We start from the raw sequence: 461373 nt of genomic DNA, 5'->3' as shown, positions 1-461373 counted from the left end.
GAAAATAATCTTCAAAAACTTCTAGAACAGCTTTATGCTTTACCAGTTAGTCAACGCTATAAAGAATCTGATGGTTTGGTATTTGACCCGGCTAAAATTACCAGTCGTACGCCTAATGGAGTTGCTATCCCTCATGGAAATCATTACCATTTCATCCCTTATAGTAGTTTATCTGCTTTGGAGCAAAAGATTGCACGCTTGATACCACTTTCAGGTCTAGTAACGCCATCAAATCCTGTAGAAACTCCAAGTAAACCAAACGAAGACCATGACCACAACCATGGCCACGAAGATGTTGATCATCATCACGAAGAAGGCCATGACCACGATCATGCTAATCATCATCACGATGAAGAAGAGCATGACCATGACTTCGCAGCTGATCGAGTAATTAGTGAAGACGACCAAGGTTTTGTAGTTTCACATGGAGACCACAATCATTATTTTTACAAGAAAGATTTGACGGCTCAACAAATCAAAGAAGCTCAAGAACACTTGAAATCTAAAACTGAAGTTAAACCTAATCCATCAGATGACCACCATGATGAAGACGGACATGATCACCACCATGGTAAAGACCATGATCACGGATTCGCTGCTGATCGCGTGATTAGTGAGGATGAGCAAGGTTTTGTAGTTTCACATGGAGACCATGCCCATTATTTCTTTAAGAAAGATTTATCAGCGGAGCAGATTAAAGCTGCACAAGACCATCTTCATAGCCATCAGCAGACAGAACCTGTTAAACCACTTGCAAAAGATGTAGATGCTTTTTCAAGAGACGCCAGTGATGAAGAAAAGATAGCTTACATCTCTAAAACTTATGGTGTTCCACTTGAAGCGATTCGTATTTCAAATGGATTCTTTGTATTTGGTAATCCAGACCAAGCTTATGACCCAACTCACATTCACCCTTATGCCGTTCGTAAGGAACACGTTCGTATTCCACTTCAGACTGGTGATGCGGAGCTTGATTTTCTAAATGAGCTCTATACAACCGCTCTACGTGATGGAGTCTCTCCATATAGTTTGCAAGTTGAAAATGGTAGTTTCGTCATTCCTCATGGAGACCATAACCACTACATCAAGGTTCAAACTAAAGGTTATGAAGTCGCTTTGAAAAACAAAATTCCAGCCTTACAGTCAACTTACCAACCTGGTGCTTTTGATGAAAAAGCAGTACAGTATAAGGTTGATCAACTTCTCGCAGAAAGTCGTGAACTTTACAAATATAAGCCAAGTCTGCAAAGACAGATTGAGCTTGCTTTGGGGCAATTTTCTGAAAATATGAAGAAACTCTCAACCAACTCAACTGCAGGATATTTGGCAGCTTTGGATTTGTTTGACAAGCAGTATATTCATATTGATTCTAGTGTCAAACCAACAGAAATTAGTCCTTTAGACAAGAAATATCAAGCTTTAGTAGATAAGATTAATACCTTGGATACAGATGCTTATGGACTTCCTAAAAAGGATCTCTTGACTCAGCTTCAAGAAAATAAACTGGCCCAAGATGAAGCAGGTTTAGATGCAGTTGAAGCTAAACTACAAGCTTTGCAGGACTTTAATGACCGTACTGGTGTTACGACAGTAGAATACATCAAGTATTTCTACCAACATCTATCTGATGGACGCTTAAATGACAATCTCCGCAGTAAAGTTGCCAACTTAACTTGGACACTATATCAGTCCCAGTCCTTCCTTAAGGCAACTGACTTGAACAAACTCTTCCCAGAAATCTACCAAACAAAATTGGAAGTTGAAGAAGCACTGAAAAATGAGCCGGTTGCAAGCAAGACTTCTGAAACAATCTTAGATACAGAAAAAGTTGATGGTCATAGTGCTAAAACTGCTGTTTATGAGTTCTTGAAAGGTTTGTATGACGATATCAAACCTGAGGAACAAAGTAATCATGTCTTAAAAGGGCAGGTAGAAGATCTTTTAACAAAAGCGGATGAATTAGTGGCTCAAGTCAAGGAAGAGGGTGTTAAAGCCTCACTCGCTGACGAAGTAAAAAATCTGAAAGCTGCTTTGGAGAAAGAAGACGCAGATCTTGATGAATTAAATACACAAGTCCAAGATCTTCTGAAACGCATTTCACAGACTATTCAGAATGAACGTGAAAATGCAAAACAAGATCCAGAGGTCGTGGCTCTCTATCAACAACTATACAACGGAGTCATTGCCCTTCATACTTATTTGGAATTGAAAAATGGTTCAGATGCTGATTTTGAAAAAGTCGATGCCTTGTTTGATAAACTAGCAGCGGCAAGTAAAGACAAGCAAGCTTTGCTGACGGTCGCTCAAGAAATCGTTTTGTTAAATCAAGAGTTCCAATCTAAAGGGAAGCCAGCTGAAACTAGCACTTCACAAACAAGTGAAGAGTCAAACTCACTTTTAAAAACGACATCTCCTGAAACAAGTGAGAAAGTAGTAAACTAAAAAAGAAGTAGCCTAGCTACTTCTTTTTTAGTCTTTGTAGGATACGATACCAATGATAGTATCAACTGCACGTTCCATGGTTTGAAGACTGACGTATTCAAAACGGCCGTGCATATTTTCTCCACCAGCGAAGATATTTGGCGTCGGAATTCCCATAAAGGAAATCTTAGAACCGTCTGTTCCACCACGGATTGGTTCGATGATAGGTGTGATACCAAGGTCCTCCATAACCGCTTTCGCAATGGTTACTGGTGTCATATCCTTTTCGATAACTTCCTTCATGTTGTAGTACTGGTCAGTTAATGTTAAAGTAACACGATTGCTACCCAGTTCTTGGTTCATCTTATCAGCAATAGCTCGCATAGCTTCCTTACGCGCTTCGAAAGTTTCTTTTTCAAAGTCACGAATGATGTAGCTAGCACGCGCTTCCTCGACCGTACCTGTCACATCCATGAGATGGTAGAAGCCTTGGTAACCCTCAGTCAGTTCAGGTCGGTCACCAGCAGGAAGTTGATTGTGGAAATCAATGGCTAACTGAAGGGCGTTAACCATTTGTCCCTTAGCTGTACCTGGGTGAACATTGCGACCTTGGAAATGGAGTTCAGCACCTGCAGCAGAGAAGGTTTCGTACTGAAGTTCACCAAGAGGACCGCCGTCAACTGTATAAGCAAAGTCGACATCGAAATCTTCTGCATCAAATTTGTTGGCGCCGACCCCAATTTCTTCATCAGGTCCAAAGCCGACACGGATTTCACAGTGTTTAATCTCAGGATGAGCAGTTAAGTATTCGATAGCTGTCATGATTTCTGCGATACCTGATTTATCGTCAGCACCGAGAAGGGTAGTCCCATCAGTCGTAATCAAAGTTTGTCCAGAGTACTTTTCAAGACTCTTGAAATCTGCCGGATCAAGCTTGAAACCAGAATTACCAAGCTCGATAACTCCGCCATTGTAGTTTTCAATAACTTGCGGGTTCACACCTTCCGCATTAAAATCTGCAGTATCCATGTGGGAGATAAAACCAATCTTACGAGTAAAACTAGGATCGTTAGCTGGAAGAGTACCGATAGCAAATCCATTTGGCAAATAATAGACATTTTGCAAACCGACACGTTTCATTTCTGGGATGAGAACATTAGTCGCAAAGTCTACTTGGCTTTGAGTGCTCGGTGTTGTAGTTGACTGCTCATCAGAACGTGTGTTAACTTTGACATACGTTAAAAAACGCTCTAGTAGTGTAGGGTATTTCATAAAAACTCCTTATTCATTTCTTTTTAAACCATTGTATCATAGAAAGATGATAAAAACAAAATTCGGAAAGTTGATAATAGCCTTATGTTAGCGTTTACTTATGAGTTGTTTAGTGATACAATAAAAAAGATAAAAACATCACAAGGATACAGAAAAAAGCAATTTTAATGATGACATTTGGTTCACCAGAAGAGATTACCTTTGAAGGTGTAGCTGATTTTTTCACAAATATTCGTCGTGGAGTGAGACCTCAAGACCACGAAATTCAAACACTCTATAACAATTATGTACGAATTGGAGGAACTCCTCTGCAAAAAATTACCTGTGAAGAGGTTGCCTTGGTAGAAGCTAGATTAGGACATGAATATAGTGTCTATTTTGCTAATAAATTTTCTAGACCCTTTATTCCAGATGTGATTGACCAGATGGAAGCAGATGGTATTGAGCAGTGTATTTGCTTGATTTTGGAGCCCCATTATTCTTTTTACTCTGTTATGGGCTATGAGAAATTTTTAGAAAGCAAACAAATTCAGTTTTTAGTTATTAAGGACTGGTATCAAGAAGCAGCGCTCTTAAACTATTGGGCGGATGAAATTACTAAGATTTTAAATGAAGAAGTAAAGCAGGATAGCTTTAAAGTCATCTTTTCTGCCCACAGTGTGCCCATTTTTGCCTTAGATTTTGGTGATCCCTATATCGATCAAATTTTTGAAAATAGCAAGTTAATTGCGAAGAAATTAGACTTGGATCCAGAGCAATATACCAACACTTGGCAGAGCGAAAGTGATATTGGTATTCCGTGGATTAAGCCAGATGTTTTGGAGTATCTCAGAGAACAGAAAGAACATCCAAATCATTATATTTTTGTACCTATTAGTTTTATCAGTGAGCACATTGAAGTCTTGTTTGACAACGATGTGGAATGTTATGAATTGTGTCAGGAATTGGGGGTGAACTACCATCGTCCACCAATGCCAAATACAGATTCTCGTTTAATTGATGCCTTGGTTAATACTGTCCGAGCTAACGAACATAAAGAATTTAGAGAATTCTTCCCAGAAGAAGAGACCTTTGATGAATTAGTTCCTTCGGAGGAAACTAAGAATATTCTAGATGAATCACAAGACTTACAAATGCCAGAATTTGTTAAAAAATTGATTGAGAAAAAAGGTCGTGAAAATGTCAAGATGCCTTATTTAATCAAAAAAATGCTTGAAAAAGCTGGGAAATTACCCAAAGACTAAGTGAAAATAGGAAAGAACTAGTAATACTCTTCGAAAATCAGATTCAAACCGCGTCAACGTCGCCTTTTCGTATATATGTTACTGACTTCGTCAGTTCTATCTACAACCTCAAAGCAGTGCTTTGAGCAACCTGCGGCTAGTTTCCTAGTTTGCTCTTTGATTTTCATTGAGTATAAGGTTTGTTTCAGCTATCTGCTAAGGTAGGATCTAATTTAGAAATTGTAAGAAAAATAGAGTGGGACAGAAATCGGTAATTCGTTAGAATTCGATTTCGTTGTCCCACCTCCGCACAGTTGAGTAGGGCTGTAAAAGCTGATGCAATCAGCGTAGTAGAGCCCACTCAACCACTGCGTCTTGCTCGACAATCCAAAGACAATTGGGAGGCTAGGACTTTTGTCCCAACCTCTTTTTAGGTGACTAGCATTTTTTGACCTAGTTTTTTCTTATTTACCTAAACAGAATTGACTAAACAACTGGGTAATCAGCTCATCTGGCGCTGCATCACCAGTAATTTCTCCAAGAATTTCCCAGGTACGGGTCAAATCAACCTGAAGAAGGTCAACTGGCATACCCAGTTCAAGACCTTCGTTAACTGCTTGTAAGCTTTCAACAGCCTTTTCGATTAATGAAATATGACGGGCGTTGGATAGATAGGTAGCATCTTGTTCGACCAAGCCAGCATTTTCAAAGAAGAGGTTATTGATGCGCTCTTCAATCTTATCAATGTTTTGATTTTTGAGGACTGAAATACGGATAATATCTTCTGGAAGTTCTTCAGTTTCGATGGCCTCTGGTAGGTCAGTTTTATTCAGTAGGATAATACGGTTGGTATCTTTGCTGATTTCAAGAAGTTGTCGGTCTTGAGTGGTCAGAGGTTCACTAGCATTTAACACCAGTAGAACCAAGTCAGCTTCCTTGAGGGCTTTCTTGGAGCGTTCAACACCGATCTGTTCTACTATATCATCCGTTTCACGTATACCTGCAGTATCAATCAATTTCAGTGGGACACCGTTGATATTGACGTATTCTTCAATGACGTCACGGGTAGTCCCAGCAATATCAGTTACAATGGCCTTATCTTCACGCAGGAGGTTGTTGAGCAGGCTTGATTTCCCAACGTTTGGGCGACCAATAATAGCCGTTGAAATCCCTTCACGCAGAATTTTACCACGACGGGCTGTCTTTAGAAGATTGGTCAAGAGTTGTTCGAATTCTAAGGTCTTTTCACGAACAACAGCAGTAGTGGCTTCCTCCACATCGTCATACTCAGGGTAATCGATATTCACCTCAACCTGAGCCAAGGTATTGAGGATTTCCTGGCGAGTATTGTTAATGAGGTCAGACAGGGAACCGTCTAGTTGTTTAACAGCAATGTTCATGGCCTTGTCTGTCTTAGCACGGATGATGTCCATAACAGCTTCAGCCTGAGTCAAGTCCACACGACCATTGAGGAAGGCACGTTTAGTAAACTCACCCGGCTCTGCCATACGTGCCCCTTCACGGATAGCTAGTTGGAGGATCTCATTGGTTACGGCAATCCCACCGTGGGTGTTAATCTCGATAATATCCTCACGAGTGAAGGTCTTAGGAGACCTCATAGCACCTACCATTACCTCGTCCATAACCTTACCAGTTATAGGGTCAACAATGTGGCCGTAGTTCAGTGTGTGGCTGGCGACCTGACTTAAGTCTTTGCCTTTAAAAATCTTTTGCGCAATAGCAAAACTGTCTGCTCCGCTTAGGCGGACAATACCTATAGCCCCTTCACCAAGCGGTGTCGAGATTGCGGCAATGGTATCAAATTCTCGAGTAATCATTTTATTTCCTTTAAATTTTATTCGTTTGTTTTTATAGACTAATATCTCTTTAAATTGTAACAAAATATAGTGTTTTATTCAATGAATGTCACTTATTAAGAAAAGCCTAAGCGTATTGCTTAAGCTTTATTTAGTGCGCATTTCACCTTGCGGGAAATAAGTTCCTTCTGGCATATCGTTGATGATGACATGAACGGCAGATTGTGGTGCGCCAGTGTTGCGAACCACAGCTTCAGTTACTTCCTTGGCTAGAGCTTTCTTTTGCTCTAGCGTACGTCCTTCAAATAAATCGATGCGTACAAATGGCATGATAATTTCCTCCACTCACTAAATGATTTCTTTTATTTTACCACATTTTGCCGTTTAAAGCTTTTGGAAAATATGGTATACTAGAATGTAGCAAAAAATTAGAAATGGACGTGAAATAGAAGCATGGCACAGTTGTATTATCGTTATGGGACTATGAACTCTGGAAAGACCATTGAGATTCTTAAGGTAGCCTATAACTATGAGGAGCAAGGAAAGGGAGTTGTTATCATGACTTCAGCTCTGGATACAAGAGATGGTGTAGGCTATGTTTCAAGTCGAATTGGTATGAAGCGACCAGCCCTTGCTATCGAAGATGATACAGATATTTATGGTTTGATTCGAGATTTGGAATTTAAACCCTACTGTGTTTTGGTCGATGAAGCCCAGTTTCTGAAGCGTCATCATGTTTATGATTTGGCTCGTATCGTCGATGAGTTAGACATACCTGTTATGGCATTTGGTCTGAAAAATGACTTTCGTAATGAACTTTTTGAAGGTTCAAAACATCTGTTGTTACTAGCAGACAAGATTGATGAGATTAAAACCATCTGTCAGTATTGTAAGAAAAAGGCGACCATGGTACTACGAACACTGGATGGGAAGCCTACTTATGAAGGTGATCAAATCCAGATAGGTGGTAATGAAACCTATATCTCGGTATGTCGTAAACATTATTTTGCCCCTGAAATCAATAAGGAGAATGAGTAAGAATGAATATCTATGATCAACTACAAGCTGTAGAAGACCGTTATGAAGAGTTGGGAGAATTGCTGAGCGACCCTGATGTGGTCTCTGATACCAAGCGTTTCATGGAGCTTTCAAAAGAAGAAGCTTCAACTCGTGATACCGTAACTGCCTACCGTGAATACAAACAAGTCCTCCAAAACATTGTTGATGCTGAAGAAATGATTAAAGAGTCTGGCGGAGATGCTGACTTGGAAGAAATGGCCAAGCAAGAACTCAAGGATGCTAAGGCTGAAAAAGAAGAGTATGAAGAAAAACTGAAAATCTTGCTCCTTCCTAAAGATCCAAACGATGACAAGAACATCATCCTTGAAATCCGTGGAGCAGCTGGTGGAGATGAGGCTGCACTTTTCGCTGGCGACCTTCTAACCATGTACCAAAAGTATGCTGAATCTCAAGGCTGGCGCTTTGAAGTCATGGAGGCTTCTATGAATGGTGTCGGTGGCTTCAAAGAAGTGGTTGCTATGGTGTCAGGTCAGTCTGTATTCTCAAAACTCAAGTATGAGTCAGGAGCCCACCGTGTGCAACGTGTCCCTGTGACAGAAAGCCAAGGCCGTGTGCATACCTCAACAGCGACAGTTCTTGTCATGCCTGAAGTAGAAGAAGTAGAATACGATATCGATCCAAAAGATCTTCGTGTTGATATCTATCACGCGTCTGGTGCTGGTGGACAGAACGTCAACAAGGTTGCGACTGCCGTTCGTATCGTTCACTTGCCAACCAATATCAAGGTTGAGATGCAGGAAGAACGTACCCAACAGAAAAACCGTGAGAAGGCTATGAAGATTATTCGTGCGCGTGTTGCTGACCACTTTGCACAGATTGCCCAAGATGAGCAAGACGCTGAGCGTAAGTCAACTATCGGTACAGGTGATCGTTCAGAACGTATCCGTACTTATAACTTCCCACAAAACCGTGTCACAGACCACCGTATTGGTTTGACTCTACAAAAGCTTGATACAATTCTAGCTGGTAAATTGGATGAAGTTGTAGATGCCTTGGTTCTTTATGACCAAACACAAAAATTGGAAGAATTAAATAAATAATGAAATTAGCTCAAATGTTTAAAGATTTTGAGGAAAAGTTAGTAGCAAAAGGAGAGGAAGCAGAAAGCCTCTCCTTTGTCTATCGTAGCCTAAAAAATCTATCTTTTACAGACTTCGTTTTTGCCCTCCAACAAGAAGTCACAGAGGAAGAAAAACAATTTGTGGAGGAAATTTACACGAAACTGGCAGCACATATACCTGCCCAGTACATCATTGGTTCTGCTGAATTCTTTGGGATGCAGTTAAAGGTGGATGAGCGAGTCTTGATTCCTCGCCCAGAGACAGAAGAGTTGGTAGAACTGATTTTGGCTGAAAATCCTGAGATGAATCTTTCAGTACTTGATATTGGGACAGGGAGCGGAGCGATTGCCCTTGCTCTAGCTAAAAATAGACCAGATTGGTTGGTTACAGCTGCAGATATTTCTCAGGATGCTTTAGAATTAGCAATGGAAAATGCTAAGGCTCAAAATCAAAATCTCTCTTTTATCAAATCAGACTGTTTCTCCGAAATTTCTTCAAAATATGATATAATTGTATCCAATCCACCATACATTTCTCGTGAAGCTCAAGAAGAAGTTGGCTTGAATGTGTTGCATTCAGAACCACACTTGGCACTTTTTGCTGACGAGGATGGCCTAGCTATCTACCGTAGAATCGCGGAAGACTCCAAGGACTATCTAAATGATGGTGGTAAGATTTATCTTGAAATTGGCTACAAACAAGGTCAAAGTGTGCCCGCTCTCTTTATGGAAAATCTTCCAGAGAAACGAGTTCGAACGCTCAAAGACCAATTTGGCCAAGATAGGATGGTAGTCATTGATGATGGAGAAAATTAAGCAAGAGTTGGAACTAGGTAGAGCTGTAGTTTTGCCGACTGAAACAGTTTATGGCCTCTTTGCAAAAGCGCTAGATAAAAAAGCTGTTGATCATGTCTACCAGCTTAAACGTCGTCCAAGAGATAAGGCACTCAATCTCAATGTCGCTAGTTTAGACGATATCTTGAACTTTTCTAAGAATCAGCCACCTTATTTACAAAAACTCGTTGAAAGTTTTTTGCCAGGCCCATTGACTATTATCCTAGAAGCTAATGACAAAGTTCCTGACTGGGTCAATTCAGGATTGATGACAGTGGGATTTCGGATGCCGAGTCATCCGGTAACTCTGGAGTTGATTCGTGAGTTTGGCCCCCTAATCGGACCTTCTGCCAATATCTCAGGCCAATCAAGTGGAGTTAGCTTTAAAGAAATTTTAAAAGACTTCGGACAAGAGGTTCTAGGAATAGAAGATGATGCTTTTTTAACAGGTCAAGATTCGACTATATTAGACCTATCTGGCGACGAGGCGAAGATTCTACGCCAAGGTTCAATTACTCGAGAAGATATTCTTGCCAAGATACCAGCATTTCCTTTTAAGGAGGTATAATATGTTACGTGCTTTGAAAGCAACAGATGTTTCATCTATTTATGAGATTAACAAAGATGCTTTAGGTTATGATTTTAGCCCTGAGGAAACGGCTAGTCAACTAGCCAAACTGTCTCAAGACTCCCATCACTTCCTACTTGGTTTTGAGGATTCAATTAGCCATGACTTACTTGGTTATGTTCATGCTGAGGTTTATGAATCCCTTTATTCAAAACCAGGTTTTAATATCCTGGCTTTAGCTGTTTTACCTCAAACACAAGGTAAAGGAATCGGTAAAACATTGCTTGAAGGATTAGAACAGGAAGCAGAAAAACGTGGCTACAAGTTTATACGTTTGAACTCTGCAGACCATCGTATAAGTGCGCATGCATTTTACGAAAAAGTTGGTTATACCTGTGATAAAATGCAGAAACGATTTATTAAATTACTAAAAGGAGAATACCTATGATTTTTGACAAAGATGATTTTAAAGCCTATGACGCGGATCTTTGGAATGCCATTGCCAAAGAAGAGGAACGCCAACAAAATAATATTGAATTAATCGCTTCAGAGAACGTAGTTTCTAAGGCTGTTATGGCTGCTCAAGGGTCTATCTTGACTAATAAATACGCCGAAGGTTACCCAGGACGTCGTTATTATGGTGGTACTGATGTAGTAGATATCGTTGAAAGTCTAGCTATTGAACGTGCAAAGGAAATCTTTGGTGCCAAGTTTGCCAATGTCCAACCTCACTCAGGAAGCCAAGCCAACTGTGCGGCTTACATGGCTTTGATTGAGCCAGGTGATACGGTCATGGGAATGGATTTGGCAGCAGGTGGACACTTGACTCACGGAGCTCCTGTAAGCTTCTCTGGTCAAACCTACAACTTTGTTTCTTATAGTGTTGATCCTGAGACTGAACTCTTGGACTTTGATGTCATCTTGAAACAAGCCCAAGAAGTAAAACCAAAACTAATTGTTGCTGGTGCTTCAGCCTATTCTCAAATTATTGATTTTTCAAAATTCCGTGAAATTGCTGATGCTGTTGGTGCTAAACTCATGGTAGATATGGCTCATATTGCCGGCTTGGTTGCTGCTGGTCTTCACCCAAGCCCGGTGCCATACGCACATATCACAACTACAACGACCCACAAAACCCTTCGTGGGCCACGCGGTGGTTTGATTTTGACCAATGATGAAGACTTAGCTAAGAAGATTAATTCTGCTATTTTCCCGGGTATCCAAGGTGGTCCTTTAGAGCATGTTGTTGCTGCTAAGGCTGTTGCCTTCAAAGAAGTCTTGGATCCAGCTTTCAAAGAATATGCTGCTAAGATCATCAAGAACAGTAAGGCTATGGCTGAAGTATTCCTGAAAGATCCTGATTTCCGTATTATCTCTGGTGGCACTGAAAACCACCTCTTCCTAGTGGATGTCACTAAGGTTGTAGAAAGTGGAAAAGTAGCTCAAAACTTGCTGGATGAAGTTAATATTACCCTAAATAAGAACTCTATCCCTTATGAAACCTTGTCACCATTTAAGACTAGTGGTATTCGTATTGGAGCGGCAGCAATTACTGCTCGTGGTTTTGGTGAAAAAGAAAGCCGTCAAGTTGCTGAACTTATTATTAAAGCCCTTAAGAATGCAGAAAACGAAGCTGTCTTAGAAGAAGTGAGAAGTGCAGTCAAATCCTTGACAGATGCCTTCCCATTATACGAGGACTAATATTTTATGGATATTTATATCAAGAAAGCCATCATCCATCAGTTCAGCCTTGATGACACAGAGTTGTTCCTAGCGGATAAGTTTCTCAATATCACTCCAAAAATAGAGGAATACTTGCGTAAAAAAGTGGAGCGTGTGTATTCGGACGATGCCAAAACTGGAATTTTTGAAGAAGATAATCCATTTTTCAACAATATCACAGAAGATCTAATGGCAACATCTGTGACAATAGCAAACCTTTGGAAAGAAGAATTTTCTGTATCTGAAAATCAAAAGACAAATGATTTAGTCTTTGTCCTGTTTTCAAAAGAAGGAGTCGAACATTTTGCTTTTCTTAGAATTGCATTGCGTGAGACCTTGACGCACTTAGGTGGCGAAGTTGATAATCCAATTAAGTTGACGCAGAATAACCTTCCGGGGTTTGGAACTGGAGCTGATGAAGCCCTAGTAGTTAACCTTCAAAACCGTAAATACCACTTGATTGAAAAACGGATCAAGTACAACGGAGCTTTTTTAAACTATTTTTCTGAGAATCTTATTCAAGCACAACCAAAGATTTCACCTAAGAAGTCAATCAAGGAACTGGAAAAAACTGCTCAGAAAATTGCGGAAACTTTTAATGCGGATGATTTTCAATTTCAATCAAAAGTAAAATCTGCGATTTTCAACAATCTTGAGGAAAACAATGAGCTCTCTCCAGAAAAATTAGCCAATGATCTCTTTGATAATAATCTAACAGCTCGTCTCAGTTTTATTGACCAGGTCAAAGAGTCGGTGCCAGAGCCAGTTCAGTTTGATGAGATTGATGCCAGTCGTCAGTTGAAGAGATTTGAAAATCAGAAACTTTCCTTGTCAAACGGAATTGAACTAATCGTACCAAACAATGTCTATCAAGATGCAGAATCCGTTGAGTTCATCCAAAACGATAATGGAACCTATTCTATCTTAATCAAAAACATCGAGGATATTCAAAATAAATAATGTTTAAACTTATACGAAGAGTGCTGGTGCTAGCAGTCTTCCTTTTCGCTGGATACAAAGCCTATCTCATTCGTCAGGATGTCAAACAAGTTATGACCTACCAACCCATGGTACGTGAAATCTTGAATGAAAGAGATACTCCAGCAAACGAAGAGCTTGTGCTCGCCATGATCTATACAGAAACCAAAGGTAAAGAAGGAGACGTGATGCAGTCTAGTGAGTCTGCTAGCGGTTCTACTGATACCATTAACGATAACGCTAGTAGTATTCGTCAAGGTGTTCAAACTTTGACAGATAATCTCTATCTAGCTCAAGAAAAAGGAGTGGATGTCTGGACAGCCATTCAAGCTTATAACTTTGGGCCTGCTTATATTGATTTTATCTCCCAAAATGGGAAGAAAAATACGATTGCTCTAGCTAAGCAATACTCAAGAGATACAGTTGCGCCGACCTTAGGGAATACAACAGGGAAAACCTATAGCTACATCAATCCCATTTCTATCTTTCAGGGCGGAGAACTCTATGTCGATGGGGGAAACTATTATTACTCTAGACAGGTTCAACTAAATCTCTATATTATGAAAATTTTTAATCTATTTTAAGCATCTAGAATTTCTAGATGCTTTTATAAGTTTTCTTTAAGGATACTTTAATATGCTAGAGTAGAAAAGGAGGAACGTCTCATGCGAAAGAAATTCTTTCTGACGAGTGCTGCAGTTCTTTTGGCGGTTGCAACACTGCAAAGTGCCCAGGCAGCTACTGATGTTCAAAAAGTAATTGATGAAACCTATGTTCAACCTGAGTATGTCTTGGGTTCTTCACTAACAGAAGATCAAAAAAATCAAACACTTAAAAAACTTGGCTATAATGCCTCTAAAGATACTAAAGACTTGAAGACCATGACACCCGATGTCTACTCAAAAATTATGAATGTGGCCAACGATTCTAGTCTTCAACTTTATTCATCAGCAAAAATTCAAAAATTAGGAGATAAATCTCCACTTGAAGTCAAGATTGAAACACCTGAAAATATCACAAAAGTGACCCAAGACATGTACCGTAATGCGGCTGTTACTTTGGGTGTCGAACACGCGCGAATCACAGTTGCAGCTCCAATTCCAGTTACTGGGGAAAGTGCCCTAGCAGGTATTTACTATTCCCTTGAGTCAAATGGTGTAAAATTACCTCAAGAGAATAAAGACTTAGCTCAAGAAGAGCTCAAGGCCTTGTCAGACATTAACGATGAAAACAAGGACAAATCAGGCTTCGATGCCAATAAGCTGAATGTAGCTCTTGCCGATATCAAGGCAGCAGTTGCTAAGGCTAAAGAGTCTAAAGGTGAACTTACAGAAGATGATGTTCGTAAAATTGTCGAAGATACTTTGAAGAACTACAAACTGGATCAAGTTGTTACAGGAAACCAGGTCAACGTCATCATCAACTTTGCCTTTAATCTTTCTAAAAGTGATATTCTTAACAACGAAGACTTTACAAAGACTTTAAAAGATTTGAAACAAAGTATCGTTGCGCAAGCTGGTGACAGTTTCAGCAATATCGACCTTAACTTTGACGCCAATAAAGCTATTCAAGATGGAGGAAACATCCTCAGCTCTATTTGGCAAGCCATTCTTGATTTCTTCAAGAGTTTTGGTGCTTAGGTTAATTCATGGTATAATAGATGGTAACAGGATTGTTGCCGTCTTTTTTTGTCGGCTCATAGAAAGTGAAGAATATGTTAAAGAAAAATGATATTGTAGAAGTTGAGATTGTGGATTTGACTCATGAAGGAGCAGGTGTTGCAAAGATTGATGGCTTGGTCTTTTTTGTAGAGAATGCTCTGCCGACTGAAAAAATCCTCATGCGTGTCCTTAAAGTTAATAAAAAGGTTGGTTTTGGTAAGGTCGAGGAATACCTTCTTCAATCTCCACATCGTAATCAAGACTTAGATTTGGCTTACTTACGTTCAGGGATTGCTGACTTGGGGCATCTAGCTTATCCAGAGCAACTCAAGTTTAAAACCAAGCAAGTGAAAGACAGTCTTTATAAGATTGCTGGTATCAGGGATGTAGAGGTTGCTGATACTCTTGGTATGGAAAATCCGATCAAGTATCGCAACAAGGCCCAGGTTCCTGTTCGCCGAGTAAATGGTGTTTTAGAAACTGGCTTTTTCCGTAAAAATTCTCATGACCTTATGCCCTTGGAAGATTTTTACATTCAGGATCCAGTTATTGACCAGGTCATACTTGCACTGCGTGATTTGCTTCGTCGTTATGACTTGAAGCCATTTGATGAGAAAGAACAGTCAGGCTTGATTCGTAACCTTGTTGTACGTCGCGGACATCATTCAGGTCAAATCATGGTTGTTTTGGTGACAACTCGTCCTAATATTTTCCGGGTTGAACAATTGATTGAACAACTGGTCAAGCAATTTCCAGAAATTGTGTCTGTCATGCAGAACATCAATGACCAAAACACCAATGCGATTTTCGGGAAAGAATGGCGTACACTTTATGGTCAAGATTACATTACTGATCAAATGTTGGGCAATGATTTCCAAATCTCTGGACCGGCATTTTACCAGGTCAATACAGAAATGGCGGAGAAACTCTATCAAACAGCCATTGACTTTGCGGAGTTAAAAGAAGATGATGTGGTGATCGATGCCTATTCAGGAATCGGAACCATTGGACTATCTGTCGCTAAACATGTCAAGGAAGTTTATGGCGTAGAAGTCATCCCCGAAGCAGTGGAGAATAGCCAGAAGAATGCTAGTATAAACGGCATCACCAATGCCCACTATGTCTGTGATACAGCAGAAAATGCTATGAAGAATTGGCTCAAGGAAGGTATCCAACCAACCGTTATTTTAGTCGATCCACCACGCAAGGGCTTAACCGAAAGCTTTATCAAAGCAAGCGCCCAAACAGGAGCTGACCGCATCGCCTATATCTCCTGTAACGTCGCCACCATGGCGCGTGATATCAAACTCTACCAAGAGTTGGGCTATGAATTGAAGAAAGTCCAGCCGGTTGACCTATTTCCGCAAACGCATCATGTTGAGGCGGTATCACTACTTGTACGAGCTACATAGTAGCGAAGTAGAAGTAGATGCTCCGCCCATGGGATAGGACTCGTAGAATGAGGAGGGGCACCGACGCGATGATACGGTAAGTCCGAACCGCTGAGTGCGTGGCTCTACTCTTCCGATCTGAGACAGTCGAAAAGTAGAAGGGGATGGTATTGGTATCAATCAATGAGTAACAAAGTAACAGCATGATTCGTAACATTTGCTTGTAATTCGCGGAGGAACATCAATATGGATGGAATAACAAAAGATTCTATAAAAACGGCTAAATTAATGAAACAATTATGGCCCCAATTGACCGATAAAGAAGCTATTGATGAAGTAAAGAGATATACGAATGGCAAAAATACTGCAATCTTTACTGAAGTTGAAGGTGACACAATTATAGGTCTAGCACTATGTTCACTCAGATTTGATTATGTTGAAGGTTGTAAATATAGTCCTGTTGGATTCTTAGAAGGGATTATTGTCGACGAGGAATATCGTTTAAAGGATATTGCTAAAAATCTCTGTACAAAATGTGAGGAATGGGCGAAAAATAAAGGATGTAAGGAATTTGCAAGTGACTGTACTTTAACGAATACCGATTCTATAAAATTTCATCTCAATATTGGATTTCAGGAGGCAAATAGAATTATCCATTTTAAGAAAGAATTATAATTTCAGAACGTGGTCAACACTTATGTATTTTTTAGAAAGTGTGAAAGATTGGACGAACAAATTTTTTTAATGGGTGGAAATCCGCCGATAAAGAACCATACGATTGTTAATAAAATTGTGTCATCAAGGAAGATTGGAAGAATTGTTATTTTAACAGTTTTTCGAGATAATTGGCAACCCTATATGAAAAAGTACACGGAAGTTTTCCAAAGTCAATTTCCTAATCTAAACACTGATTACTTACTTTTGGACTCTGAGCAGATTGATTTTGATAGCTATTTAGATGCTGATCTAATTATCATTGGTGGTGGAAATACGGAAAAATATATAGCTACTTACGTCAATCAGGAGTTCAAAAATTATATCGATCACATGATTAATAAAGGGGCGAAAGTTATAGGTTTTTCTGCAGGAGCCCTATTATTAGGAGAAAAAGTCTATGTCTCACCTAATGATAATTCAGATCATCAGATAAAGATAAAAAATGGATTAGGAATCTTTAGTCAGTTTTTAATTAGTGTCCATTATGATTCATGGAATGATAAAGCAAATAAGGATATAGCTGAAGGACTTGTTGATGTTCCCATAATTCCACTAAATGATCATTCATGTCTTATATTGAATAAACTTGGAAATATTATAGAGAAAATTGACTAGTTTTTATCATGCGAATCTGAATCTATGAAACTAAAGTATTGACGAAATGAATAATGAAAAGCCTTGAATGTAAGGCTTTTTTTGTGTTTTTATGATAGAATATAGGTAGTTATAATCAAGACCAACTAATAAGCAGTAACAAATATTACATTTAAAATAATCAAGATATGGAGATGGAATGACAGAAATTGATAAAAGGAATTTAAAAAATTATCTTTATATTACATTTGGAATTACTTATATAGCTTGGGGGCTTCTTACCATAATTACGCAATCTCATATTTTGGGATTAGAAACGATTATAGGGAGATCTTTACATATAGTAGGTGCACTCGGACCAGCTATTGCAAGTGTGTTTTATTTGAAAAGTAATAATATAAAATTTAAACATTTTTTATTTAATAAGAGAGAAAATAGTAGTATTTATTTCATAATTCATATGTTAGCAATTTCGATACTATTTTCTGTATCTTCCTTAGAATTAAATGGAGTATCCATTTATCTAATGCCACTATTCTTTATTCAATTAATTTTTTTCGGTGGTGGACATGAAGAACTAGGATGGAGAGGGATATTACAACCGTTACTTGATAAAAAATATACTTATTGGCAATCTAATTTGATTGTAGGAGCAATTTGGGGAATTTGGCATCTACCTTTATGGTTTATAGTTGGAGAAAGTCATCAAGGATTTCCTTATATTTTATTTTTTATATATACATTATTTTTAAGTTTTGTTTTAGGGCTTCTTTACCGTCAAACGAAATCTGTGGGGTACTGTATATTCTTTCATGCGTTCGCAAATTTGTTAAATCTCTATTTTGTGTTAAAAATTAATGTTATTTTTATTATCATTTTTATTGCTTATTTAATTTATACGATATTGGCTAGTAATAGAATTAGTAAGGAAAAGAATTTGTATCCAAAATAACTGGACATACTCTAGAAAATGAAAATGATTTTGTTTAAGGTAATAAAGTAGAAATAACGAACATTTATATGAAAGGTTTAGAGTAAACATGAGTCTCTTATTTGAAGAATTTAAAACCATTTGTTTCCATTTAAATCGAGTCGGAATTACACCGACACTGATGGGGTCTTTGGGATTGGAGTTTAGAACGAAAGAAAATTGGGGGCCGTCTGACATTGACATTCATGTGCCTGGTGACCCTAGAGGTTGGGAAGCACCTGATCATCTCAGAATTTATGACTGGGACAAGATAATGAAAGTGATGAAAGACTTAGGCTACGTCTTAATAGATATTCATGAGCATGAATTCCAAAAGGATGGTCTGAGCGTTGAATTCGGAAGTATTGATTCTTTACCTGATTTTGCAGGAGTTTCGGAATTGGATATAGAGCTGATTCATCTCGATGACATCACTTTTCGTCTTCCAAGCTTGGAACAGTTTTTAAGTATTTACAAGGCTTCTTCCCAAGATTCTTATCGAAATGAACAAAATAACAATAAGGATTTTAAAAAGATAGAGTGGCTGGAAAGACATTTGTAAATTATCATATGAAAAGTAGTAAGTTGTAAAACTGGCTGCTATGTTATTTTTATTATCATTTTTGTTGGTTATTTAATTTATACGATATTGGCTAGTAATAGAATTTGTAAGGAAAAGGATTTTAAATTATAGAATGGATGATGTTTCTTTTGGAAGAAGTGATCAACTTTCCGTTCCACAGTATCATTTTAAAATGTTTTTAATTGCCTTTTGTTTATTAGTATAAAAGCAGAATATTACCACATTGTGAGACAATTGTGTTTATGTCAAGTGTTGTACCTATTGCTTAATTAATGTATTGAAATGAAAGGATTTCTAGCAAGTAAATTGAAGTTACTAGGAGGGCAAAATGTGTAATGTTGATTTGGAAAAGCACCTTGATAGAATTGGGATAGCTTATGAAACGAGTGCCTTTACAGACGGTATTCGACCGGAGTCAGAGGAGGATATAAAAAAGTTTGAAGCAAATTATGCCTTCATACCAGCAGAGTACCGCTGGCTGCTACTTAACCTAGGTGGTTGCTATTTGGTAGAACCATGGATTTTTAACTTGAAGGAGTTGGAGGAAAATTATACATACTTTGAAAAGGCATACGAGGAGTATATGAGTGAATGTGAACACGGCCCGGTGTTTCCTATCGGAGGTTTAGGTGATGGAAGCATCGTATTTATAGACCTGAAAAGCGGTAAGGTTCGTGGATATAACAATGACTATGTTGACCTTGAGGAAATTGCGGAGAACTTTTCGGAACTTGTTTTAGATTTAGTAGAACAGGTAGAAAGCTTTTCTTGATACAATATATTCTATAGGGAGTATGTATTAAATGTTGCATCTACAATATGATTAAGATATGGAATATATTAAGAAGGTAATTGATCGAAAAGAGTAATATGAATGTAGGAATTAGTGACATTTATCATAAGTGTGATAAAACCAATATTTGGACTGAAGAAGCAAATGATAGAGTGAAAAACAGTATGGTGGCAGGATAGACTTAGTTTGATAGATTCTAGTTTAGCGTAAAATATGTACAACGGTCATTATATAGATTTGGATTTAATAAAGAGGTTCACAATGAGATTGTTTGATAAGTTAAAATTGAATTAAAATGCTATAGTATTAGTTGTTATATACAACTTAGAATTTGACGAGGTGTAGATTATGGCTTCAAGTAAAGAATATTTAGATTTCGTTTTAGAACAATTGTCCGAGTTGGAAGAAATATCATATAGAGCAATGATGGGTGAATATATAATTTATTATCGAGGGAAAATCATGGGTGGAATTTATGATGATAGATTTTTAGTGAAGCCTGTCAAATCTGCAATATCGTATATGCCGAATGTAGAATACGAATTGCCGTATGAAGGTGCAAAGGAAATGCTATTGGTAGATGATGTTGACAACAAAGAATATTTAACCGGCTTATTTAATTCAATGTATGATGAGTTACCTGCATCAAAACCAAAGAAAAAGAAATAATAAAATCTCAGTTTGTCGAGGTAATCCCTTTTTACGATAACCTTTGCTATTGTTAAAAGGGATGTGGATATGTTCTCTATGACTGAGGATGTTGAGCCGGTATTACTGCTTCTTCAAACTCATTGAACGAGGAAAAATAGCTAGTGAAAGTCCTACAGGAAGGAGTTGAAATATGAAATTCCATGAATTTGGGGATGAGAATTTACCTCCTATCATACTGATACACGGTGGTGGTAGTTCTTGGTGGAATTATCTTCGTCAAGCACGAATCTTGTCAAAAGAATACCGTATTATTCTACCCACTTTAAATGGCCACGGAGAGGAATATCAACTTGATTATGTTTCTACTGAAGATTCTGCTTTGGAGATTCTAGACTATATCAAAGCAAATTGTGGTGGAAAATTGTTTGCAATCGGTGGTGTTTCACTTGGTGGGCAAATTGCTATGGAGCTTTTGTCAATAGACAGCAATATAGCTGAGAAAGCCATCATAGACGGAAGCCTCTGTATTCCTCAACCAGGGTTGGCTAAAATCAGCATCTTTCTAATACGTTTATTTGGTAAACTGATGTTTAGTAAATTCTCTTGTAAACTCCAGTTAGGCATGATGAACAAAATTTATCCTAAACTCGCTTATCCAGAGGAAATAAAAGATTATTATTTAGAGGATCTACCAAGGACTCCTATCAAAACATTAGTGACCATTTACAAAACCTATATGGGGCGTTACAAACTGAAGGATACGATTTCTGATAGCAAGGCGCAGGTTCTGTATATTTATGGTGAAAAAGAATTGAACTGTGTGAAAGCATCAGCGAAATTATTTCAGCAGCTCCATCCAAACACGATCTTGTATGAAGCAAAGGGTTATAATCATGGCTATTTGTCAGCTTACCTGCCTCAAGAGTGGCTTGATTTGGTTGAGCCATTTTTAAAGTGCGAATCATTGGAAATGTGTATTGAATCTGATATGTAACAAGGAGGAATCTTATGCTAGGAGCAATAGTTGGAGATATTGTAGGTTCTGTTTATGAATGGGACAATATAAAAACGAAGGACTTTCCTTTATTTCGTGAGGACTGTTTTTTCACTGATGATACGGTTATGACCTGTGCTGTTGCTGAAGCCATTATGAATGGCGGTCAGAAGGATGACTTTATTGATGCCATGAAAAAATATGGTAGGATGTATCCCGATGCAGGTTACGGTGCTCGATTTGGTAATTGGATTGATGGCGACGATCGAGAACCTTATAATAGCTTCGGCAATGGCTCAGCTATGCGTGTTTCTCCCTGTGCTTGGGTCATGGATTGTAGTTTCTGTGCACGAACGGGAGCCTGGCCGTCCAGAAGAGCTCTTGCACAACTTTCTGCAGAGGTGACTCATAATCATCCCGAAGGGATTAAGGGAGCTATGGCGACGTCTGATGCTATCTTTATGTGTCGTTATTACTTTGGAGGTTATAGTGGCGACTATGGGGAACCAATCAATGATAACCCTACAGAATGTAAGAGACTCATCAAGGAACACATAGAGCAAGAGTATGGATATAACCTTTCTCAAACACTAGATGAAATTCGTCCTACTTATCGTTTTAATGAAACTTGCCAGAATACGGTACCTCAAGCTATCATTGCCTTTCTTGAAAGTACAGACTTCGAAGATGCTATCAGAAATGCAATCTCTCTCGGAGGTGATAGTGATACTCTCGCTGCGATAACAGGAAGTATAGCCGAAGCTGCTTATGGTATACCTGATTGGATTAAGGAAAAGGCTTGTTCCTACCTAGATGACCCTTTAAAGGATGTTCTCAGACGCTGGGAAGAGTACATTTCAGTAAACTAATAGTGCATAAAGAAAGGATTTCCCTATGGGATTTTTTGATAGATTTAAAAGGAGAAAAAATGGAAATCGGGAAAACCTATCTAGTAAAAAAAGATATTTTCAGTTTTAAAAAAGATGAACTCTGGTCCTTAGTTGACAAGGGTTATCAGGCTTATTTTGATGAACATAACTTCATATTTGTAAATGATGAGAAAGTGAAGGTATATGCTGTTTTACAAGATGGTTCAGAAGAAGATATGCATATTTACCATCATCTGGATGACTATTTTGAAGAAGTTGCTCATGAGAATTTTAAAGAAATGTAAGCTGAAAATTGAAAAAGCTTGTTTTTAATTAAACTTAGACCTAATCTATCAAATTTAAGTAAAGCAAGTTCATGTTGGGATAGACGTCTTTACAGTGGCTATTCCGATTATCAAAAAGATCTAGACTGAAACTAGGGTGAAAGCCGTCTAGTTCAGTCTTTTTTCTGTTAATGTAGTATAATAAAAGGTGTAGGGATTCAATTTTTTAATAAGATTATTCTAAGAACGAAAACATCTAGAAAGAGAAAAAATATGAAGCAATCACTTGAATTTTTAAGAGTAAGAATCACCGATAAGATGCCCTTAGAGGATATGGTAGCAATCTTTGAAGACTTGTGTCGTGAGCCTATTGAGGATGAGATGATTTTATTTGAAACAGGGACGTTTACAACTATATCTGATAAGCCAATGTTTCAACTATCCTTAGTAAGGCAAGCCCCAAATGAAGATGAAGAGTTTTATCAAGTTCACCTCGATGTTTTCTATGTGGCTAATCAAGACAATCAAATCTTCAGTGAATCGACCTGGGATGAAGATTTAGAGGAAAATATCTTTGATTACATTAGAGCTTCAGAGGTTTTTGCCTATGCTAAAGAACAGGAATATCAAGCGGTCAAAATTTATCTGGAAGAAACTTGACAAGGCTAGTTAAAGTACGGAAATCTAATGACAGGAGATTGATAGATGAATAAAATAATGGTTATTATTAATCCAACATCTGGTGGAGAAAAAGCCTTGGATTATAAGGTGAAACTAGAAAATAAAGCCTTAGATCATTTTGAGCATGTGGAAACCAGAATCACTGAGAAAGCTCTTGATGCAACAAACTTTGCTGCAGAAGCATCTAGAGAGCAGTATGATGCTGTCCTAGTTTTTGGTGGAGACGGGACTGTCAATGAAGTCATCTCTGGTATCGCGGAAAAAGACTACATTCCTAAACTCGCCATTATCCCTGGAGGAACTGGAAATCTCATCACGAAATTATTAGAAATCAATCAAGATATAGATGGAGCGATTGACGAGCTTGATTTTAGTTCTACGAATAAGATTGACATTGGCAAATCAAACGGAAATTATTTTGGTTATATCTTTAGCATTGGTTCAATACCAGAAGCCATTCATAACGTTGGGATAGAAGATAAAACAAAGTTTGGTATGCTAGCCTATGCGATTAATACCATGAACTCTGTCGTTACAGATCAAGCATTTAACATTAGAGTTGAAACAGAAAATGGAAATTACATTGGCCCGGCCAGTCATGTATTGGTTCTCCTTACCAATTATTTCGCTGATAAAAAAATCTTTGACGAAAACAAGGATGGCTATGCTAATATTCTGATCTTAAAAGATGCCTCAATTCTTACTAAATTGTCAGTTATCCCTGATTTATTAAAAGGGGATGTCGTCGTAAATGAGAATATCGAGTATATGAAAGCTTGTCACATCAAAATCTCTTCAGATAGTGAATTGGAAACGGATGTTGACGGTGACAAATCTGATGACCTACCAGTGGAAATCAAGGTACTAGGTCAGCATATCGAAGTCTATTCTCAACCGAAAGAATAATAAATTTTTGAAAAGAATAGTAGATAATATAGGAGGCAATGGTGATGAAGATTTTAGCAATTAATCCTATTTCGTTTAAAAAAAGAATGATTGAATTAATATTTGATTATCTTTTCATTCTAGCTTATTTAGTGCTTCTTTTTTTAGGTTCTATGTTTATTTACATTATTTTTTTTAATAGCATCCCAGAGTTTACAGAAATTCAGTCACAGTGTCTTGTATTTTTTACCTCTGTTTTGCCAATCACGCTCCTTTTCACATTCTTAGATTATACAAAAAATGGAAGTTTTGGAAAGGCGAAAGCAGGACTCCAATTGATCTACAAGAAAAAAACAGTGCAAGCTAGCTTGATTAGAAACACCATTAAATTTTTACCTTGGCAAATAGGTCATATGGGCACAATTCATGGTTTCTATAGTGAGTTTGATTTATTATCTATTATCCTCTCGTTTTTTGCTACTCTTCTCGCAGTTGCCTTACTAGCAATGATGGTTTTCAGGAAAGATAAGAGGCATCTAGGTGACCTGCTAGCCCATACGCAAGTCCAGCTAAAAGCTGACTAAAATTAAATATTTTGTATCTATTTCAGTTATTAGGGAGCTAGCTGTGTGCTAGCTTCCTTTTTTTGATTTAAAATCTTCTTTATTTGGCAAATTACTTGGACTTAAGATGAATTTGAACTATAATATAAGGGAAGCTAATCTACTTGAAAAATCTTAGTAAAAAGGAAACATTTTATGAAAGTATCTAAAAAAATTAGATTAATGAGCTGCTGTGGTTTAGCTATATTTACTTTAGCTGCTTGTAGTCAAACTCAAAAGACATCTGATGGTACTACTGAAACCTCATCCAGTCAATCACTGTCCAATCAGGTTTCCTGGGAAGCCACTTATAGCAATTTGAACAGTAAACCTAGTGAAGAAGAAGTTCGAAAAGCCTTGGTTGCACATTTGGATAAAGACAGTGTCGATGCATTTTTCAACCTAGTAAATGATTATAACGCTACTGTAGGTTCAGTTGGGCTCACTGGGGATTTTTCTACATTTACCAAAACAGACTATGATGTTGAAAAGATAAGCAATCTTTGGACACCTAAAAAGGGTGATTTTGTTGGGACCAACTGTCGCATTAACAGTTACTGTTTATTGAAAAATTCTATCGAAATTCCTAAGTTGGAAAAAGATGATTCCCTCTTGTTTGTCGATAATGATGCCATTGACAAAGGTAAGGTCTTTGGTGCAGAAGACAAGGATGCTTTTGATATTTTATTCTCAAGAGTCAAGACTGAAGCAACGACAGATGTCAAAGTTCATGCTGCTAAGATGGAACAATTCCTTTCTCAATTCAGGTTTAATGAAAATGCAAGAATGCTCTCTGTAGTAGTCCATGATGACTTGGATGGGCAATTCCTCTTTATTGGCCATGTCGGCATACTTGTACCAAGCGAGGATGGTTATCTCTTTGTCGAAAAGTTAACCTTTGAGGAACCTTATCAAGCCATCAAATTTGCGACCAAGGAAGATTGTTACAAATATCTAGATACAAAATACGAAAACTATACAGGAGAAGGTCTAGCGAAGCCATTTATTATGGATAATGATAAGTGGGTTCAACTCTAAAGGATGGTAATGAAATGGAAGTAGTACTGGCATTCATAATTTTTGTCTTAATCGGAGTATGGGCTGTTTGGGTTATCAAGGGAAACCAGCAGAGACCAAGAAGAAATGAACGATTTATTGGATATGTCAATAAATACGATAGTGATGGAGAACCTTACCAAGCTGAAGTTTGGGAAGTCACTGAAGATGAGGAGTAGACATATGGAATTACAAGATTTTACGAAACAAGAACAAGAAATAATTAAAAAGGGATTAACTTTCTCTAAACTGAGCGATAAGGAAACAGCTGATAAGATTATCGCCCTAATCCCTCAAGATATGATTAAACGGATTCCATTTTTTGTTAGAAAACATGCTATTACGCGGACTATTAAGAGAATCTCTCTTGAGTATCCGGAATTGTACGCTGTTGCTGAACAAGAAGGTCAACTTCCAGAAAAAGAAGCTCAAGAATTACGCCAAATTCTGACAACTATTTTCCAAGAGAAAATGACCAAGCATAAGATTAAATAGGAGTTGAGAATGGCTATTGATGGCGTTAAAATCATTGACTGTGATCAAGCTTATGACATTTACAATGAAGTAGTCGGTCGCTATAGAGATGGTGAACATGTAACGAATATTATCAAGGATATCCTTGATACGGAGAAAGATGACTGTCAAACAGACTTTTTTACAGAAATTTATTGGACTGCTCTTGCCTACTCACTGTGGAAGATTGGTCACCTGACAGACGATATCAGAGATAAAACCTTGGAGCTTATCAAAAAAGGGGCTGATCCATTTTGGTTGGAAATAGATTCAAAGGCTTTGAAGCAAAGGCAAAAGGTCTTGGATAAACTTGCTATCCAGTTGCAAACTGAAAATCCTAGACCTCTAAAGGTTCCTAAAGCAAAGGCTAAACGCAAACCTTACTTTGAAGAAGGAGATATCCTTGCTGTTAAGTTTGAAGATGAGTATGGTCTTGTATTTGTATCTATGATTGAGCAGAGTCCTAGAAAACTTGAGTACCATCTAGCTTGCACGCGCCTCTTACAAACAAAAAAGCCCACAATCGATGATTTTTTGACCAGTCAAATCTCCTGTAAGATGGACAATACCAAGTTTGCTCTGGTTACAGATTGCTGGTTCAATCACAAAGATTTAGGGCAATTATTAGAAAATATTGAAAAAATTGGACAGGTGAAACTTAGACCTTTTAGTCTTTGGATGTTGGCACCTGCCCAAAATTTAGAAGACATTTATGAAGAAATCACTAGAGATAAAGGTGCCTCTGGCCTTCGATTCATCGAAACCTATAAACTTGTCGACGATATTTTTCCAGTTTAATGCTCATCTGATAAAGGGGGAAATGGTGAATCATTCCCACATGCTATGTTGGGCTCTGACTCCATAGCTATCAAGCGAACCATCTGAATTGAACTTGGATTCAATACGGTATCTTTTCCAGAGGTCGTAATCTGCTGTTTGGATGGTTAGGATAAAGTTGTTATCCTTATCAGAGACGTTATAATCAGCTGGATTGACTTCAAAGATATCGATTAATTTTCGTGTTTGAAAATCTTGGAGCTTGAGATTTGCTAGCTTGACATGGTTGATGGAAATTTCTTCTAGTTGTTTGCTATTCTTAGGTGTTCTGTAATAGGTGATAACGCAGTTTTTAAGTTGATCAGTATCTCTTCCTGTAGGAGTAAGGCTCATAAAGCCAAAGGACTGATTATCCCGCTTGACTTCGAGAAGCTGACCGTAGTAGAAGTGGTCGTTTTTGGGATTGGTGATGGAGCTCTCTGCGCCTTTATCTCCAAAGGTATAGCCTTGGTCTAAAAGCTCGGAAGCCTTGGTTTCGCCTACAATTACTTCTGTATCTTGAATAGTGACTGGGACAGGTTGAGCTGGAAGACCACTCATCATCATGCAAAACATAAAAACATAACTCGTTAAAAAAGCTGTCCCGATAAAAGCGTTGGTTGATGCATAAGCATGACTGTTATGAAAGTTTTTTCTTATAGCAAGTACAACAAATTTTCCAATACTTTTTAAAACCATACTAACAAGTACGATGAAAAATTGTTTCTTCAAACATTCATAAATGGCTTGAGGAAAGCTATTACCATGATAGTAGAAGACAGCTAATACGAGTAGATTTACGATTAAATAGATTAGCAAGAACCAATGAATCTCTTTAAGGGCATTAGCATCAGTGATTTCTTCATAGTCAACGTGAATTCTTCCTTGAACAGCATGGCCAAGTTTATAGATCCATTTTGGGACATCTTTCCCTTGTCTGACCGCAACTACCAGTCTGATATAGAGATAAATGGTAAAGGATAAGGACAGAAAGAAAAGAGCATAAAACCCTAAAACAATACTAGTGAACATGACTGTTCCCCCTTATTTTAATCTGAATACAGAACAATTTTCTTAGCTCCATTATAGCATTTTCTAAGGAAATAGATTTAGAAAAATCAGTATTATCCTAAAAGATTCAAAGGAGAAAAATCATGGGAATGATTGCCAATTATCAATATTTACCAGACAATGAATTAGAACAAATAAAAGCTCTTTCTAACCAAGAAGATGAATTGTTAGATTTTGCTGAGGACTCCGCTGATACTCATGATATCTTAATAGATATCGATAAGATGTGGGATGCCCTAGTCTTTGTCATGACAGGATTTAGTAGTTCAGAATTTTTGGATGACAATCCCTTGAGAGAAGCTGTTTTAGGGGTGACTCCTCTAGAGGATGTATCTGAATATATCGCCTATACTGAAAAAACCAGAATTTCGGCTATCAGTCAAGCTTTAGAAGAATTTGATATGGACAAGGCTTTGAAAGACTTTAGTATGGAAGCATGTAAGAAGGCTGACTTGTATCCTAATATTTGGGATTATCTTGAGGAAGAGGAAGAAATCAAGGATGAAATCCGAATCAGCTTTGTAAATATGAAAGAGTTTTACAAAAAGATTCTGGAGCTCAATGGAAATGTCTTGGTCACTATTTGTTAGAAAGTTTATTAAACATTCCTAAAAGAATAAAACTGCTTGAGGTAATAAATGAACAAAGAAGATTTATTGGCATTATGGAAGGGAATAAACTGGGAAAAACATGATTCGGGGATCTATTTTCTAGGGCGATATCTAAATAAAGACATAAATATTTATTTTACAGGTTACTGTGAACAGGATTTAGTCTTATTATCAGATGATTTGATGACTAGTTTATATAGAAACTTGGAACACCTTGATAAAAAAGCTCAAAAAGTTATTCATGATAATTTGCCTGATCTAGCTGATTCAGTATTTGAATTAAGGGAGTTAATCTTGGATAAAAGTAGTTCTTATAGCGAATTTGCTCTAGGTTATGATGCCGGTGTCTCTCCAGCTGGATCCCTTTATCTTTTAGTGAAATTCGACAAATATTTTCAAGCTGACAGAGAGCTTGTCTATGAAATTTACTAACTGTACCATTTGTTAATCAGAACTTATCCATAAAAGAAAAAGGTAGCCAGATGAATCCATATTTACAAGAATATATCACCCTGACAAGGCAATACCATGCTCAAGATGGAAAGCCTTCAAGTGTCGCAGCACTTTATGATTTGGCTGATGAATTAGCTAAGTCTGATGATTTAGAAGCGAAGAAAGTCCTAGTTGATCTCTATGAGCAATTGGGGCTCTATGCTAGTGCCTATGATTTATTTACCAAAATAATCACTAAACCAGATCGTAAACAAATTAAAAAGTTAGCTCGCTTAGAAGAGATGAGTCAAAGCCATGGCGATCGTTTTGCCCTTCCTCGTCCTCTAAGAAAAGAAGAGAAGAAGCAAAGACAGAAGCTATTACAGTCTTTGCCGCATTTTATCTACCATCCAGATCCTTTAGCTACAGGTTCATTTGTTGAAGGAGAAGCCAAGGTTTGTCCATCTTGTGGGAAAGAAAGCAATATTTATTATGACTTGATTCCTTATTGTATTGACAACATAGAATACCTTTGTCCGTTTTGTATTGCAAATGGGCTAGCAGCCAAGAAATTTGATGCAGAATTTATCCAAGATGCCGAGTGGCAGGGTGAATTGGATCCAGAAAAGAATCAGCTGCTTTTTTGTCAGACCCCAGGCTACTCTAGTTGGCAGGGAGAATACTGGCTTTCTTGTTGCCAAGATTATTGTGCTTACTTGGGTACAGTTGGAACTCGAGAATTGAAGGATATGGGAATCGCTGAGCAAGTCTTGGCAGACTATGAAGCGAGTGAAGAATATCAAGACATTGAAGAATACCTGGTTAAGGATGGGCCTCTTTGTGGCTATCTATTTAGATGTCTCCACTGTCAAAAATACCAGATCTGGGTTGATGCAGATTAAATCGAAATGTGATTTGCTATGAAAAATAAAGAAAAGACTATGGAAAAACTAGAATTATTCGAAGCTGCCTCCAAAGATTTATTGGATACTATGCAGGGATTTAAAGACCATCTATCTGCTCAATTGACGCTATTAGATAGTGATAACTGGCAGTATGATAAGGGTTCGATAAAGGTTTGTAAGGCTGATGAGTCAGGATTCAAAAAAAGATGTAGGGTCGGAATCAGCTATAACTTGAAAGTCTCCCTATTAAACGAAGATGCCGAGCAAATCTGGTTACTGTTTAAAGACTGGTTCAATGCTAGCAGATTGGGTCAAGTTGAAAGAAATCCTAATAATGAGGATTTGGGAAGATATGTCTTTTCAGCAATTTCCCTTCTAGGTGATCAGGTAGATTGTTCGATTTATTTACCTAATGAGTGGAATATCCCTCAGATTAGTTTCTTAGGTTTCGTAGGCGCTCGATACAGGGCTTGTGATTGTGATAAATCTTAAGGACAATATGGAGGTTTTTAGAGATGAGAAAGATTGATTGGGACAAGATAAAGACTCGTTTAGATGCCTTGCTGGTCATTGACGAATATCTGACAGATCCGAGTGAGGATTGGCTCAGGCTCGTGATTAAGACTGAGGAAGACTATGGACTCCGCTACCTTATTGACAATGGATTTGGTGATTCTTTAGACGTGATTTTGACTGATAAAATGATCCTTATAAAAGGCTTTGATCATGAGAGTAGTTTAAGTCAGTTTGCTGCTGACGAGTGGAATCAAGACGTCATTGATGGTTTTTATAAAGGACTGGATGAAAAGTATCTCTCACTTTATTCAGAAGACCAAAAAGATGAAACAACCTTCTTTATCTGGTATGATGGTCACATGCATCAACAGACTTACCAAGATCAGGATGGCGGAGAATGGTTGCTATCTTACCTCTTTGATAGCTTTGAGAGATTTCATGAGTTTGTGACTGACTATTATGAAATTACCGTAGATAAAGATTTACTTAGGAAACTCTACATGGATGGACAACTTTCAGACATAGAAGTAAAGCAATTAATCCAGGAGAGTTAAGAGAGTAATCATGAGAGTGAACTATAAAAATACCCCTGAAAAATATCAAACTCTGGCAGAAATAATCATCCCACCCTTGCTTGATTTACTCAAAAGTTTAACCTTGTTAGAAGAGGAAATTTTTTAGCGTAACAGAGCACTGGATAAGGAAAAAGAAGGCCTTGGCATCCCAGCAAATCAAATTCATCCCAAGTGGAATGAACTTATGGATGACTATTTTCATAGGCAAATGCAACTTCTAACTGGACGAGTGACTCAAAATTACTTGGAAGGAGGAGTTCGGATTTCTTATGGCTCCCCAAGTGAGTATAACTATGTTCAAACGAAGGATTTTTCTGTAGATTTTATCATGACAAAAGCTGAAGAAGCAAGAGTCATCACTCATTATCAAGAAGCATTAGAAATGAAACATCTGTTTGTTCTTAGATTGGTGGATGGAAATTGGCTACTTGATGAGAAATTTTACGGTTTTGAGGATGAGGAAACTTGGTATGGCGACTTACTTTGAGTAAGAGATCTTTGCTTTCCAACTGATATTAGAAAAAGGAGAAGTCCTGTGAATTTTTTAAAAAATCTATTTACTAGTAAGAAAGAAAAGTCAGAGAAGAAAAAACAACTGAACTTGTCCATGCCTCTCTTCAAAGGCCAGCAAGCCTATTCTTTAGACCAGGTTGTTCAGGAATTGAAATCTCACTGGGGGTTTGAAATTTCTGAAGTTTCTGGGGATGATTCTAGTGCAACCTTTGTGATTGATGGTGCTCTTGTTGCGCTGGCTTTAATGGATTTACCTATCCCAAGCCAAGAATTTGAAAAATTGTATGCCTATTCTTACCTCTGGCAGGATGTTGAGAAGGAAATAAAGGAGCATTCACAACACGCTATTGTATCTATCTTGTCTGATAATCTTTCGTCAGTAGAAACCTATTCCCTATTGACTAAAGTTAATGCCTCTATCCTAAAAACTAGTCAATCAGCAATTGGCATTTATCAGGGTTCTGCTACCTTACTCTTACCCAAAGATCTTTATCTAGACCTGGCTGACCTTTTGAAAGAAGAAATGCTTCCCCTTCAACTCTGGATTTATATAGGAATTATCAATCAGGAAGATAAGACCAGTATTTACACTTATGGTTTAAAAGAGTTTGGAAAAACTGAGATTGAAATTATTGAGTCTCCTATGAATAGCGATGACTTATATTATTTTATCTTGTCTATTCTTCAGTATGTTTTAGGCAGTGATGTCACTTTAAATGACGGTGAAACCGTTGGATTTTCAGAAGATCAAAAGATTAAAATCACTGAATCAAAAGCAGTCTTTTTGGAAGGCAATTCCTTGAAATTAGATGTTTAGACCATGATTTACAAATGATTCGTCCTTCCTAGATTGAGGTTTTTATGAAGCGTGATATAAAAAAGTATTATCTCTACCGATTTCTGGTCTATAGATTTGAAAAACTCTCTTGTAAGAATGCAAGTCTAAAAAAAATAAAGCCAGAGAAGAGAGAAAAAATCGTTCTAGAGGCTACTCGAACTAGTCAAAAGATTATTCTAGTTCTTGGAATTCTCTACATCCTTTTAAATTCAGCCCTCTTCATTTACCTAAGGATAAGTGATCTTCACCCACCTTTATTTACTTGGTTTACTGACTACATCGACTATTTGGGACAACTGATAAACGGAGAATGGGGCGGTAGTTGGCGGCAAAAGAAAGCTAGTTTTTTGATGATTGCTCTATTGGCTTTGCCCATTGTGGTCATAGAAGGTGGCCCCTTCTTCTTGCTGGTCTTATTGATTGGGAATTGGGTACTAAATAGAAAGATAAGATTTGTGAGAAAACATAAAGGAGTAGAGAGTCATGGGTAGAACAGTGATTATAGGTACTTTAACAGTTTTTGCAATCTTTAATTTGCTACTCGGTCTGGGTTTTTATCTCTTTCTAAAAAAGAGGAAAGAGAATGGGCAGTCATTGTACGAAACCCCTGTAAATCAACAAACTCGAACAGAAAAACTGGGTATAGGCGAGATTTTGGTCTACCTGTCCCTGATTGCAATCGCAGGGATCTTTGCTTTTCAGACCTTAAATAGAGGTGGTGTTGGGAATTCTATTTTAGCCAAAATGATTCTCTTACCTGCAATAATAGCTCTTTTCAATGCAAGAAAAAGGACTGGAAAGTCTTTACTTGCCCTCCTTATAACCTTGATGGTCTTTCTAGTAGGAGTCACGTTTAATCTCACGATTGGTTTGCCACCTCAAGCACCGATTTTGCAAATTAATGAAAGTAAAATCATTTTAGCAGAAACCAAAGCAAGCGATCTGATGGAAGCTGGATTTGATATCTATGTAAGACAGGGTGATGGTGGTAGCGACTACGAAGAGCTCTTGACAGAGGGAAGTTTCCAAAAGTATCCTGGAGATAAAACAGTCGTCATCGAAAAAGGATTCAGACTTGATAGCAATGCTGTTCCTTACGCTCCATATCTAATAGCAAAAGATGGTATAGTGCTGGGAAGTATTTCCTTTTACGGGGCAGAAGATAAGGACGTGATTCTAGAAGATTCTAAGGTTATTCAGATTCGATTTAATAAGGACAGTATTGAAGAAGCTAAAAAACATTCTATCACTCTCAAATTAGACGAACTAGACTTAACTACGCGACTGGATGCTCCTCTTGTTCAAGAAACTTTTAATAAGCATCTATGGTCAATCCCCCCATCACATACAAGTGATGTCACTCAATTGTGGTATGGATTACAGTGGTCAAGTAACAGTGACTCTCTATTTTGGAATGAGTATTATAGTCTTATCCGTCTAGATGAAAATTATTTGATGACTGATTTTGAACTAGCTGCCAAAGTAGCGCGTGATGAGTAAATACGATTTTGAATAGTTGACTGTACTTATAACTACTTGAGGAACTGAGTATTTTAGTTCCTTTTTAATTTTTTTGAACTTATTTTAAAACGGTTTCTATTTTATTGTTCGTTAATTTTTACGAACAATAAAATGAAGTTATTTAAAAAAGTTTCTAAAAATACTTTACAAGTATCTGAAAACATGATATAGTAATGAAGCTTAGAAAATGAGATGATGTTTTCTAGCAAATATAAACCCGAGTAAAAAATGCCTACGGACAGGCAGGGTTGAATGCCGAAGCGTGGTTGAAAAGCCACATTATTGATAGGGTTAAAAGCCTACTTTTATAAGTTGATGTTAGGACATTAGTTCTAATTCGTATAGATTTGTTAGTGTGGTGAAAGCACACGTCATCTTGTGAAACGATCAATAAAGTACGTAATATTTGCTACTAGAGAGTTAGGAAACATCAGGAACAGACATACTCAAAAGAAACAAACATAAACACGTCAGTAGATTGTAGAGCAGGTGCCAACCTGCTCTTTTTTCATAAGTATCCTTTAGAGCCTTGCATGGTTAAGGTGTAAAAAATATGATAAAGGAGTATGTCTTTATAATGTTAAATCAAAACCAAGCTCCCATCTATGAGGGGTTGGTCAAGTTACGAAAGAAAAGAATTGTACCATTTGACGTACCTGGTCACAAGCGTGGCCGTGGTAACCCAGAGTTGGTTGAACTTTTAGGGGAAAAATGTGTAGGCATAGATGTCAACTCTATGAAGCCCTTGGATAATCTGGGGCATCCCATTTCGATTATCCGAGAAGCTGAGGAACTAGCTGCAGAAGCTTTTGGAGCGGCCCATGCCTTTTTAATGATTGGGGGCACAACCTCATCTGTTCAAACTATGATTCTCTCCACCTGTAAAGCTGGAGATAAGATCATCCTTCCTCGAAATGTTCATAAGTCAGCTATCAATGCGCTCGTTTTATGTGGCGCTATTCCCATTTATATTGAGATGAGTGTGGATCCAAAAATCGGTATTGCTTTGGGACTTGAAAATGATCGTGTGGCGCAAGCTATCAAGGACCATCCTGATGCCAAGGCTATTCTAATCAACAATCCCACCTATTATGGGATTTGTTCAGATCTCAAGGGACTAACAGAGATGGCTCATGCTGCTGGAATGAAAGTGTTAGTAGACGAGGCACACGGTGCACATCTACACTTTACAGATAAACTTCCTCTATCTGCTATGGACGCAGGAGCAGATATGTCAGCCGTATCTATGCATAAGTCTGGCGGTAGCTTGACTCAAAGTTCGTTGCTTTTAGTTGGGGATCAGATGAATCCTGAGTACGTACGTCAGATTATTAACCTGACACAGTCAACATCAGCATCTTACTTGCTAATGGCTAGTCTAGATGTTTCTCGTAGAAACCTAGCCCTTCGTGGCAAAGAGTCCTTTGAGAAAGTCATTGAGCTATCTGAGTACGCACGTCGTGAAATCAATGCCATCGGTGGCTACTATGCCTATTCAAAAGAATTAGTAGATGGTGTTAGCGTTTGTGATTTTGATGTGACCAAGTTATCCGTCTACACTCAGGGAATCGGTCTAACAGGTATTGAAGTTTATGATCTCTTACGAGACGAATATGACATTCAGATCGAGTTTGGTGATATCGGGAATATTTTGGCTTACATCTCGATTGGTGACCGTATCCAAGACATTGAACGCTTGGTCGGTGCATTAGCTGATATCAAGAGACTATACTCACGAGATGGGAAGGACTTGATCGCTGGAGAATATATCCAGCCTGAGTTGGTGCTATCTCCTCAGGAAGCCTTCTATGCAGAGAGAAGAAGCTTAACATTAGACGAGTCCGTTGGCCAGGTCTGTGGGGAATTTGTCATGTGCTATCCTCCAGGTATTCCAATTCTAGCGCCAGGTGAACGGATTACACGAGAAATTGTCGATTATATAAAATTCGCCAAAGAACGTGGTTGTTCTCTTCAAGGGACGGAAGATCCTGAGGTCAATCACATCAATGTTATTGAAAGAAAGGAGAACTAGATGGATTTATGGTTTTCTGAAGTTCATACTCCAGATGTCAAGTTAACAATGAGAACGGCCAAACAGCTTTATTCTGGTCAAAGTGAATGGCAGGATATCGAGGTTCTGGACACCCCAGCTTTTGGGAAAGTGTTAATTTTAAATGGGCACGTTTTGTTCTCAGATGCAGATGATTTTGTCTACAATGAAATGACGGTTCACGTTCCTATGGCTGTCCATCCCAATCCAAAGAAAGTTTTGGTTATTGGTGGTGGTGACGGAGGTGTTGCCCAAGTATTAACGCTATATCCTGAACTGGAGCAAATTGATATCGTGGAACCAGATGAGATGTTGGTTGAGGTTTGTCGTGAGTATTTCCCAGACTTTGCTGCAGGGCTTGATGATCCTCGTGTTACCATTTACTATCAAAACGGTCTTCGTTTTTTACGAAACTGTGAAGATGATTACGATATTATCATCAATGATGCGACGGATCCATTTGGACATACGGAAGGGCTCTTTACCAAGGAATTTTATGGTAACAGCTATAGAGCTCTCAAAGAAGACGGTATCATGATTTATCAGCATGGTAGTCCTTTCTTTGACGAAGATGAGTCGGCTTGTCGAAGCATGCATCGTAAGGTCAATCAAGCCTTTCCAATCAGCCGAGTTTATCAGGCACATATCCCTACTAGTCCTGCTGGCTATTGGTTATTTGGATTTGCATCAAAAAAATACCACCCTGTCAAAGATTTTGATAAAGAAGGTTGGAAAAAACGCCAGCTATTCACAGAATACTATACTGCAAACTTACACGTTGGTGCCTTTATGCTGCCAAAATACGTTGAAGACATTTTAGAAGAAGAGGAAGGAAAAAAATGAGTCGTTTATTAGTTATCGGATGTGGGGGAGTTGCCCAAGTTGCTATTTCAAAGATTTGCCAAGATAGCGAAACTTTTAAAGAAATTATGATTGCTAGCCGTACAAAGTCAAAATGTGATGACTTGAAGGCTAAATTAGAAGGTAAAACAAATACTAAGATTGAGACAGCTGCTCTTGATGCAGACAAGGTAGAAGAAGTGATTGCCTTGATTGAAAGCTACAAGCCAGAAGCTGTTTTGAACGTAGCTCTACCATACCAAGATTTGACCATTATGGACGCTTGCTTAGCAACGGGAGTTCACTATATCGACACAGCCAACTATGAGGCTGAAGACACAGAAGACCCAGAATGGCGTGCCATCTATGAGAAACGTTGTAAGGAGCTTGGTTTTACGGCTTACTTTGATTACTCATGGCAATGGGCTTATCAAGAAAAATTTAAGGAAGCAGGCTTGACAGCTCTTCTTGGTTCTGGTTTTGACCCAGGTGTAACCAGCGTCTTTTCAGCATACGCCCTCAAGCATTACTTTGATGAAATCCACTATATCGACATTTTAGACTGTAATGGTGGGGACCACGGATATCCTTTTGCGACCAACTTCAACCCAGAAATCAACCTCCGCGAGGTTTCTGCACCAGGTTCTTACTGGGAAGATGGAAAATGGGTTGAGGTCGAAGCTATGTCTATCAAACGTGAGTATGATTTCCCTCAAGTTGGTCAAAAAGACATGTATCTCCTCCACCATGAAGAAATCGAATCATTAGCAAAGAACATTCCAGGAGTTAAACGTATTCGTTTCTTCATGACTTTTGGTCAATCTTATCTAACGCACATGAAATGCTTGGAAAATGTTGGGCTCCTTCGTACAGATGCTATTAACTTTAACGGCCAAGAAATCGTGCCGATCCAATTCTTGAAAGCTTTGCTTCCGGATCCTGCAAGCCTTGGTCCACGTACAGTTGGGAAAACTAATATCGGATGTATCTTTACAGGTGTTAAAGATGGTGTTGAAAAGACCATCTACATCTACAATGTTTGCGACCACCAGGAATGCTATGCAGAAGTTGGTTCACAGGCAATTTCATACACAACAGGTGTTCCAGCCATGATTGGGACAAAATTAGTGATGGATGGTACTTGGAGACTACCAGGAGTGTATAATCTTGAAGAGTTGGATCCAGATCCATTCATGGAAGCTTTAAATAAATACGGTTTGCCATGGGTTGTGGTTGAAAATCCACAAATGGTGGACTAATGAAGTTAGAACAAGTACCAACGCCTTCTTACATCATTGATTTATCAAAACTAGAAGAAAATTGTAGCATTCTGCAAGAGGTTCAGGAAAAGGCAGGTTGTAAGGTTTTGCTAGCTCAAAAGGCTTATTCTCTCTATAAAACCTATCCTTTGATTAGCCAGTATCTATCAGGTACGACAGCTAGTGGACTCTATGAAGCGAAGCTGGCTAGAGAAGAATTCCCAGGGGAAGTCCATGTCTTTGCGCCTGCTTTCAAGGAATCAGACATGGAAGAGTTACTGCAAATATCTGATCACATTGTTTTTAATTCAGAGAGACAATTACGAAAATATGGTCAAACTTGTCGTGAAGCTGGTATTGGTGTAGGTCTACGCCTCAATCCTCAATGTTCGACCCAGGGAGATCACGCGCTCTATGATCCTTGTGCACCTGGCTCTCGTTTTGGAGTGACATCAGATAAGATACCAAGTGATTTGCTGGACTTGGTGGACGGGCTTCATTTTCATACTCTTTGTGAGCAGGGGGCAGATGATTTAGAGACAACTTTGAAAGCAGTAGAAGAGCAGTTTGGTGCCTATTTGCACCAAGTTAAATGGCTCAATATGGGTGGTGGTCATCATATTACGAGAGATGATTATGATGTGGACTTACTGATTTTTGAGATTAAACGAATTCGAGAAACTTACAATCTTGAAGTCTATATCGAACCAGGAGAAGCCATTGCACTAAATGCTGGTTATTTAGCGACTGAAGTCTTAGATATCGTTGAGAATGGAATTGAGACCTTAGTATTAGATGCTTCAGCAAGTTGTCATATGCCTGATGTTCTTGAGATGCCTTATCGTCCTCCATTGAGAGATGGGTTTGAAGCGCAAGAAAAACCTTATACTTATAGACTTTCTTCCAATACCTGTTTAACAGGTGATATCATTGGAGACTATAGCTTTGAAAATCCTGTTGAGATTGGAGATAGACTTTACTTTGAGGACATGGCTATCTACTCCTTTGTCAAAAATAATACCTTTAACGGCATTGGGCTTCCAAGTTTGTATCTCATGGATAAAGAGGGTAAGTGCAGTCTAGTCAAAGCTTTTGGTTACCAAGACTTTAAGGAGAGATTATCATGATGGACAGTCCAAAGAAATTAGGTTATCGTATGCCTGCCGAGTATGAACCCCATCATGGGACTCTCATGATATGGCCTACTCGACCAGGGTCTTGGCCTTTTGAAGGCAAGGCTGCTAAAGAAGCTTTTAGCCAGATTATCAAAACGATTGCTCAAGGGGAAACAGTCTACCTTTTGGTGGAGCAGGACTATCTATCTGAAGCAAAATCCTATCTTGGAGACAAGGTCCTATATCTAGATATTCAGACAAATGATGCCTGGGCACGTGATACTGGGCCGACAATTCTCCTCAATGATAAAAGGGAAAAGTTGGCAGTAGACTGGGCTTTCAATGCATGGGGTGGGGCTGTTGATGGTCTCTACCAAGACTATGAAGCAGATGATCAAGTAGCTAGCCGCTTTGCAGAAGTATTAGAGATACCTGTTTACGATGCCAAACCTTTTGTACTAGAAGGCGGAGCTATTCACAGTGACGGTCAGGGAACGATTCTTGTTACAGAAAGCTGCTTGCTCAGTCCGGGTCGCAATCCTCACCTGACTAAAGAAGAGATTGAAAAGACCTTACTAGAGACCCTTGGTGCCGACAAAGTTATCTGGTTGCCTTACGGTATTTATCAAGATGAGACAAATGAACACGTCGATAATGTTGCAGCCTTTGTAGGCCCTGCAGAAGTTGTTTTAGCTTGGACGGACGACCAAGAAGATCCTCAGTATGCCATGTCTGCAGCTGATTTAGCTCTCTTAGAAAAGGAAACTGATGCAAAAGGCCGGAGTTTCACTATTCATAAACTTCCAATCCCAGCTTTTCATCAAGTAGTTACAGAGGAGGATTTGCCGGGCTATACTTATGAAGAAGGCGAAGAGGAGCGTTATGCAGGTGAAAGACTAGCAGCATCCTATGTGAATTTTTACATCGCCAATAAGTCTGTCTTGGTGCCACAATTTCAGGATGTAAACGATCAAGTGGCCTTGGATATTCTCAGTCAGTGTTTTCCAGACCGTGAAGTCGTAGGAATCCCAGCTAGAGATATTCTTTTAGGTGGTGGAAATATCCACTGTATTACCCAACAAATTCCAGAATAGGAGAAAAAGATGAGAAATGTAACGGTTGCAGCTATTCAGATGCAATGCGCTAAGAATGTGGAAACCAATATACAAACAGCTGAACGTCTAGTTCGACAAGCTGCTGAGCAAGGAGCCCAAATTATTCTCTTGCCTGAATTATTTGAACGTCCCTATTTCTGTCAGGAGCGTCAGTATGACTACTACCAGTATGCCCAGTCGGTGACAGAAAATATAGCTATTCAGCATTTTAAAGGGATTGCCAAGGAGCTAAAGGTCGTTTTACCAATCAGTTTTTATGAAAAAGATGGGAATGTCTTATACAATTCGATAGCTGTCATCGATGCAGATGGAGAAGTGTTGGGAGTTTATCGCAAAACTCATATACCAGATGACCATTATTATCAAGAGAAATTCTTTTTCACTCCTGGAAATACTGGTTTCAAGGTCTGGGATACTCGCTATGCCAAGATTGGAATTGGCATCTGTTGGGATCAGTGGTTCCCTGAAACGGCCCGTTGCCTTGCCCTAAATGGTGCAGAATTGCTTTTTTATCCAACAGCTATTGGTTCGGAGCCGATTTTGGATACCGATAGTTGTGGTCATTGGCAACGTACCATGCAAGGACACGCAGCAGCAAATATTGTGCCAGTTATTGCTGCTAATCGTTATGGTTTGGAAGAAGTCACTCCTTGCGAGGAAAATGGAGGACAAACCTCCAGTCTAAACTTCTACGGTTCATCCTTCATGACCGATGAAACAGGAGCTATTTTAAGTCAAGCTGAACGACAAGATGAAGCAATCCTCTTAACCACTTATGACCTTGACAAGGGAGCAAGCGAGCGCCTGAACTGGGGTCTGTTTAGAGATAGAAGACCAGACATGTATAAAGATATTGTCAGATAAGAAAAGGCCTACTATAGGCTTTTTTCTATATATACTATAATAATTTTTGATAATGTCCTTGGATTCTGATAAAATGAGGTATAAGAAGTTAATAAGAAAGTTGACCATCATGCAAACACAAGAAGAAATGAATGTTCTGGTACCTGAAAAACTAGCAGAAATTGAGCGTGATTATGATGTTATAGTTTTGTGGGCAATTGAGTCTGGTAGTCGCGCTTGGGGCTTTGAGTCTCCTGATAGTGACTTTGATGTACGTTTCCTATACAAGCACAAGCAAGATTTTTATCTTAGCTTGAATGATCATCGTGATGTTATCGAACTTCCAATTGACGATACATGGGATGTGAGTGGCTGGGATTTGGACAAGGCTTTAAAGTTACTTTATAAATCAAATCCAACCCTCTTTGAGTGGTTACAGTCGCCAATCGTTTACCAGCAAGATCCAGATTTTATTGACCGTATCCGTCCGCTTGTCAGTCAGTATTTTTCCGAGAAAAAGATGCTCCACCATTACTTGAATACAGCTAGAACTCAAATGAATAAGTATCTTTCAGGAGATAAGGTCAAACCTAAAAAGTATTTCTATGCTTTGCGTCCTATTTTAGCTTGTCGTTGGATTGAAAAACATCACTCTGTTCCACCGATTTTGTTTGATGATTTGGTCAAAGAACTACTACCTGATGAAATGAAAGAGCATGTGTCTAGATTGCTTGATATAAAGGTAAAGGGACCCGAAGGTATGGAAATTAAGCCGATAAAGCCAATTCAGGACTACATCATCAAAAATATCCAAGAGCTGGATGAATACGTCCAAAGTGTTACAGAGGAAAAGAAAGACTGGAAAGCTCTCAATCAATTTTTCCTTGAAGAATTAAGTCGTGACTGAGGTTAATTATGGGAAAATGGACTTGTAGATGTGGTCAAGCAATGAACGACCACAAAGCGCCTGATCCAAATGCTTATTCGGTATACTCGGATGAGTTGCTTGAAGAAATTTTTAACAAGACTGATGAAGATAATAGAATTTCCTATGAAGACATTTCAGAAGCTTCCTTCTATATGTGGAAATGCCCAAATTGTGGTAGTTTTATTGTCTTTGGTGAAGAGGATAATAAAGATTATTTCACTTTTTATGAGCGCCAGACCAGTGCAAAAGCAGAACCACTTTTCGATCCTGATCAAGAGTTAAATATTGTAGTTGTTGAGTTTCAAGAAGGTGGAAATGGTTATACTTATATCTGTGACGACCCAACTATTCATGTTGGGCATGCTGTTATTGTCCCAGTAGGAAAGGAAAATACTGAAAAAACTGCTTTAGTTGTCCAGGAGTATCATGCCCTACCAAAGGATATCACTTTTCCCGTTGAAAAGTTAAAATGTGTCATCCGTAGGTATTCTATTTTTGATCCTGAGACTTCAAAAATAGTTTGTGCAAATATAGTTAAACATGGGAGAATTTTAGATGCTTGCTTGAAAAAAGTAAAAGTAGATTCTAAACAAATCTATAATGGAATTAAAACTCCCTTGGGACACTTTTGGTTAGAGTTAAATGGAGTTCCTATTCCAATGAAAATCTCACAAATACAAGCCAGAGATAAAAAGTATCAGGTGGATGGTGCCTTTTATATTAAGCCCGCCAAAGTAAACTATAGAAAATTCTTTACTCTAGAGTTATGTGCAGATTTTGATATTGACGCCTCTCGTTGGATTGATGTTCTATCAGACGAAAATGTTTGGGGAAATACTTGGGAACTAAATGGTCTTCAATTTGGAATTACTGCAGGAGAGTCTCCAGAATTTGAAGACGAAGTTGTTGCAAGAAAATATAGTCGTATCCCACTTTATTATGACTGGCATACTGAATTTGAAGATTATTATGGCTTCAGTTTAGCTTGGAAAAAATACGAGTCTGATAGCGATTTGTCAATTAATTTCTATACAACTTAAGATAAAGGAGTTTAAGCATGAATCAAGCCTGGGAATTATTGTTTGAGGGGAAGATTGAAGAGGCCAAGAAATTAGTCTCAGAAACTTTCTCGTTAGAAACTTGCAAGGATTACAGCCTTCTCAATTTAATGGGGTATATTAAGCTCTTTGAAAAAGATTACAAAGAAGCTTTGACAATTTATCAAAACTATCTTGAAATAGCAATATCAAGTCAAGATAAAGAAAATGAACATATAGGATATCACCAGTTAGCCATGGTTTATCGTGAAATGAATGACTATCAAACAGCTCTTAACTATATCGATAAAGAGCGAGAAATCATTGAAAAATCTTTTCCAGAGGATGCACTCAAATTTTCTGTCAATAATTATGAGCAAGGTTATTTACGATTAAAACTAGGGGAAATAGCAAAAGCAATCATTTATATGGAACGGTCCTTAAAGCAAGCATTACAAACAGATGATCTGATAGCTCAAGCCTGTTCCTATAGAGGTTTAGGTGAGATTTATTCTGCTGAAAATTCAGAAAAATCGCAAGAGAATTTTTTACAAGCTATCGAACTTTTTGAAAAAGCTGGCGATCAGATCGGAGCACAAGAAGTTAAAACCTTACTAAACAAGAAAAAGTAGCCCCCCTCAGGCTACTTTTTAAAATTCTTTGTAAACATAAGTATTTTCGGGTTTGTCTACTTTGATGAAAGACTGGACTTCGAGAGTTGGGAGGACTTGGTTTAGTTCTTTGTGATAGTGATTCCTAATCTTACCTTTGACTCTGACCCAGGTGTTATTTTCATACTGATTGCTATTTCCTGTAGTCAAGAGACCAAAAACACCCGAATCAGCAATACAGTGCATGATACCAAAACGAAAGACAAATTGACTATTGGCGTAATTGGGATCATTGTAGACAAAACCAGTAAACTCAATCTCCTTACCTTCAAATTCATTTGGAAAATCATAGATGACCTCCATGACTTCCAAGTAATTCTCATCCTTGATGACAATGCTTGATTGGCCTAAGTATTTATCAGCAGTCTTCCTAACAATATTTTCATAAGCAGTTTTTGAATAAAATCTGCTAGTATCCGGCTTGAGATACTGACTGCTGGTACCTTCACTTGCTTGGATTGCCTTGTCAGTTCCTTCCGACAAAGGAAAATAATATCCTTTTGCCGATACTGTTTGTGAATCCAGAGTGACTGTTGGGAAGGTAAATCCAACCAACAAGGGCAAACCTAAGAGGATAAAACTAGCAAGCTTGGCAGAAATACTGTGTAAGTGACTGTGTTTTTTATAGCGCTTGAAGCAAGTATAAGCTTGAACAATGGCTAGTAACAAAGATAAAAACATAGTGATATAAGCCAGATATGAGTAGTGGAGGTTTATATACTGATTGAGCTTTCCTGATAGGTGCAGATAAAGGCTTAAGATAAAGTAGCCAAATAAAATAAGAAATCGAATCATAACATCACCCCGACTAGATAAGAATATACAAGTACAACAAGAGTGACAATTGCCATGAACTGCCAAATAAAGCTCGTTTTGAGATAATTCTTCATCATGAGTAGGTTCTTGACATCCAGCATGGGGCCTATAACTAGAAAGGCTAATACTGGAGCGAGACCAAAACTTGATAGAAGAGAAGATCCGATAAAGGCATCCGCTTCACTACAGAGAGATAGTAGGAAAGATAAGACCATCAGAAGAATAATCGCAAGCAGTGGTGATGCACTGATAGATGTTAGGATTCGAGTTGGTACATAGACCTGAACGATGCTGGCAAAAAGACAGCCAAAGACCAAGTAACGCCCCATATCAAAGAATTCATCAATAGCTTGGATAAAGACTTGAAGGATTTTTTGACTTTTAGTCAAGTGAGAAAAATCATGCTCATGGCAAGCCAACCTATTTTCTTTTTGGATAGGTTTCTCCCAGAAAAATCCAAGAAAGATACCCAATATAGTAGCAACAAGAATCGCGCCCAAAGCGCGGAGTAAGACCATTTTAAATGAATTACCAAAGGCTGAATAAGTCGCAAAAAGTACGATGGGATTGATGATAGGAGCCGTTACTAGAAAAGGTACCGCTGTATAGCTAGGAACCTTTTTTTCTAAAAAGCGATTGATGATCGGAACGATTCCACACTCACAAGAAGGGAAGAGAAAACCGATGAAGCTACCAAAAAAGATTCTCCCCAAGCGATTTTTAGGGAGAAATTTATAAACTTTCTCAGGTGTGACATAGACTTCAATGGCACCAGAGATGATGCTACCGATTAAGACAAAGGGTAAAGCTTCAATGATAATTGAAAGAAAAATGGCGCCAGCTTGTAGCACACTAGAAGGTAAACTTTGAAAGAGTGTCATCTATTTTTTCTTTTCTGTCTTACCTTTCTTTTCTTTGTCGTCTGGGAAAGTCACTTGCTTCAAGTCAGGTAGTTTAGCGAATTCTTCGAACATCTTATCTAAGTCATCAGTTTTTGTAAATTTAACAGCCATAGGGTATACCTCAATTCTTTATGTTACCTCTATTATACTATTATTTCTAAGAAATAGTTGTTTTTTAAAACAAACATGGCTATTATCTTTATAAAGTTGAAATAAAGCAACAAATTAATGAAAACAAGCTTTCTTCCTTATGGTATAATAGTTTCATGGATAAAAAATATGAAAAAATTTCCCAAGATTTGGGTGTAACCTTAAAACAAATTGATACTGTCTTATCTTTGACAGCTGAAGGAGCAACTATTCCTTTTATCGCTCGTTATCGGAAAGACATGACTGGTAGCTTGGATGAAGTGGCCATTAAGGCTATTATAGACCTTGATAAAAGTCTAACTGCTCTTAATGATCGTAAAGAAGCTGTCTTAGCCAAAATCAAAGAACAAGGCAAGCTAACTAAGGAGTTAGAAGAAGCTATTTTAGCAGCTGAAAAACTAGCTGATGTAGAAGAACTCTATCTTCCTTATAAGGAAAAACGTCGCACTAAGGCAACGATTGCGCGTGAGGCAGGACTCTTCCCACTTGCTCGCTTAATCTTACAAAATGTTTCTGACCTAGAAAAAGAAGCAGAATCATTTGTCTGTGAAGGATTTGCTACGCCTCAAGAGGCTTTAGCAGGTGCAGTTGATATCTTGGTTGAAGCTCTATCTGAGGATGTTACTTTACGTTCAATGACTTATCAAGAGGTACTTAGACATTCTAAGATTACTTCCCAAGTCAAGGACGAAACTTTAGATGAAAAACAAGTCTTTCAGATTTATTATGACTTCTCAGAAACAGTTGCCAATATGCAGGGATATCGCACTCTTGCCCTTAATCGTGGGGAGAAGCTAGGCATTTTGAAAATTGGCTTTGAGCACGCGACTGATAGAATTGTATCTTTCTTTGCAGCTCGGTTCAAGGTTAAGAATGCTTATATTGACGAAGTTGTCCAGCAATCAGTTAAGAAAAAAGTATTACCAGCTATTGAGCGTCGTATTCGTACTGAACTAACAGAGAAGGCAGAGGAAGGAGCAATTCAACTCTTCTCAGAAAACCTCCGTAATCTTCTCCTTGTTGCACCTCTTAAAGGGCGCGTGGTGCTTGGATTTGACCCTGCCTTTCGTACGGGTGCCAAGCTTGCGGTCGTAGATGCGACTGGGAAAATGCTGACAACACAAGTTATTTATCCTGTCAAACCAGCTTCTGCTCGTCAGATCGAAGAAGCTAAGAGAGATTTGGCAGATTTGATTGGCCAATATGGTGTTGAAATCATTGCTATCGGAAATGGTACTGCTAGTCGGGAGAGCGAAGCCTTCGTCGCTGAAGTACTTAAAGATTTCCCTGAGGTTAGCTATGTTATTGTCAATGAGAGTGGAGCTTCCGTATACTCCGCTAGTGAACTTGCTCGACAAGAGTTTCCTGACTTAACCGTTGAAAAACGTTCTGCTATTTCTATTGCCCGTCGCTTGCAAGACCCCCTTGCTGAATTGGTTAAAATTGATCCAAAATCCATCGGTGTCGGTCAATATCAGCACGATGTTAGTCAAAAGAAACTGTCTGAAAGTCTTGACTTTGTTGTGGATACAGTCGTGAACCAAGTCGGTGTTAATATCAATACGGCTAGTCCAGCCTTACTTTCACACGTAGCTGGTCTTAACAAAACGATCTCTGAGAATATCGTTAAGTATCGCGAAGAAGAAGGTAAAATCACTTCACGCGCCCAAATTAAGAAAGTTCCTCGTTTAGGTGCTAAAGCTTTTGAGCAGGCTGCAGGTTTCCTCCGTATCCCTGAAAGTAGCAATATCCTTGATAACACGGGTGTTCACCCAGAAAACTATGTTGCTGTTAAAGAACTCTTCAAACGTTTGGACATTAAAGACCTAAATGAAGAAGCGCAAACCAAACTCAAATCTATTTCAATTAAGGAAATGTCACAAGAGCTAGACCTCGGTCAAGAAACTCTTAAAGATATTATTGCAGACCTTCTCAAACCAGGTCGAGATTTCCGTGATTCCTTTGATGCTCCAGTCCTTCGTCAGGATGTCTTGGATATCAAGGATTTAAAAGTTGGACAAAAGCTTGAGGGTGTTGTCCGTAATGTCGTTGACTTCGGTGCCTTTGTTGACATTGGTATTCACGAGGATGGCCTGATTCATATCTCTCACATGAGTAAGAAATTCATCAAGCATCCGAGTCAAGTCGTTTCAGTAGGTGATTTGGTAACCGTTTGGGTGAAGAAAATTGATGTCCAACGAGAAAAAGTAAATCTGTCGCTCCTTGCACCAGATGAATCTAACTGATTACGTTAAACAAATCTCTTTAGAAGACTTTGGGAAACCTTTCAAACACCAAGCTCAATGGAATACTCGCCTACGGTCGACAGGTGGACGATTCTTTCCAAAGGATGGGCATTTGGATTTTAATCCCAAAGTCTATCAAGAACTTGGTTTAGAGGTTTTTCGGAAAATTGTCCGTCACGAACTCTGTCATTATCATCTATACTATGAGGGTAAGGGATATAAACATAGAGATGTAGCCTTTAAAAATCTGCTAAAAGAAGTAGATGGACTCCGCTTTGTTCCTCCTTTATCAAGTGTCAGTCAAAAACCAGTTCTAGTCTATACTTGTCAAACTTGTAGTCAAACTTATCAACGAAAGCGACGAATGGATACCAAACGTTATCGATGTGGCCTTTGTCGCGGTAAACTCATTTTGCAAAATACGTCCAAGGACTGATGTAAACAGTTTTAATTCATGTTATACTGATTTCAAGAATACCGAAAGAGGTAGAAACTATGAATACAAAATTTTATAAAATGAGACGAAATCGTATGATATCAGGTGTACTTGCTGGACTATCTGATAAATGGGATCTTGATGTTACTCTTGTACGCTTCATTTTTGCTATCTTTACAATTGCAAACTTCGGACTTGGGATCATCATCTACATCATCCTAGCTTCTATCTTACCAACCAAGGAGGATATCGAAGCAGAAATGTACGGAACAGGACCACGTAAAATCAAAGAAGCTGAACCAATCGATGATGATAAAGGTTGGTTTTGGTAGTTTTACTTAATAGTTTATGTTTGGATAATAAAAAAGATACCGTAAGGTATCTTTTTTAAATACTAAACAACTGACCAAATAGATAGGTAACTCCCATGGTTAAAAGACCGATACAGAGGTTACGAATCATAGCTGTTTTGGTTGGGGCTTTTCCGAGTTTTGCACTGGTATAACCTGTGATCAATAGAGAAATCGCAACGATAAAAACAGTAGCAGGGATTCGAAAGTCACTTGGAAAGATGGTAATCGAAAGCATTGGTGGTAGACTACCAAGAACAAAAGCGATAAAGCTAGATGCCGCAGCATGCCAAGGATTTGTAAACTCTTCATACTCGATTCCGTATTTTTCTTCAACTAAAGCTTTCAGTGGATTTTTTAGAAAGGCTTTGTTGACTAATAGTTGAGCGGAAGTTTCACACTCACCATTTTGAAGATAGGCTGCGTAGAGGGATTTCTTGGCAGCTTCCATATCCTTATCCAAAAGTAATTGCTCACGAGCTACAGCGGCTTCTTCAGTGTCTTTTTGAGTGGATACTGAAACATATTCACCTCCAGCCATAGAGAAGGCACCCGCTAAGATGGCAGCCAAACCTGAGAGAAAGATAATCCAGATATTGCTGGTTGCACTGGCAACCCCGATAACAACTCCAGCGATGGAAATGATCCCGTCATTGGCTCCGAGCACACCAGCACGTAAAATATTTAAACGACCAGCGAAGTTTGAATCAATTTCATGTGTAATTTCTGACATAGTCTTCTCCTTTATATTCATTATAAAGTATAGGAGGAGTGAAAACAAACTTTTTAAACTATCTGAAAAAAGTTCTACAATTTTAATAATAGCCATAGCTATTGCTTATGCCTATATATAATAAAGTTGTATTTGTAACTGACTGTCATAGATGATACAATTAATTTAATGAAATCTTTGGAGGTCTGATGATGACTCGTGAATTTAAATTTGAAACTCTTCAATTGCATGCAGGACAAGTGGTAGATGATACTACCAAGTCTCGTGCTGTCCCTATTTATCAAACAACATCTTTTGTATTTGAAGATACACAGGAGGGTGCAGACCTTTTTGCCCTTCAAAAAGCTGGAAATATCTATACTCGTATTACCAATCCAACAACTTCAGCCTTTGAAGAGCGTATTGCAGCACTGGAAGGCGGAGTAGGTGCACTTGCCACAGCTTCTGGGATGGCAGCTCTTACTTATACTATCCTTGGACTTGCTCATGCAGGAGACCACGTGGTTGCAGCTTCAACTATCTACGGTGGTACCTTTAACCTTTTGAAAGAAACCCTTCCTCGATATGGAATTACCACAACATTTGTAGATATTGATAATCTAGAAGAAGTGGAAGCAGCGATTAAAGACAATACAAAACTTGTTTTGATTGAAACTTTGGGTAATCCAGTTATCAACATTCCTGATATCGAAAAAATTGCTGAAATTGCTCACAAACACCATATTCCTTTGGTTGCAGATAATACTTTTGCAACGCCTTATCTTATCAATGTCTTTTCCCATGGTGTAGACATCTCAGTTCACTCGGCAACTAAATTTATCGGTGGTCACGGTACAACTATTGGCGGTGTCATTGTTGATAGCGGTAAGTTTGATTGGGCAGCTTCAGGGAAATTCCCTCAATTCGTCAATGAAGATCCAAGCTACCATAATTTAAGCTATACTCGAGATGTAGGTGCTGCAGCCTTTATCGTTGCTGCTCGCGTGCAATTGCTTCGCGATATGGGAGCTGCCCTTTCACCATTTAACTCATTCTTGCTTCTACAAGGTCTTGAAACACTATCTCTCCGTGTTGAACGTCATGTTCAAAATGCTGAGAAAATCGTTGATTTCCTTGTGAACCATCCAAAAGTTGAAAAAGTTAATTATCCAAAATTAGCTGATAGCCCTTACCATGCCTTAGCGGAGAAATATCTACCAAAAGGTGTTGGTTCAATCTTTACCTTCCATGTTAAAGGCGGAGAAGCAGAAGCTCGTAAGGTGATTGATAGCTTAGAAATCTTTTCAAACCTAGCCAATGTAGCAGATGCAAAATCATTGGTCGTTCACCCGGCAACTACAACGCATGCTCAGTTGTCTGATTCAGATTTAGAAGCTGCAGGAGTAACTAAAAATCAAATCCGACTTTCAATCGGTCTTGAAAATGTCGATGATTTGATCGAAGATTTACGACTAGCACTTGAAAAAATCTAAAAATAACTTATTTTTATCAAATTAAGCATCCTTCTCACGAATAATAAAGTGAGGAGGATTTTTATGTATAGTATATCATTTCAAGAAGATTCACTCTTACCTAGAGAAAGATTGGTAAGGGAAGGAGTGGGAGCCCTCAGCAATCAGGAATTATTGGCTATATTATTAAGGACAGGGACAAAACAGGCCAATGTTTTTGAAATAGCACAGAAGGTCTTAAATCAGATGACATGTTTAACTGACCTCAAAAGAATGAGTCTACAGGAATTGCAGACTCTATCGGGTATTGGACGTGTTAAGGCTATCGAATTACAAGCCGTTATTGAATTAGGCTACCGTATCCATAAAAGGGAAACAGTGGAAATGGAGAGTATTCTTAGCAGTCGTAAATTAGCTAAAAAGATGCAGTCTGAGCTTGGAGATAAAAAACAAGAGCACCTAGTGGCGCTCTATCTGAATACTCAAAATCAAATCATTCACCAGCAGACCATTTTTATCGGGTCTGCCACGAGAAGCATTGCTGAACCGAGAGAAATTCTCCACTACGCTTTGAAGCATATGGCAACATCTGTGATTCTGGTTCATAACCATCCATCAGGAGCAGTAGTTCCTAGCCCCAATGATGACCATGTTACAAAGCTTGTTAAAGAAGCCTGCGAATTAATGGGATTGGTCTTATTGGACCATTTAATTGTCTCTCATTCTGATTATTTTAGTTATCGTGAGAAGACGGATATGATATAAAAAACCTGTATATGATACAGGTTTTACAATTTATTCACAACATAGTTAAAGAGTTCTTTATCCTTAGGACGATTTTCAAAAAGGAATTCTGGATGCCATTGAACACCAAGATAAGGGAAGCCGTCTGTAGTTGTAACAGCTTCGATAATACCATCTTTAGGATCGTGAGCTACAACCTTTAGATTCGGAGCTAGATCCTTAATACTTTGATGATGAAAAGAGTTGATATGAGAAATTTCCCCATATATTTCTCGGAGAATCGTATCCGGTTCAGTAACCAGTCTCTGAGTTGTATACTCAGCAGAAGTATCTTGCCAATGATCCTCAATCTCTTGATAGAGAGATCCCCCCATAGCTACATTAAAGAGTTGAGTGCCACGACAGACAGAGAAAATCGGTTTCTTTTGTTTGATGGCCTCTTTGATGAGTGCTAGTTCAAAAATGTCTCTTTGAAGATGGTAGTCATCACTATCGATAGATTTAGGTTCACCATAGAATTTTGGGTCAACATTTTGCCCACCTGTTAGTATGAGTTTATCAATTAGGCTGATGTAGTAACCAGCCATTTCTTCATCACCAATTGGTAGGATAATGGGGATACCTCCAGCTTCCTTAACTCCTTCAACAAAGCCTTTGGCAGCATAACTCATCATAAGATCATCATCTGGATGCGGGGTTTCATTTCCTGTAATCCCAATAACTGGTTTTTTCATAAATCAATTCGCTTTCTAATCCTCTTTTCGCATGAAATAGAGGAGGGTTTGAAGTTCGCTAGTAAGATCGACATACTGAACAACTACGTCTTTAGGAAGATGTAGGTGAACAGGAGAAAAACTGAGGATACCTTTGATACCAGCATTAACCAAAAGTTCCGCAACTTCTTGAGATTTAACACTAGGAACAGTAAGAATAGCAGTTTTAACATCACTATCCTTAATTTTGTCCTTTATTTGAGAGATTCCATAGATTGGAACACCGTCGGGTGTTTTGGTACCAACCTCTGGATGATCATCTAGGTCAAAAGCCATGATAATTTTCATTTTGTTGCGCTCATGAAAGCGGTAGTGGAGGAGGGCATGTCCCATATTTCCAATACCCACAAGCATAACATTGGTAATAGAATTATCATTTAAAAGATCAGCGAAAAAGTTCATGAGCTTTTTAACATCATAGCCAAATCCACGACGTCCAAGTTCGCCAAAGTAAGAGAAGTCACGACGAACAGTGGCAGAATCAATTCCAATCGCTTCTGCAATTTGTTTGGAATTAGCTCTTTCAATTTTCTCGGCATTAAATCTTTTAAAAATACGGTAATAGAGAGAAAGTCTCTTTGCTGTTGCTTTAGGAATAGCAGACTGTTTTTCTTTCACAAAATCACAACCTTTCTATCTACTATTTTATAGAAAGCTTGTGAAAATTGCAACAATAACGAAAAAAAACTAAGAAAAAATCTTAGTTTATCTTAGTTTCGTGGTAAGTTCTTAAAAAGCGGTAGAGGTTACCTAGAAGCCCTTGATAGATTTCAATTCTATCATGTGTTAAGGAAGTGATAAGAGTCGTATCTGGAAGAGTCACGCGACAACATAAGAGCATCGTAGTCTTCGTATTCTAGCACACGGTCTACTTGATAGCTATCTTTATAATTTAATTGATACATAATTGCTTTCTATTTTTCGCTTTTAGTAAAGACACCACGTTCCACAAGACTGTCCATCAAGAAGTAGAATTTTTCTTGGTGAATATGAGTTTCTTCTGATTTGAAGATATCAACTAGACGTAAGCCAAATTTATCAGTGATATTGATTTTTGCACCTGTCAAGTCTTTATTGATAATAATCTTGAGTTGAAAACCTTCTCCACTGTTTGGAACTTTTTCAAGAAGGCGTGTTAATTCATAGTTACCAACCTTTGTCTCAAAAAAAGTGTTATCTTTTAGTGTGAACTTTTTTACGGTTGGGCTAAGTGTATAATCATAACGACAATTTTTTAGTTTAATCGTTTGTTCAAATGCCATTGAGTTAACCTCCGATAATTTCTTTTAAAGTTTTGGCGAGAGTTATCATTTCTTGTTCTGTATTTTGAGGTGAAATGCTGACGCGAACAGATTCATGTAAGCGAGGAGAATCCTCTCCGTAGCAGGCTTGAAGAACATGACTGACCTGAACAATACCAGCTGTACAAGCGGATCCTGTTGAAATCGAAATACCTTCAAGATCCAGACGAAGGAGTAGCAGATCATTACGTTGACCTGGGAATCCGATATTGAGGACATAAGGGAGATTTTTCTTACCTTGATTTAGATAATAGTTTACTCCGCCCATCTCGGCCAGAAACATTTTCTGTAGCTTTTGAACTTTTTCAAAATTACTTTCTAAATGTTCAAGATCGTCCTTAAGAGCTGCAACCATACCTATAATTGCGGGAAGATTTTCTGTCCCTGCTCTTTTTTTCTGTTCTTGATCTCCACCATGTAGATAAGAATCAAAATCTGTAGAAGCAGCGTATAGGAAACCGATACCCTTGGGACCGTGAAATTTATGGGCGGAAGCACTGAGGAAATCTATTCCTAGTTCTTCAGGAAGAATCTCTAGCTTCCCGACAGCTTGAACAGCATCTACATGATAAGCTGTTGGATGTTCTCTTAGAACTTCACCAATCTCAGCTATTGGTAATAGAGTACCAGTTTCGTTGTTGACATACATAGTTGAAACTAGAATGGTATCTTCACGCAGTGCATGTTTTACCTGGTCTGCTGTAATTTCTTGATTTTCAGGTTTTAAAATCGTTACTTCAAATCCGAAATTTTCTACCAGATATTCGATTGGCTCAAGAACTGCATGATGCTCAATAGCAGTAGTAATAATGTGTTTCCCACGATTTTGATGACGGAGACAGTAACCAATAATAGCTGTATTATTGCTCTCGGTCCCACCAGAAGTAAAGAAAATGTGTTGGGGCTTTGTACCTAGTAACCCTGCTAATTCTTGACGTGCTTCACGTAAACATTTGCCTGCTTGACGCCCATGGCCATGAATACTAGAAGGGTTGCCATAAGTTTCTTGCATGACTTGAGTCATTGCTGAGATAGCTGCAGATGACATCGGTGTCGTAGCAGCATTATCTAAATAAATCAAAAACTCACCTAATTTCTATTTAAATTTAAATAGTGGACTAACTGGTTTTCTTTCGTGAATACGAACCATTGCATCACCAATCAATTCGCTTGCAGTGATGTATTGAACGTTTTGAGGTTTTTTACTTTCTGTTGATACAGAATCTGTAACCAGAATTTCCTTGATATTAGCAGCATCCAACAACTCCGCAGCACCGTTAACGAACAGTCCATGACTAGATACTGCGTAAATTTCTGTTGCTCCATCACGTTCTAAAATTTTAGCAGCTTCAGAGAAAGTGCGACCGGTGTTAAGAATGTCATCAATCAAGATTGCCTTCTTACCTTCAACATCACCGATAATGTAACCTTGGCTACGTTCAGAATCATCTTGAGCATAGTCGATGATAGCAATTGGTGCATCTAGGTATTCTGCAAGACTACGAGCCCGTTTTACACCAGAGTTTTTAGGACTAACAACAACCACATCTGAACCAGTCAACCCTTTATCGCAGTAGTGTTTTGCAAATAGTGGGATTGTATAGAGGTTATCTACAGGAATATCAAAGAAACCTTGAACCTGAACAGCATGAAGATCAAGAGTTAATACCCGACTAACTCCAGCTTTTACCAACATATTCGCAACAAGTTTAGCTGTAAGAGGCTCACGAGAAGAAGCAATACGGTCTTGACGTGCATAACCAAAATAAGGCATGACAACATTTATTGTATTTGCACTAGCTCGAACACAAGCATCGACTGTGATTAAAAGCTCCATTAAATGATTGCTAACGGGATAAGAAGTAGACTGAATAATGTAAACATCATATCCACGTACACTTTCTTCAATGTTTACTTGGATTTCGCCATCAGAGAATTGACGAGAAGATAATTTCCCAAGTGGAACACCTGCAGCATCTGCAATCTTTTGAGCAATTTCATGATTAGATGAAAGTGAAAAAAGCTTCATATTTTTTGTATCTGACATTGATAAACCGTCCTCTATAAACTATGGAAATCAGCGAAAAAAACTAATTTAAAAGAAGGTGTTTTCTTTCGCAGACTCAATTATTTTTTATCCCTTCTATTTTATCAAAAAAAGAAGATTATTTCAGTATTTTTTCATATTTTCTATAAATCGTACTAATTTTGAAGGAGCCTTCTTATATTGGATTTCATTTGCTCGTAAAAACTCTTGAAAATCAAGACTTCCTTGGTCACCATTCTCAACTTCTAGCTCTAGTTCATAATCTACAATATCGAAGTAAAGACTTTGATCAAGCGCCATGAGTCCAATAGCTGTTTCTTTTTCGTAACGAACAGTAGTTAGGCAACCTAAAACTACCCAACCATTTGGTGAAAGTCCTCGATTTTTTAGTTCGTCCATAATCATGCCCTGAGGGAGTTTACATTCTTCGAGACAATCGTTAGCTTCCTCAAGAGTAAGCGCTTGGTTGTATTCCATATTTCCAACCTCTTGAGGGATTTTAATGGTCAATTCAGCGCTTGTATCGAAGGTACGAATGCGCATAGCGATTTTATGTTGGCGAAGATAAAAATCAGGTGTGTCCAGGTAGTAATTTTTTTGTGTAATTGGTGTGACTTCTAAAAATTGAGCTTGCAATCGGTTATATTCTTCTTCACTGAGAAGTGTTTTCATTTCAATTTCTAAATGTTTCATTTTTTCAACCTTTTCTTTATATTTGAAAGCGATTTATGGTATAATAAGCATTGTATTTATTGTATATGATTTTCATGAGAAAATCAAAAACTAGATGAATGAAACTGCTTAAAGAATTGGATGTAATAGTTATATGATTACAGAATGGGAAGAATTTTTAGATCCTTACATTCAAGCTGTCGGAGAGCTAAAAATTAAACTCCGAGGAATCCGAAAACAATATAGAAAACAAAACCGCCATTCTCCAATCGAGTTTGTCACGGGTCGGGTTAAACCGATTGAAAGTATCAAAGAAAAAATGGCACGCCGAGGTATTGGCTACGACACACTCGAACAAGATTTGCAAGATATTGCAGGTTTACGTGTCATGGTTCAATTCGTAGACGACGTAAAAGAGGTTGTTTCTATCCTTCGTAAAAGACAGGATATGAGAGTTGTTCAAGAACGTGATTATATCACACACCGTAAGGCATCAGGTTATCGTTCTTACCATGTGATTATTGAGTATACGGTTGATACCATTTACGGTGCAAAAACCATTCTAGTTGAGATTCAAATTCGTACCTTGGCTATGAATTTTTGGGCTACAATCGAACATTCCCTCAACTATAAATATCAGGGAGACTTCCCTGAAGAAATCAAGGAACGACTTGAAATTACAGCCAGAATTTCACATCAGCTAGATGAAGAAATGAGTAAAATACGTGCTGATATTCAGGAAGCACAAGCGCTCTTTGATCCTTTGCACAGAAAATTAAATGACGGGGTAGGAAACAGTGACGATACCGATGAAGAATATAGGTAAACGAATTGACCTAATTGCCAACCGTAAGCCTCAGAGTCAGAAAGTTCTATTCGAATTAAAAGAACGATTAAAAAAGAATAATTTTATCCTAAATGATAAAAATCCAGATATCGTTGTCTCTATTGGTGGAGATGGGATGTTGTTGTCTGCTTTTCATAAGTATGAAAACCAACTGGATAAGGTTCGTTTTGTTGGGGTTCATACAGGACATTTAGGTTTTTATACGGATTATCGTGATTTTGAGTTGGACCAATTGGTTACAAATTTACAGTTGGATAATGGAGCTCAAGTTTCTTATCCACTCTTAAGTGTCAAAATATTTCTCGAAAATGGTGAAGTCAAGTCTTTCCGAGCATTAAATGAAGCTAGCATTCGTCGAGCGGATCGAACTATGGTTGCTGATGTCATTATTAACCATGTTCCCTTCGAACGCTTTCGTGGTGATGGCCTAACAGTTTCAACGCCGACTGGAAGTACTGCATATAATAAATCCCTCGGTGGAGCAGTCCTTCATCCGACTATAGAAGCCTTGCAATTAGCTGAAATTGCTAGTTTGAACAACCGAATCTACCGCACACTTGGTTCATCAATTATTGTTCCTAAAAAAGACAAGATTGAATTGATACCAACTCGAAATGACTATCACACAATCTCAATCGATAATAGTATTTATTCTTTCCGAAATATTGAGAAAATAGAGTATCAGATTGATCATCATAAGATTCATTTTGTAGCCACGCCAAGCCACACCAGTTTTTGGAATCGTGTTAAAGATGCCTTTATTGGTGAGGTAGACGAATGAGGTTTCAGTTTAATGCCGACGAACATGTCAAGGTAAAAACCTTTTTAAAAAAACATGAAGTTTCAAAAGGGTTACTTGCTAAGATAAAGTTTCGAGGCGGTGATATTCGAGTGAATGGACATCCGCAGAATGCAACCTATCTTTTAGATATTGGAGATGAAGTTGTCATTGACATTCCTCCAGAGGAAGGTTTTGAGACCCTGGAAGCAATTGATTATCCTCTAGATATTCTCTTTGAAGATGATCACTTCTTGGTTATAAACAAACCTTTTGGAGTTGCGTCAATACCTAGTGTTAATCACTCTAATACCATTGCAAACTTTATTAAGGGCTACTATGTAGACCAAAATTATGAGAATCAACAGGTTCACATTGTGACTCGACTTGATCGAGATACCTCTGGTTTGATGCTTTTTGCTAAACATGGCTACGCACACGCCAGACTAGACAAGCAATTGCAAAAAAAGGCAATTGAAAAGCGGTATTTCGCTCTTGTCAAGGGAAATGGGCATCTGGAACCTCAGGGAGAAATCATAGCACCAATAGCTCGAGATGAAGATTCCATCATTACTAGGCGAGTAGCAAAGGGTGGAAAATATGCTCACACTTCCTATCAAATCGTGGAATCTTATGGGGATATCCATCTAGTCGATATTCGTCTTCACACGGGTAGAACTCATCAGATTCGAGTACATTTCTCGCATATAGGGTTTCCATTGCTGGGAGATGACCTTTATGGGGGAAGCCTAGATCATGGCATAGAACGCCAAGCTCTTCATTGTCATTACTTATCGTTCTATCATCCTTTCTTAGAAGAGCAGTTAGAGCTGGAATGCCCACTGCCGGATGATTTCAACACACTTATAACACAGTTATCAAATAATAATTTATCTTAAAAGGAGTCAAAACTCATGGAAGTTTTTGAAAGTTTGAAAGCCAACCTAGTTGGTAAAAATGCACGCATCGTCTTACCTGAAGGTGAAGAACCACGTATTCTACAAGCAACCAAGCGTTTGGTAAAAGAAACAGAAGTTATCCCTGTACTATTAGGAAACCCTGAAAAGATTAAAATCTATCTTGAAATTGAAGGAATTACAGACGGCTACGAAGTTATTAATCCAGAAAATTACCCACAATTTGAAGAAATGGTAGCTTCTCTTGTTGAACGTCGTAAAGGAAAAATGACAGAAGAAGAAGCGAGAGAAGTGCTCATCAATGATGTGAACTACTTTGGTGTTATGTTAGTTTATATGGGCTTAGTAGATGGTATGGTTTCAGGTGCTATTCACTCAACAGCTTCAACTGTTCGTCCAGCTCTTCAAATTATCAAGACTCGTCCAAATGTTAGCCGTACATCAGGTGCCTTCCTCATGGTCCGTGGCACTGAGCGTTACTTGTTCGGTGACTGTGCGATCAACATCAACCCCGATGCTGATGCTCTAGCTGAAATTGCTATTAACTCAGCTATCACAGCTAAAATGTTTGGTATTGAACCTAAGATTGCTATGCTTAGCTACTCAACTAAAGGTTCAGGTTTTGGTGAAAGTGTTGATAAGGTTGTTGAAGCAACTAAAATCGCACACGAATTGCGTCCAGACCTTGAAATTGATGGTGAATTACAATTCGATGCTGCCTTCGTTCCGGAAACTGCAGCTCTTAAAGCTCCAGGAAGTAATGTAGCTGGACAAGCTAATGTCTTCATCTTCCCTGGTATTGAAGCAGGTAACATTGGTTACAAGATGGCAGAACGTCTTGGTGGATTTGCTGCAGTTGGACCTGTTTTGCAAGGACTTAACAAACCAGTAAATGACCTTTCACGTGGATGTAACTCTGATGATGTTTACAAACTAACTCTGATTACTGCAGCACAAGCTGTTCATCAATAAAAATTTTTCCCTCTTTTCCTCTTGGCAAAGGGGGATTTCCCTTTTTAAAGACACAATTCATCTGCAATAATAGCTAAAATATGGTAAAATAGTCAGTAATCATCTATATTTTATGAAATAAGTTTGTATGAAGAAAAGGAAATAAAATGGCGACTATTCAATGGTTTCCTGGCCATATGTCAAAAGCAAGACGTCAAGTCCAGGAAAATTTAAAATTTGTTGATTTTGTGACAGTTTTAGTGGATGCACGCTTGCCCTTGTCTAGCCAAAATCCAATGCTGACTAAAATCATCGGGGACAAACCAAGACTATTGATTCTGAACAAGGCAGACCTTGCAGACCCAGCATTAACAAAAGAGTGGCGTCAGCACTTTGAATCGCAAGGAATTCAAACGCTTGCTATCAACTCTAAAGAGCAAATTACGGTAAAAGTCGTGACCGATGCTGCAAAGAAACTCATGGCTGATAAGATTGCTCGTCAAAAAGAACGTGGTATTCAAATTGAGACCTTACGTACAATGATTATTGGGATTCCAAACGCAGGAAAGTCAACTCTGATGAACCGTTTGGCTGGTAAGAAAATTGCTGTAGTTGGAAACAAGCCTGGTGTGACAAAAGGCCAGCAATGGCTTAAAACCAATAAGGATTTAGAAATTTTGGATACCCCTGGGATTCTTTGGCCAAAATTTGAAGATGAAACTGTTGCTCTTAAACTTGCACTTACGGGAGCCATCAAGGATCAGTTACTTCCAATGGATGAGGTAACGATTTTCGGTCTCAATTACTTTAAAACACATTACCCCGAGAAGCTTCAAGAACGTTTTAAACAAATGAATCTGAACGATGAAGCTCCAGAAATCATTATGGATATGACTCGCATCCTAGGTTTTCGTGATGATTACGACCGTTTTTACAACCTTTTTGTCAAAGAAGTTCGTGATGGAAAACTTGGTAACTATACCTTAGATACATTGGATGATCTCAATGACAACGATTAAAGAAATCAAAGAAGAATTAGCAAAAATAAGAGAACTTGAAAGTCCCTTATTTAAGGAATTTGAAAAAGATTCTCGTTCAGGTGTCCAAAAGGAAATTGAAAAGCGTAAAAAGGCCATCCAAGCAGAAATGGATGAAAATCTCCGCTTAGAAGGCATGCTTCGCTATGAAAAAAATCTATATAGTAAAGGGACATCCCTAATTGCTGGTGTAGATGAGGTTGGACGTGGTCCTTTGGCCGGACCTGTTGTTGCTGCGGCAGTCATTCTTCCCAAAAATTGTAAAATAAAAGGTTTAAATGACAGCAAAAAAATTCCTAAGAAAAAACACGAGGAGATTTTTCAGGCTGTCAAAGAGAATGCCCTAACAATCGGTATTGGGATTATGGACAATCATGTCATTGACCAAGTCAATATCTATGAAGCGACAAAACTAGCTATGAAGGAAGCTGTTTCGCAACTTGAACCTCAGCCAGAACATCTTTTGATTGATGCTATGAAGTTGGATTTGCCGATTTCTCAGACATCCATCATTAAAGGAGATGCTAATTCGCTGTCTATTGCAGCGGCATCTATCGTTGCTAAGGTTACCAGAGATAAGATCATGGCTAACTATGACGAAGAATTTCCAGGCTATGATTTTGCTCAAAATGCTGGCTATGGAACTGCTAAGCATTTAGAAGGAATTGAAAAGCATGGTGTCACACATATTCATCGCACCAGTTTTGAACCGATTAAAACGATCGTTTCAGAAACTAGTAAAAGATAATTAAAGGAGAGAATTATGGAGGAACAATCGGAAATACTTAGTTCCAAGAAAGAATTTGCCTTCGCGTCCAGTACGATCTTAGCTCAAGTAGGGCGAGGTATTATTGTTGGATTAGTCGTAGGAATTATTGTGGGATCATTTCGATTTTTGATCGAAAAAGGCTTTCATATCGTTCAAGGATTTTATCAAGACCAAGAGAATCTGATACGGAATCTATTGATTGTTTTATTGTTTTATATCCTCATTTGCTTACTTAGTGCCAAATTAACACGTTCAGAAAAAGATATCAAAGGTTCTGGTATTCCTCAAGTTGAAGCGGAGTTAAAAGGTCTCATGTCTCTCAACTGGTGGAGTGTCCTCTGGAAGAAATACATTCTAGGTATCTTGGCCATTGCGAGTGGGCTCATGCTCGGTCGTGAAGGTCCCAGTATTCAGCTAGGTGCCGCTGGAGGAAAAGGAATTGCTAAATGGCTCAAGTCTAGCCCTGTTGAGGAGCGTTCTTTGATTGCAAGCGGAGCTGCTGCTGGACTTGCCGCTGCCTTTAACGCACCGATTGCGGGGTTATTATTTGTAGTAGAAGAAGTTTATCACCATTTTTCACGATTCTTCTGGGTTTCTACCTTGGCTGCTAGTCTAGTAGCAAACTTTGTTTCTCTTCTTATCTTTGGCTTGACACCCGTTCTGGATATGCCAGATAATATCCCTCTCATGAGTTTGAGTCAGTATTGGATTTATCTGCTTATGGGGATTTTTCTTGGTTTTTCAGGTTTTCTTTATGAGAAAGCGGTTCTGAATATCGGCAAAGTTTATGATTGGATTGGGAAAAAGGTTCACATTGACAAAGCTTATCATCCAATTTTTGCTTTTATCCTGATTATTCCTGTAGGAATATTCCTACCTCAAATACTTGGTGGGGGCAATCAGGTTGTCTTATCCTTAACAGAACAAGATTATAGTTTCCAAATTCTCTTAGTTTACTTCATCATTCGTTTTATCTGGAGTATGATTAGTTACGGAAGTGGACTACCAGGTGGTATTTTCTTACCAATTTTAGCTTTAGGGTCTTTACTTGGTGCTCTGGTCGGTGTTATTTGTGTCAATCTTGGACTCGTCACCCAGCAGCAATTTCCTATCTTTGTGATTCTTGGAATGAGTGGGTATTTTGGTGCTATCTCAAAAGCACCTTTGACAGCTATGATTCTTGTGACTGAGATGGTCGGAGATATCCGTAATCTCATGCCTTTAGGTATGGTGACACTAGTTGCCTATATTGTTATGGATCTGCTCAAAGGGGCACCTGTCTATGAAGCCATGCTGGAGAAAATGTTACCTGAAACCGCAAGTGACGATGGAGAAGTTACTCTTATTGAAATTCCTGTTTCTGATAAAATAGCAGGCAAGCAAGTACATGAACTTAATTTACCACATAACGTACTGATCACAACCCAAGTTCATAACGGAAAACGTAAGACGGTTAACGGTTCAACAAGAATGTATTTAGGAGATATGATCCATCTTGTTATTCCAAAAAGCGAGATTGGGAAAGTGAAAGATTTGTTACTATAAAAACATAAAAAAAGTTATGTATTTTTAAGAACAAAAAGATAAGAGAATATATTTGTTGCATAATATAATTTATGTAACAAATATATTTTTTAGGATATTTTTAAATAATTAAAGGGAGTTGCTATGAGTAGAAATAAGGCTCTTTCAGTTTATTTGGTAGGAACTTTTAGCCAATTGTTATTAGTTTGTTTAGTTGTATTTTTCTTTAATTATTTCGCTATTCGTTCTGATCTAGTAAATATTCTCGGTGTAATGATTGGTGGTATCTCTACAGCCTTATGGGGTAGCATTGTTGCCATTTTCTATTATAAGATTGACTTAAAGAAAATAATAAAAGATTTTTTTAATATTCAGACCAGTTACAAACATTATTTATTAGCATTTTTTCTTATTATTCTTGATTTCTCTTTTCTATTTTTTGGAGGGGAAATCGTACAATTTATCTGGTATATTCCTTTTCTGATGTTTTTCAAATTTATTGTATTTGGTGGATTGGAAGAAATCGGTTGGAGATACGTATTTCAGCAAATTTTACAAGAGAAGTTACACTATTTTCAAGCAACATTTTTAACATTTATCATTTGGTCAATTTGGCATTTATTGTTCTTCTATATAGATGGCTCCCTAATCAATCTTCAATTAGTACCTTTTTTATTTGGGTTGCTGACAAATTCCTTCATTCTTTCAGCTCTTTATTTAAAAACAAAAAATCTCTGGATTTGTGTGATGACACATTCAATAATTAATGTGTTCTCTCAATTAACTATTAGTGACGCTCATTACGAAATCTATCTAATCAAAATTATTGTTATTGTTGCATCGTGTTTTATAGCAAAGTCCAGCAAAGTTAAATATAAGACAAAACGTAGTAATTAGTAATTAGTATTTAGAATAATTTTAAATATCTATCAAATACTTAAAAAATCCAAATTAACAAAAAGATTTGGATTTTTTTGTTTTAAGGTTATGTAAAAGTTACTTAGTAAGTGTTGAATAAACATTGGTAGAAAACTAAAAGTTAATGTACATTTGAACAATTTCCAGTATTCACTTAAATAAAGTACATAATTGAGGATAATCAGCTCTAAAAAAATTTTTGGTTAATACTAAAAGTTTATGTACAATTGACTTAACGTGAGCTAAACTATTGATACAACTGAATTAGAAGCATAAAGTACATTCTTTAAAAAGTGTACTTTATTTTTATTTTGTATATTTTCTAGTTCATAGCATCATCTGATTTAAGGAACTGATTTGTACATTTTTACTCTAATAGGTGCAGAAGAAGTAGTGGTTCAATTGTTCATTTTTTGCTAATCATTTAAGGTCTTATTGATAGTAAGATATAGATTTTTACTCGTGGTGCTAGTTAATCTCAAAGTATCTCAGATTATTAGTCAGTAAAATTTGCTCCATTCTCAACTGCAATCCTGTTAAGCCTTCTAGCTGGTGTTTGTTCGACATCAAAAAAGCACAAAGTTCTGAAAATCGAGTTTCAATAGTCCGTCTCATAGCCATTAGTTTCCAATGATTATGTTGTTTAGCTCTTACCATATTTTGACGTAAAGGCGTCCAAAGATGGTAACCTTTCTGTTTCAACTGTTCTCTGAGTTCATAGCTAAAATAAGCTAAATCAGCTAAAACATAGGGTTGAGAACAATTTTTTAGTAAGTCATCAACTGCCCTAATATCATGTACTGAGGCAGGCGTTACAACATAATTCAGAATATAGCCTGATAGGGTGACCAGCATATGTACTTTGAATCCATAGAACCAAAGGTGCTTAGAGGAATTTTAACCAATGTCGGCTAGTTTATTAAAAACATGTGCTCTCATGTGCTCTATGGTTACGGACTGGTTGACAAAGTGATAAGAGGAAACTATCTATGATGACAATGTTATTGGGAGAAATTTGAGTATTTATGGCTTGCCGAATAATTTGGACTAACCAAATCAACTGCCTTGTCCGTTGATTAAACCGACTTCTTTCAAGGAAGACACCCACTAGGATTCTTGTTTAGAAGCACTGAATCAATCAAGAAGGATCACCCAGAGGTTCCAGCATTTGAAGAATATGACGAGCTACTTGAAGCAATCAAAAAATCCCTTTATAGGGATTTTTTTATACCTATAATACCTTGTGCAAAATAGTCGTATATATCAAAATCAGAGTCACGTTACCTACTATTAGACCAAAAGTCGCAAGCAAGGTCTTTGCTGTACCCGGCTTAAAATCTGCACTAATCAAATATGGCCAAAAGCATATCATTGGGAAAACGGCTATTAACACGCATACATAGGCAGGAAAGCTTGTCCAAAGAAAGCGTGTCGTCTCTAACCAGTGACCCCATGAAGGCATCACTATTTTGCTTATAGTGAAAAGTATGCATATAAGGTGGACCACTAGAAGATAAATAGCATACTTTGTCTTACTTAGTACTTTTTTCTTTTTCATTTTGCCTAATTATCCCTGCAAATTCTTCTATCGCTCTGCTGCAATATTAGAACTAAAATTAAAATTAACTATATCATTATTCGAATCAAGGTCTAAATTCATAAAATAATGATTCCAAAAGAATTCATTGTTACCTGCTCCCCACTGCACGCCATAATGACCCAAATATTCATCTCTTGGATCGCTTGGAGTCAGCCATATTTTTTTCCCAAATACTTTCGTGAACTTGTTTTCGTCAAGCTTCTTTAGCAAATCAATACCATCTATATTATATGAAATTCCATATTTTTTGGCAACAGCTGTGCACTCAGAATCGAAGCAAACCTGCGTAACCACACAGTCCTTCAGCTCCGTACTCTTCCTCTTATCTCCGTAAACACCTATACATCCGAGAACTACATTCTTCTTTACAAGAAGATAGGTAGATCGCGTAACTGCTGAGTCATATGACTTAAAGCCGTTTGGTACGCTAACCCCCGATCCTTGGTATGTAGAATAGCTTCCCGTTGTCATAAGCTCATTATAATTAGGATAATCATGTCTACCATTTGACACATAGATTTCAAACCCCTTGTCTATCAAATCCGAAATCTTAGTCTCTGTAAGATGAATTTCAGTTCCATCAATTTTAAGTGGAGGTGCGTTATCAGGTAGACCTATAATTATATATACAAACATCAAAAAAACGAATACCATAAGCACTGCAACGATACCTATCCAAGATTTCCCGGTTCTCCTTCGTGCATTGAAAAGCGCCATTATAGAAGGCGTGATTATAGCAGCACCAATTGGCGCCGCCCCACCATGACGAAACATGCCCATGACCTTAAAGGCAATTACAGCGCTAATTAGTATTAAAACTATGTGCACTGCATACTCTCCTACGCTTAGCTTACTCGTCCTAGTCTGATTATTTGCTGGGGCATCGTACACTGGAACACCGTTCTCAAAGGTGTTCTTCATTCTATAACGCAGCCAAAACAATATTCCAATAAACACAAATGCCAAGAAAACTAGCATTCCGATAAAAACTAATCTTTCCATCTGTAACCTTTTTTTTGACCTAATTATCGTCCATCAAAATTCATATCTAGTCTACCACATTTTGAAATTGTTTTACAATATTTACACACTTATGCACGAATCAAAAAGTTTTAAAAGGATTTAACGACTTAGCAACAACTCAACAAAGTCTAATGAACGAGTGGGATTATGTAAATAACTTCTTGATAGCAAGTCAAGTCCAACTGAAATTACCTAGTTAAGTAATATGTCTGTATGGTGGATATGTCAAGAAAACCTTAATCATCGTTATAAAATTCAAGTTAAAGAAAGAATGGCGTACAGAAAACGAAATAAAAAGGGGTGTTCGATTTGCAAAGGTTACAGAAGAAAGCAAGAACATTTTATAAAGTTTAAAAAAGATATAAAAAAATAAAAACACTTTAAGTAATATAAAGTGTTTTTATATTGTCAAATGTACAATTGAAAAATTATCAGTTTTCACTTAGATAAAGTACATATTACAGTAGATGGATAGCTTTTAAGATTTCCAGTGTTCACTTAAATAAAGTACATAATTGAATATAATTGGCTTAAAAAATTTTTGGTTATTTGTTTTTAAGTTATATATTCCTAAATCTCCCCTATAACATCTTTCCGAAAAACTATAATTTTCTTGAAAAAAATATAAGGCTATGCTATACTACTAGTATAGAAAGATTTGGAGAAAAACATGAAACGCGAGATCTTATTAGAACGTATTGATAAACTCAAACAAGTCATGCCTTGGTACGTATTGGAATACTACCAATCAAAACTGGCTGTTCCCTACAGTTTTACGACCTTGTATGAATACTTAAAAGAATACGATCGATTTTTCACCTGGGTTTTGGAATCTGGTATATCGAATGCTGACACTATGGCCAATATACCTTTAGATGTACTTGAGCACATGACCAAGAAAGACATGGAATCTTTTATTCTTTACTTACGTGAACGTCCTTTGCTCAATGCCAATACGACTAAGCAAGGTGTCTCCCAAACAACCATCAACCGTACTTTATCAGCGCTTTCTAGTCTTTATAAGTACTTGACTGAGGAAGTTGAAAACGAGCAAGGTGAACCTTATTTCTATCGCAATGTTATGAAGAAAGTTGCAACTAAGAAAAAGAAAGAAACCTTGGCTGCTCGAGCCGAAAATATCAAGCAAAAGCTCTTTTTAGGTGATGAAACAGAGGGATTTTTAAATTATATTGATGAGGAATATCCCAAAACTCTCTCAAATCGTGCCCTATCTTCCTTTAATAAGAATAAAGAGCGAGATTTAGCTATTATAGCACTGCTTCTTGCCTCTGGTGTCCGTCTCTCTGAAGCGGTTAACCTGGACCTTCGAGATCTCAACCTCAAGATGATGGTCATTGACGTCACTCGAAAAGGTGGAAAACGAGACTCAGTTAATGTTGCTGCCTTTGCTAAGCCTTATTTGGAGCAATATCTTGCTATAAGAGACAAACGTTACAAGACAGAAAAGACTGATACAGCCCTCTTTCTAACCTTGTATCGAGGTGTTCCAAACCGTATTGACGCTTCTAGTGTCGAAAAGATGGTAGCCAAGTATTCAGAAGACTTTAAAGTCCGCGTGACACCCCATAAACTTCGCCACACTCTTGCGACTCGTCTCTATGATGCAACCAAATCACAGGTTCTGGTCAGTCACCAGCTAGGACATGCAAGCACACAAGTTACCGACTTGTATACCCATATCGTTAATGATGAACAGAAAAATGCCTTGGATAGTTTGTGATGTTACATAATATAATTTATGTATAATTTAAAAAAGAGCGATAGATTTTTGATTATCTAACGCTCTTTTATTGTTCTATAAAAATTCAATCCAATAATTACGGTGTGGCTCAATAATGACTGGTTTTCCCCAGAATGATTTTAGATAGGCCAAGTTTGCAGGGGTAACAGGTTTCTTTTCACCGTTGTACTTCTCTGCACTCTCTTCCGTTAGAAAGCATTTAACTGCTTCATATGGTGTGCCATCGCTCGCCATTCGATCAATTCCTAAATAAGCAATTTCATCACCTTTTTGAGGACTGTCAGTAAGAAGTTTTCCAATAAAGTAGACCGTTTTATCTTTCATTAATTCATAAGCCTTACTATTTTCCAGTCTGTTATTCGCTGCAGCGTACATAATACAAAAACTGTCCACAATATCTTTCAAAGGCATTAATTCTTCTTTGCTGACTATAATTTCGTCAGAAGCAAGTCCACCAATGATTAAGCTTTTATAATGAGGTTGCTGGATGATATTATCTAAAGCCATTCCTAATGGTAGTTGGACACCCTGATAGCCTAATGGTTCTAGCTCTTGCTTTTTCTGGTCAAGGTGTTCTTGTGTAATACTAATATTCAAATCATATGGACTTGAAGGTTGTTGCTTGCTAAAAAAAGCCACTACTATACGATCTAACTGTTCAAATAGACCAAGTTTTTCCATTGGAATTTTCATCATCGAATATGATCCCCTTTTTTAGATTTCCTTTATATTCTACTCTCATTATTTTTGAATATCAAGTTTAAGATAAAAGATATCCATTTAACATGGATATCTTTTACTTTATTCCACAACTGCCTCAGCAATTTCTTCTGCTGTGATTCCTGCGAAATAACGACCTAGGTTAATAGTTTGAAGTGCTTTGAGGACGTCTTCGCGTTCGTATTTAACACCACGAAGGACATCTTCTACTGCTGCAACATCTTCAATACCAAAGAAGTCACCGTAAATCTTGATGTCTTGGATTTTTGATTCAATGACGTTTGCAAAGATTTCAACCTTACCACTTGGGAATTTAGTACCACGGCGAACGTTATATTCAGGTGATTTCCCATAGTTCCAGTCCCAAGTACCAAACTTAGTTTCTTTGATGCGATTGATTTCAGCCAATTCTTCATCTGAGAATACATACTCAGTCATCTCAGGGTATTCTTTTTTCATGTATTCCAAGAGTAAATCACGGAATTCTTCAACAGTGATCTTTTCTGGCAACTCATCGATAATATTAGTTACACGAGCACGAACTGATTTAACACCTTTAGACTCAAATTTGTCCTTAGATACTTTAAGTGCGTTAGCTAGGACAGACAAATCCACGTCAAAGAGAAGACAACCATGGTGCATGATACGGCCATTGATATAAGCCTGTGCATTTCCACAGAATTTCTTACCGTCGATTTCTAAGTCGTTACGGCCTGTAAATTCAGCTTTAACACCAAGTTCAGCCAAAGTATTGATAACTGGAGTAGAGAAGCTCTTGAAGTCAAAGGCCTTGTTTTCATCTTCTTTTGAAATGATGGTATAGTTAAGGTTGTTCAAATCATGGTAAACAGCTCCACCACCACTGATTCGACGGACTACTTCAATTCCATTTTCACGAACATAGTCACGGTTAATTTCCTCAATGGTATTTTGGTGACGACCTACAATGATAGATGGTTTGTTGATCCAAAGAAGGAAGATTTGATCTTCATCAAGAAGATGTTTAAAAGCGTACTCCTCTAAAGCAATATTAAAAACAGTGTCGTTTGAATGATTGATAATGTATTTCATAAGGTACCTTCTAATACGATAGAGACTGGAAAATAATTCCAGTCTAGTCTATCTATTTTTATTTTTTCTTAGGTGAATGGATAGCCATTCCAAGAACATCCGCAAATGCTTCGTACATAACTTCAGAATATGTTGGGTGTCCGTGGATTGTCTTCAGCATTTCTTCTACAGTGATTTCCATTTCGATGATACTTGACGCTTCGTTGATCAACTCTGCAGCTGCAGGGCCAATGATGTGAACACCGAGGATTTCACCATATTTCTTGTCTGCAATAACTTTAACAAATCCTTGAGCTGCATCTGATGCAATTGCACGTCCGTTTGCAGCAAAGTTGAATTTACCGATTTGGACATCGTATTTTTCACGAGCTTGTTCTTCTGTTAAACCAACTGCTGCTACTTCTGGAAGTGTATAGATCGCTGCAGGAGTCAAGTTCAATTTCGCAACAACGTGGTTTCCTTTAAGGGCATTTTCAGCTGCTACTTCACCCATACGGAAGGCAGCGTGAGCCAACATCTTAGTACCGTTGATATCACCTGGTGCATAGATACCTGGAACAGAAGTTTCCATGTATTCATTGACCTTAATACGACCACGGTCTAATTCAAACTCAACATCTCCGATACCTTCAAGATCTGGAACACGACCGATTGAAAGAAGGGCTTTATTCGCGATAATATCATCTTTTCCTTCAACTTTGATACGAAGTTTGCCATCTTCTTCAATGATTTCTTGAAGTTTAGTACCTGTCAAGATCGTCATACCTTTACGTTCAAGGATTAAACGAAGGTTCTTAGATACTTCAGCATCCATAGCTGGAACGATACGATCCATCATTTCGATAACAGTAACTTTTGAACCAAAGGTCATGAAGGCTTGTCCAAGTTCGATTCCGACGACACCACCACCGATGATAACGAGGCTTTCTGGAACTTCATTCATTTCAAGGATGTCATCACTAGTCATCACAAGAGATGATTCCATACCAGGAACGTTGATTTTGCTTACTTTTGAACCACCAGCAAGGATGATTTTCTTAGTTTCAAGCAATTCAGAACCATTTACCAAGACATTCTTATCTTTAGTAATAGTACCGATACCCTTATGAACGTCAACTCCATAGCTACGAAGGAGTCCTGCAACACCACCAACAAGAGTATTAACAACTTTAGATTTTGTTTCTAAAAGTTTGTCCATGTCAACAGTGAAGTTAGGATTTTCAATCACGATACCACGATTTGCTGCATGACCGATACTCTCGATAATTTCGGCGTTGTGAAGGTAAGTCTTAGTTGGGATACATCCACGGTTTAAGCAAGTTCCACCAAGTTCAGATTTCTCAACAAGAGCAACCTTACCACCTAATTGAGCTGCTTTAATAGCAGATACATAACCAGCAGGTCCGCCACCGATAACAACGATGTCGTAAGCATCATCACTCTTACCATCATCGTTTGAGGCACTTGCTGCAGGTGCTGGGCTAGCTTCTGGTGCAGTTGCTCCAGCTGTTGGGATATTTTCCCCTTCTTCACCAAGATAACCGATAACTTCAGTAACAGGAACAGTCTCTCCATCACCTTTTAGGATAGCGATTAAGTATCCATCTTCTTCTGCTTCCAATTCCATGCTGACTTTGTCAGTCATGATTTCCAAAAGGATTTCTCCTTCTTTTACAAATTCTCCGACTTTTTTATTCCATTGGACGATTTGTCCTTCTGTCATATCCACGCCGGCTTTTGGCATAATTACTTCTAAGGCCATATCTTACTTCCTCTATCTATATTTCTAAAACAAATATTTTAAACCAACATTGAGATTGGGTTTTCAATTAAAGCTTTCAAGTCTTTCATAAACTTAGCACCAGCCATACCATCTACGACACGGTGGTCAATTGTTAGACCAAGACTCATAATTGGACGAATCACGATTTCACCATTAACTACAACTGGTTTTTCAACTGTTGAGCTAACACCGAGGATTGCTGAGTTTGGTTGATTGATGATAGGACCAAATGATTGAACACCAAACATCCCCAAGTTACTAATTGTGAAGGTTGAATTTTGCAATTCGCTAGGAGCTAGTTTACCATCTAAGGTACGTCCAATAACGTCTTTAAATGCAACTACCAACTCAGACAAGCTCATTTTTTCTGCATTATAGACAACTGGTGTCATCAATCCATTATCCATACCAACTGCCATCGCAAGGTTGACATAATTGTGAGTGATGATTGTCTTACCATCTTCAGTCAAAGAAGCGTTAATGTATGGATGTTTCATCAGTGTCTTAACAACCGCAAGTGAAAGCAAATCTGTAACAGTGATTTTCTTACCAGTTGCTTCCATAATTGGTTCAAGGACTTTCTTACGAAGGGCAAGCATTTCAGACATATCGACATCGTAGTTAAGCGTGAAGGTTGGTGCAGTCAAGTAAGACTCAACCATACGTTGAGCAATAACCTTACGCATAGGAGTCATCGGAATACGCTCGATTTCTCCATAAGGTGTTACATTATCTGGAACTTCTTCCACTTTCTCAATTTGAGCAGGTGATTTAATCGTATCGTTTTCAATATTTTCAGGAAGGAAAGCTAAAACGTCCTTCTTCATGATTTTACCGCGATGACCAGTTCCTTGGATTTCTTGCCAAGCAATATTATGCTCTAGTGCAATTCGTTTTGCGAGTGGTGAAATGCGAACCACATTAGTGTCTTTAAATGTTTCCACGTCTTCTTTGTGGACACGACCGTTTGCGCCTGAACCAGAAATATCATAGAGGTTAATTCCTAAATCATCCGCTAATTTTCTAGCTGCAGGAGTCGCTCTTAGCTTATCATCAGCCATGACCTCTCCTATTCTATTTATGATGCAAAGGGCGTTTAAAAGCGACCGAAAAATAGGAAATCAACGCAGACTTCGATGAAGTCAAGGAGATTTATCTTTTTTCCGAGCTTTTAGCCCGTGCTCTAATCTAAGATATCAAGGACGCAGAGAACTCTGTACCTAAAAGATACAAAGCTTCTCGTCTGATTTATCATATATTACATAATTTATGTTATGTATTATTGTTTGTTGTGAGTTTTACGGATTGCATCTTTGATGCTTTCAACTGTTGGAATCATTGCATTTTCAAGATTTTGTGCGTAAGGCATTGGTACATCCTCACCTGCACAGCGACGGATTGGTGCATCCAAGTAATCAAATGCTTCTGATTCTGAGATAATAGCTGAGATTTCACCGATAAAACCACTTGTCTTGTGGGCATCGTTGACAAGAACTACTTTTCCAGTCTTCTTAACTGAATTAATGATGATGTCTTTATCAAGTGGAACCAAAGTACGTGGGTCTACTACTTCTACTGAGATGCCTTCTTCGGCCAATTCTTCAGCTGCTTGCATAACACGACGAAGCATTTTTCCGTATGTTACTACTGTTACATCAGTTCCTTCGCGTTTGATTTCTCCAACACCAAGTGGGATAGTATAGTCTGGATCAACAGGTACTTCACCTTTTTGGTTAAATTCTGATTTGTATTCAAGAATAATAACAGGATTGTTGTCTCGGATAGAAGACTTAAGAAGTCCCTTCATATCAGCTGGTGTACCTGGAGCTACAACCTTCAATCCCGGGATATGAGTAAACCAAGACTCCAATGATTGTGAGTGTTGAGCTGCAGAACCAACTCCGTTACCAGCTGCACAGCGGATTGTCATTGGTACTTGCCCTTTTCCACCAAACATGTAACGAGTTTTAGCTGCTTGGTTGACAATATTATCCATGGCAATAACAGAGAAATCCATGAAGGTCATATCAACGATTGGACGAAGTCCTGTCATAGCAGCACCTGCTGCTGCACCAGAAATTGCAGCTTCAGAGATTGGACAGTCCCGTACACGTTCTGGTCCAAATTCTTCAAGCATACCTACAGATGTACCAAAGTCTCCACCAAAGACACCGACATCTTCACCCATCAAGAGTACATTTTCATCACGACGCATTTCCTCAGACATTGCAAGGATAATGGTATCGCGGAAAGACATTAATTTTGTTTCCATATTTCTCTACTTCTCCTTAGTCTGCGTAAATATCTTCAAAAGCTGATTCTAGTGGAGGGAATGGACTTTCTTCTGCAAACTTAACAGATGCTTCCACTGCTTCCTTGACTTGAGCCTGAATTTCTTCGAGTTCTTCTGCACTAGCAATTTTATTTTCAAGGAGATACTTGCGGAGGTTTTCGATTGGATCTTTTTCCTTCCACTCTTCGACTTCTTCACGGGTCCGATATTTACCAGGGTCTGATGACGAGTGACCAAGCCAACGGTAGGTAACACTTTCGATTAAGACAGGACCTTTACCAGAACGAACGTGGTCAACAGCTTTTTTAAATCCTTCGTAGACATCGATAACATTGTTACCGTCTTCGATAAACATTCCAGGAATACCGTAAGCAGCACTTCGCTCATGGATATGCTTAACATTTGTCATTTTCTTGATGTCGGCAGAAATTCCATAACCGTTATTGATACAGTAGAAAATAACTGGTAGATTCCAAATCGAAGCCATATTAACAGCCTCGTGGAATACACCTTCATTTGTTGCGCCATCACCAAAGAAGCAGACAACAATCTTGCCAGTGTTTTTCATTTGTTGAGTAAGGGCTGCACCTACAGCGATTCCCATACCACCACCAACAATACCGTTGGCACCAAGGTTACCTGCATCTAGGTCGGCGATATGCATAGATCCACCTTTACCTTTACAAGTTCCTGTATATTTACCAAGGATTTCAGCCATCATTCCATTAAGGTCGATCCCTTTAGCGATAGCTTGACCATGACCACGGTGATTTGAGGTGATGAGGTCATCTTCGTTAAGAGCTAACATAGCCCCAACGTTTGCTGCTTCCTCACCAACAGAAAAGTGCGTCATACCGGGCACTTTACCTTTTTTTACTAATTGAGCAATTTTTAAGTCCATACGACGAATTTCTTCCATCTTACGGAACATCTCAAGCAAAAGATTTTTATCTAAAGTTGACATAATCTTGCCTTTCTAAGTTTAATTTCTTATACTTCTATTCTATCTTATAGGTCAACTAGAGTCAAAGATTTTGCTTGCTAGTTTTTCACAATATAAAAAAAGAAAAGTCAATGAAATCAAGACTTTTCTTTACATAAAACAACTATTTCACAAACTGATTTTCAAGGATATTTTCAACAAATTATTTGAATCTTTTCATAATAACTTGTAAACGCCACTGATAGAGTAGTCCGCTGACTACTAAACTTACGATAAGACCTATCCAGTAGGAATAAGCATCGAGATTTGTTGAATAATCTAGAAACAAACCAAGAGGTATAGCAATTCCCCAGTATCCCAAGAGTCCCAGATAGAAAGGTATGACTGTGTCTTTGTAACCACGTAATATTCCTTGTAATGGTGCCGCAAATGTATCAGCTAATTGGAAAAACAAGCTATAGGTCATAAAGCTAGCAGTTAATTGGATGAATTCCGGATCATGGCCATAAAGGCTAGCAACATTTTCTCTAAAAATATATAAAAATGAAAGTGTTAAAATCGCAAATACCATAGCGGATAGACGTCCGATTTTTATATATTTCTTAGCATCTTCTAGACGTTTAGCACCGACTTCGTAAGAAACAACGATAGCCATAGCGGTTGAAATGCTCATAGGAAAGGCGTACATGAGAGATGAAAAGTTCATGGCAGATTGATGGCTTGCTATTATCAAAGATGAAAACTTTGCCATAATCAATCCCACTGCTGAAAAAATAGCAACCTCTGCAAATACAGTTCCACCAATAGGTAACCCCAGTTTTATCGCTTCTTTTATTTTATTCTTGTTTAAAGGTGAACGGTTCTCTAAATGTAGTTCTTTCAGTTTTTCTTGTTTAAGAAGAACGAATATAGAAATTAGCAATAAAGCCCAATAAGCCAAAGATGTACCAAGACCTGCTCCTGCTCCTCCAAACTCAGGAAAACCAAAGACACCGTAAATTAATAAGTAGTTAAAACCGCTATTTAGAGGTAGCAAAAGAAGCATCAGATACATGGATATATTGGTCAATCCCAGTGCGTCCAGCAATGAACGAATGACACTAAAGAGTAAGAGGGGAATGATTCCAATCGACAAAAACCATAGATAACGAATAGCTATATCTGACACTGCCGATTCTAACTCCATATTGCTTAGAACTATCGGAGCAGCGATAAAGACTAAAACAAATAGAAAAATGGATAAAGCAAGGGAAAGATAAAGAAATTGATAAAAATCAGAACTCACTTCATCTTTTTTTCCTCTCCCTAAATGATGGCCAACAATAGGAACTAGAGCTGAAACAATCCCGGTTAAAAAGGTAAAAAAAGGATTCCACAAACTAGTCGCCATTGATACCCCAGCCAAATCTATGGTATTATACTGGCCAGTCATGGTCGTATCGACAAAAGAAGCGGAATAATTGGCAAATTGATAGACTAGAATTGGAAAGAAAATCTTAAGAAATAAGATAAATTTGTCTTTAAAATGATGGGTTGGGTACATATCGTCTCTCTCTAATTAATGATTCGAAAGAGCAGATTTCACCTAGTTCTTATAGACAATCTGTCCATTACAGATTGTGTATTTGACCTGCCCTTTCAAAGATTCACCGATAAATGGTGAATTCGCTGCTTTGGAAGCAAAATGACTATCCACGATTCGGTCCGCTTTATCATCAAAAATTGTAATATCCGCTGGACCGTTTTCTGATAGATAACCTGCTTCAAAGTTATAAAGTTTTGCTGGGTTGTAGGACATTTTTTCTAACAATTGCATTAAACTCAACTCGCCAGCTTCCACCAAATAGGTTAAACCTAGTGACAAAGAAGTTTCCAAGCCTGTCATACCTGATGGCGCTTTGGTAATATCCTCAACATTTTTCTCGTCAGCATGGTGAGGCGCGTGGTCAGTAGCAATGACAGAAATGACTCCAGATTTTAAACCTTCAATGACGGCGCGACGGTCTGATTCCAAACGAAGAGGTGGATTCATCTTAGCGTTACTTCCTTTAGTCAAAAGCAGAGCTTCAGTCTTCGAAAAATGCTGTGGAGCTACTTCTGCAGTTACGTTTGCTCCCATATTTTGAGCAAACTCCACAACCTTGACACTTTCTTCCTTAGACAAATGCTGAATATGAACATGAGCCTTGGTTGCATAGGCAATCATGACATCACGTGCTATCATTGCATACTCTGCAACTCCTGTTGCACCGCAGATATGAAAATGCTCTTTAGCGATATTTTCGTTAAAACCAAGCGTACCATTTAAACCAGGATCTTCTTCGTGCAGGCTGATAAAGGTGTTGAGTTTTTTAGCTTCTTCCATGGCTTCCTTGACAACTTTACTACTTTCAAGAGGAATTCCATCATCAGAAAAACCAACTGCCCCTGCTTCTAAAAGGGCTTTAAAGTCAGTTAGGTCTTGACCATTAAAATTTTTGGTAATCGTTGCTACAGACTTAACGTTAATTTTTTCCTTGGTTGCAGATTGAAGAACTTCCTGCAAAGTCTCAACATCTGAGATGGTTGGATTGGTATTAGCCATCATTACGACTGTCGTAAAACCACCTGCAGCTGCTGCTAGTGCTCCTGTATGAATGTCTTCTTTATGTGTTTGACCAGGTTCACGGAAATGAACATGGATATCCACCAAACCAGGCGCAACTACAAGACCAGTAGCATCTATTACTTGAGCACCTTCTTCCTGGATTTCAGGAGCAATTTGAACAATTTTTCCTTCATCAACCAAAACATCACAAACTTGATCCAAACCAGACTTTGGATCCATTACACGGCCATTTTTGATTAGTAACATATCTATACTCCTTTACTCATAGAAATCCACTTGTGTATCCAATAATTTATCACCATCATAGACAAACTTGGCTGAAAAGAAGGGTTTATCCTCTAAGAGCCACTCGACAAAGGTATGATCTCCTTCCCAGGTCGGCTTGCTGAGAACTTCATCATAAGGAACCCATTCTAGCGTCCCCTCATTACAGTCAATTAACTCACCCTCAAACTCAGTCACCTTAAATACATAGGTGTACCAGTCCAAGTCCGGAGTGAATTCAGGGAAAGTGATAACACCCTTTAAAACCGGCGTAGCCTTCAACCCTGTTTCTTCCAAAATCTCACGGGCAGCACATTCTTGTGGAGTTTCCCCGCGTTCTAACTTTCCACCTACACCGATCCATTTTCCTTCATGAACATCATTAGGCTTTTTATTGCGATGAAGCATGAGCAATTCTTTTCCATTATCAATGTAGCAAATCGTCGCTAACTGAGGCATATTCTCTCCTTATCTAAGCCAATCAATTGGCTCTTGTCCTGTTTCTTTTAAGAATGCATTGGCCTTAGAAAAAGGCTTAGAACCCCAAAATCCTCTGTAAACAGAAAGAGGACTTGGGTGGGCTGATTCGATAATCAAGTGCTGAGGATTGGTAACCAAGGACTTCTTCTTACGTGCATAAGCACCCCAGAGTATAAAAACCACTGGTCTATCTAAGTTATTGACGACCTTAATAACAGCATCTGTAAATGGTTCCCATATCTGAGCAGCATGACCATTTGCTTGACCAGCAGGGACAGTCAAACAAGCATTGAGAAGCAAAACACCCTGCTCCGCCCAAGAGGTCAAGTCATGAGACGGTTTTACCCCAATATCATCCGCAAGTTCTTTTAAAATATTTTGCAAGGATGGCGGAGCTGGAATAGCATCTGGAACCGAAAAACTTAAGCCCTGCGCCTGACCTGGTCCATGATAAGGATCTTGACCAAGAATAACCACCTTAACCTCTTCCAGAGGAGTTGTTATAAGAGCCTGAAAAACCTTTTCTTTAGGAGGATATACAGTTCCTTGAGCATAAACCTGTTCCATAAATTGATTGATTTTCCCAAAATAACCTTCAGGTAATTGCTCCTTAATCAAAGCATGCCAAGATGAGTGTTGCATCGCCAACTCCTTTATCGTATCCATCTAAAGGCACGTCTTAATTCATCCGTACCATTTTTAAAAAAGCATAAACCATGTGCAAGTATAATCTTATCCGGTTTCCAGCTCAACATACGGGAAAAAGAAACCTTTGCTTCCCTTTGTCTTCCTAAAAAAGTCATCCGATAATCGATAGGAGTTTGTCCATCAGGAGATATTACACGAGCTAAACGATAGAATCTTCTGCGGATTGGACTAGCTATCTTTTCTGGTTCAAAATTCTCTATGAGGTCTGTTACAATCAGTGTTTTAGTTGATTTATGAAAAAACACCACCTCTTCGATGACAGAACTTCCCTTAAAAATAAGCTGTTCAATCTCATCAGACCATAGGTCAGGAGCCATATCTGTTAAGGCAGCATTAAATTCCACCTTGATTTTCTGACTTTTCGCTCTCTCTTCAACTCCTGGACTAGACCACGCTTGCGCATGAGGATATCTTTTTCTCCAATCTGAAATATAGGCGTAGTGAATCTTATTTGGTGAAATCAGGTAAGCGACTTTGCCCAAAGCGTCCAGTTCAGTAAACAGTCCCTCATTTGGCGCAATCGGAGAGTGAATCCAAAGTTTGCCATCATTTAACTTAACCACCGTCATACGTGTCTGAAAAGGAAGCTTGAAGATCTTCATATCCATTTGAATCAAATCACCATCTACTATCCAGATATTTTGATCAACTTCCTTTAGTGTATACAATGGTTCATAAAGAAAAAGTTCTGGCCTTGACATCGTTAACTACTCCTTCGTCAATACTGCCTCTATTATAGCAAAAAGTGGCTATCTAAACCACTTTTAAAAGTATCTATTAAGATTTGAGAAGTTTTATAAATAATTTATACTAAAGTGCCTTTATTCAATCTCCTGTGCGGTATTAGAAAGGATAAATTCCTGGTCAATCTCATTGATAGTCATCTCAGTTCGGATATTTAGATTTTCATTAAATCTTTTATTCAATTCCCTTGTGACACTCGTCTTAAACTCATCACTCGATTTTTGTCTATAATAATCAAATCCTACAGAAGCCGCGCTACAGCAGCTACCCCAATCTGAAAGATAGCCTATTATTTCAAAAACACTATCATTGTATTTTTCAAATTTTTTAGTTGCTGTACTTTTTAAATAGCCTGAAATACAATTTACAAAAGAGTAGTAATACTTAGAGTCACGAAATGAATTGTATTCGTGACTATGAAAACTCGGATCGAGAATCCGTGCTGATCGTACATCTTCCATGGTGGGTTTTCTGGTCATTTTAATATCAGTCTGTAGATAAGCATAATAGGTTTCTTTATCATAGAAAGCTCCATCTACTGCTATCAATGTACCGTAGATACCATCCTCATACTGAAATACCATCACAGCACCGTTCCTATATTTGCTTTCTACAAGAACAGGCGGAGCAATTCTCTTTTTGGGCTTTTCTTTTTTTACACTTATCTTTTCTAAAAACTTTTCTAGATGTGCACTCCTCTGTTCTAAAAATTCACTATCTGCACCCAATTCTTCGGCAAGTTCTAAATCCTCTTTGTTGATAATGATTTCTTTAATTTCAAGCAAGAATTCATCATCTAATTGTCCAACTTCCCATAAACAGTGTGCTAAGGCGAACAAGACATCATACATATCGTCATCATATAAATCCGATGTCAGGTCATTTTTGATTGCATTTGCATCTTCTCCTTGATTGTATCTCTCGAAGAATTCTTCTTTAATATCTAAGGAAGTGTCATTTCCAAAGATGGTTGCATTCCATGTTCCCATAGTTTCGAGACTCCTCTATTCTTTTTTGAAATTTTTAAAGTAGCTCCAAGCAATCAAGCAGAGCCTGATAAGAGTCGACTTCGTAAGTCGGATGGGCTTGCGTCTTATTTTCTAGATGATGGGGATTGTACCAGATGGTATCTATGCCAGCATTATTCCCACCTTGGATATCAGCTGTAAGGGAGTCTCCAATCATCAGAACTTTTTCTTTGCTAAAACCAGGAATCTCCTGACCGATTTTTTCATAGAATAGTGCATCCGGTTTTTGAGTTTGCAATTGTTCAGAGATGAACACTTGGTTGAAATAGGGAGCTAGACCCGATTGAGCCAAACGACCTGTCTGAATGGCAGTTATCCCATTTGTCGCAGCGTAGAGTTCATAACCACGCTCAATGAGGTTATCTAAGAGTTCTATAGCACCAGAAAACACCTGTCCCTGTTGAGCTAAATAAAACTGATAGCGATTAGCTAAATAGGTACCATCTTTCTCGATCCCAAAATGCTCAAACAATTTTGAAAAACGAGTGTTAACCAAGTCTGATTTTGTAATCTTCTTCTGTTCTAAATCCTTCCAGAGAGCCTTATTCATAGGAACGTAATAATCTTTGTAGGCTTGAATATCCGCAACTCCTTCTTCTTTAAGGAGTTGTGTTAAGGCTACATCCTCAGCAGCATCAAAATCAAGCAAGGTGTGGTCTAGGTCGAAGAGTAAAAATTCATAAGTCATGTATTTGTTGCCCTACATTTAATAGTCTTTATATATTTTAAAGTATAGCACAAACAAATAAAATATAAAATTCCCACACGATGATTTATCAAATAAATGATTAGAGAAATATAATAAATAATTAAATTTAATATAAAATTACCAGTATAAAAAATATCTTTTCTTAAATTTTTTAGTAAATTGTTGCGACAGGTTTTTCAATCATTTCATAAATCACTTAAAATTCAAATCTGATAAAACAAAGAATGTAAGCGTTTTTATATTATTTTGATTCTTAAGAAACAGATAAATTCTAAAATTTTGTGAATTTTTTATTTTATAGTAAATTCCACATATATATTATTGATGTAGACATTATAATGTGATATAATTCACCTATAGGATAGTTTTAGTAATAGACTAGGAGGAGGGCCAGTACTAAAGGTGTCTATAAAATTATCCTATGTGACTTACTTGTTTTTTAGTAAATGACGTAATTTTAAATTATGTCTTGAAACTATCTAAAATTTATTAGAAGGAACTATAAAATGAACAAAAAGAAAAAGTTTAGTATTTTCTCATTTTTGATATGCGTATTGACGACTATTTTCGTATTTAGTTTGAATAAAACTTTTGCTGAAACTCCTGAGGTTTCAGTATCTGGAAAATTTGTAGATGCAATCACAAATGTTAAGGTAGCAAATGATCAAGGTGGAGATCTAACTTGGGATTTAAAACAATGGGCTACATTCCGTCTTAATGCAGATTTTGATTTAACCGGAAAAAATGTTAAGGCAGGAGATCAAACGATAATTACGGTGCCTGATGCTATAATTATTAACTCTGATAAAATTGAAATCAAGGATATCAATACAAACGAGGTGATTGCAAATGCAAAACTAAGTGCTGATAACAAGTCCATTACTTTAACTTATACGGATTATGTTGAAAGACACTCAGATACTCACGGATCTTTCTTCTTCTATGCTCGTGTCGATTTCAAAAAACACCCTCAACAAGGAGAAATTCCAGTTGAGATTACGATTAATAAAGAAACAAAACCTGCTGGTAAGGTAACATTTACTGGTATAGGTGATGGTGATCCTTCTCTTTTGTCAAAGACTAGCTGGGTTACCGAGGGTGATAAAAGAGAGATCCAATACACTATTTCAGTCAATCGTACAAAACAAAATATCAAAGGGGTGACGATTGAGGATCACTTGAAATTTACAAATGCTTCTTACGTAAAAGATAGCATTAAGGTTATCAAAGGTAAATTCTCTTACGATACCGGTGAATGGGTATTCTCAAACCGTGTTGATGTAACAGACCAACACAAGATTACAGTTAGTGAAGATGGACAATCTTTCGTTATTGAATTAGGGGACATTACAGAAGAAGACCAATATCGTATTTCTTATGACGTTCGTCTAAATTATGATCCTGTTGATGGTGAGGTATTGAGAAATGAAGCAACTCTTAAAGGTGTTGGTATTGAAAGTACCAGCATAACTAACGCTGCTCTCGTTCAAATTGCTGGTGGAGCTGGTCTTGGTTATGTTTACTCAATCAATATCCATAAAGTAGATGATGCGAATCAACCACTTAAGGGTGCTAAGTTTAAAGTAGTTCGTCAAGCTAATAATCAAGTAATCGGTGAATACGAAACTGACGAAAATGGTAATATCGCTGTTAACAAACTGTTAAAAGACAAATATATCATTACCGAGGTTGAAGCACCTTCCGGCTATGTCATCAAGGATGCAGATACAGAAGTTAACGTTGAAGATTTTGGAGCTGATTATTCAGTAACTAAGACAATTGTGAATCCAAAAGAAGAAACTACTACTACGACAACAACTACAACAACTACAACAACTACGACAACAACTACGACAACAACTACAACTACAACTACAACTACGACTACAACTGAAGAGCCTACAACTACTTCAACAACAACTACAACTGAAGAACCTACAACTACTTCAACAACAACTACAACTGAAGAACCTACAACTACTTCAACAACAACTACAACTGAAGAGCCTAAGACTACTTCAAGTACAACTACTACAACTGAAGAGCCTAAGACTACTTCAACTACAACAACTACAACTGAAGAGCCTAAGACTACTTCAAGCACAACTACTACTACAACTGAAGAGCCTAAGACTACTTCAAGTACAACTACTACAACTGAGGAGCCTAAGACTACTTCAACTACAACTACTACAACTGGTGAAGAGTCTAAGACTACTTCAAGTACAACTACTACAACAACTGGTGAAGAACCTAAATCTACAGTAACAACCACAAATGACAAACCAGGACTTCCAAATACCGGTGAAGGAAAAGGAACATTGGTTACTATCATTGGTTTTGTAACTCTAATTTCATCAATCGTTGCCATTGCATTCTTACGTAAAAATAAAAAAGAATAAGGTTAAAGATTGATTAACTATATAAAGGACTATTTCAAAATAGTCCTTTTTCATTTCCTCGACGAATGAAACATTGCATACAAACATTGTACAAAGTAAATGTTTAAATTTTTTCAGCGAATTTGATATAATTTTATACTTAAAATATTTAAATACTTGAAGTTTTATTTATTTGTGATATAATTCACCATATAGGATATTTTTTTGATAATTGACTAGTAGGAGGTGCATTTTTAGTAGTGTTGTCTTGAAAAAGTAACCTATATAATTATGCATATTTTTGTAAGTTTTAGTTTTAACATACAAATAAGTGTAAAAATTTGGAGACAAATAGGAGAAGAAAATGAAAAAAAATAATCTAAGTAAGTTTGCAAAATTCTTCTTACTTATATTTTTACCATTATTATTCATAGTATTTTCGCAATCTGATGTGGTAAAAGCTGGAGATGTCAGTAACAATATTAGCTCACTGACTGTTTCATCAAATGAAATTACAGATGGTGGACAAACAACCGTTAAGTTTACATTTGACGAACACGCACAAAAAATCCAACCAGGTGACACATTAAAAGTTAATTGGACTAGTTCTGGTACAGTCTATGGGGTAGGTTTTAAAAAGACTATTCCTCTAAACATCGACGGAACTTACGTTGGAGACATGGTCATTACTGATGGCTCTGCTACTGTTACTTTTAACGAAGCTATCAAAAACCTTCAAAACATCCGTGGTTGGGGTGAATTTGAGATTGAAGTTCATAACAATACAGCAACTGATAAAGAACATGTTGGTAAATTTACTATCATCAGTGGAGATAAGACAGTTGATTTAAGCGTTAAGAAAATGGCGACTGGTGTTAATAGCGCTCCATTCTATCTCAAAGCAGGTGATATGCACGCTAACGATCCTGAACACATTCTTTGGACTCTAACCATTAATGCTATGAACTTAGAGGTTGATGGTGACGTTCGTGTGGAAGATGAAATCCAAGGTGGACATTCCCTTGTAAAAGATAGCTTCAGTATTACTACAACAGGTAATAAACCAGGATACTACGGTGGTGCAACTGCTATCGACGATTTCTTAGCTGCCTTTCCTGGATCAACATTCACAATTGATGCTTCTGGAAAAATCACTGTTACAATTCCAAAAGACTTGATCAACAAGACTGGCGTTCTTATTTTCTATCGTACAAAAGTAGAAAACGAAAACCAAAAAGACTTCAAGAACAACACAAAAGTTTGGTACCAAGTCAAAGGTGAAACTGCGGTTGTGGCCAAAGAAGTAAACGCATCTGTGGCAAACATCAATGCAAACGGTGGTGTGGATGGCGATCAAACTTCAACTACCACAACCACAACTACAACCACAACAACAACAACTGAAGAGCCTACAACTACTTCAACTACAACAACTACAACTGAAGAGCCTAAGACTACTACAACTACAACAACTACAACTGAAGAGCCTAAGACTACTTCAACTACAACAACTACAACTGAAGAGCCTAAGACTACTTCAAGCACAACAACTACAACTGAAGAGCCTACAACTACTTCAACTACAACAACAACTGAAGAACCTACAACTACTTCAACTACAACAACTACAACTGAAGAACCTAAGACTACTTCAACTACAACAACTACAACTGAAGAACCTAAGACTACTTCAAGCACAACAACTACAACTGAAGAGCCTAAGACTACTTCAAGCACAACAACTACAACTGAAGAGCCTAAGACTACTTCAAGCACAACAACTACAACTGAAGAATCTAAGACTACTTCAAGCACAACAACTACAACTGAAGAGCCTAAGACTACTTCAAGCACAACAACTACAACTGAAGAGCCTAAGACTACTTCAAGCACAACAACTACAACTGAAGAGCCTAAGACTACTTCAAGTACAACAACTACAACTGAAGAACCTAAGACTACTTCAAGCACAACAACTACAACTGAAGAGCCTAAGACTACTTCAAGCACAACAACTACAACTGAAGAGCCTAAGACTACTTCAAGCACAACAACTACAACTGAAGAATCTAAGACTACTTCAAGCACAACAACTACAACTGAAGAATCTAAGACTACTTCAAGCACAACAACTACAACTGGTGAGTCTAAGACTACTTCATCTACAACAACTACAACTGAAGAGCCTGAATCTACAGTAACTACAACTAAGGATAAACCAGGGCTTCCAGAAACTGGTGAAAGAAAAGGAACATTTGTAACAATTCTTGGTACTATCATCCTTGTTTCATCAATTCTAGTTGTTAGAAATTCACTTAAATCTAAAAATAACTAATTTTAATGAACACAATTAAAGTGGTCTAATTTTAGATGATTTAAGTTCACAACCAAAAAAGGGTTTACTAAAAAAGTAAACCCTTTATTTTTTATGATTTATATTTATGATTTATAATAGAGAAAATCGATAACCATTTTAAAGTTATCGATTTTAAAATGTTTTAATCTTTTTCACCAAGTTTACTATTGATTGTCATCATAATGCTAGCAATCTTTTCACCCCAATATGGATCGGAAGCGTAAAGAACGTTCATACCAGATGATTTGTTACCAAGATAGGTTCTACCTTCATCAATATAATTCTCTCTGATCCATTTAGCTGCACCTAGGATTCCCTTATCAACATTGTCGAAACTCTTTGCAGAATCATATGGAGTGGTATCATAGGCAGCAATACCAAAGAAGTTATTCTTATCTTTAGCAATTTGACTACGTCCCCATGCACTTTCCAGAGCACTGTGGGCCATTAGATAGAGTGCGTTGACCTGATAACGTTTCTCCGCTTCTTTGAAGACCTCTCCTTTACCTGCAAGTCGGCTCCCCTGAATATTCATAAGAGAATACACTTTATCAAGTTCAGCTGCTGTGTAATTTGTTGGCTTTCTTAGGTCTCTATATAGGAATGGATTCTCAACTTTAAAGTTATTAAAGTTTATGCCATCTGCTGAATAGTATTTTGTACCAATAGCCATCGATGAACTGTGAGGTGCAACACGAATACTTGTATAAGGTGAAAGCTCATGATAGACATATCGACCATCACTTGTGTAATGAGGAATAAACTCATTATTAGTGTTAACAGCTACAAGATCACTCTTATTCATAAATCCTGAAAGTCCAGAAATTTGGACTGGAAGTCTGTCACCTTGAGACTCTGTGTCAGAAACAGCAACTATAGTACCTTGAGAAATATAGCTAAGTCTAGCTCCAGAAGCACTATAAACATAGGCTGTAATTGGTTTTACTTTATAATAACTAGATGGGTTAGAGATCCACTTCCCGTTATTTTCAAAGCTATAATTTTTACCATTGATTTTGAGTGTTCCAGTAGCATATAGTCCATCTTCTTTTAGATAATACCAAGCATTGTAACTCTTATCAAAGATCCACTCATTCTTGGCCATATAACCATATGATTTGAGATAGTAGGACCCTTGCCATTGATTTTCAGCATAAGAACCATCTGATTTTAAGTAGAACCAACTATTGTATTTTTTATCAAAGAACCATTCATTTTGAGCCATGGCGCCACTATCTTTTAGGTAGTATTTATCTTTCCATTGACTACTCAACATGACCCCGTCTTTATCAAATAAGTACCAAGAGCTATTAATCTTTTCCCATTTATTACGAACGACTTTTCCTGAATCAGTAGCATAGTACCACTTTTCATCCATTTTTACCCAGTTCTTTTCAGCCATAGCACCGCTAGTCTGAAGAAGATAGTCATTATAAATGGTTTTGCTTAACATGGCACCCGTTTCATCGAAACGATACCAAGAACCGTTGATCTTTTCCCATTTATTACGGATAATCTTTCCTGAGTCAGTTGCATAGTACCACTTCTCATCCATTTTTACCCAACCCTTTTCATGCATAGCTCCGCTAGTCTGAAGAAGGTAGTCATTATAAATGGTTTTGCTTAACATGGCACCAGTTTCATCAAAACGATACCAAGAACCGTTGATCTTTTCCCATTTATTGCGGATAATCTTTCCTGAGTCAGTTGCATAGTACCACTTCTCATCTATTTTCACCCAAGAAGTTTCAACCATAGCACCGCTTTTGTTAAAGAGGTAGTCATCATAGACTGTATTGATAAGCATGATACCATCCTGGTTAAAATAGTACCAGTGTCCAGCTATTTTTTTCCAATTTGTGACGGCCTTTTTATGTTCATAATAACGCCATTGTCCATTCTCTTTTTGCCAACCTTCTTTGTTGACCTCTTCAGTATTTTTTTCTGTTGAAGAATTATCCTTGGTCACGGCTGTTTCTTGCTTCTGTGTCGATTGAGAAGAATCTTTTTCTGTCTGATTGTGTCTTTCGTTTTGGTTCTCTTTCTTGCCTTGCTCTTGACCTTGAGATTGCTTTTTCTCTTTCGCTTCCTTATTCGTTTCATTTGCTACAGTTTTTTCTGAATTTTGTACTTTGTTTGTAGCATGGTTTTCTTCCGCTAATACTGTTGTTTTTGAAATCCCTGCCATGGAAAGAACAACTGTACTTGCTAGCAGTATTTTTTTCATTATTTTATCCTTTCAACTTTAATATCCCTATAGTTTATACTTTTTGGTTGTCGTTTCAAAGACGGTAATTATCCATTTTATTATACAATATAATTTCAAATATAAAAGTAAGATTTTTAAGAAGAAAGAAATTTGTAATATTGTTAAAACATTTTAGAAATAAAAGTCCTAAAAAATAGTCGAACAGTAACTGAACGACTACTTTTTATAATAGATCTAAACTTCCACTGATCTGACATTCTTCTTCATTCGAGTAGGGTTTATAACTATCGATAGAAGAGCTAGGATAACAAATCCGATACCGACATACCAGTAAGGGGCATCAAGTGTGGTTGAACGACCAGATAGATTGACTATGCCTCGGAAAAGTGTACCCGCTGTAATAATTGCTACTGCCGAATTCCATAGATTTAGACTGATACGAGAGAAATGTGGAAGAGCTTTGAGAAAGATTACTAGTATTATCCCACCGACCAGAGGTACGGCGAACAAGTAATGCATGTAAACTGATGTCTCTCCAAAACTAAATGCTTCATAAATTCTAGAAAAAGCAAAGAAGAAAATCGTAATTAGTGTATAAGATATGACTATTTTCTTAAGACGTTTTTTGCCAAGATTAGTAACCGATGTAGACAATATCACTCACCGCCCTTTCTGAAATTTTGTTTCCTCCAGTCGTTGGTTTATTGATAACCTGACCGTTGAAGTAAAGTGTAGAGGATCCCCCACCATCAAGATTGTAGGCAGTCTTTGCACCATAGGATTTCATAACCTCGGCTAGCTGGTACAAAGAGAGACCTTCACTTTCAGAAGTACGTCCGTCAGAAACTACAATAATGTAGTGGTTTTCGTCGATAATACCAATCGCTGTACGAGGATTTGAAGCCATAGCTTGTCCAACTTCTTGGTTTGTTCCTACTGAAATTTCACCGTTTTCGACCAAGGCTGGACCAAAAGCTAAGAGGTTTACAACTCCGTCATTAACAAGTTGCTCAGCCGAAATCTGATCTTCGTAAATAATCTTGAAAGAACCATCTTTATAAATAGCTAAATCACCATTACTAGAATTCTCACGGACAGTATCACGATAGACGACACCATTACGGATAACATATCCTGTTGAGTTAGCTCCGTAATAGTCACCATTAACTGCTAATATTGCATTATTATCTGCAGCAGTTACAGATGTTTTAGCAGTTACGTTTGTTCCAAATGAGTTTTGAGCAAATGCTGTTTTTAGAAAATCTGACGAACTTACCGTTATATCTGCAACATATACCTGGGTATTATTCACCGTCGTTTCAGACAAATTGATAGAGATATTGTCATCCTTATAACTTGAGTCAGTTACTGTTGCTGTTTTAGCAGCTTGACTAGCTTGTGTAGTATTGGAACTTGTACTAGTTGTTGCCACTGTTGAAATAGTTTCAGCTAATACAAAGGTTTTCAGCATAGAGTAACTAAAGGATCCTGTTAAGAGTAGACCGAGAACCGAGGCATAAGCATATCGTTTCTTTAAAAATTTCATAGTACCGTTGTTGTCCTTTCTTTAAAAATGACTTTCTTCTGAACAGTCCATGAGACCGCAAAGAGAAGAATACCGACAATAATCTTAGAGATTAGGAGATTAATTCCAAATACAGTAAAGAATAGACGAATAAGCAGCGTATCTAGAACAAAGAGTCCAACTGCTAAACCAAAGTATCCCATTCCTGTCTTAGCAAGGCTATCGTCGTTTTTAAAGACTAGTTTTTTATTTGTAGAGTAGTTAAAAATAGAGCTGGTCACACGGGCTAGTCCGTTGGCTAGGAAAATACGTAAACTCGTCGGAACTGTCGACAAAATCAAGATTGCTAGGGCGTAGACAACATAGTCAACAACAAAGCTACTAAGAGATGATAAGGCAAATTTAAAAATATTTTTATAAATCATTAATCCATCTCTAATCGGACGGAAGTGTGATGCTTCATTATCATTGATATAAACTGTTTCAATGGGGACTTCTAAAATTTGATATTCTTTGCTTGCTTTGAGCAGCATGTTCATTTCGTATTCGTAACGATTTCCTTCTATTTTTAACATAAAAGGAATAAGATTTGTTGTAAAAGCACGAAGTCCTGTTTGTGTATCTGTTACTCCTACTCCTGTTTGCAGTTTAAAGAGTGCTTTTGTTAAGCTATTTCCAAAACGACTACGAAGAGGTACTTTACCTGTGAAGGCACGCACACCTAGGATTAGCTTGTTAGGATTTTCAGAAGCTTTATTAGCCGTACGGAAAATATCCCAAATCTTATGCTGACCATCTGCGTCTGCCGTTACGACTGTTCCATGGCTATTTTGTTTTTGGATATAAGTGAAAGCCGTTTTAAGTGCTTGGCCTTTACCTTGGTTCACTTGGTGACGGAGTACCGTAGCATATTGTTCTGCTTTATCAAAGATAGTTTGACACTTTGATGAACTACCGTCGTCAATAACTAGGATATGAAAATCACTCTTTTCGTGGATTTTTTCAATGAGTTTGATAAGTTTATTATCAGGTTGATAAGCTGGAATTACTATATAGTTCATACCGGCACTCCTTTCTTAGTGATGGTATGAATATACAGAATTCCGCTTAAAGATAACTTATATCAGTTTTCTTTAAGAAAAAGTTTAGAATAATTTAAGGTTTTGAAAAGATTGTTAATCGTTTCTTGGAATAAATATACACAATATCCCTTAAATGCCTCAGACTTCACTTAACAAATCATTCAATTAAAAAAGTCAGCCCCAAAGGGTTGACTCATGTTAAATCTTTGATTGAGACTCACTTATTATCGTGTGTCTTTTTTAATAGTGAAATTCCAAAGAATCCCATTAGAATAGATGCGATAGTAAAGAATAATTTAGAATTTGCCTCACCTGTATTTGGTAACTGTGCTTGTTCTGCTACAGATTTTGACTCTGCTTCTGTTGCTTTTTCGGAACTAAAAGACTGTATCTGTCCAGATTCAGAACTAGAACCAGGAATCGGATCTACCGTAGTTGTAGTTGTTGGCTCTACTGTTGTAATTGTTGGTTCTACTGTCGTTACAGTTGTTGGTTCTACTGTCGTTGTAGTTGTTGGTTCTACTGTCGTTGTAGTTGTCGGTTCTACTGTCGTTGTAGTTGTTGGTTCTACTGTCGTTGTAGTTGTCGGCTCTACTGTCGTTGCAGTTGTTGGTTCTACTGTCGTTGCAGTTGTTGGTTCTACTGTCGTTGTAGTTGTCGGTTCTACTGTCGTTGTAGTTGTCGGTTCTACTGTCGTTGTAGTTGTTGGTTCTACTGTCGTTGTAGTTGTTGGTTCTACTGTCGTTGTAGTTGTCGGCTCTACTGTCGTTGTTATGATTTCCTTTTCATATTCATAAGCAATATGAACTGTTCCATTTTTCAACGTTCCAGTTTCCGAATCAGAAGAAGTCGAGAGTCCAACAAGACGATATATGATTCCATCAACCATTATTTTGTCAGGTCGTTCAATGTTATTATCCCCGACTTTGTATGTAACTAACTCTCCAGTTGAATCATAAATAGGAAATTCAGAAATCTTGTTGTATGTTTCTTTTAATTTTTGGTTAGTACCTTTGATAAGATAATCTACAATTACATTACCTGTATATAAAGGCGATACATCTTGGTCAGCCATATCTTCTTTTTCAGATACATAATAAACTACATTCGTGTTTGCCCTTAGCGTAAATTTATCAACATAATTGAAAAAAGTTGATTTATCTATATTGGTATCTTCAGGAATTCTTGTCCAATCACCATTATTTGGGGTGATATAGGTATTGGGATTGGACACTGACTTGATAAGATGACCATTCCTTACATAACTTTCATCAATGGATGAAGGGTCTCCCATACCACCAATAACGTCACTATTCAAGTCGGCAGCAAAATAATGGTTAGAATATTCTTCTAAGTTTTGAGAGCCTGTTTCATAGCTATTAACACCACCTTCTTGACTAGCTTTCCAAACCATTCTAGCGTCAATTGGTAAGTATTTTATTTTCTTTGCTTCATCAATTGGAACTGTAACTTCTACTTTGTAAGCTTGACTCTTATCAAAATTGGTAAACAAACCATAAGATTCAACTTTGCCATCTGTCATATATCCATATTCGTAGTTGCTAGTATTGACTACATAAGGTGTTTTCCCAGATTCCAGTTCTTCAGAAGTCGGTGTATTAAAGGTTTCTCGATCATAATTTTCTGTATCATCAAAGCCAACCTCTTTCATTGGAGCATTGACATTGATAGGTTTGCCCTTTGCGTCTCGTGTACCAACAAGAGTGAATTGTACCGTAGCATTCTTAATCTTTGGAACTCGAATCAAAAGATCATTTACTGTTTGTGTATGGTCACTAGAATGCATTCTCTGGTAAGCAACTATATAGCTATAAGTGACACTCTTCCCATCTTTACTTATAGTAGCATTCTGCCCCTCTACGTTAACATGGCCACCTTCAGAAATAACATTATCGTTTAGTTTTGTTTCTACGTTATTTTCTTCTGTTACAGCAATAGATGATTCGAATGATTTGTTAGAGTCATCAATTTGGTTTGATGTAGAAGACTCTAGTTTTGAGATGCTATTATCACTATAACCCGAATTTTCTTGGATAGCAATAGTTTCTGTACTTATATTCTCATCAGATTTAACAATGAATTGTGTATATGAATTCAATACAAAAATTGAAAATGATGTAAGCCCTAATTTTACTAATTTATTCATTTGAAAAGACTCCTTTTAAAAATACCAACTATAAAAACAAAATCACTTGTCTAAATAACCATAATCTATTGTAAACGAAAGTTAATTAAAATGCAAGGAATTATACAATTTATATACTTTATAAACGTTTTTTTTATAATTTTTTAAAAGTAACAGAGTCATAAATATTTTTAATTAACTAGCTTAAGCCCCTTCGCTTATAATGGAACAGTATTTCTTCTTTTACTCTATTTTATCTCTTAATTTCTCGACAAAGAGATAGGCTGCAGGACAGGTTAGAGTGTTTTTGATACTCAAGTTATTGATTTGATAAATCTTTTTACGGTCGGTATGTGGAAATTCTCTACAAGCCTTGGGACGGACATCATAGATGGAACAGAGATTATCGCCACCTAAGAAGGGACAAGGCATTGACTTAAAGACCTTATCACCGTCTTCATCAACTTGGAGAAACTCGGCTTCGAAAGCAGGTAATTTCATTTTAAAATATTTGGCAATGCGTGTGATATCTGCTTCTTTAAAGTCTGGTCCAAGGCTCTTGCAACAGTTAGCACAAGCTGTACAATCAATTTCTTCAAACACTTCCTGGTGAATCTCCAGCGCAATCTTATCTAGGTTTTTTGGAGCTTTCTTTTTCAAATTCCCAAGAAATTTCCGATGCTCCTTTTGCTTTTGTAATGCTAGTTGGTGGTAGTATTCGATATCGATTTCTTTTGACATAGATTCTTTAACATCCTTTTCTGAAACTAGTATACCATAACTGAAAATAAATAAAAACTACTGCCAAGGAAGGCAATAGTTATTACAAGATTAGTTAACTTCGACCACCTCAACCAAATCTTTGCCAAGTAAGATCAAATATTTTTCAACTTGATCTATTTGGTAAGAACGAGACAAGGCTTCTGCATATAGAGATAATTGACCTCTATAACGTTCAATCAGTTGACTTGGATATTCATAATGATCTGTCTTGTAGTCAAAGAGAACAATTTTATCCTCATAAACTAGATAACCATCTAAAATCCCACGAACAACAAAGTCTTCCTGACTCTTAGCATCTCTTTTTAACATAGAGAAGGGTTGTTCTCTATAAAGTTTGTCTTGATTTGCAAGAATCACTTGGCCAAGATCTGTATCAAAGAAAGACAAGATTTTTTCTAGATTTACTTTTTCTTTAACCGCTGAGCTCGCTTGCACCTGTTCTAAGGCTTCTGCTAGAGTTTCTAAACTTGGCTTCTGAGAAAGGTTGATTCGTTGCATGAGTTCATGGGTGGCACTACCAATCTCAGCTCCAGTGACTTTTTCTGTCTTGGAGAAGTCTGGAAGTTCAAACTGAATGCTATTTTCTTTCGGTTTAGTTTGACCAGCTACCACTACACCGTCCATATCCATGACCGGTTCATAGAACTTTTTAATCTGACTTGGTGTCTGAACGCTTGGAAGATTGATTGCTGCACGGTGGATTTCATTATACACTTCCACTTCTTTCAGCATTTCTAAAGCTTCCTTGATTGTATCAGATTGTCGATTGTTTGCTTGGGATTGATCTTGAAGTTGACTTTTATTTTCCAACTCTCCAATAGCTTCCTTGGTCAGCTGTTCTTCACCTTCAAAGCGCACACTAAAGCATAAGGCCTCTTTAGAAAAGGCCTGATAGATTGACCAAATCCAGTCCTGGAAATTTTGAGAGTTGAGTCTAGTTTCACGAGTCAAAAGACCTTTCCCATTTGTAGGATATTCTTTAGACTCCAACTTTTCTCGAGATCCCTTTCCGACTAGATAGAGCTTTTTCTCAGCACGAGTCATGGCTACATAAAGTAAACGCATAAGTTCAGAATAGCTTGCTAATTGGAGCTCTTCCTCATTTTGAGTATAAGTCAAGCTTGGAATAGATAACTTTATAGTTGTTGGAAGATATTTCTCTTTTGCGTTTGTAGCGACTCTAGCTACGTACTTAAGACCAAGGCCGTTTTTTCGACTTAGGATCACTTCAGACATAGAATCTTGCTTGTTAAATTGCTGATCAATATTGAGAATAAAGACATAAGGGAACTCAAGCCCCTTACTCTTATGAATACTCATCAGCTCAACAGCATCCTTAGGTGGAGCTACAGCGACACTAGCAAGGTCATGCTTAGCCTCTAAGACTTGATCAATCATAGCAATGAAACGAGATAAACCTTTAAAATTACTCTTTTCAAACTGGTCAGCTCGTAGAGCTAGAGCGTAGAGGTTGGCCTGTCTAGCCTGACCATTTGGCAAGGCACCAACATAATCATAGTAGAAACGTTCGCTATAAATTTTCCAAATAAGGTCATAAAGCGAATGCGTTTTTGAGAACAAACGCCAAGAATTAACAGTTTCCATGAAAAAGTTGAGTTTTTTAAGGAGTTCAGATTTTATCAAATCCTTTTGAGGACTAGTATTCGCTTGAGCATTGACTAATTTTTCATAAAAGTTCTCTTGATTCTTATCCTCGGATTTTTGAAGAGCTAGACGTGCCAGTTGATCCTCATCAAAATTAAACATAGGAGACTTCATGAGAGCTACTAAAGCGAAGTCCTGCAGAGGATTATGGATGACACGAAGAGTATCCAACATAACCTGCACTTCTAAAGATTGCAAATAATTGTTTAGAGCGCCATCAGTTTTAACTGGTATCCCATATTCCGACAAAGCAAGTAAAACCTGGTCATTCCGACTTCTGCTGGCAGTCAAGAGAGCAATGTCATTGAAAGGAACGCCTTTATCATTGTGAAGATGCATTATCTCCTTAATGACCATCCGCATTTCACCAGTCAGTTTGTTGTTTGTAAGATTTTCTTCGTCATCAGTATCGCCAGCTTCATCCTTATCATACAAGAGAACTTCTGCCTTGTTTTCTAGATCTGGGTGTAAATCAGTATTTCCAAAAACAAGTTGATGCATGACGTCATAAGAAATCTCTCCAACTTCCTCGTCCATAAGATGCATAAAGACATCATTAGTGGCATCTAAAACTTCTGAACTACTACGGAAGTTTTCCTTAAGCAGTATTAATTGACCTTCTTTGCTATCTTGAGCAAAGCTGTGGAATTTTTCGTTGAAGATTTGTGGATCTGCTTGTCTGAAACGATAAATAGACTGCTTAATATCGCCCACCATAAAACGATTGTAGCCGTTTGAGAGGAGTTCCAACATTCTTTCCTGGATATGGTTGGTATCTTGGTACTCATCGACCATGACTTCGTGGAAGCGTTCCTGATACTCTTGTCGCACCTGAGGGAAGTTTTCCAATATCTCAATGGTATAGTGGCTAATATCAGCAAATTCAAAGGCATTTTCTTCACGCTTACGCTTTCGATAGGCATCAACAAAATCACTCATAAAAACTTGAAAAATCTTTGCTAAATCCCAAGACTCTTGATGATACTCTTCCTGGAATTTCAATAAAGTCATTTTGTCATTTAGTGCAATTAGCTTTTCAAACTTGTCTTTTCTCTCTTGGTTGTATGCTTCTTTTAGAACTTGGACTTCAGCCTTACGACTAGCATTTGTAAGAGCACGGCCACCCTTATCCTTAGAAATACCCACAACTCTCTCTAAAACTTCTTGGTATTGCTTAAAAGTTGATTCAGACGTTAAAGCTCCAATTTCGTCAAGAACTTGTTGGACAGATTCTAGGTAGGCTGCTTTTCCAAATTCCTTGGCATCATTCTCTAAATGGTAACGGAGGAAACTTTCCAAATCCCAGAGTTTTTCCTTAATATCCTCTGCTAGTTCTTCTTTAGCAATGGTAAAATCAGCCTTTTCGAAGCCTTTTAAGAAAGATTCCTGTAACCAAGCCTGAGGATTACTAGTGGATTGTAAGAACTCATAAATCATATAGACCTGTTTACGCAATCCACGTGCATCCTTGCTTTTACCCGCAAAGTTCTTGACCAACTGACTAAACTGTTCTTGTTCCTTACCTTGGTAGTGTTTTTCAAAAACCTGCCGAAACACATCATTCTTTAAGAGGAGTTGCTCACTTTCATTCTCAAGAATCCGAAAGTTTGGGGCGAGGTCAATCAGATAACCATGTTTAGCCAGGAACTTCTGGGTAAAAGAGTCCATGGTCCCAATGGCAGCGTTTGGTAAATCAGCTAATTGTCTGCCGAGGTGTTTTTTTAGTTCGAGGTCTTGCGTTTCTTGGATTTGTTGGCTGATTTTCTTTTCCAAGCGTTCTTTTAACTCGGTTGCTGCCTTAACGGTAAAGGTAGAGATAAAGAGTTGGCGGATTTCTACGCCACGCCCTAACTGGTCAAGAATCCGTTCAGCCATGACAAAAGTTTTTCCTGAACCAGCTGAAGCTGAGACAAGGATGTTTTGTCCAGAGCTATAAATAGCTTGAATTTGTTCAGCTGTTTTCTTAGGTTTCTTGTTAGACTGAGCTTCTGCTATTTGTAACTCTTTAATCTCTTCTTGAGATAAAAATTTCATCGCTCCAACTCCTCTCTGATTTTATTAAACCATGCTTCCTTGTCATTGCTCTTAGCTACCTTATCTAACAATCTAGCCTGACCTAGATGATAATTAGCTTCAAAACCTGTAATAGACTGATATTGCTGAACATAGGGCGCAATGCTTCTACCGTTTTCAGTATATGGATTAATAGCAAATTGGCCAGATAAAATCTTCTCTGCTGCTTTCTTGTAGATAAGGGTGTTGTAGTCCAGTAATAACTGGAATTCCTCATCAGACAACTGATAGGTCTTGTTTTTATTGTATAGTTCTCCAAGGTTCTTTATCTCTTTTTCAAGAAATAGTCCTTGGTATTTCATACTCTTATTGGTTTCAGTTACTGCCTTTGAAAGAGTTTTAACAGTTTGTAATGACTGAGTTGGTTCAGACATTTCTAAGTACATAGCACCAAAGAAGTCTTTATTTCCTTCTTTATTAAGAGCAGCCAAATATGTTGGCAATTGTGAGTTTAGACCGTTAAAAAAGAGAGGAAAATTAAATTGAGTTAGAGAAGATTTGTAGTCTACAACACCAATAGCATCTGATGTTTTCAAACGGTCAATACGATCGACCTTCCCACGAACATAAATATTACGACCATTATCTAACTGTACAAAAGCTTGTTCCTTGCCACCAAAAACAGCCTCCTCTTGAATTGTTTCGACATCAGCATTGTGACGAAGAATATGTCCAGTAGCTCGTGCCACATCTAAGAGGACTTCTTTGCTTAATTGGGCTTCCAAACTTTCCTGATAAATAGCTTGAAACTCGCGCTCTTGGCTGGTTTCAGAGATTGCTTGTTCTAAGCGACAATCAAAAGATGTATCGGCAGGAAGTTTCATGGCTCGTTCAAAAATACGATGCAAGAAATTCCCGTGACTTCGAGCATCAGGTCGCAGACGTAATTCCTCCTGCAATCCTAATACATAACGAAGGTAATAGCTATATTCATTTCGATAAAACTCCGTTAATCCTGAAGTCGATAGATAAAAATCTTGATCTTGAGGATACAAGGCTTCTAAAGTTTCAGCAGCCAAAGTCTTACTTTTTGGACTTGTTGGTAGGACAGGATTATCAAGACCTTGATCTTCTAATTTTCTCCCCATAACACGAGCTAGAACCTTAATAAAGGTCAAGTCCTGCTCACTTGTCTCCGTCTCACCTTGCTGGTGATAAGCAACAAGACTAGACAACAGACTGTGATAAGAACCAATATCATCCTTTGATAGGTTTTTTCGATCGATTCTCTTTTCAATCTTTGTAAAACCAAAATCCTGCAATTCTTTCAGATAAACTGACTCTTTACTCTCGTTTTCATTGAGTAAACTTGGCGCTGATAAGACTAATTGCTTCTTGGCAGAATTTACCAAAGAAAGCATGGTATAGCGATTCTTCTTCAGATTTTCATGGCTAGCAATCAATAATTGAGAGCCATCTTCAGTATCTTGGTTTAAAACTTCTCTTTCTTCATCACTTAAAAGACTAGTATTTTGAGTAATTTTAGGTAAATTGTCTTGAGTTAAGCCAAGAGCATAGATGTAATCAGAAGTCAAGGGCGCAATCAAATCATAACTTTGCACCAGAACAGTATCTACTGTTGCTGGGATTGTTCGATAATTTGATAAGGACATCCCTGAATGAAGGAGAGCCAAGAAATCATCTAAAGCAACCTGAGAACCTTCAAATACGGTAGCAAATTGCTCCATTACATGGCAAAAGGCCTTCCATACCTCTTCTTGTCTTTCTTGCTCTGCCACTTCCATCGTTTCAGATAAGGATTGTAATTGCTTGGTAACAGATGCATCCTTCAAAAAGTTATTCCATTTTGTAAGGATATTTTCAGTCTTTTTCTTACGACTGGATAATAAAGTTTCTAGTGGATTTAGGACCCGAACACGCAGCCCATTTAATTTTTCTAAATCAAATTTCCCATGATAGTTTTTTGTAAATTCTTGTTTAAAGTTAGAAAGACCATCAATGCCTAGATAGCGAATATATTGTTCAAAGCTATCGATTTCTTCTTGAGCAAGGTCAGTATATAAGCCAGTACGTAAAAGATTAATCAAATCTTCCTGACGGAAATAGTATCGTTTAAGACGTCCCACAGATTCTACAAATTGAGTCAAAGGATGATGAGCCATAGACTCACTCTTTCCCAGATAGAAGGGAATCTGATATTGATTAAAAATTGTCTGCAAGGACAGTTTATAAGACTCTACGTCTCCTAGTAAGATACGAAAATTTTTGTAGCTTAGTTCAGCTTCTTGGTGCAATTTCTGGCGAATACTACGAGCAACGAGCTCCAGCTCTTCTTTTTGTGTCAGACAAGACCAGATTTGCAAGTCTTCTCTATCCTTATCATTCACATCAATGCTGATTTCAGAAAAATCATAAGCGCTTTCCAGTAATTTTGAGGCTTTAGCAAAGGAATCAAGATTTTTATGTTCTTGACATACATCTTCAGCCTTGGTCTGATATTTAAAAGCTAAATGACGTAAAAACTCAACACTGGCTTGATAGAGATTGCCTTCACTAAAGGGGCTAGTGTAGGCTTTCTTAGTCGCATATACGCCAATAATAATCTCTACACCCTTACGATGAAGCAAATCCACTAGGTGTTCCTCTTCTGCAGAAAAACGGGTAAAACCATCAATGACTAGGGCAATCTGACTAAAATCACTGCTTACCTTGTTCTCTTCGATAGCATCAATCAGATACGATAATGGACTCCCTTGTGAAACTTGACTTTGATTTAAATACACTGTGATCTTTTCAAAAATTAAGAGCAAATCAGAGCGTTTATCAGTGTCAGTCAGGCTCTCCAAGTCCAAAAAGCTCATCTTTGCCGTCGTCATTTCATGATAAATCTCAATCAGTTGCTGGATGAATTGCGGATCTTGCTTAATAGCCCCGTAAACACGTAAATCCTTAGGGTCAATCTCAGACAGACATTTATAGAAAGCCATACCAAGACCGATATCATCGAGACTAGATTTCTCAGGAATATCATTTAAGACCAGATAACGAGCCATTTGAGCGAAGCGCGTGACTGTGATTGCAAAAGAAGCCTGCTGACTCAAGCACTCCAGCACGGCACGTTCCTTTTCAAAAGAAAGAGAGTTAGGGGCAATGTAAAAGACTCGTTTGCCTTGGGCGACAAGTCCTTGAGCCTCCTTGGTTAGGATATCTGTCAAAGAAGTCCGAATATCTGTATAAAGTAGTTTCATCTCTGCCTCGTTTGTTTATTCATTACCTTTTATTATACCATGATTTAACAGAAGATTCTGTCTCTGATAGCCAAAATGTGCTATAATATAGGCAAAACACGAGAAAGGGAAATACTATGATTAAACTACTTGCTCTTGATATGGACGGTACTCTACTTAACGAAGCCAAGGAAATTCCTCAGGCTCATATTGATGCCATTCATAAGGCTATCGAAAAAGGTGTCAAACTGGTTCTTTGTACTGGCCGTCCTCTCTTTGGAGTCCTACCCTACTATAAGAAGCTTGGTCTTGATTTAGAAAACGAATACGTCATCGTCAACAACGGTTGTTCTACCCATCAAACCAGTGACTGGAGCCTTGTTGACTGGCGCGAACTTAGCAAGTCAGATATTGAATACCTGAATGACCTTGCTGAAAAGAGCGATGTTCAATTAACTCTCTTTGATGAGGAACACTACTTCGTTCTCGGTGGAAAGCCAAATCCTATCGTTCAATACGATGCTACGCTTGTTTTTGCTGACCTGACTGAAATCACACTAGAGGAAGCAACTAGTGGTAAATATCGTATGTTCCAGGGCATGTTCTTAGGTACAAAAGAGCAAACAGATGACTTTGAACAACGTTTTGCTGCTGAACTTTGTCAGAGATTTAGCGGTGTTCGTTCTCAACCAGTCATCTACGAAGCAATGCCACTTGGCACAACCAAAGCTTCTGCCCTTTCTCGTTTAGCTGAGATTTTGGATATCCAACCTTCTGAAATCATGGCTATGGGTGATGCCAATAACGATATTGAGATGTTACAATTTGCTGGATTAGGAGTGGCCATGGGAAATGCCAGTGACTACGTCAAATCTCTCGCTGATGCCGTAACTGCTAGCAATGAAGAAGATGGTGTTGCACGCGCTATTGAGAAATATATTTTGTAAATAAATAAAAGCAACTAGCAGAACATTCTGCTAATTGCTTTTTATTTTTAGAACAAGGCTGTCAAAGCGGTGATAATCCCAAAAACAATCCCTGGTGCATTAGCCGCTGCCAAAGGAATATCACGTTCTTTTTTAAAGAGACCGTAGTATACCCAAAGACTGCAGTTAATAGCAGCTACTGCCGGTTGGATAAAATTCCCTTTTTGACCAGCAAGGTTATTCATAATTTGAGGAATATAGGATACATACATCATTACAGACATAAAGGTTGCGATCCAACCCAATGTTTTCATTTGTTTTTCAGACATTTTTACTCCTTTCAAAAACAGTCTCCATTATACACTATTTTAAAAGATCGTGTATGAAAAAAATTCTTTTGTTAAGAAAATGTAAACTATCACAAGATTGTGATAAGTGTATTCGCAAAATCCCCCTTGCGATTACAAGAGGGAATCTTAATCATTTTGAAAACTTACTTTTTCTCAATCGGTGCTACACTGGCTAGCAATTTTTTGAGACCGACTTCTGGGAAGTTAATTTTCAATTCCTGAGTTGATCCACTACCTGATACTTCAAGAACCGTACCTTCACCCCATTTTTTATGAAGGGCAATATCCCCAATAGACCAGCTTGTCTCGCTAGAAGCAGATTTAGAACCAGCTGCAAACTGTCCAAATGGTAGACCACTTGACTGGATAGACGTAGGCGCAGCATTGCGTTTTCGTTCTTGTAGTGCTTGAGCTAAGCTCATTCCTTTACCAAATGTAGTCCCACCACTGCTGTAAGAAGCTTTAAAGCTTGTATTACTAGGACGAGCTAGACCTTGATAGTCAAGCAAGTCCGAACTGATTTCATTGATAAAACGGGTCGGACGATTGTAACTCGTGCGCCCGAAAAGCAGGCGAGAGTTGGCATTTGTCAGATAGAGAATTTTCTCGGCGCGCGTGATTCCTACATAGGCCAAACGACGTTCTTCTTCCAGTTCATCTGGGTCTTCGGATGAACGACTAAGTGGAAAGACATTTTCCTCCATACCAATGATAAAGACAACTGGGAACTCGAGCCCTTTGGCAGCATGTAAGGTCATCAAGGTTACTTCTGATGTTTCTTGACTGCCTGAGTCAGTATCTGCAATCAAAGCCAAGTCATTCAAGAAACGACTGAGTTTATCCAAGCCAGTTTCTTCCTCTTGACTTTCAGGATTATCATCAAAGTTTTTGGTAACAGATAAGAATTCCTCGATATTTTCAATCCGAGCCTTGCTCTCCAAGGTAGCTTGGGCATTCAGAATATCTACGTATCCCGTTTTTTCTAATACTGCTTCAACCAGTTCGGTGATGGTTAATTGGTCCAGTTGCTCCCGTAAATCAAGAATCATATTTGCAAAATCCCAAATAGACTGGGCTACCTTACCTTTGATACCTGATAACATGATATTTGCAGAAGCATCCAGCATAGACATCTCTTGCATATTCGCAAAGTCACGAATCTTCTCAACAGTTCCTGGACCAATACCACATTTTGGTTCATTGATAATGCGTTCAAAACTGATATTGTCGCTCAAATTGGCAATGAGGTTAAGATAAGCAATGATATCACGAATTTCCTTACGGCTGTAGAATTTTGTTCCACCAACCATGGTATAAGGAATATTGGACTTGAGCAGAGCTTCTTCAATGGTACGTGACTGGGCATTGGTACGATAAAGAACTGCAAAGTCTTTATGGAGGAAGTTGTGGCTACGGCCAAGTTCATCGATGGTTTTGGCTACAAAAACAGCCTCATCTTGTTCGTCATTGGCACGATAGTAGACAATTTGTTCCCCATCCGCATTTTGAGTCCATAGGTTCTTAGGACGGCGATTTTTATTGTTTTTAATAACGTCATTAGCTGCTTGGAGAATGGTTTTGGTTGAGCGATAGTTTTCCTCCAATAAAACAACCTTGGCTTTGGGATAGTCTTTCTCAAAATCCAAGATATTCTGCATATCAGCACCACGCCAACCGTAGATAGACTGGTCCGCATCCCCAACAACACAGATATTTTTAAAGCGAGAAGCCAACAGTTTAACTAGTTGGTACTGGGCATGGTTGGTATCTTGGTACTCATCGACATGGATATATTGGAACTTTTGCTGATAGTAAGTCAAGACATCAGGATTTTGATCAAACAGACGCAAGGTCAACATAATCAAATCATCAAAGTCCACCGACTCTGACTGACGAAGTTCCTTTTGATAGGCCGTATAACATTTAGCGACAATATCTGCATACAAATCTCCTGCTTGGGCAGCAAAAGCCACATCATCAATCAGGTCATTTTTAGCATTGGAAATGGTCCCCAAAATAGTCCGTTCATTCCATTTTTTTGGATCCAAGTTTAACTGCTTGAGAATACGTTTCATCAGTGTTCGCTGCTCACCTGGATCTATGATTGTAAAATTACGATTGTAGCCGATATGGTCTGCATCACGACGTAAGATGCGCACACACATAGAGTGAAAAGTCGCAATCAAACAGTCCTGAGTAGCTGGATTAAGTCCGTAAGCACGCTCTTTCATCTCACGCGCAGCCTTATTGGTAAAGGTAATGGCTAAAATATTCCAGGGATTAACCATCTTTTCGTCAATTAAGTAGGCAATACGGTGAGTCAAAACTCGTGTTTTTCCAGAACCGGCCCCTGCCATAATCAACAGTGGGCCTTCTGTCGTTTGGACCGCTTCAGCTTGTTTGTCATTCATACCGTTTAATAAAGGGTTCATTTTCTCTTCCTTATTCTTCAAATCAATGTTTCTATTATATCAAAAAAGACCAAAAATAACCGGAATTGGAATAATCTACTTATTTTCAAAAAAAAGAACACTAACAAGTGTTCTTTTTATTTTAATCATGAATAGATTGTAAAAGTGTCAACAAGGCTTGAGCCGATCTGCGTCCAGCTTCTACGATAAATTCATCAAATGAAATAGAAGCTTCATGATTCGCATTATCACTCATGGCACGGACAACTAAGAAAGGTAGATTAAGCGCGTGAGCTGCTTGAGCGATAGCCGCTCCTTCCATCTCAACCGCAAGCACCTGAGGAAAATGTTCTTTTATAGCTTTAATCTTATCTTCACCCGCAATAAAACTATCACCGGTCGCAATCAAACCTAAATGCCATTTTTGGTTAAGTTTAGACAAAGTTTCTTGAATCAAGCTAACAAACTTTTTATCTGTTTCAAAGTAGAGTGGTTGTTGAGCCATTTGACCGTATTCATACCCAAAAGCAGTCACATCAACATCATGATAAGCTAGCTTATCAGCAATCACGACATCTCCTACTGAGATACCTTCAGCAAGGGCACCCGCTGAACCTGTATTGATGACAGCATCCACTTTAAAGTGGTCAGCTAAGATTGCGACACTCATGGCAGCCATTACTTTACCAATACCACTCTCTACAAGTACAAGCTCAACAGCTCCAATTTTTCCTGTATGGTAAGTATTGTCCAGAATCTTTTCTTGACCAGCGTTCTCCAGGTGTTGAATCAGGTAGGCTAATTCTTCTGGCATAGCCGCTATAATACCGATTTTCATGACATTCCCCTTAAATAAATCTCATTGCTAAAACTAGCAGAATCAAGAGAAGAATAACAGCAAATAGAATCTTATTCAATTTAGAGTTAAAGACATTTTTCTTGGTATTTTCGATTCGACGACTCTTATGGATTTGAGGTTCAACCTCAATCGTTAAAGTATCCTGACTAAATCCATGGTCACTTGAGCGAGAATTTCCATAATGTTGAGATGAAGTTGATAATATCTTGGTTTCTTCATTGTCCACTAACGTAGGACCTGAGATATTTTCACCACGATTCGCACGCTCAATGATTTCGTCTGTTAATAAAGGTTTTCCCATGGGTTCCTCCTCTATTTTTCTTGTAATTCCCAGTACTGGATTGCCATGATAGTCTTAGCATCACAGATATCACCAGACTGGATAAGTGCTTTGGCTTCTTCTAGACTAACTTCTAGTAACTCCAAGGTCTCATCTTCGTCTTGAGGACGTGGATTTTCAACCTTTCTTAAGTCACTGGCCAAGTATAATCTTAGTCTCTCGTTACAAAAGCCAATGGCAGAATAAAAATCGTACAAAAGACTTAATTTACCAGTGTAAGCCGCTTCTTCTTCTAATTCACGAAGAGCCGCTGCTTCTGGATCTGAATTTTCACCCACTTCAAGCTTTCCTGCCGGAATTTCGTAAGAAACTTTTTCAATCGCCTTACGATATTGCTTGACTAGAACAATCTTATTAGCCTGATTAATAGCAAGGACACATACCGCACCATTATGGAAAATCAAATCACGCTGAGCTGTTCCCTTTCCAGCAGGTAATTCAACCTGGTCTTGAACCAGCTGGAAAATAGGACCGTTATAGATTTCTTTACGGCTAAGTGTTTTTTCTTCAAATTCCATCGTTAACTCCTATTTATTGTTAGGATGATGAGGAAGGCGAGTTGCATATTCGTCCTTGTTCACCTGACGGGCACGACCAATAGCAATGGCATCTGCTGGTACATCTTTTGTAATGGTTGAGCCAGCACCTACAAGAGAATTATCTCCTAGCTCAACTGGAGCAATGATGGTTGAATTCGAACCAACAAAAACATTGTTCCCAATTACTGTCTTGTATTTATTTTTCCCATCATAGTTTACTGTAATAGTACCGGCTCCAAAGTTGACATCACTACCAACTTCACAGTTTCCAATATAAGTTAAATGTCCAGCTTTGGTATTTTCGCCAATGCTAGAACCTTTCACCTCAACAAAGTTTCCAATATGAACATCTTTTGCCAAGCTAGAACCTGGACGAATATGAGCGTAAGGTCCGACTGTAACACCATCAGCAACTGTGCTCTCCTCAATCATAGAGTTGGTAATCACTGCACCTGAACCGATAGTACTATCGACAACATAAGTTCCATTCGTCAAAATAGTCTCAGCACCAATCTTACTAGAACCTTTGATGGTTACATTAGCTTCAATTTGTACATCTGGAGCAATTTCAACATCCACATCAATATAAGTCGCTTCTGGATTTACAAAACTAACACCATTTACCATATGGGCTTGGTTAATACGACGACGCATAACAGCTTCTGCTGTGGCGAGCGCTACACGGTCATTTACTCCGAGACTTTCATCAAAATCTTTGAGAGTATAAGCTCCGACTTTTTCTCCTGCTTCACGGAAAATACCAATCACATCCGTGATATAGTATTCACCTTGAGCATTATTGGTATTGATGTTTTTAAGAGCTTCAAAGAGACGAGCATTATCAAAAACATAAGTACCTGTATTGATTTCTTTGATTTGCTTTTCAAAATCAGTCGCATCTTTTTGTTCAACAATTCTTAGTACTTCAGCATTATCATTGCGAACAATACGTCCATAACCAAATGGATCTTCAGCTTCTGCAGTAAGAATTGTAGCTACGTTCTTATGATTTACGTGAAAATCAATCAAGTTCTTTAAACTCTCACCAGTGATTAGCGGTGTGTCACCAGCAATAACCAATGTTTGTCCAGAAAGGCCCTCAAGAATTGGCTCGGCCATCATAACCGCATGACCAGTTCCTAATTGTTCGGACTGTCTCACAAAATCAGTTTGACCAGCTAAAACTTGTTCCACTAGTTCTGCCTTATGTCCAACTACAGTAACTGTTTTTTCAGGATTAATTGCGCCAACGCTACGAAAAACATGCTCAAGCATAGAAATTCCTGCAACCTTGTGCATAACTTTAGGTAGATCTGATTTCATACGGGTACCCTTACCCGCTGCTAAAATAATTGCATAATTTGCCATATTTTTCTCTTTTCTATAGAAATTCTTTATTATTATACCACAATTTACTTCACGATACACAAATTTGCTGACCTCAACCTAACGCTAATGACTGTCACTACTCCGTTTTGAGTAAATTTTTTGATTTTTTTTACAAATTACGATAAACTATAGGAGTATGAGAAAAAAAATTCGCCCAGCTTTTATAGTTATTATATTTGCTGCTTTTATAGGACTCTTGATTCTCAATCGTCCCCGATTCGAAGAACATCCTGTAAAAACTAAACAAAATCCAGTTCAAATAGAAACACAAGCTCTACATAACTTGGATAAGCCTATCATCGATATCTCTGGTTGGCAGAGACCATCAGAGATCAACTATGATGTTTTATCTCAAAACATCTCTGGTGCTATTGTTCGCGTTCATTATGGAGGTCAAGTTTCTGAAGAAAATGACGCTGCCTATAAAAACGGAATCGATAAGGTCTATAAGGAGCATATCACTGAGTTTCAAAAACGAAATATTCCAGTAGCTGTTTATGCTTATGTTGCTGGAAAAAACGTAGAAGAAATGGAAAAAGCTGCTGAATCGTTTTATAATTCAGCTTCACCGTACAACCCTAGCTACTATTGGTTAGATGTCGAAGAAAAAACCATGTCAGATATGAACCAAGGAGTTGAGGCATTCCGTGCTAAGTTAGAATCACTTGGTGCTAAAAATATTGGTATATACATTGGTGTGTACTTCATGAAAGAACATAGCATCAGTACAGATAAGTTTTCTGCTATTTGGATTCCATCCTATGGACTTGACTCAGGTTACTTTGAAAGTTCACCCAATACAGACCTTGACTATGATCTTCATCAATATACATCAAAAGGGAAACTAGTTGGATTTGAACACCATCTAGACTTAAATCTTATTTCTTTATCAAAAGATAAGGAAGAAACCTTTAGAAAGCTATTCTTAAAACCTTAATTTCATTCAGCAAGCAAGATTTTCCTTCGGCTTGCTTTTTTTATTTCTCTTACTTTGTGATATAATACTAGAAGAGAATTTTAGAGAATAGATACGGAGAGAGTTTATGTTATCATGGATTTCAAAAATCATTAAAGGGATTGTTATCGCGCTTGGTTTTATTTTACCAGGTATTTCTGGTGGTGTTTTAGCGGCTATTTTAGGGATCTACGAAAGAATGATTCGTTTCCTTGCTCACCCATTTAAAAATCTAAAAGAGGATATCCTTTATTTCTTACCTGTTGCTATTGGTATGTTGCTGGGAATTGGACTTTTTTCTTACCCAATTGAGTACCTCCTTGAGCATTATCAGGTTTATGTTTTATGGAGTTTTGCTGGTGCCATTATTGGAACAGTTCCTAGTCTTGTAAAGGAAGCAACTCAAGATTCGGAAAGAGATAAAATCGATCTTATCTGGTTTTGGGTAACCTTTATTGTATCTGGATTTGGGCTTTACGCTTTAAACTTTGTTGTTGGTACACTCAGCGCAAGCTTTACTAGTTTCATCTTGGCTGGTGCTTTACTGGCTTTAGGTGTCTTAGTTCCAGGTTTAAGTCCCTCAAATCTACTTTTGATTTTGGGTCTTTATACTCCTATGTTAACTGGATTTAAGACTTTTGATTTATTTGGAACCTTCCTTCCTATAGGAATAGGAGCGCTTGCTACTCTTGTCATTTTTTCTAAATTTATGGATTACGCTCTTCGAGTTTACCACTCTCGAGTTTATCACTTCATCATTGCAATCGTCCTTTCAAGTACTCTCTTGATATTGATTCCTAATGCAGGCAGCGCTGAAAGTATCAACTACAGTGGTTTATCTCTTGTGTCTTATGTCATCATTGCCTTCTTCTTTGCCCTTGGCATTTGGCTAGGTATTTGGATGAGTCAGTTGGAGGATAAATACAAATAATGGCTAAGAAAGTTAAAGTAAAAAAAACCTTAGTTGAACAAATTTTGACTAAGGCAGGTATTGAACATCAAGGTATTCAAATCAATGCTTTAGAGGGAGAACTTCCTTCTGATTACGAGAGGAATCATATCTTTAAAACCTTAGCTCTTTTAGGAGATAAGACCGGTCCAGTTATAGGAATTGTTCCCATTACTGAGCATCTTTCTGAAAAGAAATTAGCAAAAATTTCTGGGAATAAAAAAGTTTCCATGATCCCACAAAAGGATTTGGAAAAAACAACTGGATATATCCACGGTGCTAATAATCCTGTTGGCATTCGTCAAAAACATAACTATCCTATCTATATCGATGAAACTGCTTTAGAATTAGAAAAAATGATTGTCTCAGCTGGTGAAGTCGGGCACAGTATTATCATCTCTCCAAAAGATTTGGCAAATTTTGTAAAAGCGAGCTTTGTAGATATCTTGGAGGAAAATAACTCATGAAACTTTACTTTGTCCGCCATGGTCGAACAGTCTGGAATCTAGAAGGTCGTTTTCAAGGGGCTGGCGGAGATTCACCACTTCTTCCTGAGTCCATTGATACCTTAAAGGAACTCGGCCAATATCTGAAAGATATTCCATTTGACAAAATCTATTCAAGTGATTTACCAAGAGCTTTAAAATCGGCCGAAATCATCCAAAGTCAACTGATACATCTTTGTCCTTTAGAAAGTGTTCCTGAACTCAGAGAATGGCATCTAGGCAAGTTAGAGGGCTTAAAAATTGCTACTTTAAATGCTATCTATCCCCAACAAATTCAAGCTTTTAAAACTAACTTAGCCAAGTTTGATACTAGTATGTTTGAAGCTGAATCACTCTACAGCACAACTCAGCGTACGATTCAATTTATCAAATCTTTAAAAGATTCTAAGGCTGAACATATTTTACTTGTCGGTCACGGAGCCAACCTCACTGCAAGTCTTCGCACATTGATTGGCTATAAGGAAGCTCTGCTTCGTAAAGATGGAGGCTTAGCCAATGCTAGTCTGACGATTATAGAAACAGATGACTTTGAAACATTTACTCTAAAGACTTGGAATGATACTTCTTATCAGAAAAATAATTGAACTTGATATAAATAGTCAAGTTCTTTTTAGTTTTTATAGAATATCCGTGAATTTCTTGACTATTTATGATAAAATGGAGTATCGTGAAAAATTGATTTATTATTTCAAAATTGATTAAATTAGGAGGAACTCATGTCAACAGAACATATGGAAGAATTGAATGACCAGCAGATCGTTCGCCGCGAAAAAATGGCAGCTCTTCGTGAACAAGGAATTGATCCTTTCGGGAAACGTTTTGAACGTACTGCTAACTCTCAAGAACTAAAAGATAAATTTGCTGACCTTGATAAAGAACAGTTGCACGAACTAAACCAAACTGCTACTATCGCTGGACGTTTGGTGACAAAACGTGGTAAAGGGAAGGTTGGTTTTGCTCACCTTCAAGACCGTGAAGGTCAAATTCAAATCTACGTTCGTAAAGATGCTGTCGGTGAAGAAAACTACGAAATCTTTAAAAAGGCTGACCTAGGAGACTTCCTTGGTGTCGAAGGTGAAGTCATGCGTACCGATATGGGAGAACTCTCTATCAAGGCTACACACATCACTCACTTGTCTAAAGCTCTTCGTCCACTTCCTGAAAAATTCCACGGTCTAACTGACGTTGAAACCATCTATCGTAAACGTTACCTTGATTTGATTTCTAACCGCGAAAGCTTTGAACGTTTTGTCACTCGTTCAAAAATCATCTCTGAAATCCGTCGTTACCTTGACCAAAAAGGTTTCCTAGAAGTTGAAACACCTGTTCTTCACAATGAAGCTGGAGGTGCTGCTGCTCGTCCATTCATCACACACCACAATGCTCAAAACATTGACATGGTGCTTCGTATCGCGACAGAGCTTCACTTGAAACGTCTGATTGTCGGTGGTATGGAACGTGTCTATGAAATTGGACGTATCTTCCGTAACGAAGGAATGGATGCTACACACAACCCTGAGTTCACTTCTATCGAAGTTTACCAAGCTTATGCTGACTTCCAAGACATCATGGACTTAACTGAAGGTATTATCCAACACGTTGCTAAAGCTGTCAAAGGCGATGGCCCAGTTATTTATCAAGGTACTGAAATCAAGATCAACGAACCATTCAAACGTGTTCATATGGTTGATGCTATCAAGGAAATTACAGGAGTTGATTTCTGGAAAGATATGACTTTCGAAGAAGCTAAAGCTATCGCTGCTGACAAGAAAGTTCCAGTTGAAAAACATTACACAGAAGTTGGTCACATCATCAATGCCTTCTTTGAAGAATTTGTCGAAGAAACCTTGATTCAACCAACCTTTGTCTATGGTCACCCAGTAGCTGTATCTCCACTCGCTAAGAAAAATCCTGAAGATGAGCGCTTCACTGACCGTTTCGAGCTCTTCATCATGACTAAAGAATACGGAAATGCTTTCACTGAGCTTAACGACCCAATCGACCAGCTTAGCCGTTTCGAAGCCCAAGCTAAAGCCAAAGAACTTGGTGACGACGAAGCGACTGGCATTGACTACGACTACATCGAAGCCCTTGAATACGGTATGCCGCCAACAGGTGGTTTGGGAATCGGTATCGACCGTCTCTGCATGCTACTCACTGATACTACTACTATCCGTGATGTACTTCTTTTCCCAACTATGAAATAAAAACTAAACTCCTAGATGATTTCTAGGAGTTTTTTTGTAGTTAAAAAGACAACCTTATCAAAGAGGTTGTCTTTTGTGTTTGAATTAGAATAATCCAAGAACAGTTCCATCGCTTTCAACATCCATGTTGAGAGCGGCAGGACGTTTTGGAAGTCCAGGCATAGTCATAACATCACCAGTTAAGGCAACGATGAAGCCTGCACCAAGTTTTGGTACTAATTCACGAATAGTAATTTCAAAGTTTTCAGGTGCACCAAGAGCGTTAGGATTATCTGAGAAGCTGTACTGAGTCTTAGCCATACAGATTGGCAGTTTATCCCAACCATTTTGAACGATTTGAGCGATTTGAGTTTGAGCTTTCTTCTCGAAGTTTACTTTGCTACCACGGTAGATTTCAGTAACAATTTTTTCAATTTTTTCCTGAACAGAAAGATTGTTATCGTAAAGACGAGTATAGTTAGCCGGATTTTCAGCAATCGTTTTGACCACAGTTTCAGCAAGTGCTACTCCACCATCTGCACCATTAGCCCATACGCTAGCCAATTCAACTGGAACATCAATTGAAGCACAGAGTTCTTTCAAGGCTGCAATTTCAGATTCTGTATCAGATACAAATTCGTTGATAGCAACTACTGCTGGAATACCGAACTTACGGATATTTTCTACGTGGCGTTTCAAGTTAGCAAATCCTGCACGAACTGCTTCTACATTTTCTTCTGTCAGAGCATCCTTAGCAACTCCACCATTCATCTTAAGAGCACGCAGGGTTGCAACAATAACTACTGCATCTGGTGAAGTTGGCAAGTTTGGAGTTTTAATATCAAGGAATTTCTCAGCTCCAAGATCGGCACCAAAACCAGCTTCTGTTACTGTATAATCTGCTAGACGTAGAGCAGTTTTAGTTGCTAAAACTGAGTTACATCCGTGAGCAATATTGGCAAATGGACCACCATGTACAAAGGCAGGTGTTCCATAGATTGTTTGCACCAAGTTTGGTTTGATAGCATCTTTCAAAATCAATGCCAAGGCACCTTCAACCTGTAAATCACCAACCGAAACAGGTGTGCGATCATAACGGTAGCCAATGACGATATTCGCTAAACGACGTTTCAAATCTTCAATATCAGTTGCCAAGCAAAGGATAGCCATAATCTCTGAAGCAACAGTGATGTCAAATCCATCTTCACGTGGGATACCATTAAGTGGACCACCAAGACCAACAGTTACGTGACGAAGAGCACGGTCGTTCAAGTCAACAACACGTTTCCAGAGAATACGACGTTGATCGATTCCTAGCTCATTTCCTTGGTGCAAGTGATTGTCAATCAAGGCAGAGAGAGCATTGTTTGCAGTTGTGATTGCGTGCATATCACCAGTAAAGTGAAGGTTGATATCTTCCATTGGTAACACTTGAGCATAACCACCACCAGCTGCACCTCCTTTGATCCCCATTACAGGACCAAGAGAAGGTTCGCGAATAGCAATCATTGTTTTCTTACCAATCTTATTCAAAGCGTCGGCAAGACCAATTGTAATAGTTGACTTCCCTTCACCTGCTGGCGTTGGGTTGATGGCTGTCACCAAAATCAACTTACCAACTGGATTACTTTCAACTTCATGAATCTTATCAAAGCTGAGTTTAGCCTTGTATTTTCCGAATAATTCCAAATCATCGTAAGAAATACCTAGTTTTTCTACGATATCAACGATTGGTTTTAACTCAATACTCTGTGCAATTTCAATATCTGTTTTCATAAAAAACTCCTCTAGCCTCTAATGTGTTAATTCATTATATCATAAAACAAGATTTTTTACAGTCATTATGATTAGTAACGTTCGTGAATATCGCTAAATAACAGACTTTCTTTATCTCTATTTAAATTTTTATATGCCTTTATAGATTTTAACTATTATAAAATTTTTCTAATTTAGAAAATAGTTGTCAATTTCGTCTAAGTTATGCAAAATTTGATTATCAGAGATTTCTAAGTTTTCAGCTAATTCAATTGAATACTCAAAGCGAAGACGGGTATTAAGGGATAAATCAAATGAATAATCCTGTAATCGTCCTAGTTTATGATATTTATTTATAATATCATTAAAAATAATCTTGTATTTATCATCTAAGTTTTTGATATGGCTATCTAAGTTTTCCCTGTAATTTTGAATTAATTTCTGTTCCCTGTCACTTAGAAACCCTTTGCCTATTTCCCAAATTATTGAAGTAGCTATTGAACCAACTACAGAACCTAGAACAGGTATTGGGATCATAATCTGACCAACACAAGCTCCAATTGCAGCAAAAGAAGAATCTATTACATTTAATGTCAAAAGATTCATAAGTTCATCTTGAGTTATTTCAGAAGATCTGAATCTCAAAATGACATCTATCATCCCATAAGTAGCCATTACTAAAGCACTTGCATTTGGAGCGCTAATACCAAAAATATTAGTTAATCCGTAAATTGAATATCCTGTTATCGCTCCACATGCAACTCCTTGTAATGAATTCAATCCACAATCTAACCAATCTGATTGTTCGAATTCAAAAATACTTTTTCCTTCTTTACATTTTCCATACACACTTGACAACAGAGCTAAACCACCTTGCAAAAAAGCTGCGTTTCTTGCAACCTTAGTAGCTTCTTTTAAATTTGGTAATGCATGTTTTTGCGCTACTAATCGTTTTTTATTTAATTCTTGTTGTTTAAGTCTAACTGTTTTACGAATATTCTTTTCTTCAGAATCTAAAAGAGAGTTAATTGAATTTTTTTGAGCATCATCATAATTTAAAACAGATGATTTCATCCAAGATTTATATGAAGTAAGTCCCTTGCTTTTAGTAATATCATTAATCATTTGTCGTATATCCGTAATTTGTTTAACAGACAATCTTTTACCATTAAATTCAACTTCTTTGGCGCCAGTCATAATTTTTTCGTATACTAACACGTGATCTTTTGGAAACATCATTTTCATTTTTTCACTGTAATGAAATGATTGAGCTAGTTCATCACGTAAATTATTATAAAACTTCATTTGAATGGTATTTCTGCCAATTAATAAATCGGCTGGCCCATTATCATTCAATACTTTTACAATAGGATTTAATCCTTCAATAGCTCTTCTTGCATTTACAATTCCTGCTTCTGCAAATTCAGCTATAAACCCGTGACCACCGTAGTCTCCCCCACGCTTCTTTAGAATAACGTCTTCAATATTGTCTTTAGTATAGTTTAATATTTTTGAAGCATTGTCATTGTTTAAGACGACTTTGCGTGCTTCATCCTCTATTATCTTCATAGCAATTTGTAAGTCTTGAATTCTAAGATTATTTAGACAATTTACATATGCTCCTATACCTTGATAGAATGCCCTATTAGCAACTTGAACCATCATTTACTTTAATTTCCTTATTGATCATTTCAGTCAGAGAAAGGGTTGAATTTACCAAACTACCTGCTTGATATTTTTCTTCTTCGGTAAATATGCTATAGTCCATCCCAATTAATGACAAATTAGCTAAATAAATTCCTTCAGTTTGTTTTTCAATTAAATTAATCAATTCACTAATTTCTATTATAGATTTTTCAGTTTGTCTAATTAATAACTCAATTTTCTTTTGTTCATCAAGCGCTTCTTTAGCTACTTCTTCGTTTTTTTTATTAGCAAAAACACCTGCTCCGACAGACGCCGTTAACATTAATCCTGCAATTCCCCAACCAACAGGTCCTGCCATAGCTAGAAAGGCATTACCAGCAGCAACACCGCCTCCACCTGCAGCTATACTTCCTCCACCTAACCAAGCTAATGCCGCACTATTTGCTGCTGCACCTGTCAAACTAGAAATTGCAGTTCCTGTCGATGCGACACCAAAAGTAGTTGCGACTCCCATTGCCGCAGTAGGACCTAAAGTTGCAACTGTCACCCCTAAAGCACTTAAAGAAGCTGTTGCTGCTGTACTACCGCTGGCTAATTCTGCTTCTTTTATAGCTTGAGTAATAGCCAGTTGCTTATCTTCGAAATTCTGTATTTCAACAATTATCTCTTCTAATTTTGTTTCAAATTCTTTCGGTTTATTTGCTAACTTACTAATTCTCTCTTCAACGATTTTTACAACTTTAATGGCTTTACCTCTAGTTTGATAAAGTTCAGTCGATTTATGCGTTAGTTCTGTGGCCTTCTCATTATATGTTTGAATAGATTCATGATAGTTCGCAACAGCTTCCGACCTTAATTTGTCATTAAAAAGATCTATTGAATCAATTTGTGATTTTGCTTCAGTTGCAACTTTACCAGCTTGATTAATTGTGTCTGATGTAACCTCACTTACTTGTTGAAAAGCATCTTTCGCTACTATTGTAGCTTGACCTGAAACATCTGAAACAACATTTCCGATCTTATTAGATACATCTCCTATTACTTTTACAGAATCTGATAATAACTCTCCTGTAACTTTCCCAGTACTATCTATAGCTTTACCAGCTTCATTAAGTACCGCCCCGGTTGTCTTACTAGCATCATCAATTACTTTACTAGCTTCTTTAACAATATTATCTGCAAATTTAAAAAAGTCCATAACGGCTTCTCCTCTTCAAATACAACTAGAATAATTATCTTATATATTAAGTTAATTGTCAATAATAATATAGTTATAATTTTTAATTGTATTATATCGCTTTCATTTTACTTACTGCTCATTTTTTTGTACAATAGTTCTATGAAAATTTTAGTTACTTCTGGTGGTACTTGTGAAGCAATTGATAGAGTTCGTTCTATTACCAATCACTCTTCTGGTCGACTAGGTAAACTTATCACTGAAACCCTGCTAGAGGCTGGACACCAGGTTTGTTTAATTACAACCTCCCAAGCGGTTAAACCAAGCCCTCATCAAAGCTTAACCATCATTGAAATAAAAAATACAGCTGATTTGCTACAAACTATGAAAGACAAAATAATGGACTATCAGATTTTAATTCATTCCATGGCTGTATCCGACTACACTCCTATATATATGGCTGGTTTTGACGAGGTTCAGGCTAGTCAAGATCTAACAGAGTTTTTAGATAGGAAGAATCAGGAAACAAAAATCTCATCCAAAGATGACGTACAGGTGCTTTTTCTCAAGAAAAATCCTAAGATTATATCTCTTGTGAAAGAATGGAATCCCAACATTCATCTAATTGGTTTTAAATTATTAGTTGATGTCAGTCGGGAACATCTGATACAAATTGCTCGTGAAAGTCTTGAAAAGAACCAAGCTGATTTAATTGTCGCTAACGATCTTACTCAGATTAACGGTGAGCAACATAAGGCATACTTAGTTGAGAAAAATAGTTTTCAAACTGCTACTAGTAAACAGGAAATTGCTGATTTACTCCTCGATAGAATCCTGAAATTGAATACTTAGAAAGGAATCATATGGCTAATATTACAATCGCTATTACTGGATCTATTGCCGCATATAAGGCTGCTGATTTAGTTAGCAACTTGAAGAAACAGGGATATTCTGTGACTGTTCTCATGACTCAGGCTGCGACAGCATTTATTCAGCCCTTGACCCTTCAAGTCTTATCTCAAAATATTGTGCATCTAGATGTTATGCAGGAACCTTATCCTGACAAAGTCAATCATATAGAGCTTGGTAAGGAAACAGATTTATTTATCGTAGTTCCTGCAACGGCTAATACAATCGCTAAACTAGCTCATGGCCTAGCTGACAACATGGTGACTACTACTGCTCTTGCATTGCCACATTTTGTACCAAAATTAATAGCACCAGCTATGAACACAAAGATGTATGAGCATCCTGCAACCCAAGCTAATCTAAAAACCTTAGAAAATTACGGCTATACTATTATTTCTCCCAAAGATTCTTTACTCGCATGCGGAGATACAGGTCGTGGTGCTCTCGCTGATCTTGAAACTATTATACAAGAAATAAAGGATAAACTTCATGAACAAACGCTCTAATATTGCTCCAATCGCCATCTTTTTTGCCATTATGATTGTTATTCATTTACTGAGCTCAATTTTATTTAATGTGCTACCTTTTCCAATCAAACCAACCATCGTTCACATTCCAGTAATCATTGCAAGTATTATCTATGGACCTAGAATTGGCGCAACCTTAGGTTTCTTGATGGGAATGCTTAGCTTGACGGTTAATACACTCACTATCCTACCAACAAGCTATCTCTTCTCACCATTTGTACCAAATGGTAACTTTTATTCAGTTGTGATTGCAATTGTTCCTCGTGTCTTAATCGGTTTGACACCCTATTTCGTCTATAAACTACTAAAGGGAAGAGCTGGACTCATCTTTGCAGGTGCACTTGGCTCACTGACAAATACAGTATTTGTTTTAGGTGGTATCTTCTTTCTCTTTGGTAATGTTTTTGATGGAAATATTCAAAAACTCTTAGCGACTGTTATCTCAACAAATTCAATCGCAGAATTAATTATCTCAGCCCTCTTAACCCTCATCATTGTTCCGAGACTTGAAAAGATTAAACAATAAAAACTGTATCTTTTGATACAGTTTTTTTCTTTCTATTACTGGGCTAAACGAGCTTCTTCTAAAATCTTCTCAATTTTTGTGGTCAATAAATCAATTGCCACAGTATTGGTCACCCCTTCAGGTATTACAATGTCAGCATAGCGTTTAGTGGGTTCGATAAACTGGTGATACATAGGTTTGACAACACCAAGGTACTGATCAATAACGCTATCCAAACTACGACCACGTTCTTCCATATCTCGTTTAATACGACGGATGATACGAACATCATCATCAGTGTCCACAAAAATCTTGATATCCATCAAATCACGAAGACGTTTGTCTTCCAAAACCAAAATTCCTTCTACAATAAAGACGTCTTGAGGTTCTTGACGGTAAGTTTTTGAACTACGAGTATGTTCAGTATAGTCATAAGTTGGGATGTCAACTGGTCTTCCTGCTAACAATTCCTTGATTTGCTCAATCATTAAATCAGTATCAAAAGCAAAAGGATGATCATAGTTTGTTTTGATTCGTTCTTCGAAGGTTAAATGAGATTGATCTTTATAGTAGGAATCATGTTCAATCATGGCTATTTTCTCATTTGGAAAATGCGACAAGATTGCTCTAGAAACGCTGGTTTTTCCTCCACCAGATCCCCCTGTTACTCCGATAATGATTGGTCTGTTTTGCATAGTTGCCTCCGTATTTTTCCTTTGTCTATTTTACCATATTTTTATAAAATTTTACAGATGGACTTTCTAAATTAGGCCATAAAAAAACCTTGTAGTTTCGTTCTACAAGGTTTTAGTGATTTTAATCAAAGTTAACGTATTCTTTAGAAAGTTCAAGAACTTCTTCCATTGTTGAACATTCAGTAAGAGCACGGTTAGCGTATTCTTGCATCTTAGCTGTGTCCAATTTCTTCATCAAGCTACGTGTACGAAGCACTGAAGTAGCTGACATTGAGAACTCATCCAATCCCATTCCGACAAGGAGTGGAACCGCAGTTTGGTCGCCGGCCATTTCACCACACATACCAGCCCATTTACCTTCAGCGTGAGCTGCCTTGATCACGTTGTTAATCAAGCGAAGGATTGATGGGTTATATGGTTGGTAAAGGTATGAGACTTGTTCGTTCATACGGTCAGCAGCCATTGTGTATTGGATCAAGTCGTTTGTACCAATTGAGAAGAAATCAACTTCTTTAGCAAATTGGTCAGCAAGCATCGCTGCAGCAGGGATTTCAATCATGATACCAACTTGGATATCATCTGCAACTGCAATACCTTCAGCAACCAATTTTGCTTTTTCTTCTTCAAGAATAGCTTTCGCAGTACGGAATTCTTTCAACAAAGCAACCATTGGGAACATGATACGCAATTTACCGTGAACAGATGCACGAAGCAAGGCACGCAATTGTGTACGGAACATTTGATTACCAGTTTCAGAGATTGAGATACGCAAAGCACGGTAACCCAAGAATGGGTTCATTTCTTTAGGAAGATCAAAGTAAGGAAGTTCTTTATCCCCACCGATATCCATTGTACGAACGACAACAGGTTTACCGTTCATACCTTCAAGAACTGCTTTGTAAGCTTCATATTGGTCGTCTTCAGTTGGGAAGTCTTGAGAATCCATGTACAAGAATTCAGTACGGTAGAGACCAACTGCTTCTGCACCGTTCTCGTTCACACCTTCAACATCTTTAGGGGTACCAATGTTAGCAGCCAACTCGAAGTGTTTGCCATCTGCAGTAACTGTTTTAGCATCTTTCAAAAGAGCCCATTCAGCTTTTTGTTTCGCATAAGCTTCACCAGCTGCTTTGAATTCTGCAATTTGTTCTTCACTTGGATTGATGATTACTTCACCAGTGATTCCAGATACAGCCAAAACATCACCATCTTTTACAAGTTCTGTAATGTTGTTTGTACCAAGAACTGCTGCGATTTCAAGTGTACGAGCCATGATAGCTGAGTGGCTTGTACGTCCACCGATATTCGTAACAAAAGCTTTTACAAAGTTTTTGTCTAATTGAGCAGTGTCAGATGGAGTCAAGTCGTGTGCAATGACAATTACTTCTTCATTAATAGAAGCTGGATTTGGCAATTTCTTACCAAGAAGATTTGCCAACACACGTTTGGTTACGTCGCGGATATCCGCAGCACGTTCCTGCATGTATGGATTATCTTCCATCCCCTCAAAGATCGTAATAAACATGTCTGTTACTTCTTTAAGACCTGCTTCTGCATTTACTTTTTTAGCACGAATTGTTTCTTTAATCTGACCAATCAATTCAGGGTCAGCAAGAACCATCAAGTGAGCGTCAAATACTTGTGCCGCTTCTTCACCAAGCGTACCTACAGCCTTCTCGCGGATAAGAGAAAGCTCGTTTTGAGAAGCTTCAAGAGCAACATCCAAACGAGCCTCTTCAGCATTTGTATCTTCGACTGTAATAGTCTCGAATGATAAATCCGGTTGAACGAGTAGATATGCTTTAGCAACTGCAACACCATCAGATGCTGCGATTCCTTTAAGCATTTCTGTCATATTCTTATGCCAATCCTTCTTTTTCCATTGTTTCTGAGATAGCAGCGATAGCATCGTCAGCGTCTGCACCTTCAGCAGTGATTGTAACATCAGCACCTTGACCTACACCAAGGCTCATAACACCCATGATAGATTTAAGGTTAACTGATTTACCTTTGTACTCAAGAGTAACATCTGAAGCAAATTTGCTAGCAGTTTGTACCAACAATGTTGCTGGACGTGCGTGAATACCTGTTTCTGCCACTACGTGGAAATCTTTAGAAGCCATAATTTGACTCTCCTTTAATTGTTTTCTTTTTGAGTTATATCTGATAACCCTTACAATTTGGTATTATATCACCTTCTGGGATTTTTTTCAAGTATTTTATGGGATTTCTTCTTTTTCCTTTCAGATAACTTGCTGAAAATCTTCTATTTTATGTATCAAAATACATCATGTAGTTTTTTATATTTTTATCATTTTGAAAACGCTGTTATTTATGGGTTTTATTTTTTGCAATCACTATATATTGTGTTCGGTCGTCACTCATCGAAAAAAAATCTACAATATTTAGTTTTTCTTCGTTGACAAAGATTTTTTTTCTGATATACTTAAGAAGTGATTAAATTTTGAAAGAGGAGTTAACGAATGGTAACCGTTTATTCTAAAAATAATTGTGTTCAATGTAAAATGACCAAACGATTCTTAGACAGTAACAACATCGCGTATCGCGAAATCAATCTTGACGAACAACCTGAATTTATTGAACAAGTTAAAGAGCTCGGCTTTAGTGCTGCTCCTATCATTCAAACACCAACTGAAGTTTTCTCTGGCTTCCAACCAGCAAAACTCAAAAAACTTGCTTAACAATCAGGACTCAAAGCTTCTATGTCAATCTTAGAAGCCTTTCTTTTGTAATGAATTAAAGGAAATTTTATGGGATTAAAACAACTTGAGGATGTAACTTACTTCCGTCTAAACAATGAAATTAACCGTCCAGTTAACGGTCAAATTATGCTTCATAAAGATAAAGAAGCCTTGGATGCTTTCTTTAAAGAAAATGTTGTACCAAATTCTATGGTTTTTGATTCTATCACTGATAAAATCGATTACCTTATTAAACAAGACTATATCGAAACAGCGTTTATCAAAAAATATCGTCCAGAATTCTTAGAAGAGCTTTATCAATTTATTAAAGATCAAAACTTCCAATTCAAGTCTTTCATGGCAGCATACAAGTTTTACAATCAATATGCCTTGAAAACGAATGATGGCGAATACTATCTTGAAAGCATGGAAGACCGTGTCTTCTTTAACGCTCTTTACTTTGCTGATGGAGATGAAGCTATCGCGATTGATATCGCAAATGAAATCATCCACCAACGCTACCAACCTGCTACACCATCTTTCCTAAATGCAGGTCGTGCACGTCGTGGTGAATTGGTGTCCTGTTTCTTGATTCAAGTAACAGATGATATGAACTCTATCGGACGTTCTATCAACTCAGCTCTTCAACTTTCACGTATCGGTGGTGGTGTCGGGATTTCCCTCAGCAACCTTCGTGAAGCTGGAGCCCCTATCAAAGGATATGAAGGTGCTGCTTCTGGTGTCGTTCCAGTTATGAAGCTTTTCGAAGATAGCTTCTCTTACTCTAACCAATTGGGTCAACGTCAAGGTGCTGGGGTTGTTTACCTCAACGTCTTCCACCCAGACATTATCGCCTTCCTTTCAACTAAGAAAGAAAATGCCGATGAAAAAGTTCGTGTGAAGACTCTCTCACTTGGTGTTGTGGTACCAGATAAATTCTACGAATTAGCACGTAAAAATGAAGAAATGTATCTCTTCAGTCCTTATTCTGTTGAAAAAGAGTATGGCGTTCCTTTCAACTATATTGATATCACTGAAAAATACGATGAGTTGGTTGCAAATCCAAACATCCGTAAGACAAAAATCAAAGCTCGTGATTTGGAAACTGAAATTTCTAAATTGCAACAAGAATCTGGCTATCCGTATGTAGTCAATATCGATACTGCTAACCGTGCAAATCCTGTTGATGGAAAGATTATCATGAGTAACTTGTGTTCAGAAATTCTTCAAGTCCAAGAACCAAGTCTTATCAACGATGCGCAAGAATTTGTTCAAATGGGTACTGACGTTTCATGTAACCTTGGTTCAACAAACGTGGTCAACATGATGACTTCACCTGACTTTGGTCGCTCAATCCGTGCTATGGTGCGTGCTTTGACCTTCGTTACTGATAGTTCTCACATCGTAGCTGTTCCTACTATCGACCACGGAAACAGCCAAGCTCATACATTCGGACTTGGAGCTATGGGACTTCACAGCTACCTTGCCCAACAATTGATCGAATACGGATCACCTGAGTCTGTTGAGTTCACTAGCATCTACTTCATGCTCATGAACTACTGGACCCTCGTAGAATCAAACAACATCGCGCGTGAACGTGGCGTTACCTTCCACAACTTTGAAAAATCTGACTATGCCAACGGCACTTACTTTGATAAGTATGTGACTGGAGAGTTTGTTCCAACATCAGAGCGTGTCAAAGAACTCTTTAAAGACATCTTCATCCCTAGTGCAGAAGATTGGGCTGAACTTCGTGATAAAGTACAAGCAGATGGTCTTTACCACCAAAACCGTCTTGCTGTGGCACCAAATGGTTCTATCAGCTACATCAATGACGTATCTGCTTCTATCCACCCAATTACTCAACGTATTGAAGAACGCCAAGAGAAAAAAATCGGTAAGATTTACTACCCTGCTGCAGGATTGTCAACTGAAACCATCCCTTACTACACTTCTGCATACGATATGGATATGCGTAAAGTTATCGATGTCTATGCTGCTGCTACTGAGCACGTAGACCAAGGGCTTTCACTGACTCTTTTCATGCGTAGTGATATCCCAACAGGTCTTTACGAATGGAAGAAAGAAAACAAACAAACAACACGTGACTTATCTATCCTTCGTAACTACGCCTTTAACAAGGGCATCAAGTCGATCTACTACGTTCGTACCTATACAGATGACGGCGGTGAAGTTGGTGCTAACCAATGTGAAAGCTGTGTGATTTAAGGACTAACTTATAACATCTATACTAAGATTAGGTAACAACAAAAAGTCGGTACTCCGACTTTTTGTGCGGTAGCTCAATCTTAAAGTGATACACTATTCATCCTTATTTTAATTATTAAGATAAAAAGAAAGAGATTTGTAATGGAAACTTACTACAAAGCCATTAACTGGAATGCCATCGAAGATGTCATTGATAAATCAACATGGGAAAAACTAACAGAGCAATTTTGGTTGGATACACGTATTCCCTTATCTAATGACTTAGATGACTGGAGAAAGTTATCAAATAAAGAAAAAGACTTAGTAGGAAAAGTCTTTGGTGGTTTGACACTTTTGGATACCATGCAGTCTGAAACTGGGGTAAATGCTCTCCGTGCAGATATTCGTACTCCTCACGAAGAAGCTGTTTTTAACAACATTCAATTTATGGAATCTGTCCATGCTAAATCTTATTCTTCTATTTTCTCAACCTTGAACACCAAGTCTGAGATTGAAGAAATCTTTGAATGGACTGATACAAACCCATATCTTCAGAAAAAGGCACAAATCATCAATGAGATTTACCTTAACGGAACACCACTTGAAAAGAAAGTAGCTAGTGTATTCCTTGAAACCTTCCTCTTCTACTCTGGTTTCTTTACTCCACTCTACTATCTAGGAAATAACAAGTTGGCTAACGTTGCTGAAATCATCAAACTCATCATTCGTGACGAGTCAGTTCACGGAACCTACATTGGTTATAAATTCCAACTTGGATTCAATGAGTTACCTGAAGAAGAGCAAGAAAAATTAAAAGAATGGATGTACGACCTTCTTTACACGCTTTATGAAAATGAAGAAGGTTATACAGAAAGCCTTTATGACGGTGTTGGGTGGACTGAAGAAGTCAAGACTTTCCTTCGCTACAATGCCAATAAAGCTCTTATGAATCTAGGTCAAGATCCTCTCTTCCCTGACTCAGCTGATGATGTAAACCCAATTGTTATGAATGGAATTTCAACTGGTACATCCAACCACGACTTCTTCTCTCAAGTTGGTAATGGATATCTACTTGGTGAAGTTGAAGCGATGCAGGACGACGATTACAACTACGGATTAGACTAAATAAAAAAACAAAAAACATCTGCGTTAAAAACAAACACAGATGTTTTTGTTTTTGTTTATTTTTGTTCTTTATGTTGATTAGATGTTTAAAATATGATAAAATAATATTAGATATGGGGGTGATTCAATGCTAAAACAAGAAAAACTTGATATGATTTTAGAAATTGTCAATACCAAAGGTACAATCACTGTTAAAGAGATAATGAATCGTTTAGATATCTCAGATATGACTGCTCGGCGTTATCTTCAGGAACTAGCTGACAAGGATCTACTTGTTCGAGTTCATGGAGGTGCCGAAAAGCTTCGTTCTGGTTCTTTTTTGGCAAATGAACGCTCTAACGTCGAAAAACAAGGTTTACAAATCGCCGAGAAACAAGAAATTGCTCGCTTTGCTGGCCATTTAGTTGAAGAAAGAGAAACCATCTTTATCGGTCCTGGGACTACTCTCGAATTCTTTGCTCGCGAACTTCCAATTGATAATATTCGCGTCGTAACAAATAGTCTTCCAGTTTTCATTATCTTGAATGAACGAAAATTGACTGATTTAATTTTAATTGGTGGGAATTATCGAGAAATCACCGGAGCCTTTGTCGGAACCTTAACGCTCCAGAATATTGATAGTCTTCAATTTTCTAAAGCTTTTGTTAGTTGTAATGGAATTAAGGATCAAGCTATTGCTACTTTTAGCGAAGATGAAGGCGAAGTTCAAAAACTAGCATTAAAAAATGCCAACAAAAAAATTCTCTTAGCTGACCATAGTAAGTTTGATAAGTTCGATTTTTTCACTTTCTATAACATTGCTGATATTGATACGATTATTTCAGATTCCAAACTGAGTCAAGAAACCCTAAAAGCTTTGTCCAAACAAACAAATATTATTCAATCGACACCTTAAAAAGTCTCACCAATGGTGAGACTTTTTTTATTTTTGTAATGATATCAAAGTGGAGTTTACACACGTTCAGTCCATGAAGTTGCTGTTGTTTTAAGAACTTTGTTGAGTTCATCAATGTTCTCAAAACCAGTTGTACGAAGCCATTCGCGAGCTGCTGCTTCTCCGTCTTTGATGTATGCTTCAACTGAACCTGCCCATGTTGCACGTCCGCAAAGAACACCGTTAAAGTTTGCACCTGATTCGTGGGCAAATACAAGAGTTTCTTGGAAAAGCTTAGCAGACACACCTGCACTCAAGTAGATATATGGCAAGTTAGTAGCCTCGTCTTGAGCTTTGAAGAAGGCTGCTGCTTCTTCACGTGTATGAACGATTTCACCATCGCCAAATCCTTCAACGTATTTCACGTTAACTGGAACTTCCACTTTCAAGACATCGATGTTAAAGCGTGGATCTGAGAAGACCTTCATAGCACCGATAACCTTGCGTGGTTTTACTTTAGCGTATTCGGCAGAACCTGCGTCCGCAATCTTTTCATCGTAAGCCAAGATTTCAAGGAAGAATGGAATGTCTTCAGCTACACACTCAGAACCAATACGTTCAATGTAGGCTTGTTTTTGTTGGTTAAGTTCGTCAGAGCTATCTACGTCATAGTAAAGCAAGAACTTAACAGCATCTGCACCTTGTTCCTTAATACGTTTTGCAGACCAAACGTCCAAGCAGTCTGGCAAGCGTTTTGTACTTGTTGTATCGTATCCTGTTTTTTCATAAGCAAGGAGAAGACCTGCATTTGGATCAAGAGCTTTTGTAGCTGGAAGTCCGTACTCAGGGTCAAGTAGCATTGATGAAGCATATTTAGTCAACTCATCTGCCACTAATACTTTAAGTTCTTCCATTTGAGCTACTGTTGGCTCTTCTGTTTGGTATTGAGCCATAAGGCGTTTCAAAGCACCACGTTGGTCAAAAGCAAGGGCTGAGATGATACCATTCTCATCTGAGAGTTTTTGCAAGCAAGCGCGTTTATTTTCTGTTAAAACCATTTTATACCTCTTTTACAATTAATTGGTCATATAGACCTTGATAGTTAGCCATATTGACATGACCGGTCATTTTTTCTTGAGCATTAAGCATACCAAGGACATTAGCCTTAGTCAAGAGTTCTTGATCAGATTCTTTATGAAAAAGACCTGAAGAAATCCCTGCTACTGTAGAATCACCCGAACCAACTGGGTTTACAACTTGGATTCTTGGAATATCTACTTTATAGAATGTATCACCGTGTTTTGCAAAGGCACCATTAGCGCCTAATGAAACGATAATCCACTCGATTCCATCAAATAATGGTTCTTGAAGAACTTCTTTTAGCTCATCCAAGTCTTTAGAAATTTCTCTTCCTAAAAGTTGAGACAACTCTTCATTATTTGGTTTGATAACTGTTGGTTTATGTGGAGATTCAAGAACAGCCTGAAGAGCTGCGCCTGAACAGTCCAAAACAACAGGTTTCCCTGCTTGATTAGCAAGTTCAACCAAACTAGCATAGTAATCAACTGAGAGTCCAGCTGGAAGGCTTCCTGAAATAGCAACTACTTCAATACTTTCCAAAAGATCTTTGAAGTGATGAAGAAAATCTAGGCCTTCTTTTTCTTGAACCTCAGGCCCTTTCTCAAGAATTTCAGTTTGATTCTCTCCATGTAGAATTGCGATACAGTTGCGTGTTTCTCCTTGGATCGAGAAGAAACGTTTACTTACTTTATCATCAATATTTTCTACTAGAAATTCACCAAGTTTCCCACCAACAAGTCCAGTCGCAACTACTGAGTCTCCAAATTCTGATAGAACCCGTGTAACATTTAAACCTTTACCACCAGCCGTTTTTGTAACATCTACAACACGGTTGACAGTGTCAATTTTCAACTCATCCAAAGGATATGAAATATCAATGGAGGGGTTCATAGTGACTGTTAGAATCATAAGTCACCTCTTAGTCGTGGTATTCACCACGATCCCATTTTTCAAGGAATTCTGTAAAGAAATTGGCATCCGTTTGATGATCGTTATGTGTTTCTACGTGTTGGATTTTAGCGATCAACTTTTTGTTTTCTTCAGATGGTTTGTATTCAGCATTGATGAAAGCTTCAATGATATCACACATGAGCAATTCACCAGTGATTTTACCACCAAATCCGATAACGTTAGCATTCAATTGTTCTTTTGCGTAAAGCGCTGTTGTCATATCACGTACCAAAGCAGAACGAACACCAGGAACTTTGTTAACAGCGTTATTGATACCTACACCAGTACCACAAATACATACACCAAGATCAGCTTGGCCACTAACTACTGCTTCACCAACTTTTTTACCAAAAATAGGATAGTGTGTACGAGCGTGGTCATAAGTACCAAAGTCGATGACTTCATGTCCTTTTGATTTCAAAAATTCTGAAACCGCCATTTTTTCATTTGTTACGATGTGGTCACATCCAATTGCAATTCTCATTTTATCTTACCTTTCATTCATTAGCACATTTTGTTCAACATGTCGACACGGATTTGGTGACGACCTCCGTCGTACTTACCATTTACAAAGCCTTTAGCAATGTTTTTAGCCAATTCGTCCCCAACAAGTTGAGCTCCCATCGTAATCATACGTGAGTTGTTGTGACCTCGAGTCATGTAAGCTGAACGTTCGTCAGAAACTTCTGCAGCAACCATTCCTTTAATCTTAGTCGCTACCATAAATGGACCTGCACCATAAGCATCGATTACAATACCAAGGTTTTGTTCTTCTTTCTTGACTTCTTCAGCAACTGCAAGAGTTACATCAACGAAGTCTTGACCATCTGCTGTGACATCCACAACGTGGAAGTTTTCTTTTTCCAAGAAGTCTTTTACAACCTCTTTCAATCTTAAACCTGCAGCATCTGCACCAATAACAATAGACATATTGTATACTCCTTTTTTTATTATAGACTAGTAAAAATTTTTGAATTCAGTTAAAATCACCTTTTCAAAAAATCACTAGTAGTTTTTTTGACACTATTTTGAATTAAAAATGAATACTTCTTTCATTCTTAAAGAGTTTTCTTCAGAGAAAAACCCAAACAATCAATTTGTTAAAACAAACACAAATTGTTCTTTATAAACATAATATACTACTATTGGTTGGAAAAGTCAACATTTTATGTTTGTTTTTGTTTATTTTTTATAAAATCTCAATATCAAATCCAAGGTGATCAATGTCGCCAGGTTTCAAAACTTTAACATCTTTCTTATCTTCCAGTCTATCCCCTTCTTCGAGCGAAGTAGATAGACCAGACCATGGTTCCAAAGCAATAAAAGGACCTTTATTAAGAGTTGACCATACGATTAGATTTGGAAACTCTTTAAAATGTAGTTTCAAACCTTTATCATGTTTTCGTGAACGCAAAGCTACTGTGCGAGATTCCAACTCATCTAATGTCACAGCATCGTAGCTAAAGAAGTCATAATTCAAGTCTATTTCTTTTTGATTATTTAACCAAGAACTTCTATCTTTGAAATCCAACATTCCTGTTTCTGGGAATGGTTTCGGAACTGTACATGTTTCTTGCTTTTCAAATTCCAGATAGTAATCTTCATATGCCTCGTCATTTAGTAAGGGACAGTTAAAACCAGGATGCCCACCGATAAAGTATGACATATTTTTTTCAGTTTCTTTATTATAGATTTTATACTGTGTACGTACAGTTTTACCTGACACTGTGTAAGTAATTTCTAAGCGAAAATGATAAGGGTAATTTGCATACATTTCCTCATCATCCTCAATAGCGAATGTAACAGAATTCTCTGTTTGGTTCACTAATTCAAATTCTTTTTTTCTTACTAAACCATGGCGTGGTATTTTTCCTTTTACTTGACTACCATCTTCTTGATCATATAGGACAGTATCATTTCTAACCGAGCCACAAATTGGGAATAATACAGGAGCTTGTCCACTCCAATAAGTTGGATCTCCCTGCCACAAATACTCTACACCATCTTTATCTTTTATAGAAGATAGCGCCCCTCCTAGAGACTGAAACTCTACTTGTAAATAATCTGATTTTAATTCAATCACTGCTTATACCTCCATTTTTCAAAAAAACTAGGCTGACTGCTCCATAGTGGAAACTGACAACCTAGTTTTTACAATTTACATTTTTAGGAGCAAATTATTTTGCGTTTGCTGCGTATTCTTCGTTACGTTTGATCATTTGTTTTCTGTACCATGCAAAGATACCAACGTAGAATACAAGGAATACTAATGCGCCAAGGATAGCTTTGATATCACCAGTTGTAGCGTTACCAATTGCCCAACCAAGAAGTTTTTCGATTGGTCCTTCAAGAGTTGAGTGAGTAATGAGTTGAGTTTGGCTCACACCTTCTGGGAAGGCACCTACACCTTTAGCAAGTTCTGTTGCGAATGGTGCGATAAGTGTACCAGAAAGAAGGAAGAGTGGCAACAAGAGTGTTCCGAAGATAATCATACGGAGCAATTTACCACGAGTAACTACCAAGAGAGCTGGAGTCACACCCATAGCGATGATACCAGCAAGTGGCAAGATACCATTTCCGACATTTGAAAGGAGCACTGCTTCAACCAACATGATTGGTGCAAGTACGTTCGCACAAGCCCAGATTTCAGCACGACCAGCGATAAATGGCCAGTCAAGACCGATGTTGAATTTACGTCCTTGAAGACGTTTAGTAGCAACGTTTGTAATACCTTGTGAAAGTGGTTCTACGGCTGCGATAAACCATGAACCGATGAGTGAGAATAGCTCCAAGCAGACACCGGCAATCAAACCAAGTGACAACCAACCTTTAATAACAAGTTCCCATTTTTCCGCACCTTCTACACCTGCAACTGGATGTGGAGTACCCATGATACCGATAACGATACCAAGGATGAAACCGATGAAGAATTTAGATCCCCAGAAACCGATTCTCTTATTCAATTTAGCAGCGTCAAAGTCATATTTATCAAGACCTGGGAAGAACTTATCAAAAATCTTATCCAAAACCATGATAACTGGGTTCATCATGTAGTTCATGTGAGTTGAAGTCATTGGTGATGAACTTGGTGCGTTAAGAAGGTCGTCGAATGTTGGTTTCATCAAGTCAGAGTTGATGATTTTAAGTACCCCTACAAGCACAACTGCTGCAGTCGCGATAAAGAGTGAAACTCCTTGGCTAACTCCATTGTTGTCAGCGTACCATTTGATCAAAAGACCTGTGATAGACAAGTGCCAGATATCGAAGATATCAACGTCAAGTGTATCAGTTTTCTTCATTGCAAGCATCACAGCGTTGACGATCAACATGATGAGCAAGAAGTAAAGTGTCCAGGCAGAACCCCAAGTGATTGTAGCAAGTGGTGCCCAACCAACGTCAGTGATGGTCAATTGAATACCAGTATTTTCAACGAATTTTGCAAGAGAAGCTGAGAAAGCTCCGTTAAGCATTCCGATGATAGCACCGATACCAGTAAGGGCGATGGCAAGTTTAATACCACCTTCAAGTGCTTTGGAGAATTTCACTCCAAATAGTAAAGCCAATACTGTCAAAATGATCAGCATGATGATTGGGCCACCCATATCCAAGATTGGCTTGAATACTTTATTGGCCAACTCAATAATGAAATCCATAATTTTTCCTCCCTTTATGATGTGTTATGGAATATTAACAAAATTATAATTAACTTAATCCGTGTTCTTTGATTGCTGCTTCAATATTGTCATAGACTGGAGCACTCATTGCTGGAATACGGAATAAGATAGGTCCAGCTTCAACAACTGGAATACCTGGATCAAAACCTAAATCAGTCGCAGCGATAGGTGTGAAGATATCATAACCTTTAATTAAGTCTTCATTGACATCTTTTACCATAACTGCGTCACACTGTACATCGTATCCACGACTTGAGAGCTCTTCTTCTAGAGCGCTTTTAATTTGGTGGCTTGAGTTAACACCTGCACCACATGCAGCAAGAATTTTAATCATTTGGATTTCCTCCGTTTTTTAGTTTATAGTTATTTATAAAGTTAAGCAGTTGCTTCTGAGATATATTGGAACAAAGCTTCAGGCTCTGTAATCTTAGAGAGTGCTTCAAGATGACCATCACCTGTAAAGAAATCCATCAATTGAGCAAGAATATTTGTTTGACTTGAACTTGAATTATTGATGATAAAGAAGAGTAATGATACTTCTACTTCTTTGTCAGGAGCAATCATATTATGGAATGTTACTGGTTTTGGTAAGCGAACCACAACAACATTTTCAGTTAAATTATGAATCGTATCTGTGTGAGGGATTGCTACGTTTGGCAAGTCCTTCCCAAGAAATTCCATATCTAAACCGGTTGGGAACATTTTTTCACGTTCAATTAATGCCGATCGATAGGTATCCGTAACAACTTTCTTTTCTTCTAATAGGGTTGCAACTTGATCAAAGAGTTGCTCTTGATTATCCGCTTCTAAACAAAAGACTAAGTCTTTGCTGAAGAAATGATCTAATCCCATGACCTTCTCCCTTCATATCTAACTTTTATGATACAAGTATAACACTATATGAAACCGTTGTCAATATTTTTTTGTTGTATTTTGTTTGATTTTTATTTTTTTTGTTTGAATTTAAACAAAAAACTATTACACATAGATTTAAGTAAAGATAAATAAAAAAACAGGATACAGATCCTGTTTTTTGTCTATTAATCTTTTTTCGTAGTCCAACTTTGTTCAATCAAAGGAAGCATATCTTTCAAGACTTCAGGTGTTCCTTCTAGAGAAACGTATCTAAACTTACCGTCATCTGACTTAAAGATCCAGATAACTAGATATTTCCCATTTTTAGCAATACAGTTAACAACATAGGCATCATAACCACCAATTTTTGACTTGGATCCCCAAACTTTAGAGAAATCCTTACTTTGTTGTTTGGTTTGATAGACACTAGTAGAAACTTGAACAGCATCAAGAGCGGCATATTCACTTTCACTAACGCCTAGATGCTCTGGCTTAAATGTGTTTAAGGTTACAATATTAATGTCGGTTCCATCACAGTACTGAATATCATCACCACCCTCAACTTCTGTAAAATGGATCCATGATTTTGGAACCTTTACATAACCATAGGCATCTGACCCAATCACCTGTGTATCTTTTATCGTTGATTCGGCTATAGTTGTTGTATCTTGCGTTGTGGTACTTTCTTGAACTGTTGTTTTTTCTGAAGCTACTTCTTTTTTAGTTTTTGAACTATTACAAGCAGCGAGGCAAAGGCAACACACTAAAAGTGTAGATAAGCTGATGACTTTTTTCATAATCATTCTCCTTTCACTCCTATTCTAATGAAAGAAAAGATAAGTGTCAAAAGAAAACTGTATTCTATGAAACCTGAGTTAATTCTATGAAACCTGAGTTATAAGTCTAAATTATTCTTCATCCATACTCAAGACGCTGAGGAAGGCTTCCTGAGGTACTTCAACGGAACCGATGGCTTTCATTCGTTTCTTACCAGCCTTTTGTTTTTCAAGGAGTTTACGTTTACGGGATACGTCACCACCATAACATTTAGCAAGAACGTTTTTACGAAGAGCTTTGATATCTGTACGTGCCACAATCTTATGCCCAATAGCCGCCTGAATAGGAACTTCAAATTGTTGACGAGGAATGATTTTCTTGAGTTTATCAACGATGAGTTTCCCGCGTTCATAGGCAAAGTCCTTGTGAACGATAAAGCTGAGAGCATCGACCTTGTCTCCATTGAGAAGGATATCCATTTTCACCAGCTTAGATGGACGATACTCTGACAATTCATAGTCAAAACTTGCATAGCCACGTGTTGAAGATTTGAGCTTGTCAAAGAAATCAAAGACAATTTCAGCAAGTGGAATTTGATAGATCACATTAACACGATTGTCATCGATATAGTCCATCGTCACAAAGTCACCACGTTTGCGCTGAGCAAGTTCCATAACCGCTCCAACAAATTCCTGTGGTACCATGATTTGTGCTTTGACATACGGTTCTTCAATGGTCGCAATTTTAGTAGGATCAGGAAACTCGGATGGATTCGATACATCCATAGACTCACCATCAGTCTGATTGACCTTGTAAATAACGGACGGTGCAGTCATGATAAGGTCAATATTAAACTCCCGTTCTAAACGCTCTTGGATAACATCCATATGAAGAAGTCCAAGGAATCCACAACGGAAACCAAAACCGAGTGCTTGCGATGTTTCAGGCTCAAACTGTAAACTAGCATCATTGAGTTGCAATTTTTCTAGAGCTTCACGAAGGTCATTGTACTTATTTGACTCGATTGGATAAAGACCTGCAAAAACCATCGGATTCATTTGTTTGTATCCAGAAAGTGGTTCAGTTGCTGGATTTGTCGCCAAAGTTACGGTATCACCGACACGAGTATCTTGAACAGTCTTGATAGAGGCTGCAATATAACCAACGTCACCAGTTGCTAGAAAATCACGTCCTACCGCTTTAGGTGTGAATATTCCTACTTCGGTAACATCAAAGGTTTTACCATTGCTCATAAGCTGAATCTTATCACCTGGTTTGACAACCCCGTCCATAACACGGACTTGAAGGATAACACCACGATAGGCATCGTATACTGAGTCAAAAATCAAGGCTTTTAATGGTTCTGATACGTCTCCTGTTGGAGCAGGGACTTTTTCGACAATTTGCTCTAAAATATCTTCGATACCGATACCAGCTTTTGCTGAAGCTAAGACTGCTTCGCTAGCATCCAGACCAATGACATCTTCGATTTCTGTACGCACTCGCTCCGGATCTGCAGCAGGTAAGTCAATCTTATTGATAACTGGAAGAATCTCCAAATCATTATCCAAGGCAAGGTAAACGTTAGCTAGTGTTTGAGCCTCAATCCCTTGTGCAGCATCGACTACCAAGATAGCACCCTCACAGGCAGCAAGGGAACGTGAAACTTCATAGGTAAAGTCCACGTGTCCTGGTGTGTCAATCAAGTGGAAAATATAAGTCTCGCCATCTTTTGCAGTATAATTAAGCTCAATGGCATTAAGCTTGATAGTAATCCCACGTTCACGTTCAAGGTCCATACTATCTAATAGTTGGGCCTGCATTTCACGGCTAGAAACTGTTTCTGTCTTTTCTAAAATACGGTCTGCTAGCGTTGATTTCCCGTGGTCAATATGAGCAATAATAGAGAAGTTTCGAATCTTCTCCTGTCGTTTTTTCAATTCTTCTACGTTCATGATTCTCTTCCTTTCAGGGTATCTATTAATTATAAATTGTTTTTAATATTTTTACAAGACCATACCCTGCTAGGAGTACTAATCTTCAGCAACAAAGCCATCATTTTCGATGAAATAGCGGTCAGTCATACCTTGGTCGGTAAAGACAATACCGTGAAGGACACCGCCATAAACAGCTCCTCCATCCATTCCAATCTTACCGTCTTCTGTAATCCAAAGTTCCGCAGTACCACGTTCTTGATTCAGTAGACCATAGACTGGTGTATGTCCAAAGACAATCGTTTTACCAGTATGATTAGCTGCTTCGTGGAATGGTTTTCTGAGCCAAACTTTCTTGTAATCTGTAGTATCATGCCAGTCATCCAAAGTCAAATCAATACCAGCATGAACGAAGATATACTTATCTGTCTCAATCACAAAAGGCATCTGACGGATAAACTCCACTAAGTCAGCTGCTTCAGTTTCAACATGCTTAGCATCTGCTACACCATCTACTGGTGCATCCAATGGGCGACCTAGAATAGAGTTAATAGTTGTATCCCCACCATTACGACGATAGTGGTCATAGCTTTCTTCAGGATTATCCAACCAAGTTAAAAACATATACTCATGATTTCCTGAAATGCAAATCGCTCCTTGATTTTCCACCAAGTCCTTGACCATCTCAAGAACACGACGACTATCTTCACCTCTATCAATCAAATCTCCAAGAAAAAGTAATTGAGTCTTTCCATCCCATGTTTTTAGAAGGTCCTCGAGCATTCCTGCTTTCCCATGAACATCTCCGATAACATAATAGTCTGTCATTTATTTCTCCTTACTTTGCAACAATTCTTGCGCTTGACTAAGTGCCGCTTCAGTTAAATTTTCACCTGCCAACATCTTAGCAACTTCTTCTACTCTTTCCTCAACTGTCAACAAGCGAACTATTGAAACGGTTGAATTGTCATTACTAATCTTTTCGATAAAGAACTGATAATCTGCAATCGCAATGACTTGAGGAAGATGAGATATAGCTAATACTTGACCATTCTGACCAATTTTATGAATCTTTTGGGCGATTGCTTGAGCTACACGACCTGAAACTCCTGTGTCTACCTCATCAAATACAATACTGGTCTTACCTTCCTTACGAGAAAAGGCAGACTTAATAGCCAACATCAAACGAGATAACTCACCACCAGAAGCTACTTTTACTAATGGTTTAAAGTCTTCTCCAGGGTTGGTTGAAATATAAAATTCAACACTCTCATTTCCTTCATGACTGAATTTTCCTTTAGTAAACTGAACTTGAAATCGAGCCTTTTCCATATAAAGGTCTTTAAGCTCTTGTTGAATCTCAATTTCTAATTGTTGAGCTAAGTTGTGGCGAGCAGATGCAAGTTTACTTGCTAAATCAACCAGACTTACTTCTAATTGCTTGAGTTCTGCTTCCATATCTTCTGAAGAAAGATTATTACCAGTAAGTAAATTGTATTCTTCAGTTATTTTTGCAAAGTATAACAAGACATCATCGACATTTCCACCATACTTACGTGTAATGGCATGTATGAGATCTAAACGACTCTCAATCTGCATCAAGCGATTGCCGTCAAAATCTAAATCTTCGATAATATCCTCTAAACGTTTGGCTACATCTTCTAATACATAATAAGACTCTGATAGAGAAGTTGATATTTCACGGTACTCTGCATCATACTCTTCTAAACTTTCCATGTCATTCATAGCAGAACGCACGTTAGCCAGGCTTGAAAATTCTTCATTATCTAGCATGGTGTAAGCATTAGTCAGCGTATCAGCAATATTTTTATGATTTAAAAGTTTATCTCGTTCTTGATTGAGTTTGAGGTCTTCACCTGGCTGTAAGGACGCAGATTCAATTTCAGCCATCTGAAATTCCAACATCTCAATACGAGCCTTATGCTCTTCTTGATTCTTCTTAATCTCAAGAAGTTGCTTGCGCATTAGACGGTAGGTATCAAAGTTGGTCTGATAGGCTTGCTTCAGTTCAAGGAAATCTGAATCACCAAACTCATCCAGCATCTGAATGTGCAATTGGGGACGCATTAACTCTTCTTGATCATGTTGGCCGTGGATATCAACAAGGTACTGTCCTATTGAGCGAAGAACAGAAAGATTGACCATCTGTCCATTGACACGACTAACACTACGCCCGTTTTGTAAAATTTCACGACGGATGATGATTTCATCACCTAACTCTATTCCTTGCTCATCAAAAATCATTTGCAAAGCATGACTGTTTTCAACCGAGAAAAGACCTTCGATTTCAGCCTTAGGAGCACCATGACGAATGACGTCCGTTGTGGCTCTGGCTCCTAGCATCATGTTCATAGCATCTATGATGATTGACTTCCCAGCACCGGTTTCGCCAGTAAGAACGGTCATTCCTTTCTCAAAATTAAGTGAAATAGCCTCAATGATGGCAAAGTTTTTAATTGAAATTTCAAGTAACATAAGGTCCTACCACTTTTTAACTTGCTCTACAATTTCTACAGCTGCTTCTTCAGTTTGCGCTACAATTAAAATGGAATTATCATCTGCTAAACAGCTAAAAATCTTATCTGAAAATGTTTGGGTTAATTGGCTTTTAACAAAAATTGTATTTCCAGGAATAACATCTAAATTGATGAGATTTCCCATTCGTTCAAAACTTTCAATATTGTTCTCAGCTAACTGTAAACTTTTGACTACTGACTTTGGTAATTCATAGACATAAGTATTGTCTTTCAATGGAATTTTTACAATTCCTAGTTCTTTGATATCTCGTGAAACAGTTGCTTGAGTAGCAGTGATTCCTGCTTCTTTTAAATGTTCAACGATTTCTTCCTGAGTTCCGATTTGATAGTCAGTCACAAATCTTCTAATCTTTTCAAGTCTTTCTTTTTTATTCATCTTTAAACTCTCTATGTGCTTTTTCTACTACTTGTTCCATTTCAGAAACTACTTGATTGCTTGCATGTTCTTCTTTACGTAAATAAGCAAGAAACTCAATATTCCCGTGTCCGCCTTGAATAGGAGAGAAATCCAATCCTAAGACTGAAAATCCTTCTGTGACTGCCATTTCTGTTACCGATTCTAAAACATTTTTGTGAACCTTAGCATCTCTAATAATACCATTTTTCCCAATTTGTTCTCGACCGGCTTCGAACTGTGGTTTTATGAGGGCAACAACTTGTCCTTGATCAGCTAAGACTCTATGTAGAGCTGTAAGGATAAGACTCAATGATATAAAACTCACGTCGATACTTGCAAAACTAGGTTCTTGTTCAAAATCAGTCTTTTCAGCATAACGAAAATTAAACTGCTCCATGCTAACAACACGAGAGTCTTGGCGTAATTTCCAAGCAAGCTGATTGGTCCCGACATCAACGGCATAAACCAGTTTTGCACCATTTTGAAGCATGACATCCGTAAAGCCTCCTGTTGAAGCGCCGATATCAATGGTCGTTTTGCCTTCAACTGATATATCAAATTTTTCCAAGGCTTTCTCAAGTTTCAAGCCACCTCGGCTCACATACTTGAGTTTCTCACCCTTGAGTTTTAATTCAGTATCATCAGGAATTTTTTCTCCTGGTTTATCAAAACGCTCACCATTAAGGACTGCAATCACTAACCCAGCCATTACGCCCCGCTTAGCCTGTTCTCTTGTTTCAAATAAACCTTGTTTGTAGGCAAGTACATCTACTCTTTCCTTAGGCATTGATTCTCAAACTTTCTACTATTTTTACAATTGGTTCCTTATCAAATGTAACTAACTGACTTATCTCTTCCAGCTTAGCATTAGCCTGATCCAAAGTTTGGTTACAAAATACTTTTGCTTCATCTAAGCCTAACAAGGCAGGATAGGTCGATTTCTCAGCCTTCAAATCTTTCTGGGGTGTTTTGCCAATTTCCTCAAAACTAGCAGTAACATCAAGAATATCATCTCTCACTTGGAAGGCTAGGCCAATCAACTCTCCAACAGTTTTAAGAGCTGTTTGAATAGTTGTATCCAATCCAGCAATGATTCCAGCCGCTTGAAAAGGAAATGCTAAGAGTTTACCAGTCTTATTAGCATGGATAGTCTGAAGTTCTTCTAGGTTTAAATGTTTTCCTTCACCTTCCATATCCAAAACTTGACCAGCTACCATCCCCATACTTCCAGAAGCAAGTGACAAGTTAGCTATTAAATCTACCTTAGTTTGACTCGGTAGTTCTGCCTGTGCTATTAAGGCATAGGGATCCAGGAAAAGCGCATCGCCAGCCAATATAGCTAAATCTTCTCCATAGACTTTATGATTGGTCAAACGTCCTCGGCGAAAATCATCATTATCCATAGCAGGTAAATCATCATGAATCAAACTACCTGTGTGAATCATTTCGAGAGCTGCTGCAACTTGCGCATGAGCTGGTGTGATGGATACTTGTAGAGATTCCAAAACCTCTAAGAGTAAATAAGGACGAATCCGCTTGCCACCAGCATGAATGGAATAGAGAACCGCTTCTCTAAGATTTGAAGCAATTTGTTGCTCACCATAAAACTCCTCAAGCGCTGACTCAACCAAGTCTAGTTTTTCTTGCTTGTTCATACGAGTTCGCTCTCTGTTCCATCTTCTTGCATGACTTTAACTAAGGTCTTTTCTGCTTTATCAAGTGTTGCCTGCAATTCCTTTGATAAGATCATCCCTTTTTGAAAAGCTGCAATGGCATCTTCTAAAGCAATTTCACCATTTTCTAAGCTCTGAACAATAGTCTCTAGTTCTGCTAAATTTTCCTCAAATTTCTTCTGTTTTGACATCTTTAACCTCTAATTCTACCTGACCATCTCGCATCATTACTACCACCTGGTCATTTTTTTTCAAATTCTTTGCCGATGATACCACGGTATCCTCTTTTTTAACAATCGCATAACCTCTTGCTACGATACGACTCGTATCTAACATGAGTAGTGCTTCTGACAAACGTTTGACCTCGGCGACCTTGGCATCATAAACTAATGCCATCTGACTACGAAGTAACTTTTCAAATTGGAGTAGACGGTCCTGATAACGATGAACCTTATTGATTGGTGATAACTGTTCAAGACGATGAACTTGTTCCAAGACTTTTTGTTGTTGTCTGACAAGTTCTGTATTAATACTTTGTTTGAGACGTAATTGCAACTGATCTACGCGTTGCAGATATCCATCATATAAACGCTCTGGTTGCCTGAAGATGACTGATTGACTAAGCGTTCTAAAGGCTTCTTTTTTCTTTGATAAAGTATTTTGTACAGCAGTAGCCATTCGTTTCTCTTGATTTTTAAGGTAGGTCAGAAGATCTAACTTGGTCACAGGTGTAGCTAACTCTGCTGCAGCAGTTGGTGTTGCTGCCCTCTTGTCGGCAACAAAATCAGCCAAGGTTACATCTGTTTCGTGGCCCACACTTGAAATAATCGGTAAATGCGATTCAAAAATAGCACGAACAACAATTTCCTCGTTAAAGGCCCAGAGATCCTCTATCGAACCACCACCACGACCAATGATAAGTACATCTAAGTCATCACGTTCATTAGCTTTAGCAATGTTACGGGCAATCTCCTCTGCTGCCCCTTCGCCTTGAACCTTGGTAGGATATAAAACAATCTCAACCCCTGGGAAACGTCTGCTAACAGTAGTAATGATATCCTGGATAACGGCACCACTACGACTAGTCACAACCCCGATGCATTTTGCAAACTGAGGGATTACTTGTTTAAAGCGTTCTTGAAAAAGCCCCTCTTCCGATAATTTCTTTTTTAATTGTTCGAACTGAATCGCAAGAGCCCCTACACCATCAGGCTCTGCCTTTTCAATAATGATAGAGTAGCTCCCACTTGGTTCATAGACTTGGACACGACCGATAACATTGATCTTCATCCCTTCTTCCAAATCAAAACCTAGTTTCTGATAAATACCTGACCAAATGGTTGCTTGGATAACAGCTCGATCATCTTTTAGAGAAAAGTATTGGTGAGTTGGACGCTTTCGAAAGTTAGAAACCTGACCAGTTAAATAGACCCTCTCCAAGTATGGGTCTTTATCGAATTTCATTTTCAAATACTTGGTCAAAGTTGTTACCGACAAATACTTTTCCATCTCAACCTCCTTCTTTCTCTAGTTTTTCCTGGGTATTATTATACCAAAAAACCGTTTAAAAATCTCTTTTTTCACCTCTAGAATACGAAAACGAAACTGAATTCTTTTAACCTTCTCTTATAATATACAAAAGCCCTTGGAAAACTCCAAGGGCTTTAATTAGTTCACTGAACTATTTTATTTTTTAAGGTTGTAGAATGATTTCAATCCACGGTATTCAGCTACTTCACCAAGTTGATCTTCGATGCGAAGCAATTGGTTGTATTTAGCGATACGGTCTGTACGTGAAAGTGAACCAGTCTTGATTTGTCCTGCGTTTGTTGCAACTGCGATGTCAGCGATTGTTGAATCTTCAGTTTCACCTGAACGGTGTGATACAACAGCAGTGTAACCAGCTTCTTTCGCCATTTCGATAGCGTCGAATGTTTCAGTAAGAGTACCGATTTGGTTAACTTTGATAAGGATTGAGTTAGCAGCACCTTCTGCGATACCTTTTTCAAGGTATGAAGTGTTTGTTACGAAGAAGTCGTCACCAACCAATTGAACTTTACCACCAAGACGTTCAGTAAGAGCTTTCCATCCGTCCCAGTCGTTTTCGTCCATACCATCTTCGATAGTGATGATTGGGTATTTGTTTACCAATTCTTCAAGGTAGTCAATTTGTTCTGCAGCAGTACGTACAGCAGCTCCTTCACCTTCGAATTTAGTGTAGTCGTATACTTGACGTTCTTTATCGTAGAATTCTGATGATGCACAGTCAAATCCGATAAATACGTCTTTACCTGGAACATAACCAGCAGCTTCGATAGCAGCAAGGATAGTTTCAACACCATCTTCAGTTCCTTCGAAACGAGGAGCGAATCCACCTTCGTCACCTACGGCTGTTTCCAAACCACGAGATTTAAGGATTTTCTTAAGAGCGTGGAAGATTTCAGCACCCCAACGAAGAGCTTCTTTGAATGTAGGTGCACCAGCAGGTACGATCATGAATTCTTGGAAAGCGATTGGAGCATCTGAGTGAGAACCACCGTTGATGATGTTCATCATTGGAGTTGGAAGAACTTTAGTGTTAAATCCACCAAGGTAGCTGTAAAGTGGGATTTCAAGGTAGTCAGCAGCAGCGCGAGCTACAGCGATAGACACACCAAGGATTGCGTTAGCACCCAATTTACCTTTGTTAGGAGTACCGTCAAGTGCGATCATAGCACGGTCGATAGCTTGTTGGTCGCGTACATCGTAGCCGATAATTTCTTCAGCGATGATGTTGTTTACGTTGTCAACAGCTTTTTGTGTACCAAGACCACCGTAACGAGATTTGTCACCGTCGCGAAGTTCAACTGCTTCGTGTTCACCAGTAGAAGCTCCTGATGGAACCATACCACGTCCGAAAGCACCTGATTCAGTGTAAACTTCTACTTCAAGTGTTGGGTTACCGCGTGAGTCTAGGACTTCGCGAGCGTAAACATCAGTAATAATTGACATTTTTTACTCTCCTTTGAGTTAAATTATTTTACACCTCTATGATACATCAAAAAGATACCTTTTTCAAGAAAAAACGTTATCTTTGTGCAAATTTTCCTTAAGTTTATAAAGTAATCGCTTTCTTTTTCGTCTTATCTAGAGACTTTTATGATATACTATATTTATGACTGATGTATCAAAACAAATATTAGAAAAAGCCAATGGTGGAATTAAGTTGAATCCAGACGAACAAAGACGTTTTCTTGGTACCTTTGAAGAACGTGTTCTTGGCTACGCTGAACTCGCCACTGCAAATGATGACAAATTTCAAAGGGCATTTTTAACAATATTAGAGACCCTAAAGAAAGAAACTGAACCTCTATTTGTCAAAATTTCTCCTCAAGTTGAATTTGATAAACAAGTCTTTTACCTAAAACATGCCAAAGATGACAATTGCCAAGCAACTATCGTTTCTGAAGATCATAACTCTTCTCCTTTCGGCATGGTCATACACAGTGATAGTCCTGTTCAAACCCAAGAAAAAGACCTCAGAAAGGCCTTTTCAGACTTATGGCAAGAGAAAGAGCAGAAAGCTCCTACTTCTCTCTGGAAAAAATGGTTTGGTTAACTCTATCTCAAAGACATGATTCGGGCAATACTTGCAGCTGTATTTTCTAAATAAACAGCTGCTTTTTTAAAACTATCTGCTAACGGTTCGCTTTTTTCAAGTATGGAAAAAGCTGCGACTATATTCTCGAATGGTAAAGGTGGTAAATCCTCTGATAAACTACCACAAATAGCAAGAACTGGAACACCCCTAGGTGTTCTTTTTGCTACTCCAATTGGCGCCTTTCCAGCCAGACTTTGCAAGTCCAGTCTACCCTCGCCAACAATCACTAGGTCTGCATCAGTAACTTTTTGATCGAAGTTTATCAAATCTAAACAAGTTTGAATACCAGATACAATCTCTGCTCCAGCGAAGGCACACAAGCCAGCTGCAATACCACCACCTGCTCCTGCACCATCTAATTTTAATATTTCGGGTCCAATTTTACTATAGAAGTCTTTAATAGCAGCATCAACTTCTTGAAATTTGGATGGATCCAATCCCTTTTGTTTTCCAAATGTGAAGGTAGCACCATGAGGCCCACAAAGTGGATTGGTCACATCTGCAAGTATTTTTATATGTACATCAGAAGGAATTTGAAGCACTCCCTCCCTCGAAATTTTCCTGATATCAAATAGAGATTGACCATTTGCTTGAAGTACAATTCCGTTTTTGTCATAAAACTGATAACCAAGTCCTGATGCAATGCCAATTCCACCATCATTACTAGCCGTACCACCGACACCGACGTAGATATCTTTAATCCCTTGGTCTATCAAATGGAGAATCAGTTGACCAATTCCCTTTGTTTGAATCTCTAGAGGATTACGTTTTTCAAAAGGAATTTCAGCAAGACCTACTAAATTTGCAACTTCAAATAGAGCTAATTCTCCTTTTTGAAAGTAAGACATCAAAACCTCATCACCAAAAGGACCAGTTACCTGGACTCTTTTTTCTTCCAAACCTAGAGAACTTTTAATGGCGTCTACTGTTCCTTCACCTCCATCACCAACAGGTAAAAGTAAACACTCCACGTTTGGTATAGCCTTTTCGAATCCTCTTTTTATAGCTTCTGCCACTTGTTTTGCAGGAAGACTCTCCTTGAAGGAGTCAGGTGCTATAACAACTTTCATTTTGATTCCTCTTTCTATCTAAAGGAAGTCTATCATTTCCAAAACTTTCCCAAAATCTCTCTCATCTACCTGAAGATTTATTTCTTTTTTCACAATATCCTTGGCACAAAAGGCTATACCAAGTCCTGCACTTTTAAGCATTTTTAAGTCATTTGCTCCATCACCGATAGCTATTGTCCTCTCGAAAGGTACCTCTAACTCTTGAGCCCAACTGAGCAATGTTTTTTCTTTAACTTCTCTGCTTATAATTGGGCTAATAAGATTTCCGGTTAAATAACCATCTCTGGTTTCCAGCTGATTTGCAGTATATAATGAAATCCCCAAATCTTTTGCTAATCTTTCTACAATAGTGGTAAATCCACCTGATACTAAACCGACTTCTATCTGATTTACTTGAAGAACTTTAATAAACTTGGCAGCATTTTTACTAAGGTGAAGTTCATGATAAATCTTATCAAAAACATTAATAGAGAGACCTTTAAGAAGAGAAACACGTCTTTTTAAACTTGCTTCAAAGTCTAATTTTCCACTCATAGCTTGAGCTGTTAGCAGGGCTACTTCTTCTTCGCACTCTGCCTCTTTCCCTAATAAATCAATAACCTCTTCTTCTATCAGAGTTCCATCAACATCTAGGACACAGAGTCCTCTAGCTTTATTCATTTATTCCCTATACTTTCATTATCTCAAAAAATCGTATGAAAGCATCATACGATTTTATTTATTTAATTTGCTAAGCTGTGATATAAATCAAGATAAGACTGACAAGCTGTATCCCAAGAGAAGTCACATTCCATAGCTTGGACTTGAAGTTTCTTCCAAACGTCAGGATGGTTATAATAAACATCCAAAGCAGTTTGAAGAGCCCAGTTAAGCCAGTATGGAGTCAAGTTGTCAAAACTAAATCCTGTACCAGTTCCTTCAATCGGATTGAATGGCTGCACAGTATCTCGCAAACCACCTACTTCATGGACAAGAGGTAAAGTACCATAACGCATAGCCATCATTTGAGAAAGTCCACATGGTTCAAAGCGACTTGGCATGAGGAAAATATCACACGCAGCATAAATCTCTTGCGCCAACTTCACATCAAAGGTAATATTAGCGGATAATTTATCTGGGAATACTTGGCCAAACCATGAGAAGGCTTGTTCAAAGCCAGAATCACCTGTACCCAAGAGAACGATTTGAACATCATCTTGAAGCATGCGATGCAGACCTTCAACTACAACATCAAAGCCTTTCTGTCTTGTTAAACGTGACACAATTCCAATCATTGGAACATCAGGACGTACTGGGAGTCCAACTTTTTCTTGGAGTTTAGCTTTGTTTAGAGCTTTCCCTGATAGGTCAGATTTGTTGAAATGGTAATCCAACAAAGGATCCGTCTCTGGGTTATAAAGGTCGGTATCTATTCCATTTACGATACCAGACACCTTACCGGACTCCATTCGAAGAATCTGATCCAAACCACAACCAAACTCTGTTGTCATGATTTCATAGGCATAACTTGGAGATACAGTTGTCACACGATCTGCATAGAGAATACCTGCTTTCATCCAGTTAAGACAGTCATTCCAGCGAACTGTACCATCCGCATAACGCTCAAAACCAACTCGGAACAAATCCCACAGCATACCTTCAGAGAATTGACCCTGAAATTCCAAGTTGTGAATGGTTAATACAGTCTTAATGTTTTGGTAGGCTTGAATCCATCTATACTTTTCCTTCAACAAGAAAGGAATCATAGCTGTATGATAATCATGAGCATGAAGAACATCAGGTATAAAGCCAATACGCTCCATAGCCTCTAGAGCTGCAAGTTGGAAGAAAGCAAAGCGTTCACCGTCATCAAAATCTCCATATACATGTCCACGGAAGAAATAATATTGATTGTCGATAAAGTAGAAGGTAACACCGTTTAAAATAGTTTTCTTAATGCCACAAAATTGTCTGCGCCAACCAACGTATACTTCAAATTGAAGAACATCTTCAATTTGATCTCCAAACTTAGCTTCCACCATGTCATAGTATGGTAGAATAACAGCAACTTCATGGCCAGCTTTAACTAATGATTTTGGAAGAGCTCCGATAACATCTCCCAAGCCACCTGTTTTAGAAAAAGGAGCTCCTTCTGCTGCTACAAATAAAATTTTCATGAAAGAATATCCTCTGTTACTTTTTCACCCTTTTTAATGATAACAGGATGGTCTGCTGTACCACGAACAACAACTCCCTCAGCTATTTCAGCACCCTTATCAATAATTGCGTACTCAACTTGAGCGCCTTCGCCAATGACAACACGAGGGAAAATAATAGATTCTTTAACTAAGCTATCTTTATGAATTTGAACATTACGTGAAACAACTGAACGAACAACCTTACCTTCGACAATACTACCAGAAGCAAACTGCGAAGTATTTACTTCACAACCAGGTGCATAATAAGTTGGTTCTTCGTTTTTCACCTTTGTGTGAATCTTTTGATTTGGAGAGAATAAAGAGTAGAATTTATGCTGATCAAGCATATCAATATTGGCTTTGTAGTATGTTTCTACAGAATGAATATTTGCTAAGTAACCAGTATACTCGTAGGCAAAAGCGCCTGATTCCGCTGCTAAGTCACGTAGAACATAACGTAGTTTTTCTGGGTGTTCTTTCTGAGCTTCTTCTTCAAGACGTTCAATCAACCATGGGGTATCAACGACAAAGATATCGGTAGACATATTGTAAAGATTTTGGTCTAATTTTTTATCAAAGAGCTTGTGAGAAAGTACATGGTCAGTTTCATCGATATCAAGGATTGCATTTACTTCTGAAATATCCTTCTTAGGTAGTTTCTTATAAACAACTGTGATAGGAGATTTTGTAGTATTGTGCAAATGGAAAACCTGAGCAAGATCAATATTTACCAAAACGTCACAGTTCAAGGAAACCGTTTGGTTAGATTCAGAACGTTTTAAATAAGTCAAGAGTTGTTGATAATACTCTTTACCGACCGTGCTACTTTCTACACGTGTATTGTAAATACCCAAATAGTAGTGACTAAGTAGTGTATTCAAGCCCCACTCGCGACCTGAACGAATGTGGTCGAAAACTGAGCTGATATTATCTTGTTGGAAGATTCCAAAGACACTACGAACACCAGCATTTGCTAAACTTGAGAGTGGGAAGTCAATCAAGCGATACTTTCCTCCGAATGGCAAACTCGCCACAGGACGATTACTCGTCAAGGTTGACATATCATGAAAACCAACAGTGTTTCCTAAAATCGCTGAATATTTATCAATCTTCATCTGTTGCTACCCCCACTACTTCGTTATACCCGACTACTTCTACTTCTTCCGTTCCATCAATTTCTACACCATCAGCAATGATAGCACCCTCACCAATAATGGCACGTTTAATCTTAGCACCTTTTCCGACTACTGCTCCACTCATGATGACAGAATCAACAACTTCTGCTCCTTCACGAACTTGAGCTGCTGTAGATAAAATAGAGTGCTTCACGGTACCATTTACATAACATCCATCAACTACGAGAGAGTCTTCTACATGAGCATGTTCTCCAATAAAGTTTGGTGGAGAGATAAGGTTACGAGAATAGATTTTCCATTGACGATTACGACTATCTAGAGCGTTGTCTGGAGAAATATATTCCATATTTGCTTCCCAAAGCGATTCGATAGTGCCGACATCCTTCCAGTATCCACTGAATTCATAGGCATAAACACTTTCTCCAGACTCTAGGTAGTTAGGAATAACATTCTTACCAAAGTCTGACATGTCAATATTATTCTTTTCAGCTGCAACGAGCATATTGCGCAGACGTTTCCAATCGAAAATATAAATCCCCATTGATGCCTTAGTTGATTTTGGTTGGGCAGGTTTTTCTTCGAATTCAACAATGCGATTATTAGCATCTGTATTCATGATACCGAAACGACTAGCTTCTTTTAATGGTACATCCAAAACAGCTACAGTCAAGCTGGCATTGTTATCCTTATGCGATTGGAGCATATCATCATAGTCCATTTTGTAGATATGGTCTCCTGAAAGAATCAAAACATACTCAGGATTGATGCTATCGATATAGTCAATATTTTGGTAAATCGCGTGACTTGTACCTTCGAACCAACGATTTCCTTCACTTGCAGAGTAAGGTTGAAGGATAGAAACACCTGAATCAATTACATCAAGACCCCAACTAGAACCGTTTCCGATGTGATTGTTAAGAGCAAGAGGTTGATACTGTGTGATAACACCAACATTGTGTATACCAGAGTTGGCACAGTTAGAAAGAGCAAAGTCAATGATACGGTAGCGCCCACCAAATTGCACTGCTGGTTTTGCAATGCTTTGAGTGAGTTTACCGAGACGAGTTCCTTGCCCACCGGCAAGGATTAAAGCTAGCATTTCATTCTTCATTTTCTACTCCTTTTTGACATTTATTTGATTCTTTTTTTGTAGGTTTCAAGCGACGTTTGATTTTCCAAATACTTGCACCCATAGCTGGCAAAGTAAAGGTCAATGTCTGCTCATAATCCTTCCATAACCCTTCTTGAGTTTGAACAGTTTGATTGTGTTCTTTCCAAACTCCACCCCATTGTTCCAACTCTGTATTCCAAATTTCTTCGTAAATACCTGCAACTGGTAATCCAATTGTAAAATCAGGACGTTCAACCGGTGCCATGTTGAAGACACAGACTAGCATCTCGCCTTTTTTACCCTTACGAATAAAGGATAGAACACTTTGATCTCTATTATCAGCATCGATGATTTCAATTCCATCATAACTTGTATCAATTTCCCAAAGACAACGATGGTCTTTATAAAGTTGATTCAGTTGAGATGTGAAGTATTTCATCTTAGCATTCATTGGATCTTCAAGGTTTGACCACTCTAATTGCTCTTCTGATTTCCACTCTAAGAATTGACCGAATTCGCTACCCATAAAGAGTAATTTCTTACCAGGGTGACAAATTTGATAAGTATAAAGGTTTCTCAGGCCTGCAAACTGATTGTAGCGATCTCCCCACATCTTATGCATCATACTCTTCTTACCATGAACCACCTCATCATGTGAGAATGGTAGAAGATAATTTTCATTAAAGACATACATAAAACTGAAGGTTACAAGGTTAAAATCATACTTGCGGTAAATTGGATCTTCTTCGTAGAAACGGAGAATGTCATTCATCCAGCCCATGTTCCACTTGTAGTCAAATCCAAGGCCACCAATCTCTTTTGGACCTGTTATTTTAGTAGCTGAAGAGCTTTCTTCTGCAATCATCATGACATCAGGGTGAGCTAGCTTAATAACAGTATTTAAACGCTGAAGGAAATAGTAACCTTCATAGTTAAGATTTCCACCGTCTTTATTTGGTGTCCAAGGTGCATTATCATAATCAAGATAAAGGATATTACTTACAGCATCAACACGGATACCATCTAAATGATAAAAATCAATCCAGAACTTAATGCTAGAAATTAGAAAAGATTGTACTTCGTTTTTCCCTAAGTCAAAGTTTAATGCTCCCCAACCATAATTATGAGCTTTGTTATGGTCTTGATATTCAAAAGTTGGTGTTCCGTCATAATAGGCTAGAGCATCATCATTGATTGTAAAGTGACCTGGCACCCAGTCAACGATAACACCGATATTGTTTAAATGACACTCTTCAACAAAGTCTTGAAACTCTTCTGGTCTTCCGTAAGAATGTTCCAAACCAAAATACCCCATCAGTTGATAGCCCCAGCTCAAACCTAGCGGATGCGCCATCAAAGGCATAAACTCAATATGAGTGTAGTTCATCTCAACTAAGTAAGGAATCAACTCTTCTTTTAATTTAGCAAAACTGTATGGAGTTCCGTCTGGATTTCGTTTCCACGAACCAGCATGTGCTTCGTAAATATTAACTGGTCTTTCAAAGAATCCCAAACGTTTTCTACGAGCTAACCAAAGTCCATCCTTCCATTTCTTTTCTGGAATTTCTGTTAACACAGCCCCTGTGCCTGGACGTGCCTCATACCGAATAGCTAAAGGATCAATCTTCATAAGCTGATGACCGTTAGCCCGAGTGATATGATATTTATAAATCTGACCTTCTTGGGCTAAAGTTGTAAAAACTTCCCAAACTCCAGATTCATTTCGAACCATAGGGATTTGATTTTCAACCCAATTCGTGAAATCACCGACTAGATGAACAGCTTGCGCATTTGGAGCCCAAACACGGAATGTGTAACCCCATTCCCCGTCTTTCTCCTCACGATGTGCGCCCAAATAGTGCTGAAGATGGAAATTTTCGCCTGTTGTAAAAGTTCTTAAAGCTTCTAATGTATCCATAAATCCCCCTTTATATTGTAAGCGTTTTCTATATTTCTATTATACTATCTTTTAAGAGAAGTTTCAAGTAAATTACTATATTTTAAAAATTATTTTGAAAATCTGAAAATAATTTTCTGATGTGTCCCAGGAAAATAGTTTTAATTTTCTGTTTTATCTTCGTTTCTTTTCATTTCCTTACATTTTTATATAATAGTAACAAAATATTCGGGTTTAAGCAATTTTTAGCCTGATATTTTTTAAAAATATATTCAAACTCAGTAAATATAGAGTTTATGATATTCAACTTAGATTGAAATTATTCAGAAAGCAAGGATTTTTCCCTAAAAAATAGAGCAGATCTTCCAATCTGCTCTGTCTTTATTTACTATTCTTTACGATTTATCTGCATTTCCCTGAAAAATAAATTTCTCTGGATATTTTTTGATAAAACTTAGTTCATTCTCATTTCCATCATAATCATAAACAAAATCATCTGCTTCATCCAACTTCTGATAAAAAGCATCACCATGCTCTTCTTCCATCTGTGCTAGCATCTCCGATCTTTCTTCTCTAACAAAGGAGATAGCTCCACCAAAGTATGCAAGAAGATTTTTGAAATTAACAGCATGCTCCGTCATTCCAAATAGTTCCAACCCCTTTAAAGTATCTTCCCAGACAATCCCTGTCGAATTATCGAAAAATTGATAGTGGCCTCCATTGTTTACTTCGATAAAATACCAGATAATCGCCAGAAGGTATCTTTGTTCTAAAGTAAAGATTTTTGCAGAATCGAGATAGTCTTCATAGGTGTTATAGATGTTAACAGTTTCGTATACTGGTTTAATAATATCCCATGAGTCTCTTGCCTTTTGAACGTCTTCTACCGTAATATTCTTGTATAATTTCTTATTCTGCGCAATTGTCATTTCTTGATTAGTTTCATTAACATCTTCAAAATAGTATTTTTCTAGCAAGGGATAATCTTCTGGCTTAGCTTCAAGAACTTCCCTTAGAGAACCTACTTTAACCAACTCAATACACCATTCAATGACTGGATTTGTTGAGGAATCAGCATTTTTGATAGCATTTTCTAATAAAGCTAGAGCCTGATTAGCTTCAGTTTCAAAGTCATTCTTCGGGTCACTAGATAAACGCCAATGGGTAAAACCATTTCTATAATACCAAATAGCATCCCTATCTTCTTCAGAGACTATCTCTAAAACTGTTTTTGCCTCTTCAAATTGACTCCAATTATTACAAACTTTGGCTAGTTCACTAAGTACTTGACCACTTAAATTTTCTAAACCAAGCTCTGAGATAATTTCCTTTATCTTTTCGAATTGGTAGGTATGCTTAATGTCTTTGAGACACTGAAGTTTCTCCTCTTCATTTAAGGTGATAAATTTTTCCAGAGTAATTGTATTGATATCCATAAGTATCTCCCACTAAAAGTAATGAACTTTTCTAATTTTAATTCAATTAATAATGAAACTTCTGCTTTTTCTATCTGTCCAGTACTTGAAAATGAACTACTTTTTCTGAAAATTTTAGTTTTATTTTCGACTTCAAAGAAGACTTTCTAGAAGTATAGGCCGGGATCAAAAATCCCAACCTCGTATTTTTAGTAGAAATGAGCCTTTGAAACATTTTTGTTCATTCATTGGACTCTACAAAATAGCTTTGCCCTACATTTCATTGACTCCGTCTTCGATCTAAGACTTAGGATAAAACATTCATAACTGCTACACTCACATTATCAAGAGTGTTTTCTTGGTTTGAACGACTATTAGTGATTCGCATTTCAAGGTTTCCCGCATTTTCATAATAGTGGGATTCTCCCTTAGCATTAAAGACCACTAAGTAATGCTCGTCATCTTCTTGAATTTCATAGACAATCCAGCCACTATTTTCAATAGCTGTGTGAACAAAGACGTGACGGTATACTTCCTCGTATGTAGGGTATGAGAAGGCACTACTTTTTGTTTTAAGACCTATAATCTGACGAATAAATTCAATACTATCCTGACGCTCATTGATTAAGTCCCAGTCCACCTGGTTAACAGCGTCTGGAGCATTGTAACTGTTCATGGCACGTTCGCGATCATCATGAGTCAACTCACCGTTTTCACCTGTAGGAACCAGTTTGGTACGTCCAAACTCTTGACCAAGTTCCATAAAGGAGATACCTTGCATGAGTAGATTCATTGCAGTTGCTGTTTCTACCTTTTTCATGATACTTGCTTGGTCTTCTGTTGGATGAAGTGTCGCTAATAAATCATGCAAGTTATAGTTATCATGGGCTTCTACATAGTTGACAACCTGGTTAGGGCTTAAATAAGAGCCCAGTTCACGACTACCAAGAATAGCTTTGGCAACAATTGGTTCAGTTGCAGCACCACTTACGAAGCCTGATTTGATATCACCATAAACTTCAGCACCCTTAACCGCATTACGTTGATCATCATTGAAAAATCCAATATTAGGCAACTGATAGGCATTGTCTTTCTTAGCCTTATCGTAAGGTGCTAGACCAGTACCCATATCCCAACCTTCTCCATAAAGGATGATTTTAGGATCGACTTCATCCATAGCCCAACGGATCATCTGCATGGTTTTAATGTCATGGATTCCCATCAAGTCAAAGCGGAAACCATCAATATTAAACTCATTCACCCAATAAAGAAGTGAATCAATCATGTACTTACGGAACATTTCGTGTTCACTAGCAGTCTCGTTTCCTACACCAGTACCATTTTGATAACTTCCATCGCGGTTCATTCGGTAATAATAGTCTGGAACCGTTGTTTGGAATGGGGCATCAACAGTTGAAAACGTATGGTTGTACACCACATCCATAATAACGCCAATTCCAGCATCATGATAAGCTTGAATCATCGTCTTCAAATCGCGGATGACTTGACCTGGATCATTTGGATTCGTAGACATGCTGGTTTCTGGTGCATTGTAGTTTTGTGGATCGTAACCCCAGTTGTAGGTCACATTTCCATCTGCATCATACTCTTTGTGACGATCAGCAATTGGTTGCAGTTGAACATAGTTCACACCAAGTTCTTTGATGTAGTCAAATGCAGTAGACTGACCGAAGTGATTGACTGTTCCAGTTTGGGCAGCACCCAAGAATGTTCCTCTTAATTCTGGAGAAACACCAGAAGTTTCAGACTTGGTCAAGTCACGAATATGCATTTCGTAAATAACCGCTTGACAAGGATTTTCTAATCGCCAAGTTGCTTCCGTTCCATTCTTAACTTCAAAACCTTCAACTTGACGTTCTTTTTTTGAAAGAATCGCTGAACGTTTGCCATCTGGACTTGTCGCGATGGTATATGGATCACGTGTCAATGATTGATGATGTGGAAAATCAATCAGATATTGATAGGCACGACCTGCAAGACTTTCAGGAACTGTCAAATCCCAAACTCCTATTGTATTATATTTGTGACTATAAGAATAACTATTTCCACGCTTCATATCATACGTTTTTAGGATAGGAGCGTCATTGCTAGCTGATTCATAGACTACAACTTGTACAGTTGTTGCTGTTGGCGACCAAAGTTTAAAGCTTGTTTCTTCTTCGGAAACCTGGTATCCCAACTCTCCTTGGTAACCCCAATGGTGATCAAAACTGGCACTGTTAATCGCTTTATCAAAAGCAAATGGATTTTGATCTTTATAGTGTGGACTTGCAATAGCTGGATTTTCAGAATAATAAACAGTGTCATCTCCATCTAAAATCCAAACTTCCGTTAGAAGTGGATAATAATTGAAACGAATTGGATACTCTTTTGAAACACCGTCTTTTGTAATTACAAAAGTCATCGTTTCGATAGCTTTTTCGCTAGATTGAGTTAAAGAAAATTTTTCTCCAAAATACTCTTCTTCTTTTACTAACTCAACTGTATCAAGAGGCTTTTTACTAAAACTACAATCTTTATAAGCCTCATCCTTACGATGATAATGAATAAGTACAGGATAATTGTACATAGTTCTCCCTAATTTCTAATTGTTAAATTTTAAAAAAATAATTTCTTGTTTAAATTTTCGAGTTGGAGCAAGAAATCTAAGATAGTCATTCTTTAGTGTGTAATGATTATAAACTCTCCAACCAAGCTTCATCTCGAATCTCAATTCCAAGTTCTTGTGCTTTTTGGAGCTTGCTTCCTGCATCTGCTCCTGCTACAACAAGGTCAGTTTTTTTCGATACACTTCCAGTAACCTTGGCTCCAAGATTTTCGAGTTTACTCTTAGCTTCAGAGCGAGTAAGACGTTCAAGTTTTCCTGTCAATACGACTGTTAGACCTGATAAGGCAGCATCTGCTACAACGACCTGTCCTTTATAATCTAGATTAACATTTAATTCTTTCAATTCTCTTAAAAGGATTTTAGCGCCCTCAGTCTCAAAATAAGATTGGAGACTTTGAGCAATGACACTTCCCAAACTTTCAATGCCTGCAACTTCTTCAGGACTGGCTTGTGCTAGCGATTCGATTGAGTGGAAGTTTTGTAAAAGCAACTGACTTGCCTTACTTCCTACATGACGAATCCCCAAACCAAACAAAAGTCTTTCAGCAGAATTTTCTTTAGAAGCTTGAATAGCCTGATAAAGTTTTTGAGCTGATTTTTCCTTAATGCCTTCTAGCAAGAGGAAATCTTCAACTGTTAATCGGTAAACATCTGCAACATCCTTAACCAAATCGGCAGCAAATAATTTTTCTACGATTGATGGACCGAGGCCAGAGATATTCATGGCATCACGGGATGCAAAGTGAATTAAACCTTCTTTAATCTGAGCTGGACAACGTGGGTTTATACAACGAAGAGCCACCTCATCTTCAAAGTGTAACAGCTTGCTCTCACAACTTGGACAGTTTGTTGGAATATCTAGTTTCTCCTCAGACACACGCTTTGATTCTACGACACGTAAAACAGCAGGTATGATATCACCCGCTTTGTAGACAATGACTGTATCATCCTTGCGGATATCCTTTTCAGCGATATAGTCAACATTATGAAGCGTTGCACGACTAACTGTTGTACCTGCCAATTGCACCGGAGTAAGATTGGCAGTCGGAGTTACGACACCAGTTCGTCCTACTGTCCAGTCAACAGAAAGCAGTTTTGCTTCTTTTTCTTCTGCAGGGAACTTATAAGCGACTGCCCACTTAGGCGCTTTAACTGTAAATCCAAGTTGCTCTTGACCAGCTAGGTCGTTGACCTTAATTACGACACCGTCGATATCATAAGGCAATTGGTCTCTTTCTTGACCTACTTCTTGGATAAACTTCCAAACTTCATCCATGCTGTGTGCTAATAGGCGTCTTGGATTAACAACAAAACCCAATTGTTCTAAATGTTCCAAAACCTTCTCTTGGCTATCCCGAGTTGAAGGGCTTGCTTCTTGATAGAGGAAGGTTGCAAGATTACGCTTAGCTACTACTGCTGTATCTAACTGGCGAAGAGTACCTGCAGCAGCATTTCGTGGATTGGCGAATTCAGACTCGCCGTTTTCTTGACGAGCAAGATTGACTTGATTGAAAGAAGCTCTCGGCATATAACATTCACCACGAACAGTGATATCTAATTTTTCTGGTAAAGATAAAGGAATGTCTTTCACTCGTTTAAGATTTTCCGTGATGTTTTCACCAATTGAACCATCACCACGAGTCGCACCAGCAACAAAAATTCCCTGCTCATAAGTCAAGGAAATCGATAAACCATCAATCTTCAACTCACAAATATAAGTGACATTATTCAATTCCTTACGGACACGTGCATCAAAGGCATCCAATTCTTCACGTGAAAAAGCATCCTGCAAACTATAGAGAGGATACTGATGACTATATTTTTCAAATCCATCAAGAATCTTTCCACCTACACGATGTGTCGGACTTTCTGGCAAGACTTGGTCCGGATGAGCTTTTTCTAACTCTACCAATTCACGATAAAGACGGTCATACTCACTATCAGATACAGATGGATTGTCACTTGTATAATACTCTGTCGCATAGCGATTGAGCAACTCAACGAGCTCTTTCATTCTTTCATTCATAAAACCATTTTACCATAAAAAGGACTATAGAAACAATATTCAAGCTCTAAAAAAGAAAATGAGAAGGATATTTCTATCACTTCTCATTTATTTTTATTTTTTACGATTCAAAATAGCATTCAAGATGATGGCTACAGCACTCGCAATGACAATACCATTTGAGAAGAACATTTGTAATTCAGTCGGTAAAGTATTGAAGAGATTGCTTCCGTTTAATCCCACACCAGCAGAAATAGACACTGCTGCAATGAGGAAGTTGTGTTCATTGTGCTCAAAGTCTACACGAGCCAAGATTTGCATCCCTTGGAGAGACACAAAACCGAACATGACGAGCATTGCTCCACCAAGAACAGGGCTAGGAATAATCTGAGCCAAGGCACCAAACTTAGGCAAAAGACCGAGTAAGATAAGGAAACCAGCTGCGTAGTAGATTGGCAAACGAGTACGAATACCTGAAAGTTTCACCAAACCTACGTTTTGTGAAAATCCTGTATAAGGGAAGGTATTGAAAAGTCCACCAAGTAAAACAGCGAGACCTTCAGCACGATAACCATTACGGAGACGAGTGCTATCAATTGGATCTTTAGTAATATCAGAAAGGGCAAGATATACACCTGTTGATTCTACCATGGATACAGTAGCAATGATACACATCATGACAATAGATGAAATCTCAAATTGTGGAGCACCGAAGTAAAATGGAGTTGGGATATGAACCAGTGGAGCTTCTGCTACTGGAGAAAAATCAACCAAGCCCATAGTCGCTGCAATAATCGTACCGGCAATCAAACCAATCAAAATCGAAATAGATTTGATAAATCCTTTTGTAAAGATATTGACCAAAAGAATGATGAGAACAGTAATCATTGCCAAGGCTAGACTTTGTCCAGTTGGTTTTTCTACGTTATTTCCCATATTTCCAATAGCAACTGGAATCAAGGTCAATCCGATAGTTGTGATAACAGAACCAGTTACGATTGCAGGGAAAAGATTGGCAACCTTAGAGAAGATACCTGAAATCAGGATAACATAAATCCCTGAAGCAATCAAAGCTCCAAACATAGCACCGCTACCATGACTCTGACCAATCATGATAAGAGGAGCAACAGACTGGAAGGCAACCCCAAGAACGATTGGCAATCCAACACCGAAGTGTTTATTGAGTTGCAATTGTAAAAGAGTTGCAACCCCGCACATAAAGATATCTGTTGAGATAAGGTAGGTCAACTGTTGAGCTGAATACCCCAAAGCACTTGCAATCATGATGGGTACTAGGATTGAACCTGAGTACATAGCAAGTAAGTGTTGCAAACCAAGAACGGCTGCCTGTGAGTGTTTTTCCTGTTGTTTCATTAGATGTCTGCCTCCTTGAAGATAACTCTTCCATTTTCAAAACGCTCTAAACGAGCAAGTGATACTACCTGATGACCTGATTTTTCTAACAGCTCACGACCATCTTGGAAGGATTTTTCAATCACAATTCCGACGGCCTCAACTGTAGCACCAGCTTGCTCGATAATCTGAATCAAACCTTTAGCTGCTTGACCATTAGCCAAGAAATCATCAATAATTAATACTTTATCTCCTGGAGATAAGAACTTCCCTGCAATAGATACAGTGCTAGTAACTTGTTTCGTGAAAGAAAATACTTCTGCAGTTAAAATTCCTTCATTCATGGTAATATTTTTTGCCTTTTTAGCAAAAATCATAGGTACATCTAATTGTTCTGCAACATATAGAGCTGGAGCAATTCCAGATGCTTCAATGGTTACAACTTTTGTAATACCAGCATTTTTAAAATGTTCTGCAAAAGTACGACCAATCTCACGCAGCAAGGAATAGTCAACTTGGTGGGTCAAGAAGGAATCCACCTTAAGAATATTCTCACCTAGAATATTCCCATCTTTTAAAATACGTTCCTCTAGTAATTTCACATTAACCTCCGAAATAAAAAGGGACTTACAAAGTAAGCCCCATAGAAAGATCAAAACAGATAACCCTGCTTCTTTTTATCTCTCTTCGACTTACTCATTGTTAGGTATTTACGGTACCTTGTAGAAACGCCACGCCAATTCGCGGCATAAATAAGTAATGATATTTTTAGTGAGCATCTCCATTCCAGATAGAGTTCTTCACAATCACATAATCTACATGTCTAAGATCAGCTACCTTTCGACCTCCAGCATAAGAAATCGAACTTTGCAAATCTTGTTCCATCTCAGTTAGGGTATCTTGTAAATGTCCTTTGGCAGGAAGAAGAATTTTCTTACCTTCGACATTCTTATAGGCACCTTTTTGGTATTCTGAAGCAGAACCATAGTATTCTTTAAATTGTTTACCATCGACTTCGACAGTTTTACCAGGGCTTTCGATATGGCCTGCAAATAAAGAACCAATCATAACCATACTTGCACCGAAGCGGATTGACTTTGCAATATCTCCGTGTGTACGGATACCACCATCGGCAATAATCGGTTTACGCGCAGCTTTAGCACACCAGCGAAGAGCTGCTAGCTGCCAACCACCTGTACCAAAGCCTGTTTTAACCTTAGTAATACATACTTTACCTGGACCGATTCCGACCTTAGTAGCGTCTGCTCCAGCATTTTCAAGTTCACGAACTGCCTCGGGAGTACCAACGTTACCAGCGATGACAAACGTATCTGGCAATTCTTTTTTGATATGCTGAATCATTGAAATCACACTGTCGGCATGTCCATGAGCGATATCAATAGTGATATACTCTGGAGCATCATCCTTTAATTGACTAACAAAATCATATTCGTAATCTTTAACACCAACGGAGATAGAAGCAATCAAACCTTTTTCATGCATGCGTTTCACAAAAGGAATGCGCCCAGCTTCATCGAAGCGATGCATAATATAGAAATAACCACCTTTTGCAAGTTGTTCTGCAACATCTTCATCCAAGATAGTTTGCATATTTGAAGGAACAACTGGTAACTTAAAGGTGTGCTTCCCAAGTGTCACTTGTGTGTCAGCTTCTGCACGACTTTTAAGGACACATTTGTTAGGGATTAGCTGAATATCTTCATAGTCAAAGATCGGAAATTCGTTTAACATTTCGATGTCTCGTTTCTTTTATAATGACCTACCTATGCTTTCGCATCACTACGCCTTTTCCGACGTTTCCTCTAACGATTATAAACTAAGGTAAAGTTTTTGTCAAACATTTTGAAACATTAAAATTATTATGTTCGGATTTTACTAATGATTTCATAAAAAATAGAGAGTTTATAGGCTCTCTAATTTTGTTTTATATTATTTTGAAAAATTTTTTCTGACATCTCTAGCATTTCATAGAATTCGCTGTAGGATGATACTTTCTGAGGAATTTGGATAGAGCACTTTTTAAGCAAGACTCCATAACCTAGAACCTTTCCTATTTCACTACTTACTGTCTGATCTATGCTCGGGAAAATCAAGCCAGCTTTTTCTGCTTGTAAGATATAAGCATAAGAAATCAATTGAAATAGATCATCACGATTGATTCCTTTTTCAGTCAATTCTAGTTTTTTATATTTAGCATCTAGTACAGTCTTTAATTCCCTATTATAAAAATCTGGATATACCTTTCGTTTCCCACCAGAAAATACAGAGATACCACCTTTCTTTTCTTTATTGCGTGGATGTATGAAATCTTTTGGCAACAAAGTATGAACATATTCTTCCCAAAGCCAAGCAACGTCAAAGAGAATGCCATGAATTTTTTGCTCTTGATATCCTAAACCGTGCTTTTCTCTGTTTAATATCATCAGACAAAGCTCTTGCAACTTTCTATATTCTCGAAAGTAGGCATGACGAAGGGGTTTAGTTTGATTTCGTCGAATAATCTTAGCACGATCAGCTAGTTTATAAGATGGGGTTACACGAATTATTTCTGTAATATTTTCGCGATTACTATCAATAATACCTCTTCCTAGAGATTTCTGATTTTTTATGTACTCAATCGTATGACGAATCAGCTGCATTATTGGATTATCAAAAGTAAACTCTCTGGTTGTATAAGCAATATTACCTGTGAAAGGAAGATTTTTCTTGAGATGGTTTCTTACATCAATCACTCCCTTGATATGGCTATCATTATGAGAAAACCTCTGGTATTCCTTATAAAGTCCCTTTCTCATAGCAGCTTCCAGATACTTTGGAAAGAGGTAGATTAAAAGCTGATAGAGTCTTTCCTCACGCGATAAACCAACATCCAAACTAGTAAGATTGATATTTAGAACTTTCTGCAATAGATAATGCAAAAAATAGTCATCACTTTTACTCGAAAAGCGAGAAGAAATGGTTAATCTCTCCTGACCACAACCCAGAAAACCAATCACATTTCCTGTCTTAATTTTCTGATTGACTGTTTCCAAAATCTTTTGGTCCTTATCCAAATCAGGAGAATTTTTCAGGTCATTTGGAAAAATAAAGATATTGTTTTCTTGGGAAAGGTTATCTAGGGTTCTATCTAAAAGAGCTTGACTAATTTTAGGATATTTTGCGATAAACTCTTCTTTGCTTATGCTCTGTTGATTATCAGTTATCTGCATCGTCATCACCAATATCTTGCTGATTTGTCAGATCATATGCTTTTTTCAAAGTATTCAGCGTCGTATCTTCTTCATAAGAACCACGCAAGTAATCTTCCAAAAGTGGTTTAAGATAATCGGACCAGAGTAACTCATAGTCAAAGTCTACTTCTTCTAGTTTAAGGAAATAACTTGGTCCGATATGATAATGATTGTTTAGCTCCTGAACTTTCTCAATTTCGGCATTCAAGTTTCTTAGACGCGCTTTCGCTTCTTCAGCTTTATCACCAAGAACATCATCCAGCATACCTAGTTGACTCTCAGCAGTAACTTCAACAAAACGGAAACGACGGCGCATGGCAAAATCAAAGGTATCCACCGAACGGTCGATATCATTCATAGTTCCGATAATATAGACATTTTCAGGGATATAAAACTTGTCATCAGTTTCGTGTAGATTGGCATATTGGGTAGAAACACTCCCCTTCTCACCACGATAGCCAGGATCAATGGAGAAAAAGAGCTCTCCAAAAATCTTAGAAATCTCACCTCGATTGATCTCATCGATGATGAAGACAAAGTTCTTGTCAGCGTTAATACCTATTGGGGAAACATATTCTTTAAGTCCAAATTTTTTCCTTAAAGTTTCGAGTACTTTTTTTCCTTGGCTACGATAATAAAGCTGCTTCGGATATTTTTCATCTTTATAGAGTTCATAAACATATTCTCTTGTTAAGACAGTTCCTTGAGCCTTGGTTTCATAATTGACATTAAAATTATTTCTACTATTTACAGTCAGATATGAAAATTCTGTCAAATACTCTTTTTCATCTCTACTATTTACATACTCAAGATAAAGATCCCAAGCTTCATCAAAATTATCTTGCCCTCCAATCTTCTGAGCTTCTTTAGCTAATTGACAAAACTTCTTAAAAATACCATCTTGTAGTTTAAAATCAATTGTTCCATACTCATTTGAATCCGGTCTTAACCCCTCTACAAAATCCGTATAGTCATACGAAGGGTGAAACTGTACAAACTCGATTTGGTCTTCGTTTCCACCTGTTAATTCTAAAGCAATTTCTTTAGCTAAATACGTTTTACCTGTCCCAGGTGCACCACGGAGGATGAGGTTTTTGGATTGCAATAAAATATTTTTATATTTTTTAATATTTTCTAACATGTTTACATCTTTCATCTCTCTTTTCCTATAGAAACTAGTAAAATTATCATAAAACTCTTTTAAGATATCATTAGGTTCCTCGGTTGATTCCAATTCTAAATCTTTGACAAGGTATTTATACCCTAAATCTTCATCTTGATTATTACTATACCATTTTACTATTTTAAATTCTGTGAGTTTAAATCTCTGAAAACCACACCTTATATTTATCCATAAGTTATCAATGTCACTCAACCGATAACCAAAATAAGGTGATTTGATATATCCATTACCACTCCTTGGACCAAAATGACCTGTGTTAAGCATTTCAACTTTGTATGGAATACCTTCAATAGTTAGAGCAGGATAAATATGTTCAGCTCCATCTAATTTTTGAGAACGTTTCATTTCTATATCTTTCGAATTATAGATATTTGCTTGATTCACAAATTTAGATAAAAATTCTCTGAAGACTTTATAACCCTCTGAGTTAATTCCACTTTTTACAAACTCATAAGATTTATTTATAAAAGGTAAAATCTCATTTAATGAATTTTCGTCCTTAATAAAATACTCAGCATCAAGTGTCCAACCAAATGAATCAGGCTTCTTATTAAAAATCAAAAAATCTGAATCACGAAGACTTTTAGAGAGAATTGCAATCTTTATTCCTTTATTCTGAAAATTAATCTCTATAAAGTTTTGTAACTTCCCTTTCATATTTTTAACCTGAAAAGAAATATAACTTTTTGTTTGATTTTCAATTGCATCTGGGAATTCTTTTTTTATTCTATCAATAAAAATTGATTCAGTTATCATAATGCTTTACCTCGCTCATTAAATGATTATTAAAGGTTCTAAATATTATTTGTTAGTGTAAATATTTTTAATAACTATCTTCTATAACACACATTTCATATATAGAATATCATATCCTATAAAAAATGAAAAGAATTTCTAAAGAAAAAGCCCAGCGTTAGGAGCTTCAACTGCTCTTAACACTAGACTTCTTTTCTATATTAATAATACTCCCCTTGACGGTAGTCCCATGAGTTAAAGGTGTCTGACAGATGCATCATGATTTTATCAATGTCAAGCCCTTTACGAATCACAACTGGCGCTGGTGAAGTTGATCGTGCTCCACCTTGTTCTGGAATGAGTTTGCCGTCTTTATCGACCATAGACACCATCACACCTTGCTCGTAACGAGTCTCAACTGTTTTATCAGGTTGGATAGATGCCACATAGTCATCTGCTTCAACGACAAGGTCCACTGCCCCTTCGATACGTTGACCGATTCCTTCAACCTTACCACGATTTCCTTTTCCTGATGGGTTGGCTGATGAGGCATAAACCATTTTTCCTTCTTCCCAAAGTTTGGCAGCCAATTGTTCACCAGCTTTACCAAACTTGATAACAAAACAACTCGTTCCACGAACGTCAGTCATGAGTTCTTCACGTCCATCATCGTATGCTTTGAGTTTCTCAAAGGCTTCTGGTTTCCATGGAAGGATACAACCGAGAAGAATGTCTTCGTCCCAATGTTTTTGGTAGAAGGCTTCAATTTCTGGGTTGAGTTGTGCTAAAGCGCGAAGTTCATCCATGCTACCACAAAGTACAACACCTGGTTTGTTACGGTTACGCTCTTTGGCTTCAAACTTACGTTCAAGACCTGCCTTATCGCTAGTCATGATGATGTAACCAACTTTTGTAGGACAAACGATACATCCGCCCTCACCTTTTAAAATGTCATAACCTTCTTGTGAAAGTGTTCCGTTCCATTGAATGTGTTTTGTCATAGTTCTATTTCCTTTTCTATTTTTTCTAATCCTGCCAGTAGGCTGGTCTTTGTTTTTCATAAGCAGCAATCAAGTCTTCATACTGCAAGGTAATACCGATATCATCCAAACCATTTAAGAGCTTGTGTTTCCATTCGCTATCGATTTCAAAGGAGAATTCTCCAATAGGTGAGATGATTTTTTGTTGTTCCAAGTCAACCGTCACTTGGTCGGTCGGTTTAAGTTGGGCTAGCTTTTCTCTAACCTCCCTAGGCTGAACAATAGGTAACATGCCATTATTGAGCTCATTATTGTAATGAATATCACCAAAAGACCCTGCAATCACGACCTTAAAACCATAGTCGGCTAGAGCCCAAGCTGCGTGTTCTCTAGAAGAGCCAGCCCCAAAGTTATCTCCTGTGATGAGGATAGTAGCTTTGCGATATTCAGGTCGGTTAAAGACAAAGTCTGGATCCTCAGTGTACTTGTCATCTAGATAACGCCAAGCATACATGAGGTACTTACCAAATCCTTTCTTATCAATTAACTTGAGAAACTGCTTGGGTAGGATTTGGTCGGTATCAATATTATCATTCATAAGAGGAACCGTTGTTCCTGGATAAACTGTAAATTTTTCCATATCCTCTCCTTACTGGGCTTCAGGCATTTTCCGAACATCTACGAAGCGCCCTGCAATTGCTGCCGCAGCAGCCATGGCTGGACTGCAAAGATGAGTTTTAGCACCAAATCCCTGCCTGTCTTCAAAGTTTCGATTGCTGGTTGAGGCGCAGTGAACACCATCAGGTACCTTGTCAGGATTCATTCCTAGGCACATGGAGCAACCTGGGTCTCTCCACTCAAAGCCAGCATCTAGGAAAACCTTATCCAAGCCCAACTTTTCAGCAGCTCGCTTGACTGGTCGAGAACCAGGTACCACAATAGCTGTTAAGTTAGGGGCGATTTTCTTCCCTTTGACAAATCGAGCAGCCAGCTGCAAGTCACTGAGACGAGCATTGGTACAAGAACCAATAAAGATATAGCCTAGTTGGATATCTGCTGGTTTCTGACCTGGTTGTAAATCCATGTAATGATAAGCACGTTCATCATTCATATCCTTTATTTCTGGGAAGCTGCTATCAAAATCAACACCCATAGCTGGATTGGTTCCCCAAGTCACCATAGGAGCCAATTCAGAGACATCCATTCGGATAATCTTGTCATAAATGGCATCGTCATCACTAACCAGTCTTTTCCAGTCAGCAACTGCTGCATCAAAATCCTTTGGAACACACTCGCGTCCCTTGAGATAATCATAGGTCTTCTGATCTGGATTCATGATTCCCATCTTGGATCCAAACTCAATGGACATATTGCAGATAGTCATTCTCTCTTCCATACTAAGTGCATCAATGGCCTGACCTCGATACTCCACCACGTAGCCAACACCACAAGCAACGCCGTACTTTGCAATCAAGGCTAGGATGAAATCTTTGGCATAAACTCCTTTTTGAGGAATTCCAGTGAATTCCACCAACATTTTCTTGGGTTTAACCTGCCAAATGGTTTGAGTAGCAAAGACATGTTCGGCTTCACTAGTCCCAATTCCGAAGGCGATGGCTCCAAAAGCTCCATGGGTCGCTGTATGGCTATCTCCGCAGACGATAAATTTTCCTGGTTGTGTTCGTCCTGTTTCTGGACCAACCATATGAACGATACCTTGTTTTTCTGAACCGTGGGCAGCATGTTCGATTCCAAACTCTTCAACATTTTCAGCTAACTTATCAATCTGTGCTTTAGAGATTACATCTCGAATATCGTAGATATTTACTGTCGGTACATTGTGGTCAAAAGTGCCAAATGTTAAATCCGGTCTTCTCAATCTACGCCCTGCATCTCGTAATCCTTGAAAAGCTTGAGGACTAGTCACTTCGTGGATATAATGTTGATCCACATACATGAGTTGAGGTTGTCCCTCTGTTCCTGTAATCACATGGAGGTCCCATAATTTATCAAAAATCGATTTTCCTGCCATTCATTACCTCCATAACAAATACAAAGTTACTAGTGTAGTCACTATTCCTAGGAACCAAATCGTTTTAAAATACCATTTTCTAGTCTTGTGTTGAAAGGTAACACCTGCCAACCAAGCACCAAAACCACCACATAAGAATGCAAATGATAATAAATATTTTTCAGGGATGCGCCAAGCACCTCTTTTTGCTTTAGATTTATCAATACCATAGATGGTAAAAATCAAAAGGTTCCAAATCAAGAGAGCAAAAGTAATTCCTTCGTTTAGTTTCATAGTCTTGCGATAATGGCTTCTGTCATTTCCCTAGTCGAAGCCTGTCCTCCTATATCTCTCGTTAAAATGCCAGCAGCTAGACTTGCCTCAACAGCACGCTCGATACGCTCCGCATCCTCATAACGTCCAAAGCTTTCTCTTAGCATCATGGCAACTGACAAAATCATGGAAATAGGATTGGCAATGCCTTGACCTGCTATATCAGGTGCTGAACCATGAATCGGTTCATAAAGACTTGGTCCATTTTCAGAGTGACTAGCCGATGGCATGACGCCAAGTGTGCCTGATAGAACGCTTGATTCATCAGATAAGATATCCCCAAAAAGATTTTCTGTCACGATAACATCAAACTTGGCTGGATTTGTAATCATGAGCATGGCAGCTGAGTCAACCAACTGATGCTCCAAGGTTACATCCGGAAAATCTTTTGCGACTTCATCAGCCACTTTCCTCCAGAGTTTTGAAGTTGCTAACACATTTTGCTTATCAATACTAGTAACAATTTTATTTCGACCTTTTGCAATTTCAAAAGCCTTACGTATAATCCGTTCTACTTCCTCATAGCTATAATCGTTGATATCACGTGCCGATTTCTCTTCAAGGATATGTTCACCAAAGTAAATCCCACCTGTCAACTCACGCACTACAACAAAGTCAACACCAGCAATTCGTTCGGGCTTAAGAGGTGATAAATGCTTGAGACTATCAAAGATTTTAACCGGACGAATATTAGCATAGAGATTGAGTTCCTTACGAAGAGCCAGCAAGCCTTGTTCAGGTCGAACTGCGGCATTATCATACTGGGGACTACCGATAGCTGCTAGGAGAATAGCGTCTGCTTCTCTAGCAGCCTTTAAAGTTTCATCTGGTAAGGGATATCCTGTGGCATCAATACCTGCACCTCCAAATGGTCGTCTATCTATCTCAAAGTCAAATCCCGTTTTTTCGGCTATCGATGCAAGAACATCTAAACCAGCTTCCATGATTTCTGGTCCAATTCCGTCGCCTGCTAGGGCAACTATTTTCTTTGTCATAGAATTCTCCTTTAAACACTAGGCATGTCACGGTAGGAAATATTTGGACCGATCTCGCCAGTATTCTCTTTTTGAACAAAGGTATTGGCATTGATATAGGCAATAGCTGAAGCCTTCAACACATCGAAATCAAGTCCGGCTGCGTTAAAGATTGTTTCAGTATCTCTGTTTTCAACAGTAACTAAAACACGTGCCTGAGCATCAATTCCGTCTGTAACTGCATCAATGGTGTAGGATACCAAGCGAACAGATTGATTAAAGAACTTGTCAATAGCGTTAAAGATGGCCTCAACCGAACCTTGTCCAGTCGCATTAAAGTCGACTTTCTCACCATTCAAATTAGCCAAGCTAACAGTCGCTTCAATTTCATTTTCCGCATGAGTTTGAAGTTGTAAATCATCAAAGTGAAAGCCTTCTGGGTTTTCAACCATGGTTCCAGCTACCAGAGCACGAATGTCCGCGTCTGTGACTTCTTGTTTCTTATCAGCCAAAGCCTTGAACTTAGCAAAGAGTGGCTTGATATCTTCGTCTGTAAAGTCAAGAGCTAAATCTCTAAGTTTCTCAACAAAGGCATGACGACCGGATAATTTCCCAAGTGGAAGACTATTACTCTTAACACCCACCAGTTCAGGTGTGATGATCTCATAGGTAAGAGGATTTTTAAGAACACCGTCTTGGTGAATTCCTGATTCGTGAGAGAAGGCATTTCCTCCGACAACAGCCTTATTTTTAGGAACTGGAATTCCTGAGAAGCGAGAAACCATTTCGGATGTATTAATCGTTTCGTTTAGGACGATATTTGTCTCTGCTTGGTAGTAATCTTGGCGAATGTTGAGAGCCACTGCTATTTCTTCTAAAGAAGCATTCCCAGCTCTTTCTCCGATTCCGTTAATGGTGCCTTCAACACGTCCTGCCCCATTCTTAACAGCTACAAGGCTATTTGCAACCGCCATTCCAAGGTCATCGTGACAGTGAGGGGAATAGATTATCTGACGGTCCGTTTGAACATTGTCAATCAGATATTTAAAGATACTTCCATATTCCTCTGGCGTTGTAAAACCTACTGTATCAGGAATATTGATATAAGTCGCACCTGCATCAACTGCTGTCTGAACGACTTGTAGGAGAAAATCGAGCTCGGTTCTTGTCGCATCTTCAGGAGAGAATTCTACCACTTCAAATTTAGAACGTGCATAGGAAACATGCTCTTTAATAGCTTCCAATATTTCCTCTTTACTTTTATTCAACTTAAATTCACGATGAATAGGACTAGTTGCAATAAAGACATGGATTTGTGGATACTTGGCATCCTTCAGTGCCTCATAACAAGCGTCAATATCAGATTTAACAGAACGAGCTAAGCCTGTTACTGCTGTTTTTTTCATAGCTTTAGCAATTTCTTGGACAGCTGTGAATGAATCTGGACTAGCTGCTGGAAAACCAGCTTCGATGGCTGAAATACCCCATTTTTCAAGCTGTTTTGCTATAGCAACCTTTTCCTTAATAGAAAAATTGACACCTGGTGTCTGCTCACCATCTCGGAGACTGGTATCTAAAAACTCAACTACACGCATGAGAATTCTCCCTTCACATTTTCGATATAGAAAAAACATCTCGCTCGGAGTTCCAAGCGAGATGTTGATTTACTCCCGCTTGGTAAGCCAAACAGGACTAATGCTTTTGCACTAGTCCGAGTACCTCAACAACAAAGCAAATTGATTAAACTTAGCTGTTTTCATGTTTGGCTTTCTCCTTTGTTTGATGTCTTGTTTAGTATTCTAGCATAGGAAAAATCACTTGTCAAGAAAAAATCCAATATTTTCTGAAAATTTCTTCAATAAAGAATATTTTGCTAATTGAAAGTATTTGAAAACTCAAATGTGTTTATTTATTTCTTAGAAGTCAAAAACCAACTTCTCTCAAATAGTTCAAGGACCTTTTCGTCAGTTAGAGTGTCATCTAGTGGAAGACTTGTCCAATAGCGTTTATTCATATGAAAGGCAGGATAAATGCCCTTTTGTGAAAGCAAGTCAGCTACTTGGTCATGCTTAAGATTAACGACTTCTACTTGTCCTTCTCGTGCCTTATCCAGTTTTTCCCAGGATATCTTCATTAATACCGCATACCACTTCTGATTATCTTCATGACGTAAAACTGCCGTATCAGGTGATTTTTCCCATAAGTATTCTAATTGATTCTCATACTTTTCTTGAACACGAGTCAAGATTCTTTTTGTCTGAGGACAGAGAAATTCCTGTACCTCAAAACAAGCCTTTCGAATATCATAAAGAACTTCTAAACAAGCCTCTCGAACGCTTCCGACAAAAGTACCTCTCATACTTTTCATGTGAACTTGAGGATATAGATCACCAGTTTCTTGGTCATAAACTTGAAAACTTAAGTTCCCATCCTCAACTGTAACCATCATGAGAAAATCTCCCTGCAAGATAGTCGAATTATAGGTCCATACACCTTGATTTTCTACAAATCCATACTCTTTAGACTTTTTACTATTAAATCGATAGGCTTTAAAAATTTCAAACATAAGCGAAAACTGCTACCAAAAGCTAGCAGTTCCTTTCTATTTTTTAAAAGACAACCTTAGTTCCATGTAATTGTGTCACGCCTAATTGATCGATAAAGGTTTGACGGTTGTCCATGTCAATCCCTCCTCCAGGTAAAATTTCAATTTTTCCTGCAGCGTGTTCTAGAATTCTGCGGTAGTGAGCAAAACGTTTCTCTAACGAATCGCCAGATACACCTGCTCGAGTCAGGATGCGTGTCACTCCAGCTTGACTAAGCCAATCAATAGCTTCTAGTTGATCTTGGTCACTTAAGTCATCAAAAGCCATATGGAAGACAATCTCCATACCTTTAGATGCAGCAATCAACTTTTCAAGGTTGGCCTTATCCAATTTCTTATCTGCTGTTAAGGCACCGAAGACGACCCCTTGGCTACCTGCCTGAGCAGTTAGACGAATATCCTCGAGCATAATAGAAATCTCGAGGTCATTGTAAACAAAGTTACCACCACGTGGACGAATCATAGTCATAATAGTCGTATCGTAGTTTGATGCAAGTTCAACAGCTGCCTTGGTTACTCCGTAGCTTGGTGTCGTTCCACCAACAGCAAGATTATCACAGAGCTCAATACGGCGAGCTCCAGCCTGCATAGCCTTTTCAAGCAAGGTCACATTTTCAGCACAAAATTCGTAAATCATTTGATACTCCTTGACGATTTATTTGATATTATTATATCATATTGTTTTAAGTAAACCCTACTTTTTAACAAGGAAAATCATTACTTTTTTAGCTATTCTTTATCTGGAATCACCTTAAAGAGATAATAGGTTATAAATATTGTTAAACATCCTAAAGCAATTTTTACTGGTAAAAGCGGTGCGAAATAAATGGAAATTCCCATCAAGATATAAATTGAAACAATGATCTTCTTTTTACGTTCACGCGCAATAGACTTGGTTTCTCTAAAATCCGCAACATAAGTTTGATAAAGCTTGGTATGATAGAGCCAATCTTCAAAACGTTTAGAAGATTTTGAAAAACAAGCTATTGACAACAAGAGAAAGGGTGTTGTCGGTAATAGTGGCAAGGCAACTCCAACGATAGCCAAAGCTAATGAAATGAATCCAATGCTAAGATAAATAATGCGCATATCTACTCCTAAGTAAGAATAATCTTCTTCTAGTTAAGCATAAAAAGATAAAATCTGTCAAGTTTAAATTAAAAAGAGCTGAAATTATCATTTCAGCCCTAATTATTTTTATTTAATCTTTTCTTCTTCGTAGTCACCATTGCTACATACGATCTGTTTCCCTCCACCACGGATTTTTTTCTCCATGAGGAAGTGACCACATTTAGGACAATCACGTCCAACAGGTTTATCCCAAGAGGTAAACTCACATACTGGATAACGATTACATCCATAGAAAATACGATTACGTTTGGTTTTGCGTTCGATGATTTGCCCTTGATGACAATTTGGACATGTAACACCAACTTCTTTTACAATGGCTTGTGTGTGTCGGCAATCAGGGAAATTGCTACATGCATAAAACTTACCGAAGCGTCCAATCTTAATTACCATAGGACTGCCACAAACTTCACAGTCAAATCCAGCTGGCTCATCCTTGATTTGAATTTTTTCCATCTCTGCTTCAGCTTTTGCAACCTCTTTAGAGAATGGTTTGTAAAATTCATCAATAACCCGTTGCCACTCTTCTTTTCCGACCTCAACATCGTCCAGTTTACCTTCCATTTCAGCAGTAAATTTCACATTTACAATGTCTGGGAAGTATTCAACAATCAGCTTGTTAACAACTTGACCTAGATCAGTTGGTTCAAAGCGTTTAGATGCAAGTCTTACATAGTAACGTTTTTGGATTGTTTCAATGGTTGGAGCATAGGTAGATGGACGTCCAACTCCGTTTTCTTCCAATGTTTTAATCAGTGTTGCTTCTGAATATCGTGCAGGCGGTTGTGTGAAATGTTGTTCAGGTTTGCTATTGACCTGTTTGACCACATCTCCTACTTCCATATCTGGTAGCATCTTATTCTTATCAGAATCGTTGTAAATGGCTAAATAACCATCAAACTTAACCTGACTACCATTTGCTGCAAATTGAACACCATTTTGCGAAAGTTTAACAGCCATGGTATCAAAGATAGCACCCGTCATTTGACTCGCTACAAAACGGTTCCAGATAAGGGTATAAAGTTTAAGCTGGTCTTTATCCAAATACTTAGCAATTTTTTCAGGAGTATTAAAGACACTTGAAGGACGAATAGCTTCGTGGGCGTCTTGAGCGCCAGAGGCATTTTTCACCTTGCTACCATGTTTAGAATACTTACTACCAAAACGTTCATTGATGTAGCTAGCAGCTTCATTCTGAGCAACTGGACTGATACGAGTAGAATCCGTACGCATATAGGTGATCAAACCTTGGACACCTGTACCAATATTGATTCCTTCATAGAGTTGCTGAGCAACCATCATAGTCTTTCGAGTACGGAAGTTAATCTTGTTAGCAGCATCCATCTGCATAGAAGACGTTGTATATGGAAGAGGAGCATTGCGCTTTCTTTCCTTTTTATCTACTTGATCAACTGTAAAATCCTTGCTGTTCAAATGAGATATAACTTTTTTGACTTCATCATTGGTAGTCAACTTCATCTTCTTGCCATTCATTCCATAAAAAGAAGCTTGGAATTGCTTGGTACCTTTTTTAAAGACACCATCAATCGTCCAATATTCTTCTGGTTGGAAGGCATTGATTTCATTTTCACGATCAATGATTAGCTTTAAAGCAACAGACTGAACACGTCCTGCTGATAAGCCTTTTTTAACCTTTTTCCACAAGATTGGAGAAATTGAATATCCCACCAAACGATCTAAAACACGACGGGCTTGTTGGGCATCTACCAAATCCATATTGATTTTACGAGGTTCCTTAAAGGCATTTTTAACCGCATCCTTGGTAATCTCGTTGAAAACAACACGGTTGGCGTCATTCTCGTCTAGATTTAAAATATGCGCTAAGTGCCATGAAATAGCCTCCCCTTCCCGGTCCGGGTCACTTGCAAGAAAGACTTTATCGGCTTTCTTCGCTTCTTTTTTCAAATCATTGATGAGAGGACCTTTCCCACGAATATTGATATATTGCGGTTCGTAATTATTTTCCACGTCAACTGACATACTTGATTTTTTCAAATCACGAATATGACCTACGCTGGCTAAAACCTTATAATTGCGTCCTAGATATTTTTCAATCGTTTTAGCCTTTGCAGGCGACTCCACGATTACTAGATTTTTTTTAACTGTTGATTTTTTCTTCTTTGTTGCCGTAGCCACAGTATCACACCTTTTCAAAGTAATTAAACTTTATAAAGTGTAAACCATTTTTAAAAACCTGTCAAGACTTAACACCCATACAATAGAAGAAAAGTTTGCTAAATGAAATGATTCTATGTCTAAAACTCAAACTCAGCGAGAATATCCTGCCCACATGTTGCTAGTTTTGCTCCTTCTTGGATCAAATGATGACAGCCGTCTGAGCGTCCATCTAAAATGGAACCTGGAATCGCAAAGACATCTCTACCTTCCTCCATAGCACGCTCACAAGTGATTAAGCTACCAGATCTCATTTTAGCTTCTGCAACGATAACTCCTCGACACAATCCTGCAATAATGCGATTTCTGGCAGGAAAATGAAATTTCAAGGGTTCTTCCCCTGGTCCGTACTCACTTAGTATTAAATGATTGTCTCCAATGTATTCTTGAAGACGTTTATTGGAACGGGGATAATAGACGTCTAAACCAGTCCCGATCACTGCAATCGTTTTGCCACCAGTTTGAAGAATTGACATATGGGCTGCTGTGTCAATTCCTCTAGCAAGTCCGCTCACCACAACTAATTCATTCTCCAGTTCTTCGATGACTTTCCGGACTGATTTGGTTCCGGTTTGACTACAAGAGCGACTCCCTACAACTGCTATCTTTGGTAATTTTAAGAGATTTAAATCTCCTTTATAAAAAAGCAATACAGGTGCATCGTAAATTTCACTAAGCGAAATGGGATAAACATCATCCAGAATCGAAAATGATGGGAACTTTTCAAAATCTTTCTTTAATCGTTCCATGCTTTCAAAAGTCAGTTTATGATATCGCTCCATAAAAACTACTGGATTACGACACTCTGAGGCTTCAGCAATTGTCTCTAAACTCAATTCCTGATCATAAATTTCTCCGTATTGAAGTACTTTCAGAACCTGCTGATTACTTAAACCTGCTTGCTTTAACTTATAAATCTCGAAATTATCAATCTTAATTTTCATGATCGACTCCTTTTTCTCTCTCTATTTATCTATTCGTAAAAAAGAAAAAAACTCCCAACAATTTTCTTGTTAGGAAGTTTCTATTTATCTTAGTTATATTAGTAATCAGGTCGAAGAACTCCAGTGACAGTCGCTTTAGTTGCTTCGTAGTCTCCGTCAATAACAACCTTGATAATGCGTTTAGCATCCTCTTCAGGCGCAGGAACCAATGGGAGGCGAGTTGGACCAGCTTCAAATCCCATATAGTTGAGGACTGCCTTAACAGGTGCAGGACTTGGGTATGAGAAGAGAGCATTGACCTTTGGAATAAATTTACGTTGAATAGATGCCGCTTTCTTCATATCACTTTCTTCAATCGCAGTGAACATTTCATACATTTCATCACCATTGGTATGAGAAGCAACAGAGATAACCCCGTCAGCACCCAAGTTCATAGCATGGAAGGCGTCTCCGTCTTCTCCAGTATATATCAAGAATTCTTCTGGTTTGTGCTCAATCAAATAGGCCATATTTGCAAGGCTGGTACATTCTTTAACTCCTATGATATTTGGATGTTCCGCTAAGCGAAGCATGGTTTCCGGAGTCAATTCAACTACTACACGACCTGGAATATTATAGATAATGATAGGTAAATCAGACGCATCTGCGATAGCTTTAAAGTGTTGATACATTCCTTCTTGAGATGGTTTATTGTAGTAAGGAACAATTGCGAGGCCAGCCGCAAAACCTCCAAATTCTGCCACTTCTTTGACGAACTCAATAGAGTCGCGTGTATCATTAGTACCAACACCAGCGATTAAAGGAACACGTCCATTAACAACCTTCTGAACAGCTGCAAACAACTGCAACTCCTCATCGTGAGTAAGAGTCGGACTCTCAGCAGTCGTCCCCGCCAAGAGAATACCATCAGTATGATGTGCCAATAAATGTTCAATCAACTTTGGAATAGCGTCGAAATTTATTGACCCATCTTCATGAAAAGGAGTAATAAAAGCAGTGATAATTTTACAATCTTTTAAATCTTGATAAGACATAGAAAAAACCTTTCTCTATATAAGAAAGAGGCTGGGGCATACTTGCCTTTGCCTCCTGTTCTGTTCGTAAAATAAGAGGAAGAAATCAAACTCTTCGAGTTACTGATTTCTGTTTTGCTCCCTATTTCAATTCAAATTTTAATTCAGCTGTTGGGCGAACCAAACCACGTTCATGAAGTGTTTCTGCAATTTGGACTGAGTTCCAAGCAGCACCCTTGAGAAGGTTATCGGAAACAACCCACATATGGATCCCTTTTTCAGCATCCAAGTCTTTACGGATACGTCCGACAAATGTATCACGAGAACCAACCGCATTGATAGCTTGTGGATAGATTTGGTGAGCAACATCGTCTTCAAGAACTGCACCTGGGAAGGCAGCAATAGCAGCTTTGACTTCTTCGATTGGAGCTACTTCTTTAGTTTCAATATAAACAGACTCAGAGTGAGCTGACAAGACAGGAATACGCACGCAAGTTGCTGAAACGGCAATGCTATCGTCTTCCATGATTTTCTTAGTTTCGTTTGTCATCTTCATTTCTTCATAAGTGTAGTCATTATCAGTGAAGACGTCAATTTGAGGAAGGGCATTAAAAGCAATTGGATAGTGTTTCTTGTCTCCACCTGATGGCAAGATTTCCGCATGCAAATCACGTGGATTTACACCATCATTCAATACTTCACGCAATTCACGTTGTGTCTCAAGAATGGCTCCCATACCTGCACCTGAAACAGCTTGATAAGTTGAAACGATGATACGGTCTAAGCCCCATTTTTGACGAACTGGTTCAAGAGCTACCATCATTTGAATAGTTGAACAGTTAGGACATGAAATGATTCCGTTGTGAGCATCAAGAGCGTGGGCATTGACCTCAGGTACTACCAATGGTACATCAGGATTTTGACGGAAGTAAGAAGTGTTATCTACAACTACTGCCCCTGCTTTAACAGCATAAGGTGCGTATTTTGCAGAAGTTGAACCTCCAGCTGAGAAGAGAGCAATATCAACTCCTTCAAAAGCTTCTTCTGTTGTTTCTTCAATAGTCACATCTTGGCCCTTGAATTGCAAGACCTTTCCTGCAGAACGTGCAGACGCAAGGTAGCGAATCTTATCGATTGGAAGAGTTGATTCTTCCAACATTTTGATCATTTGAGCACCAACGGCACCTGTAGCACCGACAACAGCAACTGTATATCCCATAACAAACCTCTTTTTGAATTTTCTAAAAATTTCTATAATAGAAATATTATACTACTTTTTAGAAAAATTGAAAAGTCTTTAACTTATCTATTTTCTGAAATTGACAAGAAAAGGCGGTGGGACAGAAATCGATAGACAAAGTCTCGATTTCGTAGTCCCAGCCCCGCGAGGATGATTAGGAGCTTTTTGGAGTCTAAAAGACGAACAAAAAGTTCAATCAGCTACCGCGTCAAAGTTTGATTGCTAATAAAAAATGAGGTCGGGCTCTTTTGTCCCAACCTCTTCTACTATTCATAAAATTGTTTATATGGTTTATTAAATGATTGCAATATTTCTGGGGAAGCTTCTAAATAGTTTTTAACTTCTTTCAAATTTGCTTTAACAATAATCCGTTCTGTAGCATTAGCATCTTCACAGGTTACTAAAGTCAACTCGTCAACCCCATCTCGGTCTTCTATAACATCGATTCTATCTGGAGTCACCTTATTAACTTCTACAATTTCATATTTATAAACCTTTTCTTTATCAGTTAGATAAATGAACATTCCATTAGTAGCGCGTGCTAAGGGTGAAAATAGCTTCTGATCTGCATCTTTACCAGTAAAAATACGGTGGCTTGCCAATGAATAATTTCCCTGTCCCATAACCTGATTGGCTTTCATCGTTCCAGCGCCGTAGAAAAGGTTAACATTATCCAGCCCCTTAAAAATAGGCAAGTTCATTTCAAGTTCTGGGATAGAAATACCACCAATTACTGGAAGTTGCTGGGAACTCCATTGAGCAGAAAGTACTGCCTCTGAAGATAAGGATTTTACAGAGTCAAAATCAAAATTTCCAGTAGCAGTTTTATTTTCCTCAATTTCCTCTTTTGAAACCTGACTTACTTGATATTTATTGGTATTCCAAATCATAATTACATCACGTATCTTCGAGTTAAAAATCAATGCTAGAGACAAAAGGATTAGAAAGCCAGCTAAAATATTAATCAGCAGATTCTTACGTTTATTTTTTTTACTCTTAGTTCTTTTTTGAGACATTATTCTTCACTTTCTGTTTCGTTTTCTGCCCCAACTTCTTCTTTCTCAGCTGCCGCAACTGTTGTAAAGGTTACAATCTTAGCGTTCTCATCTAGACGCATAACCTTAACTCCCATAGTTGAACGTCCAGTCTTAGAAATATTGGCAACATTTGTACGAATCATGACACCGGTATCTGTGATAACCATCAAATCTTCGTCGCCTTTTACTGTTAGAAGACCAGCAAGATGACCATTCTTATCTGTAATATTAGCAGTCTTCATACCTTTACCAGCACGACCTTTAGTTGGATATTCAGTTGCAACTGTACGCTTACCGTATCCTTTTTCAGTAATGATAAGAACTTCATCTTGATCGGTAATCACTCTAGCACCAACTACAGCATCACCTTCACGAAGATTTACTCCTTTAACACCTGTAGCACTACGACTCATGCTACGAACGGATGATTGATTGAAACGAACTGCATATCCCAATTTAGTACCAATGATGATATCAGTATCTTCTTGAGTCAGAAGAACATTAATCAATTCGTCCTCATCTTTCAAATTCAAGGCTTTTAGACCATTTTGACGAATGTTAGCAAATTCTTTTACGCTAGTTCTCTTAACAATACCTGCTCGAGTCGTAAAGAAGATGTATGCATCATCACTTCGTTCTGATTCGACGTTAATAATGGTTTGGATACTTTCTCCCTCATCCAGTTTCAAGAGGTTCACTACAGGTAATCCCTTGGCTGTACGACCATATTCTGGGATTTCATAACCTTTCAAACGATAGACACGACCTTTGTTGGTAAAGAAGAGCAAGTGATCATGGGTGCTGGTAGAAACCAACTCCCTGACAAAGTCATCATCCTTAACACCAGTACCTTGAACACCACGTCCACCACGTTTTTGGGCAGTAAACTCGTCTTGGTCCAAACGTTTAATGTAGCCTTTATTTGATAAAGTGATGAGAACATCAGACTCTTCAATCAAGTCTTCATCTTCAAGTGTCAAGACTTCACCAACCATCAACTCAGTACGGCGTTTATCTCCAAACTTCCGTTTGACTTCATCCAATTCTTCTTTGATGATTTGTGCTACGCGTTCTGGTTTTGCAAGAATATCAGTTAAATCAGCAATCAAAGCAATCAATTCGTCATACTCTGACTGAATCTTATCACGTTCCAAACCTGTCAAACGACGGAGACGCATGTCTAGGATTGCTTGACTTTGACGTTCAGAAAGCTTGAACTTGCTCATCAATTCTGCTTGAGCCTCTTCATCAGTTTCACTGGCACGGATAATACGAATAACTTCGTCGATGTGGTCTAGTGCAATCAGCAAACCTTCCAAGATATGTGCGCGTGCTTCGGCTTTCTCTTTATCAAATTGAGTACGACGAGTCACAACTTCTTTTTGGTGCTCAATGTATGCATCCAAGATTTGGCGAAGCGATAAAATCTTTGGAACACCATTTTGGATAGCAAGCATGTTAAAACCAAAGCTAGTCTGCATCTGAGTCATCTTGAATAAGTTGTTCAAAATAACATTAGCTGATGCGTCGCGTCTAACTTCAATAACAAAGCGAACACCTTCACGGTTAGATTCATCACGAACAGCAGTAATTCCATCGATACGTTTCTCTTGAACCAGACGCACAATATGTTCATGTACTTTGGTTTTGTTGACCATATATGGGAATTCAGTAACAACGATACGTTCGCGACCTGTTTTAGTTTCTTCAATTTCCGTACGAGAACGTAGAACAATAGATCCTTTACCAGTCTCGTAAGCCTTATGAATACCTGATTTCCCCATAACTAGGGCACCAGTTGGGAAGTCTGGACCAGGCAAAACTTCCATCAAATCTTTAGTTGTAACTTCAGGATTATCCATGACGAGTTTAACAGCATCAATGGTTTCACCCAAATTATGAGGTGGAATATTGGTCGCCATACCAACGGCAATACCTGTGGCACCATTGACCAAAAGATTTGGAAAACGAGCTGGTAAAACAACAGGTTCTCGTTCATTGGCATCATAGTTATCAACAAAGTCAACGGTATTTTTATTGATATCGCGAAGCATTTCAAGAGCAATCTTACTCATACGTGCTTCAGTATAACGTTGCGCGGCAGCGCCATCACCGTCCATAGAACCAAAGTTACCGTGCCCATCTACAAGCATGTAGCGGTAGCTCCACCATTGAGCCATACGAACCATAGCTTCATAGATAGATGAATCCCCGTGTGGGTGGTATTTACCCATTACGTCCCCTGTAATACGGGCAGATTTCTTATGAGGTTTATCAGGCGTAACTCCTAATTCATTCATTCCGTACAAAATACGACGATGAACAGGTTTCAACCCATCACGAACATCAGGAAGAGCACGCGATACGATTACACTCATGGCGTAGTCGATAAAGCTAGTCTTCATCTCCTTTGTCAGATTGACATTCACTAGATTTTTATCTTGCATTAAAAAATGCCTCATTTCACTATTAGTAACTAGATATATTATACCATAGTTTGGACTATTTTACAGTCTAACAACACGTGTAAAACGTTTACATATTTATCCCGAAGGTATATCCGTGACAAAGCTTAGCAAAAGTGATAGAATGAAATCAAATGGGGAATCCCCCTGAATAAAACAAAGGAGATGTTTAGACAAATGACAGTTACTAAACAACACAAAAAAGTTATCCTCGTTGGTGACGGTGCCGTAGGTTCTTCTTACGCTTTCGCTCTTGTTAACCAAGGTATTGCTCAAGAACTTGGTATCATTGAAATTCCTCAATTGTTTGAAAAAGCAGTTGGTGATGCTGAAGACCTTAGCCACGCGCTTGCTTTTACTTCGCCTAAGAAAATTTATGCTGCTAAGTATGAAGACTGTGCGGATGCGGACCTTGTAGTTATCACTGCTGGTGCTCCACAAAAACCAGGTGAAACTCGTCTTGACCTTGTTGGTAAAAACCTTGCTATCAACAAATCAATCGTTGAACAAGTTGTTGCGTCTGGTTTTGACGGTATCTTCCTTGTTGCTGCTAACCCAGTTGACATTTTGACTTACTCAACTTGGAAATTCTCAGGATTCCCTAAAGAACGTGTTATCGGTTCAGGTACTTCACTTGACTCAGCTCGTTTCCGTCAAGCACTTGCTGAAACTATCGGCGTTGATGCTCGTTCAGTTCACGCCTACATCATGGGTGAGCACGGTGACTCAGAATTTGCCGTTTGGTCACACGCTAACGTTGCCGGTGTTAAATTGGAGCAATGGTTGCAAGCTAACCGCGACTTAAATGAAGCTGACCTTGTTGAACTCTTCATCTCAGTTCGTGACGCTGCTTACTCAATCATCAATAAAAAAGGTGCTACATACTACGGTATCGCAGTTGCTCTTGCTCGTATCACAAAAGCTATCCTTGATGATGAAAATGCCGTACTTCCACTTTCAGTCTTCCAAGAAGGACAATACGGAGTTGAAAACGTCTTTATCGGTCAACCAGCTATCGTTGGTGCGCACGGTATCGTTCGCCCAGTTAACATTCCATTGAACGACGCTGAAACTCAAAAAATGCAACTTTCTGCTCGTGAATTGCAAGAAATTATTGACGAAGCATGGAAAAACCCAGAATTCCAAGCTGCTTCTAAAAACTAATTCAATTAAATTTTAAAAAAGAAATGTCTAGACAAAACAGTCTAGACATTTTTTTATAAAGTTAATTCATTTGTGCAAACGCTGCTTCTGCATCTGCATTACTAATTGCACCTAACTGAATCTTGGCAATTTTACCGTTTGAATCAATTAGATATTCTGTTGGGATACTTCGAATCTGATAAGCTTGGAAGGTTGTTCCCTGGGTGTCATATAAGACAGGTATATCCTTATATCCTTGTTCCTCAAACCATTTTGGAAATTGGTCTATTGTTTTTTCGCCTTGAAGGCCGGGTGCAATAACAGATAATATTTCAAAATCACGATCTTCTTTTGCAGCAAGTTCCATCAATTCTGGCATACTCTTTTTACAAGGTCCGCACCAAGATGCCCAAAATTTAAGATAGACTTTCTTTCCTTTATAATCTGATAATTTCACTTCTTTTCCATCCATTGATTGAAGCGTAAAATCAGGTGCTTCTGCTCCTACAGTCACTTGCTTCACAGTTGTTTGCTGCTGTGTCTGAGTCGTTTGATTTTCTTGACTTGATTTTTTCTCTTCCTTGCCACAAGCAATCAGAAGAAATAGGGACAAGAAACTAAGTCCAAAATAGATTATTTTTTTCATAGGTAACTCCTTTTATCCTAATATTCCAGATAAGACATTTAACTGTCCCAACATTAATAAAATTCCCATGAGAATAATTAGTAAACCACCAATTCTTTTCAGTAAGAGTAGGTGAGATTTAATTCTACTAAAATAAGGCATGATCAGACCTGATGCCAAAGCCAATACTAAAAATGGAAGCGCCATTCCAAGAGTATAAACTAGGGTTAATAAGGCCCCTTGAAGAGCTCCATTTCCTCCTGAAGCAGCTAATGCTAAAACTGAACTTAAAACTGGACCAATACATGGAGTCCAACCAAAGCTGAAGCTGATACCTAATAGAAAGGCTGATAGATATTTACTAGACTGTTTTTGATCAAATCTTACTGTTTTTTGGAACTCTAATTTTCGTAGATGAAGGATTTCCATCTGATGTAAGCCTAGTATGATAATAATACCACCCATAACATAACGAAACCAATCAGCATAGAGTAAGTTCCCGAGAAATCCTGCTCCAAACCCTAGAATAAAGAAAATTAGAGAGATACCTGCGATAAAACAGAATGTCCGAATTAATCCTGACCAGGCAACATCTTTACCTAAAAAACGAAATGTCTTTGACTCCTCTTGATCATCTAGCAGAACACCTGCGTAGACTGGTAACAAGGGAAAGATACAGGGAGAAAAGAATGACAAGATCCCAGCTATAAAGACAGAAATAAAAAATAAAATACTTTCCAATTAAGAACCTTCTTTCATATAGTCATCTTTTATTTTACTATAAAAGAAAACGTTTGTAAGATATCTGCTACGCAAATTTGATTTCAACTTTAACGAATTAAAAAAGGAGCTCAGCTCCTTTTTTTATTAATAAGTTCCTTCTTCACCTTGACTTGTCAAGATTACAGGCCCATCTTTAGTAATAACAAACTGATGCTCGTACTGACATGATAGTCCACCATCGATTGTTTTATGTGCCCAACCTGTTTTCATATCTGTATCGATTTCCCAATCACCTGTATTGATCATAGGTTCGATTGTCAAAACCATGCCTTCACGAAGGCGGAGACCGCGACCTGCGATACCATAGTTAGGCACCATTGGTTCTTCATGCATAGTTGGACCAACACCGTGTCCTACAAGATCACGAACAACTCCGTAACCACGACTTTCAGCATATTCCTGAATAGCAGCTCCAATATCTCCAATACGGTTTCCTACAAGAGCTTTTTCAATACCAATGTACATAGCTTCCTTGGTCACGTCCATTAAGTTTTTAACTTCTTCTGACGGTTTTCCAACAGCGTAAGCCCAACAAGAATCTGCCAAGCCGCCCGTAAAGTTTTGAGTATATTTTTTCATCTGCTCAACGTTATTAAAGTTGAGTTTAGAAACATTGAGGTCAGACTTAGCGATTGGCCCACCAAGAACCATATCAACCTTCAGCAAATCGCCTTCCTTCAAAATATAGTGGCGTGGAAAAGCATGGGCTACTTCTTCATTGAGTGAACAGCAGGTTGCATATGGATAGTCCATCATTGCCCCATCAACACCAATCTGTAGTGGAAGGAAATTCTCTTCTTTACAACGACGGCGAACATACTCTTCTACTTCCCACATATCAACACCTGGCTTGATGATATCACGCAAGCCAATGTGAATGCTTGCAAGAAAATCACCGGCCTTATCCATAGCTTCGATTTCTCTAGCTGATTTTAATGTAATCATGTTTACTCCTAGATTCTAATTAATTTTTACAGTTACATTTGCTTTAGATACTATTTGATGATTGAGATAAATATCATAATCAATAATAGCGGACCTTCTCGTATGGTGAATAATTCTAGCTTGAATCCGTAAAATATCATCAATCTGAACAGCCTGCAAAAAATAAATCAACATTTGTTCAATGATGAGGTTACGCCCACTATTCACAACCAAGTCTTGCGTCATATGAGTCAAAATTTCTGAAAGAACACCATTAGCTAGAACACCATTTTTTTCTAACATGAAGGGTTCAACTGTAATAACAACTTCATCATGGTGATAAGACAACTTCTGTCCTATCTGTTCTGAAAAGGTTGGTAAAGCTGAGACCTGAGAACGACTCATTTTTTCCATGACATCACGTCTAGTAATAACACCAAGCAAGGTTTGATTGCTCCGTACAACAGGTACCATTTCAAAATCTTCAGCAATCATTCTCTGGCTCACGTTAGCAATATTCGTTGCTAGGCCTGTCATATAGACCGTTCTTGTCATGACCTTATCAATGGTAGTCCCCGGTGATTTATCTCCAGCATCACGCATGGTTACCACACCCACAACAACCTTGTGCTGATTGATAACTGGGAAGCGACTACTTCTGTTCTTACGAACTAAATCTAAATAATCTTTTACAGTATCCGTTTCCTGTAAAAAACCATATTCATGACAAGTCCGATAGATTTTTTCAACCGTTAAAATATCTGTCTTTATTTGTACATTTGACAAAGCTCGGTTAATCATGGTTGCAATGGTAAATGTGTCATGTTTACTGCGTAACACTGGGATATTTTTCTTATTAGCAGCATCCAAAACATCTTTATGAACTTCAAATCCACCTGTTACCAAGACAGCATTTTCATTTTCAAGTGCCAATAATTGGATTCGTGTTCTGTCACCGACAATAAGTAGACCGCCATCATGAAGATAAGAAAGAATATTCTTTTCTGTCATGGCTCCAATGGAGAATTTACTGAATTCTCTATCTAGACCAGCCTGACCAGCTAAAACTTCCGAACCAGTGACTTCTGCAATTTCTGCAAAGGTTAATCTCTCAATGGCAACTTTTTTTGACTTGACACGGATCGTTCCGCTTCGAGGACGTGTTTCAACTAATCCTCTATTTTCAGCTTCTTTGATAGCACGATAAGCTGTACCATCACTCACTCCCAGCCTATTTGAAATACTTCGAACACTGACCCGTTTTCCGACTGGTAATTCTTCTAAATAAGCTAAAATCTCTTGGTGTTTACTCATTTAGCTCTCCTTTTGTATAGCGAAATTCTAGATAATCTCGCATCTTACGAGTATATCGGTCACTACCCTTGAAACGACGATATAGAACGAAGCCTGATTTTAGTGCAACCTTTTGACTGGCACTATTTTCTAGATGCGTCACAATCGAAAGTTGCTTTAATTCAAACCGATTCATAGATAAATCGCGTAATTTAGTCACTGCTTCTGTCATATATCCCTGAGACCAATAGTCTTTCCTTAAAAAATAGCCAATCTCTGCTTCTTTCCTAATTTCATCCAGCTTCTCAAACTTGATTGCTCCAATCATTTTTTCTTCTTTTTTATCACAAATGGCCCAAATTCCCAATGGTGATTTCATGAAGAAATTAGCAAGTGCATATTGACTTTCTTCAATACTTGCTTGCGTCGGAAAAATAAACTGGAGATTTTCAGGGTCTGATGCCAGCTGATGGAAGTCTTCTACATCCGTAAAAAAGAATGGACGGAAATACAAACGTTCCGTCTCATAGAAAGAAAACATTGCTAATTTTGTCCAGATATTCATTCTTATCCTCAAATTACTAATCTTCGATTAGCTCAATATCTGCTCCAAGGCTACGTAATTTCTCAATGATATTTGAGTAGCCTCGTAAAATAAACTCAACACTTGTAATCTCAGTTCTACCATCAGCCATAAGACCAGCAATAACCAAGGCTGCTCCAGCACGTAAGTCTGTAGCTCTCACGCTTGCACCATGCAAAGGATTGCCACCTTTATAGAAAATGTGATCATTAGTAGTTGAAATATCAGCGTTCATTTTTGCTAATTCAAAGACATGGTTAACGCGTTTTTCATAGATTGTATCAATCAGTGTCCCACGTCCTTCAGCTTTTAATAGCAATGGTGTAATTGGCTGTTGGAGGTCTGTAGCAAATCCAGGATATGGAGCTGTCTTGATATTAACAGCTTTTAGATTTTTTTGCTCTTCTACAAAGATACTATCTTCAGAAACAGTCATGTGAACTCCCATTTCTTCAAGCTTTGCAATAAAACCTTCTAAATGTTCATAAAGTACATTGTTAATACGAATTCCTTGTCCCACAGCAGCAGCTAAAGAAATATAAGTACCAGCTTCGATACGATCTGGAATAACTTGATGACGTGTGCCGTGTAGGGATTCAACACCATCGATAGTAATCATATCCGTACCTGCACCACGAATATGAGCTCCCATATTATTTAACAAAGTAGCTACATCAATAATTTCAGGCTCTCGAGCAGCGTTTTCAATAACTGTACGTCCTTGAGCCTTTACTGCTGCAAGCATCGTATTAATAGTTGCTCCTACACTTACAGTGTCCATATAAATACTTGCGCCTTGTAACTTTGAACCATTAGTTGAGAGATTCATATTATCTCCCTCGTATGTTGTCTTTGCTCCCATAGCTTCAAAGGCTTTTAAGTGCAAATCAATCGGACGAGGACCCAAATCACATCCACCAGGTAAACCAACTGTTGCTTCACCGAAACGACCAAGAAGACTACCGTAGAAATAATAGGATGCTCGAAGACTATTAATCTTACCATATGGCATTGGTTTATTCTGAACACCACGAGGATCAATTTCTAAAACGTCATCATAGCGCTTAACACTAGCACCCATAATTTCCATAATATCAACCAAACTAGCGACATCAGAGATATCTGGAACACAATCCAAAATAACTACATCATCTGACAAAATAATAGCTGGAATCAGAGCTACTACACTATTTTTTGCTCCGCTAATGGTAATCTCACCCTTTAATGGGCGTCCACCGTTAATGACAATTTTTTTCATTATTTTATATATACTCTTTCACTATTTATTCATAAGATCTCACCCTATATTATACCATATTTCTTTCTTATTATCTATCATTATAGATTAAATCAGTCTCTTAAAAGAAAATTGATTTCTAATAGTTTTCATAGCTTTTTTTAAAATTTTTATTCTCTGATTTTAATCAAGAAAAAAGCTTTCCGAAATTTTCGGAAAGCTTTGTTTAGTGCTTTTTTAAGCATCCTCACCTCTTTATTTCAAGGCTCGGGATAAAAAGGTTCAAGGGACCTTCTTATTTAGCGATTGGGTAAACAGAAACTTGTTTCTTATCGCGACCTTTACGTTCAAAACGTACTACGCCTTCAACTTTAGCGAACAAAGTATCGTCTCCACCACGTCCAACGTTTACACCTGGATAGATGTGTGTACCACGTTGACGGTAAAGGATTGATCCACCTGAAACAGTTTGTCCGTCAGCTGCTTTAGCTCCAAGACGTTTAGCTTGTGAATCACGTCCGTTTGATGTAGATCCTCCACCTTTTTTGTGGGCGAAAAGTTGCAAGTTGTTAAGAGTCATTTTTAACATAATGTTTTCCTCCGTGTTAGTTTTCTGTGATAACTCTGGTTTGGACGAACTCAGATGAGTTCTCCGATAAGTTTGCCATACCTAAGAAAAATGATTCAAAGAATAACTGGGTCATTTCTCTTTGGTGTGAAGGAAGATCTTTTGGAATTTCAACCATCAGATAGCCACCTTCATCTTCGTTTAATTCTAAGATTGGTTCATAGCCTGCAAATTTCTCAATGGAATTGATAAAGTTAATGGCAAGCGTAGAAACCGATGCACACACGACATCTAAGCCGTATTCGCCACTCTCGGCGTGTCCAGTAATTTCCGCACTCCTCAGCTCGCCATCTTCGGCTCTCTCAAAGACTGCTTGTATCATGTGTTCTCCTTAAAATTAAGCGTTGATTGCGTTGATGACAACTTTAGTATATGGTTGACGGTGACCTTGTTTACGGTGGCTACCTTTTTTAGGTTTGTACTTGTAAGTAACAACTTTCTTTTGTTTTCCTTGTTTTTCAACAGTTCCAACTACAGTAGCTCCAGCAACAAGTGGAGTTCCGACAACAGTGTTTTCACCACCAACAAGAACAACTTCGTTAAAAGTAACTTCTTGACCAGCTTCAACGTTCAATTTTTCAACGTAAACTGCTTGACCAACTTCAACTTTAACTTGTTTTCCGCCAGTTTTGATAATTGCGTATGTGCTCATTATGCACCTCCTATGATTTTTTGGGATTACCCCGAATTTTTGTGAAGACTCGCCTAGCATCGTGGGACGAACCACTTAAGCTCATAAGAATGAGCAACGATGATCGAGCGGTTGCACAGGCATGTGCATAGTCAACTCTACAAGTATAGCATGATTCTAAATTTTTGACAAGTATTTTCACTCAAAATTCAGCGTTTTAGTAGACTTTTTTCGGAAAGAAGATAAAACCATACTTAGATAAAAAATACTCATCATGATGGGAACGCCTAAAATCGTTTTTTCGTTGAAAACAATGGTTAAGTAAGCTGAAAATATTACTCCTAGAATAAAACTAATAAGTAGGCTCACAAAAATCAATCCCTCCATTAAAAATGCTGTATGCTTGGTTCGGACGTATTCACCAAAAGCTAACATGGTGCGTTTGATATTTCCCGTCATAAAGGCATTGTTATAGGCAATTCCAGAAACTTCTCCAAAAGCTGTTGTAACGAGACCCATACAAAAAGCCAGAGGAGGAACAATAAAAATGTTATCAACATTCAGTGGAATAAATCCGATTATTAACGATAAAATAGCTAATGGAACAAGTGATAGAATTGGCTTTTTAACAATGCGAAGTTTTTCCTTGTAAATCGTAAGCATAAAAACGCCTAACATGAAAGATAAAAGTGTCAATATCTTTAGTTCAGCATCCGCTAGATTTTTCTGAACGATGCCGACTGATAAAAAGACCACATTCCCTGTCTGCCCAGCAACTAAGGTGTTCCCTCTTACAATAAAGGTATAGGCATCTACATAACCCGCACAAAAAGTCAAAAAAAGCGCCAATCTTTTTGAATGACGAGAAATTTTTCTCATAGGTAATAATCTCATACTAAACTCCTAAATATACTGTCACTATTGTACCATTTTTTCTAGAAATTTCGAAAGTTCAAAGCAAAAGAATTCTCTCACCTTAACGAGTTGACTCTTTCTATGATATAATGAAATCAATCATTACTTGTGGAAAAGGAGTTTCTATGCTAAAACTTGGTATCATCGGAACTAGTTCAATCAGTCACCATTTTGTTGAGGCTACTCATACTAGCGGGAAATTTCAATTAGTGGCAGTCTATTCAAGAAAATTAGAAACCGCAGAAAAGTTTGCTGAACAGTATCAAGGCGTTAAGCTATTTGATCAGTTAAATGATTTCTTTAATGATTCATTCGATGTGGTATACATTGCAAGTCCGAATTCATTGCACTATAGTCAGGCAAAGATGGCTTTATCTGCTGGCAAACATGTCATCCTTGAAAAACCAGCTGTTACCCAACCACAAGAATGGCAGGATTTAGTTCAGACAGCTAAAGAACATCACTGTTTTATCTTTGAAGCAGCAAGAAACTACCACGAAGATGCTTTCGCTACAATTAAGAGTTTTCTTGCAGACAAACAGGTTCTTGGTGCAGATTTTAACTTTGCCAAATACTCTTCTAAGATGCCTGATCTCCTTTCTGGCAATACTCCAAACGTCTTCTCAGATCGTTTCGCTGGTGGGGCACTTATGGATCTTGGTATCTATCCGATTTATGCCGCTATTCGCTTGTTTGGAAACCCGACTCATGCAACCTATCAAGCTCAGAAACTAGATAATAGCATTGATTTAAATGGGGATGGTATTCTCTCATATCCTAACTATCAAGTACACATCAAAGCAGGAAAGAATATCACTTCTAATCTTCCTTGCGAAATTTATACTACTGACGGAACCTTGACACTCAATACTATCGAGCATATCCAATCAGCTATTTTTACCGACCACCAAGGAAATGAAGTTCAACTTCCTATCCAGCAGGCTCCTCACACCATGACTGAGGAAGTTGCTGCTTTTGCAACCATGATTAAGCAATCAAACCAGGTACTCTACCAATCCTGGATAGATGATGCGACACACGTCCATGACCTACTTTACACCATGCGCCAGGATGCTGGCATTAGATTTGAGGCAGAAAAATGAAAACTAAACTACCTACCGAATGGCAAGAATTGATTGATCAACTGGGCTTCCAAGAATTTACTCCCATTCAAACACAACTTTTTGATCCTATAACAGAAGGTGAAAATCTTCTGGGAGTCAGTCCAACAGGAACAGGAAAGACTTTGGCCTATCTCCTACCTAGTCTTCTCAAACTCCAAAAGAAAAAAGCCCAACAACTATTGATTTTAGCACCTAATACTGAGCTTGCTGGACAAATCTTTGAAGTCACTAAAACCTGGGGTGAGGCCGTCGGACTAACAGCTCAGCTGTTTCTATCCGGTTCGAGCCAGAAACGCCAAATTGAACGACTTAAAAAAGGACCAGAAATTCTGATTGGAACACCTGGTCGTATCTTTGAACTGGTCAAATTGAAAAAAATCAAGATGATGAACGTGGAAACCATCATTCTAGATGAATTCGATCAGCTGCTTGATGATTCTCAGATTCACTTTGTTGAGAAGATTACCCACTACGCACCTCGTGACCACCAACTCATCTACATGAGTGCCACGACCAAATTTGACCAAGATAAGATTGCACCTAACACGCGCACCATTGACCTTTCGGATCAAAAGCTAGATAACATCCAACACTTCTACATGCAGGTGGACCAACGCCACCGAGTCGATATGCTTCGTAAACTGGCACATGTTGAAGATTTCCGTGGACTTGTCTTCTTTAATAGCTTGTCAGACCTAGGTAGTGCAGAGGAAAAATTGCAATATCGTGATGTTTTAGCAGTTTCGCTAGCGAGCGATGTCAACGTTAAATTTAGAAAAGTTATTTTAGAAAAGTTCAAAGATAATCAACTAACGCTACTTCTTGCGACAGAGCTTCTAGCTCGTGGGATTGATATTGATAGCTTGGAGTGCGTGATTAACTTTGACGTCCCTAGAGATACGGAAACCTATACTCACCGTGCTGGACGTACAGGACGTATGGGTAAAGAGGGCTATGTCATCACACTTGTAAGCCATCCAGAAGAACTTAAAAAACTTAAGAAATTTGCAAGCGTACGTGAAATCGTCTTAAAAAATCAAGAACTCTATATCAAATAAGGTTGGCTTTCGCCAACCTTATTTATGATATATCTTTTTGACTTTTCTTATGTGATAGCGGACGGTAGCGATTTTCTTCGAAATTCCATACCTAAACTTTGAGCCTAATGTCTCAAAGTTTCCGAACGCCTTAATAACTTTTCTGGCGTTTTTATCACTGCGAAAAGTCTGTGAAATTACTCGCTTCGCTCACTAAATATAAGAGTAATTTCCAAAATAATTTCAAGACAAAGCCTATAGAATAAAAAAGGAGATTTCTAAATATTATTTAAGGTTGGCGAAAGCCAACCTTTTCTTATCCCCAAGTTATTTCTAAACGGTAGTTGGCAAAAGCGACTCCCTCTTTGTTCTGTAGTTGGTAGTCTAGTTCAATCTTCTCTTCACCAACTTCATAGTGGCTTGTTTGGATGATAAACTCCTGCATGCCCATCGGTGTTGGAATATAGGCCAAGCTATCAGTTCCCTTGATAAAACGCATGATGGTCTTGGGATTTGAGAAACGGCTCATGACCAGTTCCTCCCCATTAAATTTTAAAACTACTTTTTCTTGGTCTTCATTGTAAAACAAAAGATAGGAAAAATCGCCCTTTTCACGTAATTCAACATCATAAAGTTGGTCGATTACTTCCAATTGTTCATCGAACTTGATGGTATTTTTCATTCTAATCTTCACAAAACTTCCTCTTTCTTCTCACTTATCTCTACTATTTTACCAAAAAGGCAAGGAATTTGCTATAATGGTCTTATGAATGAAAAAGTATTTCGTGACCCAGTTCACAACTATATCCACGTTAATAATCAAGTCATTTATGACCTGATCAATACCAAAGAATTTCAGCGGCTCCGTCGTATCAAACAGCTTGGGACATCTAGCTATACTTTCCATGGTGGTGAGCATAGTCGTTTTTCTCACTGTTTGGGTGTCTACGAAATTGCCCGTCAAATCACGGAGATTTTTGAGGAGAAATATCCTGAGGAATGGGATTCGAACGAGTCTCTCCTAACCATGACTGCAGCTCTTCTACATGATCTCGGACATGGTGCCTACTCTCATACTTTTGAAAATCTCTTTGACACTGACCATGAGGCAATTACCCAGGAAATTATTCAAAGCCCTGAAACAGAGATTCATCAGGTTCTTTTGCAGGTAGCACCAGACTTTCCAAAAAAAGTAGCCAGCGTTATCGATCACACTTATCCCAACAAACAAGTGGTTCAGCTGATTTCCAGCCAGATTGATGCAGACCGTATGGACTATCTCCTTCGTGATTCCTACTTTACGGGTGCTTTTTATGGCCAGTTCGATTTGACACGTATTCTTCGTGTCATTCGGCCTGTTGAAAATGGCATTGCCTTTCAGCGTAATGGGATGCACGCAATCGAGGATTATGTACTCAGTCGTTACCAGATGTATATGCAGGTTTATTTCCACCCAGCCACACGCGCCATGGAAGTACTTCTGCAAAATCTTCTCAAACGTGCCAAAGAACTCTATCCTGAAAATAAGGAATTCTTTGCCCTTACATCCCCACATCTACTGCCATTTTTTGAGAAAAACGTTAACTTGTCTGACTATCTAGCACTAGACGACGGGGTTATGAATACCTATTTCCAACTCTGGATGACTAGTACAGATAAGATTCTAGCCGACCTTTCCCAACGTTTTATCAATCGTAAGGTCTTTAAATCCATCACTTTTTCTGATGAAGACCAAGACAAACTTGAAATTATGCGAAATTTAGTAGAGAAAATTGGTTTTGACCCTAACTACTACACTGCTATTCATAAGAATTTCGACCTTCCTTATGATATTTATCGACCAGAGTCTGAAAATCCTAGAACTCAAATCGAGATTGTCCAAAAGAATGGTGAACTTGCAGAACTTTCGAGCCTATCTCCAATCGTTCAATCTCTCGCAGGAAGCCGTCATGGTGACAACCGTTTCTACTTCCCTAAAGAAATGCTAAAACAAAACAGTATTTTCACGAATATCATTCAACAATTTTCAGATTTGATTGAGAATGATCATTTTAATCCAGATAAGAACTAACAGAGGAAATTTATGAGTATAAAACTAATCGCCGTCGATATTGATGGTACCCTAGTTAATAGTAATAAAGAAATTACTCCAGAAGTTTTTTCAGCTATCCAAGATGCCAAAGCAGCCGGAGTCAAGGTTGTGATTGCAACAGGACGCCCCATTGCTGGTGTTGCCAAACTCCTTGACGACTTGCAGTTGAGAGACGAAGGTGACTATGTTGTGACCTTCAACGGTGCCCTTGTCCAAGAAACTGCTACAGGCCATGAGATTATCAGCGAATCCTTGACTTACGAGGACTATCTGGATATGGAATTTCTCAGCCGTAAACTGGGAGTCCACATGCATGCAATTACCAAAGACGGCATATACACTGCCAATCGTAATATCGGAAAATATACCGTACACGAATCAACCCTCGTCAGCATGCCAATTTTTTATCGTACACCTGAAGAGATGGTTGATAAAGAAATCGTCAAATGTATGTTTATCGACGAACCTGAGATTCTCGATGCTGCTATTGAAAAGATTCCAGCAGAATTTTACGAGCGCTACTCTATCAACAAATCTGCTCCATTTTACCTAGAACTCCTTAAAAAGGATGTAGACAAGGGATCTGCTATCACTCACCTAGCTGAGAAACTTGGACTAAGTAAGGATGAAACCATGGCAATCGGGGATGAAGAAAATGACCGTGCTATGCTAGCAGTCGTTGGTAATCCCGTTGTTATGGAAAACGGAAACCCAGAACTCAAAAAAATCGCCAAATACATCACCAAAACAAATGACGAATCTGGCGTTGCCCATGCCATTCGAACTTGGGTCTTGTAAACTGAATAGAATATAATAAAAGCACCCCAGAAGTTAGAAATAAAAGCCTAACTCCTGGGGTGTTTTCATTACAGATTACTCTTCTGATTCCCTTTTTATTTTTGGAATTTTCTTACCATCCAGTTTAGGAATACCATTGTTCTCAATCTTGGGAAGGTTATTTAGTTCATCGATAGTAGGTACCTTCTGGTATACCTTAGCAGGCCTATAGAGTAAAGCAAACGATAAAAACAAGGCAACAACGCTCCCAACAATTGCTATGTTTCGTTTACTCGCTTCTGTCGAAGGGACCCTGGCTCCGCTTGTACTAAGGTCCTTCCATTCAGGATGCTCTGCTTCAATCGCTTTTTTCTCTTCCCAAAGTGGAACGAGTAAAAAATGGTTAAATGGCACAACTGTAGCCATGGCTGTCGCGCCTAGTGGGATAAATCTATTGAGATTTATGATGAGCAAGATACTTAGGATAGAAAATAATACGAATAGAAGGATTACTAAGACTAAGCGAATTTTATATTCTTTTTTTAGTCGAAGGTATTCTTCTTGGGACATCTGACATATTACCTCTTTCTCCAAAATTCTATACATCTGAAAAGCATTAGTCCAGTGACTCCTGCTGTAAATCTTTGATAAACTCCACAACTTGATGATTCTCAATCTTCACATAATAGCCACCGCTATTATTGACAAGTTTATCCCCTTCATATTTATCAATCTTTACAGCATAAAGACCGCTTGGTAAGGGTTGATTATTAAAAAAATCTTTCATCTGTGATTCAAGGTCTTCAAGATAGGCATCATATAACTGATCCTTCATGTCTTCTGGAGTGTAGTATCGAAATTGAAATTCTGGTATAAAAATATCTTTTTGGAAAAGATATTGAGCATCCATAGGATACATCCCTTGTAATGCTTGTCCATTTTTTTTATTTTCCTCTAAGATTTCATCATAAAGGTGGATATTACCAGATTTACTATTAAATTGAAAATCAATCCCTTCGTACTTCAAAGTAGTCATTTTAGGATCTGTTATTGAAGTATCCAATTTTTTTAAAAATTCGCTAGTGCCTGGACTAATCTCAATTCCTAAATAAGCTAATTCTGGAAAAGCGTGATAAATTTTTTTGTTTTGTTTATAATCTACTTCCGCATCAGTCTTTCTATACGTTTCTTTTTCCGAAGCGCGAGTATAGTATTTAAAACGAGAATTAGTCTGATAGATTTTACCATCTATATTTTCAGTGTATGTTCCATGAATTACAAATCCACCAACGCTTGTATAGTTTTTTTCATATTTTTCTAACTCAAACTGACCTGTTAGACCATAGTTCTCATAAGAGCGATGCACTGCTTGCTCAAGTTCATTCCGACTTGCATGGGCAAATAGACCCCACATATCCATCATAGCAATAATAGGACTAAGTACTATGAACATTGCAAATAGTATAACTATGGATAAACAGCCAGTTAATAAGCCTTTTTTCATCTCTTTCTCCTAAATATTCTACGTCTATTATATCACACCATAGATATCTTATGAATAGTTCAAAATTTGGTCAAAGAAAAAACACTGGTTATCCAGTGTTTTTGTGGCTAGTTTCGCTCCCTGCAGGAATACAAATTATGCTTAGTAAGCCTATTCTAATAGGATTTAGGATAAACTTGGTCAATATTTGGTCATATTTTTGTCTAAATTATTTTTGGATTAACCTCCATATTTTATAAGAAATGAAATTTGACAAGACATTTTATCGTTTTTTATGATTTACTATTTTTAAATATAGTTAAATCTATTTGAACAGATTTTTCACTCGATTTCATTTGGATTGTAACACCATAAATTGTATAACTAGAGTAATCTAATATTATTCGACAGGTCGTATCTTCTGGCATATCGTACTTATTTTTAAGATATTTATAGAGATCCGAGTGATTTTCTGGTTCATAGATGATATCACTAAGTTCTGTTTCTGCGCTCTTAAATGTTTTTTCCACATCTAAGGAAGCGAAATAATCTCTTTGAACAACTAAGTTAAGAATCTCTTCATCAAATAAAGGATTTATCTCTGACTCATAATTTAGTTTACCATTAGAGTATGTAACTGGAACTGTTTCTTTACTGTCACCACGTGTTATTGTATAATCACCCTTAATGCCTGATTCAGTAATATCTAAATCAATATTATAATCCTTTACTGGATATCCATCTTTTATATAAATATCACAAATATAAGCCTTTAGTCCCGTAAAGTCCTTCTTGTCTTGTTCTAAAAATTTAAATATAGGATCAAACGTTTTTTCAAATTCGTACTGTTTCTTTGTTCTGTTTTTGGGAATAGTTTCACCACCTAAGCTACATCCATTAAGTGCAAAGAGTGTCAAAAGCATTAGCATTACACTGATAATCCAAAATAAGTATTTATGATTTTTCATATTCTCTCCCAGTTAACATTTATATTGTATTTTCAATAGCTTTACCTTTCAATCCATCGATTACTCTTTTCAATTTCGTTCATGGAAACCTCATTCTTTTTCAAAAATAACACTACTAATTTGCACAATCTTTTGATTAGATTTTAGTTGAATAGTTACTCTATATATAGTTGAGCTAGAATGATTTACTAATACTATACATGTTGTTTCCTCTGGTAAATCATATTTGCTTTTTAGATGTTTATAGAGGTCAGAGTTATTTTCTGGCTGATATACAATCTCACGAATCTCTGTTTCTGCACTCTTAAAGGTCTCCTTTACATCTAAAGAAGTAAAGAATTCTCTTTGTACCACTAAATTAAGAATTTCTTCATCATATAAAGGAGTTACCTCCGACCCATAATTTAACTTCCCATTAGAATATGTAACCGGAACAGTTTTGTTATCCTCGCCAAGTGTTATTGTATAATCACCTTTAATATCAGATTGAGTGATATCTAAATCTACTTCGTATTCTTTTACTTCATCTTGATTTTTTATATAAACTCTACTAGTGTATGCCTTTAATCCCGTAAACTCCTTCTTATCTTGCTCCAAAAATTTAAACAAAGGTTCAAACGTTTTTTCAAATTCGTACTGTTCTTTTGTCCTGTTTTTTGGAATGGTTTCACCACCAAAATTGCATCCATTTAGTGCAAAAAGTGTCAAAAACATTAGCATTACACTAACAACCCAAAATAAGTATTTATGATTTTTCATATTCTCTCCCTAGTTAACATTTATATTGTATTTTCAATAGCTTTACCTTTCAATCCATCGATTACTCTTTTCGATTCCGTTCATAAAAACCTCATTCTTTTGCAAAAATAACGTTACTTATTTGTACAATCTTCTGATTCGATTCTAGTTGTATAGTAGCTCTATATATAGTTGAGCCGGAATGATTTATTACTACTATACATGCCGTTCCATCAGGTAAATCATATTTACTTTTCAGATGTTTATAGAGGTCAGAGTTTTGTTCTGGCTGGTATACAATCTCACGAAGTTCTGTCTCTGCGCTCTTAAAAGTTTCTTTTACACCCAATGAAGTAAAATAATCTCTTTTAACAACTAAATTGAAAATTTCCTCATCATATAAAGGAGTTACCTCCGACCCATAATTTAACTTGCCATTAGAATATGTAACAGGAACAGTTTCTTTATTCTCCCCATGTGTTATTGTGTAATCACCTTTAATGTCAGCTTGATTAATATCTAAGTCCACTTCGTATTTTCTGACTCCATCTTCAGTTTTTATATAGACTCTACTAATGTATATCTTTAGTCCCGTAAAGTCCTTCTTGTCTTGTTCTAAAAATTTAAACATGGGTTCAAACGTTTTTTCGAATTCGTACTGTTCTTTTGTCCTATTTTTTGGAATGGTTTCACCACCTAAGCTACATCCATTTAGTGCATAAAGTGTCAAAAACATTAGCATTACACTGATAATCCAAAATAAGTATTTATGATTTTTCATATTTCTATCTCTAACTAGCATTTGTATTGCTTACCTTTCAACCCGACGGTTACTCTTTTCTATCCCGTTCATGAAACTTCCTCTCTAGTTTTTTAATATAGTTGATCTTATTTGAACAGATTTTTCACTCGATTTCATTTGGATTGTAACACCATAAATTGTATAACTAGAATAACTAACTCTTATTCGACAGGTTGTATCATCTGGCATATCGTACTTATTTTTAAGATATTTATAGAGATCCGAGTGATTTTCTGGTTCATAGATGATATCACTAAGTTCTGTTTCTGCGCTCTTAAATGTTTTTTCCACATCTAAGGAAGCGAAATAATCTCTTTGAACAACTAAGTTAAGAATCTCTTCATCAAATAAAGGATTTATCTCTGACTCATAATTTAGTTTACCATTAGAGTATGTAACTGGAACTGTTTCTTTACTGTCACCACGTGTTATTGTATAATCACCCTTAATGCCTGATTCAGTAATATCTAAATCAATATTATAATCCTTTACTGGATATCCATCTTTTATATAAATATCACAAATATAAGCCTTTAGTCCCGTAAAGTCCTTCTTGTCTTGTTCTAAAAATTTAAATATAGGATCAAACGTTTTTTCAAATTCGTACTGTTTTTTTGTTCTATTTTTGGGGATTGTTTCACCACCCAAACTACATCCATTCAGTGCAAAAAGTGTTAAGATTATTAGCATTACACTGACAACCCAAAATAAGCGTTTAAGTTTTTTCATTTCTTTCTCCTAAACATTCCATGCCTATTATAACATAAAAAAGAGAGCGGTTTCCTTTTCCCTATATATTTTCATGGTCTCTTATGAGTTAAAAAACAAAAGAACACTGAATCTTCAGTGTTCTTTATGTTTCTTTACGCTTCTTAAACGCCCCCTGCAGGAATCGAACCTGCAACTACTCCTTAGGAGGGAGTTGTTATATCCATTGAACTAAGGGAGCTAGAGAAAAACTCTGCCTTACAGCAGAGTTTTTTTTATCGAATTAACGACGGATTTCTTTGATACGAGCTGCCTTACCTTGAAGAGCACGCAAGTAGTACAATTTCGCACGACGTACTTTACCGTAACGAACAACTTCGATCTTTTCAACACGTGGAGTGTGGATTGGGAAGATACGTTCAACACCTACACCGTTAGAGATTTTACGAACTGTGTAGTTTTCTGAGATGCCAGCACCTTTACGTGCAATAACAACACCTTCAAAAATCTGGATACGTTCACGGTTTCCTTCGACAACTTTCGCGTGTACACGAACAGTGTCACCAGGACGGAATGAAGGGATATCTGTACGAAGTTGACCTTCAGTCAAGCTTTGGATTAATGGATTCATTTTATTCTCCTATCTTTGTCAATCTTGAGGAAACTTCCTCAGCGGATAAACTGTATTTTTGTGCGTCCATTACACACAAGATACAGTTTACCAAATTTCCTAGAAAATGTAAAGAAATTTAAAGCAAAATTCCCAAAAAAATCGCCAAAAAACCAAGCAAGTAGGTTAATAATAAATAGCTATAAAATGCCTTCTTGTCACTAAGTAGTCTTTGGAGTTCATCGTTCAAGGTTGAAAAAGTCGTCAAACCACCACAAAAACCAGTTGCAAGTACAGAGTAAATTTCTTTCGACTCCACATGATTGTAAAATAAGCCAATCAGAAAACAGCCCAGAATATTGGCTATGAGAGTTCCTAGAGGCAGTACTGAACCTTGATTATGACGTGAAAAGAAATAACGGACAAGGGCGCCCAGTCCACAAGCAAGCGCTAGATAGATTACTACCATTTCTTCCTCCCTAGACAATAAGCTAATAAAAGTCCTCCTCCGACACTTAAAAGCAAATACGTAACCAAACTAAGGTACCGCCCTGTGTCCAGCAATTTCACTGCATCTAATACGAGACTAGAAAATGTCGTTAAGCCACCACAAAATCCTGTTCCAAGTGCTAAAACGACACCTTTACTAGTTCCTTTAGAAACCAGATAACCTTTTACAAGATAGACTAGGCAGAAAATCCCTAGATAATTGACAATCAATGTCCCCCATGGGAAGTCTGGACTAGCTGGTAAGTATCTTGTAATCTGAAAACGGACTAATCCTCCTAGCATACCAGCTAGAAAGATTCCTAGTGGATAGAATTGTTCTTTTTTCATTTGATTGTTTTATCCTGATAATCACGCGAACGTTTGAGAATGTCTGAAAAAGTTACAACAATCGTTTCTTCGTACTTTTTATTGCTGATGCGATTTCTGACTTTTTCAAAGATAGCTTCTTCTCTTTTGGTATCCAAGATTGGTTTTCCTGTAGACTTTTTATAAGCAACTACACCCTCAACTAGATGCATTCTTTCTTCTAAAAGTTGAACGATTTGGTCATCAATTTGATCAATTTCTTGTCTAATAATATCTAAGTCCATAGGGTCTCCTTTTTATTTGAATTATTGTACCAAAAAAGCACTAAATAGGCTAGTAAAATCCTAATTCTGGTTAATAAAAACTGCACTGACTTACCCAATCAGTGCAACAATCTATTATCCAACTTTAGAAGCTAATTCTTCTGCGAATTGCTCCAAACGTTCAATATCTTCTTCCTCGGCAGAAAGGTCGACTTTAACGCACTCTGAACCCTTTTCAGCTCCTGTCGCTACAAATACTCGGTCAAAGTCATCAACAGCTTTACAGAATTCATCATAGAAAGTATCACCTGATCCAACGACACCATAGATTTTACCACTTAAGTTAAGATCTGCTAAATCTTCGTAGAAGTCCATCATTTCGTCTGGTAATTCTCCATCACCATATGTATAAGTTGCGACAATAGCGATGTCTGCTTCTAAAAAGTCAGAAGCGTCAACTGTTGTACACTCATCAACATCCACTTCTAAACCACATTCTCTTAATTTATCTGCTACAATATCAGCGATTTCTTCAGTATTACCGGTCATACTGGCAAATACAATTTTTGCTAATGCCATAAGGTCCTCCTCAATTAATCTTTCTCCATTATATCACATCTTTTTCATTTTAAAAATAAAAACTCTTGTGCTACAATGAAATGAGAAAGAATTGAGGTTCATTATGGAAATTTGTCACCAAATTTTAGAAAAAATCAAAGCATACGATACCATTATTATTCATCGTCATATGAAACCAGATCCAGACGCCTTGGGTAGTCAGGTTGGATTAAAAGCCTTGCTTGAACATCACTTTCCTGAAAAAACTATCAAAGCAGTGGGTTTTAACGAACCAACCTTAACTTGGCTAGCTGAAATGGATCAGGTAGATGATAAATCCTATGAAGGCGCACTTGCGATTATCTGTGATACTGCAAACACAGCCCGTATCGATGACAAACGATATACTCAAGCTGATACCATTATTAAGATTGACCACCATCCAAACGACGAAGTCTACGGTGATCTAGTTTGGGTAGATACTAATTCAAGCAGTGCGAGTGAAATGATTGCTCTCCTTGCTGAAGCAACTAACTTAGAATTGTCCGACTACGCTGCAAAAATGCTCTGTGCTGGAATTATTGGCGACACAGGCCGTTTCCTTTATCCGTCTACTTCTGCCCGAACACTTCGAGTAGCAAGTCAACTCAGAGAACACAACTTTGACTACGCCGAATTGACACGAAAAATGGATACTATGAGCTTTAAAATCGCCAAACTCCAAGGTTATGTCTATGATCACTTAGAGGTTGATGAAAATGGTGCTGCTCGTGTCATTCTTTCTCAAGAAATCTTGAAGAAATACGATGTTACTGATGCTGAAACAGCAGCAATCGTTGGCGCTCCAGGTCGTATCGATACTGTTAGCCTTTGGGGAATCTTTGTGGAACAAGCAGATGGTCACTATCGTGTACGTCTTCGTAGTAAATTTGTCCCTATCAATGGTGTCGCAAAAGAACACGACGGCGGTGGACATCCGCTTGCTAGCGGAGCAAATTCTTATAGTTTAGAAGAGAATGAGCTCATCTATCAAAAATTAAAAAACTTACTGAAAAATAGATAAAAAGTCTTGCCAAACTTCTGATAATCTGATAGACTAGTAAGGTAACAATCTATGGCTCGCAAAGAGACCATGGCAGAAAGGAAATATTGCAAAATGAAAAAAGATATCCATCCAGAATATCGCCCAGTTGTCTTCATGGACACAACTACTGGTTACAAATTCCTTAGCGGTTCAACAAAACGCTCTAACGAAACAGTTGAGTTCGAAGGCGAAACTTACCCATTGATCCGTGTGGAAATTTCATCAGACTCACACCCATTCTACACTGGACGTCAAAAGTTCACTCAAGCAGATGGACGCGTGGATCGTTTCAACAAAAAATACGGTCTCAAATAATCAACCGCATCACTTGCATAAGGTTGAACAAAAACAACTTCGATTCGAAGTTGTTTTTTTGTTACTTTCAAATGTAGTTCGACTAGAAATACTAGTTTATCTTCTCCTGCTACTTTCATGCCCCCTATACACAAAAAAAGCCCGTCACGCAAGCTCAAATGCTTGATATGACAGGCTTTTTATAGAATCATTATTTAACTGCTTCTTTAAGAGCTTTACCAGCTTTGAATGCTGGAACTTTAGAAGCTTTGATTTTGATTTCTTTACCAGTTTGTGGGTTGCGACCTTTACGAGCTGCACGTTTACGAACTTCGAAGTTACCAAAACCGATCAATTGAACTTTTTCACCAGCTGAAAGGAATTCAGTTACAGCTGCGAATACAGCGTCAACTGCTGCTGCTGAATCTTTCTTAGTCAATTCTGTAGCTTCTGCTACTTTAGCGATCAAATCTTGTTTGTTTGCCATGTTAATGAATCCTCCAAAATTATTTCTAATTAACACTTATAATCATAACCTAAAATTCCTTTTAGGTCAAGTCAAAAACACCTTTTATTTCAATTTTTCTACATTTTTTTAGGAATTATAGCGAATTAAGATTGCCCAGGCATTTTCTCCGGTGTGAGTTTGGATAATTGAGCCTGTTTCTAAGACTGAAATTGGTTTTTCAACGTAAGGTTGTAGAACAGCTTTCATCTCGTTTGCCCATTCATTTGTACCTGCATAAGAAATACCAATCTCTGCTACTGAACGATTTGATAGAGTAGCTACTAATTCATCCAACCATTTCTTAAAGGTTTTAGAACCACGGCCCTTAACAATCGGTTGAAGCTCATGGTCTTTCATCTGCATAACTACTCGAATATTCAGTAGAGAGCTTAACAAGCCAGTAACACGACCAATACGTCCTCCCTTAACGAGGTTTTCTAAAGTTGAAACACCGATGTAGAGTTCAGTATGATTTTTGACATCTTCTACATGCTCCAGGATGGTTTCTAAGTCTTTTCCTTCTTGAGCTAGCTTAGCAGCTTCTACAACTTGGAATTTCAATGCCTGATCTGTAAATGAACTATCTAAAACAGTAACATCTGCTGTTGATAGACTTGCTCCTTGGCGAGCTGCTTCAACAGTTCCTGATAAAGCATGGGACATATGGATAGCCAAAATCTGACTTCCGTCCTTACCCAATTCATCAAAAATCTCTGCAAAGAGTCCAACTGGTGGTTGACTGGTCTTAGGAAGATTTTTACTAGCTAGCATCAAGCGAAGAAATTCTCCTTCTTCAAGATCTGCATCCGAATAAAGGACACTGTCAATCATGACAGATAATGGAACAACAGTAATATCAAATTCTTTAACCACTTCTGGTTCAATAGTAACTGAAGAATCCGTTACAATTTTTACTTTTGTCATATTTCCAATCTTTCTATTTTTACTAATTTATTATTCAACTTATAACTATAACAATTATATCAAAAAATTATCAAAAATTCATACTATATCTATTTATTTTGAATACTGATACTTGAATTTTATTTAAATAAGTCTACAAAAAATAACCGCCTTTTTTAAGGCGATTATTAGGGATATCTTACATTAAATGGTTATACAATTCCTGCATCTGCATATCATCTGGAACTAAGTGAAGATAAGCTTGGATGTATCCTTTTGCTTCTTCTAACTTGCCGAGTTCTCTTAATAAATAAATATATTGCTCCAAAAACTCTGGATTGTCTTTGAGGTCAGTAGCAAGTTCCTTATAGAGATCATAGGCTGCATCTAATTCTTCAGTCTCTTGATAACTTCGAGCAATCATCCATTTAGTCAAGAGGTTTTCAGGATCATAGACTGCTAAAGCTAGAATATCTTCGTATCTTTCTTGTTCTTGGTAGATGGTTGCTAAGCGTAGCAAAATTTCTTCCTGGTCATCAGCATTCTCTTGTGCTTGAATCAGATAAGCTTCTGCTTGCTCAGGTTGATGCAACTCGTAAGATAGCTGAGATGCTAGGAGTAAGAGCCGCGTTTCAAAAGGATTTTTTGACAAGCCCTGTTGCGCTATTTTAAGTGCTTCTTCTGTTTGATGCTCTTTATGCAGTGCTTGACTATAGCCGTACTCATACCCTTCAAAATCTGGGGAAATAGTATCCAATTGTTTAAAGTATAAGGTTGCTTTTTGGTAGTCCTCTTGGTCAAAATAGAGACTTGCAAGCTCAAAGGCTGTTTGGTCATCATATTCTAATTCTAAGGCTTTTTCTAAAAATTCTATTGCAGATTCAAACTTACCTAAACGTGCATAAGCAAGACCAATTCTCTGATAGGTCGAAATTCCTGTTTGATCATAGATAGCACGATTATCTAGTTGAGCATAGCCCTTAATGGCTTCTAAATCGTTTCCTAGCTCACTATCTAGTTCAGCTAGTCCAAATATCAGGAGAGGGTCATCAGAGTAGCTACGAGCTTCTAGAAGCTTCTCACGCGCAACATCTGTCAATCCTTCCATCTGATATAAATCTGCTTTTAAGGCAAGAGCTGATACATACCATTCACTTTCCGGACCAATCTTCTCTAAATAATCAAAAGCTTCTTCGATAAGTCCATCTTCACCAGCTATAGCAGCTAAATTGATATAGACTTCAGGAAATTTTGGTGCTAATTTCTCGTAGATTTGTGCTGCTTGTGGGAAGAAACCAATCCCTTCCAAATAAGCAGCAAGTTCAAGAAGAACCTCATCTGAATCTTCTTCTAAAGCTTTTTGGAAAAAAGATTCTGCTTTTGACAGGTCTTGGTGCTCCAAAGCTTCAAGCATTTGTTGACTATTGTTCACCTTCAGTCTCCTCTACTGGCTCATAAAGTCCACTAACTCCTTTATACCAATCAAAAATTTCTGAAATAACTACTTTTGCAGAAGCGTAGATTGGAATACCTAGCAATACACCCCAAATGCCAAACATAGACCCTGAAGTTAATAGTACAAAAAGAATCGTAATTGGGTGAATATTTAATTGGCTACCTAAAATCAGTGGAGAAACAAAACGTCCTTCAATAGTTTGCTCTACAATAAAAACGATAATAACTTTTAAGAGCATAACAGGACCCGCAATCAGACCCAAAACCAGGGCTGGAATCATAGCAAGAAAACTACCTAGATAAGGAACTAAATTGAGAATACCGGCAGTAATCCCTAAAGTAACAGCATACCGAAGTCCTATAATCTTGAAAAAGACGATAAACATGATAGCGACGATCACAGCCACTGCGATTTGTCCTCTTACATAGTTAGCTAGTTGCTGGTTGACATCTGTTAATACCTTACCAACCGGTTCTCTCAATTTATTTGGTAAAAATTGAGTAATATAGTCTCTAAGTCCTTTTCCATCTCGAAGGAGATAAAAGAGCATAAATGGCATGATAATGAGAGCGACAATGACCTGTGAAGTTCCACTGATAAGAGCACTCACCCAGTTGACAGCCTTAGAAGAAATATTACTTGCCCAAGCAGTTGCTTGTGTTGAAAAATTAGCAAGAACTTGTTCTAGTTGGGGTCTAAAATCATCAGGTAAACGCTTGGTTACAAGGTCATCAATAACTCTGTCAGCATCTTCGAGATAACTTGGTACATTTTGTGCAAAAATGACTACTTGACGTTGAAGATTTGGAATTGCAATGGCTAGTCCAATAATCAAGAGAATGGCAATAATGATAAAGATAATACTAATGGCTAAGACACGGTTTATCTTATACTTCTCCATCAAATCAACTAGTGGATTCAAGAGGTAGAAAAGTAGACCTGATAAGATCACCGGCAACATCACTACTGATAAAAAGTCTATAACTGGGATAAATAAAAAGCTAATTTTACTGAGAATAAAGATATTGAGACCTAACAACAAAGTTACCAAAAAAACTGTAACAGCCTTATTGTCTAAAAACCATTTAAAAAACCAAGATAAGGTAAATTGTTTCTCTTTTTGTTCCATTTTTTCTTCCTTTCCTTTGTTCTAACATTATACCATGTTTTAAGAAAAATAAGGGGTTTTTATAGTCTTTTAGCAAAGGATAAATTTGTCTTCCTGACTAGTGAGAGCTCTTTTTTCTGACTTAGATTTTTCATCTAACAGGCCCTTTTATGTTATAATTGAATTATATTTTTTCTAGAGGTATGAATATGAAAGAAATAGTATATTTTGGAACCTATACACGACGTACTTCCCAAGGGATTTACAAGGCTGATTTTGATACTGAGACTGGCAAGCTCTCAAATCTAGAACTATTTGCAAGCGAGCCGAGTCCGACCTACCTAGCCTTTGATCAGCAACAGCATCTCTATACTGTTGGAAGCCAGGATGACAAAGGTGGAATCGCAGCATACAAAACTGATGGTATCCTTCTGAACCACGTCGTTGAAGAAGGTGCTCCTCACTGCTATGTTGCAGTTGATGAGACACGTAGTCTAGTCTATGGCGCTAACTACCATAAAGGCCAAGTCCTAGTTTATAAACGTAAAGAAGATGGCAGTCTTGAATTGGCTGACAAAGTTCAACATGCTGGCCATGGTCCACATGAAAACCAAGCTTCTCCCCACGTACACTATACTGATTTAACTCCTGACCAATATTTGGTAACTTGTGACTTAGGTACTGACGAGGTCATTACCTATGATGTCGATCTAGAAGGAAAGTTGACTAAACTAGCAACCTATAATTGTAACCCAGGCGCTGGTGCTCGTCATCTTGTTTTCCACCACCACTTTAAGATTGCTTATCTTATCTGTGAACTCAATAGTACGATTGAAGTATTGATTTACGATGGAGTCGGAGAATTTGAACAAATGCAGGTCATTTCAACCTTACCAGATGACTATAGTGGTTTTAATGGTACTGCTGCCATTCGTCTTTCCAAAGATGGCAAATTCCTCTACGCTTCTAACCGAGGTCATAATTCGATTGCTGTCTATAGCATTTTAGCAGATGGAAGCTTAGAATTATTAGAGATTGTTCCAACCCATGGGAAAAATCCACGTGATTTTGATTTAACTCCTGACCAGGGATTCCTTATCGCTGTTCACCAGGATTCTGATAATGCTACTGTCTTTAGGCGCAATCCTGAAACTGGTAGACTGGCAGAACTGTCTAATGAATTCCAGGTTCCTGAGGCAGTCTGCATTCGTTTTTCTAACTAAGAAATAAAAAAAATGAACTTGTCAAAGCAAGTTCATTTTTTTTATAATTTATTTCCGACATTGATACGGTTAATGGCACGTTGCAATGCAATTTTAGCACGGCGTTCTTGGTCAATCAAGTGTTTGTCTTGTGCTTCTTCGATTTCACGTTCAGCACGAAGTTTAGCACGTTCAGCACGACTAACATCGATATCACGTGCACGTTCAGCAGAGTCAGCAATAATGGTAATCACATTATTAGCAATCTCAATGATTCCTCCGTTTACTGCAATCCAGTTCACATGAGTATCATCATCGATGCGTTTGACCTTTACTTCATCAACCGCTAAAACCGCAATCATATTTTCATGTCGTGGCAAGATCCCCATCTCACCATCCAGAGTTCGTACCGATACAAAGCTGGCATGGTGATCATAGACGAGGCCATCTGGTGTCACGATCTGGACAGTTAAATGAGCCATAGATCACCTCTTAAAATCCCATTTTTTCAGCCTTAGCAATAACGTCTTCGATTGAACCTACTCCACGGAAAGCATCTTCTGGAAGATGATCGTGTTTACCGTCAAGAATTTCTTTGAAGCCACGAACTGTTTCAGCTACTGGAACATAAGAACCTGGTTGACCAGTAAATTGTTCCGCAACGTTGAAGTTTTGTGACAAGAAGAACTGAATACGACGTGCACGAGCAACCAAAGTCTTTTCTTCGTCAGAAAGTTCATCCATACCAAGGATGGCAATAATATCTTGCAATTCATGGTAACGTTGAAGAACACGTTTCACTTCAGCAGCTACTGCATAGTGCTCTTCTCCAACAATTTCAGGTGCCAAGGCACGTGAGCTTGAAGCAAGTGGGTCAACAGCTGGGTAGATACCCAATTGAACCAATTTACGTTCCAAGTTAGTTGTTGAGTCCAAGTGAGCAAAGGCTGTTGCTGGCGCTGGGTCTGTATAGTCATCCGCCGGCACGTAGATGGCCTGGATAGAGGTTACAGAACCCTTCTTAGTTGACGTGATACGTTCCTGCAATTGACCCATTTCTGTCGCAAGGGTTGGTTGGTAACCAACGGCTGATGGCATACGACCCAAAAGGGCAGATACTTCTGAACCGGCTTGTGTGAAACGGAAAATGTTGTCAATGAAGAGAAGAACGTCTTGACCTTCTACATCACGGAAGTATTCAGCGATTGTCAAACCAGTAAGGGCAACACGCATACGTGCTCCTGGTGGTTCATTCATCTGACCAAATACCATGGCTGTTTTCTCAATAACGCCTGATTCTTTCATTTCCCAGTAGAGGTCGTTCCCTTCACGAGTACGTTCCCCAACACCAGTAAATACAGAAATACCACCGTGTTCTTGGGCAATGTTGTGAATCAATTCTTGAATCAATACGGTCTTACCAACTCCGGCACCCCCGAAGAGTCCGACTTTACCACCTTTAAGGTAAGGAGCAAGAAGGTCGATAACCTTGATTCCTGTTTCTAAAATTTCTGAAGAGGTAGACAATTCATCAAAAGTTGGTGCTTTTTTATGAATTGGCTGACGCTCTGCATCTTCACCGAAAGGAGCTTCCAAGTCAATGGTATCTCCCAAAACGTTGAAGACACGTCCTAGAGTTTCTTTCCCTACTGGTACAGAAATTGGACGACCTGTGTCCAATACTTCCATTCCACGAGTCAAACCATCTGTTGATTCCATGGCGATGGTACGAATCATACCATCTCCCAACTCTAAGGCTACTTCAAGGACGATTTTTGTTTTCTTTTCGTCATTTTTGTAGACGACAAGTGCATTGTTAATCTCAGGTAGTTTTTCCCCTGCTGCAAACAATACGTCTACAACGGGTCCAATAACCTGAGCAATTTTACCTGAACTCATCTCCTTCTCCTATTCTATATAAGATACTGTCGGTCCCTAGTTTAACTAGGTCCTAAGTTCATTAATGTGAGCAGGATAGCTCTATTCTAAAGCACTAGCTCCTGCTACAATTTCTGTGATTTCTTGTGTAATCGCCGCCTGTCTGGCACGGTTATACTGGATTGTCAAATCATTAATCATTTTTTTAGCATTATCAGTCGCTGTTTGCATAGCTGTCATACCAGCAGCATTTTCAGCTGTCTTAGCATCAATAATAGCACCATAAATCATGCTCTCTGCAAACTGTGGTAGCAATTGATCCAAGATTTCTTCGCGACTTGTTTCAAGGTCAAATGTCAAGCTATAGTTATCATCTGCTTCATTTGGATCCAAGTCCACAATCGGAAGCATCTGTTCAACACGCATTTGACTAGTCAATGTATTCACGTGGTGGTTGTAGCAAACATAGAGCTCATCGAAAAGTTCATTTTGATACATTTCAATAGTTTTTGAAATAATCTTGCGAACTTCATCGAAGCTTGGTTGACTGGCTAGACCACGCAATTCATAAATTGGCTGAATACCACGAGCTTTAAAGAAGTCTGCTCCCATACCACCGATACAGATGACTTCAAAATCATCACCTGAAGGATGGTATTCTTGTTGAAGCTCCATGACAGCCTTCAAGATTGAAGAGTTATAGCCTCCAACAAGACCACGGTCAGATGTAATGACGATATAGCCTGTTTTTTTGACAGGGCGACTAATCAACATTGGATTGGTTGATCCGCCAGCGCCATCTCCGTGAAGGATATCTGTAAGGAGTTTACGGACCTTTTGAGCATAGATTTGGAAGTTGCGTGCTGCTTCTTCTGAGCGACCTAACTTAGCTGCAGAAACCATCTGCATAGCATTCGTAATTTGACTCGTATTTTTTGTTGAGGCGATTTTTGTTTTAATATCATTTAGAGATACTGCCATCTGACACCTCTATTCTTATTGGAAACTTGATTGATTGAGAAACTCAGTAATCGCAGCATCCAAGACTGCTTCTTCTGGCAAGTCCTTTGTTTCACGAATAGTTTCCAAAATCTCTGGATGTTGAGCATCAAAGAAGGCATGGAATTCTTCTTCAAAGCGGACAATATCATCAACTGATATAGTATCCAAGAATCCATGAGTCAAGGCATAGAGAATGGTTACTTGTTTCTCAACAGGTAGTGGTTTATGAACTGGTTGTTTCAATACTTCTACAGTACGACGACCACGATTCAATTTAGCCTGAGTAGCAGCATCCAAGTCTGAACCAAATTTAGTGAAGGCTTCTAACTCACGGTATGAAGCAAGGTCGATACGAAGAGTACCCGCAACCTTCTTCATCGCTTTAATCTGAGCTGAACCACCTACACGAGATACAGAAGAACCCGCATCAATAGCTGGACGGATACCCGCATTAAAGAGACTATCACTTAGGAAGATTTGTCCATCCGTAATAGAGATTACGTTTGTAGCGATATAAGCTGAGATATCTCCAGCTTGGGTCTCGATAAATGGAAGAGCTGTGATAGATCCACCCCCAAGTTCATCCGAAACTTTAGCAGAACGCTCAAGTAGACGGCTGTGAAGGTAGAAGACGTCTCCTGGGAAGGCTTCACGTCCTGGTGGACGACGGAGCAAGAGAGAAAGTTCACGATAAGCTACCGCTTGTTTAGATAAGTCATCATAAACGATCAAAACATGCTTACCTTGATACATGAACTCTTCTGCCATAGCAACCCCTGCATAAGGTGCAAGGAAAAGCAATGGTGAAGGCTGTGAAGCCGAAGCTGTCACAACGATTGTGTAATCCAAGGCTCCGTACTGACGAAGTGTTTCCACTTGTGTACGAACTGTTGATTCTTTTTGTCCAATCGCAACATAGATACAAATCATATCTTGACCTTTTTGGTTCAAGATAGTGTCAATTGCGATCGTTGTTTTCCCTGTTTGACGGTCACCGATAATCAACTCACGTTGACCACGACCGATTGGAACAAGGGCGTCAATAGCTTTCAAACCTGTTTGCAATGGTTCTGAGACAGACTTACGTTGCATAACACCAGGAGCTGGTGCTTCTACTGGACGAGTTTTATCAGTGTGGATTTCTCCAAGACCGTCAACTGGACGACCGAGTGGATCCACAACACGACCAATGAGACTTTCACCTACTGGTACTTCCATGATTTTACCCGTGCGACGAATGGTGTCGCCTTCACGAATATCTGTAAAGTCACCAAGAATGATGATACCAACATCCGTTGACTCTAAGTTTTGCGCCATACCATAAGAGCCATTTTCAAAAATCAACAGCTCACCACTCATGGCATTTTCAAGGCCATGAGCACGCGCAATCCCATCACCGATGTAGGTTACAACACCAGTTTCACTCACATCAAAATTAGGTTTGAAATTTTCAATTTGTTGCTTAATTAAAGCGCTGATTTCTTGTGCGTTAATTGCCAAAAGAACACCACTTTCTATTTCAAATTTTCCTTAACAACTTTAAGTTGTTGTTTAATACTCACATCAATTGTCTTGTGATTGGCAATAATAACAAAACCACCAATTAAACTATCGTCGATTTTTTCCTTAATACTGCGAACCTTTAAAGACATCTTCTTCTCGATTAGAGGAAGGAGGCGTTCTTTCTGTTCGTCAGTCAAAGGATGTGCAGACAAAATAGTCACTTCAAAACGATTGGTTTCTTTTTCAAGACGATTCAAGCAATCTACAATCACATCATAAAAAAGATTGGATCGATAATTGTAAAGTATAACCTCGATAAAGTTTTGCATTAAAGGTGACACAGAACCTTGGAAAAAACGAACTGTTTTTTCTTTATCCAACTCATCTACTTCCACTTGCGCTAAAAAAGTAGGTAAGCCAGTTTCTTCAGCAACTTGCTTGATTTGAGTCAAGTCTGAAAAAATAGAGTCTTCTTCTCCTTTTTCAATCACCAATTGGACAAAAGGCATGCTGTATTTTTCAATTACCTTTAAAGTCTTTTTGTCCATTAAGCTTCTCCTAGCTGATCGATATACTGATCAATGAGTTCTTTATGGGCCTGACTGTCAAGGTTTTTAGAGAGAATTTTCTCAGCTAGACTGATTGTTAAGTCAGCTACATCTCCCTTAACACTTTGTAAAGCTTCAGCTTTATTTTGAGCAATTTCTTGGTTGGCTTTTTCTTTTAAGCGCCCTGCTTCAAGTTTAGCTTCGGCTAAAATATCGGCTCTACTTTTCTCAGCAGTTCCCTTTGCATTCTCGATAATCGTTTTAGCTTCGGTACGGCTACCTGCTAACTCAGCTTCACGTTTGCTAGCTAGTTCCTCAGCCTTTTTACGGGCTTCCTCGGCACCATCAATATCTGAAGAAATCTTTTCAGCACGTTCATCTAAGATGCTGGAAATATTTCCCCAAGCATATTTCTTCACTAAAAAGATCAATAAAAGGAAGGAACCAGCGATAAGAATAAAGTCACCGATAATGGTACTAATAGTTAAATCCATCTTCTAATCCTCCTCTACTTACTCTTCCCCTTCATTTATTTTTTTACCAATGTACATTGATGACAACATGGTAAATACATAAGCCTGAATACATGAAATGAAAATTGAAAAAGCTGTCCATAACATGTTTGCGATAAAGGCAAAAGGATACCAATACAAAGCATTTTGTGACAAGGTCAATAGCAATCCAGCTAAGACCTCACCGGCAAAAATATTTCCGTAGATCCGAATCGCCAAGGAAGCAAAATTGGTGAACTCTTCTAAAATGTTCATCGGAGTCATAAAGCCAGGTGTAACAAATGCTCTCAAATATTCTTTAACACCTCTACGACGAACTCCTTCTACATGGGCGATCAAAGTGATCAATAATGAGAGGGATAAATCGTATCCAAGGTTAGCTGTTGGGGAAGTCCACAAGTTATAACCGTTTGTTGTTTGTACTTTTGCCATTAAGCCAATATTGTTGGCAACCAAGATAAACAGAAATAGAGAAAACAGAAACAAGGAATAATCCTTAATGTATGATTCTCCAATGTTTGGTTTGGTAAAACCAATCACAAAGTCATAAATCATCTCAAGAGCATTTTGTTTGCCCTTTGGACGGATGGTCATTTCACGACTTGCCCAGTAGACAAAGGCAAAAACCATCAAAACAGTTACAAGAGACATGGCAAGCAGGGTCAAATCAAAGGATATTGGTCCAATATTAACGGTTGGATTCAAACTTTCTTCCATGGTTTGACACCTCCATTTCTAAATAGAGTTGTCTATTTAATGACAAATGACATCGCCAAGGTTACAAAGAATGTTCCTTCGATAAAGGCAATCCCCATGATCATCAAACTACGCAATTGTGGGATGATATCTGGTTGGCGTGCTGCAGATTTGAACAAACCGTTCATCAAAAATCCTTCTGCAAGAGATACACCCATACAGGCAAGACAAAGTCCGAAAAATGTTAAATTCATGACGAATTCTCCTTTTTTAAATTAAATTTACCTCCCTAGTTTAGTCCTAAAATTTGCTTTTGTCAACTTTTTACTAGGAATGGAAGCGTTTTGAATCATTTATTTCCAATTTTACGATTTTCAAGACAATTATATAGAAAATTTTATTCCCTTTTCACGAACCTTTCACGAACCTTTTACTATCTTTCTATGTTTTCTGAAAACAAACATCCGAGTTTTACAACTCGGATGTTTCATTTTTTATCTGAAATAAATTGAGTGATGATTTTGACAAGCTGGATTAAATGCAGCTTTACAAAATGGACAAGTTCCTTTCTCGGTATACTCGACATACGTTAGTGTATTCCCGCAGGATCCACATAAGATGGGGCTATCCTCTTTCAGATTTAAAGGATAAGGACAAAATGTATGTGCTTCTAAAGCATTGTGACACTGATAACAAGCATAGTATTTCTGACACTCATAGCATTGAAGTGCTACGATGTCTTTATCAGTATGGTAATGAACACATCTGCTTTCATCATCTACCAGTAATCCCTGAGCTTGAACCATGTTTTTTCCTTATCTAGGCACGAACAGTAACGCTTGTTCCATCTTCTTTATAGAGGTTAATCAGACCTTCTTTCAAAGCACGGACCATATCACCTGCTTGTACTGGTTGAGGAACCTTGATGGTCAAGAGTTCCATTGGGTTTGGTGCACGGTCGATTTTATTTCCTTTTGAGTCATGAAGATCTTCGATGTAGGTTTCAAAATGACGGAAACCTGGACCGTAAAACTCAACTTGGTCACCTTCGTTGATAACGTTACGTTGGCGAATAGTTGCTGTTTGTGTCGCATCATCATAAGCTACTACTTCAGCAACAAACTTGTATTCTGGAATCTTACGACGAGCACCAAACAATTGTTCATTTTCAGTTGGTGTTCCATAATAGAAACCTGTAGCCAATTCACGTTGGGCAACCTTCCACATTTCATCAATCAAGTCTTGCTTGATTGCTTCAAACTTTTCAGGGCTCTCAAGGTAAGCATCGACTGCAGCCTTGTAGCAGTTTGTTACTGTTGAAACGTAATGAATAGACTTCATACGACCTTCAATCTTCAAACTGTCCACTCCATTTTCAATCATATCTGGAATATGGTCGATCATAGACATATCAACCGCAGACATGGAGAATTCTTCAGGAATTTCTCCCTTGAGGCTCTTACGCTCTTTACCAAATGGCATATCGTAAAGATCATATTTCCAGCGACAAGACTGTGAACATCCACCACGGTTGGCATCACGCATACTCATGTGGTTAGAGAGCGTACAACGGCCAGAATATGAGATACACATAGCTCCGTGGACAAAAGCTTCAATCTCCACGTCTGTACGTTTACGAATTTCAGCCAATTCTTCCATGGAAACCTCACGCGCCAAAACGACACGAGTCAAGCCAAGTTCTTTCCAGAATTCTAAAGTTTCGTAGTTGGTTGCACTAGCTTGTGTTGACAGGTGGATTTCAAGTCCTGGTGCTTCCGTTGCTGCAATCATAATCAAGGCTGGATCTGATACGATAACCGCTGCAATACCGATGTCACGTAGTTTACGGAACCATTCTCCAGCTCCTTCTTCATTTCCTTCGTGCATGACCATATTGGCAGCCACATATACCTTAGCACCATATTTAGCCGCAAACTGTACTCCTTCTTCCATCTGTTCGAAGGTGAAGTTTCCCGCACGGCTACGAAGACCATAGGCCTGACCACCGATAAAGACCGCATCTGCTCCATATTGAACAGCTACTTTCAATTTTTCTAGAGTTCCTGCAGGTGAAAGAACCTCAGGACGTTTTAAAGTTTTTGTCATGTTTTCTCCTATTTGCAATATAAAAGTTTAACACTAATCTTTACCATTTTATAGCAAAAAGGTTTTAAAATCAAGTTTTGATTGATTGTTTAGACAATTTTAATTTTCTTCTAGAGTTCAAATTCATCGAACTGTTTCCAGTTTCCAAGAACTCCAGCCTTTGAAACGAATGGCTCCTTTTTTATCCGTTTTGTAGATTGCATTCTCAACTTCTTTATCTTCTTGGTTAATTACTTTAAATCTTTTCTTCTTGTCTACCGACATGACAGTCATTTTAGGTTGTAAAGTTTTGAAGACCTCCACATCACTATTTTTCTTCGATGATAGTTGATGAGTGATCAGAACATCTGCTTGGAGCTTGGGATCATAGATTGTTAAGGAATTCTCCTCTATATTTCCAGTAATTAGAAAGGTTTGATGTAGTAGTTTTCCATACATGGCTATTGAGTCTTTTTTATCCTTGTCTTGAGTTGCAATTACTTCCAAATGACTCCCAAAAACAAATAACTTCTCTCCTCTTTGTACAGCACGTACGTTGACTTTGCTTTGCTTGAGCTCATCCATAAATTCTTGCTTAGATAGAGTTTCTTCAGTTACTAGAATTTCTCCTATCACGAAGGTTTTACTGATTTCTAACACATGGTCTAATTGCTTAGTTTCACTGTTCGTTAGCACAAGCTGATCAATCTTTGCGACTCCTCTACTTTTTAGATAAGGAATTAAACTACGCTTAGCATTACTCGTAGTGACTTTCTCCTGCCAGGCTTCTTTCTTTTCAACTTCAGACTTTTCCCCGACATCCAGTAGAATGGTCTTACCTGTCATGTCTCTTAGGAAAATGCTTTGTCCCTGCTCCATATCTAAGACCGTGATTTCATTTTCTAGTGGATGTTTGGTTCCTAAAAAGAGGGCTAGGACAAATAGGACAATGATCGGTATTTTTTTCAAATTTTTACGATAGTCATAAACTAAAGCCAAAGATATTAACAAAGATACTAGAACCCAAAGACTCGGTTGGCCAAAAACTAAGGGTCTAGTAGATAGCTGAGAAACATAGCGAATGATGTTTTCTAGCCATTCAAAGAGAAAGTTAAACTGGGTTATAGGATAGATACATGACAAACAGAAGAGAATCGATAAGAGTGGTAAAAAGACTATATCAAATAAGAATGAAAAAGCAAAGGTCAAGAGGATAGACCACGGTTGAAATTCAGAAAAGTAAAATGATAAAATTGGCAGAATTCCTAAGGAAATAAGGAAACTCTCTCTCACTAGACCTTTTATTCCTTCTACTTCCTCGCCAGTCATGGTCAGGATAAAGGCATAGGCGCAGGAGAGCACTCCTCCAGCACTTAGGAAGAAATTCGGCATCACAATGAACAAGACCAGGATAGTTAGAGCAAAATTATCGAGTGACTTGAAGCCATGTTGAGCCAAGAGTTTTTGTAACAGGCTTCTAATAACAGAAGCAGAGAACCCTGTCAAACCAGCATAAACTAAGGAAAATGGATAGGCTGTCCATTTGAACATTTCTTGAGTCAAGCCCAATCGCAATAGTAACTTCTTAAAAGTATCCATGAAGAACCCAACCTGCATGCCAGATAATGCAAAGAGATGAATAATCCCCAAACTTGAGTAGAGTTCATTCATTTCCTCAAAGTCTGTATCTAAATGTCCCAGTAAAAGACCTGTCATATAATTACGCATGGGGTCGGGAAAATTCCTTTTTATCCAAACAACTGCTTTTCTTCGCAGGCTTGATAGATTTTCCCCTATATCCCAACTAGATATTTTCCTTGATTCGACAATTTCTGATATGGTCAAGGTCTGATAAATTCCCTGAGTTTTGAGATAATTTCGATAATCAAATCCAGCAAAATTACTTGCCCCTTGAGGACTAGCTAATTTCCCTTTCACGACCATTTCGTGCAAGTCAGATAAGTCTTGAAATTTTTCTTTTTCAGCTTCTGACTGAAGTTTATAATAGACTTGATAGAGTCTACCGTCAGCCTTTCCACGTAAGGATAGACTATCACCATTTACCTTTATGGTGTCAGGTAATATTCGCACTGAATTAACCGAGACGACAAGGTGTCGACTAGCTGCTTCTTGCTGCCATTTTTGAAATAAAAACCAGCTAGCAAACAGTCCACAAATCAAGAGGACCTTGGTCACAGTCTTCCATGGGAATTGGAAAAAGAGACAGAATAGTAAAAAAACAAAACCCAAAAGCGCTAACACACTTGCTGAAAAGATTGCATAGTAGAGCCATAATAGTAGAAAACTGAGATAGATTTTGGGGATGGGTATGCGACTAATCCACTGTGACATATTCTTTTAACTTTTCTACTGTCTTGGCACCAATTCCTGACACTTTCTTGAGGTCATCGACAGACTTGAACTTACCATTAGTTTCACGGTGGTCGATGATGTCTTGAGCACGTTTGCCTCCCAATCCCTTAACCTGTTTTAGCTCCTCCAAACTGGCTTTATTGAGATTGACTTTCTTATTGTCTTTAGTGTTGGAAGCATTTGAATGAGCCTCTTGACTAGTTGTTTCTTCCTTAGTTGGAACATAAACAAATGCTTCGTCACTAATTCTCTGGGCAAGATTGATAGACTTGCTGTCAGCATTATCTGTAAGTCCACCCGCTTTTTGGACAGCATCATTAATCCGACTTCCAACTGGCAAATCATAGATTCCAGGTGATTTGACGGCACCTTTGACATCGACAGTAATCAGATCTTTCTCCACCACTTCTTCAGTTTCCGATTTCTGGTTCTTCTCCTCTTTTTCGCTAGCTGAATCCTTTGAAACAGTTGTAACTTCTGTTTGCAAATTTGTTTCCTTAGCAGGTGCTTGCGTTGATGGCTTCAGGAGGAAACATCCACCCAATACCAAGCCCAAACCTGCACAGATAACAATGATTTTATATTCTTTAATTTTCTCAATAAGTTCTTCCATATTTTCTCCTCTCTTAGCTTATTCGTAAGAGAAAGAAAAAACAGCTGAAAAATCTTTTCAACTGCTTACTTATTTGCAAAATAGTCTTCCTTAGTCAAGATATAATGAACTCTTGTCACGAAACGATCTTTTTCATGCTGGTCTATACAAGCATACGGTTCTTCGTGAGAGAAGTGCATGCCTGATTTCTCCATGACCTTGCCTGACGCTGGATTGTCCTTATCGTGAAGGGCGATCAACATATTCATTCCTATCTTTTCAAAGGCCAGTTTAATCACAGCTCGATTGGCTTCTGTCGTCAAACCTTGATTCCAATATTTTTGATGGATAATGTAGCCAATGGATGCCTTCTTGAGAACCATATCCATCTTGTGCAAATCAATAGTTCCGATAAACTCTCCTGTATTTTTAAGTTCTATTCCCCATCGGCCCAAGGGATTTGCTAGATAAAACTGAGCAATATTATTCTTGGTTTCCTCCAAACTTTGATTGGTTGGAAAAGTGTAGCGCGTATTTTCTTTATCTGAAGCGTACTCAAACATGGCTTCTGCATCGTCAAGTGTTACTGGTCTAAGTACTAAGCGTTCAGTTTCGATAATTGGATGCTTAGCTAGTTTGATAAATAGTGATTCCATCATTTCACCTCCTAAAAAATGTTGCTAAAAGAATAACATAAAAGAAATAGGTTTACAAGTTTTTCTTGCAATTTAAAACGGTTTCATATACAATAAAATCATCACAAAAATACTAAAGAATTATGTGATACAACAAATGAAACAGCTTAATAGAAAGTGAGTTATCCTATGTTAATTGGAATTCCAAAGGAAATTAAAAATAATGAAAATCGTGTTGCTTTGACACCTGCTGGTGTACAGAGTCTTGTTGGGCGTGGTCACCGTGTCCTCGTCGAAACAAATGCTGGGCTTGGTTCAGGATTTACTGATGCTGACTATGAAAAGCAAGGAGCAGAGATTGTCGCAACGGCTGCTGAAGCATGGGCTGCAGAGTTAGTTGTTAAAGTCAAGGAACCCCTTGCTAGTGAGTACCAGTTCTTGCGTGATGATTTACTTCTCTTCACCTACTTGCACATGGCAGCAGCTCCAGAATTAGCGGATGCTATGCTTGCAGCTAAAACAACTGGTGTAGCTTATGAAACGGTACGCGATACTGAAGGTCAACTTCCTTTGTTAGTTCCAATGAGTGAGGTTGCAGGTCGTATGGCAGTCCAAATCGGAGCTCACTTCTTGACGAAACAAGCTGGTGGTTCTGGTGTTCTTTTGGGTGGTGTCCCAGGTGTGCCAAAAGGAAAAGTAACCATCATCGGTGGTGGTGTCGTTGGTACACACGCAGCTCGTATCGCTCTTGGTTTAGGAGCCCAAGTCACTATTCTTGACATTAGTGCTAAGCGCCTTTCTGTCCTTGAAGATGTCTTTGGTCACCAAATCCAAACCCTCATGTCTAACCCATTTAATATCGAAGCTAGTGTGCGTGAAGCAGACGTTGTTATCGGTGCAGTATTGATTCCTGGTGCCAAAGCTCCAAAATTAGTGACAGATGACATGGTTCAACAAATGCGTCCTGGTTCTGTTATCGTAGACGTTGCTGTAGACCAAGGTGGTGTTATTGCAACAGCTGATCGTGTGACAACCCATGATGAGCCTGTCTATGAAAAACACGGTGTCCTTCACTATGCGGTTGCTAACATTCCTGGAGCAGTAGCTCGTACTTCTACTATTGCCCTTACAAATGTGACCCTTCCATATATCGAAGCCTTGGCAGGAAAAGGATTTAAGAAAGCAATCCTTGAAGATACTGGTTTACGTGAAGGTGTAACAACTTATCAAGGTCAACTCACAAGTCAACCAGTTGCTGAAGGTTTAGAACGTGACTTCACACCTATCAGTGAGCTTGTTTAATAAGAAATTCAGATAAAAAAAGAGCAGTTTTTCAACTGTTCTTTTTCTTTATTCTGTTTCCTCTTGATTTTCTTCAGCTTTGACAGGTCGAGGTTCATAGGCTCTGATAATCTGAGCAACGACTGGATGACGAACCACATCCTTAGCCGAGAAATGTACAAAGTCGATCTGGTGAATGTTCTTAAGTTTTTCTTGGGCATCAATCAAACCTGACTTGACATTACGTGGTAGGTCAATCTGACTAATATCCCCATTGACAATCATTTTAGAATTGAATCCTAAACGTGTCAAGAACATCTTCATCTGCATGATGGTTGTATTTTGTGCTTCATCCAAGATAACAAAGGCATCATCCAAGGTACGTCCACGCATATAGGCCAAAGGTGCAATCTCAATAATTTCTCGCTCCATGAGACGAGTTGTTTGATCTTTCCCTAAAATCTGATATAAAGCATCGTAGACTGGTCGAAGATAAGGATCTACCTTTTCTTTCAAATCACCAGGTAGAAATCCTAAACTTTCTCCTGCTTCAACTGCTGGACGAGTCAAGATGATACGCTTGACTTGACCACGCTTGAGAGCTGTCACAGCCAAGGTCACTGCTAGGAATGTCTTACCCGTACCAGCAGGCCCAATTCCAAAGGTAACGTCGTGATTCTTAACACTGTCAACATAAAGCTTTTGTCCCAGTGTCTTCACACGAATCGGTTTCCCAGTATTATCTTTGATGATTTCTTCTTCATAGAGGGCGATAAACTTATCAATTTCATGATTTCTCACCATATTAATGGCTGTCACAACATCTGGAGTTCCGACAGTCATCCCACGATTAACCAAGACCATCAAGGCTTGAATAACCTGTCTGGCTTCCTCACAAGCTGACTCCTCTCCCAAAACTTGTACAATCTCTGTACGAGCATGGATGATAACATCTAACTCATCCTCCATCAAACGAAGGTGGCGTTCATTGGAACCAAAAAGATGAAACAGGTCATCTGGATGACTTAACTGAATGTCTATTGAATGTTCCTTCAAACAAAGAACCTCTCTAACTCTTTAATTTCTTTTTATTATAGCAAAGGCGTTTAGAAAATGCTATCCCTAATACCTATACCATTTTAATGTTCTAAATATTCCTGCCAGATACGATCGAAGTCTCCCATATTAAAGGAAAAACTGGCATGTTCCTCTAAAAATCGACTGACTTGATCAAAATCGTCGGTATGTTTTGGGAAAGCTGACTCCTCAAAGGCAAGATCGGCTAAAATTGCTTTAGGGCTGTTACTTTTAGGATTGCGCTCTGTCATAAGCCAAGTATAAAATGATTTTCGCATAAGCCTCCTTAGATTAACTCCGTACCAAACTGGTCTTGTTTAATTTTTCCAGCTTTCATTAAACCACCAAGCGCTTTTTTAAACTGACCTTTTGAGATGCCAAAAGTCGCTTTAATGTCATCTGGTGAAGATTTATCATTTAAGGTCATAAATCCACCATTGCTTTCCAAGTATGTCAAAATCATTTGTGCATCATTTTCTAACATCTCAAAAGAGCGAGGTTTCAGTGAAAGATTAAGTGTACGATCCACCTCACGGAAACCAATAACACGCGCATCTAACACTTGTCCTAAACGTGGTTCTGCATAACGCTCGCTAGGATGGATAAAGCCCAGCATGTTATTTTCAGGCAGATAGACAAAGGTCCCTGACAGCTTGAGACGATAAACGATTGCAGGCCAGTTCTGGTTCTGCATATTATTGTAGGCCGGGCGTGCTAATCGTTGGAAGTCTTCCTGATAAGCCAAAATTCCCCAAATACGGTCTTTTTTATCTACCTCTAAACGAATATAGAGCCTATCGCCCTTCTTTGGCCAGAGTTCTTTGAGTTCAGGTAGGATATCCAGTGACACAACGATTTCCTTGTCAGGAAGTCCTGTATCCACAAAGACACCCAAATCCTTACGAACTTCTGTTACGGTCCCCCAACCAAATTGATCCTGGGTCGCAGTCACTTCTAGAGTCGTTAAGCGAAGTTTTTGCTTCATATCCGTGTAGGCGAAGCCTTTGACCGTATCACCAACTATATGCTGACCTTCTTCCTTATCAAGAGCGTATGTTTGACCATCCTTTTGAACAAAGTAAAAACGGTCATTTTCATCGATGATGAGCCCAACGATAAAACTTGCAAGATTTGTATTCATGTTTCCTTCTTTCGAATAAAACTCAGCCAGCAATGCCAACTGAGTTTTTCTGTTTATTTCTTAGACTTCCAAGATTTCTTTTTCTTTATTGGCAGTCATGTCGTCGATGTGTTTAACAGCATCGTCTGTTGCTTTTTGGATTTCTTTTTCGAGACCCTTCAATTCATCTTCAGTGATTTCTTTAGCTTTTTCTTGTTTTTTAGCTTCATCCATAGCATCACGGCGAATGTTACGGATCGCTACTTTAGCATTTTCACCAACTTTTTTCACTTCTTTAGCAAGATCGCGACGAGTTTCTTCTGTAAGAGCTGGGATTACCAAGCGAATAACAGAACCATCGTTAGCTGGTGTAATACCAAGGTCTGAAGCGTTTAAGGCACGTTCGATATCTTTTAGAGAAGATTTATCAAACGGTGTTACCAACAAGACACGTGCTTCTGGGATTGTGATAGAAGCAATTTGGTTAAGAGGTGTTTCAACACCATAGTATTCAACGGTGATACGGTCAAGCAAACTTGCATTCGCACGACCTGCACGGATACCACCAAACTCACGAGCAAGTGAGTGGTGAGATTGAGTCATTCTCTCTTTAGCTTTTTCTACAATTGCGTTAGTCATAATCTTTCTTATTCCTTTTCTTCGATATTGTTTGAAACTGTTGTTCCGATATTTTCACCAAATACAACACGTTTGATATTGCCAGGCTGATTCATATTAAAGACAACCAAGTCAATGTCATTATCCATTGATAGAGTTGAAGCTGTTGAATCCATGATACGGAGACCTTTATTAATCACATCACGGTGAGTCAATTCTTCAAATTTAACAGCAGTTTTATCTTTCTTAGGATCTGCATTGTAGACACCATCGACACCATTCTTAGCCATCAAAATAGCATCCGCTTCAATCTCAGCTGCACGAAGAGCCGCTGTCGTATCAGTAGAGAAGTAAGGTGAACCAATTCCTGCACCAAAGATAACAATACGGTCTTTTTCAAGGTGACGAAGAGCACGTCCACGAATATAAGGCTCTGCTACTTGTTGCATGGCAATGGCTGTTTGTACACGAGTATCAACACCAGCTTGTTGCAATGAATCTGCCATTACAAGAGCATTCATAACTGTCCCAAGCATTCCAGTGTAATCCGCCTGAACACGATCCATACCAGCTTCTGCTGCAGGTTCTCCACGCCAAAGGTTTCCACCACCGATAACCAAAGCAATTTCAATTCCTAGCTCGTGGACTTCCTTGATTTCTTGGGCCATACTTTGGACTGTTTTGATATCAATCCCAACGCCACGTTCGCCAGCAAGGGCTTCACCAGATAGCTTGATTAAGATACGTTTATACTTAGGTTCTACCATTTTCTCTCTCCTTTTTTCATCCTACCTATTTTATCACAATTTCAAGGATTTTTATAGTATCATGAGCAATTCTTTCAAAAAAATTAGACAGATAAAAATTTCTCTAAATCAGACAAGGCGCGTTCTGCAATTTTCTCATAACGAGCCTTTTTATCACGAATACGATCACCTTCTAACTCCTTGATAATGCCAAAATTAACATTCATGGGTTGGAAGTGTTTGCTGTCCGCATGGGTGATATAATGAGCTAAACTACCGATAGCTGTCGTCTCTGGGAAGATAGCCTCGCTTTCTCCCTTGAAAAGACGAGCAGCGTTTATCCCCGCAACCAATCCTGAAGCAGCTGACTCAACGTAGCCCTCTACACCAGTCATTTGACCTGCAAAGAAAAGATTTGGCTGTTTCTTAGAACGGTATGTTTGCTCAAGAAGACTTGGTGAATCCATGTACGAATTACGATGCATGACACCATAACGGACAAATTCTGCATTTTCAAGACCTGGAATCATTTGGAAGACACGTTTTTGTTCTCCCCATTTAAGGTGAGTTTGAAATCCAACAATATTATAGAGACTACCTGCAGCATTGTCCTGACGAAGCTGAACAACTGCATAAGGTGTTTTAAAGTCACCATCACGAGGACCTTTATAGTCTTCTGGATATTCCAGACCAACTGGTTTCATTGGACCATAGAGCATGGTTTTGATTCCACGCTTTGCCATGACTTCGATTGGCATACATCCTTCAAAGTACTTTTCTTTTTCAAAAGAATTAAGCGGGGCTTCTTCAGCATTAACTAAAGCTTCATGGAAATCCATAAACTCTTGTTTGGTCATTGGAGCATTGAGATAAGCTGCTTCCCCCTTATCATAACGAGATTTAAGGTAGACCTTGTTCATATCAATGGTATTGACATCTACGATTGGAGCAGCAGCATCATAAAAATAAAAACCGTCTCCTCCATTGAGGGCATGAATCTTTTCGGCCAAGGCATCGCTAGTCAAAGGACCAGTAGCGACAACCGTAATAACATCTGTCGGCAATTCTGTAATTTCATCACGAACCACTTCAATTAAAGGGTGATTGGCAATTTTTTCAGTAACCATTTGAGAAAAACCGTCACGATCAACCGCAAGCGCTCCACCTGCAGGAACACGGGTAGCTTCTGCTGATTCCAAGATAATAGAACCAAGACGACGCATTTCTTCCTTGAGGAGCCCGACAGCATTTGTAAGAGCATCCCCTCGTAATGAGTTAGAACACACTAATTCTGCAAAATTATCTGTTTTATGCTGAGGTGTTGATTTGACACCACGCATTTCATAGAGTTTAACCGGAATACCACGCTCTGCGATTTGGTAAGCTGCTTCCGAACCTGCTAAACCAGCACCGATAACATTGATATAAGATTGAGACATGACACTAATACCTCTTTGGGTGGAATCTAAGTCCATATTAAAACAAGCACTGGACATTTTGACACCCACAAATCTTTCTATTTTTACTTTTACTAGTATAACAAAAAAAGGGAAGAAGGCAAACTTCCCTGTTTAGTCGTTGGATTGTTTCTCTTCCCATTCGTGGTAGGCTGCGTAGAGCTGACTTTTATTCCACTGATATATCTTTGCGACTTCCTTAATGGCTTGATTTTTCTTAACACCTTCTTGGATGCGGTTTTGAATTTCAGAGAATAGTTCCTCTTCGTCCTTATCTTCTACTTCTTGACTAGCACCTTCTACGATAAGAAGGCACTCGCCCTTGAGCGGTGTTTCAGAAATGCTTTCCAGTAACTCTGAAATTTTTCCTCGTTGGTATTCTTCGTAAATCTTAGTCAATTCTCGAACTAAGACAACTGAACGATCACCGTAGACCTCTAGCATATTTTCTAGGGTATCAGCCACACGATGTGGAGATTCATAGAAAATCTGAGTTTCAGGGTAGTCTTTTTTTAATTCGAAAAATTGATTTTGTTGCCCTGATTTTCTCGGTAGAAAGCCATAAAAAATGTGGGGTTGTGGAGCTAGACCACTGGCAATCAAGGCAGAAATTCCTGCGCTAGCACCTGGAACTGTGACAACTGCTATATCTTCTTCAATTGCCGCCTTGACCAAATCATGACCGGGGTCAGAAATACTTGGCAAACCCGCATCTGAAACTTGAGCAATACTTTGTCCTGCTTTCAGGAAACCAATCAAATCAGGAATTTTTTCCTTGGCGTTGTGCTCGTGAAAACTGATCTGTTTAGTCGGAATATCAAAATGCTTGAGCAATAGTCCAGTATTACGAGTGTCCTCAGCAGCAATCCAGTCCACTTCTTTCAAAGTCTGAATAGCACGAAAGGTCATATCCTCCAAATTCCCAATCGGAGTTGCAACAAGATACAACTTACCATAAGGTGATTGTCCTTTAAAACTTTTTTGAATCTGCATGCTTACTCCCTAAACAACAATTCATCGCAAAACATACATTCTGCATCTTGTTCACGACGTTGGCCATAAAAATCACGACACACATGAAAACCGTCGTCATAGATTCGGCTCACATTTTCTCTGACATGTTTGGTCTTAGTTGGAGTTGTTTCTTCTTCCTCACTCAAGCGCTCTCTTAGTTTATCATTCTCTAAACGGAGAGCTGTATTCTCTTCTACGACACTCTTGAGATTCTTTTTGATGGCTTCGACGTCTGCCAAAGTTGCCAATAACTGTTGAGAAAAATCATCTAAAGCATCAAATAATTCTTTCTTGTTCATGGACAGCCCTTTCTTTTTCTGTTTTCATGTTCATTTTATTGTAAAACTAGGTATTCCAAAGAATTCTGGAAAGACACATTTGCTTTCCACATTTTTCTGGCTTCGAGAAGATTTTGCAATATTGTACGTGATACATTTTTTTGAATCTCTTGACCTGCTAGAACTTCTAAAATTCTAAAGACTTGGTCTTGTTTTTCTTTATCATCAGCTAAACTAGCCAATTTTGCAACCTGTAAGTAGGATTCCTTTTTCCCAGACTCCAACCAGCTATAGAAACGCTCGCTTTCTTCAACCAAATTCCAAAAACTTGCTTGATTTGTCAGTTTTTCAGCTTCCGATGGCGATTGGCTAAACTCAGCCAACAGTCTTGCTTTATTTTTGACCAATCCTGCTTGTTCCAGTTGATTCATAAGGCTTTCAACTTGTTTCTTAAATTGGAAAATCTGTGTCCGGCTTCGGATAGTTGGTAACATCTGCTCTTGATCATTGGTTAAGAAGAAAATATAGGTTTCACTTTGCGGTTCTTCAATGACCTTTAATAGTGAATTCGCAGCATTCAGATGCATTTTTTCTGCTTGCTCAATGATAAAAACCTGACGTTGATTTTCGATTCCTGATTGAGAAAACTGCCCAACTAACTCTCGGATTCGTTCCGTTTTAATGATTTGATTCATCGGACGAATAATGGTGACATCAGGAAATTCTTCCTGTTCAATCAACTTACAATTTCGACAAGACTCACATGGTAAAACACCCTGCTTTTCTGTACAAAATAAACTCTTAGATAGGAATAAAGCCATCTCTAGACTTCCAAAATAACCCGAAAATAGATAGGCATGATTCAGCTGTTTTTGTTCCAAGATACGTAGAAAATACTCATATTGTTGAGGTTGACAAGCTCTTAATTGCTCCTGATTCATTCTGTCAGCCCCATTCTGTCAAACAAAACTTGTTTCGTATTTTCAACTACTTGATCTAGTGGTAAGCTCGCATCAATTTTAACAATACGCTCACCTTCTTTCTCAAGAAGGGAAAGATAGCCTTGACGAACTTTTCTATGTAGGTCTAAACCTTCCAAATCTAAACGATTGACTTCTCGATCACTGTTTGCTGCGATTCGTTCCAGTCCTTTTTCTACTTCAATATCAAAATAAAGTGTCAAATCTGGCTTAAGACCATCTGTCGCAAATTGATTGAGCCAATCAATCGCTTCAATATCCAAACCACGACCAAAGCCTTGATAAGCAACTGAACTATCAATAAAACGATCCATGATGACCATTTTCCCGGTAGCAAGGGCTGGCAAAACTTTTTCCACCAAATGCTGTCTACGACTAGCAATATAGAGAAGAAGCTCTGTCTTCGGATCCATCTGAGTATGACTAGGATCTAAAATGACTTCTCGAATCTTCTCACCAATCAAAACGCCACCTGGCTCACGTGTTGTTAAAAACTCAATATTCTTTTCTTCTAACAAAGGAAGGATAGCTTCAAGCACACTTGTTTTTCCAGCTCCCTCTGGTCCCTCTAAAGAGACTAAAAATCCTTTTGACATGACGAACTTCTTTCTTTTTTTCTTCCTTCTATTCTATCAAAAAAATAGGCATTTGTGAAAAGCTTTTTGTTGCTAATGATAAAAGAGACCGGAAAGTATTCCGACCTCTTATTTACCTAGTTCTTGTGTTCGTTTGTAGGATTGATAAACTGCATCCATAACCGTGCCTCTATAAGAATGTTCTTCTAGACTTGCTACCCCAGCAATGGTTGCCCCACCTGGACTACAAACTTGATCTTTTAAAACTCCAGGATGTTGTTGAGTCTCTAAAACCATCCGTCCCGCACCCACTACTGTTTGTGCTGCCATTTCCAATGCCTTCTCTCGTGGTAAACCGGTTTGCACTCCTGCATCTGCTAAAGCCTCTATAAATAAATAAACAAAGGCTGGTCCACAACCTGCAAGTCCTGTAGCCGCATCCATTAAATGTTCATTTAAGGCAACTAACTGACCTGCATTTGCTAATAGTTGACAAAAAAGTTCATTGTCTTCTGAATGACAATTTGCAGACATAGCATAACTAATCACTCCTTGGCCAATAGCAACAGGTGTATTTGGCATGATACGAATCAGGCGATGGTGACTTGGAACTAATTTCCCTAATTTTTCCAAGGTTAAGCCAGCTGCCATAGAAATCAAAAGAACACTATCTCTCTTTTCAAGGATAGTCTGGTATTGAGCAAGTAGTTCAGAAAACTGAGCTGGCTTTACTCCTAGAAAAACCACATCTGCTTCTGCAAAAATTTCTTCATTACTGGAAGCCTGGCCACCGAAATTGGCGATGAAAGCATCTACTTTCGCTTGACTGCGATTGGCAAGGAGAATCTGAGCACCCGTCTTGGCCTGCAAAACTGCCTTTGCCAAACTAGCACCCATATTTCCCAAACCGATAAATCCAATCTTCATACTTTACTCCCTTATCTGTCCATCACCAGTGACTACATACTTGTAGCTAGTTAATTCCTTCAAGCCCATTGGTCCACGAGCATGCAGTTTCTGTGTAGAAATTCCCATTTCACAACCTAAACCAAATTGACCACCATCCGTAAAACGAGTTGAAGCATTGACATAAACCGCTGCTGAATCCACTTGCTCAGTGAAATAGATCGCTGCATCTTGATTTTCTGTTACAATCGCATCCGAATGATGGGTGCTATGAGCTTCGATATGCTCAACTGCTTCCTCAAGACTAGAAACGACCTTGACGGCTAAGATATAATCCAAATACTCGGTATCAAAATCTTGGGGCTCAGCTGTTTGTCCAGAAATACATTGACTTGCTTTTTCATCAAGACGAAATTGAATAGGTTGGAATCCAGCTTCTAGACGTTCTTTCACGAGAACTTGCTCTAAACGAGGAAGGAATCTTGCTGCCTTGTCTTCATGAACCAGTAGAACCTCCATGGCATTGCAAACAGAGGGACGACTAGTTTTAGCATTGTTGATGATAGACAGAGCCTTGTCTTCGTCTGCATCCTTATCCACATAGACATGGACAATTCCAGTCCCTGTCTCGATAACTGGCACAATAGCATTCTCAACCACCGCATTAATTAAGCCAGCACCTCCTCGTGGAATGAGAAGATCGAGATAGCCTTTTGCCTTCATCATAGCATAGCTACTTTCACGACTGGTATCCTCCACCAGCTGAATGACATCGGGATGGATTCCGGACTCCTCTAATCCTTTTTTCAAAGCAGTAACAATGGCATGAGCAGTTTGGTAGGCATCCTTACCACTACGAAGAACCACAGCATTTCCGCTTTTTATAGCTAAAGCAGCCGCATCAGACGTGACATTAGGACGACTTTCATAGATAATGCCAATAACTCCCATAGCTACACGTTTCTTAGTAATCACCAATCCATTTTCAAGATGACTAGTTTCTAGGATTTCACCAATTGGGTCTGGAAGAGCAACCACCTCACGAATGCCAGTTGCCATAGTCTCAATTCGTCCTGCGTCTAAATACAGCCGATCCAACATCACATCTGAAATCTTACCTTTAGCCTCTTCCATATCACGAGCATTGGCTGTTAAAATTTCCTCAGTAGCTGCCACTAAGTGTTCAGCCATGGCCAGCAAAGCTTGGTTTTTAACCTCTCCACTAGCTGTGTTGATAGACTTTTTTACAGCCTGTACTTGTTCAAATTGTTCTTGTGTACTTACCATAGTTTACCTCTAAAATTCTGTAAAGAGCAGTTGGATTTCAGGAGTAATGGAAATCCAGTCATCACGGTGAATCAAGACTCCCTTAGCTTTTTGTGACCGTAACATATCTTCTAAGGCAGAAACACCAAATTGGACACGTCCCTTGCCAAGAGACTTCCCTGATTCTTTATCAGCTACGGTTACAATATCATGGTAAGAGAAATTGCCTTCCACTTCTACTACACCAGATAAAAGGAGACTCTTTCCATTTTTTGAAAGTGCTTCTGCAGCTCCACCATCTACCCAGATAACCCCTTGACTCTTTGCATAAAAAGCCAACCATTGTTTTTGAGTACGGAGTCCTTTCTCTTGGGAAACAAAGTATGATCCATCATTGGTCTCTTCAGCTGCTTCAATCAAAGCATCTGGCTTTAAGGAAGAACAGATATAAACAGGAACACCTGACTCAGTTGCAATGGTGGCAGCTTTAATTTTTGTTAACATACCACCTGTACCATTTGATGATCCTGCACCTCCAGCCATATCAATAATCTCACGATTGATAACCTCAATCTTCTCCAAACGTTTAGCTTTTGGATCTGTATTAGGATTCCCAGTATAAAGACCATCCACATCAGTTAAAAGAACCAATAAATCTGCCTGAACCATGGCAGCCACTTGAGCACTCAGAGTATCGTTATCTCCGACCTTAAGTTCATCTATCACAACACTGTCGTTCTCGTTGATGATAGGAATCGCACCACGATTAAGGAGAACTGTTAAAGCTTGATGCGCATTTTTATAACGTCTTTTATCCACAAAATCATCTTGGGTAAGTAATATTTGTGCTGAAACAATACGGCACATCAATAAATTCGTAGTATACTCTTCTAACAGTAAACCTTGCCCTACAGCTGCTGCTGCCTGTTTATCAGCAATTTTTGTCGGTCTTTTCTTAAATCCAAGCGGTCCAAACCCTGCGGCAACAGCCCCCGATGATACAAGAATTATTTCATGACCAGCCTCATGTAACATGGAGAGTTGCTGAGTGATTGCTTTGACTTTACTTCGAGATAAACTACCATCCTCATGGGTCAATGATGATGTACCAACTTTAAATACGATTCGCTTATACTTCATATTCATACTCCAAATTTTATATTTACCAATTTTACCATGAATTTGTGAAAATGTAAAAAAGCTACTCTTATTCGGACTCAATTACAAAAAAAAGAACCTTGCATAGCAAGATTCTTTTAATGTCTGACTTAAATAATTGTTCTTCTGGGAACTAAATCGAATTAAGCTTCGATTTCTGTAACCATACCTGAACCAACAGTACGTCCACCCTCACGGATAGAGAATGTAGTACCTTGTTCTACGGCGATTGGGTGGATCAACTCAACATCGATTGTCACGTTATCACCTGGCATTACCATTTCAGTACCTGCTGGAAGTTCGATTGAACCTGTAACGTCAGTAGTACGGAAGTAGAATTGTGGGCGGTAGTTGTTGAAGAATGGAGTGTGACGTCCACCTTCTTCTTTAGTAAGGATGTAAACTTCACCTTTGAATTTAGTGTGTGGGTTGATTGAACCTGGTTTAGCAATAACTTGTCCACGTTCGATTTCGTCACGTTGAACACCACGAAGAAGGACACCTACGTTATCTCCTGCAAGACCTTCGTCAAGTTGTTTACGGAACATTTCAACACCAGTAACAACTGCTTTTGAAGTTTCTTCTTTGATACCAACGATTTCGATTTCGTCGTTGACACGAACAGTACCACGGTCGATACGTCCTGAAGCAACTGTACCACGTCCAGTGATTGAGAATACGTCTTCGACTGGAAGAAGCAATGGTTTATCAGTGTCACGTTCTGGTTCTGGAATGTACTCATCAACAGTATTCATCAATTCCATGATGATGTCTTCGTATTTAGAGTCACCTTCAAGCGCTTTAAGAGCTGAACCTTGGATAACTGGAAGATCGTCACCTGGGAAGTCGTATTCTGAAAGAAGGTCACGGATTTCCATTTCAACCAATTCAAGCAATTCTTCGTCGTCAACCAAGTCGATCTTGTTCATGAAGACGATAAGGTGTTTAACACCAACCTGACGTGAAAGAAGGATGTGCTCACGAGTTTGTGGCATTGGTCCGTCAGTTGAAGCTACTACAAGGATAGCTCCGTCCATTTGAGCGGCACCAGTGATCATGTTTTTAACGTAGTCCGCGTGTCCTGGAGCGTCGATGTGAGCGTAGTGACGTTTTTCAGTTTCGTACTCAACGTGCGCAGTGTTGATAGTGATACCGCGTTCGCGTTCTTCTGGAGCAGCATCGATAGACGCATAGTCTTTAGGTTGGTTAACTGCTGAAGGCAAGCGACGTGCCAAAACAGTTGTGATAGCTGCAGTTAGGGTAGTTTTCCCGTGGTCAACGTGTCCGATAGTACCAATGTTAACGTGTGGTTTACTACGATCGTATTTTTCTTTTGCCATTTGAGTAAAAGCCTCCAATAAAATATATTTTATAGATAGACAGTAGGCAATACAGTCTAACTTTCCTTACTATTTTATCAAATTTTAGCTAAATTGCAAGTGTTTTACAAAGATTTTGTGAATTATTCTTATTCTTCTTCTCGGTACTCGATTTATTGATAAAAGATAAAAAAAGAAACAGATGAATCTGTTTCTTTTTGAAAATCTTTATTTTTCTTGTACTTCTTTATGTTTTTCATAAAGTCGAACTAGGAATTTGGATATTTCTTTGAGAATCGAGTAGGTAGGAACGGCAACAATCATACCAACGACACCGTAGATATTACTTGACAACAATAATAGGACGAGAATTGTAATCGGATGAACCTTCATGACACCACCCACAATTCGAGGGTATAGGATATTCCCATCTACTTGTTGGATAATCAGCATATAGATAACTGCTATTATCATCTTTTGAGGATCCGTAAACAGATTTGAAATAATCATCGGGATTAATCCAATACTCGGTCCAACATAAGGAATCAGATTCGCTAAACCTGAGAAAATAGCAAAAACTAATGCATATTTTAAGCCAATCACACTATAACCGATAAAAGCCAAACACCCGATAATGAATGCATCGATTGATACTCCACTTATGTAACGGGAAATCGTCGCATTCAAGTTTGTTATTAAACCAGATATATTAAGTTTGTCTCGTTTTAAAATCGTTCTCTCTAGCATCGGTAAGAATTTATGACCATCTAAAAGGAAATAAATCAAGAAAACCGGTGTCATAATAATAATTAAAACAGTGCTAACCAAAGCTGAAAGAACACTTCCAACACTGTTTGTTACACTATTTAAGATATTCTGTAAAATATCGATGTAAGAAAGATTTAATTGTCGGATTGTTTGTTGAATATCTAGCTCTTGGAAAGCAGGATATTTTGATAATTCTATTACTAAATCTTGGAGTCGACCATAAATACCTTGGCTAGAATTAATCAAACTACTCAACTGATTAATCAAAATCGGTAAGAGATATACTACACCTATCACCAGAGAACCAAAGAGAACAAAAAGTGTCAACAAAATCCCGATAATTCGGTTGATTTTACACTCTTTCTCTAAAAAGATAACAATTGGGTTGGTTAGGTAATACAGAAATCCTCCTAATAAGAAGGGAATCATGATTGTATTTATGACACTTACAAATGGTGTAATAATGGCACCCATTTCTCTCCATAGGTAGAAAATAAGGGTTATTAATAATATCTCAGTGGTCCAGAAGAATAATTTATTTCTCCGAAACATAAGCCACCTCCTCTTTTTCCTATTTTACCATATTTCGAAAAAGATTGATAACCTACATTATAAAAACAAGAATATTTTTTGTCTTTATGATAGAATACAATTACTATGAAGAAATTATTTTTAACATTCCTAACACTTATTTCATTTGGTTCGGCTACTACTGTTTTTGCTAAGGATTTTGATGTTGCTGCAAAACACGCCATCGCTGTTGAAGCTAATACTGGTAAGATTTTATATGAAAAAGATGCTACTCAACCTGTAGAAATTGCCTCTATCAGTAAGTTGCTAACTGTTTACTTGGTCTATGAGGCCCTAGAACAAGGTAAAATCACTCTTTCTACTCCGGTAGAAATTTCAGATTATCCCTACCAGTTGACAACCAATTCTGCGGCAAGTAACGTTCCTATGGAAGCTCGTAACTATACTGTTGAAGAGTTGTTAGAAGCAACATTGGTAACTAGTGCCAATAGTGCAGCTATCGCGTTAGCAGAAAAGGTTGCTGGATCGGAAAAAGACTTTGTAGATATGATGAAAGCCAAACTTCTTGAATGGGGAATTCAAGATGCTACCGTCGTCAATTCAACTGGTCTAAATAATGAAACTCTTGGAGATAATATCTATCCAGGTTCTAAGAAAGACGATGAAAACAAATTGAGTGCTTACGATGTTGCTGTTGTAGCTCGTAATCTGATTCTCAAATATCCTCAGGTCCTAGAAATTACCAAGAAACCTTCATCTACTTTCGCAGGAATGACCATTACTTCTACTAACTATATGTTAGAAGGAATGCCTGCTTATCGTGGTGGTATTGATGGTCTTAAGACTGGAACAACTGATAAAGCAGGAGCATCCTTTGTCGGTACAACTGTTGAAAAAGGCATGCGTATCATTACTGTTGTTTTAAACGCCGACAACCAAGATACCAATCCCTACGCTCGTTTCACAGCAACTTCAGCTCTTCTAGATTATATCTCATCCAATTTCGCTCTTCAAACAATCGTCAAACAAGGAGATAGTTATGAAGATAGTAAATCGCCTGTATTAGATGGGAAGGAAGATACAGTTACAGCTGTCGCCAAAGAAGATATCAAAATCGTACAACGTCTGGGTAGTCGTACACAATCAACTATTACTTACACAGCGGACACGACTGAACACACTGCTCCACTAGAGGCAGGAACTGTCGTTGGACATTTGACTTATGAAGACAAGGATCTAGTTGGTCAAGGATACATTACAACTGACAAACCTAGTTTTGAGATGGTCGCAGAAAAAAATGTCGAAAAAGCCTTCTTCTTAAAAGTTTGGTGGAATCGCTTCGTTCGTTTTGTTAACGAGAAGTTATAAAAAATCGAAAAAATCGCGAATTTCGCGATTTTTTTCTTTATTCATTTTTAGCTACAGTCGAATGGTTATATCCATAAACAAAGTAAATAATAACTCCTACTGCTAAGGCTAATACAAATGCTATCCAAGTTTCAAGAGTATATTGAAGCATGAAGGACAGACAAATCAGAATCGATAAGATTGGTAGAAAAGGAACCAAAGGCGTTTTAAATTCTCCCTCTTTAGGTTCCCCCTTGTCTTTTCTTAATTTGATAATTCCATAAGCTAGGAGAATGAGATAAGCTAAGGTACAGATATTGAGAAAGGCTGCAATACTTGCCAAAGGGAAAATCCCTGCAGCCATTGCCGAAACAACTCCTGTTAAGATGGTCGCATTCTTTGGAACACGACTTGTCTTAGTCACTTCTTTAAAAGTCTTAGGCAACAACCCATCACGAGCCAAACTATAAATCATTCGAGACAAGGCGTATGTCATTGAAATACATACTGTAATCAAAGTAAAAATAGCAACCAGAGAAACATAATTAGCTGCCCAACCAATACCAATGCTTCTAAGAGCAAAAGCCACTGCATCATCAACATTGAGCTTACTATAGTGAACGATACCAGTTAATATTAAGGTAACCATGGCATAGAGAATGGTTACAATGGTCAAAGATAAAACAATCCCACGTGGAATATTCTTTTGTGGATTTTGAATTTCATCAACAGCCATGGAAATAGACTCGAAACCTAGAAATCCAAAGAACATGAGTGAAGCTCCTGCCATAATCCCTGTGCTTCCACCGTAAATTTGACCAAAACCAAATGGAGCAAAGTCCGACCAGTTCTCAGGCTTGATATACCAGACTCCAACTAAGATGAATAAAGCAAGAGCAGAAAATTTCAAGACTACTAGAATCGAATTAAAACGCAAAGCTGTTTTCGAATTTAATAAGACAAGACCAGTAACGAGAAGTATGACTAAAATTGGCAGGAGATCAATATAGCTACCTTGTGCTGGGTTAAATGTCCCATTTAGAGCTTGGGGCAGAGAAATTCCGTAATGACTAAGCAAACCTTTAAAGTAAGCAGCCCAACCTGAAGCTACACCAGAGACTGCTGTCATAAATTCCATAATGGTTAGCCAACCAGCTATCCAAGCTGGAAATTCTCCCAAAACCACATATAAATAACTATACGCCCCACCAGTTGCTGGTACACGAGAAGCAAATTCCGCAAAAAAGAGCGCTGATAAGGAAACACAGATTGCTGAGATAACGATAGAAACAACAAGGGCTGGACCTGCTAATGTAGCTGCGGCTGTTCCTGTAATGGTAAAGATACCTGTTCCTACCATGGCACCAATCCCCAAGAGAATTAAATCCCATAATTTCAGATGACGATGCATCTCTGTTTTACCTAGACTTACGTCTTTGGTTCTAAAAATATTCATAATTCATCTCCACTAACAATAATTGTTTTATTTTACCATAAAAAATGGAATTTGTGAATATTTATAAAATTGTATATAAAAAACTGAACAAATTTGTATTTGTTCAGTTTTTATTTATAATGTTTATCCGACAGATCCTTCCATTTCATAGCTAATCAAGCGGTTAAGCTCAACTGCATATTCCATTGGCAGTTCTTTGGTGAAGGGCTCTACAAATCCCATAACGATCATCTCAGTTGCCTCAGATTCTGACAATCCACGACTCATGAGGTAGTAGAGTTGTTCTTCTGAAATCTTAGAAACCTTAGCTTCGTGCTCCAAAGCAACTTGCGAGTTGTGAATTTCATTAAACGGAATGGTATCCGATGCTGACAAGTCATCCATGATAATGGTATCACACTCGATGTGAGAAACAGATTTCTTAGAGTTCTTGTTAAAGGTTACTTGTCCACGATAGTCAACCTTTCCTCCGCCTTTGGCAATGGATTTAGACACGATTGATGAACTTGTATGCGGTGCATTGTGGATCATCTTGGCACCAGTATCCTGGTGTTGACCAGCATTGGCAAAGGCAATCGAAAGCATGGTTCCACGCGCACCTTCTCCATCAAGGTAAACAGATGGGTATTTCATAGTTGTTTTGGCACCTAAGTTTCCATCAATCCACTCAACAGTCGCATCTTTCAAGGCTTTAGCACGTTTTGTTACCAAGTTATAGACGTTATCAGACCAGTTTTGAATAGTTGTATAACGCATATAAGCTCCATCCAAAGCAAAGATTTCCACAATAGCCGCGTGCAAGCTATTGCTTGAATAAGTAGGCGCTGTACATCCTTCTACATAGTGGACACTTGCTCCCTCATCAACGATAATCAAGGTACGTTCGAACTGACCTGTATTTTCGTTATTGATACGGAAGTAAGTTTGAAGTGGAATATCCACTTTAACTCCTTTTGGTACATAGATAAAAGTTCCACCTGACCATACTGCTGAGTTGAGTGCAGCCAACTTGTTATCAGTCGGAGGTACTAACTTCGCAAAGTATTGTTTAAACAAGTCTGGGTACTCTTTGAGGGCAGAATCTGTATCTGTAAAGATAATTCCTAACTTCTCAAATTCTTCCTTCATGTTATGGTAAACCACTTCTGACTCATACTGGGCAGAAGCTCCAGCTAGATAAGCACGCTCAGCTTCAGGAATCCCAATACGTTCAAAGGTTTCTTTGATTTTTTCAGGAACTTCATCCCAAGAACGAGCTGGTTTATCAGATGGTTTTTGGTAGTAGATCAAGTCATCAAAGTCAATCTCTGACAAGTCTGCTCCCCAAGTTTGCATGGGCATTTTTTTGAAGGTTTCATAAGATTTCAAACGGAATTCCAACATCCACTCAGGTTCTCCCTTAGCAGCTGATAGTTCACGAATGACATCTTCATTCAATCCTTTTCCTGTCGATAGGACAGGCTCTACATCGTCATGGAAACCAAATTTATATTCACCAAGATCAATTGGTTTTGGTTCTACTCTTTCTTCAGCCATAATATCCTTTCTTTCATTCTTTATTTCTAATGATTTATAAGACAAAGAAAGCTTGTCTTATTTGTTTTCTTGGTCTTCAATTGTTTTTTTAAGGGCATTCCAAGCTAGGGTTGCACACTTGATTCGCTGAGGGAATTTGGCAACTCCTGATAAGAAAGCTGCATCTCCAAGTTGATCTTGACGCTCATCCTTTTGACCTTGAACCATTTCAGAAAAAATGGTCGCAAGCTCTAGGATTTCTTGCTTGGTCTTTCCTAAAACTGCATCTGTCATCATACTAGCAGAGGCAGTTGAAATCGTACAACCAGAGTTTAGAAAAGCGATATCTTCCAAACGATCGTCAGCACCAAACTTAACAGAGAGATTAATCACATCACCACAGGTCGGATTGTTAAGACTGATTTGTTCAGCATCTTCTAGCTTCCCTTGGTGATGGGGATTTTTCGAATGGTCTGCCACCACTGCCATATAGAGGCTATCTAGTTTAGAAAGTGCCATTGAAAAACTCCTTTGTCTTTTGTAAGGCATCGACCAGCTTGTCGCAATCTGCCTTGGTATTGTAGATATAAAAACTTGCGCGAGCTGTTGCTGGGACATCCAAATACTGAAGCAAGGGTTGAGCACAATGATGACCAGCACGAACGGCTACTCCCTCATAATCCAAAGCGGTCGCAAGGTCGTGAGGATGGAGATCACCTAGGTTAAAGGCAATAACACCCGAACGTTGAGCCAGGTCCTGAGAACCATAAATAGTCAGTCCTTCAATTGCCTGAAGTTTTGGATAGACGTAGGCTATCAATTCTTGTTCATGGGTTTCTATGGCATCCATACCAATATTTTCTAAATAATCCACTGCAGCAGCAAGCCCAATTGCACCAGCCATATTAGGAGTTCCAGCCTCAAATTTCCAAGGCAATTCCTTCCAACTAGCAGTTTGCTCATAGACGAAATCAATCATTTCACCGCCAAATTCAACTGGTGACATTTGCTCCAGATACTTTTCTTTGCCATAAAGAACACCAATACCAGTTGGACCAGCCATCTTGTGACCTGAAAAGGCAAAGAAGTCCACATCCAAGTCCTGAACATCAATCTTCATATGAGGAGTAGATTGAGCACCATCCACCACCATGATGGCTCCAACTTGATGAACCAATTGAGTGATTTCTTTGATAGGATTGACCACACCAAGAACATTTGAAGCATGGGCGAGTGAAACAAATTTTACCTTGTCAATCAATTTAGAACGCAAATCATCCATATCTAGAGCTCCATCCTTGAGATAAACATAGACAAGCTCAGCCCCAGTCTTGCGACAGGCCTCCTGCCAAGGAATGATGTTGGAATGGTGTTCCATGACAGAAATCAAAACCTGGTCTCCCTCAGTCAGGATTTCTTCCGCATAACGCGCTACCCAGTTAAGACTAGTTGTCGTACCTCTAGTAAAGAGAACTTCCTTTGTAGAGCCTGCATTGATAAACTTAGCAATAGTTTCACGGGCAGCTTCATAAGATGCTGTCGCACGCTCAGCCAAGGTGTGAACCCCTCGGTGAACATTGGCATTGTCGTGCTCATAGTAGTGGTTAATGGCTTCCATTACTGCTAGTGGTTTTTGTGTCGTCGCAGCATTGTCCAGATAGATCAAAGGTTCATCGTTGACGATCTGGTCTAAAATTGGAAAATCCTTGCGAATCGCTTCTACATCTAACATAGGCTTCCCCTTAGCGTTTTGACAATTTTTCTTCAATAGTTGCAATCATTTCATCACGAACTTCTTTGACTGGAATCTCAACAATAACGGAGCCTAGGAAGCCACGAACAACCAAACGTTCTGCAGTTGCCTTATCTAATCCACGGCTCATGAGGTAGTACATATCTTCTGGATCCACTTGTCCAATAGACGCTGCGTGTCCTGCAGTAACATCATTTTCATCAATCAAAAGAATTGGGTTGGCATCTGAACGAGCCTGATCTGAAAGCATGAGAACACGGCTCTCTTGTTGCGCATCTGCTCCTTTAGCTCCCTTGATGATGTGTCCAATACCATTGAAAGTCAAAGTCGCTTTTTCAAGGATAACCCCATGTTGAAGGATATTACCGATAGAGTTGCAACCATAGTTAGTTACTCGAGTATCAATCCCCTGTACCTGACGACCACTTGAAAGAGCTACGACCTTGAGGTCTGCATGGCTACCATTTCCAAGCAAGTCACTATCAAAGTCAGCAACAACGTTTCCTTCGTTCATGACACCGATTGCCCAGTCAATACTTGCATCGTTACCTAGTTTACCACGGCGGCTAATGTAGGCAGTGACGTTTTCACCTAGACGATCAATCGCAGCAAATTTCACTTGTGCACCTGAACGTGCAATGACTTCAACTGTGATATTGGCAGTTGCCTTAGCACTACCCTCACCGCGTGATTCTAAACGTTCGAGGTAACTAATTTTAGAGTTTTTACCAGCAATGATAAGAATATGCTTGTTAAATGGCACATCACTATCACTATCTTGGTAGAAAATTCCTTCGATTGGTTCTGTGATTTCGACATTGTCTGGAATGTAGAGAACCGCACCACTGTTAAAGTAAGCTGTGTGATAGGCTGCCAACTTGTCATCGTCATACTTAACAGATGACATGAAGAATTCTTCGATCAGCTCTGGAATTTCTTCTAAAGCTGAATGGAAGTCTGTGAAGACAACACCCTGTTCAGCCAATTCAACTGGTGTTTGTTCAAAAACAGTCTGCGTTCCTACTTGAACCAACTTCAAGTGATTATCAAGAGCTGTGAAGTCAGGAACATTTGCTGACGGTTCACTTTCTGTAATGGTTCCATCTCCCAGATTCCAACGGTGGAATTTGACACGCTCAATAACTGGTAATTCCAAACTCTCAATCTTATCAAAAGCTTTTTGACGGAGGTCAGACAACCAGCTTGGTTCAGCGTGCATTTCTGAAAAAAGTTTAATAGTTTCTTTAGTCATTTACTTCTCCTAAAAGATACGAGGGAATTACAATTCTTCCTTGTAGTCATAGCCAAGTTCTTCAGCTAGTTTTGCGTATCCTTCACGTTCCAAACGCGCAGCTAATTCTGGACCACCAGAAAGAACAACACGACCTTCCATCATCACGTGTACCACGTCTGGTGTGATATAGTTCAAAAGACGTTGGTAGTGAGTAATGATCATAGCACCGAAGCCTTCACCACGCATGGCATTAACACCCTTAGAAACAACTTTAAGAGCGTCAATATCAAGACCAGAGTCAATTTCATCCAGAAGGGCGAAAGTTGGTTCCAACATCAAAAGCTGAAGAATTTCATTGCGTTTTTTCTCACCACCAGAGAAACCTTCATTGAGATAACGCTCTGCCATTTCTTCTTTCATGTTGAGCAATTCCATCTTCTCGTCTAGTTTAGTGATAAACTCACGAACTGAAATCTTCTCATCATCTTCTTTTCCTGCATTCATAGCTGCACGAAGAAATTCGGCATTAGTAATTCCAGGAATTTCTGATGGGTATTGCATAGCTAGGAAAAGTCCCATACGCGCACGCTCATCAACTTCCAATTCAAGGATATTTATACCGTCAAACAAGACTTCACCTTTAGTGACTTCATAGTTTGGGTTCCCCATAATAGCAGCTGAAAGAGTAGACTTACCGGTACCATTTGGTCCCATGATAGCTGCAATTTCTCCTGTTTTAAGAGTCAGATTGACCCCTTTTAAAATTTCTTTTCCTTCAATTTCAACGTGAAGATCTTTGATCTCTAATACTGACATGATAGTTCCTTTCTTTTCGTTTCTCCTTACCGTATTCACTTAAAATTAACTTTTTAAAGCCTTTGAAAAATACGGTAAAATGTCAATAAATATACTTTAATAGTATAACAAAAAAAAGCCTAAAAGGCTTTGATTTTGTCTAGAAGCTAGGAGCTACTTCTTCCCTTGAAAATGATCATCTATAGCGCTCACAATTTTACCCATGATATAACTCACGCGAAAATTTCTTAGGATCAAAATAACCCAAAGAAAGGCCACGATATACCGTTGCTCCATGATGGATTCATTAAAGAAATAAGTCTCAGCAGCAGTAAATAAGGCCATGATAATAAATTGTTGTCTGTTCATAGTCTACTACCACCAATTCCTTTTAGTCTTCTGCTATGGTCACTTTATCTGCTAAAAATTCAAAGCCTTGAGGAAGAATTGACTCCTCAGTCTCTTCCTTATTGACTTGTTCTTGAGAACCTTTAGCTCTGCTTGAAAATGCAGCTCGAACTTCCTTCCATTCTTCCATAGAAATAGCAAGAATCTCTGGAGAAAATCCAGCAGCACGACTAAGAATATTGCCAAACATGGTGTTAAGATTGTCTCGTTTCATGGTTTGACCAGCATTGAAATTCGATTCAAAAGCCAAAATCGCATGATGTTCGTTTGCTGCAACCGGTTTAGAACCAGCCAAGAGTGCCTTATCTGGACCTGATAAACTTTCGATGACTTCTCCCCAAGCATTCTGAAGACGAATTAAGTTTTGTCGGGCCAAGTCTGGATTTTCTACTGCTTCTTGAAGAATAGACTGCACCTTATTTCGGTCCACACGATAGATTGACTTAGAGCTGGTCGGACGGCTTGTTTGCTTAGGGTTAGAACCAACATTGGCAAGAGCTTGTTTCAATCGTGCAACTTCTTCTCGAAGAGAGGACAACTCTTCAGCTACCTCACCTGAAAGTTCTGGTTGAAAATCAATTTCTGCTAAACGGATGGTCATCATTTCGGCGTAAATCTTAGGTTGTAGACTAGACTTAATGTCAGATAGACTTCTAGTAGCAAGGCTAATCATCTCAAACAAGACATCCTGCGGAAGAGCTAAGTTTCTCTCAAATGCATCACTATGATGTGTATTTTCTCCGCCTGCTTGAACAATTAAGATATCACGTAGATATTGCAGCAAATCAACTACAAATCGTGTCATGCTCTTTCCATTCTCAAAAATCAGATCAAGATTTTCCAAGGCGCCCGGTACATCCTTTTGAGCTAAAGCAGCTACGTAATTATCTAAGGCACTTAAACTAATGGTCCCTGTGATTTCTTCTGAGACTGCAGTTGTCAAGGTAGCTTCCTGGGTTAAACTTAATGCTTGGTCAAGAATTGACAGGGCATCTCGCATTCCACCTTCAGCCCGTCGAGCAATAATTTCAACAGCCTCTGTTTCGTAATCAATCCCTTCATTTTCTAAAATCTGGAAGATATGATCTCGAATATCCTGAGTCTTAATAGATTTAAACTCAAATCGTTGAACACGAGACAAAATCGTTGCAGGAATTTTATGGAGCTCAGTCGTTGCCAAAATAAAAACAACATTTGGAGTTGGTTCTTCCAGTGTTTTCAAAAGGGCATTAAAGGCACCTGTTGAAAGCATATGAACCTCATCAATGATATAAACCTTATACTGAGCTATACTTGGAGCATAAGTTGATTTATCACGAATATCACGAATTTCATCAACCCCATTATTAGAAGCTGCATCCATTTCAATAACGTCTTCTAAACTTCCATCCGTTACAGCTTGACATATATAACAGTTATTACATGGTTCTCCCCCTACTTGATTAGGGCAATTCATAGCCTTAGCAAATATTTTAGCTACACTGGTTTTACCAGTTCCACGAGGCCCAGAAAATAAGTAAGCATGACTAATCTTATCCTGTTCCACAGCCTGTTTAAGGGTTCTAGCAACAACTTCCTGGCCTACTAGCTGTGAAAAATTTTGACTTCTATACTTTCGATAAAGCGCCTGATACATTATGCTTTCTCCTCAAACATTGAAAATTTCCATTCTGTTTTATCTAGTAGAATGGACACAAACTCTTCTAAATACTGTTGATCTATGTAATCATAATCATCTACCTGAGATGAATCCAAATCCAATACACCCAGAAGTTGCCCATCTTTTACCATAGGAAGTACAATCTCGCTACGAGCACTACTATCACAAGAAATATAGTTTGGATAAGTCTTGACATCACCAACGATAACTGTTTGACGGCTAGCCGCTGACTCTCCACAAACTCCTTTTCCGAGCGCAATTCTAACACATGAAACTCCACCTTGAAATGGGCCCAAAATAAGCTCATTTCCATCATACAGATAGAAACCCGCAAAAACAGTATGCGGAAAGTTCATTTTTAAGAGAGCACTAGCATTTGATAAATTTGCTAAAACATTAGGCTCTCCTTCTAAAAGTGCAGTAAGCTGATCATTAACCATTTGATAAATGGATTCTTTTTCGGAATATAACATAAAACCATTATATCAAAAAATACTAGTTGAAAAAAGAAAAATCCCTTGTTTCAACAACAAAGGATTTGTAATTAAATCTGATTGATTAAAGCTCGATGTCTCCGAACAAGTCAGCCATTGAGAATCCAGTTTGTGTTTCTGGAAGTTCAAAGTCACGTTTTTCTTGACGTTTTGGACGACGTGGACGTGGAGCACGTTTTTCTTCGTTTTGTCCTTCTTCTTGAGCTGGACGTTCTTCAAGAGCTTTGATAGAAAGTGAAACGCGTTCTGCATCAGCATTAACATCAAGAACTTTAACAGTAACTTCTTGACCAACTGTAAGAGCTTCTTTAGGATTTTCAATACGTTTGTGTGAAATTTGTGATACGTGAACAAGTCCATCGATACCTGGCAATACTTCAACAAATGCACCGAAGTCAGTCAAACGTTTAACTGTACCTTCTACAACGTCACCTTTAGCCAATTTTTGCTCAACGCCATCCCATGGTCCAGGTGTTGTTGCTTTAAGTGAAAGTGATACACGTCCTTCTTCTTCGTTAAGATCAAGGATTTTCACTTCAACTTCTTCACCAACAGTTACAACTGATTTTGGTGAAACGTTACGTTCGTGTGACAATTCAGTCAAGTGAACCAATCCATCAACACCACCAAGGTCGATGAAAGCACCGAAGCTTGTGATACGAGCAACTTTACCAGTTACAACATCACCAACAGCCAATTTACCGAAAACTTCTGCACGAGCTGCTGCAGTAGCTGCTTCTACAACTTCACGACGTGAAAGGATAAAGCGGTTTTCTTTAGGATCAACTTCTTTGATTTTAGCTTCAAATTCTTGACCTACGAAACGCTCAGTGTTACGTACGAAACGAGTATCCAACATTGAAGCTGGGATAAATCCACGCAAACCTTCAAATTCTACTGAAAGTCCACCTTTAACAGCGCGAGTTCCTTTAACTGTAACAACTTCTTCTTCGCGTCCTACAAGTTTGTCCCATGCTTTGCGAGCTTCAAGGCGTTTTTTAGATACAAGGTATGTTACTGTATCAGTATCTTTACCAACTACTTGACGAAGTACAAGAACATCAAATACTTCACCTACTTTTACAAAGTCATTGATATCAGCATCGCGATCGTTTGTCAATTCGCGAAGAGTCAAGACACCTTCAACACCAGTTCCTGAGATTGCAACGTTAGCTTGATTAGCATCAACTGTCAATACTTCAGCACTAACAACATCACCAGGTTCAACTTGGCTAACGCTATTTAGCAAATCTTCAAATTCATTCATCTAAAAAATCCTCCAACAATCAAGTTTTTCCAACTTGACATACTTATAATTTTTTTCCTAAGCACCCGCAACGACATGAACATCTCGAACGTCTTCAATTATAAAAATAAAATACCCTAAGATATTTTTCTTTTTATCTTGAATTTATTACCTAAGAACTGGGGTAGCTGGATTCGAACCAACGCATGAGGGAGTCAAAGTCCCTTGCCTTACCGCTTGGCTATACCCCAATGGTGATATGGAGAGAGAGGGATTCGAACCCCCGAACCCGAAGGAGCGGATTTACAGTCCGCCGCGTTTAGCCTCTTCGCTATCTCTCCGACAATCAACGAAAACTATTATATCATGAAAATTTGCAAAAAACAAGCATTATTTTGCTAAATTATAGTTCTCAATCAATATTTCCACAGCTTTTTCAAGATTCTTGTAAAAACTATCGACATTTCCATTCTTTACGATAGCAAATTGGTCATCTAGTTCGGCAATTTCACCGATTATTTTTTTCCCGATTGTTAATGTGTAACCAGAGTAATTATCTTTTCCAACTGCTACTTTAGCATCAGCTAATTGAATCTCAATTTTTTTATCTTTTTTACTCATACGATACCTCTTTTCATTTTTTCTATTTTACAAGAAATTCCTCAATCTAGCAAGAAAAAACTCTCTATCAAACCAATATTGATAAAGAGTTATCTGAATAAAATAGGGATTTTTTTCTTTAGTTTTTATAATTAGTGAGTCGTCCCTCCGACTAATTTCAAATCTTTATCTTTATGGTCTACAATAGCGCCAATCGCTGCTTCGATCCCTCTGACAATATCTCTTAAGCACATGGATGCAGTATTAGGCTTATTAACCACTTGTTCTGTCATATAGGGAATATGCATAAAGCCCGCTCTCATATTTGGAAACTTTTTATCAGCTAAATAGAGTGCCTGATACATCAAATGGTTGCAAACAAAGGTTCCTGCTGTATTGGATACAGTAGCTGGTAATCCTTCCTCTTTTATGGCTTGTACCATTGCTTTGATAGGCAGAGTGCTAAAATAAGCAGCTTGACCATCTTCGCGGATAGGAGTGTCAATCGGCTGATTCCCTTGATTATCTGGGATTCTAGCATCATCTTGGTTGATGGCGACTCGCTCAGGAGTTAAACTCGCCCTTCCTCCGGCTTGCCCAATACAAAGAACAACATCTGGTTGGTATTTTTCGATTTCTGCTTCTAAAACTTCTGACGCCTTATAAAAGACTGTTGGAATCTCTACCCAAGCAATCTCAGCTCCACGAATTTTAGACGGTAACGATTTAACAGCTTCTAGAGCCGGATTGACCTTTTCGCCACCGAAAGGATCAAAACCTGTTACTAATATTTTCATTTTATTTCCTTTACTAAAATGCCAAAAAGTACATCAGAAATACATGTATGATAATCATGACAGTAGCTACTCCTACTTGCGCTTTGATAACGCCATTTGGATCTTTCATATCCAGAAGGGCCACAGGTAGAGTATTGAAATTGGCAGCCATTGGGGTTAATAGAGTCCCACAACAACCTGCTGTCATAGCAAGAGCACCCGCCACTATTGGATCTGCTCCCAAGGAAAATACAAAGGGAACACCAATTCCAGCTGTAATGACTGTGAAAGCAGCAAATGCATTACCCATTATCATGGAAAATAGAACCATACCAAGGACATAAGCTACCACACCCATAAAACGACTACCCGAAGGCACTAGACCGCTTATCAAATGCGAAATCAAGTCTCCCACTCCTGCTACGGTAAAAATCGCACCCAAAGCTCCTAAAAGCTGAGGAACAATACCACTGGTTGAAACTTGTTGGACCATTCGATTGTTTTCTGCTAATAAGCTCTTAGGAGAACTCTTGGTAATGAAAAGAAGAGACAGGGTTGCAAAAAATGCTGCAAGGCTGATAGCAATCTTACTAAACTCAGGAATCATTTTTGCTAATACCAAAGCAATTAAAGCCATCAGCATGACCGGAATAAAAATTTTATTCTTTAGTCGTCTAGCTTCAATATTGGCCTTGACTTCATCCAGAGACGGCAAGGTTCCAATACGAACCTGTTTAAAGAGAGTTAATAGTGCTAATATCACTACGATAACTCCAATACAGATAGATGGTAGATAAGAACCGCCAATAAAACTAATGCCCAATAACGCCCAAAACCCAGCCGTTCCATAGCGAACTGGGTTTGTTTTATCTCTATAGCTACAATAAGCCGTATGAAGGAATTGACAACCAATCACAATATAGGTCACCTCTAATAACTGTCTTGCTAGATTAGTCATTCTTCCTTTCCTTTACTAACTTTATTTGCTAGTAGTTTTCTATCAAACAGATAATTGTAAATTCCTACTACAATAAGGGCAAGCCCTGCAACTATAAGGGAAGCTGAAGCAATTCCTGCATAATTGCTTTCGTAACCCAATTGGTCCAGTGTGCCCCCCACCAAGAGGACACCACCTGCACCAACGAAAGTGTTCTGAGCAAAGAAATTTGCAAAATTATCATTTGCTGCTGCACGCGCTTTTAGCGCTTCGCTCTCCTGCTCCGTTAATTTTCTACCTAATTGTGACTCTGCTGCTGCTTGTCCCATGGGTTGAACCAAAGGCCTTACAAACTGTGGCTGCCCTCCGATACGAATGGCAAAGAAACTGTCAAGTTCCCGAAAAAAGAAATAAACGGTATAAAAACTTCCTACGGTCAGTCCTTTAATCTTTTGAATCAAGTCAATTGAACGTTGCTTGAGGCCAAAAGTTTCAGATAAACCAACCAAGGGCAAGGTTACCATAAAAATCGTAAGAACTCGTTGATTGCTAAATTCTCTTCCTAAAATATCCAAGAACTCAACAAGAGAAACTCCAGAAACTAGAGCTGTAACTAAACTAGCTAAGACTACCGTTGCGATGGTATCTAATTTATAGATAAAACCAATCACAATGATAACTATCCCTATTAGTTTAATCCATTCCATAAAGGCCCCTTTATTCCAAAAATACTAGTCTGTTTTATTTGACATGACTTTCTAGTTCTTTTTGGTATTTACTGTTTGATTCCAATTTTTCTTTTTGCCATTTTTCAAGAGCTGCTTGATATTCTTTAGCAGATACAATTTCTTTTTGCAATTTCATTCCCTTGAAGATATATGGATCACCCTTAATACCTACTTGTGAGTATGGTTTAGAGAATGGAACGACGTTGCTGACAACTGGTGAGCCACCTGATGAAGCTGTTGGCATCAAGAGAGAACTATCAGTGAGCCATGCTTGAGCTTTAGCATATTTTTCATATCTCTTGTCCAAATCGTTTGTTTCAGAAACCGCATCATCCAAGAGTTTCTTATATTCGTCTAGACCAAGTTGAGCTACTACTTCCTTGTCTTTTCCTTTAGTAATACCAAGGTGTTTCATAGCAGAACCAGTCTTAGGATCCATGATATTGAGATAACTTGCTGGGTCTTGGTAGCTTGGAGCCCATCCAGTACTATTCAAGTCATAGTCTTTTTGAGCTGGAACACGCGCTTGCGATGTAATACTTTCCTTTTCGTTATCGGTCATCTGAAGGACATCAATCACGACATTTTCAGAACCAAGAGTTGACTCGATTGATTGTTTGAAGGAATTGCTTTGTTGAACAGCAATGGTATCTGTTTGCTCAACTGGAACATCCAAGTGAATTGGGAAAGTTACACCTTTTGCTTCCAATTCTTTCTTAGCTTTTTCAAATGAAGCTTTGGCTTTATCAGGATTGTAGATAGTATCTTTTCCGTCTACAAGCTCAACGCCTTTCCATTGGTCACCGTAGTTAACCAATTCTGCTTGAGCGATGTCACCAAAGTTTTTACCGCCAGATTGTACAAAGTTATCTGGAACTAGGCTGTTACGAATAATCTTATCCGCACCATCTTCACCGTTGAGCTGTGCAGCATATGAATGACGGTTGAAGGCAAAGTTGATTGCTTGACGGAAGTCCTTGTTCAGCATTGCTTCTTTTGTAGAAGTTTTCTGTTCTTCACTTGTTTTTGCAGTCTTATTGTAAGATTGACGGTTTACGTTAAAGGTAAAGTAGTAACTAGTTGAATCCTGTGGGCTGTAAGTAATTTTGTCTCCGTATTGTTCCAAAGTAGAAGCAAAGTTTGAGCTACTTGGGAAGATACGAGCTGTTGTATAAACACCTGAAGAGAAGCTACGGATCAATGATTCTTGGTCAGAACCATCATAATAGGTCAATTTAACCTTCTCAATTTTAACCTTCTCTTTATCCCAATAATTTGGATTCTTTTCGTATTCGATTAACGATTTTGAAGTCAAAGTCTTGAGGATATACGGACCGTTATAAAGAATACCAGATGGACTTACTGCTCCGTAGTTCTTACCAGAAGCTTTGAGGAATTCCTCGTTTACCGGCAACATGGTCGCTGAAGTCACTTTTGAATTCCAGAAACTTTCAGGTGCATTAAGAGTGTACTGGACTGTATAATCGTCCAACGCCTTAACTCCAACTGTTGAGAAGTCGTTAGTCTCACCAGTCATATATTCATTCAAGCCCTTGATGGAGTTTTGAATAAGAGTGACACCGTCTGATTTACCATCTGCAACGTGTTTCAATCCTGTAACAAAGTCATGCGCAGTTACTTCAGCGTATTCTTCACCCTCTGAGGTATACCATTTAACTCCTTTACGAAGTTTATAAGTATAAGTCAAACCGTCTTGTGAGACGCTCCAATCCTCAGCTAGAGATGGAACCAAATTCCCATATTCGTCGTTTTCCAACAATCCATCAACAACGTTACCGATGATATCCGTTGTTGAAGTACGAGTTGCAATACTGTAGTCCAAAGATGATGGGTCTACTCCATAGACGTAAGAGAAGGTAGTAGGTGCGTCTGCTTCCTTGTCAGCTTTACCACAAGCCACAAGAAGAACTGCTGTACTCAGGACCACTCCTGCTGTTAACATCCACTTTTTCGTTTTCATAAAGATCTCCTTTAAAAATGTTTAATCTACTTTTACAATCCAGCCTTCTGGTGCTTCAATGTCACCAAATTGGATACCTGTCAATTCATCGTATAGTTTACGAGTCACTGGACCAACCTTTGTTTCACTGTAGAAAACATGGAAATCATCACCGTGTTGGATTCCCCCAATAGGTGAAATTACGGCTGCAGTACCACAGGCACCTGCTTCTACAAATCGATCCAGACTATCAATTGGTACATCTCCCTCAACAGGCTTCAAGCCCAATCGATGCTCTGCCAAGTAAAGTAATGAGTACTTGGTAATAGATGGCAAGATTGATGGACTCAATGGCGTTACAAACTCATTATCAGCTGTAATCCCAAAGAAGTTTGCTGAACCGACTTCTTCAATCTTGGTGTGGGTTGAGGGGTCAAGATAAATAACATCTGAGAAATGACGGGATTTAGCCATTTTTCCTGGCAAAAGACTAGCTGCATAGTTCCCACCAACCTTGGCAGCCCCTGTTCCATTTGGTGCAGCACGGTCATACTCATCTTGAATCAAGAAGTTTGTTGGAACCAAACCCCCTTTAAAGTAATTTCCAACTGGCATGGCAAAGATGGTGAAAATATACTCCTCTGCTGGTTTTACCCCAATGATATCTCCAACACCAATCAAAAGTGGACGGAGGTAGAGGGTTCCACCAGTCCCATAAGGTGGTACGTATTCTTCATTAGCACGAACAACTGCTTTACATGCTTCTACAAACATTTCTGTCGGAACTTGAGGCATCAAGAGACGATCACAGGTGCGTTGCAGACGTTTGGCATTTTCATCTGGACGAAAGAGTTGTACGCTACCATCCTTTGTACGATAGGCTTTTAATCCTTCAAATGCTTGTTGTCCATAGTGAAGACTTGGAGATGATTCTGAAATGTGAAGAGTTGAGTCCTCGGTTAATTCTCCTTGAGTCCATTGTCCATTTTTATAATAAGCGATATAACGATAAGGTAGTTTCATATAGGAAAAACCGAGATTTTCCCAATCGATTGTAACTGTCATGACAATCTCCTTTATTCTAATCAAGCTTTGTGTTCTATTCTACACTATTCTCCTAAAAATTCAAGTATTATTTGTAATTTTCTGAAAATTTTGCTTATAAAAAATCAGTCACTAGGACTGATTTTTAATTTTCTTTATCTTCTTTAAAGACTTCTTTGAGGTAGGCATCAAAAACTTCTTCATCAGAAATAGTATCTGAGATAAAGCTTCCATTACTTGTACGCTCTGATAGATTCAAATCTTGTAGGATGGCTTCGTAAATCGTTCCATTATTTGATTGAATGACAAGCGTTTGTTCGCCATCTTCTACTTCTGTACTAAAGAGATCTCCGATAAATCCTTGTTCTGAGACAGCACCGGCCAAGAAGACGCGATGTGGTTTACTCTTCAATTCTCTCAGAACTTGAAGACCACGCTTAGCGCGACTAGTTGCTGGAATTTCCTCTGTTGATACACGTTTCAAGCTTCCACGTTGCGTTAAAAGATAGAAAGATGAAGTATTGCAGATAAAGGCAGCTTGAAGCTCATCATCTGCTTTCAGATTCATAGCTTTAACACCTGCAGCCTTGGCTCCAACAACTGGAACCTCTTCGATATTAAAGCGAAGGGCATATCCATTTTTACTAATCAACAAAACATCATCCAATTTAATCGGAGCTACTGCTACAATCTGGTCACTATCGTCTTTCAACTTAGCATACTTGACAGACTTAGAGCGATAGGTTCTCCATGGAGAGAATTCTTTGCGTTCAACACGTTTGATTTGTCCAAGGCGAGTCGCTGCAAAGTAGGTCGTCGCATCCTCAAACTGATCCACAACTTCAACATAGAGCACTTCTTCATTAGTTTCAAAGTTGGTAATCGTTTGACTCAAGTGCTCCCCGATATCCTTCCAACGGATATCTGCCAACTCATGGACAGGGCGGTAAATGACATTCCCAAGCGTTGTAAAGATCAAGAGGTGCTGGGTGGTTTTGACAGATTGGACAAATAGCAATCGGTCATCATCCCGTTTCCCAATCTCCTCTAAGGTCGAAGCTGCGAAAGAACGAGGACTAGTACGCTTGATGTAACCTGTCTTAGTCACGCTGACGTAAGTATCTTCTTCAGCAATCAGACTAGCTGTATCAATCTCGATGACTTTTGCTGTATCTTCTAAAGCACTCAAACGTGGAGTCGCAAATTTCTTCTTGACCTCACGGAGTTCTTTCTTCATGAGATTGTACATGGTTCGTTCGTCACCGATAATAGCTGCAAGCATAGCAATCTTCTCACGAAGTTCTGCTTCTTCTTCTTGCAAGACAACCACGTCTGTATTCGTTAAACGATAAAGTTGCAAAGTAACGATAGCTTCAGCTTGTTCTTCCGTAAATTCATAGCTGACCTTGAGGTTTTCCTTGGCATCAGCCTTATTCTCAGAAGCACGGATAAGGGCAATGACTTCATCCAAAATAGAGATAACGCGAATCAAACCTTCCACGATATGGAGACGTTTTTCAGCCTTTTCCTTGTCAAAGCGAGAACGTGCCAAGATAACTTCACGACGGTGGGCAATATAACTAGACAAGATTGGCACAATCCCAACCTGACGAGGTGTGAAATTGTCAATCGCCACCATGTTGAAGTTGTAGTTGATTTGCAAGTCAGTGTACTTGAAAAGGTAGTTGAGAACAAGCTCCGTGTTCGCATCTTTCTTAAGTTCAATTGCGATACGAAGACCGTCACGGTCAGACTCATCACGAACCTCAGCGATACCTGCTACCTTGTTATTGACACGAACTTCATCGATTTTCTTGACCAAGTTAGCCTTATTGATTTCATAAGGAATCTCAGTGATAACGATTTGTTCCTTACCACCTTTTAGCTTCTCAATTTCAGTCTTGGAACGAACGACCACGCGCCCCTTACCAGTTTCATAGGCTTTCTTAATCTCATCACGGCCTTGGATGATAGCTCCTGTAGGAAAATCTGGTCCAGGCAAGAATTCCATCAACTTATCGACCTTGGCAGTCGGATGATCAATCATGTAGACTGTCGCATCAATAACTTCGGCCAAATTATGCGGTGGAATATCTGTGGCATAACCAGCTGAAATCCCGGTTGAACCATTGACTAAGAGGTTTGGAAAGGCTGCTGGCAAGACAGTTGGCTCTTTCTCCGTATCGTCAAAGTTCCAAGCAAAAGGAACTGTCTTTTTCTCGATATCCTGAAGAAGGTAGCCTGCAATCTCAGACAAGCGGGCCTCGGTATAACGCATAGCCGCAGGCGGATCCCCGTCCATAGAACCGTTGTTCCCATGCATTTCAACTAGAATCTCACGGTTTTTCCAGTCCTGAGACATGCGGACCATGGCATCATAGATAGAAGAATCTCCGTGTGGGTGGAAATTACCCATGATGTTCCCGACAGACTTGGCTGATTTACGGTAGCTCTTATCAAAAGTATTGCCATCCTTATTCATCGAATAAAGAATACGGCGTTGAACCGGCTTCAATCCATCACGAATGTCTGGCAAAGCCCGGTCTTGAATGATGTATTTGGAGTAGCGCCCAAAGCGCTCTCCCATGATGTCCTCTAAGGACATGTTTTGGATATTACTCATATAGGATACAAAGCCCGTAAAATGCAAAGTGAAATTAGGAAATTCTTGCAGTAAGCGATGCTCACAAGAGAATTTATCTTTTTCACACAGTATTTAGGGCGTGTTCAACTCCTTTCAAAGAATGTAGAGTAGTTTTTTTATAGACAAAGGTGTTCAGTTACTATAAATAACCAAACTATCCTTGCTGTAGTTTAAATTGATAAATAGAGTTCTTTATTTCTTAGTAATTAGGAAGTTTTGACTCAGCATACTGAATCATCTTCTCAGCTACTTCCCTATCGTATTCAAAGCCCATCTTTTGGGAAAGACTTTGAGCTTCTTGATGAAAAATTTGCATCGTAGCCAATAAAGACTGAATGATTTTGTCTAAACTCGAGAAATCAAGCAGATTTGAGAAGTCCTTCTCCGTCTCAGCAGGCAAGTAATTAAAGAGGTACTTGTAGTTTTTACCGATATCGACCTTTCCCCTATCACTTGCTACCTGCCAAGACAAGACTTTTAACAACTCTTGCTGGCAAATACCGTAGAGATGATCGGTCGCATAGACTAACTGATTACGACAAATTCCTTTGACCACGTAGGCTGATACCCACCAAAATTCATTACAAGATTTTTCAAAATCCGTCTCACTAGCTGGATCTATCCAAAAACGCTCTGGACTTGGAGAATAAGTCTCAAAAATACCCTTCTTATCTTCTAAAACTGTGAAGCCTGCCTCACTATCCACCCATTCTTGCATGTGTTCTTGTGGGCAGAGAGTCAAATCAATGCGATTACCATCCTCAAAGAGCATGAGGTAAAGATGGCGATGTCCTAGAGTAACCTCTTGCTCGATGATACGTTTTCCGAACCTGTCCAACCAAGAAATGTCTCTCGTTAGATTATCCAAATCGTCCACAACATAGACTACGTCGTAATCCTGAAACTCATCTTTTGGTGCTTGATCATCTGTTCTAGAACCCGATAAAGCGACAGTATCAACCTGTAATTTTTTAGCTGTTTCTAAAATCAGTCCAAGTATTTCTTGGTCAGTTCTCATGTGGTTTTTCCTCAGTGGTCTCTATGTTCTGAATAACAGCATCTTCATTTCTTTGCTGAAGAAGCTTCTGAACTCTTTTTCTTTCAAGTTCACCAATTATAAATTGAATAATCGAACTGATGCCATAAAGTGGCAGTAACAAAAGAATCCCCATTTCTTCAGTCAACATTAAAAATAAGAAAATAATACTCGAAAATATCGCTAAAAACCAGGCATTTATTCTAAGAATTTTTGAGTACACACTAGGATAATGCTTGAGATGTTTACTGCTTTTATAAACGCCTGTAAAACCAAAAGCTAAGCTAGCTGGTGTGAAAATAAAGATATCAAAAGTATAGAATAGCAAGCCTGCATAAGGATTGGATCTTAAAGGATTATCAAATAAAAAGACACAGGCAGTTACTATGGTTAATAGTAAGAATTCAAGAAAGCGACTTTTCTCAGGTTTACCTTGTTTAGCACTTATAAACATAACTGCACCTATAGCTAAAACTATCGCAAGAAAAGGAGTATGATACAATAAACTTATCATGATTTATACCTCTTTTAAAGAGCTAAGATTTTGAAGGAGGAAGATTTACTTAAAACACTGTTGCTTCTTCTAGCGTAAACTTAACATTGTCCTCAATCCACTTACGGCGTGGTTCGACCTTGTCTCCCATGAGGACGTTTACGCGGCGTTCAGCGCGTGCTAGATCTTCGATTGTAACACGGATAAGAGTGCGGGTTTCTGGATTCATGGTTGTTTCCCAAAGTTGATCCGCGTTCATCTCACCGAGCCCCTTATAGCGTTGGAGGGTAGCACCTTTACCAAACTGCTTACGTAGTTCTTCTAGCTCACCATCTGTCCAAGCGTAGGCCACTTCTTCTTTCTTACCTTTCCCTTTTGACATCTTGTAAAGAGGTGGAAGGGCGATATAAACATGACCTGCCTCAACTAGTGGACGCATATAGCGGTAAAAGAAGGTTAAGAGAAGAGTTTGAATGTGGGCACCGTCGGTATCCGCATCGGTCATGATAATAATCTTGTCATAGTTGGCATCTTCAAGCGAGAAGTCTGCTCCAACACCTGCACCGATGGTATAAATCATGGTATTGATTTCTTCATTTTTGAGGATATCAGCCATCTTGGCCTTGGCTGTATTGATAACCTTACCACGAAGAGGCAAGATAGCTTGAAACTTGCGGTCACGACCTTGCTTAGCAGAACCACCGGCAGAGTCTCCCTCGACTAGGTAGAGTTCGTTCTTAGCTGGATTTTTAGACTGGGCTGGGGTTAATTTTCCAGAAAGCAAGCCCTTATCTTTCTTATTTTTCTTACCATTACGACTCTCATCACGCGCCTTACGTGCTGCTTCACGAGCATCACGCGCCTTGATAGCCTTGCGAATCAGATTAGAAGCTAGTTCACCATTTTCCATAAGGAAGAAGGTCAACTTATCAGCCACAATTCCATCTACAACAGGACGAGCAAGGGGACTTCCTAGTTTATCCTTAGTCTGTCCTTCAAACTGCAAGTGTTCTTCAGGGACTAGAATAGAAAGAACGGCTGCTAATCCTTCACGGTAATCGGACCCTTCAAGATTTTTATCCTTTTCCTTGAGAAGACCTGTCTTACGGGCGTAGTCATTCATGACTTTGGTAATAGCAGACTTAAGTCCTGTCTCATGCGTTCCACCGTCCTTAGTGCGAACGTTATTTACAAATGACAAGATGTTATCAGAAAATCCATCATTATACTGGAGGGCTACTTCCACTTGGAAACCATTGTCTTCGCCTTCAAAGTAAAGAACTGGAGTTAAGGTTTCCTTGTCTTCATTGAGGTAAGAAACAAAGTCCTGTACCCCGTTCTCATAGTGAAATTCGATTGCTTCATCTGTTCGCTTGTCCGTTAATGACAAGGTTACATTTTTCAAGAGAAAAGCTGATTCATTAAGGCGTTCTGAAATGGTATTGTACTTGAAGTCGGTTGTAGAAAAGATACTAGCATCCGGCATGAAGGTTACTTTGGTACCTGTCTTAGATTTTGATGCCGTTCCAATCTTTTCAAGGGTTGTAACTGGCTTGCCTCCATTTTCAAAACGTTGTCTATAAACTGCGCCATCACGAGTAATTTCTACCTCTAACCAACTAGAGAGGGCATTGACGACAGAAGATCCAACCCCGTGGAGACCTCCTGATGTCTTATAACCACCCTGACCGAATTTTCCTCCGGCGTGAAGGATGGTAAAGATAACCTCAACCGTTGGAATTCCCATAGCGTGCATTCCAGTCGGCATTCCACGTCCATGGTCTTGAACCGTTAAACTTCCGTCTTTATTGATTGTCACATCGATACGGTCACCAAATCCAGACAAGGCCTCATCGACCGCATTATCGACGATTTCCCAGACAAGGTGGTGGAGACCAGCACCATCGGTCGATCCGATATACATCCCTGGACGTTTACGGACCGCATCCAACCCTTCTAGCACCTGAATGGCGTCATCATTATAATTGTTAATATTGATTTCCTTTTTTGACACAAGGAACCTCCTATTTGTTCATCTTTTCTATTTTACAGGTTTTCTAGCGATTTTGCAAAGTTTTTCTAGTTAAAAAGCCTATTCCCAAGTCCTTTTTAGCAAAAACTTTACCAATCTCCACCAAAAAAAGAAACCAAGACATAATCTTAGTTTTCTTTTCCTTTAACTTGGTTGGTAGCCACATCTTCACCAAACCATTTCTTGCTAATTTCTTGGAATTTACCTTCTTGATAGAGCTCGACAAAAGCCTTATTCAAATTGGCTAATAAGGTCTTGTCCGCTGGTCTTACTCCAACTGCAAAGGATTCACTCTCAAAACCAGCAGGAAAAATCTCATACTGGTCTAAAATTCCTTGAGTTTCAAGATAATAATTGGCGTAAACACGGTCAATTAAAAGGGCATCAATCCGATCATTTTGCAAGTCAATCAAGGCTTCATTAAAACTCTGATATTGGTTGGCTTTTTGATCTTTTACGATATTTTTTAAGAGTTCTGGTTGGGCTTCGAAATCTATATAACCAGAAGATCCTGCCTGGGCACCCAAAACCTTGCCTGTCATATCAGACACTGATTGTATATTCTGAGATTTCTTAGAGACTAGAACTTGCTGATTTTCCATGTAAGGAATGGTAAAAGCAACCTTCTCACGGCGTTCATCAGTCGCTGAATATCCATTCCAGATAGCATCAATGGTGCCGTTTTGAAGTTCGGTTTCCTTCATGTCCCAATCAATGGGTTGAAACTGTACCTTGAAACCAAGTTTCTCAGAAACAGCCTGTGCTAAATCAATGTCAAATCCAGCATATTGCCCATTCTTTTCTTCAAAGCCCATGGGAACAAAGGTATTGTCAAACCCGATGGTAATTGTACCCTGTTCTTGGTATTTGTCCCAATTATCGACTTTGGGATCACTAGCTTTTTGTGTGCATCCTACCAGGAAAAAAGCCAGAAAGAATACCAAAACAAGGCTGATTTTCATTCGATTCATAGATACCTCCTACTTAGGCTCTACTTTGAGAATCTGATCAGCAATATTCTCTGCAAACTGGAGATCGTGAGTCACGACAATCTGAGTCATGCCTAATTCTCGATTTTGTAGAATCAGTTTTTCAACTTCAAGACGCAACTCAGGATCAAGTGCAGAAGTTGGTTCATCATAACCAATCACTTCTGGATCTATCATCATAGCACGCGCTAAAGCAACACGTTGCTTTTGCCCACCAGATAATGAGTATGGATAAGCATCTGCGTGTGCTTCGAGCCCCAGACGAGCGAGTAAGTCGGTTGCCTTCTTCTTGGCATCTGCTTCAGACATCCCCATAGTTTTGATGGGTGACAAAATCAAGTTCTCCATAACGGATAAGTGAGGAAAAAGCTGAAAATCTTGAAAAACAAAACCTAATAAGTGACGCTTTTCAAGTTCATCCAAAGGTAGGGATTCTCCATTATAAAAAATCTCACCTGAATCAATGGTTTCTAGTCCAGCTAACATTCTAAGCAAGGTAGTCTTCCCACCACCAGAAGGACCAACGATGGCCAAAATCTGCTTTTCAGGGATTGTTAAATTGAAATTGGATAAAATTTCTTTTTTTCCAAATTTTTTGCTGATATTTTTTAACTCTAACATGGATAACCCTCCTATCTATAGTAGCTGAACTTCTTCTCAAGTTTCTTAGCTAGGATTGTAACGATACCAATCATAAGAAGATAGATAGCGCCTGCTAGGAACATGGGAATCAAGCTCGCATCACGATTGGCTGCTGTACGACTAGCTAGGATTAGATCTGAAATACCCAGTGCATAAACCAAAGACGTATCTTTAACCAAACTCATAACCTCGTTAAATACACTTGGTAAAACAATCTTAGTGACTTGAGGCAAAATGATATAGCGAACGGTATCGATAGGATTCAATTTCAAAACCTTAGCTGCTTCATATTGTCCTTGAGGAATGGTTGCAATCCCTCCACGGAATATTTCTGCAAAATAGGCTGCATAATTAAGCGTGAAAGCAATAATCGCTGCTGGTACCCGATCAAGTCGAATCCCGATACTTGGCAAAACATAATAGATAAAGATTAACTGCAAGAGCAAGGGTGTCCCACGCATCACCCATATATAAACATCAATCATGTAATGGAGGGGTTTCCAATGGACCTGTAAGCAAAAGGCAACCAAAATGCCTAAAGGGATTGAAAACAGTAAGACCAGTGCAAATACTTGTAAAGTCATTATCGCACCGCTCAATAAACTTGGTAATATCTCAAATAAGTAAGACATATTCCACCTCCTAAAAATAATTGTTCCTATTATAGCATAAATAAACACAAAATCAAGTTTTTTCAGAAATTTTCATGTATTTTTAAAACTTTAGCTTTGATTTATGAATAAAAATAGTAGTCATGATAAACTTGTGAGCTTTGATAAAGAATCAGATGTCACAAGTGGCTTACAGATTCAGTTTCGTTTCTCTCCTGTTTCATGGTATAATAGAAGCATGATGACAATAGTATTATTAATTTTAGCTTATTTATTGGGTTCAATCCCTTCAGGCTTATGGATTGGGCAAATCTTCTTTAACATCAATATAAGAGAACATGGATCTGGTAATACTGGAACGACCAATACCTTCAGAATTTTAGGAAAAAAAGCTGGGATGGTAACTTTTGCAATTGATTTCTTTAAGGGTACTTTGGCTACTCTACTTCCACTAATCTTCCATGTACAGGGAATTTCGCCAATCGTCTTTGGACTTTTAGCAGTCCTCGGCCATACCTTCCCAATCTTTGCAAAATTCAAGGGTGGTAAGGCTGTCGCTACCAGCGCTGGAGTTATTTTGGGATTTGCTCCTCTCTTTTGCCTCTACCTTGCAGTCATTTTCTTTGGAATCCTTTATCTGGGAAGTATGATTTCCCTTTCTAGTATATCAGCTGCTATAGCTGCGATTCTTGGAGTCCTTCTATTTCCTCTTTTTGGATTTATCTTAAGTAGTTATGACCTACTTTTCACTGTGATTATTATTGGTCTTGCAAGTCTAGTAATTGTGAGACACAAGGACAATATCAAACGCATCCAAAATAAAACAGAAAATATTATCCCTTGGGGACTCAACTTAACTCACCAAGAACCTAAAAAATAAAACGTCAGTTGAAACTGACGTTTTTTTTATATTACTTAGATTTAATATAGTTGATACCGTCTGCCTTTGGTGCAACAGCTTTACCAAAGAATGCTGCTAGGACGACAATGGTCAAGAGGTATGGTGCGATTTGCAAGTAAACGGCTGGAACTCCTTGCAAGAAAGGAAGTTGAGAACCGATAACTGCCAAACTTTGTGAGAGTCCAAAGAAAAGACTTGAAAGCATAGCACCAACAGGATTCCATTTACCAAAAATCATGGCAGCAAGAGCGATAAACCCTGGACCGACGATGGTTGTCACTGAGAAGTTAACAGAAATTGATTGAGCGTAAATAGCTCCACCGATTCCTCCAAGGAAACCTGAAATCACAACTCCAAGATATCTCATCTTGTAAACATTAATTCCCAAAGTGTCTGCCGCTTGTGGATGTTCACCTACTGAACGAAGACGAAGTCCAAAGCGAGTTTTAAAGAGAACAAACCATGCTAAGAATGAGAAAGCAATTGCTAGATAACCAAGTAAACTTGTTGACTTGAAGAAGATATCTCCGATAACTGGGATATTCGCCAAAAGAGGGAAATCAAATCGACCAAATGTTTGCGTTAAGTTATCCGTTTGTCCCTTGTTATAAAGCACCTTGACCAAGAAGACTGCCAAGGCAGGTGCCATCAAGTTAAGTACGGTACCACTGACAACATGGTCAGCACGGAAATGAATTGTAGCTACTGCGTGAATGAGCGAGAAGAGCGCTCCGACTAATCCACCAACTAGAAGCGCAAACCAAGGAGTTAATGCTCCCAAATCTTGAGCAAATTCAAGGTTAAAAACAACTCCAGAAAAGGCACCCATGACCATGATTCCTTCAAGACCAACGTTAACAACTCCTCCACGTTCAGAGAAAACTCCTCCGATACTTGTGAAAATAAGTGGTGCTGAGTAAATCAACATGGACGAAACCATAAGGGTTAACATTGTTGTAATCGACATCCTTATTTACCTCCTTTAAGTTGTTTTCTTGGTTTGACAAAGCGTTCGATGATGTAGTGAACGCTGACAAAGAAGATAATTGAGGCTGTAACGATACTTACAAGCTCAGATGGTACTTGTGCAGCATTCATACCCGGTGCTCCAACCTGTAGGACACTGAATAAGAAGGCCGCAAATAGAATTCCAACTGGGGAGTTTGACGCAAGTAGACTTACTGCCATACCGTTAAATCCGACTGCCAATGATGAACCTTGAACGTAGACGTTTTGGAAGGTACCAAGTCCTTCTACTGCTCCACCAAGTCCTGCGAGGGCACCCGAAATAATCATGGATAGAATAATGGTACGTTTAGCTGAAATACCTGCATATTCAGAAGCATTTGGATTTAGACCAACTGCACGGATCTCAAAACCGAGAGTTGTCTTCTTAAGCATGAACCAGATAACCGCAACAGCTATGATCGCAAAGAAAATCCCAATGTTCATACGAGAATTTCCTGTTAGCTCAGCAAGCCAAGGTGTTTGATAAGTTGCATTTGCACTAACACGAATAGACGAATCCGTACTTTGCATAATTTCTTTAGGGAAGCTGTGGATAAAGGCATTCCCCACATAAAGAACAATGTAGTTCATCATAATGGTTACGATAACCTCAGATGTCCCAAGGTAGGCTCTTAAGATACCAGGAATTGCTCCAACGATTCCTCCCGCAACTAAGGCAATAACAATTGTCGCAAGAATCATCAAAGGACGTGGCAAATCTGGGAAAGAAAGAGCGAACCAACCACTCATAACCCAACCTGCGAGGGCTTGTCCCGGAAGACCAACGTTAAAGAAACCAGCACGGCTTGCCACTGCAAATCCTAGAGCAATCAAGACCAAAGGTCCCATGGCACGGAAGATTTCACCGATTCCACGTACACTACCAAAGGCTGTGTAGAATAGTTCTTCATATCCCCAGATAGCATCGTAGCCAAAAATCCACATGACGATGGCTCCGAGTAGGATCCCTAAAATAACAGAAATCAAAGGAACCGAAATTTGTTGTAATTTTTTAGACATCACTCTTCTCCTTTTCCAATTCACCACCAGCCATCAAGACTCCAAGCTCTTGCTTGTTGGTTGTTTCTGGGGTTACAATCCCTTGAATCTTACCATCGTGGATAACGGCAATTCTATCAGAGACATTTAGAATCTCATCTAGTTCAAAGCTGACTACAAGGACAGCTTTCCCATTATCACGTTCTTGAATCAAGCGTTTGTGAATGTACTCAATGGCACCGACGTCCAAACCACGAGTTGGTTGGCTGACGATGAGGAGATCAGGATTTCGATCAACTTCTCGAGCGATGATAGCTTTTTGTTGATTTCCTCCAGAAAGAGCTGAGGCTGGAACAATCTCACTAGCAGCACGCACATCGAATTCTTGCATTAATTGCTTAGCGTACCCGATGATATTGGTATAATTTAAAATTCCCTTCTTGCTAAGAGGTTCCTTATAGTAGGTTTGAAGAGCGATATTTTCAGAAATCATCATTTCCAAGACCAAACCATCACGGTGACGGTCTTCAGGAACGTGGCCCACACTCATTTCTGTAATTTGGCGAGGGTGTAAACCTACGATAGACTGGCCTTTCAACTCCACACTACCAGACTCAATCTTACGGAGTCCAGTGATAGCTTGGATCAATTCTGACTGACCATTTCCATCAATCCCGGCAATTCCGACAATCTCACCAGCTCGAACATCGAGTGAGAGATTTTTAACGGCAGGAACACCTCGGTTTTCGTTTACTACTAGGTCTTTAATAGACAGAATAACTTCTTTAGGTTGAGCTTCCTGTTTCTCAGTTTTAAAGGAAACAGAACGTCCTACCATCATCTCAGCTAAGTCAGCATTAGTTGCACCAGCAATCTCAACTGTTTCAATAGATTTACCACGACGGATAACTGTAACACGGTCAGATACAGCACGAATCTCATCCAATTTGTGGGTAATCAAGATAATGGATTTACCTTCTTTGACCAAATTCTTCATAATAGCCATCAACTCATCAATTTCTGATGGTGTTAAGACGGCAGTTGGTTCGTCAAAGATAAGAATGTCTGCACCACGATAAAGTGTCTTTAAGATTTCAACCCGTTGTTGAGCCCCTACAGAGATATCTGCCACTTTGGCAGAAGGATCCACAGCAAGACCATAGCGTTCAGACAACTCATTGATTTCTCGAGTAGCACGAGCAATATCTAGCACACCTTTTTTGGTCAATTCACTCCCCAAAATGATATTTTCAGCAACAGTGAAAGCTTCTACCAACATAAAGTGTTGGTGAACCATCCCAATTCCTAGGCTAGCAGCTTTTGATGGTGAGTCAAGTTTCACAACTTGACCATTAACAACAATTTCACCACTAGTTGGTTCTAGAAGCCCCGCTAGCATGTTCATAAGAGTGGACTTACCAGCTCCATTTTCTCCTAAAAGTGCATGAATTTCACCTTTACGAAGTACAAGGTTAATCTTGTCGTTAGCGACAAATTCACCAAAAACTTTGGTAATTTCACGCATTTCAATGACATTTTCGTGTGCCATGTGCTCTTCCTTTCAGAGTTTTATTTTGTTTCAATAAAACCTGCTAAAGAAACTTAGCAAGCTCTATTGAGACAAAACCATTTGCCTCAATTCTTAAAGAAGCGGCCCAAGACCGCTTCCTAAGAAATGACTTCCATCAATTATTTTTCAGGAACTTTGATGCTACCATCAAGGATTTTAGCTTTTGCATCTTCAACAGCTTTTTTACCTTCTTCAGAAAGGTTTGTCATTGCCAAATCAACACCTTTATCCTTCAATGAGTAAACGATAACTTGACCACCAGGGAATTCACCTTTTTCAGCTTTGTTAGCAAGGTCTTTTACAGCTGTACCAACTTGTTTCAAAGTAGAAGCAAGTACGAAGTTAGCTTCTTTACCATCTTTAGAAGTGTATTTACCTTCATCAACTTGGTCACGGTCTACACCGATAACCCAAACTTTTTCGTCTTCATTTTTGCTTTCGTTCAAAGATTTAGCTTCAGAGAAGACACCTGCTCCAGTACCACCAGCTGCTTGGTAGATAACGTCTGCACCTGCAGCGTATTGAGCTGCAGCAATTGTTTTACCTTTAGCAGCATCACCAAATGAACCAGCGTAGTCTACTTGAACTTTGATAGATGGGTCAACTGACTCAACACCAGCTTTGAAACCAGCTGCGAAGCGAGAAATAACTTCAGATTCCATACCACCTACAAAACCAACTTGTTTTGTTTTAGTAGTTTTAGCTGCAGCGACACCTGCAAGGTATGCTGCTTCGTTATCAGCAAAAGTAGCACTTACAACATTTTTTTGATCTTTGATCACATCGTCAATCAAAACATAGTTTATATCTGTATGTTCTTTGGCAGCATCAGCAACTGCATTTTTAAGTGCAAAACCAATACCATAGATCAAGTTGTAGTTTCCAGCTGCTTGTTGCAAGTTGTTTGCGTAGTCAGCTTCACTTGTTGATTGGAAGTAAGTATAACCTTTATCTTTTTCAAGGTTGTGTTCTTTACCCCAAGCTTGAAGACCTTCCCAAGCTGATTGGTTGAATGATTTGTCATCAACACCACCAGTATCTGTAACGATAGCTGCTTTAGTCTTCACATCAGAAGAAGATGAAGCTGCATTACGAGAAGAGCGATTACCACATGCAGCAAGTCCAAATGCTGCTACTGCAACTAGACCAAGGCCTAGCCATTGTTTCTTGTTCATTACTGAACCTCCTAAATAAGATGCGCAACTAAGTTGCAAGTATGGATAGATAGGTCACAAGGACCCTTGTCACTCAGGGAGTGACACAGACTAATGCAAGTCTGTAAAAGAATATGGAAGTAATTCCCCGACCGTCATCTCGACCGTCGTTTTATCTTTGGCGACTAGAGTCACCTTTAGATCTGGTTTAAAAAATTCGGCCATGACTTGGCGACAAGCACCACAAGGTGAAATCGGTTTTTCTGTTTGACCATAGACAATCAATTCTGAAAAGTCTCGCTGTCCTTCAGAAACCGCCTTAAAGATAGCTGTTCTTTCGCCACAGTTGGTCAAAGAGAAGCTAGCATTCTCGACATTGACTCCAGTATAAACACTTCCATCCTTGGCAACCAATACGGCACCAATTGGGAAATGTGAGTAGGGCACATAGGCTTTTTTACTAGTTTCAATTGCTAAATCAATCAACTCAGTAGTCGCCATCCGCTAATTCTCCTTTAAGGATTGCTACACCAGAAGATGTTCCGATACGAGTAGCTCCAGCTTCAACAAAGGCAACAGCATCTGCATACGAGCGAGCTCCTCCAGCAGCCTTGACCCCCATATCAGGTCCAACTGTCTGGCGCATTAATTTAACATCCGGTAGGGTTGCACCACCTGTTGAGAAACCAGTAGAAGTCTTGACAAAGTCTGCTCCTGCTTTCTGAGCTAGCTGACAAGCGAGAATTTTTTCCTCATCGGTTAACAAACAAGCTTCAATAATAACCTTTACGAGTTTGTCTCCACTTGCTTCAACAACTGCTCGAATATCTGACTCAACTAAATCAGCATTCTCAGACTTGAGTGCTCCAACATTGATGACCATATCAATCTCATCAGCACCATTTTGGATAGCTTCTTTGGTTTCGAATGCTTTAACAGCGGATGTTGTGGCTCCAAGTGGGAAGCCTACAACTGTACAAACCTTGACATCAGTATTTTCTAGACCAGCTTTTGCATGAGAAACCCAGCAAGGATTGACACAAACACTGGCAAAATCATAGTCTTTGGCTTCAGATAACAAATGATCGATTTGTTGTTCAGTCGCATCTTGCTTCAAAAGCGTATGATCAATGTATTTATTTAATTTCATTTCGAATTTTCCTTAAATCAGGAGATAATCTCTATAATTTCTCGTGTTTTTATCACTTCGTCACTTATTTTAATTTTAACATATTTTTGAAAATCTGTAACTAGTTCAGGAGAAATTTTGCCATTTGCATATACTTTTGCGACAATTTCACCTTTTTTGACAGCATCTCCAACTTTCTTCTCAAAAACAATCCCTGTCTCATAGTCAAGAGTATCGGTTTTAACAGCACGACCAGCACCTAATCTCATAGCAAAAAGACCGAATTCCATGGCTGGAAGTTCTGCGATAATACCATCCTCTTGAGCAGGAATATCAAATACATGGTCAACTTTTACTGGACGATAGAGGTCTTCTAGGTTTCCACCCTGAGCTAGAACCATCTCTTCAAATTTCTTGATTGCCTGACCATTTTCAAGATGTTGCCTTACTTCCTCGACTGTTTTTTCAACATTTGCCAGAGAAAGCATAATCTGAGCTAACTCACAGATAAAGTGACTAATATCCTCGCGTCCTTTACCCTGAAGAATTTCTAGTGCTTCTAGAATTTCCAAGCGGTTCCCAATGGCACGTCCCAAAGGTTGACTCATATCCGTAATGACTGCTACTGTCTTACGGTCAACAGCCTTACCAAGGTTTACCATGGTTTGAGCCAATTCACGCGCCTCATCAACTGTCTTCATAAAGGCACCTTCACCGACTGTTACATCCAGCAAAATAGCATCGGCTCCAGCTGCAATTTTTTTACTCATGACAGAACTAGCAATCAAGGGAATCGTATCAACTGTCGCAGTGACATCACGTAGTGCATAGAGAAGTTTATCCGCTTTGACTAGTTGGTCAGATTGACCAATAACTGAAACCCCGATATCCTGAACCTGTTTGATAAAGTCTTCTTGACCGCGTTCGACTTGAAAACCTTTGATAGATTCTAATTTATCGATTGTTCCGCCAGTATGTCCTAGACCTCTACCACTCATTTTGGCAACTGGAACATCAAAACTAGCTACCAAGGGTGCTAGGATTAAAGTTACCTTGTCACCAACACCACCCGTAGAGTGTTTATCAACCTTCACACCATTTATAGCAGACAAATCAAACTCCTGACCTGTCTTGACCATGTTCATAGTCAAATCGGAAATCTCTCTAGTGGTCATGCCTTTAAAATAAACAGCCATAGCAAAGGCAGACATCTGGTAGTCAGGAACTGTTCCTGCAACATATCCTTCAATCAGCCATTGGATTTCACTAGAGCTGAGTTCTTGGCCGTCTCTTTTTTTCTGGATTAGATCTACTGCTCTCATTCTTTCACACTTCTAAGGATATAATATCCCTTATCTTTCTTTACAACCTCGCAGTTGCCAAATACTTCTTTCATCTTGTTTTTGGCACTTGGAGCTCCTTGTTTTTTCTGAATAACAATGGTTAAATCTCCACCGTCTACAAGATAATCAATGCTTTTCTCGATGATTTCATGGACGACTTGCTTGCCTGCACGGATGGGTGGATTCGAAATGACATGGTCAAATTGCCCTTCTACCTGCTCATAAATATTGGACTGGAAGATAGTCGCTTGAACATTGTTTTTTACTGCATTTTGCTGGGCCAAATCCAGGGCACGATTGTTAATATCCACCATAGTCGCTTGAACACCATTAGCTTTAACCAAAGACAAGCCTATTGGACCGTAGCCACAACCAACATCCAGAATTTTTTCACCTTTTTCAACATCGAGACATCTTAGCAATAACTGACTTCCAAAATCAATCATTTTTTTGCTAAAGACACCTGCATCCGTCAAAAAAGTCATCTTTTCTCCAAGTAGTTCCACTCTTAGCTCATGAACATCATGGGCCGCATCTGGATTTTCTGCATAATACATTTTACTCATAGTTTCATTTTACCACATAAATAAGTTAATTGTAAATCGTTTACATGACAACAAAGGCTTTTGTTTGCCATTGATTTATTAAAAAATAGTATAAGTTACCTAATCCCTTAGGGCCCGAGCAAATAAGAACCCAATGCCATCGTGATAGCAAAAGAAAAAATACAGGCCAGACCAAACAAGAAAAGCCACCATTTTCTTGTTAAAATGGCGAGAATCAGGTAAATAAAACCAATAATTGGTAGCAAGAATAACAAGACAAACGCAGACCAACTATAGGTTTGACTTCCTAAACTCACAGTAAACTCAATCAAAGTCGGAGATAACCACAGAATCACAACCAGTAAGCTAGTCAGTTTTAGAATTTTATCACTCACCACTAGTCTCATAACATCACCTCTTTTGATTGCTATACTACTTATATTTTAACAAAGAAAGCGCTTTTTCTCAAATGATTCAGATGTCTTTCTTTGTAAATTATGGTATACTGAGATATCAAACGAGGAAATTTTATGACCAACGAATTTATACATTATGAAAAAATCAGTCGAGGAACTTGGCAATCTTTGCATCGTAAAACTACACCTCCTTTAACCGAGGAGGAATTGGATTCGATTAAGAGTTTTAATGACCAGATTAGTCTCCAAGATGTAACAGATATTTACCTGCCGCTAGCTCATCTGATTCAAATCTACAAACGCTCTAAAGAAGACCTAGCCTTTTCAAAAGGAATTTTTCTCCAAAGGGAGAGTAAGAATCAGCCATTTATTATCGGAATTTCAGGTAGTGTCGCTGTTGGCAAATCAACTACTAGCCGACTCTTACAAATTTTGCTTTCACGTATTTTTCCAGAAGCAAGTGTTGAATTAGTGACAACTGATGGCTTTCTGTATCCTAACAGCATCTTAAACGAGCGTAATATCCTAAACCGAAAAGGTTTCCCTGAGAGTTATGATATGGAAAGCTTGCTCAATTTCCTGGATCAACTTAAAAACGGTCAGGATGTTGACATTCCTGTTTATTCTCACGAAATCTACGATATCGTACCTGATAAAACACAAAGAGTTCAAGCAGCGGATTTTGTCATCGTAGAGGGTATCAACGTCTTTCAAACACCACATAACAGCCGTCTTTATATTACAGACTTTTTCGATTTTTCAATCTATGTAGATGCTGCAGTCGAGGATATCGAGAGCTGGTATTTGGATCGTTTTTTGAAACTTCTTAGCTTTGCACAAGATGATCCAAACAACTATTACTATCGTTTCACCCAACAACCAATCAGTGAAGTCAAAGATTTTGCCCATCAGGTTTGGACAAGTATTAATTTGACCAATCTACAAAACTACATCGAACCGACAAGAAATCGGGCTGAAGTCATTCTTCACAAATCTAAAAATCATGAAATTGATGAAATTTATTTAAAAAAGTGATTTCCCCTTGTCAAAATAATAGTTTTCAGATATAATGGTATAGTTAGTAAATATGGAGGTAAGAACATTGGCAAACATTAAATCAGCTATCAAACGCGCTGAATTGAACGTTAAACAAAACGAAAAGAACTCAGCTCAAAAATCAGCTATGCGTACTGCTATCAAAGCTTTTGAAGCAAACCCATCTGAAGAACTTTACCGTGCTGCTAGCTCAGCCATCGATAAAGCAGAAACTAAAGGTTTGATCCACAAGAATAAAGCTAACCGTGATAAAGCACGTCTTGCAGCTAAACTTGGTTAATCTTTAACTGGATACAAAATGAGCTCTTCGGAGCTTTTTTTGTACACATTTTTCTGGAGGTTATCATGAAAATTGCTATTATAGGATATTCAGGGTCAGGTAAATCTACTCTGGCAGAAAAACTTTCCAGCTACTACTCCATTCCTAAACTCCATATGGACACCCTTCAATTTCAGCCAGGCTGGGTAGACAGTAACCGCGATTGGATGTTAAAAGAGATGAGAGACTTTCTCACCGAACATTCCGATTGGGTTATTGACGGTAACTATAGCTGGTGTTACTATGAGGAAAGAATGGAGCAAGCTGACCAGATTATCTTTCTAAACTTTTCAGCTTGGAATTGTTTAGCAAGAGCCTTAAAACGCTATCTACAATACAGAGGAAAAGTTAGAGAAAGTATGGCGGATGGGTGTCAAGAACAATTTAATTGGGAATTTATTAGTTGGATTCTCTGGGATGGACGAACAAAAAATGCTAAGGTAAGATACCAAAAATTAAGTGATACCTACCCTGAAAAGATGCATATTCTCCATTCTCAAGCAGAGATTGATTGTTTCTTACAATCTCTTAAAAAATAGACGATAGAGCAACATTCATTTAGGTCATAGTATGGACTGAATGACTAAAAAAGGAAGATTTTCTGGATGAAAATCTTCCTTTTTTGTGTTTTCTTTTATTCTGCAATTAAAGTCTCTAGACCAACCTTCATCATATCAGTGAAGGTGTTTTGGCGTTCTTCAGCTGTTGTATCCTCATCTGGATTGACCAAACTATCTGAGATGGTCATAATGGCAAGAGCATCAACATGGTGTTGAGCTGCCAAATAGTAAAGAGCTGCTGCTTCCATTTCCACAGCCTTGACTCCCCATTTACCAAGCTCGATGTTCTTTTCAAAGTAGTTTGAGTAGAAAACATCTGATGACAAGACATTGCCGACGTGTGTAGTCATGCCAAGGTCTTTAGCAATATGGTAAGCCTTATCTAGCAAGTCAAAACTTGCAATTTGTGGGAAATCGTATTGAGGCCAATCGTTGCGGATGATGTTTGAGTTGGTTGCTGCTGCTTGAGCCAAGACCAATTCACGGACGTGAACATCCTCATTCAAAGATCCAGCCGTTCCGACACGGATCAATTTCTTTACTCCGTAGTCGACAATCAACTCACGCGCATAGATAGAGATGGATGGCATCCCCATTCCTGTTCCCATGACAGATACACGGTGACCTTTGTAAGTACCTGTGTAACCAAACATGTTACGGACTTTGTTAAAGCAAACAGCATCTTCAAGAAAATTCTCAGCGATAAATTTTGCACGAAGAGGATCCCCAGGAAGAAGAATTTTATCAGCAATTTCACCCTGCTTAGCAGCAATATGGATAGACATGTTTAAGATATAAAGGGCGACAGAGAACAAAGGAAAAATAGGAAACTGACGAAGCATCACAGATGCTAGACAGTTTATCTTTTTTCCACAGTTCTCCGCCCGTATTCAGTTCAGTGAATACGGTTAACCCTTCCTTTCTGTGTATATTTCTTATTTAGAAAAGCTTTCCGCTCGTGTTCAAATCTGAACACACGCCCTACCTTTCTTTTTTATTTAGTTTGTTAATGAATCCAAAAATGCGTATAATTTTGCATTCATTTCTTGATAATCGTAAGCACGGATGGCTTCAGGTTTTTCGACAAATGGCAATGTTTGACTTTGGGCTTCCAAAGCGGCTTCACCATCTGCAGCAATTAAGAGATTGACTGCTTCTGGATCAAATTCCAAGTGAGCTTGGAAGGCATAGTGTTTAGGACTGAAGCGTATAATCTGCCGTGGACAACCTTGACTGGTCGCAAGGACAACAGCATCCTCTGTCAATCCCGGCATATCTCCATGCCAATGTCCTGAATCAAAGCTCTCACCAAATAAGGCGACATTCGGATCTGCTAATCCTTCAAGGGTTAGGTCCACCGGATAAACACCAATCTCTCGTTCTGGACTATGTTCATACTCTGCGCCATAAGCTACAGACAGGAGCTGCGCACCAAGACAGACACCAACGATGTAGCGATCCGCCTTCATAGCTTTTTGAATTAGTTCAATCTCAGCTTGCGGATCATAGTAAGGGAAGGTTGCGCGATCCTCATCTGGCGATTGTGGTCCTCCCATGACAATCAAAAAATCGATTTCATCCACTGTCTCAGGTAGAGCTTCCCGCTCGTAGACCTTGGTCATTTTCACCTGATGACCACGCTCCTGCGCCCACTTTAGATAGGCACCAGGTACTTCAAAAGTTTCGTGCAAAACAAAATGCACTCTCATCGTTTATTCTCCCATCTATTTTGAATCACATAAGACACACCAGCAGTTAGTGCCAGCGGTAGAATCAAGGCCCAGCTCTGTCCTGTAAAACCAAGACTTAGGGCAATGGCAGTCATGGGAGCTTGTAATGTTGTCCCTAAAAAGACTGTCGCTCCAAGCAACATTCCTAGAGCAGGATCTAGTTGAACGCCAACTGCAGAAAGAATCATGGTCACCAAATAACCAGATCCAATTCCTAAGGCAAATGATGGCGTCAAGGTTCCCCCATAGGCACCATTACTCAAGAGGATATAAACCAGAAGCCCTTTCACGACCAAGATCAAGGCTAGATTAGAAAATGGTTGACCTGATAGAACGGCTTGAGCTAGAACCTGTCCATTCCCCATAAAAATCGGGTAAAAGATCACAATACCAGCTAGCACCATAAATGCTAAAGGCAGAGCCCATAGAATGGTCCAATCCTTCCGCCGTTTGCGACTAGCCTGTTTGGCTAGAAAACGAAAGGCAAGTGCCAATGGAGTAACCAATAGAGCCACTAAGACAGCCTGCAAGAAACCACTTGCTGACCAATGAACTTGCGACAGGTGGTAAATAGCACCATGACCAACGATTGGTTGGGCCACCCAAGCCGCTAGATAAGTACTGGACAAGACCAGTAAGACATTTTTCCAGCGATAGGACAACCCTAAGGTCTCAAAGACAAACAAGCTACTAGCAAAGGGAATCTGATAGACCGCAGCTAACCCCGCTCCAGCTCCACAAGCAATCAAAACTCTTTGCTCTTTGATCGTCAAGGACAAAACTTTTCCCAAACGACCAGCTATAAGTGCCCCAACCTCACGTGGAGCTCCTTCTTTTCCGACCGAAGCGCCAGCTCCGACAATCGCAACCTGCATACTTGCATGAAGGATATGGGCTAGGGGCGCTGGTTCTCTATCTCCAACCTGATCAATTTGCTTACGAATAGACAGAATCTTATAACGTTTCTGCAAAACATACCAGAATCCTGCTGCCAAAAGCCCTGTCACAGATAAGACAAGAAATCTACGAAGACCTCCGGCTTCCCGAAATTGCTGGAGCAGATCAGATCGTTCTTGGCCGAAAGCCAACTTTTGTACGCCATCTAGTAGAAAATGACAGGCGATTCCGACCAGACCTGTTCCTATTCCTAAAGCGACGGTCGCTAAAAGCAGACGCCAGCCATAGGGCAGACTTTGGAGTCGTGCTTTCATCATCTTACAATTCAGCAAGAATCGCTTTAAGCAAGCCTTTGAAGTCACCTTTAACACGTTCGGTCACTTCTACAACTTCCTCGTGGTTGAGTTCTTCTTGGAAACCAGCAGCATGGTTAGTAATACATGAAATTCCTAGAACTTTCAAACCTGAGTGAGCTGCAACGATAACTTCAGGAACCGTAGACATACCGACTGCATCTGCTCCAAGTGTCTTATAGGCACGAATTTCTGCAGGTGTTTCATAAGTTGGACCAGTAACACCGATATAGACACCTTCATCAAGTTTGATTCCAAGTTTTTGAGCCACTTCATGTGCAGTTACACGGTATTCTGGAGTGTAAGCCTTCGACATATCTGGGAAGCGAGGGCCAAACTCATCCAAGTTTTCACCGATCAATGGGTTTTGACCTGTCATGTTGATGTGATCAGTGATTGCCATCAAGGTACCAGGACCGAAGCCGATACCACCGGCAGCGTTGGTTACAAGAACTCCTTCACATCCCAACACTTTCATGACACGAACTGGGAAAGTCACCACTTCCAATGGGTTTCCTTCATAGAAGTGGAAACGACCTTGAAGAGCCAAGACTTTACGTCCAGCAAGATCACCATAAACCAATTTACCAGCATGTCCGACTACTGTGGATTGACCCCAGTTTGGAATGTCAGAGTAGTCTACTACGACTGCATTTTCGATTTCTTCAGCCAATTCTCCAAGACCTGAACCAAGGATCAAACCGAACTCAGGAGCTTCGATTCCTTTGTCCTTCAAAAATGCTGCTGTTTCATTGATTTTATTTAAAAATGTCATTAGGTATCTCCTTTTTTATGTTTTAAAAATTGACCAATTTTGTCAAAGGTATTAGCGTTACGAATGGTAATATTGCGATAGAAAGGCATCTTAAGCAAGTGCTTGTGATAGGCTGTTTTAGAGTAGCTAGCTTCTGACAATTTACCCCAGAAGATCCCTAATTTCCCAAAATGAAGCTCCTCATCGACCAGTTCCAAACTGTCCACTTTCTCGATGACTTGATCCACATCCACGCCCTCAGTGTAAAATAGCACATCCTTTCGAGCCATCTCATGGTCCCACCAATCAGGAAGATTTCTAAGCTCTTCTTCATAGTCTTCGTTAGAAAATAAGGAAAAACTTTGGATAAATGGATAGTGCCTTTCAAAGAATCCCTTTAAATCCTCAACTAACTGAATTCTAGGAATATTGGTGTCAAAGAAGATATTGCCACTATTGATGTAGGTTTCAACATTTTCTAATCTCAGTTCCGTCAATTCTTGACGCAGTTGAGTCATGACTACCTTATTCTTTCCACCGACATTAATGCCTCTAACAAGTAAAGCGTAGCGAATCATCTTAAACTAATTTATCTAAGAAGCTTTCACCGATCATGGCTTTTTCAACACCAAAGTTGTCCGCAATTGTTGCTGAGATGTCAGCGAAGTGCCCAACTGGAAGTAATCCATTACCTTTAAATGATGGACTGTAAGCTAAAAGTGGAATATATTCACGAGTATGGTCGGTACCAGCATAGGTTGGGTCGTTACCATGGTCAGCCGTAATCAAAAGAAGATCATCTTCGCGCATGGCTGCAATGATTTCTGGCAAGCGCTCATCAAACTCATGCAAGCAATCACGGTAACCATGAGGATTACGACGGTGTCCATAAAGAGCGTCGAAGTCAACCAAGTTGGTGAATGAGAAACCATGTTTGAAATCTTCTGATTTCATCGCTTTGATCAAGTTGTCAATACCGTGGCTGTTTGATTTGTTGTGGCCCATATCATGGTTGATCCCTGCACCGTTGAAGATATCGTTAATCTTACCAACCGCGTATGTATCAATACCAGCCTCGTTCAATTTGTCCAAAACAGTTGGTGCAAATGGTGAAACTGCCAAGTCACGACGATTAGCCGTACGAGTGAAGTTTCCTGGCTCACCAACGTAAGGACGAGCAATGATCCGTCCAAGAAGAGCTGGACGCTCCAATGTAATCGAACGAGCGTATTCACAGATACGGTAGAGTTCATCCAAAGGAATGATGTCTTCGTGAGCTGCGATTTGAAGAACTGGATCAGCTGATGTATAGATGATCAACTCGCCTGTTTCCATTTGGCGTGGTCCAAAGTCTTCGATAACTGCTGTACCAGAATAAGGTTTGTTAGCTTCGCGAATGACCTTACGACCTGAGAATTCTTCGATTTTTGTCAAGATTTCCTCTGGGAATCCATTCCAGAAAGTATCGAACGGTTCAGTGATATTAAGTCCCATGATTTCCCAGTGGCCAGTCATGGTATCTTTACCTAGAGAGACTTCTTCTAACTTAGTTGCGTAACCAGTTGGATTGCTCTCAGCTGGAACTGTCTTCAATGGTGTTTCACGAGGAATATTTCCAAGACCAAGTTTTGCCATATTTGGGACATTCAGACCTACTGATTTTGAAATGTGTCCAAGAGTGTCTGAGGAACCATCAGGAACCCCAGCATTGACAAAGTTATTAGCATCTGGTGCTGCACCGATTCCTACAGAATCTAGTACCACCAAGTGAATACGATTAAATTTTGGCATAGTGTGTCTCCTTTTTTGATTATTTTGCTTTTGTTGAAGTTAAAATCTGAACGCCATTTTGTCCAGCAACGATGACCTTGTCCACCATTTGGTTAAACAAGCCGTGCTCGACAACACCAACGACATGGTCCAATTCTTGCCCAAGAGCAATTGGGTCTTCAATGACTTCCATGGCTAGATCAATGATAAAGTTTTGCATGTCTGTCACAAAACGTTGACCATCCTTTTCACGGAAGCTTGGTTGATAGCCAGCTCGCTCAAAACGACGAAATACTTGTTCGGCACCATACTGAACAACCTCTACAGGTAATTTAAAAGCTCCCAGTTTCTCTACTAGTTTACTTTCATCAACGACCCAGATGTATTCTTTAGATGGAGTTGCGACAACCTTTTCCATAAGAAGGGCACCACCACCACCTTTGATGCCGTTAAACTGACTGTCCACTTCATCAGCACCATCAACTGTCAGGTCTACAAAATCCACCTGGTCAATAGACTTAAGAGGAATATTGAGCCCTTCTGCCTGCTTGCTGGTTACACTAGAAGTCGTTACAGCTGTAATCTGCAAACCTTCTTCCTTGATGCGACGACCTATTTCTTCTACGAAATAGTAGGCAGTTGAGCCTGTTCCAAGTCCGACAACCATACCATCTTTGACGAACTCAGCAGCCTTGATACCTGCCATTTTTTTCAGATTTTCCACTTATACACCTCCAAATAGAGCTACTCCTATTATATCATGAATACGCTTCAAATTCATCCAAATATTAGAAAAACCCGAACAATTTATGCCGGGTTTTGTCATTTTTATTTAACCATATCAGGATCGTAATCGTAAAATCCAGTATCAAGGAAACGATTTTTAGGGTGGAGCTTACGAACTTCTTCATCGAGCAAGAAGGCTTGGTCATGCGTAAAGTTACCTTCTTGAATCAAATTGCGTGCTTGGATAAAGAGTTTTGCAATTTCCACAAAGTTTTGTCCTGGAGTGTAGAGGCCTTCCAGTTTCCAGTGAGTGAAACCATGCTCAACTAATTCGGTCAACTTAGTCATCAAATCAAGGTCATTGTTAGCAAAGATGTGGGTTCCATGATTGTCCTCAAAAATAGAGTAATGACTCTCTGGGTCACTTGGCTCAGCTAGGAACAAATCACGTTGACGAGATTTTTCATCATCAATTTGAGTGAAATTATAGTAGTTTTGCAAGAGCGGACGCTTAGAATGGTGGATCACACTAGCACCATATACCAAAACTTCTGCTGGAATTTCTAAAATTTCAGGCATTTTGAAAAGTTCTGCAGACGGGATTTCACGCGCCAAGACGGCTTCTGACGCTCCTGCCTTTTGTCCCCAGAAGTTAATCTGACGACTGCTTGTGACCATGGTTGAAGCATCGTAGATGGTTTTGAAAGAATAGCCCTCACGGTTTACCAAATAAAAGACACCTGCGTCCCCAACTGTGATATAGTCCGTTTTGATTTCTTCTAAAAAGTCCAAGAAGGGCTTGATACGGTCCATCATGTCTTGGTGCATAAGAGCATTGACCGCTACGATTAATTCCTTACCGGCATCATGAATGATTTTTGCGATTTCACGCAATTCATCATGACTAAAAGTCGTTGGCAAACGAAGACCAAAATCTTTCTCACCGACATAAATGCGGTCGACACCAGCTTCAAGTAGCTGTTTTACTTGTTCAATACTTTCAGCAGTTGCTGTAATGATAATCTTTTCCATAGAGAAGATTATACCACATTTCCAAAAAATCAGCTATACAGAAAAGTGGGTCTTGTTAGTCTAAATTTTAAAAAAAGTGAACCGTATCAATAACAGTTCACTTTTTAGATTTATGCTTGTGTCTTTTCAACAAGTCGTCCGTCATCCATCACATAAATACGGTCAACCTTATCTAGTAAGCGAGTATCATGCGTAATCATGACAACTCCCCTGCCTTGCTCATGGGCAATTGAAGCCAGCATATCCGTCACTTGATAAGCACGTTGTGTATCCAAGCTAGCTGTCGGCTCATCTGCAAGTACGATACTAGGATTATTATAAAGGGCTCTAGCAATTGCAGCTCGTTGGCGTTCTCCACCAGAGAGAGCTTTTGGATAGTGATTTTGAACCTTTTCCAAATCCAACAAACTAAATAACTCTTGTCGGTCACTTTTTATAGATTTCTTTTTATCCAAACGGTCAATTAAATCTAATTGCTCCTTAACTGTTAAAAATGGAATCAAATTTGAAGCCTGGAGGATAAAACCAAATTCACTAAAGCGCAAATCCGTTTTTTCTTTTTCAGATAAGTGCCAAGTCTCTTTTCCCTTTACTAGAATCTTTCCACTTGAAGCTTCCTGAAGTTGTCCTAGAGTTGTTAAAAAAGTTGTTTTACCTGATCCAGAAGGCCCCACAATCGCTACAAACTCCCCAGCGTTTAGCTGAAAATTGGTCTCATGGAGAGCTGTAACTTTCTTATTGCCCTCGCCATAAGTTTTTGTCACTTGAATCATCTCAATTAATGTCGTCATATCATTCTCCTTATCATTCTGCAATCGCTGTAATTGGATCTACTTTAAGTAGACGCGGAAGAGAAATGACGCCACCTAGTAGTGCCATCAAGCAAATGACCAGGCTTAACACAAAGTATGCCAACCAACTAGGGTAGAAAAAGAAGGTTGCAGGTAAGACTAAAATGACAGCCCAAATGGCTAATAAAGCCAAACCTATACCCAAACCAGATAAGATAAAGATTTGGCAGAAAAGGGACCATACGATGGATTTTATCTGAATCCCTTGCGCTCGCATAATTCCATAGAGGCCTAATTTTTGAATGGTAATGATGTAGATAAAAATGCCTACAATCAGACCTGTAATGACGATCATAGCTAGAATCATTCCTGAGAATACATTGACTTGAGGGGTATAGCCAGGAATTTTCGAAATCATTTTTTGTATAGAAATCTGCTTCAAACCATCGCCAGTCACTTCTACATCATTTTGCAATACCAATGCAGAGATCGAACGATTGGCTTTTGTTGTTCCTTGTAAATTCCAATATGTTGTTAAACTTGTAAAGACAACAGGTTCCGTGAAAAATTTATTTTCTCTGGTCAAACCTACAATCTTAAAACTTGTCTCACTTCCGTTGAGTTGAATTGCGTCCCCAAGTTTGATGCCGTAATTCTCAAAAGACTGATCCACTACAACTTCTTGGTCATTTTCTGGGTAATGACCTTCAATCAAGGTTGGCGAGATAAAACTGTCCCACTCTTGGCCAAAAATAGAGACATTTATCTTGTCACTACTATCGACAAGGTTTGTCACCGCAAACATGTAGCATAGGGGAACAGCATCCCCAGACACTTTATCTTTGTAGTCTTTTTCTGGTATAAAGGATGCAGTCAAATTATCATTTGCATAATCGGATAGCACAACTCCTGTTGCTTGCCAATTATCGATAGCAGCCCTATTATTTCGAACGAGTCCTAAAGCCAAACTGGTCATAAAAAAAACCATAAAAGCAATGAGAAAGATGGTTGTTAGAATTAAACTGTAACGCAGTTTATTCTGTAAAATTTCTTTGATAGCAAGATACATGCCAATCTCCTTTAAGTATTCTGTTGTCGAGGGAACAAATCTCCTCTTTACCATAGCACTAAAGATAGAAAACTACCTCGTCATGAACAACTAGAATCAATTTAAAAGAATCCTGTCCTTACTTCAAAATTGAATTTATTTGCATCTGTGTATGATTTTTATTCGTTTCAACCATCAAATTTCCCCTCGTTGAAATAAGAGAAAAATAATAAAGTTTAAACGGTTTACTCATCCTATCATTTTCCCATCAACATGTCAAGAAAATCGTAATTGGTCCTGATAACAGATTTTATGCAATTTGTAACCATCCTGTAATAATTCTCTCTTTAAAAAATGATAAAATAGTAATGTACTGTTAAGGAGAGAAATATGCCCGCAAGAAAACTACACCCGTATGAGTTCGAACAAGAAAGTATAAAAACTGCCCAGTTTCAAGATTATGTTCCAGAGAATACTCCTGTTGCTAGTGTAAAGGAAGTCCTATTTTTTGTAAACATTGCTTGCTTCTGCGTCTTTTTAGCTATCTTTAGTTTTATGTTCTTATCGCTAAAATTGAACACTGTTTTATCATTTGCTTTGGCTATCGGCCTCAGTCTTTTCGCTTTACAATTGCAGCGCACTTTTATCAAGAAAAAATTCAAATAAAAACCTTCGATGAATCGAAGGTTTTTTTATTTATTCTTTCGTCTTGACGGTGTTGAGATAGCTATCTTGACTTCAAAAATTGTTCCGTTAGGTTTGTTATCTTTAACACTAATAGAGCCTTTGAGGGCATCAACTATTTGCTTCGCTAAAGACAAGCCTAAACCGAAACCACCCTTTTGACGTGTCCGGGCCTTATCAACACGATAAAAGCGATCAAAGATTTTCTTTTTATCGGCTGCAGAAATACCGATACCATTATCCGCTACCGTTAGATAGAGGCTGCGTTCAGTCGTTGAAATCTCAAAATAAATATCGCCTTCTTCTTCTGTATACTTGACCGCATTGTCAAACAGAATGGTCATCAATTGCTTGAGAAGGAGTTTATCTGTGATAATGGTGCGATGAACACGATTTTGAAAACGAAAAACACGATTATTCTCGGAGGCAATCATTTCATAGTTGGTAAAGGTCGTATTAAAGAAGTCAGGTTCTACTTCCCCAAACTCTGGCTTGATTCCATCATCTCTACGCGCTAGATTAAGGAGGTTAGTCGTTAGAAACTTCATATTTCGAACTTCTTCCAAACTAGAAGCGATGCTCTCACTTGACTCCAGAATGGTAGCCTCTGGTTTTCTAAAAAGAGTTTCCAGACGGTTCTGAAGAACTGCTAAAGGCGTCCGTAATTCATGACTGGCATTTTCCACAAAGCTCTTCTGCTTTTGCATACTTTCAAGCAAGGGTTTAACACTGACACGAGCAAGATAAAGACTGGCCAAGATAGATAGAATCCAAAAACTTGCCATCACTACCACGATTAACTGTTCGTGGTTTTGACTAATTTGCTCTAGTTGGCTTGTGTTAATCAGGATAGCAGCATACTTGATATTGGTCGAAACCGAATCAATATTCATTTCTGTCAGGACAACACGATAAATCTCATCCTGACCGTAACTATTCATAACATGAAGTTGGCGAATATGGTTTAAATCCTTTTTATTGAAAGTGATTCTGTCTAATCCTAAAAATCGATTTCCAGTCACTAATTGATTCAAATTTGAATCGAGCAAAATCACTTCAGTATTGGAACTCACATTTGGCTTTTTATCAGAAGTTGAAGTGACACTGCCACTACCCAAATCCTTTACGTCTTCAGTTGCGCGATTGACCGCCAATTGAATGATATCCTGAGGATTTTTGCTGAGAGACAGCAGTTTCTCATCCACTGATGTGTAGAGACTGGAGTGCATAACCTGCAGGATAATCAAGGTCATGGCAGAGAAAATCAGCGTGAAAACACCAAAATTACGGATAAAGTAGCTGAAATCTTCTGCGTACCAATTCTTTTTTAATTTCTTAAACATGTTTTAAAATATACCCAACACTACGCAAAGTTTGGAGATTTTCAGCAAAGGCTGAACCTTTCAATTTCTTACGAACTTTTGATACATAAACTTCTACAACAGAAATAGTTGTGTCGCTGTCAAATCCCCACAAACGGTCAAAGATTTGAGTTTTTGGTAAGATGACATTTTGGTTTTGGAGGAAATAAACTAAAAGTTCAAATTCTTTACCGAGCAGCTCAACAGAGGCATCCTGAACCTTCACTTCATTGGTAGATAGATTGACTGTCAAGTCACCGTATGACAAGGTATTTTCGTTAAATTTCCCAGAACGTTTGAGAAGGGCCTGGATACGCATCTTGAGTTCTTCTAGGTAGAATGGTTTAGTCAAATAATCATCGGCCCCAAGCTCAAACCCATGTCCTTTATCATCAAGGCTTTCCTTGGCTGTCATGATGAGAACTGGAGTCGAAACACCTTTTTCACGTAGTTCTTTTAAGACTTGGAAACCATTTTTTTCTGGTAACATCAAGTCCAATAGAATCAGGTCATAGACGCCACTTTCAGCCTCGTAGAGACCTTCTTCGCCATCAAATACCTGCATAACATCTGCAAAATCATCCAAAAAATCAAAGACTGAATTTGACAGGCCTAGGTCATCTTCCACTAATAGAATTTTAATCATCAAAAATTCCTCCTTATTATATCCATTATATCAAAAATATCTTAAAAAAAACTCAACTTTCCTTGTTTTTCTATGAGAAAGTTGAGTTTTTATATACTATTTAGTCAAGAAGTTTTTAAGCCTTGCCATATTGTGCAACAGCTGCTTCAACCGCTGCTTTCTCACGCTTAATCAATTCAACACGAGCTGCGATTTCCTTGATTCCCATACCGATGTTACGGCTGAGAGCAAGATCAGAAAGTTGCGGTTCAAAGAATTCCTTGTACTCTGCCAAACGTTGCTGAGTCTTAAATACATGCGCAGGAAGGATAACAAAGCTATCAAAGCTCATATCTCCTCCAAGGGCTGCCTTAATCCAAGCCCAGTTTTCACGCGCCCAAGACCAAACTGTTTCCTGAGTTGCTTGATGAGCTAGGAATTGGTAATACCATGCAGACAAGTCTTGTGGTTTAACCACAAATTTGTCCTTCCAAGAAGCAATCAAGGTTTGGATATTGTTCGCATCTGTACTGTAAGCAAGAGCAGCTGCCAATTGGCGTTTAAAGGCGGCATCTGTGGCATGAGTATAAAGATCGAGATAAGTTGCGACCAATTCCTTAGTCTCATGGTGTTTCATTTCATTGATGAGAACTTGTGAACGAATAGCTGCTGGAAGTCCTGAAAGATTATCCTTGTGAGCCGCGAAGATTTGGCTAGCGACTTGACTAGCTTCTGCATTATTTGAGCGAATCATCATAGAAACAGCCAACTGACGAACCAATTCATCCTCATCTGATTCGCCATCTTTAGCTTCAAAACCAAGACGGTCATAATTATGACGAGCCAATTTAGCAACCAATGCTTTGAAGGCTGTTTCAGCTTCTGTTCCTTCATCGATAAAGCGTTCAAGGGCAGAAATTACTTGAGAAACAGCTGAAACAACAAGATAAGATTCTTCCTTAGCAAGTTTATCAAGGACTGGGAGCAAGTCAGCATAAGAAATGTGCCCTGCTTCTGCAAGCAAACGACGTTCTTGAACGATTTGCAGTTTACTTGTGTTATCAAGCTCAACTAGGTCAGCAAGAATAGCATCCAACAAGTCTCCTTGGTAGTCTGTAATATAGTGGGCTGTATTTTCAGTATTGAGACGAAGAGCACCGTCATTTTCAGCAAGAAGAGCTGCGTAGCCAGGGATTTCGATACTTTCAGTTTCAAGTGTATCAGGCAAGCCTTTCCAGTTGGTATTCAATGGCACAACCCAGAGACGGTTCTTATCTTCGTGCTCACCGATAAAGAATTGTTTTTGTGAAATCTTCAAGACATCATTTTCAACTTTGACAGTGAGAACTGGATAACCAGGTTGTTCCAACCAAGAATCCATGAAGGCTGCAACATCACGACCTGATGCTTGACCAAGAGCATCCCAAAGGTCACGACCAATTGTATTGCTGTACTGATGTTTTTCAAAGTAGGCATGCAAACCTTTAGCAAAATCAGCATCTCCTAGCCAACGACGAAGCATGTGCATGAGACGGCTTCCTTTGGCATAAACGATAGCAGAGTCAAAGAGAGTATTAATTTCATCTGGATGTTTGACTTCGACGTGAACAGACTGAACACCATCAGTCGCATCACGTTTAAGAGCGGCTGGCACTCCACTTGTTTGGAAATCTTCAAAGATATTCCAGCTTGGCTCAATCGCATCCACACAGACGTATTCCATCATGTTGGCAAAGCTTTCGTTAAGCCAAAGGTCATCCCACCATTTCATAGTCACGAGGTTCCCAAACCATTGGTGGGCAAGCTCATGGGCGATGACGAGAGCAACTTGTTGACGACTGGCAAATGTCGAGTTCTCATCCACTACCAAGTAAACTTCTCGGTAAGTGACAAGACCCCAGTTTTCCATAGCACCTGCTGAGAAGTCAGGAAGGGCAATGTGGAGAGATTGAGGAATTGGGTACTTGACTCCGTAGTAGTCTTCGTAAAATTCGATAGAACGAACAGCGATGTCTAGTGAAAATTCAAGGTTAGAAAGTGGGTGGGCTTTGGTAGAGTATACTCCTACAAGTGTACCATTTTTAGTTTTAGCAGTTACCCCTTGCAAATCACCAGCAACGAAAGCTAGCAAGTAAGAAGACATACGTGGAGTTGTCTCAAATTTCCAGATACCAGTTTCCTTGCGGTTTTCAACGTCAATTTCTGGCATGTTGGACAAGGCCAATTCACCTTCTGCTTGGTCAAAACGAAGAGCTAAGTCAAAGGTTGCTTTAGCTTCTGGCTCATCCACACATGGGAAGGCTTCGCGGGCAAAGTGACTCTCAAACTGAGTAGACAAAACTTCCTTCTTAACTCCATCAACTGTGTAGTAAGATGGGTAGATTCCTGTCATGTTGTCTGTGATTTTACCTGAAAAAGCGATGACCAATTCAACTGAACCTGCTTCTGTAAGTTCGATATGAAGGGCTTCGTTTTCGTTATCGACTGTGAATGGACGAGCTAGACCTGCAACTTCTACAGAAGCGATTCCCAAGTCTTTTTGGTGAAGGGAAATACGGTCACTTTTAGCTTGACCAGTGATAGTCACTTTTCCTGAAAAAGTCTTGGTCTCACGACTCAAGTCTAAAAATAAATCATAATGTTCAGGAACAAATGTTTCAATATAATGTTCTACTGCTTGCATCATATTCTCCTATTCTAAATTTCTGAGCGAATGCTCTAGTTCAAACATACCTATTTTATCATATTTTAAGTCAGAAAAAAGCTTTGAAAGTTCATTTATGCAATTTTTGTCTTTTTGAACTCAAATAATAAGAAAAAGTTTTGTGGGTGCTTATAATTTCTATAATTCAAGCCTATTTTGGGACTTTGTCAAAAAAAGTCAAAAACACCAAAATTTATAAGAAATTTGAATCTAATTCTTTGACCAATGAATAGGTTAGTGATAAAATTACTTTGTATGGTATATTAATACTCATAGTATGATAATTATTATGTTTTTTTAATATATTTCACTTCTATTATCAGCTTTCTTTAGAAGCGAATCGTATTTAGCTAAAAATTATTCATTATTTTTTAAATAAATATAGGATTCGCATCAATAAAAAAAGTTAGCAAAAAATCCTTTTACGTATAAGATTCACTCTAATTATAAATTAGTTGATTACATACGGAGTCTCAAAACTATTGCATTCATGTATCTTCAATGGAGATGGGAGTAGAATGGCAATAAAGAGAGGATTTTTCATCAGAATAGGACTGTCAATTTTATTAAATGATATAAATCAACATTTTGGGCATTACTACCAGACAAGAAGATTTTATGAAAGAAAGGATTTGGGGAAATTGAAATCTATTTACAAAAAAATATTTACCTTTGTAGCATTGATTGGTGTGGTAGCCCTTGGCTTGTCAATCATTAACCCAGTTTCTGCAGCAACTGTTACTCCCACTATTACAAACCTAAAAGCAGATACAGCTGGTCAAAAAGTTACATTTTCTTTTGAATGGGACTTGACAGGTAAATCTGTTAAAGAAGGTGACACTTTCACAATCGACGCTCCAGAAGGTGTCAATATCACTGAAATCGCAACACAATCACTACAAGCAAACGGTGCTGAAGTGGCGACTGTTTCGATGACAGGCAAAAAGATTACTTTTACTTTCAAAAAAGCAATCGAATCAATGAACCAAAACGTAAAAGGTGGATTCTCATACAAAGCGGAATGGGATAACACACCAGGAAATCCTGGAAACAAGACTGCCACTTCTAAAGTCGGTTCAGAATCAGTAATCATCACTCGTCCTGATGGACCTGGCGTATTTGAATCTGTCTTGAACAAGTACAACCTTACTGGTGACTATGTAGCTAAGCAATTCAAATTAGATGCTTCTGAAAACTATGCCTGGATGAATGTTGGAGATGACTACTACCTTACAAAATGGTTCATCCGTATCAACGGAGATGGCAAGAAACAAGCCATCACAAACCCAGTTGTTTCAGATAAAATCCAAGCTCCAGCGGTGGATTACTCTAAAATCACTTTTGCTCCTGCTGCGAACCATGCAGCAAGTGAATTCTTTGTGGGAACTTACTTAAAACCATCATTCACATTAAGAAAAGGTGGACAAGTAGTTGCTTCAGGTTGGGATTTCTGGAAACATGTGAAATTCGATGCAGATGGCAACGGATTTACTGTGAATTTATCAGATGTAAGTGATGTGTTCAAAACAGCTACAGACGAAGAATTAGTCATTGAATACCAAACATTAATTCCTAAGACTACAATTCGCGTAGACAACAATGCTACATTGAAATCTGACGAAATTACAACTCCACAAGAAGATCCAGCGTTCTGGAATAACACAGAATTGAAATTCTGGGTGACTGGTGACACAACTGTTACAGTTCAAAAAGAATGGGTTGGAGATAGCGAAGCAGACCGTAAAGATATCACAGTTCAATTGTATGCTGACGGCCAAGCCTTGGAAGGGATGACACAAACTCTTACAAAAGCTTCTGGTTGGCAAGCAGCATTTACTAATTTACCAGGTATCAAAGACGGTAAGAAGATTGAGTACTCAGTAGTGGAAACAAACACACCTGAAGGTTACACTTCTAAAGTTGAAAAAATTGACGATGCAAACGTAATTAAGGTCGTCAACACATCAAACAAACCAACTACAACAACCACCACAACTACTACTACAGAGTCTACGACTACATCTACTACAACTACAACTGAAGAACCAAAAACTTCAAGTACAACTACAATTACTACAACAACTGAAGAACCAAAAGCTTCAACTACAACTACTACAACAACTGAAGAGCCAAAAGCTTCAACTACAACTACAACTTCAACGACTACAACAACTGAAGAGCCAAAAGCTTCAACTACAACTACTACAACAACTGAAGAACCAAAAACTTCAAGTACAACTTCTACAACGACTACGACTCCAGAAGAGCCAACTAGTCAAAATAGTAGTGAAGAAGAATCAAGCTCTACAACTACAACTCCTGAAAGTTCAACTTCAGAGACAACAGCTCCAACTTCAGAAACAACAGCTCCTGACAATTCAAGTTCAGAGTCAACAACTCCTGGATCTAATGGTTCAACAACAACGACTACAACTCCTGGAGGACCTACAACTGTTTCAACAACTGGAGACAAACCAGGACTTCCAAATACTGGTGAACGTAATAGCCTAATTGTTTCTGTTGCTGGTGTTGCAATGCTTATCGTAGCTGTAGGAACAGTTTTACATTATCGTAAAAAATAATCAACCAATGTAGAAGTGACGTGAATAGGGATTCAAAAGATACACATCTTTGAAAGACTTTATCCAGTAACTTTACTTACTAGATTCAAAAAAAGCGGACAATCATGTCCGCTTTTTGTTTAGCTATTTTATCATTTAAAGTCAGAAAAAAGCTTTGGACGGCGATTTCTAAAACTTTCTTCCTACTAGTAGTCTACAGAGGATAGACCTTATGAAATTCTTCTAAAACAACCTTGCTGTCAGGGGTAAAAGTCACCCCCGCTTCCTCCAGCCACTCCGTGAAAAACTCCTCATGAACCTGCCGCCAATAGGCCAGAGATTTGTCCCCTTCCCCTTCCTTATAGGCATGGTCTGCTGACACTTGCTGAAAAGGCTCAACAGAAACCTTGGTAATTTCAACAATGCAGACAGCCTGATCTTGACTGTCTAAAATGACATCGAAAGTCCCTTCTTGTGGCAGGGGTTCGTCCTCTACTTCGTAGAGGTCGTAAGCTGAGGCTGTTGCTATTTTTTCGCCTCTTAGAACCAAGTCAGCCAAGAGATCAGCTTCCACTCCAAAAGCCCAGGCGTCTATTTCATCTCCAATCAAGGGGTTGATTTGCTTGTAGGCATTCCACATTTCTTGAGGTGTCATGATTGCTCCTTTGTAATTTTTTACTTTCTTCTTTTATATGTTTAAGATGGTCTGGATGGTCAATTTCTATATCAAAAATCTCTGGAATAGAGCTGTAATGGAGAATACATTCGATACCCATCTGATTCATTTTTTGTATGAAAGAAGTATTCAGATAGCCTGCTACAGCAAAATCAATCTTGTTCTTCCTTGCTTTATCCTGCATCTGTCTCAACATATCTAACATAATTGGACTTTCCATATCATGCCATTGACTGTTCCTCACAGTCGCAAAAACAAAAGAAGTCAAATCATTCATTCCAACTATAATCTTTGAAATGCCCGTTTCCAGCATCCTGTCTAAGTTAAAATAAGCTGACGGTAATTCGATCATCGTACCGACTTTCCCAGTAAAACCATGCTGACGTAACACTGTAATAGCTCGTTTTAATTGTTCGGCATCATTGACAAAAGGAAAAATAACAGACAGATTGGAATTGTTTTGAAAAACTTCTGTAACAACATTTGTCTCAGCCTGAAATTCATCTGGACACGCCAACAAGCGCCTGATACCTCTGTATCCAAATAAGGGGTGGCGTTCGTCAAAATACTCTTTAGTCCCGTCTAGAATATTTGCTTCTGTATTCGTTAATTCAGAAAAACGATACCATACCTCTTCATCTGAGTACAAGGAGCAAATAGTGTCTAGATAATCTCTTACAAATTGCTGACAACTTGGTAACAGTATGTTTTGATTAAGCTCTCTTAGCAAGTATTCCCCACGAATCAAGCCGACGTGGTGCAATAAATGGGGATAAACTTTTTCAATAATTTTTTCTCCACTAAGAGCTAGTTGATTTCTCATCTTTTACCTTCCAATTTTTATAGCTTGTCATGTCTAAATCTGGAAATCCTCGTAACTCTGCCTTCACCTTTAATACTAAGGGAGAGACATTGTCTGCAGTAATTTCTTCCAAATTCAACCAAAGTGCATTTGCTGAATCATTGCTTCCATCAAGAAGCTCCTGAGGAAGGGATTTTTGAGAGCGTTCGAAATCAAGTACCACATCATAAAAGGCCATGATATGATGTACTGCGAAGTCTTTCCCTTCTTCTTGAACTAGCACATCATAAATTCTAGGGTTTGAATAATGTCTAAGCGTATAGCCTGTCTCTTCCAGAACTTCTCTCTGGAGAGTTTCTGTCAACCCCTCACCGATTTCCTGACTACCACCCGGTAGATCAAATCGATGCTGATAAGGTCCTCTCGTTTTCTCAATACAGAGAAGTTTCCCGTCTTGAAAACAGACTCCATATACACCAAAGTGTTTTTTGATTTCCATATTCCACTCTTTCTAATACTCAATGAAAATCAAAGAGCAAACTAGGAAGCTAGCCGCAGGCTGTACTTGAGTACGGCAAGGCGAAGCTGACATGGTTTGAATTTGATTTTCGAAGAGTATAAAAATCCAAGATTGCTAGCTCACCTTATCCCTTAAAAGGAAAGAGGCTATAGATTTCATGCTCCTTGATATACTTCTTTAGTATCTCCATATTCTCTTCGATTTTTGCTTGGATATCTGTCTCTTCACAAGTTGACTCAGCAATAAAGAGGTGAATCTTCAATAAATCTGTCAGGTACAGCAGGCGGCGTTCCATTTCTGATTCAGGGCTTGGAGCCTGCTCGATTTTTGCAAACTTTTGCTCCAGGCTATCACCATTCAAAAATCTCTGATGAACTCTCTTTCTTATTTTTTGAGTGGATTCCTCCCCTTGTTCTAATGGAGATAAAAGAATTTTTTTATAGACGAATACCTGATTTTCTTTTTCTCTTTCCAGATAAGCCAATAAAACCAGAGAGCTATCAACAAAGGTCCAGGTGTTATAATTCCCTTCAAACGGAACTTGTATGATACGATCTAATAATTTCTTAGCCATTTCTTCTTGATCATCCAGATAAAGTAAATAGGCCAGATGATTCAGTGATTCGAGATAACTAACTTGGGTCTTCTTATTCTTTTTTAAAATTTTATCTAAATAGAAATGTAGGTCTGGATGATTTTCCACTAGCTCAACTACTTCTGATAGCTTCATCTGAAATCCTTTCTATTCTTTTTTAAAATAATTTAAAGAGATTTTAGTCAACTAATCCAACTCTGCTCTACTGAATAAGTCTTTCATAGATTCGATATCATCACAAAACTCTTTCAATCCAAGAGCAAATCTAGCTAAGGCGTCTACATTGGAAGAATAGGCACAAAACATACTTCCTTCCGGATCAAAGTCGATAGCATCGCTTAATTCAGGCATTTTTTCCTCCAAAAATACCAAAGCTAGGGATGCCCAATCATAACCATTTCCTTCAAATCCTTCCTCTTCACGAGTGTCAAACACTTCCTGTCTGTATTCTCCATCAGGGTAATAAATGAGCGACCCGCGAACATTTTGAGGATCCTCATCATATACAAGCAAGTTAAAAGGGGCAATTTTTTCATTTATGTTTTCGTAATCTATCATTTCTTAACTCCTTTTTCATTCTTTTGTCAATGGAACTGCAACATTCTAGTTTTTGTTACTAGGGTTCAAAGGGCATAAAGCTATCATGCTGCTGATAATAATTCAAAGCCTCGACCAAGTCTTGGAGACTTGCATCTGGCTTTTCCTCAAGTGCGACTGCAAGGACATCAATCAACTGCTCTCCATAGTAGACTAGCTGGAGATCTTGCTCCGCTACATCCGTCGGATAGACATCACGGTCTTCCACTACATCCGGATAATCTGCTACCCAATAGAGCTTTTCCAGTGCCAGTTCTCCATCTTCCTTGCCATAGAGGCAAAAATCATCTGATGCCAACTCGTCCACGCGCATCTGCTCGATTATCTGCTCTAGTGAAAGTTCTTGGTGTTTTCGCATCCCGTCTCCTTTTCTCTGTCTCACTCTTCAACAAAAGAGTTCAAAAATTCATCAAAAGAAGCCCATTGACCATAGATCTCAGCTGTTTCTTCTAAAACATAGAAATACACCTTGCCATAATCCTCTGCCCTTATAGAAAGAGCATAGTTACCCGATCCAGGATCATAGGCGAAATGGAGAAGGTCTGTAGCCCTAAATCCTGCAGGCACAGCCTCATCGTCAAACCAGGTAAAAGACTTCCTCATCTCCTCAAGTGAATCAAAGGAATTGAAAGGAAAGAGGTGATGTTCATCGTGGACACCACTTACTTGGGGCTGACCACCATTGTGCTTGAGATAAAAGTCCAACATAGTTTTTGGCAATTTCTTCCCAAGAATCTCCTCAAATTGCAAAAGGTCTTCTTTTGAAATCGGTGAATCTGCTTCTAGCACTCTAAACATGATTTCTCCCTCCCTTTCTTTACAATCCTACCTCTAAAATCTTGTCAATAAAGTCATAGACGTTTGTAGCAACTTTTTGCATTTCTAAGGAACCTAAAGCCCCCAAGTCATTTTCATAAATGCAATCATCAGCATTTTTCTTGATAAAGTAGGCCAAATCTCCTTCCTGTCCAATCATAAAGTAATCTGGCTCTTCTTCCTCAATCTGATAAGTCTCATTACGCTCCTGTAGATCCTCCTTAGCATACAAACAGATACCTGAATCACCAATTTCATAAGGATCAATCTCTTTCCACTCCGTTAAAAACTGATAGTAGAGATTGGGCAAGACAAATCCAAACTCATCTCTATTCATAGCTTACCTCCACATATTCACTGAGTATCAACTATATTACTTCAAAGACCAACCACCATCAATAGTCAAGATTTGTCCCTGCATGGCGATTGCCTTTCCGCTTGCTAAAAAGAGGCTAACTTCTGCTATTTCCTCTGGCTCAATCCAGCGTTTGATGGGTGTTTCACTGGCTACCCAGTCAGCTAGTCCACCTGGCTCAAAGTCAGCTGCTGTCATACAAGTCTTAACAGCACCCGGTGCGATGCCAAAGACTTGAATCCCAGCTTCAGCATAGTCTAGAGCTAACTGCTTGGTAAATCCTGCTAAGGCATGTTTAGAAGAGGTATAGGCGTGACCACCTCCACCTGCTAGACTTGAAGCAATGGAACACATATTGATAATGATTCCTTTTTTATTCTCCAGCATTTGCGTAAGATAATGTCGCGTCAGCTCTACTGGTGTCACATAGTTGATTTCAAAAATCTCTTGGATTTCCTGGGCGGATTGTTCCAGTAAAGGTTTATAGTCATCCAAAACCCCAGCTGTATTACACAGAACATCCACCTGAGGACACCAGTCAAAAACGGGTTCCAAGTCAAGCGTTAAATCACGTTGTAAAAAGTGGAAATCACCGCCTAAAACTGGATTTTCTCCTTGATCTATACCATAAACCTGATAACCTTTTTCTAAAAAGAGTCGAGCTTGAGCCAGACCAATCCCTGAGCTAACTCCTGTAATCAGTACACGTTTAGTCATGGACTTCCACCCAGTCTGTCGCTAAGACATCACAAGGAGTTGGACTCCACATAGAAAAACCTTCTCCTTCACCAGATACGTTGATGAGGAAATAGGGTGTCACTTCAAGTGCGACGCCATTTTGCTCAATGGTATCAAAAAGCTGCACATAGTTTTCAGCCCCACCCCATCCAGTACGTACGTATTTCTTCTTAGCCTTTAGTCCAGGTAAAATTTCTTCAAATGTCATGTTTTTCTCCTTTGTTATCTATAAATCTTAATTTCATTATAACAAAAAACCGTTTTTCAACGGCTTTTTGACTGTGATTTCTTAAAATGCATTTTTTCCTATGGCAAATCATTCCCTGCTGCTAGGTAAATCTCATACCATTCTTTTCGAGTTAGGTTGACATTACTTGCTTTGCTTGCTTCTATCAAATGTTTAGGATTGGTTGTGCCAACAATGGCCTGCATCTTGGCTGGGTAGCGTAAGACCCAAGCGATAGCAATAGCTGATGGGCTTACACCGTATTTTAACGCTAATCGATTTAGTACTTGGTTTAGTTGTTGGAACTTCTCATTGCCGACAAAATTCCCTTTGAAATATCCGAACTGCAAGACTGACCAAGCCTGAATGACCATGTCGTTTAGTTTGCAGTATTCAAAGACGCTACCATCACGCACAGCTGCCTTGTCACCTTCCATATTGACATGGAAACCAGCGTCAAAACCAGGCGTGAATGCTGCGCTTAGTTGTAACTGATTGATCGTTAATGGCTGTTTGACTTCTTTCTTCAGCAACTCTATCATCATAGGATTTTGATTGGACACACCAAAGTCTCGAACCTTACCAGAATTGTGCAGGATTTCAAAGGCTTGAGCCACTTGGTCAGCTTCCATCAAGGCATCTGGACGATGGAGAAGCAAGCTATCTAGGTAATCAACCTGCAATCGTTGTAGAATCCCGTCAACTGATTCTAAAATATAATCTTTTGAAAAATCAAAATAGGTAAATTCTTCAATGCGAATGCCACATTTAGACTGAATCCACATTTTTTCTCGTAGGTCAGGACGATTGTCTAACACTTGACCCAGTAATTCTTCGCAACGACCTCCACCGTAGATATCTGCCAAGTCAAAGGCATTGATTCCTACAGATAGGGCTGTTTCAACCAGCTCCTCAACCTCCTTGACCGACTTGTCACTGATTCGCATCATGCCTAGGACGATTTCGGACAATTCTCTTTTCTCTCGACCAAATGAGATGTATTTCATAGCTTCTTCCTCCGTTTTTCTTCATTATAATGCAGAATGCCTCTTTTATCAACTATCGTCATACAAAAGAAAAGAACCAGCTCAAGCTGGTCCTTTTAAAACTTAGCCAATCACACTTCCGTTTGGTACAGCTGGATCAACTGTGAGAAGGGTTAATTTTCCTTCATGTTCAGCTGAGAGGATCATCCCTTGGCTAACATATTTTTTCATCATTTTACGTGGTTTGAGGTTGGCAACGATTTGTACTTTCTTGCCGACCAATTCTTGTTCGTTTGGATAGTACTTAGCAATTCCTGAGAGGATTTGACGGTCTTCACCATCTCCAGCATCTAGGCGGAATTGAAGCAATTTATCAGAACCTTCCACTTTAGTAACTTCTTTGACTTCAGCAACACGAATTTCAACCTTATCGAAGTCTTCAAACTTGATTTCATCCTTGTTTAGTTTAAGTTCAACTTCATCTGGATTCCATTCTTTTTCGACTGCTGGTTTGTTGCCTTCCATTTGTTCCTTGATATAGGCGATTTCTTCTTCCATATCAAGTCGTGGGAAGATAGGTGTTCCTTTTGCAACTACAGTGACATTTGCAGGGAAATCAGCTAAACTTAAGTTTTCAAGACTAGAAACTTCTGCTAGACCAAGTTGAGTCAAAACTGCACGACTAGTTTCCATCATAAATGGCTCAATCAAGTGCGCTACGACACGAAGGCTGGCTGCCAAATGGCTCATAACACTTGCCAATTGGTCACGAAGGGCTTCATCCTTAGCCAAGACCCATGGGGCTGTCTCATCGATGTATTTGTTAGTACGTGAGATAAGTGTCCAGACTGCTTCAAGTACACGTGGATAGTCAACTGCTTCCATGTAGGTGTGGTAGTCAGCGATTGATTGTTCTGCTACTTGAGCAAGAGCATTGTCAAACTCAGTTACACCTTCTACATAAGCAGGGATTTGACCATCAAAGTACTTGTTAATCATGGAAACCGTACGGTTGAGGAGGTTTCCGAGGTCATTTGCCAATTCATAGTTGATACGTCCTACATAGTCTTCTGGAGTGAAGGTTCCGTCTGAACCGACTGGAAGGCTACGCATGAGGTAGTAACGAAGTGGATCTAGTCCATAACGTTCTACTAACATTTCAGGGTAAACAACATTCCCTTTAGACTTAGACATCTTGCCGTCTTTCATGACAAACCAACCATGGGCAATCAAGCGATCAGGCAATTTCATATCCAACATCATGAGAAGGATTGGCCAGTAGATTGAGTGGAAACGAAGGATGTCTTTTCCGACCATATGGAAGACTGTTCCATTCCAGAATTTATCATAGTTAGCGTGATCCTCTTGACCATAACCAAGAGCTGTCGCATAGTTGAGAAGAGCATCAATCCAAACGTAGACAACGTGTTTCGGATTTGATGGGACTGGTACACCCCAAGTAAAGGTTGTACGAGAAACCGCCAAGTCTTCCAAACCTGGCTCGATAAAGTTTTTCAACATTTCATTGAGACGTCCATCAGGAGTGATGAAATCAGGATGTGATTTGAAAAATTCGACCAAACGGTCTTGGTATTTGCTGAGACGAAGGAAATAAGACTCTTCTGATACCCACTCCACTTCGTGTCCTGATGGAGCGATACCGCCGGTTACATTTCCAGCTTCATCACGGAAAACTTCTGCAAGCTGGCTTTCTGTAAAGAATTCCTCATCTGAAACTGAATACCAACCAGAATATTCACCTAGGTAGATGTCATCTTGAGCAAGCAAACGTTCAAAGACTTGAGCTACTACTTTTTCATGGTAGTCGTCTGTTGTACGGATAAATTTATCGTATGAGATATCCAATAATTTCCAGAGTTCTTTAACTCCAACTGCCATACCGTCAACATAGGCTTGAGGTGTGATCCCAGCTTCTTCAGCTTTCTGTTGGATCTTTTGACCATGTTCATCAAGACCTGTCAGATAAAAGACATCGTAGCCCATCAGACGTTTGTAGCGAGCTAGGACATCACAAGCGATGGTTGTGTAGGCAGAACCGATATGAAGTTTACCAGATGGATAGTAAATCGGTGTTGTAATATAAAAATTCTTTTCAGACATAATATTTCCTTTCCAGGCTAATGAAACCTGTTTTTCTAACACTTCATTATACCACATTTTTAGTGATTTTCGATAGAGAAATCCATACAAAAAACAAGATAGACAAGCGTCCATCTCGTTTTTCCTGTTGATTGTCTTATTCATAGCGAAGTGCTTCGATCGGATCCAGCTTAGAGGCTTTATTGGCTGGTAGAACACCGAAGATCATACCGATACTAGCTGAGACCGCTAGACTAAAGAGGGCGATTGGAATGGATACGCCAACTTCGATTCCTGCAATCATGTTTTGAAGTAGAATACCTGCAAGCATAGTCACCCCTGCAGCGAGCAGAAGACCGATGAAGCCACCTAACATGGTTAAAATCATAGATTCAATCAAGAACTGAACTAGAATATTCCCACGTGTTGCTCCTAGCGCTTTACGTAGACCAATCTCACGGGTACGCTCTGTCACTGAGACGAGCATAATGTTCATAACACCAGTACCACCGACAAAAAGGGAAATCCCCGCAATAGCACTAATAATCGTTGTTATGAAGCCAAAGAGTTGTTGAACTTCGTTGAAGGCTTCCGTTGCATCGGCAACCTGATACTCCCCTTGTTGGAGGCCTGCAATCTCTGTCATTTTTCTAGCCAGCTCTGGTCCTAAAGTCTGGGTCAAGCTAGTATCATTGACACGAAAGACAATATTTGAAATCTCATCTGTGTTAAAATTGACCGCTAGAGATGTATTAGTCGTAATCGGGAGCCCTCCAACGCCAAAGGTTTTTGCAGCCTTAGCTTCTTTACTTGCATAAACACCAATAACACGGTAACTGATTTCATTTACTTCAACAATCTGGTTGAGGGCATCTTTTGCTGAACCAAAAAGGCTATTGGCTAGTTCTTCATCTAGGATAATCACACTTGCGAAATCCTTATAATCTTGCGCTCTAAGTCCACGACCTGCAATAATTTCATTTTCGACCGCATCCATATAAGTGACATTCCCACCGGTCATGTTAGCGTGTTCGACCTTTTTATCCTTATATGTCAAGGTCACATTGGCTGAGTTGGTCACATAGTAGCTATCCACTCCCTTGAGCTTAGCAGCTTCCTTGACCCAAGCTTCTTGAGGTTTTGGTGGTTCAACAATATCTTCTTCTTGTCCGCCAGACAAGGTCAGGGCAGATTGTTTTTGGGTGAAGGAACCATCTGTACTCTTGGTAGGTGAGAAAAAGACATGAATATTTTTCTGGGATTTGGTCAAATTTTTATTGACCTGACGAGACATGGAATCTCCCAAGGCCATGATAACGACAACTGAGGAAACACCGATGATGATACCAATCATGGTCAGGAAGGACCGCATCTTGTGAGCCATGATAGATGAAAAGGCAAATTTCAGATTCTGCATCTTAGTTTTCCTCCTTTTCTACGATACCACTATCAGACGAAATGACACCATCTCGGATGACGATTTGACGTTTCGCATAGGCAGCAATTTCAGGCTCATGCGTAACCATAATGATGGTTTTTCCTTCTTTGTTTAATTCAACCAAGAGTTGCATGATTTGATTTCCAGTTTTAGTATCAAGAGCTCCAGTTGGTTCATCTGCCAAAATAATCGAAGGATTGTTAACGAGAGCACGCGCTATGGCTACTCTCTGCTTCTGACCACCCGATAATTCTGATGGTAAGTGATGGCTACGCTCGGTCAGTTCAACCTTTTCCAGATATTCTTCTGCTAGTTTGCGACGTTTAGAAGCTGAAACTCCTGCATAAATCAAGGGAAGTTCTACATTTTGTAGAGCATTCATTTTGGACAAGAGAAAGAATTGTTGAAAGACAAAGCCGATTTCTTGATTTCGAACTTTGGCTAATTGTTTTTCACCTAAACCAGCTACTTCTTTTCCATCTAGAAAATACTGACCACTTGTAGGTGTATCTAACATACCGATGGTATTCATGAGGGTGGACTTACCAGAACCTGATGGTCCCATGATAGCCACGAATTCTCCCTCATGAACTTCTAGGTTAATGTCTTTAAGGACTTGAAGTTCTTGATCACCATTTCGATAACTACGGCAGATATTTTTGAGGCTAATTAGTTGCTTCATCAGTCTTCACCTCTTTTCCTTCTTGCAAGGAAGCTGTCGGATTACTGATGACTTTTGCTCCATCTGTCAGACCAGATGTGATTTCTTGGTTTTCTGCATCTGCATTGCCCAATCCAACTTCAACTTTTTTGGCCTTTTGATTTTCGTCAAGGATCCAAACATAGTTTTTATCTTCTTCCATGACGATACTGGTAATCGGAACAAGTAATGCCTTACTAGTACTTTTCACTTCGACACTAACTGTAAAGCCCTGTTTCAAATCACCAATTTCGCTAGTTACATCTACTGTATATGGGTATTTAGAACCTGTGTTTGAACCAGCTAAGCTACTACTTGCTTCACTGTTATTTTTTGGATAATTTGAAATATAGCTAATCTTACCATTCCAAGTTTTATCTGGGTAAACCTTGGAAGTGAAAGTGACTTCTTGGCCTACAGATAGATTGGCAAGGTTGTACTCAGAAAGCTCTCCCTTGACCTGCAAGTTATCGTTACTTACGATATGAACCAAAACTTGACTATTTCCTGTTGGAGATTTTGAAACGTTACGATTCACTTCAACAACTGTTCCCTCCACCGTACTCAATACTGTAGCAGCATTCAACTGGGCTTGAGCTTTTTCAAGTTGTGCCACTGCATCTGCACGAACATCACGCGCGTCACTGATTTGTGAATCGATAGAAGCTGTAGCTGATGTAGAAGATTGTGCTTGGGTTTGGTCCGTAGCACCTTCAATACCTGCTTGAGGGAGCACAGGTGTTGCTGCGGCGGTATTTCGAGCCTCATTCAATTCATTGATATGACGGTCAGCTTTCGCAACTGCACGACTGGCAGCATCATAGGCAGCCTGAGCTTCAGTACTACTATACTTAACAAGAGCTTGGCCTTCACTTACCTTATCTCCGACAGAGACCGAAACCTCATCCAAGTCACCTTTACTAGCATCATAATAAACATATTGTTCATTTTGAGCTGTTACGGTACCAGATAAGAGAACCGATGAAGCCACTGACCCCTCTTTGGCAAGAACGATTTTTGCAGTTTCATCTTGTGTTGCGGCTTGATTTGGTTGTCTCAATAGAAGGACAGCAGCTGCTCCTACTACAAGAACTGACGTAACTCCTATAGCTGTGAATAAGGGCCATTTCTTAGCTTTTGACTTCTTTTTCATATCCATACCTCTTTTATAAACATATATTAAGATTATAGCACAAGTCCTAAAAATGGACAATTGCTTTCTGACTATCCAAAAACAATCGCCAAATCTTTTATTGTTGTGTTAGTTATATAATACAACTTCTTTTTTATTTTTGCAAGCATTTTCTTAAGAAATTTAAACGTAGCAGATTTTTGCATTGACTTTCAAAAAAAGATAGAATATGACTAGAAAACAAGTAAAGGAGCTTTCTTATGAGAGAATATGACATTATCGCCATCGGTGGAGGCAGCGGGGGTATTGCTACCATGAACCGTGCTGGTGAACATGGTGCTAAGGTGGCAGTTATTGAGGAAAAGAAATTAGGTGGAACTTGTGTCAACCTCGGCTGTGTCCCTAAAAAAATCATGTGGTATGGAGCCCAAATTGCAGAGAGTATCCACAAATATGGACCTGACTATGGTTTCACAAGCACTGACAACGAATTTAATTTTGCAAGACTTCGTCAGAATCGTGAAGCCTATATTGATCGTGCTCGCTCGTCTTACGATGGAAGCTTCAAGCGTAACGGGGTTGATTTGATTGAAGGACGTGCCGAGTTTGTCGATGCTCATACTGTCAGCGTTAATGGTGAATTGATCCACGCTAAGCATATTGTGATTGCGACTGGAGCTCATCCTCATATCCCTGCTATTCCTGGTGCTGAACTAGGTGGTAGCTCAGATGATGTCTTCGCCTGGGAAGAGTTGCCTGAATCAGTAGCTATTCTAGGTGCTGGTTACATTGCTGTAGAATTGGCTGGTGTACTCCATACACTTGGTGTTCAGACAGATTTATTTGTCCGTCGTGATCGTCCGCTACGTGGATTTGATAGCTATATCGTTGAGAGTCTGGTTCAGGAAATGGCAAATACTGGATTAAACTTACACACCCATAAGATTCCAGCTAAACTTGAAGAAACTGAAGAAGGCATTACCATTCATTTTGAAGACGGTAGCACTCATACTGCTAGCCAAGTTATCTGGGCAACTGGTCGCCGTCCAAATGTTGAAGGGCTTCAGCTTGAAAAAGCAGGTGTTACACTTAATGAACGTGGTTTCATTCAAGTTGATGAATACCAGAACACAGTCGTTGAAGGTATCTATGCTCTTGGAGATGTTACAGGCGAAAAAGAACTAACACCTGTCGCTATCAAAGCTGGTCGTACTCTCTCAGAAAGACTATTCAATGGCAAAACCAATGCTAAAATGGATTATACAACCATTCCAACTGTTGTCTTTTCACATCCAGCTATCGGAACTGTCGGTCTGACTGAGGAAGAAGCTATCAAAGAGTATGGACAAGAAAACATCAAAGTCTATACTTCAAAATTTGCTTCTATGTATTCTGCTGTTACTAGTCACCGCCAAGAAGCTCGCTTCAAGCTCGTTACAGCTGGTGCAGACGAAAAGGTAGTTGGACTTCATGGTATCGGCTATGGAGTTGACGAAATGATTCAAGGTTTTGCAGTTGCTATCAAGATGGGAGCTACAAAAGCTGACTTTGATGCTACTGTCGCTATCCATCCAACAGGTTCTGAAGAATTTGTAACTATGCGTTAAAATAAAAAGAGACCTCTGGGTCTCTTTTTTTGTTCTAAATCGGCCGTTACAGATTTGTAACCTTTTATTTTAAAACAGGTTGACATTTGATTCTCTTCTAGTATAATAGTTACTATAATTTATATAAGAGGTTAACTATTTTGAAAAAAGCACATATTTACGCTATCCCAGCTATCGGGGCTGCTCTTATTGCGGTATTGGCACAAATTAGTATACCTATTGGGCCGGTTCCATTTACTCTGCAAAACTTTGCGATTGGACTCATTGCTACTGTTTTTAGACCAAGGGAAGCCGTTCTTTCTGTTGGTCTCTATCTCTTGCTGGGTGCTATCGGTATTCCGGTTTTTGCTAGTGGAGGAGCTGGTTTTCATGTTTTGGTAGGGCCAAGCGCTGGTTATCTTTGGTTCGATCTTGTCTATGCAGGGCTTGCTTCCTATCTCATTCACACCAATAGTGGTGTCCTACGTATTTTCTTTGCAAATCTCTTGGGAGATTCACTTGTTTTTGTCGGTGGTATTCTCAGTCTCCACTTCTTAGCTGGAATGCCTTTTGATAAAGCACTGGCTGTCGGTGTTATTCCCTTTATCATACCTGATCTTGCCAAAATTGTAGCCATTAGCTTCATCAGCCGACCACTACTCCAACGTCTTCGTACACAAGCTTATTTTTCAAGCAAATAAAAGAGGCCGGGATTTCCCCTAGCCTCTTTTTAATGAATCTTAGATGAAAGTTTATTGATTCTTAAAAGCATCCACCATGATTTGAAATTCTTCATTTGAGAGGGTAATTCCTTTCCCCATCTTGGTGTGGTCAGGACTCCAGCTACGAATGTCAAACTTCGCCGGTGCACCATTAAAGCTGACACGATTGATTTCTTTGGTCCATCCTTTTTCATTTTCAGATAAAGTAAGCAAGTGTTCTTCAATTTCAAATGTAAATTCTGCCATGTTTTTCTCCTTTTTGTTCTCAATTGATTATTCGAAAAATCTTGTAGATTTCATAAAATTTTTATATAATGATTAAAAGAAGGGAGGCCGGAATGAAAGATTTATTAAAACAGGTTTTTCAAAAAGTCCATGATTTTGTCAATGGACATGAAGATTCCATTCCTGAAAAAAGCGATCCCCTAATTGCTAAACTTGAAGAAGCCTTAGCTAAAAAAACAGCTGTACACATCATTTTTGCTGAGTCAAGTTTTACAGGCGATATTATTAAGTATGATACTGACCGCCAACAAATTATTGTTAAAAACTTCGCCAAAAACGTCAGCCGTATTATTCGAGTGTCGGATATTCGAAGAGTAACTTTTGTTCCTTCTACTATCCAAACGGCTCAAAAAAGAAGATTTAAGAAAGAGTGAGATGCTTCTATCATCTCACTCTTTTTATCTTAGCGAATTTGTTCAAAATGAAGGTGAACAGCGATGTGATCGCCGTAACCACTTCTCTCCAAATCACGTTGCAAACGATAAGAGATATAGTGTTCTGCGATTGTAATGTAGCCAGCACCAAGTAAGCGGTGCTCAACCATTGATTGAATCATACTGATGGTGGCACGTTCTACTTTTGCTTCTTCCAAATCCAAAACAACCTTTTTAGTGACTTGAGCTAGATTTTGGCGCAAATCGTCAGTCAATACATAGACTGTTTGAGCCGCCTTAAGGATAGCTTGGTAGATTTTATCTGGATCAAAATCAGCGACTTGTCCATCACGTTTAATTACTTGCATAGTTTTCTCCTTTTAATTGTTATTTTCTTTAATGTCTGCTAACATTTTTTCTTCTTCTGCTGACAATTCATAGTTGTCCAGCAAATCGGGTCTACGTTGGTAGGTTTTCTTAAGGCTCTCATAGAGTCGCCATTGTCGAATATTCTCATGGTGACCACTCATGAGTACATCTGGGACTAACATGCCGCGAAAATCGTAAGGTCTTGTGTACTGAGGATATTCCAAGAGTCCTGATGAAAAGCTATCATCTTGGTGACTAGCTTCCTTGCCGATAACTTCTGGAATCAAGCGAACCGTCGCATCAATCATGGTCATTGCTGCTAGTTCTCCACCAGTCAAGACATAATCTCCAAGAGATATCTCATCGGTTACCAAGGTCTTAATCCGCTCATCATAACCCTCATAGTGCCCACAGATGAAGATAAGTTCTTCTTCTTGCGCCAAATCCTCCGCATAAGCCTGGTCAAACTGCTTCCCAGCAGGGTCTAAGAGAATCACGCGCGGGTTCTTTTTTTCAATGGCATCAAAGGCGTCAAAGATGGGTTGCGCTCGGAGCAACATCCCCTGACCGCCACCGTAGGGTTCATCGTCAACATGACGTGCCTTTTCAGCGTAGTCACGAAAATTATGATAGTGGATATCTAAGAGTCCTTTTTCACGAGCCTTACCAACGATGGAATGTTCTAAGGGTGTGAACATTTCTGGAAAAAGAGTTAAAATATCAATCTTCATCGTCTAACCCTTCTAAGAGTTCAACATCCACACGGTTATTAGGAATATCTATATTGAGAACTACAGGTGGGATATAAGGTAAGAGTAGATCTCGTTTGCCTTTTCGTTTGACTACCCAGACATCATTGGCGCCTGGCTGAAGAATTTCCTTGATAGTTCCAATCAAGTTATCTCCCTCATAGACTTCTAAACCTATAATCTCGTGGTAGTAAAACTCACCATCATCCAGGTCATTGAGATTTTCCTCTGCAACCTTCAGACTGTATCCCTTGTATTTTTCGATATCATTGATATGGTACATATCTTTAAACTTGATGATATCGAAGTTTTTATGTTTACGGTGGCTTGCAATGACCACTGTTCGCACAAACTGATCTTTTTCATCAAATAAGGCTAACTCTGCCCCTTTTTTAAAGCGTTCTTCAGTAAAATCTGTCACTGACAAGACTCGCATCTCACCTTGCAAGCCTTGGGTATTGACAATTTTCCCAACGTTAAAATAGTTCATCTGATCTCCTGTATCTATTTCTCCCTTTATTTTATCATGTTATAGGGATTTTCTCAAGTTGGAGAAAACGGCTACTATGGATGATTTCTTTCTAAAAATCCTTCCAAATCTTGTGCATGCTGATACTTGATAGCTGCTTTTTTGTCTTTCTCAAAAATGGTCTTCGTTAAATCAATATTATTTATAGCTGCAATAGCAACTGTGTAGTGAATGATATCTGCCAACTCTTTTGCCAATTCCTCGTTTGAATCTTGAACTCCTTCTTTTCGACCAGAGCGTCCATTTAAAACCTCAGCAACTTCTCCAACTTCTTCTACTAGCTTAATAAAAAGTCCTTCTTCTGTTCTAGATTGTTGGTAGTGGTCAAGTAAGTATTCCTCTAGTTGTCTAACTGTTAAATCTCTCATTCCTTCTCCTTGCAAAAAAAGCGAGACCATGTCCCGCTTTTCTTATTTTTCGTCAATAACGATTCTTACTTTTTTGTCTTCAGTTGGGACAGAGTAGACAATCGTTCTTATCGCAGAAATAGTGCGACCCTTACGACCGATTACACGACCCACATCGCTTTGGTCAAGATCCAAATGATACTCCAAAAATTCTGGTGTATCTTCAATCTTGATAGTTAAGGCATCTGGTTGTGAAATCAAAGGTTTCACAATTGCAATAATGAGATTTTCAATTGTATCCATCTGTCAACCTACTTTAAACTTATTTTGAGAATTTAGAATCGTGGAATTTCTTCAATACACCTTCTTTTGAAAGGATGTTGCGAACTGTATCTGAAGGTTGAGCTCCATCAGCCAACCATGCAAGAATACGGTCTTCTTTCAAAGTTACTTGGTTTTCTTCAACAAGTGGGTTGTAAGTTCCAACTGTTTCGATGAAACGTCCGTCACGTGGTGAACGTGAATCTGCTACGTTAATACGGTAGAAAGGTTTTTTCTTAGAACCCATACGAGTCAAACGGATTTTAACTGCCATTTTTAATATCTCTTTTCTTTTATTTTTTAGTTCGGTGAAATAGCTAAGCTATTTAGCACATGTTCTATTATAGCAGATTTCTGAGAGGTGTCAAGAAAAAAACTTGACAGAGTTTAAAATTTTTAAATTTTTTAGACTAATAGGGATAAATTAGAAAGAAAAAATTAACTTCTACACCTACAAACCTTATTCTGACAGACTTTATAACAGTCTAAGAAAAAAAGCAGAGATTCATACAGTATCTAGATTTTCCAAAAATTCTTTATCAACAAATACTATTAACGAAACTATCCAAACATTGCTTCAAAGAATTCTTTAGTTGTTTAACTAGCAAAGGCTTTTATTAAATAATTTTTTCAAATAATTGCCACATTGACACATAAATTCTTGCTTTCCAAATTTAAATGTGATATATTTATAACATAAAATTTAAATGTTATATATTTATAACACAAAAAAGGAGTCTATCATGAAAAAAAGTCAAAAAATGCGTGGCCTCATTGCAGTGATTGCCGTAGCTCTCTTTATTGATTTTATTGTTTTATTTGGTTCTAATCTTAGTTGGGGACCCAAGTTAGTTATTACTGGTATTTCAGTGTCAGGTCAAATTATAGCTATTTGGAGCTGGCTACATATGAAACCACGGACTCATAAGATTCAGAAAGGTAAGGGAAAGATTATTTTTGACTTATCTGCTAAGCTTTACACGGTACTTGTGTTAGCAGCAAGCATTTTTTATACAGTAGGGATTTGGGTTGCGACCCCAAGCGTAAGTTCTGGTATTAAAGAATGGATATTGGGAATTGGCCTCGTTATTGAAGTGATTGTATTTGGTTTTTTCTCTTTGAAAAATGTCAAGGAAACTCCGGACGAACGCTTTTATGCTAATTTAGCAAAGGCAGCTAGCTTAATGTTTGTTTTTATACTAGGCGCACTGATGATCCTAGCAGTTATCATTGGGTATATGGGGTCTCTCACTCTTTACATGGGTCAGATATTTATTAGCATAGCTGCCTTGATTTGCATCTTTGCGATTGTCTATCTTATCTTGGAACGGAGAGGATAAGCATGGCCAAAGAAAGCAATATTATTACTAATCTCAAATCTGTTCGTGAGTCCACAGGCATGACCCAGCAGGAGTTAGCCGACCTAATCGGCATGCGACGCGAGACAATTCTGCACTTGGAAAATAATCGTTACAATCCTTCGCTGGAAATGGCTCTTAAAATTGCTCAAGTTTTTAATCTGAAAGTAGAAGACCTCTTTGAACTTAGACAGAAAGAGGATGCATAATTCTTTTCGAGACCTAGTATTAAGTTCATTGCTTCATTAGGAATTGAAGCCAAAAGAAAAATCCTTTGAAAATATACTCATTTAAAATATAGTAATTCTTATGGAATTGACGCACCAAAACACTTAGAAACACTTGTTGAAAAAGACTATGCTACAATTGAAACAGCCTTTGACTCGCTTAACCATCTAAATGCTACCATAAAAAAGAATATTCTTAAAAAGAAGGGGGTTACTGGGCTCTACAAAATGAAGGCTTCTGACTTGAATCAAGCACTTCATGATCATATTTCAGAAGAGGAATTAACTAACTGCTTTTCGATTCGTGGCTATAAACTAACTCCAAAAGGTGAACAAGCTCTCAAAGACCATCAAGCAATCATTGACCGCCATCCTAAAAAGAATCTTTAATCAACCGAAGCTGGTTGATTTTTTTAATGCAAAAACACTTACAAATCATTATAATTATTGACAATCACTTACAAAAGAGGTATATTAGTATTAAAAGGGGGATTTCCTATGTACCAAGAACAACGATTAGAAGAAATCATTAAACTTTTAGAGGATAGAGGAAGTCTATCAGCAAAAGAAATGGTTGACCATTTCCATGTTTCTAAAGATACCATCCGTAGAGATTTTGCTATTCTCGCAAAGGAGAAACGAGCAAAAAGAACTCATGGAGGTTTATTGCCAATAAAAAAACAAGTAATTCTTGGTTTTCAAGGTCGAGCAGAACAGTCTTCTAAAGAAAAAGCGAAAATTGCTCATTTAGCTACCCAACTCATTTCCGATTCACAACTGATATTCTTTGATGTTTCAACCACTATACTTGAGTTAGCAAAAATTATAGATAAAAAAGTTACTATTTTCAGTCATTCATTAGATAACGCACTTATCTTAGGAAATAATGAAAATGTCGATTTTCATATTCTCGGTGGAAAATTTCATAGACAGAATCGTTTTTATTATTCACTAGAAGAATCCAATACTTTAGAGGGAATTAGATTTGATGTAGCATTTTTTGGCGCTGCTAGTCTTTCAGACGGGCAAGTTAGCTTTGAGGATCAAGAAGATGTTCTCATGAAAAAAAGAGCATTTAAAACAAGTGCTATTCGTGTTTTGCTAGCTGAAACAGGAAAGATAAACAAACACTCTCATTTTATACTTTCTGAACTAGCTGATTTTGATTACTGGATTACAGATAAAGAGCCTGATGTAGAAATACAAGAATCTTTAGATGGTAGAACAACGATCCTCTTTTAAAAAGGAGCAAAATATGTCAAGAATTAAATTAATTATGAGTGATATTGACGGCACTATTCTGGATAAAAATCACCAATTAGATTCTCATTTGATAGAACTGATGCCACTTTTAAAACAATGTAATATTCCTTTTGTTCTAGCTTCTGCTAGATCTCCTCTCGGTATAGCTCCAATTTCTAAAGAACTTGGCATCACCGACTTTCCTATTGCCTGCTATAATGGAGCACTCATCAGTTTAGGAGATAAAATCCTAAGTCAGCATTCTATTGATAAAAGCGAATTGCTCTTACTTCATGACTTTTTGAAAAAAGAATTCCCGACAGTTTCTATAAATGTTTATTCTGGAAAAGATTGGCTTGTGAATACAATTGATGAGTGGGCAGAAATCGAAGCAACTATTACTGGAGAAAGTCCAAAAGTTACATCTTTAGCAGATTTTATAAAAGACGAGAAAACTCTTGTTCATAAACTTTTGCTGATAGATAATACGGATACCATACAGAAACTTCAAAAAAACTTATCCTCAATAGATTTCCCTCAAACCAACTTCTATCTCTCTAAAGATAACTATCTAGAAGTTACACATAATCAAGTATCCAAAAAACAAGCTTTATTAGAATTAGCCAAGTATTATCAACTTTCACTTTCTGAAATTATGACTATTGGAGATAATTATAATGATATTCCAATGATTGAGACTTCTGGACTTGGTGTTGCAATGGGAAACGCACCTACAGATGTCAAAACTTGCGCAAATACAGTAACAGATTCTAATGATCAAAATGGTGTAAGTAAGGCCATAAAATTGTATGTACTATCGGAATCATCACAATTGAATATTTGAAATCCTCTTCTTTTTAGGGTACAATGGAAAAAATGATTTTTGAGAGGATTAACATGAAAAAATTAGCTACACTACTACTCATTTCTACCTTTGCCCTTGGTGGATGTACAAGCATCCAACGCGCTCTTCGTGGTGATGATTACGTAGATTCTAAAATTGCTACTGAAGAAAGTTCTAAAACCGCTACTCAAGCAGAAAAAGATTTCAAAGACGCTTTAACCAATGAAAATGCTAATTTCCCCCAACTTTCTAAAGAAGTTGCAGACGATGAAGCTGAAGTTATTCTTCACACAAGTCTAGGTGATATTCGTATCAAACTTTTTCCAAAGTTAGCCCCTCTTGCGGTAGAAAACTTCTTGACTCATGCTAGAGAAGGCTACTACAATGGTGTTACTTTCCACCGTGTAATTGATGGATTTATGGTACAAACCGGAGATCCAAAAGGGGATGGTACAGGTGGTGAATCTATCTGGCACGATAAGGACAAAACCAAGGACAAGGGGACAGGTTTTAAAAATGAAATCTCTCCATACCTCTATAATATCCGTGGTTCCCTATCTATGGCCAATACTGGTCAACCAAACTCAAATGGTAGCCAATTCTTCATCAACCAAAGTACAACAGACTATTCAGCTAAACTTCCTACAAGTAGATATCCTAAAAAAATTATCGAAGCCTACAAAGAAGGTGGAAATCCAACTCTTGATGGGAAACACCCTGTCTTTGGCCAAGTAATCGATGGGATGGATGTTGTAGATAAAATTGCCAAGGCTGAAAAAGACGAAAAAGATAAACCAACTACTGCTATCACAATAGATAGTATTGAAATTGTGAAAGACTACGATTTCAGTAAACAATAACATCATTTATTTTGAGGAGATTAGAAAATGATTCTATTTTGGGGGTCAAAAGGTTACCAAAAAGTGCTAGGACATACTCAAACTGCTATTGAATGTGGCCATTGTAACAATCTTGGTACTTGGGAAATTACGGAATACGGACGCAGGTTTACTCTTTACTGGATACCGCTCTTTCCTTACGGTAAAACTTATTTCGTTTCTTGCCCGATTTGTCACTACGGAAAAGAAATTCAAAAATCTGAAATTGAACAGTATTTAAACTATTAAAAAAAGATAGGTCATAGGGCCTATCTTTTTTATGAACGCTTCCATGTAAACGCTCTTTTTCTTCTCCAGTTATGCTATAATACAGTTAACCGTAACAAAGGAGGTTTACCTATGAAACCTTATAAAATAAACCTATTCCGGCTCGGTTTACTCTTGCCAACATATTTAATCTTTAATGTCGTTTATTCGATTACTTATGATTCTGGAGGTTTTGCTTTTATAATCTTGTGGCCAGCTTTTTTCGCATCATATGCAGGAATGGTGCTAGGAAATATTTTTATGTTTAGAGATATCTCAAAATTAAAAACTTCCTTTGAAGATAATGAGTTGATCCAAAAGACTTCTACTATACAGTTAGTCTTAGCTACAATTGGATTTTTCATGCAAATAATCGGTTTTAAGGGTGCTCCACTTAATTACATTGATAATTATCCACTACTAGTTAGCGCTAGTATTGTGTACTCTATCATTCTCCTTATCGGTATTTATCAGACGATCAAGTTAGGGCAAGGGAAAGATACTTTGGCCATACTTGGTTTTATCTTTGGAGTTACGGTAATTTTTTATACTAACTTAACACTGCTTACAATCTCTTTCTCTCCCTCTTCGCCAGCCAATACATACTCTACTCCCAATTTTGCTGAAGAATTCAAATCGCTTGGACTTAAGGGAAAGGTTGAGGTAGTTGGTAAACACAGAGAGATTGAAGCATTTTATGGAACAGCCTACAAGCTAACATATACAGAAAATTTATCAGATGGAACTATTTTAAAAGAAACTACTACTGCAAAAATTCATGGAAAGGATGGAGAACATTTATCAAATTTCTTTCTTCTTTCAGGAACAGATCTCGAAACACTTCTTAACGACAAAGAAAAAAAACTGTTTAAAATTGTCAAACAAGATGAATTCAGTTTCTTACTAGATGTATACAAAGAAAGACCGAATCTACAACAAGAAGAAGATAGTATCAAAAATACTACTGCTGACAAAATAAATAAACTCTTTGCGACACCAATAGCTTCTAGTTTTAAATTTGGAAAATATCCAATAGAAAACTACTATGTTGCAATGATTAAGCAGGCTGTCAGCAATCGAGAAAAAGGGGATTTTGACGCAGCTGGTTTTTATAATATTACAACAAAAGATTTTATGAAAAACAAAGGTCTTACTCTCGATTTTGATTTCGACCTTTCGAAAATCAAGGTAGAAAATGGTAGTCCTGTGGAGACCTTAAAGGAAAAATTCTTATCTTTACCAAAAAACTCATTTTCCGATGGAATTTATAACATTAATTGTTATTATGAAAATAGAATACAGAAGAAAATTGAAGTTACCTGCCCATTTGTTGTTGAAGATGGTGTGGGACACTTTGAAGAGGATGTAATCGAAGGAAATCAAACAAATTAGTTATTTTTAATACTAAAATAGTGCAATAGAGGTACGACTCCTACTATTTGCAATCCTCGTAAAAAAAGCCAAGTCAAATAGACTTGGCTTTTTGATGACTATTATGTTAGCTCATTGAAATCCCAGATTTGGTCCATCCAGCCTTCATAGAAGTCTGGTTCGTGGCAAACCATCAGGATAGAACCCTTATACTCTTTCAGAGCTCGTTTAAGTTCATCCTTGGCATCCACATCCAAGTGGTTGGTAGGCTCGTCTAGAACAAGGACATTGTTCTCACGATTCATCAAGAGACAGAAGCGAACCTTGGCTTGTTCTCCACCTGACAAAACTTGAATCTGGCTTTCGATATGTTTAGTCGTCAATCCACAACGAGCAAGGGCTGCACGAACTTCTGCTTGGTTGAGGGCTGGAAAGGCATTCCAAACTGCTTCTAGAGGTGTTTGGCGATTGCCACCTTCCACTTCTTGTTCAAAGTAGCCAAGTTCTAGATAGTCTCCACGTTCAACTTCTCCAGCAATGGGTGGGATAATTCCTAAAAGACTCTTCAAGAGGGTTGTTTTCCCGATACCATTGGCACCAATGATGGCAACTTTTTGATTGCGCTCAAAGGTAAGATTTAATGGTTTTGTAAGTGGGCGGTCGTAACCAATCTGCAAATCCTTGGCTTGGAAGATAAAGCGTCCAGGTGTACGAGCTGGCTTAAAATCAAAGGACGGCTTTGGTTTCTCACTTTGAAGCTCGATAATGTCCATCTTATCCAATTTCTTCTGGCGAGACATGGCCATATTACGAGTAGCAACACGCGCCTTATTACGGGCTACGAAATCCTTGAGATCAGCAATTTCTTTCTGTTGACGTTCGTAAGCTGCCTCTAGTTGAGATCTCTTCATGGCATAAACTTCTTGGAACTGGTAGTAATCGCCAGAGTATCGTGTCAACTGTTGATTTTCTACATGATAGACGATATTGATCACATCATTTAGGAAAGGAATATCGTGAGAGATAAGGACAAAGGCATTCTCATAGTTTTGCAGATAACGCTTGAGCCAGTCAATATGCTCAGCATCCAAATAGTTGGTTGGCTCATCAAGAAGTAGGATATCTGGCTTTTCAAGGAGGAGTTTAGCCAAGAGTACCTTTGTTCTTTGTCCACCTGACAAGGCTGTTACGTCTGTATCCATACCATAATCCATAACACCAAGAGCACGCGCGACTTCGTCAATCTTAGCATCCAAGGTATAGAAATCACGACTTTCCAAACGGTCCTGAAGTTCGCCGACTTCTTCCATCAGAGCATCAATATCAGCGCCCTCTTCTGCCATTTCCATATAAAGGTCATTGATACGAGCTTCCGCCTTAAATAACTCATCAAAGGCTGTTCGCAAAACATCACGCACGGTTTGACCTTCTTTGAGCACAGCATGCTGGTCCAGGTAGCCTGCAGTCACATATTTGGACCATTCTACCTTCCCTTCATCAGGTAACATTTTACCAGTTACAATGCTCATGAAGGTTGATTTTCCTTCACCGTTAGCACCGACTAGCCCGATATGTTCACCCTTGAGGAGACGGAAGGATACATCTTCAAAAATCGCACGGTCACCAAAACCGTGACTCAAATTTTTAACTTCTAAGATACTCATTCTAATTCCTTATTTTATTTTTATGTAGTAGTTTATAGAGGACCCAAGCCAGGTAACCACCCAAAGTGTTGGTCCATAAATCATCAATCTCAAATACCCGATTGAAATCAAAGAAAAAGTCTAAAACTAGCTGTGTGCACTCGATGCTCAAGCTCAGTAAAAAGCTAAACAAAATGACTCTCTTCGTTTTTCTTAGACTAGGGATGAGATAGAGAAGCTGGAAAATCAATGGAAAAAGCAAGAGGATATTCAAGGCATTTTGCAAAAAAATCCAGAATAGCTGCAGAAGGCTAGTCACTTCACCCAGTTTCCAAAAGGAGTTAAAAGGCGTCAAAAGAAAAACCAGGCGTCCAATAGTTTGAATACCTGGAGTTTCCACTCCTATCGGAAGTTTTGGCTGGGGAGTAAAACAAAAACAGACGATACAAAGACTGTATAATAGCACTCCCAAAATTAGTATTTTTTTTCGATTCATCTTATGGATTTACTTCAGCTACTGCTTTTTGGCGGTCACGCTTCATGGTATTTGAACGCAACTGTCCACAAGCTGCATCGATATCAGTACCATGTTCCTGACGAACAACACAGTTGACACCTTTTTTCTTGAGCGTATCATAGAAAGCCATTACGCGCTCTTTAGGGCTTCGGCTATACTGGTCATGCTCACTAACTGGGTTGTAAGGAATCAAATTGACATAGGACAATTTTTTGATGTTTTTCAGCAATTCTGCCAACTCAAGTGCTTGTTCTACTCCATCATTGACTTCATTTAGCATGATATACTCAAAAGTCACACGGCGGTTGGTTGTCTCGATGTAATACTCGATAGCTGCAAATAGTTTTTCAATCGGAAAGGCACGGTTAATCTTCATGATGCTTGAACGCAGTTCATTGTTTGGTGCATGAAGAGAAACAGCAAGGTTGACCTGTACTCCTTCATTGGCAAACTCACGAATCTTGTGAGCCAAGCCAGAAGTTGATACGGTGATATGGCGAGCACCGATAGCCATTCCCTTGTCATCATTGATGGTACGGATAAAGTTCAAGACATTGTTGTAGTTATCAAATGGTTCTCCAATACCCATAACAACGATATGGCTAACACGTTCATCCTGTCCACGTTCATCAAAGTACTTCTGAACTAACATAATTTGAGCCACAATTTCCCCATTATTGAGGTCCCGTTGCTTCTTAATCAAGCCTGACGCACAGAAGGTACAACCAATGTTACATCCTACCTGTGTGGTGACACAGACTGATAAACCGTAGTGTTGACGCATCAGAACTGTCTCAATCAACATACCGTCTGGCAACTCAAAAAGATACTTCACAGTACCATCAGCTGATTCTTGAACGATCCGTTGCTTCAAGGGATTGACTACAAATTGGTCATTGAGCTTGGCAATCAAATCCTTAGACAAGTTGGTCATTTCTTCAAATGTTTGAACGCGTTTACGGTAAAGCCATTCCCAGATTTGATCTGCTCGGAATTTCTTTTCTCCTTGCTCTAAGACCCATTCTTGCATCCCTTGGCGTGTTAAACTATAAATCGACGGTTTCATCTTTTCTCCTTATTTTCTAGTCCTTCTTACGGATGACGAAATGACGTTGCCCTTTTTCTTCGTTCTGAGTTTTCTGTTCCTTACGACGTCGTCTATTTCTCTTGTCCGTGTTATTTCTTTTTTTATTTTGAGATGTTTTCTTCCCTTTTCGGGTATCCTTTTCTTCCTCTTTTTTGCGCATTTTTTGGTCAAATGGTGCTCGTTTAGGAGTTTCATTTTCTAGGACAAAATAGGCACAACCATAACTGCAATACTCAAGTAGGTAATCTTGTAAACGGCTGATTTTCTCGAGAGACTCTTCAGCTCGCTCATTCTTGTAGAAACCACGTAAGCGTAGCTGCTCATTGCTCCAGTCTCCTACAATATAATCATACTTATTTAAAACTTCCGAAAAGCGTTGAGTAAATGCTGTTGCATCAAAAGCATCCTTGCTATTTTCAACCAAAGTAAAGGTAAACCCTTCAGCTTCGACTTTTTCTCCAGATAGATGAAATTCAGGACCAGGGAATTTATTGTAATTATATAATTCAGGTGCAATCTCTTTACGCATAATATTCCTTTTTAACGTTTACTTAATACTCTATTTTACCATATTTTTGCCATATTTTCACCTTTAGTTTTAAAATGAAAAAAATCTGACGATTTAAGCATTTAGGAGTTGAAGAACATTTCTAGTTTTGAAAAAGAAAAAAACTGGGAATTCCCAGTTTTTTAAAGATTACATGTAAAGTAATTTGAAGAGTGCTACTGCTGCAATAGCAGCTGCAATCGGTGCAACTACTGGTACCCAAGCATACCACCATTTTGAATCACCCTTGTGTTCACCAAGGATTGATTTTGGAAGTACTGCATGAAGAAGACGTGGTCCAAAGTCACGAGCTGGGTTCAAACCTGGTCCTGTAGGTCCACCTAGTGAAGTAACCAAGGCCATTACGAGGAAACCAAGTGCCAAGTGTGCAACAGCAAGACCTGGTGACAAGAATGGAGCTACTTGAGTTTTTGCTTGTTCAAGAGCTGCAGTGACTTGTTCTTGAGGAATTGTTTGACCTTGAGCAGTTGCTTGTGCTACTTGATCGTTAATCAATCCTTGAGCTTTAGTAACTAATTCAGCACCAAAGAAGTTCTTCGTCATTGCCATAGCTGCAAAGAAAAGTACGAATGAACCAATAAACTCGTTGATAAAACCGTTAACAGAAGCTGCAAAGCGTGATTCTTTTGTTCCGTGGTCGATACTTTCGATTGTTGAGAAAGTACCCAAGATGTTGTTTGGGTTTTCTGTCTTCAAGTAGTATGGACGGTGAGCTGCAACAACCAAGGCTTGTCCGAAGATTGCTCCCAAAACTTGAGCGATGATGTATTGAGCTACTTGTGACCAAGGGAAAAGTCCGCTAACTGCTAAACCAAGTGTGAAAGCTGGGTTGATGTGGTTACCAGAAACATTACCAAACATCAAGGCAGGGATCATAACCCCCATACCGTAACCAACAGCGATAACGAGCCAGCCACTTTGGTGACCTTTCGTACCTTTAAGTTCAACGTTGGCAACTGCACCATTACCCAAGATAATCAAGATGGCTGTTCCCAAAAATTCAGTGGCATATTTGACTGCCCATGTGAAATCCATTGATAGATTCTCCTTAATATTTTTTAGACAGTCCCTATTCTATCAATTTTTAGGGCTTTTAGCAACAGATTTTCTAAAAGAATCCTGTGAGAAAACGCTTTTATTTCAATTCTACAAAAAAGACCTAACAAACATCGTTTGTTAAGTCCAAATTTTAATTATTCTTGACGCTGACCAAAGTCCTTAATCATTTGTTCCATCTCTTCACGACTTTGTGTCGTTAGCATATAGAGATAGTCTCCTTGCAATTCAGCAAAGGCTGCTGGCATAATTTTCTTGACCTTGAACTGGTTTCCATATTTAGCCAGCAAATTTTCTTCTGAATAAACATAATTTGCATTGGCACGACGTGATGTCGCTAAACAGTATAGGGGCTCGAATTGAGAAGCTGGGAATGGTTCACCTGCAACGATCGCTGCATAGCCCTTATACAAGTCAAAAGAATGGGCATAGTTATAGACATCAATTGTGAAGCCACCCGCTGGACGGTTATTGTATTCAATAGCGATATAGTCATCACCCTCACGGAAGAACTCAATATGGAAGAAACGTTCCTTCATACCAAATTCTTTGACAATTGCTTCACCATATTTGCGTAATTTAGGATCCATCTCTTTGAGAACGTAATAAGAATTATCCATCTTGTAGATCATGAGATCAAGGGGTGTATGTGCGTAGTCAAAGGTCGTAGAAAAGACGATATTTCCATCTCTATCTACCAAACCATCGAAGGTACAGATTTCACTTGAGGTTACAAATTTTTCAAAGAAATAAACGGTTGAGTGGTCCCATTCAGCCTTAAAGTGATTGACATCATCTGCTGTTTCAAGCTTGAAGGTTGCGGCAGCTCCCACTCCATTGTCAGGTTTTGCAATCATTGGAAGTCCGATTTCTTTCAGAGCTTTATCCACATCTGCTTCTGTTTCAATGACCGCACCTGGAACAACTGGAACTCCCGCTTTCTTGAAGAGTTTCTTCATTTCGGATTTGAACTTAGTCTTCTTAAGGTCTTCTGGTTTGGCACCAAAGACATTGAATTGTTCACGAAGAGCAGCGTCCAACTCTAGCCAGTATTCATTGTGTGATTCAATGCGATCAATTGGACCATGTTTGTAGAAAAGAAAAGCAACTGCACGTTTAACCTCATCGATATTTTCAAGATTATCAACTCGGAAATATTCAGTCAAGCTATTGCGCAATGGTTCATCTAGTTGTTCGTAGGGTTCTTGCCCAATCCCTAGAACTTTGATTCCTTTATTGGCCAACTCAATACTAAATTGCTGAAAATTTTGTGGGTAATAGGGTGAAATTACAAGATAATTCATAAGCAACTCCTTTTATAGACTCATGTGACCGAGGAAATAAGGCATTTGTTTGCGCCACCATTCCCAGTCATGGGCAACATCGTGCCCCCATTCTGCAAACCAGGCAGGAATTTGTTTTTGGTCAAAGGCCTCTTTGAGCTTGTAGTAAGAAGGTAGTCCATCCTGTTCCCAAGCACCTAGTCCAGTACAAATCACAATCTCAGCCTGACGGTAACGATCGATAAACCAACCATCATTTTGATTCCAGATATAGTCTACTGGTGAATTTTGATAGATAGCATCATCATTGTAGTAGTCACCTACAAAGAAACGCGCATCGTAGACACCACTAAGAGCAATTACTTTGGTGAAGACATCCGGATGTTGCAAGAAGAAGTTGAGAGCATGGTAAGCTCCCATAGAGCAACCTGTTGTCATCATACCGTCAAACCATCCTGTCTTGTGCTTGATAAAAGGAATCGCTTCTTCAATCACATATCGTTCATAGGCACGGTGCATCTCAGCTTGGTCATGGCTATTTTTCCAAGTTGCCAACCAGCTCTCACTATCTACACTGGAAAGGGTAAAGAACTGAACACGGCCTTCCTCGATGAAGGATGCGCAAGCATCAATCATTCCAAAATCATAGTACTCATTGTGGCTGCCACCTGAGGAAGCAAAGACAACAACTGGGATGCCGCCATGTCCGTATCGATTAACATACATTTCGCGATTTAGATGGCCACTCCAGTGGCTAAGATGTTCAATATGCATATCCTGTCTCCTTTATACTAATTACCAATTTTCTGCAAAAAAGCGTAAGCAAGCTGGAAGATTTTCTGACCATGGAATTTCATGGTGGATAGCCCCAGCCTGAACCTTGAGTGAGAGATTTTCCAACTGCACTCCTCCTGCTATCAAATCATGATAATAACGAAGAGAAGAATCAATATAGGCCTGCTTAATATTGCCAGCCATAAGAGTCTTATCAGTATCATCTGCTTCTTCCGTTCCAACGTAGATAAAGATTCGTTGGTCAGGCAAAAGTTTTTTACGCTCGATATAGCGATCAAAGGCTTCTTGGTGAAGCCAGTTAGCTGATGAGAAAACTCCCAAGCAACCAATCTGATTTTGATACTCCAAGCCAATAAACTGGGTAATATTGCCACCTAGAGAGGAGCCAATCATAGCAGTGTGCTTGCGGTCAGACTTTGTACGATAGTTTTCGTCTATAAAAGGCTTAACCACTTCCATGACAAACTCTGCATACTCGACTCCCTTACCACCAAATTGTTGGCCAGGAATATTAGACTCTTGGAATTTCCAGGCTGCGTACTCATTCATCCGTCCTAGACCATCATTGTCAATAGCTACCACAATCATGCGGCTGATATCTGGATTTCGCTTGATGGCTGGGATAATCTTCCAGGAATGGCCGACGTAGGATTCCTTACTATAAAAGACGTTTTGTCCATCATGGAAATACACAACTGGATAACTTCTATCCGTATCTTTCTCATAGTTTTTCGGGAGGAGAACACGTACGCGGCGCTCCTTACCTGTGTAGGGAACTACTAATTTATGCTCTCGCATTTTCAGGTAAAAGTAAGATTGATTCATTGTCAGAAAACTCTCTATATTCAAAATTTTACCTTATTATAGCATAAAAATAGAAAAAAAGTCAGTTTCCGTCCAAATTTAGGATAAAAACTAACTTTTAGTTGTATTCTCATTCATTAAAGAAGATCTTCAATTAATTCATCGACAGCATCTTTTTCGGCTTGCGGTGTGATTTCTGTAATCATAATCCCTGCCACTGCTCGCTCAACTAATCCTTCAACATCCATACGTGTTTCATACTGTTCAGCATTCTTAATCTTTGGATTTGTTTTCGGACGATCAGGCGCAAAAATCGTGCAACAATCTTCAAAAGGTTGGATAGAAATTTCAAAGGTGTCAATTTCCTGAGCAATATCAATGATTTCCAACTTATCCATAGTTACAACTGGACGGATAATTGGTGTATTGGTCACCGCATTGATGGCCTGCATACTTTCAAGTGTTTGACTTGCCACCTGACCAAGACTTTCACCATTGATGATGACCAAACCATTTCTCACTTCACGGATACGGTCGGTAATCCGCATCATAAAGCGGCGAGTCAAAGTCATGAGATAGGCTTCTGGGGCTTTAGCTTTAATTTCTTCTTGGATTTCAGTGAAAGGTACTTCGATAAACTGGATATTCCCACCAAACTTAGTCAATTTACGGGTCAAATCTTGAGCTTTTTTAAGGGCACCTGGACTAGTATAGGGTGGACTAGCAAAGTGGACAGCCTCGATATCCACACCACGTTTGAGGGCGAGATACCCTGCTACAGGCGAGTCAATTCCTCCTGATAACATCAGCATACCTTTACCCGAAGTTCCAACTGGCAAACCACCAGCACCACGAATGGTTTCATAAGAAAGGTAGGCTGCTTCTTCACGAATCTCCACCTGCAGATTGATGTCCGGATTTTTCATTTGAGCTTGCACATTTGGAATGGCTTCAAAAACAGCACCACCAAGAACTTGATTGAGTTCACGACTGTCTAGTTCAAAATTGTGGTCACTGCGCTTGCTTGAAATTTTAAAGGTCATGCCTTCCTTGTAAATTTCCTTCATAATCTCTTGGACAGCAGATTTAAGAACTTCTACGGATTTTTCAACTTTATACACTGGAGAAAAGTTTTGAATCCCGAAAACCTGTTTGAGAGACTCAGCTACTGCTGCATAGTCGGCTCCATTAAGATATGCATGGGCACGGTCGCGATCAGCAGTTACCTTGACTTGAGGATAGATAGATAACACATCTGAGATATTATTACGTAGTTTATTGATGAAACGCATACGGTTTTTACCTTTGGTTGAAAGTTCCCCGTAGCGAATCATAATTTCTGAATATTGCATGAATGCTCCTATCTTACTTTTCTAGTTTGATTGTAAATTAATGTTAGTTTGGTCAAAAATTGCTCAACTTGACTCATGTCATTTTCTAGGTCTAGGCTGACGCGTACTGCTGACTGAGCCTTATCTTTTTCAACCCCCATGGCAATCAAGGTACCCGCAGGTTTTCCTGCCTTGGACGAGCAAGCAGAGGTTGTGGAAATGAAAATATCATAGTCCTCAAATGCATGAACAATGACTTCCCCACGAACTCCCTTAATCCCAAAAGTCAGAATATGAGGGGCAAAGTCTTCCTCACCTGAGAAAACAAAAATATCTGGATATTCGAGTAGAGCTTGACGGATGACTGCCTTCATCTGACTTGTTTTGCTTGTAAACAAATCCAGTTTTTCCATGGCCAAACGTAAGGCCTTGGCTGTCGCAGCAATGCCAGCCACATTTTCAGTCGTTGAGCGATAATCACGCTCTTGGCCACCACCAGTTAATAGTGGCGTAATTTTCTTACCTGACTTGATATAGACAAAGCCAACACCACGAACTCCGTGGAACTTGTGACTGGAGAAGGTCGCAAAGTCCACTCGGTCAGTTAGGTAGGATTCTGTCGGAATCTTGACTAAAGCTTGAACCGCATCCACATGGAAAGAAATAGTTGGCTTATCAGCTAAAAGTTCTGAGATAGCTTCAATAGGCTGGATTGAGCCAATTTCATTGTTAACAGCCATGATAGAAATAAGTGTGGTATCAGGACGAAGTAGATTTGCTAAAGCAGCTACATCTACAAATCCCTTTTCATCAACAGGCGCAAAATCCACTTCAAATCCTTGAGTCTTGAGCCAAAGAGCTGATTCCTTAACCGCTGGGTGTTCAATATCAGATACAATAATGTGTTTGCCAAACTGCGCCTTTTCAAATGCAACCCCTTTGATAACCCAGTTATCTCCTTCGGTACCACCTGAGGTAAAGAAGACTTCTTCGCTTTTCTTACCAATTAAATCTGCAATCTGCTGACGAGAAGCTTCTAAAATTCTGGTAGACTGATCACCCAAACGATGAAGGCTAGATGGGTTACCAATAATTTTTGCAGACACCTGCATGTAAGTTTCAAGTACTTCAGGATAAGGCTTGGTCGTAGCCGAATTATCAAAGTAAATCATTGTTTCTCACGCTTTCTAAAATCACTCCTTCTATTGTAACACGAAACAGTTCAGGCGACAAGAAATGCCGTTCAGGTTCATTTAAGTTTTTTTTAAAGATTTTGGGTATAATGAATCATGGTAAAGGAGAGAAATTATGTCTAACTATCGCAGAAAATCAAAACCTAAAACTGAACATATCAAAAAAGGCTTTACCGTCTTTCAAAAAACAATTGCAACTTTAGCCAGTATCCTTGGTTTGATTACAGCTAGTATCACTATCATGAATGCTTTAGATAAAAACAAGGATCATAAAGATACGACTCCACAAACAACCATCATCAAGGAAGTTCAAAAGGAAGCTCCCGCTGAATCCAATGCTCCTGCACAAAATCAATCCAACAACCAAGAAACAACTCAAAAAGAAGACCTTCAAACTCCAAGCAAAAAAGAAGATACAAAATCAGATAACAATTCTCAAAAAAATGAGCAATCTGATTCGTCATCAAACACTCCCACTACTGAAGCAGGAGTTAGTGCTACTAACGGAGCATCTTAAGCATTTCTCAATACCAACGGTTACTCCGTTGGTTTTTTTATTTATTCTTATCATCGTTCTAATCACAAAAAACCAGGAACTATTGTCCCTGGTTTTTCCTTTTTAAAACAAGCTATTCTGCATCGAATGAAGATTCGAACTTAATCTTCTTTCCCTTTTTTGATAAAGGTTGCAGATAGAACCAATCCAAGACTAGCTAGGAAGGCTAAGCCTACTGAATCTTGCTCACCAGTTGCTGGAAGCTGGCCTTTAGCTTCAGTCGCTGGTGCATTTGGTCCTTCTTGTTCTTGTTTTTGACTTGGTGAACTTGAAGTTTGCTTGTGATCCGCAAGTGGTGTAGCTGGGTTTGCAACAGGTTCTTTATATTCTGGAACCTCATTCTTAGCTGCTTCAACCCAATTAACGCCACCCTTGAATTCTGAAAGCTCATTCTTGTCCGCTTCAACCCAATTAACGCCACCTTTGAACTCTGGAAGCTCATTCTTGTCCGCTTCAACCCAATTAACGCCACCCTTGAACTCTGGAATGTCATAAACAGCCGCTTCTGCAGCATTAACTCCACCCTTGAATTCTGGAATTTCAACTACTGGTGGTTGTTGATCTCCTTTACTAGAAAGGACTTCAGGTTCAGGAGTTGGTTTCGGATCTGGAGTTGGTTCTGGATCCGGGGTTGGTTTCGGATCTGGAGTTGGTTTTGGATCTGGAGTTGGCTCTGGATCTGGAGTTGGTTTCGGATCTGGAGTTGGCTCTGGATCTGGAGTTGGCTCTGGAGTTGGCTCTGGATCTGGGGTTGGTTTTGGATCTGGAATTGGCTCTGGATCTGGGGTTGGTTTTGGATCTGGAGTTGGTTTTGGATCTGGAGTTGGCTCTGGATCTGGAGTTGGTTTTGGATCTGGAGTTGGCTCTGGATCTGGAGTTGGTTTTGGATCTGGAGTTGGCTCTGGATCTGGAGTTGGTTTTGGATCTGGAGTTGGTTCTGGATCTGGAGTTGGTTCTGGATCTGGAGTTGGTTGCTCAGGTTCTTCTGAAAGTTCTTGGTAGTAAGTAGTCATTTCATAGAACTCTGGTTTGCCACCTTCCCAAATGAGTTTAACATCAAGTAACGGAGCTTTATCTCTCACTGCAAATGTTTGGAAGCTTGAGGTAATTGCGCCCAAATCTGTCCAAGCACCGTCTCTGTCTGTTTTCAGAGTGCGAGCCAGTACGCGAGCCACTACTCCTTGAGGAAGACTAGAAACAAGTCGGATATGGTTAGCATCTGTTGGTTCTGATAAGTGGTAAACCAACTCACCTTGGTCTTTCTCAGCCTTATAGCTTGTCAAGACTTTGCCATCTACAAGATTGGTGTAAAGGTTGCCTCTACTTTCTCCACCATTTCCTTGAACCGTTGGGTCGTTGATAGGTTTCACAAATTCGCCATCATTGATGACTAATTCAGTAAATCCGACAAAACGAGCATCGTAATTAGCAGTAAAGAGAACACGTAGATAATTTGCTTTCACTGGACTTGCAAGTTCACCCTCGATGTAGCGATTTCCAGGCATCTTAGAATCATGTGTCCATCCATCTGTCAATGAATCATCATGCATGTCATTTGCAAGGCCATCACCAACTGTCACAACGTCAGTCCAAGTCTTGCCGTCTTGGCTAACCTGAATCTTACCATCACGAAGATAGTTCTTCGTACCATCTTGGATATAAGCTCTAATCTTCTTGATTTCACGTTCGCTACCAAGTTTCAAGGTAATGTGACCATCTTTACGTGCATAATCAGAGAACTCTACAAAGTTATTGTAGACACCATCAAACAACTGATCCAAATTCTTGATCTTGCGAACATCATTAGCACCATAATAGGCATCGATTCCCATAGATGTAGAATCAAGTTTAGTTGGTTGAACTTCTTTTGTCTTGACAAGTAGAGAGGTTGCTGTCACTGCTTGTTCTTGGTCGGTCTTATTCATCAAACGAGCATAACGTACCAAAGACTTATCTGTGACTTGACTAGCTGGATACCATTCTTGTGCATTTGGAGAGAATTCCAAGTCAAGGGCTGGATTTCCAATACCAATAGCCTGAATACTCTCTGCCTGGTGAAGACGATCAAGTTTCATACCCAAGTAGCTATGAGCTGGAAGCTTGGTTCCACTTGGAATTTGCAGATCATAACGACCGAGACTGTCATAGACTGGAGTTGATTTCAAGCTTTCAACATTAGTATCTGTCATCTCGCTATTTCCAGCACGTGTCTCAACTGAGAAGTCAGCGATACGCCACCATAGATTGATATTCTTGGTATTACGAACACGAATGTAACGAGCTGAAATTGGAGTTTCAATTTCTTTGCTTTGTTCACCAGCCAAACGATCCAATTCTTGCCATGAAGTTCCATCTGTAGAATACTCAAGGACACCTTCTGCCAATTTATCTCCTGAACCTTGAACGAGACGAACCTTAGTTACAGGTTTTACTTCACCCAAGTCTAGTTGTACCCAACCATCGACAGGAGTTGTATCAGTTCGATCAGCATTTGCAAGCATAGCTTCCGTATTGTCACGACCATCTGTAATCTGAGCAACTGTCGTATTGTACTTGTACATAAGATTTGGACTGATGGTCACTGTAGCTGTCTGTTTAGGACGACTTACTTCTACAGGACGATTAACAGCAATTTCTCGCACAGCAAACCAAGTATTTTCACGGTCCGAAGTGGCAATCATTCGAACAGCTTTAGCATTGATATTGAGATTTTCAAATTTAAGAAGAGGCTCATTACCAGTATAACTTGGTTCTGAAAGTGTTACCCACTCATCATTTTCATTGAGGTACTCAACTTTAGCATTGTTAAAGGTATCGCGTGGATTTGCTTGAGTTCCCATTGCAAATGTCAAGCTTTGGATTGGAACAGCCTTATTAAATTTCAAACCGATATAGTCACCAGTTTGGATACTGTTTGGTGATTTGATAAGGGCATGTGTTCCTAAATCTCCATCAGTGACTTCAGCAAGTCCACCTTCTACACCAGTACGGTTTGTGATAAAGGTACTGATCACTTGGTCAGGGTGCAAGGCTTTTTGAACTTCAGTTGCCAATACTTCACGAAGGCCAAGTAAGAATGGACGGATATGTTGGACACCCAACTCAGCTCTTTCATCATGGTCTACATAATGGAAAGTATAGGTTTGTGATTGTTCGTAAAGTTTCAAGCCCTTGTAATAGCTATCCCAAAGTCTAGCAGAATCATTGTTTTCAATAGCTTCTGTTCCATCTAGGAAAGCACTCAAAGCATCCATTTGGTCAATGGTATTATCCAACCAGTAGTGAATTTGGTTACGCATCTTTTCGTCACCAGATGCTTTATAAAGTTGAGCCGCAGCTTTCAGTTTGGCAAATTCTGCACGCAATTCTTGACGCTCTGCGCTGACATCTTGACCAGCTTTTAGCTTAGACATGAAGGCTTCTAATTTCGGAGCAAGCTCAACAGATTCTTCCAACTTAACAACACGTCCATCCATATTTTGGTTAATCATGTGTTTACCAAGTTCACGGAAGGCAACAGATGTTTCACTATCTGTAAACTTACCAGTTTCAACAAAGTTGAAGGCGATATCGTTGACTTTCTTAGCTTCTTCTTCAGACTTCCATTGTTTCCATGCATACTGAGCTGCAGAGAAGAGGGCAATCTTAGAAGGCTCAGATTGTTGCATTGGATTCAACATGATACCTGAAAGGAGACTTGGATCCACATTTGGATGAAGGAATTTCTCACCGCCACCCAAGATTAAGTGTTGTTTAGAGTTATCTGTACATGGCCAGTTAATCCATAGGGTTACTGGGCGGTAGGTCTTACCACCTGCAGTTAGGTTCTTCTTAAGGTTAGAAAGGAAGTTTTCTGATACTTCACCCCAAACTTTACCTCCAGTAAGAGTCATTGAAGTTGAAGTCGGAAGATTTTCGTTGAGTGCTTTCAACTCATCTTCACGACCATTACCCCAATATTGACCTGGGACAAAAATCATTTCCTTGCGAAGACCCACATAAGTTGCTTGTTTTTCAGTCAACCAATCTGTCATGTCCTTCATCAAGCGGTTGTAGCTATTGTAGCCACCGACTGGACTTGAAGCGTCATCGGCCAAAATACCGAACTCACGGACACCTACGTCCATCAACTGTGTAAATTTAGCTTTAATCGTATCTAAATCTTGTTGATATTGTGCATCATTACCAAAACGAATTGGCTTGTTCATGAATGGGTGGATGGTCCAAACATAGCGAGTCTTGTTTTGGTTTCCGACACGCGCCAATTCACGAATTTCGGCTAATTTTTCTTCTGGATAAAGTTCACGCCATTTCTTGTTGTGGTATGGATCATCTTTTGGTGCAAAGAAGTATTGAGTCAACTTCAAGTCACCACCATAGCGCATGAGTTCAGCGCGGTCAGCATTTGACCATGGATTTCCATAGTAACCTTCGATAAAGCCACGGTTCTTAATGTCAGCGTAATCTTCAACTGTTACATTACGTAAAACTGGAGCTTCACTTTCATTAAGCATGTGTTTAAGAGTCGTCAAACCATAGAAGACAGCATCTGTATCTTTACCGACGATAGAGATTGTATTGTTCTTGATTGACAAAGCATAGGCATCAATCTTATCAAAGAGTCCTTGAGAAATACCAGAGATTTCTTTTTCAGCCTGTGAATTTTGACCATGAACACCAAGATAGATATTTGTAGCACCTGCTACTGCTGCTTGACTGCTTGTGTATGAGATTTGATGATCTTGTAGGACACTCTTCAAGCGGTTTCGAGTATAAATATCTAACTGATTGCCCATTACAAGATTGACTTGTTTTTGAAGTTTCGTAACACCTTCACCATAAGTAACTTTTTGTGGTGTTGGGAATACCTTGTATTCTTTCTTGAGATAATCTTGACTTTGTGCTGCAGCAGCAATCGCATCATCACTAGTTGGCTTCTTAGCTACAAAACTATCAGCGAGTTCAGTTGTACCATCGCCCACTTCTTCAACTTTTGGTGGTTCTGGGGTCACTGGTTTCTCTGGAGTCACTGGTTTTTCTGGAACAACTGGTTCTTCTGTTTCACTATCAGAAAGTGGCTTAAGTAGTTGGATTTCTGCAGCACTACCAAATCCTGCGACACCTGATAGAACTTTAAATTCTACCTTGTTGGTTTCAACTGTCGCAAAATTAACAGTTTTTTCTTTGGCATTATTTTCCCAAGTTCCTGAAGCAACTTTTACCATTTGGCCATCTTTTTGAGCATAGATTTCATAAGAAGTCACGACTCCGTTGCCTCCACCTGGACGTGGAAGATAAGTCAAACCATTGACTTTTTCAGGAGCATTCAAATTCATTGCAACTGTATAAGGAGCACGATCTCCAGTCCATTTTGAATGCCAGAAAGTATTCGGATCATTATCGAAAGCTTTTTCTACTGGTCCTTCAGTTTCTGTTCCTGGTGTTTCCTGACTAGTTGCAGAAACACTAAAGTGATCCGTTGGGATCAAACGTGGATTTACAAATGCTTCATTGGACAACTCTGCACTATGCAAGATTCCTTGGAAGCCACCGATTGTTTCAAGTGGAAGTACCAAGGTATTGTGGGCCAAGCGAGGATGAGCTGGATTTGCAATACGTTCAACCTTTTCGCCATCTACATAAACTTCTGTCACTTGAGGTTTGGTTACAACAGAGATTTGATAACGTTTATTCTTTTCAAGTTTCTTGTTAAATTGAATATGGAATTGTTCAAATTTATAAGCGAGGTAGCCATCCTTGTCAGCAAGATAAAGTTGATTGTCTCCGCTTGTAGAGAAGACCTGCTCTCCATCACCTGTAACAGTTACATCCAATTTCAAAACATGACTAGGACCAACATCACCTACTAAGCCTTCGATGCTAGAATCTTTTTCGAAGTTCAAACCTGCTTCTGTTTTCTTCACATTCTTAGCAAGATACTCTTTGATAGTTTCTGCTTTAATTGTAAAGAGGTCGCTTTCTTCTACTGTCTTATCTGGATTTGAACGCGGTGCATAGACACTTGTTGGTTGGATACGGTCTGCATAGGTCTTAGCTGCACGATCTGAACCCCAAGTGCGTTCTGCAGTTGATTGCATACTCTTGAAGAAGCGTTTAAAGATATCAAAAGAGGTAAGTCCTGTTTCATGTAGGTCAATGTTGTCATTCCAGACTGCATGACCACCACCAAGGATATTTGGATTAGAGGCTTCTAGGCGTGGTCCTCCACCTGTTGAGAAGTCATTTGGTGTCCAGCGGTTGTATTGAGTTTCATAGTTTGCATAATCCCCATAACCACCTTGACTATTGCTTCCACTTGGAACACTATAGGTTGGAATATCTGTGATATTGATAATCTTAGCACCCTGAGCAATTGCGGCAGCTGGACGTTGCCAGTGGATACTCCAGATATCCACTTCTACTCCATTCCAATCAACAGGTGTAGTTCCTTGTTTGGCAGAGAGCGAACCCCAAATACGTGGTGTTAAGCCCTTACCTTTGATGTACTGGATCATATCATTGACATAACGACGATAACTTTCAGGACTTCCATAGTACTCATCTGTACCGATATGAACTGTTGAAACGCCACGAAGAGGGGCATTTTCACCATCGAGCAATTTGTCATAGACAGATTTAACAAAAGCGAGGGTTTCTTCGTACTTGTTATCCAAGTCCAACATAGCTACACGCTCTACATTGTGTTTTCTGGCACTTAGTTGGCCCTTATACATCAAGTCTGGACGCACCTTAACAAATGATAATGCGTGTCCTGGTGTGTCAATTTCAGGAACAAGGTTGATATGCAGGTCTTTAGCCAGGCTAATGATCTGTTGCATTTCTTCCTTGGTGTAATGTTCTTTTGATGTTAATTTTTCACCATTTTTACCGACAACATCAGTCTCTACACGGAAGCCTGTCTTAGCATTTTTAAGAACATAGTCTAGTTCTTCTTGCTTGCTAAGTTGTTTGCCCTCTACATGTTTTTCTAGGAAGATATAGTTGTCATTCAAGTGCAACTGAAGATCGTTCATCTTGTAGTAAGCCATGTTAAGCATGATATCTACAAGCGTATCATATGGAATAAATTTACGACCTGTATCTAGCATAAAGCCACGGTGGCTGAAGCTTGGGAAGTCACGGATTTCACCGTTCTGTAGGTCAGTTTCTCCCATTTGAAGAAGAGTACGAGTTGCGTAAAATGCACCTGCATTAGTCGCTGCTTCTACTGTGATAACTCCATCTTTAATGGTGATACCATAGCCTTCTTTACCATAGCCCTTGTCTTCAACCTTTTTAAATTCAATTCGGTTTTGAGCTGATTGATCACCGGTTGCGACTTCCAAACCACGATTTTCAAGGTCAGTTTGGTAGAACTTAGCTTCCTTGTCAAATCCTGAATCTCCTACTGAAATGACAGTTTCAGAAGTAATAGAAGTTTTACCTTCAGTGCCGTACCATTGTTGAACTGCTGGGGCAACTGCAGGTTTGGTTCCAACACCTTCATCCGCATGCAAGCCTTTAATGACAACTTCAAATTCTTTTGTGAAGGTATGGTTATCATTCGTTTGTTGAACCATCACTTTGACATGTTGTTCTGTCAGCGGTGTGTAGATTTTATTATTTAGGTCGATAACACCTTGCTTATTGCTTCCAATCAAGCTAACTTGACCAGGTAATTTAGGTAATACAAGTGATTTTCCGTCTTCAGCAACCGCTATTTCTGTAACTTGACGAATATCTGTTGGTTTGCTGGTGTCTGGAATGTTTGAGTAGGCACGAATTTCTTGGATACCCACATTTTTCCATTGCATCGTACCGGCTTGATAATCTGTAATTTCAAGTTTGAGATACTTAGCTTGAACTGCTTCTTTTAAGTCAACTTTTTCATCTAGAACTGGAGTTCCTGTGCGTTGATGAGCCAACTTCCATTCTCCAGGACCTGATCCATTGACTTCGTCTTGACCTGCATAATAGAGATTCCAAGATTTGATGTTTGGATCGTTTTGCTCGCCACGAACACGACGATCCCAATCGATTTCCACATGCTTGATTAAGGTTGTCTTTTCAAGCTTAAATTCGATTGTTGGTTTCACAACATCACGGTCAGTTGCCCAACGAGTATCTGGATTTCCATCAATCGCCTTCTCAGCTGTAAATGGTGTGTTGGCTTCATGGTTTGATGCTGTCGCAGTAGCCTTTTCCAAATGATTGACATCTGGAGTTTCAACCAAATCTTTAGTAACTGGCTTTTCTGCTGGTTTAGCTACTGGTGCTGTTTCTTCTTTTGGAGTTTCAGCTGGTTTTGGTGTTGCTTCTTCCTTAGGAACTGGAGTTTCAGCTGGTTTTGGTGTTGCTTCTTCCTTAGGAACTGGAGTTTCAGCTGGTTTTGGTACTACTTCTCCAGTATTTTCAGGCTGAGCTTCCGCATCAGTCGGATTCGTTTCAGCAGGATCAGTTGGTTTTGCTGATTCAGCTTTTTCAATAGCTGCTGCTATATCCGCTGGTAACTTATCCAGGGGCTGAACCTGTGTTACCGTGCCTTCTGTCTCTGCAGGCCCTTCTGTTTCTGCTGCTTGAACCATACCAGCACCAAAAATGCTTGCACCAATCATGACAGAAGCAGCGCCCATTGCAAACTTACGTATACTGTAATGACACCGTCTCTCAAAAAAATGTTTTCCCATTTTCTTTATTTCCTTTCCCACGCTTAAATTGGGTAAGCGTTATCATTTCCCTTTTAAAAAGGGAGGACCAAGAGGTCCTCTCTAGGTGTTTGTTTTTCTCCATTACAATAAGCTAGGAGTTTGAGTTTTCATAGTATAAAACTCTATTATATTTTAATCTTCTTTTCTTTTTTGAAGAAATAGAGCAGACATTGCTAATGTAAGACCAGCTAGGAAGAGGTGTTCAGTTGTGCCTTCACCAGTTTCAGGAAGTTTAGACTGATCTGCTTCTTTTTGTGCTGCTTGCATAGCAGGTGTTGGTGTAAGAGCTGGTTTCTGATCAAGTTTTTCTGCAACTGGACTTGTCTGATTGTCTCCTGCAGCTAATGTTTCTTTATACTCAGGAACCTCATTCTTAGCTGCTTCAACCCAATTAACGCCACCCTTGAATTCTGGGAGCTCATTCTTATCTGCTTCAACTGCGTTAACGCCACCCTTAAATTCTGGGAGCTCATTCTTGTCCGCTTCAACCCAATTAACGCCACCCTTGAACTCTGGGATTTCATGAACAGCCGCTTCTGCAGCATTAACGCCACCTGTAAATTCAGGAATTTCAACTACTGGTGGTTCTTGATCGCCCTTACTTGATAGTACTTCAGGTTCTGGAGTTGGTTTTGGATCTGGAGTTGGCTCTGGATCTGGAGTTGGTTTCGGATCTGGAGTTGGCTCTGGATCTGGAGTTGGCTCTGGATCTGGAGTTGGCTCTGGATCTGGAGTTGGTTCTGGATCTGGAGTTGGTTTCGGATCTGGAGTTGGCTCTGGATCTGGAGTTGGTTTCGGATCTGGAGTTGGCTCTGGATCTGGAGTTGGTTCTGGATCTGGAGTTGGTTCTGGATCTGGAGTTGGTTCTGGATCTGGAGTTGGTTTTGGATCCGGAGTTGGTTCTGGATCTGGGGTTGGTTTCGGATCTGGAGTTGGTTCTGGATCTGGGGTTGGCTCTGGGTTCGGAGTTGGCTCTGGGTTCGGAGTTGGCTCTGGGTTCGGAGTTGGCTCTGGTGTTGGATCCACAGTTTCCTTAATTTCTTTCAAGCCTTCTACCAATTTATTAAGTCCGTTTGGAGTTAATAAGTTATGTTCTGCAAGACCATTCTTGTACGCTTCAACAGCTGCCAAGTATTCTTTCGCATCTTGACGATCAATCTTACGAACACGTTCTACTTCAGCATTATATGCAGCTTCATCTAATGGTTTATCATTTTCAATTGGAAGGACGAAGCGTAATTCCGCTGCTGAAATATGTCCAGGGTCACCGTATGTTTCGTTACCAGTAAAGATAGCTTTCTTCACCTTGATTGGAGCATCAAAGTTAATCACTTTTGTCTTAGCATCATTTGCCCATCCAGTAAAGTTAAAGTTATGTTCTTGTCCTTTTTCATCAATCACTGTAAGGCTACCGCTCATCACACGTCCGTTTGGACCTGAAGGACGAGGAACATATTCAAAGCGAGTTGATTCCATCGGATTATTGAACTCTACTGTTAATGGTTTTCCTAAGCTATTCACTCCATAAGGTGTATGCCATAAAGTATTTGTATTTCCATCAAATGCATACCATACATTATCTGCTTCTTCATAAGGAGCATCAAGATCATGAATATCGTCCCAATCTGGAGCGCTACGTTTCACCGCAAGTTTTTCTTTAGCCTCGTTAACGCGTTCTACAAGAGCTTTAGCATCATCCACACTAATATCATCGTCTGCTTCTAATAAAGCTGCTACAGCGTCTTTATAAGCATTTAATGAATCTTGTTTGTAGTTGCCATTTACGATTGGAGTATTCTTTTCGTATGCTTCATCGATGATCATCTTACCAGTTAACTTAATTTCTTCAATTTCAAGGTTATCTAACATAAAGTCTTTATAACCTTTGAAGTTGATTTCGTTGTTATCTGTATCTCCTTTAGTATCGGCACCACGCGCATTTGAGTAAATACCAATCCAAGTGTTTCCACCTTTTTCACCAGTAACATAGAAGCTTACTTTCTTAGGAGTTGATGAATTTTCCCAAGTGTTTTCTAAGTCGTATTTCGTTAATTTACTACGACGAGAATTTTCGCCATTACCGATAACGAATGAGTATGCTCCATTTGAACCTGCTTCATAATCGAAGGTTACTTTATAAGTCTTACCTTCTTCGAAGCGGAAGTTTTGTGGAATTGTTTGGTAAACGAGTTTGTCATTTCCTGTTAAACCGTTCGTCTTCAATGACCAATTGCCTTCGATAACATCGTTGACTTTCTTACCATTCCATCCACGTTGAGTATATGGTTCGTGTTTCTCAGATAAATGAGTACGGTTATCTTGTACGCCTTCAACATCGCCAACTACGAATGGGAAGATACCTTGAGGCACTTCTTCAAAGTCTTGTTTGAATTTACCATTTCCTGTGTCGTGTTTTTCGTTGTACATTACAGATTGGTTTTCAAATACACGAATTTCATCGAAGTAAGTTGCTGCTGCATCCGCATCACGTCCAAGTTCTAATGTCACATTAGAAACATCTTCGCCTGTTGTGAAGTATACATACATGTTTTGGAAGTAACTTGTATTATCTACTGTCGCATTCTTCTTAAGTGTGTTATGCGCATGTGCTTGTACATAGTTCTTCGCGATTGATTTATTTGTGTAGTTAGAAATCACTTTATCTCCGACACGGATTGTGATATCTGCACGTGCATCGCTTCGGTTATCCACGCCTACATAAACGGCATATCTTGTATTAGGTTTCAAGTCTGTTAAGCGTTGTTTCAATGTCACACGTTCAGTGTTTCCTTGAATACGTAACATTTCGTTAGCCCCTTGAGATTTCACGATTTCAGCATGTTCGCTGTCACCAGTTTTTTCCCAATGATCTAATGTTCCGCTGTTGAAACCTTGGTCATAGATGTGTAGACCTTCACTCCAAACCATTGTCTTCTTGCCTTGAGGAGCTTTGTAAAGTACATATGGTTGGTTCGCATCTCCCGTAATTTGAATCTTACGGTCTGCGCCTACTGTTAATTCTACAACATCTTTCTTACCTTGGTCTGTTAAACGGTAAAGGTAAACTTTATCTCCAGTCCAATCTTCTGGAAGAGTCCATTCAGTTGTCCCACCTTCAGTTGTGTAGAAGTACATCTTTTCTTTGTCGCCTGTTAAAGCTTTACCATTTTCGTCCCAGTTCCATGGTACTAAGTAGCTTCTACCATTTTCGATGACACGACCGTTTAATGTTGTCACACGTTTACGGTAGTCAGGGCTGTTAGGGTCGTTCGATTGACGAACAATCTTCACTTCGTCCCCATTGTCATTTGTTAAGTCAATTTCCATTTCTGGAGTCCACTTGTAGTTTTGACCGTTATCGCTCATCGCAACTGGGTCACCGTTCACCCATTTAGAAACTTTGTAGTGTTGGAAGAACTTCGTCATGATGTTGTTTTCGAAGAGGTTACGAATATATCCTTCGTAGTCGCTTCGACCTTGCCATCCTTCGAAGTCTTTCATGTTATATCCACCAAGTAATGGATAGTTAGCGGCACCACCGTAACTTGGATAGTCACCCACCCATGAGTCTTTTTGGTGGTTACGAATGAATCGAGTAATGTTTGAGTTAATACCCTTCAGTGAATATCCACCGTAAGTTAAGTCAGCTGCCCAGTGTTGGAATGTTGAATCATATTCCGCACCGAAGCCCCACTCGATAGCCATACGCCAGCCTTGAGAGTTTAATTCTTTAGCAAGTATGTGAGTTGGCCAAGCAGTGTTATCTCCCGATTGTCCGTTACCCCAAACGTCCACATAAATGAAGTCTAAGTCAGCACCGAGTTTTTCTCTTAATTCTTTCCAACGATCCAAACGTCCATGAGCTAAGTCATATTCTGCATCGATGTTGATACCTTGGTCTAACCAGTTCCAACCGTACATATATGTTCCGTCAGAGTTTCTACGTAAAATAGCTTCGCTGAAGTATTTAGATTCAGGATATGTTTCAGAAGCATTTACGTGAATACCGATTTTAGCTCCGTATTCTTTTGCTCTCGCTAATAATTTCTTGAAGTCTTCAACGCCACCGATTCTCTTACCGATATCTGCATAGTTTAAGTGACCTGAGTCGTGACCTTCACTACCATATCCTTTAAGAAGGATTGATTGCCCTAATCCGTCTGTGTGTAAGTTAATCTTCTTAATGCCATCTAATGTCATTAAGAATGGGTTTTGCGCTTGAGATGCGAAGTTCATCGCAATACGATAGGCTACTAAATCTGGAACAGATTCTGCTCCTTTAGGATTGTTCATGATATTACGATAGGCAATCGCACCATCTTGCCAGTCCACAACATTATCTTTGTTTAAGTCTTTTGTAATGACTACTTTAGAACTTGGTAATTCTAATGTGTATTCTGGGAATACTAAGTTCTTATAAGCACGTTGGTACCAGTAAGGTGAGCTTTGGATACCTAAGTAGTTCACGCCTTCTACACGTTCTAACGCTGTTGTTAAACGTGCAAAGTCATTTCCTCTGTAAGTAAATTGAGAGTTACTCCAAACAGACGCTGCTAATTCGTTAGAAGAAACAAATCCATACATGAAACCGTAAGTATATTCATTCATCTTGCCTTCTTTCAAGTCTAAATGATAGTCTCCACGGTTATGTGTGTTTGTTGACATTTGAGCACCATCGAATTTCGCACCTTGTTTATTTGAACCTACAGACACTAATGTGTTTCCTGGGAATTCAATGGTTTGGATTAATTTGCGAACATTGTCGACTGGTTTACCCATTTCGACATTGTTTTTGTTCACTACTTTTGTCACATCGAAGTGCATTTCGTTGCCGACTAATTGTAATTTTACAGTGATTTCAGCGTTGATGAATTCATCATCGTTTCTTACTTTCATTACATATTCTGCAGTAGTGTCATCAATCTTACGGTATTGAACTTCTGGAGTGACTAATACACCGTTGATTGACATTTTATCTAATTTTTGAACTTGACCTGTTAACGTTTTTCCATCTAATTCATATTCTTTAACACGTGGAAACGCTGTGTCGATAATCGCTTTTAATTGTTCTGATTGTAAAGTTTCATAGTGAACATCTTGGTCATTGCGACGTAACCCATCATCCACTGCTGGAGTTTCTTCTTCGGGTTTGATGTTATCTTGGTTATCCGCTTTGATCGATACAGAAGATAATTCTGTACCGTAAGTACCAGCTTTGAGGTAAACTTTATTCACATCAGCTAAAGCGTTCTTGACAGCTTCTGGAACGACTTCTGTGCTAAATAAATTTTGTCCATTATTTGTAGCATTTAATTGACCGTCTTTTTTGTAAACGATAGATAGGTGGTTTTCTTCACCTACATTTGGTGCTTCTACACGAGTCTTACTATACCAAGTGTTTACATTTGGTCCTTTGTATTGCCAGAACCAACCGCCCTTGTCATACCCAACAAAGATGTTATTGTCATTATCTTTATATTTTAGATATACCCCAAAGCGTGTTTCAGCTGGAGGAGTGTTTGCCTTGAACGTTAAGTCAACGCTTACATTTCCTTCCGCATCCGCCTGTAATCCAGCTTTTTCAAATAAAGCTTCGTTTGCTCCATTGTCGTTAGCTGTTGTTGAAGTTAATTTGTTGTAGCGTACTCCGCCTTCTTCAACGACTTCAACATTCCCTTTCACACGGCTTACTGAGTTCCACTCTTTTTTCACTTCGGCAGTAGCGTCGCTAGTTCCTCCCGTTGCTGCTTCAGCTGGTTTGTTTTCTGCTGGTTTATTGTCAGCTGGTTTTTCTTCCTGAGGTTTATCCTCTTTTGGTTTTTCTTCTTTATCTTCGACTTGTTTATCAAGAGCATCTAGACCAGCTGGTTTCGTTGTTTCAATACCCTTAATGTAGTTTTGAATCCACTCTAACTGTGCAGGTGAGAAAAGAATACCACCACTACGTTTACCAGATACACCGTTTTGATGAATCCCAATTAATTTTCCATTTTCATCAAAGATTCCACCGCCACTTGCACCAGGTTCACTTCCTTGGTAGCTAATTCCACGAACGCCTTCTCCATGGTCATTAATATCTTCGACAGTAGTATTGAGGATTGGATCGAGCACTCCTTTTGGATATCCAAATACATGAACCTTATCTCCTTTCTTGATAGTTGACGGTTTATCCGCAACTTCAACTGGAGCATTTGCAAGAGGACTGCGAAGTTTGACAATGGCTAAGTCATTTTTATAACCTTTCAGGAAGCCTTCACGATCCCAGTGTTTTACATCATTTTTACTAAATTTAACGTCTGGTGCACCTTCATAAGAAACTGTATAAACATCTTTATCACTATCAATATTATCAGCTACTTTACGATTGTTCCCATCTGGAACATCCTTGATAAAGTTATGAGATACTGATAAGACAAGATTTTCTCCAATAACAATACCACTACCAGTCCCAGCTTCGCTCTTAATTTCAACTGTAGCACCGTAGTTCAATTCCCCATTTTTTGTTTTTGCAACTTCTTCTGGAACTAAACTTTTATCTTCTTTTTCCAGGTCTTCTTTTGAAGCGGTGTGACCGCTATCTTCGGCTTTATCGAGTTTTTCACGCAAATCTTTTGGAAGTTCATTTTCAGTTGCTGAAGTTGCTGCAGCTTCTTTTTCTTTCTCTAGTAATTCTTCCTCAGTTTTTGGTCCATCAGTCACTTCAGGAGAACCTTGATCTTCTCCAGCTTTTGGCGCTTCAAAATCATGCCCGTTATCATCTTTTGCATTGGCCAGAGCTGCTGCTAAATCAGCTGGCATATTTGCAGTAGATCCAGTTTGGGCTGTATCTGCTAAAACAGTACTTGTTCCAAAGAATGTAGCACCAATGACAACAGAGGCAACACCTAATGAAAATTTCCGAATACTATATTTACAACGTTTTTCAAATAACCTTTTATTCATTTGTTTTTTATTCCTTTCTGCTTAAAAAGTAAGCGTTTGCATTTACCCTTAAAAAAATAACCCCCTTTATTCTTTTCGCTTATTTTTTAAACATTTAAATATTTCTTATACCAGTTTAATATATCAAAAACCAGTTTAAAAATCAATACTTTATTAGTTAAAATTAGTAAAAGTAAAATCTAAAGATTGGACCAACCTGAAAGTCTTTTTAGAACAAAAATACTTATAATCATAGGTATAAAGAAAGAAACCACCTTCGAAAAATTAGAGTAGATTCCCCAAATTTCCTAAAGGTGATTTCTTGAATTTTTATTCTATTTTCAAACAATTTATTGTTGTAAGACTTTACGAGGTTTTGTTCCTTCAGCTGGGCCGATAACACCAGCCATTTCTAATTCTTCCATCAATCGAGTTGCTCGGTTAAAACCAACCGAAAGACGGCGTTGAATCATGGATGCGCTGGCTTTTTGAGTTTCGATGACAAGAGCCTTGGCTTCTTCGAAAAGCGGATCCCCTCCATCATCCCCTGAGCTAAAGTCTCCTTCTGTTTCAGACACTTCTCCTGGGTCAAAGCTTTCATCATAATCCGCATCAGCTTGCGCCTTAATGAAGTTTACGATGCGTTCCACATCATCATCTGAGATAAAGGAACCTTGCAAGCGAACAGGATGGTTTTCGTCAATTGGTTTAAAGAGCATATCCCCTCGACCAAGCAATTTCTCAGCACCATTCTCATCCAAAATCGTACGTGAATCCGTTCCTGAAGAAACAGCGAATGCTACACGTGACGGCACATTTGCCTTAATCAAACCAGAGATAACATCTACTGAAGGACGCTGGGTTGCAAGAATCATGTGAATACCAGCTGCACGCGCCTTTTGTCCGAGTCGGATAATGGCATCTTCTACTTCCTTGCTGGCAACCATCATCAAATCTGCCAACTCGTCCACAATCACGACGATTAAAGGTAGCGGTACTTGCTTGTATTCAGACTGAGCATTGAATTCCTCAACTTTAGCATTGAAACCAGCAATATTCCGAACTCCGACTTTGGCAAAGAGTTCGTAGCGGTTTTCCATTTCATCTACGACTTTTTGAAGGGCCTTACTTGCCTTGCGAGGATTGGTTACAACTGGAATCAAGAGATGAGGGATATCATTGTAAACTGATAACTCGACCATCTTAGGATCTACCATCATAAACTTGACTTGGTCTGGGCGAGCCTTCATCAAAATACTTGCGATAATCCCATTAACTGCAACCGATTTACCAGAACCTGTAGAACCGGCCACTAGCAAGTGAGGCATTTTTGCCAAATCAAAACTACGAGCCGTACCATTGACTGCTTTCCCAAGAGGAATTTCTAAAAGATTTTCAGGTTTTGTTTGAGATTGTTCCCAAAGCTCACGGAAGGATACAGTTGCAATTTCCGAGTTAGGAACTTCAATCCCAACCAAGGATTTTCCAGGAATCGGTGCTTCAATACGGACATCCTTAGCAGCCAAGGCCAGAGCTAAGTCGTCTGCTAGATTGGAAATCCGATTGACACGAACACCAACTGCTGGTTTAACCTCATACTTGGTTACTGATGGGCCGATTTCCGCACGTTCAACCGTTACCTTGATACCAAAACTTGCAAATGTTTCTTCCAAAATTTTGATATTCTCTCGAACAATTTTCTTTTCTTTAGACTGATCTTTTGGTTTATCAGGTGCAAAGAGTTGCAAGCTTGGGAGCTTATACTCCAAGGCCTTTTTAGCAGAAAAGTCTACTTCAACATCTTCGTCATCATCTTCTGGGAAATCTTCTTCCATCGGATAGTGATCTTCCTCAGGATATTCAAAATCGGCTTGAGGGAGAATAATCTCAGGCTCTACCCATTCTTCCTCTGGTAGTGGAGGAAATTCTTGTATTGGTTCGTCTGACAAAATTTCTCCTGTTTCCATATCTACAGGAGGCATATCAAGCAATGCCTGCTCTTCTCTCTCTTTCTCAAGTCTTGCTTGCTCTTCAGCTTCTCTTCGTGCCTTTTCTTCTTCACGCTTGATAAAACGCTCTTGTTTTTTCTGTTCGTGGCGTTCCATCCAGATAGCAAATCGAGCTGACAGAAAATCGGCGATATCATAGATAGACCATGGACTTATTAAAAGAGCTCCGATTAGGATAAGGATAGTTCCGATAAAGTAGGTCCCAATATTTGAGAACAAAAAGGCTATCGGAATGTAGAGTCCACTCCCAATCACACCTCCACCAGCAAAGTTGGTCACTTGAAAACTGGTTAAATCTTTAAAAATTTGTCCGACCGTTCCTTGGAAAACAGCGTTTGCCATGCTAAATTTCCAGACAAGATAAGCTTGAAAGATTAGAAGTAAGCCTGTAAAAATGAAAAAGAAACCTGCTAGCAATCCTTCTTGTTTATGAATCCATTTGAAAAAGAAGAGATAGATCAAGAGAGAGAAAATAGCTAGATAAGCTAAACTCCCCACAAGTAAGCGGATTAGGTTGTAAACGGTGATTCCTACAGCTCCCCATTTAAGGGCAGCAAAAATTAAACAGATAGCCAAAGCTAAGGAAATCAACATTCGTTGAATCGCTTGTTTTCTTTCCAATTCTGCTTTCGACGGTCTGCGTCTTGTTTTAGTTGTATTCTTGTTTGCCATTCTTCTATTATAACATATTTCATGAACTTTTCGAGGGGTTAAAAAAATGACTGCCCACTTTCGTGTTCAGTCATTTGAATGTGTTTGTGATTATTTTTCTGATGGTTTACGAAGGTAACCGTAAACAACACCACTGACAAGCGCTCCCACCAAGACAGAGACAAGATAAAGAAGGGCGTTTGAAGTAAGGGCGATAACGAAGATTCCTCCGTGTGGTGCCATAAGTTTGATACCGGCAAGACCAACAAGTCCTCCTGCTACAGCAGAACCAAGGATAAAGCTTGGGATAGCACGAGCTGGATCAGCTGCACCAAACGGAATCGCACCCTCAGTGATGAATGACAATCCCATAACGATATTTGTCAAACCAGAGTTACGTTCTTCTTTGGTGAATTTATTCTTGAAGAGGAGAGTTGCGACAAAGATGGCAAGCGGTGGAACCATTCCTCCAGCCATAACCGCTGCCATCGCTACTGAGCCTCCTGTTGACACTGTCGCTGCAAGAGTACCAGTACCAAAGACGTAAGCTGCTTTATTGACAGGACCACCCATATCGACAGCCATCATTCCTCCAAGGACAATACCTAGAAGGACAGCTGATCCACCTTCAAGACCACCAAGGAAGTTGTTCATACCAGTGTTGATTGCTGCCATTGGGATATTAACGGCTAGCATGACAAATCCTGTCAAGATTGTTCCAAGTAGTGGCAAGAGAAGGATTGATTTTGCACCTTCAAGTGAGCGAGGAACCTTAACGTATTTCTTAACCAAGAGCACCAAGGCACCAGCGATAAATCCACCAACAAGAGCTCCAAGGAAACCTGATGATACCCCTGCAAGGGCTGAAGTTGCTTCGCCACCTTGTGCGTAAGGGATTTTACCAAAAGCATAACCTTCTTTAGCGATAGCACCAGCTACGAAACCGGCTACCAAACCTGGTTTTTCAGCGATTGAGTAAGCAACATATCCTGCAAAAACTGGAAGCATCAAACCAAAGGCAGAACCACCGATTTTCATGAACATAGAAGCGAGTTCATGGTAAGAACCAAGATTTCCAAGGCTTTCATTAGGCACACCCAAAGCCCCATCAATCAAGAAGGCGAGGGCAATCATGATACCTCCACCGATAACGAATGGCAACATTTGTGATACACCACTCATCAAGTGTTTGTAGAAGGCACCACCGAGACTTTGTTTTTCATTAGATGCTGTTGAAGCTTGCGCTCCGTTAGCAGCACGGTAGACTTCAGCATTACCAGAAAGAGCCAAGTTGATCAACTCTTCTGTCTTACGGATACCGTCTGCTACTGGACGATTCACCAATGGTTTGCCATCAAAACGATCCATTTCAACCGCTTTATCTGCAGCGATGATAACAGCTTTAGCTTTACGAATATCTTCTGCTGTTAATTTGTTACCAACACCGCTAGCACCATTGGTTTCAACCTTGATACCAACACCCATTTCTGCAGCCACTTTTTGAAGAGCTTCTTGGGCCATGTATGTGTGGGCAATTCCTGTTGTACAAGCTGTAACTGCTACGATGAAGTCATCAGAGTCATTTGCAGGAGCTTGAGTGGCTTCCTCAGCTTTTTCTGAAGCTTGGTCAAAGAGTTCAATAACTTGGTCAGCAGATGTTACTTGACGAAGTTTATCAGCAAAGCCGTCTTTCATCAAGTATTGAGACAATTCTGCCAAGGCTGCTAAGTGAGTGTCATTAGCACCTTCTGGAGCAGCAATCATAAAGAAGAGGTCTGTTGGTTGCCCGTCTAAACTTTCGTAGTCAACACCCTTGTTTGACTTAGCAAAGAGAACAGTTGCTTCTTTTACAGCAGCATTTTTGCTGTGAGGCATTGCGATACCGTCACCCAAACCTGTAGAAGTCAAAGCTTCACGCGCTAAGATTCCTTCTTTAAAGGTTTCAAAATCTGTCACATAGCCATGCTCTACTAGGCTTTGAATCATTTCTTCGATAGCTGCTGTTTTTTCAGTTGCTTGTAAATCGAGCAACATGACATCTTTTCTCAATAAATCTTGAATTTTCATCTTTTTTCTACCTCAACTTTTTCATAAGTTTCTTTAATAAATGCTGCAGTCGCCAAGTCATCAGAGAAGGTAGTTGCTGTTCCACAAGCCACACCCCATTTGAAGGCTTCTACTGCGTCTTTTGATTTTACAAACTCACCAGTAAATCCAGCAACCATTGAGTCACCAGCTCCCACTGAGTTTTTCACTGTTCCCTTGATTGGTTTAGCAAAGTAGGCTCCCTCTGATGTTACCAGAAGGGCACCATCACCAGCCATGGAGATGATAACATTTTGAGCACCTTTAGCCAGCAGTTCTCGAGCGTATTTCTCTATTTCATCAAGGCTTTCAAGCTTGACTCCAAAGATAGCTCCCAGTTCATGATTATTTGGTTTGACCAAAAGTGGTTGATAATCCAAACTATCAATCAAGGTCTGACCTTCAAAATCACACACAACTTGTGCGCCTGTCCGACGGGTCAAGGCAATCAAATCCTTATAAATAACATTGCCTAAGTTTTTAGCACTCGATCCCGCAAATACAACTGTATCCTCTGCTGTTAGACTTGAAAGGATAGCTTTCAACTCCTCCAGTTGATCTGCTTCAACAGTAGGACCAGTCCCATTGATTTCGGTTTCTTGGTCTGCTTTGATTTTAACGTTGATACGCGTATCTTCTGCAACTTGCACAAATCGCGTTTCAATTTGCTCCTCAGCTAAAGTATCTGTGATAAATTTACCTGTAAAGCCTCCGATAAATCCAGTCGCTGTATTTGGAATATCTAGACGTTTCAAGACGCGACTGACATTGATTCCCTTACCACCAGCAAACTTATCATCACTATCCATACGATTAACACTACCAACTTCTACTTTATCCAAACGGACAATGTAGTCAATAGATGGATTGAGTGTGACTGTATAAATCATACTTCTATTACCTCCGTTTTTTCTTTGATAGCTGGCAAGAGCTCATGACCCTTGCTAGTAATGACGATAGCTCGTTTTAGAGGGGCAACCTTAGCAAAACTAGACTGGCCAATCTTAGATGAATCCGCCAAGACATAGGTTTGTTTGGCATTTTCTAAGATAGCACGCTTAACCGCTCCTTCCTCCATGTCTGGAGTTGTATAATAACCTTCGTCTACACCGTTCATTCCGATAAAGGCACGATCAAAGTGTAATTGGTTAATTTGGTTAAGAGCCACCCCTCCGATACTGGCATCCGTTGTCATCTTTACGCCACCACCAATAATGACTGTTGGGATTTGCTTATCCACTAATTGTACCGCATGGTGAATGGAGTTGGTTACTACAGTAATGTCTTTTCGCTCCAATTCCATAATGAGAAAGGCTGTCGTACTTCCTGCATCCACAAAGATAACATCTTTTTCTTTGATGAGAGAAGCTGCTTTTTGCGCAATTAACTTTTTCTCTTGAAGGTTTTTGACAGATTTTTCTTGAATGGTTTCTTCTTCTTGCAAGTAATGAGGCAACTCTGCTCCTCCATGAACTCGACGAAGTTTATTTTCAGATTCCAATTCATCTAAATCACGTCTAACCGTTGATTCCGAAGTATCTAGCAATCCTACTAATTTCTCAAGCGAGACGATTTTATGCTGTTTCAATTCTTCTAAAATGAACTTTTTTCTTTCACTTTTTAGCATTATTTCACCTCCTGTGAACGATTACATGATTTATTCTATCATAAAAAAAATCAAAGTCAAGCATTTTTTATCATTTTCTTTCATTTTCTATCACTCTTCTTTTTCCTTCAAATAAATTTGCAAGCAATAAGGCTTTATGGTAGACTAGGTTAGTAAGTATTGGAAGATTACTCAAGAGGCTTAAGAGGCCGTGTTGGAAACGCGGTAGGCGTGTTAAAGCGTGCGTGGGTTCGAATCCCATGTCTTCCGTCTATATAAAAAAAGATACCCAAGTATTTTTGGGTATTTTTTTCTTATATGTTTGTTTTATAAATCGGGTGAATTTCTTAGAAAATATCAAATAACAATTTCACATTGAGAATTGTTAAGATAATGGAGATAATATAACCAAGAATGGTATTCCATTTGGCATTGGTAAATTCTCCCATCAGTGATTTCTTAGAAGTTAGATAAATCAGTGGGAAGATTGAAAATGGAAGAGCAATCGAAAGAAAGACTTGTGAATAAACCAATAACTGATCCAAGGTTTTTTCCTGATGGCCGAATAAAACAGCAACGATTATGACTGGTAACAAGGCAAAGAGGCGAGTTGCTAAACGAATAAACCACTGAGGCAATCTCATATGTAAGAAGCCTTCCATGACGATTTGTCCCGTCAAGGTACCTGTAATGGTCGAATTTTGACCACTGGCTAATAAAGCTAAGGCAAACAAGGTTGATAAGGTCGAGCTAGCTATAGCTCCTGCAATGGTAGAATCCTGCAGGGCGTTATACATTTGAGAAAAGGCAGAAATCTCGGATGCATGTCCGAAAAAGAGGGCCGCCCCTAAGATTAAAAGAAGGGAGTTAACGATGAAGGCCAAAGACAGTTGAAGATTCGAGTCCCAAGTCATAAAACGAACTGCTTTACGAACATCATTCTTGTCCTTGTGATTGATTTTCCGAGTCTGAGACAAGGAAGAATGTAAATACAAGTTATGGGGCATCACTGTCGCACCTACAATCCCAAGAGCCAAGGTTAATTGACTTTCATGTCCTGCTAAAGGACTCTCAAATAAGGTTGCATTTGGTAAATAACCTTCGGCGATTCCTTGGAGACTTGGATGTGATAAAGCTACTAGATAAGTAAAGATAAGCAAAATCGTTAAAATCAGCGTTGTCACGATAGATTCTATCTTCTTAAAGCCAAATTTCATTAAGAGCAATAAAAGAAAGACATCCAAAACCGTCAATAGAATGGCTATCATAATCGGAATCTTAAAGAGAAGATTAAGGGCAATTGCAGATCCCAGTACTTCTGCTAAGTCTGTTGCCATCAAGGCCAATTCCAAAATCACCCATAGGCTATAACGAAGCCATTTGGGTGAATGATGAGCCGTTGCTTGTGCTAGGTCCATCTGGGTAACAATCCCCAGTTTTCCTGCCATCTGCTGAAGTTGCATAGCAATGAGTGACGAAATCAAGATAACAAACAAGAGACTGTACTTATAGGATGCACCACCAACTACGCTGGTTATCCAGTTCCCTGGATCCATATACCCTACAGCCACAAGGGCACCAGGACCCAAGAAGGCCTTTAAATTTTGCCAGAAATGATTGTTATTAGGAGTATCGATAGATTGATTGATTTCAGAAAGTGAAACTTTTTTATGAGACGACATTTCTCACTACCTCTTTTTCTAAACCGACTTTTTCAATGTTTTTTATTACAGAAAAATAAGATAAGATAAACTTTAAACTCTTAAGACAATGAAAACCACATGAAAAACATTTTATTTTTTTCATCAATTTTCTTAACGCACCTTAATTATAACACAAAATATGATAAAAACTTAAGAAATTTCAAGACTTGATTAGAGGTTTAGGATACAACGGAGTGCTGTATCCTTTTTTTATCCTTTTATTGCAAAAGAATAAAATGAAAAACGTTGTAAAAACAACGTTTTAGAAAGGAATGCAAAAGAATAATGGAGCCGGTGGGAGTCGAACCCACGTCCAAACACCTGCCAACATATTTGTCTACAACCATAGGTTATGTATTGATTTAACAGCATCTCGACACATAACTCAAGCCTAGGAACTGCGAGTCTATCAATCTCTTACCAAACTGCTAGACAAAGTTTGATCGTATCTCGCTAATAATAAGACCTGTCATCAGACACGAGCAATCCGAATCAGGTCACGCCTGCTGGTTTTTAGGCAGCTAGAGCGTAAGAAGTGTTATTTTTTGCAGTTATATTTAACTGAGCGTTTACGTCGCCACACGAGTTGCAAAATATGCCTCATAATGCCTGTCGAATCCGTAACGACCCCAAAAGACTATAAAGATATTATACCTTATCTAGGTTAAAAAAGCAAAAAGCAAGTAAATGCCTAGAAAAGGCTAGTTTTCAAGCTTTCTGATAGGGCCTGATAGCCAGAAACGCTGAGATGAAGGCCATCCGTTGTATAGTCTGATTTGAGTTGTCCTTTCTGATCTAGTAAGTTCTCAAAAACAGGCACAAATTCAACCTGCATATAGGCAGAGGCAAGCTCTTGATAGGCTTGGTTCCACGCCTTGATTTTCTCATTGGTACGAATATAAACTGTCTGTTTATACTCTTCCCCTTGATGAACGGGCAGAATAGAAACTAGCTTAATCTGTGACAGCGGATAGTCACGGGAAATACTTTGAATCACACTCTCGAGATTGGTTAGTGCTCGACTCATTGGAACTTCTTTCCCAATGTCATTTGTCCCAATCAAAAGTACAATTTGATCCACTGCATCACCATAGAGGTGGGCATCAAGGCTATCTAGTAAAAGTCCGGTCTGATAGCCTCTAATACCTCTATTCACAATGGTCTTTGTTATCCCTAGTAATTCTTGCAAGGGATAATACTCAACAATAGAATCTCCGATAAAGATGATATCTGGTTCAATTACAGAAATCTGATTGAGTTCACGATACTTGGTTTGAATTTTTTCCTGCTCTTTTAAGAGCCAGTTTTCTAATAGCTGTACTGCCAAGTTATTCTCCTTTTTCTAGCCAGTTTTCTAAAACTTGGTAAACACCTGCCTGACTATTAGCTGGTGCTACTTCTGTCGCAATCTCCTTGACCTTCTCCTCTGCATTTTCCATGGCATAAGAAATTCCCGCCATTTCTAACATTTCAATGTCATTTTCACTATCTCCAAAGGCCATGATTTGTTCAGATTTTAAGTCCCAACGTTTGAGCAATTCCTCTAAGCCCCAGGCCTTATGTATGCCATCCTGTAAGATATCAATACAGCCATATCCACTAGAAACAGCTCGAACACGACCATCAAACAAGTCATTGATTTCCTGTAAAACCGAATCCGATCGCTCTTCACCGACTACCATGCTCATCTTGAGAACACCACCGAAGAGACTGGAGTCAAATTCATCAACAAAGTTCATTCGTTGATAGAGCTTTTTAATCATCTCTGGTGTCATAAATTTATCAAGTTCTGTAAAAACTGTACCTTCCTTGACAAAACCACCATTCATAGCAGTTACAACAAACTGATCTTGGCATTCTCTGCCTTTGAAATGAGCTAAAGCTTTATCAACCATATCCTCATCCCAAGTTTGTGCTTGAAGTAATTCATTGTTTTCGAATATCCGAGCACCGTTAGCAACAACGAGAACTACTCTCTCTGCCAGATGTCCCAGTAATTGACGCATACGATGAATTTCATTTCCTGTTGCAATGACAAAACGAACTCCACGTCGGTCTAACTGATCTATAATTTTCTCTAGACGAGGAAGATCCAGCTGACCTCTCGGGTCTAACAAGGTTCCATCCATGTCTGTCGCAATAATCTTAATTTCCATCATGTCTCCTTGTAGTTCAAATAACTACCACTTCAAACCTACATGCTCATTCATTTCTTTGTAAGCTATGTCTACCCGTTCCTTTGTAGCCTCATCTAACTGACTGCGGTATTTTCCTCCCTCTATAAAATCTTCCAAGATATAGGTTTGGTAAAGATAGAGTGGATACCCTTCTGGAGAATAGCCTCCCTTTGGAGTACGACTAACCCAGCTTGGATGGGCTTTGGCAGTTTCTATGGTCGTCTTACCTGATTTTTTCTTAATAGTCACATCCATGAGGACTCCACGTTCCGTCCATTTAGCGTTTTCAACATCCTGCATGGTTTCAATCCGTTGATTTGAGATAAAATTTCCCATAGAGTAGATGATGAGCTTTTTATCACCGTCTTTTTCAACCGTTTCAGCAGGTTCAACAACGTGAGGATGTCCACCGAAGATAATATCAGCTCCCCAATCAATCATTTTATGGTAAAGTTTCTTTTGCTCCTCAGTCGGCTCAATTTGATACTCAACTCCCATCTGAGGCATGATAACCGTGATATCTGCTTCTTTTTCAGCCCTCTCGATTTCAGCCTTCATCTTATCTTCATCTAAATCTGAAAGATAACGATTATAATCCTCTTGAGAAATGCTTTGTTCAATGCCGTTAAAACCATAGGAATAAGCCAAAATAGCAACTTTAATACCATTGACTTCCTTGATAACTAAAGGCGCCTTATCCCGGGATTCATGAGTATAGACTCCGACTGGTGTCATTCCTGCTTTTTCAATAGCACCTGCAGTTGAAACTACTCCCTCAATCTGAGAATCCAAGATATGATTGTGAGCCAAGTCTAGTACTTGATAGCCTGCATCTTTGATAGCATCCATAACTTCACCTGGGGCATTAAACAAGGGGTATCCAGCAAGATAGTGGTCTTTATTTACAGTTCCTTCGAAATCACCAAGAACTAAGTCCGCTTGCTTAAGCCAAGGTTTTACGTATTCAAAATTTTCATGAAAATCGTAGGTCCCATCTGCCTTTTTTGCTGAAATATAAATAATGTCATGGTAGAGCAAATCACCGTTTGCCATAATTCGAGCACTTGTTTCCTGTTCCGTTACAGAATTCTTCTCTTTAGAGTTCGAATTTTGACTCACTGTAGTTGCATTACTATTCCACAATGGAACTCCCTTTATCCCTTGAGCTAATAAGGTCAATGCCATTGAAATTCCAACAATAATCAACAAAACTACAATAAAGGTTTTATTACTCCATTGGCGATAGTTTCTAAAAAATTGAATAAATTTTCTGACAATCCGAAAGACAGGACCATTTTGTTTTCTTCTGCTACGTTTTTCCATATCTTTTCTCCTTGCTTTTTGATGCAAGTCTCCTTACCTTATTATACCACAGACAAATAGGTATTTCCCTTTATTAGCAACTTCTGTGACTTTCTTTCTCAACTGTTTTGTGTTATCATGTAATTGTAATGGAAGGAAGGAGAGAAAATGTCTGCTATAGAACGTATTACAAAAGCTTCACATTTAATCGACATGAAAGATATTATCCGCGAGGGCAATCCAACCCTACGAGCTGTCGCTGAGGAAGTAACTTTCCCATTGAGCGATCAAGATATCATCCTTGGTGAGAAAATGATGCAATTTTTAAAACACTCACAAGACCCAGTTATGGCTGAAAAGTTAGGGCTACGTGGTGGAGTTGGTCTTGCAGCACCACAACTAGATATCTCAAAACGCATCATCGCCGTGCTGGTACCAAATATCACTGAGGAAGGTGAAACACCTCAAGAAGCCTATGACTTACAGGCTATTATGTACAATCCTAAAATCGTATCACACTCAGTACAAGATGCTGCTCTTGGAGAGGGAGAGGGTTGCTTGTCTGTTGACCGTGCTGTCCCAGGTTATGTTATTCGCCACGCTCGAGTAACTGTAGACTACTTTGATAAGGATGGCGAAAAGCACCGCATCAAACTAAAAGGTTATAACTCCATCGTTGTTCAACATGAAATCGACCACTTAAATGGTATCATGTTTTACGATCGTATCAATGAAAAAGACCCTTTCGCAGTCAAAGAAGGTTTACTCATTTTGGAATAAAGAAAATCCCGTTCGACAACGGGGTTTTATGTTATAATAGAGCCATGAAAATAAATGATATTGTCTATGGCGTTCACGCCGTTACCGAAGCACTGTTAGCAAATACTGGAAACAAACTCTATCTCCAGGATGATTTACGGGGTAAGAATGTAGAAAAGGTCAAGGAACTGGCTACTGAAAAGAAAGTCTCCATCTCTTGGACTTCAAAAAAATCACTTTCCGAGATGACTGAAGGAGCTGTCCACCAGGGATTCGTCTTACGTGTTTCTGAATTTGCCTATACTGAACTTGAGCAGATTCTTGCTAAGACTCGTCAAGAAGAAAATCCACTACTATTGATTCTAGATGGACTAACAGACCCTCACAACTTAGGCTCTATCCTAAGAACGGCAGATGCAACCAATGTTTCAGGTGTCATCATTCCAAAACATCGAGCTGTTGGTGTGACACCCGTAGTTGCAAAAACAGCAACGGGTGCCATCGAGCATGTGCCTATCGCTCGCGTTACCAATCTCAGCCAAACCTTGGACAAACTAAAAGAAGAAGGCTTTTGGACCTTTGGAACTGATATGAATGGAACTCCTTGCCATAAATGGAACACCAGTGGAAAGGTCGCCCTCATTATCGGAAATGAAGGAAAAGGTATCTCAAGTAACATCAAAAAGCAAGTGGACGAGATGATCACTATTCCAATGAATGGACATGTACAGAGTCTCAATGCAAGCGTTGCTGCTGCTATTCTTATGTACGAGGTCTTCCGCAATCGATTATAAAAAAGTTTCCAATCAAATGATTGGAAACTTTTTTTAACTGTGTTCAGTAATATATTTATAGGCTTCTTGACCTGCAATCGCACCATCTCCAACTGCTGTTGTAACTTGGCGAAGGTCTTTCTGACGAACATCTCCAACTGCAAAGACACCTGCAACACTTGTCTTCATGTGGTCATCTGTCACAATCCAACCTGACTCATCTTGGATTTGTAAATCTTTTGTAAAATCGCTAACTGGATCTAAACCAACATAGATGAAGACACCTCCAAAGGCATGTTCAGTCACTTGATTTGTTTTAACATTTTCAATGACAACTGACTCCACACGGTTTTCACCCTTGATTTCTTTGACAACAGAATCCCAAATGAAGTTGATTTTTTCATTGGCAAAGGCGCGGTCTTGCAAGACTTTTTGGGCACGAAGTTCATCACGACGGTGAACGATGGTTACAGATTTGGCGAACTGTGTTAAGAAGATTGCTTCTTCAACAGCCGAATCTCCTCCACCTACAACCAACAAATCTTGGTCACGGAAAAAGGCTCCATCACAAACCGCACAGTAAGAAACACCTCGACTATTGAGTTCTTCTTCTCCTGAAACTCCTAAGAGGCGATGTTTTGAACCAGTCGCTACGATAACTGTGCGAGTTTCAAATTCTTCATCGTCTGTGATTACTTTCTTAACATCACCATGGTTCTCAATATTTTTTACAAAGCCATAGAGATGTTCAACACCTAGATTTTCAAGAGGTTCAAACATCTTTTCTGCTAACTCAGGTCCACTAATGTTAGCATAACCTGGATAGTTTTCAATGTCAGAAGTATTGTTCATCTGACCGCCAGGAAGGCCACCTTCAATCAAAGCAACTTTGAGATTGCTGCGAGCCGCATACAAGGCTGCAGTCATCCCAGCAGGACCTGCCCCGATAATAATCGTATCGTACATTCTATTTCCTTCTTTCTTGTTGTAACTATTTTTATTCTAACGGATAAAACTCTATTTGACAACTATTAGGCCTTGAGAACCAGTAAGATGCTCATGGTTGCAAAAGACAATACTGGAATTGTTAAAACTCCAATCATAATCATATCATAGAGGTGGGCCTGACGCTCCTTGGCAGTTTTATCGACACCTGACAGGGCTCTAAAACCAATCCAAATCCCTAAGACAAGCAAGACTAATAAAATGGTCAAAACTAAACTCTCTAAATACAAAGCAAATAGCTGAACTAGCATGCTCTCTCTCATTTCTATTATTTTTAAAGAGCAAACCCAGTTAGCTTAGCCAACTGAGTTTTTCTTATCTTCTATTATATCAAATATAGGTCCGTTTGTAACTAGCAAAGAATTCTTTTGTTCGTTCTTCTTTAGGATGGTTGATAATCTCATCCGGTGTTCCAGATTCAATAATCTTTCCTTTATCCAAGAATAACACCTTATCAGCAACTTGAGCAACAAAAGACATATCATGACTAACTAAAATCATGGTTTGACCTGACTTTGCAGCATTGGCAATCGATCTTTCTACCTCACCAACCAATTCTGGATCAAGTGCTGAAGTCGGTTCATCCAAGAGTAACACATCTGGTTTCATAGCTAGAGCACGCGCTATTGCGACTCGTTGTTTTTGTCCCCCTGACAAGTGACGCGGATAATGTTGCTCACGATCTGAAAGCCCAACCTTAGCCAATTCTTCTTTAGCAATCTTAGTCGCTTCTTCGTCCGATAATTTTTTAACGACAACCAAGCCTTCCTTAACATTATCGAGAGCTGTTCTGCGTTCAAACAAATTGAATTGTTGGAAAACCATCGATAGTTTACGACGAAGAGTCAGGATTTCCTCTTGAGTAATTTGAGAAAAATCGACTTTAAAGTCATCAATCTGAATACTACCGCTATCGGGAGTTTCTAGATAATTGAGGCTACGGAGAAAGGTTGATTTCCCAGCACCTGAAGAACCAATCAAGGCAACAACCTCTCCTTTTTGAATATCTAAATTCAGATGATCCAAAACGGTTTGACCTGAAAAGGACTTGCTTAAATTTGAAATCTTAATCATTAGCGAAGCTCTCCTTTCACATCTGATTCGATAGTATCTGGCGCAGAAATTGCCATTTTTCTTTCAATAAGGCGACCAATATTTTCAATAGCGATATTTACCACCCAGTATACAAGGGCAACTGAGATAAAACGTTCAAAGTAACGATAGTCTGCACCACCCAAAATCTGAGCTTGGGCAAAGATTTCTACAACACCTGCACTAAAGGCTAGGGAAGTTCCCTTGGTCAAACCAATCAAGGAGTTAATCAAGGTTGGAGTCGCTACTACCGCTGCATTTGGAATAATGACTCGACGATAAACTTGTGCACGTGTCATACCAAGACTACGAGCGGCTTCAATCTCACCTGGATTTACAGAAAGAATTGCCGCACGGAGAGTTTCGCTGGCATAGGCTGCTTCATTAAAAGCAAAAGCCACAATCGCAAATGTTGCTGCTGGAATAGCATTAATGTTTAGAGAAGTTCCCCATTGTTGATTCAATGCTTTCAAAGCCAATGGAATCCCGTAATAGGTCAACATCAGTTGAACTAAAATTGGGGTTCCTTTTAGGAAACTAACAAAAAAGGCTTGTACTGGGTATATAAATCGAACTCGGTTGATTTTCACAATAGCAAAGACCAGGGCTAGCATGATACCAAAAAAGGCACCAAATACTGTTAACATCAATGTTGTAGGTAATTGCTGTAGAATTCTTGGAATCCCATCAAAAACCGAACGCCAACTAAACAGTTTGCCATCCGGGATATATTGCATCAAATTTTGATACCAATCAGATGCTAAAATTGTTGTAACATTCATAGAAACATCCTCTCAAGATAATGATTCATTCTATCATACTTATGCTCTAATTAAAAATATTTGCTACGAGCATATCAGACTTCATCTACCTTCTAGTTTATCATACTTTAAAAGTGGGAGGTTATATATTTTATCTATCAAGAAGATAGAAAAAAACTAATTCAAATCCAAGTCCTTGTATGTCTTACGATAGCCAATTTGTTTTACAGCACCATTTTCAACTAGTATCGGACGTTTCAACAGCATACCATCACTAGCCAAGAGTTTGGCTGCTTCTTTATTGGATAAAGTTCCAACCTTATCTTTCAATCCGAGTTCACGGTATTTGATTCCACTCGTATTGAAAAATTGTTTCAATTCAAATCCCGAAGTTTCGAGCCAGTTTAAAATGACCTTTTCACTCGGAGTCTCTTCTACGATATGAACATCCTTATATTCTAGTCCGAGTTGATCCAACTCCTTCTTTGCTTTTTTACAAGTTGTACATTTTGGATATTCGATAAATTCTAACATTTTCTTCTCCTTCTATTCTTTCTCCTTTTTAAATGCTGCACCTTCATGCCTCAAGAGCCAAGCCTTCTTTTCGAGTCCCCAAGCATATCCTGTTAGACGATTCCCAACACCAAGTACACGATGGCATGGTACAAGGATAGACCAGGGATTGCGACCTACTGCTCCTCCGACTGCTTGAGCAGAAGCTACCTGCAGATCCTTTGCTATTTGTCCATAAGTAACAGTCTTACCAAAAGGAATTCCACACAAATAGTTCCAAACTCTTTTTTCAAAGTCACTTCCGATAGGAGCTAAGGGTAATTCAGATAAATCCTGTTCTTGCCCCTTAAAATAGGTATCTAGATGGGAAATGATTTGATTTAAAACGGGATGACTTTCAACGACTCTTATAGCTTTTTCAGATAATTCTCTCTCAAAATCGCTCTCTTCTTCGACCCATATCCCAAACAGATAGTGATCATCTGCTACTAGAGATAAGGTGCCAATCGGAGAACTGTATAGCATCTTGACATACTTTTTAGACATTCGATTTTATTTTCTGATAGGCCAAGCGTTCCCCGTCTACTGGAACTTTCCCAACTTGTTTAAACCCAAGTTTATCAAAAATATGTTGCATAGCCTTGTTTTGAGCGTGTGTATCAGAACGAAAATCTAGGTAATCAAAGCCTTCAATCAAGCCTTCCAAGAAGGTCTGAGCAACTCCTTGTCCTTGCACATCACTGGCAACTGCAATACGGTGAAATACTAAGTATTCTGTTTCTTTTCCTTGCCAGTTGCCATCATAAATGGCTTCATAAGCTTTTTCTGGGCTCTTGGTTACTGCTGCATAAGCTAAGAGCTCTCCTTCTTCCAAAGAGACATAGGCTTGACCAGAGATAATATCTTCAATAATCGTGTCCGTATTTGGATAGCCATTTTGCCACTGGGTGCTCCCAGCATCTGCCAAGCACTTCTTGGCATCCTCAATCACTTGCATAATGGCATCAACTTCGTTTGGAAAGGCTAAGCGAATCTCCATCATCTATCCTCGTTTCATACTATTTTCTCTCATCATAGCATAATTTATTTCTTTCTACAAGCACTTGAAACTTGACTTATAATTTCTATTATTTTATAATCTAGTTATGAAAACTAGATAAAAAGGAGTTGGAAATGAATACTACTTTTTCCTATCCAAAATGGGAAGAAATTCCAAGTATCAATCTCTATCTGGACCAGGTTCTGCTCTATGTCAATCAAATCTGTCCTCCAGCTTCTCCCGATAAGGAGAAAGGTTTAACAGCTTCTATGGTCAATAACTATGTCAAACATGGCTATCTGACAAAACCTGAGAAGAAAAAATACCAACGGAAACAAATTGCCCGTTTGATTGCTATTACGACTCTTAAGTCCGTTTTTTCGATCCAAGAAATTGCTCAAACCCTAAATACCCTACACACAGATGCTAATTCAGAAGAACTCTACAATGCTTTTGTGGATTATATGAACGAAGACATTGACCCAGCCAATCCTATTATCCAAGCAAGTTGTCAAACCGTCAAACTCTATCATCAAACACTAGCACTTGTCTATACAGAAAACGAAGAGGAGGAACCAAATGAATACTAGTCTCAAACTTAGTAAACGCCTTAGTTTTGGAGAAGAAATTGCCAACAGTGTCACCCATGCTGTCGGTGCATTGATCATGCTCATCTTACTTCCCATTTCATCAACTTACAGTTATGAAGCTCACGGATTCTTATCATCCATTGGTGTTTCGATTTTCGTTATTAGCCTCTTTCTCATGTTCTTATCATCAACTATTTATCATTCGATGGCTTATGGTTCGACTCATAAGTATGTTTTGCGAATCATAGACCATTCCATGATTTATGTTGCGATTGCGGGTTCTTACACTCCTGTCGTTTTGACTCTGATGAATAACTGGTTTGGATATCTCATTATCGCCATTCAGTGGGGAACAACCATCTTTGGCATCCTCTATAAAATTTTTGCCAAGAAAGTCAATGAAAAATTTAGTCTCATTCTCTATCTCATCATGGGATGGCTAGTCTTGGCTATCTTACCAGCAATCATCAGTCAGACAACTCCTATCTTCTGGAGCCTCATGGTGTCTGGTGGACTCTGTTACACTGTTGGAGCTGGTTTTTATGCCAAGAAAAAACCATACTTCCACATGATTTGGCATCTGTTCATTTTAGCAGCTTCAGCTCTACAATACATTGCAATTGTTTATTATATGTAAGAAAAGAAGTTGGGAGAAATCCCAACCTCTTTTTTTTATTTACACATATTCATAAAGTACTGATGTAGGCGAAGATCATTTGTCAATTCAGGATGAAAGGAGGTTACCAGCATATTTTTTTCTTGTGCCGCAACGATTTGATCGTTCACAATTGCTAAAACATCAACATCCTCACCAACACTACTGATAATTGGGCCACGGATAAATGTCATGGGTATTTTACCAACGCCCTTGCAGTCAGCTTCTGTATAAAAGCTTCCTAGCTGACGTCCATAGGCATTGCGCTCTACTACTATGTCCATGGTCGCTAGATGGCTTTCCTCTTGAGAAGTGATTTGTTTTGCTAGCAAAATCAAGCCTGCACAGGTTCCAAAAACTGGTAAACCATTGAGAACAGCCTCTCTTATAGGAATCAACATTTGCTGATCTCGCAAGAGTTTTCCCATGGTTGTTGACTCGCCTCCAGGTAAAATCAAACCGGATAAGGAGCTCTGATATTTCCGAAAATCTTCTAGATTTCGCAGTTCAATACTTTCAACTCCTAGTTGAGCAAGCATTTTCTCGTGTTCTACAAAGGCACCTTGCAAGGCCAATATTCCAATTTTCATCTATTTTCCTCGCTCAGCCATGAGAATTTGGATTTCATTCTCATTGATACCAACCATAGCCTCTCCCAAGTCTTCCGAGATTTGAGCCAGAATTTGAGGATTCTGATAGTTTGTAACTGCCTTAACAATTGCTGCGGCACGTTTAACAGGATCACCTGATTTGAAAATCCCTGAGCCAACAAAGACGCCTTGTGCACCAAGCTGCATCATAAGAGCAGCATCCGCTGGTGTTGCAACACCTCCAGCTGCAAAGTTAACAACTGGCAATTTCCCATGTTCGTGAACGTATTGAACTAATTCTACCGGAACTTGGAGTTCTTTTGCAGCAACATATAACTCGTCCTCACGGAGATTTTGAATGCGGCGAATCTCTTGATTCATCATGCGCATATGACGAACAGCCTGAACGATGTCTCCTGTTCCTGGTTCCCCTTTTGTACGAATCATAGAAGCTCCTTCAGCGATACGACGCAAGGCTTCTCCTAGGTCTTTAGCGCCACAAACAAAAGGAACTTGAAATTCTTTCTTGTCTACATGGAAACGGTCGTCAGCTGGTGACAACACTTCACTTTCATCGATATAGTCAATCTCGATTGCTTCTAAAATTTGAGCTTCAACAAAATGACCAATTCGAACCTTCGCCATAACCGGAATGCTAACAGCTTCTTGGATTTCCTTAATCATCTTTGGATCACTCATGCGAGATACACCACCCGCTACACGAATATCAGCCGGGATTCGCTCCAAAGCCATTACCGCTGCTGCACCTGCGGCCTCTGCAATTCTTGCTTGCTCAGGGTTTTGAACATCCATGATAACGCCGCCCTTGAGCATCTGTGCCAAATTCTTATTTAATTCATAACGATTTTCAGTCATTTCTTCTTCCTCAATAATTTTATTGGTAGCTACAGTTTTATTGTAAGATAGAAATGACTGCATAACAAGATAAAAAAAGTTCATTTGTCCGGGTACAATTGTCACAAACAAAAATAGTACCCCTATAGGGTACTATTTTATTTCTTTGATTTTTTAATGCTTTTCACAAGATAAAACAGATATCCTGAAACCATGTAGGCAACAAAAATGATAGCTGCCCATCTAAAGACAAAGCCCCAACCATGTTTATTGGCATTTAAAAAGAAATAAGGGAAAGGATTATCCTTAGAATTTGGGATATTCATTTTGAGAACTAAACCGTTCAAGATAGCAAATCCCATATATAGCAGAGGTAAGACTGTCCATACAATAGGATCAAACCACTTATATTGACGACTTTTGTCAAAGAAAAGTGTATCAGCTAGAAACCAGAGGGGCACGATATAATGACAAAGGAAATTTTCCAGACGGTAAAAATCTGTCGCGATTGGTGCCAACATAAAATGGTAAATAACACAGGTAATCATGATACTCATGGTGACACCACCTTTGAGTCTCAAAATAACTGGACTTTGCCAACTATCATCGTCACTACGCATCTTTAACAACAGATAGCCTGTAAAAAGTGTCACCAAAAGGTTAGAAAGGACTGTATAGTAGAGCAACATCCCAAAACCGCCATGCTTGGTAATCTCCAAATAAACACCAAGAAAGGCAGCTATAAATAGAAGAACACGGCTATAAAATATAATTTTTTTATTTTTTAACATCATTAAATCTTCTTCACAAATTCTGATTTTAGCTTCATAGCACCAAAACCATCAATTTTACAATCGATGTTATGGTCACCTTCAACAATACGGATATTTTTCACACGAGTTCCTTGTTTGAGGTCTTTAGGAGCCCCTTTGACCTTAAGGTCCTTAATCAAGGTAACTGTATCTCCATCGGCTAGTTTGTTTCCATTTGCATCGATAGCAACAATACCTTCTTCTGCTTCAACTTGTTCAGCAGGATTCCACTCATAAGCACATTCTGGACAAACGAGAAGTGTGCCATCTTCATATACATATTCTGAATTACATTTTGGGCAATTTGGTAGTTGACTCATTTTATCTCCTTAAACATTTATAATTATTTGAATGTCAAATTTTCTTTAACAGCAACTATTATACCTTAAAACAGACTATTTGACAAATCATGATAAAAAACGATTAACCAAAAATTGGTTAATCGTTTTAAAGTTTCTTATAAACGTTTTTGAGCTTCTGATTTGATTTTTTCAACAACTTCTAGAATAGAAAGACCTGTTGTATCCAAATAGATTGCATCTTCAGCTTGTTTAAGGGGCGAAGTTTCACGATGACTATCTTTATAATCACGCGCAGCAATCTCTTCTTTCAAAGTTTCCAAATCGGTTTCAATTCCCTTTGAAAGATTTTCCTTGTAACGACGCTCTGCACGCTCATCTACAGATGCTACTAGAAAAATCTTCAATTCAGCCTGAGGCAAGACCACAGTACCAATATCGCGCCCATCCATAACAATACCACCTTGTTTAGCAATCTCTTGCTGGAGGGCAACCAGTTTCTCTCGAACAGCTGGAATAGCGGCAAAGGCAGAAACAGCGTTTGTTACTTCATTTTCTCGGATTGGATTTGTCACCTCAACATCTCCAACGAAAACAAGCTGCTCTCCATTTTCAGCACGTCCAAAGCTAATTGGATATTGCTCCAATAATTCAAGGAGTTGAGAAGGTTCTTCTGGACTTATTTGGTTTTTCAAGGCCATATAAGTCGCAGCGCGATACATAGCGCCCGTATCCAGATAAGTATAGCCAAAGTCCTTAGCAATGATCTTCGCTACTGTACTTTTACCACTTGAAGCTGGTCCATCAATAGCAATCTGAATTGTTTTCATTGTCACTCCTATCTTGTCTTAAGGACATCACCAGGATTTGCAAACCAAGTTCCTGAAGACATATGACCAGGATTCAAGGCTTCCAGTTGAGCAATAGAGATTCCAGCACGAGCTGCAATCGCTGCTTCACCCTCTCCTGGTAAAACTGTGATTGTTCCTTCAGAGTCAGTATGTGCCTCTGTATGCTCTTGTTGGTTTGTTTCTGCTTCAGTTGTCTCTGTTGACTGAGTAGTAGTAGCCACTGTTGTAACTTCTTCTACTTTTGGAGCTGAAGAATCATAAAAATCTTTCAGAGCTGAAGTGCGGTCGCTTCCACCTGATGATAAGTAGACTAAGACAACTACCATACCAACAACAATGACAAAGAAAAGAATAGCTAAAACAGTTAAAATACGATTCGCAACGACACCTGATCCTTTTTTGTTTCGTTGACGACGCTCTGATCTTGATTCCTCTTCTTGGTTTTCATAAATATCTTCTTGCCACGGTTCCTTTTCCATACCTTACTCCTTGAGTTTTTTTTTGTTTCTTATTACAATATAAATATGAAGATTAGACTTATACCTGAACGCTGCATCGCTTGTGGGCTCTGCCAAACTTATTCAGAATTATTTGATTACCATGATAATGGTATTGTCCGTTTTTACGATGAATCAGAGCAATTAGAGCGAGAAATTACTTGCAAGGACGACATTTTAGAAGCCGTTAAAAATTGCCCTACTCGTGCTCTGATTATAGATGAATCTTAACATTTAGTGGAACATAGATTTCTATTTTCTACTCTCTCTAGTTTAGCATATTTTTCTAGAAAATTATAGTCTTTTGCTAGCTATTTTTATACAATTTCACTTTTATTTGTTCCAGCATTTCAATAATAAATAAACCGTTCTTTTAAGACATTTTTCTATCACTTAAGCACTAATCAATTTTTTTATTTCAACCACATATAAAGTTATAAAAAAAGAGGAATTACTTCCTCTTTTTTTGTTTAATCAAACGATTAGTCTTCAAATCCATTTGGATGCTTGCTTTGCCAACGCCATGCATCTTCACACATTTCTGTAATACCAAGTCCAGCTTCCCAACCTAGTTCTTCCTTAGCTTTTGCTGGGTCTGAGTAGCAGGCTGCAATATCACCTGGGCGACGTTCAACGATACGGTAAGGAATTGGGCGTCCAACAGCTTTCTCCATATTTTGGATAATTTCAAGAACAGAGTAGCCTTTTCCGGTACCAAGGTTATAAACATTTAGCCCTGAGCCTTTTTGAAGCTTCTTAAGGGCTGCAACGTGTCCTTTGGCTAAGTCAACAACGTGGATATAGTCACGAACACCTGTTCCATCTTCTGTATCGTAGTCATCACCGAAAACTTGGACTTGTTCTAACTTACCAACTGCGACTTGTGTTACATACGGTAGAAGGTTGTTTGGAATGCCGTTTGGATTTTCTCCTAGGTCTCCACTCTCATGCGCTCCAATTGGGTTGAAGTAACGAAGCAAAACAACGTTCCACTCTGAATCTGCTTTATAGATATCTGTCAAGATTTCTTCCAGCATAAGCTTGGTACGGCCATAAGGGTTGGTAGCTGAAAGTGGGAAATCTTCTAGGATTGGAACAGTATGTGGATCTCCATAAACTGTTGCTGATGAACTGAAAATAATATTTTTGCAGTTATTTTCTTCCATTGCTTTTAAAAGGCTAACTGTACCGGCAATATTGTTATCATAGTAGGCAAGAGGGATACGAGTGGACTCACCAACTGCCTTCAAACCAGCAAAATGGATCACACCTGTTGGTTCTTCATGTTTGAAAATATCGCGAAGTGTATCCGTATCTCGGATATCAGCTTCGTAGAAAGGAATTTCTACTCCTGTGATTCTTTCCACTACTTCTAGGCTTTTACGGCTACTGTTAACCAAATTATCTACCACAACAACCTGATGTCCAGCTTGGACCAGTTCAATGACAGTGTGAGTTCCGATAAAACCTGCTCCACCTGTTACCAAAATCTTTTCTTGCATCTTATTTCCTCTATTCTTGAATTATTTTTTTCATTTTACCATTTTTGATAGGGAAAGTCATTTGCTATCCTAACCCTATCGTAAAAACTAAGTAAAAGATTTACCTTTGCTTTTGTTTAATATATCTTTTAGTCGGATAATCCGCTGGATCCAAGACTCCACTTTTCCCTTGAAGCATTTGGGCCAGATGATAACCGATAATAGGACCAGTTGTGAGTCCTGATGAACCTAGACCACTGGCTGCATAAACACCTGCCAATCCTGGTACCTGTCCAAAAAATGGAGAGAAGTCACTAGTGTAGGCACGAATTCCCACGCGTTCACCACTAATCATTGCATCTTTTAAACTTGGATAAAATGGACTTGCTTCTTCAGCCATTTGATGGAGCAACCTTTCATCAACTTCTAGGTCAAATCCCATGTCATTTTCATGTGTAGCACCTAAGGACAATTTCCCACCAGCAAAAGGAATCAAATCCCATTCTCCCTCAGGCATAACGACGGGATAAGATGCCATGTCTAAATCAACCTGATAATCCCGGAGTTGTCCTTTTTGTGGGCGAACATCAACTTCATAACCTAAGGGCTCTAATAAATGACCGAGCCAAGCACCAGTTGACAAGATAACTTTGTCAAAAATTTGATTGTCTATCTGATAACCCGATACTAGAGGTCTTAAACTAACCTTTTTCTTTATAACCTTAACCTGACTGGCTTCAAGTAAGCGACTGACTAACAGTTGCCCATCCACTCGGGCTCCTCCAGAAGCATAGAGCAATCTCTCAAATCCCTCTATACCTGGAAATAAGTTACTTGCAGTCGCTTGGTCTAAGATGGCTAATTCTCCAATTAAGGGAGATTCATCTCTACGTTGCAGAGCCAGTTGATAGAGTTCCTCTAGTTTGGAGTCGTCTTTTTTAAGGAGAAAGACCCCGGATTGCTGATAAAAATCAACTTTTTGACCGATTCTCTCTAAGTCAGCTAATAAATCCACATAGAAATCTGCTCCCAAGCGCGCCATCTTGTACCAGGCTTTATTACGACGTTTAGAAAACCAGGGACTGATAATTCCTGCTGCTGCCTTGGTCGCCTGGCCATGTCCATGGTCAAAGACAGTTACTTCCATATCAGATTCTTTGGAGAGATAGTAGGCAGCTGTCGCCCCTACAATTCCTGCCCCTACAATGGCAACCTTTTTCATTTTCTTTACCTTCTATCTAGATATGATGAAATGGATTTGTGGATGCTTGACTTGCGATAACCTCTAGCGACCAAGCATTCTCTTTCTTCCATTCGTTCAGAAGCGTTGCAATTTTTTCAATAAAGAGCACCTCAATATAATGCCCAGGATCCAGAGCCAACAAGCCGTCTGATAGCATGTCCTGAGCTGTGTGGTAGTAGATATCACCAGTAATATAGACATCAGCACCTTTAGCTAAGGCATCAGGATAGAAAGATTGCCCACTACCACCACAAATAGCAACCCTTGAAATTTGCTTTCTTAAATCGCTATCTTGATAATAGACCATTCGTAAACTATCGAGAGCAAAGACTTCTTTGACAACCTTAGCAAATTCTTCAAAGGTTTGAGATTGGATATTACCAATACGTCCAATCCCTCGTTCAGGACCTGTTTCCTGCAAATAAGTTGTATTCTCAATGCCTAGCATCTGGCAGAACCAGTCATTAAGGCCGTTTTCAACGATATCAATATTGGTATGGCTGACGTAAACTGCAATATCATGCTTAATCAAATCAATATAAATCTGATTTTGAGGTCGATCGGCTACCAAGTCCTTGATGGGACGGAAAATTGGCGCGTGCTTGACGATAATCAAATCAACATCATTTTCAATAGCCTCAGCTACAGTCTCTTCACGAATATCAAGGGCAACCATAACTTTTTGGATGTCCTTGTCCAAAGTTCCAATCTGCAGACCACGACTATCACCCTCCATAGAAAATTCTTGGGGACAAAAGATTTCATAACGTTTAATCACTTCACTTGCTTGCATGGAGCACCTCCTTGATAGCTTGAATTTTATCTACTAGAACTTGACGTTCCTTCTGATTTTTTTCTGGGATTTGGCCTAGGGCAAACTCAAGCTTGCTGGCTTCTTTTTGCCATTTCTGAACAAATACTGGACTGTTTTCTCTTGCTAAGAAAGGCCCAAAACGGGTATCTCTTTCTGACAATTTCATTTCTCCAGCTTCCACGACTAGAATCTCATAAAATTTGCCAGCTTCTTCTAGGATACTTTCAGCGATAATTTGAAAACCGTGGTCTTGTAGCCAACTACGCAAATCGTCCTCACGATTATTGGGTTGGAGAATCAAACGCTCAACGTTGGCTAGTTTATCCAATCCCTCTTCTAAAATCGTAGCAATTAAACGCCCCCCCATTCCTGCAATAGTGATAACAGAGACCTGATCACTTTCTTCGAAAGCTGCCAAACCATTAGCTAAGCGAACCTGGATTTTCTCAGACAAACCGTGAGCTTCAACGTTTTTTACCGCAGATTGGTAGGGACCTACTACAACTTCACCTGCAATGGCACGCTCTATGTGACCTTTTTCAACTAATTCAATCGGTAGATAAGCATGGTCACTCCCCACATCAAGTAAAACGGCTCCTTGTGGTACAAAGGAAGCTACCGTTTCTAATCTCTTTGAAATCATCTTCTCTCACTTTCAAAAACTCTATTTCCCTTTATTATACCATATTTTATCTAGCAATCCCGCACCTAAAAAAGACTGCAACCATCGATTGCAGTCTTTCTTTATTTTCTCATTTGATAACGACTTGTCAGGATGAAAATCACAATAAAGATAAACATCATAAGGCTATAGACAGGTAATGTTTGTGCTGTAAGTGTTGAAATTTCCAGTAGTTTTTGAATTCTTGGAAATAGAGCTGTTCCAAGGAATCCTACAACTGACCAGACAATCAAGAGAACTCGCCAAAGGGTAAATGGCAAGCAAGCTCTCACTACAGACATGAAACCAATTGATGCCAATAGATAATACAGAATGGTCGAAATTTCAATGGCCGACCAGCCTTGACTTGTTCCAAAAATTTTAATAAACAAAACGCTAAAGACGACCATCAAGGCACTTGGTAAAGCACGAAGCATGGATTTTCTGAGGAAGTTATGTTCGACAGGTTTGATATTTCTCTCAAAAGTCAAAACAAACGGTGGGAATCCTTCGACAAACTGGTCAATCATGGTAATCTGAATCGGAATGAATGGGAAAATCAGAATCCATTCAGTACGTCCCAACAAAGCACTTGCAATACAGATGACTGCTAGCAAAAAGGAATAGATGGTCTTAATCAAGAAAATCGGAGCGATGTGGGCAATGTTATTGACCACACGACGACCTTCAAAGAGAATCTCAGGAACATCATTAAAGTCTGAGTTCAAGAGAACCAGATTTGCAATCTGACGAGTCGCTGGATCTCCTTCAGCCATAACGATGGAACAGTCTGCCTCGCGGAGAGCAAGGATATCATTGACACCATCTCCTGTCATTGCTGTAGTATGTCCTGCTTTTTTCAGAGTTTGGATAATCAGTTTCTTTTGATGAGGCGAGACACGTCCGAAAATCGCTGTCTCCTCAGCCATGGCAACTAACTCTTCATCGTTAATCTTTGAACAATCTACATAGCTATGGTAGTCTGCAAAACCTGCTTTTTGGGCAATACTTGAAACAGTAACCGGATTATCACCAGAGATAATTTTCAGCCCCACTTCCTGAGAACGAAGATAGTCTAAAGTCTCAGCAGCCCCTTCTCGAATCGGATCTAGAATCTCAAGCAAAGCCAAAGCCTGAATATCAGATGGCTTTTGTGGCTTGTGATGGTCAAGTTTTTCTTGACTGAGCGCTAATACCAAGACACGAGATCCTCGTTCAAGAGCTTCTCTAGCCTCAGGAACTTCAGCATCCAACAACATCTCTGGTGCGCCTAGGAAAACAGTTCCGAGACCTTCCAATTCCATGGCTCCCCATTTTCGATCACTAGAAAATGGAAGACTAGAAATCATCGGATAAACTACCTCTCCCGCAAAACTCTTTCGAATAGCTTGGGCAGTTGGATTTTTATCCTCACTGTGTGCTATATAGCTAGTTAATATTTTGGCAATGGCATCTTTATCATAATCCTGGGTCAGAGGAAGAACTGTTTCAACCTGCATTTTTCCTTGAGTAATGGTCCCTGTCTTATCCAAACAGAGCATATCCACACGTGCCAAGGTCTCAACAGAGTACATCTCCTGCACCAAAACCTTTTTCAAACCAAGCTTGATAACAGCAGTTAAGAGAGAGGTGATGGTTAAAAGGGCGATTCCCTTAGGTAACATTCCTAAAAGAGCTGTAGAAGAATTGACTACAGAAGACTTCAGTGGCAGACCTTTTAAGATCAAGGCTTCAAGCAAGAGAGCAATACCAAAAGGAATGATAATTTTCCCAGTAAAGCCGGCTAACTGGTCTAGCGATTTCATGATACGAGAGTTAATTGGCTTCACTGTCTTGGCTTCAAGCATGAGTTTAGCAGCATAGTTATCCGCCCCAACATGATGTACCTGAGCGAGGACAGAACCACTTGCAAGAAAGCTACCCGACAACATTAAGTCTTCTACTTCTTTTTGAACCAAGTCGCTCTCACCCGTTAACATAGCTTCATTGACTTCTGCAAAACCTTCTAATACAATGGCATCACTTGGAATCTGATCCCCTGCAGACAAGCGAATCACATCATCCAAAACAAGCTCTTCAGGGTCCAAAGCAATCTCTTGTCCATCACGAATAGTCGTAATCTTTTCTTTATTCAAGAGATTGAGTTTATCAACCATATGCTTGGCACGTAATTCAGTTACAATTCCTGAAAAAGCATTAAAACAGATAACCGCAAAGAAGACCAAATTACTCCATGCTTGAACAAAGGCGAGAGCTAGGGCAATGGCAAAATTTAAAGCATTAAATAAAGTAAAGACATTTCTCTTCACTATCTGCCAAGTACTCGTACTAGCGGAAGCCTTAAAATCATTGACTAGTCCCTGTTTCTGACGATCTTTAACTTCTGATTGGCTTAAGCCCATAATTTTATTTTTATCCATAAATTCTATCATATCATTTTTTTTTGAATAATTCTAATTTCATATAAAGAGCTTTTCAGACTATACAAAAAAACATTTGCCTGTCCTAGTATGATAAGGTATAATAAAAGAAAGAAAACTGAAGGAGACACCATGTTTTATACTTATCTACGTGGGTTGGTTATGTTGATTCTATGGTCAATCAATGGAAATGCTCACTTTCACAATACTGACAAAATTCCAAGTATGGATGAGAATTATATCCTTGTTGCCCCTCATCGTACTTGGTGGGACCCCGTCTACATGGCTTTTGCAACCAAACCAAAACAATTTGTTTTTATGGCAAAAAAAGAACTCTTTTCAAATCGTATCTTTGGATGGTGGATTCGTATGTGCGGTGCCTTCCCTATCGATCGTGAAAATCCAAGTTCCTCTGCCATCAAATATCCAATCAATGTCCTTAAAAAGAGCAATCGCTCACTGATTATGTTCCCAAGTGGTAGTCGCCATTCCAACGATGTTAAGGGTGGTGTTGCTCTGATTGCGAAAATGGCTAAGGTTCGTATTGTGCCAGTTACTTATACTGGCCCTATGACTCTAAAAGGACTCATCAGCCGCGAGCGAATTGATATGAATTTCGGAAATCCTATTGATATCTCAGACATCAAAAAGATGAATGATGAGGGAATTGAGATGGTTGCAGACCGCATCCAATCTGAGTTTCAACGCCTGGATGAGGAAACAAAAGAGTGGCACAACAATAAAAAACCAAACCCACTCTGGTGGCTCATCCGTATACCTGCCTTAGTCCTCGCAATTTTTATCGGAATTCTGACAATCCTCTTTACCTTTGTTGCAAGTTTTGTTTGGAACCCAGATAAAAAGAGAGAACAATTACAATAATCAAATCTCCACAAGCCCAAGTTTCTTACTTGGGCTTTTCCAATGAGTTAAGCTACTAATTAGCATATTGACAAAAGCTTCAATCTATAGTATACTTTCAAAGTAAGCTGATTTAGCTCAGTAGGCAGAGCGCATCCATGGTAAGGATGAGGTCGCCGGTTCGATCCCGGCAATTAGCATCATTCATCAGTTCCTATTTAAGGAGCTGTTTTTTCTTGACAAAGTATTGGCTCTATAGTAAAATAAAGGCTGCGATGAGTCGATATGTAGCGAAAGCTACAATTGCGCAAAGGAGGTCATAACGCAGGAGCGGACCTTGAGAAATTGTGTGAACCAGTTTCTCACATGGAGATGCCTCTCACACTCTCTGGTTTTCCAGAGAGTTTTTTTCTTGTCCTAAACGAATGGGGTTCTGGACCTTATGAAACAAAAAAAGACCTATCACACAAGCTGGAAAGCTTGATATGATAGGTTTTTAATGTTAGATTAACGTACTGTACGAATACGCATTGTATTTGTACGAACAGCTTCTCCAAGTGGCACACCTGCAACGATAACGATGTCGTCACCAGATTGTACAAGACCTGCTTCAACTGCTTTACGTTCAGCAATTTCAAACATGTCATCAGTTGATGATGGAGCTTCTGTCAACATTGGGATAACACCCCAGTTCAACATCAAACCACGTTCTGTCAATTCGTCAAATGTCAATGCCAAGATGTCAGCATTTGGACGGTATTTAGAGATCAAACGTGCTGTATGACCAGTCTTAGTCAACGTTACAACCAATTTAATATCCATTGAGTTTGTAGCGTCTTTAACTGCTGAAGCCATAACTTCTGTCTTAGAGTTACGTTCAAATGAATCTGAGTTCAAACGTCCGTATTCATTAAGAAGAGTTTGAGCGTTCTTGTCGATTGTTGCCATTGTACGGACAGACTCAAGTGGGTATTTACCGTTTGCTGACTCACCTGAAAGCATAGTCGCGTCAGTTCCGTCGATAACAGCGTTAAATACGTCTGATACTTCTGAACGAGTTGCACGTGGTTTTTCAGTCATTGTTTCAAGCATGTTTGTTGCAGTGATAACAACTTTACCAGCAGCATTCACTTTAGTGATGATCATTTTTTGGTAAACTGGAACCATTTCGAATGGTACTTCGATACCCATGTCACCACGAGCGATCATGATACCGTCAGCAGCTTCAATGATTTCGTCCAAGTTATCGATACCTTGTTGGTTTTCGATCTTAGCGAACAATTGAACGTGACCGTTACCAGTTTCTTCACAGATTGCACGAACTTCGTTAACGTCTTTTGCAGTACGAACGAATGAGATTGCGATGAAGTTGATACCTTGTTCAAGACCGAAGCGGATATCAGCGTTATCACGTTCAGCAAGAGCTGGGAAAGGAATTTTAGTGTTAGGGATGTTTACACCTTTTTGTTTAGCAATAACACCGTCATTTTCAACTTCAACGATGAATTCACGACTTGCGTCGTCTTTTTCTACAACGCGAAGACCAAGTTTACCATCGTCAACCAATACTTGACGACCAACTTCAACGTCATCATAGATATCAAGAGCACCAGCAACGTTCAATGCAATCACTTCACGAGTTGATTTGATTCCTTGTTTAGTTGCAACACGGATTTTTTCACCAGTTTTGTATGAGTACTCTTTAGCTTCACCTTCGAACAATTCAGTACGGATTTCTGGACCTTTAGTGTCAAGAAGGAAACCAACTTTTTTACCTGCAAGTTTTTCTGCAAGTTTAACAGTTGCCATACGGTCACCTTGTTCTTGGTGGTCACCGTGTGAGAAGTTGAAACGGAAAGTGTTAGCTCCTGCTTCAATCAATTGAGCAATGTTTTTAGCTGAAGCTTCAACGTCAAGTTTTTCACCCCAGTATCCGTCATCACCGAATTTTTTACCACCACGGATTTCAACCGCAGGACCTAAAGTTGCAACGATTTTTACACGTTTGTTCATGATTTTTGTGACTCCTTTATATAATTCGACCTTTTATGGTCATTTTACCAAATAAGTTAAAGTTGATTAAGACAAGCTCTTGTTCAAAGCAGAAAGTTCAAGATCAGCTTTATGAGGGTTGTTAACAACAATCTTACCATCAGCTGTTAGGCTAAACAAAGCTCCCTCTTCTGCTGTACCAAGAATTGGATTTTCAACCATTTTTTCGTTTCGGATACCAACAGCAACACCACCGATTCCTTGTTTAAGGAGTTTAACAGCGTGTGCACCCATACGTGAGGCCAATACACGGTCACGAGCAGTTGGTGAGCCACCACGTTGGATATGACCAAGTTCAGTTACACGAAGGTCGCTTGTATCTCCAGCTTCTTTTAGTTTTTGACCAAATTCAGCCGCTGACATCACACCTTCTGCCAAAACGATAATGTTGTGCTTTTTACCGTGTTCATATCCAGCTTTGATACTTGCTACGATATCTTCCATCTTGAATCCTTCTTCAGGGATGATAATTTCGTCAGCACCTGTTGCAATACCTGCCCAAAGAGCGATATCACCAGCGTTACGTCCCATTACTTCAACAACGAAAGTACGACGGTGACTTGATGATGTATCACGAATCTTATCGATTGCATCCATTGCAGTTGTTACTGCAGTGTCAAATCCGATTGTAAAGTCAGTACCTACGATATCGTTATCGATTGTTCCAGGAAGTCCAATAGCAGGGAATCCATGTTCAGTCAGGCGCATAGCTCCATGATAAGAACCGTCACCACCGATAACCACGACACCTTCGATACCGTGTTTTTTCAATTGCTCAATCCCTTTAAGTTGACCTTCGAGTTTTGCAAACTCAGGGTAACGGGCTGAGTGAAGGAAAGTACCACCACGTGAAATGATGTCTCCTACTGAAGCAGCATCAAGTGGATAAATTTCACCAGCAACCATACCAGCGTATCCATCATAGATACCAAAAACTTCCATTCCTTCTGAAATTGCTTGACGAACTACTGCACGGATAGCAGCATTCATACCAGGGGCGTCTCCACCACTAGTCAAAACAGCAATACGTTTCATTTGGTTTTGCTCCTTTTTCTTTTAACATTCTAACTGATTATACCATAATTAAAGTTAAAATTCTTTTATTTTTATTGATTTTTAACGATAAATCGTTTTCATAACTATCTGACTTAAAGATTCCTGTAAACTAACATCTTTTGCAACAAAATAACTCGGTAAAAGGACATTTTTTTGTTCATTTTCGTAGCGAATGATGACTGGAATTTCTCCCTTATATTGCTCTAAAATATGATAAATTTCAGTATCATGTTCATGATCAGCAGCCTGTATCCAAAATCGTTCACTCACTGCTTCTTTTAGATTATTTAACACTAATTGAAGCCGACCATCTCTTGCCTGTACTTTTCCATTAAGGTAGTAGAATCTTCCTTCATGTAAGAGATTTTTAAATTGGCGATACTGGTCAGAAAAAACTGTGACTTCAAGCTTCGTTTTACTATCACTAACTTTCAGAAAAGCCATGTTTTCACCTTTTTTAGTTCTGATTACTCGGATAGACTGAATTTCAACGAGTACTGTAGCTGTCTGTCCTTCAGATAGTTCAGACAAACTCACAATTGGGTACAAAGGATTCTTTGCTAGGGATATCAATGGGTGTTGGCTGATTCCAACTCCTAACCATTCCTGCTCTTTTTGAAATTTCTCAATATTTGAAAAATCCTCTGTATCTGTCCAACTATAGCTAGAATCTGCAAAGAGGCTACCTAACTCTTCTACAAAGATAAATAGAGTTGGTAGGTTGGTTAAGATTTTTTGACGATTTTTCTCAAAGTTATCAAACAAACCAACTTCTACCAGAGGATTTAATAAACTCTCCTTTTGATAATTTTTGGGCAATCGGGTGATAAAATCTTCAACACTAGAAAATGGACGATTCTCTATAATCCAATAGGCAAAATCACGAGGCATTCCCTTAATGCTCTTAAGACCTAAATGAATTGTCTTATCTGCTAACTTATCTTGAAATGGAATCGTATTGATAGAAAGCGGGGCTAATTCAAAGCCCATTTCAAGCGCATCGAAAATATAATCTCCACTCGCATAGTTCAACATCACTTGGTAGAAAATTGATGGGTAATGTGTTTTGAAATAAGCAAGCTGAAAAGCTAAAGCTGCATAAGCATAAGCATGCGAACGGTTAAAACCATAACCAGCAAATTTCTCCATGACAGCAAAGACTTCTTGAGCCTGTTCTTTTCCATACCCTTTTTCGAGTGCACCTTGGATAAAACTCTCCTCCATCCGATGCATCTCTGCAGCATTCTTTTTCCCCATGGCACGACGCAAAATATCGGCTTTTCCAAGGCTAAAGCCAGCATAACGCTGAGCTACCTGCATCACCTGTTCTTGATAAAGCATGATACCATAAGTTGGGGCTAAGATATCTTCTAAGACTGGGTCAAGAACTGTCACTTTTTCTTTGCCGTGTTTTCTGGCTACAAAGTTATCGATATAGTCACTTGCTCCCGGTCTGTTGAGGGAGGTCGTCGCCACTACTTCTTCAAAATTTTGTGGCTTCACTCGTTTCAATAAGCGTATAGCTCCAGGCTGCTCAAACTGAAAGATCCCCTTGGTCTTACCAGCTGCGAAGAGGGCTAAGGTTGCCTTATCCTCAAGATCAATATCCTCAATTTTTAGTGAAATCCCTTGAGTTTCAAATAAGAGCTCTTGCATTTTTTGAGCAAAGGTTAAGTTGCGTAGACCCAAGAAATCCATCTTGAGCAGGCCATTTCCTTCAACGCCATGAGCATCATACTGGGTAATGAGCATATCTTCCCCATACTTGAGAGGAATGTAATCTGTTAGATTTTTGTCACTAATAACGACTCCAGCAGCATGGATAGAAGTTTGTCGTGGATAGCCTTCTATCTTTTTAGCAATAGAGAAGGCCTTTTGGTACTCAATCTTACTTTGAATGAGTTGTCTAAAACCTAGATTCCCTTCATAGGCTGTCGTTAGAGTATCTTTAGAACCTATTTTTTTTGTAATAGCTGTCAACTCATACTCAGGCACGCCATAACGTTTGAAGACATCTCGGATGGCTTGCTTGGCTCCAAAGGTCGAGTAAGTGACAATCTGCGCAGCATGGATACTACCATAACGATCACGAACATAGCGAATAAACTCTGGACGATAGATATCTGGAATATCAATATCGATATCTGGCATGGTGTAGCGTTCACGATTCAAGAAGCGTTCAAAGATAAGATTCTTAGCTACAGGATCAATTCCAGTGATATCTAGGGCGTAGGCTACTAAACTTCCAACTGCGGATCCGCGTCCCATCCCCATATAATAACCTTGAGAACGGCCAAAACGTAAGAGATCCCAAACAACCAAGAAATAGTCATCGAATCCCATATCATGAATCACAGACAGTTCTTCTTCTAAACGAACCTGATAAACCTGATTCCATAATCCTTTCTGTTCCAATCCCTTGATAGCTCTTTCCCGAAGCTCTTCAACAGCAGGTCTCTCTGGATTGAAACGTGGAAGCTTGAGACTACTATCAATCTCGTAGGAGGTATCCTTAATCAATCTTGCAAGATTATCCAGTGCGATTGGGAACTTCTCTAGTAAAATCTGTTCAAGACGTTCAGCAGGCAAAAACAAGCCCTGTTGAGATTGAACATCAACCTCTCTCAAGGTCACGTTCTCTTTAATCGCTTTAAGCATCTGTAGAGCTTCTAAATCCTCAGACTCGAAAGAGTTAACACGATAAAGAGGGAGAATAGGGTGAAAAACATTCAATTGAGGTGTATCTGGATACACTCCGATATAGTAGTCATGCCCTAAGTCCAAGGAATCAACTTCAGGATAGTAAGGAACAATGACACAAATATCTTCAAGGTAGGAAGAGAAATCAGCCCATTCTTTTTTACCTGTCATCTTTAAAGACGACAGCTTCATCAGGTTTCGATAACCATGGTTTGAGAGGGCTAGAAAACGTAGATTGAGCACTTCTTCTTTATGATAAACTATCATCTCAAGACCTAATAAAGGTTGAACCCCCTGTTTTTGGCATTCTTTGATGAAATAATAGGCTCCATAGAGATTGTCTTCATCCATGATTCCAAGTGATGAATAGCCATATTCTTTCCCTAGGCTGACATATCTCTTGATTGAAACCATACTCTCCATGAAACTATAGACAGTTTTCGTATCCAGTTGGGCAATCATTCTTTCTCACCTCCCTTTTTCTTTTTCTATTATACCATTTTAAAAATTAGAAACACAGTTTCTTTATAAGGACCAAGATAAAAACCACAGCCAGTGAAAAGCTGTGGTTTTAAAAGTTCTTCTAAACAAGTCTAAAACAGATGCTCGTCTTAAGCTTCCTCAACTTATTTATCTCTATCTTTTGTTAAAAATATTCCGATTAGAACTAGGACTAGTGAGAGATAAGGAAAAACCCTAAACATCTGCCAATCCGGGTCGAATGCTAAAAGTCCGGAAAGCAAATAAAATCCAGCACTCGCATACAAGAAATTTCTATTTACTTTCTTGATTCCTATCCTAGTTAAAAAAGTTGCTATAGCGTAAGCAATTAAATTAGGACCTAGAAAAATCAAGAATACAATTCCCCATGGAGCAGTAAATAAAGCAAGAATTATAAATAGAAGAATATAGATAAGTGCCAAATAGAATGAGAAAGATAGAAGAGCCGAAGGTTTCTTGACTGCTTTTGGACCATTCATCATATCTTCAACTGAATTATTCTCTACAATTAGTTTATCTTCTTCTTTGTTTAGCTCTACATTTGGATTTTGGTCTGACATTTTGTTCTCCCACTAATTCGTTAAGTTATTTTTATTATATCCCAATTTATAAAATTAAGCTAGACTGAAAAAGCCACCTATGTTAGTCTCAGATAAACGCTCACATTTGTCTGAAAGAAACTAACATAAATGACCTACACTCCTACCTATCAAGTTTTTCTGAGTCAGGTGAGATTGCCTAACTTAATTGATAGATGAGGAGTTTTTATTATTTTTCGCGAATCACTTCTACCTTGTAGCCATCTGGATCTTTAACAAAGTAATAGTTTGGTTGAGTCCCTGGAAGCCCATTAGGCGCTGTTACTTCGTAGCCTTTGTAGCTATGTTCTTTGTGAAGAGCCTCAAGGTCAGGTGTACTTAGGGCGATGTGAGCAAAACCGTCACCAACAACATAAGGTCCGTGATCATAGTTGTATGTCAACTCCAATTCATAATCATCACCATCAAGACCTAGATAAACAATGGTAAAAGCATGTTCTGGAAAGTCCATACGACGCAATTCCTTAAAACCAAAAGCATCCTGATAAAAAGCGATTGATTTTTCAAGATTTTCGACTCGCAAGCAGGTATGTAACATTTTTGAAGCCATTTTTTTCTCCTTTGTTTTAAAAAAGACTGGGACAAACTTGCACCAGTCTTATGAATAATTATTTACCAAGTTTTGCTTTGGCTGCATCAGCAAGAGCTGTGAAAGCTGCTGCATCGTTAACAGCCAAGTCAGCAAGCATTTTACGGTTTACTTCGATCTCAGCCAATTTCAAACCATGCATCAATTGTGAGTATGAAAGTCCGTTCAAACGAGCTGCCGCATTGATACGTGTAATCCACAATTTGCGGAAGTCACGTTTCTTTTGACGACGGTCACGGTATGCATAGTAGTAAGAGTTCATTACTTGTTCTTTTGCAGTACGGAACAAGATGTGTTTAGCTCCATAGTAACCTTTTGCTAATTTTAAAATACGTTTACGACGTTTGCGTGATACAACGCCACCTTTAACACGTGCCATTTATATTTCCTCCAATATTTCCTAGAATTCTTAACTTACAAATACGCGATTATTTCAAGCGAGTAAGCATTGCTTTGATACGTTTGAAATCTCCTGCATGCACCATAGATGCTTTACGAAGATGACGACGTTGTTTCTTAGTTTTTCCGTGGAAACGGTGAGAAGTGTAAGCACGGAAACGTTTAAGTCCACCAGAACCTGTACGTTTGAAACGTTTAGCTGATGCGCGGTGTGTTTTTTGTTTTGGCATGATATTTTCTCCTTTTTTTAACTTTCTGACAGATTATTTCTTGTCAGTTGCTGGGGCCAATTGCATAAACATTTGACGTCCATCCATTTTAGCACGTTGTTCGATGATAGCAATATCTTGAGTTGCTTCAGCGAAATCGGCTAAAACTTTTGCACCAATCTCTTTATGGGTAATCATACGACCCTTAAAGCGAATAGATACTTTTACTTTGTTTCCTTTTTCAAGGAACTTGCGAGCATTGCGAAGTTTCGTTTCGAAGTCACCCTTGTCGATAACTGGGCTCAAACGAACTTCTTTCACGGTTACAACACTTTGTTTTTTGCGTTGTTCTTTTTGCTTCTTCTGATACTCAAACTTGAACTTACCGTAGTCCATAATTTTCGCAACAGGAGGCTTAGCTTGAGGTTGAATGAGAACCAAGTCCACATTAGCTTCATCCGCAAGTGCTTGCGCTTCGCTTAGTGGTTTGATACCCAATTGCTCACCTTCAAGACCGATTAAGCGAACTTCGCGTACACGAATTTCATCATTGATGAATAAGTCTTGCTTTGCTATGGTTTTCACCTCTTTTTTTAGTTTAGAGAAAAACAAGAGCGGACTTGCTAACGCAAGTCCGCACTACATGATTATATTTCATTTCTGAAACTTGATCTGTAGGGGCCAGACAACGTTAGTCGCAAGGCGAGAAGTTCTCACTTCTGCTTTTCTCATCTTGTATATGATATCAAGTTTTTCCCTACTTGTCAAGATAAAAATAATCTTTTTTTGTTTTTTTCTAATATTTGATTTTAATCCCAACTATTGGTTACGAGAATAGTAAATACCATGTGGTTTTAAACCTGTATTGAGTAGTTCTGAAACTGTCACAAAACTATATCCTTGACCCTGCAAATACTCAATAACCTTTGGTAGTGAATTTACTGACGTCTGATGAATATCATGCATGAGGATGATAGAACCATCAGTTGTTTGACGTTGAATTTCTGTCAAAATCGCTGCTTCATTTTTACTCTTCCAGTCTAAACTATCTACATCCCACATAATAAAGCTCAAATCGAGACTATTACGGATATCATCTGAGATCGCACCATATGGTGGACGCATCAATTTTGAACTCTTTCCTAGAACACTCGTGATTGCTGATTCTGTATCCGTAATTTGTTTTTTTGCATCTTCTAATGAAAGTTGTGTTAAAACGGGATGGTTCCAACTATGGTTTCCAACTTCATGCCCCTCAGCCTGCATACGTTTGAGGATAGCTTCATTACCTGCAATGTTTTTTCCTTGTACAAAGAAAGTCGCTTTGATTTTGTACTTAGCTAAAATATCCAAGGCCTGTGGTGTTGTATTGCCATCGGGACCGTCATCAAAGGTTAAGGCTACAACTTTTTTATGTTTCTCTGCTTGAACTTTTTTATAAAGTTCAGCATCTTTTTCTGTTAGATAGGATGTCTGAATAAAATCAAAGAAATCTGAAATAGGCATCGCTATTTCTTCAACATTAGTCGTTGCTTTGACAGGATAAAGAACCAATTGACTATCTTTATAGGCAAACTTCCAGCTTGACAATTCTGCAGCAGAGAAATCAGCTGAAACTTGATCAACAACAGATTGCTCTACTTTTTTAGCTTGAAGAGTTGACTTAACTCCCTCAAGCAATTTTTCTTTTGCCGTGGATGAGTCTGTAAAAAGTTGATCCAGGGTAAAGACAGAACCATCTTCTTTAAGATACAGCTGATCTAAAGTAGTATTTTCTAATTCAACAACATTAGAATTGGCCAAGTCGTAAGCTTGTTTTTTTATCAAACGATTTTCAATCCCAGTTAAAGAGGATTCCCCTTTTTCTGAGTAATAAAAAACCAACTGGTCTTTACCTTCTACTTTGTCAGTGACATCTTTAACGATAACATCCTTGACAGAGGAGATTGGGCTGTCCCCGACTAGTGGATAATAGGTGATAATTTCTGATTTCTCTTTGCGGAAATGCTCTTTTTGACTTCCCTGTGAGTAGGCGTCATCTTTTTCCTTCTTGAGACTTTCAATTTTCTGTTCAAAGGCTTGTTTGTTCAACACTTTATAGGTAATCACACTACCGAGTGCTAACATTGTTAGAAATAAAAGCAAGACAAGAGTGCCAAGCTTTTTGTTATTTTTCTTCTTTACTTTATTCTGGGGTAATCTCTTTTTTGTCATAGTCTTATCATATCAAATATGAACTATAATTTCAATGAAAACATGGAATAAAAATATTTAAGACAAGCAAATAAAAGTAAAAGAACCCTAGGAAAAATCTAGGATTCTTTTATCAATTAGAAACGAATACTTTCTCTTGTTTTTTCATATGAAGTAACGAAGCGATTGGTAACACCAGGCTCAGCAACTTCTAATGCTTGAGAGATTTTTTCGAAAGATGCTTGGTAATCGAATGTTGTTTCAAAGATATTCAAAGCTTCTTGGAAAGCTTGTTGAATACGATCATCAAATGATCTGTAACGGTTTGAATATTGAAGCAATTGTTCTGTCAATGTTGCATTTTGAACGATACTGTATGTTTCTTCTTCTAACATATTCATATCATTTGTCGCAATCTCAAGGATACGATTGACAGATTCGATATTCACTTGCGCTTGTTCCAACTCAGCCATCAAGTCTTCTGTACTGTGACTCGCATCAAAGAAGAGCTTCAAGAATTTTTGTGGAATTCCTGGAAGGTTTCTCTTCTCCATGTAACGTTTAATCGTATGAAGACGGTTGACATATACATTTGCTTTTTGTCGAGCATTGATGTCATCTTTTTCAATTTGAACGAGACGTTCGCTAACACCGATTTGATCATCTTCAATATCTTTTAAGGTAGATTGAAGATTTTCCAGACGTTCTTGTAAGACAGAATATGCTTCTGAAACTTCTGACTCTGCATTAGTCATTTCTTCAATAGTAGCATTCAAGGCTGAGATATCAGATTGAAGACGACGAACGCGATTCACATCACTTTCTGAAATCAAATAGGTTTTCCCAAGACGTTCGATATCTTTAACTAATACCTGATTGTTTTCTTTCAAGTGTTTGAGATAAGTAGGAAGGGTAGTTACCAATTTTTCAAAAGCTTTATGTGCTGCAATTTCACGAGTGAAAATATCATAAAGTGCATTGATTTCTTCTTGGATTTGAGTGTTTTCATACTCTGCATTATCCAACTCTAATGTGCGGATATTTTCATGATTATTCTTCAAGGCTTCATAGAGAAGTTGAAGACGAGATTCGATATCTGTTTCTACAAAATGGTAGTTTTCATCCAAAAGCTTACGGTAACCTGCTTCTAAATCTTCAAGTTGTTCTGGCAATTCAGTAGTAAGCTTGGCAACAATTGCTGGGATTCTTTCAACAATATGTGTCAACGCTAAAATATGATTTTCAGCGTTATCTAAAATGCCTGCTGCTTCAACCGGATCCCCTGATGAATTCAAGGTTACAAACTGAGAAAACTCAGATTGAATGTTCTCCAATTGTTTTTCAATTTCTGGAAGAGCTTGACCATATTTTTCAGAATCTTCAGCTACAGTATTTTGTAGTTTCTCAAATAAATCTAGGGCATGCAGAACGCGTCCACTATTTTTTGATTCTTGTTTTTCCAACTCAGACAAGGCATTACGAATTGCTGCAATATCCTCTTCAACAAGTTGGATTTGACTTTCAATTTGATCAATCTGGTGTTTAGCTTTCAAGAAACGGAATGAGCTATTGTATCCTTCAGCTTCAAAGAGGTTATTCTCGATATCTGCAAAAGAGTTAAGAGACAAATCTACCCATTTTTGGTTCCATTCTCTAAAAGCAACCTGACTTTGACCAATCAGATGCATATTTTTAACAACCTCTACCTCATCATTAACAGGAAGGTTATATAGTTCTTCTTTTTTTTCTTCTAAAGCTGCAAGTCTACTCTCATTTCGTTTACGTAGCAAAATTGCTACTGCAAAAGCAATAAGAAGCAGGACTGCAATTCCAATCAAAGTAATAATCAACTGATTATTTGACATATCAAACTCCTTTTATACATGACACAATTGTAATGATTATATCATATTTTTCAAACCTTGGGAACTATTTCCCAATTTTTTTATACGTCAAGAGTACTGTAAACAGCGTTTTCTTCGATAAATTCTCGACGTGGTTCTACTCGATCACCCATGAGCATATCAAAAATCTTATCTGCTTCTGCAGCGTCATCTACTGATACACGGGCCATAAGGCGATGTTCAGGATTCATAGTAGTTTCCCAAAGTTGGTGGTCATCCATTTCTCCAAGACCTTTATAACGTTGAATGGTTGGTTTTGAACGACCTTCGCTGTAGCGAGCCAAAGCTTCTTGTAGGCGAGTTTCTTGGTCTGCGCCAGGTTGAATATATTCTTTAATCTCACTACCGACTTTAACACCGTAAATTGGTGGCTGAGCGATATAAACATAACCTGCCTCTAGAACGGGTTTCATATAACGATAAATCAGAGTTAACAAAAGAGTACGAATATGGGCTCCATCGACATCGGCATCTGTCATGATAACAAGTTTTTGATAGCGAGCTTTGCTGACATCAAACTCAGCGCCAAATCCTGTTCCCATAGCTGTGAAGAGACTGCGAATCTCCTCATTAGCTAAAATCTTATCCATGCTCGCTTTTTCAACATTAAGGATTTTACCACGAATTGGTAAGATGGCTTGGAACTCACGATTACGTCCTGATTTTGCAGAACCTCCTGCAGAGTCTCCTTCGACGATGAAAAGTTCAGTTTCAGCTGGATTGTTTGATGAACAGTCAGCTAGTTTCCCTGGTAGATTTGAAATTTCTAAACCTGATTTCTTACGAGTCACTTCTCGTGCACGTTTTGCTGCCACACGAGCCTTAGCTGCTAGGATACCTTTTTCTACGATTCGCTTAGCAATCTGTGGATTTTCCAAAAGGAAGTCAGAAAATGCATCACTGAACAAGCGGTTGGTAATCTTGACAACTTCACTATTCCCAAGTTTAGTTTTCGTTTGCCCTTCAAACTGAGGGTTTGGATGCTTCACAGAGATAACGGCTGTCAATCCTTCACGGACATCCTCACCTGTTAGGTTATCTTCGTTATCTTTTAGAAGTTTGTTTTTACGAGCATAGTCATTGATAACACGAGTTAAGGCTGTACGGAAACCTTGTTCATGTGTTCCACCTTCATGGGTATGAATATTGTTGGCGAAACTCATGACATTCTCGTGGTAACCCGTTGTGTACTGCATGGCGACTTCCACTGTAATATCATCCATTTCACCATCTGTGTAGATTGGTGTATCAAAGATAACATCCTTATTTTCGTTGAGGTACTCAACGTAGCTCGCAATCCCACCTTCGTAGTGATAATGCTTGGTCTGCTCAAGTCCTTCACGTTTGTCAGTGATAGAGATTTGAAGACCTCGATTCAAGAAAGCTAACTCTTGAATCCGTTTATTTAATTTGTCAAAATCAAATGTCGTTGTCTCAGTAAAAATTTCTGGGTCTGGAGTAAAGTGAACAATTGTTCCTGTTTTATCTGTATCCCCGATCACCTCAAGGTCTGCAACAACATGTCCACGACGGTACTCTTGGTAGTGAATCTTTCCATTTTTATGAACACGAACATCCAACTGTGTTGAAAGAGCATTTACAACGGATGAGCCCACACCGTGCAATCCACCTGACACCTTGTAGCCGCCACCTCCGAATTTCCCTCCGGCGTGAAGAACAGTAAAGACTGTTTCAACGGCAGGTCGTCCTGTTTTTTCTTGGATATCAACAGGAATCCCACGACCATCATCAATAACTGTAATCGAATCATCTGGCTCAATAAACACCTCTATATGACTAGCGAATCCAGCCAAGGCTTCGTCGATAGAGTTATCTACGATTTCCCAGACTAGGTGGTGAAGACCCTCTTTCGAAGTTGAACCGATGTACATACCTGGACGCATACGAACAGCTTCCAGACCTTCCAAAACTTGAATTTGACTAGCATCATAATCTTGTGCCTGTTGGTTTTTAATATCTTCTGTCATGTTTCCCCTTTTTCTTACATGTCTATTGCTTGTTTTAACGCTACAACGTTCTCAAAGAGATAGGCATCTAAGCCTGCAGCATGGCCTGCTTCTACATCAATGGCACGGTCACCAATGACTAGACCTGACGTTATATGATACTTATCACGTAAATAAATCATCGATTCAGGATCAGGCTTGCGTTTAAAACCTGAACTAGCCGTCACTACTTCTGTAAAGTAGGGAGCTATCTCAGTTTTCGCTAGAATCTCCAATACCTGATCGTTTCGATGAGAAACCAAGAAGTTACGGCCACCTTGGTCCGAAATATTCTCTAAAAGAGTAGGAATCCCATCAAACAATACTGGGTGTTCAAGCTCACGGGCTTCATTTTCCTTATATTTCTCAAGAAAGTTTTCAATACCTGGAGCATACTTTTCGATGGCAAAGGCAGTCGAAACCTTTAAAGCTTCGTAGACACTGTCGTGCTCCTGCTCAATTCCAAACTCTGCTAAGGTTTCTACAAAAGCTGCTGTAGAAGTCTCATAATTATCAAGCAGAGTACCACCTACATCCCAGATGTAATCGTGATATTTCATACCCTTCATTATAGCATTTTTTTATGAAAAAAGCGATGTTTAGCTTGATTTTGACCTTAAAAAAGAGAAGAATCTTCTCAAGTAAGAAAGATCCTTCTCAGTTTCTTTATTATTTTTCAAATACGTCTGTATAGAGCATCCCATTTCTCAGAGATTCCGCATCTCCGCCAAGCGTATCAACTAAGTGATAGGCAAAAGCCAAAGCTGTTGCTGGACCACGGCTCGTAATGATATTGCCATCTACAACGACTGTTTCTTTATGGTAGTGACCGTTAGCAATTTGTTCTTGAACACCATCGTAGCAAGTGAAGTTTTTTCCTTCAAGTAGACCTGCCCGATTTAAAGCAATTGGTGCTGCACAAATGGCTGCTAGCTTTTTCCCACCTTGATTACATTTTTGGAGTTCTGAGATTAGCAACTCATTGTCCCTCAAGTGGGCAGAACCAGGCATACCTCCTGGAAGGACAATCATGTCATAATCAGATAAATCACCGTTAAATACCTGATCAGCTTGAACTTGAATAGCATGTGAACCTGTCACTTTTTCATCAAATCCGACCATATGACAGGTAATATTTGCACGACGCAAGACGTCTACGACTGTCAGGGCTTCGATTTCTTCAAAACCGTTTGCTAGAATAACTGCAACTTTAGGCATAGTGACCTCCTTATTTAACTTTTTTCAGTACAACCTTTTTACGTTTAAATCTTGTTCGACCACTCTTTTCATCAGCTAGGTGTGTTTGATAACTCATAGACAAAAGCAGTCCAACACCAATGAGATTACTGATAATGGCTGATCCCCCTTGGGAAATAAAGGGCAAAGGAATCCCCGTAAGAGGAAGGAGTCCTGTGACGGCACCAATATTTTCAAAGATATGGAACAAGAGCATCATGATAAATCCAGTTGAGATGTAGGTATAAAATTGATTATTGGATTTTAGGGTAATCTTTAACATGCGATAGATGAGCAGTAGATAGAGTGCAACCACAACAACTGAACCAATAAATCCAAAATCTTCCGCAATTACTGTGAAAATCATATCACTCTCGCGGACTGGAATAAGGAGATTAGACACATTAAAGCCTTGACCAAAAATTCCACCGCTACCAATCGCAATTTGACCCTGCGCCTGTTGATAGGTAGTCGTTTGGGCATAATCAAAGGGATTGAGCCAAGCAAGGATACGGTTAATCTGATATGTCGGCATCCCAATTTGATGCAGAAAGGCACGCCCGTCTTTTGTGATAAAGATTGCTAGGAAGCCTGTAATCGCCGATACAACTGCTACAAAAATTGGAATAATAATCTTCCAAGAAACACCAGACAATAAGACAAGTCCTGCAAAGATTGCAACAAAAACCATAGCTGTCCCAAGGTCACTTTGCAAGGCTAGTAAAACCATAACTGGCATCGTGAAAACGATCATCCACAAAATCAATAGAAAATCTAAGCCAATAGTTCGTTCTTTGTCTTTATGTTTCTTGGTAAAGGTTACGATAACGTATGCCAGCATCAAAATATAGGATATCTTCATGAATTCGGAGGGTTGAAAGAGTGTATAACCACCGATTGACACCCAGTTTTTCGCACCTGTTGCAGCTACTAAACTTGGATTATAGAAGACCAAGGGTAAGACCATCAAGACTAGACCGAGTCCATATAAATAAGGTGTGGACTGCCAGAGAAACTTTGTGTTAAAAAACATGACTATGAAACTAAAAACAATCCCTAGCGATATCCAAGCCAGTTGTTGTCCAAGTATGGGCCAAACATTGTTTGGGTAGTCATGACTAACTGCTATATAAATAGCTACGACTCCAATCACTAACAAACAAAATACTGGTAATATTAAACTATAATCGACCCTAGAGTCGAGAGAACGTTTCATAAAAGGCCTCCTTCATTCTTTCTGGTATTCATTTCGTTGTTTATGTAAAAAATCTTGAACGTTGACAAATACTTGCTCTCGGCTAATGTTCCTTACTCGATTAGTGCGAGACAGAGCCTTGCTGATTTGTTTGCCATATCGTTTACTTGACATACGGCTATCTAAAATCAAAACTGCGGAGCGTTGACCAACTCGGCGCATGGTCCTACCTATCGCTTGCTTGAGACGAATAATGGCCATAGGAAGTTGGTAATCATAAAAAGGATTCTTCCCTTCAAGACGGAGTTCTTGATTCATCTTTTTAGTAAAGGGATCCTCTGGATTTTGGAAAGGCAAACGTGTCACCACTTCTATCACTTGAGGATGTCTTGAAAAATCAACACCTTCCCAGAAACTTCCGGCGCCAAGTAAGAGCTCACGCTCTCCTTTTTCAAAGCGTTTTTTCAATTGAGCTGGTTCCCCATGCTTATATTGGGCTAAATGGGGAATTCTTAAAGCATCAGATACCTGCAACAATAAATCTTTTGCAGTAAATAAGACTAAAATCGGTTCTTCAAGGTAGGACAAATCTTCTAGAACTTCCACAACTGCTTGTGCATACTCCTCAAGCGAAACTTCAGTCACCAATGGAAAATCATTCACCAACAAAATTTCCTGATTTTCCTGAAACTGTTCATCTAGGTAATAAATGTTTGCTTGCGGGAATCCTAACAATTCTGGCAAAGAAACTCTGCTACTAATTTCTAAGGTTGCAGAAATTCCGAGAAGCTGGCAGGATTCTGGAAATATCTGAGAAAATAGCAAACGCTGATTGCGACTAGAAGTAATCTCGATTTTTTTACTAGAGAGTTCTGAAACTGATAACCAAAATTCTCCTTCAGACGAGAAAAATCTCTGATAGTCTTTAAATTCTGGAAGATTCAACTCTGAAAAATCCTGTCGGAGCTTGTCAATGCTACTAGCTGGGCACATCTTACGTTTGCCAGATAGAAACTGTTCCAGCAGATACGAAAGCTCAAAACAAATACTCTCTAGCAAGCGTCTTTCAAGCATGCCTTCTTCTCTTGATAGAACCTGGTCAAGTTGGTCTAGCAAATCCGTTAGCAAATAAGATTTTCGAGAAAGATTTTCCAATGTCAACAAGATTTTCTGAGCTTCATCTAAAATCAAGAGACGACCTTCTAAGAGACTAGGATCATCTTCAAGTCTAGTAACGAGGTAAGCATGATTGGTCACAAGCAACTTGCAAGAACGAGCCTTATCCTGACCACGTCTCCAAAAATCCTCTAACCAAAAGAGAGAGTCTTTATGAAGATTTCCATCATGTACCAAGTTAGGTAAGAATTGCTGGTAGCGATAAAGCTGACCAATTTCGTCTAAGTCTCCAGTATCAGTCTCAGTCAGCCAAACTAGGAGTTGCATCTTGAAACGCGTATACAGACGATTGGACTCTTCTTCCTCTAGTGTTGCATGAAAAGCATCCAACTTCAGGTAATTCTGAGGACCTTTGAGACTATGAGTAGAAATGTGGAAAATCTCTTCTAGTCTTTTAGCATCTTCTTGCATTACCTGATTTTGAAGGATTTTAGTCGGAACGCTGAGAAGGATGCCCTCTTCATGTTCAAGTGACAAGGCTGGCAGGAGATAGCCGTAGGTTTTTCCGATTCCCGTTTGAGCCTGAATAAAAGAAATTGTTTCCCCTTGCAAGCACTCTTGAACTTTTTGGGCGAAGCGCTCCTGCAAGTTTCTCTCCTCCAACCCCAACAAGGCAATATTGGTTTGGAAATCTTTAGATAGTTTTCGTGGAGAAAGGGCTGATTTTTCTTTTCTCAAAAATAGACCTTGCACCTCGACCAAGTCATGTTCAACTAAGAGAGACTGTTTCTGATAAACTTCCTCGATGACCATATAAGATTCGTACAATAGGCTATCTGACAAACTCAATAAGCGTTCCAACAAACCTTTTGGAAGTTGAAACATCTTTTGTCTCATACAAAGAAAGAGTTCTGCAGTTGCTTGGGCGTCAGAAAGGGCTGTATGAGCTTGCTCAAGTGGAATTCCCAACTCTTGGCAGAGGATTCCAAGATTATACTTCTCAAGCTGAGGATAAAAAACTTGAGCCAACTCCACTGTATCGATACGAGGCGTGCGCAATTCATATCCTTCAAAGAAGAGAAATTCTGCCAATAAATTGGCATCAAACTGAACATTGTGCGCAACAAAAACACCGTCTTTGACCAGTTCAAAAATCTTTCTAGCCACCTGAGAAAACTCTGGAGCCTTTGCTAAACGCTTGTCTGTCAAACCCGTTAATTCTTTGATATGAGAATCCAAGTGTTCATGAGGATTGACATCAGTAGCATATTGCTCAACAATCTCACCATCTTCAATGACTACAATTCCCACTTGGATGATTTTTGCCTTACTTCCGGTACTTGTAGCTTCTAAATCTACAACCACGTACCGATCATTTCTAAAATTCATCACTAAAAATTATATCAAAATTTGCACCATTTGACACCCCTGAACTTTATTTGAAGAGTCAAGTTTCTTGCAAGATTTGAAAAAAATAATTGAATAGAATTTTAGAAAAGGAGGGAACTCATGAACCCATTAGATTTCTTTAACCAAGTAAAGGAACTCGTTGAGAACAAAGATTTTTCTGTAGCAAAAACATTTGTCGAAGAAAACAAGGACCAACTCGGTGACTACCTTAGCCAAGCTCAAGCTTTGGTTTCAGGTTCAGAAGGACTTGACGGTCTTGTAGATAAGGTCAAATGCCTCTTCTAATAGTCAAAAGACACCTGAAAAACTCAGGTGTCTTTTTGTATTTTTTTCATGAATGCAGGAATATGTTGACTAATCGTGGTTGGTAGAACGACAAAGTTGTCCTCAGCTAATTCTTGAGCAATTGCTGAGTGCAGATATGTTGCTACCGTCACCCTTTCATAGAGGCTAACTTGAGGAAATTGACCTGCGAAACCAGCAATCATCCCAGCTAGGGTATCTCCCATGCCTCCAGTCGCCTGATAGGGACCACCAACACTTAGCTGATAAAAATCTGCAGGCCCGGCTTGCCAGATTCGAGTCGCAGGACCTTTTTGAACCAAAATCGTTCCTGAAGGAAAACTCTTCAAAGCCTCTCCTGTTTCCTCAGCTCCTTGGGAAGTCAAATCTAAGCCTGACAAGACTTGCCATTCCCTTTGGTGAGGCGTTAAAACAAGATGAGCTTTAGGAAATTTCATTTCATACTTCGCTAAAATAGATAGGGCGCCACCATCCAGTATGAGGGTCCGATCTTGATTTGAATGATTAAAGACTGTTTGGAGAAGCTCTTCTCCACGATCATCATCCACTAGTCCAGGTCCGACCAAGACAACATTCGCTTTCTGTAACTGTTGCTCAAGTAATTGCTTATCGTCAAGGGCAAAGGCCATAGCCTCAGGCAGATGGCTATGTAGCGCTGGAATATTCTCTTTATCCGTTGCTACTGTCACTAAGCCTGCTCCGCTCTTTACAGCCCCTAAGGCAGCCATAATAATGGCTCCCCCATAAGGATACGTTCCTCCAATCAAGAGAAGACGACCGTAGTCTCCCTTATGACTAGAACGAGGACGCTCGATAATAACTTTTTTCAGTAGAGCTTGATCAATGACTTTCATACACTACTCCTTCATGCTTGTTCCTACTTTCATTATACACCTCACTACCCAATTAATAAAGGAGAAGACTATATAGTCTTCTCCTTTTTTCATAATGATTAGCCTTTTAAGAATAATGAGTTATGAGTCATTATTCTTCCTTGCGTTTGCCATTTAGGAATGCTGCTGATAAGGCTAGACTGAGACCTGCTAGGAAAATTGCTGTATCAGATTGACTTTCACCAGTTTCTGGAAGTCTTGCTGAGTCTGCTTTCCCTAAAGTATTTTCAAGGACTTGTGAACCCTGGGTCTGTTTAGCAGAAGCCTGAGTTTCTGAAGGTTTATCAGATAAACCTCGAATATCGGCAACAGGTTTGTCGATTGTTGGAGCTGCTTGATTCCCTGAGGTACCTAAAGGACCTGTGTATTCTGGGAGCTCGTTCTTATCTGCTTGCACAGCATTGACTCCACCCTTGAATTCAGGCACTTCATTTTTAGCAGCTTCAACCCAATTAACTCCGCCCTTGAATTCAGGCACTTCATTTTTAGCAGCTTCAACCCAATTAGCTCCGCCCTTGAACTCTGGAACTTCATTTTTAGCGGCTTCGACCCAATTAACTCCGCCCTTGAACTCTGGAACTTCAACGATTGGGGCTGCTTGGTCACCTGCAGTACCGATAAAGTCGCTATATTCTGGGACTTCGACAACTGGGGCTGGCTCCTCACCTACAGTTCCAATAGGGGCTGTGTATTCTGGAATTTCAAGAACAGGAGCTGGCTCGTCACCCTTGCTACTTGTAACAAGTGCTTTCACTCCTACTTCAACAATTTGATCTTTTGCATCTATTGTTTCAGTGTGAACAATTTTACGACTTGTTCCTAATATTTCGACATAGTCTACTTTTTCTCCATTTTTACCTTCTGAGACGATACGACGTTCATCTTTGGCTAGTTCACTATTCTCACGAATAATTTCCTTAAATGGAATAACAGCTTTCTCAACTTCGAGACTTGGACGGTCTAGGACAAGAGCTTGATCATCCACTGCATGACTAGCTTCTGAACCCGCCTCAAAGTGAAGACGATATTCTTTAACGAGACTACCATCTTTAGCAAGAAGTCGAACAAGTGTTGGAAGATTGTCTTGGCTTGACTCAACGACAGTCGCTACAGCATGACCACTTGTTTGGACAGTCACTTTTGGTTTCGCTCCATTTGAAGTCAATCGATATTCTGAAACAGTAGAATCAAAGTTTTCCAATGCTTTTCCAGCAACTGAAATAGTAACTGCAGGTGTTTCTGAATCACTTGCTTTAGCTGGAGAAAAAGCACTAAACTCAACCATTGCGAGGCCATTAGTGGTTGATTTGCGAGTCATACGTGCGCGAATAGCGGTTGTCTGTATTGGATCAAAGGTAAATTCGATTGGTTTACCAGCCTCGATTGCGCTAGATGCCTTATAAGGAATTTCTTGCCAATTCTCTGCCTTGTTAAACGGATGATCCGCATTTTCCTCATAACGTGAAATAGTGCTTGGTTCAGAATAAGCTGGTCCAACATATCTTTCGAGTACCATTGTCGCTGGTGCATCTGTACCACTGTCTTTGAAGAACTGAATGGCTACTTTTCCAACCGATTTAGGTGTAATCTGACCATTCTTCTTAAAGAGTACTCCTACAGATACCTCTTGGTCTTTTGGAGTACGAGACCAGTTGGTCCAACGTCCATCTTCATTAAATCGACCATCGTTGATATAGAAGATTCTATCATTAGAAGCAGCCTGGGTATCGTTTGTGGTAGACGCAAAAGCTTTAGAATCAGTCGCATTATTGCTTGCATTCTCAGAGATAACTTGATTTCCTCTGGCAAGAACGGTTACTTGCATCTTAGTTGTCAGGTCTGTTCCTAGGATATGACCAAGCACTTCAAAGGTACCTTCTTGGTCTGTCGCATGTTCAGGGACTCCATCCCATTCTACGGCTAGTTTATCTGTCGTCCAATCTGTTTGTGATGGATAATAGACTGTCACTTCTGTAGGTAGTTGAAGCTTATCACCAACATTTAATGTCACAGCACCATTTTCTGCAGCTGCTGGTTGTGTAGATTCTTTTTGACCATCGCGGAAGATACGGTATTCTTTCAAGATGGTTCCGTCTTCTGCCTTCAAAATGAGACGAGTTGCTCCTGTTGAACTTGTGGCAGGGACAATCGTTACTACACCATTGTTGCTAGCTGTTGCAGTGATTTCTTTACTAGTTTGAGCAATATGGTAGTCTGTCTTAGACGGATTGAAATGCTCAAGCTTTTGACCATCTACTTTGATCGTAATGTCTGAACTTGTAGCACTTGGAACCTTATTTCCTAGGATTGTAATTTCAGTCAAACCGACACCGGCAGTTCCATTTGCTTTCTTCATGCGAATACGAACTGCATAGGTCTCAACCTTGTCAAACGTAAAGTGGTTAGTTTGGCTTGAGGATAATTGTCCTGGTGCTTTGAGATGTTCAACTTCTTTCCAGTTGGCGGCATTGTTAAATGGATGCTTGGCATCTCCTTGAGCATGATTGACATCAGTTGGCAGATCTGGAATTTCTTGACCAACATAGTATTCGATGACATATTCTTTTGGAAGTCCGATTGCACCATCTGTGTAGAAATCAACTGCAAGATTATCAACAAAGCGTTTGGTCAAATCTCCTGAATTACCAAATAAGATAGATGCCCAATCATTATCTGTACCAGTTTGCCATGTAGTCCATCGATTCTTGACATCTGTATTGGCTCTTGAAACTGTCAAGTCGTTCAAGGTATTTGCCGAATCATCCCCACCAGTATTGGATACGATGGCTGCTGGCAATTGTGAACCAGTCCATTGTTTAGAGATATTATTTCCTGCAACAACCTGACTGGAAACACGCACATGAGCCTTGGTAGTCAAATGACTTCCAACCAATTGACCTTTGATTTCAAAGATTCCTTCAGTTTGGCTAAAGTTGGCTGGAACCTTGTCCCAAACGACATCTTTATAAACAGTTGTTCCATTAGAATGGTAGGCGCGTACATTAGCTGGCAATTGAACAGTTTCACCCTTAGGAAGAGTAAGGCTGATTTCTTCTGCGACCTGCAATCCTTCAACAGTCACATTAGCTACAGCTTCAATGTCTGTACCTTCTACATGACCTTTAAGGGTAAAGCTATGATAGCTAGCGAGTTCTTTTGCATCTACCTTGTCCCAAGTTACAGCTACCTTACGAGGCAAACCTTGGTCAAATTCTGCTCCGATTTGATCAGGCAAATTCGGTTGCTGATTGATATCTGTAGAGACTGAAACAGGATGAAGCTTAACAATTCTTTTGGCTACTTTGTTTTCTTTGATGGCCACTACAGTGGCTACAGATTGAGTCTTATCAGATTGATTGTCAATACGAGGAGTGAGGGTTACACTTCCTTTAGTGTAAAGTAGCAAGTTCTGTCCGTTTACTTCAAGATGTCCACCATCACTAGAGCTAGCATCCAAGTGAATATCTGATGCTGAAAATTCACTCTGCGAACCATCTTCGTAATGTCCAATGACATGATAAGGGAGGACTTGATCTTCTGTTGCATTTTCTTTACCTTCTACACTTACTTCCAAGCGTGTCAAGGCAGGGGCTTCCTTCACGAATTGAATCAAATAAGTTTGAACCAAATCACCCTTTTGGTTACTCAAGAACACAGAAGCCTGATAATCATTAGCAGCCGAAGCCTGTTGAACTGTTACTTGGTAGCCAGTAGTTTGTGCACCCACACTTGGAATCTCAGCACTGTAAGGAAGGGTTACTCGGTAATAGGTCTTTCCAGATTCAAAGTCAGCAAGAGCCTTGTCACCAACAGTGAGACCTGTAACAGTGCTTTCGGTTTCCTGATTACTTGCGATAAAGGTCGCTTTCACCTCATAGTCATTACCTACTAATTTACCAATTGCTTCAGTACGTCCACCTTCTTTGGTCAAGGCAGATGGATCTTTCAAGGTCCAAGAAACGACATCCGCATCAACCAAATTCCCATCTGACAAAACAGCTGTAACAGTCTTATCCAAATCTTCTACGCTTGTACCAACAGGAACAGTTGCAACTTTAGGTAACCACTTATCAAGGGCAATGACCTTGACAAGGGCCTCAGCCTTGGATTCGATACCTTCCACACTACCTAGGACTTTTTTCGCGCCAGCACTTGCACGGAGATTGTCCGGAATATCCCAAGTTACTGTTTTTTCTTCGACACTACCATCGCTATAAATAGCTGTCACAGTTTCTGGCAATTTAGGATTTTCGCTGACATCAGTAGTTGCCTTAACAGGGGCAAAAGCGACAAAGTGGCGATTTTCTTTCTTGCCTGAAACGGTTGTGACTGTTGCTTGATCAGAAGCCAAGCCTGCAGAATCCGCATAAAGAGTGAATTTCCCTTCTTTTTCAGTAGATTTTACAATGACAACACCTTTACCATTGAAGGCTTTTCTTTGCCATGTACCATCTTTCTGAGCTTTATAACGTTCACGGCTAGCTTGTTCTCCATTGTCCACACCAACGATTTGCCCTTGCCCATGAAGATTGAAATGAACAAGATTATTTGCAGTTGGCACAACATTGCCGTCTTCATCAACGATTTCATAATGGATATAAGACAAATCTATACCGTCTGCAGTGATAACATGTTCTTCCTTAGTGAGACGAACTCTAGCAGGTTCTCCTGCTGTTGTTACACTATCACGCGCAATCTCTTTACCATTTTCATCACGAGCAATAGCAGTCAAGGTGCCTGGTTTATATTCCACCAACCACTCAAGATACAATTCACCAGGGTTAGCACCTTCATGATAAGGTCGACCATCCGCAGTGGTTTTCTTGGTGAATTCTTTCTTGCCGAGAGTCTTGTTGTTCAACAATAATTCTACACTAGCAGCGTTTGAGAAGGTCCGTACAGGAACCTTGCCATTGACTAGCATATTGCGTTCTCTAAGTGTCTCATCAGTCCAATTCCAGTGAGGCATGATACGAACTGTTGGTTTTTCTTTTGCACTATACCATTCACTACGGTAGAGATAGAAATCATTCTTAGGCAAACCAGCCGTATCGATAATACCGAAGAATGAGCTTTTCACTGGTGTATTGTCCTGGTTATGCCAAGGTGTTGGTTCACCGATATAGTCAAAACCAGTCCAGATGAACTGACCTGCATATCCGGCACGATCACGGTCGAAAGTCCAAGATTCAGTAGCTGTTCTCCCCCATCCAACACGGTCATTTCCGTAGTCGGATTGTTCATAATGACGATTACGACGGTTGTCATGGCTGAGTAAATGAGCAGGATCAAAGTAGGAATCACGAGTTCGAGTTGCTGAAGAAGTTTCTGAACCGTAAATTAACCAATCTGGATGAGCCCTACGAACAGCGTCATAGTTCCGTTCACCATAGTTCATCCCGACAGCATCCATGATTGCTGCCAATTTCAAGAACTCTCCTGTAGACCTATTACTAAATTTGTTCTCACCCATGGTCACATAGCGCTCTGTATCGATAGCTTTGATGACAGCTTTCAAGCGCTTGGCTGTTTCTAGTGAACGTTCTCCACCATCTGCTTCATCCACTTCATTACCGAGCGACCACATGATGATGGATGGATTATTTTTATCTCGTTCGACCATGGTTCTGAGGTCAAAATCAGACCACTTTTCACCCTTCTTAGCTTCTGGGTGAGTTGCGTCTTGGTCAAAGAAACGTCCATAGTCATACGTTTTCTTACCACGATACCAAGTATCAAAGGCTTCTTCTTGCACCAAAAGTCCTAGATTTGCTGCAGCATCGAGCAATTGTGGACTTGCTGGATTGTGGGTTGTACGGATAGAGTTAACTCCCATATCCTTCAAGAGTTTTAATTTACGATAGGTTGCCTTGTAGTTTTCTTCTGCTCCCAAGGCTCCATTGTCATGGTGAATACTAACCCCATGGAATTTCATTCTCTCACCGTTAAGAGAGAAGCCATCCTTGGCTGTCCAGTTGAAATAACGATAACCAAAAGTATCTTCTGTTACATCAACTAGCTGACCTTCATTGTAAACCTTTGTTTTTAGAACATAGAGCTGAGGATGGTAACTTTTTGTTGTCCAGAGGGTTGGCTTGTTAACCAAAATCGTTTGCTTAAAGTCTGCTGTCTCATTTCCTGACAAATTCTTGGTTACAGAACGAACTAAATCTGAAACAGCCTTACCTTCCTTGGTGAAAATCTGTTGCTCTACAAATACCTTGGCTAGAGTTTTGGCAGTGTTTTTAATCTTGCTTTGGATTTGTGTTTCAACATTGCCATCTTTTTGTTCAGCTAATTTTGGAGTTGTAATATGATTTCCATTTTCAGCCACTTGTACCTTGTCACGATAGCTCAGCGTCACATCACGATAGATACCACTTCCTGAGTACCAACGACTACTTGGCTGTTTATTGGTAACTTGGACAGCAATGGTATTTTCACTGCCATCTTTAGTTAAAAATTCAGTGATATCGTATGAAAAATGATTGTAACCACTAGGATAATGGCCAACAAATTTACCATTTACATAGACCTTAGAGTCCATGTAAACTCCATCAAAATTGATACGAACATCTTTGTCCTTTGCAGCTTCATCTACAGTGAAAGTCTTGCGATACCAAGCAGTACCACCGTTTAATTGGCCACCTTCATTTCGGGCAGGAGACTTATGATCAAAATCAAAATAAATACTCCAGTCATGAGGAAGGTTCAACTTAGACCAATCATGAACATCTACATCTTTCTTAGAAAAATCACCCTGAGCATTTAATTTAAAGTACCAGTCTTTGTTGAAATTTTGTTTTCTTTCCTGTAAAAGTTGGTCTTCTTTTTCTTTCTCCTTAGTGACTTGAGGTAATGCTGTTGCAGAAGTATTTTCTTCCTTAACTTTATCACTAGTTACTGGTTTATTCTGATTAGCTTCAGTAGCATGTTCTTCCAAAACTGCTGGCTTTTCAGAACTAGCTTCTGAAACTGTAGGCGCTTTTTCATCCACTGCAGTTGCTGGTTTTTCAGCTTTATCTTCCTTAGGACTGACTACTTCCGCTTTCTTTTCTTCCTTAGGACTTGTTACCTCAGGCTCTTTTTCTTCCGTTGCTGGTTTTGCGGGTTCAACCGCATCATTTTCTTCTTTTTCAGTAGCCTTATCTTGTGGGCCATTTTGCTCAGCTTTTGCAATGGCTGCAGCTAGATCATCTGGAAGTTTATCTAAAGGTTGAACTTGATGAATTGTTTCTTCGCTAGGACTAGCTGTTTCTGCTTCAGCTGCTTGCGCTACCTGAAGACCAAAAATACTAGCTCCAATCATAACTGAAGCCGCACCAATAGCAAACTTACGAATACTAAAATGACACCGTTTTTCAAAAAATCTCTTATCCATTATGGTTCCTTTCTATATTGTAGTAAGCGATTACATTTTTCTTCAAAAAATAAACCTCCCTCTAGACGCTTACTTATTTTTGCATATACATATTGATGTTTTTAATATATCAAAATAGTAGAACTTTTTCAATAATTTGTAGAAGTTTTACTGGAATTTTAGTAGAAATCGAGCAAAAAAACAAGTTCTTTTTAGAACTTGTCTTGAAATATCTATCAATAATTACAGAAATGATCAATCTTTACCCAAACTACGCAATGCAGCCTGATAAGTCTGCTCCATCAGCATGGTAATGGTCATAGGTCCTACTCCACCAGGTACAGGTGTAATATGGCTAGCGACTGGGGCTACAGCATCGTAGTCAACATCTCCACAGAGTTTGCCATTTTCATCTCTGTTCATCCCCACATCAATGACAACTGCCCCAGGTTTGACAAAATCAGTAGTCACGAACTTAGCACGACCGATTGCTACTACAAGAATGTCGGCTTTAGAAGCTACTTGGGCTAGATTGTGAGTGCGTGAGTGGGTCAAGGTTACAGTTGCATTTTTAGCTAACAGCAACTGAGCCATGGGTTTCCCAACAATATTTGAACGACCAATGACGACCGCATTTTTTCCTTCCAGCTCAATCCCATACTCATGAAACATCTCCATAATCCCTGCTGGAGTTGAAGGAATCATCACTGGGTGACCAGACCAAAGACGCCCCATGTTGAGCGGATGAAAACCATCTACATCCTTTTCAGGGTCAATAGCCAATAAAACTGCCTCTTCATCGATGTGTTTTGGCAATGGCAACTGGACTAAGATTCCATGCCATGCTGGATCTTGGTTGTATTTGGCAATCAACTCCAACAATTCTTCTTGAGTAATGGTTTCCGGAACACGTACAACTTCACTTTGGAAGCCCGCTGCAATAGCTGAACGTTCCTTGTTACGAACGTAAACCTGGCTAGCAGGATTTTCTCCTACTAAAATAACGACTAATCCAGGAACCAAACCTGTCTCGTCCTTCAATTTCGCAGTTTTTTCAGCCAGTTGTCCTTGTAGCTTGGTTGCTAAAGCCTTCCCATCAATAATCTGTGTCATGTATTTTCTCTTTTCTAACAAATATTCTCTATTATAACAAAAAATCGCTCGACCTTCTAACACTTCTTACCTAAGATTCCCTATAGTCTGAAACTATAAGAAAAAGCCCACTTAGAGCTTTTCATGATATTTTACAAAACCTTACTCAAGAAATCTTTGGTTCTTTGTTCTTGGGTTTGTTCAAAGACTTGCTCTGGCGTTCCATCTTCGACAACAACACCATCAGCCATAAAGATGACACGATCTGCCACTTCACGAGCAAAGCCCATTTCATGCGTTACGATAACCATAGTCATTCCTGACTTAGCAAGTTCTTGCATAACCGCAAGTACTTCCCCTACCATCTCAGGGTCTAGGGCAGAAGTTGGTTCATCAAAGAGTAGGACATCTGGTTCCATGGCTAGACCACGCGCGATAGCGATACGCTGTTGTTGCCCTCCCGACAAACTTTGTGGATAGGCATTTGCCTTATCTGGCAAACCAACCTTTTCCAAGAGCTTATGCGCTCTCTTCTCAGCCACTTCCTTACTTTCTCCCTTAGTCTTAATCGGAGAAAGTGTAATGTTTTCCATGACTGTCATATTCGGGAAGAGATTGAACTGTTGGAAAACCATTCCCATCTTTTCGCGCATGGCAAAAAGGTCATTTTTCTTATCCGTAATGTCTACACCTTCAAAGATAACCTTTCCTTTTGTAGCTTCTTCGAGGAGATTCATGGAGCGAAGGAGGGTTGACTTACCGCTACCAGATGGTCCAATAATGACCACTACTTCCCCTTTTTTGATTTCAAGATCAATCCCTTTTAAAACTTCATTCTTTCCAAAGCTTTTATGAAGGTTTTCAATTTTAATTAGCGTTTCAGTCATTATTTCTTATCTCCTTGTCCCATACGATTTTCAAAAGCTTTCAAGGCTAGTGTCAAGATAGATGTCATAATCAAGTAGTAAAAGGCTGCGAATAGAAGTGGAGTTAAAGGTAAGTAGGTGGTTGTAGACACTGTAGTTGCACCGTTCCACAATTCCATAACTCCGATAGCTGACAAGAGCGAGCTATCTTTGATAATAGTGATAAACTCATTTCCTAAAGAAGGCAAGATATTTTTGATAGCCTGTGGCAAAATAACATAGCGCATGGCATTCTTAGGGCGAATACCTAGTGAATACGCTGCTTCTAATTGTCCTTTTGGCACTGCATTAATCCCAGCACGAACAGTTTCTGATACATAGGCACCACTATTCATAGAGATAATGATAATCCCTGGGATCAAACGAGTAAGATCAACATCTAAAATCCCGATTTGAATAGTCGGAGCACTAATATGCATCAAGGCAAAAGCAATCATAATCTGCACCATCATCGGAGTCCCACGGAAGACCCAGATATATAGATTGGCAAACCAGGCAAGTGGTTTAATCTTTGAACGTTGTGCAAAGGCCAATAGCACTCCTAGAATAGTCCCCAAGAAGACCACCAAGATAGATATGATAATTGTTACAACGGCACCATAGTTAAAATATGGTAGATATTTCGGTAAAAAAGAAAAATTCATGGATACTCTACTTTCTGTTTTTAATATTTAAACTTAAAACTTGTATAAGGATAACATATTTTGCATAAAAATTCAACATTTTCTCCTGATATTTTCAATAAATTTTCAAAGACGATAGAAATAGCGAGAAATCTTAGTTTTTTTCTAGTCAAGTAGAGTCTGTTTATGGTAAAATAGTAAAGATAAGAAATGGAGGAGAATCAAAATGGAATCACATTTGGTTAGAATCATCAATCGCTTAGAAGCAATGACTAAAGATGGTGGTAACTTAAAACGTAACTTTGAACGCGAAGGAGTTGTTGTCGCAGAGGTTGCTTTTAACCACGACGAAGAAAACGGACCACTTTTCACACTTCGTGACGTTGAAGCTCGTGAAACGTATACATTTGATAGCATTGACTTGATTGCGATGGAAATCTACGAACTTTTATACTAATAGTTGAATATGGGCTGGAGGATACTCCTGCTTTGACCAATGAAAATCCTTTTTGCATGACAAATTGGATTTTTCTTTTTATCACTAAAGTCTAGTAAGAATTGCCTAGTATGTTGAATTTTAACAAGCAATCTTTTTGCTTGCTTTCCCCTTTAATCATGATATAATGAGACTAAAGAACTTTGACTATTTTTGACCTTTCTATTTTAGTCAAATCCAAGAAAGAAACGAGGTAGAGGTATGCTCTGTCAAAATTGTAAAATCAATGACTCAACAATCCATCTATACACAAATCTTAATGGGCAACAAAAACAAATCGATCTTTGCCAAAATTGCTACAAAATTATCAAAACAGATCCTAACAATAGCTTATTCAAAGGCATTACAGATTTAAACAATCGTGATTTTGATCCATTTGGAGACTTCTTCAATGATTTGAACAACTTTAAACCTTCTTCTAATAATAATGTTCCTCCAACCCAGTCAGGTGGTGGATACGGTGGTAATGGGGGTTATGGTTCTCAAAATCGTGGACCAGCTCAAACACCTCCTCCTAGCCAAGAAAAGGGCCTCTTGGATGAGTATGGTATCAATATAACTGAGATTGCCCGTCGTGGAAATGTCGACCCAGTTATCGGCCGTGACGAAGAAATCATCCGTGTCATTGAAATCCTCAACCGTAGAACTAAAAACAACCCAGTACTGATTGGGGAGCCTGGTGTTGGTAAGACAGCAGTTGTCGAAGGCTTAGCACAGAAAATTGTAGACGGTGATGTTCCCCACAAACTTCAAGGGAAAGAAGTCATCCGCCTAGATGTCGTGAGTCTTGTTCAAGGCACAGGAATTCGTGGCCAGTTCGAAGAGCGCATGCAAAAACTCATGGAAGAAATCCGTGAGCGCAAAGATGTCATCCTCTTTATCGACGAAATTCACGAAATTGTCGGTGCTGGTTCTGCTGGAGACGGGAATATGGATGCAGGCAATATCCTCAAACCAGCCCTATCTCGTGGCGAACTTCAGTTAGTGGGTGCTACTACCCTCAATGAATACCGCATCATCGAAAAGGATGCAGCCCTTGAGCGCCGTATGCAACCTGTCAAAGTTGATGAACCAACTGTGGAAGAGACTATTATTATCCTTAAAGGTATTCAAAAGAAATACGAAGATTACCACCACGTTCATTATACTGACGGAGCTATCGAAGCGGCTGCTACTCTTTCTAACCGCTACATCCAAGATCGTTTCTTGCCAGATAAGGCTATTGACCTTCTAGATGAAGCTGGTTCAAAAATGAACTTAACCTTGAATTTTGTGGATCCTAAGGTCATCGACCAACGCTTAATCGAAGCAGAAAATCTCAAGGCTCAAGCAACTCGAGACGAAGACTTTGAAAAAGCAGCCTACTTCCGTGACCAGATTGCCAAATATAAGGAAATGCAAAAGACTAAGGTAACGGATCAAGATACCCCAATCATCAGCGAAAAGACGATTGAACACATTATTGAACAAAAGACCAATATTCCGGTTGGTGATTTGAAAGAAAAAGAACAGTCTCAACTGATCAACCTAGCAGATGACCTCAAGGCTCATGTTATCGGTCAAGATGATGCTGTTGATAAGATTGCCAAGGCTATCCGTCGTAACCGTGTTGGTTTAGGTACTCCAAACCGTCCAATTGGTAGCTTCCTCTTTGTTGGTCCTACTGGTGTCGGTAAGACAGAACTTTCTAAACAACTAGCCATCGAACTCTTTGGTTCTGCTGACAGCATGATTCGCTTTGATATGAGCGAATACATGGAAAAACATAGTGTTGCCAAACTCGTCGGTGCCCCTCCAGGATACGTCGGTTATGATGAGGCTGGACAATTGACCGAAAAAGTCCGTCGTAACCCCTACTCACTGATCCTATTGGATGAAGTTGAAAAGGCCCATCCAGATGTCATGCATATGTTCCTTCAAGTATTGGATGATGGCCGTTTAACGGACGGTCAAGGGCGAACTGTTAGCTTTAAGGATGCCATCATTATCATGACCTCAAATGCAGGTACTGGAAAAGCTGAAGCTAGTGTTGGATTTGGTGCAGCTAGAGAAGGTCGTACAAACTCTGTCCTTGGAGAATTAGGCAACTTCTTTAGTCCAGAATTCATGAACCGCTTTGATGGTATTATTGAATTTAAGGCTCTCAGCAAGGAAAATCTCCTACAAATCGTTGACCTCATGCTGGATGATGTGAATAAACGTCTCTCAAGCAATAACATCCACTTAGATGTAACAGATAAGGTTAAAGAAAAACTTGTAGACCTTGGTTACGATCCAAAAATGGGAGCTCGTCCACTCCGTCGTACCATCCAAGACTATATCGAAGATGCCATTACAGACTACTACCTTGAAAATCCAAGTGAAAAAGACCTCAAGGCAGTCATGACAAGTAAAGGTAAAATCGTGATTAAGTCCAAAAATAAAACTGAAACAGTCGAGTCAAACGACTAGTTCCTCACATACAAAAGAATGTTCTTGCTTGACAGTGAGAACATTCTTTACTATTATAGAAAGAAAGCGCACTCACGAAGGAGAATCTTATGACAATTCCAACATTTGGAGAAAAAAAAGAGGGAGTAACCTACAAAAATCGATATGGGGTTTATGCAGTCATTCCAGACCAAAACCATGAAAAGATTATCCTCGTACAAGCTCCAAATGGTGCATGGTTCTTACCAGGGGGCGAAATTGAAGAAGGTGAAAATCACCTTGAAGCTCTCAAACGAGAATTGATTGAAGAATTAGGATTTACAGCTGAAATCGGCACCTACTACGGGCAAGCTGATGAATATTTCTATTCCAGCCATCGTGATACCTACTACTACAATCCAGCCTATCTCTACGAAACCACTTCTTACCAAGAAATTCAAAAACCTCTCGAAGACTTCAATCATCTAGCTTGGTTCCCAATCGATGAAGCTATTACTAACTTAAAACGTGGAAGTCACAAATGGGCGATTGAAGCTTGGAAAAAACAACATCAAATTTAAACTATCTTTACCAAATTTCTCAAAAAGTGCTATAATAGACATAGAAATATAGGAGGAAACCTTATGAAGCTCATCAATACTACAAATTCACACTCGCTTCTTGTTAAAAGTCAGTTAGAAAGCACTGACGCAACTCTTGTAGAAGTCTATTCTGCAGGTAACACAGATGTTATTTTTACTCAGGCACCGCTTCATTACGAAATCCTCATTTCCAATAAACATCGTGCAATCCGTGAAAAAGAAATTGAGAAAATCCAAGAATTCTTCTTAAATCGTAAAATTGATAAACAAGTTATTGATGAAGCAAATATTAAAACCCTCTATTCTGATAAATTGATTGAGATTTCAATCCCTACAAAATAGAATTAATCTACCCTACAGTTAAAACTGCGGGGTATTTTAATGCTTTTTTTCTGTACATTTCTAAAATAACCACCATGTCTAAACTTTTTGTGAAAAATTCACACTTTAATCGAAAAATATGAGAAATTTCGTTATAATAGATAGAGAGATTTTAATGAAGGAGTTTGATATGAAAGAAATAGTATACAGAGAAGCCAGGCTAGATGAATATCAAAAAATTGGAAAAGTATTGGCTGGTGCCTTTATGGACTACCCTTTCATGACTCTTATCAAAGATGATTTAAAGAAACCAGAATATTACCCAGCATTTTTAGAATTATTGGATAGCCTTCTGACCAAACTCTATATCAAAGGAGAGACCTGTCTGATAGCTGAACAAGACGGGGAAATCATGGCCGTTGCCCTCCTGCAACAAAAGGATTTTTCTATTCTTTCTTATTTGTTGAATGGTATGGTCAAGCTTTTCCGTTTTATTACTCCTCGCAATCTCTTGAAATATCTTGATTTGGTGGAACGTTCCGAACAGCATTTGAAAAGATCAGGAAATTTTGACTGGTATTTGATGATGTTAGGAGTCAACGCTTCAATCCAAAACCAAGGAATCGGGAGTGCATTCCTACAAGAAGGTGTTGAACCCTATCTTAAAGCCAAAGGTTGCAAACGTCTAGGCTTAATCACCAGCACTGAGAAAAATGTGTGTTTCTATGAAAAAAACAAGTATGAATTACTGGATTCCATGGTATTAGACTACGGAACAAAGTCAATTGGAAACTGGGCTTTTGTAAAAATACTAGATAAGTAATTATAAACTAAAAAAAGATTGGCCCTTAGACCAATCTTTTTCTTTTTTATTTCACTGCTTCTTTCAAGGCATCAACCTTATCCAAGCGTTCCCATGGAAGATCAATATCTGTACGCCCCATATGTCCATAAGCCGCTGTTTGACGGTAGATTGGACGTTTGAGGTCCAGCATTTGGATGATTCCTGCTGGGCGAAGGTCAAAGATTTGACGCGCTGCTGCTTCTAATTTGCTTTCAGCAACTGTTCCTGTACCGAAGGTATCGATACGAACAGATACAGGGTGAGCCACCCCAATCGCGTAAGCCAATTGCACTTCTGCTTTCTTAGCAAGACCTGCAGCAACAATGTTTTTAGCAATGTAGCGAGCTGCATAAGAAGCTGAACGGTCCACCTTAGTCGCATCCTTACCAGAGAAGGCACCACCACCGTGACGTGAATAACCACCATAGGTATCCACGATGATTTTACGACCAGTCAAACCTGAATCTCCTTGAGGTCCTCCGATAACGAAACGACCTGTTGGATTGATGAAGAATTTAGTTTCGTCGTCAAGATAAGAAGCTGGAATCACTTCCTTGATGACCTTATTAATCACATCTTCGTGGATTTGGTCATTACTCACTTCTGGATCGTGTTGAGTTGAAATAACAACTGTATCCACGCGCACTGGACGGTCATTTCCATCATACTCAACAGTGACCTGTGATTTGGCATCTGGACGAAGATAGCTGATTTCACCAGATTTGCGGAGCTCTGCCAAACGACGAACCAACTTGTGACTAAGTGAAATCGGTAATGGCATGAGTTCTTCTGTTTCATCCACTGCAAAACCAAACATGAGACCTTGGTCTCCAGCTCCAATCAAGTCAAGTGGATCTTGGTCTGCATTCCCACGAACTTCTAGGGCTTCATTAACCCCTTGGGCAATGTCAGGAGATTGTTCCACCAAAGATGGATGTACCCCTACCGTCTCAGCAGAGAAACCATATTCTGTATTGGTATAGCCAATTTCTGCAATCGTATCGCGAACAACACGGTTAATATCCACATAAGCATTTGTTGAAATTTCACCGAAAACATGTACGGAACCAGTATAAACAGCTGTTTCAGCCGCAACGTGTGCCTCTGGATCTTGCTCTAAAATAGCATCCAAGATAGCATCTGAAATTTGGTCTGCAATCTTATCTGGATGCCCCTCAGATACAGATTCAGACGTGAATAATTTACGTTCTGACATAAAAATGTCCCCCCTTAAAAAATATTCGTTATAGAGTTACAAAGAACTGGTAGGAAGAGTATTTACAACCAATCCCACCACCTTATCGGGACCATATAACCTAACTATTATAACACGAATCTTTGAAAAATACTCGTACGATTGCTATTTTTCTTACTAGGAAAATGTTTTCTAATCTGAAGCAAATAAAAACTCTTAAAATAGATGAGTTTCTACTCTAAGAGTGATGTTATAAACTAATTATTTTCTAGATAAAATTCAAACCGTTCTCCGACGTATTGGCTCTTTACATACTCAAAAGCCGTTCCGTCATCAAAGTAAGAAACCTGAGTCAAACCTAAAATAGCATGCCCTTTTTCAACTTCTAAGTAATGAGCTATCTTTTCTTTTGCTAAACGCGCATATATGGTCTGGTGAGATTTACCAATTCGATAACCATGCTCTTGCAAGGTTTGAAAGAAGTGCTTGGTTACTTCTTCTTTTTTGAAATTTTTGATAAATTTCTCAGGAATCGACGCCACTTCATAGACAACAGGAACTTTATCGGCATAGCGAACACGCTCCATACGAATGATATTGTCAGTTGGCAGTAAACCTAGTTTAGCCACTTCTTGCTCATTTGGAATGGTTCGGCGATAAGAAATCAAGTGACTAGACGGAGTTCTCCCTTGAGCTTTAACAATCTCCGTAAAACTAGTTGTTCCACGCATTCTTTCCTGAACACGTGTACTTGAAACAAAGGTCCCACTACCTACACGTCGTTCCAAAACCCCTTCTTCAACCAAAAGAGAGATTGCTTGACGTAAGGTCATGCGGCTAACGGCAAATTCTTCTGCTAAATCTCGCTCACTTGGAAGTCTTTCCCCAATTTTCCAACTTCCCTCATCAATGTCTTTCTTGATTTGGTCGTGGATTTTCATATAAGCTGGTAACATGCTTGATCACTTCTTTTCTTTATTTTTTCCATTGTACCGTAACTCATAGGGAAAAGTCAAACCGCACTTGTTTGGTTGGTAATTCTAACCCTTTTATGATAGAATATTCAAGAAGATATTTCTTTGAAGAAAGGGAAAAGATGAGCAACATTTCAACTGATTTGCAAGATGTCGAAAAGATCATCGTACTGGACTATGGTAGCCAGTATAACCAACTTATCTCACGCCGTATCCGTGAGATTGGTGTCTTTTCAGAACTAAAAAGTCACAAGATTTCGGCTGACGAAGTCCGTGCTATCAATCCTATCGGGATTGTACTTTCAGGTGGTCCAAACTCTGTTTACGAAGAAGGATCATTTGATATTGATCCAGAGATTTTTGAACTTGGAATTCCGATTTTGGGGATCTGCTATGGTATGCAGCTATTGACTCACAAGCTTGGTGGTAAGGTTGTTCCTGCAGGCGATGCTGGTAACCGTGAATACGGTCAATCAACATTGACTCACACAGAATCTGCTCTTTTTGCTGGAACTCCAGAAGAACAACTTGTCTTGATGAGCCACGGAGATGCTGTTACAGAAATCCCTGCTGATTTCATTCGTACTGGTACATCAGCTGACTGTCCTTATGCATCAATCGAAAATCCAGACAAGAAAATCTATGGTATCCAATTCCACCCAGAGGTTCGTCATTCAGTTCACGGCTATGATATCCTTCGTAACTTTGCCTTGAATATCTGTGGTGCCAAAGGTGACTGGACTATGGATAACTTTATCGAGATGCAAATCAAACAAATCCGTGAGAAAGTTGGAGACAAACGTGTCCTCCTTGGTCTCTCTGGTGGTGTTGACTCTTCTGTTGTCGGGGTTCTGCTCCAAAAAGCTATCGGTGATCAATTAATCTGTATCTTTGTAGACCACGGTCTTCTCCGTAAAGGTGAAGCTGACCAAGTTATGGATATGCTTGGTGGTAAGTTTGGTTTGAACATTGTCAAAGCAGACGCTGCCAAACGTTTCCTTGATAAATTGGCTGGTGTGTCTGATCCAGAACAAAAACGTAAGATTATCGGTAACGAGTTTGTTTATGTCTTTGATGACGAAGCAAGTAAACTAAAAGATGTGAAATTCCTTGCTCAAGGTACTCTTTATACAGACGTTATAGAGTCAGGTACAGATACCGCTCAAACAATCAAGTCTCACCACAACGTTGGTGGACTTCCAGAAGACATGCAGTTTGAACTCATCGAGCCACTTAACACTCTTTACAAAGATGAAGTTCGTGCCCTCGGTACTGAGCTTGGTATGCCAGATAATATCGTATGGCGCCAACCATTCCCAGGTCCAGGTCTTGCCATCCGTGTCATGGGTGAAATCACTGAAGAAAAACTTGAAACAGTTCGTGAATCAGATGCTATCCTTCGTGAAGAAATCGCTAAAGCAGGTCTTGACCGCGACATCTGGCAATACTTCACTGTTAACACTGGCGTTCGTTCAGTAGGTGTTATGGGAGATGGTCGTACTTATGACTACACTATCGCTATCCGCGCTATCACTTCTATCGATGGAATGACAGCTGATTTTGCGAAGATTCCATGGGAAGTACTCCAAAAAATCTCAGTTCGTATCGTAAATGAAGTTGATCACGTCAACCGCATCGTCTATGATATCACAAGTAAACCACCTGCAACTGTAGAGTGGGAATGATTTATAAACATGATTTGAAGTGAAATGGTTGATTTAACAGCATTTTCAGTTATTATAAAAGGTTAAAAATCAGTCAAAATTGATTGGTTCCCCACCAAAAACCCCACCAGAATTTTTCTGGTGAGGTTTTTTATATTAAATTTTATTCTTCTATTATTTGATGCTTTACTAACTTTCTTAATGCCTGGTTTTGAAAAAACAGTTCACAGTTGTTTTAAAGATAGAGTAAAACCACGTTTTCTTAGAACTAATTTTACTTATTAATTTCATAAAATTTAATCAGTATCTTTTAAACATATGAATAGTTTAGGTCTGTAAGAATTAACTTATACTACTTATAGAAATCTAACAAATCGTTGTTCCCTATGCTAACTACATTTTCAATCTTATCTAAATTTATCACTCTCGGAGCATATAAATATACTAGATAACCTTCATCTACATATTGTTTAAATTCTAAAGCGTCAAGTTCCTTTGCCTTCTTGCATTTCACTTGAACTACTGCTTTTCTCGAGTTATCAATTTCTCTTATTCGCTCTCAAACATCTAGTTAATATAATTTTCTTGCATTCTCTTAATAAGAGTTTTTACATCATCAATTAACGATTGAGGAGACAATACCGTTAGAGATTCCGCTTGACTCAACAACCACCTCTTCAGCCCTGGTGTATCTTGACTCACAAATTCAATAATATTGCCAGTTGATGTTTTTTCAATAATTTTTGCTAATGGAAATTGATCAACAACAATCGCTGGATCATTGACGAATAGAACTCTGATATTTAACTCTTTTCCTATGAATGAATCTACTCGTTTATTACGAATTTCTCCATCGCGAAATTTTCTTCCATATGAGAGAGAAGGTTTTTCTTTTTTAGATTCTACCCAACTAAGTATTCTGTCTAATTTTAAAGTCATATAAGAATCAAATAGTAAATTATAGGCTACTATGTAAAAATAATGAGTATCATAGTAAAGAGAAACCGGAAAAATTGTATGTCTCTTTTTAGTATTATAAGGAGATTGATAATCAATGTCTAAGACCAACTCCTTACGAATTAATTCAGACCATTCCCAAACCTTATCAATACGATTTTGTGTGTCTGATAATGGTGCATAATTTAGCAACTCACTTGCAATAATACTAGAAACTTCTTTTTGCTCATCTTTTGAAATAAGTGCCAATAAACTATCAAGTAATGACTTGTTTTCTTCCTTATTCAAAGAACGATTTTCTAGTAAAATCTTTGAAATTACAAGAATATCCTTTTTATTAAATAAAGATTTCCCTTTTAAATACCTAGTATGATGCCTCGTATCGTAAGCAAGTTCTGCTGCAACCATCGGTTGTGTATCTAAGAAACCAGACAGGAGAGAAAAATCTCGTTGTATAGTCTTTTCACTAACACCAAATTCATCTGCAAGCTGAGCTTTAGATAAATGCGCACCAGACTGTAATCGTAAAAATATAGTTAATAAGCGTTCTTGGTCGTTCATAGCATTCTAAATCCTTTAACAATATTATAACATTTCCATTGCTTTAGATACAATCAATTTCCTAGTTCAATTCTTCTACCAATACTACCATTTGACAAGTACCGATTTCTTCTATCTTCCAAATCCTATCAACGACATTGATTTTGATGATTTTGCTTCAATGGCTACGATAGCCTTATTGATATCTATCAATGTAATTTGATTTAAAAAAGTATCATTTTCTAACTGAAGCTTATCACCTTCAATCACTCGTTGTGCTTGACTGAAAACAATTTCATCTACTAATTTACGGACGTATCTAGCGTTTCCAAAATTTCTACAATTTACAACTTCTGAAAAATGCTGACGTAGTACCATCTTACAATCATCGGTTAATTGATAATATCTCTTATTTACCATCAATTCCAAAATAGCAATTAGTTGTTCAATTGTATAATCCAAAAATTTTATTTCTCTAGAAATTCTAGAGGAAAGTCCCGGGTTAGTTTCAATGAATTGGGCCATCAATTCTTCATACCCAGCAAAAATAACCAACACCTCATCCCGACGATTTTCCATTTCTTGTATAAGCGCTGAAATAGCTTCATGTCCAAAATCTCTCTCACTACTAGGGATAAGACTATAAGCCTCATCTATAAAGAGCACCCCTCCCCTTGCATCATCAAAAGCTTTTCTTACTTTTGGAGCAGTTTGGCCAACATATTCACCAACAAGATCCGTTCGACCTACTTCTACTAACTTATTCTCTTGAATTATCTTATTGTTGTATAAAATTTCTGAAAAAAGCCTAGCAACTACTGTTTTACCAGTCCCTGGGTTTCCAGAAAAAACAAGATGACGATTTAATATTTCATTACTATATCCATGAGCCTGACGCAACGCAGAAACTCGATTATAAGCTAACTGCTGGTTTAGAACTATTTTCACTTCTTCTAAACCGATTAATTCACTCAACTTTTTCTCCGCATTTTCTTCGTCTTCAACTGAAGATTCATTTTGGGGAATAAATCCATCCAGACTTAATTCGTTTTTATCTGAAGGATCATAATCATTTTGTACTGCAAATTCAACAAGCTCTTGAACAAAAAGACGAACTTCTTTAGCATCCTTTAGTACTTTATTTTCAGCTATTAATTGCTCATAATCTTCATTACACAATTGAATACCTTTTTGGTTTAGCATTTGAAGCCCGATTGTTTTAAGCTCTGCTTTATCATACCGCGGAAAATTCACAATTGATACTTTACTAAAATTTTCAAGCAATTCCTTTCTAATAGATTCTGCCTCCTGGCTAGTTCTTGCGATAATGACATTAAATGAATGTCCCTTTTTTTGCCTAAAAACATCAAAAACATCTGATTTTGTTCTTGGTCTTGCTGAAAGATAATCAACTAGTACTGGGACATCTTTTTCGCCTATCTTAGGAATAAAAAAATTATTACAATTTACAAATATTGCATTCATTCCAAAAAGAGACATCAGAAATTTGATAGCAAACTTACGGCCAGATCCCTTCTCACCATTAAAAATATAAAAGTGATGCTGTTGTTCATTATTATTTATTTTTTCTTGAAATGAAAGATATGTAATTAGTTCCTGAACAGCCTTCTTAAAATCAGTGAGACCACAAATGTTTTTCAATTCATCCAGTTTTTCAAAATTAGGCTTTAGATGATAAGACATTGTCTCTTTATTTGCACCTAATAAGAATTTTACTAGCTCTCTTCTATCACTTGTTTCAAGTTTCTTTATAAAATCACTTTCTGTTAGAGTTTTAACTTTTTTTAATGTAAACTCATGGTCAAAAAAATCCTTTATTTTCCCCATGATTTCTTGAGCATTGTAATTTTCTTGAGAAATAAGGTAATAAGCGTCATCCTCTTTAAATAGCAATAAACGATTAGTCTTAATAAAATCTTCTGTTTGAGTTTTTAAGAAATCATCATGATTCTTAAACTCAACTTGATAATAATTCATTTAATTTCACCTCTTTTTATTGATAATTTAAGTTTACAAAAAAGAGTGGACAAATTATGTCCACTCAATTGTTGCTAGAAAAAATTTTTTTTAAGAGAAATCTCATTATTTGTTTAAAAAATTACTAATAAAATCCTTGTTAACTGCCAGCTAAAAGCAAATAACCAATGTAAGACTTATTGTTTAGTTTACCAATTTGTATAAGAAACAATCATTTAGGAGTGACGATAGTATATATACCTGAAATAGAGAGAAACAATTTAGTGAATCTTAGATCTTTTCAGAGTAAATAGGTAGTACAATCATACTTATCTCATATAACAAAAAGATATAATCGTAACTGCCCATTAGATAGATAGTAAATTTTGAATATTTTTTACCAAAATATATCACAATGATGTATTGTTCAATTCATTTCTCAAGTATTCAGCTAATTTTATAAAAGATGCTGGAGAGTTGTTTAACCTTGAATATTTTTCATCTTCATACTTTTTAAACTTATAGCAATCCTTATAGAATCTAACTTCATAAATTTTTTCAACATGAAGAACCCTGTCTAAAGTATTTAAACCAGGCTCACTTTCATAATATGACTTAATGTTAAATTCTTTGAGTTTCTCTTGCAATGCTAATAAATGAATATCAACGTTTTTTGCTCTAGAGTTTTTATTAGGAATTAGAAGCATTTCAGCTGGTCTACCTGACCAGTCAGGGGCTTTTAATCTATACTGTGAACGGTTCATTCTACTGAACATCACCTTGTAGTACGAGATAAAAATATATCGCCAATTTTGCTCATCTATACTATTTATATTTTCTTCTATTATCCTCTTATACTCTAGCTCTAATGGTTTATTTATATCAATCGAATCTAGTAGTTTTTTTACATATTGATTTTTAGAAGAAAATAAGCGTTTTAAACTTGGTGTACTTGAACTTTCATTAGGATCATCTTGGCAAAGTGTTTTATAGCTATCTACATATAATGTATAATCTCCAAAAGAAAGCAATGCCGCTCTTAACAAAAGCCCTTCTTTAGGTTTCGTATCTTCAAACATAGCACTTATCTTATCCCAATAAGAACTTATTTTCGAGTATTTATCGGCTGTAGAATTAGTATCTTCAAAATAAAAGCTGCTTCTAATTTGTCCACCAAAATAATCATGATTTTCCGCATTAAATATCACTTCTGATTGAGATGGATCTTCTAAAATTAATTTCGCCTTTTCTATCTCTTCGTTAACCTGTTCTATACTAAAACCTGTAATTTTATTATTTTGAGACAAATAATAGATAAGGTCTGAAAGATGGTTAATTTGCTCATTTATACCTCGAATTGCTCTTTCATAAGGTTGTTGATAATCTATTTCAGAGTTATCTGTTAAGTTTCTAAAAATGCGGTACCAACTTTTAAAATTATCATCTAATATTTTCCCAGAATGAAGTAAATACAAAGAAATGAAGTGAAAATAGACTCTATCTTTTAAACTCTTATTTATGATAGCTTTTTCCAATACTTGTGAAACCTTTGATTTCTCATTTTCCGTTAAAAAATCAAGTACACTTGCAATCAATTCTATGTGCTCTAACTTAATATCTTCAAATAAAATATTAGTTGTCCAATTTTCACGTTGAGAATAATCTAGTGATTCTAAGTTATTAATCAGTGCAATTTCAAATAAATTTAAAAAATTTATATCAAATCTATTTTTATCAAATCTCCAAATAGTATCAGTCCATTTTGTATCAAGCTTAAGTGCTATATCATTTGCTAACTTAGTGTCTACCTCATGTACTCTTGAAATAAATCTTGCTTTAAAATTCTCAAAATCAGTTAGAGGACGTCCTCTAGAGTTCAATTTAATGTATAGCTCATCCTCTGAACCTAAATCTTCGATATCAAGGAAGTTGAACGCAACTCTATAATTTGTTTCCGATGTTAATGCATTTGAATAGTTGTATTGAAAATCAAAAAATTCAGTTATTCCGTCTAAGGTTACAAGTGCTCCTTGAATAGTAGGATCTAATGTCCATGAATCTGCGAACCAAGCAGCATCTTTTATTATTTCAGACGGTTTCTCTTCGAGTTGAAAAATTGATTTTCTGTGTTCAAATAAACTAGCGAAAAATTGTTTGGACGAATCTCTTGTTTCATAGGAAAAATTTCTAAGAAAATCACAAGCATCACTGTCTCTAAAAGCGAAAAGGTATACTAAAAACAAAGTTGTAAGTCGCTGCTGACCATCTAGTGGTATAAAATTCCCATTATGAGATTTTCCATAAATAAAATTAAGGTCTAAAGTCGGCTCTTCCCTGTTAATTAAAGCAGAATTTATATCAATTAATAATTGTTTTCTTACCTCGGTAGTTCTTAAATCTTTCCTTCCTTGCGCATAATCGCGTTGAATTAGTGGAATTACAATGCGATAACTTTCTAAAAGAGTCTTTAAGTCATATTTATCATCCATTATACTCATATTTCCTCTCCTTCAGTACCAAAGAATTTATTAAATTCAAGCTTCATTGCTTTAATATAGTCAGTTTTATCATTGTCTGACCAAACCTCAAAGTTTTCAATTTCTTCACTATACACTTTTAAAAATATATTTCTAGTACAAACCGGAACAAAACGACCTTTAGCGTCTACATCAATAATAATTTTCCTTTTTTGTGCGAACGGACTATCTTGATATGAACGATTTGTTTTAGAGTCAAGTAAAGTGAGGTTCCCTAACCCATCATCAGGTTCTGCAGATTCATCAGCAGTAGCATGAATATGCTCAATATCCCACTTTTGAGTTTTATAAATATCAAACGGAAAACGGTACTGTTTCTCGCTTTTATTAATCAAAGTAACTAAGTTAAATAATAGTAATACATTCTTAACTCTCTTATCTCCGTATACTAATTCGACTAGCGAATCAAGGTCAGGAATAGTATCAAATGCTAATTTTTTCAACTCATCGAAAGCTTCTGATTTTTTCTTGTCTCTTGTCGCCTTAAATACTTTATCTAGATTTTTACTATCTAAAGAAAGCAGATAACCAATTAAATGATATTTATCTAAATCTAAGTACCAATTATTTAGTTCTTCAAATAGTATTTGGACTTTTGACCAAAAGTCTGATATAAACTCTGATTTATTTTCGGTCCCCTTATATTCTTCATATAATGAATAAAAGGTGGAGTATTTGTCAACTTTGTACTCTTCAGAATTCCCATGTATAAGTAAATTGAAAAGAAAATCTATTTTTGTATCATAAACTTCATTATTAGTCAAAAACTGCCAAAAAGAGTTCTGTTGAAGTTTATGTTCTATATGATTCCATGCAATAGATCGATGTATTTTATCGCTCTCTTCTCCATTTTTATAATTATTTTTGTCGAGTATCAAAGCTTTAATAAGTTCAGCATTTGTTAACGGTATTTTCCCTATATTAACTTTGGTAAAAATCTTTATAGGGTCTTCAGTTTCATCAATCTCATACCAAATAAAAAACACATTTTCTGTAAGAACCTTGTAGATATCATTCAAAGCATTATTTGAGTTTATTTCTTCACGATCAAGCCATTTATCTATTGCTTCAAAGGCTTTACTGATGTGACTAGCATCAATGTCAATATTTTCAATTTCTTTATAAGTATCAAAATTTAAATTCTTTAAGTAGTTTCCACTCTGTTTTCGGGTTTCATACTCTAAATCAAAAAAATCATATTGATTAGTTCTTCTACGGCCATTATTAAATTCTGCAGACATAAATTTAAGAAATATATAAATACTAGTTAGTCTTTGCTGTCCATCAACAACATCGTAAGTGCCATCAGCAACTTTTTTTACGATTAATGGTTGTAGACAATATTTATACTCAGTATTATGATTATAAAAATCATCTAATAAAGTTGTAATCTCATGCTCAGTCCACCTATAGCCTCTTTGATATGATGGAACGTTGAACTTAAGACCTCTTAAATCTTCAATTTTCTTCTCTGAAATACCCATTTTAATCACCTATTCCATTTGTTTTCGCTTTTAAATACTAAAAAACCTTATTATAAAATAAAAAGTTAACAAAATATCAAATTAAAGATATTATTCAATTTTAGTCAATATAATTTCATGCATTTTTTTAATAAGATTTTTTACATCATCAATTAACGATTGAGGAGACAATGCCGTTAGAGTTGCCACTTGACTCAACAGCCATCTCCTCAGCCCTAATGTATCTTGACTTATAATTTCAATAATATTACCCTAAGTATTCTATCTAATTTTAAAGTCATACAACAAAAAGAGAGCTAATATATCCCATCTTTATAAATAAAATGTCCCACTATACTACCCAAAATATTTATCCACCAATTCCTGAATTCTACCTTCTTTGGCAGCAGGGATGGTATCTTCCAAAACAAAGTTCTTTCTACTGATATCTTGAGAGAGATTTCCAAAGATAAAATTAGTGGAAATGTTATAGATAATTTCTGAAGGCGCAAATCCATAAACTTGATTTTCTAGGATATGTTTTAAGCGTTCTTCAGGATTTGGAAATACATCTTTTAAGCCATTACTATTGTATAGTCGCTTAACAAGTTCAGCAATATAGAGAGCAGACTTCATGTACAAATCAATAAATGTCTTAGAGGGGTCATCAAAGATTCCTGGGTTTTCTTTTTCAAGATCATCCACCATTCTCTTCACCACACGTTTAGGAGTGAAAATTTGGTTGGTTTTTTGTGGTGGAATATAGTCAAAGATATCTTCTTTTTGATCTTGAAAATAATCCGCCAACTCCTCTTTCTTGCGAAGAAATTCTTGAATGGCCTCATCGAATGTTGCTCGATCAAAGAGATGCCCTGCAAAATCTTGCCCACCATCTCTCAAATAACGAAATTGGTCAATCGTAATACCAGTCACTTCAAAGAAGACATGCTCAGGAACAAAGGTGTCAAAATTATCAAGAGTTAGAGATTGATTGCCATAGGCCATGATAAAACTAGGGATTGTTCGTGCAAATCCTCGAAGGTGATCACGAATCTCATCCTGAGCTGATTGTTTCAACTGTTCCACACGTTTGATCTCAACCTGTTCGATAAACTTCTCAGGCATTTTTTCCACTTCATTTTTGAGTGTTTGTTCTAGTTTTTCTTTATGAATGAGATTATTTTCTTCTATTCGTTTTTCAAGATCTTCTTGAATCTTATCTTTCTGCTCCTTATCATTTGCTTCCTTGAGCTGTTGCTGCACCTCTTCCTTGATATGAGCTTCAGTAATTTTACGTTCTATCTCATTTTTTCGAACTTCATTCTCAAATGTTACTGCAATTTGTTTCTTGATGTGGTCTGTTTCCCGAGTTTTTAGATCGTATCCAGTTTTCAATTCTTCTACAATTACCGTAGATACTGTCTCGCTCAAGTCATTAATTAGTTGTTTTTGAGTTTTGTCCTCGTCTTTTGTGACTAATTCAACAACAGACTGTCCAAGTCCATAAACTTTTTCACCAAAAAGTCGCGTTTGTTGATTGATCACGATTTCATGGTCAACAACTGCATTACTCTCATCATCCACTGTAACATCGGAAAAATCTAGTAAATCAGAAGATGTTTGTAACTTGCCTTCCTTTTCTACTGGTAGTTCATTTAAAATGTCTAAAACGGTTTGACTAGCTTGGAAAATGCCACTGATATTATCAAAAAGGAGATTGGACATAAATCCTCGTTTGAGGACTTCTCTAGCTTTTATCTGACGCGGTATAGTCAGAACTGCCTTAGCATCAATCTCAACCATCTTACCAGCACGATCCTCAGCTATGACAGGGAAGAAATTTAGTAATTCTCTAATGTTTTCTTCGCGAGTTGCAGAAGTTCCACCACCTCCTGCAGTTGCAAGTGATAAGTTATTTGCAAACTCATCAAAGAGAATCAGGGTTCTTTCTGGCGCAAAGTCAAATACATAGGCTCTTTCTTTGCGGAAATGATTTCCTTTGCTATCGCTCCATGAGTATGGATTTTGAGCGCGGAAGGCGGCCTGCATATATAGTGCAGGTGATTTCATGTTAGATAACATCAATACACCTGTCCACTCAGGAATCGTCACACCTGTCGTCAATTGACCGACGGATAGGGTAATGGTTTTGTCATTCTCTGCTATCGCTTTTCGAACCAAGTCTAAGGATTTCAGTGTGACCTTATCATCTTCCTCGGACATACGCCCGTCACCAGCAGCTAGAACAATCTCATAGTTTTCATAAATGGGATGCTCTTCTAGTAGTGCTTTTAAGGCTTTAGCTGAGGCTACACGCTCTAACAACCAAAAAGTATGTTTTAGTTCATTTCGAAGTTCTTTGGTTGAAAATGGATATTTTTCATTACTTGATAGAGTATCTAACCAATTTCTGACATCTTGCTCATGGATAAATTTCCCTTTATCATCTGTAGCGAAAAATTCACTCAAGTCAAAAGCATAGTCGATATTTTCACCATCGAGTTGAGCACCTTTTTCTAGCTCTTCACCAATCATCTGAGACATTTGATAAGTAAAGAGATTTAACTGAGGCAAGATTTCATAAGGATTTTCCTCTTCTTGTTCAGGAGACCAAGTAGATTTGGCAGACTGTTCATCCGCATAAGACCAGTTGTAGATCTGCTCCTCTGTAAACTCTCCCTTGGCCAATGCCTTAAATGGAGTTCCAGAAAGATGCAAGGTAAAGTTTCGGCGGATCTTATTAAAGGCTTGGTCAGTCTTAAAAGTGTCAACTCCTTCATGTGCCTCATCGATGACCAATAAATCCCAATACAGGTCTGTCACCCATTTGAGTTTATCGTGCTCTCCACCTAGATAAGCAGAGCCTTTCAAGTCTTGGAGACTGATAAAAGCAAGTTGTCTTACATCGTCATCTAAAATACTAACAAATTCTTTACGTGACAAGGTTGGTCGATTTTTAAGGCTGTCTGACTCTGAAACAAACTTGTAAGTCGTTTGACCTGCTATGAATTTTTCAAAATCATCATACCATGAGTTGGCAATGGCAGGTCTGTTTGTTACAATCAGGACATTGACAGCATCCATTCGACGAGCTAGGTCATAGGTAGATAAGGTTTTGCCAAAACGTGGCTTGGCATTCCAGAGGAACTTGCCTCCTGGATGATTCTTGAAATAATCTAAGGTCTTAGAAACTGCTTCTTCTTGCTCTTGTCGCAGAGTATAGTCCTGTCCTTGACCAGGCTGATAACCAGATAAATCATGCTGAACAAATTTATCAAAAAGATTTTTAGATTTCTCAGGTGTCCCATTAAAGTAGAACCATTCTGTCTTGGGACGACGTTCCACATCATGGAAAGAAAGGAAATAGTGGAAATCATGGTCCTTAAAAGTCTTTCCCTTATCAGGTTCTTCCGTATAGGCGGCATCCCCAGTCCATAAGACATCTGTATCTATATGAGCAGTATGCGTTTGTTCTTTAATCCGTTGCGTGACATCACGCTCCGTATAACCAATCTTAATCCAGCCCTCATTGCTGGTTACAGTCGGTGTAGTGTAGGCATAAATTTTAGGATGAATCTCTTTAGAAGTTTTAATTTCTACCATCAATCCATCTCCCTAACATGCGTCTCAATAAAAGCAATTTCCTCTGGAGAAAGGTCGTATTTTTGATAGAGCTGACGGTCAATATCAGCCACTGATTGTGTCCAATCAATGTCCGAATTGACCGTAAAGTCTTGGAGAGGAACGTACTGCCATTTATCTTTGGTATTATCTTGGGTAATTTTTAAAATCCCAAGCATTGCTCGAGCAAATTTAGACTTTATGTATTTCAACATAGCTTTAGCTTCACTTTCAGTATCAAATGCACCAAAAGAGATAAAAGTATCTGTGAAACCCACGAGTGGGGTACCCACGAGTGGGGTCGATAGGACTTCTCCAATCGCCCCACTGCCGTTAGCAGCAGGTACTAGAACTTTATATTTCAAAAGATTTTCATGTGGAGCTATATATTTTTTTGGAATATATCGATAAACTCTTTCATTGTTTAATCTGCCTAAAATTTTAAAACAATCCTCTGTTTCTTCTTCAGAAAAAATATCAAGTCTTCCTAGAATTGGTTTTCTTAGTCGCTTATCTTTACCATTACTGCCAATTAAATTTTTATAATTAGGATAATCTTCGTAGAGTTTATCTAAATCAAATTTTGACTGTGTATAAATGATTTCCATTATTGATCTAAAGTCAAAATGATTCTCAACTTTTTTTAATATACTATTAAGTTCTTTAAAATGAGTAAATGTACCTATAGGGCCTTGCATCTTTTGAGCATCATAATAGGTAATTGCTACACCACCCTTTATGTCAGTTCCAACGAAAACTTCTGAACTATTTTGTTTATAATAACACACCTTATAATGTTTGCTACTAAGAATTTTTTTATTCCATGATTTGGGTGTCTTTCCAGCATTGAATAAAAATCTTGCTGGTGTAATTAAGATTGATTTATCTGAAATTTTACTCGCTTCATCGATAAATAGATGGTATACCGGGTCATCACTCGTACTTGTTCCCTGTGCTTCTTCTTGGTAAGGCGGATTTCCTATCACGACATCAAATTTCATTTCACTTTCCTCGCTAGATAGGCTCTCAAAACCTATCATTTTATTCTTTTTCCAGTCTTTGATTTGGGTTTTAGATTCTTCTACTTCTTGGACTTCTAGCTCATCTGAAAACAAGCTTAGTTGTTGAGATGGTTCTTGTCTAGCTGAGTAAGGACTGATTTTTTTCAATCCATCCATCTGAAAGACATTGTAGGATATAATAGTCGCAATTTCTTTCTTTTGCTCTAAGGTCGGTTGATTTCCAGTCTTTGCAAGATAGTAATCCTCGAAGGTCGCTAAAAGATTTTCACGCGCTAAAAGGAGAGAATCCCCTTGATACTCATAGCCATAAGAAGCACGATAGGCCTCTTTTACAAGTTCATAGAAGTTGGCTTCATCTGAAACCTCACGACTAATGCGCTGTAATTTTCTATCAACAAAACCAACTCGCTCAGATAATGGAATTTCCTCGCCAGTTACTGTATCATAGCGAGTAACCATATAAGGTGCTTCACCACAGGTTATTTCTAGCCAGCGCACTTGGATATAATCTGTAAGATCTAGAGCTTCAAGTTCAGCTTCCACGTAGCCATTTTGCTTTTCAACTAACCAAGTTGGCGTAAAAACTTCAGCTCTAATCTTAGTTCGGTCTTTTTGTTCATACTTGGATTTTTCTGATCGGGGTTGAATCAAGTTTGCATAGGCTCCCGTAACCTTACTTGGAGTGATGCGATCACTCGGAGCAAATCCCTTTCCCAACAATTCATAAGAATGAGTCGCCCAAACAATATTTTTCTTGGTCGTTCGATCTTTTAAAAGAATTTTTAATAAATCAGCCGACTCCAGAGCCAACTGTTCTTCACTAATATCTATTGCCATAAAGCAACCTTTCCTGTTATTTATTGGAATTTCTACAAAACGTCTACTTTTCATTTATTAATCTATTATATTTTACCACAAAAACACACTGAAATACTCATCCCAGTGTGTTTATTTCATTCTATTGCTTTCTTCTCAGTGAGCCATTTTTCTGTAATAAGTTTAAATCTAATATCTTGTAGTTGATGAAATTGTAGATGATATAGGAAAGTCAAGAACAATTGTATACCTAATTAGGCAAAAGGCTATAGAACACTTAGCAGATGTAAATGCAGATTGGTTTATAGTTATGTAAAAAGTATACGATTAGTATAAGGTTTTGTATTTAAAAATACTAAAGTTCTACAAAGGCAATGGAAAAACTAAAAGCCCTTAGAAACAAATCTAGGGGCTTTTGTGAGGCAAAAAAGAAGCATGACTCTCCCACAGCTATAAAGCTTTTTGGGCGGGAAAACCACACTTCTTTCGTGACTTAATTATACATCTTCTTGATTTTAAAATCAAATAAAGGTGACCCACCGCCTCCACAGCAAGCTGCTTCATGGGCGTTAGACCACCTTTACCTTAACTTAATTATAGTCTAAATAATTAATCGATGCAAGAATTAAGGGTATACCCTTTTGGGTAATCGAAACAGTAAAAGGAACTGACTTAGGCGCCGACCTAAAATAGGTCATTGGGTGCCAAACCAGTTCCTTTATTAATTCAATTATAACTCATTTTGACATAAAAAACAAATAGAGGCGTCCCACCTCCTACCGCAGAATAATCTGTTTCAAGGGGAGATGGAAAACCTCTATTTATTAAATTAATTATAACCTAAAAAATATTTAAGTACAAGAATATTGTGAAAGTAAAGTAAGAGGCAGTTATGGTATAATTAAGGAGAACACTGACTGTATAGCAAAGAGCTTGAACCAAGGGCAGGAGGAATGCGATGAAACTCTGGGAATTTAACCGTACAGATGTAGTCATTAATCTAAAAAATGGAGTGATAGTTAGAGGCTTTGTAGAGGATTATTGTGACGCCTCTGATAATGCAGAGGAGATGGACTCCTTGCTTGTAGATGTCGACGGTACTCTTTGTGAGTATTTTGAGGATGAGATCCTTAGTATTTCAGTAGCTTAGCGCTTAGTGCCTTCTAGGCGTTTATACAATCTAAACATTGAAAAGGAGGAACACATTGAGACTATGGGAATATGTAGACAAAAAAGTGCGCCTTGTTTTAGAAGATGGTACCTCCATCACTGGCAAGGTTATAGATTGGTATGACGGCTATGATTTAGATGGTGCTGACGAAATCGTTATAGGTGACCACTCATACCCTGAGAACATTATCAAGGAAATCAAAATTATCAGTGCTTAGTTTGAACTAGGCGCTTTTGCTTGCCTTGCTTGAAAGAAAACACTACGGAAAAGGATTTAGATTTATATGGCAATATTAGATGAATTACAAGTGTTATATGACAATGGTTGGGACGCCTCTTTTGATTATAATGGTCAAACTTGTGGGATTTTTCCTAATTCTGTTCATGATATTGTAGTGGTTATTGGAGATAAAGAATACCAGGTATCATCATTAAATGAACTGATTTCTTTAAAAATTGGCGATAATTCTTTAATAAATATTATGGATAGAATTGAAGTGCAGTATTATTAAAATAAAAAGCACCTATAACAGGTGCAATTTACTTGCTTACTGAACTCATCAATTTAATTAACCTTTTAGTTATCCTTTGTGTTTTCTCTACTTTTTTATAAAATGAACTTTGGTAGAAAACAGGGCAAAAAACAGAGCAGACTTAGGCCTGCTTTTATATATCTTTTAATTCGTCACTTATCAATTTTCCCCAACTCTCTCAACCGTTCCTGTCCAAACTTCAACATCTCTTCCTCCACCTTACTCCATTTTCCGAAGAGGCATTCTTGTAGAACTTCTGCTGCTGAGGTTTGATCTACTTCCGAATCATAAACACACGATTGATCTCTTTGATAAATTTGAATTTGATTAAAAATATTGTCATTTTCTAACTCTCGTAAGTTATCAACTAAATGTTCTACAATTCCATCATGGTGTGCTTTGGGAGTCGTTCTAGCTTGACTAGGATCTATGGCGTAGAGCTCCTCATAACGTATCAAAGTACTGAGATAGGACAATTCTGGCTTGGTCGCAATCAGTGCAAGTGAGACTTGATATCCTCTGGTTATCAATAATTGTGCCGTTTTTCTAGGAACTTGTGTTGTTCTCAAGGTGCCCTCGATTAACAAATGATAACCTTGTTTACTCAATTCATCTACGAGATATTCAACCATTTGGCCCGCAAATACTTTGGTATAATCCACACTATCTTTGCCATACTTTTCCTGTAGGCCAAGGTAGTTCGGATGAAAAGAGCGATAACTATCTCCATCAATGATAATGATATTGCCTTGAAATTCCCTTTGTTTCACACGATGAATCGTTGTCTTACCAGCACCACTCTGTCCCCCGAGCAAGATAGCCTTGGGCTGAGACGAAGTTGTTTTACCACGAGTTAAAGAACGAAGGAGTCGTTTGGATGCTCGTTCAAAATCATCTTGACTAAATTCTTCTAGTTTCATTAAGCCACCACCAGATGACGAGCTTGTTCTAGCATACGTTCAATGCCATCCAAATAGCCATTATATCGCTCCACATCCTCAAAAGTTGCAACAAGATAAATTTTCGTGTTAATCAAATCAGACAAATCATCACTCATTAGAACCCAAGGATTATTAGCATCATCAAATGCAATTTCTAATTTATCTTGTAAACGATAAAGTTGCGCTAAGATATTCGCCCCTCGTTCTTTAATCACTTCAATTTTCAGAGTTAACTGATAATCTTCTACTGGTGTGAGCATTTTTTCCTCTCCTACAATATCGATATAGGAAACATTAAATTTTTTGCAGATACAATCTATTAATTCTGTCGAAACTCGACTTGTCCCATTTTCATAACGACTCAGACTATTTCTAGAGATACCAACAATCTTTGCAAACTCAGGCTGGGTTAATTTATGTGTTTTACGTAACGTTTTTATATTTTCTCCAATCATGTAACTCCTCCTTTTATTTATTTCTATTATAGCACAAAAAATAAAAACGCACCAAAAATGGTGCGTTTGTTCTTTCGTTCTAGCTGAATGAAATATTCCATCTGTTACATTGATGGCAAACCAATCATCTAAAAAAATGCCTTTATCAAATAATCTACTTAACTATTTTAAAGACAAAATTAGCACAAAAACACACTGAGATACTGGTCCCAGTGTATTCATTTTAGGATAACTTCATCAAAAAACACCTGATAAAAGCCAATATAGCTCTACTTCAGGTGTTTTGTGTGTATTAAAGTATTTTATTGTTCTTTTGATTTTCTAGCGCTTGTAGCCAATCCAACACCTGCGAGCATAATACCTAGACCTAAAAGAGTTTGGTTACTAGAATCATTGCTTCCTGTTTCAGGAAGTTTAGCTGGTGCTGGTTTGTAAGCAGTAGGTTCTGGTTTAGGAGTTACTTTCTGCTCCAAAACTGGCACAGTTGTACGACGTTCTAGGTAGAATTGGTAGCTGTCTTTTGTTACCTTGTACTGACGTCCCTCACTGACTGTTTCCACAATCCATGAAGCTGCATCCTTAGTTAAAGAGTCAGCCAAGTTACTATCAATTTTCATTAATCGACCTTCAGATACAAAATCTTTATAGCTAATATCGGTCCCAAAAGATGTCGAAGTTGCAACAATTCTTTCAATATTTGCTGCTTTTAAAGACGCAAGTGTCTCGGCAATAGTTGGGACTGAGGCATCTTGCTTCATTGGAGCATCTGTCAACAATACGACAAACTTTTTATTTTTTGGTGACTTAGACCAGTCATAGCTTGAAACAATTTGTGTTAGAGCAGGCGAAGATGTTTCAGCGTAATCTCCACCATCTGCAATCTTAATGCCTGCTAAAGCTTTTTCAAGTTCAGCTGGGTCAGATGTAAAATAAGATTCGTTAAATTTTGTTAAAATTGTACCTTCATCTGTTTTTCCTCTATTACGTCCAAAAACTTCATCACTAAAGGTAGCTAATCCAAAACGTGCCGCCACTCCATCTTTGGCGAGATTTCTTGCAAACTCATTGACATTTTTACGAACAGTATTAATCGTTGAAGACATAGATCCTGAACGGTCAACAACAAAAACAATATCTGCTTCTCCTGCTTTTTTAACAGTTGGTGGTGTTTTAGTTATTTCCACAGTTGTTGTCTTGTCTACTCGTTCATACTGAGTATAAGAATTTCCATCTTTATCCTTAGCTGCTACAGTATTCTCTTTTGTCGTAGTTACAGGATCTGGAAGTTTTTCCACTTTTTCTGGAGCAATTTCAGTTTTGGTTACCTCAGCTACAGAGGTTTCAATATGGACTTTCTGATTGCCTTCTTGACTTTCTTTTACTTCGACAGCAGATTCTTTCTTTGAGACATCAATCAAATCCCCAGCTTTTGCTTCAGTTTCTTTGACAATAGGTCTTGATTTTTCAGTTGCAATTTCTGCTTTAGCCTCCTCAATAGGCGATTTGACCTCTTCAACTACTTTTGATGCCTCAGTTACCTTAGTAATTTCACTTGACGAAACTTTACTAGTTTCATCAGCAGAAACTTGTCCAAGTTGTGCAAAAGCAAAGAGGATAGCCACAGATGCCAATCCAACTTTCATTTTACGAAACGAAAAACGTTCTTGCTTAAACATTCCTTTTGCCATAATGACCTCTTTTCTTTAACAGATTTAATATTTTTTAAAATCTGTTTTTTTTTTTTTTAAGAATAACATAAATCACTACAATTTACAAGCGTTTACTGGAGAGACTTTGTAACTAAAAAAAAACGATAGTATCAACATTTAAAGATAATTTTTGTTTCAAGTCTCAAATCATCATTTCCTATAATTCTTATCTTATTGAAATTTAAAAAAACAGCAAAACCACTTGGTCTTACTGTTTCATTTTTAAAATGTTTGGCGTTTAGCTTTACGTTCTGCACGTCCACGGGCACGACTTTCTGCTCGCTTAGCTTTGCGACGTTTTTCATCGACAGCCCATTGGATTTTCTTCTTATAGCCTGGTTTGACTTTTTTCTTTTTCTTTTTAACCAGCCCAATCATTTCAATGTCCAGTTTTTCTTGTTTCTTCTCACGAATGGCACGACGATCGCGGTCATAGGTATCTTGGAATTCTCCGTCTTTAACCACCTTAGGTACAAACTTAATTCCTAATTTCTCTAACTCACGAATATCAGAGTCATCACTAGGCTGGTAAAGGGTAATAGCTGTACCTGGCAGACCATTACGTCCAGTACGTCCGACACGGTGAACAAAGAAGGACAAGTCCTGTGGAATAGCATCATTGATAACGTGGCTGACACCTTCAATATCAATCCCACGCGCAGCTAAGTCAGTCGCAACGATGTACTCAAAATCAAGGTTCTTGACCTGATTCATGATACGCTTGCGTTCACGAGGAGCAATATCTCCATGAATCTTCGCTACCTTCAAGCCTTGAGCTGTTAGGTAAGCATGCAATTCATCCGCACGAGTCTTGGTATTGACAAAAATCATGGCTAGATAAGGTTGCATAACTTGAGTCAACTCATAAATCTGAGCATTCTTGTCACGACCCTTAGTAGAAATCAACCAGTTATCAATAGTGTCTGAGATAACTGTTTTGGTTTTGATTTTCTCCATAACTGGATTAGATAAGTATTTTTTCAAGAATGGTTGCAATTTTTGCGGAATTGTCGCTGAAAAGACCATAAACTGCAAGTCTTTTGGAAGGCTTCCTGCAATCTTATCAACTGTCTCCAAGAATCCCATATCCAAAGTCATGTCAGCTTCATCGACAACAAAAATCTTAGCCTTGTGAATAGCTAGATCACCAGATTTTACCAAATCATAGATACGACCTGGAGTTCCGATAACAATATGGGGCTGATTGCTGGCAAGTTTTTCAATCTGACGCGCCTTGTCTGTTCCACCAACATAGTTGGCAACACGAATTTCTACTTCAGAATGTTCCGCAATCTGGCGAGCCGCCTGGTAAATCTGGGTCGCCAACTCACGACTTGGAGCTGTGATAACGGCTTGTACACTATCACTCTCTTCATCTAGCTGTTGGAAAATTGGTAACAAGAAGGTATGGGTCTTTCCTGAACCTGTTTTTGATTCACCGACCAAGTCACGACCTGCCAAAACAATAGGAATCAACTTTTCTTGCACTTCGGTAGGCGTCGTAAACTTCAACTCTTCCAAAGCTTTTTCTATATACTTCTTAAATTTAAATTGTGTAAATGACATAATTTCCTCGATTCTATCTATCTACTCATTATACCATAATTTCGTTTATTACAGGGGCTGGATTTCCATCAAGGGGAATCGCTTGAAAATTCGAATAGCTAAGCATACAAGACAAACACTCCTAGTTACCATGAACAAGGAGTGTTATAGGAGGTTACTTGAGCTCCCACTCTTTTCTCAGCCAATCACAGAAATGATGATAGCGTTGGTCAAGAGCTTCATGATGCCCATAAGCATCAAATGTAGAATATGTTGAGGGAACTTTCTCTGAAATCAGGTCATGTAGATCTCTGGCATAAATAGGAGCCTTAGACAGACGATTGGAATGATTGGCACCTTCTGCCTGCCCATTTTGCAGATAAATATAGCTCTGGCTCTGTATCAAATCATGTTCCCTACAAAAGTCTGTAAAATCTGGATACCAGAAGGAACCACAGATAGAGAAGATACAGGTCACAGGAAGATAGCTACTATAGAGACTATAGACAGCAGCAAGGCCTCCCAGTGAATAGCCACCATAAGCAATTCTACTTTCATCAAGCAAATAGTCTTTTTTTAGAGTTGTTAGAATACCCTGAAAGAGCTTCTGATGATATTCATCTACCTTCCCACCAAAATCTGGAGCTCCTTCTTTCAAAGCACTAGCCTTCCAAGGTGTAAAGTCATCGAGACGGTTTTCTGGCATCAAACCCACCAAAATCACAGATTGGGATAGGTCTGACAAATAGTCCAATTGCCCATCATTTAAAAGAATCATTGGGTAGGCTTGTTGAGGATCATAGTTTGAAGGAAGACTGATCCTAACTTGAATCCCTTCCCAGTTAAACTCCTTATTTCTTGATAAAGTCATTGATCTTCTCAAGGGAATCAATCACTGCAGGACCGTAATCCATCAACTCATCGTAAGAGATAGTCATGATTTTTTGATTCTTGATTGCTGGTACATTTTCCAAAACAGCATTTGCCTTCATCAAATCCACTGCTTTTTCATCTAACTTTTGATTGCGGTCACTAGTTACATAGATAATCAACTCTGGATCCATAGAGACTAGATTTTCCAAGGTCAAACCAGATGTTCCTGTTGCAACATTGGTATAACCAAGTTGGTTGAGCAAGCTTTCTTGTAAGGCTGACTTGTAGGCACCAAAGGTTTCGTCATTGTAGGCTACCATGATCAAAGCCTTTTTCTTTTCACCTTGTGTTTCTGGGTTGGCTTTTTTAACCGCATCGATTTTAGCTTGCAATTGTTCTGCGTATTGATTAGCCTTGTCTTGGACATTGAAAATAGTACCAAGATTCTTCACATCTTCTACGATATTTCCTAAATCTTGTTGGATATTTGATAGTGAGGCTTTTTGCGTATAAACAGGGATTTTGTTTTCATTCCAAGCACTAATGGTTCCCATTGACTTTTCAGAAAACATCATGTTGCGTCCCATCAAGGCATCTGGTTCATAAGAAAGAACTGTTTCTTGTGAGACAGATTTTTTATCACCAATGTGAGGGATGGCTTCAATAGCATCCTTGTATTTACCAGTTACAGCATTATCAGGATTGAGCATGCCAGCAATTTTATCTTGCAAACCGAGTTCAAGTAGGATTTCAGTTGTTGAGAGGTTGTTTGTGATGACCTTTTCAGGTGCCTTTTCAAAGACTTGATCGACTTCGTTTCCTTTAGCATCATAAGTTTTGATAGTTACAGGATAGCTGGTTTCTGTAGTAGCTTTTTGACTAGCTTCTGTTGTAGCCGGTGCCGTTGCTGTTTCTTTAGATGCGTTACCACAAGCTGCCAAAGATAAGGTAGCTACTGTTACAAGTAAAATACTAAGTGTTTTTTTCATGTTTTTATTTTCCTTTTTAATTTTTATAAATAGTGAATCATGGCTTGCTGATCTTCTGTCCAAGTAATCTTACTTTGAACGCCATAGACAGCCTGCAATGACTCGGGTGTGATGGTTTCTTTCGGAGTTCCTTGGTAAACAATCTCCCCTTCTTTCATCAGGTAGAGATAGTCTGAATAGCGACAAGCTAGTTGAATATCATGCAAGACAGCTAGCACATTGATCTGAAGATTTTTGACAATGGTCAATAAGTCTAGCTGATACTTGATATCCAAATGGTTGGTCGGTTCATCTAAGAGCAAGAGGGTCGGCTCTTGGGCCAAGGCGCGTGCTAACAGAACCCGTTGCTTCTCTCCTCCTGACAAAGAAGAGTAGAGTCGATTTCTCTTTTCAAGCAAATCTACCTTGACCAAAGCATCGTCAACCAAAGCAAAGTCTCTGTCTTTTTCCTTTTGTAAGAAAGAGAGATGGGGCGTTCTACCCAGCATGACGATTTCCTCAACCGTACAATCAAACTGGAGTTGATTAAACTGCGTGATGACCGCCATCTGCTTTGCTGTTTCCTTGACGCTCATTTGGTCTAGAGGCTTCCCATCTAAAGAAATCAAGCCCTGATTCGGCTTTTCCTGTCGATAGAAGAGTTTCAGCAAGCTGGTCTTTCCACTTCCATTTGGTCCCAAAATAGTATGAAATTGGTTTCCCTCAAGTTTAAGTGAGACTCCTTTTAGAATCTTTTTTTCTCCGATTCCAAAGTGAATATCCTGACACATTAAGTCCATATCAGACCTTCACCTCCCTTCGTCTACTTGCAACCATGTAGATAAAGAAGGGGGCACCTATTAGGGCTGTGAAAATTCCAATCGGTAGTTCAGCATTTTGAATCAAAACTCGAGCAAAGACATCTGCCCAAACAACGAAAAGGGCACCGAGTAAGGTAGCAATTGGAAAAAGCCTTCTGTAGTTTGTTCCTACCAAACTTCGGGCCAAATGTGGTGTAATCAAACCGACAAAACCGATGATCCCACAAGTCGAAACTAGGACTGCCGTCATCACAGCTACAATCGTCACATAGAGATACCAGTAAAAACGCAAGGGAATTCCCAAAGTCAAAGCCGCCTCATCTCCCATCATCATGGCATTGAAAACACGATATTGTGTAGAGAAAAATAAAAAAGCGATTCCCACGATGATAGTTGGCAAGGTTAAGTGTCCCCAAGAGGTTCCCGCTAAAGAACCCATGGTCCAAAACTTGATAGTCATAACGCTATCAGCATTGGCCCCGATAGAGATAATAAAGTTGGAAAAAGCCAAAAAAAGTGCATTCACAACTGTCCCCGATAAAATTAAGCTGGAAGTTGTCATCCTGCCCTGCATAGATGCAATGAGAAGAACTGCAACTGTTGCCAAAATCGCTCCAAGGAAAGACCCGAGACCAATCATAACTTTAAATCCAAGAATAATACTCAAAGTTGCTCCAAAGGTTGCCCCTGCGGAAATTCCTAACACATAGGGCTCTGCGATTGGATTATTGACGGTTGACTGCATGACACTGCCACACATGGAAAGGCCTGCACCCACAATCAATCCAAGAAAAACCCGTGGCAATCTCATATTCCAAACAATAGCAAGCGTAGACTTTGAGATTTCTCCTATATCAAAAGGAGCACCTAACTTGCTCAAAATGATTCGATAGGTATCACTCAAGCTGATTTGAACAGAACCCATAGAAACTGCCAGAAACAAAGAAATACCCAAAGCTCCGAGCAACATAGCTAGGAGAAAAACATATCGCAGGTTTTGATGGCTTCCAGAAAATTTGGAAAGCATGAAACCCTCCCTTAATAAAAATTAAAAATTTAGACAATTTTCATAATTAGTATACCACATTTCTAAATCAGGAACAAGACTAGAAAAATGCACACAAAAAAAGCCCTCTGAAGTCAGAGAGCCAATTTGAGCTCGGGCTAAAATCCTAGTGAACAAAAAAATCTCCCCGAAGGGAGAGCTTTCTGCTTTATTTTACCTTACGATGCTAGGAACCGAAGTCGAAGATTGTACTTGCGTATACCCAGGTAAGGTGACAAAAACAAAAAAGCTACTCAACTAGAGTAGCCTAATTCTCAAGATATGCTCAATTGAACACGGCCTAAGCACTTGGCAAAAACAAAAAGCCCTCTGAAGTCAGAGAGCTTTATTCTTGCTGGATAAAACGTTTATAGACTAGGCGCCAAGCCGAAGATTGTACAAAAATGTTAGTGAAACAAAAAATCTCCCCGAAGGGAGATCATTCTGGTTTATTTTACCTTACAGTGCTAGGAACCGTAACCGAAGATTATACTTGAGTATATCGAGGTAAGGTGACAACGCAATGTAAGAGAAAAATAAAGCAGATTAACGACGAAGTCCTAGAGAGTTGATCAACTCACGGTAACGGTTAACGTCGTTTTTACGCAAGTATGCAAGCAAGTTACGACGGCGACCGATTTTCTTCATCAATCCACGGTAAGTAGCGTGGTCTTTTTTATGTTGTTTGATGTGTTCGTTAAGGTGGTTGATTTCCCAAGTAAGGACAGCAACTTGAACCTCTACTGAACCTGTATCACCTTCGTGACGTGCATATTGTGCAATGATTTCATTTTTTTTCTCTTTTGAGATTGCCATGATGTTTCTCCTTTTTATTTGGCTTCATCCGAGTGACAGGTTGGCATGCCTGTAACCAAGAAGAAGTTATTTGTCTTTACGACATTTCCTATTCTATCAAGAACAATCATCTTTGTCAACTGATTTACTATCCAGGTCTTAAATATGCTATAATAGTTATAGGAAGGACATCTAAGTTGATAGTTTTATAACGAGGTGATTGATTATGCGTAAATTCTTCAAATATCTCCCCTACTATCTGGTCGTATTTTTCTTTTATTGTCCACTTTATGGATTATTTATACTACTATCATCGAATCCTGATTTAACAGGCCTCTATCTTCTAAATATATTCATCATTTCGCCTGTTGTAGTTTTTATAGTCTCTCTTCTTTATAGCTACCGTTTTGGTTTTTCACTGCATTGGCTTTTAGGTAGTTGCTTACTCTATGGCTTTACTATCATTCCTTTCAGAGAATTTATCATTGTTTATTTCCTAGCCTATGAAATTCTTATTCTACTAGGTACAGTTATTGGTGCCGCTATCAGGTATCTAATGCAAAAACTGAAAAACAAAAAACTTTCACAAAATCCTTGAAAAATCTCACAATCATGCTATAATAATGCATAGAGACAAGTCACTTAGCCCCTTTCTACCAGAGAGTGCGTGGTTGCTGAGAACGCATAGGAAGACTATATTGATACTACTCTACTGACTTTTATGCAAACATAAAACGGTGGCCACGTTAGAGCCAATCAGAGGTGTCCCTCTTTTTTGAGGAACATAAATGAAGGTGGAACCACGTTGCGACGTCCTTTTTAGGATGTCGCTTTTTGTTTTTCTTGATTTAAGACTGCAAAATAGGGTAACACTTCTACTTTATAAATAATGGATAACTAATATAAGGAGAAAATCATGATTCAAATTACTTTCCCAGATGGCGCTGTTCGTGAATTCGAATCTGGCGTTACAACTTTTGAAATTGCCCAATCAATCAGCAATTCCCTAGCTAAAAAAGCTCTTGCTGGTAAATTCAATGGTAAACTCATCGACACAACCCGTGCGATCACTGAAGACGGAAGCATCGAAATCGTGACACCTGATCACGAAGATGCTCTTGATATCTTGCGTCACTCAGCAGCTCACTTGTTTGCTCAAGCAGCGCGTCGTCTCTTCCCAGATATCCACTTGGGTGTCGGTCCAGCCATCGAAGATGGTTTCTACTACGATACAGATAACCAAGCAGGTCAAATCTCTAACGAAGACCTTCCTCGTATTGAAGAAGAAATGAAGAAGATTGTTAAAGAAAACTTCCCATCTATTCGTGAAGAAGTGACTAAAGATGAAGCGCGTGAAATCTTCAAAAACGATCCATACAAATTGGAATTAATCGAAGAGCACTCAGAAGACGAAGGTGGTTTGACCATCTACCGTCAAGGTGAATACGTTGACCTTTGCCGTGGGCCACACGTCCCATCAACTGGTCGTATCCAAATCTTCCACCTTCTTAATGTGGCAGGTGCTTACTGGCGTGGTAATAGCGACAATGCCATGATGCAACGGATCTATGGTACTGCTTGGTTTGACAAGAAAGACTTGAAGAACTACCTTCAAATGCGTGAAGAAGCCAAAGAACGTGACCACCGTAAACTTGGGAAAGAGCTTGACCTCTTCATGATCTCTCAAGAGGTTGGGCAAGGTCTTCCATTCTGGTTGCCAAATGGGGCCACTATCCGTCGTGAATTGGAACGCTACATCGTCGACAAGGAAATCGCTGCTGGTTACCAACACGTCTACACTCCACCAATTGCCTCAGTAGAACTTTACAAGACTTCTGGTCACTGGGATCACTACCGTGAAGATATGTTCCCAACCATGGATATGGGTGATGGGGAAGAATTCGTTCTTCGTCCAATGAACTGTCCTCACCATATCGAAGTCTTTAAACACCACGTTCACTCTTACCGTGAATTGCCAATCCGTATTGCTGAAATCGGTATGATGCACCGCTATGAAAAATCTGGTGCTCTCACAGGGCTTCAACGTGTACGTGAAATGTCACTTAATGATGGTCATACTTTCGTAACACCTGAACAAATCAAAGATGAGTTCCAACGTACGCTTCAATTGATTATCGATGTTTACGAAGATTTCAACTTGACCGACTATCGTTTCCGTTTGTCATACCGCGACCCTCAAGATACTCACAAATATTTTGATAATGATGAAATGTGGGAAAATGCTCAACGTATGTTGAAATCAGCTATGGATGACATGGGACTTGACTACTTTGAAGCTGAAGGTGAAGCTGCCTTCTACGGACCAAAATTGGATATCCAAGTGAAAACAGCTCTTGGTAAAGAAGAAACTCTTTCAACTATCCAATTGGATTTCTTGCTTCCAGAACGTTTTGACCTTCACTACATCGGAGCAGACGGGGAAGAACACCGTCCAGTCATGATCCACCGTGGAGTCATCTCAACTATGGAACGCTTTACAGCTATCTTGATTGAAAACTACAAGGGTGCCTTCCCAACATGGCTTGCACCACACCAAGTAACTCTCATCCCAGTTTCTAACGAGAAACATGTGGACTACGCTTGGGAAGTGGCTAAGAAACTTCGTGACCGTGGTGTCCGTGCCGACGTGGATGAACGCAATGAAAAAATGCAGTTCAAGATCCGTGCTTCACAAACTAGCAAGATTCCTTACCAATTGATCGTTGGAGACAAGGAAATGGAAGAGAAGGCTGTAAACGTTCGCCGTTATGGTCAAAAAGAAACTGAAACTATGCCGGTAGATGCATTTGTAGAATTGATCCTTACAGACATCGCTAACAAATCACGAGTTGAAAAATAAACGATAAAACCTGGGATAAAATTCCAGCTAAATAAAGAAGCAACAACGTTTTCAGTTGTTGCTTCTTTATTTAACCTGAGCTAGTAGTGATTGGTCAAACCACCACAAATGGAATCTTCATCAACATCCCTTTCTATCCATTAACTTTTGGATATAGGATAGCCTCCCAAGATTTGCTTCCATGAGTTAGATAAGTTGACTATCCTCAGTCCTTGTCTGCTTCATTTTCTTTTGTGCGATCGTTTTGTAAATCTTTTTCAGAGAGTTTTTGGTCGATATACTTGTCAATGGTTTCATAAAATTCCTTAATCGTCTCGCTATCTAATTTTGCCGAATTATGGAATTGCTTGACTTTCAATTGAACAGATTCAATACCGTAAGAGGCTTGTTTTTGGCGAATGGTTTCTAATTCTTCTTCTGAAATCGGATCTCCAACAACCGTCAAGACCAATTCATTATTACTTGACTCGTAAACTTGATTAATGACCGTATAATTGGCGAACTCTTTTCCTACGAACTGTTTGATCTCTTGTTTTCGTTTTTCATTCATCGTCAGAGTGACTGCTGAATAGCTGGCTGGAAGGACCAATAATACAATCAAGGATATCAACCCAATTCTAATTTTAATGTTTAGCTCATTAAATGAACTTAAGGCAGATTTTTTCATCATAATTCTTGTTCCAACAATGTTGATTAGCATGATAAAGCCACAGTTGATCAAGAAAAGATAAAGGGCCCCAAATAAAAATCGAACATTTCCATTAGCTAAACCATATCCTGCAGTGCAGATAGGTGGCATCAGAGCTGTTGCGATGGCTACTCCTGGTACGATATTGTTTGCTTCTTTTTTCCTTGAACCAATGACACCTGCTATCCCACCCGCAATAGCAATGAGAACATCCCAAATGGTTGGAGAGGTTCGTGCAATCAACTGGCTACTTGCATAAGATAAGGGAGAAATCCAGAAATACAGAGCCGATACAAGCAAACTGACCAATACTTGAGTAAATAAAACCTTTAGAGATTGCTCAATTAAACGCGTATCAAAAATAGCTAAACCAAACCCCAGTCCAGCAATCGGTGTCATAAGAGGGGAAATCAGCATAGCTCCAATAACGACAGCTGTTGAATTCATATTTAGGCCTATAGAGGCAATAAAAATCGAACACATTAAAATCAATATATTACTTAATCGAACATGAAGGTCATCATATAATTTCTCACGGTATTCCCGTGTTGAATAGTTTCCAGTCATTGGTTACTCCTTTTATTTCATATAATCTTGTTTCTACATGGATGATGGTAGAGAGACTTCTGTCCAATCTTACATATGTTTAATTCTCATCTGTAATTCTTTTGAAAATGATCTTTTAAATATCCATCAGTCCATCCTACATATTATATCAAAAATTTTACAGTCTTTCTCTGAAGAAATCAATTCATTTAAAAGATAGAGAAAGGAAGAAATTTTTGTATCCTTATCCGAAGAAGAAAAACGATCACTGTCTTAGAAACATTTTTCAGTGAGAAAAAGCAACAACTGAAATAGTTGTTGCTTTTTTGATGCATTTGTCTCTAGATTTGAACAATTCTACGATAACTTCTTGAAGTAATCATAAAGATTAAAACATAGATCAGGGCAAAGATTCCACAGATAGAAAGTGTTACACATAACATCATTGCTGTATCGACAACGCCGATAACCTTGAGAATCAGGCTCAACATATGATAAGCAAAGGCAAGATGAAGAAAGGCGAAGATTACAGGGAGGAAGAAGACAGTCAAGACTTGCTTGTTAATGGTTTGCTTGATTTGTTTTTGATCCAAACCAACCTTTTGCAGAATGACAAAGCGTTCACGGTCTTCATAACCTTCTGAGATTTGCTTGTAGTAGATAACGAGTACTGTACCTACCATAAAGATGATAGAGAGGAAAATACCGATAAAGAGAATTCCACCAAAGAGAGCATTCATTTGGGCAATTGCATCACTTCTAGTAGTTCCATTATAAACCATACCGTCTTCACTCTGGAGATTATGACTAAAATTATTCACATACTCATCAAAATCATCAGTTAGCTTTAACTGTTCCTCTTGACTAGCAGTTACATCCATACCACCGTAGAACTGAGTGTAGACAGCGGAATCTTGGTACTGTTCCAAAAAGTTTTGAAGATTTGGTACAACAAGGTAGTTATAATCCGAAAGTAAGAGAACATACTGGTTTGAAACATGATTGATGATAAAATCTTGCTGGATTTCTTGCTTGATCGTATAGTCCTGATTGTTCAGACTGAATGCTTTTTGACCTTTAAGTTGATCATTTCGAGCCCAAAGTCCTACTTCATTACCAGTAAGGTTTAGCTTTTGTCCAGTCATGTTTTCATAATCTTTTTGATCAAAAACCAGGAAGACTGTCTTAGGCATGACATTGTTTTGCCCTTTTTCAAAGATGGTTAATTTAGTCCCGTCTTGACTCGAAAGACCGAAACTTGCATAACCGAGGACGTCCTTATTGCTGATGGTTAGGTTCTTTTCACTGGCATATTGCGTCAAAAGCTTGTCTAAATCCTCAACTTCTACATTTTGTCCCTTAACATCAAAATCGTGAGGATACATAAGTTTTTTCATATTCTCAGATCCGTTGTAGATACTAGTAGCTGCAGACATAGTAACCAAAACCATGGTTGAAAGGATGGCAATGGTCGCTAAACCGACAGCATTTTTCTTCATACGGAAGATAAGGTTAGAAACAGAGATGAGGTTATTTGGTTGGTAGTAATATCTCTTGTTTTTCTTGAGCAACTGTAAGAAAACTGTAATACCTGCATTGAATAGGAGGTAGGTTGCAAAAATGACCAACATAACTGCTATGAAGAAAGTTAAGACCGCTGAAACTGGATCTTTTACGCTTTGTGCTAGGTAGTAGCCACCACCTAGAGTAATTAGCCCTACAAGTGTCTGAAGAACTAGGAAACGCCCCTTCTTCTCACCCTTCGCTTTTTCTCTAGAAAGCTGGAGAGCATCCATACGAATAATGCGTACAGCGTTCAGGAAAACGATGACTAAAAAGATAAAACCGAATACCAGAAGTATTGAAAGCACTACGGACCATTGGAAAGTTGCAACTAACTCTACCTTCATCTTTGCAAGTTTGAGCAGTAAAGCGAAAATCAGATTATCAAAGAGGGCACCAATTCCAATACCAGCAGTGACTGTTACTAGCCCAAATATCAAGAGTTCCTTAAAGGTCATACCAATTAAATGGCGCTTTTCTAGTCCCAACATACCATATACACCCAGTTCTTTGGAACGGTTTTTCATGACAAAGCTGTTGGCATAAAGCACGATAATGGCAGATGCAAGTGTCACAACGACAAGCCCTAGTTGTAGGGTAAATTGTATAGCAGATGCACCACGTAAATCCACAATTTTAGGATTAAAGGCTAGGGAGTAAAAGAGATAGCTAATAGTGACTGCCAAAATGACAGACAGAGCAAAAGGATAATAGAGTTTGCGGTTTTTGATTAAGTTGGAGATAGCCAACTTATTGGTTAATCGAAACATGCTAGTTCACCTCACTTGCCATAACAGTTAATGTGTCAGAGATTTCTTGGAACATCTGACGATCAGTCTTTTCACCACGGTAGATTTGATTATAGAGAATGCCGTCCTTGATGAAAAGGACACGTTTCGCACGGCTGGCTGCAGCTGTTGAGTGGGTTACCATGAGAATGGTTTGCCCTTGCTCGTTGATCTGATCAAAGATATCAAGGAGGGCTGCAGATGATTTAGAGTCTAGAGCTCCTGTTGGCTCGTCAGCAAGGAGAATTTCTGGTTCTGTGATGATGGCGCGTGCAACTGCTACACGTTGCTTTTGTCCACCAGAGATTTCATAAGGGTACTTCTCCTGCAATTGATTGATGCCAAGATTTTCAGCAGTCACCACCAATTTTTTCATCATTTCTGTAATAGGCTTTCTAGACAATACCAAAGGGAGTAAGATATTGTCTTTAACGGAAAGCGTATCTAACAAATTGAAGTCTTGGAAGACAAAGCCTAACTTTTCACGACGGAAGCTTGATGCTTCAGAATTTTTAATGGTAGCTGTGTCAGTTCCGTTTAGGAAGACCTGCCCACGCGTTGGCTTGTCAAGCATGGCAAGAATATTGAGTAGAGTTGATTTACCAGATCCAGACTCACCCATGATAGCGACGTAGTCGCCTTTTTCAACGGTAAAGTGAATATCCTTCAGGGCTTCTACTTGGTTGCCTTGAAAGCGAGTTTTATAAATCTTTTGAACGTGTTTTACATCTAATAGTGTCATTTTAACTTCTCCTTTTTAATATCCCATTAATTGAAACTGAGCTTGCATCATTTGAATGCCGAGCTCAACTCGCTCGATATCCTTTGGACTCGGCTTACTTGTTTGTTTCTTTTGTAAAATTGTTTTCATGATTTCTCTCCTTTTTCTTTATGCTCTAAGTTTACTCCAAAAAAAGATGGCTTGCCATAACATAACCTTACAAAAGAGGCCTTTAATCTTACATTTTTGTAAGATTAAACTATTTTATACTCAATGAAAATCAAAGAGCAAACTAGGAAGCTAGCCGCAGGCTGTACTTGAGTACGGCAAGACGAAGCTGACGTGGTTTGAATTTGATTTTCGAAGAGTATTATCTGATTGGAGCCTTTTTTCTCACCATATCAAGGTCTAAAGAAGAGCTTGAAAGGTTTCTTCCAAGCTCTTCACAATTCTTTTCATTCAATCAGTAAATTCACTTCAGAGAACTGAATCCTCACAGTTGTTCCTTGCCCAAGTTCGGATTCTATTTGAATCTGATGTCCTAATTCTTGGCTGATTTTCTGGGTTAGATAGAGTCCGAGTCCAGATGACTGCTGGGTCATTCGACCATTATATCCTGAAAATCCACGTTCAAAGACTCGCAACCGATCACTGTTTTTGATACCAATCCCAGTATCTTTGATGCAAAGGTCTGAACCATCCATGTAGATTTCAACCCCACCTTCATTTGTGTACTTGAGGCTATTTGACAGGATTTGTTCAATGACTACCAACAGCCATTTCTTGTCTGTAACAATGCTTCTATCCAAGTCATGCAGATTGATACTAAGACCTTTCTGGATAAAGAAAATGGCATATTTGCGAATGACTTCCTTGACCAGATCTTCTATATTTTCTTTCTTCAAAACCAAATCATCATGGAAGCTTTCTAAGCGTAGATATTGGAGTACGAGGTTGGTATAGGAATCAATCTTAAAAATTTCCTGCTCCAACTGTTGCTTCAGTTGGCGATCTGCCACCTCACTTACAAGGAGTTTACTGGCTGCAATTGGTGTTTTTATCTGATGAACCCAGAGTGTATAGTAGTCCACCAAATCATTATAGCGGTTTTCAGCATCTGACTTCTTTTGATAGAGTTCAGATTCGCTTTTCTCTAATTTTTCAGTTAGAAGGACTTCCATTGGTGACTTAGCTTTTCTTTCGCCATAGAGCAATTCCTTACGATAACGTTGCAATTCTATCAAGAAATCAAATACCAAAAACAAAAATGTCAAAAATGTAGATAGAAAGAAGAAATAGTTAAAGTATGGCACTTGGTTATCAAACAAGATTTCAAAGAGAAAAAGCAAACCTGTAAGCGATAGAATAAAAGCAAAAAAACGGCTACGTGAACGGATATAAGCTAGAAAAAAACTTTTAATATCAAGCATGTTTCAATCCATACCCTATCCCTTTCTTCGTTTCGATAAAACCAATCAAACCTTCTTCCTCCAGTTTTTTGCGCAAACGAGCGACATTAACGGATAAGGTATTGTCGTCAATAAAAAAGTCACTGTTCCAGAGTTCTCGCATCAAATCATCACGCGCTACGATATTTCCAGCATGCTCAAATAAAACCCGTAAAATCTGAAATTCATTCTTGGTTAGGCTGATAGCTTTGCCATTGACATGCACATCCATAGACTTGGTATTGAGGATAACTCCTGCATATTCTAAAAGACTCTCATCCCTTCCAAATTCATAGGAACGACGCAATAACCCTTGTACCTTGGCTAAAAGGACCTGCTGGTCAAATGGCTTAGTCACAAAATCATCTGCTCCCATATTAATAGCCATCACGATGTCCATTGCCTGGTCTCTTGAAGACAGAAACATAATAGGAACTTTGGAAATCTTGCGAATTTCCTGACACCAATGATAACCATTAAAGAGAGGCAATCCAATATCCATCAGGACCAGATGAGGCTCAGACTGAACAAATAGCGTCAGAACTTCCATAAAGTCTTCTACCATGACTACTTCAAAACCCCATTCGGAGAGCATTTTCCCAACTTGCTGACGGATTACTGGATCATCTTCTACTAGTAAAATCTTATGCATCTGCTCCTCCTTTTTTTATATTATAGCAAAATTCTTCTGACTACTAGCGAAATTGATGCAAATCTGATATGATAAAAGTTAAGAAAGGAATTCTCATGGCCAATATTTTTGACTATCTAACTGATGTTCAATACGATTCTTTTTATGATCTTCCCTTAAATGAACTGGATGTACTTGCTTTGACAGAGCTGACTTATCTTCCTTTTGATAACCTGTTGGACCAATCCGTCAATCGTTTAAGCGATGTCGCAACACGTGTTCCGCGAGAAAGCACCATGTTGACCAATAAAGAACGTCTGCAACTTTTAGACCAGCTTGCCCAACACAAACGTTTTAGAAATTGCAAGCTATCAAACTTTATTAACGAGATTGATACTGAGCAACAGAAACAGTTCGCTGCTATGACCTATCGTCTGAACCTGGATACTTATCTGATTGTCTTTCGAGGTACAGACGACAGTATTATTGGCTGGAAGGAAGATTTCCACATGACCTATATGAAGGAAATCCCCGCCCAAAAGCATGCTCTTGAATACTTGGAAGATTTCTTTAAACAACATCCAAAACAAAAAATTCTTCTTGCTGGGCATTCTAAAGGTGGGAATCTAGCCGTCTTTGCTGCTAGTCAAATCCAGCCTGAATTACAGGAAAAGATATCAGCAGTTTATACCTACGATGCTCCTGGTTTGCAGGCTCATCTGACAGAAACGACTGGTTATCAAGATGTTATCCCTAAATTTCACCGTTATGTCCCACAAGGTTCTGTCATCGGCATGATGCTAGAAGTTCCTGATACTCCTACCGTTGTCAAATCTACGGCTCTCGGTGGAATCGCTCAACACAATACTTTTAGCTGGCTAACTGAAGGACAGCACTTTGTCCAACTAGAGGAAATTAGTAGCGAAAGTCTGCAAATCAAAGACGCTCTTAAAGAATGGGTGGACAGTGTTCCCGATGAAGAACTCGAACTCTATTTTGATCTCTTCTTTGGAACCATCCTAGAATCTGGAATCACTTCCATCAATGATTTATCTTCTAGAAATGCTATTGAACATGTTCGACAACTTGTTTCTCAAGCCCAGACACTAGAGCCCGAGCAAGTCGAAATCTTAAAAAACCTGACACAACTCCTACTGGATGCACGCTTCCAAGCCTGGAAAAATCATTTTTAAAAAGTTAAAAGTCCCTTCTTTTATGGAGGGACTTTCTTGTTGATTCCTTATTTTGTGCTTCTGTGTTATACTAGAAACTGTAAATCTTTGAAAGAGGAAATCCTATGAAAATCCATAAAACTGTGAATCCTGTCGCCTATGAAAATACTTATTATCTTGAAGGGGAGCAACACCTGATTGTAGTCGATCCTGGTAGCCATTGGGAGGCCATTCGCAAGACTATCGAAACCATCAACAAACCGGTCTGTGCCATTCTTCTGACCCACACTCACTACGACCATATTATGAGTCTTGACTTGGTCAGAGATACTTATGGAAATCCTCCAGTCTATGTGGCAGAAAGTGAAGCTTCTTGGCTCTATACTCCTGTTGACAACCTTTCAGGACTCCCTCGACACGATGATATGGCGGATGTCATCTGCAAACCAGCTGAACACACTTATGTCTTTCATGAAGAATACCAGATTGAAGAATTCCGCTTTACAGTTCTACCAACGCCAGGCCACTCCATCGGTGGAGTTTCATTGGTTTTCCCAGATGGACACTTGGTCTTAACGGGAGATGCCCTTTTCCGGGAAACCATTGGTCGGACAGATTTGCCAACTGGTAGTATGGAACAACTCCTTCATAGTGTCCAAACCCAGCTCTTCACCCTTCCAAACTACGATGTCTATCCAGGACATGGTCCGGCTACGACTATCGCCCACGAAAAAACTTTCAATCCATTTTTCTAGAACATAAAAACCAAGGACAATCATCCTTGGTTTTTGTATTACCAAATAATCACACGATCTTCTGGTGAGCGCCACATTCCGTCGCCTTCTTTGACATCATAGGTTGTAAAGAAGTCATCAAAGTTTGGTACTTGGACGTTGACACGGAGTTTAGCTGGGGCGTGCACATCAACGCTGGCCATGAGTTTCATCAACTCTGGGCGGCCTTTCATACGCCAAATACGAGCAAAGTTATGGAAGAACTCTTCAGCTGAGAAGTCTGGCTCTCTCTTAGCAGCTTCTAGCGCTGCAGCGATTCCTCCAAGGTCAGCAACGTTTTCGGATACAGTTAATTTCCCATTGATTTTTGCACCATAAGATTCTTGGCCATCAAACTGGTCGATAACCTTCTGCGTTTTTTCTTTAAAAGCAGCATAGTCGCTCTCTGTCCACCAATCCTTGAGACTACCATTTTCATCAAAGGAAGCTCCATTTGTATCAAAGGCATGAGAAATTTCATGGGCGATAACCGCTCCGATACCACCATAGTTGGCAGAAGATGACTGATGCAAGTCATAGAATGGTGCTTGTAAAATAGCAGCTGGGAAGACAATCAAGTTCTTTTGTGGATTGTAGTAGGCATTCACCATATGAGCAGGCATTCCCCACTCCTTGTAGTCAACCGGCTGATTCCACTTGCTCCAACTGTGCTTAATTTCCACACGCGCAAATGCTAGGGCATTCTCAAAGAGACTAGCAGATTCATCTACTATCTTGTCCTTATAGCGAGCTGGCAGTTCTTCTGGATAACCAATATAAGGCTTGATGACATTAAGTTTGACGATGGCTTTTTCTCGAGTTTCAGGAGTCAGCCAGTCATTTTTAGCCAAACGTTCCTTATAAACGTCAATCATAGTTGCTACTTTTTTCTCTACGTCTGCCTTAGCTTCTGGAGAGAATTTTTCGTGGGCATACCAAAGACCGAGGGCTTGTTTAAAAGGTCCTTGAGCTAAATGGTAAGCTGCCTTGCGTTTGTCTTGAGCCTCTGGAACTCCTGAAAGAGCTCGTCCGTAGGCACCTGACAAGATACGAATCTCATCTGTCAGATAACTAGTTGAAAGATTAACTACACTCAAGATCAAGCTTGCCTTGAGTAAAGGCCAAGCTTCCTCACTATAAAATTGCTCTGCTGCTTGCCAGAAACGTTCTTCATCTACGATAACCTTGTCTGGAGTTTGCCCAATCACTGCTTGGAAAAAGTCATCCAATGGAAGGGCAGGCGCAAACTTTTTGAAATCTTCATAAGAATACGGATGGTAAAGTTTGGCATACTCTGAACTCTCTTCGTTTGAAAGTACGACAGCTGCGATGCGGCGGTCCAATTCCAATCGTTTCTCTAGCAAGTCTTCGATTTCTTCATCTGAGAAGTTATAGGCTTTGAGGAGATTAGAAGTACTTTCTTTCCAAAGGTTCAATAATTCCTCACGCTGAGGATGGTCTTCCGCATAGTAGGTTGTATCAGGCAAGATAGTTCCTGGAGCACTAGCCCAGAGAACATTGGTTCTAGCATCCATAAAGTCTGGTGATACTCCAAATGGAAGGAAGTTTGGTTTGCCAGCTAATTCATATACTGCTAGTTTACTTGCGAAATCCGCAAAACTTTCCAAATCCTGGTATTCCTTAAGCATCGGAAGGACTGGTTCAATTCCATCTGCTTCTCGCTTAACGAAATCTCTGACCATAGCGTGGTATTTGACAAAGTTTGCTAGGATCGGATCTTCTGGAAGATCTTCTCCAGCCAACCACTTGTCAGTCGTCGTTAGCATCAACTCTTCGATTTCTTCGTCAAGGTCGATAAAACCACCTGTTCTCGATTTATCAGCTGGAATAACAGCAGTCTTTTCCCACTCACCATTTATGGCATCATAAAAATCATCTTGATAACGTGTCATCTTGTTCTCGCTTTCCTAATTTCACTTATTCTTAGCTTAGCAAAAATCCCTGGGGAATGCAATTAAAAATGCCGTGTCTTCCTGATTCTTTAGATGTTCATATTTTAAATTTTTACCAAAATTAACTTGACTTAAAAATAAAATTAAGGTATATTAAAAATTAGGAGGAATACAACTGTATGATACGTATCGAAAACCTCAGTGTCTCCTACAAAGAAACGTTGGCACTAAAGGATATTTCACTAGTGCTCCAAGGACCAACGATTACCGGGATTATTGGTCCAAACGGCGCTGGAAAATCAACCTTATTAAAAAGTATGCTGGGCATTATCCCACATGAAGGACATGCTTTTATCGATGATAAAGAAATGAATAAATCTCTTAAGAAAGTTGCCTATGTCGAGCAGAAAATTCATATCGACTACAACTTTCCTATCAAGGTAAAAGAGTGTGTTTCTCTAGGACTCTATCCGTCCATTCCACTCTTTCACACTTTAAAGGCAAGTCACTGGAAAAAAGTGGCAGATGCACTTGAAATCGTTGGACTCTCAGACTATGCTGAACGCCAGATCAGTCAACTCTCTGGTGGCCAATTCCAGCGTGTCTTGATTGCCCGCTGTCTAGTTCAAGAGGCTGACTATATTCTCTTAGACGAGCCCTTTGTTGGGATTGACTCAGTCAGTGAAGAAATTATCATGAACACGCTGAGAGATCTTAAAAAGGCTGGCAAGACGGTCCTTATCGTCCACCACGATCTCGGTAAGGTTCCCCATTATTTTGACCAGGTACTCCTTCTCAACAAGGAGCTAATTGCCTTTGGTCCAACAAAGGAGACCTTCACCAAAGCCAATCTCAAACAAGCTTATGGTGACCGACTCTTTTTCAATGGAGGTGACCTATGATTGGAGAATTTATAGATGGATTGCAGAATTTCCACTTTCTACAAAATGCCTTGATTACAGCAGTTGTCATCGGTGTTGTAGCCGGAGCTGTTGGCTGCTTTATCATTCTACGTGGGATGTCTCTCATGGGCGATGCCATCTCGCACGCTGTTTTACCTGGTGTAGCCCTTTCCTTTATTTTAGGGATTGACTTCTTTATCGGGGCTATTATCTTTGGACTACTTGCCTCTGTCATCATCACCTACATCAAGGGGAACTCTATCATCAAGAGTGACACTGCCATAGGGATTACATTTTCATCTTTCTTGGCTCTGGGTATCATCCTGATTAGTGTGGCTAAAAGCTCGACTGACCTCTTCCATATCCTCTTTGGGAATATTTTGGCTGTGCAAGACTTAGACATGTATATTACCATCGGTGTGGGAGCACTCATTCTCTTGGTTATCGGGATTTTCTTCAAACAACTCTTGATTACATCCTTTGATGAACTCCTAGCCAAGGCTATGGGCATGCCAGTTAATTTCTACCACTATCTACTCATGGTACTCTTGACTCTGGTGTCAGTGACTGCTATGCAAAGTGTCGGAACCATCCTTATCGTAGCCATGCTGATTACCCCAGCTTCGACAGCTTATCTCTACGCTAATAGTCTTAAGAGCATGATTTTTCTTTCATCAGGCTTGGGAGCTCTAGCTTCTGTCCTGGGACTTTTTATCGGTTATAGCTTTAACCTAGCTGCAGGTTCAAGTATCGTGCTGACATCTGCCAGTTTCTTTCTCATCAGTTTCTTTATCGCACCAAAACAACGTTATCTGAAGCTGAAAAATAAAAAAATCAAACAATAACGAGGGAAGCCCCTCTGGAGGAATCTAATGAAAAAATTAGGTGCATTGCTGGTTCTCTTTCTTTCCGTAATTGCTCTTGTAGCATGCTCTACTGGAAAAAAAGACACGGCCACAAGTGACCAAAAATTAAAAGTCGTTGCTACAAACTCAATTATCGCTGATATCACTAAAAATATCGCTGGAGATAAGATTGATCTTCATAGTATCGTGCCTGTTGGACAAGATCCACACGAGTACGAACCTCTTCCTGAAGACGTCAAGAAAACGTCTCAAGCCGACTTAATCTTCTACAACGGCATCAACCTTGAAACAGGTGGAAATGCCTGGTTTACAAAATTAGTTGAGAATGCTAAGAAGACTGAAAACAAGGACTACTTTGCTGTCAGTGAAGGCGTTGATATCATCTACCTAGAAGGCCAAAATGAAAAAGGGAAAGAAGACCCACATGCTTGGCTCAACTTAGAAAACGGGATTATTTATGCTCAAAACATTGCTAAGCAACTCATCGCTAAAGACCCTAACAACAAGGAATTCTACGAAAAGAATCTCAAAGAATACACTGAAAAACTAGACAAGCTTGACAAGGAAGCCAAAGAGAAATTTAACGCTATTGATGCGGACAAGAAACTCATCGTAACCAGCGAAGGATGTTTTAAATACTTCTCTAAAGCTTACGGTGTCCCAAGTGCTTACATCTGGGAAATCAATACTGAAGAAGAAGGAACACCTGACCAAATCAAGACTTTGGTTGAAAAACTTCGCCAAATGAAGGTTCCATCACTATTTGTTGAATCCAGTGTCGATGATCGTCCAATGAAGACTGTTTCTAAAGACACAAATATCCCAATCTATGCTCAAATCTTTACGGACTCAATCGCTGAAGAAGGTAAAGAAGGCGATAGCTACTACAACATGATGAAATATAACCTTGACAAGATTGCTGAAGGTTTGTCTAAATAATTATTTTAAAAACGTCAGTCACCATGAATTGGCGTTTTTTATCTATTCAAATTCCGGTCAAATTGTTGGAAAGGTCTGAACATTTAATGTAGAATGAAAGAAAAAAGATTGGAGTAGCTCATGACTACATTCCTTGGAAATCCTGTAACTTTTACAGGAAAACAACTACAAGTAGGTGACAAGGCCCTTGACTTTTCTCTAACAACAACGGACCTTTCTAAAAAAACACTGGCTGACTTTGAAGGCAAGAAAAAAATCTTGAGTGTTATCCCTTCTATCGATACAGGTATCTGCTCACTGCAGACTCGTCGCTTTAATGAAGAACTGGCTAGCTTGGACAACACTGTAGTCCTAACGGTATCTATGGACCTTCCATTTGCACAAAAACGCTGGTGTGGTGCTGAAGGAATTGAGAATGCCATCATGCTATCAGACTACTTCGACCACTCCTTTGGACGCGATTATGCCCTCTTAATCAATGAATGGCATCTGCTTGCACGCGCAGTTTTTGTTCTCGATACTGATAATATCATCCGCTATGTCGAATACGTAGACAATATCAACAGCGAGCCAGACTTTGAAGCCGCTATTGCAGCTGCAAAAGAACTCAACTAAGTCCAGCTCTTGTAGCAAGAAGCTAGAGAAATCTAGCTTTTTTTGGTATACTAGATAGAGATAATAAACAAGGAAATGCGAATGACACCAAATAAAGAAGACTACTTAAAATGTATTTATGAGATTGGCATGGATGTTCCTAAGATTACAAATAAGGAAATTGCTGCTCGAATGCAGGTATCTCCTCCAGCTGTAACCGAAATGATCAAGCGCATGCAGTCTGAAAATCTTATCTTAAAAGACAAGAAAAAAGGATACTTGCTCACCGATATTGGCTTAACACTTGTATCAGAGCTTTATCGTAAACATCGTCTGATTGAGGTTTTCCTGGTCCACCATCTAGACTATACCAGTGACCAAATTGATGAGGAAGCTGAAGTGTTAGAACATACCGTTTCAGACTTTTTTGTGGAAAGATTAGAAAGTATGCTCGGCTTTCCAAAGACCTGCCCTCATGGTGGTACCATTCCTGCTAAGGGAGAACTTTTGGTTGAAATCAATAACTTGCCACTAGCAGAAACCAAAGAAGCTGGAACCTATCTCCTGACTCGCGTTCACGATAGCTTTGACCTCCTCAAATATCTTGAAAAACATGCCATCAATATCGGAGATAAACTCCAAGTTCAACAGTTTGATGACTTTTCTAACACCTTTACTTTGATTCATAAGAACGAAGAACTCTTGCTAAGTCTAGAAATCGCCAAACAGCTCTATGTTGAAAAACTGAACTAAATACGTCACAAAAAAACCAAGCATACAAGCTTGGTTTTTTCTTATCTATTTTTAGTATCTAGGATAATGGTTACTGGGCCATCATTGACTAATCCCACCTGCATATCTGCTCCAAAGATTCCTGTCTCAACAGGAACTTCCTTGGCTAGTTCCTGGTTAAAATCTTGATAGAAGGCCTCAGCCATATCTGGTTTAGCGGCGCCTGTAAAGGCTGGACGATTGCCTTTTTTGGTATCGGCAAACAGAGTAAACTGGGAGATGGAGAGAATTTCTCCTTGGATATCCTTAACAGACAGATTCATCTTGCCTTCAGCATCTGAGAAAATCCGCATATTGACAAGCTTTCTGACTGCATAATCCAAATCTTCCTGCTGATCCTCAGGTCCAACCCCCACTAAGAGCAAGAGCCCTTGTTTGATTTGACCATGAATCTGCCCCTCAATAGAAACCTGAGCTTGCTTGACTCGCTGAACGATGATTTTCATAGAAATCCTTTCTGACTGTATCGAGCATACTTAACCATTGGTCCGTTTGACTGAGTAGACTTCTGGTACGCTCTTAATCTTATCAACTACCGTTGTCAGAGTTGAAAGGTTTGAAATCCCAAAGGAAACGTGAATATTTGCAAATTTCATATCCTTGGTCGGTTGGGCATTAACCGAAGAGATATTCTTAGTTGTGTTTGATAGGACTTGCAAGATATCATTCAAAAGACCAGAACGGTTGAGTCCATAGATATCGATATGAGCCATATATTCCTTGGTTGAGAATTGGTCTTCCCATTCGACATCTAGCAAACGTTGCTCGTAATTTTCCTGTGAACGAAGGTTCATACAGTCCACACGGTGGATGGCAACTCCGCGACCTTTGGTGATATAACCAACGATATCATCACCTGGAACAGGATTACAACATTTGGCAATCCGTACCAAGAGTCCAGAAGCACCTTGGATGACAACTCCACCCTCATGCTTGACCTTGAGCGTGTCCTTGTTCTCAACCTTGACTTCGCCACCCTTGACCAGTTCTTCTGCTTCTGCCTTAGCCTTGGCGCGCTCTTCTTCCCGGCGTTCTTTTTCCGTCAAACGATTAAAGACGGTAATGGCTCCGATCTCTCCAAAACCAATGGCTGCAAAGAGAGCTTCTTCTGTCTTGTAGCTGGTTTTTTGAAGGACTTCATCCATGTGGCGCTTATCCATAAATTTATTGGCTACATAGCCGTTTTCTTGGAGCTGATTAATCAGCATTTCACGGCCTTTATTGATGGACAATTCTTTATCTTGATTTTTAAAGAACTGACGAATTTTGTTACGAGCCTTGCTGGTTTTAACCATGTTGAGCCAGTCACGGCTTGGTCCAAATGAGTTTGGATTGGTGATGATTTCAACCTGGTCACCCGTTTTAAGTTTGGTCGTCAAGGGAACCATACGACCATTTACCTTGGCTCCAGTTGCTTTTTCTCCAATCTTGGTATGAATCTCATAGGCAAAGTCAATCGGTCCAGAATCCTTTGGAAGCGAACGAACCGCTCCATCTGGAGTGAAGACATAAATCTCTTCTGCCAGATAGTTTTCTTTGACAGTATCTACAAATTCCTTAGCATCATCTGCCTGGTCTTGGAGTTCCATCATCTCCTTGATCCAGTTCATCCCAATAGCAGATTCTTTACTATTAACTTGGCCTTTCATTCCTTTTTTGTAGGCCCAGTGAGCCGCAACCCCATACTCAGCAACCTCGTGCATCTCTTTGGTACGAATCTGGAATTCAATCGGTCCTTTTGGTCCATAAACAGTCGTATGAATGGACTGATAACCATTGGCCTTACGATTGGCAATGTAGTCCTTGAAACGACCTGGCATTGGTTTCCATAGCTCATGGACATAGCCCAACATAGCATAGACATCACTCTGAGTATCCAAGATACAGCGAATAGCAATCAAGTCATAGATTTCCTCAAAGCGTTTTTTCTTGTCCTGCATCTTACGGTAAATAGAGTAGATATGCTTTGGACGACCATAGATTTTTCCTGTCAGGTTGCGCTTAGATGAATACTCCTCAAGTTTTGTCACAACTTCATCGACCAAGGCTTCACGTTCTTGACGTTTCTCCTTCATCATATGACTTATCTTGTAAAACTCTGTCGGATTTAGATAACGGAAGGAAAGGTCTTCTAGTTCCCATTTAACACTTGAAATCCCCAGACGGTGAGCCAGTGGTGCGTAGATTTCCATGGTTTCTCGGGAAATACGTTCTTGCTTGTCCTTACGAAGATGCGTAAGGGTGCGCATATTGTGCAGGCGATCAGAGAGTTTTACCAAGATAACGCGGATATCCTCTGACATAGCCATGAGCATCTTGCGGTGATTCTCAGCCAACTGCTCTTCTATAGACTTGTATTCGACCTTACCAAGCTTGGTAACACCGTCTACAATCACTCGAACATCATGACCAAATTCGCGCTCTAAGTCATCCAAAGTAGCATCTGTGTCTTCAACAACGTCATGCAAAAAACCACAGGCAACAGTGACAGCGTCCAGCTTGAGCTTAGCCAAGATACCTGCTACCTGAATAGGGTGGATAATGTACGGCTCGCCTGATTTACGATATTGGCCACTATGGCACTCTACAGCATAAACCAAGGCCTTATGGACAAAAGCCACATCTTCTTTCGATAAATATTTTTGCGTTAAAGCGACGACTTCATCGCCAGAATAAATTACTTCTTTTGGCATGCATACTCTCCAGTTCTTCCTACCATTTTAACACTTTTTAGTCAATATGAAAACTAGTAGAGTCTCCTTCTATCCGAGTTTCTAAACTTAATAAAAAACACTACTAGAAAAACTCTAGTAGTGTTGATTTATTCAAATCTATCTTAGTAAACTGTCTTTTCAGTTTCTACGTCAAAGAAGTGAGCTTTGTTCAAGTCAAATCCAAGTTCAACTGTTGCACCAGCTTGCAAGTAGTCACGTGCATCAACTTTAGCAACGAATTCATCTTTACCAACTTGGCAGTATAGGTGAGATTCTGAACCAAGCAATTCTGATACAGAGATAGTTGCTTTCACAACTGATTCTGGGAATGTTTCAAGGAAAGCAGGTTCTGCATTCACGTCTTCCGGACGGATACCGAAGATCAATTCTTTACCTTCGTAACCTTTTTCACGAAGAACTTTCAAAGCACCTTCTGGAACTTTCAAGTTGAAGCCGTCACCAACGATGTGATCACCGTTCAATTTAACATTGATGAAGTTCATAGCTGGGCTTCCGATAAATCCTGCTACGAATTTGTTAACTGGGTTTTTGTAAACTTCTTGAGGAGTACCGATTTGTTCAACACGTCCGATAGTACCAGTACCAGCAGGGTTTTTAGTAGCTGACATGATAACGATACGGTCTGCAAGTGTCATCGCTTCAGTTTGGTCGTGAGTTACGTAGATAGTTGTAGCTCCGATACGACGGTGAATTTTAGCGATTTCAGCACGCATTGATACACGAAGTTTTGCATCCAAGTTTGACAAAGGCTCGTCCATCAAGAACACTTTTGCATCACGGACGATCGCACGACCCATGGCAACACGTTGACGTTGACCACCTGAAAGGTCAGCTGGTTTACGATCCAAGAATTCTTTCAAACCAAGAATTTCTGCTGCTTCTTGTACACGTTTGTCGATATCTTCTTTACTGTATTTACGCAATTTCAAACCGAAAGCCATGTTATCGTATACAGTCATGTGTGGGTAAAGAGCGTAGTTTTGGAATACCATGGCAATGTCACGGTCTTTTGGAGCTACGTCGTTGACAACCACGCCATCGATAGATGCAGTACCTTCTGTGATATCTTCAAGACCTGCAATCATACGAAGAGTAGTTGATTTACCACATCCTGAAGGACCTACGAAAACGATAAATTCTTTGTCTTTGATGTCCAAGTTGAAGTCTTCAACTGAGTAGTGTTCGCTGTTTGGATATTTTTTGTAAATATTTTTAAGATTTAATTCTACCATTTTGGTGAACTCCTTTTATTTTTGATAGTTTTATTATAGATGAAAACGCTTTACATTTCTATGGCAAGGTGACCAAAAAAATAAAAAAGTTCTGTGCAACTTGCACAAAACTTTAGATTATATCTGGTAAAATCAACTGATAGCACAAGGTCAAGTCCGTCAATTCTTTCAACTGAAGCCCTGTTAATTCTTCCCATTTATCAATCTTGTATTGGAGGGAATTACGGTGTAGATAGAGCTGTTGAGCTGTCTTCGTAAGGACTGCACTATTTTCCCATAAGGAGAGAATGATTTCCTGAATCTGATCCTGATCCAAAATCATCTGGTGTAGATAATCTTTGATCAAACCAAGATCTACCATTTTTTCACCCATACTCCAAAGGTAGAGCTGAGAAAAGGTATGGAATCCTTGATGACCTTGACGCCACCAGTTTTTAAACAAGTCACGTTCTGCCTTGATGATATCTGTCAAACTCTGATTTCCTGCTTGCGACCAGACCTGACCAAGCATAATAGAGAGACGAACTCCAAAGTCGTATTCTACAGCTTCCAAGGTATCCATCAAGATTGAGCGAACAGAAGTGTATTTGTCCTGTTGGAGAACAAAAAGGTAATCCTGAGCGCCAACCTGAAGAACTGTCTCGCAATTAGGAAAGAGGGTTTTCATCATATCCAACCAAAAAGTCAGGTTTTCCTGTTGGTAATAGGAAAGGTGACAATAGACAACTTGTAGCTTTTTAAATCTTTGCGGTGCTTGCCCCTTGCCCTCTATCAAATAGCTATACCAGGGATTGAGAGAGATAGTTTGTTCCTGCTGGGTTAAGAGAGCTACCAACTGCTTCTCACGTTCACTTAGTCCAGCTTCTTCCAGTAAAACCCACTGATTTGAGGATACTGGAAGCGTCAGATAGCCTTCCTTATCGACTGGCTGATCTACGATTTGAGCTTGTGGAAACCAATCTAGTAATTCTTTTGCAATCATTTCCTAGCCCTCCACTTTTTGGATACACCAAGAAATCAAGGTTTCTAGACGTTCCATATTTTCAGTCATATGAAGATAACCCATGACCGCTTCAAAACCCGTAGACATACGGTAGGTCACTACATCTGCATTCTTTGCCTTGGTGTGACTATTGGTATTGCGACCACGTTTATAGATTTCTTCTTCTTTTTCCGTTAGGACTTGCTCCTCCAACATGAGGGAAATCAAGCGTGCCTGAGCCTTGGCTGATACATACTTAGTGGCCTCTTGATGGAGTTTATTGGGCTTGGTCATGCCTTTAAGAATGAGATGACGGCGAATATACATAGAATAAACCGCATCTCCTTCAAAGGCTAGCGCAATCCCGTTAATGAGATTGACATCAATCACGTGTCCACCTCACTCCATCCTTGGTATCAAGTAGTTTAATCCCTTGAGCAGCTAGTTGGTCACGGATTTGGTCAGCTGTCGCAAAGTCACGATTGGCACGCGCTTCTTGGCGTTTTTGAATCAAGGCTTCAATCTCTTCATCCAAAACTTCCTCAACAAAGACAACTCCAAAGACTTCCAACATGGCTGCAAGAGTTTCCTTAACACTTGCATCATAGTTACCTGAGTTGATCCATTTGGCCATTTCAAAGACAACAGTGATTCCATTAGCTGTATTGAAATCCTCATCCATAGCTGCTACAAACTTATCTTTAAAAGCTTGCAATTCTTGAGCATCTACATCTCCAGTAAATGGTTGCTCGTAAGTGTTCTTCAAATACTTGAGATTAGTCTCGGCATCGCGCACAGCCTTTTCCGTAAAGTTGATAGGTTTGCGGTAATGCTGAGTCGCAAAGAAGAAACGAAGCACTTGACCGTCGATAGTTTTGAGGGCATCGTGTACCGTAATGAAGTTCCCCAAAGACTTGGACATCTTGACATTGTAGATGTTGACAAAGCCATTGTGCATCCAGTAGTTGGCAAAAGTCTTGCCTGTTTTAGCTTCAGATTGGGCAATTTCGTTGGTATGGTGAGGAAACTCAAGGTCAGCTCCACCACCGTGAATATCGATGGTATCGCCTAAAATCTCCGTTGACATAACCGAACATTCGATATGCCAGCCTGGACGACCAGGCCCCCATGGACTGTCCCAAGAAATCTCACCTGGTTTGGCTGCTTTCCAAAGAGCAAAGTCTACAGGATTTTCCTTACGAGCTGTTTCTTCGTCTGTCCGACCTGAAGCACCTAACTCCAAGTCTTCTAGGGTTTTATTGGCTAACTTAGCATAGTTGTGGGATTTTTCCACACGGAAATAGACATCGCCCTGACTCTCATAGGCATAGCCTTTTTCAATCAGGTCTTCCACAAAACGGATAATGTCAGCCATAAACTCGACTACTCGTGGATGACGGGTAGCAGGCTTGACGCCCAAGGCCGTAACATCCTCACGAAAGGCAGAGATATACTTATCCGCTACTTCTTGAGGTGTAATGCCTTCTTCCTTGGCACGGTTGATAATCTTATCATCCACATCCGTAAAGTTAGAAATATAGGCAACCTCATAGCCACGGTACTCAAAGTAGCGACGAATGGTATCGAAGGCTACTGTCGAACGGGCATTCCCCACGTGGATATAATTGTATACAGTTGGCCCACAGACATACATCTTGACCTTGCCGTCCTCGATTGGGACAAATTCTCGCAAATCACGAGACATGGTGTCATAGATTTTAATCACTCACTGACTCCTTTCTCTTTCTTGTTTATCGTAAAGAGTAGTTTCAATCCAGCTCTCTGGCAATTACTAAGGCTATCTCAAAGAAAGTCATAGCATCAGCTTTTCTATCCTCGCGTCTAGCATCCCATTCGTGATTGTGATGGTCGACATAGTCAGCTGTATAGAAAAATTGATAGACCTGGGCTTGTCGATATTGGGCCCAGGCCATGATAGCCGAAGCTTCCATATCTACAACTCTAGCTCCTGCTTCAAGTCTTCGTTTGACCTTAGCAGCTGTCTCACGATAGAAGGCATCTGTGGTCCAAGACTTTGTTCGAATATGCTCAACACCAGCTTTATCCAAGGCGTTTTCCATAGTTAAGAGTAGAGATCGATCATAAGCTATTTCATCACTTGCTGGAGCATAGTGATAACTAGTACCTTCATCACGTAAAGCCGAGCTTGGTAAGATAATCTTATCTGCTTGAATAGACTGGTCTAGAACTCCGCAAGATCCCAAAACAATAAAGTTCTTAAATCCTCTTGCTTTTAGTTCTTCTAAGAGTCCAACAACCATTGGAGCTCCAATAGTAGCCATAGCAACTGCTACCTTACTCCCATCTTTTTCATAGATATACCATGGCAGTTTGCCATTTAGATTGGTAAGATAGCCACCTTCGTAGACACCATCTATCTGCTTTACTCGTTCAAGGATTTCTCCATTAAAAGACAAGATAATGGTATCACAAACTTCTCCACCACTAACGAGGCTTCGATCAGTTGGCTCGATAACAGCAGGTACATTTTCAAATTCTTCTAATATCATCGACCTAACCTCCTAATTAAAGAGTCACTTCTCATTACAAACCAGACGACCTGTGACTGGCTTCTCTAGCATGCTCAAGTTTATTGACGTAGTATTCACGTTTTTCTTCGACTTCGTGAATGGTTGGTTCATCCTTTTGCCCATGCACTCGGACAATCTTGGCTGGAATTCCGACAACCGTCACGTCACTTGGTACGTCTGCCACGACAACTGCTGCAGCACCGACTTTAGCGTTTTCACCGATTTCTACAGGACCGATAACCTGGGCATGGGCTGATATAAGAGCTCCCTTACGCACGGTCGGATGTCGTTTGCCAACATCCTTACCTGTACCACCGAGAGTGACACCGTGGTAGAGAAGGACACCCTTCTCAACAATGGCCGTCTCCCCAATAACCAGACCCGCCCCGTGGTCGATAAAGACACCAGAGTCAATCTGAGCTCCTGGGTGGATCTCAATCTGAGTCCAAAAGCGCCAAAACTGGCTATGCATACGAGCTAAAAGCTTAAAGCCATTCTTCCAGAGAAAATGAGAGAGACGGTGGGCAGCCAAGGCTTTCACACCCGGATAGGTCAAAAGAACCTCCAAAGTGGTGCGAGCCGCTGGATCATTTTCTTTTACGATATCAATGGTTTCACGCCACCATCCCATACATTTCTCCTTTCTTATTCTGAGTCTTTTGGTGTTTCAGTAGTTTCTTTCTTAGGTTTGTGGTCCTTGTGGTGGTGACGAGGACGATCGCCATGACGATGACCTTTATCTCCTTTTTCTTCTGAACGTTCAGGTTTTGGCGGACGTGGCAAGAGTGCCTTCATAGAAGCATCTACACGACCTTTTTCATCGATCTTAATAACCTTCACATCTACAAAATCACCAATTTGAACTAAATCTTCTACATTATTAGTACGAGTCCAAGCCATTTCAGAGATGTGAACGAGGGCATCCGTCTTGTCAAAGAGGTTGACAAAGGCACCGAATTTCTCGATACGCACAACTTTGGCATGGTAAACTTCGTCCACTTTTGCTTCACGAACCAAACCAGCAATGATTTCTTTAGCACGGTTGATGGCATCTTGGTCGCTAGAGTAGATAGATACGTTACCTTCTTCGTCGATATCAATCTTAACGCCTGTTTCAGCAATGATCTTATCGATTGTTTCTCCACCCTTACCGATAACAATCTTGATCTTGTCCACATCAATCTTGATAGTATCAATTTTCGGAGCAGTTGGAGCCAATTCTGGACGAACTTCTGGAATCGTTGCTTCAATCACGTCAAGGATTTCAAAACGAGCTTTCTTGGCTTGGGCAAGAGCTTCAGTCAAGATTTCTGCAGTGATCCCTTGGATCTTGATATCCATTTGAAGGGCTGTAATCCCGTCACGCGTACCCGCAACCTTAAAGTCCATATCTCCAAAGTGGTCTTCCAGACCTTGGATATCTGTCAATACGGTGTAGTTGTTTCCATCTGAGATGAGACCCATGGCAATACCTGCTACTGGAGCCTTGATTGGAACACCACCAGCCATAAGGGCAAGTGTTCCCGCACAGATAGATGCTTGAGATGAAGAACCGTTTGATTCCAATACTTCTGCTACCAAACGGATGGCGTATGGGAATTCTTCCAAGCTTGGCAATACTTGAGCAAGAGCACGCTCACCGAGAGCACCGTGACCAATTTCACGACGACCTGGTGCACCGTAACGACCCGTTTCCCCTACAGAGTATTGTGGGAAGTTATAGTGATGCATAAAGCGTTTCTTGTACTCTGGATCCAAGCCATCGATGATTTGCGTTTCACCCATTGGTGCCAAGGTCAAGATAGAAAGAGCTTGCGTTTGTCCACGAGTAAAGAGACCTGAACCGTGTACGCGAGGAAGGAAGTCAACAACCGCATCCAAAGGACGGATTTCATCGACCTTACGGCCGTCAGGACGAACCTTGTCTTCTGTGATCAAACGGCGCACTTCTGCGTGTTCCATTTGTTCCAAGATTTCAGCCACATCACGCATGATACGGTCAAATTCTTCGTGGTCTGCATATTTTTCTTCGTAAACTGCTGTGACTTGGTCTTTCACTGCTTGAGTTGCAGCTTCACGCGCCAATTTTTCTTCAACTTGAACAGCTTTTTGAAGATCGCTGTTGTAGGCTGCGATGATTTCAGCTTGCAAGTCAGCATCCACATGAAGCAATTCTACTTCTGCTTTTTCTTTACCAACTGCTGCAACGATTTCTTCTTGGAAGGCAATCAATTCTTTAACAGCTTCATGTCCTTTAAGAAGAGCTTCCAACATGATTTCTTCTGACAATTCTTTAGCACCAGACTCTACCATGTTGATAGCGTGCTTAGTACCAGCTACTGTCAATTCAAGAAGCGATTGCTCTGCTTGTTCTTGAGTTGGGTTGATGACGATTTCTCCATCAACATAGCCTACTTGTACCCCAGCGATTGGTCCATCAAATGGAATATCTGAGATAGAAAGTGCCAATGATGAACCAAACATAGCTGCCATTGGTGCAGATGCATTTTCGTCGTAAGAAAGCACAGTGTTGATGACTTGCACTTCATTACGGAAACCTTCCGCAAACATGGGACGGATTGGACGGTCAATCAAACGCGCTGTCAAGGTCGCATCTGTTGAAGGACGTCCTTCACGTTTCATAAAGCCACCAGGAAACTTCCCAGCCGCATACATTTTTTCTTCGTAGTTGACTTGAAGTGGGAAGAAATCCCCAGTTGCCATCTTCTTAGACATAACGGCAGCAGTCAAGACAGTTGACTCACCGTAACGCACGACTACAGAGCCATTTGCTTGCTTAGCAACCTGACCAGTCTCTACGATCAACTCACGACCCGCAAAAGTCGTTTGAAACACTTGTTTTGTCATTGTAATCCCCTTTGGATTGATAAAATTATACGCCTTGCCTACAAAGATCAAGATATTTTGGACGGTTCGGCTTGCCGAACATTTCTGTAGAAAAATAGGAAGGTGACGTCGCACTCGATGAGTGCTAGGAAGCTTATCTTTTTTCATAAGAAATGAGACCAAAATTCAATTACTCAAGATACTAAGCCGTTAAGCAACTCAAAGGAAAATAGGAAATCAAACGACGGAGCGACTGCTCCTAGGTAGATTTATCTTTTTCCACAGAGTTGTAGGCGGGTTCAATTACTCAAGATATTTTGGACTTTTTGAGTTTCGTTTTCACAACCTTTACAACCTAAATACCCTCATCTTTGTATCAAGTACGTACAGAGTCTATTTTATCATATTTTTCTTAAAAAGTACGGTCTTTTCTATCAAAAAGGAACCATTCCTCTATGAAAAGAAGAATGGTTTGTTTTTTAATATTTTAAGATTGGTGATTGAACAAGGCATGGGTTGCTTGGTGGATGTACTGAGCAGTGTCTGCATTGTTCATAGTGTAGAGATGTACCCCTGCTACGTCTTGCGTTACCAAGTCTACGATTTGGTCTACGGCATAGGCAAGTCCTGCTGCTCTGAGTGACTCAGGGTCATTCTCATACTTGTCCAAGATAGCCTTAAACTTACGTGGGAGATGGATATTCTCACAAGTCTTCAAGAGACGAAGCGCTTGGTTACGATTCAGGATTGGCATGATTCCTGCATGGATGGGAACATCAATCCCTGCCAAGGTGCATTTGTCTTGGAAATCATAGAAACGCTCATTGTCAAAGAAAAGCTGAGTGACAAGACTTGAACAGCCTGCATCTACTTTTTTCTTGAGATTTTGAATATCTGAGATTTGGTTTGGCGAATCAGGATGTCCTTCTGGATAACAAGCTCCAATAATTTCAAAGTGTGGCGCCTGTTCCTTAATGAACTCAATCAAATCAGTGGCATAACGAAAATCTTTTTGTGGCTCCACATCCGGAATGATGTCTCCACGAAGAGCCAAGATTTTCTGAACCCCAACCTTATCCAAATCTGCAATAGTCTCAGCCACCTTATCCTTAGTTAGATAGATAGCTGGCAAGTGAGCAATAGTCGGAATCTCCAAGTCATTTTGGATATAGTCTGCCAAACGAACCGTCGTCTCTTTGATATTAAATTTATTATTGCTGGCAGTCACACTGATGAAGTGTGGGGCCAAGTCCTGCATATCTTTCAGGGCTGCAATAATTTTGTCATTGCCTACTGCTGGGTTTGGAGGGAAAACTTCAAATGAGAGGGACGGTGTTTGACGTGACATATTTATGAACCTTTTCTAGTTGATTTTTTTACTGATCAACCGTGTAGGGAGAACTGTCTTTTCTTACAATTTCTCACGCGCAGCTTTGGCAGCTTCTACAAGGCGGATCAAGCTTTCTTTC

At 38.9% G+C, this 461373-nt stretch carries 437 protein-coding genes, 5 tRNA genes, 1 other RNA gene, 4 pseudogenes, 1 riboswitch and 2 other annotated features (2 of these 450 running past the window's edge); of the genes and pseudogenes, 132 read left to right on the top strand and 315 right to left on the bottom strand.

Features of this window, described 5'->3' with window-relative positions; translation table 11 throughout:
• A protein-coding gene (locus tag KJR31_RS02820) for a pneumococcal-type histidine triad protein (protein ID WP_214261978.1) crosses the window boundary here: on the top strand, nucleotides 1–2442 show its 3' portion. Its footprint begins 792 nt before the window's first position; the window shows 2442 of its 3234 coding nt (coding positions 793–3234); the start codon falls outside the window, past its left edge; its stop codon occupies nucleotides 2440–2442.
• A 27-nt stretch (nucleotides 2443–2469) separates the two neighbouring features.
• On the opposite strand, the gene pepT is transcribed toward KJR31_RS02820, so the two are convergent.
• A complete protein-coding gene (gene pepT / locus KJR31_RS02815) occupies nucleotides 2470–3693 on the bottom strand; it encodes a peptidase T (protein WP_214261977.1) in 1224 nt (407 codons plus the stop codon).
• A 167-nt stretch (nucleotides 3694–3860) separates the two neighbouring features.
• Here pepT and hemH point away from each other — a divergent pair, with 167 nt between their 5' ends.
• Nucleotides 3861–4937: a ferrochelatase gene (gene hemH / locus KJR31_RS02810; protein WP_214261976.1), complete on the top strand. Its 1077-nt coding sequence runs from the start codon at nucleotides 3861–3863 to the stop codon at nucleotides 4935–4937.
• A 443-nt stretch (nucleotides 4938–5380) separates the two neighbouring features.
• On the opposite strand, the gene mnmE is transcribed toward hemH, so the two are convergent.
• Both mnmE and KJR31_RS02800 read right to left on the bottom strand, forming a co-directional pair.
• Complete coding sequence (mnmE, locus tag KJR31_RS02805; RefSeq protein WP_214261975.1) at nucleotides 5381–6754, bottom strand: tRNA uridine-5-carboxymethylaminomethyl(34) synthesis GTPase MnmE; 1374 nt, start codon at nucleotides 6752–6754, stop codon at nucleotides 5381–5383.
• 126 nt (nucleotides 6755–6880) lie between these two features.
• Complete coding sequence (locus tag KJR31_RS02800) at nucleotides 6881–7063, bottom strand: 4-oxalocrotonate tautomerase (protein WP_001117401.1); 183 nt, start codon at nucleotides 7061–7063, stop codon at nucleotides 6881–6883.
• Between the two features lie 123 nt (nucleotides 7064–7186).
• On the opposite strand from KJR31_RS02800, the gene KJR31_RS02795 reads away from it, so the two are divergent.
• The 26 genes from KJR31_RS02795 to KJR31_RS02670 all read left to right on the top strand — a co-directional run bounded on the left by KJR31_RS02795 (nucleotide 7187) and on the right by KJR31_RS02670 (nucleotide 27017).
• Complete coding sequence (locus tag KJR31_RS02795) at nucleotides 7187–7771, top strand: thymidine kinase (protein ID WP_214261974.1); 585 nt, start codon at nucleotides 7187–7189, stop codon at nucleotides 7769–7771.
• 2 nt (nucleotides 7772–7773) lie between these two features.
• Complete coding sequence (gene prfA, locus KJR31_RS02790; protein WP_214261973.1) at nucleotides 7774–8853, top strand: peptide chain release factor 1; 1080 nt, start codon at nucleotides 7774–7776, stop codon at nucleotides 8851–8853.
• Complete coding sequence (gene prmC / locus KJR31_RS02785) at nucleotides 8853–9689, top strand: peptide chain release factor N(5)-glutamine methyltransferase (protein WP_214261972.1); 837 nt, start codon at nucleotides 8853–8855, stop codon at nucleotides 9687–9689. The genes prfA and prmC overlap by 1 nt, the downstream gene beginning before the upstream one ends.
• Nucleotides 9673–10275 (top strand): L-threonylcarbamoyladenylate synthase, encoded by a 603-nt coding sequence (locus KJR31_RS02780; RefSeq protein WP_214261971.1) that lies wholly within the window; start codon nucleotides 9673–9675, stop codon nucleotides 10273–10275. The genes prmC and KJR31_RS02780 overlap by 17 nt, the downstream gene beginning before the upstream one ends.
• A gap of 1 nt (nucleotide 10276) precedes the next feature.
• Nucleotides 10277–10723, top strand: a complete 447-nt coding sequence (locus KJR31_RS02775) for a GNAT family N-acetyltransferase (protein WP_214261970.1) — start codon at nucleotides 10277–10279, stop codon at nucleotides 10721–10723.
• Entirely contained in the window at nucleotides 10720–11976 is a 1257-nt protein-coding gene (gene glyA, locus KJR31_RS02770; protein WP_214261969.1) for a serine hydroxymethyltransferase, read from the top strand. The genes KJR31_RS02775 and glyA overlap by 4 nt, the downstream gene beginning before the upstream one ends.
• 6 nt (nucleotides 11977–11982) lie before the next feature.
• Nucleotides 11983–12957, top strand: a complete 975-nt coding sequence (locus KJR31_RS02765; RefSeq protein ID WP_214261968.1) for a nucleoid-associated protein — start codon at nucleotides 11983–11985, stop codon at nucleotides 12955–12957.
• On the top strand, nucleotides 12957–13559 hold the full coding sequence (locus KJR31_RS02760; RefSeq protein ID WP_214261967.1) for a lysozyme family protein: 603 nt from the start codon (nucleotides 12957–12959) through the stop codon (nucleotides 13557–13559). The genes KJR31_RS02765 and KJR31_RS02760 overlap by 1 nt, the downstream gene beginning before the upstream one ends.
• Nucleotides 13560–13640: 81 nt before the next feature.
• Nucleotides 13641–14615 carry a DUF1002 domain-containing protein gene (locus tag KJR31_RS02755; RefSeq protein ID WP_214261966.1) on the top strand — a complete coding sequence of 325 codons (975 nt, stop codon included), beginning with the start codon at nucleotides 13641–13643 and terminating at the stop codon, nucleotides 14613–14615.
• Nucleotides 14616–14689: 74 nt separating this feature from the next.
• Nucleotides 14690–16048, top strand: a complete 1359-nt coding sequence (rlmD, locus tag KJR31_RS02750) for a 23S rRNA (uracil(1939)-C(5))-methyltransferase RlmD (RefSeq protein ID WP_214261965.1) — start codon at nucleotides 14690–14692, stop codon at nucleotides 16046–16048.
• Nucleotides 16049–16273: 225 nt separating this feature from the next.
• Nucleotides 16274–16702 (top strand): aminoglycoside 6'-N-acetyltransferase, encoded by a 429-nt coding sequence (aac(6'), locus tag KJR31_RS02745; RefSeq protein WP_214261964.1) that lies wholly within the window; start codon nucleotides 16274–16276, stop codon nucleotides 16700–16702.
• Nucleotides 16703–16750: 48 nt separating this feature from the next.
• Nucleotides 16751–17359, top strand: a complete 609-nt coding sequence (locus tag KJR31_RS02740) for a Type 1 glutamine amidotransferase-like domain-containing protein (RefSeq protein ID WP_214261963.1) — start codon at nucleotides 16751–16753, stop codon at nucleotides 17357–17359.
• A gap of 178 nt (nucleotides 17360–17537) precedes the next feature.
• A complete protein-coding gene (locus KJR31_RS02735) occupies nucleotides 17538–18290 on the top strand; it encodes a CPBP family intramembrane glutamic endopeptidase (protein WP_214261962.1) in 753 nt (250 codons plus the stop codon).
• Between the two features lie 88 nt (nucleotides 18291–18378).
• Nucleotides 18379–18870 (top strand): phosphoribosylanthranilate isomerase, encoded by a 492-nt coding sequence (locus KJR31_RS02730; protein WP_214261961.1) that lies wholly within the window; start codon nucleotides 18379–18381, stop codon nucleotides 18868–18870.
• A gap of 349 nt (nucleotides 18871–19219) precedes the next feature.
• Nucleotides 19220–19663: an SMI1/KNR4 family protein gene (locus tag KJR31_RS02725; protein ID WP_214261960.1), complete on the top strand. Its 444-nt coding sequence runs from the start codon at nucleotides 19220–19222 to the stop codon at nucleotides 19661–19663.
• A gap of 369 nt (nucleotides 19664–20032) precedes the next feature.
• On the top strand, nucleotides 20033–20353 hold the full coding sequence (locus KJR31_RS02720; protein ID WP_214261959.1) for a TfoX/Sxy family protein: 321 nt from the start codon (nucleotides 20033–20035) through the stop codon (nucleotides 20351–20353).
• A 172-nt stretch (nucleotides 20354–20525) separates the two neighbouring features.
• Complete coding sequence (locus KJR31_RS02715) at nucleotides 20526–21329, top strand: alpha/beta fold hydrolase (RefSeq protein WP_214261958.1); 804 nt, start codon at nucleotides 20526–20528, stop codon at nucleotides 21327–21329.
• 14 nt (nucleotides 21330–21343) lie between these two features.
• Nucleotides 21344–22198, top strand: coding sequence for an ADP-ribosylglycohydrolase family protein (locus KJR31_RS02710; RefSeq protein ID WP_214261957.1), 855 nt, complete (start codon nucleotides 21344–21346; stop codon nucleotides 22196–22198).
• A 59-nt stretch (nucleotides 22199–22257) separates the two neighbouring features.
• Nucleotides 22258–22503: a phosphohydrolase gene (locus KJR31_RS02705; protein WP_214261956.1), complete on the top strand. Its 246-nt coding sequence runs from the start codon at nucleotides 22258–22260 to the stop codon at nucleotides 22501–22503.
• A 252-nt stretch (nucleotides 22504–22755) separates the two neighbouring features.
• Entirely contained in the window at nucleotides 22756–23142 is a 387-nt protein-coding gene (locus KJR31_RS02700) for a hypothetical protein (RefSeq protein ID WP_214261955.1), read from the top strand.
• Nucleotides 23143–23187: 45 nt separating this feature from the next.
• Complete coding sequence (locus KJR31_RS02695) at nucleotides 23188–24069, top strand: diacylglycerol/lipid kinase family protein (protein WP_214261954.1); 882 nt, start codon at nucleotides 23188–23190, stop codon at nucleotides 24067–24069.
• A gap of 38 nt (nucleotides 24070–24107) precedes the next feature.
• The gene (locus tag KJR31_RS02690) at nucleotides 24108–24632 is read left to right on the top strand and encodes an RDD family protein (RefSeq protein WP_214261953.1); all 525 of its coding nucleotides are present in this window, start codon (nucleotides 24108–24110) and stop codon (nucleotides 24630–24632) included.
• 174 nt (nucleotides 24633–24806) lie between these two features.
• Complete coding sequence (locus tag KJR31_RS02685; protein WP_214261952.1) at nucleotides 24807–25688, top strand: DUF4300 family protein; 882 nt, start codon at nucleotides 24807–24809, stop codon at nucleotides 25686–25688.
• A gap of 14 nt (nucleotides 25689–25702) precedes the next feature.
• The gene (locus tag KJR31_RS02680) at nucleotides 25703–25885 is read left to right on the top strand and encodes a hypothetical protein (RefSeq protein WP_214261951.1); all 183 of its coding nucleotides are present in this window, start codon (nucleotides 25703–25705) and stop codon (nucleotides 25883–25885) included.
• A 4-nt stretch (nucleotides 25886–25889) separates the two neighbouring features.
• A complete protein-coding gene (locus tag KJR31_RS02675) occupies nucleotides 25890–26201 on the top strand; it encodes a hypothetical protein (RefSeq protein ID WP_214261950.1) in 312 nt (103 codons plus the stop codon).
• A gap of 9 nt (nucleotides 26202–26210) precedes the next feature.
• Entirely contained in the window at nucleotides 26211–27017 is an 807-nt protein-coding gene (locus tag KJR31_RS02670; protein ID WP_214261949.1) for a hypothetical protein, read from the top strand.
• A gap of 30 nt (nucleotides 27018–27047) precedes the next feature.
• Here KJR31_RS02670 and KJR31_RS02665 read toward each other — a convergent pair whose 3' ends face one another.
• Nucleotides 27048–28067: a hypothetical protein gene (locus KJR31_RS02665; RefSeq protein ID WP_214261948.1), complete on the bottom strand. Its 1020-nt coding sequence runs from the start codon at nucleotides 28065–28067 to the stop codon at nucleotides 27048–27050.
• Between the two features lie 122 nt (nucleotides 28068–28189).
• Between KJR31_RS02665 and KJR31_RS02660 the strand changes: the two genes are divergently transcribed.
• From KJR31_RS02660 to KJR31_RS02575, 18 genes and pseudogenes are all read left to right on the top strand, one after another.
• Complete coding sequence (locus tag KJR31_RS02660; protein WP_214261947.1) at nucleotides 28190–28696, top strand: YfbM family protein; 507 nt, start codon at nucleotides 28190–28192, stop codon at nucleotides 28694–28696.
• 48 nt (nucleotides 28697–28744) lie between these two features.
• Complete coding sequence (locus KJR31_RS02655; RefSeq protein WP_214261946.1) at nucleotides 28745–29149, top strand: hypothetical protein; 405 nt, start codon at nucleotides 28745–28747, stop codon at nucleotides 29147–29149.
• Between the two features lie 50 nt (nucleotides 29150–29199).
• Nucleotides 29200–30051: a CbrC family protein gene (locus KJR31_RS02650; RefSeq protein ID WP_214261945.1), complete on the top strand. Its 852-nt coding sequence runs from the start codon at nucleotides 29200–29202 to the stop codon at nucleotides 30049–30051.
• Nucleotides 30052–30069: 18 nt separating this feature from the next.
• Entirely contained in the window at nucleotides 30070–30546 is a 477-nt protein-coding gene (locus KJR31_RS02645; protein ID WP_214261944.1) for a hypothetical protein, read from the top strand.
• Between the two features lie 23 nt (nucleotides 30547–30569).
• Nucleotides 30570–31124, top strand: a complete 555-nt coding sequence (locus KJR31_RS02640) for a hypothetical protein (RefSeq protein ID WP_214261943.1) — start codon at nucleotides 30570–30572, stop codon at nucleotides 31122–31124.
• A gap of 10 nt (nucleotides 31125–31134) precedes the next feature.
• Nucleotides 31135–31632, top strand: a pseudogene (locus KJR31_RS08605) (hypothetical protein).
• Between the two features lie 48 nt (nucleotides 31633–31680).
• Nucleotides 31681–32475: a DUF4261 domain-containing protein gene (locus tag KJR31_RS02630; protein WP_214261942.1), complete on the top strand. Its 795-nt coding sequence runs from the start codon at nucleotides 31681–31683 to the stop codon at nucleotides 32473–32475.
• 44 nt (nucleotides 32476–32519) lie between these two features.
• Nucleotides 32520–32987 carry a hypothetical protein gene (locus KJR31_RS02625; RefSeq protein ID WP_214261941.1) on the top strand — a complete coding sequence of 156 codons (468 nt, stop codon included), beginning with the start codon at nucleotides 32520–32522 and terminating at the stop codon, nucleotides 32985–32987.
• A complete protein-coding gene (locus tag KJR31_RS02620; protein WP_214261940.1) occupies nucleotides 32980–33996 on the top strand; it encodes a hypothetical protein in 1017 nt (338 codons plus the stop codon). The genes KJR31_RS02625 and KJR31_RS02620 overlap by 8 nt, the downstream gene beginning before the upstream one ends.
• A gap of 598 nt (nucleotides 33997–34594) precedes the next feature.
• On the top strand, nucleotides 34595–36049 hold the full coding sequence (locus KJR31_RS02615; protein WP_214261939.1) for an aminotransferase class I/II-fold pyridoxal phosphate-dependent enzyme: 1455 nt from the start codon (nucleotides 34595–34597) through the stop codon (nucleotides 36047–36049).
• Nucleotides 36050–36910: a polyamine aminopropyltransferase gene (gene speE, locus KJR31_RS02610; protein ID WP_084857435.1), complete on the top strand. Its 861-nt coding sequence runs from the start codon at nucleotides 36050–36052 to the stop codon at nucleotides 36908–36910. It begins immediately after the preceding gene.
• On the top strand, nucleotides 36907–38166 hold the full coding sequence (locus KJR31_RS02605; protein WP_214261938.1) for a saccharopine dehydrogenase family protein: 1260 nt from the start codon (nucleotides 36907–36909) through the stop codon (nucleotides 38164–38166). The genes speE and KJR31_RS02605 overlap by 4 nt, the downstream gene beginning before the upstream one ends.
• Nucleotides 38166–39293 (top strand): carboxynorspermidine decarboxylase, encoded by a 1128-nt coding sequence (gene nspC / locus KJR31_RS02600; RefSeq protein WP_214261937.1) that lies wholly within the window; start codon nucleotides 38166–38168, stop codon nucleotides 39291–39293. Before KJR31_RS02605 ends, nspC begins: the two co-directional genes overlap by 1 nt.
• Complete coding sequence (aguA, locus tag KJR31_RS02595; RefSeq protein WP_214261936.1) at nucleotides 39290–40375, top strand: agmatine deiminase; 1086 nt, start codon at nucleotides 39290–39292, stop codon at nucleotides 40373–40375. The genes nspC and aguA overlap by 4 nt, the downstream gene beginning before the upstream one ends.
• Before the next feature lie 9 nt (nucleotides 40376–40384).
• Nucleotides 40385–41260, top strand: coding sequence for an N-carbamoylputrescine amidase (gene aguB, locus KJR31_RS02590; RefSeq protein WP_214261935.1), 876 nt, complete (start codon nucleotides 40385–40387; stop codon nucleotides 41258–41260).
• Nucleotides 41261–41369: 109 nt separating this feature from the next.
• A complete protein-coding gene (locus tag KJR31_RS02585) occupies nucleotides 41370–42146 on the top strand; it encodes a nucleotidyltransferase domain-containing protein (RefSeq protein ID WP_214261934.1) in 777 nt (258 codons plus the stop codon).
• Nucleotides 42147–42154: 8 nt separating this feature from the next.
• On the top strand, nucleotides 42155–43207 hold the full coding sequence (locus KJR31_RS02580) for a hypothetical protein (protein ID WP_214261933.1): 1053 nt from the start codon (nucleotides 42155–42157) through the stop codon (nucleotides 43205–43207).
• Between the two features lie 17 nt (nucleotides 43208–43224).
• Nucleotides 43225–43836 (top strand): tetratricopeptide repeat protein, encoded by a 612-nt coding sequence (locus tag KJR31_RS02575; protein WP_214261932.1) that lies wholly within the window; start codon nucleotides 43225–43227, stop codon nucleotides 43834–43836.
• 18 nt (nucleotides 43837–43854) lie between these two features.
• Here the strand turns inward: KJR31_RS02575 and KJR31_RS02570 are convergent, their stop codons facing one another.
• The 3 genes from KJR31_RS02570 to KJR31_RS08580 are packed head-to-tail and all read right to left on the bottom strand — an operon-like array spanning nucleotide 43855 to nucleotide 45704.
• The gene (locus KJR31_RS02570; RefSeq protein WP_214261931.1) at nucleotides 43855–44670 is read right to left on the bottom strand and encodes a TIGR03943 family putative permease subunit; all 816 of its coding nucleotides are present in this window, start codon (nucleotides 44668–44670) and stop codon (nucleotides 43855–43857) included.
• A complete protein-coding gene (locus tag KJR31_RS02565) occupies nucleotides 44667–45572 on the bottom strand; it encodes a permease (protein WP_214261930.1) in 906 nt (301 codons plus the stop codon). The genes KJR31_RS02570 and KJR31_RS02565 overlap by 4 nt, the downstream gene beginning before the upstream one ends.
• Complete coding sequence (locus tag KJR31_RS08580) at nucleotides 45573–45704, bottom strand: SPJ_0845 family protein (protein ID WP_284444641.1); 132 nt, start codon at nucleotides 45702–45704, stop codon at nucleotides 45573–45575.
• 155 nt (nucleotides 45705–45859) lie between these two features.
• On the opposite strand from KJR31_RS08580, the gene KJR31_RS02560 reads away from it, so the two are divergent.
• From KJR31_RS02560 to KJR31_RS02550, 3 genes are read left to right on the top strand one after another with little or no spacing between them, the layout of a single operon-like run.
• Nucleotides 45860–47989 (top strand): Tex family protein, encoded by a 2130-nt coding sequence (locus tag KJR31_RS02560; protein ID WP_214261929.1) that lies wholly within the window; start codon nucleotides 45860–45862, stop codon nucleotides 47987–47989.
• The gene (locus KJR31_RS02555; protein ID WP_214262520.1) at nucleotides 47976–48425 is read left to right on the top strand and encodes a SprT family protein; all 450 of its coding nucleotides are present in this window, start codon (nucleotides 47976–47978) and stop codon (nucleotides 48423–48425) included. Before KJR31_RS02560 ends, KJR31_RS02555 begins: the two co-directional genes overlap by 14 nt.
• Before the next feature lie 59 nt (nucleotides 48426–48484).
• Nucleotides 48485–48757: a PspC domain-containing protein gene (locus KJR31_RS02550; protein WP_214261928.1), complete on the top strand. Its 273-nt coding sequence runs from the start codon at nucleotides 48485–48487 to the stop codon at nucleotides 48755–48757.
• Between the two features lie 55 nt (nucleotides 48758–48812).
• Here the strand turns inward: KJR31_RS02550 and KJR31_RS02545 are convergent, their stop codons facing one another.
• On the bottom strand, nucleotides 48813–49508 hold the full coding sequence (locus KJR31_RS02545; RefSeq protein WP_214261927.1) for a VIT1/CCC1 transporter family protein: 696 nt from the start codon (nucleotides 49506–49508) through the stop codon (nucleotides 48813–48815).
• Between the two features lie 191 nt (nucleotides 49509–49699).
• On the opposite strand from KJR31_RS02545, the gene KJR31_RS02540 reads away from it, so the two are divergent.
• A complete protein-coding gene (locus tag KJR31_RS02540; protein WP_214262519.1) occupies nucleotides 49700–50980 on the top strand; it encodes an O-acetylhomoserine aminocarboxypropyltransferase/cysteine synthase family protein in 1281 nt (426 codons plus the stop codon).
• A gap of 63 nt (nucleotides 50981–51043) precedes the next feature.
• On the top strand, nucleotides 51044–51724 hold the full coding sequence (gene radC / locus KJR31_RS02535; RefSeq protein ID WP_214261926.1) for a RadC family protein: 681 nt from the start codon (nucleotides 51044–51046) through the stop codon (nucleotides 51722–51724).
• 23 nt (nucleotides 51725–51747) lie between these two features.
• On the opposite strand, the gene KJR31_RS02530 is transcribed toward radC, so the two are convergent.
• From KJR31_RS02530 to KJR31_RS02500, 7 genes and pseudogenes are all read right to left on the bottom strand, one after another.
• Nucleotides 51748–52437, bottom strand: coding sequence for a gamma-glutamyl-gamma-aminobutyrate hydrolase family protein (locus KJR31_RS02530; protein WP_049496210.1), 690 nt, complete (start codon nucleotides 52435–52437; stop codon nucleotides 51748–51750).
• 15 nt (nucleotides 52438–52452) lie between these two features.
• Nucleotides 52453–53094: a redox-sensing transcriptional repressor Rex gene (locus KJR31_RS02525; RefSeq protein ID WP_049496213.1), complete on the bottom strand. Its 642-nt coding sequence runs from the start codon at nucleotides 53092–53094 to the stop codon at nucleotides 52453–52455.
• An 82-nt stretch (nucleotides 53095–53176) separates the two neighbouring features.
• Nucleotides 53177–53381 (bottom strand): annotated as a pseudogene (locus KJR31_RS02520) (DUF4649 family protein).
• 9 nt (nucleotides 53382–53390) lie between these two features.
• On the bottom strand, nucleotides 53391–53738 hold the full coding sequence (locus KJR31_RS02515) for a DUF1831 domain-containing protein (RefSeq protein ID WP_214261925.1): 348 nt from the start codon (nucleotides 53736–53738) through the stop codon (nucleotides 53391–53393).
• A 4-nt stretch (nucleotides 53739–53742) separates the two neighbouring features.
• Nucleotides 53743–54858: a cysteine desulfurase family protein gene (locus KJR31_RS02510; protein WP_214261924.1), complete on the bottom strand. Its 1116-nt coding sequence runs from the start codon at nucleotides 54856–54858 to the stop codon at nucleotides 53743–53745.
• A gap of 15 nt (nucleotides 54859–54873) precedes the next feature.
• Nucleotides 54874–55824, bottom strand: coding sequence for a ribose-phosphate diphosphokinase (locus tag KJR31_RS02505; protein WP_214261923.1), 951 nt, complete (start codon nucleotides 55822–55824; stop codon nucleotides 54874–54876).
• 123 nt (nucleotides 55825–55947) lie between these two features.
• Nucleotides 55948–56517, bottom strand: coding sequence for a CYTH domain-containing protein (locus KJR31_RS02500; protein WP_214261922.1), 570 nt, complete (start codon nucleotides 56515–56517; stop codon nucleotides 55948–55950).
• Nucleotides 56518–56650: 133 nt separating this feature from the next.
• Between KJR31_RS02500 and KJR31_RS02495 the strand changes: the two genes are divergently transcribed.
• The 8 genes from KJR31_RS02495 (at nucleotide 56651) to KJR31_RS02460 (ending at nucleotide 64216) form a co-directional block, all read left to right on the top strand.
• A complete protein-coding gene (locus KJR31_RS02495; RefSeq protein ID WP_214261921.1) occupies nucleotides 56651–57322 on the top strand; it encodes a GTP pyrophosphokinase in 672 nt (223 codons plus the stop codon).
• Nucleotides 57306–58124, top strand: a complete 819-nt coding sequence (locus KJR31_RS02490) for an NAD kinase (protein WP_214261920.1) — start codon at nucleotides 57306–57308, stop codon at nucleotides 58122–58124. The genes KJR31_RS02495 and KJR31_RS02490 overlap by 17 nt, the downstream gene beginning before the upstream one ends.
• Entirely contained in the window at nucleotides 58121–59020 is a 900-nt protein-coding gene (locus KJR31_RS02485; protein ID WP_214261919.1) for an RluA family pseudouridine synthase, read from the top strand. Before KJR31_RS02490 ends, KJR31_RS02485 begins: the two co-directional genes overlap by 4 nt.
• Before the next feature lie 15 nt (nucleotides 59021–59035).
• On the top strand, nucleotides 59036–60010 hold the full coding sequence (gene pta, locus KJR31_RS02480) for a phosphate acetyltransferase (protein WP_004252952.1): 975 nt from the start codon (nucleotides 59036–59038) through the stop codon (nucleotides 60008–60010).
• Nucleotides 60011–60156: 146 nt separating this feature from the next.
• Nucleotides 60157–61008, top strand: a complete 852-nt coding sequence (gene ylqF / locus KJR31_RS02475; RefSeq protein ID WP_214261918.1) for a ribosome biogenesis GTPase YlqF — start codon at nucleotides 60157–60159, stop codon at nucleotides 61006–61008.
• Entirely contained in the window at nucleotides 60995–61774 is a 780-nt protein-coding gene (locus KJR31_RS02470; protein WP_214261917.1) for a ribonuclease HII, read from the top strand. The genes ylqF and KJR31_RS02470 overlap by 14 nt, the downstream gene beginning before the upstream one ends.
• Nucleotides 61775–61789: 15 nt before the next feature.
• Nucleotides 61790–63340, top strand: coding sequence for a ClC family H(+)/Cl(-) exchange transporter (locus KJR31_RS02465; RefSeq protein WP_214261916.1), 1551 nt, complete (start codon nucleotides 61790–61792; stop codon nucleotides 63338–63340).
• A gap of 123 nt (nucleotides 63341–63463) precedes the next feature.
• On the top strand, nucleotides 63464–64216 hold the full coding sequence (locus KJR31_RS02460) for a CPBP family intramembrane glutamic endopeptidase (protein WP_214261915.1): 753 nt from the start codon (nucleotides 63464–63466) through the stop codon (nucleotides 64214–64216).
• A 489-nt stretch (nucleotides 64217–64705) separates the two neighbouring features.
• Here KJR31_RS02460 and KJR31_RS02455 read toward each other — a convergent pair.
• Nucleotides 64706–65342 (bottom strand): annotated as a pseudogene (locus tag KJR31_RS02455) (IS982 family transposase); the annotation flags it as partial.
• Nucleotides 65343–65822: 480 nt separating this feature from the next.
• A complete protein-coding gene (locus tag KJR31_RS02450) occupies nucleotides 65823–66839 on the bottom strand; it encodes a hypothetical protein (RefSeq protein ID WP_214261914.1) in 1017 nt (338 codons plus the stop codon).
• Between the two features lie 226 nt (nucleotides 66840–67065).
• On the opposite strand from KJR31_RS02450, the gene KJR31_RS08630 reads away from it, so the two are divergent.
• Together KJR31_RS08630 and xerS are read left to right on the top strand one after the other, a co-directional pair.
• Nucleotides 67066–67233 (top strand): zinc-ribbon domain-containing protein, encoded by a 168-nt coding sequence (locus KJR31_RS08630; protein WP_434223045.1) that lies wholly within the window; start codon nucleotides 67066–67068, stop codon nucleotides 67231–67233.
• A gap of 297 nt (nucleotides 67234–67530) precedes the next feature.
• The gene (xerS, locus tag KJR31_RS02445; protein ID WP_214261913.1) at nucleotides 67531–68601 is read left to right on the top strand and encodes a tyrosine recombinase XerS; all 1071 of its coding nucleotides are present in this window, start codon (nucleotides 67531–67533) and stop codon (nucleotides 68599–68601) included.
• A 75-nt stretch (nucleotides 68602–68676) separates the two neighbouring features.
• Here the strand turns inward: xerS and KJR31_RS02440 are convergent, their stop codons facing one another.
• From KJR31_RS02440 to KJR31_RS02380, 13 genes are all read right to left on the bottom strand, one after another.
• Nucleotides 68677–69318: a hypothetical protein gene (locus KJR31_RS02440; RefSeq protein ID WP_214261912.1), complete on the bottom strand. Its 642-nt coding sequence runs from the start codon at nucleotides 69316–69318 to the stop codon at nucleotides 68677–68679.
• Nucleotides 69319–69423: 105 nt separating this feature from the next.
• Nucleotides 69424–70413 carry a lipoate--protein ligase gene (locus KJR31_RS02435; RefSeq protein ID WP_214261911.1) on the bottom strand — a complete coding sequence of 330 codons (990 nt, stop codon included), beginning with the start codon at nucleotides 70411–70413 and terminating at the stop codon, nucleotides 69424–69426.
• A 58-nt stretch (nucleotides 70414–70471) separates the two neighbouring features.
• Nucleotides 70472–72175, bottom strand: coding sequence for a dihydrolipoyl dehydrogenase (lpdA, locus tag KJR31_RS02430; protein WP_214261910.1), 1704 nt, complete (start codon nucleotides 72173–72175; stop codon nucleotides 70472–70474).
• Between the two features lie 38 nt (nucleotides 72176–72213).
• Nucleotides 72214–73257, bottom strand: a complete 1044-nt coding sequence (locus tag KJR31_RS02425; RefSeq protein ID WP_214261909.1) for a dihydrolipoamide acetyltransferase — start codon at nucleotides 73255–73257, stop codon at nucleotides 72214–72216.
• A 218-nt stretch (nucleotides 73258–73475) separates the two neighbouring features.
• The gene (locus KJR31_RS02420) at nucleotides 73476–74468 is read right to left on the bottom strand and encodes an alpha-ketoacid dehydrogenase subunit beta (protein ID WP_006150669.1); all 993 of its coding nucleotides are present in this window, start codon (nucleotides 74466–74468) and stop codon (nucleotides 73476–73478) included.
• 16 nt (nucleotides 74469–74484) lie between these two features.
• A complete protein-coding gene (locus KJR31_RS02415) occupies nucleotides 74485–75453 on the bottom strand; it encodes a thiamine pyrophosphate-dependent dehydrogenase E1 component subunit alpha (RefSeq protein ID WP_214261908.1) in 969 nt (322 codons plus the stop codon).
• 181 nt (nucleotides 75454–75634) lie between these two features.
• Nucleotides 75635–76975 (bottom strand): MATE family efflux transporter, encoded by a 1341-nt coding sequence (locus tag KJR31_RS02410; protein ID WP_214261907.1) that lies wholly within the window; start codon nucleotides 76973–76975, stop codon nucleotides 75635–75637.
• A gap of 42 nt (nucleotides 76976–77017) precedes the next feature.
• Entirely contained in the window at nucleotides 77018–78286 is a 1269-nt protein-coding gene (locus KJR31_RS02405) for a dihydroorotase (protein WP_214261906.1), read from the bottom strand.
• Between the two features lie 12 nt (nucleotides 78287–78298).
• Nucleotides 78299–78763, bottom strand: a complete 465-nt coding sequence (locus KJR31_RS02400) for an NUDIX hydrolase (RefSeq protein ID WP_214261905.1) — start codon at nucleotides 78761–78763, stop codon at nucleotides 78299–78301.
• 9 nt (nucleotides 78764–78772) lie between these two features.
• Nucleotides 78773–79426, bottom strand: a complete 654-nt coding sequence (locus KJR31_RS02395) for a uracil-DNA glycosylase (RefSeq protein ID WP_214261904.1) — start codon at nucleotides 79424–79426, stop codon at nucleotides 78773–78775.
• Nucleotides 79427–79437: 11 nt separating this feature from the next.
• The gene (locus KJR31_RS02390) at nucleotides 79438–80193 is read right to left on the bottom strand and encodes a DUF4336 domain-containing protein (protein ID WP_214261903.1); all 756 of its coding nucleotides are present in this window, start codon (nucleotides 80191–80193) and stop codon (nucleotides 79438–79440) included.
• 120 nt (nucleotides 80194–80313) lie between these two features.
• Nucleotides 80314–81225, bottom strand: a complete 912-nt coding sequence (locus KJR31_RS08540) for a hypothetical protein (protein WP_250319670.1) — start codon at nucleotides 81223–81225, stop codon at nucleotides 80314–80316.
• Between the two features lie 34 nt (nucleotides 81226–81259).
• On the bottom strand, nucleotides 81260–81952 hold the full coding sequence (locus KJR31_RS02380) for a YjjG family noncanonical pyrimidine nucleotidase (protein WP_214261902.1): 693 nt from the start codon (nucleotides 81950–81952) through the stop codon (nucleotides 81260–81262).
• Between the two features lie 527 nt (nucleotides 81953–82479).
• On the opposite strand from KJR31_RS02380, the gene KJR31_RS02375 reads away from it, so the two are divergent.
• A complete protein-coding gene (locus tag KJR31_RS02375; RefSeq protein WP_214261901.1) occupies nucleotides 82480–84375 on the top strand; it encodes an LPXTG cell wall anchor domain-containing protein in 1896 nt (631 codons plus the stop codon).
• A 343-nt stretch (nucleotides 84376–84718) separates the two neighbouring features.
• Entirely contained in the window at nucleotides 84719–86689 is a 1971-nt protein-coding gene (locus KJR31_RS08535; protein ID WP_250319669.1) for a Gamma-glutamyltranspeptidase, read from the top strand.
• 163 nt (nucleotides 86690–86852) lie between these two features.
• On the opposite strand, the gene KJR31_RS02365 is transcribed toward KJR31_RS08535, so the two are convergent.
• The 8 genes from KJR31_RS02365 to rexB all read right to left on the bottom strand — a co-directional run bounded on the left by KJR31_RS02365 (nucleotide 86853) and on the right by rexB (nucleotide 101402).
• On the bottom strand, nucleotides 86853–88937 hold the full coding sequence (locus KJR31_RS02365) for a glucosaminidase domain-containing protein (RefSeq protein ID WP_214261900.1): 2085 nt from the start codon (nucleotides 88935–88937) through the stop codon (nucleotides 86853–86855).
• 216 nt (nucleotides 88938–89153) lie between these two features.
• Nucleotides 89154–89579, bottom strand: coding sequence for a hypothetical protein (locus tag KJR31_RS02360; RefSeq protein ID WP_214261899.1), 426 nt, complete (start codon nucleotides 89577–89579; stop codon nucleotides 89154–89156).
• Entirely contained in the window at nucleotides 89554–90465 is a 912-nt protein-coding gene (locus KJR31_RS02355; RefSeq protein ID WP_214261898.1) for a phosphodiester glycosidase family protein, read from the bottom strand. Before KJR31_RS02355 ends, KJR31_RS02360 begins: the two co-directional genes overlap by 26 nt.
• Nucleotides 90462–91505, bottom strand: coding sequence for a bifunctional glycosyltransferase family 2/GtrA family protein (locus KJR31_RS02350; RefSeq protein WP_214261897.1), 1044 nt, complete (start codon nucleotides 91503–91505; stop codon nucleotides 90462–90464). Before KJR31_RS02350 ends, KJR31_RS02355 begins: the two co-directional genes overlap by 4 nt.
• Before the next feature lie 238 nt (nucleotides 91506–91743).
• Nucleotides 91744–93693, bottom strand: a complete 1950-nt coding sequence (locus KJR31_RS02345; RefSeq protein ID WP_214261896.1) for an LPXTG cell wall anchor domain-containing protein — start codon at nucleotides 93691–93693, stop codon at nucleotides 91744–91746.
• Between the two features lie 222 nt (nucleotides 93694–93915).
• Nucleotides 93916–94413: a YkgJ family cysteine cluster protein gene (locus tag KJR31_RS02340; protein WP_214261895.1), complete on the bottom strand. Its 498-nt coding sequence runs from the start codon at nucleotides 94411–94413 to the stop codon at nucleotides 93916–93918.
• 90 nt (nucleotides 94414–94503) lie between these two features.
• Nucleotides 94504–98154, bottom strand: a complete 3651-nt coding sequence (addA, locus tag KJR31_RS02335) for a helicase-exonuclease AddAB subunit AddA (protein ID WP_214261894.1) — start codon at nucleotides 98152–98154, stop codon at nucleotides 94504–94506.
• Complete coding sequence (rexB, locus tag KJR31_RS02330) at nucleotides 98151–101402, bottom strand: ATP-dependent nuclease subunit B (protein WP_214261893.1); 3252 nt, start codon at nucleotides 101400–101402, stop codon at nucleotides 98151–98153. The genes addA and rexB overlap by 4 nt, the downstream gene beginning before the upstream one ends.
• 116 nt (nucleotides 101403–101518) lie before the next feature.
• Here rexB and KJR31_RS02325 point away from each other — a divergent pair, with 116 nt between their 5' ends.
• A complete protein-coding gene (locus tag KJR31_RS02325) occupies nucleotides 101519–102328 on the top strand; it encodes a Cof-type HAD-IIB family hydrolase (RefSeq protein ID WP_214261892.1) in 810 nt (269 codons plus the stop codon).
• 47 nt (nucleotides 102329–102375) lie between these two features.
• On the opposite strand, the gene KJR31_RS02320 is transcribed toward KJR31_RS02325, so the two are convergent.
• The 6 genes from KJR31_RS02320 to glmU all read right to left on the bottom strand — a co-directional run bounded on the left by KJR31_RS02320 (nucleotide 102376) and on the right by glmU (nucleotide 108174).
• The gene (locus tag KJR31_RS02320; RefSeq protein ID WP_214261891.1) at nucleotides 102376–102636 is read right to left on the bottom strand and encodes a SemiSWEET family transporter; all 261 of its coding nucleotides are present in this window, start codon (nucleotides 102634–102636) and stop codon (nucleotides 102376–102378) included.
• A gap of 164 nt (nucleotides 102637–102800) precedes the next feature.
• Complete coding sequence (gene pcrA / locus KJR31_RS02315) at nucleotides 102801–105089, bottom strand: DNA helicase PcrA (RefSeq protein ID WP_214261890.1); 2289 nt, start codon at nucleotides 105087–105089, stop codon at nucleotides 102801–102803.
• A 121-nt stretch (nucleotides 105090–105210) separates the two neighbouring features.
• Nucleotides 105211–105906 (bottom strand): 5'-methylthioadenosine/adenosylhomocysteine nucleosidase, encoded by a 696-nt coding sequence (locus KJR31_RS02310; RefSeq protein ID WP_214261889.1) that lies wholly within the window; start codon nucleotides 105904–105906, stop codon nucleotides 105211–105213.
• Between the two features lie 10 nt (nucleotides 105907–105916).
• On the bottom strand, nucleotides 105917–106228 hold the full coding sequence (macP, locus tag KJR31_RS02305) for a cell wall synthase accessory phosphoprotein MacP (RefSeq protein WP_214261888.1): 312 nt from the start codon (nucleotides 106226–106228) through the stop codon (nucleotides 105917–105919).
• A gap of 11 nt (nucleotides 106229–106239) precedes the next feature.
• Nucleotides 106240–106785, bottom strand: coding sequence for an NUDIX hydrolase (locus KJR31_RS02300; protein WP_214261887.1), 546 nt, complete (start codon nucleotides 106783–106785; stop codon nucleotides 106240–106242).
• A gap of 9 nt (nucleotides 106786–106794) precedes the next feature.
• Nucleotides 106795–108174 (bottom strand): bifunctional UDP-N-acetylglucosamine diphosphorylase/glucosamine-1-phosphate N-acetyltransferase GlmU, encoded by a 1380-nt coding sequence (gene glmU, locus KJR31_RS02295; protein WP_214261886.1) that lies wholly within the window; start codon nucleotides 108172–108174, stop codon nucleotides 106795–106797.
• 157 nt (nucleotides 108175–108331) lie between these two features.
• Between glmU and KJR31_RS02290 the strand changes: the two genes are divergently transcribed.
• The 5 genes from KJR31_RS02290 (at nucleotide 108332) to lysS (ending at nucleotide 112812) form a co-directional block, all read left to right on the top strand.
• Nucleotides 108332–109132: a glycoside hydrolase family 25 protein gene (locus KJR31_RS02290; RefSeq protein WP_214261885.1), complete on the top strand. Its 801-nt coding sequence runs from the start codon at nucleotides 108332–108334 to the stop codon at nucleotides 109130–109132.
• 106 nt (nucleotides 109133–109238) lie between these two features.
• Nucleotides 109239–110081, top strand: coding sequence for a DUF368 domain-containing protein (locus KJR31_RS02285; RefSeq protein ID WP_214261884.1), 843 nt, complete (start codon nucleotides 109239–109241; stop codon nucleotides 110079–110081).
• A complete protein-coding gene (locus KJR31_RS02280) occupies nucleotides 110081–110566 on the top strand; it encodes an aminoacyl-tRNA deacylase (protein ID WP_214261883.1) in 486 nt (161 codons plus the stop codon). Before KJR31_RS02285 ends, KJR31_RS02280 begins: the two co-directional genes overlap by 1 nt.
• Nucleotides 110563–111189, top strand: a complete 627-nt coding sequence (locus tag KJR31_RS02275; protein ID WP_214261882.1) for a histidine phosphatase family protein — start codon at nucleotides 110563–110565, stop codon at nucleotides 111187–111189. Before KJR31_RS02280 ends, KJR31_RS02275 begins: the two co-directional genes overlap by 4 nt.
• Before the next feature lie 132 nt (nucleotides 111190–111321).
• On the top strand, nucleotides 111322–112812 hold the full coding sequence (gene lysS / locus KJR31_RS02270) for a lysine--tRNA ligase (RefSeq protein WP_214261881.1): 1491 nt from the start codon (nucleotides 111322–111324) through the stop codon (nucleotides 112810–112812).
• Between the two features lie 84 nt (nucleotides 112813–112896).
• Here the strand turns inward: lysS and KJR31_RS02265 are convergent, their stop codons facing one another.
• The 3 genes from KJR31_RS02265 to KJR31_RS02255 form a co-directional block, all read right to left on the bottom strand.
• The gene (locus KJR31_RS02265; protein WP_214261880.1) at nucleotides 112897–114567 is read right to left on the bottom strand and encodes a formate--tetrahydrofolate ligase; all 1671 of its coding nucleotides are present in this window, start codon (nucleotides 114565–114567) and stop codon (nucleotides 112897–112899) included.
• Between the two features lie 168 nt (nucleotides 114568–114735).
• Complete coding sequence (locus KJR31_RS02260; RefSeq protein ID WP_214261879.1) at nucleotides 114736–116211, bottom strand: hypothetical protein; 1476 nt, start codon at nucleotides 116209–116211, stop codon at nucleotides 114736–114738.
• A complete protein-coding gene (locus KJR31_RS02255) occupies nucleotides 116192–117391 on the bottom strand; it encodes a hypothetical protein (RefSeq protein WP_214261878.1) in 1200 nt (399 codons plus the stop codon). The genes KJR31_RS02260 and KJR31_RS02255 overlap by 20 nt, the downstream gene beginning before the upstream one ends.
• 141 nt (nucleotides 117392–117532) lie before the next feature.
• On the opposite strand from KJR31_RS02255, the gene KJR31_RS02250 reads away from it, so the two are divergent.
• The 3 genes from KJR31_RS02250 to KJR31_RS02240 are packed head-to-tail and all read left to right on the top strand — an operon-like array spanning nucleotide 117533 to nucleotide 119332.
• Nucleotides 117533–118222, top strand: a complete 690-nt coding sequence (locus KJR31_RS02250) for a phosphopantothenate--cysteine ligase (protein ID WP_214261877.1) — start codon at nucleotides 117533–117535, stop codon at nucleotides 118220–118222.
• A gap of 11 nt (nucleotides 118223–118233) precedes the next feature.
• Nucleotides 118234–118785 (top strand): phosphopantothenoylcysteine decarboxylase, encoded by a 552-nt coding sequence (coaC, locus tag KJR31_RS02245; protein ID WP_214261876.1) that lies wholly within the window; start codon nucleotides 118234–118236, stop codon nucleotides 118783–118785.
• Nucleotides 118769–119332 (top strand): ECF transporter S component, encoded by a 564-nt coding sequence (locus KJR31_RS02240; RefSeq protein ID WP_214261875.1) that lies wholly within the window; start codon nucleotides 118769–118771, stop codon nucleotides 119330–119332. The genes coaC and KJR31_RS02240 overlap by 17 nt, the downstream gene beginning before the upstream one ends.
• A 35-nt stretch (nucleotides 119333–119367) precedes the next feature.
• On the opposite strand, the gene udk is transcribed toward KJR31_RS02240, so the two are convergent.
• From udk to KJR31_RS02225, 3 genes are all read right to left on the bottom strand, one after another.
• Nucleotides 119368–120006, bottom strand: a complete 639-nt coding sequence (gene udk / locus KJR31_RS02235) for a uridine kinase (protein WP_214261874.1) — start codon at nucleotides 120004–120006, stop codon at nucleotides 119368–119370.
• Between the two features lie 121 nt (nucleotides 120007–120127).
• Complete coding sequence (gene ptsP / locus KJR31_RS02230; protein WP_214261873.1) at nucleotides 120128–121861, bottom strand: phosphoenolpyruvate--protein phosphotransferase; 1734 nt, start codon at nucleotides 121859–121861, stop codon at nucleotides 120128–120130.
• Between the two features lie 4 nt (nucleotides 121862–121865).
• The gene (locus KJR31_RS02225; RefSeq protein WP_214261872.1) at nucleotides 121866–122129 is read right to left on the bottom strand and encodes a phosphocarrier protein HPr; all 264 of its coding nucleotides are present in this window, start codon (nucleotides 122127–122129) and stop codon (nucleotides 121866–121868) included.
• Between the two features lie 360 nt (nucleotides 122130–122489).
• Between KJR31_RS02225 and nrdH the strand changes: the two genes are divergently transcribed.
• The 4 genes from nrdH to KJR31_RS02205 all read left to right on the top strand — a co-directional run bounded on the left by nrdH (nucleotide 122490) and on the right by KJR31_RS02205 (nucleotide 126936).
• The gene (gene nrdH / locus KJR31_RS02220; RefSeq protein WP_006145603.1) at nucleotides 122490–122708 is read left to right on the top strand and encodes a glutaredoxin-like protein NrdH; all 219 of its coding nucleotides are present in this window, start codon (nucleotides 122490–122492) and stop codon (nucleotides 122706–122708) included.
• Nucleotides 122709–122777: 69 nt separating this feature from the next.
• Nucleotides 122778–124937 (top strand): class 1b ribonucleoside-diphosphate reductase subunit alpha, encoded by a 2160-nt coding sequence (gene nrdE, locus KJR31_RS02215; RefSeq protein WP_214261871.1) that lies wholly within the window; start codon nucleotides 122778–122780, stop codon nucleotides 124935–124937.
• 141 nt (nucleotides 124938–125078) lie between these two features.
• Nucleotides 125079–126041 (top strand): class 1b ribonucleoside-diphosphate reductase subunit beta, encoded by a 963-nt coding sequence (nrdF, locus tag KJR31_RS02210; RefSeq protein ID WP_214261870.1) that lies wholly within the window; start codon nucleotides 125079–125081, stop codon nucleotides 126039–126041.
• A 127-nt stretch (nucleotides 126042–126168) separates the two neighbouring features.
• A complete protein-coding gene (locus KJR31_RS02205; protein WP_214261869.1) occupies nucleotides 126169–126936 on the top strand; it encodes a DeoR/GlpR family DNA-binding transcription regulator in 768 nt (255 codons plus the stop codon).
• Between the two features lie 56 nt (nucleotides 126937–126992).
• On the opposite strand, the gene lacD is transcribed toward KJR31_RS02205, so the two are convergent.
• The 18 genes from lacD to eno all read right to left on the bottom strand — a co-directional run bounded on the left by lacD (nucleotide 126993) and on the right by eno (nucleotide 143805).
• Nucleotides 126993–127973 carry a tagatose-bisphosphate aldolase gene (gene lacD, locus KJR31_RS02200; protein WP_214261868.1) on the bottom strand — a complete coding sequence of 327 codons (981 nt, stop codon included), beginning with the start codon at nucleotides 127971–127973 and terminating at the stop codon, nucleotides 126993–126995.
• Between the two features lies 1 nt (nucleotide 127974).
• Entirely contained in the window at nucleotides 127975–128904 is a 930-nt protein-coding gene (locus tag KJR31_RS02195; RefSeq protein ID WP_214261867.1) for a tagatose-6-phosphate kinase, read from the bottom strand.
• A gap of 10 nt (nucleotides 128905–128914) precedes the next feature.
• A complete protein-coding gene (gene lacB, locus KJR31_RS02190; protein ID WP_001216925.1) occupies nucleotides 128915–129430 on the bottom strand; it encodes a galactose-6-phosphate isomerase subunit LacB in 516 nt (171 codons plus the stop codon).
• Between the two features lie 20 nt (nucleotides 129431–129450).
• A complete protein-coding gene (gene lacA / locus KJR31_RS02185; protein WP_214261866.1) occupies nucleotides 129451–129876 on the bottom strand; it encodes a galactose-6-phosphate isomerase subunit LacA in 426 nt (141 codons plus the stop codon).
• Between the two features lie 259 nt (nucleotides 129877–130135).
• Nucleotides 130136–131029: an aldose 1-epimerase family protein gene (locus KJR31_RS02180; RefSeq protein WP_214261865.1), complete on the bottom strand. Its 894-nt coding sequence runs from the start codon at nucleotides 131027–131029 to the stop codon at nucleotides 130136–130138.
• A gap of 94 nt (nucleotides 131030–131123) precedes the next feature.
• Nucleotides 131124–132599, bottom strand: coding sequence for a PTS galactitol transporter subunit IIC (locus tag KJR31_RS02175; RefSeq protein WP_214261864.1), 1476 nt, complete (start codon nucleotides 132597–132599; stop codon nucleotides 131124–131126).
• 49 nt (nucleotides 132600–132648) lie between these two features.
• Complete coding sequence (locus KJR31_RS02170; RefSeq protein WP_006151856.1) at nucleotides 132649–132954, bottom strand: PTS sugar transporter subunit IIB; 306 nt, start codon at nucleotides 132952–132954, stop codon at nucleotides 132649–132651.
• Between the two features lie 41 nt (nucleotides 132955–132995).
• Nucleotides 132996–133472: a PTS sugar transporter subunit IIA gene (locus KJR31_RS02165; protein WP_214261863.1), complete on the bottom strand. Its 477-nt coding sequence runs from the start codon at nucleotides 133470–133472 to the stop codon at nucleotides 132996–132998.
• Between the two features lie 188 nt (nucleotides 133473–133660).
• Nucleotides 133661–134272 (bottom strand): hypothetical protein, encoded by a 612-nt coding sequence (locus tag KJR31_RS02160; RefSeq protein WP_214261862.1) that lies wholly within the window; start codon nucleotides 134270–134272, stop codon nucleotides 133661–133663.
• A gap of 111 nt (nucleotides 134273–134383) precedes the next feature.
• Nucleotides 134384–136207, bottom strand: coding sequence for a translation elongation factor 4 (gene lepA / locus KJR31_RS02155; RefSeq protein ID WP_214261861.1), 1824 nt, complete (start codon nucleotides 136205–136207; stop codon nucleotides 134384–134386).
• Nucleotides 136208–136285: 78 nt separating this feature from the next.
• Nucleotides 136286–137014 (bottom strand): metallophosphoesterase family protein, encoded by a 729-nt coding sequence (locus tag KJR31_RS02150; protein ID WP_214261860.1) that lies wholly within the window; start codon nucleotides 137012–137014, stop codon nucleotides 136286–136288.
• Nucleotides 137015–138682, bottom strand: coding sequence for a DNA repair protein RecN (gene recN / locus KJR31_RS02145; RefSeq protein WP_214261859.1), 1668 nt, complete (start codon nucleotides 138680–138682; stop codon nucleotides 137015–137017). It lies immediately after the preceding gene.
• Between the two features lie 6 nt (nucleotides 138683–138688).
• The gene (locus tag KJR31_RS02140) at nucleotides 138689–139120 is read right to left on the bottom strand and encodes an arginine repressor (protein ID WP_214261858.1); all 432 of its coding nucleotides are present in this window, start codon (nucleotides 139118–139120) and stop codon (nucleotides 138689–138691) included.
• Complete coding sequence (locus KJR31_RS02135) at nucleotides 139113–139928, bottom strand: TlyA family RNA methyltransferase (protein WP_214261857.1); 816 nt, start codon at nucleotides 139926–139928, stop codon at nucleotides 139113–139115. The genes KJR31_RS02140 and KJR31_RS02135 overlap by 8 nt, the downstream gene beginning before the upstream one ends.
• Nucleotides 139921–140796: a polyprenyl synthetase family protein gene (locus tag KJR31_RS02130; RefSeq protein WP_214261856.1), complete on the bottom strand. Its 876-nt coding sequence runs from the start codon at nucleotides 140794–140796 to the stop codon at nucleotides 139921–139923. Before KJR31_RS02130 ends, KJR31_RS02135 begins: the two co-directional genes overlap by 8 nt.
• Nucleotides 140793–141005 carry an exodeoxyribonuclease VII small subunit gene (locus KJR31_RS02125; RefSeq protein ID WP_214261855.1) on the bottom strand — a complete coding sequence of 71 codons (213 nt, stop codon included), beginning with the start codon at nucleotides 141003–141005 and terminating at the stop codon, nucleotides 140793–140795. Before KJR31_RS02125 ends, KJR31_RS02130 begins: the two co-directional genes overlap by 4 nt.
• Nucleotides 140983–142323 (bottom strand): exodeoxyribonuclease VII large subunit, encoded by a 1341-nt coding sequence (gene xseA / locus KJR31_RS02120; protein ID WP_214261854.1) that lies wholly within the window; start codon nucleotides 142321–142323, stop codon nucleotides 140983–140985. Before xseA ends, KJR31_RS02125 begins: the two co-directional genes overlap by 23 nt.
• Nucleotides 142324–142500: 177 nt before the next feature.
• Nucleotides 142501–143805: a surface-displayed alpha-enolase gene (gene eno, locus KJR31_RS02115; protein ID WP_214261853.1), complete on the bottom strand. Its 1305-nt coding sequence runs from the start codon at nucleotides 143803–143805 to the stop codon at nucleotides 142501–142503.
• A 163-nt stretch (nucleotides 143806–143968) separates the two neighbouring features.
• On the opposite strand from eno, the gene KJR31_RS02110 reads away from it, so the two are divergent.
• The gene (locus tag KJR31_RS02110; RefSeq protein WP_214261852.1) at nucleotides 143969–144412 is read left to right on the top strand and encodes a DUF1694 domain-containing protein; all 444 of its coding nucleotides are present in this window, start codon (nucleotides 143969–143971) and stop codon (nucleotides 144410–144412) included.
• Nucleotides 144413–144414: 2 nt separating this feature from the next.
• Here KJR31_RS02110 and KJR31_RS02105 read toward each other — a convergent pair whose 3' ends face one another.
• The 29 genes from KJR31_RS02105 to gyrA form a co-directional block, all read right to left on the bottom strand.
• Nucleotides 144415–145524, bottom strand: a complete 1110-nt coding sequence (locus KJR31_RS02105; protein ID WP_214261851.1) for a glycerate kinase — start codon at nucleotides 145522–145524, stop codon at nucleotides 144415–144417.
• Between the two features lie 18 nt (nucleotides 145525–145542).
• Nucleotides 145543–146184 carry a phosphoserine phosphatase SerB gene (serB, locus tag KJR31_RS02100; RefSeq protein WP_214261850.1) on the bottom strand — a complete coding sequence of 214 codons (642 nt, stop codon included), beginning with the start codon at nucleotides 146182–146184 and terminating at the stop codon, nucleotides 145543–145545.
• A 62-nt stretch (nucleotides 146185–146246) separates the two neighbouring features.
• A complete protein-coding gene (gene glgA / locus KJR31_RS02095; RefSeq protein ID WP_214261849.1) occupies nucleotides 146247–147680 on the bottom strand; it encodes a glycogen synthase GlgA in 1434 nt (477 codons plus the stop codon).
• Nucleotides 147677–148816, bottom strand: coding sequence for a glucose-1-phosphate adenylyltransferase subunit GlgD (gene glgD / locus KJR31_RS02090; protein ID WP_214261848.1), 1140 nt, complete (start codon nucleotides 148814–148816; stop codon nucleotides 147677–147679). The genes glgA and glgD overlap by 4 nt, the downstream gene beginning before the upstream one ends.
• Nucleotides 148806–149948, bottom strand: a complete 1143-nt coding sequence (locus KJR31_RS02085; protein ID WP_214261847.1) for a glucose-1-phosphate adenylyltransferase — start codon at nucleotides 149946–149948, stop codon at nucleotides 148806–148808. The genes glgD and KJR31_RS02085 overlap by 11 nt, the downstream gene beginning before the upstream one ends.
• Nucleotides 149938–151866 carry a 1,4-alpha-glucan branching protein GlgB gene (glgB, locus tag KJR31_RS02080; RefSeq protein WP_214261846.1) on the bottom strand — a complete coding sequence of 643 codons (1929 nt, stop codon included), beginning with the start codon at nucleotides 151864–151866 and terminating at the stop codon, nucleotides 149938–149940. The genes KJR31_RS02085 and glgB overlap by 11 nt, the downstream gene beginning before the upstream one ends.
• Nucleotides 151867–152240: 374 nt before the next feature.
• Nucleotides 152241–153281: a DMP19 family protein gene (locus KJR31_RS02075; RefSeq protein WP_214261845.1), complete on the bottom strand. Its 1041-nt coding sequence runs from the start codon at nucleotides 153279–153281 to the stop codon at nucleotides 152241–152243.
• 286 nt (nucleotides 153282–153567) lie between these two features.
• Nucleotides 153568–155850, bottom strand: coding sequence for a type I pullulanase (pulA, locus tag KJR31_RS02070; protein WP_214261844.1), 2283 nt, complete (start codon nucleotides 155848–155850; stop codon nucleotides 153568–153570).
• A gap of 106 nt (nucleotides 155851–155956) precedes the next feature.
• Complete coding sequence (gene ligA, locus KJR31_RS02065) at nucleotides 155957–157915, bottom strand: NAD-dependent DNA ligase LigA (protein WP_214261843.1); 1959 nt, start codon at nucleotides 157913–157915, stop codon at nucleotides 155957–155959.
• Nucleotides 157916–158008: 93 nt separating this feature from the next.
• Nucleotides 158009–159268 (bottom strand): nucleobase:cation symporter-2 family protein, encoded by a 1260-nt coding sequence (locus KJR31_RS02060; protein WP_214261842.1) that lies wholly within the window; start codon nucleotides 159266–159268, stop codon nucleotides 158009–158011.
• On the bottom strand, nucleotides 159268–159849 hold the full coding sequence (locus KJR31_RS02055) for a xanthine phosphoribosyltransferase (RefSeq protein ID WP_178894947.1): 582 nt from the start codon (nucleotides 159847–159849) through the stop codon (nucleotides 159268–159270). Before KJR31_RS02055 ends, KJR31_RS02060 begins: the two co-directional genes overlap by 1 nt.
• A gap of 77 nt (nucleotides 159850–159926) precedes the next feature.
• A riboswitch (purine riboswitch) is annotated at nucleotides 159927–160023 on the bottom strand.
• On the bottom strand, nucleotides 160016–160999 hold the full coding sequence (gene guaC / locus KJR31_RS02050; protein WP_214261841.1) for a GMP reductase: 984 nt from the start codon (nucleotides 160997–160999) through the stop codon (nucleotides 160016–160018). (Overlaps the previous riboswitch by 8 nt.)
• A gap of 182 nt (nucleotides 161000–161181) precedes the next feature.
• A complete protein-coding gene (locus tag KJR31_RS02045) occupies nucleotides 161182–162477 on the bottom strand; it encodes an McrC family protein (RefSeq protein WP_214261840.1) in 1296 nt (431 codons plus the stop codon).
• On the bottom strand, nucleotides 162464–164437 hold the full coding sequence (locus KJR31_RS02040) for an McrB family protein (RefSeq protein WP_214261839.1): 1974 nt from the start codon (nucleotides 164435–164437) through the stop codon (nucleotides 162464–162466). The genes KJR31_RS02045 and KJR31_RS02040 overlap by 14 nt, the downstream gene beginning before the upstream one ends.
• Before the next feature lie 200 nt (nucleotides 164438–164637).
• A complete protein-coding gene (locus KJR31_RS02035) occupies nucleotides 164638–165417 on the bottom strand; it encodes an L-threonylcarbamoyladenylate synthase (RefSeq protein ID WP_214261838.1) in 780 nt (259 codons plus the stop codon).
• Between the two features lie 25 nt (nucleotides 165418–165442).
• Complete coding sequence (gene leuD, locus KJR31_RS02030) at nucleotides 165443–166036, bottom strand: 3-isopropylmalate dehydratase small subunit (protein ID WP_214261837.1); 594 nt, start codon at nucleotides 166034–166036, stop codon at nucleotides 165443–165445.
• Nucleotides 166037–166045: 9 nt separating this feature from the next.
• A complete protein-coding gene (gene leuC / locus KJR31_RS02025; RefSeq protein ID WP_214261836.1) occupies nucleotides 166046–167428 on the bottom strand; it encodes a 3-isopropylmalate dehydratase large subunit in 1383 nt (460 codons plus the stop codon).
• A 3-nt stretch (nucleotides 167429–167431) separates the two neighbouring features.
• Nucleotides 167432–167701 (bottom strand): DUF1294 domain-containing protein, encoded by a 270-nt coding sequence (locus tag KJR31_RS02020; protein ID WP_214261835.1) that lies wholly within the window; start codon nucleotides 167699–167701, stop codon nucleotides 167432–167434.
• Entirely contained in the window at nucleotides 167698–168735 is a 1038-nt protein-coding gene (gene leuB / locus KJR31_RS02015; RefSeq protein WP_214261834.1) for a 3-isopropylmalate dehydrogenase, read from the bottom strand. Before leuB ends, KJR31_RS02020 begins: the two co-directional genes overlap by 4 nt.
• Before the next feature lie 11 nt (nucleotides 168736–168746).
• Nucleotides 168747–170309: a 2-isopropylmalate synthase gene (locus KJR31_RS02010; protein WP_214261833.1), complete on the bottom strand. Its 1563-nt coding sequence runs from the start codon at nucleotides 170307–170309 to the stop codon at nucleotides 168747–168749.
• A 314-nt stretch (nucleotides 170310–170623) separates the two neighbouring features.
• Nucleotides 170624–171280: an MmcQ/YjbR family DNA-binding protein gene (locus KJR31_RS02005; RefSeq protein ID WP_214261832.1), complete on the bottom strand. Its 657-nt coding sequence runs from the start codon at nucleotides 171278–171280 to the stop codon at nucleotides 170624–170626.
• A 43-nt stretch (nucleotides 171281–171323) separates the two neighbouring features.
• On the bottom strand, nucleotides 171324–171956 hold the full coding sequence (locus tag KJR31_RS02000; RefSeq protein ID WP_214261831.1) for a copper homeostasis protein CutC: 633 nt from the start codon (nucleotides 171954–171956) through the stop codon (nucleotides 171324–171326).
• Nucleotides 171957–172048: 92 nt separating this feature from the next.
• Nucleotides 172049–172408 carry a YbaN family protein gene (locus KJR31_RS01995; RefSeq protein WP_045614983.1) on the bottom strand — a complete coding sequence of 120 codons (360 nt, stop codon included), beginning with the start codon at nucleotides 172406–172408 and terminating at the stop codon, nucleotides 172049–172051.
• Between the two features lie 108 nt (nucleotides 172409–172516).
• Complete coding sequence (gene topA, locus KJR31_RS01990) at nucleotides 172517–174604, bottom strand: type I DNA topoisomerase (RefSeq protein WP_214261830.1); 2088 nt, start codon at nucleotides 174602–174604, stop codon at nucleotides 172517–172519.
• 119 nt (nucleotides 174605–174723) lie between these two features.
• Complete coding sequence (gene dprA / locus KJR31_RS01985) at nucleotides 174724–175581, bottom strand: DNA-processing protein DprA (protein ID WP_349815557.1); 858 nt, start codon at nucleotides 175579–175581, stop codon at nucleotides 174724–174726.
• A gap of 104 nt (nucleotides 175582–175685) precedes the next feature.
• A complete protein-coding gene (gene dapA / locus KJR31_RS01980) occupies nucleotides 175686–176621 on the bottom strand; it encodes a 4-hydroxy-tetrahydrodipicolinate synthase (protein WP_214261828.1) in 936 nt (311 codons plus the stop codon).
• 121 nt (nucleotides 176622–176742) lie between these two features.
• Nucleotides 176743–177819: an aspartate-semialdehyde dehydrogenase gene (locus tag KJR31_RS01975; RefSeq protein ID WP_214261827.1), complete on the bottom strand. Its 1077-nt coding sequence runs from the start codon at nucleotides 177817–177819 to the stop codon at nucleotides 176743–176745.
• A gap of 287 nt (nucleotides 177820–178106) precedes the next feature.
• The gene (locus KJR31_RS01970) at nucleotides 178107–178856 is read right to left on the bottom strand and encodes a class A sortase (protein WP_214261826.1); all 750 of its coding nucleotides are present in this window, start codon (nucleotides 178854–178856) and stop codon (nucleotides 178107–178109) included.
• Nucleotides 178856–181324, bottom strand: a complete 2469-nt coding sequence (gene gyrA / locus KJR31_RS01965; protein WP_178894932.1) for a DNA gyrase subunit A — start codon at nucleotides 181322–181324, stop codon at nucleotides 178856–178858. Before gyrA ends, KJR31_RS01970 begins: the two co-directional genes overlap by 1 nt.
• 195 nt (nucleotides 181325–181519) lie before the next feature.
• On the opposite strand from gyrA, the gene KJR31_RS01960 reads away from it, so the two are divergent.
• Nucleotides 181520–182506, top strand: a complete 987-nt coding sequence (locus KJR31_RS01960) for an L-lactate dehydrogenase (protein ID WP_049496516.1) — start codon at nucleotides 181520–181522, stop codon at nucleotides 182504–182506.
• 61 nt (nucleotides 182507–182567) lie between these two features.
• On the opposite strand, the gene sdbB is transcribed toward KJR31_RS01960, so the two are convergent.
• The 10 genes from sdbB to KJR31_RS01910 form a co-directional block, all read right to left on the bottom strand.
• Complete coding sequence (gene sdbB, locus KJR31_RS01955; RefSeq protein WP_214261825.1) at nucleotides 182568–183131, bottom strand: thiol-disulfide oxidoreductase-associated lipoprotein SdbB; 564 nt, start codon at nucleotides 183129–183131, stop codon at nucleotides 182568–182570.
• A 12-nt stretch (nucleotides 183132–183143) separates the two neighbouring features.
• Entirely contained in the window at nucleotides 183144–183851 is a 708-nt protein-coding gene (gene ccdA2 / locus KJR31_RS01950) for a thiol-disulfide oxidoreductase-associated membrane protein CcdA2 (protein ID WP_214261824.1), read from the bottom strand.
• 126 nt (nucleotides 183852–183977) lie between these two features.
• Nucleotides 183978–184838: a methionyl aminopeptidase gene (locus KJR31_RS01945; protein ID WP_214261823.1), complete on the bottom strand. Its 861-nt coding sequence runs from the start codon at nucleotides 184836–184838 to the stop codon at nucleotides 183978–183980.
• Nucleotides 184839–184853: 15 nt separating this feature from the next.
• The gene (gene spxR / locus KJR31_RS01940) at nucleotides 184854–186131 is read right to left on the bottom strand and encodes a CBS-HotDog domain-containing transcription factor SpxR (protein ID WP_214261822.1); all 1278 of its coding nucleotides are present in this window, start codon (nucleotides 186129–186131) and stop codon (nucleotides 184854–184856) included.
• A complete protein-coding gene (locus tag KJR31_RS01935) occupies nucleotides 186124–186675 on the bottom strand; it encodes a GNAT family N-acetyltransferase (RefSeq protein ID WP_214261821.1) in 552 nt (183 codons plus the stop codon). Before KJR31_RS01935 ends, spxR begins: the two co-directional genes overlap by 8 nt.
• Before the next feature lie 16 nt (nucleotides 186676–186691).
• Nucleotides 186692–187951 carry a UDP-N-acetylglucosamine 1-carboxyvinyltransferase gene (locus KJR31_RS01930; protein WP_214261820.1) on the bottom strand — a complete coding sequence of 420 codons (1260 nt, stop codon included), beginning with the start codon at nucleotides 187949–187951 and terminating at the stop codon, nucleotides 186692–186694.
• 274 nt (nucleotides 187952–188225) lie between these two features.
• Nucleotides 188226–188519, bottom strand: a complete 294-nt coding sequence (gene rpmA, locus KJR31_RS01925) for a 50S ribosomal protein L27 (RefSeq protein WP_006154204.1) — start codon at nucleotides 188517–188519, stop codon at nucleotides 188226–188228.
• Nucleotides 188520–188535: 16 nt separating this feature from the next.
• Complete coding sequence (locus KJR31_RS01920) at nucleotides 188536–188880, bottom strand: ribosomal-processing cysteine protease Prp (RefSeq protein WP_000613699.1); 345 nt, start codon at nucleotides 188878–188880, stop codon at nucleotides 188536–188538.
• 15 nt (nucleotides 188881–188895) lie between these two features.
• Nucleotides 188896–189210 (bottom strand): 50S ribosomal protein L21, encoded by a 315-nt coding sequence (rplU, locus tag KJR31_RS01915; protein WP_000109141.1) that lies wholly within the window; start codon nucleotides 189208–189210, stop codon nucleotides 188896–188898.
• Between the two features lie 35 nt (nucleotides 189211–189245).
• Nucleotides 189246–189333: a sequence feature (ribosomal protein L21 leader region), on the bottom strand.
• Between the two features lie 54 nt (nucleotides 189334–189387).
• Entirely contained in the window at nucleotides 189388–190083 is a 696-nt protein-coding gene (locus KJR31_RS01910; RefSeq protein ID WP_214261819.1) for a YoaK family protein, read from the bottom strand.
• Nucleotides 190084–190229: 146 nt separating this feature from the next.
• On the opposite strand from KJR31_RS01910, the gene KJR31_RS01905 reads away from it, so the two are divergent.
• Nucleotides 190230–191207, top strand: coding sequence for a Gfo/Idh/MocA family protein (locus KJR31_RS01905; RefSeq protein ID WP_214261818.1), 978 nt, complete (start codon nucleotides 190230–190232; stop codon nucleotides 191205–191207).
• Nucleotides 191204–192286 (top strand): DEAD/DEAH box helicase, encoded by a 1083-nt coding sequence (locus tag KJR31_RS01900; RefSeq protein ID WP_214261817.1) that lies wholly within the window; start codon nucleotides 191204–191206, stop codon nucleotides 192284–192286. Before KJR31_RS01905 ends, KJR31_RS01900 begins: the two co-directional genes overlap by 4 nt.
• Before the next feature lie 295 nt (nucleotides 192287–192581).
• Here KJR31_RS01900 and KJR31_RS01895 read toward each other — a convergent pair whose 3' ends face one another.
• Nucleotides 192582–192959 (bottom strand): DUF1934 domain-containing protein, encoded by a 378-nt coding sequence (locus tag KJR31_RS01895; RefSeq protein ID WP_214261816.1) that lies wholly within the window; start codon nucleotides 192957–192959, stop codon nucleotides 192582–192584.
• A 72-nt stretch (nucleotides 192960–193031) separates the two neighbouring features.
• On the opposite strand from KJR31_RS01895, the gene KJR31_RS01890 reads away from it, so the two are divergent.
• Both KJR31_RS01890 and yidA read left to right on the top strand, forming a co-directional pair.
• Nucleotides 193032–194336 (top strand): HD domain-containing protein, encoded by a 1305-nt coding sequence (locus KJR31_RS01890; protein WP_214261815.1) that lies wholly within the window; start codon nucleotides 193032–193034, stop codon nucleotides 194334–194336.
• Between the two features lie 12 nt (nucleotides 194337–194348).
• Nucleotides 194349–195155, top strand: coding sequence for a sugar-phosphatase (gene yidA / locus KJR31_RS01885; RefSeq protein WP_214261814.1), 807 nt, complete (start codon nucleotides 194349–194351; stop codon nucleotides 195153–195155).
• Between the two features lie 75 nt (nucleotides 195156–195230).
• Here the strand turns inward: yidA and KJR31_RS01880 are convergent, their stop codons facing one another.
• From KJR31_RS01880 to KJR31_RS01825, 12 genes are all read right to left on the bottom strand, one after another.
• Nucleotides 195231–195704: a hypothetical protein gene (locus tag KJR31_RS01880; RefSeq protein ID WP_214261813.1), complete on the bottom strand. Its 474-nt coding sequence runs from the start codon at nucleotides 195702–195704 to the stop codon at nucleotides 195231–195233.
• Between the two features lie 46 nt (nucleotides 195705–195750).
• Nucleotides 195751–196638, bottom strand: a complete 888-nt coding sequence (locus tag KJR31_RS01875) for a hypothetical protein (protein WP_214261812.1) — start codon at nucleotides 196636–196638, stop codon at nucleotides 195751–195753.
• A 272-nt stretch (nucleotides 196639–196910) separates the two neighbouring features.
• Nucleotides 196911–197585: a hypothetical protein gene (locus tag KJR31_RS01870; RefSeq protein WP_214261811.1), complete on the bottom strand. Its 675-nt coding sequence runs from the start codon at nucleotides 197583–197585 to the stop codon at nucleotides 196911–196913.
• Nucleotides 197586–197675: 90 nt separating this feature from the next.
• Complete coding sequence (locus KJR31_RS01865) at nucleotides 197676–198344, bottom strand: hypothetical protein (protein ID WP_214261810.1); 669 nt, start codon at nucleotides 198342–198344, stop codon at nucleotides 197676–197678.
• Between the two features lie 91 nt (nucleotides 198345–198435).
• Entirely contained in the window at nucleotides 198436–199104 is a 669-nt protein-coding gene (locus KJR31_RS01860) for a hypothetical protein (protein WP_214261809.1), read from the bottom strand.
• Between the two features lie 84 nt (nucleotides 199105–199188).
• Nucleotides 199189–199854 (bottom strand): hypothetical protein, encoded by a 666-nt coding sequence (locus tag KJR31_RS01855; RefSeq protein WP_214261808.1) that lies wholly within the window; start codon nucleotides 199852–199854, stop codon nucleotides 199189–199191.
• 148 nt (nucleotides 199855–200002) lie between these two features.
• Nucleotides 200003–200074: transfer RNA gene (locus KJR31_RS01850), tRNA-Arg, on the bottom strand.
• A 42-nt stretch (nucleotides 200075–200116) separates the two neighbouring features.
• Nucleotides 200117–200464 (bottom strand): 50S ribosomal protein L19, encoded by a 348-nt coding sequence (gene rplS / locus KJR31_RS01845; RefSeq protein ID WP_001068669.1) that lies wholly within the window; start codon nucleotides 200462–200464, stop codon nucleotides 200117–200119.
• A 118-nt stretch (nucleotides 200465–200582) separates the two neighbouring features.
• Nucleotides 200583–200912: a fluoride efflux transporter CrcB gene (gene crcB, locus KJR31_RS01840; RefSeq protein WP_214261807.1), complete on the bottom strand. Its 330-nt coding sequence runs from the start codon at nucleotides 200910–200912 to the stop codon at nucleotides 200583–200585.
• Nucleotides 200906–201280 (bottom strand): fluoride efflux transporter CrcB, encoded by a 375-nt coding sequence (gene crcB, locus KJR31_RS01835; RefSeq protein ID WP_214261806.1) that lies wholly within the window; start codon nucleotides 201278–201280, stop codon nucleotides 200906–200908. The genes crcB (KJR31_RS01840) and crcB (KJR31_RS01835) overlap by 7 nt, the downstream gene beginning before the upstream one ends.
• A complete protein-coding gene (locus tag KJR31_RS01830; protein WP_214261805.1) occupies nucleotides 201277–201543 on the bottom strand; it encodes a chorismate mutase in 267 nt (88 codons plus the stop codon). The genes crcB (KJR31_RS01835) and KJR31_RS01830 overlap by 4 nt, the downstream gene beginning before the upstream one ends.
• Nucleotides 201544–201657: 114 nt before the next feature.
• Entirely contained in the window at nucleotides 201658–202101 is a 444-nt protein-coding gene (locus KJR31_RS01825; RefSeq protein ID WP_214261804.1) for a flavodoxin, read from the bottom strand.
• 103 nt (nucleotides 202102–202204) lie between these two features.
• Here KJR31_RS01825 and KJR31_RS01820 point away from each other — a divergent pair, with 103 nt between their 5' ends.
• Nucleotides 202205–203143, top strand: coding sequence for a DHH family phosphoesterase (locus KJR31_RS01820; RefSeq protein ID WP_214261803.1), 939 nt, complete (start codon nucleotides 202205–202207; stop codon nucleotides 203141–203143).
• A gap of 93 nt (nucleotides 203144–203236) precedes the next feature.
• Complete coding sequence (locus KJR31_RS01815; protein ID WP_000710762.1) at nucleotides 203237–203479, top strand: type B 50S ribosomal protein L31; 243 nt, start codon at nucleotides 203237–203239, stop codon at nucleotides 203477–203479.
• 190 nt (nucleotides 203480–203669) lie between these two features.
• Here KJR31_RS01815 and KJR31_RS01810 read toward each other — a convergent pair whose 3' ends face one another.
• From KJR31_RS01810 to KJR31_RS01795, 4 genes are all read right to left on the bottom strand, one after another.
• A complete protein-coding gene (locus KJR31_RS01810; RefSeq protein WP_004253345.1) occupies nucleotides 203670–203945 on the bottom strand; it encodes an HU family DNA-binding protein in 276 nt (91 codons plus the stop codon).
• A 108-nt stretch (nucleotides 203946–204053) separates the two neighbouring features.
• Complete coding sequence (locus tag KJR31_RS01805; protein ID WP_214261802.1) at nucleotides 204054–204890, bottom strand: DegV family protein; 837 nt, start codon at nucleotides 204888–204890, stop codon at nucleotides 204054–204056.
• Nucleotides 204891–205068: 178 nt separating this feature from the next.
• Nucleotides 205069–206301: a tetratricopeptide repeat protein gene (locus KJR31_RS01800; RefSeq protein WP_214261801.1), complete on the bottom strand. Its 1233-nt coding sequence runs from the start codon at nucleotides 206299–206301 to the stop codon at nucleotides 205069–205071.
• A complete protein-coding gene (locus KJR31_RS01795; protein ID WP_214261800.1) occupies nucleotides 206291–207454 on the bottom strand; it encodes an AI-2E family transporter in 1164 nt (387 codons plus the stop codon). The genes KJR31_RS01800 and KJR31_RS01795 overlap by 11 nt, the downstream gene beginning before the upstream one ends.
• A 188-nt stretch (nucleotides 207455–207642) precedes the next feature.
• Here KJR31_RS01795 and KJR31_RS01790 point away from each other — a divergent pair, with 188 nt between their 5' ends.
• On the top strand, nucleotides 207643–208656 hold the full coding sequence (locus KJR31_RS01790) for a lactonase family protein (protein WP_214261799.1): 1014 nt from the start codon (nucleotides 207643–207645) through the stop codon (nucleotides 208654–208656).
• A gap of 41 nt (nucleotides 208657–208697) precedes the next feature.
• Here KJR31_RS01790 and KJR31_RS01785 read toward each other — a convergent pair whose 3' ends face one another.
• The 13 genes from KJR31_RS01785 to KJR31_RS01725 form a co-directional block, all read right to left on the bottom strand.
• A complete protein-coding gene (locus KJR31_RS01785; protein WP_006148659.1) occupies nucleotides 208698–209117 on the bottom strand; it encodes a F0F1 ATP synthase subunit epsilon in 420 nt (139 codons plus the stop codon).
• A gap of 10 nt (nucleotides 209118–209127) precedes the next feature.
• Nucleotides 209128–210534, bottom strand: a complete 1407-nt coding sequence (gene atpD, locus KJR31_RS01780; RefSeq protein WP_000094353.1) for a F0F1 ATP synthase subunit beta — start codon at nucleotides 210532–210534, stop codon at nucleotides 209128–209130.
• A gap of 81 nt (nucleotides 210535–210615) precedes the next feature.
• Nucleotides 210616–211494, bottom strand: coding sequence for a F0F1 ATP synthase subunit gamma (locus tag KJR31_RS01775; RefSeq protein WP_214261798.1), 879 nt, complete (start codon nucleotides 211492–211494; stop codon nucleotides 210616–210618).
• 15 nt (nucleotides 211495–211509) lie between these two features.
• A complete protein-coding gene (gene atpA / locus KJR31_RS01770; RefSeq protein ID WP_214261797.1) occupies nucleotides 211510–213015 on the bottom strand; it encodes a F0F1 ATP synthase subunit alpha in 1506 nt (501 codons plus the stop codon).
• A 14-nt stretch (nucleotides 213016–213029) separates the two neighbouring features.
• Entirely contained in the window at nucleotides 213030–213566 is a 537-nt protein-coding gene (locus KJR31_RS01765) for a F0F1 ATP synthase subunit delta (RefSeq protein WP_214261796.1), read from the bottom strand.
• Complete coding sequence (atpF, locus tag KJR31_RS01760; protein WP_214261795.1) at nucleotides 213566–214060, bottom strand: F0F1 ATP synthase subunit B; 495 nt, start codon at nucleotides 214058–214060, stop codon at nucleotides 213566–213568. The genes KJR31_RS01765 and atpF overlap by 1 nt, the downstream gene beginning before the upstream one ends.
• Before the next feature lie 18 nt (nucleotides 214061–214078).
• Complete coding sequence (gene atpB, locus KJR31_RS01755) at nucleotides 214079–214795, bottom strand: F0F1 ATP synthase subunit A (protein WP_178894902.1); 717 nt, start codon at nucleotides 214793–214795, stop codon at nucleotides 214079–214081.
• A 32-nt stretch (nucleotides 214796–214827) separates the two neighbouring features.
• Nucleotides 214828–215028, bottom strand: a complete 201-nt coding sequence (locus KJR31_RS01750; RefSeq protein WP_001054551.1) for a F0F1 ATP synthase subunit C — start codon at nucleotides 215026–215028, stop codon at nucleotides 214828–214830.
• Nucleotides 215029–215268: 240 nt separating this feature from the next.
• Nucleotides 215269–215580 (bottom strand): CHY zinc finger protein, encoded by a 312-nt coding sequence (locus KJR31_RS01745; RefSeq protein WP_214261794.1) that lies wholly within the window; start codon nucleotides 215578–215580, stop codon nucleotides 215269–215271.
• 13 nt (nucleotides 215581–215593) lie between these two features.
• A complete protein-coding gene (locus KJR31_RS01740) occupies nucleotides 215594–216880 on the bottom strand; it encodes a peptidase U32 family protein (protein ID WP_045615058.1) in 1287 nt (428 codons plus the stop codon).
• Between the two features lie 123 nt (nucleotides 216881–217003).
• Nucleotides 217004–219211, bottom strand: a complete 2208-nt coding sequence (locus KJR31_RS01735) for a ComEC/Rec2 family competence protein (RefSeq protein WP_214261793.1) — start codon at nucleotides 219209–219211, stop codon at nucleotides 217004–217006.
• On the bottom strand, nucleotides 219195–219845 hold the full coding sequence (locus tag KJR31_RS01730) for a helix-hairpin-helix domain-containing protein (protein ID WP_214261792.1): 651 nt from the start codon (nucleotides 219843–219845) through the stop codon (nucleotides 219195–219197). The genes KJR31_RS01735 and KJR31_RS01730 overlap by 17 nt, the downstream gene beginning before the upstream one ends.
• 65 nt (nucleotides 219846–219910) lie before the next feature.
• Complete coding sequence (locus tag KJR31_RS01725; RefSeq protein WP_214262518.1) at nucleotides 219911–220480, bottom strand: GNAT family N-acetyltransferase; 570 nt, start codon at nucleotides 220478–220480, stop codon at nucleotides 219911–219913.
• A 168-nt stretch (nucleotides 220481–220648) separates the two neighbouring features.
• Between KJR31_RS01725 and ald the strand changes: the two genes are divergently transcribed.
• Nucleotides 220649–221761, top strand: coding sequence for an alanine dehydrogenase (gene ald, locus KJR31_RS01720; protein ID WP_214261791.1), 1113 nt, complete (start codon nucleotides 220649–220651; stop codon nucleotides 221759–221761).
• Between the two features lie 48 nt (nucleotides 221762–221809).
• Here the strand turns inward: ald and KJR31_RS01715 are convergent, their stop codons facing one another.
• From KJR31_RS01715 to KJR31_RS01645, 15 genes are all read right to left on the bottom strand, one after another.
• Nucleotides 221810–222796 carry a PhoH family protein gene (locus tag KJR31_RS01715; RefSeq protein ID WP_214261790.1) on the bottom strand — a complete coding sequence of 329 codons (987 nt, stop codon included), beginning with the start codon at nucleotides 222794–222796 and terminating at the stop codon, nucleotides 221810–221812.
• An 83-nt stretch (nucleotides 222797–222879) separates the two neighbouring features.
• The gene (locus tag KJR31_RS01710; RefSeq protein ID WP_001232087.1) at nucleotides 222880–223095 is read right to left on the bottom strand and encodes a YozE family protein; all 216 of its coding nucleotides are present in this window, start codon (nucleotides 223093–223095) and stop codon (nucleotides 222880–222882) included.
• A gap of 8 nt (nucleotides 223096–223103) precedes the next feature.
• Nucleotides 223104–223958, bottom strand: coding sequence for an RNA-binding virulence regulatory protein CvfB (gene cvfB, locus KJR31_RS01705; protein ID WP_214261789.1), 855 nt, complete (start codon nucleotides 223956–223958; stop codon nucleotides 223104–223106).
• A gap of 60 nt (nucleotides 223959–224018) precedes the next feature.
• Nucleotides 224019–224576 carry a ribosome recycling factor gene (gene frr / locus KJR31_RS01700; protein ID WP_214261788.1) on the bottom strand — a complete coding sequence of 186 codons (558 nt, stop codon included), beginning with the start codon at nucleotides 224574–224576 and terminating at the stop codon, nucleotides 224019–224021.
• Between the two features lie 8 nt (nucleotides 224577–224584).
• Nucleotides 224585–225322: a UMP kinase gene (pyrH, locus tag KJR31_RS01695; protein WP_214261787.1), complete on the bottom strand. Its 738-nt coding sequence runs from the start codon at nucleotides 225320–225322 to the stop codon at nucleotides 224585–224587.
• Between the two features lie 83 nt (nucleotides 225323–225405).
• The gene (gene trmFO, locus KJR31_RS01690; protein ID WP_214261786.1) at nucleotides 225406–226740 is read right to left on the bottom strand and encodes a methylenetetrahydrofolate--tRNA-(uracil(54)-C(5))-methyltransferase (FADH(2)-oxidizing) TrmFO; all 1335 of its coding nucleotides are present in this window, start codon (nucleotides 226738–226740) and stop codon (nucleotides 225406–225408) included.
• Nucleotides 226741–226872: 132 nt separating this feature from the next.
• Complete coding sequence (rsmI, locus tag KJR31_RS01685; protein ID WP_214261785.1) at nucleotides 226873–227751, bottom strand: 16S rRNA (cytidine(1402)-2'-O)-methyltransferase; 879 nt, start codon at nucleotides 227749–227751, stop codon at nucleotides 226873–226875.
• A 2-nt stretch (nucleotides 227752–227753) separates the two neighbouring features.
• Nucleotides 227754–228071, bottom strand: coding sequence for a DNA replication initiation control protein YabA (yabA, locus tag KJR31_RS01680; protein WP_214261784.1), 318 nt, complete (start codon nucleotides 228069–228071; stop codon nucleotides 227754–227756).
• 35 nt (nucleotides 228072–228106) lie between these two features.
• Nucleotides 228107–228991 carry a DNA polymerase III subunit delta' gene (locus KJR31_RS01675; RefSeq protein ID WP_214261783.1) on the bottom strand — a complete coding sequence of 295 codons (885 nt, stop codon included), beginning with the start codon at nucleotides 228989–228991 and terminating at the stop codon, nucleotides 228107–228109.
• Complete coding sequence (gene tmk, locus KJR31_RS01670; RefSeq protein ID WP_214261782.1) at nucleotides 228988–229626, bottom strand: dTMP kinase; 639 nt, start codon at nucleotides 229624–229626, stop codon at nucleotides 228988–228990. The genes KJR31_RS01675 and tmk overlap by 4 nt, the downstream gene beginning before the upstream one ends.
• Nucleotides 229627–229734: 108 nt before the next feature.
• Complete coding sequence (gene proC, locus KJR31_RS01665) at nucleotides 229735–230532, bottom strand: pyrroline-5-carboxylate reductase (protein ID WP_214261781.1); 798 nt, start codon at nucleotides 230530–230532, stop codon at nucleotides 229735–229737.
• A gap of 3 nt (nucleotides 230533–230535) precedes the next feature.
• The gene (locus tag KJR31_RS01660; RefSeq protein WP_214261780.1) at nucleotides 230536–231798 is read right to left on the bottom strand and encodes a glutamate-5-semialdehyde dehydrogenase; all 1263 of its coding nucleotides are present in this window, start codon (nucleotides 231796–231798) and stop codon (nucleotides 230536–230538) included.
• Between the two features lie 9 nt (nucleotides 231799–231807).
• On the bottom strand, nucleotides 231808–232917 hold the full coding sequence (gene proB, locus KJR31_RS01655; RefSeq protein ID WP_214261779.1) for a glutamate 5-kinase: 1110 nt from the start codon (nucleotides 232915–232917) through the stop codon (nucleotides 231808–231810).
• Between the two features lie 161 nt (nucleotides 232918–233078).
• The gene (gene tuf, locus KJR31_RS01650) at nucleotides 233079–234275 is read right to left on the bottom strand and encodes an elongation factor Tu (RefSeq protein WP_004253262.1); all 1197 of its coding nucleotides are present in this window, start codon (nucleotides 234273–234275) and stop codon (nucleotides 233079–233081) included.
• A gap of 207 nt (nucleotides 234276–234482) precedes the next feature.
• Nucleotides 234483–235574: an AI-2E family transporter gene (locus tag KJR31_RS01645; RefSeq protein ID WP_178894887.1), complete on the bottom strand. Its 1092-nt coding sequence runs from the start codon at nucleotides 235572–235574 to the stop codon at nucleotides 234483–234485.
• Between the two features lie 105 nt (nucleotides 235575–235679).
• On the opposite strand from KJR31_RS01645, the gene pbp3 reads away from it, so the two are divergent.
• Nucleotides 235680–236921, top strand: a complete 1242-nt coding sequence (gene pbp3, locus KJR31_RS01640) for a D-alanyl-D-alanine carboxypeptidase PBP3 (RefSeq protein ID WP_214261778.1) — start codon at nucleotides 235680–235682, stop codon at nucleotides 236919–236921.
• Between the two features lie 37 nt (nucleotides 236922–236958).
• Here the strand turns inward: pbp3 and KJR31_RS01635 are convergent, their stop codons facing one another.
• The 25 genes from KJR31_RS01635 to KJR31_RS01515 all read right to left on the bottom strand — a co-directional run bounded on the left by KJR31_RS01635 (nucleotide 236959) and on the right by KJR31_RS01515 (nucleotide 261974).
• Nucleotides 236959–238356, bottom strand: a complete 1398-nt coding sequence (locus tag KJR31_RS01635) for an APC family permease (RefSeq protein WP_214261777.1) — start codon at nucleotides 238354–238356, stop codon at nucleotides 236959–236961.
• Between the two features lie 123 nt (nucleotides 238357–238479).
• Nucleotides 238480–239892, bottom strand: a complete 1413-nt coding sequence (sufB, locus tag KJR31_RS01630; protein WP_006151262.1) for a Fe-S cluster assembly protein SufB — start codon at nucleotides 239890–239892, stop codon at nucleotides 238480–238482.
• 57 nt (nucleotides 239893–239949) lie between these two features.
• A complete protein-coding gene (gene sufU / locus KJR31_RS01625; RefSeq protein ID WP_214261776.1) occupies nucleotides 239950–240390 on the bottom strand; it encodes a Fe-S cluster assembly sulfur transfer protein SufU in 441 nt (146 codons plus the stop codon).
• On the bottom strand, nucleotides 240377–241603 hold the full coding sequence (locus tag KJR31_RS01620) for a cysteine desulfurase (protein WP_214261775.1): 1227 nt from the start codon (nucleotides 241601–241603) through the stop codon (nucleotides 240377–240379). Before KJR31_RS01620 ends, sufU begins: the two co-directional genes overlap by 14 nt.
• 10 nt (nucleotides 241604–241613) lie before the next feature.
• Nucleotides 241614–242876, bottom strand: a complete 1263-nt coding sequence (gene sufD, locus KJR31_RS01615) for a Fe-S cluster assembly protein SufD (protein WP_214261774.1) — start codon at nucleotides 242874–242876, stop codon at nucleotides 241614–241616.
• Nucleotides 242877–242903: 27 nt separating this feature from the next.
• Nucleotides 242904–243674 (bottom strand): Fe-S cluster assembly ATPase SufC, encoded by a 771-nt coding sequence (gene sufC / locus KJR31_RS01610; RefSeq protein WP_049499867.1) that lies wholly within the window; start codon nucleotides 243672–243674, stop codon nucleotides 242904–242906.
• 153 nt (nucleotides 243675–243827) lie between these two features.
• A complete protein-coding gene (locus KJR31_RS01605) occupies nucleotides 243828–244022 on the bottom strand; it encodes a DUF3272 family protein (protein ID WP_214261773.1) in 195 nt (64 codons plus the stop codon).
• Nucleotides 244023–244044: 22 nt separating this feature from the next.
• A complete protein-coding gene (gene dnaX / locus KJR31_RS01600; protein ID WP_214261772.1) occupies nucleotides 244045–245697 on the bottom strand; it encodes a DNA polymerase III subunit gamma/tau in 1653 nt (550 codons plus the stop codon).
• Entirely contained in the window at nucleotides 245697–246194 is a 498-nt protein-coding gene (locus tag KJR31_RS01595) for a GAF domain-containing protein (protein WP_214261771.1), read from the bottom strand. The genes dnaX and KJR31_RS01595 overlap by 1 nt, the downstream gene beginning before the upstream one ends.
• Nucleotides 246195–246279: 85 nt before the next feature.
• The gene (gene rpsA, locus KJR31_RS01590; RefSeq protein ID WP_006145742.1) at nucleotides 246280–247482 is read right to left on the bottom strand and encodes a 30S ribosomal protein S1; all 1203 of its coding nucleotides are present in this window, start codon (nucleotides 247480–247482) and stop codon (nucleotides 246280–246282) included.
• 158 nt (nucleotides 247483–247640) lie between these two features.
• A tRNA-Gln gene (locus KJR31_RS01585) sits at nucleotides 247641–247712 on the bottom strand.
• A gap of 9 nt (nucleotides 247713–247721) precedes the next feature.
• Nucleotides 247722–247802, bottom strand: a tRNA-Tyr gene (locus KJR31_RS01580).
• Between the two features lie 49 nt (nucleotides 247803–247851).
• Nucleotides 247852–248082: a DUF2969 domain-containing protein gene (locus KJR31_RS01575; protein ID WP_214261770.1), complete on the bottom strand. Its 231-nt coding sequence runs from the start codon at nucleotides 248080–248082 to the stop codon at nucleotides 247852–247854.
• Nucleotides 248083–248213: 131 nt separating this feature from the next.
• Complete coding sequence (pcp, locus tag KJR31_RS01570) at nucleotides 248214–248858, bottom strand: pyroglutamyl-peptidase I (RefSeq protein WP_214261769.1); 645 nt, start codon at nucleotides 248856–248858, stop codon at nucleotides 248214–248216.
• 13 nt (nucleotides 248859–248871) lie between these two features.
• Nucleotides 248872–249795, bottom strand: coding sequence for a DUF979 domain-containing protein (locus tag KJR31_RS01565; RefSeq protein WP_214261768.1), 924 nt, complete (start codon nucleotides 249793–249795; stop codon nucleotides 248872–248874).
• Nucleotides 249792–250481, bottom strand: coding sequence for a 5-oxoproline transporter, DUF969 family subunit (locus KJR31_RS01560; RefSeq protein ID WP_214261767.1), 690 nt, complete (start codon nucleotides 250479–250481; stop codon nucleotides 249792–249794). Before KJR31_RS01560 ends, KJR31_RS01565 begins: the two co-directional genes overlap by 4 nt.
• Before the next feature lie 34 nt (nucleotides 250482–250515).
• Nucleotides 250516–252483 carry a peptide ABC transporter substrate-binding protein gene (locus KJR31_RS01555; protein ID WP_214261766.1) on the bottom strand — a complete coding sequence of 656 codons (1968 nt, stop codon included), beginning with the start codon at nucleotides 252481–252483 and terminating at the stop codon, nucleotides 250516–250518.
• A 21-nt stretch (nucleotides 252484–252504) separates the two neighbouring features.
• Complete coding sequence (locus KJR31_RS01550) at nucleotides 252505–253527, bottom strand: branched-chain amino acid aminotransferase (protein ID WP_214261765.1); 1023 nt, start codon at nucleotides 253525–253527, stop codon at nucleotides 252505–252507.
• Nucleotides 253528–253651: 124 nt separating this feature from the next.
• The gene (gene parC / locus KJR31_RS01545; RefSeq protein WP_214261764.1) at nucleotides 253652–256129 is read right to left on the bottom strand and encodes a DNA topoisomerase IV subunit A; all 2478 of its coding nucleotides are present in this window, start codon (nucleotides 256127–256129) and stop codon (nucleotides 253652–253654) included.
• A gap of 220 nt (nucleotides 256130–256349) precedes the next feature.
• Nucleotides 256350–257168 carry an aminoglycoside 6-adenylyltransferase gene (locus KJR31_RS01540; RefSeq protein ID WP_214261763.1) on the bottom strand — a complete coding sequence of 273 codons (819 nt, stop codon included), beginning with the start codon at nucleotides 257166–257168 and terminating at the stop codon, nucleotides 256350–256352.
• Nucleotides 257158–257700, bottom strand: a complete 543-nt coding sequence (locus KJR31_RS01535; RefSeq protein WP_250319665.1) for a hypothetical protein — start codon at nucleotides 257698–257700, stop codon at nucleotides 257158–257160. The genes KJR31_RS01540 and KJR31_RS01535 overlap by 11 nt, the downstream gene beginning before the upstream one ends.
• A 49-nt stretch (nucleotides 257701–257749) precedes the next feature.
• On the bottom strand, nucleotides 257750–259693 hold the full coding sequence (gene parE / locus KJR31_RS01530) for a DNA topoisomerase IV subunit B (RefSeq protein WP_214261762.1): 1944 nt from the start codon (nucleotides 259691–259693) through the stop codon (nucleotides 257750–257752).
• Between the two features lie 146 nt (nucleotides 259694–259839).
• Nucleotides 259840–260682: an amino acid ABC transporter substrate-binding protein gene (locus KJR31_RS01525; protein ID WP_214261761.1), complete on the bottom strand. Its 843-nt coding sequence runs from the start codon at nucleotides 260680–260682 to the stop codon at nucleotides 259840–259842.
• A 9-nt stretch (nucleotides 260683–260691) separates the two neighbouring features.
• Nucleotides 260692–261321, bottom strand: coding sequence for an amino acid ABC transporter ATP-binding protein (locus tag KJR31_RS01520; protein ID WP_214261760.1), 630 nt, complete (start codon nucleotides 261319–261321; stop codon nucleotides 260692–260694).
• A gap of 11 nt (nucleotides 261322–261332) precedes the next feature.
• Complete coding sequence (locus KJR31_RS01515) at nucleotides 261333–261974, bottom strand: amino acid ABC transporter permease (RefSeq protein ID WP_214261759.1); 642 nt, start codon at nucleotides 261972–261974, stop codon at nucleotides 261333–261335.
• A 217-nt stretch (nucleotides 261975–262191) separates the two neighbouring features.
• Here KJR31_RS01515 and plsY point away from each other — a divergent pair, with 217 nt between their 5' ends.
• Nucleotides 262192–262833 carry a glycerol-3-phosphate 1-O-acyltransferase PlsY gene (plsY, locus tag KJR31_RS01510; RefSeq protein WP_214261758.1) on the top strand — a complete coding sequence of 214 codons (642 nt, stop codon included), beginning with the start codon at nucleotides 262192–262194 and terminating at the stop codon, nucleotides 262831–262833.
• A 31-nt stretch (nucleotides 262834–262864) separates the two neighbouring features.
• On the opposite strand, the gene KJR31_RS01505 is transcribed toward plsY, so the two are convergent.
• From KJR31_RS01505 to KJR31_RS01465, 9 genes are all read right to left on the bottom strand, one after another.
• Nucleotides 262865–263821: an ABC transporter permease gene (locus KJR31_RS01505; RefSeq protein WP_214261757.1), complete on the bottom strand. Its 957-nt coding sequence runs from the start codon at nucleotides 263819–263821 to the stop codon at nucleotides 262865–262867.
• Nucleotides 263822–263823: 2 nt separating this feature from the next.
• Nucleotides 263824–264882 (bottom strand): ABC transporter permease, encoded by a 1059-nt coding sequence (locus KJR31_RS01500; RefSeq protein WP_214261756.1) that lies wholly within the window; start codon nucleotides 264880–264882, stop codon nucleotides 263824–263826.
• Nucleotides 264875–266410, bottom strand: coding sequence for an ABC transporter ATP-binding protein (locus tag KJR31_RS01495; RefSeq protein WP_214261755.1), 1536 nt, complete (start codon nucleotides 266408–266410; stop codon nucleotides 264875–264877). The genes KJR31_RS01500 and KJR31_RS01495 overlap by 8 nt, the downstream gene beginning before the upstream one ends.
• Nucleotides 266411–266550: 140 nt before the next feature.
• Nucleotides 266551–267606 (bottom strand): BMP family lipoprotein, encoded by a 1056-nt coding sequence (locus KJR31_RS01490; protein WP_214261754.1) that lies wholly within the window; start codon nucleotides 267604–267606, stop codon nucleotides 266551–266553.
• 90 nt (nucleotides 267607–267696) lie between these two features.
• Nucleotides 267697–268086 carry a cytidine deaminase gene (locus tag KJR31_RS01485; protein WP_214261753.1) on the bottom strand — a complete coding sequence of 130 codons (390 nt, stop codon included), beginning with the start codon at nucleotides 268084–268086 and terminating at the stop codon, nucleotides 267697–267699.
• Entirely contained in the window at nucleotides 268073–268735 is a 663-nt protein-coding gene (deoC, locus tag KJR31_RS01480) for a deoxyribose-phosphate aldolase (RefSeq protein ID WP_214261752.1), read from the bottom strand. Before deoC ends, KJR31_RS01485 begins: the two co-directional genes overlap by 14 nt.
• A 17-nt stretch (nucleotides 268736–268752) precedes the next feature.
• Complete coding sequence (locus tag KJR31_RS01475) at nucleotides 268753–270036, bottom strand: pyrimidine-nucleoside phosphorylase (RefSeq protein ID WP_214261751.1); 1284 nt, start codon at nucleotides 270034–270036, stop codon at nucleotides 268753–268755.
• Complete coding sequence (locus tag KJR31_RS01470) at nucleotides 270033–270623, bottom strand: class I SAM-dependent methyltransferase (protein ID WP_284444545.1); 591 nt, start codon at nucleotides 270621–270623, stop codon at nucleotides 270033–270035. Before KJR31_RS01470 ends, KJR31_RS01475 begins: the two co-directional genes overlap by 4 nt.
• Before the next feature lie 107 nt (nucleotides 270624–270730).
• Entirely contained in the window at nucleotides 270731–270997 is a 267-nt protein-coding gene (locus KJR31_RS01465) for a 1,4-dihydroxy-2-naphthoate prenyltransferase (RefSeq protein WP_349815555.1), read from the bottom strand.
• Nucleotides 270998–271132: 135 nt separating this feature from the next.
• Here KJR31_RS01465 and coaA point away from each other — a divergent pair, with 135 nt between their 5' ends.
• The 3 genes from coaA to KJR31_RS01450 all read left to right on the top strand — a co-directional run bounded on the left by coaA (nucleotide 271133) and on the right by KJR31_RS01450 (nucleotide 272932).
• Entirely contained in the window at nucleotides 271133–272053 is a 921-nt protein-coding gene (gene coaA / locus KJR31_RS01460) for a type I pantothenate kinase (RefSeq protein ID WP_214261749.1), read from the top strand.
• Nucleotides 272054–272105: 52 nt separating this feature from the next.
• Nucleotides 272106–272354 (top strand): 30S ribosomal protein S20, encoded by a 249-nt coding sequence (rpsT, locus tag KJR31_RS01455; protein ID WP_029689886.1) that lies wholly within the window; start codon nucleotides 272106–272108, stop codon nucleotides 272352–272354.
• Between the two features lie 65 nt (nucleotides 272355–272419).
• Nucleotides 272420–272932 carry a DNA topology modulation protein gene (locus tag KJR31_RS01450; protein WP_214261748.1) on the top strand — a complete coding sequence of 171 codons (513 nt, stop codon included), beginning with the start codon at nucleotides 272420–272422 and terminating at the stop codon, nucleotides 272930–272932.
• Nucleotides 272933–273027: 95 nt separating this feature from the next.
• Here KJR31_RS01450 and deoD read toward each other — a convergent pair whose 3' ends face one another.
• The 10 genes from deoD to KJR31_RS01400 form a co-directional block, all read right to left on the bottom strand.
• Nucleotides 273028–273738, bottom strand: coding sequence for a purine-nucleoside phosphorylase (deoD, locus tag KJR31_RS01445; RefSeq protein ID WP_214261747.1), 711 nt, complete (start codon nucleotides 273736–273738; stop codon nucleotides 273028–273030).
• Nucleotides 273739–273951: 213 nt separating this feature from the next.
• Nucleotides 273952–274662: a glutamine amidotransferase-related protein gene (locus KJR31_RS01440; protein ID WP_214261746.1), complete on the bottom strand. Its 711-nt coding sequence runs from the start codon at nucleotides 274660–274662 to the stop codon at nucleotides 273952–273954.
• A complete protein-coding gene (locus KJR31_RS01435) occupies nucleotides 274659–275894 on the bottom strand; it encodes a chloride channel protein (RefSeq protein WP_214261745.1) in 1236 nt (411 codons plus the stop codon). The genes KJR31_RS01440 and KJR31_RS01435 overlap by 4 nt, the downstream gene beginning before the upstream one ends.
• A gap of 4 nt (nucleotides 275895–275898) precedes the next feature.
• The gene (locus KJR31_RS01430; RefSeq protein WP_214261744.1) at nucleotides 275899–276708 is read right to left on the bottom strand and encodes a purine-nucleoside phosphorylase; all 810 of its coding nucleotides are present in this window, start codon (nucleotides 276706–276708) and stop codon (nucleotides 275899–275901) included.
• Nucleotides 276708–277265: a DUF1697 domain-containing protein gene (locus KJR31_RS01425; RefSeq protein ID WP_214261743.1), complete on the bottom strand. Its 558-nt coding sequence runs from the start codon at nucleotides 277263–277265 to the stop codon at nucleotides 276708–276710. The genes KJR31_RS01430 and KJR31_RS01425 overlap by 1 nt, the downstream gene beginning before the upstream one ends.
• A gap of 1 nt (nucleotide 277266) precedes the next feature.
• A complete protein-coding gene (locus KJR31_RS01420; protein WP_214261742.1) occupies nucleotides 277267–278478 on the bottom strand; it encodes a phosphopentomutase in 1212 nt (403 codons plus the stop codon).
• Between the two features lie 19 nt (nucleotides 278479–278497).
• On the bottom strand, nucleotides 278498–279181 hold the full coding sequence (rpiA, locus tag KJR31_RS01415; RefSeq protein ID WP_214261741.1) for a ribose-5-phosphate isomerase RpiA: 684 nt from the start codon (nucleotides 279179–279181) through the stop codon (nucleotides 278498–278500).
• Nucleotides 279182–279285: 104 nt separating this feature from the next.
• Entirely contained in the window at nucleotides 279286–280215 is a 930-nt protein-coding gene (locus KJR31_RS01410) for a peptidase U32 family protein (RefSeq protein WP_214261740.1), read from the bottom strand.
• A 110-nt stretch (nucleotides 280216–280325) separates the two neighbouring features.
• Complete coding sequence (locus KJR31_RS01405) at nucleotides 280326–281006, bottom strand: ABC transporter ATP-binding protein (protein ID WP_214261739.1); 681 nt, start codon at nucleotides 281004–281006, stop codon at nucleotides 280326–280328.
• 13 nt (nucleotides 281007–281019) lie between these two features.
• On the bottom strand, nucleotides 281020–282075 hold the full coding sequence (locus tag KJR31_RS01400) for an ABC transporter permease (protein WP_214261738.1): 1056 nt from the start codon (nucleotides 282073–282075) through the stop codon (nucleotides 281020–281022).
• 369 nt (nucleotides 282076–282444) lie between these two features.
• Here KJR31_RS01400 and KJR31_RS01395 point away from each other — a divergent pair, with 369 nt between their 5' ends.
• The gene (locus KJR31_RS01395; protein ID WP_214261737.1) at nucleotides 282445–282720 is read left to right on the top strand and encodes a DUF3270 family protein; all 276 of its coding nucleotides are present in this window, start codon (nucleotides 282445–282447) and stop codon (nucleotides 282718–282720) included.
• A gap of 26 nt (nucleotides 282721–282746) precedes the next feature.
• Here the strand turns inward: KJR31_RS01395 and KJR31_RS01390 are convergent, their stop codons facing one another.
• From KJR31_RS01390 to KJR31_RS01380, 3 genes are all read right to left on the bottom strand, one after another.
• Nucleotides 282747–284081: a sensor histidine kinase gene (locus KJR31_RS01390; RefSeq protein WP_214261736.1), complete on the bottom strand. Its 1335-nt coding sequence runs from the start codon at nucleotides 284079–284081 to the stop codon at nucleotides 282747–282749.
• On the bottom strand, nucleotides 284074–284745 hold the full coding sequence (locus tag KJR31_RS01385; protein WP_214261735.1) for a response regulator transcription factor: 672 nt from the start codon (nucleotides 284743–284745) through the stop codon (nucleotides 284074–284076). The genes KJR31_RS01390 and KJR31_RS01385 overlap by 8 nt, the downstream gene beginning before the upstream one ends.
• Before the next feature lie 115 nt (nucleotides 284746–284860).
• The gene (locus KJR31_RS01380) at nucleotides 284861–287407 is read right to left on the bottom strand and encodes a M1 family metallopeptidase (RefSeq protein ID WP_214261734.1); all 2547 of its coding nucleotides are present in this window, start codon (nucleotides 287405–287407) and stop codon (nucleotides 284861–284863) included.
• A 662-nt stretch (nucleotides 287408–288069) separates the two neighbouring features.
• Between KJR31_RS01380 and KJR31_RS01375 the strand changes: the two genes are divergently transcribed.
• Entirely contained in the window at nucleotides 288070–290010 is a 1941-nt protein-coding gene (locus tag KJR31_RS01375; RefSeq protein ID WP_214262515.1) for a Cna B-type domain-containing protein, read from the top strand.
• Nucleotides 290011–290203: 193 nt separating this feature from the next.
• Here the strand turns inward: KJR31_RS01375 and KJR31_RS01370 are convergent, their stop codons facing one another.
• The 15 genes from KJR31_RS01370 to KJR31_RS01300 form a co-directional block, all read right to left on the bottom strand.
• A complete protein-coding gene (locus KJR31_RS01370) occupies nucleotides 290204–290644 on the bottom strand; it encodes an ASCH domain-containing protein (RefSeq protein WP_214261733.1) in 441 nt (146 codons plus the stop codon).
• Nucleotides 290586–291488 (bottom strand): putative PEP-binding protein, encoded by a 903-nt coding sequence (locus tag KJR31_RS01365; protein WP_214261732.1) that lies wholly within the window; start codon nucleotides 291486–291488, stop codon nucleotides 290586–290588. Before KJR31_RS01365 ends, KJR31_RS01370 begins: the two co-directional genes overlap by 59 nt.
• The gene (locus KJR31_RS01360; protein ID WP_214261731.1) at nucleotides 291466–291966 is read right to left on the bottom strand and encodes an NUDIX hydrolase; all 501 of its coding nucleotides are present in this window, start codon (nucleotides 291964–291966) and stop codon (nucleotides 291466–291468) included. Before KJR31_RS01360 ends, KJR31_RS01365 begins: the two co-directional genes overlap by 23 nt.
• Nucleotides 291967–292111: 145 nt before the next feature.
• Entirely contained in the window at nucleotides 292112–292717 is a 606-nt protein-coding gene (locus KJR31_RS01355; protein WP_214261730.1) for a DUF6707 family protein, read from the bottom strand.
• Between the two features lie 51 nt (nucleotides 292718–292768).
• Nucleotides 292769–293140, bottom strand: coding sequence for an Imm51 family immunity protein (locus tag KJR31_RS01350; protein WP_214261729.1), 372 nt, complete (start codon nucleotides 293138–293140; stop codon nucleotides 292769–292771).
• 58 nt (nucleotides 293141–293198) lie between these two features.
• On the bottom strand, nucleotides 293199–293537 hold the full coding sequence (locus KJR31_RS01345) for a DUF7716 domain-containing protein (protein WP_214261728.1): 339 nt from the start codon (nucleotides 293535–293537) through the stop codon (nucleotides 293199–293201).
• Nucleotides 293538–293557: 20 nt separating this feature from the next.
• Nucleotides 293558–293977, bottom strand: coding sequence for an SMI1/KNR4 family protein (locus KJR31_RS01340; protein WP_214261727.1), 420 nt, complete (start codon nucleotides 293975–293977; stop codon nucleotides 293558–293560).
• A 19-nt stretch (nucleotides 293978–293996) separates the two neighbouring features.
• The gene (locus KJR31_RS01335; RefSeq protein WP_214261726.1) at nucleotides 293997–294332 is read right to left on the bottom strand and encodes a hypothetical protein; all 336 of its coding nucleotides are present in this window, start codon (nucleotides 294330–294332) and stop codon (nucleotides 293997–293999) included.
• Nucleotides 294333–294368: 36 nt separating this feature from the next.
• The gene (locus tag KJR31_RS01330; RefSeq protein ID WP_214261725.1) at nucleotides 294369–295067 is read right to left on the bottom strand and encodes a 3-oxoacyl-ACP reductase; all 699 of its coding nucleotides are present in this window, start codon (nucleotides 295065–295067) and stop codon (nucleotides 294369–294371) included.
• On the bottom strand, nucleotides 295060–295296 hold the full coding sequence (locus tag KJR31_RS01325) for a DUF2829 domain-containing protein (protein WP_000141913.1): 237 nt from the start codon (nucleotides 295294–295296) through the stop codon (nucleotides 295060–295062). Before KJR31_RS01325 ends, KJR31_RS01330 begins: the two co-directional genes overlap by 8 nt.
• Before the next feature lie 98 nt (nucleotides 295297–295394).
• Entirely contained in the window at nucleotides 295395–296321 is a 927-nt protein-coding gene (locus tag KJR31_RS01320) for an aldo/keto reductase (protein ID WP_214261724.1), read from the bottom strand.
• Between the two features lie 102 nt (nucleotides 296322–296423).
• The gene (metG, locus tag KJR31_RS01315; protein ID WP_214261723.1) at nucleotides 296424–298421 is read right to left on the bottom strand and encodes a methionine--tRNA ligase; all 1998 of its coding nucleotides are present in this window, start codon (nucleotides 298419–298421) and stop codon (nucleotides 296424–296426) included.
• Nucleotides 298422–298557: 136 nt separating this feature from the next.
• On the bottom strand, nucleotides 298558–299817 hold the full coding sequence (locus tag KJR31_RS01310) for an ABC transporter permease (RefSeq protein WP_214261722.1): 1260 nt from the start codon (nucleotides 299815–299817) through the stop codon (nucleotides 298558–298560).
• A 1-nt stretch (nucleotide 299818) separates the two neighbouring features.
• Nucleotides 299819–300520 carry an ABC transporter ATP-binding protein gene (locus KJR31_RS01305; protein WP_049494612.1) on the bottom strand — a complete coding sequence of 234 codons (702 nt, stop codon included), beginning with the start codon at nucleotides 300518–300520 and terminating at the stop codon, nucleotides 299819–299821.
• A complete protein-coding gene (locus KJR31_RS01300) occupies nucleotides 300504–301691 on the bottom strand; it encodes an efflux RND transporter periplasmic adaptor subunit (protein ID WP_214261721.1) in 1188 nt (395 codons plus the stop codon). The genes KJR31_RS01305 and KJR31_RS01300 overlap by 17 nt, the downstream gene beginning before the upstream one ends.
• Before the next feature lie 239 nt (nucleotides 301692–301930).
• On the opposite strand from KJR31_RS01300, the gene gor reads away from it, so the two are divergent.
• Both gor and KJR31_RS01290 read left to right on the top strand, forming a co-directional pair.
• Nucleotides 301931–303277, top strand: coding sequence for a glutathione-disulfide reductase (gor, locus tag KJR31_RS01295; protein WP_214261720.1), 1347 nt, complete (start codon nucleotides 301931–301933; stop codon nucleotides 303275–303277).
• A 140-nt stretch (nucleotides 303278–303417) separates the two neighbouring features.
• The gene (locus tag KJR31_RS01290; RefSeq protein ID WP_214261719.1) at nucleotides 303418–303957 is read left to right on the top strand and encodes a biotin transporter BioY; all 540 of its coding nucleotides are present in this window, start codon (nucleotides 303418–303420) and stop codon (nucleotides 303955–303957) included.
• Nucleotides 303958–304008: 51 nt separating this feature from the next.
• Here the strand turns inward: KJR31_RS01290 and KJR31_RS01285 are convergent, their stop codons facing one another.
• Nucleotides 304009–304224: a YdbC family protein gene (locus tag KJR31_RS01285; RefSeq protein ID WP_004253080.1), complete on the bottom strand. Its 216-nt coding sequence runs from the start codon at nucleotides 304222–304224 to the stop codon at nucleotides 304009–304011.
• Nucleotides 304225–304316: 92 nt separating this feature from the next.
• Here KJR31_RS01285 and KJR31_RS01280 point away from each other — a divergent pair, with 92 nt between their 5' ends.
• The gene (locus tag KJR31_RS01280) at nucleotides 304317–304637 is read left to right on the top strand and encodes a hypothetical protein (protein WP_214261718.1); all 321 of its coding nucleotides are present in this window, start codon (nucleotides 304317–304319) and stop codon (nucleotides 304635–304637) included.
• Nucleotides 304638–304666: 29 nt separating this feature from the next.
• Here the strand turns inward: KJR31_RS01280 and KJR31_RS01275 are convergent, their stop codons facing one another.
• The 6 genes from KJR31_RS01275 to rpsP form a co-directional block, all read right to left on the bottom strand.
• Complete coding sequence (locus KJR31_RS01275; protein WP_004253071.1) at nucleotides 304667–305005, bottom strand: ATP cone domain-containing protein; 339 nt, start codon at nucleotides 305003–305005, stop codon at nucleotides 304667–304669.
• A 12-nt stretch (nucleotides 305006–305017) separates the two neighbouring features.
• A complete protein-coding gene (gene trmD, locus KJR31_RS01270; protein WP_214261717.1) occupies nucleotides 305018–305737 on the bottom strand; it encodes a tRNA (guanosine(37)-N1)-methyltransferase TrmD in 720 nt (239 codons plus the stop codon).
• Nucleotides 305727–306245: a ribosome maturation factor RimM gene (gene rimM, locus KJR31_RS01265; protein ID WP_214261716.1), complete on the bottom strand. Its 519-nt coding sequence runs from the start codon at nucleotides 306243–306245 to the stop codon at nucleotides 305727–305729. Before rimM ends, trmD begins: the two co-directional genes overlap by 11 nt.
• Nucleotides 306246–306319: 74 nt before the next feature.
• Complete coding sequence (locus KJR31_RS01260) at nucleotides 306320–306652, bottom strand: MazG nucleotide pyrophosphohydrolase domain-containing protein (RefSeq protein ID WP_006151253.1); 333 nt, start codon at nucleotides 306650–306652, stop codon at nucleotides 306320–306322.
• 42 nt (nucleotides 306653–306694) lie between these two features.
• Nucleotides 306695–306934 (bottom strand): RNA-binding protein KphA, encoded by a 240-nt coding sequence (kphA, locus tag KJR31_RS01255; RefSeq protein WP_000379617.1) that lies wholly within the window; start codon nucleotides 306932–306934, stop codon nucleotides 306695–306697.
• A gap of 19 nt (nucleotides 306935–306953) precedes the next feature.
• On the bottom strand, nucleotides 306954–307226 hold the full coding sequence (gene rpsP / locus KJR31_RS01250; protein ID WP_004253064.1) for a 30S ribosomal protein S16: 273 nt from the start codon (nucleotides 307224–307226) through the stop codon (nucleotides 306954–306956).
• A gap of 469 nt (nucleotides 307227–307695) precedes the next feature.
• Between rpsP and KJR31_RS01245 the strand changes: the two genes are divergently transcribed.
• From KJR31_RS01245 to KJR31_RS01210, 8 genes are all read left to right on the top strand, one after another.
• Nucleotides 307696–308292 carry a DUF3796 domain-containing protein gene (locus KJR31_RS01245; protein WP_214261715.1) on the top strand — a complete coding sequence of 199 codons (597 nt, stop codon included), beginning with the start codon at nucleotides 307696–307698 and terminating at the stop codon, nucleotides 308290–308292.
• Nucleotides 308293–308294: 2 nt separating this feature from the next.
• Complete coding sequence (locus tag KJR31_RS01240; RefSeq protein ID WP_214261714.1) at nucleotides 308295–308519, top strand: helix-turn-helix transcriptional regulator; 225 nt, start codon at nucleotides 308295–308297, stop codon at nucleotides 308517–308519.
• A 261-nt stretch (nucleotides 308520–308780) separates the two neighbouring features.
• Entirely contained in the window at nucleotides 308781–308927 is a 147-nt protein-coding gene (locus tag KJR31_RS08530) for a hypothetical protein (protein ID WP_239682093.1), read from the top strand.
• Between the two features lie 108 nt (nucleotides 308928–309035).
• Complete coding sequence (locus KJR31_RS01230) at nucleotides 309036–309779, top strand: DeoR/GlpR family DNA-binding transcription regulator (protein ID WP_214261713.1); 744 nt, start codon at nucleotides 309036–309038, stop codon at nucleotides 309777–309779.
• A 13-nt stretch (nucleotides 309780–309792) separates the two neighbouring features.
• Nucleotides 309793–310623, top strand: coding sequence for an HAD family hydrolase (locus KJR31_RS01225; RefSeq protein ID WP_214261712.1), 831 nt, complete (start codon nucleotides 309793–309795; stop codon nucleotides 310621–310623).
• Nucleotides 310624–310676: 53 nt separating this feature from the next.
• Entirely contained in the window at nucleotides 310677–311483 is an 807-nt protein-coding gene (locus KJR31_RS01220) for a peptidylprolyl isomerase (RefSeq protein ID WP_214261711.1), read from the top strand.
• Nucleotides 311484–311510: 27 nt separating this feature from the next.
• Complete coding sequence (locus KJR31_RS01215) at nucleotides 311511–311750, top strand: zinc-ribbon domain-containing protein (RefSeq protein WP_214261710.1); 240 nt, start codon at nucleotides 311511–311513, stop codon at nucleotides 311748–311750.
• A 111-nt stretch (nucleotides 311751–311861) separates the two neighbouring features.
• A complete protein-coding gene (locus KJR31_RS01210) occupies nucleotides 311862–313160 on the top strand; it encodes a hypothetical protein (RefSeq protein WP_214261709.1) in 1299 nt (432 codons plus the stop codon).
• Nucleotides 313161–313261: 101 nt separating this feature from the next.
• Here the strand turns inward: KJR31_RS01210 and KJR31_RS01205 are convergent, their stop codons facing one another.
• From KJR31_RS01205 to KJR31_RS01160, 10 genes are all read right to left on the bottom strand, one after another.
• On the bottom strand, nucleotides 313262–314803 hold the full coding sequence (locus KJR31_RS01205; RefSeq protein ID WP_214261708.1) for an ABC-F family ATP-binding cassette domain-containing protein: 1542 nt from the start codon (nucleotides 314801–314803) through the stop codon (nucleotides 313262–313264).
• 1 nt (nucleotide 314804) lies between these two features.
• The gene (locus tag KJR31_RS01200) at nucleotides 314805–315278 is read right to left on the bottom strand and encodes a VanZ family protein (protein WP_214261707.1); all 474 of its coding nucleotides are present in this window, start codon (nucleotides 315276–315278) and stop codon (nucleotides 314805–314807) included.
• A gap of 1 nt (nucleotide 315279) precedes the next feature.
• Nucleotides 315280–316365 (bottom strand): 23S rRNA (adenine(2503)-C(2))-methyltransferase RlmN, encoded by a 1086-nt coding sequence (rlmN, locus tag KJR31_RS01195; RefSeq protein WP_214261706.1) that lies wholly within the window; start codon nucleotides 316363–316365, stop codon nucleotides 315280–315282.
• 16 nt (nucleotides 316366–316381) lie between these two features.
• Entirely contained in the window at nucleotides 316382–316915 is a 534-nt protein-coding gene (locus KJR31_RS01190) for a YutD family protein (protein ID WP_214261705.1), read from the bottom strand.
• Nucleotides 316916–317083: 168 nt separating this feature from the next.
• Nucleotides 317084–317989 carry an aquaglyceroporin Gla gene (gla, locus tag KJR31_RS01185; RefSeq protein ID WP_214261704.1) on the bottom strand — a complete coding sequence of 302 codons (906 nt, stop codon included), beginning with the start codon at nucleotides 317987–317989 and terminating at the stop codon, nucleotides 317084–317086.
• 158 nt (nucleotides 317990–318147) lie between these two features.
• Nucleotides 318148–319314 (bottom strand): ATP-grasp domain-containing protein, encoded by a 1167-nt coding sequence (locus tag KJR31_RS01180; protein ID WP_214261703.1) that lies wholly within the window; start codon nucleotides 319312–319314, stop codon nucleotides 318148–318150.
• A 12-nt stretch (nucleotides 319315–319326) separates the two neighbouring features.
• Entirely contained in the window at nucleotides 319327–320067 is a 741-nt protein-coding gene (locus KJR31_RS01175) for an esterase family protein (protein WP_075567841.1), read from the bottom strand.
• Between the two features lie 21 nt (nucleotides 320068–320088).
• Nucleotides 320089–320913, bottom strand: coding sequence for an alpha/beta hydrolase (locus KJR31_RS01170; RefSeq protein WP_214261702.1), 825 nt, complete (start codon nucleotides 320911–320913; stop codon nucleotides 320089–320091).
• Between the two features lie 116 nt (nucleotides 320914–321029).
• Complete coding sequence (gene thiI / locus KJR31_RS01165) at nucleotides 321030–322244, bottom strand: tRNA uracil 4-sulfurtransferase ThiI (RefSeq protein WP_214261701.1); 1215 nt, start codon at nucleotides 322242–322244, stop codon at nucleotides 321030–321032.
• An 8-nt stretch (nucleotides 322245–322252) separates the two neighbouring features.
• Nucleotides 322253–323395, bottom strand: a complete 1143-nt coding sequence (locus KJR31_RS01160) for a cysteine desulfurase family protein (RefSeq protein WP_214261700.1) — start codon at nucleotides 323393–323395, stop codon at nucleotides 322253–322255.
• 136 nt (nucleotides 323396–323531) lie between these two features.
• Here KJR31_RS01160 and KJR31_RS01155 point away from each other — a divergent pair, with 136 nt between their 5' ends.
• Nucleotides 323532–323933, top strand: coding sequence for a DUF6556 family protein (locus KJR31_RS01155; RefSeq protein ID WP_214261699.1), 402 nt, complete (start codon nucleotides 323532–323534; stop codon nucleotides 323931–323933).
• Between the two features lie 140 nt (nucleotides 323934–324073).
• Here KJR31_RS01155 and KJR31_RS01150 read toward each other — a convergent pair whose 3' ends face one another.
• The 6 genes from KJR31_RS01150 to KJR31_RS01125 form a co-directional block, all read right to left on the bottom strand.
• Nucleotides 324074–332659 (bottom strand): SIALI-17 repeat-containing surface protein, encoded by an 8586-nt coding sequence (locus KJR31_RS01150; RefSeq protein WP_214261698.1) that lies wholly within the window; start codon nucleotides 332657–332659, stop codon nucleotides 324074–324076.
• A gap of 153 nt (nucleotides 332660–332812) precedes the next feature.
• A complete protein-coding gene (locus KJR31_RS01145; RefSeq protein WP_214261697.1) occupies nucleotides 332813–339622 on the bottom strand; it encodes a SpGH101 family endo-alpha-N-acetylgalactosaminidase in 6810 nt (2269 codons plus the stop codon).
• 329 nt (nucleotides 339623–339951) lie between these two features.
• Complete coding sequence (locus KJR31_RS01140) at nucleotides 339952–342231, bottom strand: DNA translocase FtsK (RefSeq protein ID WP_434223044.1); 2280 nt, start codon at nucleotides 342229–342231, stop codon at nucleotides 339952–339954.
• A 141-nt stretch (nucleotides 342232–342372) separates the two neighbouring features.
• Nucleotides 342373–344328, bottom strand: a complete 1956-nt coding sequence (locus tag KJR31_RS01135; RefSeq protein WP_214261695.1) for a PTS fructose transporter subunit IIABC — start codon at nucleotides 344326–344328, stop codon at nucleotides 342373–342375.
• Nucleotides 344325–345236 (bottom strand): 1-phosphofructokinase, encoded by a 912-nt coding sequence (gene pfkB, locus KJR31_RS01130; protein WP_045615525.1) that lies wholly within the window; start codon nucleotides 345234–345236, stop codon nucleotides 344325–344327. Before pfkB ends, KJR31_RS01135 begins: the two co-directional genes overlap by 4 nt.
• On the bottom strand, nucleotides 345233–345973 hold the full coding sequence (locus tag KJR31_RS01125) for a DeoR/GlpR family DNA-binding transcription regulator (protein WP_214261694.1): 741 nt from the start codon (nucleotides 345971–345973) through the stop codon (nucleotides 345233–345235). The genes pfkB and KJR31_RS01125 overlap by 4 nt, the downstream gene beginning before the upstream one ends.
• Nucleotides 345974–346134: 161 nt before the next feature.
• On the opposite strand from KJR31_RS01125, the gene KJR31_RS01120 reads away from it, so the two are divergent.
• Nucleotides 346135–346222: transfer RNA gene (locus tag KJR31_RS01120), tRNA-Ser, on the top strand.
• Between the two features lie 77 nt (nucleotides 346223–346299).
• On the opposite strand, the gene KJR31_RS01115 is transcribed toward KJR31_RS01120, so the two are convergent.
• The 5 genes from KJR31_RS01115 to KJR31_RS01095 form a co-directional block, all read right to left on the bottom strand.
• Nucleotides 346300–347634, bottom strand: a complete 1335-nt coding sequence (locus KJR31_RS01115; protein ID WP_214261693.1) for an Nramp family divalent metal transporter — start codon at nucleotides 347632–347634, stop codon at nucleotides 346300–346302.
• Between the two features lie 304 nt (nucleotides 347635–347938).
• Nucleotides 347939–348286, bottom strand: a transfer-messenger RNA (tmRNA) gene (gene ssrA, locus KJR31_RS01110).
• A 60-nt stretch (nucleotides 348287–348346) separates the two neighbouring features.
• Nucleotides 348347–348982: an SGNH/GDSL hydrolase family protein gene (locus KJR31_RS01105; protein ID WP_214261692.1), complete on the bottom strand. Its 636-nt coding sequence runs from the start codon at nucleotides 348980–348982 to the stop codon at nucleotides 348347–348349.
• 1 nt (nucleotide 348983) lies between these two features.
• Entirely contained in the window at nucleotides 348984–349811 is an 828-nt protein-coding gene (locus tag KJR31_RS01100; protein ID WP_214261691.1) for an HAD family hydrolase, read from the bottom strand.
• A 24-nt stretch (nucleotides 349812–349835) separates the two neighbouring features.
• The gene (locus KJR31_RS01095; RefSeq protein ID WP_214261690.1) at nucleotides 349836–351155 is read right to left on the bottom strand and encodes a CapA family protein; all 1320 of its coding nucleotides are present in this window, start codon (nucleotides 351153–351155) and stop codon (nucleotides 349836–349838) included.
• 147 nt (nucleotides 351156–351302) lie between these two features.
• On the opposite strand from KJR31_RS01095, the gene def reads away from it, so the two are divergent.
• Both def and rlmB read left to right on the top strand, forming a co-directional pair.
• Complete coding sequence (gene def / locus KJR31_RS01090; protein WP_214261689.1) at nucleotides 351303–351914, top strand: peptide deformylase; 612 nt, start codon at nucleotides 351303–351305, stop codon at nucleotides 351912–351914.
• A 44-nt stretch (nucleotides 351915–351958) separates the two neighbouring features.
• A complete protein-coding gene (gene rlmB, locus KJR31_RS01085) occupies nucleotides 351959–352687 on the top strand; it encodes a 23S rRNA (guanosine(2251)-2'-O)-methyltransferase RlmB (RefSeq protein WP_214261688.1) in 729 nt (242 codons plus the stop codon).
• Nucleotides 352688–352720: 33 nt separating this feature from the next.
• On the opposite strand, the gene trxB is transcribed toward rlmB, so the two are convergent.
• From trxB to KJR31_RS01050, 7 genes are all read right to left on the bottom strand, one after another.
• A complete protein-coding gene (gene trxB / locus KJR31_RS01080; RefSeq protein ID WP_214261687.1) occupies nucleotides 352721–353632 on the bottom strand; it encodes a thioredoxin-disulfide reductase in 912 nt (303 codons plus the stop codon).
• Nucleotides 353633–353697: 65 nt separating this feature from the next.
• Nucleotides 353698–353922, bottom strand: coding sequence for a DUF4059 family protein (locus KJR31_RS01075; protein WP_214261686.1), 225 nt, complete (start codon nucleotides 353920–353922; stop codon nucleotides 353698–353700).
• Between the two features lie 79 nt (nucleotides 353923–354001).
• A complete protein-coding gene (locus tag KJR31_RS01070; protein WP_214261685.1) occupies nucleotides 354002–354745 on the bottom strand; it encodes an amino acid ABC transporter ATP-binding protein in 744 nt (247 codons plus the stop codon).
• Nucleotides 354745–355545, bottom strand: coding sequence for an amino acid ABC transporter permease (locus KJR31_RS01065; protein WP_214261684.1), 801 nt, complete (start codon nucleotides 355543–355545; stop codon nucleotides 354745–354747). Before KJR31_RS01065 ends, KJR31_RS01070 begins: the two co-directional genes overlap by 1 nt.
• A gap of 156 nt (nucleotides 355546–355701) precedes the next feature.
• Complete coding sequence (locus tag KJR31_RS01060; RefSeq protein WP_214261683.1) at nucleotides 355702–356058, bottom strand: Spx/MgsR family RNA polymerase-binding regulatory protein; 357 nt, start codon at nucleotides 356056–356058, stop codon at nucleotides 355702–355704.
• Between the two features lie 12 nt (nucleotides 356059–356070).
• Nucleotides 356071–356583, bottom strand: coding sequence for a methylated-DNA--[protein]-cysteine S-methyltransferase (locus KJR31_RS01055; RefSeq protein WP_250319664.1), 513 nt, complete (start codon nucleotides 356581–356583; stop codon nucleotides 356071–356073).
• Nucleotides 356576–357076, bottom strand: a complete 501-nt coding sequence (locus KJR31_RS01050) for a GNAT family N-acetyltransferase (RefSeq protein WP_214262514.1) — start codon at nucleotides 357074–357076, stop codon at nucleotides 356576–356578. Before KJR31_RS01050 ends, KJR31_RS01055 begins: the two co-directional genes overlap by 8 nt.
• Nucleotides 357077–357210: 134 nt before the next feature.
• On the opposite strand from KJR31_RS01050, the gene KJR31_RS01045 reads away from it, so the two are divergent.
• Both KJR31_RS01045 and trhA read left to right on the top strand, forming a co-directional pair.
• Nucleotides 357211–357666, top strand: a complete 456-nt coding sequence (locus KJR31_RS01045; RefSeq protein ID WP_214261682.1) for a DUF1836 domain-containing protein — start codon at nucleotides 357211–357213, stop codon at nucleotides 357664–357666.
• Nucleotides 357656–358303, top strand: a complete 648-nt coding sequence (trhA, locus tag KJR31_RS01040; RefSeq protein ID WP_214261681.1) for a PAQR family membrane homeostasis protein TrhA — start codon at nucleotides 357656–357658, stop codon at nucleotides 358301–358303. Before KJR31_RS01045 ends, trhA begins: the two co-directional genes overlap by 11 nt.
• A gap of 35 nt (nucleotides 358304–358338) precedes the next feature.
• On the opposite strand, the gene pdxT is transcribed toward trhA, so the two are convergent.
• From pdxT to KJR31_RS01010, 6 genes are all read right to left on the bottom strand, one after another.
• Nucleotides 358339–358911, bottom strand: a complete 573-nt coding sequence (pdxT, locus tag KJR31_RS01035) for a pyridoxal 5'-phosphate synthase glutaminase subunit PdxT (protein WP_214261680.1) — start codon at nucleotides 358909–358911, stop codon at nucleotides 358339–358341.
• A complete protein-coding gene (gene pdxS / locus KJR31_RS01030) occupies nucleotides 358912–359787 on the bottom strand; it encodes a pyridoxal 5'-phosphate synthase lyase subunit PdxS (RefSeq protein ID WP_214261679.1) in 876 nt (291 codons plus the stop codon).
• A 137-nt stretch (nucleotides 359788–359924) separates the two neighbouring features.
• Nucleotides 359925–360557 carry a Pr6Pr family membrane protein gene (locus KJR31_RS01025; RefSeq protein ID WP_214261678.1) on the bottom strand — a complete coding sequence of 211 codons (633 nt, stop codon included), beginning with the start codon at nucleotides 360555–360557 and terminating at the stop codon, nucleotides 359925–359927.
• A 2-nt stretch (nucleotides 360558–360559) separates the two neighbouring features.
• The gene (locus tag KJR31_RS01020) at nucleotides 360560–360898 is read right to left on the bottom strand and encodes a zinc ribbon domain-containing protein YjdM (protein ID WP_214261677.1); all 339 of its coding nucleotides are present in this window, start codon (nucleotides 360896–360898) and stop codon (nucleotides 360560–360562) included.
• A 137-nt stretch (nucleotides 360899–361035) separates the two neighbouring features.
• Complete coding sequence (gene cmk / locus KJR31_RS01015) at nucleotides 361036–361707, bottom strand: (d)CMP kinase (RefSeq protein WP_214261676.1); 672 nt, start codon at nucleotides 361705–361707, stop codon at nucleotides 361036–361038.
• An 8-nt stretch (nucleotides 361708–361715) separates the two neighbouring features.
• Complete coding sequence (locus tag KJR31_RS01010) at nucleotides 361716–362207, bottom strand: SAG1386/EF1546 family surface-associated protein (protein WP_214261675.1); 492 nt, start codon at nucleotides 362205–362207, stop codon at nucleotides 361716–361718.
• A 45-nt stretch (nucleotides 362208–362252) separates the two neighbouring features.
• Here KJR31_RS01010 and KJR31_RS01005 point away from each other — a divergent pair, with 45 nt between their 5' ends.
• On the top strand, nucleotides 362253–362456 hold the full coding sequence (locus tag KJR31_RS01005; RefSeq protein ID WP_214261674.1) for a ferredoxin: 204 nt from the start codon (nucleotides 362253–362255) through the stop codon (nucleotides 362454–362456).
• A gap of 251 nt (nucleotides 362457–362707) precedes the next feature.
• On the opposite strand, the gene galE is transcribed toward KJR31_RS01005, so the two are convergent.
• The 5 genes from galE to KJR31_RS00980 all read right to left on the bottom strand — a co-directional run bounded on the left by galE (nucleotide 362708) and on the right by KJR31_RS00980 (nucleotide 368844).
• Entirely contained in the window at nucleotides 362708–363727 is a 1020-nt protein-coding gene (gene galE / locus KJR31_RS01000) for a UDP-glucose 4-epimerase GalE (RefSeq protein WP_214261673.1), read from the bottom strand.
• 100 nt (nucleotides 363728–363827) lie between these two features.
• The gene (locus tag KJR31_RS00995) at nucleotides 363828–364928 is read right to left on the bottom strand and encodes an NAD(P)/FAD-dependent oxidoreductase (protein WP_214261672.1); all 1101 of its coding nucleotides are present in this window, start codon (nucleotides 364926–364928) and stop codon (nucleotides 363828–363830) included.
• A 16-nt stretch (nucleotides 364929–364944) separates the two neighbouring features.
• A complete protein-coding gene (locus KJR31_RS00990) occupies nucleotides 364945–365742 on the bottom strand; it encodes a Nif3-like dinuclear metal center hexameric protein (RefSeq protein WP_214261671.1) in 798 nt (265 codons plus the stop codon).
• On the bottom strand, nucleotides 365729–366406 hold the full coding sequence (locus KJR31_RS00985) for a tRNA (adenine(22)-N(1))-methyltransferase (protein ID WP_214261670.1): 678 nt from the start codon (nucleotides 366404–366406) through the stop codon (nucleotides 365729–365731). The genes KJR31_RS00990 and KJR31_RS00985 overlap by 14 nt, the downstream gene beginning before the upstream one ends.
• 101 nt (nucleotides 366407–366507) lie before the next feature.
• Nucleotides 366508–368844, bottom strand: a complete 2337-nt coding sequence (locus tag KJR31_RS00980) for a cation-translocating P-type ATPase (protein WP_214261669.1) — start codon at nucleotides 368842–368844, stop codon at nucleotides 366508–366510.
• A gap of 132 nt (nucleotides 368845–368976) precedes the next feature.
• On the opposite strand from KJR31_RS00980, the gene KJR31_RS00975 reads away from it, so the two are divergent.
• Nucleotides 368977–369726 (top strand): lysophospholipid acyltransferase family protein, encoded by a 750-nt coding sequence (locus tag KJR31_RS00975; RefSeq protein ID WP_284444544.1) that lies wholly within the window; start codon nucleotides 368977–368979, stop codon nucleotides 369724–369726.
• A gap of 106 nt (nucleotides 369727–369832) precedes the next feature.
• Nucleotides 369833–369905, top strand: a tRNA-Thr gene (locus KJR31_RS00970).
• 307 nt (nucleotides 369906–370212) lie between these two features.
• Here KJR31_RS00970 and pyk read toward each other — a convergent pair.
• From pyk to KJR31_RS00895, 15 genes are all read right to left on the bottom strand, one after another.
• On the bottom strand, nucleotides 370213–371718 hold the full coding sequence (gene pyk / locus KJR31_RS00965; protein ID WP_214261667.1) for a pyruvate kinase: 1506 nt from the start codon (nucleotides 371716–371718) through the stop codon (nucleotides 370213–370215).
• Between the two features lie 66 nt (nucleotides 371719–371784).
• Nucleotides 371785–372792, bottom strand: a complete 1008-nt coding sequence (gene pfkA / locus KJR31_RS00960) for a 6-phosphofructokinase (RefSeq protein WP_000820873.1) — start codon at nucleotides 372790–372792, stop codon at nucleotides 371785–371787.
• Between the two features lie 81 nt (nucleotides 372793–372873).
• Entirely contained in the window at nucleotides 372874–375975 is a 3102-nt protein-coding gene (locus tag KJR31_RS00955; RefSeq protein ID WP_214261666.1) for a DNA polymerase III subunit alpha, read from the bottom strand.
• Between the two features lie 164 nt (nucleotides 375976–376139).
• On the bottom strand, nucleotides 376140–376574 hold the full coding sequence (locus KJR31_RS00950) for a hypothetical protein (RefSeq protein ID WP_214261665.1): 435 nt from the start codon (nucleotides 376572–376574) through the stop codon (nucleotides 376140–376142).
• Between the two features lie 208 nt (nucleotides 376575–376782).
• On the bottom strand, nucleotides 376783–377163 hold the full coding sequence (gene gloA, locus KJR31_RS00945) for a lactoylglutathione lyase (RefSeq protein ID WP_214261664.1): 381 nt from the start codon (nucleotides 377161–377163) through the stop codon (nucleotides 376783–376785).
• Between the two features lie 58 nt (nucleotides 377164–377221).
• Nucleotides 377222–377581: a 50S ribosomal protein L20 gene (gene rplT / locus KJR31_RS00940; protein ID WP_000124830.1), complete on the bottom strand. Its 360-nt coding sequence runs from the start codon at nucleotides 377579–377581 to the stop codon at nucleotides 377222–377224.
• 49 nt (nucleotides 377582–377630) lie between these two features.
• Complete coding sequence (gene rpmI / locus KJR31_RS00935) at nucleotides 377631–377831, bottom strand: 50S ribosomal protein L35 (protein WP_003003453.1); 201 nt, start codon at nucleotides 377829–377831, stop codon at nucleotides 377631–377633.
• 33 nt (nucleotides 377832–377864) lie between these two features.
• Complete coding sequence (gene infC / locus KJR31_RS00930) at nucleotides 377865–378395, bottom strand: translation initiation factor IF-3 (RefSeq protein ID WP_006149857.1); 531 nt, start codon at nucleotides 378393–378395, stop codon at nucleotides 377865–377867.
• A 15-nt stretch (nucleotides 378396–378410) separates the two neighbouring features.
• Nucleotides 378411–378541: a sequence feature (ribosomal protein L20 leader region), on the bottom strand.
• 88 nt (nucleotides 378542–378629) lie between these two features.
• Nucleotides 378630–380024, bottom strand: a complete 1395-nt coding sequence (gene pgdA, locus KJR31_RS00925; protein WP_214261663.1) for a peptidoglycan-N-acetylglucosamine deacetylase PgdA — start codon at nucleotides 380022–380024, stop codon at nucleotides 378630–378632.
• 116 nt (nucleotides 380025–380140) lie between these two features.
• Nucleotides 380141–381868, bottom strand: a complete 1728-nt coding sequence (gene ezrA / locus KJR31_RS00920; protein WP_214261662.1) for a septation ring formation regulator EzrA — start codon at nucleotides 381866–381868, stop codon at nucleotides 380141–380143.
• A gap of 80 nt (nucleotides 381869–381948) precedes the next feature.
• The gene (gene gyrB / locus KJR31_RS00915; RefSeq protein ID WP_214261661.1) at nucleotides 381949–383895 is read right to left on the bottom strand and encodes a DNA topoisomerase (ATP-hydrolyzing) subunit B; all 1947 of its coding nucleotides are present in this window, start codon (nucleotides 383893–383895) and stop codon (nucleotides 381949–381951) included.
• Between the two features lie 14 nt (nucleotides 383896–383909).
• Nucleotides 383910–384473 carry an HAD family hydrolase gene (locus tag KJR31_RS00910; protein ID WP_284444543.1) on the bottom strand — a complete coding sequence of 188 codons (564 nt, stop codon included), beginning with the start codon at nucleotides 384471–384473 and terminating at the stop codon, nucleotides 383910–383912.
• Nucleotides 384474–384582: 109 nt separating this feature from the next.
• Complete coding sequence (locus tag KJR31_RS00905; protein WP_214261659.1) at nucleotides 384583–385131, bottom strand: DJ-1 family glyoxalase III; 549 nt, start codon at nucleotides 385129–385131, stop codon at nucleotides 384583–384585.
• Between the two features lie 10 nt (nucleotides 385132–385141).
• On the bottom strand, nucleotides 385142–386365 hold the full coding sequence (locus KJR31_RS00900; RefSeq protein WP_214261658.1) for an FtsW/RodA/SpoVE family cell cycle protein: 1224 nt from the start codon (nucleotides 386363–386365) through the stop codon (nucleotides 385142–385144).
• Between the two features lie 12 nt (nucleotides 386366–386377).
• On the bottom strand, nucleotides 386378–388849 hold the full coding sequence (locus KJR31_RS00895) for a bifunctional DnaQ family exonuclease/ATP-dependent helicase (RefSeq protein WP_214261657.1): 2472 nt from the start codon (nucleotides 388847–388849) through the stop codon (nucleotides 386378–386380).
• A gap of 120 nt (nucleotides 388850–388969) precedes the next feature.
• Between KJR31_RS00895 and KJR31_RS00890 the strand changes: the two genes are divergently transcribed.
• Nucleotides 388970–389155, top strand: a complete 186-nt coding sequence (locus KJR31_RS00890) for a hypothetical protein (protein ID WP_214261656.1) — start codon at nucleotides 388970–388972, stop codon at nucleotides 389153–389155.
• Nucleotides 389156–389178: 23 nt separating this feature from the next.
• Here the strand turns inward: KJR31_RS00890 and KJR31_RS00885 are convergent, their stop codons facing one another.
• The 5 genes from KJR31_RS00885 to KJR31_RS00865 all read right to left on the bottom strand — a co-directional run bounded on the left by KJR31_RS00885 (nucleotide 389179) and on the right by KJR31_RS00865 (nucleotide 400088).
• Nucleotides 389179–390027 (bottom strand): NAD(P)H-hydrate dehydratase, encoded by an 849-nt coding sequence (locus KJR31_RS00885; RefSeq protein WP_214261655.1) that lies wholly within the window; start codon nucleotides 390025–390027, stop codon nucleotides 389179–389181.
• A 130-nt stretch (nucleotides 390028–390157) separates the two neighbouring features.
• A complete protein-coding gene (locus tag KJR31_RS00880) occupies nucleotides 390158–397447 on the bottom strand; it encodes an SIALI-17 repeat-containing surface protein (RefSeq protein ID WP_214261654.1) in 7290 nt (2429 codons plus the stop codon).
• A 234-nt stretch (nucleotides 397448–397681) separates the two neighbouring features.
• Nucleotides 397682–398539 carry a bifunctional methylenetetrahydrofolate dehydrogenase/methenyltetrahydrofolate cyclohydrolase gene (locus KJR31_RS00875; protein ID WP_250319663.1) on the bottom strand — a complete coding sequence of 286 codons (858 nt, stop codon included), beginning with the start codon at nucleotides 398537–398539 and terminating at the stop codon, nucleotides 397682–397684.
• Nucleotides 398540–398670: 131 nt separating this feature from the next.
• Entirely contained in the window at nucleotides 398671–399405 is a 735-nt protein-coding gene (locus tag KJR31_RS00870; RefSeq protein WP_214261652.1) for an amino acid ABC transporter ATP-binding protein, read from the bottom strand.
• Complete coding sequence (locus tag KJR31_RS00865) at nucleotides 399405–400088, bottom strand: amino acid ABC transporter permease (protein ID WP_045615436.1); 684 nt, start codon at nucleotides 400086–400088, stop codon at nucleotides 399405–399407. Before KJR31_RS00865 ends, KJR31_RS00870 begins: the two co-directional genes overlap by 1 nt.
• 205 nt (nucleotides 400089–400293) lie before the next feature.
• On the opposite strand from KJR31_RS00865, the gene KJR31_RS00860 reads away from it, so the two are divergent.
• The 5 genes from KJR31_RS00860 to KJR31_RS00840 all read left to right on the top strand — a co-directional run bounded on the left by KJR31_RS00860 (nucleotide 400294) and on the right by KJR31_RS00840 (nucleotide 404718).
• Nucleotides 400294–400524: a DUF1797 family protein gene (locus tag KJR31_RS00860; protein WP_004253825.1), complete on the top strand. Its 231-nt coding sequence runs from the start codon at nucleotides 400294–400296 to the stop codon at nucleotides 400522–400524.
• Between the two features lie 240 nt (nucleotides 400525–400764).
• Nucleotides 400765–403014 carry an ATP-dependent Clp protease ATP-binding subunit gene (locus KJR31_RS00855; protein ID WP_214261651.1) on the top strand — a complete coding sequence of 750 codons (2250 nt, stop codon included), beginning with the start codon at nucleotides 400765–400767 and terminating at the stop codon, nucleotides 403012–403014.
• An 89-nt stretch (nucleotides 403015–403103) separates the two neighbouring features.
• Entirely contained in the window at nucleotides 403104–403553 is a 450-nt protein-coding gene (locus KJR31_RS00850) for an NUDIX hydrolase (RefSeq protein ID WP_214261650.1), read from the top strand.
• A 63-nt stretch (nucleotides 403554–403616) separates the two neighbouring features.
• Complete coding sequence (locus KJR31_RS00845) at nucleotides 403617–403916, top strand: DUF1827 family protein (protein WP_016465570.1); 300 nt, start codon at nucleotides 403617–403619, stop codon at nucleotides 403914–403916.
• A 169-nt stretch (nucleotides 403917–404085) separates the two neighbouring features.
• The gene (locus KJR31_RS00840) at nucleotides 404086–404718 is read left to right on the top strand and encodes a GNAT family N-acetyltransferase (protein WP_214261649.1); all 633 of its coding nucleotides are present in this window, start codon (nucleotides 404086–404088) and stop codon (nucleotides 404716–404718) included.
• 46 nt (nucleotides 404719–404764) lie between these two features.
• On the opposite strand, the gene metK is transcribed toward KJR31_RS00840, so the two are convergent.
• The gene (gene metK, locus KJR31_RS00835) at nucleotides 404765–405955 is read right to left on the bottom strand and encodes a methionine adenosyltransferase (RefSeq protein WP_214261648.1); all 1191 of its coding nucleotides are present in this window, start codon (nucleotides 405953–405955) and stop codon (nucleotides 404765–404767) included.
• Nucleotides 405956–406191: 236 nt separating this feature from the next.
• Entirely contained in the window at nucleotides 406192–406890 is a 699-nt protein-coding gene (locus tag KJR31_RS00830; protein WP_074324254.1) for a GntR family transcriptional regulator, read from the bottom strand.
• Between the two features lie 140 nt (nucleotides 406891–407030).
• On the opposite strand from KJR31_RS00830, the gene guaA reads away from it, so the two are divergent.
• Nucleotides 407031–408593: a glutamine-hydrolyzing GMP synthase gene (gene guaA / locus KJR31_RS00825; RefSeq protein ID WP_214261647.1), complete on the top strand. Its 1563-nt coding sequence runs from the start codon at nucleotides 407031–407033 to the stop codon at nucleotides 408591–408593.
• Nucleotides 408594–409139: 546 nt separating this feature from the next.
• Here guaA and KJR31_RS00820 read toward each other — a convergent pair.
• The 7 genes and pseudogenes from KJR31_RS00820 to KJR31_RS00795 form a co-directional block, all read right to left on the bottom strand.
• Nucleotides 409140–410090, bottom strand: a complete 951-nt coding sequence (locus tag KJR31_RS00820) for a helix-turn-helix transcriptional regulator (RefSeq protein ID WP_214261646.1) — start codon at nucleotides 410088–410090, stop codon at nucleotides 409140–409142.
• A 111-nt stretch (nucleotides 410091–410201) separates the two neighbouring features.
• Complete coding sequence (locus KJR31_RS08625) at nucleotides 410202–411272, bottom strand: AAA family ATPase (protein WP_434223048.1); 1071 nt, start codon at nucleotides 411270–411272, stop codon at nucleotides 410202–410204.
• 699 nt (nucleotides 411273–411971) lie between these two features.
• Nucleotides 411972–412067: pseudogene (locus tag KJR31_RS08620) on the bottom strand (DNA recombinase); the annotation flags it as partial.
• Nucleotides 412068–412456: 389 nt separating this feature from the next.
• On the bottom strand, nucleotides 412457–414544 hold the full coding sequence (locus tag KJR31_RS00810) for a DUF262 domain-containing protein (protein WP_214261644.1): 2088 nt from the start codon (nucleotides 414542–414544) through the stop codon (nucleotides 412457–412459).
• Nucleotides 414541–416067: a DUF262 domain-containing protein gene (locus KJR31_RS00805; RefSeq protein WP_214261643.1), complete on the bottom strand. Its 1527-nt coding sequence runs from the start codon at nucleotides 416065–416067 to the stop codon at nucleotides 414541–414543. Before KJR31_RS00805 ends, KJR31_RS00810 begins: the two co-directional genes overlap by 4 nt.
• 336 nt (nucleotides 416068–416403) lie before the next feature.
• Nucleotides 416404–419652 carry a DEAD/DEAH box helicase family protein gene (locus KJR31_RS00800; protein ID WP_214261642.1) on the bottom strand — a complete coding sequence of 1083 codons (3249 nt, stop codon included), beginning with the start codon at nucleotides 419650–419652 and terminating at the stop codon, nucleotides 416404–416406.
• The gene (locus KJR31_RS00795; RefSeq protein WP_214261641.1) at nucleotides 419649–421526 is read right to left on the bottom strand and encodes an Eco57I restriction-modification methylase domain-containing protein; all 1878 of its coding nucleotides are present in this window, start codon (nucleotides 421524–421526) and stop codon (nucleotides 419649–419651) included. Before KJR31_RS00795 ends, KJR31_RS00800 begins: the two co-directional genes overlap by 4 nt.
• A gap of 937 nt (nucleotides 421527–422463) precedes the next feature.
• Here KJR31_RS00795 and KJR31_RS00790 point away from each other — a divergent pair.
• From KJR31_RS00790 to KJR31_RS00780, 3 genes are all read left to right on the top strand, one after another.
• Entirely contained in the window at nucleotides 422464–422655 is a 192-nt protein-coding gene (locus KJR31_RS00790; RefSeq protein ID WP_214261640.1) for a hypothetical protein, read from the top strand.
• A gap of 55 nt (nucleotides 422656–422710) precedes the next feature.
• Nucleotides 422711–422893, top strand: coding sequence for a 4-hydroxy-3-methylbut-2-enyl diphosphate reductase (locus KJR31_RS00785; RefSeq protein ID WP_214261639.1), 183 nt, complete (start codon nucleotides 422711–422713; stop codon nucleotides 422891–422893).
• Between the two features lie 66 nt (nucleotides 422894–422959).
• Complete coding sequence (locus KJR31_RS00780; protein WP_214261638.1) at nucleotides 422960–423187, top strand: 16S rRNA processing protein RimM; 228 nt, start codon at nucleotides 422960–422962, stop codon at nucleotides 423185–423187.
• Between the two features lie 173 nt (nucleotides 423188–423360).
• Here KJR31_RS00780 and pezT read toward each other — a convergent pair whose 3' ends face one another.
• The 9 genes from pezT to rpsO form a co-directional block, all read right to left on the bottom strand.
• Nucleotides 423361–424128, bottom strand: coding sequence for a type II toxin-antitoxin system toxin PezT (pezT, locus tag KJR31_RS00775; protein WP_214261637.1), 768 nt, complete (start codon nucleotides 424126–424128; stop codon nucleotides 423361–423363).
• Entirely contained in the window at nucleotides 424128–424604 is a 477-nt protein-coding gene (gene pezA, locus KJR31_RS00770) for a type II toxin-antitoxin system antitoxin PezA (RefSeq protein WP_214261636.1), read from the bottom strand. Before pezA ends, pezT begins: the two co-directional genes overlap by 1 nt.
• A gap of 302 nt (nucleotides 424605–424906) precedes the next feature.
• On the bottom strand, nucleotides 424907–426292 hold the full coding sequence (locus tag KJR31_RS00765) for a VWA domain-containing protein (protein WP_214261635.1): 1386 nt from the start codon (nucleotides 426290–426292) through the stop codon (nucleotides 424907–424909).
• A 243-nt stretch (nucleotides 426293–426535) separates the two neighbouring features.
• Nucleotides 426536–427879 (bottom strand): DEAD/DEAH box helicase, encoded by a 1344-nt coding sequence (locus KJR31_RS00760; RefSeq protein ID WP_214261634.1) that lies wholly within the window; start codon nucleotides 427877–427879, stop codon nucleotides 426536–426538.
• 154 nt (nucleotides 427880–428033) lie between these two features.
• The gene (locus KJR31_RS00755; protein ID WP_214261633.1) at nucleotides 428034–428729 is read right to left on the bottom strand and encodes an alpha/beta hydrolase-fold protein; all 696 of its coding nucleotides are present in this window, start codon (nucleotides 428727–428729) and stop codon (nucleotides 428034–428036) included.
• A complete protein-coding gene (locus KJR31_RS00750; protein WP_214261632.1) occupies nucleotides 428710–429720 on the bottom strand; it encodes an ABC transporter substrate-binding protein in 1011 nt (336 codons plus the stop codon). The genes KJR31_RS00755 and KJR31_RS00750 overlap by 20 nt, the downstream gene beginning before the upstream one ends.
• Before the next feature lie 23 nt (nucleotides 429721–429743).
• Nucleotides 429744–430499 carry an ABC transporter ATP-binding protein gene (locus tag KJR31_RS00745; protein ID WP_214261631.1) on the bottom strand — a complete coding sequence of 252 codons (756 nt, stop codon included), beginning with the start codon at nucleotides 430497–430499 and terminating at the stop codon, nucleotides 429744–429746.
• Nucleotide 430500: 1 nt separating this feature from the next.
• A complete protein-coding gene (locus KJR31_RS00740) occupies nucleotides 430501–431547 on the bottom strand; it encodes a FecCD family ABC transporter permease (RefSeq protein ID WP_214261630.1) in 1047 nt (348 codons plus the stop codon).
• 564 nt (nucleotides 431548–432111) lie between these two features.
• Nucleotides 432112–432381, bottom strand: coding sequence for a 30S ribosomal protein S15 (rpsO, locus tag KJR31_RS00735; protein ID WP_001018251.1), 270 nt, complete (start codon nucleotides 432379–432381; stop codon nucleotides 432112–432114).
• Between the two features lie 205 nt (nucleotides 432382–432586).
• Here rpsO and KJR31_RS08525 point away from each other — a divergent pair, with 205 nt between their 5' ends.
• Together KJR31_RS08525 and thrS are read left to right on the top strand one after the other, a co-directional pair.
• Nucleotides 432587–432958, top strand: a complete 372-nt coding sequence (locus KJR31_RS08525) for a hypothetical protein (protein WP_250319662.1) — start codon at nucleotides 432587–432589, stop codon at nucleotides 432956–432958.
• Nucleotides 432959–433276: 318 nt separating this feature from the next.
• On the top strand, nucleotides 433277–435220 hold the full coding sequence (gene thrS, locus KJR31_RS00730) for a threonine--tRNA ligase (protein WP_214261629.1): 1944 nt from the start codon (nucleotides 433277–433279) through the stop codon (nucleotides 435218–435220).
• A 205-nt stretch (nucleotides 435221–435425) separates the two neighbouring features.
• Here thrS and KJR31_RS00725 read toward each other — a convergent pair whose 3' ends face one another.
• From KJR31_RS00725 to KJR31_RS00705, 5 genes are all read right to left on the bottom strand, one after another.
• The gene (locus KJR31_RS00725; RefSeq protein WP_214261628.1) at nucleotides 435426–436475 is read right to left on the bottom strand and encodes a DUF389 domain-containing protein; all 1050 of its coding nucleotides are present in this window, start codon (nucleotides 436473–436475) and stop codon (nucleotides 435426–435428) included.
• A gap of 320 nt (nucleotides 436476–436795) precedes the next feature.
• A complete protein-coding gene (locus KJR31_RS00720; RefSeq protein WP_214261627.1) occupies nucleotides 436796–438787 on the bottom strand; it encodes an ABC transporter permease in 1992 nt (663 codons plus the stop codon).
• A 1-nt stretch (nucleotide 438788) separates the two neighbouring features.
• A complete protein-coding gene (locus KJR31_RS00715; RefSeq protein WP_006152604.1) occupies nucleotides 438789–439547 on the bottom strand; it encodes an ABC transporter ATP-binding protein in 759 nt (252 codons plus the stop codon).
• A gap of 434 nt (nucleotides 439548–439981) precedes the next feature.
• The gene (locus tag KJR31_RS00710; protein ID WP_214261626.1) at nucleotides 439982–440956 is read right to left on the bottom strand and encodes a sensor histidine kinase; all 975 of its coding nucleotides are present in this window, start codon (nucleotides 440954–440956) and stop codon (nucleotides 439982–439984) included.
• Nucleotides 440949–441626: a response regulator transcription factor gene (locus tag KJR31_RS00705; protein ID WP_000548968.1), complete on the bottom strand. Its 678-nt coding sequence runs from the start codon at nucleotides 441624–441626 to the stop codon at nucleotides 440949–440951. The genes KJR31_RS00710 and KJR31_RS00705 overlap by 8 nt, the downstream gene beginning before the upstream one ends.
• A 95-nt stretch (nucleotides 441627–441721) precedes the next feature.
• Here KJR31_RS00705 and KJR31_RS00700 point away from each other — a divergent pair, with 95 nt between their 5' ends.
• Together KJR31_RS00700 and KJR31_RS00695 are read left to right on the top strand one after the other, a co-directional pair.
• Nucleotides 441722–442798 (top strand): DUF2974 domain-containing protein, encoded by a 1077-nt coding sequence (locus KJR31_RS00700; protein WP_214261625.1) that lies wholly within the window; start codon nucleotides 441722–441724, stop codon nucleotides 442796–442798.
• A 104-nt stretch (nucleotides 442799–442902) separates the two neighbouring features.
• On the top strand, nucleotides 442903–443532 hold the full coding sequence (locus KJR31_RS00695; RefSeq protein ID WP_049495469.1) for an MBL fold metallo-hydrolase: 630 nt from the start codon (nucleotides 442903–442905) through the stop codon (nucleotides 443530–443532).
• A gap of 38 nt (nucleotides 443533–443570) precedes the next feature.
• Here KJR31_RS00695 and KJR31_RS00690 read toward each other — a convergent pair whose 3' ends face one another.
• The gene (locus tag KJR31_RS00690) at nucleotides 443571–445463 is read right to left on the bottom strand and encodes a M13 family metallopeptidase (protein ID WP_214261624.1); all 1893 of its coding nucleotides are present in this window, start codon (nucleotides 445461–445463) and stop codon (nucleotides 443571–443573) included.
• A gap of 179 nt (nucleotides 445464–445642) precedes the next feature.
• Here KJR31_RS00690 and KJR31_RS00685 point away from each other — a divergent pair, with 179 nt between their 5' ends.
• The 5 genes from KJR31_RS00685 (at nucleotide 445643) to KJR31_RS00665 (ending at nucleotide 449517) form a co-directional block, all read left to right on the top strand.
• On the top strand, nucleotides 445643–446365 hold the full coding sequence (locus KJR31_RS00685; RefSeq protein ID WP_214261623.1) for a metal ABC transporter ATP-binding protein: 723 nt from the start codon (nucleotides 445643–445645) through the stop codon (nucleotides 446363–446365).
• Nucleotides 446362–447210 carry a metal ABC transporter permease gene (locus KJR31_RS00680; protein WP_214261622.1) on the top strand — a complete coding sequence of 283 codons (849 nt, stop codon included), beginning with the start codon at nucleotides 446362–446364 and terminating at the stop codon, nucleotides 447208–447210. The genes KJR31_RS00685 and KJR31_RS00680 overlap by 4 nt, the downstream gene beginning before the upstream one ends.
• 27 nt (nucleotides 447211–447237) lie before the next feature.
• The gene (locus tag KJR31_RS00675; RefSeq protein ID WP_214261621.1) at nucleotides 447238–448170 is read left to right on the top strand and encodes a metal ABC transporter substrate-binding protein; all 933 of its coding nucleotides are present in this window, start codon (nucleotides 447238–447240) and stop codon (nucleotides 448168–448170) included.
• 120 nt (nucleotides 448171–448290) lie between these two features.
• Nucleotides 448291–448785, top strand: coding sequence for a thiol peroxidase (gene tpx / locus KJR31_RS00670; RefSeq protein WP_214261620.1), 495 nt, complete (start codon nucleotides 448291–448293; stop codon nucleotides 448783–448785).
• 81 nt (nucleotides 448786–448866) lie between these two features.
• Nucleotides 448867–449517 (top strand): metal-dependent transcriptional regulator, encoded by a 651-nt coding sequence (locus KJR31_RS00665; RefSeq protein ID WP_214261619.1) that lies wholly within the window; start codon nucleotides 448867–448869, stop codon nucleotides 449515–449517.
• Nucleotides 449518–449558: 41 nt separating this feature from the next.
• Here KJR31_RS00665 and dtd read toward each other — a convergent pair whose 3' ends face one another.
• From dtd to metE, 11 genes are all read right to left on the bottom strand, one after another.
• Nucleotides 449559–450002 (bottom strand): D-aminoacyl-tRNA deacylase, encoded by a 444-nt coding sequence (gene dtd / locus KJR31_RS00660; protein WP_214261618.1) that lies wholly within the window; start codon nucleotides 450000–450002, stop codon nucleotides 449559–449561.
• 30 nt (nucleotides 450003–450032) lie between these two features.
• Nucleotides 450033–452249, bottom strand: a complete 2217-nt coding sequence (locus KJR31_RS00655) for a RelA/SpoT family protein (protein WP_214261617.1) — start codon at nucleotides 452247–452249, stop codon at nucleotides 450033–450035.
• Nucleotides 452250–452392: 143 nt separating this feature from the next.
• Nucleotides 452393–453523: an ABC transporter ATP-binding protein gene (locus tag KJR31_RS00650; protein WP_178894722.1), complete on the bottom strand. Its 1131-nt coding sequence runs from the start codon at nucleotides 453521–453523 to the stop codon at nucleotides 452393–452395.
• Between the two features lie 112 nt (nucleotides 453524–453635).
• Nucleotides 453636–454505, bottom strand: coding sequence for a helix-turn-helix domain-containing protein (locus KJR31_RS00645; protein ID WP_214261616.1), 870 nt, complete (start codon nucleotides 454503–454505; stop codon nucleotides 453636–453638).
• Nucleotides 454506–454508: 3 nt separating this feature from the next.
• Nucleotides 454509–454895, bottom strand: coding sequence for a Mini-ribonuclease 3 (locus KJR31_RS00640; protein WP_000567929.1), 387 nt, complete (start codon nucleotides 454893–454895; stop codon nucleotides 454509–454511).
• Complete coding sequence (cysS, locus tag KJR31_RS00635) at nucleotides 454888–456231, bottom strand: cysteine--tRNA ligase (protein ID WP_214261615.1); 1344 nt, start codon at nucleotides 456229–456231, stop codon at nucleotides 454888–454890. The genes KJR31_RS00640 and cysS overlap by 8 nt, the downstream gene beginning before the upstream one ends.
• A gap of 43 nt (nucleotides 456232–456274) precedes the next feature.
• The gene (locus KJR31_RS00630; RefSeq protein ID WP_214261614.1) at nucleotides 456275–457036 is read right to left on the bottom strand and encodes a nucleoside phosphorylase; all 762 of its coding nucleotides are present in this window, start codon (nucleotides 457034–457036) and stop codon (nucleotides 456275–456277) included.
• Nucleotides 457037–457070: 34 nt separating this feature from the next.
• Nucleotides 457071–457688: a serine O-acetyltransferase gene (gene cysE / locus KJR31_RS00625; protein WP_178894717.1), complete on the bottom strand. Its 618-nt coding sequence runs from the start codon at nucleotides 457686–457688 to the stop codon at nucleotides 457071–457073.
• A gap of 14 nt (nucleotides 457689–457702) precedes the next feature.
• Nucleotides 457703–459925: a polyribonucleotide nucleotidyltransferase gene (gene pnp, locus KJR31_RS00620; RefSeq protein ID WP_214261613.1), complete on the bottom strand. Its 2223-nt coding sequence runs from the start codon at nucleotides 459923–459925 to the stop codon at nucleotides 457703–457705.
• Between the two features lie 466 nt (nucleotides 459926–460391).
• On the bottom strand, nucleotides 460392–461252 hold the full coding sequence (gene metF, locus KJR31_RS00615) for a methylenetetrahydrofolate reductase [NAD(P)H] (RefSeq protein ID WP_214261612.1): 861 nt from the start codon (nucleotides 461250–461252) through the stop codon (nucleotides 460392–460394).
• Between the two features lie 63 nt (nucleotides 461253–461315).
• Nucleotides 461316–461373 carry the 3' portion of a 5-methyltetrahydropteroyltriglutamate--homocysteine S-methyltransferase gene (metE, locus tag KJR31_RS00610; protein WP_214261611.1) on the bottom strand. The gene runs 2192 nt beyond the window's last position, so 58 of the gene's 2250 nt are visible here — the last part of the coding sequence; its start codon lies off the right edge, out of view; its stop codon occupies nucleotides 461316–461318.

The sequence above is a fragment of the Streptococcus infantis genome, from assembly GCF_018499575.1.
In the GTDB taxonomy this organism is placed as follows: domain Bacteria; phylum Bacillota; class Bacilli; order Lactobacillales; family Streptococcaceae; genus Streptococcus; species Streptococcus infantis_K.
The sequence above is the reverse complement of the archived record's forward strand: the minus strand, read 5'-3'. Positions and strand labels throughout refer to the sequence as shown.

What these genes read in the sequence shown, in the direction of transcription:
- pepT (WP_214261977.1), bottom strand. Translation starts at nt 3,693, where the DNA reads ATGAAATACCCTACACTACTAGAGCGTTTTTTAACGTATGTCAAAGTT.
- hemH (WP_214261976.1), top strand. Translation starts at nt 3,861, where the DNA reads ATGATGACATTTGGTTCACCAGAAGAGATTACCTTTGAAGGTGTAGCT.
- mnmE (WP_214261975.1), bottom strand. Translation starts at nt 6,754, where the DNA reads ATGATTACTCGAGAATTTGATACCATTGCCGCAATCTCGACACCGCTT.
- KJR31_RS02800 (WP_001117401.1), bottom strand. Translation starts at nt 7,063, where the DNA reads ATGCCATTTGTACGCATCGATTTATTTGAAGGACGTACGCTAGAGCAA.
- KJR31_RS02795 (WP_214261974.1), top strand. Translation starts at nt 7,187, where the DNA reads ATGGCACAGTTGTATTATCGTTATGGGACTATGAACTCTGGAAAGACC.
- prfA (WP_214261973.1), top strand. Translation starts at nt 7,774, where the DNA reads ATGAATATCTATGATCAACTACAAGCTGTAGAAGACCGTTATGAAGAG.
- prmC (WP_214261972.1), top strand. Translation starts at nt 8,853, where the DNA reads ATGAAATTAGCTCAAATGTTTAAAGATTTTGAGGAAAAGTTAGTAGCA.
- KJR31_RS02780 (WP_214261971.1), top strand. Translation starts at nt 9,673, where the DNA reads ATGATGGAGAAAATTAAGCAAGAGTTGGAACTAGGTAGAGCTGTAGTT.
- KJR31_RS02775 (WP_214261970.1), top strand. Translation starts at nt 10,277, where the DNA reads ATGTTACGTGCTTTGAAAGCAACAGATGTTTCATCTATTTATGAGATT.
- glyA (WP_214261969.1), top strand. Translation starts at nt 10,720, where the DNA reads ATGATTTTTGACAAAGATGATTTTAAAGCCTATGACGCGGATCTTTGG.
- KJR31_RS02765 (WP_214261968.1), top strand. Translation starts at nt 11,983, where the DNA reads ATGGATATTTATATCAAGAAAGCCATCATCCATCAGTTCAGCCTTGAT.
- KJR31_RS02760 (WP_214261967.1), top strand. Translation starts at nt 12,957, where the DNA reads ATGTTTAAACTTATACGAAGAGTGCTGGTGCTAGCAGTCTTCCTTTTC.
- KJR31_RS02755 (WP_214261966.1), top strand. Translation starts at nt 13,641, where the DNA reads ATGCGAAAGAAATTCTTTCTGACGAGTGCTGCAGTTCTTTTGGCGGTT.
- rlmD (WP_214261965.1), top strand. Translation starts at nt 14,690, where the DNA reads ATGTTAAAGAAAAATGATATTGTAGAAGTTGAGATTGTGGATTTGACT.
- KJR31_RS02735 (WP_214261962.1), top strand. Translation starts at nt 17,538, where the DNA reads ATGACAGAAATTGATAAAAGGAATTTAAAAAATTATCTTTATATTACA.
- KJR31_RS02730 (WP_214261961.1), top strand. Translation starts at nt 18,379, where the DNA reads ATGAGTCTCTTATTTGAAGAATTTAAAACCATTTGTTTCCATTTAAAT.
- KJR31_RS02725 (WP_214261960.1), top strand. Translation starts at nt 19,220, where the DNA reads ATGTGTAATGTTGATTTGGAAAAGCACCTTGATAGAATTGGGATAGCT.
- KJR31_RS02720 (WP_214261959.1), top strand. Translation starts at nt 20,033, where the DNA reads ATGGCTTCAAGTAAAGAATATTTAGATTTCGTTTTAGAACAATTGTCC.
- KJR31_RS02715 (WP_214261958.1), top strand. Translation starts at nt 20,526, where the DNA reads ATGAAATTCCATGAATTTGGGGATGAGAATTTACCTCCTATCATACTG.
- KJR31_RS02710 (WP_214261957.1), top strand. Translation starts at nt 21,344, where the DNA reads ATGCTAGGAGCAATAGTTGGAGATATTGTAGGTTCTGTTTATGAATGG.
- KJR31_RS02705 (WP_214261956.1), top strand. Translation starts at nt 22,258, where the DNA reads ATGGAAATCGGGAAAACCTATCTAGTAAAAAAAGATATTTTCAGTTTT.
- KJR31_RS02700 (WP_214261955.1), top strand. Translation starts at nt 22,756, where the DNA reads ATGAAGCAATCACTTGAATTTTTAAGAGTAAGAATCACCGATAAGATG.
- KJR31_RS02695 (WP_214261954.1), top strand. Translation starts at nt 23,188, where the DNA reads ATGAATAAAATAATGGTTATTATTAATCCAACATCTGGTGGAGAAAAA.
- KJR31_RS02690 (WP_214261953.1), top strand. Translation starts at nt 24,108, where the DNA reads ATGGTGATGAAGATTTTAGCAATTAATCCTATTTCGTTTAAAAAAAGA.
- KJR31_RS02685 (WP_214261952.1), top strand. Translation starts at nt 24,807, where the DNA reads ATGAAAGTATCTAAAAAAATTAGATTAATGAGCTGCTGTGGTTTAGCT.
- KJR31_RS02680 (WP_214261951.1), top strand. Translation starts at nt 25,703, where the DNA reads ATGGAAGTAGTACTGGCATTCATAATTTTTGTCTTAATCGGAGTATGG.
- KJR31_RS02675 (WP_214261950.1), top strand. Translation starts at nt 25,890, where the DNA reads ATGGAATTACAAGATTTTACGAAACAAGAACAAGAAATAATTAAAAAG.
- KJR31_RS02670 (WP_214261949.1), top strand. Translation starts at nt 26,211, where the DNA reads ATGGCTATTGATGGCGTTAAAATCATTGACTGTGATCAAGCTTATGAC.
- KJR31_RS02665 (WP_214261948.1), bottom strand. Translation starts at nt 28,067, where the DNA reads ATGTTCACTAGTATTGTTTTAGGGTTTTATGCTCTTTTCTTTCTGTCC.
- KJR31_RS02660 (WP_214261947.1), top strand. Translation starts at nt 28,190, where the DNA reads ATGGGAATGATTGCCAATTATCAATATTTACCAGACAATGAATTAGAA.
- KJR31_RS02655 (WP_214261946.1), top strand. Translation starts at nt 28,745, where the DNA reads ATGAACAAAGAAGATTTATTGGCATTATGGAAGGGAATAAACTGGGAA.
- KJR31_RS02650 (WP_214261945.1), top strand. Translation starts at nt 29,200, where the DNA reads ATGAATCCATATTTACAAGAATATATCACCCTGACAAGGCAATACCAT.
- KJR31_RS02645 (WP_214261944.1), top strand. Translation starts at nt 30,070, where the DNA reads ATGAAAAATAAAGAAAAGACTATGGAAAAACTAGAATTATTCGAAGCT.
- KJR31_RS02640 (WP_214261943.1), top strand. Translation starts at nt 30,570, where the DNA reads ATGAGAAAGATTGATTGGGACAAGATAAAGACTCGTTTAGATGCCTTG.
- KJR31_RS02625 (WP_214261941.1), top strand. Translation starts at nt 32,520, where the DNA reads ATGAAGCGTGATATAAAAAAGTATTATCTCTACCGATTTCTGGTCTAT.
- KJR31_RS02620 (WP_214261940.1), top strand. Translation starts at nt 32,980, where the DNA reads ATGGGTAGAACAGTGATTATAGGTACTTTAACAGTTTTTGCAATCTTT.
- KJR31_RS02615 (WP_214261939.1), top strand. Translation starts at nt 34,595, where the DNA reads ATGTTAAATCAAAACCAAGCTCCCATCTATGAGGGGTTGGTCAAGTTA.
- speE (WP_084857435.1), top strand. Translation starts at nt 36,050, where the DNA reads ATGGATTTATGGTTTTCTGAAGTTCATACTCCAGATGTCAAGTTAACA.
- KJR31_RS02605 (WP_214261938.1), top strand. Translation starts at nt 36,907, where the DNA reads ATGAGTCGTTTATTAGTTATCGGATGTGGGGGAGTTGCCCAAGTTGCT.
- nspC (WP_214261937.1), top strand. Translation starts at nt 38,166, where the DNA reads ATGAAGTTAGAACAAGTACCAACGCCTTCTTACATCATTGATTTATCA.
- aguA (WP_214261936.1), top strand. Translation starts at nt 39,290, where the DNA reads ATGATGGACAGTCCAAAGAAATTAGGTTATCGTATGCCTGCCGAGTAT.
- aguB (WP_214261935.1), top strand. Translation starts at nt 40,385, where the DNA reads ATGAGAAATGTAACGGTTGCAGCTATTCAGATGCAATGCGCTAAGAAT.
- KJR31_RS02585 (WP_214261934.1), top strand. Translation starts at nt 41,370, where the DNA reads ATGCAAACACAAGAAGAAATGAATGTTCTGGTACCTGAAAAACTAGCA.
- KJR31_RS02580 (WP_214261933.1), top strand. Translation starts at nt 42,155, where the DNA reads ATGGGAAAATGGACTTGTAGATGTGGTCAAGCAATGAACGACCACAAA.
- KJR31_RS02575 (WP_214261932.1), top strand. Translation starts at nt 43,225, where the DNA reads ATGAATCAAGCCTGGGAATTATTGTTTGAGGGGAAGATTGAAGAGGCC.
- KJR31_RS02570 (WP_214261931.1), bottom strand. Translation starts at nt 44,670, where the DNA reads ATGATTCGATTTCTTATTTTATTTGGCTACTTTATCTTAAGCCTTTAT.
- KJR31_RS02565 (WP_214261930.1), bottom strand. Translation starts at nt 45,572, where the DNA reads ATGACACTCTTTCAAAGTTTACCTTCTAGTGTGCTACAAGCTGGCGCC.
- KJR31_RS08580 (WP_284444641.1), bottom strand. Translation starts at nt 45,704, where the DNA reads ATGGCTGTTAAATTTACAAAAACTGATGACTTAGATAAGATGTTCGAA.
- KJR31_RS02560 (WP_214261929.1), top strand. Translation starts at nt 45,860, where the DNA reads ATGGATAAAAAATATGAAAAAATTTCCCAAGATTTGGGTGTAACCTTA.
- KJR31_RS02555 (WP_214262520.1), top strand. Translation starts at nt 47,976, where the DNA reads ATGAATCTAACTGATTACGTTAAACAAATCTCTTTAGAAGACTTTGGG.
- KJR31_RS02550 (WP_214261928.1), top strand. Translation starts at nt 48,485, where the DNA reads ATGAATACAAAATTTTATAAAATGAGACGAAATCGTATGATATCAGGT.
- KJR31_RS02545 (WP_214261927.1), bottom strand. Translation starts at nt 49,508, where the DNA reads ATGTCAGAAATTACACATGAAATTGATTCAAACTTCGCTGGTCGTTTA.
- KJR31_RS02540 (WP_214262519.1), top strand. Translation starts at nt 49,700, where the DNA reads ATGACTCGTGAATTTAAATTTGAAACTCTTCAATTGCATGCAGGACAA.
- radC (WP_214261926.1), top strand. Translation starts at nt 51,044, where the DNA reads ATGTATAGTATATCATTTCAAGAAGATTCACTCTTACCTAGAGAAAGA.
- KJR31_RS02530 (WP_049496210.1), bottom strand. Translation starts at nt 52,437, where the DNA reads ATGAAAAAACCAGTTATTGGGATTACAGGAAATGAAACCCCGCATCCA.
- KJR31_RS02515 (WP_214261925.1), bottom strand. Translation starts at nt 53,738, where the DNA reads ATGGCATTTGAACAAACGATTAAACTAAAAAATTGTCGTTATGATTAT.
- KJR31_RS02505 (WP_214261923.1), bottom strand. Translation starts at nt 55,824, where the DNA reads ATGTCAGATACAAAAAATATGAAGCTTTTTTCACTTTCATCTAATCAT.
- KJR31_RS02500 (WP_214261922.1), bottom strand. Translation starts at nt 56,517, where the DNA reads ATGAAACATTTAGAAATTGAAATGAAAACACTTCTCAGTGAAGAAGAA.
- KJR31_RS02495 (WP_214261921.1), top strand. Translation starts at nt 56,651, where the DNA reads ATGATTACAGAATGGGAAGAATTTTTAGATCCTTACATTCAAGCTGTC.
- KJR31_RS02490 (WP_214261920.1), top strand. Translation starts at nt 57,306, where the DNA reads ATGAAGAATATAGGTAAACGAATTGACCTAATTGCCAACCGTAAGCCT.
- KJR31_RS02485 (WP_214261919.1), top strand. Translation starts at nt 58,121, where the DNA reads ATGAGGTTTCAGTTTAATGCCGACGAACATGTCAAGGTAAAAACCTTT.
- pta (WP_004252952.1), top strand. Translation starts at nt 59,036, where the DNA reads ATGGAAGTTTTTGAAAGTTTGAAAGCCAACCTAGTTGGTAAAAATGCA.
- ylqF (WP_214261918.1), top strand. Translation starts at nt 60,157, where the DNA reads ATGGCGACTATTCAATGGTTTCCTGGCCATATGTCAAAAGCAAGACGT.
- KJR31_RS02470 (WP_214261917.1), top strand. Translation starts at nt 60,995, where the DNA reads ATGACAACGATTAAAGAAATCAAAGAAGAATTAGCAAAAATAAGAGAA.
- KJR31_RS02465 (WP_214261916.1), top strand. Translation starts at nt 61,790, where the DNA reads ATGGAGGAACAATCGGAAATACTTAGTTCCAAGAAAGAATTTGCCTTC.
- KJR31_RS02460 (WP_214261915.1), top strand. Translation starts at nt 63,464, where the DNA reads ATGAGTAGAAATAAGGCTCTTTCAGTTTATTTGGTAGGAACTTTTAGC.
- KJR31_RS02450 (WP_214261914.1), bottom strand. Translation starts at nt 66,839, where the DNA reads ATGGAAAGATTAGTTTTTATCGGAATGCTAGTTTTCTTGGCATTTGTG.
- KJR31_RS08630 (WP_434223045.1), top strand. Translation starts at nt 67,066, where the DNA reads ATGTCTGTATGGTGGATATGTCAAGAAAACCTTAATCATCGTTATAAA.
- xerS (WP_214261913.1), top strand. Translation starts at nt 67,531, where the DNA reads ATGAAACGCGAGATCTTATTAGAACGTATTGATAAACTCAAACAAGTC.
- KJR31_RS02440 (WP_214261912.1), bottom strand. Translation starts at nt 69,318, where the DNA reads ATGATGAAAATTCCAATGGAAAAACTTGGTCTATTTGAACAGTTAGAT.
- KJR31_RS02435 (WP_214261911.1), bottom strand. Translation starts at nt 70,413, where the DNA reads ATGAAATACATTATCAATCATTCAAACGACACTGTTTTTAATATTGCT.
- lpdA (WP_214261910.1), bottom strand. Translation starts at nt 72,175, where the DNA reads ATGGCCTTAGAAGTAATTATGCCAAAAGCCGGCGTGGATATGACAGAA.
- KJR31_RS02425 (WP_214261909.1), bottom strand. Translation starts at nt 73,257, where the DNA reads ATGGCTGATGATAAGCTAAGAGCGACTCCTGCAGCTAGAAAATTAGCG.
- KJR31_RS02420 (WP_006150669.1), bottom strand. Translation starts at nt 74,468, where the DNA reads ATGGAAACAAAATTAATGTCTTTCCGCGATACCATTATCCTTGCAATG.
- KJR31_RS02415 (WP_214261908.1), bottom strand. Translation starts at nt 75,453, where the DNA reads ATGTCAACTTTAGATAAAAATCTTTTGCTTGAGATGTTCCGTAAGATG.
- KJR31_RS02410 (WP_214261907.1), bottom strand. Translation starts at nt 76,975, where the DNA reads ATGTACCCAACCCATCATTTTAAAGACAAATTTATCTTATTTCTTAAG.
- KJR31_RS02405 (WP_214261906.1), bottom strand. Translation starts at nt 78,286, where the DNA reads ATGTTACTAATCAAAAATGGCCGTGTAATGGATCCAAAGTCTGGTTTG.
- KJR31_RS02400 (WP_214261905.1), bottom strand. Translation starts at nt 78,763, where the DNA reads ATGCCTCAGTTAGCGACGATTTGCTACATTGATAATGGAAAAGAATTG.
- KJR31_RS02395 (WP_214261904.1), bottom strand. Translation starts at nt 79,426, where the DNA reads ATGCAACACTCATCTTGGCATGCTTTGATTAAGGAGCAATTACCTGAA.
- KJR31_RS02390 (WP_214261903.1), bottom strand. Translation starts at nt 80,193, where the DNA reads ATGTCAAGGCCAGAACTTTTTCTTTATGAACCATTGTATACACTAAAG.
- KJR31_RS08540 (WP_250319670.1), bottom strand. Translation starts at nt 81,225, where the DNA reads ATGGGAACATGGAATGCAACCATCTTTGGAAATGACACTTCCTTAGAT.
- KJR31_RS02380 (WP_214261902.1), bottom strand. Translation starts at nt 81,952, where the DNA reads ATGACTTATGAATTTTTACTCTTCGACCTAGACCACACCTTGCTTGAT.
- KJR31_RS02375 (WP_214261901.1), top strand. Translation starts at nt 82,480, where the DNA reads ATGAACAAAAAGAAAAAGTTTAGTATTTTCTCATTTTTGATATGCGTA.
- KJR31_RS08535 (WP_250319669.1), top strand. Translation starts at nt 84,719, where the DNA reads ATGAAAAAAAATAATCTAAGTAAGTTTGCAAAATTCTTCTTACTTATA.
- KJR31_RS02365 (WP_214261900.1), bottom strand. Translation starts at nt 88,937, where the DNA reads ATGAAAAAAATACTGCTAGCAAGTACAGTTGTTCTTTCCATGGCAGGG.
- KJR31_RS02355 (WP_214261898.1), bottom strand. Translation starts at nt 90,465, where the DNA reads ATGAAATTTTTAAAGAAACGATATGCTTATGCCTCGGTTCTCGGTCTA.
- KJR31_RS02350 (WP_214261897.1), bottom strand. Translation starts at nt 91,505, where the DNA reads ATGAACTATATAGTAATTCCAGCTTATCAACCTGATAATAAACTTATC.
- KJR31_RS02345 (WP_214261896.1), bottom strand. Translation starts at nt 93,693, where the DNA reads ATGAATAAATTAGTAAAATTAGGGCTTACATCATTTTCAATTTTTGTA.
- KJR31_RS02340 (WP_214261895.1), bottom strand. Translation starts at nt 94,413, where the DNA reads ATGTCAAAAGAAATCGATATCGAATACTACCACCAACTAGCATTACAA.
- addA (WP_214261894.1), bottom strand. Translation starts at nt 98,154, where the DNA reads ATGAAATTTTTATCTCAAGAAGAGATTAAAGAGTTACAAATAGCAGAA.
- rexB (WP_214261893.1), bottom strand. Translation starts at nt 101,402, where the DNA reads ATGAAACTACTTTATACAGATATTCGGACTTCTTTGACAGATATCCTA.
- KJR31_RS02325 (WP_214261892.1), top strand. Translation starts at nt 101,519, where the DNA reads ATGATTAAACTACTTGCTCTTGATATGGACGGTACTCTACTTAACGAA.
- KJR31_RS02320 (WP_214261891.1), bottom strand. Translation starts at nt 102,636, where the DNA reads ATGTCTGAAAAACAAATGAAAACATTGGGTTGGATCGCAACCTTTATG.
- pcrA (WP_214261890.1), bottom strand. Translation starts at nt 105,089, where the DNA reads ATGAACCCTTTATTAAACGGTATGAATGACAAACAAGCTGAAGCGGTC.
- KJR31_RS02310 (WP_214261889.1), bottom strand. Translation starts at nt 105,906, where the DNA reads ATGAAAATCGGTATTATAGCGGCTATGCCAGAAGAATTAGCCTACCTG.
- macP (WP_214261888.1), bottom strand. Translation starts at nt 106,228, where the DNA reads ATGGGAAAACCTTTATTAACAGACGAAATCATTGAGCGTGCGAATCGT.
- KJR31_RS02300 (WP_214261887.1), bottom strand. Translation starts at nt 106,785, where the DNA reads ATGGAATTTGAAGAAAAAACACTTAGCCGTAAAGAAATCTATAACGGT.
- glmU (WP_214261886.1), bottom strand. Translation starts at nt 108,174, where the DNA reads ATGGCAAATTATGCAATTATTTTAGCAGCGGGTAAGGGTACCCGTATG.
- KJR31_RS02290 (WP_214261885.1), top strand. Translation starts at nt 108,332, where the DNA reads ATGAGAAAAAAAATTCGCCCAGCTTTTATAGTTATTATATTTGCTGCT.
- KJR31_RS02285 (WP_214261884.1), top strand. Translation starts at nt 109,239, where the DNA reads ATGTTATCATGGATTTCAAAAATCATTAAAGGGATTGTTATCGCGCTT.
- KJR31_RS02280 (WP_214261883.1), top strand. Translation starts at nt 110,081, where the DNA reads ATGGCTAAGAAAGTTAAAGTAAAAAAAACCTTAGTTGAACAAATTTTG.
- KJR31_RS02275 (WP_214261882.1), top strand. Translation starts at nt 110,563, where the DNA reads ATGAAACTTTACTTTGTCCGCCATGGTCGAACAGTCTGGAATCTAGAA.
- lysS (WP_214261881.1), top strand. Translation starts at nt 111,322, where the DNA reads ATGTCAACAGAACATATGGAAGAATTGAATGACCAGCAGATCGTTCGC.
- KJR31_RS02265 (WP_214261880.1), bottom strand. Translation starts at nt 114,567, where the DNA reads ATGAAAACAGATATTGAAATTGCACAGAGTATTGAGTTAAAACCAATC.
- KJR31_RS02260 (WP_214261879.1), bottom strand. Translation starts at nt 116,211, where the DNA reads ATGATGGTTCAAGTTGCTAATAGGGCATTCTATCAAGGTATAGGAGCA.
- KJR31_RS02255 (WP_214261878.1), bottom strand. Translation starts at nt 117,391, where the DNA reads ATGGACTTTTTTAAATTTGCAGATAATATTGTTAAAGAAGCTAGTAAA.
- KJR31_RS02250 (WP_214261877.1), top strand. Translation starts at nt 117,533, where the DNA reads ATGAAAATTTTAGTTACTTCTGGTGGTACTTGTGAAGCAATTGATAGA.
- coaC (WP_214261876.1), top strand. Translation starts at nt 118,234, where the DNA reads ATGGCTAATATTACAATCGCTATTACTGGATCTATTGCCGCATATAAG.
- KJR31_RS02240 (WP_214261875.1), top strand. Translation starts at nt 118,769, where the DNA reads ATGAACAAACGCTCTAATATTGCTCCAATCGCCATCTTTTTTGCCATT.
- udk (WP_214261874.1), bottom strand. Translation starts at nt 120,006, where the DNA reads ATGCAAAACAGACCAATCATTATCGGAGTAACAGGGGGATCTGGTGGA.
- ptsP (WP_214261873.1), bottom strand. Translation starts at nt 121,861, where the DNA reads ATGACAGAAATGCTTAAAGGAATCGCAGCATCTGATGGTGTTGCAGTT.
- KJR31_RS02225 (WP_214261872.1), bottom strand. Translation starts at nt 122,129, where the DNA reads ATGGCTTCTAAAGATTTCCACGTAGTGGCAGAAACAGGTATTCACGCA.
- nrdH (WP_006145603.1), top strand. Translation starts at nt 122,490, where the DNA reads ATGGTAACCGTTTATTCTAAAAATAATTGTGTTCAATGTAAAATGACC.
- nrdE (WP_214261871.1), top strand. Translation starts at nt 122,778, where the DNA reads ATGGGATTAAAACAACTTGAGGATGTAACTTACTTCCGTCTAAACAAT.
- nrdF (WP_214261870.1), top strand. Translation starts at nt 125,079, where the DNA reads ATGGAAACTTACTACAAAGCCATTAACTGGAATGCCATCGAAGATGTC.
- KJR31_RS02205 (WP_214261869.1), top strand. Translation starts at nt 126,169, where the DNA reads ATGCTAAAACAAGAAAAACTTGATATGATTTTAGAAATTGTCAATACC.
- lacD (WP_214261868.1), bottom strand. Translation starts at nt 127,973, where the DNA reads ATGGTTTTAACAGAAAATAAACGCGCTTGCTTGCAAAAACTCTCAGAT.
- KJR31_RS02195 (WP_214261867.1), bottom strand. Translation starts at nt 128,904, where the DNA reads ATGATTCTAACAGTCACTATGAACCCCTCCATTGATATTTCATATCCT.
- lacB (WP_001216925.1), bottom strand. Translation starts at nt 129,430, where the DNA reads ATGAGAATTGCAATTGGATGTGACCACATCGTAACAAATGAAAAAATG.
- lacA (WP_214261866.1), bottom strand. Translation starts at nt 129,876, where the DNA reads ATGTCTATTGTTATTGGTGCAGATGCTGCAGGTTTAAGATTGAAAGAG.
- KJR31_RS02175 (WP_214261864.1), bottom strand. Translation starts at nt 132,599, where the DNA reads ATGGATTTCATTATTGAGTTGGCCAATAAAGTATTCAAGCCAATCTTG.
- KJR31_RS02170 (WP_006151856.1), bottom strand. Translation starts at nt 132,954, where the DNA reads ATGATTAAAATTCTTGCTGCATGTGGTGCAGGTGTTAACTCAAGCCAC.
- KJR31_RS02165 (WP_214261863.1), bottom strand. Translation starts at nt 133,472, where the DNA reads ATGGGATTAGATCATTTCTTCAGCAAAGACTTAGTCTTTTGTTTAGAA.
- KJR31_RS02160 (WP_214261862.1), bottom strand. Translation starts at nt 134,272, where the DNA reads ATGAAAAAAGTCATCAGCTTATCTACACTTTTAGTGTGTTGCCTTTGC.
- lepA (WP_214261861.1), bottom strand. Translation starts at nt 136,207, where the DNA reads ATGAACGTAGAAGAATTGAAAAAACGACAGGAGAAGATTCGAAACTTC.
- KJR31_RS02150 (WP_214261860.1), bottom strand. Translation starts at nt 137,014, where the DNA reads ATGACAGACTATTATGTTATCGGAGATGTTCATGGGAAAGCAGGAATG.
- recN (WP_214261859.1), bottom strand. Translation starts at nt 138,682, where the DNA reads ATGTTACTTGAAATTTCAATTAAAAACTTTGCCATCATTGAGGCTATT.
- KJR31_RS02140 (WP_214261858.1), bottom strand. Translation starts at nt 139,120, where the DNA reads ATGAATAAAAAAGAAAGACTTGAAAAGATTAGAAGATTTGTGACTGAC.
- KJR31_RS02135 (WP_214261857.1), bottom strand. Translation starts at nt 139,928, where the DNA reads ATGCCTAAGGAAAGAGTAGATGTACTTGCCTACAAACAAGGTTTATTT.
- KJR31_RS02130 (WP_214261856.1), bottom strand. Translation starts at nt 140,796, where the DNA reads ATGAACAAGCAAGAAAAACTAGACTTGGTTGAGTCAGCGCTTGAGGAG.
- KJR31_RS02125 (WP_214261855.1), bottom strand. Translation starts at nt 141,005, where the DNA reads ATGTCAAAACAGAAGAAATTTGAGGAAAATTTAGCAGAACTAGAGACT.
- xseA (WP_214261854.1), bottom strand. Translation starts at nt 142,323, where the DNA reads ATGGAAAAGTATTTGTCGGTAACAACTTTGACCAAGTATTTGAAAATG.
- eno (WP_214261853.1), bottom strand. Translation starts at nt 143,805, where the DNA reads ATGTCAATTATTACTGATGTTTACGCTCGCGAAGTCCTAGACTCACGC.
- KJR31_RS02110 (WP_214261852.1), top strand. Translation starts at nt 143,969, where the DNA reads ATGACTGATGTATCAAAACAAATATTAGAAAAAGCCAATGGTGGAATT.
- KJR31_RS02105 (WP_214261851.1), bottom strand. Translation starts at nt 145,524, where the DNA reads ATGAAAGTTGTTATAGCACCTGACTCCTTCAAGGAGAGTCTTCCTGCA.
- serB (WP_214261850.1), bottom strand. Translation starts at nt 146,184, where the DNA reads ATGAATAAAGCTAGAGGACTCTGTGTCCTAGATGTTGATGGAACTCTG.
- glgA (WP_214261849.1), bottom strand. Translation starts at nt 147,680, where the DNA reads ATGAAAATTTTATTTGTAGCAGCAGAAGGAGCTCCTTTTTCTAAAACA.
- glgD (WP_214261848.1), bottom strand. Translation starts at nt 148,816, where the DNA reads ATGAAGATTGATAAATATTCAGCGATTTTAGGAAACACTGTTGGTTTT.
- KJR31_RS02085 (WP_214261847.1), bottom strand. Translation starts at nt 149,948, where the DNA reads ATGAAGAATGAAATGCTAGCTTTAATCCTTGCCGGTGGGCAAGGAACT.
- glgB (WP_214261846.1), bottom strand. Translation starts at nt 151,866, where the DNA reads ATGGATACATTAGAAGCTTTAAGAACTTTTACAACAGGCGAAAATTTC.
- KJR31_RS02075 (WP_214261845.1), bottom strand. Translation starts at nt 153,281, where the DNA reads ATGGATATCAATACAATTACTCTGGAAAAATTTATCACCTTAAATGAA.
- pulA (WP_214261844.1), bottom strand. Translation starts at nt 155,850, where the DNA reads ATGTACAATTATCCTGTACTTATTCATTATCATCGTAAGGATGAGGCT.
- ligA (WP_214261843.1), bottom strand. Translation starts at nt 157,915, where the DNA reads ATGAATGAAAGAATGAAAGAGCTCGTTGAGTTGCTCAATCGCTATGCG.
- KJR31_RS02060 (WP_214261842.1), bottom strand. Translation starts at nt 159,268, where the DNA reads ATGAAACAACAGGAAAAACACTCACAGGCAGCCGTTCTTGGTTTGCAA.
- guaC (WP_214261841.1), bottom strand. Translation starts at nt 160,999, where the DNA reads ATGTTAAACGAATTTCCGATCTTTGACTATGAAGATATTCAGCTAATC.
- KJR31_RS02045 (WP_214261840.1), bottom strand. Translation starts at nt 162,477, where the DNA reads ATGCAGATAACTGATAATCAACAGAGCATAAGCAAAGAAGAGTTTATC.
- KJR31_RS02040 (WP_214261839.1), bottom strand. Translation starts at nt 164,437, where the DNA reads ATGATAACTGAATCAATTTTTATTGATAGAATAAAAAAAGAATTCCCA.
- KJR31_RS02035 (WP_214261838.1), bottom strand. Translation starts at nt 165,417, where the DNA reads ATGACAAAACACATTCAATGGAACGGAACACTTTCACAAGAAGGTTAT.
- leuD (WP_214261837.1), bottom strand. Translation starts at nt 166,036, where the DNA reads ATGGAAAAATTTACAGTTTATCCAGGAACAACGGTTCCTCTTATGAAT.
- leuC (WP_214261836.1), bottom strand. Translation starts at nt 167,428, where the DNA reads ATGGCAGGAAAATCGATTTTTGATAAATTATGGGACCTCCATGTGATT.
- KJR31_RS02020 (WP_214261835.1), bottom strand. Translation starts at nt 167,701, where the DNA reads ATGAAACTAAACGAAGGAATTACTTTTGCTCTCTTGATTTGGAACCTT.
- leuB (WP_214261834.1), bottom strand. Translation starts at nt 168,735, where the DNA reads ATGACAAAGAAAATAGTTGCCCTAGCAGGCGACGGAATTGGACCAGAA.
- KJR31_RS02010 (WP_214261833.1), bottom strand. Translation starts at nt 170,309, where the DNA reads ATGCGTGTAGTTGAGTTTTTAGATACCAGTCTCCGAGATGGTGAGCAG.
- KJR31_RS02005 (WP_214261832.1), bottom strand. Translation starts at nt 171,280, where the DNA reads ATGTTTGAAATTTTTAAAGCCTATCGATTTAATAGTAAAAAGTCTAAA.
- KJR31_RS02000 (WP_214261831.1), bottom strand. Translation starts at nt 171,956, where the DNA reads ATGATTTACGAATTTTGTGCTGAAAATGTGACCTTGCTTGAAAAGGCT.
- KJR31_RS01995 (WP_045614983.1), bottom strand. Translation starts at nt 172,408, where the DNA reads ATGCGCATTATTTATCTTAGCATTGGATTCATTTCATTAGCTTTGGCT.
- dapA (WP_214261828.1), bottom strand. Translation starts at nt 176,621, where the DNA reads ATGTCTTATCAAGATTTAAAAGATTGTAAAATTATCACTGCTTTTATT.
- KJR31_RS01975 (WP_214261827.1), bottom strand. Translation starts at nt 177,819, where the DNA reads ATGGGATATACAGTTGCTGTTGTCGGTGCTACAGGTGCCGTTGGTGCT.
- KJR31_RS01970 (WP_214261826.1), bottom strand. Translation starts at nt 178,856, where the DNA reads ATGTCTCAAAAAAGAACTAAGAGTAAAAAAAATAAACGTAAGAATCTG.
- gyrA (WP_178894932.1), bottom strand. Translation starts at nt 181,324, where the DNA reads ATGCAAGATAAAAATCTAGTGAATGTCAATCTGACAAAGGAGATGAAG.
- KJR31_RS01960 (WP_049496516.1), top strand. Translation starts at nt 181,520, where the DNA reads ATGACAGTTACTAAACAACACAAAAAAGTTATCCTCGTTGGTGACGGT.
- sdbB (WP_214261825.1), bottom strand. Translation starts at nt 183,131, where the DNA reads ATGAAAAAAATAATCTATTTTGGACTTAGTTTCTTGTCCCTATTTCTT.
- KJR31_RS01945 (WP_214261823.1), bottom strand. Translation starts at nt 184,838, where the DNA reads ATGATTACATTAAAATCAGCTAGAGAAATCGAAGCTATGGATAAGGCC.
- spxR (WP_214261822.1), bottom strand. Translation starts at nt 186,131, where the DNA reads ATGAGTAAACACCAAGAGATTTTAGCTTATTTAGAAGAATTACCAGTC.
- KJR31_RS01935 (WP_214261821.1), bottom strand. Translation starts at nt 186,675, where the DNA reads ATGAATATCTGGACAAAATTAGCAATGTTTTCTTTCTATGAGACGGAA.
- KJR31_RS01930 (WP_214261820.1), bottom strand. Translation starts at nt 187,951, where the DNA reads ATGAAAAAAATTGTCATTAACGGTGGACGCCCATTAAAGGGTGAGATT.
- rpmA (WP_006154204.1), bottom strand. Translation starts at nt 188,519, where the DNA reads ATGTTAAAAATGACTCTTAACAACTTGCAACTTTTCGCCCACAAAAAA.
- KJR31_RS01920 (WP_000613699.1), bottom strand. Translation starts at nt 188,880, where the DNA reads ATGATACAAGCAGTCTTTGAGAGAGCCGAAGATGGCGAGCTGAGGAGT.
- rplU (WP_000109141.1), bottom strand. Translation starts at nt 189,210, where the DNA reads ATGAGCACATACGCAATTATCAAAACTGGCGGAAAACAAGTTAAAGTT.
- KJR31_RS01910 (WP_214261819.1), bottom strand. Translation starts at nt 190,083, where the DNA reads ATGAGATTATTACCTATGAGAAAAATTTCTCGTCATTCAAAAAGATTG.
- KJR31_RS01905 (WP_214261818.1), top strand. Translation starts at nt 190,230, where the DNA reads ATGCTAAAACTTGGTATCATCGGAACTAGTTCAATCAGTCACCATTTT.
- KJR31_RS01900 (WP_214261817.1), top strand. Translation starts at nt 191,204, where the DNA reads ATGAAAACTAAACTACCTACCGAATGGCAAGAATTGATTGATCAACTG.
- KJR31_RS01890 (WP_214261815.1), top strand. Translation starts at nt 193,032, where the DNA reads ATGAATGAAAAAGTATTTCGTGACCCAGTTCACAACTATATCCACGTT.
- yidA (WP_214261814.1), top strand. Translation starts at nt 194,349, where the DNA reads ATGAGTATAAAACTAATCGCCGTCGATATTGATGGTACCCTAGTTAAT.
- KJR31_RS01880 (WP_214261813.1), bottom strand. Translation starts at nt 195,704, where the DNA reads ATGTCCCAAGAAGAATACCTTCGACTAAAAAAAGAATATAAAATTCGC.
- KJR31_RS01875 (WP_214261812.1), bottom strand. Translation starts at nt 196,638, where the DNA reads ATGAAAAAAGGCTTATTAACTGGCTGTTTATCCATAGTTATACTATTT.
- KJR31_RS01870 (WP_214261811.1), bottom strand. Translation starts at nt 197,585, where the DNA reads ATGAAAAATCATAAATACTTATTTTGGATTATCAGTGTAATGCTAATG.
- KJR31_RS01865 (WP_214261810.1), bottom strand. Translation starts at nt 198,344, where the DNA reads ATGAAAAATCATAAATACTTATTTTGGGTTGTTAGTGTAATGCTAATG.
- KJR31_RS01860 (WP_214261809.1), bottom strand. Translation starts at nt 199,104, where the DNA reads ATGAAAAATCATAAATACTTATTTTGGATTATCAGTGTAATGCTAATG.
- KJR31_RS01855 (WP_214261808.1), bottom strand. Translation starts at nt 199,854, where the DNA reads ATGAAAAAACTTAAACGCTTATTTTGGGTTGTCAGTGTAATGCTAATA.
- rplS (WP_001068669.1), bottom strand. Translation starts at nt 200,464, where the DNA reads ATGAATCCATTAATCCAAAGCTTGACTGAAGGTCAACTTCGTACAGAT.
- crcB (WP_214261807.1), bottom strand. Translation starts at nt 200,912, where the DNA reads ATGGTAGTAATCTATCTAGCGCTTGCTTGTGGACTGGGCGCCCTTGTC.
- crcB (WP_214261806.1), bottom strand. Translation starts at nt 201,280, where the DNA reads ATGAAAAAAGAACAATTCTATCCACTAGGAATCTTTCTAGCTGGTATG.
- KJR31_RS01830 (WP_214261805.1), bottom strand. Translation starts at nt 201,543, where the DNA reads ATGGACTTAGATATTATTAGACAAGAAATTGATCAAATTGATGACCAA.
- KJR31_RS01825 (WP_214261804.1), bottom strand. Translation starts at nt 202,101, where the DNA reads ATGGCATTAGCAAAAATTGTATTTGCCAGTATGACCGGTAATACTGAA.
- KJR31_RS01820 (WP_214261803.1), top strand. Translation starts at nt 202,205, where the DNA reads ATGGAAATTTGTCACCAAATTTTAGAAAAAATCAAAGCATACGATACC.
- KJR31_RS01815 (WP_000710762.1), top strand. Translation starts at nt 203,237, where the DNA reads ATGAAAAAAGATATCCATCCAGAATATCGCCCAGTTGTCTTCATGGAC.
- KJR31_RS01810 (WP_004253345.1), bottom strand. Translation starts at nt 203,945, where the DNA reads ATGGCAAACAAACAAGATTTGATCGCTAAAGTAGCAGAAGCTACAGAA.
- KJR31_RS01805 (WP_214261802.1), bottom strand. Translation starts at nt 204,890, where the DNA reads ATGACAAAAGTAAAAATTGTAACGGATTCTTCAGTTACTATTGAACCA.
- KJR31_RS01795 (WP_214261800.1), bottom strand. Translation starts at nt 207,454, where the DNA reads ATGGAACAAAAAGAGAAACAATTTACCTTATCTTGGTTTTTTAAATGG.
- KJR31_RS01790 (WP_214261799.1), top strand. Translation starts at nt 207,643, where the DNA reads ATGAAAGAAATAGTATATTTTGGAACCTATACACGACGTACTTCCCAA.
- KJR31_RS01785 (WP_006148659.1), bottom strand. Translation starts at nt 209,117, where the DNA reads ATGGCTCATTTAACTGTCCAGATCGTGACACCAGATGGCCTCGTCTAT.
- atpD (WP_000094353.1), bottom strand. Translation starts at nt 210,534, where the DNA reads ATGAGTTCAGGTAAAATTGCTCAGGTTATTGGACCCGTTGTAGACGTA.
- KJR31_RS01775 (WP_214261798.1), bottom strand. Translation starts at nt 211,494, where the DNA reads ATGGCAGTATCTCTAAATGATATTAAAACAAAAATCGCCTCAACAAAA.
- KJR31_RS01765 (WP_214261796.1), bottom strand. Translation starts at nt 213,566, where the DNA reads ATGGACAAAAAGACTTTAAAGGTAATTGAAAAATACAGCATGCCTTTT.
- atpF (WP_214261795.1), bottom strand. Translation starts at nt 214,060, where the DNA reads ATGGATTTAACTATTAGTACCATTATCGGTGACTTTATTCTTATCGCT.
- atpB (WP_178894902.1), bottom strand. Translation starts at nt 214,795, where the DNA reads ATGGAAGAAAGTTTGAATCCAACCGTTAATATTGGACCAATATCCTTT.
- KJR31_RS01750 (WP_001054551.1), bottom strand. Translation starts at nt 215,028, where the DNA reads ATGAATTTAACATTTTTCGGACTTTGTCTTGCCTGTATGGGTGTATCT.
- KJR31_RS01745 (WP_214261794.1), bottom strand. Translation starts at nt 215,580, where the DNA reads ATGGTTCAAGCTCAGGGATTACTGGTAGATGATGAAAGCAGATGTGTT.
- KJR31_RS01740 (WP_045615058.1), bottom strand. Translation starts at nt 216,880, where the DNA reads ATGACAAAAACTTTAAAACGTCCTGAGGTTCTTTCACCTGCAGGAACT.
- KJR31_RS01735 (WP_214261793.1), bottom strand. Translation starts at nt 219,211, where the DNA reads ATGTCACAGTGGATTAGTCGCATACCCATCCCCAAAATCTATCTCAGT.
- KJR31_RS01730 (WP_214261792.1), bottom strand. Translation starts at nt 219,845, where the DNA reads ATGGAAGAACTTATTGAGAAAATTAAAGAATATAAAATCATTGTTATC.
- KJR31_RS01725 (WP_214262518.1), bottom strand. Translation starts at nt 220,480, where the DNA reads ATGGAATCACTATTTATCAAACTAGCTAAGCATCCAATTATCGAAACT.
- ald (WP_214261791.1), top strand. Translation starts at nt 220,649, where the DNA reads ATGTTAATTGGAATTCCAAAGGAAATTAAAAATAATGAAAATCGTGTT.
- KJR31_RS01710 (WP_001232087.1), bottom strand. Translation starts at nt 223,095, where the DNA reads ATGCGAAAATCATTTTATACTTGGCTTATGACAGAGCGCAATCCTAAA.
- cvfB (WP_214261789.1), bottom strand. Translation starts at nt 223,958, where the DNA reads ATGAATACAAATCTTGCAAGTTTTATCGTTGGGCTCATCATCGATGAA.
- frr (WP_214261788.1), bottom strand. Translation starts at nt 224,576, where the DNA reads ATGACTAACGCAATTGTAGAAAAAGCTAAAGAGAGAATGACTCAATCT.
- pyrH (WP_214261787.1), bottom strand. Translation starts at nt 225,322, where the DNA reads ATGGTAGAACCTAAGTATAAACGTATCTTAATCAAGCTATCTGGTGAA.
- trmFO (WP_214261786.1), bottom strand. Translation starts at nt 226,740, where the DNA reads ATGTCTCAATCTTATATCAATGTTATCGGTGCTGGTTTAGCAGGTTCG.
- rsmI (WP_214261785.1), bottom strand. Translation starts at nt 227,751, where the DNA reads ATGCAGATTCAAAAAAGTTTTAAAGGACAATCACCTTATGGTAAGTTG.
- yabA (WP_214261784.1), bottom strand. Translation starts at nt 228,071, where the DNA reads ATGAACAAGAAAGAATTATTTGATGCTTTAGATGATTTTTCTCAACAG.
- KJR31_RS01675 (WP_214261783.1), bottom strand. Translation starts at nt 228,991, where the DNA reads ATGAATCAGGAGCAATTAAGAGCTTGTCAACCTCAACAATATGAGTAT.
- tmk (WP_214261782.1), bottom strand. Translation starts at nt 229,626, where the DNA reads ATGTCAAAAGGATTTTTAGTCTCTTTAGAGGGACCAGAGGGAGCTGGA.
- proC (WP_214261781.1), bottom strand. Translation starts at nt 230,532, where the DNA reads ATGAAGATTGGATTTATCGGTTTGGGAAATATGGGTGCTAGTTTGGCA.
- KJR31_RS01660 (WP_214261780.1), bottom strand. Translation starts at nt 231,798, where the DNA reads ATGGTAAGTACACAAGAACAATTTGAACAAGTACAGGCTGTAAAAAAG.
- proB (WP_214261779.1), bottom strand. Translation starts at nt 232,917, where the DNA reads ATGAAGTATAAGCGAATCGTATTTAAAGTTGGTACATCATCATTGACC.
- tuf (WP_004253262.1), bottom strand. Translation starts at nt 234,275, where the DNA reads ATGGCAAAAGAAAAATACGATCGTAGTAAACCACACGTTAACATTGGT.
- KJR31_RS01645 (WP_178894887.1), bottom strand. Translation starts at nt 235,574, where the DNA reads ATGTTTCGGAGAAATAAATTATTCTTCTGGACCACTGAGATATTATTA.
- pbp3 (WP_214261778.1), top strand. Translation starts at nt 235,680, where the DNA reads ATGAAGAAATTATTTTTAACATTCCTAACACTTATTTCATTTGGTTCG.
- KJR31_RS01635 (WP_214261777.1), bottom strand. Translation starts at nt 238,356, where the DNA reads ATGAATATTTTTAGAACCAAAGACGTAAGTCTAGGTAAAACAGAGATG.
- sufB (WP_006151262.1), bottom strand. Translation starts at nt 239,892, where the DNA reads ATGGCTGAAGAAAGAGTAGAACCAAAACCAATTGATCTTGGTGAATAT.
- sufU (WP_214261776.1), bottom strand. Translation starts at nt 240,390, where the DNA reads ATGGCACTTTCTAAACTAGATAGCCTCTATATGGCAGTGGTGGCAGAC.
- KJR31_RS01620 (WP_214261775.1), bottom strand. Translation starts at nt 241,603, where the DNA reads ATGTTAGATGTAGAAGCGATTCGCAAGGATTTTCCAATTTTAGACCAG.
- sufD (WP_214261774.1), bottom strand. Translation starts at nt 242,876, where the DNA reads ATGACTAAAGAAACTATTAAACTTTTTTCAGAAATGCACGCTGAACCA.
- sufC (WP_049499867.1), bottom strand. Translation starts at nt 243,674, where the DNA reads ATGTCAGTATTAGAGATCAAAGATCTTCACGTTGAAATTGAAGGAAAA.
- KJR31_RS01605 (WP_214261773.1), bottom strand. Translation starts at nt 244,022, where the DNA reads ATGAACAGACAACAATTTATTATCATGGCCTTATTTACTGCTGCTGAG.
- dnaX (WP_214261772.1), bottom strand. Translation starts at nt 245,697, where the DNA reads ATGTATCAGGCGCTTTATCGAAAGTATAGAAGTCAAAATTTTTCACAG.
- KJR31_RS01595 (WP_214261771.1), bottom strand. Translation starts at nt 246,194, where the DNA reads ATGTTATATTCCGAAAAAGAATCCATTTATCAAATGGTTAATGATCAG.
- rpsA (WP_006145742.1), bottom strand. Translation starts at nt 247,482, where the DNA reads ATGAATGAATTTGAAGATTTGCTAAATAGCGTTAGCCAAGTTGAACCT.
- KJR31_RS01575 (WP_214261770.1), bottom strand. Translation starts at nt 248,082, where the DNA reads ATGAGTAAAAAAGATAAAAAAATTGAGATTCAATTAGCTGATGCTAAA.
- pcp (WP_214261769.1), bottom strand. Translation starts at nt 248,858, where the DNA reads ATGAAAATATTAGTAACAGGTTTTGATCCTTTCGGTGGCGAAAAGGTC.
- KJR31_RS01565 (WP_214261768.1), bottom strand. Translation starts at nt 249,795, where the DNA reads ATGACTAATCTAGCAAGACAGTTATTAGAGGTGACCTATATTGTGATT.
- KJR31_RS01560 (WP_214261767.1), bottom strand. Translation starts at nt 250,481, where the DNA reads ATGGAATGGATTAAACTAATAGGGATAGTTATCATTGTGATTGGTTTT.
- KJR31_RS01555 (WP_214261766.1), bottom strand. Translation starts at nt 252,483, where the DNA reads ATGAAAACGAAAAAGTGGATGTTAACAGCAGGAGTGGTCCTGAGTACA.
- KJR31_RS01550 (WP_214261765.1), bottom strand. Translation starts at nt 253,527, where the DNA reads ATGACAGTTACAATCGATTGGGAAAATCTCGGTTTTTCCTATATGAAA.
- parC (WP_214261764.1), bottom strand. Translation starts at nt 256,129, where the DNA reads ATGAGTAATATCCAAAACATGTCCTTAGAGGACATCATGGGAGAGCGC.
- KJR31_RS01540 (WP_214261763.1), bottom strand. Translation starts at nt 257,168, where the DNA reads ATGAGAACTGACCAAGAAATACTTGGACTGATTTTAGAAACAGCTAAA.
- KJR31_RS01535 (WP_250319665.1), bottom strand. Translation starts at nt 257,700, where the DNA reads ATGATAAGTTTATTGTATCATACTCCTTTTCTTGCGATAGTTTTAGCT.
- KJR31_RS01525 (WP_214261761.1), bottom strand. Translation starts at nt 260,682, where the DNA reads ATGAATCGAATGAAAATCAGCCTTGTTTTGGTATTCTTTCTGGCTTTT.
- KJR31_RS01520 (WP_214261760.1), bottom strand. Translation starts at nt 261,321, where the DNA reads ATGTTAGAGTTAAAAAATATCAGCAAAAAATTTGGAAAAAAAGAAATT.
- KJR31_RS01515 (WP_214261759.1), bottom strand. Translation starts at nt 261,974, where the DNA reads ATGTCTTACTTATTTGAGATATTACCAAGTTTATTGAGCGGTGCGATA.
- plsY (WP_214261758.1), top strand. Translation starts at nt 262,192, where the DNA reads ATGATGACAATAGTATTATTAATTTTAGCTTATTTATTGGGTTCAATC.
- KJR31_RS01505 (WP_214261757.1), bottom strand. Translation starts at nt 263,821, where the DNA reads ATGTCGATTACAACAATGTTAACCCTTATGGTTTCGTCCATGTTGATT.
- KJR31_RS01500 (WP_214261756.1), bottom strand. Translation starts at nt 264,882, where the DNA reads ATGTCTAAAAAATTACAACAAATTTCGGTTCCTTTGATTTCTGTTATT.
- KJR31_RS01495 (WP_214261755.1), bottom strand. Translation starts at nt 266,410, where the DNA reads ATGGCACACGAAAATGTCATTGAAATGCGTGAAATTACCAAAGTTTTT.
- KJR31_RS01490 (WP_214261754.1), bottom strand. Translation starts at nt 267,606, where the DNA reads ATGAACAAGAAACAATGGCTAGGCCTTGGTCTAGTTGCAGTAGCAGCA.
- KJR31_RS01485 (WP_214261753.1), bottom strand. Translation starts at nt 268,086, where the DNA reads ATGGCGACTACTGAGTTGATTGATTTAGCAATTGAAACTAGTAAAAAA.
- deoC (WP_214261752.1), bottom strand. Translation starts at nt 268,735, where the DNA reads ATGAAATTAAATAAATACATTGATCATACGCTTTTGAAGCAAGATGCG.
- KJR31_RS01475 (WP_214261751.1), bottom strand. Translation starts at nt 270,036, where the DNA reads ATGAGAGCAGTAGATCTAATCCAGAAAAAAAGAGACGGCCAAGAACTC.
- KJR31_RS01470 (WP_284444545.1), bottom strand. Translation starts at nt 270,623, where the DNA reads ATGAGTAAAATGTATTATGCAGAAAATCCAGATGCGGCCCATGATGTT.
- coaA (WP_214261749.1), top strand. Translation starts at nt 271,133, where the DNA reads ATGACCAACGAATTTATACATTATGAAAAAATCAGTCGAGGAACTTGG.
- rpsT (WP_029689886.1), top strand. Translation starts at nt 272,106, where the DNA reads ATGGAGGTAAGAACATTGGCAAACATTAAATCAGCTATCAAACGCGCT.
- KJR31_RS01450 (WP_214261748.1), top strand. Translation starts at nt 272,420, where the DNA reads ATGAAAATTGCTATTATAGGATATTCAGGGTCAGGTAAATCTACTCTG.
- deoD (WP_214261747.1), bottom strand. Translation starts at nt 273,738, where the DNA reads ATGTCTATCCATATTGCTGCTAAGCAGGGTGAAATTGCTGATAAAATT.
- KJR31_RS01440 (WP_214261746.1), bottom strand. Translation starts at nt 274,662, where the DNA reads ATGAGAGTGCATTTTGTTTTGCACGAAACTTTTGAAGTACCTGGTGCC.
- KJR31_RS01435 (WP_214261745.1), bottom strand. Translation starts at nt 275,894, where the DNA reads ATGAAAGCACGACTCCAAAGTCTGCCCTATGGCTGGCGTCTGCTTTTA.
- KJR31_RS01430 (WP_214261744.1), bottom strand. Translation starts at nt 276,708, where the DNA reads ATGACATTTTTAAATAAAATCAATGAAACAGCAGCATTTTTGAAGGAC.
- KJR31_RS01425 (WP_214261743.1), bottom strand. Translation starts at nt 277,265, where the DNA reads ATGATTCGCTACGCTTTACTTGTTAGAGGCATTAATGTCGGTGGAAAG.
- KJR31_RS01420 (WP_214261742.1), bottom strand. Translation starts at nt 278,478, where the DNA reads ATGCCAAAATTTAATCGTATTCACTTGGTGGTACTAGATTCTGTAGGA.
- KJR31_RS01410 (WP_214261740.1), bottom strand. Translation starts at nt 280,215, where the DNA reads ATGGAAAAGATTATCATTACAGCAACTGCTGAAAGTATTGAACAAGTA.
- KJR31_RS01405 (WP_214261739.1), bottom strand. Translation starts at nt 281,006, where the DNA reads ATGACGACATTAATTGAGATGATTCAAGTGACAAAAACTTATGGCGAG.
- KJR31_RS01400 (WP_214261738.1), bottom strand. Translation starts at nt 282,075, where the DNA reads ATGTATCTTGCTATCAAAGAAATTTTACAGAATAAACTGCGTTACAGT.
- KJR31_RS01395 (WP_214261737.1), top strand. Translation starts at nt 282,445, where the DNA reads ATGCCCGCAAGAAAACTACACCCGTATGAGTTCGAACAAGAAAGTATA.
- KJR31_RS01390 (WP_214261736.1), bottom strand. Translation starts at nt 284,081, where the DNA reads ATGTTTAAGAAATTAAAAAAGAATTGGTACGCAGAAGATTTCAGCTAC.
- KJR31_RS01385 (WP_214261735.1), bottom strand. Translation starts at nt 284,745, where the DNA reads ATGATTAAAATTCTATTAGTGGAAGATGACCTAGGCCTGTCAAATTCA.
- KJR31_RS01380 (WP_214261734.1), bottom strand. Translation starts at nt 287,407, where the DNA reads ATGCAAGCAGTAGAACATTATATTGAAACATTTGTTCCTGAACATTAT.
- KJR31_RS01370 (WP_214261733.1), bottom strand. Translation starts at nt 290,644, where the DNA reads ATGACACCTCAAGAAATGTGGAATGCCTACAAGCAAATCAACCCCTTG.
- KJR31_RS01365 (WP_214261732.1), bottom strand. Translation starts at nt 291,488, where the DNA reads ATGAGAAATCAACTAGCTCTTAGTGGAGAAAAAATTATTGAAAAAGTT.
- KJR31_RS01360 (WP_214261731.1), bottom strand. Translation starts at nt 291,966, where the DNA reads ATGGAAATCAAAAAACACTTTGGTGTATATGGAGTCTGTTTTCAAGAC.
- KJR31_RS01355 (WP_214261730.1), bottom strand. Translation starts at nt 292,717, where the DNA reads ATGAAGCTATCAGAAGTAGTTGAGCTAGTGGAAAATCATCCAGACCTA.
- KJR31_RS01350 (WP_214261729.1), bottom strand. Translation starts at nt 293,140, where the DNA reads ATGATAGATTACGAAAACATAAATGAAAAAATTGCCCCTTTTAACTTG.
- KJR31_RS01345 (WP_214261728.1), bottom strand. Translation starts at nt 293,537, where the DNA reads ATGCGAAAACACCAAGAACTTTCACTAGAGCAGATAATCGAGCAGATG.
- KJR31_RS01340 (WP_214261727.1), bottom strand. Translation starts at nt 293,977, where the DNA reads ATGTTTAGAGTGCTAGAAGCAGATTCACCGATTTCAAAAGAAGACCTT.
- KJR31_RS01335 (WP_214261726.1), bottom strand. Translation starts at nt 294,332, where the DNA reads ATGAATAGAGATGAGTTTGGATTTGTCTTGCCCAATCTCTACTATCAG.
- KJR31_RS01330 (WP_214261725.1), bottom strand. Translation starts at nt 295,067, where the DNA reads ATGACTAAACGTGTACTGATTACAGGAGTTAGCTCAGGGATTGGTCTG.
- KJR31_RS01325 (WP_000141913.1), bottom strand. Translation starts at nt 295,296, where the DNA reads ATGACATTTGAAGAAATTTTACCTGGACTAAAGGCTAAGAAGAAATAC.
- KJR31_RS01320 (WP_214261724.1), bottom strand. Translation starts at nt 296,321, where the DNA reads ATGAAATACATCTCATTTGGTCGAGAGAAAAGAGAATTGTCCGAAATC.
- metG (WP_214261723.1), bottom strand. Translation starts at nt 298,421, where the DNA reads ATGTCTGAAAAGAATTTTTATATTACAACACCGATTTACTATCCATCT.
- KJR31_RS01310 (WP_214261722.1), bottom strand. Translation starts at nt 299,817, where the DNA reads ATGCAGAATCTGAAATTTGCCTTTTCATCTATCATGGCTCACAAGATG.
- KJR31_RS01305 (WP_049494612.1), bottom strand. Translation starts at nt 300,520, where the DNA reads ATGAAGCAACTAATTAGCCTCAAAAATATCTGCCGTAGTTATCGAAAT.
- KJR31_RS01300 (WP_214261721.1), bottom strand. Translation starts at nt 301,691, where the DNA reads ATGAAAAAGAAGTCAAAAGCTAAGAAATGGCCCTTATTCACAGCTATA.
- gor (WP_214261720.1), top strand. Translation starts at nt 301,931, where the DNA reads ATGAGAGAATATGACATTATCGCCATCGGTGGAGGCAGCGGGGGTATT.
- KJR31_RS01285 (WP_004253080.1), bottom strand. Translation starts at nt 304,224, where the DNA reads ATGGCAGAATTTACATTTGAAATTGAAGAACACTTGCTTACTTTATCT.
- KJR31_RS01280 (WP_214261718.1), top strand. Translation starts at nt 304,317, where the DNA reads ATGAAAGATTTATTAAAACAGGTTTTTCAAAAAGTCCATGATTTTGTC.
- KJR31_RS01275 (WP_004253071.1), bottom strand. Translation starts at nt 305,005, where the DNA reads ATGCAAGTAATTAAACGTGATGGACAAGTCGCTGATTTTGATCCAGAT.
- trmD (WP_214261717.1), bottom strand. Translation starts at nt 305,737, where the DNA reads ATGAAGATTGATATTTTAACTCTTTTTCCAGAAATGTTCACACCCTTA.
- rimM (WP_214261716.1), bottom strand. Translation starts at nt 306,245, where the DNA reads ATGAACTATTTTAACGTTGGGAAAATTGTCAATACCCAAGGCTTGCAA.
- KJR31_RS01260 (WP_006151253.1), bottom strand. Translation starts at nt 306,652, where the DNA reads ATGAGAGATTTAACAGTTAGACAACTAGAGGAATACTTACTTGACCAC.
- kphA (WP_000379617.1), bottom strand. Translation starts at nt 306,934, where the DNA reads ATGGATACAATTGAAAATCTCATTATTGCAATTGTGAAACCTTTGATT.
- rpsP (WP_004253064.1), bottom strand. Translation starts at nt 307,226, where the DNA reads ATGGCAGTTAAAATCCGTTTGACTCGTATGGGTTCTAAGAAAAAACCT.
- KJR31_RS01245 (WP_214261715.1), top strand. Translation starts at nt 307,696, where the DNA reads ATGAAAAAAAGTCAAAAAATGCGTGGCCTCATTGCAGTGATTGCCGTA.
- KJR31_RS01240 (WP_214261714.1), top strand. Translation starts at nt 308,295, where the DNA reads ATGGCCAAAGAAAGCAATATTATTACTAATCTCAAATCTGTTCGTGAG.
- KJR31_RS01230 (WP_214261713.1), top strand. Translation starts at nt 309,036, where the DNA reads ATGTACCAAGAACAACGATTAGAAGAAATCATTAAACTTTTAGAGGAT.
- KJR31_RS01225 (WP_214261712.1), top strand. Translation starts at nt 309,793, where the DNA reads ATGTCAAGAATTAAATTAATTATGAGTGATATTGACGGCACTATTCTG.
- KJR31_RS01220 (WP_214261711.1), top strand. Translation starts at nt 310,677, where the DNA reads ATGAAAAAATTAGCTACACTACTACTCATTTCTACCTTTGCCCTTGGT.
- KJR31_RS01215 (WP_214261710.1), top strand. Translation starts at nt 311,511, where the DNA reads ATGATTCTATTTTGGGGGTCAAAAGGTTACCAAAAAGTGCTAGGACAT.
- KJR31_RS01210 (WP_214261709.1), top strand. Translation starts at nt 311,862, where the DNA reads ATGAAACCTTATAAAATAAACCTATTCCGGCTCGGTTTACTCTTGCCA.
- KJR31_RS01205 (WP_214261708.1), bottom strand. Translation starts at nt 314,803, where the DNA reads ATGAGTATCTTAGAAGTTAAAAATTTGAGTCACGGTTTTGGTGACCGT.
- KJR31_RS01200 (WP_214261707.1), bottom strand. Translation starts at nt 315,278, where the DNA reads ATGAATCGAAAAAAAATACTAATTTTGGGAGTGCTATTATACAGTCTT.
- rlmN (WP_214261706.1), bottom strand. Translation starts at nt 316,365, where the DNA reads ATGAAACCGTCGATTTATAGTTTAACACGCCAAGGGATGCAAGAATGG.
- KJR31_RS01190 (WP_214261705.1), bottom strand. Translation starts at nt 316,915, where the DNA reads ATGCGTAAAGAGATTGCACCTGAATTATATAATTACAATAAATTCCCT.
- gla (WP_214261704.1), bottom strand. Translation starts at nt 317,989, where the DNA reads ATGGATTTCACATGGGCAGTCAAATATGCCACTGAATTTTTGGGAACA.
- KJR31_RS01180 (WP_214261703.1), bottom strand. Translation starts at nt 319,314, where the DNA reads ATGAATTATCTTGTAATTTCACCCTATTACCCACAAAATTTTCAGCAA.
- KJR31_RS01175 (WP_075567841.1), bottom strand. Translation starts at nt 320,067, where the DNA reads ATGCATATTGAACATCTTAGCCACTGGAGTGGCCATCTAAATCGCGAA.
- KJR31_RS01170 (WP_214261702.1), bottom strand. Translation starts at nt 320,913, where the DNA reads ATGAATCAATCTTACTTTTACCTGAAAATGCGAGAGCATAAATTAGTA.
- thiI (WP_214261701.1), bottom strand. Translation starts at nt 322,244, where the DNA reads ATGCAATATTCAGAAATTATGATTCGCTACGGGGAACTTTCAACCAAA.
- KJR31_RS01160 (WP_214261700.1), bottom strand. Translation starts at nt 323,395, where the DNA reads ATGATTTACTTTGATAATTCGGCTACGACCAAGCCTTATCCTGAAGTA.
- KJR31_RS01155 (WP_214261699.1), top strand. Translation starts at nt 323,532, where the DNA reads ATGTCTAACTATCGCAGAAAATCAAAACCTAAAACTGAACATATCAAA.
- KJR31_RS01150 (WP_214261698.1), bottom strand. Translation starts at nt 332,659, where the DNA reads ATGGGAAAACATTTTTTTGAGAGACGGTGTCATTACAGTATACGTAAG.
- KJR31_RS01145 (WP_214261697.1), bottom strand. Translation starts at nt 339,622, where the DNA reads ATGAATAAAAGGTTATTTGAAAAACGTTGTAAATATAGTATTCGGAAA.
- KJR31_RS01135 (WP_214261695.1), bottom strand. Translation starts at nt 344,328, where the DNA reads ATGAAAATTCAAGATTTATTGAGAAAAGATGTCATGTTGCTCGATTTA.
- pfkB (WP_045615525.1), bottom strand. Translation starts at nt 345,236, where the DNA reads ATGATTTATACAGTCACACTCAATCCATCTATTGACTACATTGTCCGT.
- KJR31_RS01125 (WP_214261694.1), bottom strand. Translation starts at nt 345,973, where the DNA reads ATGCTAAAAAGTGAAAGAAAAAAGTTCATTTTAGAAGAATTGAAACAG.
- KJR31_RS01115 (WP_214261693.1), bottom strand. Translation starts at nt 347,634, where the DNA reads ATGTCGTCTCATAAAAAAGTTTCACTTTCTGAAATCAATCAATCTATC.
- KJR31_RS01100 (WP_214261691.1), bottom strand. Translation starts at nt 349,811, where the DNA reads ATGGAAATTAAGATTATTGCGACAGACATGGATGGAACCTTGTTAGAC.
- KJR31_RS01095 (WP_214261690.1), bottom strand. Translation starts at nt 351,155, where the DNA reads ATGGAAAAACGTAGCAGAAGAAAACAAAATGGTCCTGTCTTTCGGATT.
- def (WP_214261689.1), top strand. Translation starts at nt 351,303, where the DNA reads ATGTCTGCTATAGAACGTATTACAAAAGCTTCACATTTAATCGACATG.
- rlmB (WP_214261688.1), top strand. Translation starts at nt 351,959, where the DNA reads ATGAAAATAAATGATATTGTCTATGGCGTTCACGCCGTTACCGAAGCA.
- trxB (WP_214261687.1), bottom strand. Translation starts at nt 353,632, where the DNA reads ATGTACGATACGATTATTATCGGGGCAGGTCCTGCTGGGATGACTGCA.
- KJR31_RS01075 (WP_214261686.1), bottom strand. Translation starts at nt 353,922, where the DNA reads ATGCTAGTTCAGCTATTTGCTTTGTATTTAGAGAGTTTAGTTTTGACC.
- KJR31_RS01070 (WP_214261685.1), bottom strand. Translation starts at nt 354,745, where the DNA reads ATGATTAAGATTTCAAATTTAAGCAAGTCCTTTTCAGGTCAAACCGTT.
- KJR31_RS01065 (WP_214261684.1), bottom strand. Translation starts at nt 355,545, where the DNA reads ATGAATGTTACAACAATTTTAGCATCTGATTGGTATCAAAATTTGATG.
- KJR31_RS01060 (WP_214261683.1), bottom strand. Translation starts at nt 356,058, where the DNA reads ATGTTAGAATTTATCGAATATCCAAAATGTACAACTTGTAAAAAAGCA.
- KJR31_RS01055 (WP_250319664.1), bottom strand. Translation starts at nt 356,583, where the DNA reads ATGTCTAAAAAGTATGTCAAGATGCTATACAGTTCTCCGATTGGCACC.
- KJR31_RS01050 (WP_214262514.1), bottom strand. Translation starts at nt 357,076, where the DNA reads ATGGAGATTCGCTTAGCCTTTCCAAACGAAGTTGATGCCATTATGCAA.
- KJR31_RS01045 (WP_214261682.1), top strand. Translation starts at nt 357,211, where the DNA reads ATGAATACTACTTTTTCCTATCCAAAATGGGAAGAAATTCCAAGTATC.
- trhA (WP_214261681.1), top strand. Translation starts at nt 357,656, where the DNA reads ATGAATACTAGTCTCAAACTTAGTAAACGCCTTAGTTTTGGAGAAGAA.
- pdxT (WP_214261680.1), bottom strand. Translation starts at nt 358,911, where the DNA reads ATGAAAATTGGAATATTGGCCTTGCAAGGTGCCTTTGTAGAACACGAG.
- pdxS (WP_214261679.1), bottom strand. Translation starts at nt 359,787, where the DNA reads ATGACTGAAAATCGTTATGAATTAAATAAGAATTTGGCACAGATGCTC.
- KJR31_RS01025 (WP_214261678.1), bottom strand. Translation starts at nt 360,557, where the DNA reads ATGTTAAAAAATAAAAAAATTATATTTTATAGCCGTGTTCTTCTATTT.
- KJR31_RS01020 (WP_214261677.1), bottom strand. Translation starts at nt 360,898, where the DNA reads ATGAGTCAACTACCAAATTGCCCAAAATGTAATTCAGAATATGTATAT.
- cmk (WP_214261676.1), bottom strand. Translation starts at nt 361,707, where the DNA reads ATGAAAACAATTCAGATTGCTATTGATGGACCAGCTTCAAGTGGTAAA.
- KJR31_RS01010 (WP_214261675.1), bottom strand. Translation starts at nt 362,207, where the DNA reads ATGGAAAAGGAACCGTGGCAAGAAGATATTTATGAAAACCAAGAAGAG.
- KJR31_RS01005 (WP_214261674.1), top strand. Translation starts at nt 362,253, where the DNA reads ATGAAGATTAGACTTATACCTGAACGCTGCATCGCTTGTGGGCTCTGC.
- galE (WP_214261673.1), bottom strand. Translation starts at nt 363,727, where the DNA reads ATGCAAGAAAAGATTTTGGTAACAGGTGGAGCAGGTTTTATCGGAACT.
- KJR31_RS00995 (WP_214261672.1), bottom strand. Translation starts at nt 364,928, where the DNA reads ATGAAAAAGGTTGCCATTGTAGGGGCAGGAATTGTAGGGGCGACAGCT.
- KJR31_RS00990 (WP_214261671.1), bottom strand. Translation starts at nt 365,742, where the DNA reads ATGCAAGCAAGTGAAGTGATTAAACGTTATGAAATCTTTTGTCCCCAA.
- KJR31_RS00985 (WP_214261670.1), bottom strand. Translation starts at nt 366,406, where the DNA reads ATGATTTCAAAGAGATTAGAAACGGTAGCTTCCTTTGTACCACAAGGA.
- KJR31_RS00980 (WP_214261669.1), bottom strand. Translation starts at nt 368,844, where the DNA reads ATGGATAAAAATAAAATTATGGGCTTAAGCCAATCAGAAGTTAAAGAT.
- KJR31_RS00975 (WP_284444544.1), top strand. Translation starts at nt 368,977, where the DNA reads ATGTTTTATACTTATCTACGTGGGTTGGTTATGTTGATTCTATGGTCA.
- pyk (WP_214261667.1), bottom strand. Translation starts at nt 371,718, where the DNA reads ATGAACAAACGTGTAAAAATCGTTGCAACTTTAGGTCCTGCGGTTGAA.
- pfkA (WP_000820873.1), bottom strand. Translation starts at nt 372,792, where the DNA reads ATGAAACGTATTGCTGTTTTGACTAGTGGTGGAGACGCCCCTGGTATG.
- KJR31_RS00955 (WP_214261666.1), bottom strand. Translation starts at nt 375,975, where the DNA reads ATGATTGCCCAACTGGATACGAAAACTGTCTATAGTTTCATGGAGAGT.
- KJR31_RS00950 (WP_214261665.1), bottom strand. Translation starts at nt 376,574, where the DNA reads ATGTCAGACCAAAATCCAAATGTAGAGCTAAACAAAGAAGAAGATAAA.
- gloA (WP_214261664.1), bottom strand. Translation starts at nt 377,163, where the DNA reads ATGGCTTCAAAAATGTTACATACCTGCTTGCGAGTCGAAAATCTTGAA.
- rplT (WP_000124830.1), bottom strand. Translation starts at nt 377,581, where the DNA reads ATGGCACGTGTTAAAGGTGGCGTTGTATCACGCAAACGTCGTAAACGT.
- rpmI (WP_003003453.1), bottom strand. Translation starts at nt 377,831, where the DNA reads ATGCCAAAACAAAAAACACACCGCGCATCAGCTAAACGTTTCAAACGT.
- pgdA (WP_214261663.1), bottom strand. Translation starts at nt 380,024, where the DNA reads ATGACAAAAAAGAGATTACCCCAGAATAAAGTAAAGAAGAAAAATAAC.
- ezrA (WP_214261662.1), bottom strand. Translation starts at nt 381,868, where the DNA reads ATGTCAAATAATCAGTTGATTATTACTTTGATTGGAATTGCAGTCCTG.
- gyrB (WP_214261661.1), bottom strand. Translation starts at nt 383,895, where the DNA reads ATGACAGAAGATATTAAAAACCAACAGGCACAAGATTATGATGCTAGT.
- KJR31_RS00910 (WP_284444543.1), bottom strand. Translation starts at nt 384,473, where the DNA reads ATGAAATATCACGATTACATCTGGGATGTAGGTGGTACTCTGCTTGAT.
- KJR31_RS00905 (WP_214261659.1), bottom strand. Translation starts at nt 385,131, where the DNA reads ATGCCTAAAGTTGCAGTTATTCTAGCAAACGGTTTTGAAGAAATCGAA.
- KJR31_RS00900 (WP_214261658.1), bottom strand. Translation starts at nt 386,365, where the DNA reads ATGAAACGTTCTCTCGACTCTAGGGTCGATTATAGTTTAATATTACCA.
- KJR31_RS00895 (WP_214261657.1), bottom strand. Translation starts at nt 388,849, where the DNA reads ATGAATTTTAGAAATGATCGGTACGTGGTTGTAGATTTAGAAGCTACA.
- KJR31_RS00890 (WP_214261656.1), top strand. Translation starts at nt 388,970, where the DNA reads ATGAACCCATTAGATTTCTTTAACCAAGTAAAGGAACTCGTTGAGAAC.
- KJR31_RS00885 (WP_214261655.1), bottom strand. Translation starts at nt 390,027, where the DNA reads ATGAAAGTCATTGATCAAGCTCTACTGAAAAAAGTTATTATCGAGCGT.
- KJR31_RS00880 (WP_214261654.1), bottom strand. Translation starts at nt 397,447, where the DNA reads ATGGATAAGAGATTTTTTGAAAAACGGTGTCATTTTAGTATTCGTAAG.
- KJR31_RS00875 (WP_250319663.1), bottom strand. Translation starts at nt 398,539, where the DNA reads ATGACACAGATTATTGATGGGAAGGCTTTAGCAACCAAGCTACAAGGA.
- KJR31_RS00870 (WP_214261652.1), bottom strand. Translation starts at nt 399,405, where the DNA reads ATGACTGAAACGCTAATTAAAATTGAAAACCTTCATAAAAGCTTTGGA.
- KJR31_RS00865 (WP_045615436.1), bottom strand. Translation starts at nt 400,088, where the DNA reads ATGAATTTTTCTTTTTTACCGAAATATCTACCATATTTTAACTATGGT.
- KJR31_RS00860 (WP_004253825.1), top strand. Translation starts at nt 400,294, where the DNA reads ATGGAATCACATTTGGTTAGAATCATCAATCGCTTAGAAGCAATGACT.
- KJR31_RS00855 (WP_214261651.1), top strand. Translation starts at nt 400,765, where the DNA reads ATGCTCTGTCAAAATTGTAAAATCAATGACTCAACAATCCATCTATAC.
- KJR31_RS00850 (WP_214261650.1), top strand. Translation starts at nt 403,104, where the DNA reads ATGACAATTCCAACATTTGGAGAAAAAAAAGAGGGAGTAACCTACAAA.
- KJR31_RS00845 (WP_016465570.1), top strand. Translation starts at nt 403,617, where the DNA reads ATGAAGCTCATCAATACTACAAATTCACACTCGCTTCTTGTTAAAAGT.
- KJR31_RS00840 (WP_214261649.1), top strand. Translation starts at nt 404,086, where the DNA reads ATGAAAGAAATAGTATACAGAGAAGCCAGGCTAGATGAATATCAAAAA.
- metK (WP_214261648.1), bottom strand. Translation starts at nt 405,955, where the DNA reads ATGTCAGAACGTAAATTATTCACGTCTGAATCTGTATCTGAGGGGCAT.
- KJR31_RS00830 (WP_074324254.1), bottom strand. Translation starts at nt 406,890, where the DNA reads ATGTTACCAGCTTATATGAAAATCCACGACCAAATCAAGAAAGACATT.
- guaA (WP_214261647.1), top strand. Translation starts at nt 407,031, where the DNA reads ATGAGCAACATTTCAACTGATTTGCAAGATGTCGAAAAGATCATCGTA.
- KJR31_RS00820 (WP_214261646.1), bottom strand. Translation starts at nt 410,090, where the DNA reads ATGAACGACCAAGAACGCTTATTAACTATATTTTTACGATTACAGTCT.
- KJR31_RS08625 (WP_434223048.1), bottom strand. Translation starts at nt 411,272, where the DNA reads ATGCTAAACCAAAAAGGTATTCAATTGTGTAATGAAGATTATGAGCAA.
- KJR31_RS00810 (WP_214261644.1), bottom strand. Translation starts at nt 414,544, where the DNA reads ATGAGTATAATGGATGATAAATATGACTTAAAGACTCTTTTAGAAAGT.
- KJR31_RS00805 (WP_214261643.1), bottom strand. Translation starts at nt 416,067, where the DNA reads ATGGGTATTTCAGAGAAGAAAATTGAAGATTTAAGAGGTCTTAAGTTC.
- KJR31_RS00795 (WP_214261641.1), bottom strand. Translation starts at nt 421,526, where the DNA reads ATGGCAATAGATATTAGTGAAGAACAGTTGGCTCTGGAGTCGGCTGAT.
- KJR31_RS00790 (WP_214261640.1), top strand. Translation starts at nt 422,464, where the DNA reads ATGAAACTCTGGGAATTTAACCGTACAGATGTAGTCATTAATCTAAAA.
- KJR31_RS00780 (WP_214261638.1), top strand. Translation starts at nt 422,960, where the DNA reads ATGGCAATATTAGATGAATTACAAGTGTTATATGACAATGGTTGGGAC.
- pezT (WP_214261637.1), bottom strand. Translation starts at nt 424,128, where the DNA reads ATGAAACTAGAAGAATTTAGTCAAGATGATTTTGAACGAGCATCCAAA.
- pezA (WP_214261636.1), bottom strand. Translation starts at nt 424,604, where the DNA reads ATGATTGGAGAAAATATAAAAACGTTACGTAAAACACATAAATTAACC.
- KJR31_RS00765 (WP_214261635.1), bottom strand. Translation starts at nt 426,292, where the DNA reads ATGGCAAAAGGAATGTTTAAGCAAGAACGTTTTTCGTTTCGTAAAATG.
- KJR31_RS00760 (WP_214261634.1), bottom strand. Translation starts at nt 427,879, where the DNA reads ATGTCATTTACACAATTTAAATTTAAGAAGTATATAGAAAAAGCTTTG.
- KJR31_RS00755 (WP_214261633.1), bottom strand. Translation starts at nt 428,729, where the DNA reads ATGACTTTATCAAGAAATAAGGAGTTTAACTGGGAAGGGATTCAAGTT.
- KJR31_RS00750 (WP_214261632.1), bottom strand. Translation starts at nt 429,720, where the DNA reads ATGAAAAAAACACTTAGTATTTTACTTGTAACAGTAGCTACCTTATCT.
- KJR31_RS00745 (WP_214261631.1), bottom strand. Translation starts at nt 430,499, where the DNA reads ATGGACTTAATGTGTCAGGATATTCACTTTGGAATCGGAGAAAAAAAG.
- KJR31_RS00740 (WP_214261630.1), bottom strand. Translation starts at nt 431,547, where the DNA reads ATGCTTTCCAAATTTTCTGGAAGCCATCAAAACCTGCGATATGTTTTT.
- rpsO (WP_001018251.1), bottom strand. Translation starts at nt 432,381, where the DNA reads ATGGCAATCTCAAAAGAGAAAAAAAATGAAATCATTGCACAATATGCA.
- KJR31_RS08525 (WP_250319662.1), top strand. Translation starts at nt 432,587, where the DNA reads ATGCGTAAATTCTTCAAATATCTCCCCTACTATCTGGTCGTATTTTTC.
- thrS (WP_214261629.1), top strand. Translation starts at nt 433,277, where the DNA reads ATGATTCAAATTACTTTCCCAGATGGCGCTGTTCGTGAATTCGAATCT.
- KJR31_RS00725 (WP_214261628.1), bottom strand. Translation starts at nt 436,475, where the DNA reads ATGACTGGAAACTATTCAACACGGGAATACCGTGAGAAATTATATGAT.
- KJR31_RS00720 (WP_214261627.1), bottom strand. Translation starts at nt 438,787, where the DNA reads ATGTTTCGATTAACCAATAAGTTGGCTATCTCCAACTTAATCAAAAAC.
- KJR31_RS00715 (WP_006152604.1), bottom strand. Translation starts at nt 439,547, where the DNA reads ATGACACTATTAGATGTAAAACACGTTCAAAAGATTTATAAAACTCGC.
- KJR31_RS00710 (WP_214261626.1), bottom strand. Translation starts at nt 440,956, where the DNA reads ATGCTTGATATTAAAAGTTTTTTTCTAGCTTATATCCGTTCACGTAGC.
- KJR31_RS00705 (WP_000548968.1), bottom strand. Translation starts at nt 441,626, where the DNA reads ATGCATAAGATTTTACTAGTAGAAGATGATCCAGTAATCCGTCAGCAA.
- KJR31_RS00700 (WP_214261625.1), top strand. Translation starts at nt 441,722, where the DNA reads ATGGCCAATATTTTTGACTATCTAACTGATGTTCAATACGATTCTTTT.
- KJR31_RS00695 (WP_049495469.1), top strand. Translation starts at nt 442,903, where the DNA reads ATGAAAATCCATAAAACTGTGAATCCTGTCGCCTATGAAAATACTTAT.
- KJR31_RS00690 (WP_214261624.1), bottom strand. Translation starts at nt 445,463, where the DNA reads ATGACACGTTATCAAGATGATTTTTATGATGCCATAAATGGTGAGTGG.
- KJR31_RS00685 (WP_214261623.1), top strand. Translation starts at nt 445,643, where the DNA reads ATGATACGTATCGAAAACCTCAGTGTCTCCTACAAAGAAACGTTGGCA.
- KJR31_RS00680 (WP_214261622.1), top strand. Translation starts at nt 446,362, where the DNA reads ATGATTGGAGAATTTATAGATGGATTGCAGAATTTCCACTTTCTACAA.
- KJR31_RS00675 (WP_214261621.1), top strand. Translation starts at nt 447,238, where the DNA reads ATGAAAAAATTAGGTGCATTGCTGGTTCTCTTTCTTTCCGTAATTGCT.
- tpx (WP_214261620.1), top strand. Translation starts at nt 448,291, where the DNA reads ATGACTACATTCCTTGGAAATCCTGTAACTTTTACAGGAAAACAACTA.
- KJR31_RS00665 (WP_214261619.1), top strand. Translation starts at nt 448,867, where the DNA reads ATGACACCAAATAAAGAAGACTACTTAAAATGTATTTATGAGATTGGC.
- dtd (WP_214261618.1), bottom strand. Translation starts at nt 450,002, where the DNA reads ATGAAAATCATCGTTCAGCGAGTCAAGCAAGCTCAGGTTTCTATTGAG.
- KJR31_RS00655 (WP_214261617.1), bottom strand. Translation starts at nt 452,249, where the DNA reads ATGCCAAAAGAAGTAATTTATTCTGGCGATGAAGTCGTCGCTTTAACG.
- KJR31_RS00650 (WP_178894722.1), bottom strand. Translation starts at nt 453,523, where the DNA reads ATGGTAGAATTAAATCTTAAAAATATTTACAAAAAATATCCAAACAGC.
- KJR31_RS00645 (WP_214261616.1), bottom strand. Translation starts at nt 454,505, where the DNA reads ATGATTGCAAAAGAATTACTAGATTGGTTTCCACAAGCTCAAATCGTA.
- KJR31_RS00630 (WP_214261614.1), bottom strand. Translation starts at nt 457,036, where the DNA reads ATGATATTAGAAGAATTTGAAAATGTACCTGCTGTTATCGAGCCAACT.
- cysE (WP_178894717.1), bottom strand. Translation starts at nt 457,688, where the DNA reads ATGGGATGGTGGCGTGAAACCATTGATATCGTAAAAGAAAATGATCCA.
- pnp (WP_214261613.1), bottom strand. Translation starts at nt 459,925, where the DNA reads ATGACAAAACAAGTGTTTCAAACGACTTTTGCGGGTCGTGAGTTGATC.
- metF (WP_214261612.1), bottom strand. Translation starts at nt 461,252, where the DNA reads ATGTCACGTCAAACACCGTCCCTCTCATTTGAAGTTTTCCCTCCAAAC.